We start from the raw sequence: 461,373 nt of genomic DNA, 5'->3' as shown, positions 1-461,373 counted from the left end.
TTATTCTACAAATGATATTATCCATGCCATCAAGAGCAACAATTTTAACTATGCAGAAATAAGGGAATTCAAGGAAAAGTGGAATAAGTACTCAGACGGCAATGCCAGCAAAAGAATCGCAGATATTATCTCAACGCTTGTATAGAAAAATCCGGCCATTTTGATGGCCGGATTTTTTACAAGTTAAAATACTTCTCTAGTCCTTTGTATATCCCAGTTGCTGCTTTTTTCTGATATGCACTTGTTGAAACAATTTCAAACTCTGTCGGATTTGATAAAAAGCCCAATTCGACCAGAAATGCTGCATTTTTATTTTCTCTGATAACATGAAAATCCCCAGTCTTTACACCACGATCATAGAGTCCAGTCTGCATAATAATTTCCTGCTGGACATATTTGGCCATGAGCAGCTCATTTACATTCGATGCCCAATAATAGGTTTCAATTCCATGCGGGTCAGGATTAGGATTCGAATTATAATGGATGCTCACAAACGCATCTGCATTATATTGATGACTGACTTCGACTCTTTCAGAAAGAGTTAAATACACATCAGTCGTACGTGACATTACTACCTTAGCCCCTGCTGCTTTAAGGAGGGATTCCAGTTGAATAGCGGTCTTTAAGTTCAAGAGCTTTTCAACACCTTTAGCCCCATTATCTACTCCGCCATGTCCGGCATCCACAACAATGACTTTTCCTTTTAGTCCTTTTTCAAGGGAGGTTTTTTTAATATATCCCGTCATCGGCTTATTATTAACATAAACAGTGACCTGGTGCCATTCAGACGTAAAGGTCTTATATTTTAACGTGGAACCCTTAGGATAAGATTTTAATACATCAGAGGTGGCTGATGCCCTCGTATATACCCTTACTCCGGAAGGATCTTGCGCAGTTCCTGTTAAAGTAACCTGAGAAGGGACTGTATTTTCAATATCCTGCTTGTGAATATACCCCGTTGTCGCTTTACCATTAACATAGACTGTTGCCTGGTACCAATTAGCAGTATATGTCCTGTATTTAAGCAACCTTCCCTGTTCATAGCTTTTTAATACAGCAGATGACCTGGAAAGTGAGGAATAGACATTCAAATCAAGCCCTTTAACAATTCCTGATAACTCTTTTTGCGGATCATCCGGATTTAAGACTTCACTCTTTTTAATATACCCTGTGTGAGGCTCACCATTTAAATAGACTGTGGCTTCATACCAATTATCCGTATATGTCCTGATTCTCAGAACAGATCCTTCTGTATATCGCTTCAATACCTGAGAGGCACCAGATGTTTTAGCATAAACATTCAGACTCACAGGTTTTACAATCCCGGTAAGGTTCGCTTGAGGTGTACCTTCTAAAACCACACTGCTTCTATGTATATATCCGGAAGCAGGTTTTCCATTAACATAGACTGTTGCTTCATACCATTCATCTGTGAACGTTTTGAATTTAATTGAAGTGCCCTCTGAATAACTTTTTAAAACATTGGATGTGCTTGTCGCCTTTGCATACACATTTAAACGGCTTGTTTTGACAATACCCTTTTTCACCGTTTGCGGTGAAACAGCTAGAATAACATCATCCTGTTTAATATAACCTGTAACTGCCTTTCCACCCACATATACTGTGGCTTGATACCAGCCGGTTATATATGTTTGAAACTTTAAAATGGAACCTTCTGTATAGCTCTTAAGTATGCTTGATGAAGATGAAGCCATAGAATACACATTTAGTTTGCTGTTTTTTACTGCACCTCTTAAAGCAGTTTGAGGATCTAAAGGTTCTTCCACATCATTCTTATGAATAAAGCCTGTTTTGGCTTTTCCGTTTATATACACTGTACATTGATACCAATCTGAATCTGACGGATAATATTTCAGGACTGTCCCCTGTGGATAGCTTTTTAAAATGGCAGATTTAATATCATTGGAAGAGTATACGTGTGTTGGACCTTTTAAAGCAACTCCGCTAACAGCAGCACTGCTTAAATTCTGCAAAAGAGCTGCACTTTTGCTTTTTAAAGTAACCTGTGATGCTGCCTCAGTACTTATCTCGTCCTTTTTCTGTCCATCTTCATTAACTTCTTCCACAGCTTCTATTACGCCACCGTCTGTCAGTGCACTTTCGTTGTTTTCTTCTGGATGGTATTCTTTTTCAGCTAAAGCCCCATCCTCATTATCTTCCACCTGACTTTCAGCAGAGGGCAGATCCTGGGTTGACACATAAGGCTCATGTATATACCCCAGTAGATCCTCTCCATGCTCAGGGTGTTCATATGTCACAAACCAATAATCCTGCTCAAATTCGATTAAACCGACTCTTGATCCACTTGGTATAGTTGAAAGCTGTTCACTGTTTTCATCTGGCTCAAGCATTAGTGGGATGTCTTCTCCTGCTGTTGAAACCACTGTCCCTTTAGCTTGGCTTGCTTCTGTTTCCCCAAACACGCCTATGGGATAAACAGAAAAGACCATAACAAACAAGAGCATATAACTAAGAAGTTTTCTTGCTTTCCTTAACACGGAACTTTATTCCCCCTTTTTAAAATAAAAGGCCATTTCATCTTAAAAAAATTCGACAAAATCGCCTATTTTTCCCTAGGAATATATTAACATATAATTATACCTAGTTTAATAAGGAAAATAATTCCACAATAAATAATAGTCTGCCAGGACGCACTCCCTTCAGAAAAACTTATATAATCTGCAAAACAAAAAGGAGGATGCCTAATACTTTTAGGCATCCTCAGCTTGTGGAGAAAGGTATGATTTTTCCACAAGCTTTTTTTATTTTCTCAATTACTGACTTAAAAATAGGCTTTTTTTATGGAAAAACAATAGATCGCCACAATTATCCTAGCTTGGCTAGGTGAGTGGCGATCTTTTTCATATTCTGGCACGCTGCGGTGAGTAATACTTGCTCACTCGCATTGTGCAATCCCCGTAACCGGCAATAGCGAAGCCCATGCAGTTCTTTTGAATCTGCGAAGCTTCGCTCAACTTTCTCTTTTCTATATTTATAAAGAATTTTTCCGGAGAGGGAGAGTCTGTTTAGGCGCACTTTCTCTTTAAATTCTTCCCACACATGGCGTGTTAGGACCTTTTGTTTGTTCTTTGACCTTGTGCACTCCTTCAGGAGTGGGCATTCTGAACACTTTTTAGAATCAGACTTGTACTCTCTGTACCCTTCTCTTGTTGTTGTGCGATAAACTAGCTTCTGGCCATTTGGACAAACATAGATATCTTGTTCTTTATGATAGGTAAACTTCCATTTTGGAAATAATCCTTTGGTCGGCTGATATCTCCGATGGGCAATTACACCAAAAATGCTTCTGTCGTGAAGCCCTTTACAAATGGGATTCGTTAAATAACCTGAGTCGAGTGCCACTGCTTCTACTTTAAATCCAAAACGATCGATCTGACGATCCAATCTAGAAAGATAAGGGATAGAGTCATGGACATTTCCAGGAGTAACATAGGCATCCGTTATGATATTGAACTTCATATCCGTTGTTCGGTGGTCTAAGTAACAGAACATTTCCTGCTTATTTTCCCTGGACATGAATCCGCAATCTGGATCGGTTGTACTTTTTCGGATTTCCTTGGTCTCTGTCACCTCCTCTCTTTCTTTTAGCGCTTTTTTCCGTGGTTTGACCTGTCTTCCTCAATAGCTTTATTAAGTTCATCTATATATTCCCGAGTTTCAATTTCTACTTCTTCACGAGTGAATTTGTGCTTGTTTGCATTCGCTTTAAGGTGAGTGGAGTCAGTAAATAAAACTCTTCCACCGACCATTTTATGACTAATGGCTTGATGGACAATTTCATCAAAGATCTCTTGAAAAATATTTGTATCTTTAAAACGAGTTCGCCGGTTCCAACTGATGGTTGAATGGTCCGGAACAGGATCATTGAGCTTCAAGCCAAGGAACCATCGGTACGCCACATTCATCTGTACTTCCCGTTCTAATTGTCGTTCTGAACGGATGCCATAAAAGTAACCAATGAACATCATCTTAAAAAGCATAATGGGGTCCGAAGGACGCCCGTTATTCTCTGAATAGAAGGGACGGACTTTCTCCCCGATAAAAGAAAAATCTATGTACTTATCAACTTTTCTTAAAAGATGATCTTCAGGGACTAAATCTTCAATAAAAACAAATTCCGCTTCATTTTGTGATTCTCTTTTCGGTTTGAACATGCCATCCACCATCCTAAGTAAAATTAATTATATTATATCAAATTAACGCGGTGAATTAATAAAGTTAATGATAAAAATAAAAGCTGTCGAGAGTTTCTCGACAGCCTGAGGATGCCTAATACTTTTAGGCATCCTCCTTTTTGTTATTGCTATTTATGCCGATGTCCTTAATTCATGAACAACAGCCGCTTTTATTGATTTGGTCTTCTTTACTTTCCCAATAATGAATTCACCTATCGGAACCATGGATAATAATTTTATTATAGCCAGGGATAAAAGCAAAGAAACTGCAAATAATGCTAATACACGTGTACTGGTCTGTTCAAAATAATTTGCTGTATATGGTGCAGCAAACCTTTGGATCTGCCAATGAAGCAAGTAAATACCAAATGAATAATTACTGATTAAAGTAATGACCTTAAATTTAGGAATGACCTGACCCCAAGCAAGGGCCACAGCAGATACTGACAGTACCAGCGGGACTAAATCCAGGCGCCTCGAATTGACAACCAATATTCCTGATTCATAGGATAAATAGACAATATATAGAGAAATGGCAAGATAAACAAGTGTTAACCATCGATGTCTATAAAGTTTCTCTGCGATGATCTTATAATGTTTACCAATGATAAACGCTGCAGTAAAATACCCAAACCATGCAAGAAACGGGAGCTTCAGCATATGGGTGTATCCCGCCATAAACTCCGGGGGATTTTTTATGACAGTAGAATACCAGATCATAACTCCTATGCTTACAGGGAAAAGCCAAACCAGAGAAATATTAAATTTAGTCACAATATAATGAAGAAAATAGAACTGGAAAATAACGATAATAAACCAGCCGACAAAATTTCCTGTAAAAATATTATCAACTATTTTTTCATCTACCATCAAATTTGGATTAAAATAGTTTGAAACAAATGCATCGATGACAGCAAAAAAGAGAAACGGCGCAAGGATCCATTTGATTCTTCCGCTCCAAAATCCTTTGGGCAGGCCATTTGGATACCGATTAGCCAATATTAAAACTGAAAGTACAATAAAAGTGGGTGTTGCATATGTTAAAAATACTCTATATAGATTGTAATGTTCAATTTGCGGGTAGCCAACTACTCTTGCAGTCTGGGTCGTACTATGCAATAAAACAATGCTTAGACAAGCAACAACTCTTAGTAAATTCCATTCTTTAATCATAGTTTACCCCTCTTAGTTGTTATCTAATTAACCACTAAAAATATATGATATTTGTATAATAGTGTCAAAGTTTATTAAATACATTTATGGATTTTTCTTCAAATTTCGACATGATTTTTTATTAATAGAATTCCACAAACTACTGGCGAGGCATCTCATTTTTATATGATGATTTCAACCATTTTACATAAAAAAAGTTGTTCCTGAGAAGGAACAACCTTTAAGATACTTTTAGTTTATTATTTAAGAAAGTATTGATTAAGACCATCATAAATTCCCTTTGCAGCCTTTCGCTGATATTCAGCTGCTGCTACATGTTTTTCCTCTTTGGGATTAGAAAGGAAACCTAATTCCAGCAATACAGAAGGCTGCTTGTTTGTTCTTAAAACATGGTAATTTCCATATTTCGCCCCAAGATTCTTCATGCCTGTCTGGGCCAGTAAGCCATTATGGATGGATTGAGCAAGACGTCCATCTTTGGAGTTATTATAGTAAAAGGTAATGATTCCGGAACTGGTGCTTGAAAAGGCATTGTAATGGATACTTATAAAAGCATCTGCCTTCTGGGCATGACTAATATTTACACGCTGATTGAGACTTAAATATTGATCATTAGACCGGGTCATAACCACCTTAGCCCCTGACTTTTGGAGAAGCGTTCTTAACTCCTGGCTGTCTTTAGGTTGAGCGTTTTTTCTTTATGGATTTTTCCACTCGTTCCAATATCATAGCCTCCATGCCCTGCATCAATGACAATAACCTTCCCTTTCAGTCCTGAGTTGGGAGATGCCACCAGCCACCCTGCGACCCAGCCTTCTTTTCCTTTGCTTGTTTTTACTTTAATCCAGTCCTTGCTCTCTCCTGTTTTGACAAGAGAAGTGCCGGCTTTTTCCAAAGAGACAACCCCATAGTTAGTGCCCGGGCCTTTTCGGATGTTACTGTTTTCCTTTAAAATAATCCTAGTTTCTTTTACTGTAGTGGCTTCCTCTTCATCTACCGGCTTTTTTTTATCAAGATAAGAAGAAGAAACCCATCCCTTTAACCCTTTAGCTGCTGTTATTGAAGACCAATTACCTTTCTGGCTATGTACTTCAACTGCTGCCCCTTCTAAGATCTTACCTAGAACTTTGGACGATGCTGCTGCGCTGGCACGCACATTTAATATGTCAGCAGTAACATAGAATGTACCTAATGTTTTAGGAGGAGCAGCAGGCTTCTTCTTGGAAACATAGGAAGCAGAGACCCATCCCCTACTCTTTTTGCCAGGAATATATACTTTGAGCCAGCTTCCATCCTTCCCCTCTACCGTTACTGCCGTATTTAGAGGTACTTTTGTAATGATTGAACCATTAGAATTAGGAAGCTTTCTGACGTTTAAGCTAGTAGCTGTTACGTAACCAGTCCAAGTAACAGGCGAGAGATAATTGGAAGAAACCCATCCAGCCATTTTGCCCGCTTTGATTTTGGACCAACCCTTTTGCTGTGCACTTACTGTAACGACCTGGCCTTTTTTCAGCTTCCCTATAACAGAGGAAGAAACTGTGGTCTTAGCGCGGACATTCAGTATGGTGGCAGTTACCTTCCCCTCAAATGAATATGCTGCTTTCACCGACTGATTATACTGAGGAACAAAATGAAACAACAAGACCAAAACACAGAAGACTTTTACCAACGGTGACTTCACTCATTACCCACCTTATTTCGAATATTTTCCAAAAACTCATCTATTAAACTATAATACATGAAAAAGGGAAAAATCGGGGCATTTTTTACTAATTATTTGTTTTTGTATTACTTCTTTATTACATTAGACTCATATCCTAGATTCCTTTCTAGCAAATACTAGGGCAATCATTCTAAATTTTTATATCAAATTTTAATGAATTTTGATATTCTATAAGGTAGGATTACAAAACTTGTAAAAACGTGGAGGATTTAATAGATGAGAGCAGAAAAAAGAAAGAAAGAGCCGAAATGGCTGAAAGTGATTGGAATACTATTTTTGGTTTTACTGATTGGCGGCGGCGGTTATGCCTTTATGGTATATAAATCTCTAACAGATGCTGTAGAAACCATGCACCAGCCGATTGACCGGGAAAAATCTGATAAACGCCCCGAAAAAATTACACTGGCTAAAAAAGAGCCGTTCTCTGTATTGATGCTTGGTGTAGATGAGCGCTCCGGAGATAAAGGCCGCTCAGATACTATGATTGTTCTTACCGTTAATCCAAATGATAAATCCATTAAGATGCTCAGCATTCCCCGTGATACGAGAACTGAGATTGTGGGAAAAGGGTTTGAGGATAAGATTAATCATGCCTATGCATTTGGAAATGAAGAGATGTCCATGGCCACTGTTGAAAACTTCCTTGATATTCCGCTGGATTACTATATTAAAGTAAATATGGATGGGTTTAAAGATATTGTGGATGCTGTAGGAGGCGTGACGGTTAATAGTTCAATTGCTTTTAACCAAAACGGTTATCAATTTACCAAAGGAAGCAATGATCTTGATGGAAAAGCTGCTCTTGCATATGTAAGAATGAGAAAGCAGGATCCTAACGGGGACTTCGGACGACAGGATCGTCAAAAGCAAATTATTCAAGGGGTAATCAAAAAGGGGATAAGTGTGAACTCCCTGGCAAACTTTGATGATATTTTTGGTGCACTCGGCAAGAATGTGCGGACTAATATGACATTTGACGAAATGAAGGATATTCAACAGAACTATAGAAGTGCGGCAGGGCATATTGAACAAATGTCCTTATCCGGTAATGGCCAGACAATAAATAAAATTTGGTATCTAATCGTCTCAAGCGACGAGCACCAGCGAGTTCAAAATGAATTGAAATCGCATCTGGAATTAAAATAAATAAAAGCGAAGTATGGTATGTGTAGGATGCACTTGAAAATAATGTTTCACCTACATTAGATACTTAAATTCCAAAAATGTCGATTTAAAACCAACAAGCTTACCATAACTCGCACTACAAACAAGTCTCCCGTGTCAGCATAAGCAATTACATACACTGACAATAATAAAATTTTAAAAGATAGACGTTGTGTAAATAGGAAGGATTATGTTAGAAGGATATACCTAGAATTATGTCATCTTCTTTGTTGTGAGAAGTATATTAAGTTAAAATCATGACAAATACAAATTTACCCGCTAAACCGGAAACAAGCTTAGCGGGTAAATTTAATTAATCTCTACTAAACAAATCTCTTGTATACACCTTATCCTCTACATCACGTAGATCATCAGACAATCGATTTGCAACGATTACATCGCTAATATACTTAAACTCTTCAAAGTCATTCATTACTTTTGAATTAAAGAAAGCCTCTTCATGAAGTGCTGGCTCATACACTACAACTTCTATCCCCTTGGCTTTAATTCGCTTCATAACACCTTGAATAGCAGATTGTCTAAAGTTATCAGAATCCATTTTCATGGTAAGTCTATAGATACCAACGATCTTAGGTTTCTTCTTAATAATCATTTCAGCAACATGGTCTTTTCTTGTTCTGTTTGCATCTACGATAGCTGTCATTATATTATTTGGGACATCCGCATAATTAGCTAATAACTGCTTTGTATCTTTTGGTAGGCAATAACCTCCATAACCAAAAGATGGATTATTATAATGATTACCAATTCGTGGATCAAGCCCCACTCCATCAATAATCTGCTTACTGTTTAATCCCCTCACCTCTGCATAAGAATCGAGCTCATTAAAAAATGCGACTCTCATCGCAAGGTAAGTGTTAGCAAATAGTTTAATAGCTTCCGCTTCTGTTGAATTTGTAAATAATATAGGAATATCTTCTTTAATAGCTCCTTGAGCTAACAAGTTAGTAAACACCTGAGCCCTCTCAGACTGTTCACCAACAATAATACGCGAAGGGTACAAGTTATCATACAAAGCCTTTCCTTCACGTAAAAATTCAGGTGAAAAAATAATATTTTCAGTTTCAAATTTTTCTTTTACTTTTTCTGTATAACCAACTGGAACTGTAGATTTAATAACCATTATTGCATCTGGATTAATAGATAGTACATTTGCAATAACAGCTTCAACAGTTCTAGTATTAAAGTAATCTTTCTCTGTATCATAATTAGTTGGCGTAGAAATAATTACATAATCTGAATCTTTATAAGCTTTATAAATATCTGTTGTTGCAGTTAGTTTAAGTTCTTTTGTAGCTAAATATTCTTCCATCTCTTTATCTATAATTGGAGATCTTTTATTGTTTATCATATCTACTTTTTCTTGAATTATATCTAAAGCAATTACTTCGTTATGTTGGGCCAGTAATATAGCATTTGATAAGCCTACATAACCTGTTCCAGCTATTGCAATTTTCATTACATTTCCTTCTTCCTCACAAATTTTCTTGTTGACCATTGGCTATTAATAATTTTCGACTAAGGGTGTCTTTTCTTTCTTATTATAGAATAGAGTACCTTTAATAAAGGGAATTTAATTATTCTTCTTAATGAATTTAGGACATTATAATAAGTGTATAATTTTAGTAGTTTAAGTGCATTTGTTTTCTTATTCAGTGTTAGTATAGGATTTATATTTATTGAACCTTTTTTAACTTTGTGTAAATAATCCTTGTCAGTGTGGTTTAAGCCGGTAATATCTACTAAAATATCATTCCTTAAACTATCTTTTAATATTCTACTTTTGTTATTCTCTAAATCGTATTTGATAAAAACCGTATTTGTTTGATGATTTCGAATATCAAATATGACAGCTGCTCCATAGTCACACATATTTTTTATGTCATTATTAAAGACTTTCTTTTTAAAATTACTTCGTCTAGACGCGAAATAAAAGTTTCCAAGTGAATAATAGATGTCTTTACCTTTATAATTTTCATAAGGTTGTATATTGTGAGGGTGATGACCGATAATTAAATCGCATCCAGAGTTTATTGAACTATGCGCTAATTCAATGTCTAAAGGCATTGGATATAAGTTATATTCAAACCCCCAATGATATACATTAACAATAGTAGCATCTTTATATAGGTCCCTTATTTTTACCGTATGTTCCAAAATTAATTTTTCAATTCTTGGTGCGCCACCACTTGTAGTTTCTGTGGCATAAACGGTTTCCTCTATATCCCAACCAAAGTTTTGAACAATAACCTTTTGATTATCCAACTGAAGTATCAATGGCTTTACAGCCTCTGCTAAAGTTTCACCTGCACCTGTGTGAAGTATGTTATTCTCATCAAGAATTTCTATAGTATCTTTTAATGCTTGTTCCCCATAGTCCATAATATGGTTATTTGCTAGACATACACCAACAACGTTTAATTCCTTTAAAACATCTATTGTTATAGCTGTTTGAGAGAGGTTAGGTCCTCTTTTTTTTATGGGTACCCCTCGATTTGAAAGGGGGCCTTCTAGGTTTAATACTACTTGAAATTCATTTTTCTTTATCCAATGAGCAATTTCCTCTATATCATGTACGATTGTGTCATAATCATAAAAAAAGTCTCCTAAAAATAATAACTTACTCACAGAGTCACCTCACATCACTTTTAATTTGTGAACTTATAATAGGCAACTTTAAGTAATCACCAAATATTTTGTCATATTTTTTTGGTTCATAATTAATCATACCATTAGCTGGCGTAAATGTTGTTTCTCCAAAAAACAATTTACCTTCTACCTCATAGAAATCCATTCTAACAAAAGGGAAATCTTTAGAGATTTCTTTACTAATTTCCAGCATCTTCTCATAATTACCTGGTTTTGGTATCTCATACCTAGAAATACCATGGTCACTCCGCCTGATATCCATAAGTTCCCAATTTAAATCATAGTAATTTGAACTATATCCTTCACTTCTATTACTAATTACCTGTGTAAACTTTGGGATCCCATTAAAACAAAAGACTTTATAGTCATTTATATCTTCTTGTAGTAACCTTTCACATATTATCTTTGGAGGTATATCTTTGTATTGCCATTCACCGGTTTCAAAGTAAAAATTTTCATTTAACCATCTTTTCATTTTCCTAAATTCTTTTTTCCAATTCATACTTTTTTTATCAGTACAAATAATTACTCGCCCCGAACTATGATTTGGTTTAAATACAAATTTATCCGGAAGTTTATCAATATTTATTTCTTCTACAGAATCATATACTCCATAAAGTTCTATAAGATATTGGTCTCCGATTTTATCTTTTATATATTTTCTAACAGCATACTTATCAGAACACTTTACCATATCAGGATTATGATAATTAACTTTAAGCCATTGTATCTTCTCACAAAAGGTCTGTGGATAATGTAGATTCAAATCGTAATTCAAGCGTTTTCTAAAATTCCTCTTTAATGTACTTCCATAAAAATATCTAATTTCTATATAGTGCTTTTTTCTCAACAATATTTTAACAGCCTCGTATAAGGCATTATTTTTCTTTATTAGATTTTTAATAGACATAATTATCCTTCCTAACAAATGTTTTCTGACTCAACTACCCTATAACAACTTATTGTTTTAAAATAATTTGTGCTGTATATTCTGGAGTTGCATCAAAAAACTTCTGTTTTAATTGATCAAATTTAATAGTTTGTCCTTTTTTATACTCTTCAATGAATCCAATGACAATTTGCTTATTATTTTCAAGGTTCTCATTGGATTGATTTAGACAACATGCCATAGGGTATTCTTTAAGTATGTTAACTACCGGGTCTCTATTATCATGATATAAATGAATTATTGGTTTACCACTCGCCATATACTCATATATTTTACTAGGCTTTTGTGTAATATCTGTATTTCCAATAGATATTAAAATATCTGCTGCATTTAAAGCACTGTGCGCAGTTTCAACGGATACACTTCCATAGTTAATGATCTGCCTATCACTGCTTTTGGCATATCTATCAACTAGTTTGTTACAGTTTCCCCTAATATACAAATGAAAAATTATGTCTTTCCTCTCTGTCATTAAATTCGATAATAATTCCAAAGTATATTTCGGAGACCGAATTTTGTGATTTAATGCACCAGTATACACAAGGTTAATATTATTTTCATCGTAATTAGCCTTAGCTGCACTCATAATATGACTAAAGGCCGGTATCTCAGAAAATTCTATTTTATTAAGCTGTGCTTCAAAATGAGAGGTAAAATGGTTTTCCCAATCTTTAGTGGCAATTACCTTTTCACACTGCTTTAACATTTTATTTTCTAACTCTAAATGTCTTCGCATCTTTAACCTTTTGTTCCAAGTTGTCCGGTGTAAAGTATCGCTTGAACTAAATTTATCAAGAAGGTATGGCACCACCTTGACCTTATTGTTGTGATACTCTTTATAGTTTAAAGCTGCAACTACACTCTCAAACGGAAAGCAAACTGGAACAATCATGTCTATTGGTTCTTCAATTTTTGATAAAGCATTAACATATTCATTTACAAATGATTTATTGACATTTTCTTTTGTAAAGATCGCATTAAGATATCTTCTTATTTGTATAAGTCGCAAATATATTAAATAATATAGACTTGAAAATTTATTCTTAGAATTTGAAAGCTTATATTTAATCTTATTCCTTACATGATGTTCCCAAGCTTCAATACGATATATCTTCTGAGAGTTATAAATTTCAAAATCAGGTAATCCATTTTGAGTTCTAGCACAAATTACTGATATTTTACTTGTTTCCTTTAATATGTTTATAACCTTTGTTGCACATTGCCCATTAGCTGAACGACATGGAAGGTAGTCACTTAATATAAAAACGATGTGCTTTTTATCCCCCATTATTTTTCTCTCCAATCATATAAAGCCTAACTTTTTTTAAAATTATCTTAATCCAATTCCGATAACGGTATACCATGACAATTAAGAAAATCACGTAAATTAGCAAGGAAGCTATATAGGGAAGCGTAGATGTAATTAATGTAAACATGCCAATATAAACCACTTCATACAAGATCCCTTTATTTGCTTGAATGTTCATAACCTTTCTTAGATATACTTCCGATGCAAGACTTCTCCAACCCATAATAATCAATGTAGACAGAGCAATACTAAATACACTATTAGTAATTAAAAAGAATCCAGGTGCGATAATAATAAAGAAAACTACACTACTCATATTTGCTTTTAACATAGCATTTTCTTTTCTTAAAGCCTTGTAAAAAGTATTATTTAGTAATTGCATCTTAGCTTGGAGCATTATCACACCGAATAAAACATTTAAATATTCTAGCGTATATACGTAATCTGGTAAAAATATTGGTATAAATATTGCTACCAAAAAATAGACAGATGGTATAAGTAAATTCATTTTTTGTAACATACTATTTATTTTTTCAAAGTACCTAGGATAATTCTCAGCATTTAACCTTTTTAGTGTAGGATATGCCAATAAACTAATTGCAGCAATTACAACTAGAATAAGGTTAGTCATCGTAATTCCAAAAGAATAGTATGCAAAATCCTCAATATTCCCTAGCCATTCGACAATAAATCTACCAATACCTAAAACAAGCATACCCATGAGTTGTGCTAACATTAAGCGTATTCCAACTGTCACATTTTCACGGTATTCATTAAACGCTTCACTAAAGCCGACATTATCACCAAACCATAGATTACAACAGGTTAATACCATCAAAATAACAACAATAGATTTAGCTATGAAATCAAGAAGAACAAAGAATTCAAAGTTTGCAAAGTTTAGCGAAATTAATAATAGAATGCCAACTATAAAAATTAATTTGGGTAATACAGAGAACAAACTGTATTTTTTCATTCTATTGGTTATTTGAAGAATATAAATGAATACTCCATTGACACCTAATATAAAAATATTAAAACTAACTAAAATTAGTACAAACTGTTTCTGAGAATCCCTTATAAATAAAGCATATGTTGAAACTAAGAGCAGGAAAAATAACAGAATTAATAAATGGATGCGAATTGAACTTCTTAATCTCTTATGAGGTAAATCCTCATATTCATAACTTCCATACTTTAAATAAATTCCATCATTAAACCCCAATGCAAAAACACCCACATACGAGGAATAAAATAAGTATAATTGCCAATACCCAAATTCATTAACGCTCAGAACTGACGGGACTACTAAAGCATTAAAAAATCCAAATGCCAATACTAATATTTGGGAGGATAATACATACTTAAAATTTTTCAGCGACTTAAGAATTGTAGAATTCATATTTATTTAAAATACGAATGATTAACTCAGTTATAGTGAGGATAAACATTCTTTCTCCTTTTTGTAACATTTTTATATATCCATATTCCATTTAAACCTAAAAAGGCCATAAACATTGCAGGTGTAGACATAATCTGATTATTAGCTGGGAAATAAAAGAAGCTTATAACCAGTAAACAAAAAAGCACGGAAGTGATTGGATCTTTATATACAAGCGATTTATAGTAAACAATTGCAAAATATTTACCAATAAAATACATTAATACTAGAACACCTAGATAAGTAAAGTCGTTAGCTAACCATGAATATATACTATGCCAATTAAGTAATGGCTTCCACCCCTTATATTCAACCCTTGATTGATAAGTGTATTTCCAGAAGTCCATATCCAAAAGTTGTTCCGCATTTACCAACAAAAAATATGAGTTACCAATACCAAACATAGGAATATATGGTTCGTCAAAAGTAAGAGAGAGCCCATAGTAACCTTGTGTTAGATATAAAGTTGTATATACCATCAAAGATTTTATATTTTCCGGTACTAGTTTCATTAGGGGAGACTCCAAGTTTATAGGTGTATAATTCGTAATAGCTGAAATTGTATAATAGTTTTCGTTGACTCTTGAAGAAATATTGTTATTAAATATGGCAAGCCCTATAATTATTAGTAATGCAGTAATTACAATAATTCTCAAACGTTTATTTCTTCTTTTTACATCTCGAGTTACTTTTTCATACCTTCTTTGCATCTGCTTCAAGAAAATTACGGAAAAAATGATTAATATTAAATCTATGACCCCTTTATTTGTACCAATTGATATCCACCGTATAACTTCAAAAATAATTGTTAAAATTACTAAAACTTTGTTAGTAAAACCTAATTTTTTATAATAAATTAACGATAAAGGCAAAACAGGCCAAAGTATTGGAGACAATAGAGTATACAGAGGTGCTAACATATTCCCCCCAAAAACTTTATCGTTTTGAAATTTCGAATTATATTGTGCTCCTGCGTCTGTTATACCGTTTATAAAATTATTTATTATCATATCGATTGAAAAAGAAGATAGACCTAAGGACCTAATTAAAAATAATAAATTGATGATTAAATTTACTATTATTAATATAGATAGCCATTTTACAATTGTTGAATGATCTAGAATATTTTTAGGAATACTATTTTCTCTAAGTTTACCCTTTCTATACATTCTTTTTATATTTATAGAAAAACCCACATAAATGAGTGCATGTGTTAAAAATAAAAACGAATAAAGTATAACTGGACTTTGAGTTTTCCACTCCATCGGCCCCCATATATATAAAATTAATAATCCTATAAAATAGAACATCAAAAATGATATAGGTCTGTAAAATATAGCTCTATTTCCCGAATACCTCGTTACTTTTTCCATACAGAATACCAGCCTCCCTCTATCTCTGTTTATATCTTTTTTATCTTAGTCATTTACTGAATTACCATTCGAATGGTTCTTAATATAAACAGAATATAAGCGCTAAGATCAATACCCATTTTCTTAGAATTAATTGACACTGATCTTAACACTTATCCCCAGATTACATTGAAATATATATTTACTAATATACTAATTTAAAAGAGGGTATAAACAACGCTACACCCCCTTTATCATTAACTTTTTCTTGCGCTTAATTTAAACAAAACATATGGAAACACATATAACAATTTTGAAATAAATTCAATATTTTTTTCACTTATAATGGTTTTACTTTTAGTAACAGAACAAACTCTACTCAAAATACTAGTAATTCTATATGCTAAAACAACTAAATTTGGCAGCTTTTTTATTATCATCGTGTCCTTTTTTATTTCCTTCCAAGTTGAAGCCCTATCCTTGAGTTGAACTTCTGCTCTAAAACCCGCATTTCTTCCACGTATTCTAAATTTGGAATATATACCAGGAAGACTTCCTAAAGGGTACAACTTAGCAATCTGCTTATAGAAACCTACATCTTGTCCATAACGCATATCAAGAGGAAAAAATATATTGTTATCTATAAGTATTTTCTTCTGGACCACAACACATGATGTTTGTACTTTAAAAGAAATAAAACAATCTTTATAGACATCACCAGTATAAATACTTGAATCAATAATTTTCTTCTTTGAACTATTTTCCCAAAACATTTCATACGAGTGTTGACTCCAAACGTAACCTTCTGTCTCCATATAACTAATCTGCTTTGATAACTTACTTGAAAACCATATATCATCAGAATCCAAGAATGCTATATATTTTCCAGTAGACATTTCAATACCTAAGTTCCGTGCAGATGCAGGACCCCCGTTTTCCTTATTAATTACTCTAATATTAATATCATATATTTCTTCTATATCAGAAATATCCTCTTTAGAGCCATCATTAATTACTAAAACTTCTATATTCTTATAAGTCTGACCTTGAACACTGCTAAGCGCTTCTTTTAGCCATCCCGCCTCTGCATAAAATGGTATAACAACGCTTACTAACGGTTGTTCCATACTAATTTTCCCTCCAAACAACCCTCTTCACATAATCTGTATATGATAATAAAATCCTTAGTACTTTATCAGATACATTTGGCATATTATAATCCTCTACAAGTCTCAATGTTTCTTTACCTTGTGTCCCCAAAATTTCAAGACCTTGTAAAATTCTTTCTCTCTTTAGCCCAACCATCATAACAGAAGACTCTTCCATAGCCTCTGGTCTTTCATGCGCTTGTCTAATATTAAGAGCTCTAAACCCAAGAATAGATGATTCCTCACTAATTGTTCCACTATCACTAAGAACTGCTTTCGCCTTGATTTGGAGTTTCACATAATCATTAAAACCTAAAGGTTTCATAGTTTTCACTAAAGAATTGAACTCAACACCTTTATTTTCAATCATTTTTCTTGTTCTTGGATGGGTACTCACAATTACGGGCATTTTATATTTTTCCGCAATCGCATTTAAGCTATCAACCAAATTCATAAAATTGACTTCTGAATTTATATTTTCCTCTCTATGAGCTGATACTACAAAGTAATTACCCTCTTTTAAGTCTAATCTTTCTAATACATCGGAAATCTCAATATCAGCTGTTCTAGAGTTAAGAACTTCAAACATAGGGCTTCCAGTTTTAATAATTCTATCTGAAGGAAAACCTTCTCTAAGAAGATATTCTCTAGCTATATCACTGTAAGTTAAATTAATATCAGCTGTATGATCAACTATTTTACGATTGGTTTCTTCTGGTACCCTTTGGTCAAAACATCTATTACCTGCTTCCATATGAAAAATCGGAATATGCCTTCTTTTAGCTGCAATTGCAGTTAAACAGCTGTTTGTATCACCAAGGACCAAGAAAGCATCTGGTTTTACCTCTTCAAAGATTGGATCTATTTTAACCAAAATATTACCTATAGTTTCTACAGCTGTTCCTGTAGCTGCATTAAGAAAATAATCTGGTTTCTTTAAATTAAAGTCTTTGAAGAAGACATCATTCAATTCATAATCATAATTTTGTCCAGTATGAACAAGTATATGTTCAACTGCATTTGATTCTTCTAATTTATTTATAACAGCAGACAGTCTTATAATTTCAGGTCTAGTACCAACGACTGTCATAACTTTTAGTTTTTTCATAATTTATACCTCCACGAAATAAGTGTCCGGCTTTTCTGGATCGTAACATTCATTTGCCCACATAACCGTTACGAGGTCATTTACCCCTACGTTTACAATTGAATGTGTATATCCAGTTGGAATATCTACGACCTTTAACCTTTCCCCACTTACTCTATATTCAATAATTTCTTCAGAGTCTATTTTTCTAAAGCGGATTAAACCTTCTCCACTTACCACTAAAAACTTCTCGTTTTTAGTATGATGCCAATGGTTCCCTTTTGTAATTCCAGGTTTTGACACGTTTACTGAAACTTGTCCTCGTTCAGGTGTTCTCATAAACTCTGTAAAAGAGCCTCTATGATCGGAATTCATTTTAAGATCATAAGAAAACTGTTCTTCTGGTAAAAAACTTAAGTAAGTACTATAAAGCTTTTTAGTTAAAGCATCCTCCATATTAGGTATGCTTAAATTTGTTCTGCTTTCTTTAAAGCTCTTTATTAGATCCGCTAAATCTCTAAGTTTAATTTTATGTGTTACAGGTACAATACAGAAATCACCCTGAACAGTTGGTCTTCCCTTTAGAGCCCTAATAAACTCTTCTAATACATCATCTATATAAGAGAGATTAAGCTCTGCATCCGGGTTGCTAATCTGTACATCTAAGCCACTAGCAATATTATGACAAAAAGTGGCTACCACTGAATTATAGTTTGGTTTACTCCACTTACCAAATAAATTTGGAAGTCGATATACATATACTTTAGCATCAGTCTCATAATAATAATTTAATAATAAATCCTCTCCAGCTTTCTTACTTCTACCGTACGAATTCTCCATTTCTGCTTGAATAGAAGAAGTTAAAAGCACAGGGGCCTTATTATTATGTTTCATTAATAATTCTAGTAATTGAGAAGTTAAACCAAAATTACCTTCCATAAATTCCTTTTCATCTTTCGGTCGGTTAACTCCAGCTAAATGAAAGACAAAATCACATTCTTTTGTATATTTTTCAAGTAGTGAAGAATCACTTTCCCTAGTAAACTCAAATATATCGTTAAACCCATTGTTTTTAAGCTCAGCTATAAGGTTTTTCCCTATAAACCCTTTTGCTCCTGTAACAAGAATATTCATTATTAAAAACCATCCTTTAATTCATAACGTGAACTTTTTTATTCCACTCTTTTAATTCGTTTTGCACGTAATCTAATTCAAGTAGTTTTTCTTTAATTTGTTCAATAGTAAGGATTTGTGTATTATCCGAATTATATTCTTCTACACTAGTAAGCTTTTGATCTCCCTCTGCAAAATACTTATCATAGTTTAGATCTCTTTGATCAGCCGGAACTTTATAGAAACCAGGTAAGTTCTCTGCCTTTACGTATTCCTCTTTGGTAAGAAGTGTTTCATAACGTTTTTCTCCATGACGGGTTCCAATAATTTTTATTTCATTATCTGCTTTAAATAATTCTTTTACAGCTCGAGCAAGGTCTCCGATAGTGCTAGCCGGGGATTTTTGCACCATAATATCTCCTGCCTCAGCATTATGAAATGCAAACACTACTAATTCTACTGCTTCTTCTAAACTCATAAGAAATCTTGTCATATTAGGATCTGTTACTGTTAAAGGCTGACCGTTTTTAATTTGTTCAATAAATAAAGGTATAACCGATCCACGTGAGGCCATAACATTACCATACCTAGTTCCACAAATTAGTGTTCTATCTGGAGCAACAGTTTTCGATTTAGCAACAAATACTTTTTCCATCATTGCTTTTGAAATCCCCATTGCATTAATTGGATAAGCTGCTTTGTCTGTAGAAAGACAAATAACTTTTTTCACTCCATACTCAATTGCAGCTGTTAATACATTATCTGTACCTACTACATTAGTTTTTACAGCTTCAAGAGGAAAGAACTCACACGATGGAACTTGTTTTAATGCTGCTGCATGAAAAATATAATCTACACCGTGCATTGCATTTTTTACACTCGCTAAATCTCTTACATCTCCAATATAAAACTTTAACTTATCATTTTTATAATATTTCCTCATATCATCTTGCTTTTTCTCATCACGAGAAAAAATACGAATCTCTTTTATATTAGTATCCAGAAATCTTTCCATTACAGCATTACCAAAGGAACCTGTACCACCTGTAATAAGTAAAATTTTATCTTGAAACATCTTTATCCCTCCAAATTAATCAAGGTGTTATCTAACACTGATATGAATTTTTCCTTATTATAGTTATTAATATAATAGTCATATGAATTCTTAGCCATTTTTTCCTTTTTATCACTATCACAAAATTGAATTATTAATTTTGCTAATGCTTTATAATTCTCAGCTTCACAACAAAAGCCACAGTCAGCCTCTTTAATTACACGACTACCCTCACCATTAATTGATGCTATTATTGGTTTTCGTGCTGCCATATAAGACTGCACTTTACCTGGTAAAGTATATGAAATAGTCGTATTATCTTTTAATGTTAGTAACATTGCATCTGCCATACCATAAAACTTTGGCATTTCACTTACAGGTTTCCTTCCGTAATATATAATGTTTTCAAGCTCTAATTGGTTGCTTAATTCCTTACATTCTTCTAACTTTGATCCGTCCCCTACTATATGAAAAATCAAATCAGTCCGCTCGCGTAACTCATTAGCAGCTCTTACTATCGTTTCTACGCTCTGCATATCTCCGATATTTCCAGCAAAAACAAAGTTACATTTACCATTTTTCGGAACCTCGGCACTTTTGATAAATAAATCTTCTGCATATTGTGGTAAATAAATAATTTCTTTTTTCACCACTCCTAATGTGCAGTTAAAATAGTCCTTGAACATAATAGATGTAACTGCTATTGAATCAACTGAATTATAAATCCACTTTGATAGTTTCATAAAGAGCTTGTATCCAAATGAATTTTCACTAATACCACCTGCAGCTAAACTAGCTGGCCATAAGTCAAGGCAATACAGCAAGACCTTTTTCTTATGTTTCCTTTTATAAACTATTCCTGGAATTCCCATCATAACAGGGGATAGCTGATTTACTAAAACAACATCAAATTTTTCTTTCATAAATAGTGCCTTCAAAGATCCTGACACTATAAAACTAAAATAATTTAAGAAAAGTTTTAATTTATTATTTCCTCTGCCAATTTCAAAACTTCTAATTACTTTTACACCGTTTAACACCTCATGTCTCCTATTACCTTTTCGATACTCATCAGGCACCCGCCCCTCAGGATAATTTGGAAGACCCGTTAAAACAGTAACATCATGACCTATCTTCACAAGTGATTCACATATATCAGAGATTCGAAATGGTTCCGGATAATAATATTGACAAACAACTAGTATTTTCATCCTTTTATGCTCCCAACTTTATGGGGCTATTCCCAAATTAATCTTTAAGCTTCTTTTACTTTTCTTTTGAACTAGCAATCACTTTCTTTCCCGTTACTCCAGTTCCACCTTCAACAACACCATCACTTTTCACTACACTAATAATGGTACTGAAAAAACATCTAACATCCATCAAAAAACCAATCTTCTTCACATACTCTCCATCCAATTTAGCCTTAATCTCAATAGGCAGTTCATCCCTGCCATTAATCTGTGCCCAACCAGTCAGTCCAGGCGGGACATCGTTAGCACCATACTTATCCCGTTCAGCAATCAAATCGTACTGATTCCAAAGTGCTGGACGAGGACCAATAATACTCATTTGTCCAATAAAGATATTCCAAACTTGTGGGATCTCATCTAGTGAAGTCTTTCTCAAGAACTTTCCCATTTTTGTAATGTACTGATCTGGGTTTACTAATAGATGAGTTGGAGTATCCTTTGGAGTATCAATTCTCATAGTACGGAACTTCAAGATATTAAAATAGGTTTTATGAAGACCTACACGCTTTTGTTTGAATAACACTGGACCTCTTGATTCCAATTTGATAGCTATGATAAGAATCAAAAAAATAGGGAATAAAACAACTAGTGCAATAAAGGAAAGAACGATATCTATCCCTCTTTTAATCACCATATACATTTCAGTTACACTCCTTAAGTTCTTTAGTAAATTAGTACCGATACTCATCTTCCGATCAACTACTAAACCACTAAAGTTGTTATCTATATCAGATAGCCACCTCATTACCACTATGCAACACACTTACGCAAAATTACCCCTATTTTAAATATATTTCATATAGAAACCTAAGTCAGTATGGTACTGCCAAATGGACGAAATCAATATATTCCTATGTTTATGGGTTTTCGTAGATTAAATACTATATGTTGTGTTAATTCATGTCTGATTACTTTCCTTGTGATATTCATTCAATCTACCAAGTAAATACAAAATACATATACACCTCATATACACCAAAACCGAGTTTTTTCCTAATTTTATTAACAATCAGAACTCAGAGACCATCTGGCTCCTTCCTAAACTATATAAGAAAATTCCCCACAAAAAATTAAAACCATTGGCAAGCCAACCACGCCACACTCCAACGTGTATAAGGTCCTTCACCCACAGTATAGCCGAGTGCCTTCTTTGATAAAGGCAAGAAGACATCACCTTTGTGCAAAACATAAAAACTCTAGATACACCGATTGAAAAAGGTGTATCTAGAACTTCACTATAATCCCCTTGGATGAATTTCTTATTTAGCTATCGATGATCTTTAACTCACTTAGCCTCTCATCCATAAAACGAATCAGCTCATCCTTCAAATCTTTATCTTTCAGGGCCATCTCAATCGTCGTTTTAATAAACCCAAATTTCTCCCCAACATCATAACGAACACCTTCAAAGTCATAAGCAAACACACGCTGGATCTGGTTCAGTTTCTGAATCGCGTCAGTCAGTTGCACTTCTCCGCCTGCTCCTAGCTCTTGCTGTTCAAGGAACATAAAAATCTCTGGAGTTAAGATATACCGCCCCATAATCGCCAAATTAGAAGGAGCAGTCCCTTGCTTCGGTTTTTCTACAAAGTTATTCACCTGATATCTGCGTCCACTTTGTTCAGAAGGGTCAATAATACCATATCTATGTGTCTCTTCCGGTGACACTGTTTGCACCCCAATCACCGACGAAAGTGTTCTTTCATATTCATCCATCAACTGTCGCAAACAAGGGTTATCACATTGAACAATATCATCCCCAAGCAGCACAGCAAACGGTTCATCCCCAATAAACTTCCGTGCACACCACACAGCATGGCCAAGACCTTTGGGTTCCTTTTGTCGAATATAATGAATATCAACCTTTGAAGTCTCTTTTACCTTTTCAAGCAAATCAAATTTCTGCTTTCGGATTAAGTTATCCTCAAGTTCAAATGAAAAATCAAAATGATCCTCAATCGCCCGTTTTCCTTTTCCTGTCACGATAATAATATCCTCAATCCCCGATGCCACAGCCTCTTCTACAATATATTGAATAGTCGGCTTATCCACAATCGGCAGCATTTCCTTAGGCATTGCCTTCGTAGCAGGTAAAAATCTTGTCCCTAATCCAGCTGCTGGAATAATCGCTTTACGGACTTTCTTCATTTTATCTTCCCCTCTCATTTCGCAATGGAAAGTACTTTGTTTTTTTTCCGATTAGCCAAATTCAGTACATACACACTAATCTCACTGTTAGACATTCTGTCAAACTGCTCAATCAGATAATGGACCTCATCTTCCTGATCCAATACTGCCTTCCCAATAAAGATCTTTGGAAACACCGCTTCCTTATGAACTTCTTTTTCATTTAGCAGTTCTTCATACATCTTCTCACCAGGCCTTATTCCTGAATATTCAATCCCAATTTCTTCCTCTTTATATCCAGATAGATTGATGAGGTTCTTCGCCAAATCCACAATCTTAACCGGCTCTCCCATATCAAGCACAAATATCTCACCACCGCGAGCTAACGCACCCGCTTGCAAAACTAATCTTGATGCTTCAGGAATTGTCATAAAATACCTTGTCATATCTGGGTGAGTAACCGTAACAGGCCCGCCTGCCTGAATTTGCTTTTTAAATAATGGGATAACACTCCCTCTGCTGCCCAACACATTCCCAAACCGCACAGCCACAAACTTTGTTGTTTTACTCTGATTATCAAGCTCTTGAATCACCATTTCTGCAATACGCTTTGTAGAACCCATCACATTCGTAGGGTTAACAGCCTTATCAGATGAAACTAAAACAAATGTACCTACACCAAATGTGTCAGCAGCCTCGGCAACATTCTTTGTTCCCAGCACATTATTCTTAACAGCCTCTTTCGGATTGTATTCCATCAAAGGCACATGCTTATGAGCAGCAGCATGATATACAACATCCGGTCTATGCGTTTCCATTACTTCAAAAATCCGATCCCTGTCCTGAATATCTGCCATAACCGGTACAATTTCCATTTCACTTTTGTGCTTATTCCTTAACTCCATATCAATTAGGTAAATGGAGTTCTCCCCATGCCCCAATAAAAGAAGCTTTTCTGGCTGGAACTTGCATACCTGGCGGCATATTTCCGATCCAATCGATCCACCAGCACCCGTGACCAGCACCGTTTTTCCAGTCAACTTCTCTGAGATACTATTGATATCCAGCTTAACTGGTTCACGGCCCAATAAGTCCTCCACCTCAACATCCCGGAACTGATTAACAGATATATTGCCCAGCATAACATCCTCAATCATCGGCATGATGACTATTTTTGCCTTTGTTCCTGAGCACTCTTCAAAGATCCGCTGCATTTCAGTTTTGCTAAGAGAAGGGATGGCAATGACAATTCTATCGATATTTAAAGTTTCCACTGTTTTCGATATATGTTCAGATCCACCCACAACAGGTAAACCATGTATATGTAACCTATACTTTTTCGGGTCATCATCAATAAATGCAACAGGTTTGATTTCGGTATCTTGATTTTTCAGGAGCTGCCTTGCCAGCATAGTTCCAGCAGCACCGGCTCCTACTATTAAGGCACGCTTTTGTTCTATATTCGATTTAACATATCTGTCCCGGTAGACACGCCAGGAGAAACGTGAACCTCCTATTAATAGAACGTGCATCATCCAGGCAAGCATTAAAGCCCGAAAATAAACATCCCCTATTAACAGCTGCTGCATTATCCCTGTTGTCATGATAGATAGAGATACTGCCTTCACAATCGCCACGAGTTCTCCAACACTCGCATATTCCCATGCCTTGTTATAAAGCCTGTAAGCAGATGCAAAGAAATGATGGCTAAGAAGCAGTGTAATAGAGCTAACAAGCAATGTTTCAGACTTAATCCATGCCAGAGTTGGGTGTAGTGTCAAAACACTCACATATATAGCTGATAAAACAATTAATGAGTCCAATAAAACCAACAGTGTAAGCCGCTTTTGGTACGTCAAATAAATAGCCCCCTTCTTAAAACATAGTTCATAATACCTATTTAAATCCCACAATTGACCAGCATTCAGGCAAAAATAAATATCTAATGGGAATACAGGAATGGTCCTGTACTTTCATTAGATATCTATGACATTATCTAATAATATAATGTAAGCGGATTCCCATATGGATACTTTTCACATATTTAGATTGGGGCATTTAACCCCTCCTCACACCATGCTATTGACAACTGTGTGTCTAAGGTGATTTTACACCCACAGCATGGCCGAGTGCCTCCATTGATAAAGGCCAGGAGGCATCGCCTAGTCCTATACAACATGCAATGATTAAAAAATGCCAAGGAACCTTTTGCGCTTAATTCTCTCAGGCAGTTCTTTCATTATATTGCTGTTCTCAACTAGGAGCTCTGCATTCTCTTTGAAAAGATAAACCATATCAGGTCCATATTTAGAATTGACTATGTCCAATGCTTCAGCCATTTTAAACGTGCGATTCTTCACGTTATGAGCATCAGAGGCAATAAAATGAGTTAAGTTAAACTCAATCAGTTGCTCAGAAAACTTTTTAATATTCTTTCCGAAATACCCGCAAAAACTTGAGGCCGTCACCTGTGTTAACGCGCCTTTTTCAACAAATCGATATAATAGATCGGGCTGCTCCATTAACTGCTTATTCCGTTCAGGATGAACTATGATTGGAATGAATCCCTGAAGCTGTATGTCAAACAGGAGTTTTTCAGCATATCTCGGCACATGATTAGATGGAAATTCAATAAAGATATATTGAGAGTGACTGAGGGAGAGAATCTCTCCATTATTTAACCCCTCTACTATTTCTCCATAAATTCGAACTTCCTGTCCTGGAAGAATATCCAATGGAATTGCTGCCTCTTTCAACCTATTATTTAGATCATTAACCGCAAGGATAATTTCATCTTTTGTATTATGATAGGCTTGGTTATGATGAGGAGTGGCAATGATGGAGGAAATCCCCTCTCTGACCGCTTCTTCCGCCATGTCCAAACTGTCTGTAATCGTTTGGGCACCATCATCTAATCCCGGCAAGATATGACAATGTATGTCAATCATTTCTACCACTCCTTTCAATATATGACAAAAATATCCTTCTTCTGTCATGTTACCATTTTAACTTCAATACGGTAAAGGGTGTAATTTGTCGAATCTTGTTAATTCGCACCGTAATAATAGTAATGCTGTGATTCTTTCATTTTCTTGTTGTTTAATACGACTCCTAATAGCTTCCCTTGAGCTGCTTCTAATAGCTCTTTTGTTTTTACCAGTTGATCCTTTTCCGCCTTCCCGCTGCCTGCTACCAGAATGGTACCCTGACATTTATTCGAAAGGATTTGAGCATCTGTTACTGCTAAAACAGGCGGAGTATCAAATAAGATAATGTCGAATTCCTCCAGGGCTGCCTTCATAAAGTAATCCATTGCCTTTGATCCCAGCAATTCAGATGGATTTGGCGGAATTGGGCCACTTGGAAGAATGGATAGGTTTTTCATATCGATCGCCTTAACAGATTCCATAAGCGTCATCTGGTTTGTGAGCACACTTGTTAATCCGCTGGTATTCATTAGGTTAAACGTATAATGCACTGTTGGCTTTCGTAAATCAGCATCGACGAGGAGCACTTTCTTGCCTTGCTGCGCGAAAACCACCGCAAGATTGGCCGTCGTTGTTGACTTCCCTTCTCCCGGACCTGATGAAGTAACCATAATAGTGCGAATCTCTTCATCCACAGATGAGAATTGAATATTTGTCCGGATGGTCCGGTACTGCTCTGAAATTGGAGACTTGGGATCGTTCTTTGTAACAAGCTTCCGCTTATGCTCCATTACTTTCTTCTTTTCTCCCTTTTTAAGAACCAACAGTCTCACCCCTTAACCTTGTTTTGCGGTCGGAACGGCTTCCATTTTCAGCAGTGTCCTCCATTTGGGCTATTACTCCAAGGACTGGAAGACCCACCGTTTTTTCAATATCTTCTTCGTTCTTAACCGAGTTATCAAGATATTCAAGCAAAAACGCTAAACCTACACCAGCCATTAAGCCAACGACTAATGCAATGGCGATATTTAAAAGAGGCTGCGGTTTAACTGGAGCCTGATTTTCGCCTACCTCCGCCTTTGCAAGAATGGTTACATTATTAACGTTCATAATATCTACGATTTCTTTCTGAAACACTTCTGCTGTGGTATTGGCGATATCAGCTGCTCTTTTTGGATCTTCATCCTGAACAGATATATTTACTACCTGCGAGTTTTGTTCACTCTGAACCGTAATTTTCTGGTTCAATTCACCCGTTGTCATATCAAGCTTGAGCTCTTCGTTAACTAATTCTAAAATAGCCGCACTTTTAATAATGACATTATAGGTATTGATCAGCTGCAGGTTGGTTTGAACTTCACCTGCACTATATACACTTTGTTCATCTTTTGCCTGGTTTACTAGAATCTGAGTAGAAGATTGATATATTGGGGTTAGAAAAAAGTAACTGACTATTCCGCTGATCATAACAGCAGCAATCGTAACAGCTAAAATGAGTGCCATTCTCTTTTTCAATGTATGGAATAGTTCTTTTAGACTAATTGTTTCTTCCATTGATATCCTCCTAATAATATGTAAAAACAAAAAGTATTATATCATATTATATTGCTTAATCCGTAAATTTTTGTCATAATTTTAATGAAAATGTAAATAAATTGTTATCACTCATCCTATTTAACTATAAAATGTAATTTTTTGATAGATGCATTTAAAAACTGGAATTTATTACATATACAACCCTATTCCTTTATTGGAGGTTATTATGAAAAAATTATTAATTATCCTTCTTTCCATTTCCTGTGCGGTTGTCCTTTATATAGGAAACTCCCATTGGAAGGAAAAAACGGTTCATTCAACAGAGACAGAAAAGCCAGTGAAAACAGTTACTAAGGCCGAGAATGCATCTAAAAAAGATAAAGCGGCTGATGAAATAAGTATTGATGAGTTTAATAAACTTTCAAAGAATTGGCCTGAAGAAGCTAAGAGAAGATTTGAACAAACGTTCCTAGAAGAAATTCCATTCAAGGTACTGATCGTAGGTTCAGATGCTTTAGGAACAGAAAATGAAGGATGGGCAGCATTAACAAAGGAAAAGCTAGAAAAGGCGTACGGCAATTATATAGAAGTCGGCATTCAAGCCTTTGACGGTACTTCCATGCAGTTCAGCAGTCAGAATCAAGCTTCCGCTATCATTGAGGAGAAAGCTGATCTCGTCCTGTTAGAGCCTTTTACATTAAAGGATAATGGCGAGGTAAGAATTGAGGACTCCCATGCTAATATTTTAACGTGGATTGAAACTGTTAAGACTGACACTCCTTATACTGTGTTTATTCTGCAGCCGCCAAACCCTATTCATGATGCCAGTTATTATCCGCTCCAGGTAGAGGAGTTAAAGAAATTTGCGGAGGCAAACGAGATCCCATACCTGGATCATTGGTCAGTCTGGCCAGATCCACAATCTGAAGAGATTATTTCTTACTTGTCTGAGGATAATGAAATTCCCAGCGAACAAGGACATCAGCTGTGGAGTGATTTCATTACAGATTACTTCATTAATAAATAAAAAATGCAAACCGTTTCGGTTTGCATTTTTTATTTTTAAAATACTTCTCAGACTTGTAGCCTTCCTATACACGACTGCTTTCATGCAACCGCTCAATATTGAAGTATACACACAGTCAGCCTTTTCACTCAATAAAAACATGCAAGTCTCCAGTTCGAAATTCATAACTCATATCGAAATGATCTAGAATTTCCTTTAAAGGAAGACCCTTTATCACTCTCTTTTCAAAAAAAGCAGCTTTGTCTATTTTCAAAATCTCCTGTTTTACTTTTAGGCTTTCTCCTTTGTAAGCTACTTCATATGTTTGTTTATTTTCTTCTTTTACATCCATATCCAGATAATCCCGTACAAACTGAAGATCCACGTATAATTTCCCATCATAGAAAAAGAGAAAGTCTCTATACGAATAAGTCTCATTCTTGTCTGGACGTTCTTCTGCTTTTGATAAATAACGATCTGTTTTTATATTGTCTGAGTATGCATTGAGAATACTCTTTTTCTCTGTAATGGCGTAATTATTGATTTTCCTTCCTTCCGGCGCATTAACCAGGTTATTCACATCAAAATAGTAAATAAATTTAACACGCGGATATAGTTCTGGAAGGTATTTATACATTCTGGTTATCTTTTCAACGGCGAATTCATCATGATGCTGCCCATCTGTAATGGTGTAATTGGTTGCCCCGTACTCGCCAATGACTATGGGCTTTTTATGGCTATAAGTATTGTAGACATAGTCCAATAACCGCAGCGGGTCTTCAAAATCTGACTTTTCCTCGATTTTATCATTATGATAGAACACATTATAAATATTCACGCCGACATAATCGACATATTCATCACCCGGATAGAATTCAGCAATTGTAGATTCCGGCATGGTGAAGACATTCCATAGCATCATGACCTTAGGGGCCTCTTCCTCCATCACATCATGGACCAGTTTCCATTTCTCGATGTATTGCTCGGAATGACCGGAATAAAAAGTCCAGGTTCCGTTCATTTCACTGGCGTAGCGCAAAAGGATTGGAACCTTTAATTCACCTGCATCCTTTGCAAATTGCCTCAAATACTCATTATCCTTCACTTCATCGAGTCCATTATTCGGCTCCCATGCTACCTGCGGGAAGCCGCCAGCCCTGATGACTTCTTCAGCCCACTTCTTGGGAAATGGCTTTCCATACCCGACGTATCTGAAATAGGATGCATGTGTTTTTTCTGCAAGCTTGTTGAATGTGTTCATGCTCGTATTGATATATTCATCCTGCAAAACATAGCCGCCCAGGTAAATGCCGCTTCTTGGTTCATATTTTTCCGCTGGCACATTTTCCTTATGTACAAAAATGGTCGAGCCCAGTTCCTGATCATACGTTTTTTTCACCTGCTCCTCTGGACTTTTAATAGAGATGGTGTTCGTTTGCTTATCATAAAAAAAATCCATTTCAAGCCCCAAATATTTTTCGACAGACTGATCGGGAACATAGATAATGCCGTCTATTAGTTCATATCCGCACATTTCATCCTTAGCCAAATTGCAATCTTGATTTACTCCATTTTTATAAGTGACACTTCTATCCCTATAACTAATGGTTAGTTCATCTTCATTTTCCTCTGTTTTCACTAACGTGATGGCTTTTAAATCAGGCAGGGATATATAGAGGGAACCGTTTTTTTCACCAATAGGATGAAGTAATTTATAATGATTTCCGTCATATACCACATTGTCCGAATAACCAATTTTCATTTCTTCACTGTTATGTTTAATTCTATTCCAGATATCAGCCGGCTCTATAATAATGATTCCAAATAGGCAAATAAGGAACAGCGCAGTTACAACAGATACTACAAGCTTTCGTTTCGACATCATCAGAAATCCTTTCTTTACAAGTAATTGTCCATAAGACCGTTCTGGGCAGTATACCTTTATTCTATCAATGTGCCTGATGGACAGCTGTAAAGATTCTGTAAATTTTTAGAAAATGTTTGTAAATAGGATGTTTCAATGCTGTTATCATTATTCACCAAGACAGGAGTTGAGCCTAGGCTTTTTCCATTCAGGATAACGTAAAAAGAGAAAAGGCCGCTGCCTTTTCCCCTCAATTTTTATCGCTTCTTTACTGTTATTTTTGCCGACTTACCGGTGTTTCCTGCCTTGTCTTTAGCATAAACGTAAAGGGTTTTTCCTGTTTTCTGTTTGGCTATCTTTACAGAAAAGCTGCCTGATTTGGCTGCTTTAGCAGACCCTATTACTTTAGAACCAGCTTTTACATATACAGTTGAATATGCTTCAGCTTTTCCAGTTACTTTTGTTGATGATGATGTCACCTTGTTAACGGAAGGCGTCTTTGGCGGCGTTTTGTCCTTTACCGTAATTTTTGCTGCCTTGCTTATATTGCCGGCCTTATCCTTTGCCGTTACATATAAAACGGTATCAGCCTTTTGTACAGATTTAATTGTGACGGTGAACTTCCTATCTTTAGCTGCTGTAGCTGTACCAAGTATTGTGTTTCCTTTTTTCACAGTAATCTTGCTGCCACTTTCTGCTGTTCCAGTAATTTTTTTATCAGAGTCTTTTATTGCATTTACCTTTGGAGCAGCAGGAGCCGTTTTATCCAAAACTGTAACTTTGGCGATTTTGCTTACATTTCCCGCTTTATCTGCTGCGATTATATCCAGGATAGTGCCAGCTTTAAGTGCAGATTTCAAGCTTATTGTGAACTTTCCGTTTTGATCAGCAGCAGCCGAACCGAGTGTACTGCTGCCTTTCTTGACTGTCACTTTGGAACCAGCTTCCGCTTTTCCTGTTATCTTTTTGTCATAATCTTTTACAGGGTCTGCTTTAGGTGCTGCAGGGGCTGTTTTATCCAGTACCGTAATACTTACTGCCTTACTCACATTGCCTGCCTTATCAGTGGCGGTAATCGTTAAGACTGTCCCTGCTTTTTCCGATGCTTTTAAAGCTGCACTAAATTTTCCGTCAGTTCCTGCTGCTGACTTTCCAAGAATGGACGAACCTTTTTTCACCGTCACTGTTGAGCCCGCTTCTGCCTGGCCAGTTACCTTTTTATCATAGTCCCTAACCGGGACTACTTTTGGCGCTGACGGCGGAGTCGTATCCTCTTCCTCCCCAACAAAGGTATAAGTAATATCCTCGCCTTTATTCGCTGGGATTGACATATTAGCAGTGGCCTGAGTAACAATAGCACCTCCGCCCCTTAAAGAGGTGGATGTTCCTGAATATAATCTCGGCTGCAGGGCATCGAAAACTTTTTCCCCATTAAACCCATACTGTCCTTCCGGCTTTTTCAGCAGAAGTGCTGCCCGGAAATTCGTCATTGTCTTCCCGAATGTAAGCGACGGGTCCACATACTTCTTCATGACATTTTCTACTGCCTTATAGTCATTATTGGAATCCTTCAAAATTTCTTTAAAAATGTCATTGCCTTTGTTCGCCTGAAGCTTTACATACTGTCCAAACAAATAGGATAGTGAGTAGTTAGCAAGTGTGTCGCCATCATAGTCCCAATATAGCAGTGAGTGTCCTTTGGAAATTGAATTGGAATAGTTGTAATAATCAATCCTGTCATTCAGCGGCTTTTCTGTGTACACTTGTTCTGCTGCCATGGCCAGGGCTTCATCTAGCCAGATATCCATGCCTTCTTCATCGCCTTCTATAAAAACATTCTGGTTGAAGTTGACCATATGCTGAAATTCGTGCGCCAGCGTTTCATAGGATGCTGAAGGATCTTTCACTCCACCGGTTCCCATTAGCGGATAGGTATCCACATAGAAGATCTCTGATTGATTGGAATACGGAATATTATACAGGTCCCCCGGATAGAAGTATCCAGCTATATAACCTCCGCTTCCATTAAATCCATCCTGGATATCATAAGCAAGAACATTAATTTTCCCGTCCCCATTCACGTCCGATTCACCAGCGAAGTGATTCGTTATTAGGGGATGTATGCCTGTATCAAACTCTTTGCCAAGGTCTTCAGCCTGCTTTTGTGTCAGCTGGCTATTATTTACCCACACATTCGCTTTTGACCCGGAATAGAGCAGTGTTGCATTTATCTGGTAATCTGTATAGGAGGAATAGTCGTACACCCAGAAATTCTTCGATTGTCCCAGCTGATAAGCTGATCTTTTGCTTTTATAACTCCCCAGCTGCTTCCCTTTATTTTTCCTTACATCAAAGGGCTTCTTAACATCTAATCTAAACGCATCTTGTTTTAGCTTTTTATTAAACGTATATTTATTATTATTGATAGAGAACTGCCCGGTGCTTTGAAAGGATTCCCCAATAACGGATTCATTGCTGATGATGGCATATTTGTTTGAGGGTCCTTCTTCTTCAGCTTTATAGAATGGATTTTTCAGTTTAAATAAAAAAGCGTCTGTATAATATTCAGCAGTAACACTTTTAGAAACGCCTAAGAGAATATAAATATACTTCTGGTCCATAAATGGTGCTTTATCGATCCTAGAACTTAAATTTGCATATTGTGTGCCGTTTACATTAAATTCTGTATAACCCAGAAATTCAAATGCATCATTTTTCTCACTATAAAACTCAATCGAAATGATAGGGTCTTTATTATATGCAGCTGAAGATTCATAATATAAATCTACACTCATCTTGGAGTCAGTATAATCCAGTATATTTTTATACCAAATGTGATGATATTTGTTTTTACTATCAATTAAAGAGCCTGCAGCCTTACCAGGTTCCACCAGAGGAAAGTCATCCTTTGTAACAGACTTAATATCTTTTGATGCCTCTTTAACCTTTTTGGGAGTTCCCTCCCTTTGAATGGCCTCCTTCAGATGGCTTGCTTTTTCCGCATTTGCTTTCTCCATCCCAAGAACTGTGATGGGCTGTACTGCGAGAATCAATACCAGAAACAGACATACTACCCTTTTAAACTGACTCATCTCTTTTCCTCCACTGCTCAAATTCAATCAATCTACCTGCACGATAATTAGTAGAATATGTATATTATATAGGAGTATTTATCTAATGAATGTCGAAAGATAGACTTAAGAAAATTTTTTCTATAAAAAAAGTCCCCTTATTTAGGAGACTTAGAATATCTATTATTTTTTGGATACGAGATGGGCAACCAGAATGTACCTTTGTGGTGCATCACCAATAAAATCAAATGGGTAGCAGGTTGTAACTGTCAGCATGGCCCGCGGTTTAGGGACAATGACTGTCCTATCGTCCGCATCCACAATCCGCACTTTATTGACACGATACTCGAAGGTTCCAGCCTTTGTTGTTACTTCCAGAATATCGCCTTCACCTACTTCACCCAGCCTTCTAAACACGGTATCTCTATGACCAGATAGGACTGAGTTATCTTTTTCCCCCGGCATTACACTATCGGCATAATGCCCTACACCTTTTTCAAGCTCATCTTCATCTGTGCCATGGATAATCGGCAGGACAGATTTGATTTTTGGGATGTACAGCTCACCGATTTCCTCGCCAATTTTCGGCTTTTCCGAATATAAAACTTTCTTTTCTTCTTCTTCTTCCTCTTCCTCTTCCACTTTTCCCGCTGCAGAGACTTCTTTCTTTAGCTCCATTTCTCTTTCAGGCGCATTCATTTTATAAGAGATATACCCTTTTCCAACTTTGTAGACGCTTGTCGTAGTAAACCAAAGTCCCAGCACAATTAAGCTCAAACTAAAGAAAAGAAGAAGCAGCCGCTTTCTGGGGCTGACTTCTCTAATCTTCCGGCCTTTCTCCTGCCTCATATTATCTTTCCCTTACTCTTCGAAACAGGGTCGTGCCAATTAAAATCCCGAGCAATCCAAGAACCCCGAATATGAGATTATTTGAAGCTGTATTTGGCAGCTTTCCGCCTTTTACTGTTTTATTTTCAGTAATAGGCTTTTTCACCTTTTCCACTTTTTCCGCCGCTTTTGTAATATCTTTGCCTGTTTCTTTAATCAAATCTGAATCAAACATTTCACCAGTGATGATGATATCTGCCAGGAAATCGCCTGTCAGATTATAAATGCTGATTTTCAGCTTGGCATTGATCAATTCTTTCATATTAACAAGTTCAAGGAGGGTCAGGTTCTTTTCAGTATCCTTAGTAATTAGGGTATACTCTGCTTTTACCTGATAAATAGACAGCAATTCATCAAAGATTGACAGCAATTCTTCTACCTGATCGGAGCTCAGTTCTCCTGTCTCATCAAATTCTCCGATAGCCATCATTCTATAAGACAATCCCTCCAGCCGCTCCATGGTCTCCGGGCTAAGAAGGTCATCTTCTATTGAAATGAGATGATTCTTCAATCTCTCAATCTCTTCATCTGTTAAATCAAACTCGGTCTTGAAAACTTCTAATAGTTCCAGAATCATATCTTCATCGACAAACTCATCTGAGGTATAAAAAAATACGCTCTCCTCAAGATCACCAACAAAAATGTAATCCTCCAGTTCTTCACCAAATTCTGCAAGCAAGCTTCTTAACGACTCTTCGTTCAACGCATAATCTTCATAGATAAATTGAATGTTGCTTAAGTCAGATTTAATTACTTCGCCAAGGGAATCACTAAGCTCTTGTACAGAATCATAATCTTCAATAGATTCATCATACATCGAAAGAACCATTTCGATGTCATCTCTAGTAACTTCAAAACCCCTGATTGCGCTAATATCGCTTAAATACTGCTGAAATTCTTCCTCAAATTCCGGACTCTGAGCTGAAGCGGCAGGTCCTAAAAGACTGAAAATTAAGACTAAAGTTGATAGAATAACGCCTAATTTCCTCATAATCTTCCTCATTTCACCATTTTTTCAATACCTCTATATTATATTTCCTGTTCCTATTTTTTACAATAAACAATTTAAGAGATTAAAATTATCATTGAACTTCTGATAAAATCAATTTATATTTATTACATATTTAGGAAAATGGGAGGAATTATTTTGAAAAAATGGTTATCAGCCATTATTACACTATGCCTTTTAGCCTCACTGTCTTTTAGCCCGGCAGCTGCAGCCAAAACTGCCAAAATCAAAACATATAAAAATTGCACAGAGCTGAATAAAGACTATAAAGGCGGAGTAGCCCGGACAGCGGGCATTAAGAATAAAGGCGGCAAAACCAAATATAAGCCATATATATCCGCCAAACTCTATGATGCTAACAAGTCTAAGGACCGGGATAAGGACAAAATTGCCTGTGAACGATGATTGAGACAGATAAAGGGGATGCAGCCTTCTGCATCCCCTTTCCTTTTTAGAATCGGCCCTTATTTTTTTCAAATACCTTCTTTACCTTATCAACAACAACCTTTGAACCGCCTTTATCTTCAACGCCTTCCACCATCATGGCGATAAGCAGTTTTGGCGCCTCTGGATTATAGGCAACAAACAAGCCATTTTCCTGTCCTTTTTCTTCAGCACTTCTTTTCAGCTCGGCCGTGCCTGTTTTTCCGGCAAGCGGGTAATCCTTCATATTCGCAGAGCGAGCGGTCCCGGAAGGGTCCTGAACCACTTTGGTTATGGCCGCTTCTACCGTATTGGCTGTCTCCTCACTGATAATATTTTCTTTCCACACCTGACTTTTTTCCTCTTCTCCCAATAATACTGGCTTAATGAGAGAGCCTTTATTTACAATCGGCGTATAGGATGCTGCCAGATGGAGAATACTCATTTCCACTTCTCCCTGTCCATAGCCTGAATCTGCCAGTTTAATTTCACTGTCGAGACCGCCAATCTGTGAGTTCTCAATTGGGAATAGGAATGGAATCTCCTCGTCGAAGCCAAACTTCTTTAAGCCCGCAGAAAATTTCTCTTTCCCAAGATCAAGAGCCTCTTTTGCGAAATAGATGTTATCTGAGTACATCATCGCTTTTTCAAAATCAACAGGCCCGTTCGGATCCTTAACACGTGTTACCTGATAGCTGCCCCATGATTTGCTCTTCTGCCATTTTAGGCCTTTCACTTGAATCGTTTCATCAAGTGTCAGTGTCCCTTCCGATAGACCAACTGCTCCTGTGATTGGTTTCATTACTGATCCAGGAGCATAGGTTTGCTTGAATCGATTCATGAGCGGCATATCTTTGTTCTCTTCTAGCTGTTTCCACTCATCAGCGGTAAATCCAAGCGAAGCCTCATTCGGATCGAAGCTTGGACTGCTGACTAAAGCAAGCGCATCACCTGTAACCGGGTCAATTGCTGCCGAGGTTCCCGGACTTCCTTTCAATTCTTCATATAGATGCTTCTGGAGGGTGATGTCGATCGTCAGCTCAATCGTTTCGCCATTTTCTACAGGCTTTTCCGCCAGTACAACTTCAGAGCCATCTTTCTTGGTGATGCCGATTTTGACACCGTTCGTTCCTTTCAGCCGTTCCTCAAGAACTTGTTCCAGCCCTCTTTTTCCAATTATATCAGTGGTGGAATATCCTTTTCCTTCATTTTTCTTTAGTTCATCAGCTGTAATAGGACCTACATAGCCAACCAAGTGTGCTGATGCTTCACCGAAAGGATAGATTCTTCCTTTTACATCCTGTTTCACCACACCTTTAAGGGCAAACACTTTATCCAGTGTTGCCTTGTCATCTGGTGACACTTTTTTTATTGGCACAAAGTAGCCGGGCTGTACCCAGGCTGCATTCAGGCTCTTGTTGATTTGTTCTTCCGAGATGCCCAAGGCGGATGAGAGACCTTTAATTGTCTGCTCCTTTTGGCCTTCCATTTGCTCAGGGACAACACCAATTTCATATAAAGTTCCGTTTAAAGCCAGCGGGTCACCTGTGCGGTCCACTATATCCCCCCGCTGTGCAGGAATGTTGCTGTAGCTGATTTTATCCTCAGGTCCAAGCTCCGGGAAAATATAGGTCGTGTCCCATGCAACAAACCAGCTCTCCTCTTCCTCTTTTTCTTCTTTTACCAAGGTGGCATCATGAGTGAATTCAATTTTCCCCGCCACACTCTCCATTGATGCTGAAAACGGAAGATCTGCCTTCTCTTCCTTCTTATATTCTTTTTCCATATCTGGTTTATATGTAACTTTCAACTTGCTAATCTCTAAATCTTTATATACCTTTTCATAGCGGGCCACAAAGTCCTTCTTGCTGATAGACTCCTTGGCGCTTTCTGATAAGAATCCATACATTTTATCGAACTCTTGCTTATTCCAATGCTCAACATACTGGGCAAAACGGTCTTGAGGCTTAACTTCTTTATTACATCCGCTCAAGCCTGCCAAGAATAAAATAGAAATAAGTAAAATCAACCATCTCTTCATGGTAATCCCCCCTTCCTACATTTTACCATTTATGATGGGAGCGATTCCATAACAATCCCTTCAAATTTTTAGTATATCAGTTGATAGGGGAAAAATTGCATACATGGATAACCATTTTTATTGTAAAGGCATTAATATTATTATCTGAAATGGTTCTGAATCTCCGCATTATTGCAGCAAACTAAATTTCCAATGCCAGTAAATATAAATTTGCGGCGAAACAGAACCAACTATTAATGGAGGGTCTAGATGCAGCTGTCACAAATATTATTGAGATTTCATCTACTTAATGCGCTGGACGAAGCTTTGTTGGAAACTTTATAGAGGTTTTCGAGGCATTCTTTTTTGATGCGAGTGTGGCAAGTGAAGTCATAGCGAATTTCATTTTCTAGTTGTGAAACGATTTTAGATACGTGTTCATTTTTGTTTTTCTTTATTTGCTTACTAGCAATGTAATCTTTTACTTTCTCTTCGAAATATTCAACTGATCCAAATAAAGGGCGCAAATAAGTCTCCTCCTTCATTTTTATTTCCCGCTTATTAAACCATTTCCCCACTAAAAAACAATCAAACTATAATTTTCAGAAAGTTCTATTTAAAAGGTCTATTAGGAATACCTATAACAGATAGGCAGTATGCATAAACATTACTTTCAGCAGCAAAGTCACTTGATTATCCCACAATGCTCACTGGCGAATAAAAAAGAGTCTCAGTCTCCCAAATTATACTCTTACTATTTCACTTTTTGGTTCTCTGACAAATTAACCTTTCATAGCTTTAAATTATGCTCATCACCTCTGTGATGTGGTCAATTCCTTTTACTAGTAAGGTCTAAAATAAATATGTGCATTGATAGTAAAAAGTTTCGGTTCTTGCTTAAAATTCTCGTAAATATCTTGAAGATAAAATAACAATAGATTTCTTTTTCCAATTTATTTCTATTTACTTTCACCTAGTAATTCTATTACATTATTATTACAAAATTCTAAATTTTGCGTTGGTTTTTGCACTGGTTACAGGAATTTAGAACTATTATTTCGCCAAGAAGCACTGTTTTATGACTTTTTTCGTTGTTTATTTAATTTCCCTACAAAACATAAGTCACAGCAGCTATGAAAAACAGTTGATGAAAGTGGAATTTTTGGCATATTATTATAGAAAAGGAGGGAGAGTTATGAGCATTGCTGAAATTAGTTTCGGAGAAATACTCCAGGCTCTTCGTGAATACAAAAAGCTCAGCCCTGAGGAGCTTGCTGAGGGAACCTGCACTGTAGAGGACCTTCATTTATTTGAAAAAGAAAAGAAATACCCTGCACTCGACCAGCTGTATGAATTAGCTGAAAAATTAAATGTCGAAGTGAATTACTTTTTTCACTATGCCTCCTCTAGTACGTTTAATTATGTAACCGCTGTTTTTGAACTGATAAAAAAATACAAGCGGGAAAGAAACTACCAGGCTATCTATGACATTATTAAAAGAGAACGCCAAAATCCCATTTTCAAGCATATTTCTCACAAACAGTTCTTAATGTGGCATGAAGGGATCTGCATTTACTATTTAAATAAAGATGTCTATAACTCTGTTAACACACTTTATACAGCAATCGACTTAACCAACCCTGATCGCATGAATCTTACAGAACGGGAAATTGAAATTCTAACAAGCATCGCGATAATCCGATTTGAGGAAGAGGAATTTGCTGAGGCTAAAGAAATCTTCGAATTAGCCCTCGAAAACCTCGAATCTTTGCCTCATATCCTTGATCCCAAAGCAAAGCTAAGGATTCTCTATGGCCTCTCCCAAACCCTATCAGCCAGAGAAGAGTATGAAATTTCCCTTAAATACAGCAATCAAGGCATAAAGGACTGTATTAACAATGAACTTCTTTATTTATTTGGGGAGTTTTACTATCAATCGGGGGAAAATTATATAAAAATAGATAAAGTGGATAAAGGGATTGAATATATTAATAAGTCGAAAGATATCTTTTTACTCCAAAACAACCAAAGATTCGTACAATTAGTAGAAGTCGAGCTAGAAAAACTACTCGAAAAATGTTAATATTTTCTTGTTTAATAGTAAAATTGAAAGGATGATAGTCATGAAAAAGTTTTTCGCTACTGTGACTTTGGCACTATCCGTTTTTGCTTTAGGTGCAGTTTTCTCTGGCGGAGCAACTACTGATGGACTTCCTACTCAGCATAGCCCAGGATTTTCAACAATGGGCTTGCCCACTCAGCACTAATGTTTAGAAAAGCACTTTCTTTTGCGAAAGTGCTTTTTTTATTATTAATCCGTGATAATCTTCCGCAAATCGTCTTCAATGTCCATAAGCAGCTGTTTCACACTGAGCTCCTTATCAGCAGTTCCTCTTTCATAGGCTTTTGTAATCACATCAAAGAAAAGACTATGTACAGAAGCTGATTCCTTTATTTCTTCCAATCTGCTATCCTCCTAATTTCCTATCGCTTTCTTATAGACACCATTTTATTACCTTCTTCATCTTTTGACAATATTTTACCAATCTTTTTCAAAAAAAGGCCACTTCCCGGGGAAGCGGCAAATGGAGATTTTAAGGATGTTGTTCAAAAAGTTAATATCCTTACCATGTTCAGGGCTGAGAGCTAAGACAGTTGAGCGTGTCCTTATCGATCCTGTAACATATTGGATATAACCATTTAATCATAAATTAAATCTCTTTGAATTTTTGGTTATTAAGCTTTAAATCGATTTTTAAGCTATAATTCTGCAGAAAATGCATGTTTTCTTAGAAAATATAACTTTAAGAATATTTTTAGGGTGTGTGAGAATGGACTTTTCAGCAATAGGCATGAAGATAAGAGAATTGAGAAAATCATTGGGATTGTCACAAAAGGAGCTTTCAAAAGATATTTGTACCCAGGCACAAATAAGCAAAATTGAAAAAGGAGATGTGCTGCCTCTGGCTTCAACTCTCTATTTCATATCCCAGCGTCTTGGAGTCGATATTAATTACTTCTTTGACCTTGGCACAACGCCAAGACTAGATTATATACAGGAAGTTATAAACCAGTTAAAACAGGCGAGAAGAAATGTTAATTATCCTCTCATAAAGGAAATTGTCGAAGCTGAAGAAAAGAATCCTCTCTTTGCTGCCAATAAGAAAAATCTGCAGCTTCTTCTTTGGCATAAAGCCATTTATCTCTACCATGTTCATCATGAAGCGGAATTGGCCCATTCTATAATTGACAGAGCTATTAATCTGACTTTTGATAAGGTTTGGGCAGAAAGAGAAATTGAAATCCTGATAAGCAAGGGAATTTTCTTCTATGAAAACGGCTGTTATCTTGATGCAAAAGACATTCATCTCTCAGCAATCAGGCATTTAAACGAGATCATTTACCTCCAGGATGAAACTATTCGCAGCAGACTTCTATATAATCTTGCTAAAACATATACGAAACTTGAAAACTATCAGGAATCAATCCGCTTATGTGAAGAAGCCATCTCGGTATGCATCGAAAAGGACCTTCTCTTTCTTTTGGGCGAGCTTCACTACCATATTGGATTCAATTATGAACTTCAAAAGAAATTTGTTTTGGCAAAATCATATATGGCACAGGCTCTTGATATTTTTCATCTGCAGAAAAATGACAGATATAACGACTATATCGGAGGAAAAATAAAAAAATTCGACAGCAACAGTTAAAATTAGACAACCAGTCATTTGACAAAAAACGACACTAGTATAAAATCCTACTATTTTTTGTATAACATTGTAAAAATATAATCTTTTTGGACGATATATGTGGTAGAATTATCTAAAAATGTATAGTAGGAGAGTGAACCGGAAAAGTGAAAAAACAGATGGTCTCTATAGCAGCAGCTGCGATGCTTTCTTCCGCATTTGCCGCCCAGGCTTCCGCCGATACTCATGTCGTGAAAAAGGGCGATACGCTTTATCACCTTGCAATTAAATACAATACATCCGTTAAAGAGATTATGAATCTGAATGGATTACATTCTGATTTTCTTTCTATTAACCAAAAACTCCAGGTTCCAGGTGACAGCACTAAGCAGGAAACCAGCAAGCCAAAACCAGCAACTCCCGCTCCCAGTGCCAGTACATATACTGTAAAGTCAGGAGATACTCTTTCCAAGATTGCTTTACAGCATAATATGAGTCTAAAAGACTTAATGACTTTGAATAATCTTACCGGCCACTTAATTTTTCCAGGGCAGGTATTTAAAGTGTCCAAGTCTGCTGGAAGCACTTCGGAAGAGCAGAATGAAACATCTGTCTCTGCACCCCCTGCTTCTTCTGCACCATCAGGGAATTCAGTATATGTCGTGAAGAGCGGAGATACCCTGAGTGGCATTGCAGCCAAACATAAGTCAACTGTCAAACAGATAAAAGCGCTGAATAACTTAAATTCTGACCTTATTTTAGTTGGACAGAAATTAAAGGTACAAGCTGTTCAGAATTCAAGTGATTCAAGTGCCAATGATCAGTCAGGCACGGAAGTTAAAGAGGAAAAGCCTGCTTCATCTTCTGTTCTTGCCGAAGCCCAAAAGCATGTTGGTGTTCCTTATCAATGGGGCGGCCAAACTCCTTCAGGCTTTGACTGCAGCGGGTTCATTTATTATGTCTTAAAGCAGACAGGCTCTAAGATGTCACGCTACTCTTCAGAAGGCTACTACAGCCGTTCATTTTATGTGAGCACACCACAGCCTGGCGATCTAGTATTTTTTGAAAATACATATAAAAAAGGCATTTCTCACTTAGGCTTCTATGTTGGAAATAATAAATTTATTCACGCTGGCTCATCAGGCGTTGAAGTCTCCAGTCTGGATAATTCGTATTGGAAGAAACATTTTGATGGATTTAAGAGATTTTACTAGGACACCTTTTTACAGGTGTCTTTTTTCATATTCTGGAAGGAATATAGTTATATTTTGAAGAATACTATAAATAGCGGGGTCTAAAGGAGGAGATCAATTGAATATCGTAGGCATTATTACATTTTTGTCCTTATCTTTATTATTATCGAGTCTTCTTTTAATTTATTCCAAGCTTCAGCATCAAACGCCGGGCAAGCTGGCTGCGATTATTGTTTTTTTCCTTTTGAACGCAGTCCCCCTTGTATATATAGTGTATATCGAGTTAGGCAGGAATTACGCAAGCAATTCCATTACACTCGGCTCAGCCTTTATGATTGTGTGGCTGGTTACAGCCTTAATCCTGTTTGTCGGCATCCTGTTCAGGGTCCGGTCCGGTAAGGAAGATCCCTATTATTAAACTATAAAAAAACCAGCAGCAAATTGGGCTGCTGGTTTTTTCTATCTGGTAAGAAGTCCTCTTGCTGCGTATTTCATCATGTCCTTCTTGCTTAAATTCTTTACGTCTTTCTTTTTAAGCTTTGCCGGTTCGAATGGCGTGGCGAAAGGGGACCCCGTTTTGAGAAATGGCGGCCGTTCGAGCAGCACCAGTTCCCCCTTCTCCACCCCTTCTTTCACTTCCTGGGTCTGTCCAATTTTCAGCCCTGTTTTAATTGCCTTTCGTTCAAGCCTGCCGCTTTGCCTGATGGCATATGTATATGTGCCTTTTTTCGCCTTTTTCACCGCATGGGCTGGAACCGTCAGGGTATTCTCCACTTCATTTGTAACGATTCGCAAATCGGCGTGCTCACCATGGAGACTCTTAAACTCAGGTGTTTCGTTCATACTAATCGTAAATTCATAGCGGCTTTCTGTTTCGGCATGTGGCTCTGATGTCGGATAGTTTGATATTTTCTCGAGGGTACCATTTATTTTTTTGTTGCTGCCTTTTGGAATAATGAATACTTTCATTCCTTCTGCCGCTTTATGAATTTCCTGCTCGGTAAAGATCCCTTCAACCTTTTGCTCATTCGAAATGATGGTTACAACTGGATTGGCGAGGTCCGTCTTGATGCTTTTGACGGTTCCGGCTATCTCACTTTCCACCGTCAGACTGGACAGGCTTTCGTCCGCTGCATCCATCAAATCCTCGTACTTTTGAACTTCACTTTCAAGCCTGCTGACTTGCAGCTCCTTTTCCGCGATATCCCGTTCGATGGTTTGAATCATGTAGTCATTTGGATTGGGTTCATCTTCTTCTGCAGGTGTGAGTGCGAGCGTTCGCTGCATGCTTTCTAACTCGCTGATATGGCTCTCTATGCCAGCTTGTTCCCGTTCCAGTTTTTCTTTTTCTATCTGGAAATTCTCCTTTGTCAGCGCTATGTCATCCGGTGAGTATTCGAATAAACCTGTCCCCGCCTGGACCTCATCCCCTTTTTCTACAAGAAAGCCCTTGAATGTCCCCTTAGTATTCTCATAGTAAAGGTGATGCTCTTCCATTGGCGCCAGGACACCCTTTGCCGGCATGGTTTCAAGAAGGTCCTGTTTTTTCACAGCCGTCCATTCATCAATATAGTAGGTTCTGCCGATTTTATCACTTTTAAGGAATATCAGAGCCATATTGCAGGCCAGGAACAGTGTTACACCAATAATCAGCAATCTCGCTTTCCACGTCATAGAAGATCCCTCACTTAAATTAGCTTTTCCAATTGAATAGATGAGAGTAAAGCTGAGACAATCACGAAAAACAAATGCGTTCCGACCAGCATGAATACCAGGAAGCGAGGGCTTCTTTCGGAAACGGCATTTAAGTACTTATATTGCAGGACAAATGTCCAGATTTTAAAGAGTGTAATGGCGGAAAACGTGTAGACCAGCAGCTCTGGAAATGAGGCTGCCTGAGCAATAATTCCAAATGAAAATATCGATGATTCACTGTTTAATCCGAGAAACAGAAAGAGCGGGATGTTAATGGCCTTTTCCATTAAGAGAATCAGCATAACCATCAGCTGGATGCTGATAAGCTTTCGGTATTCAACGTCTACAAGCGTCCAGAATAACAAGGAGGGTAAAAAAATGATCATGGCTGCATAAATAATGCCGTATACAATTTGTCCGCCGCCAAAGAACAGCTTGTACAGCTCGTACTCGCTTCTGGACATATCCGTCAGGCTTCTTGAAGTATGTTCGCTTCCAATTCCAAAGTAAGCACTGAGTCCAAATACAAGTGCACTCAGAAGCATTACCAGTAAAATCTGCTTCCATAGACCAGATAGTCTCTCCTCTTTTCTCATCTGATGTGAAATCATATAAGGTTCCTTTAACCCTCTAAGCAGCGGTACCCGATAGCCCATAAAGTATCCCCCAAAAAAATTATCTATTATTCTTTTATTTTAACTTAAAATCAAAATATTGGGAAATAGGTAGAATTGTGGAGAAATGGGTACAGAAACGGCTCAAATTATAGCAAAAGACCTTTAAAAGCTCATTTTTCCTGGTGGTTAGTCTTTATTCTACAAAAATAAGTGTCGGAATTTGCAAAAACTTTTGTTGTTTCATTAGACTGGAAAGGCGGTATAGATAAGTAAGAATTTTACAACCATGTCCTTGTCACGAGAGAATGAAAAATCGAGGAGGGCTTACTAATGAAAATAAAAGCTGGAAACTGGACAATGCTGAGTGAGCAGGAGAAATTATTTATTTTGGAAGCTGTCAGCTTTTTTCAGTCTAGAACGAAAAAGAAGTCATAACTCATATGAGATTCTATCATACAGCGATAAATAGCAGTTAAAAAGGCACCTTTGCATGGAATATGAATGGTGCCTTTTTACAACTGGGTGACAGGCACCACCCGAAATTTGTCGAAAACTCCAAAAAGGACTCCACATTAAAGTGAAGTCCCAATTCAATAGATTAAGGAAATAGTTTTATAAGGAAGCTCAATAAAATCCCCACAACCCCGAAGTCCGAATCCCCAAAGGTTGTTCTTTCAAACCCAGTGATCCCAGTACCGGAAGCAATAAGGCCGGAAGGAAAGAGATTAATAGACCGTTGGCAAATGAACCGATCATCGCTCCGCGTCTTCCACCTGTCGCATTTCCGAATACCCCTGCTGCCGCACCTGTTGGCTAAATTCCCCAGTGACAGGCACCACCCGAAATTTGTCGAAAAATCAAAAAGGGGGCTTCACATAAGTGTGAAATCCCCATAATAGTTTAGATTAAGAAAATAGTTTAATAAGGAAACTCAATAAAATCCCCACAACCCCGAAGTCCGAATCTCCAAAGGTTGTTCCTTCAAATCCGAGTGAACCCAGAACCGGAAGCAATAAGGCCGGAAGGAAAGAGATTAATAGACCGTTGGCAAATGAACCAATCATTGCTCCGCGTCTTCCCCCTGTCGCATTTCCGAATACTCCTGCTGACGCACCTGTTGGCTAAATTCCACAGTGACAGGCACCACCCGAAATTTGTCGAAAAATCAAAAAGGGGGCTTCACATAAGTGTGAAGTCCCCATAATAGCTTAGATCAAGAAAATAGTTTAATAAGGAAGCTCAATAAAATCCCAACAACTCCGAAGTCCGAATCCCCAAAGGTTGTTCCTTCAAATCCGAGTGAACCCAGAACCGGAAGCAATAAGGCCGGAAGGAAAGAGATTAATAGACCGTTGGCAAATGAACCGATCATCGCTCCGCGTCTTCCACCTGTCGCATTTCCGAATACTCCTGCTGCCGCACCTGTGAAGAAGTGCGGAATCAGGCCTGGCACAATGATCTTCAGGCCGAATAGCGGAAGGAGGAACATGGAAAGCAAACCAGCTACGAAGCTGAATAGGAATCCGATAATAACTGCATTTGGAGCAAAAGGGAACACTGCCGGGCAATCAAGGGCAGGCTTCGCATCTTTTACCACTTTGTCAGCGATTCCTTTAAAAGCTGGTACGATTTCTGCAATCAGCATCCGCACACCGGCAAGGACCACATAGACACCAGCAGCAAACGTAATCGCCTGCATGAGCGAGAATACAAGGAAGTTAACTCCGCCGCTCAATTCAGATTCTACATAGCCTCTTCCGGCGATCGGCGCCACTACCAGGAAGAGAATCGTCATAGTCAGAGACATCGCAACAGATGTATCGCGCAAGAATCCAAGTGATTTTGGCACTTTGATCGCCTCTGTCGATTTGGATTTATCCCCTACACGCTTGCCAATAAAGCCGGATACAAAGTAGCCGAAAGATCCGAAGTGGCCGACCGCTATGCTGTCATTGCCAGTAATTTCGCGTACATATGGCTGCACAAGCGCAGGCATGAATACCATTAATAATCCTAGAATAATAGATCCAATAATAATCAGTGGAAGCCCTGTCACTCCGCCTGTTGCAAACACGGCTGAGATCAGGCAGGCCATGAATAAAGTATGATGGCCGGTTAGGAAAATATATTTAAACGGTGTAAAACGGGCAATTAAAATGTTCATGACCATCCCGAAAAGCATGATCATCGCGGTTTCTTTCCCAAATGTCTGCTGGGCAATCGCTACGATGGCTTCGTTGTTCGGAATAACGCCCTGGATATGAAAGGCTTTTTCAAACATTTTTCCGAAAATATCAAGTGAGCCTATTAAGATGCTTGCTCCTCCATTCAGAATGAGAAAGCCCATGATTGTCTTAAGCGTACCAGAAATGACATCAGCTATGCCTTTTTTCTGCAGAAGCAAGCCAAACAAGGCGAATAAACCAACCAGGATGGCGGGCGTGCCCAATATATCGTTCATGATAAAATCAAACATGTTTAACCCTCCTTTTTAAATCCTCTGTATCTATCTTTCTTCTAAACCTTTTTCAGGTTATACTGTATGTGTTCTTTTTTATTTTTCAGCGGGCGAATCTATCGCCTGCTCTTTTTTTCTCTATTATGATAAATGTGATTCCAATGCGGCTTTCAGCTCATTTTGATCCAGGATGTTTGTCAAACCAATGATCGTTCTTGTTCCATCATCCAAAGTGGAAATCAGGTCTTTAGATCCCAGGTAAATGTCTGCATTCTCGGATTTAGCTGTTGTTAAATCTGTATGTGACACATCTGCTTCCACACCCAGCTGGCTTAAAACTGTTTTTACGTTCATTTCTACGATAAAGCTGCTTCCAAGTCCGTTTCCGCATACCACTAGAATTTTTTTCATTTTTATTTCCTCCTTAGTCTTGTGAATATTGATTAATAATGTCTAAAACGTCAGCAGCTGCATCAGCAGTCTGCAGTTTTTCAAGGTTGTCGCTGTCAGACAGCATTTTGGACAGCTGGGATAATGCTTTTAAATGGGTTTCATTATCGATGGCTGCCAGCACAAAGAATAATCTAACCTGATGCTCCGGCTTTTCCGAAAAAGCGCAGCTTTCTTTTAATTGCAGAAAGCTCATTCCCAGCTTGTTCACACCAGCTTCAGGGCGGGCATGAGGAAGGGCAATTCCCGGTGCGATGACAATATATGGCCCCATCTTATTCACGTTTTCGATCATGGCATCAATGTAATCCTGGCTGATGGATTGATCGGCCAATAGCGGCTGTGACGCCATTTGCAGTGCATCCTGCCAGCTTTGGACTGAATCTGCAAATTGTATCTTATCGGCAGTTAAAACTTCATTTAACATTGGCTTTTGATCCACCTCACTTTTCGCTTCTTTATTGGACTGATAGTAGGCTTTTAATTCCTGAATCAGCATGCTTTCATCTTTTATATCTGCATGCTTCCGGATAATGTCCATCAATGCGTCTATGGTTTCTGATTTCGGCTTTTTTTCTGATGCCTGTACCTGCTTAAGCAGGGATTCCTTCTCGGACGGGTTTAGAATCGGATTTACAATAAACACCGGGATCTGTTTCCGGGATACTGGCGTGGTCGAAATGACAAAGTCCAGATCAGCCAGGGAGGCTTTCTCATATTCACGGACAGTGTATACATGTGCCACATCGACGAATGGCATGAGGTCTTCAATTTGTTTCTGAAGTATTCGGGACGTGCCGATTCCGCTGGCACACACCACAGCCGCTTTTTTGCGGGCTTCCACTCTGACACCTTCTTTATCAATCCAGCCCCCAAAATGCATTGCTATATACGCCACTTCATCATCTGATACTTTTTTGCCAAGCACGTATTCAAAATGATGAACCACTTTTTTGGTTAGGATAAACAAATCCTGATAAGATTCCTGTACAGATTTGGATAATGGATTCTCCAGGTCGATCCCATATTTAATCCGGAAATACGCCGGTTTTAAATGAATCAATAAATTCCGTTCAAGTTCCTTCCGGTTTTGAAAAAATACGCATGCATACTTCTGAAAATCATCGACCATTCTGACAGCCATTGATTTGAGGATAGCAAGGTCCTGGTTCTCGAGCTCATGTGTATCATAGTCGCTTATCTTGGCCCCTAACAGATAGGTTGCAAGATAGCAAGCTTCATCATCAGGAACCTCCAATCGGAAACCGCTTTCAATTTTCCTGCAAATAAATCGGGCAGCGGTGTACTCTTTAGTTTCTTTGATGACCTGTTTTTCAACTGGATCCATCTTGATGTATTTTCCCTGGCTGAATCTTTTGATGAGCATAAATATATGGGCGGTTAGCGTCTCCATCACATCATCTGTGTAATGAACACCGGAAAAGGATTCACTTTCATCCAGAATTTCATAGATGGTCTCTAAATCAGTCCGCTGAAACATTTCTGGCGACAGTCCAGGCGTGTCCTGGATGGTTAACTGAACTTCTGATAATAGATCATTCCAGCCGCGATTGGTTAGAACCTGTGTTAAGCAGTAAATCAGCATTTTCCGCTTATCCTGCTCTTCACCGGCGATATAGTATCCTGAAGATTTATGAAAAATCAACTGAACCTGAAACTGGCTTAGCTGCTTTTTCAATTCCTTGATATCAGCCAGAAGCGTACTCCTGCTGACACCCAGCTTATCCATCAGATCCTGCAAAAAAATGGTCTTCTCGCGGGTCAGGATGAGGATGGCAGTCCAGGCCATTCTTTCTTTGCGCGAAAACTCATAGCTGCCTGCTTTATCAAATGAATGAAGCCGCTGTTTAATCTGCTGCTTTTCTTCTTCATCGAGATAAAATCCAGCAGCACGGACATACTTCAGCTCATCTAAGCCTTGGTCTTTCAGCCAGCTATTAATTTTGTCAATATCATAATAGACAGTCCGCTTGGAAATCTGTAATTCTTCCATTAGCTCCTGTGGAGAAACATGTGAAGGCGCATGGACCATTTTCGTCAAAATCGTCATGCAGCGCTGGTCAAGAATCATCGGGAGCGCTCCCTCCTTTACCTGATTCTAATATCATAAGTTTGCAAACATCAGACTCTAAATTCATTGAATTGTCTGCTTACTGAGTATTATACTCCTGTATTGCGCAAAATGAAGTCCGAATTCTGTAAGGAGGTTTTTGCAAGAGTTGGACTTAAGGTTTATCAGCTGGAATAAAAAAACTTCCTGACTGAATAGGAAGTGGTGTTTTACTTATTCATTTTCGTTAACAAGGCGGCCTTCGGCATCATAAACGGCAGTCTCAACCGGCAGTTTAATTTCATCTTTCTCGAAAACAGCATACCAAACTGACAAGTTTTCCCGCACCCAAAAGCGGGATGGCTGGATATTGCCTTCACTGTTAATGACGATGGTCTTCGCTTCATCCTCAGCCAATCCATATATGATGGCAAAATCCTTTTCAGACTTATGATCTGCCCGCCAGTCAATCGGTCCCCTATCTCCTTTTTCCTCACTGAACTCCTGGTAATCCATGATAGGATATATGAACTTCTTAAACTCTGTAAACTCCTGATTGGTCAGGACAGGGATAATGCCTGAATTTGTTTCTGCAAAAACTAATCTTGAATGGGGGTCAAATAAAAGAATCCGCTGGCAGTCTTCGCCAAATTGTTCTGATACTCTTTCGCAGATGCTCTTTTCCAGGGAAACAGCAGGAATAGCAGGCTTTGCAGGTTCTGCTGTACGTGAAGCCAAAACATAAATCAGACCGAATATTAGTCCTAAGCTGAGTACAGCCAGCAAACTTTTTTTCATCTCACTTCCTCCCTCTAATTCTTATCATATTATATTTTTCTAGAAATAAAAGCTTAATAAAAAAACGAACCCCGAAAGGTCCGCTTTAAAAATCAAAAATCAAAGTTAATCAAATTCTCGCGCTTCTCCTTCAGCCCTCTCACAGTCCCCTCATAGCTGAGCAGATCCCCTGTAAGAGTTTCATTCCGATTCTTGATCATTCTTGTGACCTCAACCGGATTCGGTCCTCCCTGGAGGCTGCGGATCTGTACAAAGTATTCCGGAGAAATGATTTTCTTCCACTCATCCTCTGACAAGGACACGGGAACATATCCCTGAATAATTTCATTTACATCCGCCACTCTCCAGTCGCACAGCTCTTTCTGATCTTTCACGGTTTGTTTCGAAATATAGCTGGCAATGGAGTGGGCTTTCCGGAATGGGATGCTGTAGTCTCTTGCCAGGGTGTCAGCCAGTTCGGTGATCGTGATGCACGATTTTTTGGCCATTTCTTTCGCATGCTCTTTATTGACCTTTAATGTAGCAATCACGGCGTACATCAGCTTTAATACCCGATTCGCATTATTAAAAGCGCGATACAGATGGGGCTGCAAATCATCTTCAGTATCGACTATATCACCGAATGGCGTGTTATGAACCATGTTCATGGCTGCATAGGCCTCACCATAGGCACTGCTGGCAATGGATCTGGAATGCTCAATGGAAACCGGGTTCCGTTTTTGAGGCATAATGCTGCTTACCTGCACGTAAGGATCCGCCACCTGGAAGGTGCCAAACTCTCTTGTTACATGCTGGAGGAAATCCTGGATCCACCGGCCGGTATTCACCATGCAGGTCATAAGAGCTGATGACGTTTCCAGAAGATAATCTGCACCTGCAATTGAGTCGTATGAGTTTTCAATAATTCCTTCAAATCCCAATAAGTCACGGGTGCGGTCCCTGCAAATCGGGAAGCCCGTCGTTGTCAGGGCTGCAGCACCGAGTGAAGATTTATTTACAGTTTTATAGGCAGCCCACAGCCGGCTGACATCCCTTTGAAGGACATCATAAACAGCCAGCAGATAATGCCCCAAAGTGGTCGGCTGGGCCGGCTGTGTATGAGTATAGCCGGTCATATAAGTCTCTTTATGCTCTTCAGCCTGCTCCAGCAATGCCTCACTAAGCTGATAGGCATTGCCCAAAAGCTCGAGGAGGTGTTCTCTCAGGACCAGCCGGTACATCGCGATTCCCATATCATTTCGGCTCCGGCCAATATGAATTTTCCCAGCCAGCTCATCACCAATCTCCTCTCCTATTTTCGCTTCCACCATAAAAAATAGATCTTCAAATTGAGGCTGATAGGATAGGGAGCCTGGGTCTGACATTGCCACTTTGTTTATTCCCTTCAGCATGGTTTTTGCTTCATTTTCCGGAATGATTCCTTGTTCTGCCAGCATGATCACATGTGCCCGGTGAATATCGAACATAGCATGGAACAGATAGTCCCGCTGATCATTAAATACGGGCATCAGCAATTCTTCTGCATATGTTTTGCCGGGAAACACATGGCCTTCCTTATTAATAAAATCTTCTAATTTGCTCATTATTTCAACTCCGTTTTAAGACAAGAATTCCGCCTAAGCTGGTGGAGCACTTTCTATGAACATAGTATATGCATGGACAATCAAAATGCTGATAGTGCACTTATCGTAAACGGCAGTCCATCCACTGAGAATATATCATTTACATGGGGGCAGTACAGGCTCTCCCATTAATTTCTCAATGTGATTCAGCGCACATCCACCCTCTTCTATATATTGTAAAATATTCCTGAAGAGAGGTGCCATGATGGAAAAGAACTGGTCTGTTTCCCTGGAGCAGGGGGAGTATGAATCAAATATAGATCTGCTGATCAATGATGCTATGGCAGCTGTCAGCCAGACAACAAAGGGATATTATGTAAATATCGTCACACCGGCTAAACTGGGAAATCCAAATGACTACTTAACAGATGTTTTGCACTTGCATTTTGGAAATACAATAGACTCTCAGTTTATTGATCAATGCGGATGCGGGGGTTACGTTTTAAGGGTATGGAAAAGCAAATGAAGGATCTTACTATTTTATGTGATTATAAGAATCGGCAGGTTATTTTAAATTATTATTACGAAGATGAGCTTATCACCCGGGATGGTACGGACTTTGATTCCATCTATGTACATCAAGGCATCGTTTATTTTATAAAACATAAAAAGCAGGTTTTGACCATAAACTCGAGGAAGTATCGAAATGCATTGATTGGTGAGGGATTTCAGAATTATTATGTTATGCGGAATGATAAGGAGCGATTGGATATTTATATTCCTTAGAGAGGAGCTACGAAGGCTTTTGCAGCTTTTTGCATATTACACAGCCTCCACAATAAATCAGACCCGCCAAACCTGGCGGGTCCTTCTATTTAACTCACTTTAAACCTCTTAATAGAATCCAGCAATTCCTCCGCCATCCCCGAAAGTGAAGCAGCAGATGCCGCAATTTCTTCCATGGACGCCAGCTGCTCTTCTGTCGCAGCGGATACATCCTGGCTTTCGGCTGTCGTGACAGCAGCAATTTCTTCGATTGCGTTTACAAGTTCTACCACCTGGTCAGCACCTTCGGCCATGTCCCTGATGGATGTGGAAACTTCCGCGATCTGGCCAGAAACGGTGTCTGCAAATTGCTGGATGTGGCTGAAGGCATCACCTGCATTGTTCACAAGGTCTATACCTTTTTCCACTTCAGCTGTTCCTTTTTCCATTGATGAGATGGCTTTGCTTGTGTCCGTTTGGATGGTTGAGATCAGCTCGCGGATGCTTTCGGTTGACTTGGACGATTGCTCTGCAAGCTTGCGGACTTCATCGGCTACCACGGCAAAGCCTCTTCCGTGCTCGCCTGCTCTTGCAGCTTCAATGGCGGCATTAAGTGCAAGCAGGTTTGTCTGGTCAGCAATTGCTGATATCACGTTGACAATCTGGCCAATTTCCTCCGAACGCTTTCCTAATGTATGGATAATAGAGCCTAATTCAGAGACTGTTACATTAATGTTTTTCATCTGGTTCGTGGAAAGGTCGATCGCTGTATTTCCTTTTACAACCACTTTATTTGTCTCATTCGCCGTTTTGGCCACGACATTTGTGTTACTCATAATTTGCTGAATTTGGCCCGACATTTCTTTGACGACAGTCGTGCTTTCTTTCACTTTTTCTGTCTGCTGCTCAGTTGCAGAAGCTACTTCCTGAATGGAATTGGCCACCTGTTCTGTTGCCATGTTGTTTTGCTCCGAGCTCGCCGTCAGCTGTTCTGATGATGCTGCCAGATGGACCGCTTTTTCACTAACCTGGTTGATCAGCTGCTGCAGCGATAGAACCATCTTATTAAAGCTTTCACCCAGTTTGCTGATTTCATCTTTGTTCCTGACAATAAACTTCTGGGTCAGATCCCCTTCGCTGACTTTATCGGTTGCCGCGATGAGCTGATTGAGCGGTCGCGTTATTGAACGGACAATAATATAAGAAACCAGTGCACCCACAAGTACGAAGATAGCAATAAATATGACGGTCGACACTAAGATAGGCTGAACAGATGCCGTTACTTCCTCCACGTTCATTGTCCCAAGAACCTTCATGCCTGTCAGGGCATCGGTGGTAAAATGCATCTCTTTCTTTTCGCCATCAAGCGTGTACTCCACCTGCCCCTTTTCCTCTTCCAGGACTTCCGGCAGCCAGCTGCCTTCTGCCTGTGTGCCCGGCTTCTCCTTCGGGTGCACTAAAAAGCTTCCCTCTGCGCTTAAAATTGCTGAATAACCCTCTTTTCCAATTTTAATATTATTGGAAAGCTCACTAAGAGCAGATAAACTTAAGTCAATTCCAATAACACCAGAGCTGTCTCCAAGCTTTTGGGCTACAGTGATGAGGATATTTCCGCTGACAGCATCAACATATGGCTCTGTGATAAAGGCTTTTCCCTTTGCCTCCATTGCTCCCTTATACCAGGGGCGTGTGGTGGCATCAAAGTCAGACGGCAAATCTGCACGCGGGTAGATGACTAAATCGCCATTTTCAGAACCGGCATAAATAGCCACGGCCTCCGGATGAAGCTCTTTATACTGGCTAAAGGCATTTACCGTACCCTCCAGTTCACCCTCTGTATAAAAATCCTTTTTGATCCTTTTTGAAAAGTAATTCGCATCCCCCATCTTAGGCTTAATAAAGCTGATGATAAATTGATCAAGGATCTTAACATTCTTATCGGCACTCATGGAAATCTGGTCCTTTATCTCATCATGTGCCTTCTGATAGGATATGCAGCCGATTGATATAGAAGGAATTAATAGAATAATAATAAATGATAGTAATAATTTCTTTCTAATCGTAAATGAAAACAGCGACCCATTTTTTTTCTTATTTTTCAGTTTCATGATTTGGCCCCTTTAAAAACTTAGTAATTTACCGCCTTCACCTGCGAGATGGCACCTTCCAGCTTCTCATCAACGACTCTGGCATCGTCTATATGCCTCTGGATCAGTTCGTTCACTTGGTCAAAAACCGACTTTGTATCCGCAATCTCACCTGCCACCTCCCGGGAATACCCCTTCTGGATGTTAATCATTTCCATCACTTCACTGACTTCTGATTCCACTGCATGGATAATGTTTGTAATCGAATCAATTTTGCTGGTAGTCTGGCCGCTCAGGGACATGCCGTCTTTAATTAATTCAGTGCTTGCGACAGTTGAGTGCAGCGTGGCTTTAATATCATCCTGAATATTTTTTGTCAGGGAGCTGATATTTGCCGTGCTTGTCGCTGTGCTTTCGGCCAGTTTCCGGACCTCATCCGCTACGACCGCAAATCCTTTTCCCTGTTCCCCGGCACGTGCCGCTTCAATGGATGCATTCAAGGCAAGAAGGTTCGTTTGCTCCGCAATATCTTTGATGACCTGAACAATCATCTCGATCTCTTTTGACCGTTTGCTTAACGCCTCCATTTTCTGTGAGTTCACTTCAAGCTGTTCTCCCAGCTGCTTAATCAGCTGTTCAGACTTGCTGACGGATCCGCGCCCTTCCTCCGAGCTTTTGACCATCTCTTTTGCAGATTGAATCAGATTTCCCCCTTTATCTGATAAAGTGAGGCTGTTTGAAAAAGTAGCTTCGCTATGCCTTTTTACATTTTCAAAACCGTCTTTTATTTTCAGAACCAGGTCTCCCAGCATATAGTGCTGACCATTGACGATCTCATGCTGGCTTACTGTAGTTGTCAAATCTTCATTAAATGATTGAATCAGTGTCTGATAATACTTTTCTCTGCGCTGAAACTCGTCTTCAGCCAACTGGAGTTTTGCTTCCAGTTCCCGCTTTTCGTCCTCCAGCTGCTTTAACTTTCCTTTTCCGAACATCCTTATCTCCCCATCTCCTATATACTCCTTTATTATATCGACAGAATACGTGAAATTTTGTGACCTTTTTCACTCTTTTTTAAAATATATAGGACTTTGTAATTAACAAAAATCTCTTTTCGTTTAAATTATTGTTTATCCTCATTAATGTCGTCCCGTTGATTTCCGCTCCAGGATGCTCGCTTTCCGCGGGGCGGGCGCTGAGCCTCCTCGACGCTTCGCGTCTGCGGGGTCTCACCTGTCCCGCTACTCCCGCAGGAGTCTCGCACCTTCCGCTACAATCAACTCAGAAAATATAATACAAAAGGCAGCAAACCTTGCAAAAACAGCCTAAAAAAAGAGACACCTGCCTAATATGGCAGGTGCCTCTTCTCTCTTATTTTTACCAGCGTGCAGTCAGCATCTTTCTTCTTGTATAGAATTCCACGCCATCCGTTCCGTTTGCGTGAAGGTCTCCGTAGAAGGAGTTTTTCCAGCCGGAGAATGGGAAGAAGGCCATTGGCGCCGGTACGCCGATGTTCACTCCAAGCATGCCGACCTCGATGTTTTCTCTAAAGTAGCGGACGCTGCTTCCGCTGTCAGTGAATAAGCATGCTCCGTTTCCGAAGTCGGATTTGTTCGTAAGCTCGATCGCTTCTTCAAGGTTTTTCACACGTACTACAGAAAGTACCGGTGCAAAGATTTCTTCTTTCCAGATTTTCATAGATGGATCTACATGATCAAAAATCGTTGGTCCGATGAAGTAGCCGTTTTCGTGGAAGGCTTCATCTTTGCGGCCATCCCGGACAAGGGATGCTCCTTCTTTTTCGCCAATTTCAATGTAATTGCTTGTGCGTTCCTTGTTTTCCTGGCGGATGACTGGGCCAAGGAACACATTTTCATCCAAGCCGTTTCCGATTGTCAGCTCACTCGCCTGCTCATTTAATTTAGCTACCAGCTCGTCGGCAATGGAATCCACGGCCACTACCACCGAGCAGGCCATGCACCTTTCACCTGCTGAACCGTACGCAGCAGCGATAATTTCCTTAACTGCACCATCAAGGTCTGCATCTGGAAGCACGATTGAGTGGTTCTTGGCACCAGCAAGCGCCTGAACGCGTTTGCCTTTTGCTGTTGCTGATTTGTAAATGTACTCGGCCACAGGCTGAGAGCCAACGAATGAAATCGCCGGTACATCCTGATGGTCAATCAGGGTGTTTACCACATCATGTGCACCATGAACAATATTGAATACTCCAGCAGGAAGCCCCGCTTCTGTGAACAGCTCTGCCAGGCGGTTAGCAAGGATTGGCGTTCTTTCTGAAGGCTTTAAAACAAATGTGTTGCCGCAGGCAATCGCAAGCGGGAACATCCAGCACGGAACCATCATCGGGAAGTTGAAAGGCGTGATCCCGCCAATAACGCCAACCGGATAGCGGTACATGCCTGATTCTATGTTTGTCGCAATATCCGGAAGCTGCTTGCCCATCATGAGGGATGGAGCACCTGCTGCAAATTCAACACATTCAATTCCCCGCTGCACCTCGCCATAGGCTTCTTTAAAGTTTTTGCCGTTTTCTTGTGTAATCAGCTTTGCCAGCTCTTCCCAGTTATCTATTAAAAGCTGCTGGTATTTAAATAGAATTCTCGCTCTTTTGGGCACCGGCGTTTTGCTCCAGGTTTTAAAAGCTTGCTTGGCTGCCTGAACGGCGTTATCGACATCTTCACGTGTGGAAATCGGTGTGCGGGCCAGCTCCTCGCCAGTTGCAGGGTTTGGCACCACTTCGAATTTATCCGTGTTGGCATCCACCCATTCGCCATTGATAAAGTTTTTTAATACCATTGTTGTTGTCGCTGTCATAAGTAAAATCCCCTTTCAAAATTAAAAGATAGAATATAAGAATATTGCCAGGAATAGTACAGCCGTTGGCATTGCTACACTTAAAATAAATATTGGCCAGTAGGCACGTTTGTGGGTTTCTCCGCATATCGCCCGGATTGTTGTCACCACATAGCCATTATGCGGGAGTGAATCCAAGCCACCGGATGCAAGCGCTGAAATCCGATGCATAGCACCCGGGTCCAGACCCTGAGAGAGATACATTGGCGCCAGGATCGGCAGTGCAATCCCCAATCCGCCGGATGCCGAACCGGTAATACCGCATATCAGCGTAACGGCTATCCCCAGTCCCATTAATGGCGGCCCCGGGATATTTATCAGTGCATCCACGAACGTATCAAACGCGGCAACCTGGGCTGCAACACTTCCAAACCCAACAACCGCACACGTATTAGCAGCTGCGACTAAGGCATCCTGGGCACCCTTGGCAAGTGCCTCCCAAAATCCGACCAAATACTTCATCATCAACAGACAAGCAAGAACGATGCCGCTGGTTAAGGAAATTAATGCGGCAGCTGTCGAAGAAGTAAAGTTGGCAGCCGTATTTAAAATCGCAATTACCGATGCCAGCGGCAATATGGCCAGGATGACATTCGGATAATCCTTCACTGCCGGAGCTGCATCCGGCCTTTGCATTTCCAGCTCAGATTCAAGAGCTGCTGCCGATTCATTGGCACCGGACGGCTGATTCGGCAAGGAGAATACCTCCCCATTCCGAACTGCTTTTTTCACCATTCTGCTAAGTAAAATACCACCTATAACCATGATCAAAAGAGCCATTAGCGCCCCGATAATTCCGCCTGCTGTCGGCTTTGTTCCAAAAAACTCTGTCGGAATCAGGTTTTGGATTTCCGGTGAGCCCGGTGCTGTCATCGTAAAAGATATCGATCCAAACACCAATGCCGCCGGGATGAAACGATGCGGCAGATTGGCCACTCTAAATAGGGAAACAGCGATTGGATAGACGGCAAAACCTACTACAAATAGGCTGACGCCTCCGTAAGTCATAATCGCCGCTGCTGCCACGACGGCAAATACCGCTTTTGATGGCCCAAGTGTATCCTTGACCCAATTTGCGATGCTGTCAGCCGCCTTGGTTACCTGCATAATTTTTCCGAATATGGCACCCAATAAGAAGATGAGGAACCATGAGTAAAAATATCCTGTAAACCCTGTCATATAATGCTCTGTCAGGGCTGTTTCAAGGTTTAGCCCTCCTGTAAGAGCAACTACAACTGCACTGATAATGGCGGCAATAATAATATTTACGCCTCTCATCGTTAAAACCATTAATAAAATCAGCGAAGCGATCAACCCGAGCATCCCAATCATCCGTATGTCCCCCTGTTACACTTTCTCTGTCTCAGAAGAAAACTGGTAATTATAGCAAACATGGTAAAGCTCTTCGAGTTCGTTTTTATTCGGAACTCTTGGGTTGTTGCCGGGGCTGCCGCTGTCGATGGCGTCGTCTGCCATCTTGGCCACTGCACTCTTAAATGCTTCCTCGTCAATACCCCATCCTCTTAAGTTAGGAATATTTAATTTTCGGCAAAGCTCTTTGACGGATTGAACAGCCACTTCCGCAGCTTCTTCATTGGTAAGGCTTTCATCATCAGGCTGAAAAATCCGGCCGATATCCGCTAAGCGGTCCACACATGCCTCCTGGCTGAACTCAAGAACAGCCGGCAGGAGCATGGCATTCGAGATTCCATGAGGAACGTGGAATAATGCGCCAATCGGACGGCTCATGCCATGCACAAGACATACCGATGCATTTGAGAAAGCCATTCCAGCCTGCAGAGATCCAAGGCTCATTGCTTCACGGGCATCGACATTGTCCCCTTCATTGTAAGCGGTTAATATATTTTCCACGATCAGCTTCATAGCCGATATCGCCATTGTGTCTGTCATCGGATGCGCCTTTTTGGAAAGATACGCTTCGACCGCATGACTTAGCGCATCGACCCCTGTTGCGGATGTGACATTCTTTGGTGATGAAAGGGTGAGCAGTGGATCCACAATCGCAACATTTGGCATAAAGGCGGGCTGTTTGATCATCATTTTGACATCATTGGATGAGTTTGTGATGACGGTTACATCTGTCGCCTCAGAGCCAGTCCCGGCTGTGGTCGGAATCGCTATGTGGGGAACCGGCGGATTCTGAACCAGTTTCTTCCCACCCATATACTCGCCGATATAACCGCCATTTGTTGCTAAGACTGCTATGGCTTTGGCTGTATCGATACAGCTGCCGCCGCCTACTGAAATGACAAGGTCACATTGCTGTTTTTGAAACAGCTCGAGCGCTTCTGCTACATACTCATCAGTTGGCTCTGATGCTACCCCGAGATATACCTCACTTTGCACGCCAGCCTCCTGAAGATAGGTTCTGCATTCGCTTACATATCCTAGCTGGTCCATTATTTTATCGCTGATTATTAATGCGTTTTTCCCTCTGAGTGCTGCTTCCTCGCCAACTTTTTCGGAAGATCCCCTTCCATAAAAAATCGTTTCCGGCACCCGGAAAACTGCAGGTTTCTCCATAGAACATCCACCCCTTTTTTTATTACCTTTATAACTTGCAAGGAGCGTGCCAACTTTGAAACCCGCTAAAATCAATGTTTGTTGTTTGCAATACTGTAGTCACTACACTACACCTGTAGATTTTTTGTAGTGTAATCACTACATCTCATTCAGGTTATGCCATGCTTTTTCAGCTTTTGATAAAGGGTAGTCCGATGAATTCCAAGCAGATCTGCAGCTCTTGATTTATTTCCGCCCGCTCTTCTTAAGGCATCCAGAATAATTTCAGACTCCCTTTGACTGCCCAGTAATTTAGCTTCCTCAATAGACCCTGCTGCCATGGCCTCTATTTTGAGAGTGGCTTCCGGCTTTTTCAGCATCTCCGGCAAATGATGATAGTCAATAACCTTCCCATCCACCAGGGTCACCAGCTGTTCCACCGTGTTCACCATCTCGCGGATATTCCCTCTCCACGGATGCTGGACAAAAGCGTTTACCGCCTCAGATGTGAATAGTTTTCCAGATACCTGATACCGTTCACAGATTTCCTTCAGGTAATGGACCAGCAGGACAGGTATATCCTTTTTCCGTTCCCGCAGCGGAGGGATATGGAGCTGGATGATATTCAGCCGGTAATAAAGATCCTCCCGGAATTCCCCCGTTTCAACCATTTGCATCAGGTTGCGGTTTGTTGCGGCAATCACTCTGACATTGATTTGATATTTCTTCAAGCCGCCGACTCGTTCAGCTTCCTTTTCCTGAAGGACCCGCAGCAGCTTGGTCTGCATAACAAGCGGCATTTCACCGATTTCATCGAGAAAAATGGTGCCGTTGTCTGCCAGCTCAAACTTCCCGGGCTTGCCTCCCTTTTTCGCCCCGGTAAAAGCGCCTTCTTCATAGCCAAACAGTTCGGACTCGAATAAATGCTCCGGAATGGCCCCGCAATTAACACTGATAAAGGGTCCGGTGGAAAAGGGGCTGAGATGATGGATGCTCTTGGCGAACATTTCTTTTCCTGTCCCGCTTTCCCCCGTGATAAGGACAGTAGCTGCAGTCCGTGCAGCCTTCCTTGCCAGCCGTTTCACTTCCGTAATCCCTTCACTTGTTCCAATAATTTGGTCAAGGGTAACCCGGCTGTCATTTTCCTTTTTCTTTGAGAAAAGGTCGGGCTTAGAATCTTGTTTTTCCTGCAGCTTTTCATAGATTTTATAAACTTCTGTTACTCCCTCAAAAATCAGCATTCCGATGGCCCCGGCAATCCGGCCTTCCTTCCAGAGCGGAATCCGGTGCACCACCATGTCATGCCCCTGGATGTTCTGGAGAACCCCGCGTTCGGCTATCCCGGTCTTTACCGTTTCATGAAGATGCGTGTTATCTATGACCTCAGTGACATGCCTGCCAATGGCATCCTCCCGCTTAATGCCGGTAAAACGGCTATAGGCTTCATTAAATTCCTGCAGAATCCCGTTTTCATCGACAACAGCTATACCCTCATAAGCACTTTCCAAAATGGCACCAAGTGCACCTTCGGAATTATGCTGCTGCCTTAGCTTATACAGATATTTGGAGAGTCCATCCAGGATATCCCTGGCTGTCAGGATGCCGAGGAGCCTGCCATCTTCACCTGTGACAGGAAGCTGATCATATGGAAGCGACATGATATCGAGGATCGAATCATCCGGCCGGACAGCTGCCTGATTCGACTTTGGGATGCTGCCAATTAAAGCATCTCCTGGTTTGCCCTGGGCAAAGTAGTTAAGCAGCTTCCTGGATGTAATCATTCCTACCAGGCGATTGGTTTCATCTGTGACAGGAAGACATTCCAGATGAAAATCCGCCATCATCTTTGAAGCCGCTGCCAGTGTCTGCCCCGGATGGATGCAAAACGGGCTTGGTGTCATCCAATTTTTCACTTTTAGGTGTTCATCATTAAGCAAGGTCTCTTTTTTATCAGAAATGGATTGAGGCATATAGAACCCCCTGTTAATCTCAATTTTCTAAATTATAACACTTTTAAAGAGGCAGATAGATTCCTATACGATTTGTGAGCAATACTAATAGAAACGGGAAATTTGCAAATAGAGCATTCCGGCACAGCGGGCGCCGCCGGATTTTAATAGAAAGAAAGACAGAGAGCCTAAGCCCCTCTGTCTTTCTGCTGCAATTTAGAAAATTGAGAATAAAATCACCGCTAAAATAACACCAAGGATTGGCACAATCACAGTCAATGCGCCAAATGCCGGATAGGCATCCTTATGGGACTCACCGCATATTGCCCGGATGGTTGTCACAACATAACCGCCATGCGGCAGGGAATCAATGGATCCGGATGATATCGCTACCACACGGTGAAGTTCACTTGCATTGACACCCATATCCAGATAATGCGGCGCCAAAAGCGGCAAGGCAATTGATTGGCCGCCGGAAGCAGAACCTGTCAGACCAGCAATGACAGCTACAGCCAGTGCGCCGCCGATTAAAGGGCTGCCCGGAATATTAGTCATGGCATCAACCGCACTTGCAAAGGCAGGGGTTGCTTTTGCCACACCGCCAAAGCCGACAACGGCCGATGTATTAGCAATGGCAATCAATGCGCCAATGGTTCCTTCGGATACAGCACCCCATACATTCTTGAAATACTTAAGATTAAGAAAATAGGTTGCAAAACAGCCGCTTAATAAGGCAATAATCAAGGCTGACTGTGCTAATGAGTCATGGAAAATAAACGAAATTACTAGGACGACCAAAAGCGGTATCATGCTTAATAATGGGTTGGGCAAGTTTTCACGGATTAGTGCAGAATCTGTTTCTCTTGCCTCAAATTTTTCTCCATTGCGAATCGCCTTGTTAATCATTTTCTTCAGCCACCAGTATCCAAATGCCATCATAAAGACAGCAACAATCAAGCTGACTTCCCAGGCAGCATATGGGGAAGTGCCCAGGAACTCAATCGGAATCCAGTTCTGGATTTCCGGGGAGCCGGCTGATGTCATTGTAAACGTAGTCGAACCGAAGGCAAGAGCTGCCGGAATGAATCTTCTTGGCAGGTTGGCTTCCTTAAATAGGCTCAATGCCATTGGATAGACGGAGAATGCAACAACAAACAGACTTACGCCGCCATAGGTTAAGACCGCGCAGGCAATGACAACGGCTAATGCAGCCCGCTTCATGCCAATCTTATCGATAATCCATTTGGAAACACTGTCTGCTGCCCCGCTGTCCTCCATTAGTTTTCCGAAAATGGCCCCGAATAAGAACATCAAATACCAGGATGTAATAAATCCGGCAAACCCGTTCATATAGTTGGTCAGAAAATTGACCTCTCCCTCGCCTGCGAGCTGAGGAAAGATCGGCAATCCACTGAATATTGCAACAATAAAAGCTGAAAGAGGGGCAGCAAGCAGCAGGTTCATCCCTCTCATCGTCAAATAGATGAGGAGCCCGATGCCCCCAAGCAATCCAATCATACTTAGCATAAGATCCTCCTATCAGAAAAGCGTAAGGCGCCCGCCTATCTAGGAACGCAGACTAAAACCGCCACGTCCTGCGGCAACGTCTGCATGACCCGCACCCTCCCAAAAGCTGCCGCTTTCGGTTGTACGATGTTTTTGCTGACGAAACCTTCCATGTCCTGCGGGCCACAAGCATAAGACAAGCCGGCTGAAAGGTTGTTCTTTAACCTTTTAGACGGATTGGCTTAGACCTGAGAGCCGATGGCGCCTGGAGCTAGACAATTATCGAACTTCTAAGATGTAAAATGGGTACAACGAAAACCCCAGCCTTTTCTCCTTCACCTTCTGTCCGCTACTGATCCTCTTTCCACCAAATGGCCTTTTACTCTTTGGATTTCAGGAGTGTCCGTGTCCCCATTAATATGCTCCAAAAGAAGGTTAATCGAATAATCAACCATTTCGTCGACCGGCTGATGCCAGGTGGTTAATTCATAAGATGACCAATCCGACATTGCCACATTATCAAAGCCTACAACAGATATATCCTCAGGAATTCGAATTCCCTGCTTTTTCAGAAAATCCATTGCGCCAAAAGCAGATATATCATTTGCACAGAAGATGGCATCTATCTTTTTATCCTGTTCCAGCAGCTTTCTGGCAGCAGCAAATCCCCCTTCATATGAATAAAGACCGTTTTCGGTTAGAAATGAAGAGATGCCGTGTTCTGCCAAAGCTTCCTGGAAGCCATTTTTCCGATCAACTGTTGTGGATGTATTCATCGGTCCGGAGATAAAGGCGAGATTTTCATGTCCTTTTTCTATCAGATAGTGGCCAATCCTTTTCCCGGCAGCAAAGTTATCGCATACAACAGCACTGCTTAAGGAATCGTTCACATATCGGTTAAACAGGACGACCGAGATGCCATTTCGGGTAAACTTCTGTACAGTCGAAGAGGTTAATAGCGCATCTGTGATGATGGCTCCCTCAACGCTGTATTCAATTAAATGGCTCACTTCATCCTCTTGGATCTCGTTATTCTGGGAGTTGATAAACATAACCTTGTACCCTTTTTCGGCAAGCCTGCTGTAAAACTTATCGAGGATTTCCGGATAAAAAGGGTTCTGGATATTCCGCATAACAACTCCAATGATGCGGGACTGATTGGTGATCAGACCCCGGGCAATGGCATTCGGCTGATATCCCAGCTGTTCGGCAGCATCCAGAATCAATTTTTTCTTTTTAGGTGAGATACTTGAATTTTCACTAAAAGCCCGGGATACGCTCGATTGGGAAACGCCTGCCAATCGGGCGACATCCGTGGCTGTCACTTTTTTATTTTTCAACGCATGTTCCTCCTGCCTTGATCTAGACAGAGAAATTATAACAGATTTTGCTTACTTCACGAGGCTGCTGTAGCGCTTCACACGAAGGTCAGCCTGGGCCTGGTGTCCTTTAAAGCCTTCAAGGTCGCATAGGCGGGATGCATATTCACCGATTTTCGCACTCGCTTCCGGAGTTGTTCTCTGGTATGTGCATGTTTTCAGGAATTTGCCTACCCATAGGCCGCCAGTGTAGCGGGCTGCCTTTTTCGTCGGCAGCGTGTGGTTTGTGCCGATTACTTTATCCCCGTATGCCACATTTGTTTCAGGCCCTAGGAATAGTGCACCGTAGTTTGTCATGTTTTCAAGGAAGTAGTTCGGGTCTTCCGTTAAAATTTCCACATGCTCATAAGCCAGTTTATCCGCTTCCACTACAGCTTCCTCCAGGCTGTCTACAAGAATGATAGAACCGTAATCCTTCCATGCCGCGCCTGCTACATCTGCTGTTGGCAGAGTCTCAAGCTGGCGTTCGATTTCTGCCACTGTTTCGTTCGCCAGCTTCTCTGAGGTTGTAATTAGACATGCTGGAGAGTTAGGTCCATGCTCAGCCTGTCCCAATAAATCCGTTGCAATGATTTCTGCATCGGATGTTTCATCCGCAATGACCAGAACCTCAGTCGGGCCTGCAAACAGGTCGATTCCTACTCTTCCGTACAATTGACGCTTCGCTTCCGCTACAAATGCATTTCCAGGTCCAACAAGCATATCAACCGGCTCAATGGTTTCTGTTCCGATTGCCATCGCACCCATCGCCTGGATTCCGCCGAGGATATAAATCTCGTCTGCACCAGCCAGATGCATTGCCGCCACCGTTGCAGAAGGAATTTCTCCTTTAATCGGAGGTGTGCAGGCGATCACGCGCTTAACGCCTGCCACTTTCGCCGTCAGCACACTCATGTGGGAGGAAGCAACCATCGGATAGCGTCCGCCGGGAATATAGCAGCCGACACTGTTTACCGGAATATTTTTGTGTCCAAGGAACACGCCAGGCAAAGTCTCTACTTCAATGTCCTGCAGTGCTGCTTTTTGATGCTGGGCGAAATTGCGGATTTGTTCCTGTGCAAATTTAATGTCATTGATTGTTTGTTCGGGTACAGATGATACGATTTCCTGGATTTGCTCTTCCGTTAATCTGAATTGCTCCGGTGACCATTTATCGAACTGCTCGGAAAGTCTGCGTACCTCTGCATCTCCGTTATCTTCGATTTTTTTTAAAACTTCACTAACCGATTCTCTTACTTTTACATCTGCTTCCTGTACCTCTTGATCGTTTTTACCCTGTTTTAGGAAAGTTGCCATTTTGATATCACTCCTGTTTTTAATTTTGAATACGTATGCAAACATCCGCAAAAATTAAATGGCTGTCCATCCGCCATCTACTTTTATCGTATCGCCTGTAATAAACTTTGATAGATTGGAAGACAGGAATAGGGTGGCTGCGGAAACATCTTCGGGATCTGCAAGTTTTCCAAGCGGGATCCTGCCGTAGACTTCCTTTTCAAATTCCTTATCCTCAAACATCTTTGAAGTCAGCTCTGTTTCGATAAAGGTGGGAGCCACCGCGTTTACATTGATGCCATGTGATGCCCATTCCACCGCAAGTGCTTTCGTCAGCTGCACCATGCCGCCTTTACTTGCACAATAGGCCGCCCGTTTATAGTAGCCGACAAATGCCATCTGGGAAGCAATGTTGATAATCTTGCCGGATTGATTGGGAATCATATACTCAGCTGCTTTCTGGCTGCAGAAAAACGCTGCCTTCAAATTGGTGTCTAGCGTCAGATCCCAATCCTCTTCCGTCACTTCCATGGCTGGCTTGGCCCGGTTAATTCCGGCGTTATTGATCAGCACATCGATTGAGCCCATATAATCCACAGCTGCTTCTGTCATTCTTTTAATCTCTGAGACATTATTTAAATCAGCGGAAACATAATAGCTATTAGTATTAATTTTTTTCAGCTCATCGGCTGTCTGGCGGAGTGCCTCTTCATCTCTCCCCACAATTACAACCTTCGCTCCGTTTTCAGCAAAGGACATGGCGATATCTCTTCCAATTCCTTTGCTTCCGCCAGTCACGATTACCGACTTATTCTTAAGATCCGGAAAGTATCTCATACCATTTCTCCCTCAGGGATTCCCAGATCCTTCTTTAAGAATCGGATCAGCTCAGCTTCCCTTTTCTGATTGTACTCTTTGGAAAAAGCCTCATCCCACTTGTAGTAGCCTTCACCCGATTTATCGCCGAGCTTCTGTTCTTCTACAAGCTTCTTTAAAATAGGCAAGGATTCCTCCGCACCGGAAAGATGCTGGAACAAATAATCAGAGATAGCCGAGAAAACATCCAGTCCGCCCATATCGGCCGTCATCAAGGGGCCGGAAACCGGCAGCCTTCGTCCAATCCCATAAGTAACGGCATCATCAATATCTTCTTTGCTCGCAATGCCTTCCTCCAGAAGATATTGGGCTTCACGGAATAGTGCATATTGCAGGCGATTGCCGACAAACCCGGGAATCTCTTTTTTTACTTCGATCGGCTTTTTCTTCATCTGCATTAAAAGCTTAAAAGACCTTTCCACTGCTTCATCACCGGTCTTCTCACCGCGGACAACTTCGACAAGAGGAATCAGATGAGCCGGATTCCAAAAGTGTGTCACTACAGTACGTTCCGGGTGAGCAGTCTCTGAAGCAATATCCGTTGGACTAAGGCCGGAAGTATTGCTTGCGAGAATGACATCAGGAGCACATAGAGCGTCCAGACGTTTAAATAAGTCAATTTTTAATTGAAGATTTTCCGGTACAGCTTCAATTACGAAAGTTGCACCTTGAACTGCTTCTTCAACAAAGACAGTCATTTTAATATTTTCCTGAATGTGGCCAGCTTCCGATTCGGATAAAATACCATTATTGAGCATAACCTCAAGCTTCTTCAGCATGTTGGTCCAGCCCTGTTCCAAGTCGGCATCGCTGATTCCCTGCATTGTCACACTAAATCCGGCCCAAGCCGCATTAAGTGCAATGGAATGGCCCATCGTGCCGCACCCAAGTACAGCTATTCTCTCCAATCGCTCACCAACTTTCTGAAATTTCTAGTTTTTGAATACGTATTCAATATACAATGTAAGCGTTATAATTTCAAGATAAAATTATAAATTGTAAATATTTATTATCTTTCAGATTAGAAATCAATCAAACGTTTGATTGATTTTAAAGGACGTCGCCAGACTGCTTTCGTTCTTTTAATGTAAACAATACTAATAGAATCGGGATACCTGCAGATAGAGAAGCTCATTTTGCAAATAGATTGCTTGACCTGCAATGGCCAAATCCGCAAATAGTCCGTTTCGCACAATAGCCCTTATAAAAAAAGACAGAGAGCATAATCTCCCTGTCTTCACTGATACAATTATGTATCTAAAAACGTCTTCCCCTTCAACTGATTCAATGTCAAAACAAAGTCGTGCAGAAGCTTGTAGGAGTTTTCCATATCATCCAGGTCGACTACCTCAATCGGCGTATGTGTATAGCGGGATGGGATGGAGATAACCCCTGCTGTGACGCCTTTATTTGTCATATGTATGGCTCCGGCATCTGTTCCGATTCCCATGAAGACTTCATGCTGATAGGGGATATCTCCTTCTTCGGCTACTTTTTCGAGATGCTGAGTGACAAGCGGGTGGGCAATCAGGGATTTATCAGCGATTTTGATGCAAGGGCCGCTGCCAAGGATTCTCGTGCCTGTCATGAGCACGTCAAATGTGTCGCTGGTTGGCGTTGTATCAAGTGCCAGCGCAAAATCAGGCTCTACAGCTGCAGATACAACGGATGCTCCTCTTAGCCCAACTTCCTCCTGAACCGTAAAGGCACCATATATGTCGCCATGCTGAGCCCCATTTCCTCCAATGTTTTGAAGCAGACGAATCAATAGGGCGCAGCCTGCCCGGTCGTCCAAGGCTTTGCCGGTAACGCGATTATTTCCTATTTTCTTAAATTCGGTGCCATAGCTGATGGGCTGTCCAACCTTGATTCCCATTTCAGCTGCTTCTTCTGCTGTACGGGCTCCGATATCAATATAAAGATCGCGGTGGCTGGAAATGCGCTTTGGATCATCCCATTTCACATAGTGGGCCGAAATAGTTCCGATCACTCCATCCACATTTCCTTTTTCAGAACGGATTTTAACCGGCAATGATAAAAGAATACGGTCATCAAACCCGCCTAATTTTTCAAACCGAATTAACCCATTCTCTTCGATTTTCTTCACGATAAACCCAATCTCATCGGTGTGAGCTGCAATGACTAAAGAAGGAAAATCCGGGTTATTCCCTTTCTTTTTTACAATCAGATTCCCGACTGAATCGACATGGTATTCATCCACATAATCCTTCACTTCATTTAAAATAAATCTTTGTACATCCTGTTCAAAACCGCTCGGACCTACTATATTGCATAACCCTTTTAATAATTCATACACAGTGAAACCCTCCCTTTGATATGAAAAGAAATCCCCCGCTTTTGCAGGGGCTTCCGGCTGTTAATTAGTCAGGTAAACCTTTGTAAAATCATCATCTTCCATTGGATGTGCAGAGAATCCCTGGACATAGGCCGCCATTGCGATTGGCGGTGTTGTATGTGCGAGCGTCACCCACGGGGCATCTTTATGAAAAATTTCCTGAGCCTCCTGGTAAAGCTTTGCCCGTTCATCCTGGTCAAATGTTACACGTGCATCCTGCAGAAGCTTTGTAAATTCCTCATTTTCATAGAAGGCACGGTTACTGGCAGGTTTCTCCGTATTCGTTGCACTCAGGTTCGGGAACAGGAAGTTATCCGGATCGGCCATTACACCTGTCCAGCCGTATAATCCCATAGGATGTTCCCCGTTTCCGGACTTTTGAAGGTACGTTGCCCATTCATAGGTTACAATTTCAGCTTCGATGCCGACCTTCTTCAAATCTGACTGGATGGCTTCTGCCACCTTCATTGGCTGCGGCATATACGGCCTCGGATTGCTCATCGCCCAAAGCTGAGTTTTAAATCCATCTGGATAACCGGCTTCTGCCAATAGTTTTTTCGCTTCTTCCACATTCAATTTGTAGTCTTCAATGCTGTCATTATAGCCCCATAATACAGATGGGAATGGGTTTTTCGCCACTTCAGCATAGCCGTTGTAAAACGCATCCACAATGGCTTGTTTATCTATGGCCATATTGACTGCCTGGCGGACTTTAACATCATCAAAAGGTGCCATTTGTGTGTTCAGAACCATGTAGCCAATGTTAAAGCTTGGGCGCTTGACAAGACTTAAATTGGAATCAGCTTCAATGGTCGTGGCATCATCCGGATTTAACCCATCAATGATGTCGACTTCACCCGCTTGAAGAGCTGTAAGGCGTGCGGAATTTTCCGGAATAACGCGGAAGATCAGCTCATCCAGGTATGGACCTTCACCTGCATAATTTTCATTTTTCTTCAGCACTATTTTGTCATTGGTTTTCCAGCTGTCAAATACAAATGGGCCGGTTCCCACTGGATTTTGATAGAATTTGTCGCCATGCTTTTCGATCGCAGCCGGACTTGCAATTCCAAACATAGGAATAGCCAAATAGCTGATAAATGGAGCTGTCTTTTCAGTTAACTTAAACTCTACTGTTGATTCATCAACTGCTTTTACATACTCGATTTTATGGTTTGGATCTCCTTTAAACCCTCCATACAAGAAAGGGTAGTACGGAAAATCCCCGTTGTGGTAGGGGTTCTCAGGATCCATCCACCGATCAAAGTTGAACACGACAGCTTCCGCATTAAAATCGGTTCCATCCTGAAACTTGATGCCCTTTTTCAGGTTAATGGTCCAAGTCAGTCCGTCATCAGAGACTTTGTGGGATTCCGCTAATCCGGGCTGGACTTCAAGATTTTCATCATACACAAAAAGTGTTTCAAAAATATTGCTAGTTACACGGATGGATTCGCCATCTGTTACATTGATGGGATCCAATCCAATTGCATCAGCACCGCGGGCATAAATTAAGGAACCGCCCTCTTTTGGATCGCCGCTGCTGCTGCCAGATGCTTCTTCACCGCTGCCTGAACATGCTGAAAGCAGCATCGAAAAAATCAGTAAAATGCTTAATACTAATGAAGACTTCATTCTCATCGTTTTTTCCCCCTTGTAATTTCTATGTAAGCGGAGCTGAAAAGTAAGATAAGGTCATTTTTAGACTTTTCATACTTTTTAATAAAAATCAGTATATCTTAGATTATCGAAATATTCTACTATATTTTTAGAGACGAAATACTTATTTTTGAAAGCTTGTCTTATCAACTTCTCTACTATAAAGATTGTAAGCGATTACAAATATTTTCAGACTTTCTAATAGTTATTTAGATTACCTTAAACAAAAAAATGGCCCAGTCATCCTGAGCCATCCATGGAAACTAGATTTTATTAGAGATCCAAAAAAATAGCCCTTATAAGGCTATTTCAATATCCAAGACCAGGCTTCTTCCAGCTGATGGCCTTCAAAGTATTCAACCGTGATCCCCGGCAGGTAGTTCGTGAGCTTTGAAAAAGTGCCAATCCAGTCTTTATCACTTACAACAGCGAATTTATTAAACTGCTTCCATCTTTTTATATCAAACCCCATTCCTTCCGCTGCACCCTGGAAGGTTGTTCCGTCCACATCTGTCAAGATGGCCAGGATATTGAATTTCTGGTCTTCTTTAAAATTTTCTCTCACATATTGATCCAGTTTTTCAGCATCCTCCTTGGTTGCATTGCCATTAAAGGCTAAGGCAATGGTAGAAGGAGAGCGGGATTCTATCAATTGAAGCATAAATGATTACCTCCAAATTGTTTTATTGAGGTAAATTCCCGATTAAACGGGCTTCAAAACTAGCGTTGGGGTGTTTTTATTGAAAAATGGTGTGTTATTTGCAGTATTCACAATTGGGGCCTATTCCAGCAAAAATAGAACCAGCCTTCCCGGGCCGGTTCTATACCTTATTTCTTGCTGTAAAATCGGTCCCGGACCTTTTTGAGGCGGGCATGATAGTTTAATATATCGAGTCTTGCTTTCTCTGCTTCCGGTGCGATCGGACGGAGCTTCTCAATTTCCCAATAGTCTATAATGACATCGAGAACCTGATCAAAATATTCGAGCGGGCCGTAATTGGCTTCTTTTGCGATGATCGCCATGCGGTTTTCAAAATCCGGCATGACAGCACCCGGCATTTTAAAGTTCATGATGACGTTCGCGAGATAGTAGCAATAGTTAGGTTCTAATTGCAGGTGGTGTTTTATAACGTCCCTGTAAAAAGTATAATGCAGCGTCTCATCCTTAGCCAATCTTCTCAGCAGGCTGGACAAATCCTTATCATGAGGCCCTGCCACCTTCGCGACATTATAGTAAAACACCATGGTGGCCAGCTCCTGCATGGAGGTATATACCATTGTTTCAAATGGGGTATGGAAATCCGGGTTCCAGCCATTTTCCACTGTTTGCTTGTGAAGCTGGTGAAGCCTTCCCGGATGGACATTCCGGGTGATTAACAGATAGGTTTCAAGCAGGTTGGAGTGCTGATCCTCTTCCGCTGTCCAGGTATGCACAAATTCCTTAATAACACTCAATGACCCTTTAAAGGTCTGGTCCAAATAAGAGGTGAACCATGGAAGATTCACTTCTGTCAGGAGAGCTGTCTCCACTGCTGTAATGACGGGCTCCGGAAGCGTCACCTGGCTCTCATCCCATGGTACTCGCCGGAAATCCATGGCTTTATCCCAAGGAAGAAATTCGTGATAGCCCCAATCTATTTTTTCAGCCCGCTTTTTGTGCTCCTCATACAATTCCCTTACCTTCGGCTCCAGACGAAAATCAAGATGATTTGTTAACAAGTGTAGACCCCCATCGCTATTCTATAGCTAACTATTATGACCTGTTACTAAATTTACTATAGCACATTAGTTCTTTAACTAACTAATATAAAAGTCGAATTTTCAGGAAATTGGGACTTTAAACATGCAAATTTCTGCGTCCTTTCGACGTCAATCTCCAGCTGATGACAGCGTTCGTTTCGACATTGGTCGATGTCCTATTGGGTAGGATTCACTCTAGCAGCCAGCCGCTATTCTATCTTCAGTTCTGATCTTAGGCTGATACTCATGTGATAAAAAGAGGGAACTCCTATAAGTTAGATTTAAAATAAAAAACTTCTGTTAGAGAGCTTAAATCTATTAAAAAGCTAAACTGCCAGCTCAAGCTATTCCAAGAATTAATAAGCTGTTATTGGTGCACAACAAAAAAATCGCTTTGGACCTGCCAAAGCAGTCTCATTTCATATTGTTTTATAAAACATATTAAAAGAACTGTTTTAACTCTAAAACAGTTCTTAAGAATACTTCTTATATAGGAAAAGAAATAAGACAAGGTAGAGAAAGGCAGAGTTTTCCACCTTTCTTCCCTTGTCCGTTCCATCCGATTTCATCGGAATTTCCCAAAACCAAGCGTGGATGCTCTTGCAACTAGACGAATATCCAGAGATGGCTCAACCGGCAATGATTGATCATCCTCTATTCCCTCAATTTTACGAATGAGTTTGTTAGTGGATACTGCCCCGATATCATAGATAGGCTGTTCAATTGTACTAATTTCCGGCTCTACCATTTCGGTCAGCTTGATTCCATCAAAGCCGATTATTGCGACTTCCTGTGGAACTTGGTAGCCCATTAGCTTAAGAGCTTTGAGACAGCCGATCGCCATTAAATCATTGCCAAGAAATATCCCGTCCACATCTTTATGCTGGTTCATAAGGACTTGAGTCAGCAGCTTGCCGCTTTCTAATGTAAAGTCTCCTTCGCAGACGATAACTGCATCCTCTGGAGATTCTTTTCCATTCCTCTCGGCCCAATCAGTAACCGACTCCACATATCCCCGTTTCCGTTCCGATGATGGAGGGAATGACTTCGGTCCGCTGATATGGGCGATCTTCTTGCAGCCTGCCTCAATCAGGTGCTCAACAGCCAGCCTGGCCCCTTTATAGTTATCTAATCCAATCGAGTCACAGGTGTTATCTTCGGCTGCACGGTCAATTCTTACAAACGGTATTTTTGAGTTTTCAATAGCCTTCACGACTTTTTCGCTCATTTCGAACGATGCCAGGATAAAGCCATCGACATATCGGTTTTGAAGCTGTGTCCAAAAATGATTATCTTCCATATCCCCGTCCTGGGTATTGACCAGGATGATGCTGTACCCTTTTGATTTCGCCACTTCTTCAATTGCCACGACAAGCTCTGGAAAAAACGGGTTTGTAATATCAGGGATAATCAGGGCAATCGTCCGGGTTTTCTTTTTCGCTAATCCTCTCGCGATTTCATTTGGATGATAGTTTAAGCGCTCCATCACATCGCGAATTTTAAGCTCCGATTTTTGGCTGATATATCCTTTATTGTTTAAATACCTGGACACTGTCGCTACGGATACGCCTGCCTCCTTTGCAACATCCCGAATGGTAATTTGTTTTTCTCTCACGCAAAATTCTCCTTCGAAAGGATTCTTGTGCTCTAACCTATTTATTCATTTCTTTTACATGGAAACTTCGCACTGTTGTTTCCCCTTTTTCCAGCAGGCCAAATCCTGCCATTCCATATTCATTTCCCAATCCATCGAAATCCAGAACCCGTTCTCCATTGATTTCTATCTGAACAGCAGTTCCTTTGCTGATGGCCTTAACGTTATATATAGCTTCATGATTCCATTCATATGAAATTGTCTTTAAGCGCTTAAATCCAAAGTTATTTTCAATTAATGAAACCTGATTGTCACCATCGAATCCTGCCCAATAATAGCGTTCGGTTCCAATTGCCCGAAGAATGACCCCGTGGCTTTTTCCGGAAACAGGCTGAAAACTTATATCCAGTTCAAGGTCACGGCCATAATAGTTCCCTGTAAAGGAAGAAGTATCTCCTTCACCTGCAGCAGCTTTCATAAAACCATTTTCCAGCGTCCATTCGCCACGGTGATGAGCAAATGGTGTTACACATTTGAAATCCATGGCTTGTTTGGCAAAATCAATGGAGTAATCTGCATTGCCAAAGATCCGGAACTCGCCGATATAAAACTTTCCAAATGAACGGTTATCTGCAGGTGATGGACTCTCAACAATAAAGCCCACCTCATCAATCAATGCTCCATCAGTCTCCGGGATCACAAATTCAATATCAAGCCACTGCTGATGGTTTAATGTGATGGAGTCCAGCCTCACATCACTCTTTGTGTAACTATTGCGGACATAAGGAGTCAAATAAACATCCGCCCCACCTTGCCATTTATCCATATACACCTTTGCCGAAACCTTTTGTCCACTGTATGCAGAAGGTGCAAAGGTCGGCTTATATTTCTCATCATTAAAATCTTCACGGCGATAGAACGGCTTGTAAAATATTTTACTTGAATCCCCTTCTATAAATCTGTCAAACAGAACAGACAATGAGCCCCGGCGTCCCTCAATGCCTAGATCATTGCATGGGGTCAATAATGTCTTAAAAGCATTATTCGTCTTAAAGCCGTGGGTTGATCCCGGCAAGGTAAAATCCAGGTAAACTTCCCCGTTTCGGATGCTTTCCACTAATCTCTGTGGAGCTTCCAGCCCATTCACCTGATAGCCCAGAACGGCAAGCTCTTTACAGAAGGTCGGGATATCCAGCACATTCAAATAGCCTGACACGCTGGATGTCGCAATCATATCGTTGATTGGCTTTCGATAATGACCTGGAATTGCATCAAGGCCGGCAAAAACTCCTGCGATAGTTCCTACATTTCCTGCATTACAATCCGTATCCCAGCTGCACATCGTAGCTATTTCAACAGTCCGTGCTAAATCCCCTTTTCCATACATGAGGGCCAGGGCACATACGCCGGCATTTGGGATGATATGGCATACTCCCGTGTACTTATCATAGCCCCACTCATTTTCTAAATACTGACGGCACTTCCGGAAATCCTCTTCTTCCGGATGCTCCTGATAAAAATCAATCACAGCTTTCACGACAGCATAATAGGTGGAATCTTTTGGAATTACGGATAATCCTGCTTCGATAATAACATCCATGCTTTCAGCTGAAAAGGCTCTCGAAATACACGCTGCCATAAAGCGCGCCCCATATAGCCCATTTTTATCATGAGATACACTTGCCGCTATCTCAGCATAATCGGCTGCCTTTTGAATATTATCAGGAAAAAGCAATCCCCATGTATCGATAAAGATTTGTCCGCCAATCTGCTCAGCCATAATGATGCCATTGACTTCAGCCGAACCAGACTTTGGGGCAGGGATGCCTTTTTTAAGGTTTAAATAGGCCGTATGCTCTGTGCTGATTTGGTCTCCGCCCCACCAAAACATACCGATTCCTTCCCGCGAATAGTTCAGCCAGGCTCTTGCAACATCCTGCGGTGTCAGTTCCCGCCCCCGTGCGTCATCTATTAATGCCCGGATAAAATAAACCGGACCATTGGCATCATCGTCAGCAGAAAAGGTTTTATAATCCTTCACATACCCCCGGATATCGCCATGAATTTCCTGGATTTTTTCATATGACCATTCATTTGGCTCCAGTGGTGCCCCGAGCCGGATTCCAATATTCATTCCGAGGAAGCCGGCATAGACTCTCTCTACATAGTTTTTAGGCAACAAATTACTCAGCTCCCCATCCCCAAAGTGTTTTAAAGAAGGTTTTTTCTTTTTTCATTCAGCTGCAGGTCCTGCTCAATAATCAGCTTAGCAGTTTCTGAGAATTGGTCTGCTGTCTCGAGTAAATTCATTTTGTTCGTTTCCTGTAAAAGCTCAACATCTTCAGAACGAATAACACGTTCTCCGTACATTGCACCTAAAATAACACCGGCCATTACCCCGATGGAATCTGTATCACGGCCAGAGTTTATGCCATCTAATATAGTTCCATAGTAATCCCCATCATTTAACACCATGAACGCTAACGCCATTGGCAGCTCTTCAATGGAGAAAAGCCTGCTTGGTGTATAGTGATTGGAAGGTACACCAACCTTCTCCATTTTGCGGTGAACATCGTCTTTCATTGGCGAGTATGGTTCTATCACATTTTGGAATGTAGAAATAACCGTATCCATATCTGCACCTTCCGAATGCAATTTCCTGGCAGCTGCAGTTAAATCACGGATTGCATTCTTTGTTCCATCCTTAGCAAAATAAAGGGCTGTCTCCACAATTTCATCTACTGTCACATTTTCTTCAAAAGCCTTTGCCACACAGGCTGCCAGCACCCCAGCAGCTTCCAGGCCGTAGCTGCTTTGATGTCCCATTGCAAACAAAATCGCTTCATCATAGGCAGCCTTCGGATTTCCGGCATTGACGATTCCAACTGGCGCGATATACATCGCAGCCCCGCAGTTGATCATATTGCCAATTCCACCTTCACGCGGCTCACAATTGGCTAATACATGACGCATGAAAATATATTTTTCCGGGTAGAAGAGACGATCAATAATGAGCGCTTCTCTTCCAAACTCAGGGATATACGTTTTGTTAAAAGCGATTTCCTTCACAAATTCGTTTCCCATATCATAGGCATCTATATGTCTTTTTTCTTTGTTATAGACGTTTATGAGAGCAACAGTCATTAGGGTGTCGTCTGTAACTGTACCGTTGCCCCTTCTTCTGCCCAGATTTAAGTCAGCCGGGTAATCTCCCTTGTACCATCTGGTACGGAGCGACTCAACCCTCCTATACATTTTTTTAATCTCTTCATAGCTTAATTTTTCAACAGGTGCTCCCATCGCATCCCCAAGTGCAGTGGATAGCACAATACCTCTTACACGTTCTTTAAAAGTAACCATATGAAGACTCCTTTTTTACTGTTGTGTTTACTCTTTTCCACCTAGAGAGTAATAATCAGTCTTTGACTCCACCCTCAAAAGCACCCTTTGCATAATACTTTAATATCAACGGATAAATGAGCAGCAAAGGCACAACCGAGATGATGATCGTTCCTGCCTGCAGAGAAGCGAAATCAAGCGTTGCTATCTGATCATAGGATAGGAAGTTTTGCGCTCCCAGCAGTGATGTATTATCACGTTCTACTACAAATTGCCGAAGTACAAGCTGCAGTGGCCATTTGCCTGTGTCCGTTAAGTAGATTGTCGCCCGGAAGTATTCATTCCAGTGGTAAACTCCATAAAACAGACCCATTGTTGCCAAAGCCGGCTTCGATAAAGGCAGCATGATTTTTGTAAAGATACGGAAGTGCCCGGCCCCATCCATACGCGCTGCTTCCAGAATACTCTCAGGAACATCCTCAAAAAATCTCATCATAATAAACAAGTAAAATATATTGATTGTCTTATAAAGAATGAGAGAAGCGTAAGTATCCAGCAATCCAAGATTTTTCACCAGTAAGTATTCCGGTATTAATCCTGGTTCAAATACCATGATGACAATCAGGAAGATCATGACAAGATTGCGGCCAGGAAACTTCGTTCTTGCCAGCACATAGGCTGTCATTGCAGTAAGCAGCAGATTCAAGGCTGTACCCACAACGGTTATAAATAAGGTGTTAAAAATACTTTTTAAAATTAGCGGGTTTGATAATAAAATTTTGTAGTTAATGAGTGAAAATCCTTCAGGAATGATACCCAGGCCGCTTAGTTTATGGACTTTGAGAGGATCTGATAACGACATTGCCAGCAAGTGAAGAAGCGGAACTAGCACAGTTAAAGAAACTAAAAGCAAAATGCTGTAAATAATAATGGTTGATACACTTAATTTTTTTAATTTATTCATCATCGTTCCACCTCCTACCAAACACCTTTACCAGAAATTCTTTTTGAGATAAAGTGTGTGCTTAAAATTAAGATAACCCCAATTACACCCTTGAAAAGGCTCGCTGCCGTTGCATAAGCATATTGGCCATTTAAGAGACCGATTCGATATACATAAGTGTCTAAAATATCAATCACGCTGATGACAGACGAATTCATCATATTAAATACCTGATCAAAACCGGCATTCATGAAGAATCCCAGATTTAGAATAAAGACTGTCATGATTGTTGAAGTTAAGGAAGGCAATGTGATGTATCTCATTTGCTGTATTTTAGATGCTCCGTCAATTTTGGCAGCTTCATAGAGAGACGGGCTTATTTTCAGAATGGCAGCCAAGTAAATTATGGAGTCCCACCCTGCACTGCGCCAAATTTCCTGGAATACCAATACCCAGCGGATATGGTCTTTACTTGTCATGAAATCAAGCGAAGGCATATTGAAAAAGCTGCGAATTACGTTTACTCCGCCAACTTCCGGATTTAGAAATGCAATCCAGATTCCTGCAATCACGACCCATGATAAAAAGTGAGGAAGGTAAACAATGGACTGAACATATTTTCTAAATTTGCCGACTCTGACTTCGTTAATCAATAAAGATAAGATAATCGGAATCGGAAAGAAGAATACAATCTTCATCACACTAATAATAATGGTGTTTTGTAATACATCCAAAAAGGCTGGGGAGCTGAATAGAATCTTAAAATGCTTCATCCCGACCCAAACATTATCACCGATAATCCGGTAATCCTGAAATGCCAGCTTCATTCCAATTAACGGAACGACGTGGAAGATCGAAAAATAAAGAAGGGCTGGAAAAAGCATAAGATATAGGACCCAGCTTGATTTAATTTGCTTCAGTATGCCCTTTTTCATCTTTATACTCCTTTTCCTTTACAAATTGAGTCACTTCATTTCGCTTTGGCATTCCCGTTTGTGCACCCTTTTTAGTAACCGATAGGCCAGCTGCTATGTTGCCAAATCGTATGCTGTCTTCGAGGCTGTTCCCTTCGGCAATGGCAACAGCGAAAGCGCCTGAAAAGGTATCGCCGGCTCCCGTTGTGTCAACCGGACTTATCTTAATGGATGGAACTAATCTGATCTCTGCGCCATCAAAGAAACGAACTCCCTCTGACCCGCACGTAATGATTAGTTTATTGGGATGCTTTCTAAGGAGCTCTTCCATTGAATCATCGGTGTTAAACACTAATTTGTATTCGTGTTCATTCGGTGTAATATAGGTAACCTTGTTAATAAGCCCTGGGCTGAGTGTTTGTGCCGGGGCCGGATTGATAATAATCGTTTTTCCTCTTTCATAAAGGAGCGGAACCAAATACTCTATCATGTCTAACGGTGTCTCGAGCTGAAATACAATCACATCGCAGTTCAGAAGCTCTGATACAGAATTTTTTACATAGTCAACATTGGTCTGTGTATTGGCACCAGGTACCACAATTATGCGATTTTCACTTTGACAAAGCTCAATAAACGCTGCTCCTGTAGGCAATCCTTTTACAGATTGAAGATTTACCAGATTGATATTCTCATTCTCCAGCTTTTTGATAATGAAATCACTATTCTCATCATCACCAACCGATCCGAATAAGGACACATTTCCGCCAAGACGGGCTGCTGCCACAGCTTGATTGGCCCCCTTGCCGCCAATGGATAAAAAGAAATTCTCACCCAGGACGGTTTCTCCTAATTTAGGCAGTATCTCGCTTTCAATAAAATAATCCATATTGATGCTTCCAACAACGGCTATTCTCTGCATGTTCATCATCCTAATCAATCAGTATATTCATTAACGGTGCATGCTGCTGTGCGCCATAAACATCCCTGTCTCCAACTGTTCCAGATGAGATATCTCTTAGAATTGTAATCTTAATTCCAAGTGCCTGATCGTAGAAAACGAGATGATCTATCTGGTCGCAAGTAAGGTTATATAAGTCACAAATGGTTTGTTTATTGATTTTCCCCGAGTCCTTGACTCGCTCATAAATTTCCTTAGAATCAAATAAAATATCGAATGTCAGCTCGAATGGTCCTGCATTTTTACTTCGTAAGACTTTAGCTAGATCAAATAAAGCGGCCATGTTTTCATCCCCTTACAAATACTCAATGACAAATGGACTTTCAGTGATTTCCATTAGGTGATAGAGAGAAAACTCATACACAGGTCCAAACTCTACATCACTTGGAGCAAATGGAAAGGCTAAATTACCGGCTGTTGATTTCCGATTTTCATACCCGTAATGAAGAAATGTAGATCTCACACTCGAGCAGATACTGTTTGCAAGTTCTTGTGTTTTGGCTACCACTTCAAACATGACGCCAATCTCATGTCCGTGGAAAGGTGCACTTTCTCTTGAACCGAGCACTCCATTTTTCCCATAATTATAGAAGTTGATAGAATAATCTTCTTCCGGGATATCCTCGTAATACTCTCTAACCTGCTCTATCACAAGCTCCTCGATTCCTTCGATATTTTCTACTAAAATCGGGTCACGGACACCAGCGATAACAAAGGTTCTGTATGCAACCTTTCTCGCACCTTCCAGCTTGATGCAATACTGATCATTTTTTTGCAGTTTACTATTTTTCACCTCGACAACACCGTCGCTCACTTGGGTAAACTCGCATTGGCTAAGATCAAGGATGATGCCTGGCCCATGTAAAATAAATGGATGTTCTTTTTCATAAAAGGTATGGGCACTTACACTAATCGGCGAGCATTTACGCATAGGGTTCAGGGACTGAACTGTGAAGGAATCTTCCTTTAGTGTCCCAACTATACAATCCTTTGTTGTCCCTGGTTCTGCACATAGTGCACCACATTCCAGAATCTTTCCAAGATGGTAAGCGAGACCTGGATCTTTGCCGCGGTATATTCCAACTGCTGCAAAGGGTGACGGGTCATATGCCCTTCCACAGACAATAATGTCAGCTCCGTTTTCGAGAGCTTCCAAAATAGGCTCATGCCCCATCTGTGCAACAATGTTGCTGGTCTCTAGAATGATTTCATCTGTAAGTGACGGAATGTTAGGCGTGAGAGGATTAATTCGGCCCTCATGGTTTGCTTTCATAATTTCTTCCTGTGTAAAATCTGCCCAAATCATGGCCATTTTAGCTGTTAAGCTGCGTTCTTCCAGAACTTCCTTAATAATATCCAATGTCCACTCCATATGCGGCTTGGCACCAGCTCCGCCAGCGGATCCGATCACAATCGGAATCCCCCGTGGAACTCCATTTTTAATGATGATATCCAAATCTTTTTTGGTTGCCCGGCGGCTCACAATCGCCACACCCGCACCGAGTTTATGCGGACCGGCATCAGTCGAACCGGCATCTACTACAATTCCATCAACCTTTTGCCCGTTCTCAAAAGCCCTGTTAAATGACTCCTCCGGAAATCCATATCCTAATATTCCGCACGGTGAAACAATACGTACATCACTGCTAGTCATAGTATTAACCTCTTTTTTAACTGGTTTTTTGTCTGTTAAACACTTTGATGTGTAACCGGTTACATATTGTCTTAAAAAAAGGGGTTATCAAACCCAGAGAATGTGTAACCGGTTACACATTTATATATTTATGGTACCTTCCAACAGCCATTCCTGTCAACCTATTATTATCGTAATGTTCACACTTTTATAAACCAATACCCGATTAAGATAAGATGCACGATTACATATTCAACCTTTCAGTATATCGTGCATCTACATTATACTTCAGTCCTTTTAATAGCTGGCCAATTTAGCAGCAACACTCTTTAGGGATGTCCCTTGTAAACTGGGAATACAAATTCCTTTAATTTTGTCTAATGCTTCTTTCCAGGTTTCCGGGACCGCATTTGCCCCCTCTGAAGCTCCAGCTAGGGCACCAACCATTGCAGGCATACTATCTGATTGCTTCGGCAGTAAGGATGCCAGCTGAATTCCTTTTTGCAGATTTCCTTCTGTACTTAGGAAAATGGCGTAAGCAACTGAGAGTGTCTCAGGAGCAATATTGGCATAGTTATAGACAGCATTGACCACTCGTTTTTGCCATAGAGGTATAGCTGCAAATCCGTCCCCATTTGTTTCATCTAATACATTTAGGGCAAGCTCCATTTTTCTTTGAATCCAGGTATTTTCCGGTACGTATTTTAATCCTTCTTCTACTGCCAACTGCGGAGAAGCGCCTGATAGGGCTGCAGCTATGCTGGCTGCCATGGCCTGTGCTGCATAGATGCCATCTTCAGCATTTGTGATAGAAGCCATTTTCTGTGCAATATTTGCAGCTTTTTCAGGCTGATCTTTAAAAATAAGACCGATTGGAACCGCACGCGAAACAGCACCATCATCATAGTGATGAGGATTATCATTGCCAGATGCCGGTGGAAGGATTCCTTTTTTAATGTTTTCAATAGAGGCTCTCTCACTTACGCCGCTCCATATTTCCTGTTCAGCTCCAACTATATATTGCATCCAGCCATGAAGTAATTTTTCTTCTGTTACTTCATTTCCGCAATCCAGAAGGATTTGGGCTGCCATGACCGCAAATTCTGTATCATCCGTTCCGCACAGATCTAAAATTTCCTCGCTCAGAGCATGTGTGAAGGGCAGTGAAATTTTATTAATCCGATGCTGGTCGGTAATTTGACTAAAGCTCCATAAACGCTTTCTTCGCTTAGGAGGAAGTACGAGCGATCTATGATACATCGCAGCAAAGCCTGTCGAGTCACCCATTGCCATACCAAGAAGAGAACCGTAAATTTTATCATAGGACATTACTCTTTTCCTCCTATTAATACATTTGTTAAATCTTTGGCAATATCTCGAACGTCTATTCCCTTCATGGCCAGAACACATCGTCCGCGGATAATATTAATTCTGTCCTGCCAAGCCTTTGGCACAGCATCGGCGCCATGTAACGCTCCTGCCATGGCGCCATTCATAGCCGCTATTGTGTCAGAATCTCTTCCGATATTGACTCCGCCCAGGACAGAAGGAATATATTCACCCTTTGCTGCGGCAAACAATCCATAAGCGAGCGGAATAGCTTCCGGTCCCATATCAGCCCAAGGATAGTAAAAAACCGAGATCTTATTATAGAGCTCTTCCATAGCATCTTGAACATCGTTATACTTTAAGCCAATTTCTACAGCCTCGTCGATTTTCCGATGGGTCCAGGAATCCTTAGGTATATAATTCATTCCTGTTTCAATTACTTTTTGCCAATCCTTTCCCGTCATGGCGTAAGCAACACTTGCGGCCACAGCTTGACCGCAATATACTCCATCCCGGTCGTGGCTTACTCTGGCTTCAATCTCAGCCAGCCTGGCTGCTTCCTCCGGATTTCCGGCACAAAAAATGCCAATTGGAGAAATTCTCATGGCTACTCCGTCACTCCACATTTGATGGTTATCAACCCCAGCTGCAGGAACGGCAAGCCCTTTTCGCAGATTAAAGATCGCCTCAACTTCACTAAAGCCGCCGCCTTTAAAGCCGCCTTCCTGGGAGACAAGATAGCGTGTCCATTCTCTTGTCATGTCCTCATAGTTTAGTTTGCTGCCATATTTTAAGATGATTTTTGCAGTCAGCATTGTATATTCGGTATCATCTGTTCCCACTGGATCATCATTGACAAAATCAGTAACCCAGCCGTATTTTTCCTTTATCTCTTCCAAAGCCAGGCCTTCGGTCGGAGCTCCCAGCGCGTCACCGACTGATAATCCTATTAAACAGCCATAAACCTTCTTATACCATTGTTCAAATTTCAAATGAGGCCCCCCTTTGTCAAAGTTTGCTAAAAAAATAGCGGAGATCGGAGTCTCCACTATTTTTTTAGGATTATTTTAAATGTTTATTTGCCAGTTCTGTAATCTCTTTTCCGCCTGCTTTGTTCCACTCTTTCACGAATTTTTCGAAATCAGAGATTGGACGTTTGCCAGTAATGATGTCCGTTGTATATTCCAAATATAGATTTTGCATAGCATCCCAATTAGCAACGTATTCTTCCGGGATAATGAAGCTATTATCCTCTTCATAAAACTCTTCTGCTGATTGAAGTGATTTTTCTGCGGATTCACTTAATAATGGTGTTGCTTCATCTACTGGAGTAGCTGGTGTATAATCAGCCGGCTCCCAGAATCTTGCGAACCATTCACTGTAATATTTATCAGTAAGCTGAAGCTTTCCATCCGCTTCTTTATAGTGCTCGCCTTCAAATCCAAATCGGTCAATCATTTGTCCCTCAGGGCTTGCCATATAATCCAGAATCTTAAACACAAGGTCTTTATTCTCAGAATTTGCAGAGATGGCAATACCTCTTGATTCTTTCGTAACATCTGTAGCACCAAAGCCTTGATACTCACCCTTTGCAGGCGGCAGTGTGACTAATGACGCTTCTTCTCCGCTCACTTGAACCATTTTGCCTTCATAAATATCAATTACTTTTCCAGCTGTACCAGGGATAATCGCTGCATCTCCATCAAAAAATGCTTTTTCCTTTGTATCCCATTGCTTTGTTAAATATTGAGGGTCCAATAGACCTTCTTTATATAACTTGTTATAGAACTCCAGCTTTTCTTTTTGCTGCTTTGAAACTCTAGAGAATTCATAAGATCCATCTTCTTTTTGCAGCCATGTCTTATTGATCCCAAAAGCCATATCAAACATATAGTCGATTTCTGCTATGTCGCCGGCAACCGTAATGGCATATTTCGGTTTATCACTGCCAGGCTTCTTGTCAACTAACTCTTTAAAAAATGCATAATAATTGTCCACAGTTGGATTTTCCATTAGTGCTTTAGAAGTCTCCATTTTGTTAAACCAGTCTCCTCTAATGACAGGAACTTTAGGAGCAAGCGGTTTAATCCAAAGCAGGTATGGATAATTTTCCAACCTCTTTTCGTTAAATGGCTGGATAATATCTTTTAGGTATTTTGATTCCTTGATGTATGGTCTTAAATCTTCTAACAAGCCTTGATCAGCCATGGCTTGATCTCCGCCTTGAAAGTAAATCATGTCAGGTATATCTCCGCTGTTGAGCAGCAAGTTTAACTTCTCAGCATAATTACCTTGCGGGAGGTCGACTAATTCAAAATTCACTTTAATATTTTCATCTTCAAGGAGACCCTTTTCAATCGCATCATAATACTTTTCTGATACAGGGTTAGAGCTGTTATCATCCTTCATTACAACACGGATTGTTGTACTCCCATCTTTATCTTTTTTACCTCCCTTACCTGCATCTTCTTTGTTCGTACAAGCTGCCAGTAAACCCAAAACCAAAATGAGGCTTAGCATGGCAATAAAAGATTTTCTCATCACTTTTCCCCCTTGAAAATTTTTCATATTCTAATTTGAATCGACTTACTCCCCCATAAGCAATCATCCTATTAGGAGTTTGATAGAGTAAAAATCCAGCTAGTATTCCACAAGATGTAACCGGTTACACATTTAGCTATAAAAAAGCTATTGCTTACAATCACCAATCAGATGAAATTGTTAAAACATTCATATCCCACTGTGTAACCGGTTACATATTATATTCCCTTTTAGGATAATTGAAAGTGGTTTTAAAGTCAACTACAAAATATTCAAACTATTTCGTGCCAATTAGAGCCAATCTTATTGAGATCCTTTTGATTTTGGCAAATGCCGAATTTAAGCTTGTGGACTACTGAATTTCTTGTATTTTGCTCCTGGTCTATAAATTCAATCAAACGTTTGATTGAATTTACGTTTTTTTCTTATTTCCCTTTTACGGGAAAATCAAAGTCCCCCATAATCCCAAAGAATAGGGGGAACCTTGCTGAGAATCAGTTATTTTTGATTTGCGCGTTCTCTTGATTTCATTTAAGTCAAAACCTTAACTCATAAACCTTCCGCGGCCGCCCGCGCTGCCCAGGCTGTTCTTCACCCGTTACTTTTGCGAGACCGAGGCGCTCGAGCTCCGCCATAATTCTTCTCGAGTTGCGCTCAGTATTTTTGAGCCACCTGGAAACTTCCTGCGCAGTAACAATCTTCTTTTTGTAATGCCTTGAGAGGTAATCAATTTTGGATACGATTGCCGGATTGATTTTCGCTTCCTTAAATCGTTCTTCCCATTCCTCTCCCCATATTCGCTGCTGATAGGCAATCGCCTCTTTGCCGCTTTCTGAAAGGTGTTCCTTTATTTGCTTATTTTCATCAATGCTTATTACAGGGGAGGCCTTTTGGTCCCGTGCATATTGAAGGGCCAGCCTGACATTCTGCTCTGCATCATATGCCGTCAGTCCATAACCCACACCGATTCTTACCTTCAGCTTGCTGTGGGATTTCGCTTCTTCTATAAGAGAATACATGGAATCCTCCTGAAAGTGCATGTCCATTTCACCACGGGTTGTATAGATAAAAAATAGGCCATCCCCGATCTGCACAAACGAGCCCTGGACCTTCTCGGCATAATCAAGCAGGACCTGCTTCATTTCCAGCTCATGCCGCTTCATTTCATAGGTAAAATGCTGCTCATCCAGTGAATTTGCAGAATGAACGACTTCCATGCCCATAATCGCTATCTGCGAGCGCTTATACCAATTGGACTGGCCTCTTTCCCTTAAATAGCGGAGCACCAGTTTGATTGCGACAGGAGACGGCACCACCCGGTAACAGGGGATCCCCAGCGCCCTGAGCCGATCATGGACTTCCTGAACACATGTTAAGGCGACCTCCGTTTTTCCTTCCTCATAAAGCTTTTGATGAAAACGGATGATTTCCTCTGCCGGCTCGTATTCATGATAGGAAAAAGTATGAATGTTCAAATCTCCTAAAAAGTATGTGTTCTTAAGTATATCTAACTCGGATTCCTGAATGGTGTCCAAGCTTGCCTGCTGAAATCCGCCCTCCCTGATATGAGCTTCAAGGAGTGTGCCCAGAAGGCTGGAGCCATACAGAGGGGGAAATTGGGCATTTTCTTCCCCAATCAGCCCTTTAGAACGTGCGTAATAATAAGGGGCCTGTCCGGAGAAAAACCATAAATCGATTTCCGCCTTATGGTCCCTGATGATGTTTTCTGTTTCTTTTGTTTCCTTATAAACATATGGAGTCATTTCAAGCTCGCTGTATTCACGCGACAAGGCAAGAATGTGTCCAACGGAGTCTTCCGGCCCCACTACCCCAACGCGAATCTTCATTACTTTCCACCTGCTTCTATCTTTATCTGCTTGTTTCCATTTTTAAATAATGGGCCAAAATCTTTGTACCCATTTCCAGATCTTCAATCGCTGCAAATTCCTCAGGATGATGGCTGAGGCCATTTTTGCATGGTATGAATAAAAGCCCTGAAGGCCATTTGGCCGCCATATTCATGACATCATGGCCTGCTCCGCTTTCAAGCACCAATGCTTTATATCCTAACGATTCGCCTGAATGCTGCAATCTCCGCATCACTGCCTCATCCAGCTGAATGGATGGATTATGAACAAGCGTTTTTACTTCTATTTTAACACCAAAGGATTCTGAAAGCTGATCACATTTCTCACGGATAAGCTTCTCCATTTCTTTTTTCAGTGAATCGTCCACACTGCGGATATCGATTCCAAGCTCAACCGTTCCTGGAATCACATTCATGGAGTTAGGCTTTAGTTCAAAGGTGCTTGCAGTTGCCACAATCGGCACGGAACTTGAATCCGATAAAGCAAGAGCTTTCTCGGATATAAACGAAACGAGAGGTGCCGCCGCGACAAAGGCATCCTTTCGTTTGCCCATCGGGGTCGTCCCTGTGTGCCCCATTTGACCATTGATAATGACCTTTAAGCGAATTGGACAGGCAACTGCCGTAACTGCTCCAAAGTCTGCACCAGCATCCTCCACCCTCGTTCCCTGCTCAATGTGAAGCTCAATAAAACTTTTTAAATCAGATTCAGTCCGTTCAGCTGCGTCTATGACATTCCATGAAAGCCCTATGTACTCGATTGCCTGGCGGATGGTAATACCATTCTCATCTGATACATCTTCCACTTCTTTTTTATTAAGAAGTCCGCTCATAGCCTTGCTGCCGATGGTGGATACGCCGAAGCGGGCTGATTCTTCAGAAGCAAAGCAAATGACCTCTATTGGGTCAGCAGGCTGAAACCCTTCATCCCTTAAAGACTTCACGGCTGCCAGACCGCAAAGGACACCAGCCACTCCATCATATCCCCCTCCGCCTTTCACCGTATCCACATGAGAGCCTACAGCAACTGCAGGTGAAGAATCTTCGGTTTCCCAGCGGGCAATCGCATTTCCCGCTTCATCTCTTCGAACCTTGAGCCCCATATCCTCTGCAAGGGAAACAAATACATCAATGGACATCCATTCTTCTTCCGTGTAGCCTAGTCTGCAGAACCCATCAGTCTGGTTCATGCTGTCAGTTAAGTTCAATGCTTTCAGGTGCTTATCCAGCCATTCTTTCATTCTCCGTACTCCTCCTCGAATATCATGAAGAAAATGAGGCAGATTGCTCTGCCTCATCAGTCCCTTAATGTAATTTTTTTAAAGCTTCAAACAGCAGCTTGACGGCATTCAACATCGTGTCTTCCTTAATATCAAACTTTTCATTATGATGGCCAGCTGCCAGTTCTGTCCCGAAAATGCAGTAAGTGGCCTGCCCTCCAGATTGCTGAACACGCTCTATAAAAAAGGTTGCGTCCTCAGAGCCTGCCGGTGAACCGTCTTCAAGAATGCTTTCTTTTAAATAGTCAGCTTCTTGTGCACATAAATGCAGGACACTGGCCAGCTCTTTTGATCCTTGAGCGCTAATGGCTTCGCCCACAGTCTGAATCTCGTACACTACTCCATACATTTGGGCAGATCCTGCGATAACAGCTTCAGCCTGGGCTTTGACATATTCGTTAATTTTTGTCGTTTCCCCGCGTGTTTCAATTTTCAGCACCGCTTTATCTGCGATAATATTGCGGCCTGAGCCTGCATGCAATTCACCCACATTAATGCGGGTTGCCCCTTCTGAATGGCGCGGAATAGCATAAATATTTAAAGCGGCAGAAGCAGCTGCCAGCAGGGCATTTTTCCCTTCTTCCGGATTTCCGCCTGCGTGGGATGAAACTCCTTTAAACGTTACATCAAGCTTTGACGTGGCTAAAAATCCGTTTTTTGATGCCACAAACTGCCCATCTGGAACTCCTGTGCCGACATGTGAGGCAATTAAATAATCCACATCATCAACAACACCTGCTTCGGCCATTGAACGAGCCCCGCGGGTGCCTTCCTCGGCGGGCTGAAAAATCAGTTTGATTTTCCCCTTTAGGCTCTCTTTATGTTCAGCAATTAAGCTTGCCAGCCCAAGCCCGATCGCTGTATGGGCATCATGTCCACAGGCGTGCATGGTGTTTGGAACTGAAGAGCTAAATCCTTCTTTTTGAGGAAAATGGCTGTCTTCCTCTGATTCATGGATCGGCAATGCATCCATATCCACACGGAAGGCGATGGTCGGGCCTTCCTTTTTCGTATCCATCGTCGCGACAATACCGGTGTATCCCTCTTTGAAGGGTTCAATATACTCTTTTATTGCCCCATTTTCGAGAGCCCATTGGTAGTGTGCTGCTGTTTCCTCTTGGTTCGGCTTACCCATAACATAATCAGCGGACATTACCTGCCTGCCCATTTTAAGCCCGAAGCCAAGTTCATCCAGGATTGATGCGACAATGGAGGCTGTGCGCATTTCCAGGAATCCTCCTTCCGGGTAACGGTGAAAATCGCGCCTCCACTTTTTTAGTTGATTTTCAAGATTACTCACTACTTAATCACATCCTATTTTTATAGATACGGGCCGATTCCCGGACCAAACGGAATTCCAAGGAAAACGAACACTAAAATCATCATGATCCAAGTGATCAGGAACGTAACCGAGTACGGCAGCATTAAAGAAATGAATGTTCCAATTCCCGCTTTTTTGTCATATTTCTGCATAAACGCCAGGGCAATAACCATATATGGCATCATTGGTGTCACGATATTGGTTGATGAATCTGCTACACGGTAAGCCACTTGCGTAAACGCAGGGTGATAGCCAAGCTGCATAAACATTGGCACAAACACAGGTGCTTCAAGCGCCCACTTAGCTGAACCTGAAGTGATCAGGAAGTTCAGGGAAGCTGTAAAAATGATGTAGCCGATAATTAGGCCAATTCCAGTAAATTCCACGTCTTTTAGAAATTCTGCTCCATTTACTGCTACCCAGGTTGCGATATTAGACCAGCTGAAGTAAGCGATAAATTGGGCGATTGCGAAGATTAAGACAATATAAGACGCCATATCCTTCATGGATTCAGCCATAAAATTGGCAACATCTTTACTGCTCTTAATATTTCCAACTGTTATTCCATAAACAGTACCGATAATGATGAAGAAGAAGAGAATAATTGGAATAATGCCATCCAGGAATGGAGATGGAACCAGACCTCCATCTTCATTGGTTAATGGGCTATTTGGTATAAGGATCGCTCCCACAATAAGGGCAATGTAGGCGAACCCGGCAATCGTTGCATTCCGCAATGCCTTGCCTGCATTAGGCGGATCTTCCTTAATTGCTTCTTTAACCTCATCGCCTTTGTATTCTCCAAGACGCGGTTCTATGAACTTCGTCGTGACTAGTCCCCCGACAATGGTTAAAACAAATACGGAAACAATATTAAAATACCAGTTATCAATTGGTGTAACGACAATATTTTCGTCAATAATCTTGGCAGCTTCTGTTGAAATCCCTGCCAACAGTGCGTCCGTTCCCGCAATGAGCAGGTTTGCTGTAAAACCGGCACCTGCGGATGCATACCCTGCAGCCAAACCGGCAATTGGATTGCGGCCGATTTTGTAGAAGACCATTGCGGCAAGCGGCGGAACCAGGACCATCGCAGCATCTGATGCAATATTCCCCATGATCCCGACAAACACAACAGTGTACGTGATTAATGCAGGCGGAGATTTTAAAATCGTCTTCTTAATGGCATAATCCAGCATGCCGACTTTCTCGGCAAGACCGATCCCGAGCATCATGGACAGAACCAGTCCAAGAGGCGCAAATCCGGTGAAGTTATCGAGCATGGAAGTCAGGATGAAATTCAGGCCTTCTGCAGATGCCAGGTTCTTAACCTCGAGCTCCTCTCCAGATCCCGGATGGACAACAGTAGCACCAAAGGCGCTAAATATGGCTGAAACGATAATAACAAGCACTGCGAGCCCGGCAAATAATATGAATGGATCCGGGAGCTTGTTGCCGACCTTTTCGACTCCATTAAGAAATCGCTGGGCAATCCCTGGTTTCGTGTTTTCTGATACCACTTTCTCTCCTTGCTTTTGTGTTTTCATATACTCCCCTCGCTTTTCTGTTTTTGGATTTGTTACTGGTAAATGAAGCTGCGTTTGTTTCCCATGCGGCGTCCTTGTTCGGACAGGTGTTTTGGATTTCTACTTTCTGTGTCCGAAGCTGCTTCGAGTTCGGACACTTAACCCGGAATTTCCGCTTTTTCTGTCCGAAGTTGCTCCAGGTTCGGACTCTAAACCAGAGATTTCCGCTTTTTCTGTCCGAAGCTGCTCCTAGTTCGGACTCTAAACCAGAGATTTTTGCTTTTTCTGTCCGAAGCTGCTCCAGGTTCGGACTCTAAACCAGAGATTTCCGCTTTTTCTGTCCGAAGCTGCTCCAGGTTCGGACTCTAAACCAGAGATTTCCGCTTTTTCTGTCCGAAGTTGCTCCAGGTTCGGACTCTAAACCAGAGATTTCCGCTTTTTCTGTCCGAAGCTGCTCCAGGTTCGGACTCTAAACCAGAGATTTTTGCTTTTTCTGTCAGAAGTTGCTCCTAGTTCGGACTCTTTACCCTGGATTTCCGCTTTTTCTGTCCGAAGCTGCTCCTAGTTCGGACTCACCTCGCTCCCGACCAAATGGAACCTACTTTAAAGTTGAAGGCTCAACTTCTGCAGGAATTGGACATGTGTACGGATTAGCTTCCTTAAACTTTTCGAATTCCTTTTTGATAGCTTCCAATTTCTCCTGGTCTGTCAGCAGTTTTATAGCGGTTAATGCCATAGCTTCTGCTGCCCGGAGCATTCCTTTATGGGCGTAGCTGCTGATGCCTTGAGTGGTCATCTGCCATGTATGCAGCGGTGTCCCCAGTGCTGATGTTGAGGCTGTCAGCTGTGCGGTTGGGACGACCCAGCTTACATCAGAGACATCAGTAGAGCCGGCAAGGACTTCTTTGGAAGGTTCATAGGCAGATATGGTTTCCGCCAGGTATTTTCCTTCAAACTCACTGCCGTCCCCTACATAGCCAAATCCTCTTAAAATATCTAAATAGCTTTCTTTCTCACCATCTGATAGGGTGGCCCAAAGTTTTTCGGCAAATGCCTTTTCCTCTTGGTTTGGTTTTTCAATGCCGGCTTCCTGAAGGCTTTGATAGAGTATTTTTTCAAGGCTGCGGTTTGGAATATAGTTGGAGCATGCCTTGTCAAACTCAATGGTAAGCTCTGTTTCTGTCATCAGAGCCGCTCCCTCCGCGATTTTGCAAACCCGTTTGTAGATTTCATCCACCTGCTGAACCTTTGGCGCCCGGATCAGATAAAGGACTTCGGCATCTGCCTGTACGACATTTGGCGAGATGCCCCCTGTGTTGGTGATGGCGTAATGCATTCTGGCTTCCGGCACGACATGCTCGCGAAGGTAATTCACACCTACGTTCATGAGCTCAACCGCATCAAGGGCACTTCTCCCCAGGTGAGGCGAGTTCGCTGCATGTGAGGATAAGCCTTTAAAACGAAAATAAACCTGATAGTTTGCAAGACTGGATAAGCTCATGATGCTGTTCCCTGGAGAGGGATGCCATGTTAAGGCAGCATCCACCCCTTCAAATACTCCTTCGCGGACCATGAAGGTTTTCCCGGAGCCGCCCTCTTCGCCAGGACAGCCAAAGAACTTAACAGTCCCAGGCATATTGTTTTCTTCTAAATATTTTTTTGCTGCACAGGCTGCTGCAAAAGCTCCTGTCCCCAGCAGGTTATGCCCGCAGCCATGACCGACATTCAGCTCGGTTGGCTCGAACGAAGTTTTGTTTGGCACCTGCCCCAATCCGGACAGAGCATCGAATTCACCAAGAAACCCAATAACAGGAGCTTCGCTTCCGTAAGAAGCTACAAAAGCGGTTTCAATATTTCCAGCATTCCGTTCCACCTGGAATCCTGCTTTTTCGCATTCAGATGCCAGGAATTCTGCTGATGCATACTCTTCAAATCTAGTTTCCGGATGATGGTAGATATACTCACTGATTTTTTCGAATTCTTCTTTGTTTTCAGACAAAAATAGTTTTGCAAAGTTCATGATTTCCTCCCTTAGTTCTTAATGGACGAACCGCCATTTAAGATGTGAATATAAGCATCGACCGCAGCCAGTAAAGCTTCTTCCTCAAAATCGAATTGAGGATGATGGTGTGGAAAATCCAGCTTCGTCCCAAACAGCATAAACGTAGCTTTGCCTCCATGCTTTTGAACCCGGTTCATCATAAAGCTGACGTCTTCCGATCCGGAGACAGGGACAGAAGGCAGCACTTCTTTCACAAGCTCGCTTGTTGCACACCATTTAGTAATTTTCGGAATCAGCTCTTCATCACAGACAACCACTTCTGTAACTCCAACTGCTTCGATTGTGCAGGACACATCATGCATATCTGCTGCAGCCTGAATAATCCGTGTCGCTTTTTCGGCCATATATTGAGCAATCTCAGGTGTCTCACCCCGCACTTCTATTTCCATATAGCTGTCTCCCGGTATGATGTTCCGGCCGCTCCCTGCAGTAAGCTTTCCTACATTTACCCTGGTGACGCCATCATGATGGCGCGGAATAGCGTAAAGGTTGTTAGCAGCTGTCGTTGCAGCCAATAAAGCATTTTTTCCGAGTTCCGGGTTGATGCCGGCATGTGAGGAAACTCCTTTAAAATAAGCATTGTATTTAGTCGAAGCCAAAAATCCCGGCGTTGTGGCAGCGATTGTCCCAACCGGCAGGGACTTAATGCCAATATGGCCTGAATAAAAATAATCAACATCATCAAGCCAGCCTTTGTCCGTCATCGCCCGAGCGCCCCGTCCACCTTCTTCAGCCGGCTGAAACAAAAGGGTAAAACGGCCCTTAAGATGATCACTATGGGAAGAGATATACTGAGCTACCCCAAGGCCGATGGCAGTATGTCCGTCATGGCCGCACGAATGCATCACATTCTCTTCTTTTGAGACAAAATCATATTGAGCTGGACGATGGGCACGATCTGCAGATTCGTGTATCGGCAGGGCGTCAATATCAAAGCGAAAACCAACATGATCCCCTGTTCTGCCAGTATCCCAGACTGCCACAAGTCCTGTATTGCCGCCGCGCATTTGAGCGAGCCAGGACTCTTCAACTCCCCATTCCCTCGCCTTTTTTTCTTGAGCCTCAAGATCAGCTTGTGCCGGAAGCCCCATACGGGAATTCTCTTCAAGGGCGTCTTTCCCTATATAAAGTTTGAAACCCATCTTTTCCAGTTCTTTTCCGACCCGGTATGTAGTGATATACTCCATGAACCCCAGTTCAGGCAAAGCATGCAAAGTGCGGCGCCATTTGATCAGCTGGGGAGATATTTCCTTTAAAAAGCTGCTGTCCATAAAGATCCCCCTTCTTGATTGTTATTTCGGACATTTTCCGTTTCAATACCTTAAATGTATTATACACATATTGTTAGAAAATTCAAAGTAAACATTTAATAATTAAACAAAAATCTTTGTATAAAAACACTTGAGCAAAAAAAAAGCGAAATACCCAGCTATATAAATAGCTGGGTATTTCGCGTCCTAATGAACTTCCTAATTCCGCGCTCCCGTCATATCGTCTTTTTTAATCCCTAAACGTTTCATTTTCCGTATTAAATTTGCATGGTTGACACCCAGCTGAGCAGCAGCTGATCGAATGCTTTTGGAATTGTCCAATGCAGCGATAATTCTGTTTCTTTCGTACTCGTCCAGGGACTCCTTCAAGTTCTTAGGCTCTGGTTCTCTCTGTGTTAAATCGGCTTCACTTTCAACTGTATTAAAAGGATGGGCAAAATCCCAATTCTCCTTAATATTTTCTGGCAGATCGTTAGGTGTAATGAATAATGAAGTAGTCGACACGATTAAAAACTCCATTACATTTCGAAGCTCCCGGACATTTCCCGGCCAGGCGTACTTGGTTAAAATTTCAACCACTTCCGGCTGTATTTGTTTTTGGATTTTATATTGGAGGCAAAATTCACTTAAAAAGTGCTCAACCAGAGGTGAAATATCTTCCCTCCGTTCACTTAAAGGAGGAATTTCAAGATGAATGACATTGATTCTATACCATAAATCCTGACGGAACTTTTTCTCCAATACAAGTTGTCTCAGGTCCTGGTTAGTGGAACAGATCAATCGAAAAGAAAGCTCTCTTGGCTTTGTATCCCCAATACGCGTTACCGTCTTTTCCTGCAATACGCGCAATAATTTGACTTGCAGCGGCAACGGAATATCTCCAATTTCATCCAGTAAGATCGTTCCATTATTGGCTTGCTCAAAAAAGCCAGGCTTTCCTTCTCTCCGTGCCCCAGTAAAAGAGCCGCTTGCATAGCCGAACATTTCCGATTCGAATAATTCAGCCGGTATAGCACCACAGTTTACCTTGATAAATGTTTTTTTATCTGAAGAGCTCAATTGATGTATCATGCCCGCCAGTACTTCTTTGCCGGTGCCCGACGGCCCGGTTATTAATATATTCGTAGGAAAAGGAGCTACCTGCTTAATTTTTTCATAGAGCTTATGCATAGGGGGACTGGCGTATATTAAAGAAGCCTGCTCTTCCTCATTACTTGCTGTGAGTTTATCGGCATGACTTTCATTCAGCTGCTGAGCTTGTCGTAATTGTTTTTGCAGGTGATGCAGATAGGTTACATCCCTCACGCTGGTTACAATCATTTTTACTTCCTGGTCCTTGTCCAAAATAGGATTAGCAGTGACCACAAAATACTTTTGCTTCTTAATCAATTGAATGATAGTTGTTTTCTTTTTTGATTCCATTGCCATTAACGCAGCTGAACGATCAAAGTATTCATTCAAAACCAGGTCCTTGATGTTCTTCCCCACAACCTCTTCTCTCGCTATACCAGTCATGTCCTCATAGGATTTGTTTGCTTCTAATACAACTCCATTCCGATCGACAACGAATAAACCATCTGAAGAGAAATGGATAATAGACTTGAGGTTTTCATTTATTATCCGTAATTTTTCCAGCTCGTCGAACATTTGTCTATCTTCGCTATGCATATCGGCTGAACCCAACAGAACTCCCTCCTTATAAACAGTTGTCCTTTTAACACCATTATGGTTACAAATTGATACCACCCATTTCATTATACAATATAAAAACAGTTGATTTTCAATAATATTCAGTTTGGCACGAATATTGCAAATAATATTAGCGAGTAACTTAAAAAGGAGTGATGTATATGGACATACATATGGCAAGACTTGATCTTCCGTCCCTCATCCATGCCGGAAGAGGGAGTATAAATCAGCTGCCTGAATTTGTCCTTTCCACCGGCGGAAGCAGAGTTTTTGTGCTGATGGATTCATTTTTAGCACGAGCACCCGTAAGTCTTGATGAAAAGGTAAGAGGCATTTTAAAGAAGGTGAATATTGAAAGCGTTATCTTTAGTTCCTTTTCGGGTGAACCGACAACTGAACATGTAAATGCCGCTCTGGAAATCATGAAGGATTTTAAAGCAGATTGTGTCGTTGGGATTGGCGGCGGCAGTGCGATGGATTTATCAAAAGCCGCATCCCTATTTGGAAAAAGCCAGGATCTTAGCTGGACAGAAATTGTAAATAAACCGATCCTGGACCGTTTTCCGCTCCTGTTAGTCCCAACAACAGCTGGCACTGGTTCAGAGGCTACAAAGGTTATGGTTATTACGAATACGGACTCAAACCTCAAAATGAATCCAGGCCATAAGGATTTAATTCCTGACGCAGCTATCCTCGATCCAGAATTAACTTTGAGCTTGCCAAAGGCATTCACTGCCTATACCGGACTTGATGCTTTAACACATGCAATAGAAGCGTATGTTTCCACAAGGGCTACAAGGATGACAGACTTTTTTGCATTAGAAGCCATACGAATGATTGGAAAATCACTCCCTATTATTTATGAAAACGGAGAGAACCTGGAAGAAAGAGAAAATATGAGTATAGCAAGCTGCTATGCGGGAATTGCCTTCTCCAATGCATCAACAAATTTGGCTCATGCGGCAGGAAGGTCACTGGGAGCCCGGTTCCATATCCCGCATGGCCTGAGTGTAGCTCTGCTGCTGCCATTTGTAATGGAGTTCAGTCTGGACTCTGCAGAACAGCGCTATGCTGAAGTGGCTGTTGCTCTGGGAGCTTCCCCTTCATTAAGCCAAAAAGAATTGGCGGAACAATCTATCCATCTGATTTATGAGTACAATACTAAATTTAATATATGGACTGATGGCCAAAAATTTATCAATCTCGAGGATTTGAAAAAAGAAATTTCTGCTTTATCTAGAGATGCCTTGTCAGGGAACGGGATTTTGACCAATCGAAAAGTCCCTTCTTATGAAGAGCTGATAAAGGTATTTGAGAAGTTGGCCAACAAATTATCTTATGTGTACAGCTGATTTTATCGAGTAATTCCCTGTTAATTTCGGTACCTGGCAAATTATAAATATACTAAATCAATTTGGGAGGAATACAAATGTCAAAAGTTGAAACTAAAAAGGTGATTAATACAAAACTAAAAATGACACCAAGTGAAGCGATTGTTGAAACATTGGTTAAAGAAGGCATTACACACATTTCAGGTATTTTAGGATCTGCTTTCATGGATATGTTAGACCTATTGCCGGCTGCAGGCATCAGGTTCATTGGTGTGCGGCATGAACAAAGTGCGGCACATATGGAAGACGGATACTGCCGGGTGTCAGGAAAAGCAGGAGTAGTGATCGGCCAAAATGGACCGGGAATCACCAATATGGTGACATCCGTTGCCGCTGCCAATCAGGCTCATACTCCTATGGTCGTCATCTCTCCTTCTGCTGGTACTCCAACAGTCGGCTGGGATGGCTTTCAGGAGTGTGATCAGGTATCGGTTTTCAAAGCTGTTACCAAAGAAACAGTCCGGGTTACTCACCCAAGCCGGGTGGCAGATTGTCTCCGGACGGCATTCAGAATTGCCTATGCAGAACGCGGACCTGTTTTATTTGATATTCCACGTGACTACTTTTACGGTGAAATTGAAGATTATATTTTGGAACCGCATCAATACCGTGTCGATGCCCGCGGCTGCGGCTCCGCTGAATCACTGGATAAAGCGGCTGAATTATTGGCAAATGCAGAATATCCAGTCATTATATCCGGACGCGGCACAGTAGACTCAGATGGCATTGAAAAGGTAAAGGCCATCGCTGAGCACTTGACCATCCCGGCAGCAGTATCCTATATGCACAATGATGCATTCCCTGCTGATCATCCTCTTGCTGTCGGGCCGATTGGCTATATGGGTTCAAAGGCCGCTATGCACACACTCAAAAAAGCCGATGTTGTTCTGGCAATCGGGACTAGATTATCCGTCTTTGGAACACTTCCTTGCTATGATATTGACTACTTCCCAAAGAATGCTAAAATCATCCAGATTGATATTAATCCAAGAAATTTAGCCAGAACGCATCCTATTGAAGTAGGCATTATCGGCGATGCTCGCGAAGCAAGCAAGGAGCTTTTAAAGCGGATTAAGAATCTAGCTCCAAATGCCAGCAAGAATAAGCAAAGATTAGCAGAAGCAGCAGAACTAAAGCAGCAATGGGAAAAAGAGCTTGTCGACCTTGCCATGGTTGAAGGCTCACCAATTAACCCGCGCCGGGCATTATTGGAGTTAACTAAGGTGCTTCCAGAAAATACTATTGTTACAACTGACATTGGTAATGTTTCCTCAACCGCAAATGCTTATTTAAAATTTAATAAACCTAGAAAACATATAGCTGCCCTTACCTTCGGAAATACTGGGTTCGCTTATCCTACGGCATTAGGAGCAAAACTGGCTAACCCGGATTGTCCTGTAGTAGCTATAGTCGGAGATGGTGCTTGGGGAATGAGTTTACATGAGGTAAGTACAGCAGTGGAAGAGAACATTCCTGTCGTGGCATGTGTCTTTAATAATGGAGCATGGTGCGCAGAAAAGAAAAACCAGGTTGATTTTTATAACAATCGTTTTGTAGGTGCAGATATCCAAAACCCTGATTTTGCAGAAGTAGCCAAGTCAATGGGAGCTGTCGGCGTACGGGTCGAGCGTCCGGAGGATGTCGGGCCGGCCATCCAGAAGGCCATCCAATCAAATATGCCGACTGTTCTTGATATTCAGGTGGACGGTACCCAGCTTGCTCCACCATTCAGGAAGGATGCATTGAAAATGCCAACCCGTCTATTGCCAAAATATGCTCACCTTGACTATAGAAATTGGTAAGCAGACATGCTTAAATAAATACATGATCGAAATGGGCCAGGACTATATCTCCTTCCCGTTTCGACCATGTTCCACTGTATTTTATCTGAATATTCAATAAATTATCTATAAATCCTTTTTGCATAATGGTTCATCAGCTTCATTTGTTTTAGAGTGAATTGTAAGCTTTACCATGGGGAGTGATTGAATGAAGGCGAAACAGCACTCTATTATTGTCGCCCTGGCTGCTTTGATTTTTTTGGGGTTCGTTTTAATAGGGAAAAATGCATTAAACCCTGAGGCAAGGGCTGAGCAGCAGGGTGTAATTACTTTAAGGCTTGCTCAATCGAAAGCAGGAAACCATCCTGTATCTAAAGGAATCGATAAATTTGCTGAACTGGTAAAAGAAAAGTCAAACGGAGAATTAGAAGTTGAAACCTTCCATGACTCCCTCCTTGGCAGTGACAGAGAAGTGATTGAAAGCGCCCAGCGAGGCAGTCTTGAAATGGCCAGCTCATCGACGCCAAATATGACTAGTTTTACAAACTATTTTACAGCGTGGGATCTTCCTTATATTTTTGAAAACAAGGAAGAAGTGTATAAAGCAGTAGATGGGAAACCTGGTGAAATTATCCGTGAAGAGCTGGAACACTCCGGATTTAAGGTCATATTCTTTCCCGATTATGGATTTCGGCAGGTTGTGAATAATGTCAAGCCCATCACTCTTCCAGAGGATTTGGAAGGCCTAAAAATACGGACAACCAACTCCAAAATAGAACAAGCTGATTTCAAGGAATTTGGAGCAAGCCCGACACCTGTTGCCTGGTCAGAAGTTTTCACCGCATTGCAGCAAGGCACTGTTGAAGGTGAAGGAAACAGCTACTCTTTATTATGGGATTCTAAGCATCAGGAAGTTCTAAAATACGCGACAGAGGTTAATTACAACTACAGCTCTGATATTGTCGTAATGAATAAGGAGTTATTTGATGGGCTGTCAGAACAGCACCAGAACATTATTATGGAAGCCGGAAAGGAAGCGACCATTTGGCAGCGTGATCTAGCGAATGAAAGAGAGGATGAAGCAAAGCAGCAGTTCCTTGATTATGGCATTGAAATCTATGAACCTTCTCCCGAGGAAATGAAGATCTGGAAACAATCTGTTCAAAATGTATGGGATGAATTTGTGAAAGAAGGTGCTGCAGACCCAGAGTATGTGGAAACCATTTTAAAGACTCTTGGAAAAACAAAAGAAGAAATCTTTAAATGACCGTTATTCTGCATCTGGCAATCCCCCATTTTTGGGATAAGGAGTTGAAGTTATGAATCAAAGTTTACCGACTGTGAACAGTACGGAGAAGCAGCAGCCGCCAATCCTGCACAGCAATAGCCGGTTTATCAAGTTAATCAAACTCATTGATGCCCGTTTTGAAGAAATATTAATTGTCGCAGGCTTTTTGCTGTTTATCTTATTAATCAATCTTCAGGTTATCAACCGCTATGTCCTCCCGTTTATTGAAATTGCAAACATAACAACCTGGACAGAGGAAACTTCCCGGTATTTATTCATTTTTGTATCATTCCTGGGTGCCAGTCTTGCGATTAAAAAAAGGGATTCTATCCAGGTGACTGCCGTTGTTGAACGTTTTCCAGCCGGACTGCAAAAGTCGATTCAACTGGCCAATTCGATCTTTATGCTTCATTTTAGTTATATGATGGTAACAAATGGGTTTAACCTGATATCATTTCAATTTGAAACAGCGCAAACAACTCCAGCCCTTTCCATCCCGATGGCCATTCCATATAGCGCTGTGCCAATAGGCTTTCTGTTAATCGCTTTCCGTCTAATCCAAAACCTTCTTCATGACGCAAAGGATATGGAAATCAGGGACGGAATCATCGGTGCGGCGATTGCCTTGTTCATGATCCTTCCCGTTCTATTTATGCAGGAAACCAGCATCGCTCTATTATTATTTGGATACTTTGTATTATTTATTGTGATCGGGATGCCGATTGCCTTTGCTTTAGGGATCAGCACCTTGACTACCGTCCTTGCAACCAATGCCATCCCGATTGATTTTTTCCCGCAGACAGCATTCACCAGCATAGACAATTTCCCAATTATGGCTGTTCCTTTTTTCATCGCTGCCGGAATTATAATGGGCGGCGGGAATATCATCAAGAAATTACTAAAGCTCTCAGATGAATTATTAGGGTTTCTTCCCGGCGGATTAGCACTGGTTGCTATTGTCACAAGTATGTTCTTTTCTGCCATAAGCGGATCCGGTCCAGCAACGGTAGCTGCGATTGGCACTTTATTAATTCCGGCCATGATTAAACAGGGATACTCACCGGGGTTCGCAACAGCAGTTGTTGCAGCAGCCGGAACCATTGGGGTCATTATCCCTCCAAGTAACCCGCTTGTCATTTATGGAGTCGTTTCTCAAGAGTCAATCTCCAAGTTATTTATTGCAGGGATCTTTCCAGGGATTCTCACCGGGTTTGCGCTAATCATTGTTACATTTTTCATATCAAAAAAGAATGGATGGCAGAGCGATAAAACAAGCTTCAGCCTCAAGAACACACTCGCTGCCGCATGGGATGCAAAACTTGCCCTTCTGGTTCCCATCTTTATTTTAGGGGGAATTTATGGAGGCTTCATGACTCCGACAGAAGCTGCGGCTGTTGCGGCTGCATACGGAATTATCATTGGCATGTTTGTGTATAAAGATATGAACTTAAAAGGCCTTTATCACAATCTTGCAAAGGCCGGGATCACATCTGCTGTTATCATTCTGTTAATTGTCATGGCCAGCATATTCGGCCGCTTGATTACCTTGGAGAAGGTAGCAGAAACCGTCGCCAATTTTGTCTTGTCGATCAGTGACAATAAATGGGTCATTCTCCTCCTCCTCAATGCCTTGCTATTGCTTGTCGGACTAGTCATGGAGGCCTTGGCAGCAATCGTTATCCTCACACCAATCTTACTGCCTATGGCCATAGCAGTCGGAGTGGATCCCGTGCACTTTGGCTTGATTATGATCTTTAACCTTGCAATCGGATTTATCACTCCGCCTGTAGGAGTTAACTTATTTGTAGCCTCAGGGGTAGCCAAACTAAAGATCGAGGAAGTCATCAAAGGGGTTCGGATGTTACTGGTTACCATGATAGCCGTACTGCTCCTGGTTACCTATATTCCAGACATCAGCCTATGGCTCACCGGATTTATGAAGTAAACTTCATTTCTTTTGGATGTGGCCTGCTCATTTTAATAATCTGAGCCCTAATATACCGCACCCCTTTTGTATCTAAAAGGGGTGCTCTTTTTAGGCAGAGATTATCACAACGCCGTTAGAATATGGTAATATCCCCGCTATCTAAACAGCAATTTTTACTCCTGCACCAGCACAGCTATTTCCATGATTACTTCCCGCCCGTAAACGAGATTCCTTTGATAAAGTAGCGATTAAAGAATGCATACAGAAGCAGAACTGGAAGCGTAAAGACCATGGACGCTGCCATAATATAGTTCCAGTAGCTGACAAACTGTCCTTTAAACGTATTCAGCCCCAAAGGAAGAGTATACATTTCTGTATCGGTCATGACGATCAGCGGTCTCATAAAGTCATTCCAGAAGCCCATGAAGACAAAGATTGCCTGGGCAGCCAGAGCCGGTTTGGCAAGAGGCAGCACTACCTTAAAAAAGATCCCCAGTCGGCTGAGCCCATCAAGCTGTGCAGCTTCCTCCAATTCCTTCGGGAAATTGATAAAGAATTGCCTCATCATGAAGATAAAGGTCGCATTAATCATCGCCGGTACGATCATTCCCTGATAAGAGTTCAGCCAGCCCAATTCTTTCAGGATTAAATAGTTGGGAATCATAGTCACCTGCGCCGGGATCATTAACACGGCCAGAATAATGATAAACAGGGCCTTTTTACCGGGAAAAGAAAGTCTTGCAAGGGCATAGCCTGCCATAGAGTTAAAAATGATATTTAAGAGTGTCCCGATTACCGCGATGATAAGGGAATTCAAAAGCCAGCGGGGGAACAAATCCTGCTCCACAAATATTTGCTGATAGTTTGCGAGAGTGAAGTTTTTCGGAATAAAGTTCATAGTTCCGCTAATAATTTCTTCCAATGTCTTAAATGAGGATGACAGGGCCCACAAGAACGGAACAAGTGTGGTGATAGCATATAGAACAAGAATGACGTAAAGAAGACGCTTGCCGAATGATTTTTTCCTGGAATTCATGTCCGTTCCCCCTTAATAAAGTGATTCTTCTTTCGAAAATTTACGCTGGATCAGCGTGGCAAGCAGGATAATGATGGCCAGTGCAAAAGCCAGTGCAGCTGCATATCCCATTGTTCCCAGTGACTTGAATGCATATTGATAGATTAATAGAACGACTGTCAGGGTTGAGTTATTTGGCCCTCCGGATCCGCCGGAGAAGATATACGATTGATCAAACAGCTGGAAGGTTCCAATTAACCCCATGATGACAACAAACGAGGTAACCGGACGCAGGAACGGAACCGTTACATAAAAGAACTTCTGAAGGGCATTGGCCCCATCAAGCTCTGCTGCTTCATATAAAGAATCGGGAATATCCTGAAGAGCTGCGAGATAAATCACCATAAAGAATGGCGCCGTTGCCCAAATATTCATCAGCATGATTGCATTTAATGCGATATCAGGATCTCCTAAAAAGTTATACCCGGGAAGTCCGATCATTTCCAGAAGGTTGTTGATCAGACCTTCTTTGTTATACATCCACATGAAAATTAACGTTAAAACGGCAGAAGAAGTTAACGTCGGCAAAAAGTAAACAATCCGGAAGAACTTCTCCCCTTTTAAGCCGGCATTTAGCGTTGCCGCCAATATCAGAGCTAAAATCGTCTGGCATGGCACAACAATCAGCACATATTTCGCCGTATTTTTTAATGCAATAAGAGCCCTGTTGTCTTCCATAATTCTGGCAAAGTTTTCAAACGCCACAAATTCAAAGCTGGTTTCGCCAAGAAGCTGAACTTTGTTGAATGATAGGAAAATAGCATAAAGAATAGGCCCAATGATAAATAGGGCTAACACAAATAGTGTTGGAGACATAAACAAATACCCTTGCCCGGCATCTCGTAATTTTTTCTTAGAAGATCGTTTGTTCATGAGTATTCCTACCTTCTATCTGTTTGGATAATACTTTCCTTAACGGACGGTATTGGCACAGATCCGAAAAGAAAGCTGCAGCATCCCATTATGAATGTACCTGACACCATAAATGGGCCAGGTACGTTTCATTTGGATATGTGCTTTATTGAATTTCACTATTTGCTTGCTTCTGTGCTTCCTTCAATGCCTCATCCAGCGGACGATCTCCAAGGAAAGCAGCAATGAATTGGTTATTAAAGTTATTCATGATAACCGGAAGGTTCGCACCTTCCTGCCATACAGTGGCATAAGAGGCTCCAGCAACAAGCGCACCTCTTAATGGATCTTTATCATAGCCTAGCTTTTCTGCAACCGATTTGCGTGTAGGAAGGGCGAAGCCTTTAGAAGTCCATGTTTCCATTCCTTCTTTGCCAGTCAGGTAGGAAATCAGCTTCCATGAAGCTTCCTTCTTCTCAGATGCTGCATTCATGACATAACCAACCGCATAAGCCATGGTCCCCTTTTCGCCATTTACGGCTGGAAGCTCAGCGGTACCGTACTCCACATCAGGGAAGGTATCCTCTAAGAATGGAATAGCCCAGTTCCCTTCAATGACCATTGCCGCTTTCTGCTGGCCAAACATTTCGCCGCCCCAGTTTGCGCCTACTTCCGATGCCTGTGCAGAGGTTTTGTCATTAAGATGCTGATCAACGATTGGCTTTAGTGCTTCCACTATCTCAGGTGAGGCAAAATTTGCCTTGCCATCCTTCACCACATCGCCGCCGGAAGCCCGGGCAATATGATAAAGCCGGGCAAGCTCAGGCGCAACACCAAATCCGTAAACGCCTTCCTTTGTAAGTGCTTTGGACACTTCGCGCAGCTCATCCCATGTTTTTGGAACCTCTACACCAGCTTCTTCAAACATTTTTTTATTATAGAAAAGAGCTAGAGTAGAGTAATCCTTTGGAAAACCGTATGTCTTTCCATCCACCTGGAAAGCTTCAAGCATCGGCTTTTCAAAATCTTCAACATCAAAGTCGTCTGTGACATATTCGTCTAATGGCTCGACGACACCCGTTTCAATCAATGCCGGCGCTTCAAGTGCGTCCAGGTAGAACACATCCGGACCTTCACCGCCAATCAGGCGTGTTTTTAGAACATCCATATACTGCTCAGAAATCACTTCATGCTTTACATCAATGTTTGGAAATTTCTCTTCGAAGTCGGCTATGGTCTGTTTCAGCAGTTTTTGTTCAGATGGGTTGCCGCCCCATCCTGCAAGCGTTATTTGAACCTTTTCTCCTTCAGACCCGCCAGAGCCTTTTGAGTTCGCTTCATTTGACCCGCTGCATCCAGCAAGAAGTGCCCCCGCTAACATTGTCGTAATGCCTAAACCAGCCAACCATTTTTTCTTCATCCTTCGTAACCCCTTTCATTTCCCATTGATTTTTTGTAAAAAAGAATTTATTGAGTTACCTTCGTCTGCTTCACGATTTCAAAGCCCGTTGTATTTTCTAATATGGATGTCTGTATTTCTTTCCCCTGTCTCTTAACAGAGACAGAAAGGATCCCTTCCCCAATTTTGATGTTAGTGACCGTCAATGTATTCATTTCATTCAGCAGCATGGGGCTCAGCTGAATTTCCCTTTTTAAGCTGTCCGGGAAGAGGCCCAGCAGTGATTGGACAAATACAAGCGGCGTACCTGCTGCCCAGGCCTGCGGTGAACATGCAACCGGGTATTTAACAGCCTTCCCGACTTCGGCACTATAGCCGCAGAACAGTTCAGGGAGGCGATCGTACTCAAAATACCGGGAAGCCTGTATAAGGCCTGACATTACTTTTTTAGCATCTTCAGAGAAACCAAGTTTGCTCATTCCCAGCAAAATCATGCTGTTGTCATGAGGCCAAATACTGCCATCATGGTAGCTCATCGGGTTATATCCCGCTTCTCCTTCACCCATTGTGCGAATTCCAAATCCTGAAAACATTTTCCCACTCGTCAGCGTGCTGCTTACTTTCTCTGCACGATCTTCTGCGAGCATTTCAGAATACAGGACATGTCCCGGGTTGGAGGTAATCGTTCCGACCTGTTTTTTTCCGCCATCAAGAGCAATGGCATAAAACTCCTGATCTGACATCCAAAATTCCTTTTCAAACGCTTCCTGAAGTTTTGCTGCCTCAGCCTTAAGCCTGGAAGCTTCCTCTTGATTGCCAAGCTTGCTATATATGGAGGCAATCCCCTGCTTTGCCTGATAGACATATCCCTGTACCTCGGAAAGTGCTATTGGTGTTTCGGCATAATCACCATTTCGATGAACGATGGAATCTCCTGAATCCTTCCAGCCTTGATTGGCAATGCCCTTTGAGGATTCCTGATGATATTCCACAAACAAATCGCCATCCCGATCTCCATACTGATCAACCCACTCCAGCGCACGCTTGACGTTTTCTTCGAGCTGGAAGAATGTCTCCAAATCCCCAGTCCACTTCACATACTCTGTTAATAGAACAAGGAATAACGGTGTCGCATCAATCGTTCCATAGTAAGGAGTGAATGGAATCTGATTCGTATTCGCAAGCTCCCCAAAACGGATTTCATGCATAATTTTCCCCGGCTGTTCGTCTCTCCAAGGATCGACTTTAGTCCCTTGCCTGCTTGCCATTGTAAATAATGTTCCTTTTGCCACTTCCGGCTGGAATGCAATCATCTGAAGGGCCGCAATCAGGCTGTCCCTGCCGAACGGAACCCCAAACCACGGCAGTCCTGCTACCGGAAAATTTCCGTAGCCCATGTCTGTCAACAGCACCCGCAAGTCCGATAAACCTCTATCCACAAGCCTTTGAAGCGGCTCGAAATCTGTTTCAACTGATGCAAGCCCTGCAGACCAGCTCTTATATGAAGATTTGAGCTCTTCAAGAGCTTCCTTTACAGGTAAAAGGTCTGTTCGCGTTTCACTATTTTCAAGCGGGATCACCATAAAAGTAATCGATTTGGATTCTTGGTGCTGAAGGGTTAGAGCAAAGGTAATTTCGCCGCCTTCTTTTACCTCTTTAGGTACAAGAGGGGTATCCCATTGAATACGCGTTGCTCTCTTGATATCATCTGCCCCGTTATAATGGAATGTCAGTGAATTTTGATCCGCTGTCTGGCCCGTTCTTTTTCCTACATCGCCTGTCTGGAAACCGCGGACGATAAACATATCATTAAAATCCACATCGGCTTCTATGTTTAAATCAAACGTCACCGGTTTTGGAAAGTAGTTCTTCGCTGTAACAGTTTCATATAACACGTCATCATAGATAAATCGCTTTCTCTCAATCTCAATGGATTCTCTCCAAAGAATCAATTCTCCATCCTTTTCCTGGTGCGGATTTGTTGAGAGGATGGAAGACATATAGTTTTCAGATCCATCGGAGTGAAGAAGAATCGGTTTTTCATTGTTGATCCGGACGTTAAACTTACTGAGAAAACGAGTATCATTCTTATATAAACCTAAGCCGTAACTGTGATCTGCCGTGATATCACCCTGTTCATCCGTTAATAAGAATAAGTTATTCTCTTTGATCACTCTGTAATTCATTTTGCCCCTCCTACCTTCATTGTTCATAGCTGTTGTTCTCCGAAACGTTTCGGTTTTTCTGTAAAAAAATTTACCAAAACGTTTCGGATTTACACTTAAGATAAAGTTGGCTGTCCTTGCTGTTCAGCTCGGTCGGCCAACATTTATTTTTTCGCTTCTGCTGTACTTTCTCGTTCCATTAGCTCTGTTTTCATAACCAGACGATGTGTGTCTGTCTCGTTTTGAAGCAGCCCAATCAGTAGTCTTGCAGCTTCATATCCCAGCCCGAACTTATTCTGAGCAATCGTCGTCAACCCCGGACTAACATATGAGGCTAATAAAATATCATCGTATCCTATAATGGAGAGCTCTTCCGGCACCTTCAAATTAAGCTCCCTCGCCGCTGCTATTGCGCCGATAGCCATTAAGTCACTTGCACAAAATAGAGCAGTGATTTCAGGATGATCGTTCAGCAATTTAAGTGCTGATTCCTTCCCTTTCTCTTCTGTAAACCCGCCATCTGTTATATATTCGGGATTAAAGCTAATTCCTGCTTTATCGATGGCCCTATGATATCCCTGCAGTCTTTCACGGCTGACAAAGGCAAATTCATGGCCATTAATCATGCCAATCTTTTCATGGCCAAGACCAATAAGATGCTTCACCGCTTTTTCTGCCCCCAGCACATTGTCTGTCGTTACATGGCTGACATGATCTGATTCAAGCGGAATATCGATCAATACACAAGGAATATCACTCTCTACTACTTCCTTTAAATATGGATCATCAGTGCGGATCCCCTGAATAATAACACCATCCACTCTTCTCTCGCGGCAAAGCTGAGTATATGTCTTTTCCCGCTGTTTGGAGGAATTGGTATTGAATAAAATAAGGTCATAACTAGATCCGGATACATACTCATTAACACCCGCAAGAACCTCAACCATAAAATTATCCTTCACGCTTTCCTTTGTAAAACCTGATACCAGCAGCCCAATCGTCTGTGATCTTTTCATTACTAGACTTCTGGCAAGCGAATTAGGGCTGTAATTCAATTCCTTTGCTACTTGAGCAATCTTTTTTCGGGTACTTTCACTAACATCCGAGTATCCATTTAACGCCCTTGAAACAGTCGTAACAGATACCCCTGCCTTCTTTGCAATATCCTTAATTGTAGTCACTCAGACATCTCCCAAAACGTTTCGGTTTTTCTATAACCTGACTATACAACATGAAGAAAACGATTACAACTATTTTTATAAAATTCTAAACTATTACGCTTTATTCGGCTAACTCCTTATGCCAATATACCTAAAAAGTGTAAAATTACATGATTAAACTGTAAGATATCCTTTAGAATAAGGGTATCTTTTTTAACAGCATAATCCTTTAAAGGGGGACAGGTTACCAATGCAAAAGATCATAAGAATTTTACTCTGCAGTGCAGCTTTATTATTCATGCTTGGAGGATGTTCTGGTGCGGATAATAATCGGGAAAGGAAACAAGCCGAAGAATCCTCTGCTGCCAGTGATACGTTCATCAGTGTTCAGGAGTATACAGGAGAAGGCTACTTCCTTGTTAATGGTAAAGTAACAGGAGAGATCGCAGAACGAAACCGGGAGCAGATTACGAAAGCTGCTCAAAAGTTTTTTCAGGACAAGTATCAAATTGAAGTAAATGTACATAACCTTGCAGGCGGACGTGATAGCGTGACAGTTTTTCTCGAATCTGCAGGAGAACCCCATTTTTATACCTATGCTGTTGTCCCGATTGATGTAAAGAAAAAGAAAGTATTGGCAGATCAAATTTGGGCAGACGAGAATGAGGTGCAAAATGCCATTAAAGGCGGGCTCTATCAAATGATTTTCAGCGAAGAATTCAAGAAACTTGATCATTACCTGGAATCACTTAAAGCAGAAGGACAAGTGACAGGCAAAACAATAGAAGCCCTGCAAAACACAGGAGGAAATGGATATATGACTCCCTATTACTTTATCGTCGTATCTAAAAATGAGGAAGCCATTAACCCTGTGTATGATCTATACCAAAAAAATCATAATGAAAGCTTCGAAAGTCTTAGAAACGCTTATGATGCAAGTAAATTTTCAGCTGACAACCTGACAATCAGCATTCAATTGTTTATGAAGGATAAAAAAGCGGAACCAGATGAAGAACTGTTTAACCGGGTAACAAAGGAACTGCAGGAAATGAATAATATTCCTAAAGGCTCCTATGGCTTTTACCTTAATGACAACTTTATTCATAGAGAAACCGCCAAAGGAGTTAAAGAGAACTCCCTCCGGAGAGGCTTTCCGGATTATATTATTAAAGATTAAGTGATGCAGGTACAGTAGTCGGCACTTATAATATACTTGATGTTCAGAAAGGATATGTATCTAGTGCAAAAGAAAATAAATATTTTACTCTGCAGTGCAGGAATTTCAATCATGCTTGGAGGATGCTCCGGGATGAACTTAAATAACAATCAACAAAACGAGCAAGCAAAAGAAACACAGGCTGCCCCTACTGATGATTCTCTGATTAGCGTTCAGGATTTTACGGTGAAAGTTATGCACTTCCCTATGGAAAAGTGACGGATCAAATTGCTGATGAAAATCTTGATGGTATAAAGACCAGCTATAAAAAGTCAAGTAACTAATAGCATTATCTTACGAAAAATTATCATAGAATTTAGGCATGACAAAAAAACCTAGAGTCGCCGATTTTTAAAAAATGACTATCATAGGTTAATTATTTTCTGTTTCGTTAAGACGAGGTTGATAGGGTTGTCCGTCTCTCAAAATTGCAAAAATAATGTGGGTTAGTTTTCGAGCAACTGCCCCAATAGCAGTACCATGTGCTTTTCCTCGATTCCGTAATTTTTGATAATAAAGGGAGAGTGCCGGGTCATGAAAACTAGCAACAAATGCAGCTTGCCATATAGCTCTTCTGAGGTAAGGAGAACCACGTTTTGAGAGCTTAGTGCTAGATCCATTAAAGTCACCAGATTGATGAACGGAAGCATCTAGTCCAGCAAAAGCCACTAATTGTCCAGGGCGTTCAAAACGGCTAATGGAGCCTATTTCACCTAATATAACGGCAGCTGTTACATCACTTATACCCGAGATCGTCGTGAGAAAATGTTCTTGTTGATTGGAGAGTTCAATCATGGCATTTTCAATTTCCGTTAGCTGCTTTTCAAACAAACTTATCTGTTCAAGCAACAGGTGTATTTGCATTTTAAACACGTCTGTACCAATCGAAATGCCAAAGCTATTCTGTGCGCTATCTTTCAATTGTTCTGCTTTATTTCGAGCCCTCCACTGACCATAACGTCCTTTACTGACTCGGTAGAGTAACTCAGCGAGTTGGTCTGTATCAATGGTTAATAAATCTTCTGGTAAGGGATACTTTAGAAGTATTTCAGTAGAAGAAGCGCCAAAAACATCAGAGAATATCTCCTCATATTCAGGAAATACCTGATCTAATAACGCAATTATTTTCCTTTTAACATCTGAAGTTTGATCAACTAAAGAATAACGTAAACGCTCTAATTGTCTAAGTTGAAGCAAATCTTCCTCAACAAACGGTGTTTCGTCTGGAGAATCAATTCGAATCACTTGAGCAATAAGATAAGCATCCTTTACATCCGTTTTTGTCTTGCGAATATAAAAATTGCGCAAGGCATCTGACTGCATAGGATTAAACGCAGTAATCTTAAATCCAAGCTTATGTAGAAAAGAGAAGACGGAAAGCCAATAATGTCCTGTAGCTTCCATACCACAAGTACAATTATCAGGTGTAATCTCATGGCGGTTTAAATATTCAAGTAGTTTTTCGCTTCCTGATTTGGAATTGGAAAAGCGTAAGGTTTTACCTATGGGATTTCCCTTTTCATTAATCAAACCAGCTTCGTGATGACGTTTACCAATATCAATGCCAAGATAAAACATTACATAACACCACCTAAATATTATTATCCAGATGGAAGGGGTCCTCTTTTACTTTATAGATATCCAACCTCGTTCGATATACGACAACTATGTGTCATCCAGCTCATTCGAATAGTTCTATAAAGAAAGAGGTGCCAGTCTTTAACACGAAGACGTAGCTTCAAGGGCGCGAGCGACAACCTCTATCTGAATACGATCATTATATCTTGTGGAAAGGTATAATGATTTAAAAACCAGAAAAAATCTGGTTAATAATAATATACGAGGACGCCACAATTAAGTTTTTTAAGGAGACATACAAAATACAAAACAGAGGTAACAGTCCATAATGTGGTTGGAGCTAAGGACGGGGCTACTGTGTTTGTAGAGTCTAAGGGTGAGCCTCATTTCTTCACATATGCTGTTGTCCCGATTAATGTAAAAGAAAAGAAAGTGATGACAGATCAGATTTGGGCCGATGAATTCCAGGTGGAGAATGCCATTAAAGGCGGATTATATCACATGATTTTTAGTGAAGAGTTCAAGCAGCTCGATAACTACTTAAATTCTGTTGCGGCTGATGGACAAGTAACTGGAAAGACAAAAGACGCTCTTCAGAATGCTGGCGGGCAAGGATTTATGACACCCTATTACTTTATTTCCATGACAGATGAAGAGCTGGCTATTAAGCCAGTCTATGACCTTTATATAAATAACCCTGACGAAAGTGCAGAAAACTTGCGGAGTGCCTTTAATGAGACCCAGTTTGATCCTGAGAATCTCTTTATAAATATACAATTTTTCATGGCTGGCAAAGAAACTGAACCAAACAAGGATATATTTAATGGAGTCGTGAAGGAACTCGAAAAGATGACTTCAATTCCTAAAGGTTCTTACAGCGTATTCCTTAATGATAATTTCATTGATAAAAAGAGCGCAGATGGCACTAAGGATAACACTTTGGAACGGTCCTTCCCTGACTATATTATAAAGGATTAACGATTGGGAGATTTCCAGACAGGTTTCTAATTGGAGCTTATAAACTGAGCTGAGCAGCAGCTCAGTTTCCTATTTTTTAAGGCCCTGCTTTCCCTTCAAGATTCAATCAAATGTTTGATCCATTTTATCACACTTCATCCCCTCCTTCTTACTTAATTAATATTATTTAATATAATAGCCCCGTTCGGACTCTAACTATTTTGTTTCAGAAGCTGACCCTAGTTCTGACGCTAACCCACGAATCCTTGCTTTTGGTGTCAGAAGTTGACCCAGGTTCTGACACTAACCCACGAATTTTTGCTTTTTCTGTCAGAAGCTGACCCTAGTTCTGACGCTAACCCACTGATTTTTACTTTTTGTGTCAAAAGCTGACCCAGGTTCTGACACTAACCCACGTATTTTTGCTTTTTGTGTCAGAAGTTGACCCAGGTTCTGACACTAACCCACAGATTTTTGCTTTTTGTGTCAGAAGTTGACCCAGGTTCTGACGCTAACCCACTGATTTTTACTTTTTGTGTCAGAAGCTGCCCTTAGTTCTGACACTAACCCACGTATTTTTGCTTTTTGTGTCAGAAGTTAACCCAAGTTCTGACACTAACCCACGAATTTTTGCTTTTTGTGTCAGAAGCTGACCCAGGTTCTGACGCTAGCCCACGAATTTTTGCTTTTTGTGTCAGAAGTTAGCCCTAGTTCTGACACTAACCCACGAATTTTTGCTTTTTGTGTCAGAAGTTAGCCCTAGTTCTGACACTAACCCACGAATTTTTGCTTTTTGTGTCAGAAGCTGACCCAGGTTCTGATTTTAACTACTGGATTTCCCCTTTATGTATCTAAATCCCCAAACCTCTCACTGACTTTCTATCTATTTTTTCACCAAAAGGAGTAATTTTACACAATTAAAACTGTAAAAATATAACTCTACCCGTTACAATAAGATAAACTTCGATTTTTAGGGGGACTTGAACCAATGCAAAACAAACTAAGAATCTTACTCTTCAGTGCCGGGATGTCATTGCTGCTTGGAGGGTGTATTGGTCAGGAAAGCAAAAAAGAAACAGAATCTTCCCAGATTAGCGTTTTGGATTACACGGGTGAAGGCTATGCACTTCCATATGGAAGAGTGACAAATGAAATCGCTGATAAGAATCTAGATGTGATAAGGGATGCCACAATCAAGTTTTTCAAAGAGAAATATAAGACAGATATAACGGTACATAATGTGGTCGGAGCTAAGGATGGGGCCACTGTGTTTGTAGAGTCAAAGGGTGAACCACATTTTTACACCTATGCAGTAGTGCCAATAGATGAACTGGCAAAGAAAGTATGGACGGAAAGGATATGGGCGGACGAATTCCAGGTAGAGAATGCCATTAAAGGCGGGCTGTATAGCATGATCTTCAAAGAGGAATTCAAACAACTCGATAACTACTTTGATTCACTTGCAGCAGAAGGTCAAATAACTGGAAGAACTGTGGAATCCATTCAAAATGTTGGTGGTCATGGCTTCTCAACCCCTTACTATTTTATTTCGCTAGCCGATGAGACAGCTATCCAGCCTGTATACGACCTTTTTATGAAAAGTCCTGATGAAAGTACAGATAACCTCAGGAAGGCCTTTAAAGACAATGCATTCTCGGCCGAAGACCTTTTCATTAATATCCAATTATTTATGGCCGATCCTAACGCCAAGCCGGATAAAAAATTATATGACCGTATTATAAAAAACCTTGAAGAAATGAACTCAATTCCAAGAGGTTCGTATAGCTTTGTCCTTAATGATCATTTTATTGATAAGCAGAGCTCTAGCGGTATGGGAGATCATTCACTCGATTTAGTGAATGATATTATTAAAGAATGATATTAGTTCAATTATTCCTTTGGGAGGACATCTAACTAATGAATAGAAAAACAAAAAAGGTACTCTTCAGTGTTGGCATAACCATCCTGCTTGGAGGATGCTCCGGAATGATTAACTCAAATAACAACCAGAAAAATGAGCAAGCAAAAGAAACACAGGCTGCCCCTTCTGATCATTCTCTAATTAAGGAAGCCCTTCAGAATGTGGGCGGGCATGGATATATGACTCCTTATTATTTTACTGAAGAGGCTATTACACCAGTTTATGACCTTTATATAAATCATCCTGATGAAAATACAGAGAATTTAAGGAAGGTCTATGATGAGGACTCATTTAATCCTGAAAAACATCAAAATTAACATTCAGTTATTCATGGCTGACATGCAGGCAAACCCGAGTGAAGAAATTTTTAATCATGTTACGGCAGAGCTGGAAGAGATGAACTCAATACCAAAAGGCACTTACAGCTTCTCTCTCAATGATAATTTCATTGATAAGCAAAGTGCAGAAGGCGCGAAAGATAATTCTTTAAAACGCGGATTCCCGGATTACATAATTAAGAAATAAAGCAGGTCAATATCTCCAAGCCCCCATTATCTATAACAGGCATTGGACTGCAACTATTTATCTATTTTCTTACTTACACCAACCTGACTTTCTCCCTAATTTTACCTAAAAAGTGTAATTTTCCACGTTTAAACTGTAAAAATATAACTCTATCCGCTAAAATAAGGGTTATAACTTTGAATGGCACATTCCTTTAGGGAGGACATGTAAATAATGCACAAAAAAACAAAAATTTTACTCTGCAGTGTTGGAATATCATTAATGCTTGGAGGATGTTCTGGTATGAATAGTACGAATAACAATCAAGACACTGAAAAAACGAAAGAAACACAGGCTGCCCCTTCTGAAGAAACTAGGATTAGCGTTCAGGAATATACAGGTGAGGGCTATGCATTACCATACGGAAGAGTGACAGATGAAATTGCTGAAAAAAATCTTGCTCAGATCGAGGAAGCTGCCATCAGCTTCTTTAAAGAGAATTATAAGACAGACGTAACAGTGCATAATGTGGTGGGTGCTAAGGATGGAGCCACTGTGTTTGTAGAATCAAAAGGTGAACCGCATTTCTATACCTATGCTGTAGTACCAATAGATGAACTGGAAAAGAAAGTAATGACGGAAAAGATATGGGCGGACGAATTCCAAGTGAAGAATGCCATTAAAGGCGGTTTGTATAACATGATCTTCAAAGAAGAATTCAATCAACTCGATAACTACTTTGATTCACTTGCAGCAGAAGGTAAAATAACTGGCAGAACGAAGGAATCCATTCAAAATGTTGGTGGACATGGTTTCTCAACTCCTTATTATTTTATTTCAATGAGAAGCAAAGAGGCAGCTATCCAACCTGTATATGACCTTTTCATGAAAAATCCTGATGAAAGTACGGAAAACCTCAGGAAGGCTTTTGAAGAAAATTCATTCTCGGCCAAATACCTTTTCATTAATATTCAATTATTTATGGCAGATAAAAATGCAAATCCAGATAAAAAGTTATTTGATCAAATCATAAAAGACCTTGAAGAAATGACTTCAATTCCTAGAGGTTCTTATAGTTTTGTCTTAAATGATAATTTTATTGATAAGCAAAGCTCCAGCGGAATGGGAGATAATTCACTGGACTTACTGAAAGATATTATCAAAGAATAAAGCAGGTGAATAAATGAATACACTTAATGGTTCACCAAATAAGAATATATCCATAAACAATGATAAAGATTTGGTTGAGCTAGCTGGCTACCATGCCTATACCTATCCCCAAAGGGGGGATATTCTAACAGTAAATGGAATAGATTATCAGGTTCGCCACGAAAACTATGAAGATCCAACAGGGCTTGATGCAATGACAATTATGAATATGGATACAGAAGAAATGTCCATCATCTATGTAGGAACGGATGCAAGCGGTAAATATGGAAAAATGGATATTCTAACAGATGCACAGCTTTTAAGTGACCTGACTCCAGCTCAGCTGGCAGCAGCCAGAAACTACTATAACGAAATGAACAATGAATATAAAGAGGTTGGCGGCGTCCAATCGATTGCAGGAAATTCACTTGGAGGCGGTCTGGTCGGCGCTGTCGCCATTGAAAATCCAGAGGTTAAAGCCGTTACACTTAACCCTGCCCTCCTTCCCGAGGGAATGATGGACCCTGATAAAACCTACGACAACATTACAAACTACTTCAGCAGCTACGATGTGCTGACGCAAACCTTGATCGCATTAAATCTGCATGACAGGATTCCTGGCAAGCAGTATGAAATTTTTAATGGCATTCCTGAATTTTCAAAGCTTGCGACAAATCATACAGGCTATTTAAGAAATGAAGATGGCACGCAGTTCTACGTCATTGGTGAAGTTGGCAAGCCAGGATATGGAAAAATCTATATCGATGCTGACGCCCATATCGTATCCAGCATCTGGACAGGAGTACCTCTGTATGGAGGCCACTCAGAACGCATTGAGATCAACAAGGAGAATCTGGATCTCCTCGCTTCTTCCCTTCAAAGCCATGTGATGGAAAGATTAAACCTTGCTCACGAATATCTGGGCAATTCGGTTGCCATAGTAGATGATGAGGCCAGCCGTTATTATGAACGGCTCACCCGCCTGCAGAAAATTTTCGAGGAGATGTTTGAAAACCTGATCAGTGAACCGCTGTTTATGGGGATTACCTCCATCAGCAATCGATTAACAGCGGAAATCGATCATTTGATTTCTTTGTTAAATGTGGCGGAAAGCCATGCAAAATCATTGAATTCTATATTGAACTCTCCGCCTGCCGAGCTGCTTGAACATATTTTCCGTACGAACGTCAGTGTGGAAAGCATCTTTAATGAAGTTCGCAGCTTTTTATATGATTTGAAAGCAGATGTTCAGGATCTTTCCAAAAGCCTGATCCGGATTATTTCCAATAAAATCCCTGAATTGTTTGAAGGCGGAAAAGAGCTCTGGTATGATGCTGTAGTCAGTGAGCTAAAAGCCCATTATGGAATCGTAAACAATAACAGGGATAAGCTGCTAACTCATATTAGTGAATACCAGAAACAAGTACAGGACGTTGCGAAAAATTTTCACGACAGGGACCTTTCCCTCGGACAGTCGATTAAGAACAAATCCACCCATTCCCATTCCATATCCGTACAGGGGACGAATACGTATAAGCTGGAAGATTCCCCTTATATGGAGCTGAGGATGAAGATTAAGGACTTCCAGATGGACACGGCTTATTCTGCATTCACTACATCAACCCAGGCACTTCTTCTTCCTTTATTGCATCAGGGATGGGTGATCACCTTGAACATTGAAACTGCTTTGGAGCTCCTTTCGGGCACTATCAAAGGAGCAACCAAATTCGCATTGGACTACACCATCCCCGGCAAGTTATTCGGTCTGTTTACAGACTTTGATGATAAAATCAGAAACAGCGTCAACAACGCACTGGAGCCGCTAGACGAATTGGCCGGCACGATTGAAGGCATTCGCAAAGGGTTAAACCGATTAATGGCAGAGTACCCTACTCTTTTAGAAAATTTTAGACCCTATGTTGAAACCGCACTATTTAATAACAACGGCTACTATAACGTTCATCTCTACAACCTTGCATCCATTGCTATTTTAAGAGAAACGGAAATGCTGTTTGATGATGTGGTGTATCAATTAGGAAACCACAAAGCTGAAGCGATTGAGGCATTGTGTGAGGTTTCTAAAAAGGTGAAGGGTAATATGGGGATATTGTATGAACAGGTAGATCGCGGAACGATTTAATTAACAAGTTTAAAAACCGGGCTGTGTGGCAGCCCGGTTTTTCTATTTAATATTTAACTAATTTGCAGATTTAATTTTCTTTATTCCTACTAAGGAGGCACGTTATCTCATGCACAAGAGCACAAAAGTTTTACTCTGCAGTGCTGGAATATCTTTAATGCTTGGAGGATGTTCTGGTATTAGCAGCACGTATAACAATCAAGACAGTGAAAAAGCTAAGGTCCCCTCTGAAGCCACAATGGTAAGTGTTCAGGAGTATACCGGAGAAGGCTATGCACTTCCGGATGGCAAAGGGACGGATAAAATCGCTGATGATCATTTTGCTCAAATAGAGGAAGCTGCTATCAAGTTTTTTAAAGAGAACTATAAGACGGCCGTAACCGTTCATAACGTAGTTGGTGCTAGGGATGGGGCTACTGTGTTTGTAGAATCCAAAGGTGAGCCGCATTTCTATACGTATGCAGCAGTTCCAATAGATAAAACATCCGAAAAAGTGGATCTTAGTAAAATTCAAGCTGATGAATATCAGGTTCAAAACTCCATCCAAGGCGGTTTATATCATATGATTTTCAAAGAGGAATTTAATCAGCTGGACACTTACCTCCATTCACTTGCCGAAAAGGAGAAAATCACCGGGAAAACTGAAGAGGCTTTGCAAAACGTGGGCGGGCATGGCTTTATGACACCTTATTATTTTATTTCAACAGCTTCCGAGGACGCAGCCATTAAGCCCGTGTATGACCTATACATAAAAAATCCTGAGGAAAGCATTGATAACCTAAAGGCTGGCTACGATGAAAGCTTATTCGATAAAGAAAACTTTCAGATTAATATCCAGTTATTCATGAAGGATAAACAATCAGACCCTAGTAAAGAGATATTTAATGAAGTTACAAGTGACCTTGAAGAAATGAAAAACATCCCTAAAGGAACATATAGCTTCTATTTGAACGATAATTATATTCATGCAGAATCATCAGAAGGTGCTAAAGATAATTCCCTGAAGCGGGCTTTTCCCAACTATATTATTAAAGAATAGAAGCAGCTAAATAATGGTCTATTTGCAGGCTTTGGGCGGCTATTTACAAATTTCATTCTCTATTCACCATACCGCCCAAGCCTGCAGCCTGTATGCTTCCTTTATAAAAAGCACAGTTCAATCAAACGTTTGATTGAATTATACTAGCCCTCCAAATGCTCTTCTATCAGCTCTCTAAAAAGCTCATTCAATTCCTTATTCTTCTGCCTCTTAAGCCATTCCACCTGGTTTATGGGCAGGTTTAGTTTAAGTGTGATTTTTTCATTCGGCATCTCGATCTTTCGAATCTCCTCCAGCGTAATGCCAGCTTCAATATCGGGAAAGTCCGACTGATCCTCTCTTATTCTCTTGAGTCCTTCATAGGCCTCTTCCGGGTCCGCTTCGCAAACTAAGCTCAGCCGGGGCAACTTTCCAGGCACAACTTTTAGAAACATAAAAGAGCTGATCTGCCCGCCGTCTTCCAATTCTATTTCTGTGATTAAACTTTCCCTGTCTTGATATTTTCTTAGAGTCACTTCGCTTACAATCATGTCTACTTCCAATGTACTTCCGGAAGACGATTCAAAGATATAGATAGAACTGCTAAATATATAGATTTCTTCCCCATCAAGATTTATCGATTTTATAGCAGACATCCTTGTTCCTCCATAAAATTCTTCAAAACTATTTTTTTATATTCTCTATTAATTTAACATACAAAGCCCAGCGCTACTACGGTTGCCTCATGCAGTCCCTATTATTCAGATTTTCCCCTTCTATTCCAATAACTACTAAAAAAATAGGGTATAGTCCCGATAACAATAGTATGATATGCCACTGATTACGAAATTCATATAAAAGGAGGCAAGGATTTTTCCTGACACTTAGCCTTTTAGTTGTTTCATGTTTCGGAAGAGTTATTTTGCAAATGCACACTTCATCTTTATCATGCATAAAAATTATTAATAATGACAGGGAGTTGTCTACATGAACAAACTGCGCATCTGCTCATTCGCATTGATTGCCCTTCTGATCACAGCTTTCTTTTTCCTGCCAAGCACGCAGGCATCAGATAAGGTTCATACCGTTTCGTCCGGCGATACCGTTCAGTCCATCGCTGCCAAATATAAAATATCACCAGTTCAGCTTATGAAGCATAATGGATTGCCTGATGAAAACCTCTATCCTGGCCAAAAGCTGCAAATTAATTCTGCGACTTATAAAAGTGCCCAATATCAATGGTATGAACGGGGCAGGCAAATTGCAAGCTACGCCAAAACGTTTGACGGTTTTAAGAAGGAGATGGGCGAAGAGTCTCCTGAAAAAGGGTTTGATTCCAGCGGACTTATTTATTGGACCCTCTCACAGCAAGGGATCCCTCTGGATCGCTCGACCAATGAAGGATTTTACAAGCTGGGAATGGATACAGCCTCCCCAAAAGCCGGGGATCTGATATTCTTTGTAAAAAAGGATAAGACCGGAAAAGTAACGGAAGTGATGACAGGCGGAATATACCTTGGAGACCAGCAGTTTGTCCATTCCGGATATGGATCTTCAGCCGTTAAAGTAAAGTCTGTGTCTGACAATTGGTTTAAAGACTACAGTTACGTCTTTAAAACCTTCACACCTAAAGGAGAACATATTGTTCAAAACGGGGAGACATTAAGCAGTGTAGCAGCAAGATATAATAAGTCGGCTGCTGCTGTAAAAATACTAAATGGACTTCCGTCTGACATCATCCTTGAAGGGCAATTTTTGCAGGTATATAATGAGCCGCTTTTCCCTTTCTATTCTGAAGAGGATGCTGCTTATGATAAGGCCATCGATGTTATCAAGTATGCCTACACATTTAGAGGCTATGAATATGTATGGAGCGAGGAGAGCCCTGAAACAGGCTTTGATTGCAGCGGTCTCCTTTATTATGTTATGAAGCAGCATGACTTGCCTATCACCCGTGAATCCGCGGCATCCTATTCAAGTATGCTGGATGTAACTTCTGAGCCGAAAACCGGGGATTTCATATTCTTTGAAAATACCGGCTCCCGCACAGGCGTTACACATGTTGGCATTTATCTTGCTGAAGGCTATTTCATTAATACAACAGAGAGAGCCGGGGTGCACATCTCTCACCTATCCTCATCCTTCTTTACTGAAAAGTTTCACAGTTACGGGGATATCAGCTCTCTTATTCAATAAGAGCCAAAAAAAGACTGCCTAAACTCACTAGGCAGTCTTTTTTAATCCAGCTCTTTTTCTTTATATTTCTCTGTTGCTTTTTCCAGTGCCTTTAAGAAATCTTTATAGTTTTCGGTCTGCTGCTTTCGGTTGTTCATGGCAAAGTCACGGTCTTTAAAGAAGCTTTTCCTGAGCTTGGTTGAAAGCTCCAGCTGCACTCCCCCGCCCTTTTTGCCGCGGTTTACAATGTTTTTCTTGCCTGTTCCGCCAAGCCGGTCAGGTGCATCTTCCACATCAAACCCTGCATCATCAAGGGCATCTTTTACTAACTTCATATACTTCTTATTTCTGCCGCCAACATAGACCTTTTCGTCATTCACATCACGGTGGCCATGTATTGAAAGGCTAGTTATGGCCTTTTCCGCCATTTGAACACCTGCTGGCTCATCATAAAGAGTAGATGTTATATGGAGAATACTGTTGTCTTTCGGCTTCAGCCCCTCAAAGATATAGGTGCTGGCATCAAGCCTTTCACCCAAATCCTCAGCCAATTCGCCGGTACCGATTTCAATATTGCCCCCATGTATCGCAAAAATGGCCACTTCCGGCTTACGCTCGTAAATCTTGATCCGATAATCGATATTCTCTTTTTCATATTTCTTCAATTCAGCAAAGCTGCGATATTCTTCAGGTCCCGAATTGCCGGGCAGCAATGATTTGATGAGAAGTATCAGCAATATAATAACGATGCTAAAAAGACTTATGCGCAACATGGAAAAAACTCCTTACTATAAGAAGAAGTAAGCAGATGAGTTCCGCTTACTTCTATGACTTTTTATGCTTGTCCATTTTGATGCTGCTCAATTTTTTTCTGTTCATCAGGTGTTAACGTATCTGTGCGCTTAAGTGTGTTCATTGTGAATAATAATGTTCCAACAAGTACGACTGGCAAGATCCATCCTGTTACTTTTTTTACTGTGTTCATGTCCCTATTTCCCCTTTTCTTGTTCTGCTCTCCAAATGCCGCTTCTCCGCGGGTCACCCGCACCGGACATTGTTTTTTCTTTTAGGCTCATAATGAGCCCCTGAACTCCCCCATAAAACATAGGAGAAGATTTATGGATAACCTGATAACCCCTATTCTCTAACTCTGACAAAACATCCTTAGGTAATTCAGATTCCGTATAGATTATGCTGTTTTCAAATGTAAAACGGTCAAGATTCACCATTTCCTGAAGATCCCCTTCTCCCTTTGCATAGGAGTAAATCACCTGCATAAGGATCTGCGGAATTCTGTTTCCGCCAGGCGAACCAATCCCGATGACTTCATCAGGGCTGATCATGACAGTAGGGGCTGTAAACGTTCTCGACCGCTTATTGGGTGCTTCCCCATTGATTCCGCGATTTGCGAAATTCTTCAGCTGGTCATTCAAAAAGAATCCATTTGTATACGCCCCGGAACCAAAATAATTACTTAAGGTGTTGGTCGCGGAAATCACCGTTCCCTCCTGATCCATGACAACAAAGTGGGTCGTGCTCTCATGCTCTTCCTCTTCTTCCTCAGCATACTCGCTATCTTTAGCGAGCTTATCCTCGAGAATTGAAATGTGTTCATCTGTGATATATTTTGAGATTTCCCCTGCAGTTACGCCGTCTCCAATATGGACCCGGCGATCTTCATAGGATACTTTTGCAATCTCACCGATTCTGTCAATATAATCCGCCTGGTTCCGCGAATTCAAGCCGGTCTCCTCCGCCAGCTTCAGCATTTGAAGCAGGGTTGTTCCCGAAAAAGGCGGGGGAGCCGTGAATACTTCATAGTCTGCAAATGACCCTTGGACAGGCTCTGTATGCTTCACCTTATATCGCTTAAAATCATCAAGCGGAATGCCGGTTTTCGCTTTGACCGCTTTTGCAATATCCCCCTGATAAAAGCCTGCACTGCCTTTTTCCTGAATCGTTCTCAGCGTTTTGGCCAGATCCTTTTGAATAAGAATTTCCCCGGGCAGTATGGCTTTACCGTTAGGATAGAAGATTCTCGTATTATCTGAATACACTCTGTATTTGGCTGTCTCCAGCCGATGGGAAAATCCCCGGTCAACCGCGAACCCTTTTTCGGCATACTCTACGGCCGGACCGATCAGTCTTTTCATATCCATCGTGGCGTATTGTTGATGGATTACCTCCATCCCGGCGACCAGTCCGGGAACACCGAAGACTCCGCTGCCGTTATAATTTGAAGGAGAGATTTCCCTGTAATCGATAAAGTCAGGCTCACCTTCAGCAGGAATGATCAGCATTCCCCCGCCGCCTCCAATTCCTGAGGCGAACGGTTCTACAACGCCCAAGATGTAGGAAATGGCAATGGCAGCATCTGCTGCATTGCCTCCATTCTTCAAGACATCCATCCCGACATCTACCGCAATCGGATGTGAGGCACTGACCCCATAGAATGCTTCCGTTTGTTTTTCCAAAGTGCTTTTTTCAGGGGACACGTTCGTACAACCGGTTAACAGGCAAACAGAAACAATCAGCCGCCAAAAAGTTCGGTTTCTCAATACGGTGCCCCCTTAAAGATTAATTTTCTTTTTCCTGCCTTTTTTTCATGCGATCAATTACATGCTTATGATTGGCAATAATCTCGATTTTATTATCCTTCTTGGACCAATATACATTTTCAGCGGTTTCTTTCGTTAATTGATTAAACACCCGAAGCTGGTCAAAATAGCCTGTGGCCAGTCTTGGGGCAGCTTCTTCTATTTGAAGAGGAATCACATCGATTGATGCTGTACCATCTTCCGTCAGGTTATACTGGACCATCGCAGAATCCTTTGTACGGGTCCACCCCTGATCAAATACGAAATTGCCTAAGCTGTAAAAGATGATTCCATCTTTGTATACATCAAACGATTGAAGCACATGGGGATGATGCCCGATGATGATGTCAGCCCCGGCATCGACCATTGCTTTCGCCAGCGCTTTCTGGCGGGGAGTGGCTTCCGTGTCATACTCCTGTCCCCAGTGGACATTAACCACAACCAAATCGGCATTTCCATGGTCTTCATTTTTTGCCTTTTCAATCATGTCAAATAACACATCAGGATTTGCGCTCAATAGACCGTTTCGATCTTTTGTCGCAATCGTCCCCTCCACAAATGCGTCGGTGAAACCAAGCGTTGCCACACGAACACCATTTACATCCTGATAGTTGATATGCTCTTTGGCTTCTTTGCGGTTTTCTCCTCCGCCGACATACTCCATATTGTAGCGGTCAAACACATCCAGGGTGTCGCGAAGTCCTTCTTCCCCATAATCCATCAAGTGGTTATTGGCAAGGTTCATGACCGTAAAGCCTGCATTTTTAACCGCATGGATGGCATCCATATCAGTGCGCAGGTGAATGCTTTTTTCTGCTTTTTCATATTTATTAACATCATCTTTTAAGATGGGATGCTCAAAATTCCCGCTCACATAATCGGAAGCATCAAAATACGGCTTTACATGACGGAATAAATAATCTGCTCCATGCCTTTTCGTCACTTCTTCCACATGCCGCCCCATCATTACATCGCCGACCATCGTCATCGTCAGCTTCTGATCTTTCCGCGGCTCTATATCCTTCACTTCATCTGTTCTTCCAATCCATGTCGAAGCGACCAGGAAGATAACCAGAATAGGTAAAACAACAGCACTATAGCGAAGGTTTTTATACTTCGTTCTTTTGATAAAAATAAGCAGTTTTTCCTGAAAATTTAAGGTTCGCTTCATTCCATTCACTTCCCTAGAACAAGTAGTACACGTTCATGATTCCGAACGTTAAACCGGATAACAGAAGCGTACTGCCAAGCGTTAATGGCATTCCTTGTTTTTGAATTGTGTTGGCGATTAATCCTGGTACAATGATCCCGATTCCGCGGAATTCAAAGATCTCAAATGGCATGACCGGGTAAAAATAATCCAGTATCAGCTTCAGGCAAATCCCGGTTATCAGCATGGCAGCAAATTTTCTTCTGCCATATAAAATCACCCATCGGCCAATGCCGTGTGTCACAATTAAATAAGTTAAGATACTAATCAATAAGACCACAACCATAAATACGGGCTGGTTAAAAACCAGTGCTAAATATCCAGGCACAACAAGGCCTGCAGGCAAGACACCTGTTTTTTCTGTAAAAATAAGACTTAGTGTTACCCCCAAAACAAGGGCAACATATAAATCGGCACCAAACATTTGTATCCCTCCCCTTAACTTGCTTTTCTTTTAATATCCATTCCTTTAATGGCATCGATCAGCGGCTCTGCTGAACCATGAATATTTCCGACCCCATAAACAATTCTGTTTTCCAAATAAGTCTCAAGTTCAGCCATAATTTCTTCCGTTGTATAATCTTCCAGATCCAAATACACTTTTGTATCCAGCTTGCCTTCCGCATGAGCATCTGTGATCGGCTCAGTTGTCTGGCCTATGGCCACCACAACCTCTGATTTAATATAAGGAAGAACATCACGTGCAAACTGTTCCGTGCGATCCACCCGGTCTGCACGGCAGTTCATGATGACAATTGGTGATTCTGTGCTATACCCCAGCGTGCTCACACGCTCCCAGATTCTTAAAGTAGATGACGCATCATTGGCTGCAAAGCCATTCACAAAGAAGGACGGATTGGCATTGTCGCCAAAACGGGTAATCCTCATTGCCCCGGGGTCAGGATGTGCATTCAGCATTCCCCGGAATGCCGTTTCTTCATCAATTCCAAGCGCCTCGGCCACAGCCAATGCAAGGGACGCATTATCAGGGAATACCATGTAATCAAATTTACGCAGGAATTCCTCTGTAATTCTGGAGTTATCCGCTACAATCACTTTCGTGTTCCGTTCCTCTGCAATTTTCCTGAACAGGTCCAGATACTCACTCTCGATTGTAACCAGGTGGCCATTATAAGGAATGGTTGCTGTAAAAGCTTCCGCCACCTCATCAAGAGTAGGACCCATCACATCCATATGGTCCTCAAGCACATTCACGATAACGCCGATATTGGCCTGGATCATTTTGTTCTGAAAGGTCAGCTGATAATCCGGCTGTACAGCCATACACTCACAAACAAGCGCTTCAGTTCCGAGTTCAGCCACCTCTTTGACAACCCGGCGCTGCTCACCGATATTGGGACCTTCCGGCCGACGCTTAATCGGTTTTTCTTCATCTGTATGCCAGTAGATCATCCGGGCTGAAGTACCCGTGGTTTTACCGACTGTTTTATATTCCGCCTCTTGAATCACACCAGTGATCAGACGGGTAACAGTCGACTTACCGCGTATACCGTTCACATTTACGCGGACCGGGATTGAATCCAGCCTCTTCTGGTGCTTTCGCTGCTCAACAATTCCATAGATTACGAGGAATAACGCACATATTATGATGAGAGCCATTTGAACAACCTCTCTTTAGATTTATTTTTAACACTGTACAAGGCTACATGGTTTCAAACCTGTATACAACCCGGAAATTATACTAAAATACTAAATAGGTCTTCTATAACCACTAACGACTCTGACGGGGTTTCTAAATCTTTTTGCATTGGTACTTTATTATTAGATAACTATTAAACTTTGTATTTATATGTTTATATTTCTTTAAATGTAAGGAAACTGGTATCTTAATATAATTTGGGTTTGAAGTATAATTGTGTAATTTGAAGGGTTTTTTAGTTATTATGTAATCCAAAGAAGCCCTGCAGAATCTCTGCAGGGCTTCCTTAATCGTACTATTTAGCTAAACCGTTCACTTTTTTCATTTTCCCTAGACTGTAAGTATGACTTGGGTTCAGGTAATGGCGCTTCCCCAATCCATTTGTTTATATATAATTTTCCTTTGACCTATCACCCATACCCTCCATATAATTGTCTTTGTATATACGATTAATGGCCCCAATTAAAATCAGAGGGTTTTGCTATCAGGTCTTTCTTTGTCCGAAAGAATGCAAAAATTCCAACTTCACTTTGAATTTGTTATCAAAAGAAAGGAGATGCTAATGAATACAACCAAAGAAAAAACCGTTTATTTGATTTCAGGCCCCTGTGGAGTCGGTAAATCCACCCTTGCCAAACTGCTGGCTCAAAACATACAAAAAAGTGCTCTTATCAAAGGAGATGACTACTTATCCATGTACGGAGAAGGGTCTGAACCACCTTGGGCTGAGATGTTAGCCATCATGTGGAAAAATATCCTCTCGACCACACAAATACTTATTCAGCACGACTACAGTGTTATTATCGATACGGTTGTTGAAGATGAGCTGGAATGGTTTTGTAAACATTTTGCCCATCAGAATCTCCATATTAAATATGCAGTTTTACGAGCGGATGAAAACAAGTTAATCGAACGCTTAAAAAAACGGGGAGATCCACAGTTAATAGACCGTTCCCTCTTTTTGCTGGAACAGCTGGAAAACACACCGGTTAATACGCCATATCTTTATGATACTTCACATAAAAAGCCAGCTGAAATCGTAAAGGATATTATTAACCTTTCACAATTTAACTTGGTCACTCAATAGCAGTTCATAAGAGATTTCACTTAAAGAAGGGTGGAGCTGATTGTATTGGAATGGAAAATTAATCAAACCAGAACAGAACAAGTATCCCGATTTGAAATAATAGAAGAATCGGTTACCTTGCCAAATGATACAGAATTCGATTTTTCTTATATTAACTTTGCCAAAGGTGTCTGTATTTTGCCGATTACTGATGATAGGAAGATTCTTTGTATCCGCCAATATCGTCATGCGGTAAAACAATGGCAATGGGAATTGCCTGCAGGAATGATTGACAATGAAAAGGACGATCCTCTTTTGACTGCAAAAAAAGAGTTAGAGGAGGAAACCGGTTATCAGGCACAGAAATGGATTCCATTTGGAAGTTTTTATCCATCACCTGGCTCAACTTCGGAAGAAATCTACCTATTTGCTGCCACTGGCCTTAAGGAAACCGAGCAAAGGCTGGAACCAACTGAGTTCATTGATTTATATGCACTTGAAGCAACTGAACTATATGATTTAATCAATAAAGGAGAATTTCAGCATGGTGCCGGAATGGCTGCCATTTTAAGATACTTAGTAAAGAAGGAATCACTTCTCTGAACATGTATCTGTTCCACCCGCGGAAACCTAAGAACTCCTTCAGCTTAAGCTTTTTTCAGCTTCGAGGAAATCTATTATTTTTCGGGAAATAAAATGTTTATTCGCCAATTTTCTTCCTGATTAGGCAACAGATATCGCCCGGCGGTCTTATTTCACTAAAACAAAAAACCTTGCCGCTAATCAGCAAGGTTTTTCTTATTATTGAAGTCTTATGGATGTGAAACGATAAGCTCACATTCTCCGCTTACTGTAAATTCCCCCATACCCACTGGTAAAATAACATGGCTGCCCTTTTTAAATGAGTAGCTTTCCCCATTATGAGTGAGAGAGCCTTCTCCTTTAATGACACTCAAAAGCAGGTATTTGTCTTCAAAATTAAATGCTGCGGACCCTTTAACATCCCATTTATAAACAGAGAAGAATTCAGATTGTACAAACGCTGTAATCTCAGCATCATCCCTCTTCTCTACCTTGGGAACACTCTTGGAATCCTGGTGCGGGACAGCTGTAACATCAATTGCCTTATCCAGGTGAAGGTCACGCAAGTTCCCTTGATCATCTCTCCGGTCATAGTCATAAACACGGTAGGTGGTATCAGAGCTTTGCTGTGTTTCTAGTACTAGTGTCCCTTCACACAAGGCATGAATAGTTCCGCTTGGCACATAGAAAAAGTCACCCGGCTTGATTTTCACTCGGCGAAGAAGTTCATTCCAATTCCCTTCTTCTATCTGCTCCACCAGTTCTTCTTTTGTATTGGCGTTATGGCCGAAAATCATGTCTGCATCTTCTTTACAATCAATGATATACCAGCACTCCGTCTTTCCCAGCTCTCCATTTTCATTAGCCATTGCATAGGTGTCATCAGGATGCACCTGAACGGACAGATCCATATTGGCATCGAGGATCTTTGTTAATAGCGGAAATACTTCTCCTTGGGGATTGCCAAAAATTTCAGGGCTCTCTTTCCAAAGCTTATCGAGGGTTTTCCCTGCAAATGGACCATTCTCGACTTCAGATGGCCCATTAGGATGAGCAGATATTGCCCAGCATTCACCCGTTTTATCACTTGGAAGGCTATAGCCAAATTCCTTTAATGCTGTTCCTCCCCAAATTCTTTCTTTAAATACCGGCTTTAAAAATAGTGGTTTCACAGTTGTTTCCTCCATATTTAAATTAGTTTTGTTCTATTAACGCACGTTTAGCAAGCAATAGGGAGCCAGTAATGCCGGCCCGATCTCCTAATCCAGGGCTTACAATATAGTCCGATAGCTCAGGCAGTGATACATACTCCTTCAACAGCTCCGGCAAATATTTATAGATCGATGAAAACACTTGAGATTGATTCATGACACCGCCGCCAAGGATAATCTTCTTCGGTGAGAGAATTAAGATATATTGCATGAGTGCTTGTGCGATATAGTATCCTTCCAAATCCCAGACTTCTTTCCGGTCTGCCAAGTTCACCCCTTTATCTCCCCAGCGCTCTTCAATGGCTGGACCCGCAGCCAGCCCCTCCAGGCAATCGGCATGGTATGGACATTTCCCATTATACGCATCATTTGGATGACGCCGGACTAGAATATGACCCATTTCAGGATGTGAGTGACCTTGCAGCAGATTCCCCTGAACAACCGCCCCTGCACCGATACCTGTTCCTACAGTTATATATAAGCAGCTATCCAGACCCTTTGCTGCACCAAGGGTTGCTTCGCCTAATGCAGCAGCATTTACATCTGTATTAAAACCTGCAGGTACCCCAAATGCCTCTTTTATTACTTGCAAGAAAGGATAATTTCTCCATTCCATTTTAGGGGTAGAGGTAATGCAGCCATAGGTCTGGCTATCCGGATTTACATCGATCGGTCCGAACGAACCAATACCAATGGATTCTATATCAAATTGCTTAAAGAACTCAATAACCCTTGTCATGGTTTCTTCCGGAACTGTAGTAGGTATTTGAATGGAATGCTCAATAACACCCGTTTCATCCCCCACAGCACAAACAAATTTCGTCCCCCCGGCTTCTATTGCTCCCAGCATATCGACCATTCCTCCCAATAAAAAATGAATTTCCCTGTTATCATTTGAGCTCGCTATTACCTTCGGCTTTCTCCAAATGAAATAAAGTGTCGGTACCATTATGACATAGACTATAGGAAAAATACTAAAGGATATAGGTAAAAGCTGTTCAAGATTATAGTAGTTTTTCATGCCTAAAAACAGAAAGACACCGATAATTCTTCCATCCCCGGGCAGATCTTCAGCGACTAAGCTAAAACTTCTCTGTTATATCTGTTTTGTCACTATTAATAGCCGTAACTTTCAACGTATTCCATGGAATTTCCATTCCTTCAGCCTGACTTACTTTAACAGTCTTTACCTGGTTCGGCAGCAGATCAAAAAAGTTATCATCCATAACAAGCTGCTGTGCATCCATTTCAATTGTAACCATGCGAGCCAAATGATCTGTTGAAAGAGTCAGCTCATTGTTTTCTTTATTGTATTCAACTATTATGTTTACATCAGGCAAGTTTAAATCCTTTTGATCACAGAAGTAATAAGTATTTTCGCAGGTCCTATTCTTTTTAGAACGGAGGATCATTACGGCCTCCTCCGGCAAAAGCCCTCCCAAAGCCTCTTTTTCTCCAATCGTATCCAAATGATAGGATATATTCTCCGATATAGAGACGCTCCATTGCTTCGAAAACACCTCTTCACCATTCAAGCGATACACGGCAATCTCAATTTGGTCGTCGTAAATCTCCAGACGGTCGTTGACAACCCAGATTTTTAAGTCCTTTCCCCGGTCATGGTCAATCGTTAATAGAGTAGGATTGAAAAATTTCTTCGCATAATGGTATGAAGCTTTTGGCAGGAGATAATAATCAATGACTGACCAGCTTGTGCCAGGCCAGCAATCATTTAGCTGCCAAAATAACGCCCCGCTTGTCTTTGGTTTATTCCGGCGATAGTGTTCAATACCATATTTTAACCCTTCCGCCTGGGTCAGCATGGAATAAGAAATATACTCATCAAGATCCTTAGGAACTCCAGTGTATCCCTCCATCAAAAGCATACCTTTTGGATGGTGTATATCTTTATTCCTGTATGCCATCTCTTCACTGCCCCAAAAGAATTGGTCCTTAGGGATATTGCGCTCAAGCGTATAGCGGTTGGACGAAGCATGCATTCCAAATTCACTGGCAAAGGCTGTCGTATCTTTCTTGAAGTTTCTAAATGACAGTCCTTCAACACTATAATCCACGCTCTGCGGCTCCCCAAAGGTTCTGGGCTCAATATTCCCGTGCCAAACCTGCCAATTATGGCTATCCCCCTGCTCCCTGGAGTTGTGGTCATTTCCGCCAAAAGGAGAGCTCGGCCAGAACAAGCGAGTGGGATCCAGCTCTTCCAAAAGTTCAGGCATTAGTTCATGATAGATTTTTTCCCCGTAAAAAGGGTCTTTAATTTCACCAGAAGAAAACAATGCTTCATAAAGCCAGTCATTTTCATTATTTCCGCACCATAAGGCCAAACAAGGGTGATTCCTCAGGCGTTTGACGACATGTGTAATTTCATTTCTGACATTGAGCATAAAGTTCTGGTTGTAATCCGGATATAGAGCACAGGAAAACATGAAATCCTGCCAGACTAGGATACCAAGACGGTTACATTCTTCATAAAAAACATCTCTTTCATAGATGCCGCCGCCCCACACCCTAAGCATGTTCATATTGGCGTCTTTTGAGAGCTTAAGCAAATGTTTATAGCGCGAATCCGGAACTGATGCTATGAAGCTATCAATCGGAATCCAATTGGCTCCTTTAGCAAAAACCTTCTTGCCATTCAAAACAAATGTAAAGCAATGATTCCCCATTTCATCCTTTTGAAGGACTTCAATCGTTCGAATACCAATATTCTCCGCCCTATCATCAATCTTTTGATGATCTGCATATAATTCAATATTTAAATGGTATAGGTGTGGAGTCCCGATATCATGGGTCCACCATAGCTTTGGGTTCTCAACTTCAAACACAGCAATAGCCTTTTTGCCCTTCAGCTCTGCTCTGCTGGTAAACCGGTCTTCTTCACCATATGATAACTTCATCTCAATATGTAAATCTGTTTCTTTACTATATGTTTCGATGTCCACCTCAACTTCAACGAGTGCTTTATCTTCCAGAATAGAGCATGTCTTTGCAAAAACAGAGCCAATTTTGCCATACTTCCTTTTCTTTAAATGGACATCTTTCCAAATCCCTGCAGTAACAAGCCGAGGCCCCCAGTCCCAGCCAAAATGGCTTTGTGCTTTCCTAGACCATATCCGTTCTTTGCTGTATCCTGACCAATAATATTGAACTTTCTCTTTTACATGCTTGTGAATCGGGTCAAATTTTACTGCAAGAACATTTTTGCCCTTTCTTAACTCCCTTGTCACTTCAAAAGTATGACTAATAAACATATTGTCTGTTGAGCCAAGCTCGACGCCGTTCAAGTAAACCGTTGCGTATGTATCAAGCCCCTCAAAAACCAATTCATACTTTTCTTCTTTATTCTCTAGTCCATTAAAATCAAAAGCCTTACGGTACCACCATACCTTTTCCTCTACCCACTGGCATTTCAAATCATTATGCCCATAAAAGGGATCGTCGATCAGTTTCCGGTCAATTAAGGCTGAATGAACATCACCAGGAACAGAGGCAGTCATCCAGAAGTAATCAATATATTCTGGAGAGGCCACTTCTAAATCCCTCACTGCCCCAACATCAAAATGCTGAATTTTCCAATTGTTATTTAACTTCATAGAAATATAACCTTCCCATTTCATTTTGGAATTGCCATCTTAATAGATAAAAGGCCAAAATCAACTATTTGATTTTGGCACTCCTATTTCAACTATTTAATATAAGTCAGTGATTCTAAAATTTCCTTTAAGCTTAACTCGGCACATGCCATTGAGGTATCAGCCACTCCATAGAACATTTTGACAACGTCTCCTTCAACCAATGCACCGCATGAAAAGACAACATTACCAAAGAACCCTTCTACTTCATAGTCTGCCTCAGGCTCCAGGATTGGCTGATCAGAGCGGGCAATGACTTTAGTTGGATCATTTAAGTCCAGCAATACAGCTCCCATGCAATAACGGTGGTCAGCAGTAGCACCATGATAAAGCTCAAGCCAGCCTTTTTCTGTTTTAATCGGAACAGCTCCACCGCCCATACGGGCACTATCCCACATACCTTCACGCAGTCCCAGCAAATGCTTATGATTTCCCCAGTGTAAGAGATTCGTAGATTCAGCAATCCAAATTTCAGGCTCTCCTGTACTTTTTGGCACCGGCCGATGGAGAGCATAATATTTACCATTAATTTTTTCAGGGAAAATTAACACGTCCTTGTTTTCCGGCGCGAAGATCATTCCATGATGCTCGATCGTCACAAAATCCTTTGTCGAAACCATGGATTCTCCCACCCCTGCAGGTGATGCTGCACTGAAATAAATATAATACGTATCATCAATTTTCGTAATACGAGGATCCTCAATACCAAAGGTCTCCAATTCATTTGACGGATAGACAAATGGTTTTTCATCAACCGTAAAGTTATGGCCATCTTTGCTTCTGGCAATCCTCAAATAGGATAAGGAGGTCAAATAAGCAAATCCGCCCTTTGCTCCGCTTTTTTGAATCGTGCGGGGATCAGAAAAATTGAATGCAGGATCATGAATATCAAATTTCAAAATTTCAAGCTCATTTGTTTTAGGGTTATAGACAGGTGACTTTACAATGTCCGGGTCTTCGCTAATCGGACGCTCTGCCACACGCAATAGCATAATGATTTCATCATTAAACTGAGTAATTCCGGCATTGAAGGCTCCAATAACTTCAAAGTCACTTCTATGCGGTTTTACATCCATGGGTGTTACTAATGGGTTTTCTTCGTATCTATAAACATACATGGCTGGTTTCTCCTCAATTTCTTCAGTTTGTTTGTTCATAATGTAAGAACGGATCCTTTATTGTAATTTTTTGAGCTTCCGCATCACTGATTCCAGCATACAAATCAGCTGTTCCGTCAGGGTTCCTCACAATTCCTCCACTGAACACGACATCAGCTAAATCCGGACGCTTTGAAGCACCAGGAAGGAAATCGCTCCTTGTGGCGATCAGTTCCATATCTGAAATTCCCCCTGTTTGGGGATCAAGTGCGAATACCATTGGATAATAGTGGCGATCGCCTGCTTCATCAAAGGATGCCACATGTCCAAGGACACCCACCAATCCGTTTGCCAAAAGATGCGGTTCGTTAGCTCCTCCCCACTCTTCATCGGTAAATTGTCCCTCAAGCAATGGAGCCTCATTAATGACATCAATGGTCAGCTCATTTAGTGACGGGATTCTTGTCCATCCAATCTTTCCTCTGCCGCCTTTTTCTCCCTGAGGCCTTGTTAGAACGCCAATGCTTCCATCTGCCAGTTCTACAAGCCTGAGGTCCTTCATGCCATCCGGTCCATTTGAAAATTCCTGCAGATCTGAAATCGAGCTGCCCCTATAAAGAACCGTTCTCCAGCCCAGCTGGCCTTCATTTATTGGATGAGGAAAAATTTGAACTCCTCCCAAAACAAGCTCTCCAGATATCTTTGTGAAAAAGGGATCCTGTAATTCTAAAACAGGTGCACCTTCTCTCGGAATCCATTCACCATCTCTATTCACGAAGAAATAAACACTCGAGTGCTCACTGTCACGAGATTCTACCCGTCCAGCAATAACCGGCTCACCCTCATCTTCAAAAGGTGCCGTAATATTATAGACATCTCTATCACCAATACCTGTGAAGATGATCTTTTCAGGGCTGACAGGCTTTTCCTTTGAAGAAAATTCCTTCAATAGCTGTTCGCATGTTTTGACATTGTCTTTGTTTAGGACGGTCATTAGATTGAATCCTCCTTTAAAATAATGGCCTCATTTGGCAATACGTCTAAAGTCGCACCGTTAACAATGGCTTCCCGCTTATTCGAAAGCAGTAAGCTAACATTTTTTTCTCCTATATACAAAGGCTGCACGTCCTCCGAAAAGTTCAGAGCAACCATTGTTCTTTCAATCTGATTCCTTCTCATGAAGGAAATCATCCCATCCTTATATTTCAGAAATTCATATTCGCCGGTTTGCAATGAAGATTGCCTCTTGCGCAGCTTAAGTAAACACTTATAAAAAGAAAGCATGGACTGCGGATCCTTTTGCTGATTTTGAACATTTATTCCCAGGCTTTCAGCCGGAACCGCTATCCATGGACGGACCTCAGAAAACCCGGCATAGTTTTCAGCGCTCCATTGCATCGGGGTCCGGGACTTGTCTCTGGATCTTTCATTCGCCAAGGCCAATGCTTCTTCTTTTGACTTGGCTTTAATGGCTTCCCCATAAGCCAGCCTGCCTTGGACATCCATCATCTCGGAGACATCATCTGCAATCCAATCCAGCATGCCAATTTCATCACCTTGATAAATGAAAGGTACTCCTTTTGCAGTAAGCATCAGAGCGGCAATTACCTTCGCCCGGTCTTCACTTCCGCCAAAACGGGAAATATGGCGTGACATATCATGACTCGAAAAAAACAGCGTAGGCATTTGATCAGAATCATATGCCTGTTCCGTTTCGGCTAATCTGCGAAATAGCTGCTCCGCATCGAATTCGCTTATGCTCCCTATATTAAAATTAAAGGATACATCCAGCTTCCCGGTTCCAGAGTAGCGCTTTAATATGTCAATATCTTCTGACCCGACTTCTCCGACCAGGAACTTGCCGGGATATTGATGAACCACCTCGGCTATCTCTTCTATAACGGTTAAGATGCCTTCCTGGTCTTTGTCATATAGGTGAATTTGTTCCTTCTTTTCAGGATCAAAAGGATTATCCCGGAAGGTATCGTTTACCTTTAGAAAATTGATTACATCCAGACGGAAACCATCTACTCCCTTATCAAGCCAAAATTTCATTACATCAAACATTGCCTTTTTCACTTCAGGATTGGACCAGTTTAAATCCACCTGTTCCTTTGCAAAGGCATGATAATAATATTGGCCGGTATTCTCATCATATTCCCAGGCAGAACCGCTGAAGAAAGATTCCCAGTTGTTCGGTTCATCCTTCCAGATATACCAATCACGTTTCGGATGATTCCTCGATGATTTAGACTCTTGAAACCATTGGTGCATGGATGATGTATGGTTTAACACAAGATCGATAATGACTTTGATATTCCGCTTATGTGCTTCAGAAATAAAATATTCAAAGTCTTCCATCGTCCCATATTCCGGATCAATTCCATAGTAATCAGAAATATCATATCCATTATCTACTTTTGGGGAAGGATAGAAAGGAGTAAGCCATAGGCCGTCTACCCCTAATTCCTTCAAATAATCAAGCTTTGATGTTATTCCCGTAAAGTCCCCTACACCATCCCCATTGGCATCTTTAAAGCTTGGCATATATATTTCATAGAAAGCTGATTGCTTCCACCATTTAACCATTATTTGTTACTCCCATCCCAGCTTACTTAAGTGTAAATTGCATACCTTCCTGGAACTTTTTAGCGAATAGCAAGAAGATGATAATAATCGGCAATGTCAATAACACAGACGCCGCATACATCGGCCCTGGGTAACCGCCGTACGGACCGAACATTTGCGACAATAGAACGTTAAGTGTCAGCATATTGTCACTGTTTACCACAATCATATCCCATAGCAATTCTGTCCATCTTTCCATGAACAGGAACAGGAAGATAACAGTCGTAATGGATTTGGACATCGGGAGTACAATCTTGAACATAATTTGCCAGTCACTTGCACCATCCAGCTTAGCAGCTTCTATAAACGTATCCGGAATGGCCCTAAAGAAATTGGTGTACATGAAAACAGCCCACAAACTCATTGCTTTCGGCAAAATCATTCCCCAATAGGAGTCATACATCCCCACTTTTTGGATAACTAAAAAGGTAGGAATCAGCAAAATGATAGCCGGAAAAAACATTTGAAAGAGAATAAAGTTATTAACCGTTTCTCTCCCTTTAAAGGGAATCTTCGCTAATGCGTACGAAACCATCACAGCAGACACCATCATGAGCAGTGTTGAGCCGGCTGACACTATAAAGCTGTTAAAAAATGCATTAATCCACGGCCTTGGAATAACAGCCTCTCCTCCACCCAGCAGCCACTCATATGATTTCAGCGTAAACTCAGTCGGGAAAAACTTTTTATCGACCAAGTCCCATTCTGCAAAGGAATTCAGCACCATATAGATATAGGGATAAATCATAATAAGCAATAAAGTTACGGCGAACAGGTAACGGAAAAACAATCCTTTTTTCTTAGTTCCACCCATTTCGTTTCCCCCACAATTCCAAGAGTTTTCGAATGATATAAATGGCAGCAAAGGTCACAACCGAAGCGATGATCGCTATAGCGGAAGCATACCCGGCTTGAAGGTTTGTAAATGCCTTAGAGAAGATCTCCATTTGCCAAGTGTTAGTGGCAAAGTCTGGCCCTCCGCCCGTTAACTGATACACTTCTGTAAAAATGCCAAAAGTGACACCGATCGATAAAATGAATACAGTAAATAAGGCTGGATAGAGAAGCGGGAACGTAATTTTCCAAAAACGCTGCCACGGGGTTACCCCATCGATCATAGCCGCTTCATAAACATCCTTACTAATGCTCTCAAATCCAGAAGTGAGGATTAGCGCATAATATCCAGTGAATTTCCAAGCTATAATAAGTGCCACAACAAAAAGGGCTGCTATCGGTGATCCAAGCCAGTCAATATCCAGTCCAAATTGGTTTCGCAAAAATTCATTAAGGGGACTGTTATAAGATAGGATCCCTTTAACAATCAAAGACGAAACAACACCTGATGCCAAATAAGGCAGGAAAAAACCGATTAAGAACAGACCTCTGAATTTAGGCAGTCCCTGCACAACCAGAGCGACAACAATCGAGAAAGCAATAACTAAGGGGACAAATACAGCCATGAATTTAAACGTAACAAAAAACGCACTTTGCACACCCTGGCTTTTAAATGCCGCCACATAGTTTTCCACACCCACGAAACTATACGTCGGCGAGATTAAATTCCAATCGGTTACAGATAAATATAATGACCAGATCAATGGTATTAAAAAGAATACAATCGCGTATAAAAGATAAGGACTGGCAAAAAGCCAGCCCAACCATCCTTGTTTCCTGCTCATTATTTTAGAGCCCCCTCAATGGCCTCTTGCATTTCCTTCCATCCTTCTTTTGCATCTTTTTCACCTTTTACAACTGGATTGAAGGCATGCTGTCCAATAAATGTCTGAATATCATTGTATTTAGAGTTATCCATTGGCGGGATTGCATTCGGAACTGCAGCGGCATACGGCTGTAATGCTGGGTTGTTTTCAAAGAACGCTTTGAATGTCTCATTTGTTGTCAGATCATCTCGTGCAGGCGGCAATTTCGTCTTTTCAAGCCATTTCAAATCATTTTCAGGATTGGAATAAACCCAATTAATGAACTTCATCGCCGCTTTCTGCTGTTCTTCTGTTGCAGACGCATATACGACCAAGCCTTTAGTATCAGCAAAAGTTTTTACATCTTCTGTATCCATATCATCCGGAACTGGCGGAGTTGAAAGTGTATAGGTTTCGTTCCATTTCATTTCCGGGAATTTATCAGCCCAATATGAAATCGTCCATGGCCCAATGTCTGTGAAAATACCTAATCCGCTTTCGAATGGATCTTTAGCTTGTCTAACCATTAAGGCATCTTCTTCCCGCAGGTCATTCACGAAGTTAAGTACTTCAACGCCAGCTTTCTCATCAGCAGTAAAATCAGAGCCTTCTACAAATTTATTTCCATCAGATGCAGCGTTATAAAGCATAAAGAAGTCAAACCATCTTTTCCAGGCTGTCGGGTCAGCCAAATCCGGTTTTGCCCATACATATTTATCCGGGTACTTTTCCTTTAGTTTCTTTGCGACATCAAGCATTTCACTATACGTTTTTGGCGGCTCGTTAAAGCCTAATTCTTTTAGAACATCTAATCTCCATCCAAATAACATAGCGTTTGAGTAAATAGGCAATACATATTGATGGCCGTCCGCGAACTCCCATCCCTTCATGGTTTCTTCCATATTTCGGTTCTTCTTCACTTCATCCCAGCCATCCAGCTCATCAAGCGGCAGCAGTGCTTTACTTTCTGCCAGCTGAGCTGCAAAACCTCGATTAATATTTTCTGAAATCACAGGTGCATTTCCGCCGGCAATCGCTGATTGGATGCTGGCTTCAGATGTTGGGCTTTCTTTCATCGGACTAACATTCACTTTGATATCCGGGTTCTCTTTTGTGAACTCTTCGGCTACTTCTTTCCAATACACCTGCTGTGTAGGGTTTGGTGCTGCCCAAAATTCAATTGTTGTTACTCCATCTTTTGAAGCACCGCTCCCTTTCTCCTGATTACTGCATGCAGCAAGTCCAGAAACAGCAAGCGAAGCTGCAAGGATCATCGACGCCATTTTTTTCATCTTCATCCGATATTCCCCCAGTTAATTTTTATCTTTTAAATAGTAATTCCCTAAAATAAGTAAAATCGCCATCCTGCCATTTACACTATTTTTCTCATGACTCCGCCTGATTGTTAGCGCTATCATAACCTTTCAAAAAAAAGTATAATAATGAAGACGATTTCCAGCTCACTTTCAAAACTTACCATTACAAATACCGATTGGTAATTATTAAATAATTATTTTGTAACCTTACAAAACCAATTATTGCACCTTATTTTTCAAAAGTCAAACAGAATTTTCAGTATTAATTAAAATCACTACTAACTGGGTCAATATCAACTCTCAAAAATATATTGCCAAAATAATTTTGTAACGTTACAATATAATTACAAGAGTAATTACATATAGCGATTAACTAAAGGAGGTGTTCGGATGAAGAAAAAAGTAACCATGCAAGATATCGCGGATCGGCTCAATATCTCAAAGAATTCTGTATCACAGGCACTAACAGGAAAACCTGGTGTAAGTGAGGAAACAAGGCAGCAGGTCAAAAGAATGGCAGATGAATTGGGGTATTCCTACTCATTAAATCGAAACACGAAGCAAACTGGGAAAAACGGGATGAATATCGCCTTGATTGCATCAGATTATGCTTTTTCTTTAAAAAGCTTCTTTGGTGAAATCTATTTAAGTATTGAGAAGGAAGTTAAAGCACGTAATATGAATTTATTTATTGAGTCTATTAATCAAGATTCAAAAGAAAAGCTGACGCTTCCTGCAGTATTATCCAATCATGAAATTGATGGAATCTTAATATTGTCTCATATCAGTACGGAGTATATTTCAAAAATACTTGATACCGGGATCCCTACTGTTTTAATAGATCATCATTCACCTTATCTGCATGCAGATTCTATCTTGACCAATAATCGCTTCGGCGCTTTCAAGGCTGTTGAACATCTTATCCAATTAGGCCATACAGAGATTGCATTTGTAGGTGATATACATGTTTCTCCCAGCTATCAGGAAAGATTAGAAGGCTATTTACTTGCGCTAAATAAGTATAAGCTTCAGCCTAATCCCGACTTTATATTTAAGGATGCAAAGGAATCCCAGGAAGCAAACAACAACCTTTTTAATGATCTTTCGAAAGTCCCAACTGCCTGGTTCTGTGTAAACGATGGGCATGGGTTCCTTATATCTTCAGGATTACAGCAAAGGGGCTTCCAAGTTCCAGCAGATGTATCCGTGTGCAGCTTCGACAATGGACAGCTATCCCAAATAGCCACTCCCAAGATTACAACCGTCGATATCGATTTAAATTACTATGGCAAAAAAGCAGTCGAACAGCTGTGCTGGAGAATAGAAAATATGGCAGAACCGATGCACGAGATCTTACTGCCGACCGATTTGATTATCAGGGAATCGACTGCACCCAAGAAAGTGGAAAACCAATAATTTGAACCTGTTTCTGTAATCAGGTTTTTTCCCCTGGAATTTTCCAGCAGGAAATTTTAAAGAAGACGAGGAGGAACAGGATGGATTGGAAAGCATCTGCAGATAAATGGGCTTCACATTCGAATTTAGACAGCAAGTTGGCTGGAGAATTAGCACAAATTCCAAGTTCCGAACTTGAGGAACTTTTTTATAAGCATTTAGAGTTTGGGACAGGGGGAATGCGCGGCGAAATCGGTCCTGGCACAAACCGGATGAACATCTATACGATTCGCCGTGCCGCAGAGGGCCTTGCCCGATACATATCCGGGGCAGGCGAAGAAGCAAAAAACCGCGGAGTGGCAATTGCTTATGATTCCCGCCATAAATCACCGGAGTTTGCCCTGGAAACCGCTAAAACATTGGGGAAACACGGTATTAAAACATACCTTTTTAGTGAACTGCGGCCAACACCCATCCTTTCGTTTGCTGTAAGGTATTTAAACTGTTTTGCAGGTGTAGTTGTTACAGCCAGCCATAATCCGCCTGAATATAACGGATTTAAGGTCTATGGGGAGGACGGGGGACAAATTCCTCCACAGGCTGCCAATACCATTATTGAGTATGTTAATACAGTTGAAGATGAGCTGAAAATTGAGGTTCCGTCATCAGAAGAACTATTGCGAAATAATCTTTTAACTTATATTGGAGAAGAAATTGACCAGGAATACCTTTCAAACTTAAAAAGCTTACAACTAAACCCGGATGGTGTCGCCAAGGACTTAAAAATTGTTTTTACTCCTTTGCATGGCACGGCAAACAAGCCGGTTCGCGAAGGATTAGCTGCGTTCGGATTCCAAAATGTGATCGTTGTAAAAGAACAAGAGCTTCCGGACCCCAACTTTTCAACCGTTAAATCTCCAAACCCCGAAGAGCATGCAGCTTTCAAGCTTGCTATCCAATATGGGAAATCAATCGATGCTGACCTCTTAATGGCCACCGATCCCGATGCAGACCGTTTAGGCGTTGCGGTTAAAAATAAAAAGGGAGAATACATTGTTTTATCAGGCAACCAAATGGGAGCCCTTATGCTTGAGTACTTGCTTTCCCAGAAGAAAGATAAAGGGACTCTTCCTGCAAACAGTGCTGTGATTAAAACCATTGTCACCTCTGATATCGGACGGACCATAGCAGAGCATCACGGCATACAAACAATGGATACACTGACCGGCTTCAAATTCATCGGTGAGAAGATTCATGAATTTGAGCAAACAGGACAGCACTCCTTTATTTTTGGATACGAAGAAAGTTACGGGTATTTAATCGGCGACTTTGTCCGAGATAAAGATGCTGTTCAATCTGCTGTTTTTGCTGCTGAAGCAGCAGCTTATTATAAATCAAAGGGCATGACCTTATACGAAGGCCTTCTGAAGATTTTTGAGAAATACGGATACTACCAGGAAGCTTTGGAGTCTATAACTCTAAAGGGAAAAGACGGTGCTCAGCAGATTGCACATTTAATGGAGACCTTTAGAAAACAGCCTCCGCAGGAAATTAACGCTGCAGCAGTTGCCAGAATTGAAGACTATTTTTTAAGCTCCTATTTCAATTTGGACTTAGGGGAAAAAGGCGTTATCGAATTGCCTAAATCAAATGTATTAAAATATCATTTGGCAGATGGCTCATGGTTCTGCTTGCGTCCTTCAGGAACAGAACCAAAAGCGAAGTTTTATTTTGGCGTGAAAGCTGAAACATTGGAGGAAAGCCAGCTTAAGCTTCAAATGCTGCAGCAGGCAGTAATGAAGAAAGTATATGAAGTTTTAGAATAAAGGTATAATGCTTGGCTGAACTACTAGTAAAACAGCTGCAAACCAAGGTTTGCAGCTGTTTTAAATATCCCCTCAACGAAGGGCTTTATGGCATAACAGTTTCCGTTTGGATCAGCTTGGTCATTCTTTGAGATCCCTAACTTATCAGCTATATGCTGTATGGCTGGTTTCTTCATCCAGGACATACAAAAAGAGCCGGCAGCACCGGCTCAATTTTATATTATTTTATTTAATGAATTTCCTCCAGCAGCTTATAAGCTTCCTCTTTTGAAGCTGCAGTTAACAGCTGATTCCTAAAATCCTCATCCATCAACTTACGGGAAAGCATCTGTAGGATTCTCAAATGAGCGTCCCCTGCAGCTTTCTCTGGAACGGCAATCATAAAAATCAGCTTTGCATCCGAACCATCCAGGCTTCTCCAATCAACACCATCACGTTTGATGCCAAAGGCAACTGCTGGCCGCTTAACGGCATTTGATTTCCCGTGAGGAATTGCAATATTCATTCCAAGCCCCGTTGAACTCTGAGCTTCACGATTTAAGATCGCCTGTTTAAATTCTGACTTTGAACTCAAGATCCCACTTTTATCAAAATGCCCAATCAATTCATCAATTACTTCATCTCGGGTAGTTCCTGCTATGTTAGGCTCAATGAGATTCGTATTCGTTATGTCTGATAATTTTTTGATTTCAGCATCTGAAGGACCTTCTTCTATTTCAGCTTTGTCTTCATTTTCATTTAATCCTGTATTTTCAGCACCAGCTGGCACTACAGCATCTTCCACATCCTTTTTCAGCGCAGTAACCATTAATGCCGTTACTACAGAACCTACAATAGCTGCTACAAAGAACATTACCACATTATCAACCGCGCCCAACGCAGCCACAATCGGTCCGCCATGTGCCACACGGTCCCCAACATTTGAAATCATAGCGATAACTGAACCAGCCATTGAACCGACAACAATACTTGGAATCACGCGCAAAGGATCCTGCGCAGCGAAAGGAATCGCACCTTCTGTAATACCGAATAGCCCCATTGTAAAAGATGCTTTCCCTGCTTCTCTCTCCGTAGGACGGAATTTGCGTTTGTTAATAAAAGTTGCCAGCCCAAGTCCAATTGGCGGAATACAAATGGCTACCGCAATCGGACCCATAATTTCATAATTTCCTTCTGCAATCATTGCTGAACCAAATAGGAAAGCTACCTTATTGAATGGGCCGCCCATATCAACAGCTATCATAGCACCAAGGATCAAAGCCAATACGATCGAGCTTCCGCCTTGCATGCCGGCAAGCCACCCTGTTAAGGATTCAAACACCTGAGCTACAGGGGCACCAATTACGTAAATGAATAATAGCCCAACAATAACAGATGAAAGGATCGGAATAAAAATGATCGGCATGACAGGCTGTACTGCTTTTGGAACTTTCATCTTTTTAATAGCAAGAGCCACATATCCGGCCAGGAAACCGGCAATAATTCCGCCGATGAAACCCGCACCTGCTTCACTTCCATAAAAGCTTCCGTTTGCTGCAATGTAACCGCCGATCATTCCGGGCACAAGTCCGGGACGGTCAGCTATACTCACTGCAATAAAGCCCGCGAGAATTGGAACCATGAACATGAATGCCGCTCCGCCCAGGCTTTCTACCTGTTTCCAGATCGAATCTTCAGGTATAACAATTCCTCCAGGTGTCTGCTCTCCGCCTAGCGTTAAAGCAAGCGCAATCAAAAGCCCTCCTACCACGATGAACGGCACCATATAAGAAACACCGCTCATTAAGTGCTTGTATATCGGGTTTTCTTTTTGTTTACCTTTAGCGGGCGCTTCTTTGGACGCTGACTCCGGTTTATATATAGGAACGTCCCCATTTTGAATCTTCTTTATTAGCTCCTCAGGTTTTCTGATCCCATCCTGAACACCGGTTACAATCACTCTTTTACCTGCGAAACGCTCTTTTGGGACCTCCTTGTCAGCCGCGATAATAATTCCGTCAGCTTCAGCAATGTCCTGTTCCGTTAGTGCATTTTCCACACCAATAGAGCCCTGTGTTTCAACCTTTATATCCACGCCCAGCGCTTCGCCGGCCTTTTGCAAATTCTCTGCAGCCATATACGTATGGGCAATACCTACTGGACAAGCGGTAACTGCTAATATTTTAGCCATGGTCTAACCTCCTGGTTGTCAAAATCTGATGTAATCGCTTTCCTATATAATAAATCTAATCTTGTCCTTATATTTTTTTTATTTTTACCGGAACTTACGGTAAAAAGGAATTTTTTCATAAAAATAGACAGTGGAACTGTCATTCCACTGCCCGAATTCTTATTATCTTCATTCCATTTCTTCCAGCAATCTAAAAAAGTCTTTACCATTTTCTGCTGCAATCAACTCATAAACAAGATGCGGCGATTCACTAATCGCGGCAATCCCGCCAATAATATTTCGGATTTCACCCTGGTTTTCTTTTGAAATGGCGAGCATGAAGACAAGAGAAACTTGTTCATTTCCCCATTCGATTGGCTCCTTCATGATCCCTATCGCTAAAGCGGTCTTATAGATCATGGCAGGATCCCCATGAGGAATGGCAATGCCCCCGCCAATTGTGGTAGCTGAATTCCTTTCACGATTGACTGCACTATGGATAAATTCTTTTCTTACATAGTCTTTATCGTAAAGAGCCATTGCCAGCATTTCAACAACTTGGTACCTATGTTCTTTTTTAACATTAAAAAATATTAATTCTGGCACTATAAATGCAGAAAAGTTAATTTGCTTCTGCTGCTGGCTTACTTTCCTCTTAAGCCTCTCCACAAATCGGCTTAACTTATTCTTATCTTCTTGTCCAAAAAGAGGTGAAATCTGGATATACTCAATGTCTTCTTCTTCAAGAGGAACTGTTGAAATGATGAAATCAGCTTTATGCTCCTTCAAGGCATCTGTAATCTCCCTTTTGCCAATGCAAGCAACTATCTCAATATCCTGATATTGCTGTTGAATTTTAGCTTCAAGCAAATGTGACATCCCGATGCCCATATGGCAGACAATCAGCGCCTTCTTTTTCTCCACTTTTCTATTCCCTTCCATTCGCTCAATAGATGCTTGAAAGTGCAGAACAATATAAGCAGCTTCATCTTCGGGGATTTCCAATCCGATACTATCTTTCATTTCCTCAAGTGCCAGGATTACCATGCTGAACATATAGGGATACATCTTTTTTATATTTGCAAGCAGAGGGTTTGTGATTGGGAACCCATATTTAATGCGGCTAATAACAGAATGCATATGGACAGCAAGCCCATTTTGCAAAATAGGATCTTCCTCAAATGGAAAGAGTGTCAGATTTCCCATCATCCGCACAAGCTGGCGGACAACCTCCTTAGACTCTTGATCGTACTGCAGAATCTGCTCTGATTCTTCTGCCCGCTTTCCACTGATAAGATGCCACGTAAAATAGATTCTCTCAGCCTCAGGGAACCTTAGCCCGAATGCCTCTTCTAACTGTTTAAAGAACCAGATGGCATATTGATATTCTTTTCGGTTCAAAGCCGTTGCCCTTTCTGAAGCCTGAACAAAAACAGGCGACTTTTGCCTTATCCGCTTAACCATAATCAAAGCATGAACAAGCAGGCTATCCAAGGCTTCGGCGGTAAAGCCGATACTGTATTTTTCCTGCAGCGACTTAAGCGCTTCTTTTACAATCGCAATTTCATAAGAAAAGAATAGGTCCAGCACGATATTTTTTCTATTTGAAAGAGTGGGTATTAACTCAGACAGGTGTGCCATGGCATTCCGTTTCTTTAACTCCGGCCCTTCAATCAGACTGCCGATCCGCTGCTTTGACACAACCTCAAGGTCAAAACGCTGTAGCCAATAGGTAATTGTATCAATATCCTTTTTAATAGTCGTTTTCGGCACATAGTAACGGTCTGCCCAATACTGAAGTGTAATGGCCTTTGTGCTGGCCAACAGCTGAAAAGCCATCTCAAACAGCCGCTCCTCTGCCGTTTTCTGCTCATTTGAAAACAGGCTGCGCAACATCTCCTTACGTTCTGATTCATCTATTTCAATTGAAATTCCAATACCAGGCTTGCGCCGAAGACTGACCCTTGATTCCTCCAAAAATTCCTCCAGCCGATCCAGATCATTCCGGACTGTTTTCTCAGAACAATCCAGGTCTTCAGCCAAATCCTTTATCTGCAGTGCCCCTTCCTCGTGTAGGAGCAATATTTTAAGTAGTTCCCTTTGTCTATTGTTCATTCTTGCACCTGCTAATAAATTTGATATAGGTAAAGTTTATCTTTGTTTGAGAGTCTAATCAAATGAGGTGGGTACAGCATAAAGAGGAAAAAGCCTGCCCTTTTACAAAGAGCAGACTTCTGATTGGTGAATTCTTTGTTAGAACATAACCGTCTTCAATTGGTTTTGCTTTGCCGCTACTGTAAACTGATTGTCTTCAACACTTAATGGAGAAAGAGTATCTTCATTTAAGTTTACTTCTTTAACCTGATCTACAGTAAGGTTTATTCTAAATGAACCTTTCTTTTCAGTGTCAGTTGGGTTAAAGAACCTTAATACAAATCCATCTTCTTTTTCTGCTTTTTTCAGAACACTAAGGACTGTCGTGGTGCTTGTTTCCTGAAGAAGACTAAAGCTCAAGGGTGTGTGAACATCCTCCTGATTCAGCTTCATCGCATTATGAGGAATCTTATTATATGTTTCAATAGGAGTAGTATATTCCTTTGCGGCTCTTCCCACGTTTGCTGATGCGGTTGACCCTTTATGCGTTATCATCGCAAAATCGAGTGTAAGCTTTCCTAGCATTTGTGAATCTGGTGTTGGCAGCTTAATTCCGGATGGACGACCTGGCCTTCTGAGCATTTCCTCTTTTCCAAGCACACCGATACTCCGGAACAAAGTAATGGCAATCGTATCATACTGATCCCCTATCACTTCATATTCACGTGTGCTATTCGTAAGCACACTTATCCCATGCTCATTATCTGACAACCCAATAAACGATAGCATTGGATAGATGGAATCCGGACGCTCATCCCAGCCTTCCTCCTTCCAGTAATCCATCGCAGTATCATATACATCCCGCTTAATAAACCCAAACTGGTTATCCGAGACAGAGAAGGAAGAAGCAATGCCGGTTGGAATCAAGGTGCGAAGACGATGGTCCTTCGCCTGATTATCAATTTCCGCCTCAACTTTAATGATTGGCTGATGATTTGGAATCGTGATCTTCCAGTGAATATTTATATACTTGTCTGATTTTTTGTTTTTGCGATTTTCCAAATCACCTGGGACATCCATTTTCAACTGAATATCCAGCTTTGCTTCGTATTTATTTTGACGCACTTTCACATCAGCCTCGGTGTCGTCGCTGTATAGTAAAGTTTCATCAGCCAGCGGGGAGAAGTCATATTCATCTCCATCGTCCCCGCCATTTTCCAATAAGAGAACGTTGTCGAATTCCTTTTGAAGCTTCTTATCATAAATTTTCAGCGTGCCATTCGGATTCACAGAAACCTCATAGTAGTCGGTATCTACTAATTCTTTTTCGGCAATAGTATGATTCATATCGTTTTCTTCATTAACCACAAAGTATGTCTTATATCCCATTGCAGGAATTGAATCTTTTAATTGAATCGTATATTGATAGAATGGATCATAGTTTCCATAATGAACAATCTGACGATCAATCAGACCAGGGTCCATGATTTCTTTATTGCATACTTCAAAATGAATTTCGTTTCCTTCTCCATCTTCCAGTTTAAAGGCATCCAGCTTCGTTATCACCTTCGTTGTAACCACTTCTGCCCGTTCATACGGAAGAAGGTTGAAAGCTGTCAGGCGATCTTCTTTACGTTCAGTGGCAATAGAATCTGTAATTTTCCGCTTATAAAATTCAATAAGCTGATCAGTTTTTTCTTCTGCCAGGAAGAAGCGGCTGACGATTTCACGATGGACTTTATCCGAGCAGCAGCAGCCAATGCTGTCATGGGCATGATTCTTCATGATTTCTTTCCAAATCAGTTCAATCAAGCCATGATGGTATTCAAATCCCAATGAATACGCTATGGATGCCAGCGGTTCAAGGATATTCGTGATCTTGTTTTCAATCCTTGTATTCGCAGCCTTAATATCCATCCGGGTTGAATAGATGCTTCGGTGAACACGCATGTACCTTCCATCTAGAAATTCGCCCTGAAGGGTTGGCAATGTTTGATTTTGTTCTAGTTGATCAAATACATTTTCGTATTTACTTAAGAAAAACTCGCGGTCTGGATATAAGCGCTGCAGCTTCTCAATAATCGTAAAGATATTCTTCTGAATAGGCATCTGATCATGGCCATTCGGAAGGATAATGTTATCCGTTGTCGCTCCGCGATCAAGAACAGAAAAGTATTTATTAATACGTTCTTGAAGCTTCTCTTCATCCTCAGGCAAGTATTTCCCAATCGCATAACCTAGCGGAAATAACTGTACTAATACCTTTGAGCCGTCATCGCTTTCCCAGTAAAATTCCGTTTTATCTGTGCCATGGCGCTCCGATGTTCCGCGCCAGAAGATAGAAAATTTAATATCAAATCCATTTAGGATTTGGGGCATTTGTGAAGATTGCCCGAATGAATCAGGAAGGTATCCGATTTTCATCGATGAACCGAATTCTTCACTATCTTTTAATCCATAAAGGAGATTACGAACAATGGATTCTCCCCCAACTACCATCTCATCTGTTTGGGTATACCATGGCCCGATAATCAACTTGCCAGCTTGAACTAACTTTCTGACACGTTCTTTATTTTCCGGTTTGACTGCAAAATAGTCTTCCAGAATAGAAGTCTGGCCATCCAAAACATAGTAGGGGTAATCTGGATTGGTCTCAAGCATTTCCATGATTTCTTCCATGTTATTAACTAAAAGGATCCGTGACTCTTCTGTTGAAAAATACCATTCTCTGTCCCAATGCATATGGGGTACAATATGAACTTTTTTCATGATGTCCTCCAAATAGGATGGTACCTAAAGCGTATTCTTTAGGTACCATTTTTTATTTTTATAGCTAAAAAGGCTTTAAATATTATGCAGCATTCTGTGTTTGTACAGTTATGCCATCTTTTCTTAATTTACTTTTTCTTGTTGCAATTAATAAAATCATGGATATCAGAGCTCCAAGCAATGCTGCTCCGAGCCAAATGCTGGCTGCGATAAAAATAGGCTGACCTTGAACAAGGGCGAGAGAGAATATACCGGCTCCAGGCACATTCAAGCCGATGTTAAAGTAAGCAACGATAGCTCCAGTTACTGCCGAACCTGCAATTAAAGAAGGGATTACGCGTAAAGGATCATTGATCATAAATGGAATCGCCCCTTCCGTTATGCCGGCCAGTCCAAGCAGCCATGTTTGCTTTCCTATTTCTTGTTCCTGTTTCGTAAAGTACTTTTTCCCAATAATAGTCGCGCCCGTCACAGAAAAAGCCGAAACCATCTTGACTGAAGCGAACGCGGCATACGGGACAATATTCCCGCTTGCCATCGCACCAATACAGAACGTATAGGCTGCTTTGTTCACTGGTCCACCCAGGTCAAACGAAACCATGGCACCAAGAATGGCTCCTAATAAAATAGCATTTGCACCAGATAAGCTGTCCAGCCAGTTAATTAAGCCCTGATTCAATAATGCCAGCGGCTCTCCGACAACAAATAGCATAATGGATCCGACCACAAGTGTTCCGACAACTGGATAAACCCAGAAACTGATGAACCCTGCAAATGTGCCTTTAGGCTGTACCTTTTTCTTTAAATACTTTAAGAAGAATCCAGCAAGGAAACCACCGAGCATCCCTCCGAGGAAACCACTGCCAATCAGGTTGGCGGCTACACCTGCTGCAAAACCAGGTCCCAGTGCCGGCTTATCGGCAATCGAGTATGCCATGTATGCGGCTAAGATCGGAATCATCAGCTGGCCAAGAAGCCCTCCGCCAAGCTGTCTAAGAAGCCATAGCCAGGAGCCTTCCTCTGCGTATACATCTTGCAGCCCAAAAGCCTGCGAGATTAAAACGGCTGCGGCCAATGTCATTCCGCCTGCAACAATAACCGGAATAATATAAGAAATACCTGTTAAAATCGAGTCTTTGATCTCAGACTTAAATGACTTTTCGCCACTTTCTTCACCAGCGGAATCACTTCCCTGATCCGGGATATATTCTTTTTTCGGATTCTTTTCCGCTTTATCCAACGCTTCCTGCAGAAGGCTCTTAGCATTTCTAAGCGGCGCTGCTACAGATGTTTTGACTTTAGGCAGGTGAGCAAAACGGTCTTCTTCCTTTACTGCCACATCATTGGCATAAATAATGGCATCTGCCTTTTTTAGAAGTTTCGCTGTATGCCGGTCTTCAATACCATTTGCCCCCTGCTTCTCAACAAAAACATCAACACCCATTTCTTTTCCTGCCTTGACTAATGCTTCAGCAGCCATATAGGTATGGGCAATGCCTGCCGGACAAGCTGTGATTGCTAATACGGTTTTATCTAATTTATTTTCAGCAGCACTACTATGAACATCCTCTGTTTTATCAAGCCGTTCAAACAATTCTGTATTAGTTTTTGCTTGCAGTAATCCGTTTTTATATGATTCATTTGATAGACGTGTAACAAACTCAGATAGCAAACTTAAATGGGTGGAACCAGCTTCCCTTTCTGGAATGGCCAGCAAAATGACCAGCTGAACCTTGTTGTTCGGATCAATGCTTTCCCAGTCTGCTAACGGGGTCTTGAGAACTGCAATGGCAAAAGCCGCCTCCTTAACAGATGCAGACTTCCCATGAGGAATAGCAAGTCCGCCTTCAAAGCCTGTCGGCGAAAGCTTCTCTCTATCTAATACAGCTTGAAGAAATTCTTCTTTATTCGCTAATTTTCCCGCGTCACCCAGCTGTTTGACTAAGTACCTAATAGCTTCCTGCTTTGATTGGAATGAGTCTCCGGTACTGATTAAGCTTGGTGAGGTAAGTGCTTGAAGCAGCATAAGGATTACCTCCTAAAATCGGTATTTGAAAGCACTTTCATTTATGGTTCCAATCTTATCAAAAAAAAAATAAGAAGATGAATTCTTCTTATTTTTACACGGACACTATTCTATAAAGCGTTTTCATGTGTATTTATACACATCTTTTAGAAATGGTCCCAATAAAGTTGAGAAATCGCCTGCAGAACCACCATAAGAGGTGTTTTATCTGTAATATTGTACCCGTTCATTACTTTTTTGGGAGAGTAGCAGTATAAATTGAAGGAAGCTAATTTCTCCAAGGAATTACGGCTAAAATGAGTCAGTGACACGATTGTAATTCCTCTCGGTTTTGCTTGCTCAGCCATTTCAAGAACCTGCTCGGTTTCACCAGATAAACTGATTAAAAAGAGCACATCCTTTTTATTCATTTCTTCGATTCTGTGAAGCACTTCATGGCGATGAATAGAAAATTCAGCACCTTTTCCAGCCACGCGCAAATTCCGGACCATCATCTCACAAAAATCAGCTGAATCCCCCACCCCAAAGAAAAGAACATGTTTGGCATCATGTATTAATTTGCTGATTTTTTCTATTTGCTCCATATCCAAAAGTTCAAATGTCTTTTGGATTAGATAGTAGGAACCTTCTTCATTCACAACATTAGAAGTATTAATTTCATCTTTAATACTATTCTTAAGATGTGAGAAACCGTCATACCCCAGCTTTTTTGAAAGCCTGGTGATGGTGTTGGGAACAGTGAAAAATGCGGCAGCCAAACTTTGGATTGATTTGTTAACAAACTCAGGCTTATTTTGGAGGATATATTCAATAATCTGGTCATCCGTATCATTTAGCTTATATTCATATTTATGTACACGTTCTTCAAAGCGCATCCATTCTCACCTCGCTCAATCTAGAACTGTATTTATTATATCAAATGAATGAGGCATAATTACTTATATGTAAAGTCTTGTTTTTTCTTTGAGACATCGGTCACTTCAATTTTGGTAATCAGGCTGTCGCGGAATCAATATTAAAAAAACCGCACACCAGCCATGGTGTGCAGTTCAAATTGCCATTCTGATTACCTATCTATTTATGATAACTAGCTTTTTTATGTTTTCTGCTCCTCTAAGATCCACTAAATCGCTTTTCTCAATAATAACTTCTTTCACTTCTGCACCGGTAAAGTCAACGATGATTGGCTCTTTCTTAGGTGTTACACGGACACTCACATTCTTAAGGCCCTCCCCCTGCAGGACAGCAGAATTTTTGAGCCAGATGCCATTTTTAATCTCTGCTGTTTTTTCCACATTAATAAAAGAAATCTTATTCACTACTAATTTCTTCTTTTTACCATCAGTAAGATTATATTCCTTTTCAAATTCCAGCTCTGTTACAGGAGGCAGGCTGTCCACATCTACAATACGCCCTTCCACTGCGGGTGTGATAGTACCCAGGCCGGATAGGTGGTCGGCAAAGTTTTCCCAGTCAGACAGTCCAAGATCTGTTACCCTGCCCTCCTGGTATGCTTTTGCGAAGACTGTATATCCATCTCCGCCTTTGGCTGTGAATGCATTCGTAGCGATTGTGTAGGATTGATTGTCCTGGATTTCAGTGTAAGTGCCCTGTTCATTTTTATATTCAATTGAAACAACACGCTCGCCAGCAGGCTTGGCAGAATCAAATTTTACTTTTGCACCTGACACGTGCAGGAATCCGCCGTTTTCTGCCGGATATTGTCCTACGCTGATTTCAAATGCCTCTTTTAATTCTGTTCCTGTTAGCTCCATTGTGGCTAATGTATTGCCGAATGGCAGAACAGTGATTACTTCGCCAACTGTGATCGGCCCTGCATCAATACCTGCACGAATGCCGCCTCCATTTTGGAGAGCCATGACGACGTTGCTGTTATACTGCTGGGCTTTTGCCAGCATGCCGTCTGTAATCAGATTGCCCAATGGTGTTTCATTTTTTCGTACACTTGGTCCTGTGTTGTCTCCGCTTGTACGCGGATTCTCAAGGGCAGCCAGGGTTTCTGCTCCGATTTCCGTGTTTTTTAATTCTTCTATTTGTGAAGAATATTTTTCAAGAAGCACTGCTGCCTCAGGGTCCTCTGCTTTATCCGCTATTTTAATAAGCTGGCCTGCATGCCCAACTACCTTTCCTGCTTCGTCAAATTGTACATCCAATGTCCCGAGGTAATTATTGTACTGACCTGCTTGAACAATGACAGTAGGATCCTTTGCTGCACCCGTTTCGTCCGCTGCCACAACCACCGGCTCATCTAATTGCGTATGGCTGTGTCCTCCCACGATCACATCAATCCCATCTACCTGAGCAGCCAAAGTTAAATCATTATCCACATTTGGGTTATCATCATAGCCAATATGAGTTACAGCCACTATTTTATTGATTCCCATGCCCTCGAAAGCTGCTACAGCTTTTTCTGCTTCTTCAAGATAATTTTCGAAGGTAACATTGCCTGGACTGGATATGCTTGCTGTTTCAGCTGTCGTTAGTCCAAAGAATCCTACTTTTTCGCCATTCACTTCTTTAATGATGCCATTATATATTTTTCCATCATCAGGTTCACTCGATATAAGATCACTGAATAACCCCTGCAGGTTGGCATCTTCAGAGAAGTTCACATTTGAACTGACCAATGGGAATTGTGCACCTTTTATGAAGTCAGCCAGTGCTTTGTGTCCTTCTGCACTCGAACCTAAGTCAAACTCATGATTACCAAAAGTCATAATGTCATAGCCCATAAGATTCATAAATTCAAGATCAGCCTGCCCAAGGAATTTATTAAAATATAAAGTTCCGGAAAAAACATCTCCTGCATCAACCAGCAATGCTTCCGGCTTTGCTTCTCTTACTTCCTTTACCGCCGTCACTTTTTTTGCGGCACTATCCATATTTGCGTGTGAGTCATTGGTATGCATTAGCGAAAGCGTGAAATTTGAAGCTGAAGTCTCATCTGCTGAAACTAAACCTGCAGGAACGGCTGCAGACATTGTTAATGCTGCTGATAAGGCTACTGTAGATAATACTTTGATAGGTAATTTCATAATAATATGCTCCTTTCAATTTTCGGATTGAAAGCCGGAGCTGCTGCACTCCGGCTCCACTGTTACGCCGCTTTCTCATCCTCATAAGGAGACTCCATTATCTCCCCGTCCGAATCTTTGAAAATGATATGAGATGGATCCGCTTTTTTCCCAAGTGTCCATTTCTGCACATTTTCAGCACCGCGGATTTCCACGACTTTGTCACTTTCGATCATAACTTCTTTGATTTCAGATCCTGTCAGATCCACAACTGCCCCTTTGTTGGCGGAGCTGATGACGACTTTTGTATGTTTAAGGCCTTCTCCTTTAACTGCAGCTGATTTTTTCAGCCATAGGCCTTCTGAGAGGCGGGAGCTTCCATCCATAATAACTAATGCATTATGTGGCCCTGCCACGAATTTCTTTGCATGATAGTTTACCAGATTGAAAATATGATCATATTTAGGCTCTTCCGGCTTGGCTGCAGGCTTTAGGCTTGTCTGAATCAGGACAGGGTCATGGTCACTCGCCCGGCCGTGCTCTTCCATGAAGCCAGAGTTAATATGAAGAATATCCACTTCTGTTTTCTTGGCCAGGTTGTTGGATACTAAAATATGATCCAGCACCTGTGCATTTCCCTGATAGTTGTAAGTATAGCGCTCTTCTGCAGGAACTTTTTCAATCAAATTCGTCAGTTCCGCGCCCTTTAGAGCCTGTAAAGGTTTGGAGAACTCAAAATCGTTAAAGTCGCCAAGCAGGACGATATTAGCATCAGGGTCTTCAGCTTTAACACCCTTTACAAAGCCGTTCACCACGTTAGCTATTTTCATGCGCTGGATTTCACTGCTTAAGACAGGCGGCTGCACCTTACCGAATAACGGAAGATCTCCGCCTTTTGAGTTAAAGTGATTAGCTACTACAATGACGCTTTCGCCTTGGAATTCGAACTGCGCCGCTAATGCTTTACGGCTATTTTCAAAAGCTTCATTAGTTGGATCAATGCGTCCTGGGTTTAGTGTCAGTTTGCCGTTTTCAAAATCAACTGCATCAGTTGCTGACCCTTTTTCACCCGGGGCTAAGGTTACCCGTTCTGCGTTATAAAGGAAGCCGACACGGATGTTTCCTCCAGGCTGACCGCCATCCTGTTTATCTATCGGAGCGATGTCTGTGTATGTGTAGGCTGGACCGCCAAGCTCTTTAATTTTTGCAATTAATAACGCAGCACTTTGGTCCGCTTCTGTTGTGCCGCTATCTGTTGGTCCATCATTATCCTGTACTTCTGTCAGGCCGATAATATCCGGCTGCTTCATGTTGTCAACAATTGCTTCTGCTAATCTCGTAACCTTTTCCGCATCCGTTTTGGTTGAGAAATTCTCCACATTATAAGACGCGATGGTTAATTGGTCTTCTTCCTTATCAAGGATTGTTTCTTCCCTTACTGCCGAACCTTCAACAAATTCCGGCAATGAGTCTGCATCACTTAGTACTTTATAGTTGCTAAAGCCGTAGCTGACGACCCCCTGGATGCTGCCTTTGAAGCTGTCGCCCATTTTGGCAACAAAATTATCATCATTAATATCCAAAGTAATTCTTTCCGGGTTAAAATCGGATTCTGAAATGCGAAGTCCGCCAGCTGATGTGTTTGTAGCCACATCTCCAGGGACGACTGAAAGTTCACCATAATTTTGCGGGGCAACTACTTTTGCGTTGTCCACCTGTACAAGCATTCCTTCCAGGCTTTCAAAAAAATCAATTCCATCCTCTTCCGGATCAAATTCACCAAACTCATCGTTATCGATCACTTCAGTTGGCAGGTTCTCTTTACTCAGAATGACAGGAGCCGGAAGCTCCTGGCCTGACGCTATTTTATGGATGGCTGAAGCATTAATTTCGGTTACAGGCAAATCTGTCTCAAGCTTTTCAGCATAGCCGTCAAGCACCCACTCTTTCACCTGTCCTGAAACGGATACCACATCTCCTGCTGATACACCGTGTCCTTTTTTATAAACCAAAATTCCTTCTGATGTTTTTTTATCCTCATCAGGCTGCTGATCCTGCATGTAGAAATTGCTGCTGTCCACTACCTTAGTGACAATTCCTTCAACATCTGAAACCTGCTGGTTCGCATATGGAGAATAGTGGCCTGCACCCTGAATATCATGAATGCGCAAATCTTCGAGCCCAATCATGTACTGAAATACGGATACCTTACTGTCTGTTAAACCGTCTTTGACAGCTATCGCCTTGATTGTTGTCTCTTCATTAATGAGGATGGGATCAGAATATACTGTGCTTTCAGCAGTTGGTTCTGTTCCATCAACTGTATAATGGATTACAGCCCCATCAGTGGAAGACGATAGTTCTACTGCTGTTCCAGCTTTAACAGGACCACCCTCAGGGGAAGCTGTTACCGCTGAAACCTGTGGAGTTCCCGTATCTTCTACAAACGTATAAGCTGTTGGGCTTTTTAAACCTGGAGCTGTAAAGTATGCTTCAAGTGAGCCTGTAATTTGTACTTTTTTCCCCAGATTCTCAGGGTTGTCCTTTAAATTCAGCTCTGTTCTAATAGAATTATTCGGCAATTGAACCGGCAGTATTTTGCTTGGGTCTGTTTCACTTGGAGAATCGGCAATGGCCAAATTTGTATTAACTGTAAATGGTCCCGTATGGGTATATTTCGGCCCATTTGCAGTCGTTCCAACAATATACCCTTCTACTGTTGCTGTTCCGCTATTATCCGCAATCGCTTCTGCCACTGACTTCACGTCTTCTGCACTAGCTTTGGCAAAGGGGCTAAATAGACTAAGAATTAAAGCAAAAACACTAATAAAGCTAATTAACTTTATTCGCTGCTTTTTAATCATGAGATCCTCTCCTATTTCCTTATTTTAAAGCGTTTTCACGTACTACCACTCTAGTAAATCACTCTTCTATTTGGCATACAATCTGATATTTGTAAAAATTGAGTAAATAAGTAAAAATGAGAAAATATTCATATTTTTTAATAAGGAATAAGACCTCTATAAGAGGCGCTTGCTAGACTTTTAGGACCAGAAGATATTTTTCTGATTAATTTCAATAAATATACTTTTATAGGGATAATTGCAAATATTGGATAATAATAGTGCTGATTTACTAATGAACGAAGTTAATTGAGGGCCCATTCCGGATAGGGTTTGCATCAACCACAATTAAGCAAGCAATATTCCAACAAAAAAGAACCTCCATTGTGGAGATTCTCTTACTAGATTATTTATATACTTTAATCGTTACTGTTTTGCTGCCCCATTGAAGAGCACGCGTTTTATTTGGGATGAACACATCAATTTTATTTCCTCTTACCGCAGATCCTTTGTCACCTGCGATTGCTTCCCCATATCCTGGCACGTAAACTTTAGAACCTAATGGGATGACTTTTGGATCGACTGAAATAACCTTGGCGTTCGGGTTCTTTTTTAAATTGATTCCTGTATAAGTAATGCCGCTGCAGCCTTTGCAGCTGGCAGTATAGGCAGTTGCCTTAACTTTAATTTCTTTATATGCTTTCGTTGAAGCAGGCTTTACAGCCTTCTTTTTAGGTGCTGCAGTTTTTGCTGAAGCTCCAGTAATTTTTAGTTTTTGGTTAATCTTAATTGTATCTGAAGTTAATTTATTCCATGACTTAATCTGCTGTACTGAAACATTATGTTTTTTAGAGATTGCCCAAAGCGTATCCCCTTTTTTTACTGTATACGTATTTCCAGCGGCTGAAGTGACATTGGAAAATCCAAACGATAGAAAAACAGCTGTTACTAAATAGATTACTAATTTCTTCATGATATCTCCTTTATGTCCCTTGATAGGAACATATTAACACCGAAATATAACAAGTAGATTTCAGTAAAACTCTTTTTTTATTACAAATTAAAAGTAATTTAATAGTTTTGTAATATAAATTACCACATTTTCATTCGCTTTTCCGCCACAGAACCACATAAGGCACCTTTTCCCGCATGTGCAAGGTAAGGTGCCTTATATTAATAGGCAAAATTATGACTGCCGATTTGTTTAATAACCGTTCTCGTAAATATCCACTGGTCAGTAGCTGTATAAGGATTGTAATAATAAACGGCCCCGCCGGTAGGATCCCATCCATCAAAGGCATCTCTTACCGCCTGATATGCAGCAGCATCTGGCTGCAGCCAGTACTGTCCGTCATTCACAGCTGTAATGGCATTCTTTTGGAAAATGACATTTGAAAGAGTATCCGGGAATTCACTGGATTCCATACGATTGAGAATGACAGCGGCAACTGCCACCTGGCCTTCATAGCTTTCCCCGCGCGCCTCCCCATAAACAACATGAGCCAGCATGTCCACATTCCTAAGCATTTCTGCCGTGTTCACTCCAACAATGCCATCAGCTGCTAAACCGAAATCATACTGAAAGTTTCTAACTGCATTCTCTGTTACTGTTCCATAATATCCTGTTTGGTCTGTATTAAAATAGCCAAGCTTTTGTAATGCTGATTGAATGTATGTAACCTCCGGACCTGCTGAGCCATTCTTTAATACAGCAGCATCTGCTTTCGGCTGGCTGAAGCTCAGCACAAATACCATTGCTGCGACGGCCGTAATCCATTTTATGTAATTCATTTAAACACTCCTCATTATGTAGTATGTCGAGCCGGGCTTCCCTCCTTTGCTCACCCTTTGTATTTTCCCTATGAATTACTTAGGAAACTCGTTCAAATGGTTTAATTTTCCGGATAGGACAAAGGAACAGGCGGATAATAGGAAAAGCCGCTCTCTATAGAGAACGGCCTACATTTTTATATTTTAAACTTCTCCACCGACTTTTCCAGCTGTTTCGAAAGACTGCTCAGCTGAAGGGTCAGTTCTGAAATCTTACCTACTGCATCCTCCTGCTGGTCTGTTGAGGCTGCGACCTCGCGGGAAATTTGTGCTGTGTCTTTTGACAGACCCGCAAATTCATCAATAGAAGCAGAAATCTCTTCTGAACCTGAAGAGAGCTCTTCTGTTACTGCAGAAACCTCCTGAATTTCCCCGGTCACGCCTTCGACTGCATGCAGGATCTGATTGAATTTCTCTCCGGCACTATTGACAAGATCTGCGCCTTCTTCCACTTTACCTGAGCTCGCATGCATATTCCCGACTGCCTGTTCAATAGATAATCTGAAGTGATTCAGCTTTTCGGCAATTTGTTCAGCTGATGCTTTTGAGCCTTCTGCCAGCTTTTTCACTTCCTGGGATACAACCGCGAAGCCTTTGCCATGTTCGCCTGCCCGTGCAGCTTCAATAGCTGCATTTAATGCAAGCAGATTGGTTTGCTCCGCGATGCCTGATATCAGGTTCACGATACTCTCAATTTCAGTAGCCTGTGTACCGAGCTCTTCTATAAATAGAGAGGAATCGTTTACCGTTTTTTTGATCTCGTTGATCTGCCGGATGATAGACTGAATTTCATCAAAACCTTCTTTTACCTGCTGTGCAACTGTATTGGATTGTTCGCTCACATCTGTCGAAGCTTCTGCAATGCGCTGTATGCCTACAGCCATTTCTTCAATTGCCATGGCTGATTCCTCGCTTCGGATCAGCTGTGTATCAGTAGCTCCGGCCACTTCCTGGATTCCTCTGACAATCAGGCTGCTGGCCTGGCTGATTTCTTCCACCTTATTTTCTATTTTACCCGAAGAAACCAGGAGTGCTTCTGAGGATGATTTGATGTCTTCAACCATCACTTTTGTATGGTAGGTCATTTTTTTGAAAGACTCTGTCACGAGCCTAATTTCGTCATTTCCTTTTACTTTAATTGAACTTGCCTTCTCTTCCGCTCCGCGAAGATCGCCATCAGCCATTAATTGAGCGGCTGAACTGATGCTTTGCAGCGGGAGCAGTCTTTTTCTGACGAACCAGGCTAAAATGGTGACCACTCCAAGGATTAACAGTATATTTATTACCAGATTCATCGGCAGCACTTCCAGGAGTACTTGGTCTGTAATGCTGCTAATATTCTCTGCATTGATATCCACACCCAATATCCCGATTATTTTTCCATCCGCTTTAATGGGTACGAACGCGGAAAGGTAGTCTCCATAATCAGGATCGTGAACGATTGGTGAGCTTGAAGCTTTTCCATCCAGGACAGGAGCAATATCTTCGTATGTTGTAGCCGTTGTCGGTGTTTTAATATCTGCAGCAATATCGGAGTCATTCGGCAGACCATCCACCATAATAAAGAGTTCTTTCTTCCCGGAGTCAGCCATTAAAGTATAGACGTAAAATGCGCCTGTTTTCTCGCGGAAATCATTCAGCTGTTCCCTGAGGTCCCAATAGGTTTCCGACTGATTGGGATTCTTTAAAAACTCCTTATATTTTTCGGTTTCCATCTTTGAGACAATATTGTCTGCAATGCTTAGGCTAAAGTTTTCAATAGAGGACTCTACTGAACTTTTTGTACTTAAATAGAGCATAGAAATGTTTCCGAGTAAAACAATTGCCATTCCAAGAGCCATGACCAGTGCAATTCTAGTGCTGAGCTTTTTCATAAATTTCACTCCATCAGTAAATATTTCATATATGAATTATAACTTTTAACCCGGTTAAATAGCACTAGAAAAATCGAAAATACAAAAAAATACTGAAACCATTCTGGCTCCAGCATCTCTCTTAATCTATTATCATCTTTAAAAAACTTTCGCCTTCCTCAGTCGCAGGCAATCCGAAAAACTCGCTGAATGTTGCCCCAACGTCAGCCATCGAGTTTCTTTTTCCGATGTTAACCGGTTTTACCCGCTTACCGGCAGCAAGGATCGGGACGTATTCCCTCGTATGGTTGGAATGGCCGATGGTCGGGTCGTTGCCATGATCGGCCATGATTAGAATCAAATCGTCTGTTTCCATTCTGGGCAGGAATTTTGCGAGCCACTGATCGGTTGTGTTGAGCAGACGAGCATACCAATCTGTATCCTGGGCATGTCCTGCCAGATCTGTTTCCTGTATATTGACCAAAAACGCAGCATCCTCTTTTTCTTTTACATACGAATTCTCTAAAGCCTGCAGGACTTTTTCTGTATCAACAATGGGATTTGCCGGCCCTTCGCCATGCAGAACATCCGCCGTTTTGCCAATCCGGTGAACTTTAAGGCCATGGCGGGCAGCGATCATCGGAAATTGTCCGTCTATATTTACACCGTATCCCATATGATAGACTTCATAGCCTTTACCATATACCTTTGCCTTCGGGGCATCTACTCCCCACTGGCCTGGATTTTTCTCCTGTACAACTGACAGGATATGTTCAATGGTCGTATAGGGTCCTCCAAACGCAATGACCCGGCTGGTGTCTACATTCCTGCGGACAATTTTTCCGACTTCCTTTAATTTCTTGAAGGGCATTTTATTAAAATCTGCCGTTAAATTGATGATATTTCCGAGCGAGGACTCAAGGTTATCCCCGATGACACAGGCACCATCCACTAAAAGCACCGGCCGGTCACTCCATGGATATTCAACCCGATAGCCTGCTGCCATCAATGCCTTGGCGAGATCAGAATGAATATCCTTCATTAATCTTTTATTCGAGCGCTTCGGGCAGCTCCCGGCAATTTCCTGATGCCCGAGATAGGTGTCTGCCCCGTGATGGGCTAAGGCTGAAAAGCCGTAAGCATTGGCAGGAGCTGCAGTCCCATCTGCAAGTGCCCCCAGTCCAAGCCTATATAGCGTGGGTATTTCTAAAAAATCAGCCGACTCCCGGATATGCTTATAGGTATTGGCCCTGCAGTCAGAAGGATTGAACTCTCCGCAATCCTCCATTGCGCCAATGCCAAAGCTGTCAATCACCAGCAGAATTGCTTTTGCCATCCTTACCACTTCCTCTCAAAGTGAACCAGCTCCGGCTTTCCGCTTTGAATTCCTTTTACCAGGGCAATATGGGCCCTGGTGACGAACACCTGGGTCCGGAAAGAGAAAACAGCAGTATCTCCTTCAGAGACTTTAAAACCGTTCGGTCTCTCAATTGCACCATAGTAGTCAATCGCTTCAGGATCAGGCTCGATTGCTTTTACATGCTGCTTCAATATATCTTTTTCATTGCTGCCGACCAGGCACCCGGTTAAGTGGGAACGCTCGTAATAGCCCCCGCCAATGACATAATAATGATCCTGATCCTGGTGGGACACTTCCGTTACATATACAATGGCAGGTTTCTCGGGCAGATCCCGGTAAGCATGCAGCGGGGTCGTTCCGGTAAGGGCATGTCCCGGTTCCCCATGTGTTACCCCCTGTTCTGCAAGGAACGGAATGGTTTCACAGCTGGTCGCACTTGGACCGTTTACCTGCTTTACAGTGATGCCCTTTTTCTCAAGAATGTCTTTTGCTTTTAAAAGGGTTGTAAGGTTTGGAGTCGGTTCCATGCTTTTCTTATCTTTAGACAGCTGAAAGTTCGGGAAGGTTGTAACGCCTGCTATGTTAATCCCGGAAAGGCCAGCCAGTACGGTAAGCTCTTCATCCAGCTTTTCCAATCGAAAGCCGCCCTGCTGTCCGGGATAAATCATATCACCTTCTGAATACACCCTAAGAAGTATATCCTGAACCACGCCTGATTTTAAAGCCGCATCAGAAAGCTGTCTGGCACGTGCAAGGGAAAATAGGGTAATGACTTCAGGATTCCATGATAAAGCTTCTTTCCATTGATTTTTCCCCGGCTGAACCAGGTGGCCGACATTTCCGATTTCAACTCCGCCTTCTGCCAATGTTTTAGCTTCGTCGAATTCAACAGCAACCGCCTTTTCGATGCCGTGCTCCGCAATAAACTTCCCTATAAACGGAAGCCTTCCCAGCTGCTTGCTCATGAAATAGAGCGTAAAATCATGATTTTTTGCTGTATCAGCCAGAGCCTCTGCATTCTCTCCAAGGATATCAAGGTCAATCACGTACGTATTCGGGGGTATAAGCCCGCTTTGATGCAAGGTAACTCCTGATTGAATCAGCTTAGGATTTCTGCGCTTTGTTACATCTAAAAACATGAAAGTCTCCCCCTTTATATACGGGTATCAACGATGCTGCACTTCTTTTGCAAGAGGTATCACTTTTTCCAGAATGCCGATAATTGTTCCTGCTCCTGATTTCATTGGATTGATGCGCAGTCCATATTCCTTCAGCTCAGGCTGCGCTTCCAAAAAGCTTCCGGAAACGCGGTATATCATCGGAATGATTTCATATTTTGATTCTGCCCCAACCGGATGGGTGGCCGCCCCATGCACGTCACTGATGCTGATCACATGTTGAGCGATCGGATCCTCCAGCTCTACAATAACGTTTTTGGATTGGGCATTCGTCATGTAGGCGGAGCGAATGCCCTTTACAGCCCCTTCATTCAGACGGCGGCAGAGCTCTTCCACCTGCTCGTTCTGAATAGCCAGTGACACAGGTGCGAAGGTCATCATTCTTAAAAGCTCCATAGCCTCGTAGCCCTGAACCTGGCCGCCGCCCGAGTAGTTATAGTGATGCACCCGTTCGAGGGCGTCTTTCTTGCCGGCAATGACCGCGATTCCTTCCGGCCCAAGAAGCTTAAAGCCAGAAAAGGTGGAGTAGTCTGCTCCTAATTCCACACCAATTCCCTTTGTCTTCAGTGCGCAATAGTTATCATCCACGACGATTGGAAGATCCGGTCGTTCATCCTTCACCATTTTAATGACTTCAGCCAATTCATAATGATCTGTCGGCTGCTGGCGGGCATGCTGAATATAGAAAACTTTAGGATTTTGATGATTTCTGATGACCTTTCTGATTTCCTCAAGATGGTTGTAATTAGCCTGGACTGTTTTAATGCCTAAGATCCTTAATGTTTCTTTCGTCGTCGTATACACAGGTGCCGTGTGAATGAACATTTCATCCCCAGGAGACAGGAGCATGCTGAGAATAGTGCGGATCGCACCTGTTCCGGCTCCCCTCACAAGGGCACAGTCTTCTGTTCCAAAGAAATCTGCCAGTACTCTTTCCACGAGATACGTCTGTTCCGGCCGCTTATATTGGGGTGAGACACCGAGGTCTCCCATCGAAAGAAATTGCCTGCCCTTGAAATAGCGGCTCATTCTGTCGACTAGCTTAAATTGCTTTTCCTGAGCTTCCTGTATCGATAAGCTTGGCAAAACTGAATCTGCGTACTTTAATTGGGCTCGGTTGTATGTGGACATTATGATCACTCCCTTATTGAAAAAGCTCTGGATGGATTAACCGTCAGGAACCGATGAAGAATGCTTTCTGGAACGCCGGATTCTTTCAATTTTGGAATAAACGTCTCAAGCACAAGACCGTAGCCCGTGCCTCCGTTCTTCTTCCAATGCGATTTTCGCGTTAAATCGGCTGAAAGCAGAATTTGATTTTCATAGCCGCGTTTTATGAAATCCAGAAGAAAAGCAGCTCGTTCTTCATCAGGACGGTAATTATTTTTTCCGATCGTATCAAACGCGATATAGACCCCTGTTTCCAAAACAGCGAGAACCTCGTCTTTATTCGGGTTGAGATCCTGATGGCCGATGATGATCTGACCAGCTGGAAGTCCATGCTTCGTCAGCAGCTCCACCTGTTCGTAACCAAGTGTTCCGAGCGTTGTATGTGTGGTTACCGGAAGGCCGGTTTCGACACCAGCCATCGCGGCACCAATTAAGAGCTCGTGTTCGATTGGCTTCATTTCATTTTTGCTTGTGCCCACTTCCCCGATGACACCGGGAAGTATGCCTGTATCTCCGATTCCTTCCGTTGCTTCTTTGATAAAATGCTGCGCAAACTGCTCTGCTTTCCAGCCGTCGGCATAGTGAGGGATATATGGGTCTTTATAAAAGCCAGTACATGTAATAAGGTGAACTCCTGTTGCCTCGCTTAGCCTTTTTAGCACGGGAGCGTTTCGGCCCATGCCGTCATTTGTCACTTCCACCATCGACCTTCCGCCAAGACGATAGAAATCCTCCAATTCCTCACGCATGCCCTGTTCATCATCCAAAATAGTATCGGGATCTTTTTTCACTCGCGAAAGATCAATGGAGAGATGCTCGTGAGCCGAGCAAATCCCCAATTCTTCCGGAGCAATTTTTCCAAGTACGGTTTGTATCATGGCAGTCCGCTCCGTTTCTAATTTTTTTTACTGAGGTATGTTCATGATTCCAAGTGCAACCAGGATATTGGCAATGATTCCGACTGCAATGGCACCCACAGGGCCGACTGCAATGCGGACAATTGGGCGTCCGGCCGCTTCATTCAGCAAATAGAAGCCGGCAATGAAGAAGAAGCCGAACCCCGGAGCAATCGCGTTGGCAGCGTTCGCTCCGCCAATTAATAGCGCTACTTCCAAAAGCTTGGTCATCGCACTGCGTATATTTTCTCCGGAATTACGGACACCGGGATATTTATCAAGGAATCTCGCAATGGAGCTTAATAGCATTACTTCTATGAAAATAATAATGACACCGCCGATTAAGGCTACCCAGACATTCGGGGAGAAAAATCCGACGACGAAAATGAGTGTGAATCCGACCGGGCTGTATACACCTGTTGCGATTGCTGTACTGGCGACAAGCGGGATAAAGCCTAGCGCACGGGCAGCCGCGGCAATTCCGGCATCAGTTGCTTTGCCTTCCGCTAATAGATTTAAAGAAATCGGATCTCCGGCCATGATCCATAGATTGGTAGCAGCTGCAATGAGACCGCCAATAATCATAAAGAACCCGACATTTTTCCTGATTTTAGCCACCTTGTCACTGAATACCGCAGCAAGGTCGATAGAGGAGCCTTCTTCGGCTTTTTCTTTCATGGCAAAAACAAGGAGGAAGATCATTCCTGTGATAAGAGCCATTCCTTCCTGGTTCAGTGTGACTGTTGTGCCTGAAATCGTAAGGACTCCGCTTTCGTTCAGCCAGACAGCGAGCTGGCGGATCAGCGCTGATACGATAAATGTGATAACCCCTTTTTTCACGCTAAACTGCATGGCAACCGCAAGTGCCGGGAAAGCCATAAATGTAACAACAACCGGTGTTCCTACCGCTCCCATGGCTTCAAGGAAATTAAGCGGCAGATAATCGAACAGCTTCACAAAGCCTTCGAGCCCGATTAACAGCCCTGCTCCATAAGCACCGCCAATCACTGCCGCAAGCGGTGTTCCCCATTTATTCTTCGGTGTCAGCAATCCAATAATATCAGTCCCCAGCAGGATACTGTGAACAAGAATGATACTGGCCGAGAGTGTAAACGGTATTCCAAATCCGATTACCAGGCCGAAGCTCATCGCAAAGGCAGTGAAGGCAAGATCCCGTCTCGTCATCCGCCCTTCAACATGTTCTGAGACAATTGGACGAAGGCCATCATTGAAAACCGCAATATTCATATTGGCCAACACAGCAGCAACGGCACCAATCAGGATAATTAATGTCATTTCCATTTCTTTTTCCCCCTCAAATAAAATGGATTAGCTTTTATTCTTTAAAGCTTTGATAATCATAGGCACAGCAACCTCTTTATGGTCAGCCGTGAATCCAAACGCTTTTTTCCCTTCGCTGACAGCGGTTACAATTTTATCCTCAACCGGCTTTTTCCCCGGCATGGAAACCGTCTCGCAGTTCGGCTTGCCGAGAAGGGCAATCGCCATGGCTAAAGCACCGCCGCCTCCTGTATGGCAGGCCCCTACATAATAATCTGCCTGTCCTGTCTTAACGGCCATCGCCGCTTCGAGATCTGACTTGACCATCGTTGTTATGCTGCTGTCAATCTCCTTTATTAAACTCTCAATCTCTTTTTTATCAACCTGTCCGCCAACTACAATCTTCATCTTAATTTCCTCCCTTGTTTAGTTGCAGTACATTTGTGTAATGGATGAGCAGAAAATCGATTTCCTCTTGGGGGAGCTGTTTCTTCCATTGCTGCTGTACAAATTCGATTTCCTTCATTGCTGTGGATGCTTCCGGTGACTGTTTGACTTCATCCAGCAAAGCAGGATGGGGAGCCTCTACTAGTTCTTCCTTTTCAATTCTCGTCAGAGCTGTCGGCAAATGCGTGAAAAGCATCTCAGCCCCGTCTATGGCATCCTTTCTCAAGTGTGACTGTAAATGCATAAATGCTAACGTGCTTATATCGGCTGCTTTGGTGCTGACCACAGTTGAAGCTAAAAGGATATCCATTCTTTCTTTGAGCTGGTTTATATCCATTCTTTTAACCCCTCCAAAATACAGTATTTAGTATATTAATAGTGCTAAGAAACTAGAACATAGTTTCTTAATAGTGAGGATATTTTTTCTCTTCCTCCACTAGCCTTTGGATCTCTTCCACTTTACTGAACTGGAGCAGCTGGATTTGTTCTCTGATATTGGTTCTTTCACTTTCAATGACTATGGCCGCTGTGTTTGCTTTTCTGGCCAGCTCCTTTGCCTTTTTTGATTTAAAATCAGAGGTGGCAAACGTTTTTAGTGCTCTCGCTTCATCAACGTTCCAGACCGCAGCATCAATACTGCCGTTCTTCAGCATATTGAAAAGCTGCATGTAGTCTACCTTTATTAATTCAACGTTGTGCTCTTCACATTCAAGGAGGGTAATATTGGCCTGGTCGGCAGATGAATAGTCAATTCCGACTTTCATGCCATCTGTAATCTCATTGCTTTTATGATTCGAAAAGAAAACTTTATGGGATGTTACATACGTTTCCGGCCCAAGGATATGGAGAATTTCTAAGCCCTCAAACTCCTGAACAGCCTCTTCTGCGGCCAGCTGGGACATGATGGCAAAATCGTATCGCCGGGTTTTTAGGGATTCGACCCGCCTTCTCGCCCCTCTCATATAAGCAAGTCCAGACTTCTTGTTGATTTCCTCAAACCCCTCGACAATACCAGTCGCCAGGCCTTCATACTTGCGGGAATATGGAAGCGGCATTACCCCCATCACCGGTCCGATGCCGGCAATCTCATACAGCAGGTTGATGTCCCTCTTTTTCAAAAAGGTACCAAGATGACCTCTGGATTCAAGGGAAATAGCATGCAAATCTTCCAGCACCCTTAATGCCCCCTGCACCGTTCCACGGCCCAAGGATAGCTTCTCTGTAAAATCACTTACCCGGGGAATTCTCTCTCCCTCAGAAAACCGGATAAGCTCCTTTGCAATAAACTTGGCGGCCAGCCCATTCTTTGAATATAAACTTTCCCAAATACGGCTCATTTCACAAAACCTCTTTACCTTCAGATCAATATACGAAAAACTGTATATTATAAGTTTAGCTGGTATGGGGTTTTATTTCAAGAGTTTTCAAAAAATATTGGTGACATCGAAAAAATGGTGACATCGAAAAATGGTGACAGGCACCACCCGAATTATGTCGAATTAAAGGAATTCTCCCTAAAGGAAGAGAATATATACAGAGATAATAACGAAAGGAGCAAAAGAATGGCACGCCCTAAAAGAATTTGGAGTCCAGATCACTATCACCATGTAGTCAGCCGTGGAAATTGGAGAGCAAACTTGTTTGAAAACGAATCAGATTTTATCTCATTTTTGTATATCCTCCACTACACTCATCGTTCTGCCAGCCTCGAAATTGCCAGCTACTGTTTAATGTCTAACCACTATCACCTCATGCTAAAAACTAAAGACGTCCCACTTTCCAAGGTAATGAGAACCATTAATAAGGCTTATGCTGATTACTACAATAAAAAATATCAAGTCCAAGGCCATTTATTTGAGAAACGTTTCTTTAGTAAGCCTATTTATGATCTTTATGGGCTGCTGGAAGTGAGCCGCTACATTCACTTAAATCCTGTTGAAGCAAAAATTGCAGATGCTCCGCAACACTACCGCTGGTCAAGCTTCCCCTACTTTTATTACTCACAGAAGCAAACTCCTGATTACCTTAACCTCAAATCCATAACAGATCTATTTTCTGGAAACGACGAAAATATGCAAAAACAAAATTACTGCAGGTGGATGGTAAAAGACATTAAAATTGAACAGCTCAATAATATTTAGGTTTTCACCATAGGAAAAGGGATTAGTGGTCTATAACTGGTATAGGTGCCTGTCACCCTGTTGTTGTACAGAAAATTCAAACAATTAATCATTAAGACCCATGATTCCCATAATTAGTAAAAGTAGAATAGAACTGTAACAAATTTTGTCAAAAGGGAGTGGATTTAACTGAAAAATAAGCTTATTGCGTTATCACTGGCTTCTGCTTTAAGTTTTTCATTTTTCCCGGGAGAAAGTCTTGCCGAGCAGACTTCGCTAGCGAACCAGGTGATCATTCCTGGCGCTCACTCAGTTTCAGAACAATACTTCGACGGGGCCGGCGACAATTGGCTCACTACTAAGAATCCTCTGCAATATGAGCAGGCAACCCTCTACGGCAATATCGGTCTGGCTCCTTATCTATGGGGAAATACAGCAGAAGGAACGGGCTGGCATCAAATGTACAAGCCTGCTTCTGTCACGGGAACTCAGGTAAATGGGATTTTTGAAGATGCCCAGTTTGTCATCCGGGTTCCGGACCACTGGAATGGCCGGCTGGTTGTTTCGGGAATTCCGGCTACGCGAAATGAAACGTCAACCGACCTGCTTTTCAGTGATTATGTACTGGAAAAAGGATATGCATTTGCAGCAATTGACAAAGGCACCCAGGGCGAGGAGGATCCAGCTGACCCATTGGCAAAAGTAAAGAATGCGCTGGCCGGTGAGGATGATAGTGTTGCTGAATGGCATCAGCGATTCCGCCAGATTACAAAAGCCGCACAGCAGTATTTAGCCAGCCATTACCCAGATGGACTGATCGATCCAGATTCCTCAGATCCGGCAAGTGATTTAATATTGAAAGACCATAAAATTCCTACATATGCGATGGGAATTTCCAATGGGGGCTATGTCGTGCGCTATGCCCTTGAAAATGACAATCCGGAGAAAACCGGCGAACCCCGCCTTTTTAATGGAGGAGTCGATTGGGAAGGCGTTTTATGGACGGAGAAAAAGGAGAATTTGATCAGCTCTCTGACCACTGTTGTGAATCATGCAGAGGAAGCTTTGTATGGCAGCGGCAAAGAACAGAAAAAAGCGGTGAAAGAGCTATACAAAGCAGGATTGCCAAAAGGGTCGGAAAAACTGTGGGCCTACCATGACCAGGTATACTGGTTTGTCTCTCTGAATATCTATCGCGATCATTTTGATCCAGAAGCACCCGGCAGGACGGAATGGAGCAATTACCTGAACTTCTTTAATGGCGTGAGAGACCGATCCTATGATCATATTTTTGAAGATTACATGTATGTGACCCGGCCGAAGGAAGTGAAGGAAAATATTAAGGCCGTGTCCAATACCGGAGATATTGATGTGCCGCTGATCTCTTTTACTGGATCACTGGACTCGCTGATTTTCCCGGAAATCCATGCTAAGGGATATCAAAAGCTGGTTAAGAAAGCCGGAAAGCAGGATCTGCACCGCATGTACACAATCGAGAACGGGAACCATGTTGACAGCCTTGTCTGGAACCCAGGCACCGATCCGGATCAAGAACTTCAGCCGCTGCTGCCATACGCTCATCAATCATTTGACCTCTTAGTTGATTGGGTGGAAAATGGCAATGCGGCCCCTGCGAGCAAAACGGTTGATGCACCGGAGAACCCTGTTAAGGTTGTTGATTTGAAAACTGGGGAGGAACGGGGTCCGCGTTAGGACTGCTGTCTGCGGCACACCTACTTGCTATCCGCACAGAAAAATATCTATACGCACACAAATTTTGGTTATACGCACAGAAAAAAATTTATCCGCACAGAAATTTTGCCTATCCGCACATAAACTGATTTTAGTGGCCCATGAAAGTATATCAGGGCGGCTTTTTATAGAAAAAGATGCCCCAATCGCTATAGATTGGGGTTTTTAGGTATTATTTTTGTAAATAAGTAAGTCTTTACTCGCTATCGGGCTTTTGTTTGGACTCCGGAGAGCAAATTAGTGTTCCCTCTGGACGAAGGTGACCCCGGGTTCGGACTCAAACTACTGCTTTTCGGCTTCTGTCCGAAGTTGCCCCACGTTCGGACTTAAACTACTGCCTTCCCGCTTTCTCTATCCGAAGTTATCCCAGTAAATCAGCCTCCCCGAATTCCCCCATTAGCGATAAACCTTCCTGCTGCCCGCCATCAGCCACACCACCACCGGAATCAGCCCAAAGGAAACCACACTAATCCCCGTCCAGCCCCCGGTCTGCCATACAAGCCCGGCAAGCGTCCCCCCGGTTGCAACTCCAAGGTAATAGCTTACGAGATAGATGCTCGAGGCTCCAGCTTTGTGATGGGAAGCCCTCTCATTTACAATAGCTGCCATCAGTGAATGTGCCACAAAGAATCCCAGACAGGTCAGACATAGACCTATTACAATGACTGATAAAGAATGTACATTGGTAAGTAAGGTCCCTCCTATTAAAATGACCGTTCCGGCCGAAACCAGTGTGGTTTTCCTGAAATAAGCAGACATCCTGCCGCCCAGAATGGAACCTGCTATACCAAAGCTGTACGCCAGGTAGGTAAAAGAAATATTTTTTACAGTGAGGTTAAAAGGATCTTGTTCGAGATAAAAAGGCAGGTACGTCCATACTCCTGTAAACGAGAATTGGAGGAGGATTCCCATCGCAAAGGCAGGATAAAGCTTGGTATTTTTCAGATGTGAGCCCATGCCTGACAAGTCTTTTTGAACAGATCTTTTACTGGGCTTAAAATAATGAGATTTTGGCAGAGTCATAAAATATAGGATGAATAATAGAATGGAAAATCCAAATAAGAAGTAAACAGAAGTCTGCCAGCTGGCCATATCTGCAATGTACCCGACGAAGATGCGTCCCGCCATTCCGCCAATGGCATTAGCAGCAATATACATGGTGATGCCGAGGCTGACGCTCCCTGGAGCCAGCTCCTCCCCTAAATAGGCGATAGCTGCTGCAGGCAGGCCCGCTATGCTAAAGCCCTGCAGGAAGCGAAGCACCAAAAAGGTTTCAAAATTAGGCGCAATCGGCAATAGCACCAGCGGCATAATTGTACAGACAAGTGTGATATTCATGATGGAAACCCGGCCAATTCGATCAGATAGAAATCCGAAGAATAACAATCCGAAAATCATAGAAACTACAGCAGCAGACAGTGATAAACCGGCTGCTGCCGATGTAATGTCAAATGAATCCGCCAGCAGCGGCATAATCGGCTGCACGAAATATAAATTAGCAAATACTAAAATGGATGCACTCGTCATCGCAATCATCATTTTTTTGAAGCCGGCATCCCGCAGCGAATATTTATCCGATTCCACTTGTCGAGCGTTTAAAGCAGTCATTTCCCCACCCTGTTCCGTTAAAGCGTTAAATCCATCATACCATTTTATTTCGAGTCACTATACTTTTTTCTCCACGATTCCCGCTAAGAACTTCCCTCAATTATTTTTGAAACAGCGAGCACCTTCATTCCGGCTGTCCTAAATGTTATAATAAAGGAATGTACTTTACAGGGCAGCCTGTTACATTAATAGGTGCCTTGCTTTAATAAATTCGACAAAATTCGGGTGGTGCCTGTCACCAACAAGGGGGTAGAAAGGATGATTCCGGAGCGGTTTTTGGAGCCTTTGGAGTTTGCAGCGAATGAGCTGAAGGGGCTTTTGCGTGCTGAGAATGAGGAGGATGCGCGCCTGGTGCAGAAGGGGCTGATGCTGTTTCGGCAGGGGCTTGTGTATCAGCTTCGCTTTGAAGATGATAAGGTGTTGGCGACTGTTCAGGATGTGACTCCTGCCAAGGTTGAGCTGAATCTGGAGTTCATTCATTTGAGCGAGTGCTCCTGCCCGGCTGAAGGTTTTTGCCGCCATCAGACTGCGGTCTTTCTGCAGCTTCTCTCAAAAGCCAAAAGTGTGTCCATGTGGATTGAAGAGTGGCGGAAGCCGATTAAGGAAAAACAGACGGCCAAGGATTGGGGGCTTCAAAGAGCGAAGGATCTGCTGAAATCCTCCAGCCAGAAGAAGAAGACAGGCTATGACGGCTGGATTGACGGTTTCGAGGAAAGCTTTACCGAGCTGCTGGAAAAACAGGGTGAGCCCCGTCCATATGTACTTCCTGAGCTTTTCCATGTGTATCTGCGGCGCCTGAAAGCGGGAGCACCAGTGGAGCAGGAATGGAAGCTTCTTTACCTTCTGGTCGGCTATGTTTTTTCTTTTAAAAAGCTGATGGCGCTGAGCAGAAAGTATGGCCATGGCGAGGAATTGATAGACCGCTATTACCGCCATCTCTATCAGTCCCTGATGGAAGACTCCGTTGAGATCATGAATAAGCTGTCAGTGCACTCCCTCCCCTTTGCTTTTGATCAATATATCGAAAAGCTGAAGGATGATTCTGCCGGACTAATTACCGGTTCGTTTGGGATGGAGTATGAACGGACCCATCTATACCGGCTGCTGTGGACGCATTTTTTCAAAAAGAAAGAATGGCGTGAAGCGGAGATTGAGAGGCTGGAACCCTCCCTAAACGAAAAGCCCAACATGCCGTCAGTGGCAGGCTATGTGCACCTTCAGATTCTTGAACGCAATGACGAAAAGGCACTCAGTGTTTTAAATGTGCTCAATGAGTTAATGACACCTTATATGCTTTACTGGCTCGATTACTTTTCATCCAATAAGGACTGGAATCGGATGGGTCCTTATGCAGAAGCATTTATCCATAAATTGCGGGATTATCTGAAAACAAATGATGATTATTATGCCTGCATGGATTTTACAAGGATGTCCATCAAGGCGATTTCTCCTTATTGCCTGGAAAGCAGCAAAATGGATCTGTACGAGAAAGCCTTGATGGAGACGCTGCCGTACAGCTACAGTGACTATGAATATTTGCTTTTTGAAAAAGGTGAATTCACGAAATGGGCGGATCTGCAGGCGTTCATTGGCTTTGATCTTGATTCTCTTGGCAAGGACCGGATCAGGGAAATCAGCAAAAAGGAGCCCTCCATCCTTCTGCCGCTATATCATCAATCCATCACTGGCCACATTAATATGAAAAACAGAGATCATTACCGCGAGGCTGTCCGGAAAATGAAAAAGCTTCGCACTCTGTATAACAAGCTGAAACGTCAGGAAGACTGGCAGCTTTTTCTTGAATTGCTGCTTGAAAAAACGAAACGTCTCCGCGCTTTTCAGGAAGAATGCAAAAGGGGTAAGCTAATCGATGCTTAAAACGAGATTTCTCCACGTGAAAGTGAAACCAATAAACAATGCCCGCTACCTGATTTTTGCTGTAAATGAAGAAGGGCGCCAGCTTCCCCCGAAGGAATGGAAGCCACTTCTATTTAACCATCACAGGGAAAGCTTTTTCGGAACCATGCTGGATGCTGCAGAGGCAGACGGGATTAAAGGGATCTCTGTAACAGGCTGGCAGCTTGTCACCCTGTTTGCGGCAGAACAATTCAACCGTTTGATTGATTGGAGCTGGGATGAGACGGCAGAAATATTGCTGGCCTCTTCACATGCTCTTTATGATTCGATCATGGACCAGGAATGGATGCCGGATTTTGCCGCCTGGGAACAGGATCAATTCCGCTGGGCACTGCCGGAAAGTGTGATTAGTGAATTCGGCACAAACTTTTGGGAGCAGACAGTAGAAGGTTCTCCAGTCAGGGAATTTATCGGAGACTTATTTCACCGCTCCCTTGACGGCTATATGAATCAAAACCAGGATGCGAAGGCGCAGTTCGGCGAAAAGCTTGAAGCCTTGCGGAGTGAACATCTCTCACCGCGTGATCTTGCCGCTTATTTTGATGAAGAAAGCTGGCAGGAATGGATTGGGGTCAAAGCAAATGAAGCTCCTTTCTCGATCGGACTTAAGCTGGAAGAGCCCGGGGATATTGATACAAGCTGGGATTTGACCATATTTCTGCGCGGAAAAATGAACCCGGATTTATTTGCCGATTACAAGGACTATTCGAATTATCCGCATGACTGGCATGAATATGAGGATTCAATAGAAAAAGAGATCCAGCGCTGGCTCGAGCTTTTTCCATGGCTTGAAGGCAAGCCCGGCGAGATTTCGACTATGCTGACGGAGGATGAAGCCTGGACTTTCCTGACAGAGGCAAGCGAAACCTTTCTCGCACTTGGCGTGGAAATTCTGCTTCCATCGTGGTGGCAGGCGATGAAGAACGCAAGCCTCAAGGTAAAAGCAAAAGTGAAAGGAACCGGGGGCCATCGCCCCTCGTTTGTCGGCCTTCAGTCCATGCTTGATTATGATTGGCGCTTCAGCATGAATGGAGTTGACTTAACAGAAGAAGAATTCCGGGGCATGGTCGAGGAAAAAAGACGGCTCGTCTATGTTCGCGGCCGCTGGATAAAGCTGGATCCCCATTTTGTCCGCCATATTCAGGATTTAATGAAGAAAGCGGAAAAAGAAGGGCTGCATGTCCGCGATTTGATCGAGCAGGAGCTTATGGCTGACGGGAACACCCAGGAAGACGACCTGGATAATCCTAAAACATTTGCCCGGATTCAGATTGAGCTTAACCGCCAATGGAAACAGATGGTAAAGCAGCTCCGCGATATTAAAAACCTTCCGCTTGAAGAGGTCCCTGCCAGTTTCAAGGGGGATCTCCGACCTTACCAGAAGCTCGGGATGAGCTGGCTGCTGTTTTTGCGCCGCTATGGGTTCGGTGCCATTCTGGCGGATGATATGGGACTCGGAAAAACGATTCAGCTGATCTCCTATCTTTTAAAAGTTAAGAAGGATGAAGACAGCGGCCCCTCTCTCATCGTGTGCCCTACATCTGTTCTCGGGAACTGGCAGAAGGAAATCGAGCGCTTTGCACCAGGCATGAGCGTGTACCTTCATTATGGGTCAAACCGCCTGAAGGGCGAAAGATTTTCTGAAAAAGCTATGGAATCTGATATTGTGCTGACCTCATATGGACTTACCCATATGGATCTCGAGGATTTTGAAGCAATCGAGTGGAGCTCCATTTCGATTGATGAAGCCCAGAACATTAAAAACGCACAAACAAAGCAGTCGCGGGCTGTCCGAAAGTTGAAAGGCAAACACCATATTGCCCTTACCGGAACTCCCATGGAAAACAGACTGACCGAGCTCTGGTCCATTTTTGATTTTACGAATCACGGCTATCTCGGCAGTCTCGGGCAATTTCAGAAGCGCTATGTACTGCCGATTGAGAAGGATGACGACAAAAATAAAGTGAAGCAGCTGCAGGCCTATATCCGCCCCTTCCTGCTCCGCCGTACGAAGAAGGATGAGGATGTGGCCTTGAACCTGCCTGATAAGCTTGAGCAGAAGGAGTACTGCCCGCTGACTGCTGAGCAGGCTTCCTTATACGAGCAGCTTGTCCAGGATACTTTTGCACAGATTGAAAAGCTGTCCGGGTTTGAGCGAAAAGGCCTAATCCTGCAGTTATTAAGCCGCTTAAAACAACTGTGCAATCATCCGGCCCTTTATTTAAAAGAAGAAAAGCCAAAGCACGTCCTCGAACGTTCTGTAAAGCTTGAAAAATTAAGCGAACTCGTCGGCGCTGTTCATGAACAGGGCGAAAGCTGCCTGATTTTTACCCAATATATCGAGATGGGGAACATGATTGCCCGCCTGCTGAAAAAACAATTCGGATTCGACGTGCCCTTTTTAAACGGAAGCGTGCCAAAGCAGGAACGGGATAATATGATCAGCCGTTTTCAGAATCATGAGTTCCCAGTATTCCTGCTGTCGCTTAAAGCCGGCGGTACCGGTTTGAATCTGACGGCAGCAAACCATGTCATTCATTATGACCGCTGGTGGAATCCTGCCGTGGAAAATCAGGCGACTGACCGTGCCTACCGGATTGGGCAAAAGCGCTTTGTTCATGTGCATAAAATGATTGCTACCGGCACACTCGAGGAAAAAATTGATGCCATGCTTGAAAAAAAGCAGTCCCTTAATGACCAGATTATTACGAGCGAGAACTGGATTACCGAGCTTTCAACAGATGAACTGCGGGATCTGGTTCACCTCTCATAGAGTTGATTCAGTCTTCAAGCCCCTTATATGCATTAAGGCTTGGAGGCTGTTCTTTTATTTTTGCATATTCCGGCTTATTAGGCCTTTGCGTCAGAAAAGTGACTTTGCTGCCTTCTTTTATAATAAAACAGGATAGCAGCTCGTATGTAGGCTTCTTGTTCCCCGCGTTAATTGCCACCTGGCTTAACAATAAGTTAAACTTGTAGTGAAGAGTTCTTTCCATATCGTTGAACATGAGTGAAGTATGGCTTCTAAGAGGAATTCTTTGATAGGATTTGTTATTTTGGAGCTTAATGAGCTGAAGCGCATCAAAGAAGCTTGGCTGATGATTGGTATTTAGACATTTATTTTCTGTTTTAAAATACAGATACCCGTTTTTTACTCCTTTATCCATTAAATCACCCCCTTTTATTATTTCAAAAAAATATATTCGACATATTCCGCGAAAATCCTCCTAGTTATTTTTACCTATACTACACAATTCCTAATTTGTGAACAATAATCACTCAGTACATTGTGATCTGCGTTCACAAACAGCCTTTTCAGCTGCTATTCCCGCTAAGTTAAAAGAAAGAAAGTAAACGGCGGTGAAAAGGATGTCTTTACCTGAAATACTGAAAAAGTTAAGAACGGACCGAAAGTGGACTCAGGATTTTGCTGCTGAAATGCTGAAAGTGGATCGTTCAACCATCAGCAAATACGAAACAGGAAAGGTCACTCCCACATACCAAACCCTCGTACAAATGGCAGAAGTCTATAAAGTGGACAAGACCTTATTGACTGATAAATTGGAGAACCCCTCCTCCTACTCGGCGGACAAGTCTGTTTTAAAAGAAAACCCCGATGATAAGGATATGGAGATGATCCGGGAAATCATCAGCCATTATCCCGACCTGAAAAAAGCCCTCCTGGACATATACACCTTTAACGAAAAGAAAAAGGCCCTCGCTGTGAGAGTCATTAAGAGCAGCATTCATGCATTGAAGGACTTTTAGTTAGTTTTTAGGAATCATGTAAGGGGAACTCGGTAGAGCTGGGTTTACATTGGACTGAGAAGATTAGGTGCTGGGTAGAAGAGTTGGGTTTCTTTCGACTTTTGCTGCGTAAATTTGGGATGGCAGTTTTGAGTCTTGGCCTGCTTCGGACTTAAAATGCGGAATTCGAGTTTGGGTCCGAACCTTGGACTTCTCTGGACATATAATCCGTAAACCCGACATGCTTTGCCCGATCCTCAATCCTCATCCGACACAGAACGTGAATAGCCGAGACGCAGGGCTCAAACCTCTTCTAACTTAGAAAGCCTAAATGACCAACACCATGAACCTACCAAAAAAAAAATAACCCGGCACAGAGGTACCGGGTTCCAATTTGGGGAGTTTTGAGGATATGATTGATTCTCTATATGGAAGGAATTTGTGTGGACAGCTGAATGGGGGATGCCGTCAGTTCATGATGGAGAAGCGTTTTGGTGTTTGGTGCTTTTGCATATGGCAGTTTTGCATGACCGTTTCACGGATGAACGATTCAAGCTGGAGAACGCGCTTGTTAAGGTCATCGACTTTGTGGTTTGATTTTCCAAGCATTTTGATGAGGCTTTCGAGCATATATTCCAATGCCTTTTCTCTTTCAGACACTTCATTCAAAATGGCAGCTCCTCCTTGGTCACGGACACCGGGATGCCCTCTGCCTTCTTACGGTCAAGGAAGCGGACGGTTTCCGCTACCACCTCTGTTACATAAATCCGTTTCTTTTCCTGATTATCATAATGCCTTGTCTGGATCCGCCCGGTTATTCCAATCAGGGTTCCTTTCCGGCAATACTGCGATGTATTTTCTGCCGTTTTCTTCCATAGAGTGCACTGCACAAAATCCGCATCGATTTCACCCTTCTGATTACGGTATTGGCGGTTTACTGCTAGCGTCACATTCGTCACCGGAATTCCCTCCTGTGTCCTTTTCAGCTCAGGATCCCTTGTCAGCCTTCCCACTAGGGTCACTTGATTGATCATGGTTTTCATCTCCTCTCTTGATAGCCTTATCATAGCCGGAACTTCATCCCTGTGTAAAAAAGCAAAAATGTGTTTTTCTCAGTGCTTTTTCGGCAAAAACACTCATGAAATTTAGTTTTCAGCCTCTTTTCTGCAAAAAACCGCTTCAAAAATTCGATTTTCAGCATAAAAAAAAGAAAATTCGACATACTGTCAAATTCGCTTTCAGTTTGGGCTGTGTTATAATTTTTTTATAGACAACTTATTTTGGGAGATGGAGGTAAGCCATGAAAACATTTAAACTTGTTTCTCTGCAATTGGTGGAAGAAAAGGGCCTGGTTGATATTGAACTGGATGATGGATTGATTATCAATAAAGAAGATGAGAAGAGCAGCTGGCTCCTGGAGGCTTTTGTTGATAAATCCTATCTTGAGTACTTCAAAAAGCGCGCTGATGACAAAGACGAACTGACCATCCAAGTTGTTATTACCAAAAAAGAAAACGATCCAGCCGCATTCCAAACTAAAATTACCTCTATCAGCGAACTGGAAAACCATATCAGCATCCTTTTTGAGGGATCACTCAGGAGAACGAAAAATGATTACGCCGAATTGCTGCTTCAGGACCTTTTAGATAAGGGATACAGCGGCGACAGCCTGATTGACGAATTCAAGGAAAAAATGCAAAGCAAGCCCCGCCTGGCTGCTGCAAAAAAAGAAAATAAAGAAACTCCCGCTCAGTCATAACGGGAGTTTTTTCTTTTAATTATTACTTATCCTTATTATCTTCATCCTGCATATCAAGATTATCTTCCACAGCATCTTCGCCCGGCTCGTTGTTGTCTTCCATCATGTCCCCGTCGTCATCAGTATTGATGTCGTTGTCATCTGTGTTTTCATTCAGATCATTCACATCTCCATTTTCCACATCACCATTTTCCTCAGTGATTGTATCATCCTCCGGCGGCGGCTCCTGGTCGTCAGTGGCACAGCCTGCCAGTAGCATGGCGGAAAGAACGGATCCTCCGATAAGTGTTAAAAGCTTTTTATTCATCGTAAAAGCTCCTTTCAAATGATGTATTGTTGACCTGCTGCATTGGTCTTCCTTTATATTTCCCAAAAATCGAAACAACTTGCATATTTTTTTACAGAAAAAATCCCGCACATGGTGTACGGGATTGTTTTAGCATTATCTTTCAATCGCAAACATAATTTCGGCTTCCATTGCCACTTCGCCATCCACGGTCGCAACGGCTTTGCCTTTTCCGATTCCTCTGCGGACGGAGAGCAGTTCGACCTCCATCATGAGTGTATCGCCAGGCCGCACCTGGCGCTTCCAGCGGCATTTTTCCACTCCGGCAAAAAAGGCAAGTTTTCCTTTATATTCATCCAGTGACAGCAGTGCCACAGCACCAGTCTGTGCACAGGCTTCAAGCGTCAGGCATCCCGGGAACACATTGTAATTAGGGAAATGCCCATTGAATACTTCCTCATTGGCACTTATATTCTTTTTGCCGACCGCTCTTTTTCCAGGCTCAAGCTCTTCAATCGAATCCACGAACAGGAATGGATATCGGTGAGGGATAATTTCTTTTATTTCTTCTACATTTAATTTCATATGTATCGCTCCCATGTATTATTTAGCACCAGATACTAATAGCTTATATTCATTTTACTAAAAAAACGATGCTGCGCAAAGTGCCAACAAAAAAAGAAGGGTTTGCTGCCCTCCTTTTCATTTCTATTCTTTTTCCACCAAATCCATAATATGCGTCCAGGTGGACTTTGTAAAAATATCCTTTACTTCGCCGCCGCCAATGACACCATACCCGACTGCGGCTCCTGCCATAACGCTCAGGAAAATTAAAAGCACGACAATAATAATCCGAAGCCAGATCGGAATGAGACGGATGCGAACCCGCCCTTTACGCGGTGACTCTTCTTCGCTGCTTTCTTTTTTCAGTTGTTCACGCGTCTTGACTGCTTCTTGATTACTGTTGTTTACTGACATTTTATTTCCCCTTTATATCTAACGTATTCCGTTGACCAGTCCCATCATTTGATCAGCCATGGAAACGGATCTGGACTGAAACTGATAGGCCCGCTGGAGGTTGATCAATTCTGTCATTTCCTTGGATAAATCCACATTGGATTGTTCCAGAGAACCCTGGACCATTCCAATCTGTCTGCGGAGCGCACCGTTCAGCTCTGAAAAAATCCCTTCGCCGTCTATACCCTCAGGCAGGCCAAGAAGATTTTCGCCTTTTTGCTCCAGGAATTGAGGCTTGTTGATTAAAACCACTCCAAGATTGAATTCCTGGATATTCCCATTCGCAGCTTCTGCCAAAAAACTCCCTGATTCAGTCACTTTAAATTTATTCGCCTGTCTATTTATTATAATCGAATTATTATTTTCATCAAGAACCGGAAGTCCCTCCGCTGTCACAAGCATGGTCTCATTGTCGGACACAGGTGTTAAATAAAATGCGCCTGCTCTTGTAAATCGCACTGCAGATCCGTCTTCCGTCTGCTCGAGCACACGGAAATACTGGCCTTCCTTTGTAAAGGCAAGGTCAAGCTGTCTGTCTGTCGCCTTTAATGAACCCTGCTGCATGACCATTTGGGACTGTGCCAGCTTAGCGCCGACTCCCTGCCTGAAGCCTGCCGGTGTCAGCCTCCCTGCTTCAGCAGCCTGATTTGGCTGATTATTGAACTGCTGAAAGAGCAAATCAGTAAAATTGGCTTCACGTCTTTTATAGCCTGCTGTATCAATGTTGGCCACATTATGGCTGACAATATCCATCTGCTTCTGCAGCTGGGCCAGTGTATTTGTGGCTGTAATCATAGTTCGATTCATTGTTTTTCCCCCTTAGCGGGTCTGCCGCCGGGCATTACCCGATCCGCCCAATTTCATTTGCGGCTTTCTCCATACTGCGGTCATATGCCTGCAGAACCTTTTGGTTTGCTTCAAAAGAGCGATAGGCGGCCATCATATCCGTCATTGTGCGGGAAGCATCTACATTGGAACGCTCCAAAAAACCCTGCTGCAGCTTGAATTGAACATTCTGTGCATTATAGGCATTTTCAAGAACGCTCTCTTCAGTCACTGCAAAAAGGCCGTCTCCTTCTTTTCGCAGGCTTTCGGGATTTTGGGCAAAAGTGATGCCGAGTCTGGCAGTTTCACCCGCTTCACCCGTAATCATACCATCTTCACTTACAGTAAAACGGTCACTGGAAAGCTGAATCCGCTCACCCGCATTATCCAAAATATATAATCCGCCTGCTGTCGTCAAATAACCTCCGGCATCAATGGTAAAATTCCCATTCCTCGTATAGCGCGGCTCGCCATCCATTCCAGCTGCGGTATAAAAGACCGTTCCTCTTAACCCTGTATCCTGATTTGCCGGCATATTAAGATCCAGTAATGCCAGGTCTGTCCCGAGGCCTGTTTCCTTCATATCTCCCTGCAAGAAGGACGGAAGCGTCTCCTGCATATAAACCCCTGTAGTTAATCTGCCAACTTCATTATTAAAAGGAAGGTTTAGTCCATTTTCCGTCGGTATGCTATGCTGCCCCATGCGCTGTAAAAGCATTTCCGGAAAAGCCCTCAAGCTTGTCTGGTCTGCTTTAAAGCCGGGTGTATTGGCATTTGCCATATTATTTGTCAGTACTTCCGTTCTCCGCTGCTGTGCAAGCATTCCGGAAGCAGCTGTGTAGAAACCTCTAAACATCTGTTTCACCTCTATTTATTCCGAACAATATATGCTAGCTCTATTATAAGAAACTTTCCGGCAATAAACATTAAAAATTTGAAGAATCACGTCAGGTTTTGCAAAATGCTGTCCCTATATGTCATCGGATAAAATGGAAAAATGTTTACAACAATCACCTAAAAAAAACCCGCCAAAGTGGCGGGTCCATTCATTATACAAACTTCCTCTTCGGAAGCTTATCAATATTATCAAGCATGATGCCAGTTCCAACGGCTACGCAATCCATCGGGTTTTCGGCAATCAGGACAGGGACTTTCAGCTCTTCCGCCAGAAGCTGGTCGATTCCGTGAAGAAGTGCGCCGCCTCCTGTTAAAATAACCCCGCGGTCAATGATGTCTGCAGACAATTCAGGCGGAGTGCGTTCCAGCACACTTTTAGCAGCCTGAACGATGACATCAACTGATTCTGCCAAAGCACCCTGAACTTCATCAGAACGAACCGTAATGGTTCTTGGAAGACCCGAAACCATGTCGCGGCCGCGGATTTCCATTTCTTCGTTCTTGCCGCCAGGGAATACAGTCCCGATCGTTACTTTAATATTTTCTGCTGTTCTTTCACCGATTAATAGCTTGTACTCTTTTTTGATGTATTGAAGAATTTCGTTGTCAAATTTATCTCCGGCCATCTTAATAGATGAAGATGTTACAATGTCACCCATTGATAAAACTGCGACATCCGTGGTTCCGCCGCCGATATCGACAACCATGTTGCCGCTCGGCTGGAAGATATCCATGCCTGCGCCGATGGCTGCAACTTTTGGTTCTTCTTCGAGGTAAATCTTTTTGCCGCCGCTTTTCTCAGCCGCTTCCTTGATCGCTTTCTGTTCAACACCTGTCACATTTGTCGGGCAGCAGATCAGAATGCGCGGCTTTGATAAAAAGCCTTTTACATTTAGTTTATTAATAAAATGCTTCAGCATCGCTTCTGTTACATCAAAGTCGGCAATAACCCCATCTTTTAGCGGGCGAATCGCCACGATGTTACCCGGCGTACGGCCGACCATACGGCGCGCTTCTTCTCCTACGGCAAGCACCTTGTTTGTATTCCGGTCAATCGCCACTACAGACGGTTCATTCAGCACAATACCGCGCCCTTTAACATGAATCAGCACATTGGCAGTTCCTAAATCAATCCCAATATCCCTAGCTAACATTTCTTTTTTTCCTCCTTGCAACATGGCCAGCTTCTGTCCGCACCTTTGAAGGCTCTCTCTATTTAGGCATTCTTAAAGCGAACTTCGCTTATTAATTTTTAGTTAGATGATCATTTCATATTCGTATCAGCAGTTAAAGCCACGCAAAAAAATCAGTTCTTTAATAAAAGAAATGATTTTGCCTGGCATCTCTTTAGGAGTCCTAGTCTTTACGAACCAAGTTCTATCCTAATTTTATATTTTAACACATTCCTTGTGAAAACAGTAACATTTTGACATATTTTGTGAGACTTTTTGAGGGTTTTTGTCGAAATGGGGAAAAGGATGCAGGCGACTTGGTAAGGGGCTTAAATCCATAGAGCGCGCCCTGATTCAGGCAATGGAAACAGCTTATGAGCTTTTAGCCCCCGGAGCCGCAATTGAGGTTCATGTACAACATTGAAAATTAAGTGTGACACTGCTAAAATGGCAGTCTTTAGCCTTTAACGCCTTTATAGGCGCCATCTGTTTTTTTTCATTTAACTGGCTCTTCTTCCATTTCTTCTTTTTTATACTTCATTTTAGTGGCTTCACCGCCGCGCAGATGGCGGATCGATTTATGATAATCCAGGATTTCCTTTACTTCGTTTGCCAGTTCAGGATTGATTTCAGGCAGTCTTTCCGTCAAGTCTTTATGGACTGTACTTTTGGATACGCCAAACTCCTTCGCGATTACGCGAACCGTTTTCTTCGTCTCCACGATATACTTTCCAATCTTGATAGTTCTCTCTTTGATGTAATCGTGCACACCACTCGCCCTCCCCGATTTGGATGTGAGAAGTGTGAAATGAGACTCGCTTTCTGTCTGGTTATGAACTGTATTCCGCATGAATTCCTGATTAATTGATGTTAATCGTACATGCGCCTGAAAAGCTTGCTTTCAGTTTGCGGTAATTAAACATGTCCTCAACATATTCATTAGTTTTAGTAAAACGAACCCTCACCTCATACATTCTCTTTGTAAGGTTTGTAACAGTTTATTAGCTTGGTTGAGGGAATATGCACGAAAAACGCAATAAGGACAAGGTTTTGTGTAAATTTTTTGAAAATAGGACATCTGGAAGTCAAAATAAGAAATGTTTTCAAAAAATTTTTAAGTTAATTGAAAACTAAACAGCCTAAAGACCAGTGATGAAATTCCTGATTTTTATCGTTGCATCGATGATTTCCGGGATTTTCCGCTCAGATTCGACAAAATCCTTCATTGCTGCATCATTCAACCTGAAGTCAACAAACCACATCTTAGGAAATAGATAATTGCTTATATCTAGTAATCGATGAAGGTATAGAACTATATGTTTTTCCGGAATCAAGATGAAAGAGCCAGGAACTCCTTCCTATTGTGAAGCGGATATATATACCGTACTATTTTTTCGGGAAACAATACATTTAATTGGTTATTAATCCACTATATTCCATAAGATAGGATGAACATAGAATGCAAACACGCAAGGAAAGAATTCAAAATGATAAAAAAAGGAAGCTGAAAGCAGGGGGAATGACTGCAGCTAGCGCCGTTTTTGCGGCATTGATCGCTTCTGCCGGTTTCAGCGCTTCAGCAAAAGAAGCCCATGCATTGACAGGATTCTATAAAGTGAAGCAGGGAGATACTTTATATAAAATCTCCAGGCAGCATGATATGACGGTTAAAGAATTGAAAGCGGTAAACAATCTTAAGTCTAATACCATCCATCCGGGCCAAACACTGGAGGTTCGCATTGAACGTCATACAGGAGAACCTGTGAATAACCAGACAGCTGTTTATACCGTGGTGCCGGGCGATACACTTTGGGGAATCGCCAAGCGCTATCGGATGGATGTCAATGAATTGAAAACATTGAACAATATAAAAAGGGATATGGTCCTCATCAGCCAAAAGCTGATCATTAAAGGGAATATTTCCAAAACAATGGCCATCATCACCGGTGCGGCAGACAATTTTACGGTGGAATTTAAAAACGGGAATGATTATTTCACATTAAAGGTACCTTATGGAACAGCACAGTCTTATCAAGAAAGGGCAGGTAAAGAAATCCTCGTGGTTTACAAGGACGATGCTCTGATCAATGGACAATAAAGGGATGGAAGGCCGGTTTCAGCCGGCTTCCCCTAGCTAAACTACATCAACCACCCGCTCATCAACATTCCAACCACGTATATCTGAAGCGCTTAATAATGCAGAGATCTCATTTGACTGTCTGTTGCTTTAATCAATTCCCCCCAGGTTTGATAACCCCTCTGCTGAAATTGAAAAAGCAGCTCTACAAATAGGTAAGCGGTCATTAAAGCATCCCCAGCTGCCCGATGGCGTTCATATATGCGGGTGCCGAATGCCATGGCATACCTTTCAAGATCTCGCATATCGAAGGACGGAGCAATATATCCCATCAGATCTAGCGTGTCAATGGTCAGGAAATTTTTTAATACAAGCTTTTCGCGTTTACATTCACTCTTTATAGCCAAGGCATCGAAGCTTACATAATGCCCAACCAGGCATACCGCCTCCCTTGATTCGACATACTCAAAGAAGCTCTGAATAGCTTCCAGGGCATATGGGGCGTCTTTTACCTGCTCATCAGTAATAGAGGTTAGTTCTTTTATTTCCCGAGAAATTTGTCGGTTTGGGTTAACATATGTCTGAAAAAGGTCCTTTTCCTGTACTTGCAATCCTTTCACCGGGACTGCGCCAATCTCAATGATCCGGTCTGAGGCAGAAACCTGAAATCCTGTTGTTTCCGTATCAAAGACAATAAAATTCAGATCTTCAAGTGGAGTGGATAATGGAATCGTTTCATATCTTATCGGACATGACACATTTTTTCTGAGAAAGAACATACCAGCCTCCTTCAGTGCTATACTGTGAATCTTGCCAATGCATGACTCTGCAGCTCCTTTAATGTCTTTAAGCTTAGAATCAATTCTTTTTTTTCACGGGTAGACAATCTCAATAATGATACAACGGACGATAGGACCGCACCGTTTTTTTCCTGCTGCCAGCGCCGGTTGACATACAGTGTCAGGATAGTGCTTACAGATTCTATCAAGTCGTGTGTAAACTCCTTTGAAAATACCTGCCTATCCTTTAGGAAATCTATTTTTTCAAGAGGAGTTCCTGATAGTTTTCCATGCGTCAGCGACAAAATTTGCAGGCTGTGATGATAGGGAAATAGAACCTCTTTTTTCATATCCATGCTTTTGCGCTGCAGCTTAAATAAGGACCGGAGCGGCTGACCTAACGCAGGAATGGGCTGTTCCCTTTCAAGCTGTGCCAGCCGGTATAGAAAGATTCTGGATTTTTTCATCTGCTCCAGAATCCTGGCTTCGAATTTTGCATGAAGCTCTTCACTTCCTGAAATTAGCCGATAAGAGAAAAAGTTCTGCGCAGACAGTAAATTGTCATTAGTAGATTGAAGCATCCAGGTCCGCAGCCGCTCCTCCCATACGGACAGTGCCCCCCGCCATTTCTTCTCACTGCACATCATTAGCCCTTTGCACCGTGCGTAACCGGCACTCTCCATGTTAGAAGTGATCCTTTTTCCCAGCTCTTCAAAAAATTCGCCGGCTTCCTTCGAGTGGTTCTCATAAACCAGGAAATGGTCCTGATCTGTGAGCATAAACTGTTCTCCGCGGCCGCTTGAGCCCATGTGATAGAAAGCATACTCGCATGGCTGCTGCAAACCTTTTTCCTTCAGTTCTGAAATAGATAATGCTATGATTCTGCCCGCCAGGCGGTCGTATAGTTTTGTAATGATATCAAGCGCCTTTAATATAGGAACACGGTCTCTTAGTAAGGAATCCATTATCTCATAGATGCCGGTTTTTATTTGCGGCAGGCTGTCCCGATCGGCTTTTTCGATTTTTTGAACCGTCTTTATTACATTCTCATTTTTCTTTCTCAGCAAATCTGATAGTGTCACAATCCCTGCGACCTTTGAATCTTCCATGACAGGGAGGTGTTTGATTCCCTTTAACAGAATCAGTGAAAGGGCGTCATAATAATAGGCAGACCTGGATACGGTGATTGGATTGGCTGTCATAATGGTGCATGCCGGAGCCGTCATATCTGCCCCTTCAGCAGCAGCCCATTCCACAATGTCTCTTTCCGTAATAATTCCTTTTAAGCTGTCCTTTTCTGTAACGAGAACCGAACTAATCTTTCTTTTTAGCATGAGCTGGGCAGCTTCCTGAATGGCTGCAGCCGGGCTGACTGCGGCCGCCTCACTGCTCATGACATCCTGAACCCTGATCATGAGCGCATCATTTTCACCATAATCTGTTGCCAGCTTAATCTGTTCTGCAAGTGACGTGTATACATCCTTCAATCTGACAGCTACCTGAGCCAGCAAGTAATCATGAACTGCCGGATCACCCCACCTTTTTCTCACCACTTCAAAGGGAATGAACATCGCCTGTACCTCACTTGAGGCTTTGACTTCAACCAGCTCTGCAGGAGGCTGTTTGGAAACACCCAGGAAATCGGATAAGCTGGAAAAACCAATCAGCTCTCCTGTCTGGATCACTTCGAGCACTTCCTCCCTCCCGCTGTGATCATTTTTCACCACTACCTCTGAAAGACCTTCTAAAAGGAGCAGAAGACCATCACGAGGTGTATTTTTTTTCAGGATCATATCGTTCTTTTTGTAGTGGCGTACTTCGCACATAGATAAAAGCGAAAGGGCTGTGTCAGATTCCACCCCATGAAAAAAAGGGTGAAACCGCACAGCCTCCAGATTGTAAAGGTTATACAGATTTTGATCCATCATCGTTCATCCATACTTCACCATCTTTATATACCATTTGCTCCGGATAGCGAAGATCCATAACTTCCTCCTGAATTTTTTGCGAAGGAGCCGCTGTCATGAGTGAAACAATAATATTAGCAGCAAACGCAGCTGCGGCACCAAACACTCCTGCACCTGTATCAATGATTCCAAGGATTGTAAATCCTCCATATTTAGCTGCAAAGATGTATGCCAGCGTAACACCTAACCCGACCAGCAGTCCTGCAATAACCCCTTGTGAGTTTGAACGCTTCCACCACACACCCAGAACGAGAGCCGGGAAGAATGTCCCTGTCGCGAGCGCAAATGCCCAGGCCACAATCTGTGTAATAGCTCCTGGCGGATTAAGCGCGATCACACCGGCCAAAAGAGTGGCGATGACGATTGACCAGCGGGCAACTGAAAGGCGTGTTTTTTCCGTTGAATTCGGTTTTAGCACCCGGTAAAAAATATCGTGGGCAAATGCAGAAGAGATCGAAATCATCAAACCACCCGCTGTTGATAAAGCAGCCGCCATAGCCCCCGCTGCCACCAGGCCGATAACAAACATGCCAAGATTGGCAATTTCTGGTGTTGCCATAACCACAATATCGTTCGAAATAATGAGTTCACTCCATTGCAGCACACCATCACCATTTCCATCTGCGACTTGCAGCTTGCCTGTATCCACCCACGTCTTCGTCCAGGCTGGAAGTTCAGCAATTTTGCTGCCCGCTACCTGTGTCATAAGGATGAAGCGGGAAAATGCAGCATAAGCTGGAGCGGACAGGTAGAGCAAGCCGATAAATAATAATGCCCATGCACCAGACCAGCGTGCAGCTTTCATAGTGGACACAGTATAAAAACGGACAATAACATGCGGAAGACCAGCAGTACCAGCCATCAGGGTAAACATAAGGGCAAGGAACTGCCACTTTGTTCCATTGGTGAATGGCGCAAAGTATTCAGATATTCCTAATTCGCGATCAAGCTCACCCATTTTTCCGACTATATCACCGTAAGAAATCCAAGGCAAAGGGTTCCCTGTTAATTGCAGCGCCATGAAAATGACCGGAATTAAGTAAGCAATAATTAAGATAATGTATTGGGCAACCTGCGTCCAGGTAATCCCCTTCATACCTCCAAATGCAGCATAAAAGGCAATCAGAATCACCCCGATCATTGTGCCTATTTTCGCATCAATTTCAAATAAACGGCCAATAACCACCCCGGAACCTGACAGTTGTCCGATTGAATATGTAAAGCTGATGATAATGGTGCAAATAGCTGCGAGAACACGCGCTGTATGGCTGTCAAAGCGATCGCCGATGAATTCCGGAACCGTATAGCGTCCATATTTCCGAAGCTGTGGTGCCAACAGGAAGGTTAACAGCAGGTATCCGCCCGTCCAGCCCATAATATAGGCAAGTCCATCATAGCCTAGAAGCATAATGGTTCCTGCCATCCCGATAAAGGAAGCGGCACTCATCCAGTCAGCGCCAATTGCCATTCCATTGAAGATTGGCGGCACTCCGCGGCCGGCAACATAGAACTCGGACGTCTCTTTGGCTTTATTGTAAATGGCTATGCCGATATACAAAGCAAATGTAGCTAAAATGATGGATAATGAGACCAAAAACTGTGTATCCAAGAACATCCCCCTTTTTTTCGATCGATTTTTTTTGACACCCCATTTATCTCTCTGTATAGCGGAGGGTTGAACATCCCCTCATTTTTCTTTAATTAATGATCAAGAACTTTCCCAGAACTGATTTGTTCATTTTTGTTCTCATCAATTCCATATTTCCGATCAATCGCATCTCCCATTTTGGCATTAACAAACAGCAGAATGATAAACGTCAGTACTGCCCCCTGTGCACCCATAAAGTAGTGAAACGGGAATCCGTTAATGGTAATATCGCTTAAGGGTTCTGCAAAAAAGACCACGCCAAAAGAGGCAAGAAAGCCAATAGCAAAATAAATAATCATATTCCGAGTCTTTTCGCGGAAATAGCTGTCCGCTACTTTTTTATCAATTTTTTTCAAAACTCCACCCCCGGTAAAAATGATAAATTTGCAGTAAAAATGGTTATGAACACATTTTATTGGTCAGGAATCACTCCTTAATTGGGATATGCGCAGCTGAATCACTGCTATTTCACCGGATCGGTTAAACCGACCCGGACAAAACCATTACCTTAAACTGAAAATAAATTTGATTGTATCCATGAAAGGTGCGGGAACAAGGATGATTTGAATGAGGAAGTAAGCAAAGATTGATAGAAATGGGACTGCCAGGAAGATTGGCCTTTTCTTTCTTAAAGCAAGAAATAGACAAGTCCCTGTAATGAGCATCATTGACAGTAATGGAATCAATTTGGTTCCCTCCTTTAGGAAAGCGCTGTCATTATTCTGCTTTCCGTTTATGTTTGAAGATGGGCATCAAAAAATGTTTTCTGATTTCATATAATTTTAAGAAAATTCATACTTCATTATGTACAAAAATCATTTCCAGGTCAAGTCCATGCTGGAAATTTTTTTGAAGAAATAACCCATCCCTTGATATATAAGGGTTTATTTCAGGAAAAATGAATAACGAAAACTTTAGGGCATTAGAGGAAAACACTATAGTAATAATGAAAACCATTTAAAAAAGAGCCATTCCGGCTCCTTATTCCAGCTCTTTTATGATAAGTGTAATTGCGTCCAGCAGATCGGAATCCGACCAGCTTGCCATGCTTTTCTTACTGGCAGCCGCCAGTGCATGGGATGCCGGTATGTGCACAAAACCCGCCGGTAATTCATTGGTTGCCGATTTAAACAGGTGAAGGACGGAATACATTACGTTGTTGCATAGATAAGTCCCCGCTGTGTTTGAGATGGCTGCAGGATACCCCGCTTCCTTAAGTCTATTAACCATCCGCCGGATCGGCAGGGTGGAAAAATAGCCATCGGGACCATTTTCCTCTATTAGTTTGTCTTCAGGTGCGACACCGCTATTATCCGGCTCGCCGTCCTGGTAATTGATTGCGATTCTTTCTGGAGTGATAGCGGTCCGCCCGGCTGCCAGCCCCAGAGAAATCACAGCATCCGGCTTTTCCCCTGTCACTTCCTCTACTATTTTCTGTGGCGCAAGCTTAAAATCAACCGGCAGCAGGCGGCCTAGGATTTCATAGTTTCCTACCGCCTTGCCATCCAGCGCATTCACAATCTTTTCTGTAGGATTAATCGGAAAATCAAGAAAAGGTTCGAAACCAGTTAACAGCAGTTTCTTCATGTATTCTCCCCCTGTATAACACTTCGTTTTTCGAAATATTATATAGGATGAAGATAGAATTGTCTAAAAATATCAATTCGACAAAATTCGGGTGGTGCCTGTCACCAAAAAAAGAGCCTGCCATTTCGGCAGACTCCCTATGTTTATGCGTCAGTTGATTCAGTTGCTGTGTCTTCTTCTACTTGGTCGTCAGTTTGACCTTCGTCTTCAGAAGTTCCAGCTGGGTCTTCTTCTTTATCAGCAGACTCGTCTTCTTCTGTGTTTCCTGCATTTTCATCTGCAGATTCTTCAGAGGACTTGTCCTCGGAAGGAGCAGCCTCATCGTTTTCTTCAGTTGCACCGCTGTTTTCTTCAGCATCTGCTTTGTCAGCTGTGTCCAGCTCCTGTAAAGAGCTTAGCGGTTTATTGAAGAAATCAAGCGGATTGACCGGCATTCCGTCTTTACGGATTTCAAAGTGAACATGTACGCCTGCTTCTTCATTAAACAAGCTTTCGCCTGCCTTTGCAAGGACATCACCTTGTTCTACCTGGTCGCCAACTTTAACATTCATATCTGTAACAGATTGATATTGTGTTACAATTCCTTTGTCATGCTCTACTTCAATAACATTGCCCAACAGCGAATCTTCTTCAACCTTAGTAACTTTTCCGCTTAATGCAGCAAGGACATTAAATGATTCTCCATCCTTAGTGGCAATATCAATACCTGTATTCGGATGGTATGTGTTATTGTAAAATACTAGAGCAGCTTCCTGTTCTTCAGCCTTGCCGTCATAGTCATAGAATTGTTTTTGAATGACAGCTGAGTCTGGATCTTTGACAGGCATTACGAAGTTTTCCATTGAACGGTTAACTTCCAATGCTGGCTCGTCGTACTTTTTGCCGGTAATGTCTGTGGCTTCGTAATCGTAGCTGTCAGTGTCTGTAGCGTTATCGCTAGTCTGATACCAAAGAACACCGGTTAGAATGATTGCTGCACTTGCAATGTAGATAGCTGGGAATGCCCACCGCTTCTTCATAAACTTTTTAAAGCTGGAATCTTGAGAAGATCGTTTCTTTTCTTCCTCTCTCATTTATCATCACCTCAGCAATCAGTCTGAACAGATTAAGAGGATTATATACATTTCTTAAAAAAAATTTTTTGGGCTTATTTTTCGACAAACGTTTTCGGATTATGCATGATTTGGGAAAAAATTTTCAAAGGAGCTACTAAAGATGGTTAAGTGGATATTACGTGTGCTGCCTCTCCTATATATGGCGCTAATTTGGGTCTTATCCAGCATGCCGGCTGATGCTGTGGTGGAGCTGCCGGATTTGGCAGTGGACCGGTTTATAAAAGAATCTATGCATCTGATTGAGTTTGGTATTTTGTATGTGCTTCTGGTTCTGGCAGCGCTGACTGCAGGTAAGCTGACGCCGGGAGTGAATATTCTTCTCGCTCTTTTTGCGTGCTTCTACGGAATTATTGATGAGATTCATCAGTCATTTGTACCGTTCCGGTCTGCTACTTTAATTGATGCTGTCAAAGATATGACCGGTGTGGCAGTGTGCTGGTATTTTATCAGCAGGGCTCTTTTTTATGGGAAGTTTAAAAGGCTTGGCAAGCTTCTTGGTTTTGTTAGCAGGGCAAAATGAAAGAGCTGATTCTCTTTGAACCAGCTCTTTCGTTTACTTTTTAGCTGTTGCTTTTGTCAGCAGTTGGTCAGAAGCTGCTATTTCTACCCCTTTATAATAGTGGGAAACGATATCTTTATAGTTCTTGCCTTCAGCTGCCATGCCATTTGCTCCGTATTGGCTCATGCCGACACCATGGCCGTAGCCCTGGGTGTTGATGATAATGTTGTCACCTTTGCGTTCCCAGGTAAAGTCTGTTGATTTCAGGCCCAGTTTCTCTCTGATGTCTTTTCCGCTGACTACTTTTCCGTTAATATCCACTTTTGAAACCCGCTGTCCGGCTGTTCGCTCAGTCACTGTGCCGATGGTGCTGTCATTTGGAAGCGTCACACCCAACTTCCTTTCAAATTCCTGAACAGTGAATACCTCTCTGCCGTTAAACTTCGGCGACTGCAGATCCCATTTGCTTTCTACGCTTTTTAAATAAGGAACGGAATTTGGCCAGATGGCTTCTGAATTTTCGGTAAAGCCATTGCTTGTTGAAAAGAAGGAAGCTGTAATCGGCGAGCCATCGAAAGTAAGAATCTGTCCTCTTGTTTCGTTAACCGCTTCTCTTACCTTATTGATCTTCCACTTATAATCCTGTTTCCATAGCTGCCTCAGTTCCTTATCATTTTTATAAACCTGGTGGGTTACTGTATCGTATACTAATGCCCCCTCAGGAAGTTCAACGCTATCTTTATTCATTAACTGCTTCACAATAAATGTCCTTGCTGCCAGCGCCTGAGCCTTCAAAGCCTCTTCTTCAAACTCGGCCGGCATTTCAGATGCTACCACCCCGACAATATACTCTTCAAGCGGAACCTTCTCCAGCTTCTTCTGTGCAAGGCGGTAAACTCCTACCTCTATGGCCGGCCCTTGAGGAATTTCTGCTGCCGTCTCTTTCTTTGTCTCGGTCTTAAGCTCTTCACCAAGCTTCCCGTTGACTTTCCCTTCTGTAAAAGGAATCACAAGCAGGGAAGGAACGATGAGCGTGACGGCAAACAACAGTGCGGCTAGTACGATGAAAGGTTTGAATTTTGTCATGTTTTAAGCCTCCATAGCAAATAAATAATTCGAACTCATTTCATGTTTATGGCTATGGACAAGCTAATATGACAATAGATTAATATTTGCATCTGAAGCGGTGAAAAAGGTGCAGAATAGGGGGTGAAGCTGCGATAAAAAAATATTTTTCCCACCTAAAAGCAGCTTTTTATCTCCAAGATTTTCTGATCTTTTCATTTATGTGCGGATAGGCCAAATTTCTGTACGGATAAACTTTTTTATGTGTGTATAGCCTGATTTATGTGCGGATAAAATTATTTATGTGCGCAAGCAAAAATACATAGCAAAAACCGCAGAATCGATTTGTCAGTCCTCTGACAGCTCGATTCTGCGGTTTCAGTTGAAAATGCACGTAAGGCGACTATTTTGACGACTCTCAAAGCCGCCTTGATTGCATTGCTTATGCGTTCATGTCTGAAACAAGACCGTTGTTAACAGGTGTTTCTTCCACTTCTGTAATACGTTCAATATCTGCTCCAAGGCCTGCAAGCTTTTCGTGGAAATTCACGTATCCGCGATCCAAATGCTTCAGCTCTGTTACGCGTGTTACGCCATCTGCCACCAATCCAGTCAGGATTAGGGCTGCGGCTGCACGAAGGTCTGTCGCAGCTACTTCTGCGCCCTGCAGATTGCTTGGTCCGTTCATAATCACAGAACGGCCTTCAATTTTAATATCAGCGTTCATGCGGCGGAATTCCTCCACATGCATGAAACGGTTTTCGAATACAGTTTCTGTAATCACACTTGTACCCTGAGCATGAAGCAATAGGGCCATCATTTGTGATTGCATGTCTGTCGGGAATCCAGGATGAGGCATTGTTTTAATATCAACAGCCTTCAACTTGTCTGGGCCCAATACACGGATGCCTTCAGCTTCTTCAATGAAGGTAACACCCATTTCTTCCATTTTGGCGATTAATGAAGCAGAATGCTCCATAACGGCACCCTTTACAAGAACGTCTCCGCCTGTAATGGCAGCTGCCACCATGAATGTGCCTGCTTCAATGCGGTCAGGAATGATGTTGTGCTCTGCACCGAACAGTACGTCCACTCCTTCGATGCGAATCGTGCCTGTTCCTGCTCCCTTAACCTTAGCACCCATTTTATTAAGGAAGTTAGCCAGGTCCACAATTTCAGGTTCCTTTGCTACGTTTTCCAAAATCGTTGTGCCTTTGGCTAGTGTTGCAGCCATCATAATATTCTCCGTAGCACCAACGCTAGGGAAATCGAGATATATTTTTGCTCCATGCAAGCGGCCTTCAGGTGCTTCCGCTTCAATAAAGCCATTACCAACCTTTACTTTCGCACCCATCGCTTCAAAGCCTTTTAAATGCTGATCGATCGGGCGGGAACCGATTGCGCAGCCCCCTGGCAATGCCACACGGGCACGGCCATTTCTTGCTAATAAAGATCCCATGACTAAAACTGAAGCACGCATTTTGCGTACATATTCAAATGGTGCTTCTACCTTCAACTCTCGAGATGCATTTACTGTTACTGTATTATTTTCAAACTCCACTTCGGCGTTTAAATAGCGTAATACTTCATTAATAGTATATACATCGGAGAGTGTTGGGACATCACGAATTACGCTTTTGCCATCACTTGCTAACAGTGTTGCGGCGATAACCGGTAAAACAGCGTTTTTTGCTCCTTCTACTTTGACAGAACCGCTTAACCTTTTTCCGCCGCGGACGATGATTTTATCCAAAGTGTATTCCCCTCCGCGTCCAATTTCTCTATATTAATATTCAATCGTTATGATGGGTGTGCCAATAACTATGTTTGTCTTGGCGCCCATTCCATTTGTCCGTAATCCAAGCTGCATGTTCATTTTATTACCATTTGTCTCAATCGATTCATCAAAAATCGGTGAATGTGCTGATGTTGAAATAAATTGTTCTTCTTTTAATGACTCTATTTCTGTCGCATTAAAAGCGTCCAGTAATTGACTTGCAATATCAGGCAAAGACTTATTAATCTTACCATTGAATTCACCCTGGATACAAGAGAAAATTGTGGCATTTCCTCGAAAAATGTCAGAAATCTTGCTATTTATTTCTGCAGCCCGTTTGCTCTGTTCTTGTTTCCACCCCTGACCTTTGGCCTCATAAATGACATACGTCTGAACTTGACCTTTTGTGGGGGTTGATAGAATTTTTACTGCTTCTGACTGAGCATCTGTTTGCTTAATAATAGCTTTTGCTTCCCAGGATTTTTCTGTTTTCTGAAAGCTCCATTCCCAATCAGGATATTTTAATTGCAGTTCATCGGTGAATGCTTTTACTTCCTGAAGGTTCTGGTTTTCCATTTTTTCTCTCGCATGCAAAGTCCAATCTTTGATTAAAATATTCTCGCCCTGTAAAACCGAGGCCATCGATAACAGGTCAAGCTCCCCTTTGGCTACAGTCGTCTTATTCCCAATGTTTATCATCATGAAACCAATAATGGCAATAATAGATAATGTAATGAATGTTTTTTTCATCTGTACATTCCTCCCCTTAGTACCATTGTTACCAAGGATAGAGTGAGCATACTTGGGAATTGTCGTCACTTTTTGACAAACTGAAAAGGCAGCAAATCACTGTGATTTCCGAGGCTCTTTTTGCCTTTTTATGCATACTTTGAAAACCATTTCACAAGATAGTATGTATGCAGGAAAACTAGCAACAAAAAGATTTTACTCAATAATTGACTAATTGAAAACATGTATGAAGACCTATATTTATGAAAAAATTTGACCGGTCTTGCATCACCTAAAAAAGTGTAATGTGCTGCAGTATAAGCGGGAGCTGCTGGGACCATAAAAGGTAGTCGAGAAAGAAGTTGCTGACAGATGATCCAATTACAATCGAAAGCAGAACATACAATACACGTGCCTGAAAAACATGATTTGCCCGCAATAGGGTTTCAAACCGTAATGCCTGAAGCGCCCACCAGGCCAGCGCAATAAACACCAGATGAGACATAATGCTGATGAGTGCCTGCTGCCCAAATCCTGATATCATCTTCTTCCCTCCTTTAATTCATTGCCACTTCGCTTACCTGCTTTGTGCGCTACAATACCATTTGACGTTTATACTATCAGGTAAGTTTCATAACTGGTTATTTTTTGAAAATTAAGTTTCTATCTTTTTCGCCGTTTGTATCTCCATTATATCGAAATTGTCGAAAAAACACGAAGTTTAAAGAAGGGCAAACAAAAAGAAGGGGATATCCCCCTCCTATTTTATACCCCTTTTGTCCCTTTTTCGTAAATGTTTTTTAAAACCCCATTTTAAAAAGACCTTTATTGAAAGAAATCAGTAAACTGATTAAAATTGCCCTGCAGGAAATCTAATGCAATATTCGGTGCGACTCCAAACAGGATGGTGGCCGCCAGGCTGATGCCGATAACAGCTGTTAATGCAGCCGGGATCTTAACCCTTCCAGTGTCAGCTGCCGGCCTGAAGAACATTTGCACCATAACACCGAAATAATAGAAATAGGAAACGACAGTTGTCGCAATCATAACCGATACCAGTACATAATGGCCTTCATTCGGCACTAATGCACCCATGAAAATATTCAGCTTGCCAATAAACCCGGCTGTTCCCGGAATGCCTGCAAGTGAAAGCAGGAAGACAGCCATGGCAATGGCCAGGAACGGTGCACGGCGGTAAAGCCCGGCGAATTGGCCGATATCTTCTGAACCCGATTTATGTGTTACATGCTGGATGATTGCAAAAGCGCCCAGGTTCATGAATAGGTAGGCTCCAAGGTAAAACCAGAGCGTATCAAACATGAATAGAGACATGCTTGCAATAACAACCAGCAGGTACCCTGCCTGAGCGATGCTGGAATAAGCAAATAAACGCTTGATATTCCGCTGTCTCAGCGCAATCAAGTTTCCAATAATCATCGTAGCTCCTGCCAGGAAGGCAATGTAATCCTGAAGAGCCAGGATCATCGGAAGACCTTGTGCATCACCGGATGGTGCATTCGCAAAGATTGAAAACAGAATGCGGATTATAATGATGAATCCGGCTGTTTTGGAAACTACGCTTAAAAAAGCTGTTACCGGTGTAGGTGCACCCTGGTATACATCAGGTGCCCACATATGGAACGGCGCTGCAGCCAATTTAAAGGAAAGTCCCACCACAATCATAAAGAAGGCAAGGCCTAACAGGTAAATATGCTGTTCATTATAGAGGGATGTCAAAAATCCGGACATTTCTATTAAGTTCGTCGTCCCAGTTAATCCGTAAACATAACTCATTCCGAACAAAGTGATCGCTGTGGCGATACTGCCGTTGATCACATACTTCATGGCCGATTCGTTTGAATGCAGATTTCTTTTTCTCATGCCTGCCAGAATGTAGGACGAAATGGAAAGCAGCTCAAGTCCCACAAACAGAGTAATCAAATCTCCGCTTGAAGACATGATCATTGCCCCAAGCAATGCCGCCATGAACAGATAGAAAAATTCCCCCCTGAATTCTTCCAAGCCTTCATCTGGCTCATAGCCTAAGGCAATCAGCAGGACCATAGCAGATCCGATTAAGAGCAGCAGCTTAAACGCTATAGAAAAGGAATCCAGCCTGAACGTATCTAATAAAATGGATTCCGGACTATGCCCGAGCAGGCCCAGTAAAGAAACGAGAGCCGAGAGTATTCCGGCAAAGCCGATCCAGCCGAGGATTTTCCGGCTTTGGGATTTCGGCATAAACAAATCCATTAGTGAAAGAGCGGTCGCAACACCAAGGATGATGAACTCCGGCGTCATTATGCCCCATTCATAAGATAATAATGTTTCGAGATCCATCCTTCATCACCCTCCTATCCCAAGCATGATCGTTTCAAGTGTTGATGTCAGCGGTTCGCTCAGTACACTTGGATAAACACCAATCAGGACAATTAAGCCGACTAAGACCAGGACAGGCACGAACTCAAACTTTTTCATATCCGTTATGCCGGCAAAGTCACGATGCGATTTGCCGTATGTGATACCCAGTACCGCGCGAAGCAGGTATACAGCTGTCATAATGATTCCAATTGTACCGACTGCAGCGAGAATCGGCATTTCTTTAAACAAGCCAAGGAAGGCCATAAATTCACTTACAAACCCCGACATGCCAGGCAGGCCGAGTGAGGCCATGGCCCCTGCAAGCAGGAATCCTGCCGTAATCGGCATCCCTTTTGCCAAACCGCCAAGATTTTGAATATTGGAGGTTTGGAAGCGTTCATATAAGACACCTACAAGGAAGAACAATAGTGCTGCAATTAACCCGTGAGAAACCACCTGGAAAATCGCCCCCTGAATCCCTGCCTCATTTAATGCGCCTAACCCGATTAAAACGATTCCCATGTGGGAAATAGAAGAGTATGCCAGCACCATTTTGAAATCAGTCTGAACAAATGCCAGGAACGCTCCATACAACAAGTTCACGACTCCAAGCACAGCCAGCCATACAGCAAGGCTTTGGAATTGCTCAGGAAATATTCCCATACCGAAACGGATTAAACCGAATGCCCCTATTTTCAAAAGTACCCCGGCATGCAGCATAACAATCGATGGCGGAGCTTGTACGTGAACCCGGACCATCCAGCTGTGAAGCGGGAAAATAGGAAGCTTCACACCGAAGGCAATTAAAAGCGCAATCAGCATACCCATTTTCATATTTTCAGAGATTGGCGCAACCAGCTGCGGATTATCCGCGTTCATGGCGGCCATCAAAGCATCAATATTAGCTGTTCCGGTTCGGGCAAACAGCACCATAATGACAATCAGCAGAACAGCAGATCCAAGTCCGTTATAGATCAGGAAGCTGTATGCTGCATTTTCCTTTTCAAAGTAACCCCATTTCCCGATCAGAAAAAAGGTCGGAATCAAGGTGATTTCAAAGAAAATAAAGAAAAGAATCAGGTTCTCAGCTGCAAATACACCCAGCATGCCGACTTCAAGCAGCAGAAACAGCATGAAGTAGCCCTTCCATTCTTTTTTAATATGAATAGAAGCAATCGCTGCCAGTGTAGAAAGAACAGCTGTCAGAACAACCATGATCAGGGAGAATCCATCAAGCCCCAATTCATAATCAATGGAGAAAAGATTTCCGAGCTGGCCCGAATCACCAAACTGAATCCAGCTTACCTTTTCATTCAGCTGTTCCAGCCCTGCACCTGCCCGGTATTGGAAAAAGGCGATCAGGGACAATATCAGCGCAGGGAGTGTTGCCAGGAAGCCAACTGTCTTGATCAATGATTCCTGCGTTCTCGGCAGGAACGATAACACTAAAATACCAAGCAACGGGGAGAAAACTAAAATGGATAGAAAATAAGCTAAGTTCATTTTAAGTACCCCCCTGTAAACGCGTAGATGACGACTAAAATAGCCAGGCCGACAAACGCCACGGTTCCATAGGTCTGAATCTGGCCATTTTGAAATTTAGAGCCGAGTCTTCCGAGTGCAATCGTAATTCCGGTTACACTCTTTACAAGGCCTTCAACCAGGAATACCTCCAGGAAGCGCAGGAATGAGCTGATAAATTTAGCCCCATTCACTACAGTCAGTGAATAAAATTCATCGATGTAGTATTTATTGTACAGAATATTGTATGAAAGCGGCATTCTGCTTGTAAGCCAGTCACGGGAAAGCGAGCGTTTGCCGTACATGAGCCAGGCAAGGAAGATTCCAAGCAGGGATACAGCTGTTGCCATAATCATTATCCAGGCAGGCCCTTCAATATGGCCATGGCCCAGGGTATGGTTATCTTCCACGAGCCAGTCACCGAGAAATGTTCCAAACCAAGGTGTATTTACATATCCAGCCACGACAGCCAGGACCCCAAGCACTATCATCGGCAGTGTCATGACACTCGGCGATTCGTGGACATTTTTCATATCGGTTCTTGCTTCACCAGCGAAAACCATAAAGAACAGACGGAACATATAAAATGCCGTAAAGAATGCGGCAATTACCGCGAGCCAGAACAGGGCAGAATTCCCATGCGCCCACGCAGCAATTAAAATTTCATCTTTACTGAAGAACCCTGAAAATAAAGGCACCCCGCTGATCGCCAGTGTCCCGATCAGGAACAGAGGGCCGGTCACTCGCAGCTTTTGCCACAAACCACCCATATGTTCAATGTTTTGTGTATGAACTGCATGGATGACACTTCCCGCTGCAAGGAACAGCAAAGCCTTAAAGAAGGCGTGTGTCATTAAATGGAACACGCCGGCTACATATCCGGCAGATCCCAATGCCAGCATCATATAGCCAAGCTGGCTGACGGTTGAGTAAGCTAGCACCCGCTTAATATCCTTCTGGACAAGGCCGATGCTTGCCGCAAAGATAGCCGTAAAGGCTCCTATGACAGCAACAGTCATCAATGCTGTTTCACTTCCTGCAAACAGCGGGAACAGCGCCGCCACTAAATACACACCTGCAGCTACCATTGTCGCTGCATGGATTAATGCGGAAACAGGCGTTGGCCCCTCCATCGCGTCAGGAAGCCAGGTGTGCAGTGGGAACTGGCCCGACTTTCCGACAGCCCCTACAAAAATAAGAATGGCTGTTAACGTAATCATCGTGCCTGAAATGTCACCAGCTTTAACTGCTGCAAAAATCTCATCATACTCAAAACTGCCAGCCTGCCAGAACAATAGAATCATTCCAATCAAAAGGCCGACGTCCCCAATACGGGTCATAATAAATGCCTTTTTGGCCGCTGCCTTTGCTTCCTCTTTGTAAAAATAGAAACCGATCAGCAAGAAGGAACCAAGGCCGACAAGCTCCCAGAAGAAATACGTCTGAAGCAGATTAGGCGAGATGACAAGGCCCAGCATGGCAAATGTAAATAACCCTAAATAGGCATAGAAAACAGGAAAACGGTCATCCCCCTGCATGTAGCCTTTCGAATACGTATGTACCAGGAAACTGACAAGTGATACAATCACCAGCATCAGTGCATTTAACTGATTAACTTCAAAACCCGCTGTTAACTGAAAATCCCCTATAGTCAGCCAAACGCCTTCTGCTTTATAAGTTGGTGCCGAAAACCGATCAAATAGCACCAATAAGGAATAGACAAGCGATGCCAGGGTAAACAGAATCCCAATATAAGCACTCGCTTCTTTTAGCCGTTTGCCGAATAAAATAAGGAACAAAAACGATAAAAGCGGGAAAAGCGGTATGATCCATGCATTCTCCATCATTATCACAATCCCCTTTTTTGAACACACCCTGTAGCCCGGCGTGTCAGATTTGGACCTTTATCCAGGTCCATTAAGGCTTTGCCGGTTATGGCCGCCTTTTCTTTTTCTCAAGCAGGCGCCAATCCGACTGCATCTTTCACATGTCTTTAGTGCTTCATGGCATCCATTTCATCAATATTAACGCTCTTTTTGTTGCGGTAAAGTGAAATCAGGATGGCTATACCTACTGCCACTTCTGCTGCGGCAACCGCAATGACAAATAGCGTAAAAATCTGCCCGGTAATGGACGGAGTGATGCCAAACTTGCTGAATGACACCAGATTAATATTTACTGCATTCAGCATCAGTTCGATTGAGATCAGGACAATCACAGTATTTCGCTTAGTCAGGGCCCCATACAGACCAATGCAGAAGAGGATTAAAGCCAATGCCAGGTATGCTTGAACGGGAACTGTACTCATTCCTTTTCTGCCTCCTTTTCATCGTCTTTTTTAGCCAGAACAATGGAACCAATTAAAGCGACCAATAGCAGGACAGATGTTACTTCAAACGGAATAATGTATTTTGAGTAAAGTTCAATTCCGATTTGCTCTGTATTATTGACATGAAGGTCATTCGGCGCTGACGGCAAATCAAGGTTATAAATCCCGATGTAGACCGCGAAAGCAAAGCCCAGCACCCCCACGAATACTAACAGCTTACGCCAGCGGCCAGCTTTGGGCTCGCTTGTATCGTTATGACGTGTCAGCATGATTCCGAACAGCATGATGATTGTAATCGCCCCTGAGTAAATCAGTACCTGGACGGCAGCCAGAAATTCAGCTGAAAGCAGGACATAAATTCCGGCAATACTTACAAATGTAAATACAAGGGCGACAACCATATGCACGACTTTGGTAAGGTTCAATAAAAGCACGCCGCCGATGACCGCAACTAAAGCAAGAGACATAAACGCTAAAAACTCACCTGAAAACGTCATGCTTTATTCACCTTCCGTATATTTTCATCATTTTCATCGAGCCATTCAAGGTTTTTAAACAGCTCATCACGGCTATATTCCGCCAGTTCAAAATTATTTGTCATAATAATCGCTTCGGTAGGACAGACCTCTGTACACAAGTCACAAAGGATGCAAATTTCGAAGTTGATATCATAGGTATCAATGATTTTTCCCTTTTTGGCAGGGTCCGGATGCTTTTTCCCTGTCAGCTGGATACAATCGGTTGGACAAATGTTTGCACACTGATTGCAGACAATGCATTTTTCAGGGTAGAACTTCTGAATTCCCCTGAACCGGTCCGGAAGCGGAAGCGGCTCATTCGGATAGTCATAGGTTACCTTTTTGCGTGTCAGGTTTTTAAGGGTATACGATAATCCTTTCGCTAAACCAAGCATGTTTTTTCACCCCTTTTTAGAAATGCGGAAGGCGCCCGCTTATTAAGGAACGCAGACTAAGACCGCCACGTGGCAACGTCTGCATGACCCGCCTCCTGCGGGCCTCAAGCATAAGACGAGCCTCCCGGAAAGGCGTCCTTTGCCTTTTTGGGAGGATTGGCTTGTGACCTCGAGGATGCGAGTGCAGGCGCTGGAGCTGAACTGTTCTCAAATTCTTAAGACGGCTCACAAATTAAAATATATTCAGCCACTCTTTCAGCAAAGCTGTTAAGAAGATATTCGCAAGCGCAACCGGCAGCAGAACCTTCCAGCCAAATTCCATTAGCTGATCTGCACGGAGACGCGGGAATGTAACACGGAACCAGACCAGGACAAAGATTACAGCCGTAAACTTAAGCGCAAACCATACGGCACCCGGAATGAACTCCAGGAATGGCAGCGGAAGCCACCCTCCAAGGAATAATACGGTTGTCAATGAAGCCATTGCAAAGAAATATACATACTCCGCAAGCATGAAGAACGCCCAGCGGAATCCGGAATATTCAACATGGAAGCCGGCAACCAGCTCTGATTCCGCTTCAGGCAGGTCAAATGGAACCCTGTTCAGCTCCGCTGTGGAAGCTATCAAGAAGACGATAAAAGCAATAGGCTGCCAAATAATGAACCAGCCATTTTTTTGCGCTTCAACAATTTCATTCAGGTTTAGACTGCCTGTTAAAAGGATAATACCTAACACAGACATAACCAGCGGAATTTCATATGAAATCATCTGGGCCGCGGCACGCATCCCGCCAAGCAAAGCATATTTATTATTGGAAGCCCATGATCCGGTGACAATACCGACTGTTGTCAGTCCGGATATAGCAATATAATACAGAAGCCCAACTCCAATATCAGCAAACTGCAGTTTGTCTGTAAAAGGAATTGTTGCGAGAACCATGAATGCCGGTGCAAACGCAATAACCGGTGCAAGAATAAACAGCGGCCTGTCTGCTAGCTTAGGAATGGTGTCTTCCTTTAAAAGAAGCTTTAATACATCCGCAACGGTCTGCAGCAGTCCCCAGCGTCCGCCAACCTGATTCGGCCCATGGCGTAGCTGCATAAATCCCATGACTTTACGTTCCGCCAGTATAGCGTAAGTAACAAATCCTAAAACGACTAACAGCAAAACGGTGGCAAGCAGGAAGAAAATGCCGAAATTCTGCAGACCAGCTTCGGAATAAAGGAGTTTTTCTACCATTAGCCGTCCACCTCCCCAAGGACAATATCAATTGCCCCTAATATAGCAATCAAGTTTGCAATATTTTCGCCTTCAAGCAGTTTAGGGAGAATTTGAAGATTATAGAATGATGGCCTCCGGAATTTTAAACGGTATGGCTCCTTCTTTCCATCACTAGCGATATAGCAGCCGATTTCTCCCCTTGGAGATTCGATTCTGACAAACGCTTCTCCTTTAGGCGCTTTGATGATCTTCGGCACTTTTGCCAGAATGTCGCCTTCTGACGGGAATTGCTCCACCGCTTGTTCAAGGATTTTCAATGATTCCTCCATTTCCTGCATGCGCACATGATACCTGGCCCAAGCATCCCCGCCGTCCTGAACGGCAACATCGAAATCAAAGCGATCATAAATGGAGTATGGCTCATCTTTGCGGAGATCCCATTTTACGCCTGTGCAGCGGAGATTGGCACCGCTCAGCGAGTAGTTTAACGCATCCTCTTTCGTATATTTCCCTACTCCCTTGACACGGTTCATGAAAATTTCATTTCCGGTTACCAGCTGATGGTAGCCTTTGAGCTGTTCACGCATATATGGAACAAACTCTCTTACTTTATCAATCCAGCCTTCGGGAGCATCCCATTTAACGCCGCCGACACGCATATAGTTAAACGTTAAGCGGCCACCGGATATCTCATTCAGCATGTTGATGATCATTTCACGCTCTCTGAATGCATACAGGAATGGGCTTGTTGCCCCAATATCCAGCAGATATGTACCCCACCATACGAGATGGCTGGCAATCCGGCCAAGCTCCATGGTAATGATCCTCAGATATTCAGCCCGATCCGGAATCTCTAAATCCATCATCGTTTCAACCGCATGGACAAGAATATAATTATTCGTCATGGCGGCAAGATAGTCCATTCGGTCTGTATAAGGAATAATTTGCGTATACTGCAGGTTTTCAGCCAACTTCTCCGTTCCGCGGTGCAAGTAGCCGATGACCGGTTTCGCTTCTTTGATGATCTCACCATCAATTTTCAGAACTAGGCGAAAAACACCGTGCGTACTTGGATGCTGAGGTCCAACATTCAATAGCATTTCTTCGGTTCGCAGCATGGTTACACCTCCACATCGTACGGTTCATAGTCTTTGCGCAGCGGATGCCCGATCCAGTCTTCCCCCAGCATGATTCGATATAAATTTGGGTGTCCCCTGAACTTGATGCCCAGTAAATCATACGTTTCACATTCCGGCCAATTCGCTCCGGCCCATAAAGGCTGCAGTGAATCAACAACCGGCTCATCGCGGTCAATTTTGACCTTCAATGCAACAGATTGGCTATTTTTGTATGAGTATAAGTGAGCATACACTTCCATGTGGGTTTCAAAATCGGTGCCATGAAGCTCTGATAGATAATCAAAGCCAAGCTGTTCATTATATTTCAGAAATTCTGCCAATTTAAAATATGATTCAGCCTTCGCAACCAAAGTCGGCACTTCCTTGGAGAGACTATTTATATAGTAGTCTTCAAGAACATTAGGCCCAAGTTTCTCTTCTATTACCTTCACATATTTATCAAGGTATGGCTGATTAACGGATGGCGCTTTCTCTACAACTGGTTCAGAGTCAGCCTTGCCTCCGGCTGCTTTTGCCTTCGCTGCGGCTGCAGCTGCGGCCTTTGCTTTTGCAGCAGCAATTGCCTTGGCCTTTTCGTCATCAGCAGAACCTCCAGCTTTGCCTGCTGCAGCTAATTTTGCTTTTGCGGCGGCTGCGGCTTTTGCCTTGGCTGCTGCAATGGCTTTTGCCTTTTCGTCATCTCCACCAGCTTGTTTTGCCTGGGCAGCAGCTTTCGCCTTTGCCGCAGCAGCTGCCTTTGCCTTTGCGGCTGCCGCGGCCTTTTGCTTCGCCAGATCCGTGTCTTTTTCTGCCAAAGATTCTTCCTTGGCTTCTCCCTGCTCTTTCGCTTTCAGTTTAGCCAGGGCGGCTGCCTTCGCTTTTGCCGCTGCTGCGGCCTTTTGCTTCGCCAGATCCATATCTTCTGCAGGCGGTTCTTCCTTGGCTTCCTCCTGCTCTTTCGCCTTCATTTTAGTCAATGCGGCTGCCTTCGCTTTTGCCGCTGCCGCGGCCTTCTGCTTCGCCAGATCCATATCTTCTGCAGGCGGTTCTTCCTTGGCTTCCCCCTGCTCTTTCGCCTTCATTTTAGCCAGGGCGGCTGCCTTCGCTTTTGCCGCTGCCGCGGCCTTCTGTTTCGCCAGATCCATATCTTCTGCAGGCGGTTCTTCCTTGGCTTCCCCCTGCTCTTTCGCTTTCATTTTAGCTAGGGCGGCTGCCTTCGCTTTTGCCGCTGCCGCGGCCTTCTGCTTCGCCAGATCCATATCTTCTGCAGGCGGTTCTTCCTTGGCTTCCCCCTGCTCTTTCGCTTTCATTTTAGCTAGGGCGGCTGCCTTCGCCTTTGCGGCGGCTTCTTTTTTCAGCTGTTCAAGATCCTTTTCTCCGCTCATAGGTTAGATCACCTTCTTCCCAGTCTTAGCCTCATAACGGATTTTCTCTTTTAGCTTATTAATTCCATATATTAATGCTGCCGGGTTTGGCGGGCATCCTGGTATGTATACGTCAACAGGGACAATCTGGTCGACCCCTTTTACAACTGAGTAAGATTTCACATAGGGTCCGCCTGCAGTTGCACAGGAGCCCATCGCGATTACCCATTTTGGTTCAGGCATCTGATCATAAAGACGGCGGACAATTGGCGCCATTTTCTTTGTTACTGTACCTGAAACAATCATGACATCAGATTGACGGGGAGATGTACGGAAAAAAGAACCAAAACGGTCCAGATCATAATGCGACGAACCTACACCCATCATTTCAATGGCACAGCAAGCAAGCCCAAAGGTCATTGGCCACAATGAATTGCTCCGCGCCCACGCTTTAATCTGCTCCAAAGTTGCCATAAATACATTACGCTGCAATTCTTCCATTTCTTCCGGTGTAATATTATCCAACTTTAAATCCATTTCAGCACCTTCTTTTTCCATGCATAAACAAGCCCAATTATTAGCATAAATACAAAAATCAGCATCTCAATCAATGCAAAAATACCAAGCTTCTCATATGCCACAGCCCACGGATACAAAAATACTGTTTCCACATCAAAAATGACAAACAGCAGGGCAAAAATATAATAGCGGACATTGAACTGCACCCTTGAATCATGGAATGGCTCAATCCCGCTCTCATATGTGGTATACTTCGTATCATATGGCTTATAGGGCCGTAAAAGCTTGCCCAAAAACAAAGCCACCACAGGCAGTAAAACACCCAGGCATAAAAACACAAAAACTATCAAATAGTTATTCTGGTATAAATTCCAAAGCTCCATGCCCATCCCCTCCAATGCTGAAAATTTTCACAACATTTAAACATGTAACCGTAACCATTATACACCCTACTCTCCCATGTGTCGACACAACCTCAGACTATTATTGGAAATTCTCCCCTAACACTAAAATAGGGTCTCCAAGGGAGAGTTTACATACCTATCATTGATACACCTTCCTTAGATTATATGAGCTTGCCCCCTGTCAATATCCATTAAATTCTTCATTATATTTATCTACCATTAAAAAACAGACTCTCTGCTTTGTCAGTGAGATATGTAACACCTTAAAAATATTTCATCTAATACCGCTACAAGGAAAAACTTTCTATTTAACCCATCTTAAGGTTCGAATGTATCAATTATGACTATTTCTAATGCTTTTCGTCCATCTAGTATGAACATTATGTTGTTTTGCCATTTCTTCGTTATTTTCCTGAAATGTGCGTAATTTAATTATAACTTCCCTGTTCTTTTTCTCAGAATTTTCTGTGCTAGCATAATAATTGTCAACCAAGTTAATAGGAGGTTTAACATGAAAAAGTATTTATATTGTCTGCTCGCGAGCTTAATCATCTGGAGCACAGCAGGAGTAAGCGCATATGCAGAAGAAGTAACTGTAAAAAAAGGGGATACCCTTTGGTCCATAGCACAAAAACATGAGGTGTCCGTTCAGGATATTAAAAACTGGAACGGTCTATCAGGGGATTTGATTCATCCAAATGATAAGCTTGACGTTTCACCTGAAGAGATATACATAGTAGAATCTGGTGATACTCTCTGGAATATCGCCAAAACATATGGGACTAATGTACATAACCTTAAAAAATGGAATCAGCTTAAATCCGATCTAATCAAACCTGGTTTGGAGCTCATCATCTATAAAAATGACTCAATGAAAGAAAAAGCGGCTAACCCTAAGACGGTTGTAAAAGCAGCAAAAACCAATAAGCCTGCAGCAAAAGCAGCGAAAAGCCTGACAGTCACGGCAACTGCCTATACAGCCAGCTGCGAAGGATGCATCGGCATTACAAAAACTGGGGTTAATCTGATCGACAATCCGGATGAAAAAGTAATTGCAGTTGATCCGGACGTCATTCCTTTGGGCTCTAAAGTATTTGTAGAAGGATATGGCTATGCAACTGCCGAGGATATTGGCGGCGGAATTAAAGGAAATGAAATTGATGTGTTTATTCCTGAAGAACAGGATGCAATGCAGTGGGGAAGAAAAGATGTAAAGGTTACGATCCTAAACTAAACAAAGAGAGGTCTCTCACTGCAGGGACCTCTTATCAATTTTTAAGGCTGCTATTTGACCATGTATGTTTCAGATACCCGGCAAAAGGCTTTTAATAGATTATGCATACATCTTATCCGGATCGACTCATCAAATAAGAATACGTTGAATATCTCCGTTTCAAGCATGATGAATATTTTCATAGTTGCATCATCTTTTTTGCTTATATGATTATTTGTAAAATAGCTGATTAATTCTCTTTCATAATATTCTATCGTTCCAAATAATACAGTCGACAAGGATATCACCCCCTGGTTATCACAAGCCTTGTCTTTCTAAGCACATGTTGATACTATATGACTCTACCCTCAAATTTCAACAAATTCTGACACATTTAACGAAATAGTTAAATTAGTTAAAGTGACCTTTGCATTTTAATATAAATGAAATATAGCTGTTTCCTTTGAAATTTAGTTTTGTGATAAGGTTATAGTATGAGCTTAGGTTAGGAGAAATACTTATGACTAAAAACAACTGCCCGGCTGTTCAAAGATTCAATGAGCTCGTTACTAAAAGCAATGAGCTAAAAAGGGAGCTGGATGTGACTCCTTTTGAAGATAAACAAAAGTTCATGAGCCTTCTTAAAAAACTCATGACCGTGCATAAGAATTTGGATCAGTTAACCCTATACGATCAGACAAAATAAATGAAGGACAGGCATATGCCTGTCCTTTCTTCATGAATGAGCATCAACCACTCAACCACCAACATATCAACCATCAAAAAAATTCACCTAAAAAAACAGGCTGCCCTCTTTATGGCAGCCTGTTTCTAATATTAAAAATTAGCGTCTTCTGCGGTTTCTAAGGAATGCCGGTGTATCAAGTGACTCTTCCTTCGGGTCTGAGTGGACGCGGTAGTTATCCTGAACAGGTTCCCGATATTCTCGAGGCTCTCTAACCTGCCGGCGAGTGGCTGGTTCTTCTGCATAATGATATGTATGATCATATTCTTTTTCTGCCGATGGCCTTGAGCTCGGTTTTGCTCTTAACTCCTCTTGTTCATTGAAGCCAGTAGCAATAACCGTAACAAGAATTTCTTCTTTTAGTGCATCATTAATGACTGATCCAAAAATCATATTCACTTCTTCATCTGAAGCAGAAGCAACAATATCTGCAGCCTCCTGAACCTCATACAAGCTGATATTAGCCCCGCCTGTAATGTTCATAATAACTCCGCGGGCTCCGTTAATGGATGTTTCAAGCAGCGGACTTGAAATGGCTTTACGGGCTGCTTCAGCCGCGCGGTCCTCCCCGGTGGCAATTCCAATTCCCATCAATGCTGTTCCTTTGTGGGACATCACCGTTTTGACATCGGCAAAATCAAGATTGATTAAACCGGGAACGGCAATCAGGTCAGAAATGCCCTGAACACCCTGTCGAAGAACATTATCTGCTTCCATAAATGCTTCAAGCATTGGTGTTTTCTTATCAATAATCTCTAGTAAGCGATCATTTGGAATAATAATTAGTGTATCAACAGCTTTTTTCATGGCTTCGATGCCTGCATCAGCATTGGCTGCACGCTTGCGTCCTTCAAATTTGAAAGGACGGGTTACCACACCGATGGTCAGTGCACCCACTTCGCGTGCAATGCGAGCAATAGCAGGAGCTGCACCTGTTCCGGTTCCGCCGCCCATTCCTGCTGTAACAAATACCATATCAGCACCCTTCAGCACTTCACGAAGCTGGCTTTCACTTTCCTCAGCTGCTTTTCTGCCCACTTCAGGATTTGCCCCTGCTCCCAGGCCCCTTGTTAAGGCTGCACCGATTTGCATGGTTACTTCTGCCTTTGATTGATTTAGAGCTTGTCCGTCAGTATTGACAGCAATAAACTCTACTCCCTCAACTCCATGTTCAATCATCCGATTTACAGCGTTGTTCCCCCCGCCGCCGACTCCGATGACTTTGATCGTAGCGTATTGGTCTATATTTGTATCAAACTCCAGCATTGCGGCTCCTCCTTTTATTCAAATAGACTTGCATAATTACTTTAAAAAAGAGAGTAACCTTAAAGGTCTACTCTCTTCTATTGTAAAGGCCTATATAAAAGAATTCGAGTGATTTATCTATTTTTTGGGGAAATTTTCTCAAAATTTGTGTGGTAAATATTTCTGAAACATAATCGGAAGCATCCACAAAGTTTTTCACATTGTTCAAAATTAGAATTTCCTATGAAACAAAAAACACCCCCCAGCTATGCCAGGAGGTGTTGGTTCTTTGTTAGAACTTTCTTTCCGAAACTTCGATACGGTTAATCGCACGCTGCAATGCAAGCTCTGCACGGCGGAAATCAATGTTTTCACGCTTCTGCTCATTCAGGCGCTGTTCAGCACGCTGCTTCGCACGAACGGCACGCTCTACATCAATCTCATCTGCCTGCTCAGCAGATTGCGCTAAAATCGTTACCTGCTCCGGACGAACTTCAAGGAATCCGCCGCTTACTGCCACGAAATCAGTTTTTCCGCCGTTTTTTAAACGAACGGCTCCAATTTGTAACGGTGCAACCATTGGAATGTGTCCAGGTAAAATTCCAAGCTCACCGCTTTGAGCTTTTGTGCTTACCATTTCCACATCTGATTCATACACCGGGCCATCGGGAGTAACAACACTGACTTTAATCGTCTTCATTTTTTACCCTCCTGGTCCAGAATTAGACCTCTACGCCCATTTTCTTTGCACTCTCGATAACTTCTTCGATTCGGCCGACAAGTCGGAATGCATCTTCTGGCAGGTGGTCGTACTTGCCTTCAAGGATGTCCTTGAAGCCTTTAACTGTTTCTTTAACCGGTACGTATGAACCTGGCTGGCCAGTAAACTGCTCAGCAACGTGGAAGTTTTGAGATAAGAAGAACTGGATACGGCGCGCACGTGCTACGATTAGCTTATCTTCATCAGAAAGCTCATCCATACCAAGGATCGCAATGATATCCTGAAGTTCTCTGTAACGCTGTAATGTCTGCTGCACCTGGCGTGCAACTGAGTAGTGCTCTTCGCCTACGATTTCAGGTGACAATGCACGTGAAGTGGAAGCTAATGGATCCACCGCTGGGTAGATACCCATCTCAGAAAGCTTACGCTCAAGGTTAGTTGTTGCATCTAAGTGGGCGAAAGTTGTAGCCGGAGCCGGATCCGTGTAGTCATCGGCTGGTACGTAAATCGCCTGGATGGAAGTAACAGAACCTACGTTAGTAGATGTGATACGTTCCTGTAATTTACCCATTTCAGTAGCAAGTGTCGGCTGGTAACCAACGGCAGATGGCATACGGCCTAATAGGGCTGATACCTCTGAACCTGCCTGTGTGAAACGGAAGATGTTATCCATGAAGAAAAGTACGTCCTGTCCCTGGTCATCACGGAAGAATTCTGCCATAGTCAAACCAGTCAGGGCAACTCGCATACGCGCTCCCGGCGGCTCGTTCATCTGACCGAATACCATCGCTGTTTTCTTGATAACGCCTGAATCCGTCATTTCATGATAAAGGTCATTACCTTCACGTGTACGCTCACCAACACCGGCGAATACGGAAATACCGCCATGCTCCTGAGCGATGTTATTGATTAATTCCTGGATTAATACGGTTTTACCTACACCGGCACCACCGAACAGACCGATCTTACCACCTTTAATGTATGGAGCAAGAAGGTCTACTACCTTAATTCCAGTTTCAAGAATTTCTACTTCAGTAGAAAGCTGCTCAAATTTAGGAGCTTCTCTGTGGATAGAATCACGACGGGCATCTGCAGAAATTGCAGGATCTAAGTCGATTGATTCACCAAGCACGTTAAATACACGTCCTAGTGTTACATCACCTACTGGTACAGAGATAGGAGCACCCGAGTCAACAACTTCACTTCCGCGCTGTAAGCCGTCAGTAGAAGACATTGCAATGGTGCGGACTGTATCATCACCTAAATGAAGGGCAACTTCAAGGGTTAAGTTGATGTCAACTTCAGATTCGTTACGCGCTGGGTTTGTAACAGTCAATGCATTATAGATCTCAGGAAGCTGGCCGCTTTCGAACTTTACGTCAACAACCGGACCCATAACTTGAAGAACGCGTCCTTTATTCATCTTTTTCCCTCCTCTTTCATTTCACGTAATGGGAGACTAAAGGCATCAACCCGTTCTCCACATTTCGTTTGTGTCTAGCTCCAGCGCCTAGCCCCTCGAGGTCATAAGCCAATCCCTTCCGGAAGGAAAGAACAACTTCCAGAAGGGCACGCCTTATGCTTGAGGCCCGCAGGATGCGGGTCATGCAGACATTGCCACAGGACGTGGCGGTTTTAGTCTGCGTTCATTGGCTCGAGACGCTTCCGCTTTTCGTTTTTATTCTAACGCGGCTGCTCCGCCGACGATTTCGGTAATTTCCTGCGTGATGGCTGCCTGACGTGCACGGTTGTAGCTTAAACTTAACGAGTTGATAAGCTCTTTAGCGTTATCCGTTGCATTCTGCATTGCTGTCATCCTTGCAGCATGTTCACTTGCCTTACTGTCTAAAAGCGCTCCGTAGATTAAGCTTTCAGCGTATTGAGGCAGCAATACTTTTAAAATTTCTTCAGCGGAAGGTTCAAACTCATAAGATGTAAGCTTTTTCGAGCTGGAAATATCCGTAAGCGGAAGAAGCTTCTTCTCTGTTACATCCTGTTGAATCGCGCTGACATAATGGCTGTAGTACATATATAATTCGTCAAATGTCTCATCAGCGAACATGCCAACTGTTTTACTGGCAATATCCTTGATTTCAGCAAATGCAGGCTGGTCCGCAACAGCAACAATATCCAGAATAACGTTCATATTGCGCTTTCTGAAAAAGTCGCGGCCCACACGTCCGATCGCAATGATTGCATACTCATCCGGTGATTTATGGCGCTTTTGAATTGTCTGATAGACATTTCGCAAAACGTTACTGTTATAAGCTCCCGCAAGTCCGCGGTCAGAAGTGATTACAAGGTAACCAGTTTTCTTGACTGGGCGGCTGGTCAGCATTGGATGTGATACATCTTTGCTTCCCAATGCGATGCTTGCCGTAACTTCCTGGATTTTCTCCATATAAGGCACGAATGACTTTGCATTCATTTCCGCCTTATTCATTTTCGCAGCCGATACCATCTGCATTGCTTTTGTAATTTGACTCGTTTTCTTCGTAGAAGTAATACGATTTTTTATATCGCGTAATGATGCCACAGGTTCTCACCACCCTTTTTCAGATTAGGCCAGCTGCAGCGCCCAGCCCCTCGAGGTTATCTCCGGGGCTGACCAAGGCGCTTCCGCTTTTAAATGTTTGTCAGAACCGAATGCAAACGGAAGGGGGGATTGGCTCCCAGCCCTTACCAGCTCTATTATTCGGATACTGCGAAAGTTTTCTTAAAGTCGTTGATCGCAGATGCCATATCGTCATCAGAAGGAAGTTCTTTTGTAGTTACAATATGGTCTAACAAATCTTTGCGGTTATGGTCTAACCATGAAAGGAATTCAGATTCGAAACGGCGAATATCCTGTACAGGAATATCATCCAGGAAGCCGCGAGTCAGGGCGTAAAGGATTGCAACCTGCTTCTCTACTTTTAACGGCTTGTTAAGATCCTGCTTTAGAACCTCTACTGTACGGGCACCACGGTTAAGTTTAGCCTGTGTTGCTTTATCAAGGTCAGAACCGAACTGGGCAAATGATTCAAGTTCACGGTATGAAGCAAGGTCAAGACGCAGTGTACCAGCAACCTTTTTCATTGCTTTGATCTGTGCAGATCCACCTACACGTGATACAGAAAGACCTGCGTTGATCGCCGGACGTACACCGGAGAAGAATAGGTCAGACTGAAGGAAGATTTGTCCGTCAGTGATTGAGATAACGTTTGTTGGAATATAAGCAGAAACATCGCCTGCTTGTGTTTCGATAAACGGAAGCGCAGTGATTGAACCTGCACCTTTCGCATCGCTTAGCTTTGCAGCGCGCTCAAGTAAGCGGCTGTGCAAGTAGAATACGTCCCCTGGATATGCTTCACGGCCTGGAGGACGGCGCAATAGCAATGAAAGCTCACGGTAAGCAGAAGCTTGCTTTGTTAAGTCATCATACACAACAAGAACGTGCTTGCCGTTGTACATGAACTCTTCCGCCATTGTTACACCGGCATAAGGAGCCAGGTATAGCATTGGAGCAGGCTGTGATGCAGATGCTGTTACAACGATTGTGTAATCAAGTGCACCTTGCTTACGAAGTGTTTCTACTGCATTACGAACTGTAGATTCTTTTTGTCCGATTGCCACATAAATACATACCATATCCTGATCTTTTTGGTTCAGGATTGTATCGATTGCAACGGATGTTTTACCTGTTTGACGGTCACCGATGATTAACTCACGCTGTCCGCGGCCGATTGGCACAAGAGCGTCAATCGCCTTGATACCTGTTTGAAGCGGCTCGTGTACGGATTTACGATCCATAACACCTGGTGCCGGGCTTTCAATCGGACGTGATTTTGTTGTGTTAATTGGTCCCATGCCATCTACTGGCTGTCCAAGAGGATTTACTACACGGCCGATTAGTTCTTCACCAACCGGTACCTCCATGATGCGGCCCGTACGGCGTACTTCGTCGCCTTCACGGATTTCTGTAAATGGTCCTAAAATGATAATACCGACGTTATTTTCTTCTAGGTTTTGTGCCATACCCATAACGCCGTTTGAAAATTCAACAAGTTCTCCAGCCATGACATTGTCGAGGCCATGAGCACGAGCGATACCGTCACCAACAGAGATAACCGTACCTACATCACTCACTTGAATTTCCGACTGATAGTTTTCGATTTGCTTTTTTATCAGCGCACTGATTTCTTCAGCATTGATGCTCATGAGTTTCACCCCTATCTACGAATCTTAGCCTAACAATTGACGTTCAAGACGCTCTAGCTTTCCGCGCAAGCTGCCGTCGAAAATCCGGTTTCCGATTCGAAGCTTGATGCCGCCGAGCAAGTTAGTATCAACTATATTGTCAATACGAAGTGATTTTTTTCCTACCTTAGCTGCAAATGACACAGATAATGCTTCCTTCTCTGCTTCAGTCAACGGACGGACAGTGTATACTTTTGCATCCGCAATTCCTTTTTTGTCATTCGCCAGGCTTATAAAATGATCTGCCACATCAGAGATATGATCCTCGCGGTGGCGTTCAATTAATATCATTAACGTGTTTAGTACAAACGTGTTCACAGATGCAAATGCTTCTTTTAAAATCTCTTTTTTCTTCTCAATTGAAAGCTTTGGAGATTTCAAAACAGACTTTAAATCTGAGTTATGGTTTACTACTTCTTTCACTGCACGAAGCTCTTCTTCCATTTGGTCAAGAAGCTGGTGTTCATTCGCAAGCTGGAAAAGAGCCAACGCGTAGCGCTTTGCTACTGTGGAGCCCGTCATCGCTTTTCTCCTGCCTCTTGAATGTATTCATTGATCAGCTTTTCCTGATCAGCTGCACTTAGTTCCTTCTCGATAACCTTGGAAGCAATTAGGACAGACAATGAAGCGACCTGCTCGCGGATAGCGGCAACCGCTTGTTCTTTCTGCTGCTCGATTTCAAGCTTAGCAGATTCCTTAATGCGTTCAGACTCTGTGCGGGCAGCCGCAACGATCTCCTCACGCTGCACATCGCCTTGTTTCTTCGCATTTTCGATAAGGCCCTGTGCTTCAGTACGTGCTTCTTTTAAAAGATTTCTTTGCTCTTCTAATAGCTTCTTTGCTTCTGTACGGCTTTCTTCAGCCGCTTGAATTTCACTGGCAATGTGTTCTTCACGCTGCTGCATAATGCCCATTAAAGGACCCCACGCGAATTTTTTCAGCAATGCCAACAAGATAATGAACATAACCAGCTGGTACAAAATGTCCCCGCCGTTAAAACCGCCGCCTGCAGCGCCTAATACTAGACTGTTTGTTAACACCCTCGATTCACTCCCTTCAAGAGTTGTTCCACTTATGAAACGGAGTCATATGCATGATTCCGAATTAGTTTACGGTAAAAAAACATAAAGGAATGGCGAAGGTTCATGGAATGATCTTCGCCATTTTTGAACGATTGGTACAGTATTAATTAACCGCCGATAACCATGAACGCGATAACAACGCCAATGATCGGAACGGCCTCAACTAGTGCAACCCCGATGAACATTGTAGTTTGAAGCATACCGCGAGCTTCTGGCTGGCGAGCCATACCTTCAACTGTTTTTGATACGATAAGACCGTTACCGATACCGGCACCTAGTGCTGCTAAACCGATTGCAATTGCTGCTGCTAAAAGACCCATTATTGAGTTCCTCCTTAAATTGTATGAAAATTTATTTGTTTAAAATGTTTTGTCCATAGAATGAACAGGTATATATTAATGGTCCTGGCTCACTTTGTGTGCCATATAAACCATTGTTAACATACAGAAAATGAATGCCTGGATAGATCCGACAAAGATTGAGAATCCCTGCCAAACAAGTGTTGGTATAACTGCGGCAAGCATTCCGCCTACACCGGCATGTGCAAGACCTCCGACAAGCAATGTCAGCAGGATCTCACCGGCGTAAATGTTACCGTAGAGACGAAGTCCCAGTGTCAGAGTATTTGCAAACTCTTCAATGATTTTCAATGGGAACAAGAAAGGCATTGGCCTGATAAAATCCCGGCCATATTCTCCTACTCCTTTAAGCTTTACGCCATAGTAATGCGAAAGCCCGACTACCATTGCCGCTAATGTTAAGGTGATAACAGGATCGGCTGTTGGCGATTTCCACCATAAAGTGTGATCATAAGTGATCGCGAACGGAAGTCCGAGCATGTTTGATACAAAGATATACATGATCAGGGTTAATCCAAGGATATGGAATCTTCCGCCTGTCTTCCAGTCCATCGTACTGTTAATGATATTCTTAACAAAATCCATAACCCATTCGAAGAAGTTTTGCATCCCCGTTGGTTTCATGGCCAATCGACGGGTTGAAAGCAGAGCAATAATGAAGACAATAGCACTGGCCACTGTAATCATCAGTATGTTTGATAAGTTAAAATTCAATCCTAAAAATTCTTTTATAGGAGCTTCATGATGCAATAGTGTTCACCTCTCTTCCCGCTATTTACGTAATTGAAAAGATTGAAGAAAATAATCTATCATAATGACAATATAGGATGTCATTAATCCAAATACCACACTGATCAGATGCAGCTTTTCAGGATATTCCAGAGCGATCATAACAGCAAATACTGCTGTAGCCATCCTGGATACCGTTCCAAGTGAACGCACCTTCTCGCCTCTCTCGACTGCCTCTCCAAATTGCAGCGCCTTTCGTGAAATCAGCCACAAATTGAACAGACTTAAGCATGTCCCGAAGATCAAGCCCAGAAAAATAGATTGATAAGGTGTAAAACCCCAGCCGAGAACATATACAGACAACAAAAGGAATATGTATTTTCGCTGTCTTTGAAAAGTTGCTTTGATTTCCGGCATGATGTTCATTCTCCTGTGAAAAAATGTTGGATTAGGCGAAGCATGGCGTAAATCCCGGCGCCCAGCCCAATGAACAAGCCGATTAATAGGAATAAAGGCTCAGTTCCTGCCTTGCTGTCAAGCCATCTTCCGGCGAAAATGCCAATGAGCGTGGAACCTACTAACTGGGAAAGAATGGCGGACATTAAGGCCATCGCCTTAAATGGGTTGCGGTCTTTTTGACGCATTAAAACGCATCCTCCCTTAAAGAGAATGGTAAGAGGGTTTTGAGGCCGTAAAAAATCAGTTAAACATCATGCAGAAGTGGGAAATATGTCTGCAAAAATATTTTGAAAACCCTATCATCTTTTACCCTTTGTAAGCATACAATAGGGCTTTGTCAATGTCAATGCGTTTGGAGTGAAAAAGTTCACAAACAAAAAGGTAAAAATATGGTATGTTCACATATTTATCACATTTAATTTTCCGCTTTTATATTGAAAAAGGAGCGAGAATCTGCATCGCTCCTGAAAACCTTTTTTCGCTTACTTTTTGATCTCCTCTGCTTCTGAAGGCACCGGATCCCCCAGCTGGCCATCCGGCCTCACAAATATATAAGTTTCAAGCCAATCTTCCCGGCCAGCCTTTTTAGCAAACACCTTCGCCAGGTAAAGACCCGGCCCTGGCAGCTTTTCTGCAGGGATTTCCTGCAGCAGCTGTCCCTTGCCGGCATTTCTTTTCCAATCCAGAAATCCCATGAACCGAAGGCTTTCCGAATCAAACATCGCAATTCCGAACTCCTCCGCACCGCCAGGCAGATATACTTCATACCGATACGTTCCCGGTTTATCCCCTTTGCCAATTCCGAATCCCATCACCCTTGGGTAATCAGGCTCCTCAAGTACATACAGGTATGGAACATGGATACTTTCAGAACCTGCTTTCAATAGTAGGTACCCGTCATGGATCTTATTCTTTAAAAGGGTCGGATCTGCAGACATTTTGATTTCGACCTTTTTCTTTTCACCCGGATTCAATCGGAAGGTCATTGGCATTTCCCAATTGATGCCCTGCTCCTTATAAGGTACGGAAAAGGAATAAGACTGCGTTTTTCCACTTATATTTTCAACCGTTATAAAACTGCTGTGGTCATGCAGCCTGTCTGCGATCTGAAATTTGCCGAATTGCATGGAAGCCGGTAATACAAGCGTTTCTGCCTTCAGCGCCTGATCAAGCTGTATCCTGCCGGCCCCCTGCTCATAGGTTCTATATGTCCGTCCTTCCGAGTTCCTTATTAGCTTAGCGGTATTCATGAGTGCTGCCTTAATCTGTTCCGGTCCCCATTCGGGATGTGCCTGTTTCAGGATGGCACAGGCACCAGCCACATGCGGAGCGGCCATACTTGTCCCCTGAAGCGGCAGGTAGCCGCCGGGAATCGTGCTATTTATGGCGACCCCCGGCGCCACAACATCCGGTTTAATTTCCCATGTGGATGTAACAGGTCCGCGGGAGCTGAAGTCGGCCAGGATGTCCCTTTCTTCTATTATATTAGTCCGGGCAAGGAGCCTTCCCTTTTCTTTTAAAAGCTTCTTGATCCTCTCGCCTTCTTCCTTTGAAAGCGCCGCTGCCGGAATAGGAACCTCGCTGTCCAGATTGCCGAAGAATCTGCCTTTTGTGTTATTATAAATAATAATTCCCTCTGCGCCTGCTTCCATCGCATGGACAGCTTTATCCGTAAACGTCATTTCCCCTCTTTCCACCAGTACGATTTTTCCTTCCGCATTCTTCAATTCAACCGTATGCCCGAGTCCTCCATCGACAATTTCATATGAGCGATCAAATTCCCACTCCCTTGAACCCTGCAGCAAATCAAGGCGGATTTCGCGTCCATTTATACTCAATATCGGCACCTTGATTGTTGGTGTAGAGGCTCCGACAGAAATTGCTTTCGACGCCGTTCCTGGAGATCCCACTGTCCAAATATTTGGCCCCGAATTTCCTGATGAAGTGACAGCCGTTATTCCTTTTTCAACCGCTTTATTCAGAGCCATGCTTATCGGAAGGTCTGGCCCGTTTACGTTGTTTCCCAATGAAAGGTTTAACACATCCACTTTATCCTTAATAGCCTGTTCGATGGCTGCTATTACTTGTTCTGTTGTTCCGCTTCCGCCTGGTCCGAGAGCCCTGTAAGCGATAATAGTTGCTTCCGGTGCAACGCCCTGAATCCTGCCATTTGCCGCAATAATACCCGCGACGTGAGTGCCGTGCAGCGTGCCTTGTCCCCCGGCAGCCTTTGTTTCCATCGGATCCTTATCATTATCCACCAGATCGCGCCCGCCGCCGTAGCTTCTTCTCAAGTCAGAATGGTTGTAATCAATGCCGGTGTCAATCACGCCGACTTTCACACCCTTGCCTGTGAGACGCTGATTATTTTCATCATAATAGCCTCTGGCATTGAGGCCGCCAATCAGCTTGATATTGTCATTGGAATGAACATGGTACGTATTAACCGGTGAAACAGAAGTGACTGACTCTAGCTTTTGCAGACTTTGCAAAGCAGATGATTTTCCTTTAACCGAAAAGCCGTTTAAAGCCTGATTGAATGTATGCCTGATTTGCAGCTCAGGATTTTGTTCGATCATTTGTTTTATTTCCTGTTCCTTCTTTGCGTCACTTAATACAACGATTGCCACTTTTTCTATATCAGGTGACTCTTCCGGTATAGGAGGGTGTGAAAGTGTCCGGGCCGAAACAGGAGTTTGACTGAAGAATAATGACATGACGGTTAGAAGCAGAAACAATTTTTTCATATAAAAACCCACCCTCTTTTTGTTTTAGGGTGGGCTGTATTGATGCCTTGTATGCGTAAATCAATATAAAATTAAGGCTAGTTCAGGGATTCATAGACAATATTAGCAACTTGTTTAGAAAGAGCACCTGTACTCCTGTAAGATCCGCTTGATAAAGGACCATTGTTTTGTTTGTTCGTCAGCAGGATAATCTGAAGGTTTTCCTCTGGGTCTATAATAATCTGTGTTCCAGTAAAACCAGTATGGCCAAAGGCTTTGTCAGAATAGTGATCTCCCATGTACCAGCTTTTGTCCAGCTCCCAGCCATATCCCTGGCCAAAGCGCTGAGGAGAGGTAAAGAGATCAATCACTTCTTTATCATACATGTTTGCTTTTCCATATGTTCCGCCATTTAACATGGTCTGGCCCAATACAGCAAGGTCCCTTGCTGTCGAAAATAAACCGGCATGGCCAGCAATACCTTTATTGCCATAGAAGCTATTTCCATCATTAACTTCTCCAACTAGGGTGTAATTCCTCCAGTATTTAAACATATCCGGGCTTTCTTCAACATAGTAACCGAAATTAGGATCATCAATCATTTTATACTCATAAGGATTTCCCCAGGAGGTAGCCGCAATTTTTTTCTTGAAATGTTCCGGTGGAGTAAACATCGTATCATTCATTTTTAAAGGTTTATAAATATTTTCTTCTAAGTACTTATCCAATTTTTGCCCGCTGACCTCTTCAATTAAAAAACCCAGCATCATAAAGCTAAAATCACTATATCTCCTGTCCGTGCCAGTCGGATATTCAAGTGGCAGCTGATTTATATAATTCAGAACCTCTTCCGAATTATCAGCGTAAAGGTATGTCGGCTTCCAGGGAGTTAAACCAGAGGTATGTGTCAGCAGGTCAGCTACAGTAATATCTTCTTTTCCATACTGAGCAAACTCAGGAATAAAGTCAGATACCCTGTCATTGACTGAGAGTTCACCCTCACTAACAAGTTTCATTATACCTTGGGTTGTTCCCATTACCTTCGTAACGGAAGCAAGATCAAACATTGTTTTCTTTTTCATTTTTCTAGGGTTTTTAAGCGTTTCCCCCATATCATACTTTTGTGCATTTCCATACGCTTCCTCTTTGACAATCTTTCCATCCTTGGCTACAAGAACTACCGCACCCGGTGTAACACCATCAGCAATAGCCTCCGTAATGGCTTTATCAATACCCTTCAATTGCTCAGGATCAAAGCCAGCCTTTTTCGGGTGGCTATGACTCAATTTCTGGCCGGACCGTTCTTTGGCATTTACCATATTTCCGGAAAAAGCTGCAGAACTTAAGACTAATGCAAGGACAATTAACAATAACCTTAACCTTTTCAAATCTTCATCTCCTTTACAGATATACCAATATACAATATTCTGTATAATTAATAGTATCTATCTTTCTATTGATTATCAATATAGTTTTTTGTATTTTCAGAAAACAGTACTTTTAGATTATAAGAAAAATAAAAAAGCCATCAAATATGATGGCTTTCTTCCTTTATGTATTAAAACAGCTGATTCGGTTCCAGTTTTCCTTTTTGAATTAAACGGTCCCGCTTTTTATCTCTCCACATATCCGTTATGGTGGCCGCTATTAATAATACTGTAAACAGAATTCCCTTTCCTTCTGCCAGCTTAAATACCAGGGCGATAAGACCTTCGGACATGAAAGTGCTCATTAATGAACCCAGCAGCATGATGATCCAGACAATCAATGCTCCTTCTAAAATGGCTAATGCTCTCATTTATTCGACCTCCCGGGTATATAAAATCATTTATGCCAATACCCCGCAGACAGCAGTCTAAACGTGAATCTTGCAATTTGGGCATTCCTTTACTTTCCAAATATCTTCTGCCAGATGCTTTTGCTTTTTTCAGCCTCTAATGCACCGGCTACTTCTTCTACAGACTTCTGTGTCGCCATCAGTTTTTCATAAAGGGAAGTGACTTTTTCACTCTCTTTTTCATAGCCTTGTGCATGGGCATTTCTTAAATCTTCAATAGTGAGTTTGAGCTCATGCACCTCATGTATCAGCTGTTTGTTTTGTTCTCTGATTTTATTCTGGGTAAGACGGGATTGCTCATTTTGCTGCACGAGGAAGCTGACAAGCTTTTTCATATCTGTCAGTTCAGAATTCACATTCACAAGTGAGGTGGTGCTGCTTTCTTCCTCATCCTCCACCGTAATGATGACCGGAATCCCTGCATCCTCAAGCTTTGCTGTGACTTCCTCTTTTTTAAGCCCATCTGAATATAATTTCCGGATAAATTTCAGCTTTTCAATTTCAGAAGCCTGAATTTTATAGCGATTATGTTCTTTCCGGTAGTTTATGTATTCTGCATGCTCCTGCAAATAACGCTTTAAGCTATTTTCAGGTATGTCCGGAAGCGCTTCCTTAAGCTCCTTCATTGTCAAATACTGATTTGCCAACGTCCTCAGCACCTTTCTTGGTATCTTGCCCATCACCCGGCTTCCACCGGGCATTACCCATGACTAACCACCTAACCGCCAACAAAACCACCATGGTTATTTTTGCGGTAAATGCGCCTTCAATAACGTCTACTCTCCCGCTGTTTTTCCAACCATGACTACCACGTTTAATCACTTAAGACCATCTGGAAACATTGATATATCAACATTTTGCAAATAACCATCCAACCATCAACCTATTAACCGTTAATTTTTTCGTTTTGTTCTGCCTTCCATTTCTTCTATACTCTATCATAACTTTTCCAGCTTTGCGGGGAAAGAGACTTTTAACATAAAAATAAAATAGATTTCTCTGCCCATCATCAACCACCCAACCACCAACATATCAACCGTGGTATTCCTGGGTCAATTATGCCGCTTCTCCCCTCCCCTTTTTGAAAAACTAAAATAAATGCACCTCTTTTTTAAGAGAGGTGCATTTATTTTAGTTTTGCGGTTTATATTCTTCCGGACGATCAATCGTCTGTTTGAAATGGTAGCGGATAGCATCGCAAATTCTCTTGGAAGCATTTCCGTCTCCATATGGATTTACGGCTTTCGCCATTTTTTCATAAGCTGCCCCATCCGTCAGAAGCTCAGTTGCCAGATCATAAATTGGCTGTTCCTCAATGCCGGCAAGCTTAAGGGTGCCTGCTTCAATTCCTTCAGGCCTTTCCGTTGTATCGCGCAGAACAAGAACAGGCACACCAAGTGACGGTGCTTCTTCCTGAACTCCGCCCGAATCGGTCAGAATCAGATGAGCTCTTGAAGCAAAGTTATGGAAGTCTATGACGTCAAGCGGCTCAATCAGATGTATGCGGTTATCGCTGCCAAGAATTTCTGATGCGATTTCCCGTACTGCCGGATTCATATGAACAGGATATACCACTTGGATATCTTTCTGTTCTTCTACCAGCCTTTTAATAGCCGTGAACATATTGCGCATCGGTTCGCCCAGGTTTTCTCGGCGGTGTGCAGTCAGTAGCACAAGGCGGTCATCGCCGATTTTTTCCAGGACTTCATGGTGATACGTGTCTTTAACCGTAGTTTTAAGCGCATCAATGGCCGTGTTTCCGGTGATGAAAATACTTTCGCTCTTTTTATTCTCATTTAAGAGGTTTTCAGCTGACATGGATGTTGGCGAGAAGTGCAGATCTGCCATGACACCTGTAAGCTGGCGGTTCATTTCCTCAGGAAATGGAGAGTATTTATTCCATGTGCGCAGTCCTGCTTCCACATGGCCTACGACAATTTGGTTATAGAAAGCGGCAAGGCTTGCAATAAACGTTGTAGTGGTATCACCGTGAACAAGCACGATATCCGGCTTTACTTCCTTCATAATCTTATCAAGGCCTTCAAGTCCGCGTGTTGTCACATCCACCAATGTCTGGCGGTCTTTCATGATATTCAGATCATAATCTGGTGTGACCTTAAAAATATTTAACACCTGATCAAGCATTTCGCGATGCTGTGCTGTTACAGTCACAATCGATTCAAAATGCTCAGGGTATTTTTGAAGTTCAAGAACAAGGGGTGCCATCTTAATAGCCTCAGGCCTTGTCCCGAAAATTGTCATCACTTTAATCGGACGATCCATTTCAGCATCCTCCTTTTTAAAAGATATTTTCAATCTTTCCGGTTCACTGAAGCAGAAATTATTTTGTACCGAATAAACGGTCGCCTGCATCGCCAAGACCAGGAACAATGTAGCCTTTTTCGTTCAACTTTTCGTCTAATGCTGCAATGTAGATGTCTACGTCAGGGTGAGCTTCCTTAACAGCTTCTACGCCTTCAGGAGCTGCAATCAGGCACATGAATTTAATGTTTTTGCCTCCGCGCTTTTTCAGAGAATGGATGGCTTCAACCGCAGAGCCGCCTGTTGCAAGCATTGGGTCAACGACGATGAAATCTCTTTCTTCTACATCACTTGGAAGCTTTACATAGTATTCAACGGGCTGCAGGGTTTCCGGGTCGCGATACAAGCCAATATGACCTACTTTTGCTGCTGGAATCAGCTTCAGGATCCCATCAACCATTCCAATTCCTGCGCGCAAAATTGGGATGATTCCCAGCTTCTTGCCTGCAAGCACATTGGATTTCATCGTGCTGACTGGTGTATCAATTGTGATTTCTTCTAAAGGCATGTCACGGGTAATTTCGAATGCCATCAATGTCGCCACTTCATCGACAAGCTCGCGGAATTCCTTTGTTCCTGTACTCTTTTCACGAATGTATGTAAGCTTATGCTGAATTAATGGATGATCAAAAACGTAAACCTTTGCCATAAGTATCTCTCCTTTTTCATTATGCAGATTAGTCGAACCACACTTCGTCTAATTTTACAGAAAAACAATTCCATCGGCAACTATGATTCGTATTTGTAAAAGAAAAGTCATTATTTTAGCTTAGACTATAAAAGCCGGCCTCAAGCTGAGACCGGCTGTTTGATTAATATTCTGGATATAAAGTGAAGCTGCCTGATAAAGCTTCTACGCGCTGTGCAGCTTCCTGAAGCTTTCCTTCATCTTCATGATTTTTCAGTGTGAAGGCGATGATGGATGCAATTTCCTGCATTTCTTTCTCGCCAAAGCCGCGGGATGTAACGGCTGCTGTACCGATGCGGACGCCGCTTGTAACAAATGGGCTTTCCGGATCGAATGGTATGGTGTTTTTGTTGACCGTAATGCCAACCTCATCAAGTACTTTCTCAGCCACTTTCCCTGTTAAGCCAAGGGAGCGGAGGTCAACCAGCAGCAGATGATTGTCTGTGCCCTGAGATACAAGGTCGATTCCTTCAGCCTGCAATGCTTCCGCCAGCTTTTTAGCATTGGAAATGATATTGCCTGCATACGTTTTGAAATCATCCTGAAGCGCTTCGCCGAAGGCAACCGCTTTTGCCGCAATGACGTGCATTAAAGGACCGCCCTGGATTCCAGGGAATATGGATTTATCAATTTTCTTCGCATATTCTTCTTTGCAGAGAATCATGCCGCCGCGCGGTCCGCGCAATGTCTTGTGAGTAGTCGTTGTCACAAAGTCCGCAAACGGAACCGGATTCTGATGAAGCCCAGCAGCTACAAGGCCTGCAATATGAGCCATATCAACCATCAGCATGGCACCGACTTCATCGGCAATTTCACGGAAACGCTTGAAGTCAATTTCACGCGGATAGGCACTTGCACCTGCTACAATTAGTTTCGGTTTATGCTGACGGGCCTTTTCAAGCACATCATCATAATTGATTCGATGAGTTTCTTTATCCACCCCATATTCGACGAAATTATACTGCACGCCGCTGAAATTAACAGGGCTGCCGTGTGTTAAATGTCCGCCATGGGATAGATTCATGCCAAGAACAGTGTCTCCCTGTTCTAATACAGTGAAGTATACAGCCATGTTTGCTTGTGCACCTGAGTGCGGCTGCACGTTCACATGCTCTGCACCGAAAATTTCTTTCGCACGGTCGCGGGCTAAATCTTCGACTACATCCACATGTTCACATCCGCCATAATAACGTCGGCCTGGATAGCCTTCAGCATACTTGTTTGTTAAAACAGAACCTTGTGCTTCCATTACCGCTTCACTGACAAAGTTTTCAGAAGCGATTAATTCAATCTTTGATCTCTGGCGTCCCAATTCTTCCTGGATCGACTTGAAAACCTGCTCATCTTGCTGTGCTAAATGCTTCATAAGAATCCTCCCTTTTCTCCAACACACTTTTAATAAAGGAAAGCCTCGTTAAGGCCCGCCATTATATGTATCGATCTTAATGTGAAAATTCGTCTTTATTTTAACACGTTTTTTGAAAAAGCGACAGGCACCTATACCAGTTTGGCAGATTGGTATAGGTACCTGTCACCATCCTTTTATTCCCAGTTCCAATAATCCATTTCACCGAGGCGGGGAGAACGAATTTGCTTTTCTTCTTTTAGTTTTAATAGTTCTTTTACCGGGCCGGTGACGACTGCTCCATAGACGGTAAAGCCATTTTTTTTCAGATATTGATGGCGTTCTTTCAGGTGATCGAGTCCTAAAAAGTTTTCATAATAGCTTTGCGTTTCACTTTTTAATAGAGATTCCATCTGCTTCAGCATCAACTTTTTATTTTCTTCTATAAATTCCTCAGTCAGGGTCAATCTAGATTCTGACATATAATCTTCCCCTGCTTCTCTTCCCCCCGTGAGGCCATAAATGGATGTTAGTTCAATTGATTTCCCTCCGCTGCCATACCCTGTCTTAAATTCCTTCAGCTCTCCAGTATACAGCGGCATCCACAGGACTTCCAGGTCATAGGGCTTTAAAAGGTTCAGAAGCTCCTCGGGTTCCATGAATGATTGTGTGGAAAAAGCCATTTCCGCCACAGTCCCCTCGTGTACTTTTTCAAGAGATGTCCAGGCACCCGGGTTCACTTCAGCAGAAAGCTTTTTACCGTTATTCGGATTTTCAGGCAGAGAGAAACGGAAAATGTTCTCATTTTGTGGCTCGTATTTCTCGATTTTAACAGTTGAATATGAATTTAACAGCCTCTTTTCAATGTGAACCTCTCCGATTGTCTGAGGTTCTTTCCCGATCTGGCGGGAAATCGGGAAGGACAATTTCTGTGTCAAAAAAGGCGTTAGTTCTTTATGAACAAACCCGCCAAAATCTTCATATACATTCGGATGCTTCCAATCAAGAGCCAGCTTGCTGTAAAAAACATGCTTCTTTTCACTATTAGCAGCATCGGAGATTATGTTCACAGCCATCATATATGCCCAGAACAAAAGCAGACAGGCAGCGATAACCCTTATTACTCTAAATGATAAAGTATACCGGTATTTGACCATGATTTTCTTTTCACGTTCTTTGTTCCAGTCATTCATGTTTTTCCCTCCATTTTTCATCGGCGAGCTGTGACAGCTTTTTCCGGGCCCGATGCAGTGTCACTTTCACTTGATTTTCTGTTAGATCCAGTGCTTCCTGGATCTCACTATAGCTAAAAGACTCAAACTCTCTTAAATATAAAATAGAACGATATTGTTCCGGCAGACAGCTCATAAGGTCTGCGACATTTTCCTTTGATTCTTTGTATAATGCTGAATCCTCAGGCAAGCCGTATGGACTGATCATTTCTCCCTTGGAAAATAAATAGCCGGCAAAAGGAATTTTATTTCTTCTCTGCCGTTTCCGCCATTCATCCAGATAGGCATTCCTGGCCACCTTAAAAAGCCATGCTCTTACATCCTCCTGCTTATAGAAAGAGAGAGAAACCGTTGCCTTAATGAATGTTTCCTGAGTTAAATCTTCAGCTGTTTCTTTAGAGCCGGACATCTTATACAAATAGTAATAAAGCGGTCTGGCATAATTACGGTATAAATCATCCAGCCGATTCCCCCTGCTTTCCTTCAACGGCTTCTTCCCCCTTTCTCATTAAAAGCTGCACTATATACACGTTCTTCCTGGTTGAATGTTACTCGTTATATAAAAAAAAGTGACAGGTACCTATACCAGTTGATGAAGTGGTATAGGTACCTGTCACCCAACGGAATATTTAAAGCCCCAATCATCAAATGATCGGGGCAGCTAATTGGTATTAAATCTTCTATCTGCAGGATTCGTTATCAGATTTTCGTTCATAGATAGCCCGGGCCCCGCCGATGAGTTTCGGCCTGGTTTTGGCCAGGGTGACGTGCGCCTCGCCGATTGATTTTTGAGAGGTCCTGATGGGAACCGCTACATGCTTCAGGTGCATGCCGATCAGGGTATCTCCGATGTCGATGCCCGCATCTGCCTTGATAAATTCGACCATGACGGGATCTTCAAAATGTTCATAGGCGTATGTCGCCATCGCGCCGCCAGCCTTGCGGTGAGGAATGACAGCCACTTCCTCCAGGTTTTTCGCCTCGGCCACTGCCCGTTCAACCACTAATGCCCTGTTCAAATGCTCACAGCATTGAAAGGCAAGAGCAGCCCCTGTGTCCTGGCGGAGCTTGTCCAGCCGCTCAAATATCATTTCAGCCACTTGTTCCGTTCCGGCTGTGCCTATTCTTTTCCCGGCGACTTCACTTGTGCTGCAGCCCACTGCAAGAATATGCTTTTCATTTAAAGGAACTTGTTCGATGAATTCACGAATGATTGTATCCAACTCTGTTTTCCATTGATCGATCAAAAAGCCCACCCTTTCGAAAGTTTACTTCGTTTCGTAAGCAGTAATCTTTCCGACACGGTTTTCATGGCGGCCGCCTTCAAAATCTGTTGAAAGCCATACTTTTGCAATTTCCCGGGCAAGGCCAGGGCCAATTACCCGTTCACCCATAGCGAGGATATTGCTGTCATTATGTTCACGGGTTGCTTTTGCACTGAATACATCATGCACGAGCGCACAGCGGATTCCCTTCACTTTGTTGGCAGAGATGGACATGCCGATCCCGGTTCCGCAGATCAGAATGCCTTTATCAAATTCACCGCCTGCAACCTTTTCAGCAACAGGCAATGCATAATCCGGATAATCTACCGAAGTTTCGCACTCACAGCCAAAATCCTCATATTCAATGCCCATTTCATCCATCAGGTTTTTTATTTCTTCGCGGAGATTAAGTCCCCCATGGTCTGATGCAATTGCAATTTTCATAATGAAACCCTCCAGTTTGAAGCCGCTTTATTTTTGACACATTATGCTCTTATTTTGACACAAAACCTTGAAAATATAAAGAAAGGGAGCCTTATTTGGGCTCCCTTATAGTTTAAATTTAGTAATAGTGCTGTTTAATTTTTCTGCCTGCTCCTTTAGCTCGATGGCGAGCCTTTCCACATTGCCGATTACAGCTGTCTGCTGCTGAGTGGCAGCTGAAACCTCCTGTGCTCCTGCTGATGTTTCTTCCGCAATGGCCGCTACTTCCTGTGTTTGGGTAGATGTATGCTGGATGCCTTCCATTTGGTTATCCACCAGCCCTGAAATGGCAGACACTGAAGCAGCCATTTCATTGACCACTTTCGCCATTTCCTCAATTACTTCATTTGTTTTTGTGCCTTTTTCCACTTCATTATTAGCAGTCTCCACCTGATAAGAGATTTGCGTAACAACATTACGGACCTCTTCCTGAATGTTTTTTATCAGTTCAGAAATGCCCTGGACTGCCTGCGCACTTTCATCTGCAAGCTTCCGAACTTCTTCAGCGACCACGGCAAACCCTTTGCCATGGTCCCCCGCACGGGCTGCTTCAATAGAAGCATTTAAAGCGAGAAGGTTTGTCTGTGCGGCAATGTCACCGACCAGCTGGATTATCTGCTCTACCTTTACGGCGTTTTGCTCAAGTCGCTTTACTGTCTGGAGTGATTCCTCATTATCCTGAGCCAGTTTTTCTATGCCGGAAATAAGTGAATGAATCACTTTCTTTGATTCCATCAGGTCCTGAACCATTTCACCGGAAACATTTTGTGAGGCTTTTGCTGTATCCTGAACTTCCTGGGCTATGCGCAGGACATCTTCCATGGATTCAGCTGTTGACTGAATGGACACGGCTGAGCTATCTGCTCCCTGGGAAATCTCACTGATCGTTCTGGCAATTGCATCTGCCTGCTCTGCAGCTGCAGAGGACTCAGAAGACATGGCAATGACTTTTTCATTTGTTTCTCTAAAGTTCTCGTCAATCTTATGAACCATATCTCTTAAATTGGAAAGCATATGGTTGAACGCAATGCCCAATGACCGGATTTCATCATCCGATGCTGCAAGCTCTGCATCCTGGCCGATATCGCCATTGGCAGCCATGAGTGCTGTTTTTTCAAGTTTCTGCAATGGTTTGATGATAAAGCCTGCAGCAAAAAAGGCAAGAACCCCTGACCAGAAAATCCCCATCCCTAAGGTTAATATAGTAAAAAAAGCCTCTCCAAATGGAAGCATCTCATCTATGCTTGGATATAAAAAATAGAGAAATCCAGCACTTGTTGTGTATGTAATGATGGCCAGCAACGTGATGAATAATACGAGTTTTTTTCTAAGGCCGAACTTATAGACCTTTTTCTCCCCCATTATAGTATCCCCCTGATTAATCTTGTCTCTTTATGCGATCCAAAATTTGATCAATCGCTTCTGTCAGATCTTTAAAGGTACTTCTATATATCTCAACCGGTCCCCCATATGGATCAATAATATCTCCCGCAGCACCAGCAAACTCTTTTAATGTAAAGGTTTTGCCCTCTGCTTCAGGAAACATGGACAGGACCGTATTTTTGTGGCCGGCTGTCATCGTTAAAATATAGTTCGCCCATACTATTAAATCTTCACGCATACTGGACGACTGATGCTGCAGCTGAATTCCGTTCTCCTCCAGTACACTTTTCGTATTCGCGGACGCCTCACTGCCGTCTGCTGCAAATACGCCGGCTGACTTCACTTCCACACCGGGAATCGATCTGCTTTTTAAAATGGCTTCTGCCATCGGGCTTCTGCATGTATTTCCCGTACAAACGAATAATACATTGGCCATAGAATCTCTCCCTCCTTTATATCGGTTTATTACGATAAATCTTTATCCAACTTTTCTTACATTATAAGACAAATTTCCCATAAACACCTATAGCTCCCAAGCAAAAAAAGAAAAAAGGGCAGCCCGCACCCTTCTCATTTTTCACAAAATATTAACATTTAAACACAGACGAACTTCTATAAAAATAACAGCTTTACCCCGAAAGCCAGGAGGATGGCGCCTCCTAGAGCTTCGCTGTAGGAGCCGATCCAGCTTTGTACTTTTCTGCCGGTGAGGAGGCCGGCCCATGTGAGGATGGCAGCCCCAGCTCCGAAGAAAACGAGCACCAGGAAGGTTTTAGCTCCGTAGATTCCGAGGCTTAGGCCGACTGAAAAACTATCAAGGCTGACACTCAGTGCAAAAATCAGGAGCCCTATGCCAACCGGTGTTATTAAGCTGTCTTCATCATCTCTGAAGCTTGACCAAATCATCTGCACGCCTAATAAAAGGAGCAGGCCCCCGCCAACATATCCGGCAATGGCTCCAAATGTATTCGAAAGAAATCTCCCTGCTATCATTCCTATTAACGGCATCAATACATGGAAAAGTCCAATGGTGATGCCGATTTTAGCTATTTGTCTGAGGCGGAGTTTGTACATCCCCATGCCAAGACCTACTGAAAAAGCATCCATCCCCAATGCGAATGCCATTAAACCTAATGTTAAAACTTCCCCAATCATTGCAGACATTTTTCCTCCCCCTCGGACTTGCTAATTCAGCATATGCACGTCCAAGCGGATTTAGAATGCCAGCATCTTTTTTACAAACTAAAAAACCGCTTCATACTGAAACGGTTTCTTTATTATCTGCTGATGACCCTGTGACCGGCTGCCTTCATCAGGCGGTTCATAATGGCATGCCCGACACCTTTCCCCGGAAACATCTCACAGAAAATAACATCAGCATCTGTAGTATTGAAATATCTTAATGCTTCATAGAGGGAGCTCGCTACGGTCTCAAGCTTTTCCCGCTGTCCGCAGGCATATACATAGTCAGCATGATAGAATTCCCGATTTTCCACTGTCGTCAGAACGCCAACTGAAAGACCTTCCTGCTTCTTATCATCAACAAAGTGCTGGATATCCTCTCTTGTTCCTTCTACTAAATACAGAGGTGCATCCGGTGCATAGTGACGGTACTTCATGCCCGGAGATTTCGGCGCCTGACTTTCATCGGCTAAGGCCGGGTCTACGCTGACATCGCCCACAACCTCTTCCAGCTGTTCTCTTGTAATGCCTCCTGGCCTTAGGATCACCGGCACTTCCCCCGTACAATCCACAACGGTTGATTCCACACCAACACCAGTCGGACCTCCGTCCACTAAACCGGCAATTCTTCCATTCAGGTCCTCCCAGACATGCTCAGCCGTTGTCGGGCTTGGCCTTCCTGATCTGTTTGCACTTGGAGCAGCAATCGGAAGACCCGTTTTCTTCAGAAGCTCCAATGCCACCGGATGATCCGGCATTCTCACAGCCACTGTGGATAAACCCGCTGTTGCATATTGGGAAAGAACCCCACCCTTCAGAATAAAAATGAGCGTAAGCGGTCCCGGCCAAAATACATTCATGAGTGCCTGTGCATTTTGGGGAATTTCAGTTACAAACCCGTCCAGCTGGGCTTTGTCAGCAATGTGGATAATCAGGGGATTATCACTCGGACGTCCTTTTGCTTGGAATATTTTTTTGACTGCATCGTCATTTTCCGCATTTCCGCCTAGTCCATATACGGTTTCTGTTGGAAAAGCGACCACTTCATTATTTTTTAACAGATCGGCAGCCTGTGAAAACTGTGAATAACTGCCTTCTTTATCCACACTGTTATCCACCGACCATCTTTTTGTAATCATTGTTATCCACCTTCACAAAAAATGTTTTTTTGCTGTCAAAATTCCTTTGTTTTCGACATTTTTTTGAACATTCCTTTGGAAAGTATAGTAGAAGAAGCTGGATAACTCAAGTTTTATCCACAAATTGTGTATAAATAAGATGGATTTGTGTATAACTTTGGAAAGATACCCACAATTCACATGGATAATTTCAAAAAGAAAGAGTTATCCACAGTCAGGATGTGTTTAACGTGCTCTGAGTGGAATAAAACTTCCGGCAAGTCCGCTGTTTCTTCCTGTGTAAAGCCAAGCAGGCTGAAAAAGGCCAGCGAATTCCGCTTATTCGATGCAAGATACAATGCCTCCATGCCCCGATCCCTGGCCAGCATTAATATTTGCTCAAATAAAATAAATAAATCTTTTTCAGTTGCTGTCGGAGTCATCACAAGCGATCTCAAAAGACCGACCTTTCCATGAGGTTCAATTCCCAGGGTAGCCTTAATATCCCCGGAATCATTCTCCATAATTAAAAAATATTCAATTGCTTCTTTTATCCCGTCCGTACTTAAGTTTGCCGATTCCAGAAATGATGCCAGATTCTCCACATCTGAAGCATGAGCACATCTCACTACACCTGTTTCCATTTCTTCACCCCATTTTCGAATTGTCACTCTATGAATATGAAAAAATAGAAAAAGTAGAACTAGAATCAAAAAATATTTTTACATTATGAAAGACTCTATAAAAATGAAACACGGCAGCTGTCTGATACGGCTGCCGTACTTATATTATTACTATCATATGCATTTTTCCTGCGGCAGGTTTAGTCGTTCGAGTTGCCGCCTTTTCTTCCGATTTCTTCATAGAAATCGCGGTCATGATTTTCACTTGTTGCTTCTCCGCCTTTGCGTCCAATTTCCTGGTAGAATTCTTTGTCATGATTTTCGGATGTTGCTTCTCCGCCTTTTTGGCCTATTTCCTGGTAAAAGTCCTTGTCATGGTTTTCAGCTGTTGCTTCTCCGCCTTTGGAGCCGATTTCCTGGTAGAAATCCTTGTCATGGTTTTCAGCTGTTGCCTCTCCGCCTTTGGAGCCGATTTCCTGATAGAATTCCTTATCATGGTTGCGGCTTGTTGCTTCTCCACCCATGCGTCCTCGTTCCTCACGAGACATTTTATCGTTGTTTTTATTGTTGTTTTTAGCCATAATTTTTCATCTCCTTTTACGTTTGTGTTTTGTTGTTACACTACTTTAAATATCCGTTTCTAGTAGATTCAAACGCTTGAAAGGAAGATGTTATATGCTTGTCTTAATTGTAATTTATTTTCCACTTTTTAAAACGATTCTAAAGAGAATTGGACGGTGGACTCTGGGTGGTTTTTTGTTGTTTCTGTGTTTGAAGTTGGAACAGGTTCTGACTCTGTGGGCGCTTTTTTGTACTTTTGTATCACAAGTTGGGCCAGGTTCTGACTCTGTATCCCCTTTTTTGTTTCTGTGTCCGAAGTTGACCTTCAAATCCACTTTTTCCGCTCCCGAAATAGACTGAAGGAAGTCCGAAAAAAAACCCTGCTCTGCAGCAGGGCTTACCCGAAGATTTTTTCCCAGATTTCTACTAAGAAGAATTTTACTTCTGCTGGTTCTTCATCTTCCTCTGTATAAACCGGAGGGGTTTCCTTTTCGGAGTCTGTGTCAGCAGCGATTTCTTCTGCTTGCACTACTCCCTTCTTGTCTTCCTCTTCAAAGCCTTCGCTTACAGCTACACCGTTTGAGAAGTCAAGGAAGCATAGTGGAGGGAATAGCACGCACCACCAGTTCGCACCTTTTCCCTCGCCAAGAGTGATTAAGATTGCTTCGTATTCGCCTGCAGGATATAAGAATTGTCCATATAATTTCGTCGGGAAGCTGACTTTTCCAAAGTCGGCATTTACACTTTGGTTCGCTCCTTCTTCAGCTACTACTTGTTCTGCAATCTTCTGAATCTCAGGCAATCTGGACTGGATCAGTTCGCGGGCATCATCGATAGAGGTCAGCTCTGACACCCACTCTGTGATTTCTGCATTTACTGCGTCTCTTACTTTTCTTTTAACTGCCTGGTCCTCTTCATTATCGCTGTTGGCCAGAATGCGCAGCCTGATGGCCTCATTTGGTATTACCATCGGTTCATCAGCTGTCACTTCTGTTTGCGGTATATATAAACTTAAAATGGTTCCTAAGGATAAAATCAGTACATATAATTTCACAATCGTTTTTGTGTTCATCATTTCCGCCACCATCCCTTCACTATCCACAGTGTGGACAGGATGGCAAATTCTTAAACTATTAAAATTAATATTTTTCTAGTTTCTATTAATTTTATTCTTTTCGACAAAATTCGGGTGGTGCCTGTCACCCGATTTCCGCAAAAACCATTCGGTCTTTGCCGTTTATGTCGTAGATGGTTTCGATAGCAGCCTGTGGGAAGGCTTTTTGCAGGAGTGCAGATACTGCTTCACTTTGTCCTGCACCTACTTCGAAGCCGATGAGGGCACGGTCTTTAATGACAGCCGGCAGCTCTGCCGTAAAGCGCTTGTACAGATCCAGCCCATCTTCCCCGGCAAAGAGGGCACGATGCGGCTCATGCTCCGTGACTACATCTGACATCCACTCAATATCCTTTTCTGGGATATACGGAGGGTTTGATAGGATGATATCAAATTTCTTTCCTTTTAAGATAAGGGGCTGCAGAAGGTCTCCTTTGACAAATTCGATTTCAGCGCCATTCTGTTCTGCATTTCTTTCCGCTAGCTCAAGGGTCGGTCCATAGATATCTGTGGCCGTGACCTTCAATTCCGGTTTCTCAAGCTTCATCGTAACAGCAATCGCCCCGCTTCCGGTTCCGATATCCGCCAGTTCAAGACCATTCACAGAGCAGAACAGCTTGTTGATTTTCTGCAAAGCATGATATACCAGTTCTTCTGTTTCCGGCCTTGGAATCAGCACATTTTCATTCACCTCGAAGGTGCGCCCGTAAAATTCCTCAGTGCCGATGATATACTGAACAGGCTGGCCCTCTGCGTGTGCCTGCACAGCACTCTGGAACTCAGACAGGACTTCGGAATTCACTTCTTCACGCAGATTAGCAAGAAAGCTTGCCCTGCTCATCTTCATAAAATGCTGCAATAGCAGCTCACCAGCATTTTCATCACGATTGGACTTCTTTAAAAAAGAAGAAGCCCAGTTGAGGGCTTCGTATACTTTCATTGTTGGATTACTCATTGGATGCACTGTCCAGCTTGGCAGATTGCTCTTCCACGATCAGCGCGTCAATAACCTCATCAAGCTTGCCTTGAAGGATCTGATCAAGCTTCTGGATCGTTAAGCCGATGCGGTGATCGGTTACACGGTTTTGAGGGAAGTTGTACGTACGGATACGCTCAGAACGGTCTCCAGTACCTACTGCTGATTTACGCTGCTGGTCATATTCCGCCTGTGCTTCCTGCTGAAACTTATCATAAACACGCGCACGAAGTACCTTCATCGCTTTTTCTTTATTCTTGATTTGTGACTTTTCATCCTGGCAGGATACAACCGTCCCTGTCGGCAAGTGAGTCAGACGAACAGCTGACATCGTCGTGTTAACACTCTGTCCGCCCGGTCCGCTTGAAGCAAATGTATCCACGCGGATATCTTTTTCATGAATGTCGATTTCCACTTCTTCTGCTTCCGGAAGAACCGCCACTGTTGCAGTAGAAGTGTGGATGCGCCCGCCGGACTCTGTCTCCGGTACACGCTGAACACGGTGTGCGCCATTTTCGAACTTAAGCTTGGAATAGGCGCCATTCCCATTGATCATAAAGATGATTTCTTTATATCCGCCAACACCCGTAGAGCTGGCTTCAATGACATCGATCTTCCAGCCCTGCGCCTCGGCAAAGCGGCTGTACATGCGGTATAAATCCCCCGCAAACAATGCAGCTTCATCACCGCCGGCAGCACCGCGGATTTCCATAATAACGTTTTTATCATCATTCGGGTCTTTAGGAATAAGAAGGATTTTCAAGCGTGCTTCCAGTTCCTCTTTTCTTTCCTCAAGCTCAGCCAATTCTTCTTTTACCATTTCGCGCATTTCTGCATCCAGCTTCTCTTCCAGCATTGCGCGCGCATCCTGATACTGTTCTTTCACTTCTTTATATTCTCGGTAAGTGTCAACAGTTTCCTGAATACCGGACTGTTCTTTTGAATATTCGCGAAGCTTTTTCGGATCATTGACAATTTCCGGATCGCTCAAAAGCTCATTTAATCTTTCATAACGGTCCTCGACAGATTGAAGACGATCAAACACAGCCATTCACCTCAATTTTTTATCCAATAACCGCGGGATTTCCCGTCGGGGTATAGTTCATTTTATTTAAAGCCGCAGCTCCATAACATTCTAATTATAGTATAGCTCATAGTCACAGTCAAAACGATTCATGGCTTTCTTTTGTACAGGAGTTTTCTGAAAAGTCATTGCCTGATGGAACCATTTCCTATATATTGGTTTTATTCTTTAGAAAATATGGAAGCTGGCAGAAGGACCAGCTTTTTTAAATGGAAATGGGGTGAACCGGCATGAAGGCCATTTTATTAGGGATTTGCTCCGCCTTTTTCTTTGCTTTCACTTTTGTATTAAACCGGGCAATGGAAATGGATGGCGGCAGCTGGCTTTGGAGTGCATCGCTCCGCTATTTCTTCATGATTCCTCTGCTCGGTGCTATTGTGGCATTCAGGGGGAATCTGCGGCCTTTATTTGCTGAAATGAAAAAAGCTCCAGGTTCATGGCTGCTATGGAGTTTTGTAGGATTTGGTTTATTTTACGCACCTTTATGTTTTGCAGGAGTCTATGGACCCGGCTGGCTGATTGCCGGAACCTGGCAGATTACCATTATCTCCGGGTCCTTGCTTGCACCGCTTTTTTTCGTTGCGTATCAAACCGGAAGTGGAACGGTGAAGGTAAGAGGGAAAATCCCTTTACGCGGAATGATGATGAGTCTGGTTATTCTCCTTGGAGTTGCGGTTATGCAGGCTGAGCACGCATCCTCCATTTCAATAAGGGATACGCTGCTTGTCATCATTCCCCTGATTATCGCATCCTTCGCCTACCCATTAGGCAACCGCAAAATGATGGATGTGTGTGAAAATCGGCTGGATGCCTATCAGCGTGTGCTCGGGATGACAATTGCCAGTCTTCCCTTTTGGTTCCTGCTTTCAGCTGCCGCCCTGGCAACAAGCGGAGTGCCCAGTTTCAGCCAGGTCACTCAATCCGGTTTAGTCGCTCTTTTTTCCGGTGTTTTTGCCACTGTACTATTCTTTGCAGCCACAGACCTGGTCCGCGGCAATATGCAGAAGCTGGGGGCTGTGGAAGCAACCCAATCTCTCGAGGTCCTTTTTGCTGTTCTCGGTGAAGTGCTGCTGCTGGCAAGCCCGCTTCCATCCGGAATCTCTTTGACAGGTATGGCCCTTGTCGTTATTGGCATGGTGCTGCACAGTTATGTAACCTCGAACAAAGCCATTGTAAAAAGAAAAGCTGCGTAAAAAAATGCCCTGGTAATCAGGGCATTTTATGTGCGGTCTTCCTGAACCTTTACCTCTACATGATAAGACGGAAGAGCTTTAATAAGATCTTTATGCAACCGAGCCTGTGAATCCATCTTTTCCTGGTGGGTCATCTCGCCTTTCCGGTATGCAGTCACCCACATATCCTCCCCATTAATCCAAACGGCTCCCGGACGGTAGCCCTCATGAGCAGCAATCACCTTGCGGGCCTGGTCGATATCATCCTGATTATCTACGCGCTTGCCGTCAAAATTGATAAAGTTCGGATTCTGGTCACCGCTCATTGACCGGTCCATTGTATCATTGTCCTCCGTGCGGTCCAGATCATTATTTATAAAAGAAACTCCATCCCGGCTCTCATGGTCATATTCACTCTCAGTTGCTTTATTGTTGGCGCAGCCAGCCATAAATGCGAGCATCAGAAGAAAAATACTCAGCTTCTTCATTTCTAACACCTCCTTTTTATAGGATGTCCGCTAAAGGGAGTAATGTGCGGTCCAAAATAAGGCAGAGCTGGGGGTGGAAGGCGTTGATTTTTGATTTGGACGAAGCTATGGTGAGGATTCTTCTTAGTTTTTTGTTTGCAGTTGCATCGGGTTCGGACTTTGACTCACGGATTTTTGTTTTTTGTGTCTGAAGTTGACCCAGGTTCTGACTCTGACTACCGCTTTTTTGCTTTTTGTGTCCGAAGTTGGCCCAGGTTCTGACTCAGGCTACCGCTTTTTTGCTTTTTGTGTCCGAAGTTGGCCCAGGTTCTGACTCAGGCTACCGCTTTTTTGCTTTTTGTGTCCGAAGTTGACCCAGGTTCTGACTCTGACTACCGCTTTTTCCCCTTTTTGTGTCCGAAGTTGACCCAGGTTCTGACTCTGACTACCGCTTTTTCCCCTTTTTGTGTCCGAAGTTGTTCCAAGTTCTGACTCTAACTACCGCCTTTCCCTTTTTCTGTCCGAAGTTAATTCAGGTTCGGACTCTGACTACCGCTTTTTTGCTTTTTGTGTCCGAAGTTGGCCCAGGTGACTCCTGAATTTTCGCCGACTTCGGTTTTCACCTAAACAAAACAAAAAAACTGCCCGGAACATGCCAGGGCAGAGAGATCGTTAAGTATGAATTTATGATAAAAACTCGGTTGTCTTCTGTTTTTCTAACACATTGGGTGACTTGGGCACTTCGTGGTGATGACGGCAGCGCGGTTCATATGCTTCTGAGGCGCCAACTAAAATAACCGGGTCATCATATGAAGCTGGATTTCCATTGATCAGGCGCTGCGTGCGGCTTGCAGGTGATCCGCAAACGGCACAGACGGCTTGAAGCTTTGTTACCAATTCTGCGATCGCCATGATGGCAGGCATTTGGCCAAACGGCTCCCCGCGGAAGTCCTGGTCAAGTCCGGCTGCAATTACACGATGTCCGCTGTCAGCCAGGTGCTGAATGACTTTGACAATTTCATCATCAAAGAATTGCACTTCATCGATCGCAATCAAATCAGTTTCAGGTGTAATGTATTTAAATATATCGGTAGACTGGGTCAGGGGTTTAGCTATGACCGAAGTTCCATTATGGGAAACGACAGCTTCATCACTATAACGGTTATCAATCTGCGGTTTAAATACAGCGATTTGCTGTTTGGCGAACTGAGCTCTGCGCACACGGCGAATCAATTCTTCTGATTTGCCGGAGAACATGCTGCCGCAAATGACTTCCACCCATCCGTGATGATTCATAACGTACATGAACGGCCTCTCCTTCCTCGTTCTAACTAATAGAATGGCTTGTTATTATTATTTTATGAAGAAAAGGTCGAGCTGTTAATTTATTTCTACTCGCTCTTTTTTCAATACTAAAATGCCACTCAAAACAGTTCTTCAGGGTTATTTTGCAATAAAAAACAGGCAAGAAAGTTAACTTGCCTGTTTTTGTTGTTTATTATTTTTGTTCTGACTTAATGCCGTATTTCTTATTGAAACGGTCAACACGTCCGCCGGCTTCAGCGAATTTTTGACGTCCAGTATAGAATGGATGGCACTCAGAGCAAGTTTCAACGCGGATCTCTTCTTGAACAGAACCGGTTTCGAACTCGTTACCGCAAGCACATTTCACCATTGCTTTTTTATAGTTAGGATGAATTCCTGATTTCATTCTTTTCATCTCCTTCCGCCCTGAATCATTCGAAACAGAGTTATATATTACGGGCAATCATGAATTGCCGTAAACTTCAAAAACACACTGTCATCATTATAACAAGTCCATATGTTTTTTGCAACCAGCGAATCCTTCATCCTGGAATTTCCAGGGTAATGTTTTTGCCTCTTAATGTGTCCGATAATTTTCGCTGCGGACTGGAAGGAGCCTCTCTCTACCTAAGTCAGCAATACCGAAAACCCACAACCTATTTAAGAGCGCTTAGCCTTCATCTCTTCTGCTAAATTTGCGAAGAATTCCTCGTTCGATTTTGTCTGTCTCAGCTTGCGAAGCAGTTTTTCGGCAAAGTCCGGTGAATCGGACATGGACTTGCGGATTGCCCACAGCTTGTCCAGGTGATCCTTCTGAATAAGAAGTTCTTCTTTACGTGTTCCTGAGCGGCGGATGTCGATGGCCGGGAAGATTCTTCTTTCAGCCAGTGAACGATCCAGGTGCAGTTCCATGTTACCTGTACCCTTGAATTCTTCGTAAATAACATCATCCATTCGTGACCCTGTGTCAACGAGTGCAGTTGCCAGAATCGTTAAGCTTCCGCCTTCTTCAATGTTTCGGGCTGCACCGAAGAAACGCTTTGGACGGTGGAATGCTGCCGGGTCAATACCGCCGGAAAGGGTTCTTCCGCTTGGAGGAATAACCAGGTTATAAGCCCTGGCCAGTCTTGTAATGCTGTCCATTAAAATGACAACATCACGCTTATGCTCTACGAGACGCATAGCACGTTCAAGAACGAGCTCGGCCACTTTAATGTGGTTTTCCGGCACTTCATCAAATGTTGAGCTGACCACATCGCCTGCAACGGAACGCTCAATGTCTGTTACCTCTTCCGGGCGCTCATCAATCAATAGGACGATCAGTTCCGCTTCCGGGTGGTTGGTTGTAATACTATTGGCAATTTCTTTTAATAGCATAGTCTTACCTGCTTTTGGAGGCGCGACAATCAGACCACGCTGTCCGAATCCAACCGGTGCAAGAAGGTCCATAATTCTTGTAGACAATTGTCTTGTACCTGTTTCCAATTTCATATGGCGGTTTGGATAAAGTGGTGTCAGACCAGGGAAATGAACGCGCTCTTTTGCTGATTCAGGATCATCGCCATTCACGGCTTCAACCTGCAGAAGGCCGAAATAACGCTCATTTTCCTTTGGAGGACGGACTTTTCCTGAAACCTTATCTCCATTTCTCAAATCGAAACGGCGGATCTGGGAAGCGGAAATATAAATATCCTCAGAGCTTGGTGAATAATTGATCGGACGAAGGAAGCCGAATCCCTCTGACTGAATGATCTCCAGGACACCTTCCATGAAGAAGTAGCCTTCCTGTTCTGCTCTTGCTTTCAGGATGGCAAAAATTAATTCTTTTTTCGATAACTTGCTGTAATAAGAAACTTTATATTCACGGGCAAGTTCATAAAGCTCTTTAAGCTTCATATTTTCTAAACTTGAAATGTTTAAACCCATTTTTACACCACACTTTTGAAATTTTCAATCATTTCCTCCATATGCAGCTGTTCAAATTATTGGACTTTATATGAAAGGAAAGGGAAAGATACTTTGAGGCATTGAAAATAGCTGAAGATTCTATCATTGTGTTATTAATTAAATATTTCGAGGAATGGAACGGTTTGCTGTCCGTTTTCGTTAAATAATTCGAGGTATCCTATTCCATGAAAAACAATCTCTATTTTACCCCTTTATATGAAAATTAATCAATAACAAAATTTTAGATGGAAATTATGGCGGGAAGGAAAATGAAAATGAGCAGGCTGGCACCGGTGGCCAGCAGTCATTTTCTATCTGTTTATATTAAGTAAAACCTCAATCAGCGGGGAGTGCTTTCCTCCCCACTGATTGTCAGTTAAATTTATTTAATAACAAGATTAGGCTTTTTCTTCAAGCTGTGACGGCCTTCAACAAAGCGGACCGTTCCTGATTTTGCACGCATAACGATAGAATGGGTTGAACCATAAGAGCCTTTAAATTGTACGCCCTTTAAAAGCTCTCCATCTGTTACGCCTGTTGCAGCAAAAATCGCGTCATCGCCTTTTACCAGGTCTTCCATCAGAAGGACTTTGTTAATATCAAGACCCATTTTTAAGCAGCGCTCAGCCTCTGCGTCATTTTGCGGAAGAAGTTTCCCCTGAATTTCTCCGCCAAGGCATTTTAGGGCAACAGCTGCCAGAACGCCTTCTGGTGCTCCGCCGGATCCGAACAGAATATCGACACCCGTTTCATCGAAGGCAGTATTAATGGCACCGGCCACGTCTCCATCATTGATTAATTTGATTCTGGCACCTGCATCACGAAGCTGGGTGATGATGTGTTCATGGCGCTCCCGGTTAAGCACTGTCGCCACAACATCCTGAATATCCTTGTTTTTGGCTTTTGCTACCGCTTTCAAATTATCCAGAATAGAAGCGTTAATATCAATTTGTCCAACCGCTTCAGGACCGACTGCAATTTTATCCATGTACATATCCGGAGCGTGCAGAAGATTTCCGTGGTCAGCTACCGCAAGAACAGCTAATGCATTCCAGCCGCCGGATGCTACGATGTTAGTGCCTTCAAGCGGATCAACAGCGACATCCACACGCGGACCATAGCCTGTCCCAAGCTTTTCGCCGATATAAAGCATTGGCGCTTCATCCATTTCGCCTTCCCCGATTACGACAGTTCCCTTCATTGGCACTGTGTCGAATACATCTCTCATTGCAGAAGTAGCAGCATCATCCGCTTCATCTTTTAATCCGCGCCCCATCCATCGTGCTGATGCTAAAGCGGCACCTTCCGTTACGCGAACTAATTCCATTGACAAACTTCTTTCCATCGATTTTTCCTCCCCGGATTCTAAGGCTGAGCAGCATGGCAAATGCGGACCGGTTCTTTACCCCCGATACCGCAATAGCCCGCCTTATATTTATATTTGTCTGCTGAGCTTACTAAAAATTTCAGTCAGCTTTCATACATTCGTTATGCGTTTTTCATTTGTTCCATTTCTTCTTTGCTCATTTCTTCGCGCCAAATCGTGGCTCCAAGTCCATTCAGCTTATCAACCAGGTGGCTGTAGCCTCTGTCGATATGCTCTAAGCCTGTAACTTCGGTAACTCCCTCCGCCATTAGGCCGGCTATGACCAGTGCTGCACCAGCGCGCAAATCACTCGCCTTAACTTTAGCACCCTGAAGCTGTAAAGGCCCATTGATGATGGCAGAGCGCCCTTCCACTTTAATGTTGGCATTCATTCTGCGGAGCTCATCAATATGCTTGAAACGGGCACTATAAATAGTATCCGTTACCATGCTTGTCCCTTCCGCACCTGTTAACAAAGAAGTCAGCGGCTGCTGCAGGTCTGTAGGGAAGCCCGGATATACAAGTGTTTTGATATCCACTGCTTTCATTTTCTCAGCAGGTCCGACGAATATCTGATCGTCATTTGTTTCAATCTGAACTCCCATTTCGCGAAGCTTTGCAATTAAGGACTCAAGATGATGCGGGATGACATTGTCGATCAGCACGCCTTCTCCTGCCGCTGCGCCAACGATCATATAGGTACCCGCTTCAATCCGGTCCGGTATGATCGTATGCTGGCAGCCATGCAGATGGTCCACTCCATCAATGCGGATCACATCTGTACCGGCTCCCTTGATTTTCGCGCCCATATTGGTCAAAAGAGTAGCAACATCAATGATCTCAGGCTCTTTAGCTGCATTTTCGATAATGGTTCTTCCTTTTGCTCTGACAGCCGCAAGCATGATATTGATGGTTGCTCCAACACTGACAACATCGAGATAAATACGGGCTCCCCGCAATTCATCTGCACGAAGGTAGATGGCTCCCTGCTCATTGGTCACACGTGCGCCAAGAGCTTCAAACCCTTTTATATGCTGGTCGATCGGCCTTGGTCCTAAGTGACAGCCTCCAGGAAGTCCAATAACCGCTTTTTTAAATCGTCCGAGCATCGCTCCCATTAAATAATAGGATGCGCGTAATTTTTTCACTTTTCCGTTCGGCAAAGGCATGGAAATCATGGAAGAGGGATCGACTGTCATATCATTTTCAGAGAATTCGACAGTGCCCCCTATTTCTTCAAGCAAATCTTTTAGAATTTGAACATCTGAAATATCCGGCAAACCTTCAATTGTTACAGGAGACTCCGCTAAAATGGTAGCTGGAATCAGTGCAACAGCACTATTCTTCGCTCCGCTGATCCGGACAGTTCCTTTTAAAGGATATCCACCTGCAATCATTAGCTTTTCCATTTGTAACTCCCTTCTTAGCCGTTGTTAAACACATAAGCTGGAATTTGACTTCAATATTTAAAAAATTGATAGCCCTTACAGCAAAAGCTACACACTACTTTTCTAACCAACTTTGGCAGGAAATAGCCCTAGCTTCTATAAGAAACCCAAAAGGCTTATCTTATTTAATATCGGAAAAACAGTCTTTGGGAAAATATGCACTTTCATATTATCATGTATCTGCATTTTTCAACATTGTAAGTTGCAAAAGGAACAATTTTCCATTCTTTTTTTGCAGATTCCGACATTATCTTTATCCTATAGTTTACACGAAAAATCAAATCTCATGTATTGAATTCAAAAAAAGTTAAAATTAAGAAAAAAAGGCCGGGGACAAGGATTGGGGCTGGCTTAGCTGAATAAAAGCGCAGGGCGTCTTGCCCGCCCCCTGAACCTGGAGGGGGCAGACGCCTGCACTGGACTGCTCTAAAGTATAAAAAAGCCAGTTTTCTAGAATTTCCGAAGAAAGCTTATCGCAGTCTAAAGGTCAGTAAGACCCCATCATAACTCCGAGAAATCAAAGGAATATAAATGGGGGTTCAACTGCCCGTAAAGGCCCGAAAAGAAGAACAAAGACTATAATAACGCCACATCCTGCGGCAGCGTCTTTGTGACCCACTTCCTGTAGGCCTCAACTAACAATCAGCAGGGAGAAAAACACTCCCGCTGATTGAAATTTCACATTATCCTCTTGAGTTCCAATCTGCAAGGAACGCTTCGATTCCCTTATCTGTCAGAGGATGGTTGAATAATTGCTGGATGACTTTATAAGGAACTGTCGCAATATGAGCTCCTCTTAATGCTGCATCCGTCACGTGCTGCGGATGTCTGATGGAAGCAGCGATAATTTCTGCATCAATGTCATGAATCGCGAAGATTTCTGCGATTGTGGAGATCAGATCAAGACCGTTGTGGCCAATATCGTCCAAACGTCCAAGGAATGGAGAAACGTATGAAGCACCTGCTCTTGCAGCAAGAAGAGCCTGGTTTGCACTGAAGATCAGTGTTACATTGGTTTTAATGCCTTCTTTTGAAAAAACGCTTACTGCTTTCAGGCCATCCGGTGTCATTGGCACCTTGATGGTAATGTTCGGTGCAATCGCTGCAAGCTCTCTTCCTTCTTTAATCATGCCTTCAGCATCAAGAGCGATGACTTCAGCGCTAACTGAGCCTGGCACCAATTCCGTGATTTCACGAAGACGGTCAGGGAAGGATACATTCTTTTCCTTTGCCACCAATGAAGGGTTAGTGGTTACTCCGGCAACAACCCCAAGGGCGTATGCTTCTTTAATTTCTTCCATGTTCGCTGTATCGATGAAAAACTTCATAAAAAATCCCACCTTATTAAATATTCTAATATCTATGTATTATCAAATAAAGCTGTGATTCTGTAAAGCCTTACATTTGGGCCAGGTCTATAAATAAGGCAAACCGCCCCTATATCTAGAAGCGGTTTCTCGTGCAGTTATTTTATTAGGCTTTGTTTGAAGAACCGAATTCGCGCATTTTGCCGATTACAGTTTCTTTAATCGCTTCACGTGCAGGTCCTAAGTATTTGCGAGGATCGTATACTTCTGTATCTGCTGCCAATACTTCGCGAACGCGTTTTGCTGAAGCAATTTGGTTCTCAGTGTTTACATTGATTTTAGCAGTACCTAAAGATACTGCTTTTTGAATATCTTTTGTCGGGATTCCAGTTCCTCCATGAAGAACTAAAGGAACACCTGTAAGGTTTCCGATCTCTTCCATTTCAGCGAAGCCAAGGTTAGGCTCACCTTTGTATGGTCCGTGAACAGAACCAAGTGCCGGAGCAAGGCAGTCGATGCCTGTACGCTTAACCAGCTCTTCACATTCTTTTGCATCAGCATAAATAACGCCATCAGCCACAACATCGTCTTCCTGACCGCCGACAGTTCCTAACTCTGCTTCAACTGAAACGCCTTTTGAATGTGCGTACTCAACTACTTTTGAAGTAGTCTCTACGTTTTGTTCGAACGGATCATGGGAAGCATCAATCATAACAGATGTGAATCCAGCATCGATTGCTTCTTTACATTTATCAAAACTTGAACCGTGGTCTAAGTGGATAGCCACTGGAACGGTAATCTTGTAATCTTCAAGCAGTCCTTCAACCATTTTTACAACCGTTTTAAAACCGCCCATGTAGCGCGCAGCACCTTCGGAAACACCAAGGATTACCGGTGATTTTTCTTCTTCTGCCGCCTGCAGGATCGCTTGAGTGAACTCAAGGTTGTTTAAGTTAAATTGACCTACTGCATAGCCTTCTGATTTTGCTTTATTAAGCATTTCAGTCATAGAAACTAAAGGCATTTTTCTTCCTCCTTATTGATAATCGTTTAAGCTCAACAGACTAAATACTGTTAAAGTTTTCCCCTTAACACTATCGAATATGTACCCTTATAATAGTCCGCTAAACAGAGACGATCCTTTGGAATTCATCTGTTATCATACCAAAAAGGATTTAGAAAAGCCATTATTCCTGCACGTTTTTATCGATTGTCATAAAGCAAACGCTATCATTTTCATTGGGATGGAATTTCAGGTTAAAAATGGGTAATTTTAGGCTTATTTTGAGTTAGGGACAAGCAAATATTTCTTAACTGCCGCCCTGATGTCATCGATATCGAATGGCTTTGCAAAGTGAGTAAGAGCACCCAGATCCTTTGCTTCCTGAATCATATCGAGTTCACCGTAAGCCGTCATGATAATAACTCGGATATCTTTATCCACTACTCTCATTCTTTTTAAAATTTCAATCCCGTCCATTCCCGGTATTTTCATATCAAGAAGAACAAGATCAGGCGAATGCTTGGAAACAATGTCGAGAGCCTGGACTCCATTGGCAGCCTGGTATGTGTCATACCCTTCTTTCTGCAGTACCTCATTAAGTAAAATGCGGATTCCGAACTGATCATCTACGATTAAAATTTTCCCTTTCATCAAGCCACCTCTTCCTGTCGTATTGAAAGCCTTAGGTTTAAAACCATACTGAATTATGACTGCAGGTCACTTAACTATACATTCTCCTTAAGCTAATTTCTCTGTGAAACATGATTATTCCTTCTTATTTTAACAATTACCTATGATTATTTTACCTTTCCTTCCCTATTCTCTATAATAGAACCGCAGGAAGAGATGAAGGAGTGAACCGATTTGCTGAAGATGTTTTCCACCCAGCTGACAGGCTTATTTAAAAGACTTCAGGAAAAGGAAGAATTTTCCATTGAGGACAGTGCCCGCCTTTTGGCACAGGCTGCTGCCGGTGATGGGAAGATATATATTTACGGAACAAAAGAAATGAGTGCGATCGGCTATGAAGCCGTTCAAGGCCAGGAGCCTCTCCGAGATGCTGCGATTTTGGAGAAGGATTCCGAAGTCTCTGAAACAGACCGGGTCATCATCTTTTCAAGATATTCAGATGACGAAGAGGCAGCCGCTCTGGCAATATCCTTGTCTGAAAAAGGGATCCCTTTTGTGGCAGTAAGCACCTTAAGGACTGAGAGCACGGGCAGCCTGGCTGAATTTGCCGATGTTCATATAGATTTAAAGCTTGCGAAAGGCCTTCTGCCTGACGAAGAGGGCAATCGCTTCGGCTATCCAGCCTCCATGGCTACTTTATTTGTTTATTATGGAATTAAGTTTACGATTGATGAGATTTTAGCGGAGTTTGAATAATAGATGAGCAGAATTGCCCCCAAACCCGGGGGCTGCTGTCATTTTTTCAGCTTGTTTCTTATTGCTGAGCTGGCTTCTTTTGGTCTTTTATTGCCGGTGATTGCACTTCCAACAATGACTACATCGACCATACTGTCCATCAATTCTCCAGCTGTCCTTTCTGAAATCCCGCCTGCAATGGCGACTTCGATATCATTTAACCCTTCTAATAAGCTGAATAGAGCAGGATGCGCTATAGAACCCTCATTCTGCATGTCCTTTCCTATATGGAGACAAAATAAGTCAGCCCCCAATTCATATAGGTTCTTAACTCTTTCTGCGTCCTGAATTCCCAGCAAATCAATCATAATTTTTTTACTTTCGGCATTTGCAATTTCTAATGCCTGTTTTATCGTGCTGTTAGGCGAAAAGCCCATTACGGTCATAACGTCCGCTCCTGCTTTAAAGGCCTGTTCTGCTTCATGATTTCCTGCGTCACACGTTTTCATATCCGCTACAATTGTTTTTTCTGGGTATGCAGCCTTCATTTCCCGAACGATCTTCATGCCATATTCCTTAATTACGCCTGTCCCAATCTCAATCCAATCAATATTTTCACTAGTTTCATCTGCAATGCGGAAACATTCCTGTTCAGTTAGGCGGTCAAGTGCAAGCTGAATTTTCACTTCTATTCTCCTTACTTTTTAGAATTGCTTTTTATAAGAAAGCAGCCACAGGACTGATTCCTGTGGCCCTTTTTCCCTGTTTAAACTCCTGAGTATGCCATAAATCCACCGTCAACAGGTACCGTAATACCTGTTACAAAACCGGAATATTCTTCATCAGCTAGCCACAGCAGCACACCAAGCAAATCTTTTGGCTGGCCAAATCTTTTCATTGGTGTGTGAGCAATAATTTTTTCTGATCTGGCCGTATAAGAACCATCCTCATTCAATAATAAATTACGGTTTTGATTTGTCAGGAAAAATCCTGGTGCTATAGCATTTACCCGCAAGCCTGTTTCTGCAAAATGTACAGCCATCCACATGGTAAAATTATTAATGGCTGATTTGGCTGCACTATAGGCTGGCACTTTGGTCATCGGGGAGTAGGAACTCATTGATGAGATATTAATAATGATGGGTGACTTCTGCTTTAGCAGTTCTACTCCAAACACCTGGCTGGCTAAAAAAGTCCCTGTAAAGTTGCTGGCAAATACTTGGGAGAATCCTTTCTCATCCATATCAAAGAAGGACTTTTCAGAGGAAGATTCCACATTATAGGTTTCTTCAGAAGTAATAGCATCGGGGTGATTACCGCCTGCGCCATTAATTAATATATCCACACGCCCAAAATGACGGATTACTTCTTCCCTTGCTTTTTCCAGGGATTCGCGATCCAGGACATCTGCCGCAACCGCAAATGCTGTTCCGCCAGCCTTTTCAATTTCAGCTGATACTGCTGCTCCCTTTTCTGCCGTACGATTAAGAATGGCCACGTTCACTCCATGTCTTGCGAGCTCTCTCGCCATTTCCGAACAAAGCACACCGCTTCCACCTGTAATCACAGCTGTTTTTCCATTTAAGTTTTCATGTATTGGAAACATTAGCATTCTCCTTGTTTAACAGATTGATAGGCATCCCATAATCCGTGAAGATACATGATCCCAAGAGCCCGGTCATATAATCCGTATCCCGGCCTGCATTCTTCACCCCAAAGATGTCTCCCGTGGTCAGGACGCACGTAACCCTCATATTGAATCTCGGATAATTCCTTGACCACTCCTTTTATATTGATTGAACCATCTGCTGTTAAATGAGAAGTTTCAACAAAATCACCATTGTTGAATATCTTTACGTTTCGAATATGTGCAAATGGGGACCTTTGAGCAAATTTTGCTGCGAGTTTAACCATATCATTTTGCGGATTGGCTCCCAGCGATCCCGTGCAAAAAGTAATGCCGTTGGAAGGGGAATCAGAGATAGAAAGGAGCTTATGCAGACTATCTTCTCCCGTCATGATTCGCGGCAAGCCAAAAATGGACCAGGGCGGATCGTCCGGGTGGATAGCCATCTTGATGCCCGCTTCTTCTGCAACTGGAAGTATCTCCTGCAGGAAATAACGCAGATTGTCCCATAAGTCCTCTGCACTTATATCCTGATATGCTGCAAATAACTCTTTAATCCGGGACATTCTCTCTGGCTCCCAGCCAGGCAGAGTCAAATCAGAAGCATCGGAAACCGTTTTGATTAAATCCTGCGGATCGAGGTTTTCCACTTTGTTCTTTTCATAAAATAAGGCCGTTGAGCCATCTGGAAGTGCGCGGTATAGGTCAGTCCGTGTCCAATCAAAGACAGGCATGAAGTTATAGCAAATAACCTTAACCCCGAATCCCCCCAGGTTCCGAATAGTTTCCTTATAATTCTCTATATATATGCCCCTTTCATTGTTTCCCAGCTTAATAGATTCATGTATATTAACACTTTCCACCACATCTGCATGAAACCCAAAGGACTCTATATACTCAACTTCAGATTTAATCTCATCCGTTTCCCAAACTTCTCCAGCTGGCTTCCTGTGAAGGGCCCACACAATTCCTTTTACATTGGGAATCTGTTTGACTTGTTCAAGAGTTACGGTATCATTATCCCTTCCATACCATCGAAAGGTCATATTCATTTTTCCCCGCCCCCATTAATTGCTTCGACATATTTTTCACAAAGTGATTGAACTGAAACTTTACCGCCAGCTTTATACGCCTTGTTTAAGTCACTTCCAATACCAGCTGCAACAGCACCGGCTTCAAGCCACGCACCGACATTATCTAAATTCACCCCGCCAGTGGGCATGATGCGTACCTGTGGCAGGGGACCATTGACTGCACCGATAAATGATGGATCAAAACGATTGGCCGGGAACAGCTTTACAATGTCACAGCCATATTCGAGCGCTGTCATGATTTCAGTTATAGTCATGCATCCAGGTAAATATGGAATGCTGTACCGGTTGCAAAGAAGTGCTATATTTTTATCAAAATGCGGACTTACAACAAATTCTGCCCCATTTAAAATGGCATGACGGGCTGTTTCCGAATCCAAAACTGTCCCTGCCCCGATTACACCGTCTGAACCTCTTAAAGCCTGGAACACTTTTTCTGCTTCAGGTGTAGTATAAGTCACCTCAATAGCACGAAATCCCCCTTCAATGGCTGCCTCAGAAATATCAATCGCTTCCTCAGGTGTCTTTCCGCGTACGACTGCAACCACTTTCGAATCTACCAGCTGTTTAAGCTTTTCTAATTTTAAGTTCATCTAATCTCCCCTTAATCGAAAACAATAACTGCTTTTCGAACATGGTCAGGATGGCCCTCCACATATTGGAATGCTTCCTGTACTTCACTTATTGAAAATTGGTGGGAAATAAATCCGTTTGATTGAAGCTTCCCTTCATTGAGCAGAGATACAACCTTTTCAAATTGGTGTGTCTGCAGCCTGGAACCAGCAATGGTTACTTCTTTTTTAGTGATTGGGAGCTGCGAAATGGATGATGGCCGTTCATCAAACCCAAGCACAACTACCGTTCCTGCCGGAGATACAAGATTGACGCTAAGCTCGAAGGTAGAAGGCAGACATACTGCATCAATCACAACATTTGGGCCTTCTCCATCTGTCAATTCCAATACTCGCTCTTCTACAGACATTTCCGATGCGTTAATGATTTCATCTGCCCCATTTTCTTTTGCAAATGCTAATCGCTCCTGCTTCAGGTCACTGATAATGACTCTTGCTCCCTGCAACTTCGCCATTTTTAAAATGCATATACCTATCGGGCCGCTTCCCTGGATGAATACAGTGTCTCCTTCTCCAACATCCCCGCGCCACACTGCCTGAGCTCCAATAGTATAGGGTTCAGCCAATACGATTTCATCCCACTCCAAAGATGAACCCACAACATGGAGCTGTTTTTCAGGCAATACAAATAATTCCCGCAAGCCTCCATCTTCATGAACACCAAAAACAGATAGAGACTCACATACATTAGGGCGTCCTTTCCGGCATGCATAGCATTCTCCACAGTAGCGGATTGGCTCTACTACAACATGGTCACCTGGTTTAATTCCTGAAACATTTGACCCGACTTCAACGACTTCTCCTGCCACTTCATGACCCACAATTCTTGGGTAAGTGGCCAGCGGATTTGTTCCATGGTAAATATGCATATCAGATCCGCAAATTCCAACCCTTTTCACCTTTACCAGGACCTCATCGGGATTGCTTATAACAGGTGCTTTTATATCCATAACTTCCATTTTCATTGCACCTGGAATTTGAACTGCTTTCATTTTACTGCCCCCTATTCAAATAAACTTGGAAGAAACAGCGAGATTTGCGGAACAAAAGCCACAAGCATTAAGACTGCCAGACTGACACCTAAAAATGGCAGTAATTCTTTTGCTGTTTTCCCGATTGAGATCTTGCCGATTTGTGAGGCTACGAATAAACATACACCAACCGGTGGTGTTACAAGTCCAATAACAAGGTTCAATACCATCATGACACCAAATTGAACCGGATCCATGCCAATGGAAGCCGCTACTGGCAATAACACCGGGAAAAGGATGACTAGTGCCGCAATCGTCTCCATGAACGTCCCAACAAACAACAGCAGCAAGTTAATCAATAAAATAACGACAATTGGGTTTGATGAAATCCCCAGAATCGCATCTGCAACCATTTGAGGAATCTGCTCACTTACCATAATCCAGCCAAACAGGTTGGCAAATCCTACGAGAAGCATGATAGAGGCCGTACCTGTCATGGATGAGAGCATAATTTCCGGAATTTTTTTAAATGGAAGCTCTTTATAAACGAAGATTCCAATGACAAAGGCATACAATACTGCAATAACAGAAGCTTCAGTCGGTGTGAAGTAGCCTCCGAGAATTCCATACATAATAATAACGGTCATAAACAGTGCCCAGAACGCACCAGTGAAGCTTTTCCAAATTTCCTTTAATGACTTTCGTTCCCCTTTGGGGTAATTTCTTTTAACAGAAATGATATAGGTTGGAATCATTAATCCCAGGCCAAGTAATATTCCCGGCAGAGCACCAGCCAAAAACAGATCGCCAATAGACACTGACGCAAGTGTCCCGACGATAATCATCGGAAGAGACGGAGGAATAATCGGTCCAACGGTTGATGAAGATGCCGTTACAGCAGCAGAAAAACCTGCTCCGTATCCTTCCTTTTTCATTGCAGGAATAAGAATAGCTCCTATGCTGGCTGTGTCTGCCAAAGCTGTTCCTGAAATACCTGCAAATCCCATCGAGGATCCTACATTTGCCAGTCCAAGCCCCCCGCGGATATGGCCGAAGCAATTATTTGCAAACTGAATAATGCGATCTGTAATTCCGCCGGCATTCATTAAGTTTCCTGCGAGAATAAACCCGGGTATACAGAGCAAAACAAAGGAGTTTAATCCTCCAAACATTTTTTGCGGTATGATGCTTAACGGGATATCAGCCAGTATTAAATAAAAAAGTGAAGATAGGCCAAGGCTGAATGCGACTGGCACGCCCAGGAATATTAGGATTATGAACGAGAAAAACAAAATGGCTGCCATCATAGTTCCCCACCACCCATTTGTGAATTAAAGTCTTCCTGATTTCGGACTAGCCTAATGATTTTGACAATTGAATATAGCAATAAAAACAAACTCATGATAAAAATGGCAGCGTGAATGGCCGACATTTGAAATGGCATGGTTGCGGAAGTCTGTGTTTTCCCCAGCTGAATAAAGAACAATCCTTCTTTAACGAGAACCCCGCTTAACAATATAATCAGCAAATAAATTCCTATCTCATAATACCGGCGAAAAGCATGTGACATTTTTGTGAGAATCAGATCCACATTAATAAACTCTCCACGAAGTAAAGCCAGTGGTGCCCCAAAGCAAATGGAGTATATAAACAGATAGCGCGTAAGCTCTTCCGTCCAAATGGCTGAGTATGGTAAATAGCGCGACATGATTTGGATGGTAACAACGATAATAACCCCTGAAAAACTCATAACAGTCAAAAAGGCTAATATTCGGTCAAGCCATATTCGAATCTTCATTTTTTTCATTCCTTCCTTTAATTAAAGGCACTGCTGGCAAAAAAGTCAGCGGTGCCTTTAACTTGTTCAATAAGACTATTATTCTACTTCAAGAATTTTTTCATATAGCTCATACTGTTCTGGCTTAAGGCTGTCTTTAATCGCTGGCTGCATTTTTTCACGGAAGGCATCCTGGTCAACATCAACAAACTCCATGCCTTCCCCTTCAAGTTCAGACTCTATCTTTGAAATCTCTTCATCATATAGCTTTTCTCCAAATGCCTGTGCTTCTTCAGCTGCTTCTGTCACAGCTTTCTTCTGTTCATCATTGAGGGCCTCAAACTGCTTGTTGCCAATTAGAATATAGATCCATGAATAAACATGCTCTGTACGGTTCACGTACTTTTGAACCTCATACAAACCGCCGCTCTGGATTAAGTCCACAGGGTTTTCCTGACCTTTAATAACTCCTTGCTGGAGGCCAGTAAATACTTCATTAAAGTCCATAACCTGCGGCTTTGCGCCTGCTGCTTCCCAGACTTTCAGGAACAATGGAACATTTGGCACACGCATGGAGAATCCCTTCAGATCAGATGGTGACTCAATTGGCTCACTTGAAGTCAGGTTACGTGGAGCACGTGTATGATAATACAAAGGAGTCAAACCAACTTTTTCAGTGATTTCCTTTTCAATTTCTTTACCGATTTCACCTTCTACAACCGTTTTTACATGATCTAGATCACGGAAGGCATAAGGTACTGCCATTAAAGCAGCTTTAGGTGCCCAGTTTTGCATGGTTTCACCTGAAATGACCATGTCTGCTGTACCCGCCTGAATGGCATTGATTGTATCTGTTTCTCCGCCAAGAGAGTTATTCGGGAATATTTGAATCTCAATTTGCCCGTCTGTTTTTTCATTTACGAGATCTGCAAATTCCTCAGCTGTTTTATGCCAAATGTGATTCTCGTCTGCCAAGTGGCCAAACTTCCACTTGATTACCTCTCCCTCTTTCTTCTCGCCACTTGCCCCATTAGAACCGCCTGAACCGCAGGCACTAAGCATCAAAGTCGCTGCTAAAACACCGGATAACCACTTTAATTTCATTGTTTTTCTCCCCTTTATTAATGGATTTAGTTTGTTAAAAACTGATGTACGGTTGAAGCAATTGTGATCCCTTTTTCAAGGTTTTGTTCTTCGTTCATTTGTTCAATTTCACCTGGCACAAGAACACTTTTAAATCCCGGAGCTGGAGGTGCCTGACGGATTTCTTCCATCATTTGATCCATATTTTGCAGGAATGATTCTGCATCTGTGAAGAATCCCGGATTAATCGCACAGAAAAAATGGCCAAGCTTCCGCTTCTTATCCAGATCACCATACATCTTAGCTACATGAGGTCCAAAAGCTGCACCTGCAAGCAAGCCTGAGAAGATGTCGACAATCATTGAGAGTCCATAGCCCTTAGGTCCGCCAAATGGAGATAGTGAGACGACTTTTGAAGGATCTTTTACGGTCTGCCCATTTTCATCCACTCCCCATCCTTCCGGGATTTCTTTTCCTTCTTCTTTATATTGAAGGATTTTTCCGAGAGCTACATTCGATGTCGCCATATCCAGGATGAATGGTTTATGTGTTTTTGCCGGTACACCATAGGCAATCGGATTAGTTCCGAGGAAAGCATCTTTGCCGCCAAATGGGACGACAATTTTATCGGTATGGGTCATCGCAATCCCAATCAGGTTCTCCTCTGCTGCATTTTGTACAAAATAGCTTAATGCCCCGCAATGGCTGCTGTTAATGGCTGTAACCATTCCCACACCATTTTCCTTTGCCATCTGGATAGCATGATTCATGGCCTCATCAGCAATGACGTGTCCAAATCCGTCATCCCCATCCACAACACCTGTCACAGGACCGGTCTTATTGAATGTAATCTCCGCATTAGGATTAATGCCTCCCGCATTAAGACGATTCACATAATGTTCAGTACGCAGTACACCATGAGAGTTAACATTTCTTAAATCCGCATGAATCAGGATTTCTGAAACTTTTTCTGCATGTTCATGTATTAAGCCTGCGTCTGTTAATTTCTGCACTACCAGCTTTTTAGCTTCTTCATGATGAATTGTCACCGTAGACATAATGAGCCTCCTACTCCAGGTTGGTATGTTTCTTGACCATTTCTTCGTTTGAATTTTTTTCTGTTAAACTATCAATAATTGCAGCATCCAAGATAAGATGTGCGGCCTGGTCAAACTGATTTCCAAGCGGCTGAATTGTATCCGGTTCTCCTGAAAGGCGGTATTTTGTCGCTGCAGGAATCTGCATACCCCCAGTAAAGCACGGCTGATGTATCGCCTCTTTATTCGTAGTTATTAAAAATACTTTCGCACCCGTCCTGAAGGCGTTTTCAGAAAAACTTATCGTCTGTCCTGTTTTGGCTGAACCCGATAAAACGATTAGAATATCGTTCTCCTGTATGGCCGGTGTTGTCGTTTCTCCCAAAACATAGACTGTTTTTCCGCTATGCATAAGGCGCATCGCTATCGCCTTTGCCACTAAGCCTGAACGGCCTTCACCAGTAAAGAAAAAGCGTGCATCACTCTTTAGAAGTGCTGCGAAAGAGTCGTATTCGTTCTTATCGATATGTGTACATACTTCTCTCATTTCTTCGAGAATTGTAAGAATGGTATCCATTGTCCACTCCTTATCTTTCAATAATAAGGTCATTATTGATAAAAGCGTTTACTTCACAAAGATAAGGAAGACCTTCATTATCTCCTGAGACGGTTGTAACTAGAGCTCCTACGCCATTAGCAAATTGCAGCAGCCTTTCCTTGCTGAAGCCGTTCAGCCAGCCATAAATGTATCCCGCATCGAAACCATCTCCGGCTCCGACAGTATCAACTGTGGTCACTCGGAAGCTTTCTGCCCGTGTCCAATCTCCATTCCGGAATAGCTTGGATCCGTTAGCGCCATCCTTTATGACTAAATCTCTGATCCCATACTCTCTGGCGAACAGCACAAGTTCATCTTCTTCTTCCATCCCGCTTATTAACCTGATCTCATCTAATCCCGTCAGCAGGATATCAACATGCGGTAGAATTTCTTTATACGCTTTTCTCGCTTCATCAATTGACCAAAGCTTTAGTCTGATATTTGGATCAAAGGAGATGGGAATCTTCTTTTGCTTTGCAGTTTCAATCACTTTTGCAGCAATTTCGATGTTCTTCGGATCGATAGCCAGGAAGACACCTGTAAGATGGACTAGATCCACTTCTTCAAACAGCTCTTCCTGAATCATTTCCGGTGTTAAGGTTAAAATAGGTGAGTTATACCGGTAATAGAATGTCTTGCCCGATCCATCCTCATTAATTTCCTTAAAGTTAAGTGATGTTGGACAGCCGCTTACAAAATCTACACCCGATACATCCACGCCCTCACCCCGGGCGAAGTTATATATGACTCTGCCAAACTCATCATCCCCCAGCCTGCTTATCCACTTGCTGCCTAACCCAAGCCTTGCACATCCAATGGCAAAGTTAAGTTCTGCACCGCCAACCTTGCGTTCAAACTGGGTAACATATCTAAGTGGTCCTTTTACTGCCGGGTTCAGTGTAATCATGGCATCTCCGATTGTTAACACTTTAAATGGTGATGACATTGTTTTCTCTCCTAACACTCTTATAAAGATTCCCGCTCCACTAAAGCAGGAGCGTATCTTTTAATCTCATATACTTCTTCCAATTGAGGATTTCTGATTAAATCTAATAAAATTGAAGCGGCATTATTGCCAATTTCAAAAGTAGGCTGCTTGATAGCTGTTATCGGTGTTGCCGAGATTTCAAGGAAATCAGAGTCATCTACTGCGATAACGCTTATATCCTCTGGAACCTTTAAATTTTTCTTTCTTAAAAATTTTAATAGTTCTATAAGTGAAAGATCGTTTGTAGCAAAAAATGCCTCTGGTGTATCTTCTTTCAGCCACACTTTCTCCAATTCAGGGATTATGTTTTTTCTTTCTGCCGCAATAATCCAATCATCCTTTACTGGCAAATCATTTTGTCTCAACGTCTTCTTGTATCCATTTATCCGTTCAATTCGGGGTGTCACTTTTTGACTTAGGGTCATGGATACAAGCCCTATTTTCTTATGGCCTTTTTGGATGATTTCCTGAACGGCAATTTCGGCAGCTCTCTCGTTATCCAAAAGCAAAGTTGGATAAATCGCTTCTTCAAGCTTTCTATCTACAAAAACGATAGGAAAATTTGAAGCCTTCAGACGCTTATATTGATCTTCATTTCCGATGGTCGGAAAGATAATCAAACCATCCACTTGTTTCGCCAGGAGCATGTCAATGTATGCACGTTCTTTTTCCGGATTATCGTCAGCATTACAGACAAACAGATGAAAATCATTTTTTTCACAGACATCTTCAATGGCCCTGATAATTTCTGTCGAAAAAGTGTGGAGAATATTGGCAACAATTACTCCAATGGTTGATGACTTCTTTTGCTTCAAACTTTTGGCTACGAAGTTTGGGATATATCCCAGCTCACGGATGGCCTCTTCAATTCGCATTTTAGTAGATTCGGCCATATACTCGTAGCGATTATTGATATACTGTGAAACTGTGCTCTTTGATACATTTGCTTTTTGCGCAACATCTAACATCGTTATTTTTTTCATGTTGTATTATCCTCTCGCAAAACCGATTTAGTAAATCGGTTTAGTAAACCGGTTTAGTAAAAGTATAAATGAAAACCTTTTCAATTTCAATACTAAAATTTCTGAATCTTATATTTAAACAGAAATTATCGTAAAAAGGTCCAGACAAAAACCCCCTCCGCATCCGGAGGGGGTTTTTCCCATTATAGTTTCTCGCTGAACTTCAATGATGCCCCAACAAAATCCCTGAATAATGGCTGAGGGCGGGTTGGTCTTGAGATAAACTCAGGATGGAACTGGGAAGCGACGAACCAAGGGTGATCCTTGACTTCGATGATTTCCACCAGGCGGCCGTCCGGGCTTGTACCGGAGAAGACAAAGCCAGCTTTTTCCATATCCTGACGGTAGTGGTTGTTGAACTCATAGCGATGGCGATGGCGCTCATATACCACTTCATCCTTGTATGCATCAAATGCTTTTGTATCTTCATTCAATTTGCAGGCCTGAAGTCCAAGTCTTAGGGTTCCGCCTAAATCTTCGATATCCTTTTGCTCTGGCAGAAGGTCGATAATTGGATGCGGTGTTTCAGGAGCGATTTCTGCTGAGTGCGCCCCTTCAAGGCCCAGTACGTTTCTTGCAAACTCAATGGAAGCCAGCTGCATGCCCAGGCAGATGCCAAGGAACGGCTTTTTGTTTTCGCGCGCATATTGAATGGCAAGGATCTTCCCTTCAATGCCGCGGTCTCCAAATCCACCCGGCACCAGGATTCCGTCCACGTCCTGAAGCAGTTCATTCACGTTTGTGCTGTCCACTTCTTCAGAGTTGATCCATTTGATTTCAATATCAGAATCAAATGCATAACCTGCATGTTTTAAAGCTTCAACAACAGAGATGTATGCATCCTGCAATTCAACATATTTTCCGACAAGGCCGATCTTCGTTTTCCTGGAAAGGTTTAGAACTTTGTCAACCAGCTGCTTCCACTCGGTCATGTCCGCTTCTCCGCAATTCAGCTTTAAATGCTTGCAGACAATTTCATCAAGCTTCTGATCTTGAAGAGATAACGGAATAGAATATAAAGTATCCGCATCTGTTGCTTCAATAACGGCTTCTTTATCGATATCACAGAATAGCGCAATTTTATCCTTCATATCCTGGGAAATTGGCATTTCTGTACGAAGAACGATTACGTTTGGCTGAATGCCAAGGCTTCTCAGCTCTTTTACACTGTGCTGTGTCGGCTTTGTTTTCATTTCGCCTGCTGCCTTGATATAAGGAACCAATGTACAGTGAATGTACATCACATTATCCCGGCCGATATCGCTCTTAATCTGGCGGATTGCTTCAAGGAATGGAAGAGATTCAATGTCTCCTACTGTTCCGCCGATTTCTGTGATAACCACATCAGAGTTGGTTTCATGGCCTGCACGGAACACTTTATCCTTGATTTCATTGGTGATATGCGGAATAACCTGCACCGTTCCGCCGTTATAGTCGCCGCGGCGCTCTTTTCTAAGAACTGTTGAGTAAATTTTACCAGTCGTTACACTGCTGTACTTTGTCAGGTTAATATCAACAAAGCGCTCATAGTGGCCTAAATCCAGGTCAGTCTCCGCGCCGTCACCTGTTACAAACACCTCACCATGCTGGTATGGACTCATGGTTCCCGGATCCACATTTATGTAAGGATCGAATTTCTGGATTGTAACCGTTAACCCTCTGTTTTTCAGCAGGCGGCCAAGTGATGCTGCTGTGATTCCTTTTCCCAGTGACGAAACAACTCCGCCCGTAACAAAAATATACTTTGTCATGAAAAATTCCCCCTTGATATCAGTTTGTGCATAATGATGCAGGTTTAAAGACTTAAAGATGAAAATTCTATTGTGCAGCCTCCGTTTTTTAACCGGAAGCTTATCGATAAGGGATGGTTTAGCTCTTCTTGAAAAGGCACATGGGCCTGTAAAAAAATAAAAAGCGCCCCGCTTACTTAAAAGTAAGTAAGGGAGCGCTATTAGCGTCTAAACGAATCGTCCTTTTTAAAGGAGCCCAAAAAGTATTCTACAAGCCTTGAATCGAAAAGTCAAGATTATAAATTTTCTTCGTCCTCGTCAACGTCGAGGTCATCTTCCTCAAGCTCTTCGTCATCATCACCGAGGTCGAATTCTTCATCTTTATCCACGATATCATCGTCTTCAAAGTCATCATCATCATCTTCAAGATCATCGTCATCGTCAAGAAGATCATCATCATCGTCTTCTGTCAGATCATCATCTTCGAATCCGTCGATATCATCGTAATCGATATCCTCTTCATCCAGTTCATCATAATCTTCAAGATCGAGATCATCGTCGTCCTTCTTCTTCGCCTTTTTCTTCTTAGGCTTGATTACTGTTACAACTTCTTCTTCATATTGATCAACCGGATACCATGAACGAAGACCCCAGCGGTTATCGCCCAATCCGATAAAATGGCCATCTATATTTAAATCTGTATAGAACTGTGCAATTTTCCCCTTGACTTGTTCCTCTGAAAGGTTCATAAGTTTAGCTACTTCACTCATAATGTCATTAAAGGCCATTGGTTCCTTTTTGCTTGTCAGAAGTTCATAAGCCACTTCGATTAATGACATTTCCTGCAATTCTTCTGTTGAGAACTGTTCCAAACTCAATATCAGCACTTCCTTTCCCTATGTAACCGCTCATATAAGCGTGCAAATTAATAACTATATAAATTGAATTTCCGCAGGTCCCTGCAAATACATGCGGACAGCCTGCAAGAAGGCATATTCTTCATTATAAACAAATTTTTACGGTTTATGCCAGTTATATCTGCTGTTCTGCGTATTTTTATGCGATTTAGTATTGATTTTAAATTATTGAAAGGGCTTTGAATAATGTCTGTTCATTTCAGCACAGGGCACGCAGCGAACCCGCGGGGAGGAACGGAACCTCCGACCCAATTAACTCTGCAGGTAAGATTATATGTAATAAAAGACAATAGATTTTGGATTGCCCTTATAAAAGAAGCTACTCTGCCCTTCCCCGTTTCCTGCGCCTCATAGGTCTGTCCCACTTTTTATAGGCCAGCCAGGTGAAGTAGATAGCGAGCAGGAAGAATGCTATGGCTCCCAGCTGTTTTCCATATAAAAAGTAAACACCTGCAGCAGCTGCAAGTATGGCTGCATAGAGCAAGATTTTTTTCATATTTTCACATCCCCAGGTTCCCCGAAGTGAACTGATATGTATTGATTTCATTATATAGGATATGGATGTATTTTATATTAATTCTCTATTAAAAAAATAGTGCAGAAAACAAGGGCCTGCATTGGCAGGCCCTATGGATCCATCTACATATTGCGGCGGTATTGCCCGCCCACTTCGTATAATGCACGGGTAATCTGGCCGAGGCTTGCCACTTTGACAGTTTCCATCAGCTCAGCAAAAATATTGCCGCCGCTGACTGCGGCTTCCTTCAAACGTTTCAGTGCCTCTTCCGATTTATCTTTGTTGCGCTCCTGGAAGCTGCGCAGATTGCGGATTTGCGTTTCTTTTTCTTCCTTCGTTGCCCTGGCTAGCTCCATGTTGTTCATTTCATCCTCTGATGGAGGATTAGGGTTCAAGTAAGTGTTGACCCCAATGATCGGAAGCTCGCCAGTGTGCTTTTTCATTTCATAGTACATGGACTCATCCTGGATTTTTCCGCGCTGGTATTGTGTTTCCATGGCACCGAGAACGCCGCCGCGGTCGTTGATGCGTTCAAATTCCCTCAGCACCTGTTCTTCCACAAGATCTGTCAGCTCATCTACAATGAATGCACCCTGAAGCGGATTTTCATTTTTCGATAAGCCATGCTCTTTTGTAATGATCATCTGGATGGCCATCGCACGGCGGACAGACTCCTCTGTAGGTGTCGTAATGGCTTCATCATACGCATTGGTATGAAGCGAGTTGCAGTTATCCTGAAGCGCCATTAACGCCTGCAGCGTTGTGCGGATATCGTTAAAATCAATTTCCTGTGCATGCAGGGAGCGGCCTGAAGTTTGGATATGGTACTTCAGCTTCTGGCTTCTTTCGTTCGCACCATACTTATCTCTCATAACCGTTGCCCAAATGCGGCGCGCCACACGGCCTAGCACCGTATACTCCGGATCCAGTCCATTGGAGAAGAAAAATGAAAGGTTTGGTGCAAAATCATTGATGTTCATTCCTCTGCTCAAATAGTACTCGACATAGGTGAAGCCATTTGCCAGTGTAAAGGCAAGCTGAGAAATCGGATTTGCACCCGCTTCTGCGATATGGTAGCCGGAAATCGAAACAGAGTAATAGTTGCGGACTTTATGGTCGATAAAGTACTGCTGGATATCCCCCATCATTCGTAAAGCAAATTCTGTTGAGAAGATACACGTATTCTGTCCCTGATCCTCTTTTAAAATATCAGCCTGAACCGTCCCGCGGACCGTCTGCAGCGTTTTCGCCCTGACTTCTGTGAATTCTTCCGGTGTCAGCACGCGGCCAAGCTCCTGCTCTTTCGCCTCAATCTGCTGTTCGATGGCTGTGTTCATGAACATGGCTAAAATTATCGGCGCCGGTCCATTAATCGTCATCGATACAGATGTAGATGGATGGCACAGGTCAAAACCGGCATACAGCTTCTTCATATCATCCAGCGTACAGATGCTGACTCCGCTCTCCCCGACTTTTCCGTAAATATCTGGGCGGTAGTCCGGATCCTCCCCGTACAGGGTCACAGAATCAAAAGCTGTGCTCAGTCGCTTTGCTGCATCATCTTTGGAGAGATAGTGGAAGCGGCGGTTTGTCCGTTCAGGTGTACCTTCTCCGGCAAACTGTCTTTTCGGATCTTCACCCTCGCGCTTGAATGGGAAAACACCTGCTGTATATGGGAAGGAACCCGGCACATTTTCTCTATATACCCAGCGGATGATTTCTCCGTAATCCTTGTACTTCGGAAGTGCTACTTTTGGAATCGACAGCCCGGACAAGCTCTTTGTTTTTAAAACCGTCACGATTTCTTTATCGCGGATCTTTGTGACAAATTGCTCGCCGGTGTATTTTTCCTTCAATTCTTCCCATCCTGCAAGAATGTTCTTGGTTTCAGCCGTAAGCTTTTCTTCTACAGATAATTTAATGGCTTCAAGCGAAGCGATGACTTCTTCGTTTCCTTCTTGTTCTTTAACAGCAAGAAGTGCCCCTTCCAGCTGGAAAAGCTTGCGGGCAAGATCTGCCTGCTCTTCGGCTTTCTTATGGTAGCCGCGGACGGTTTCTGATACCTCGCGGAGGTAATAGCGCTGTTCATTTGGAATAATGACATTCTGCTTTTCCACTTTTGCTTCTTTTGTAAAACTTGTTTTCCAGTCTGTACCTGCTTTTTCATTAATCGTTTCCACCAGTGCCGCAAACACCGCATTTGTGCCCGGGTCATTGAACTGGCTTGCAATGGTTCCGTAGACTGGCATATCTTCAAGCTCTTTTTCAAAAAGCATCCGGCTGCGCTGGTACTGCTTTTGCACCTGGCGCATCGCATCCTCTGAGCCTTTGCGCTCAAATTTATTAATGACAATCAAATCGGCATAATCGATCATATCAATTTTTTCAAGCTGGGAAGGAGCACCGAACTCACTTGTCATGACATACATGGATGCATCACAAATTTCCGTAATGCCGGCATCACCCTGCCCGATTCCGCTTGTTTCCACAATAATCAAATCAAAGCCGGCTGCTTTGACAACCGAAATCGCATCCTGAATTGCAAGCGACAGCTCGCTGCGGGAGTTTCGGGTTGCCAGGCTGCGCATATAGACCCGCGGATTAAAAATGGCATTCATACGGATACGGTCGCCAAGAAGGGCACCGCCTGTTTTTTGCTTTGTCGGGTCAACAGAAAGAATCGCAACCTTTTTCTCCGGAATTTCGTTGATGAAGCGGCGGATCAGTTCGTCTGTCAGCGAGCTTTTCCCGGCACCGCCTGTACCCGTAATTCCCACTACAGGAACCTGCTTTTCCAGTGATTTCACTTTCTCCATGACCGGCTCAAGTGCTGCGGCTGCTTCCTTGCCTACGGTTACCTGATGCTCAGCCAATGTAATCAGCTTGGCAATCGCATTGGTTTCCCCATCCTGAAGCTTTTCAATCTGCTCAGATGCTTCGGCTGTAAACGTCGGGAAATCACATTCCTTGATCATTTGATCAATCATGCCCTGAAGACCATATTGACGGCCGTCTTCCGGCGAGAATATCCGCGCGATTCCGTAGTCATGCAATTCCTTAATTTCCTTCGGGATGATGACTCCGCCCCCGCCGCCATAAATGCGGATGTGGGATGCGCCTCTTTCCTTCAGAAGGTCATACATATATTTGAAGTACTCCACATGTCCGCCCTGATAAGAGGAAATGGCAATGCCCTGCACATCCTCCTGGATGGCAGCATTTACGACCTCCTCAACAGAACGGTTATGTCCGAGGTGGATGACCTCTGCCCCGCTTGCCTGAATGATGCGGCGCATAATATTAATGGACGCATCATGCCCGTCAAACAGGCTGGAAGCCGTCACAAAACGAATATGATTTTTCGGCTTATAGACTTCTGGATTGCTCATCGTTCTCCCCCTTGTCCGTAAACGCAAGCCTTAGCCTGCGCTATTCTTAAGCATTTTCCGAGACCTTTTCGGAATCCTTTATTCCCTGAAAAAGAAGATTGGTCTGCAGCTGGATATATTCCTCGATGCTGTACATCTTCTGCAGTGACCAGCGGCGGAATGCCCACATTTGCCCCTGGACAAAAATGTTATGGGCGATCATCTTGATTTTTTCCTCCGGCAGGTCCAGTTCCCCGTTCTCTACGCAAAGGGTAATGACATGCTCAAACATGCCGACCATTTCTATTTCTTTCTTCAGCACATATGGAAGGGCATCCTTTGTAAGCGCCTTTACTTCCTGGTACATAACAAGGACTTCATCCTGCATTTCGTCAACCACTTTGAAGTAATCGGCGATGCCCTGCTTTAGGCTCTCAAGTGTGCCTTTTTTGGTATCAAGGCCTTTTTGAAGCCGCTCGGCAACCTGATCGTAAATGCTGTCACAAACCAGGTATAGGACGTCTTCCTTCGTACGGATGTATTCATAAAGCGTTCCAATACTAAAACCAGATGCCTTTGCAATCTCTCTAGTTGTTGTACGATGGAACCCTTTTTGGATAAAAAGGGTGACGGCACCTTTAATCATCTGATCGCGTCTTTTTTTGACAAGACGCTCATCTTTAACAGAAGCCTGCACTTCCCGTTTTTTCATTGTTATCCACCGCCCTCCCGGGAATCATCCATTGAATCTGTTTATTTTAAAAAGTTTTTTTCAATATTGTTTTATCATTGAATTCTGTCCGTTGATTTCCGCTGCGGGGAGGAATGGGAACCTCCTCCCGCTGGACATTGATTAAGCTTCCTCGAGTCAACACCGCACGAAGGAAATGCGTCAGCATTTTCGAGGATCAGGTACCCACATCGAGGATCAACTCAGTGGCTAAACTTGAACAGCGACATGAAGTCAATAAACTCTGCGAAAAATCATTAATTATTTCGTTACCATTCGAGAGATTACTAGACGCTGGATTTCCTGTGTTCCTTCGTAGATCTGCGTGATTTTGGCGTCGCGCATGAAGCGTTCTACTGGATAGTCCTTTGTATATCCGTAGCCGCCAAAGATTTGAACGGCATCTGTTGTCACTTTCATGGCCGTGTCACCGGCAAGAAGTTTGGACATAGCTGATTCCTTTCCGTACGGAAGTCCTTCTGACTCCAGCCAAGCCGCCTGGTAAGTTAATAGTCTTGAGGCTTCGATGCTTGTGGCCATGTCTGCCAGCTTGAAGCCAATTCCCTGCTGGGCAGCAATTGGCTTGCCGAACTGGTGGCGTTCTTTGGCGTATTCGATGGAAGCATCCAGTGCGCCCTGAGCGATTCCGACTGCCTGGGCAGCGATGCCGTTGCGGCCGCCATCAAGCGTCATCATGGCAACTTTGAAGCCTTCACCTACATTGCCCAGCACGTTCTCAACCGGAACCTTGCACTCTTCGAAAATAATCTCCGTTGTAGGTGAGGAACGGATCCCCAATTTCTTTTCCTTCTTGCCGACAGAGAAGCCTTCAAAGCCGGATTCCACTATAAATGCGGTTGTTCCTTTATGCTTGGAGGATGGATCTGTCAGGGCAAACACTACATAGATATAGGCAATTCCGCCGTTTGTAATGAAAATTTTACTGCCGTTAAGGACATAATGATCGCCTTCAAGACGTGCTGTCGTTCTCATTCCGCCGGCATCAGATCCGCTGCCAGGCTCCGTAAGTCCATACGCGCCGATTTTTTCACCCTGCGCCATTGGCTTTAAGTATTTTTGCTTCTGGTCTTCGCTGCCGAACTTGAAAATCGGCCAGCCGGCAAGGGAAGTATGGGCTGAAAGAGTTACACCTGTAGAGGCACATACTCTTGAAAGCTCCTCAACTGCGATGCAATAAGCCAGATAATCACTGCCGATTCCGCCGTACTCTTCAGGCCACGGAATCCCGGTTAAGCCAAGCTCCGCCATTTTGTCAAAAATTTCTCTGTCAAAGCGCTCTTCTTCGTCGCGTTCAGCAGCCGTCGGAGCGACTTCATTTTTGGCAAAATCGCGTACCATTTTTCTGATCATTTCATGCTCTTCACTTAATTGGAAATTCATTGTTGGTCCCTCGCTTTATATGGATTCTTGATTTCTTTATAAAAAGACTGCTTTACAGCTGTTTACTGATAACAATCCGCTGAATTTCGCTTGTGCCTTCATAGATTTCTGTAATTTTGGCATCGCGGAAGTAGCGCTCAACCGGGTAATCCTCTGTGTAGCCGTAGCCGCCGAATACCTGGATGGCCTCTGTAGTCACATCCACCGCCGTTTTGGATGCAAACAGCTTCGCCATGGAGGCTTCCAGTCCGCATTTGATGCCGCGCTGGCGCATGTTTGCTGCGCGATAGATTAATAGTTTTGCGGCTTCGACGCTTGTTGCCATGTCTGCAAGCTTAAAGCCGACACCCTGCTGAGCGGCGATCGGCTTGCCGAACTGTACACGCTCCTTTGCATAATCCGCGGCGGCTTCAAAGGCTGCTTCTGCGATTCCGAGTGCCTGTGAAGCAATCCCGATCCGTCCGGCATCCAGATTGGCCATCGCAATCTTAAAGCCTTCTCCTTCACTGCCAAGAAGATTGTCAGCCGGAACCCGCATGTCTTCAAATGTCAGCTGCAGCGTTCTTGAGCCGTGCAGCCCCATTTTGTGCTCATCTTTCCCAAATACAAGTCCTGGCGTATCCTTCTCGACAATGAAAGCGGAAATGCCTTTGCTCCCAAGCTCAGGATTTGTGGAGGCAAATACAATGTATACGTCAGCTTCGCTGGCATTCGTAATGAAAACCTTGGATCCATTAATGACATAATGGTCTCCGTCTTTTACCGCACGGGACTTTAAGCTTCCTGCATCCGAGCCAGCGCTCGGTTCCGTGAGGCAAAAAGCACCAAGATACTCACCAGAGGCAAGCTTCGGAATATATTTCTGCTTTTGCTCTTCCGTACCGAAATAAAGGATCGGATTTGTTCCAACCGACGTATGGACCGATAAAATAACGCCAACTGTCGCACTTACGCGGGACAGTTCATGGATGGCGATAATGTAAGAAGTAAAGTCCATTTCCGCTCCGCCGTATTTTTCAGGAATGGGAATCCCCATCAGGCCAAGCTCGCCCATTTTGCGGAGAATCTCCCGAGGGAACTCGCCCTGCTCCATTTTTTCAACAAAAGGGGCGATTTCCGCCTGGGCAAAATCCCGCACCATTTTTCTCATCATTTCCTGCTCTTCTGTAAATCTCAGGTTCATTTGTATACCCTCCGATGCTGCCCGGCACTTGTGGCCAAGGCCTATTATTTATTCGTAAACGTAGAAGCCTCTGCCTGTCTTCTTGCCTAGCCAGCCGGCTTTCACATATTTTCTTAACAGCGGACATGGGCGGTATTTATCATCGCCAAAGCCTTCATGCAGGGTTTCCATAATATACAGGCATGTGTCCAGGCCAATGAAGTCAGCCAAAGTCAGCGGTCCCATTGGATGGTTCATGCCGAGCTTCATCACTTCATCAATGGCCTCTTTTGTCGCGACCCCTTCATAAAGTGTGTAAACTGCTTCATTGATCATCGGCATCAGAATGCGGTTGGATACGAATCCCGGGAAGTCATTCACTTCAACCGGCACTTTTTGAAGCGTCTTCGTGATGTCTTCAATGGTTTGGTACACTTCGTCTGCCGTCGCGAGGCCGCGGATGATTTCCACAAGCTTCATCACCGGCACCGGGTTCATAAAATGCATGCCGATTACTTTCTCCGGACGCTTTGTTGCGGCTGCGATTTCTGTAATCGGAAGGGATGATGTGTTGCTTGCCAAAATGGCATGCTCTGGTGCAATTTCATCGAGCTGGCTGAAGATCTTCGTTTTGATCTCCATATTTTCAACCGCCGCTTCGATGACAAGCTCCACGTTTTTAGCGTCCTGAAGATCATTTGAAGCGGTTACATTTTTCAGCACTGCTTCCATCTCGTCCGCTGTCATGCGCCCTTTTTCCACCTGGCGGGAAAGATTCTTCTTAATCACACCAAAGCCGCGTTCCACAAATTCCGGCTTTAAGTCGTTTAAGATGACGCTATAGCCTGCCTGTGCACAAACCTGTGCAATTCCTGAACCCATTTGTCCAGCACCGATTACCATAATGTTTTTTACGTTCATTTTTGTATCCTCCGTTCCTGGGTTTGACAGATCGTTTCTCCGTTTGGCCGGTATTTTAATAAAAGTGGCCGGTATATAACCGATTTTGGCCGGTAAATGTTCGTTCCGTCCCGGTTTTTATCCATTTGCCGGGTATATTGATTATTGAGGCCGTGAGGCACCGCCCTTATGTCCGGTAAGACGGCGTTTACCAAAGTGCAGCCGCCTTACCAAAACAAATTACTGCTTTGGAACCTCTATCATTACCGCATCGCCCTGGCCGCCGCCGCTGCAGATAGCCGCGATGCCGATACCGCCTCCGCGGCGTTTCAGTTCGTGCATCAGGGTCAGGATAATTCTTGCTCCGCTCGCTCCAATTGGGTGGCCGAGTGCCACAGCGCCGCCATTGACGTTTACTTTTTCTGCATCTAGGCCGGCAATTTTCCCGCTGGTGAGAGCAACAGCCGCAAATGCTTCGTTAATTTCAAAGAGATCAATCTCTTCCAGGGTTTTTCCTGTCTTTTTCAAAAGAGCATTAATAACAAGGCCAGGTGTCTGCGGAAAGTCTTTAGCTTCCACTGCAAGAGCTGTATGGCCGAGAATATAAGCTTCCGGTTTTTTGCCTTCACGTTCTGCCCGTTCTTCGCTCATTAATACCAATGCTGCTGCCCCGTCATTGACGCCAGGTGCATTTCCGGCAGTGATCGTTCCGTCGGAGTTAAAAACAGATCCGAGTTTAGCGAGCTTTTCTATTGAAGTATCTTTACGTGGTGACTCATCCTGAGATACAACGACCGGGTCTCCTTTTCGCTGAGGAACTTCCACAGGGACGATTTCTTCTGCCAGCTTACCGGCTTCAATGGCCGCAATGGCACGTTCATGGCTTCTCAGCGCCCAGTTATCCTGCTCTTCACGGCTGATTTCGAATTCTTTTGCTGTCGAGTTTCCGTACGTTCCCATATGGACACCAGTGAAGCTGCAGCTTAATCCGTCGTGGACCATTAAATCCTTGACCGCAGAATCACCCATGCGAAGTCCCCAGCGTGCTTTTGGCAAAATGTACGGCGCGTTGCTCATGGACTCCATGCCGCCTGCAACGATGACTTCCTCGTCACCCGCACGGATAATCTGATCCCCTAATGTGACGCTGCGCATCCCGGATGCACACACTTTATTGATCGTTTCTGTTTTCACTTCCCATGGCAAGCCTGCTTTTCTCGCTGCCTGGCGTGAAGGGATCTGGCCCTGCCCGCCCTGAAGAACCGTTCCGAGAATTACTTCGTCTACATCCTCAGGGTTAACGCCTGCACGGTTCAGCGCTTCTTTTACTGCAAATCCGCCAAGGTCAGAAGCTGCAAAGCTGGTGAGCGCTCCGGCAAATTTTCCAAAAGGTGTTCTTACTCCGCTAAGAATTACGGTTTTCCCCATAAAGAATCGCTCCTTTGTACTATTAATTTAAAATGTTCGAAAAATTAATTAGAAAAAAATAGCGTCTATGCTGCAGATCTCATTGAAGTTAACTGTTTGTGAAGGTGCGGTCATTGACTGAACGCTCGCTCGAAAGGACTTGAAATAAATAGGATTTTCCCTGAAAGAATGTAAGCGCTTTTATCATTTTCTATTTTACTAGAAAAATAGCGGAAATTGAAACACTTTACACAAAATTCAGGCAAAAACATTTTCGTCAAAATGCCTTACGGGAATTTCGGACGTGCTTCAATTTCCACTTTCATAATGCTAGGATGCTACATTCCGGCTTTCGCCCACCACAGACTTCTCGAGAATTTCAGCTACATCGTACGTATGAACCTGTTCTTCCACTTCTTTAGCTTTCGTTCCATCAGACAGCATCGTTAAGCAGTATGGACATCCTGAACTGATCACAGATGGATTCACTGCCAATGCCTGCTCTGTGCGTGAGACATTGATGCGGTGTCCGGTTTCTTCTTCCATCCACATCAGGCCGCCGCCCGCTCCGCAGCACATGCCGGTTTCGCGGTTTCTTTCCATTTCCACAAGCTTGACACCCGGAATGCTCTTAAGAATCTCACGAGGAGGATCATACACCTCGTTGTAGCGTCCAAGATAGCAGGAATCATGGAAGGTAATTGTTTCTTCCACTGCATATTGCGGCTTCAGCTTGCCCTCTTCCACAAGCTGGGCAAGAACTTCAGTATGGTGATAAACCTCTGCCTCTAATCCGAAATCCGGATACTCATTCTTGAAAATATTGTAGGCATGAGGGTCGATTGTGACAATTTTCTTCACTTCATTTTTCTCAAACTCTTCAATGTTCTTCGCAGCAAGCTCCTGGAATAGGAACTCGTTTCCAAGACGCCTTGGTGTATCACCAGAGTTCTTTTCCTTATTGCCAAGGATCGCGAACTTGACGCCAGCTTCATTCATTAGTTTTGCAAATGAAAGAGCGATCTTCTGGCTGCGGTTGTCGTAAGAGCCCATGGAGCCAACCCAGAATAAGTATTCGAACTCTTCTCCCGCCTTCTTCATTTCCTTCACTGTCGGCACAAGAACATCTTCACGTGCCTCTCTCCAGTCTTCGCGCTCCTTGCGGTTCAGTCCCCAAGGATTGCCCTGGCGCTCGATATTGGTCATGGCGCGCTGTGCATCCGCGTCCATTTTACCCTCTGTTAATACAAGATAGCGGCGCAAATCAATAATTTTATCAACATGTTCATTCATAACCGGGCATTGGTCTTCACAGTTTCGGCAAGTCGTACAAGCCCATATTTCTTCTTCTGTAATGACTTCGCCAATCAGACTTGGGCTGTATGCAAGGCCAGCCGCAGCTTCTTCTGCACCCTGGCCGGCAGCTGCAAGGGCCAGCTGATTGCCTTTCGTATTAGAAAAAGCAAATGTCGGAACCCATGGCTGCTTTGACGTGACAGCAGCACCGTGGTTCGTTAAATGATCACGCAATTTCAGGATTAAATCCATCGGTGAAAGCATCTTTCCAGTTCCTGTTGCCGGACACATATTGGTACAGCGTCCGCATTCCACACATGCATAGAAGTCGATCATCTGATGCTGTGTAAAATCTTCAATTTTTCCAACACCAAAGCTTTCCTGTGTCTCATCTTCAAAATCAATCGCCTTTAATTTCCCCGGATTGTCCAGCCGGTTGAAATATACGTTGGCCGGTCCGGCGATTAAGTGTGCGTGCTTGGATTGAGGCACATACACTAGGAATGCAAGCAGGAATAATAAGTGAATCCACCATGCGACATAAAATACAGCAATCGAGGCTGTTTCACCCATCCATGAGAACCCGCCTGCAATCAGGGAAGCAACCGGCTCTGTCCAGGTTCCTTCATGGCCATGCCAGATCATGCTCATGCCATTGCCAAGCAGAACGGAAAGCATCAGCCCTCCGATAAAAATAAGCACAAGACCTGATTTGAATCCGCGCTTTAAACGGACAAGCTTTTCCACATAACGACGGTAGAAAGCCCAAATTACTGCTACAAGAATCATGAGGGTCACAATTTCCTGGAAAAAGGTGAACCCGGGATATAAAGGGCCAAGCGGCAAGTGAGCACCAGGCTTAATTCCTTTAATAATAAAATCAATCGCTCCGAATTGGACAAGAATGAAGCCGTAGAAAAACATAACGTGGATGATTCCGCTTTTCTTATCCTTTAAAAGCTTTTTCTGGCCGAATACGTTGACCCAGATCTTCTCAAGGCGCTCTTTCACCTTGCCGTCAAACTCTACCTTTTTGCCAAGCTTGATATATTCAATCCGCGTCTTCACAACATAGACAAACAGGCTCATAGCGTAAGCGGTTACAAGAAGAAATGCAATTAAGTTGATCCATAATAAACCGTTCATAGGCATGGTGCTCCTTTCTCCATCTTAGAAAATTTTAAAAACAATATAATTTTCTGAATTTACTATTACTCCTATTATATTATGAATGAGCATTCAGTCAACCATTTTTCGTTAAACTTGTTCGAAATATTTTATTATTTTCATTTATTAAATTCTTTTTAAAGGTGAAAAGTCCTCCCCTTTTGGGAAGATTTCATGATAGAAAAAGCTCTGCAGGAAATACTAACAGGAAAATCCTGTCGAGAGGAAGATTGCATTGACTGTCTGGAATATCATTATGGTCGTTTTACTCGTCATCTTCTTATGGCTCTATATTGATTTTACATGGGGCCGGAAAAGCCATATGAAAAAGCTTGAGCGGACCGCCTTACCCATCCGGCAGTCTGATATGGAGTTGTTTGCAGACGGGCCTGCTTTGTTTGATGATTTATTCTCCGAGCTAAAAAAGGCGCAAAAGCACATCCATATTTTATTTTATATTGTGAAGGATGATAAAATCAGCAAGGAGTTTTTAACCATTTTAAAGGGTAAAGCAAAAGAAGGAGTAGAAGTCCGCCTTCTGCTGGATTGGGCCGGAAGCCTTCCTGTTAAACGAAAAACCGTTAAGGATCTTAAAAGCAGCGGCGTCAAATTTTCGTTTGCCCATGTGCCAAAGCTGCCTTTTCTTTTCTATTCATTTCAGGCAAGGAACCACCGGAAAATTACCGTCATTGACGGAAAGATCGGATACATTGGCGGCTTCAATATCGGCAAAGAATACATCAATCTAGATAAAAAGCTGACCCCCTGGCGTGACTATCATTTGAAATTCCGTGGTGAAGGGGTAGAGGATCTGCAAAGAGAGTTTCTAACCGATTGGTATAAAGCAGCAAAGACTGACCTGCTTGCAAACAGTGTCTATTTTCCTGAGCTGCCTGCAGGAGATACCCGCCATCAGTTCGGATCTTATAAAGGGGCATTTTTAGAAGAAAGCTTCTCCTCCATAATAAGGAAGGCGAAAAAGAGCATTACGATTGGGACCCCCTATTTTATTCCGGGCAAAAGGCTTTTTCAGGACTTAATTCATGCCCTGGAACGCGGCGTCACAGTAAAAATACTCGTCCCATGCATCACGGATCATATTCTTGTAAAAGAGGCCTCTTATCTTTACTTAAGGACCTTGATTAAACAAGGTGCTTATGTGTATGAGTACAAAAAGGGCTTTTACCATGCAAAGGCGATTATTATCGATAATGAAATCAGTGATGTCGGAACAGCTAATTTTGATAAGCGGAGCCTGTTCTTAAATTATGAAATCAATTGCTTTATTTATGACAAAGAGTTCATTAAGCAGGTCCAAGCTGTTGTAGACAAAGACATACTAAATGCAAAGAGATTGGCGCTAAAAGAATTAAACCGGCTGGATCCTTTACGGACTTTCAAAGAGATGCTTGCCCGGTCTGTGGCAAGCTTCCTTTAAAGTAGGCCAGCAAAAAGAAGGTGCTGCAAATTGAAAATTAGACTGGGATATGTTTCCCATGCCATCAGCTTGTGGGAGGCAACTCCTGCAAGAACATTGACTTTTACGCGCTATCAGCAATTGCCTGAGGAAGAAAAGCTGGAAAAGCTGAAGGCCGTCACAGCAGTGAATCTGCAAAATACGTTAAGAATGCTTTATTTTAATATCGCCCATGAAATTCAGCTATATCGGCTTTCAAGCTCCATCGTTCCCCTGGCCACGCATCCGGAGGTATTATGGGATTTTGTCACACCCTTTAAGGATAAATGGCTTGAAATCGGTGAATTGATTAAAAAACATGGGCTCCGCGTCAGCTTTCATCCCAATCAATTCACCCTGTTCACATCTCCACGCGAGGATGTGACCCGAAACGCAGTCAAAGATATGGAATACCATTACCGGATGTTCGGGGCCATGGGCGTTGAAAACGAAAGCATCATTAATATCCATATTGGCGGGGCTTACGGGGACAAGCTCACGACCATCCACCGTTTCCATGAAAATCTCAAGACGCTGCCATCTCATATTAAAGAGCAAATGACACTCGAGAATGATGACAAAACCTATAACGCGGATGAAACTCTCCTGGCCTGCCAGAAAGAAAACATCCCCCTTGTGTTCGATTATCACCACCATATGGCGAACCTCGGCACCCGCCCGCTGGATGAGCTTCTCCCTGAGATTTTTCAGACTTGGGAAAAAACAGGACTCAAGCCGAAAATTCACATTTCCTCGCCCAAATCAGAAAAAGCCTTCCGGTCCCATGCCGACTATGTTGACATTGATTTCATCAGGCCGCTTCTCGATCTGCTGAAAACCATTAACCGGGATATCGATTTCATGATTGAAGCTAAAGCAAAGGACAAGGCTGCGCTTAAGCTGACAGAGGATATCAGCCGTATCCGCGGGGTAAAGAGGATTGGCGGGGCGGAGGTAGAATGGAAATAAGAAAAGCGGAGGCGTCTTGCTCACCCCCGACAAGCACAAGACGAGCCTCACGGAAAGGCGTTCTTTGCCTTTTTGGGAGGATTGTAAGAAATGTGGAGGCGACTGCCCAGGGACGACAAGCATAAGACGTGCCCTTCCAGAAGGTGTTCTTTCCTTCTGGAAGGGATCGACTTATGTCTCGAGTCCCTAGGAGCCGCAACTAGAAAGGCTTGTGACCTCGAGGGGGTAGGCGCCGCAGCTAGACAGTTATCTAATTCCGAGGTTTGTCATTCGTAATGGAAGGCGTTCCACATGCGGAACGCCCCTTTATTTTAACTGAATCTCCTTCACCTTCTGTCTCTGCTTCTCAGGCCACCAGGCCCCACAGTCTTCAGAGACTACACAGGCAGCGCACTTTTGAAGGTCGTACACCTTCATACCAGTAATCGGAGGTGAATAAAGATGCAGTGTGACAAGGTTCCCCCTGCCTGAACTCTTCATTTTGTGCACACCTTTTTTGGGAGCAAAAAAGAAGGAGTCTTTGGACTTTATCTCAGCAAAAAGCTCAACTGGGACGCCTTCCTTCACTTCAAAAACAGTGTTTTCCGAATCTCCATTTAACACCTTAATCCATCCCTTTGAATTTCCATGATCATGCGGGGCGCATTCGATATCCGACCAGTTCATGACGAGCAGCTCCACTTCATCATTTTGGTAAAGCAGCTTGCGGAAATAGGGTTTTCCATCTGCCGGCTGCAAGTGAGGAAGCAACTCCTCAAGTTTGATATCAAGTGATGCCAAAGCCTTTCTAAGTTCTTCTGCAGAAGGAGATTTCAATGAATCCAAACTGTTTTTAAACCGTTCCTTCAAGGCCACTAAACGACTCCCCCTTTACTGTGGATTATCGTTTCCTCCATGAAAAATATTTCAGCTGACCATTCACCATGATCACTCCTATAATAATTATGATTCCGCCCATGAAGCTTATGAAGAAAATTTTTTCACGAAGCAATAGAACGGCCGCAATAAAGGTAAATAGCGGCTCCATATAGATAAACATTGATACTTTGGAAGCTTCCAAAACCTCGAGTGCCTTGGACCAGTACCAATAGCCAATCCCTGATACAAATATGCCCAGAAACAATATATGAGCCCATTCAGAATCGGATAATAGATGGAACTTCTCCCACCCTCTATCTCTCATTAAAAAGGGAATGGTCAACACGCATCCAAGCAAGCTCATATAAAAAGTGACCACAAGGGAAGGAAGCTTAATTTGCAGTTTTCTCACCAAAATCGAATATACGGCCCAATTCAGTGTACTTAGGATCATGAGGAAATACCCTATATTTAAAGCAAATCCCAGCGTCTGACCGCTTCTCGCTCCTGTTACCATGAGGACCCCGGAAATCGCTGTTATAATGCCTAGTGTCTTAAGAAATGTTAATTTTTCATGGAGAAAAACCATGGAGAGAAGGACGGTAAAAACAGGTGAAAAAGAAATGATCCACCCCGCTGATGAGGCGTCTATTGTCTTTAAAGCTGTTACCTGGATGACCTGATGGATGAAAACGCCGAGTACGCCGAGAACAATTAAATGGGGAATATATTTGAGCGGAATCTGGAGCGGATATCTTTTCAAGAGAAGCACAAGGAGCAGAAAAGCTGCCCCGATGGCAAACCGGAGAATGATTAATGTATAAGGGTCCAGCTTATCCAAAACAGCTTTGGTTGAAACAAAAGAGACTCCCCAAAAACTGATCGAAATGGTTGCGTAAAAAGAGGCTGCCAATTGTGGCTTCATGGGCGAGCATGTCCTTTCCGGAAGGGTTTCTACCATGATATGCTCGTCCCGATGTAAAATGCGGAGTTTAGTTTGATTTACTTGCGGGTTCGGACAGGTTATTTGCTAAATTTATCATTTGTTTGCTGATTTGCCGGGTTTGATTGCTGATTCCCAAGGATTATTTGCAAATTTGAGGATTTATTTGCAAAGTTCACAATTAGACAAAAAGGATGCCCGAAACTAACGTAGACACCCTTTCCCAATTTATCTCAATATCCCCTGCAGCCAGGGCAGAACCACTTCATATGCTTTAAACCCGAGGTAAATGCCGACTATCCCCATAATGCCAGGCAGTGCAGGCGGCGCAGGAATCGGCAGCTTCATGAAAGCAAAGACAAATCCGACGAGAAATCCTGTAAGTATGGATAAAAGAACAATTTTCATAAGATCCTCCTATAATGGCTTACTATGTTTTACCATTCACCTATACCCTTAAACCTACGTCTTTAGCTTCCCCTCTTTCGTAAAAAAACATGAAAAAAGCCGGCACCAATAAGTGCCAGCTTTGAACATTACATTTTTTCCGGAGCAGATACGCCGATTAATTTCAGCGCATTCTTTAAAGTAGTCTGCACTGCTTTGATCAGTGCCAGACGAGCTTTGGTTCTTTCCGGATTTTCCGCATCCAATACTTTTTCAGCATTGTAGAAGCTGTGGAAAGAGGAAGCCAGTTCATAAATATAGTTCGTGATTCTATGCGGCATGCGCTTTTGCGCTGCTTCGCCGACAGCCTGCGGGAATTCGCCGATTTTTTTCAGTACGTCGATTTCCTTTTCTGCCTGAATCAGGGAGTAATCCGCCGCTTCAGCAGACATGCCCTGTTCTTCACCCTGTCGAAGGATGCTGGAAATACGCGCGTGTGCGTACTGTGCATAGTAAACAGGATTTTCATTAGATTGTGATACAGCCAGATCAAGGTCAAAATCAAGATGGGTGTCTGCACTTCTCATTGCGAAGAAATAGCGAGTAGCATCCAGTCCTACTTCTTCCACTAGGTCACGCATTGTTACCGCTTTTCCGGTACGCTTGCTCATTTTCATTTTTTCACCGTTTTTGTACAGGTGTACAAGCTGGATGATTTCGACTTCAAGCGCTTCACGGTCATACCCAAGCGCCTGGATGGCCGCTTTCATGCGCGGAATGTAGCCATGGTGGTCAGCACCCCAAATGTTGATCAGCTTTTCAAAGCCTCGTTCAAGCTTGTCTTTATGGTAAGCGATATCTGGAGTCAGATATGTGTAAGAGCCGTCATTTTTAATCAGCACACGGTCTTTGTCATCACCGAAAGCTGTTGAGCGGAACCAGGTTGCACCCTCTTCTTCGTAAATGTGGCCGTTATCCTTTAATGCCTGAAGGGCTGTGTCGATTTTGCCATTATTATAAAGGGATGTTTCAGAATACCAAACATCAAATGGCACGCGGAAATCTTCCAGATCCTGCTTCAGCTTTGCCATTTCATATTTCAGGCCGTATTCACGGAAAAAGTCAAAACGCTCTTTTTCATCCGCATTTACATACTTATCGCCATACTCATCAGCCAGCTTTTTGCCGATCCCGATGATGTCTTCGCCATGGTAGCCGTCAGCCGGCATTTCTTTTTCAAGGCCAAGAGCCTGGAAATATCGCGCTTCAACCGATAGAGCCAGATTGTTAATCTGGTTGCCGGCATCATTGATATAGTACTCACGGGAAACATCATAGCCAGCTTTATCTAAAATGTTGCATAGGGAGTCGCCGACAGCTGCGCCGCGGGCATGTCCAAGATGCAAGTCCCCTGTTGGGTTAGCTGAAACAAACTCGATCTGGATCTTCTGGCTGTTTCCAACTGTTGTTTCTCCGTATTGATTCCCTGCTTCCAGAACGGCCGGAATCAGATCAGTCAAATAAGAATTATTCATGTAAAAATTGATGAAGCCGGGTCCTGCGATTTCAATTTTTTCAATGGAAGCTTTTGAGCTGTCAAAAGAAGCAATAAGCTCTTCCGCAATCATTCGTGGCGCCTTTTTGGCCACTCGCGCCAGCTGCATCGCCATATTTGTGGAATAATCCCCATGCGACTTTTCCTTTGGGATTTCAAGAATCACATCGGGAATCTGCTCTTCCGCTGCCAATCCGGCTTTCCCAACCGCATCCTTAATTTCCTGTTTTAATTTGCTTTGCACCTGCTCAACTATGTTCATTGTTCTCCTCCTCAAACGTAATCGCCAAATGGTATGTACCTGCCTGCGATCCCTGCATTTTCAGATCGTATAAAATATCAATCGAACCTTCGCTGGATTTATCATCATATTGATGGACCATCCGCTTGGTCACTGTACCCATCTCAAACACTCCGTACGGCGTCTCATAGCTGCCGCGGAGTTTTTTATTCATTCTGAACGGGAGCCTCATTTTCACGGCGCCGCTTCGTAAAATCAGTCCATCTGTATCAGACATTTTGATGATCGTCTTTACTGTTCCCTCTTCCATCACTTCATCATACTGAAGGAAACGGGCGGAATCTTTTATATAGTATCGGCCAAAAGCAGTCAATTCAAAAGTCTCTTTGCTGCCAAGCTTGCGAATAACTGTCTTCACATTAATCTTCACAGGTATTTGTTCCGCTGAGCGACTGGACAACGGCAACACATCCTTTTCATCTTATATAACTATATAAGTATAAATACTTGATGGGGAAAGTGCAAGAAGGTGACAGGCACCACCCGAATTTTGTCGAATATAAAAAGGATGAAACCGAATGTTCCACCCTTTCAATATCGCTTTCCAATCCAGAGACGAGTTCCATATATTAAAACCCAGAAATTTGCCGTTTAAAAATCAGTTCATAAAAAGATGGATTTCCATAACCCCTTATGCCTGGTGCAAAAATCTGTATCAGCTCCCAGCCTTCTTTTTCATGCTCCCTGACAATTTCATGGTAATCTTCAGCAGGCGTCAGCTTAAAGGATGATAAGTCCACTTTAATAAATTTATGTTCATACATAACAAATCCCCCTTTTCCTTTCATACGGTAAAATAGGGGGAAAGTTTCATGCACAAAAAAACGGAGACCGATGTCCCCGTTTATTGCAGTCTTACACGTTACTTTTTATTCACCCATCCAAGAATCATTTCCCGGATCAGTTTACTCGCTGTATTAGCCGTTTGTTCAGATGGGTCATAGATAGGCGCCACCTCGACAAGGTCAGCACCAACAACTTTTACATCTGAATGAGCAATCTCATGGATGGAAGCAAGAAGCTCTCTTGAAGTGATGCCGCCTGCGTCCACTGTGCCAGTTCCAGGCGCATGGGCAGGGTCTAAAACATCAATATCGATCGTTACATAAACAGGACGTCCCGCAAGCTTAGGAAGAATGTCCTTCAGCGGCTTGTGCACTTCGAATTTTGAGATGTGCATGCCCACTTCCTTCGCCCACTGGAATTCTTCTTTCATGCCCGAACGGATACCGAAAGAATAGACATTCCCTGGACCAATCAGCTCAGCTGCTTTGCGGATTGGCGTTGAGTGGGATAATGGCTCCCCTTCATAATCCACACGAAGATCTGTATGGGCATCCATGTGGATAATCGCCAGATCCGGATACTTTTTATACATGGCTTTGATGACGGGCCAGGAAACCAAATGCTCTCCACCCATGCCAAGCGGGAATTTACCCTCAGCCAGAAGCTGATCGATAAATTCTTCAATCATATCGATGCTTTTCTGCGGATTTCCGAATGGAAGCGGAATATCGCCGGCATCATAGTATTTTACCTCTTCTAGCTCACGGTCAAGATATGGGCTGTACTCTTCAAGCCCAATGGACACTTCGCGGATGCGGGCAGGGCCGAAGCGGGAGCCCGGACGATAGCTGACCGTCCAGTCCATCGGCATGCCATAAATGACTGCTTCACTTTCCTCATAACTAGGATGGCTTTTAATAAAAACATTGCCTGAATAGGCTTCATCAAAACGAACCAAGGTCATCCCTCACTTTTTATGTATTCAGGAAGGCTGCTCCAATAAAGCAGCAGCCTGTCAATTACTTCACTAAATCTGCAACAAACTTCGGCAATACAAATGCAGCTTTATGCAGTTCTTTTGTATAATATTTTGTCTCGATCTCATGGAAGCGGTCTTCGCTTACTTCTAATGGATCATATTTTTTAGATCCAATTGTGAACGCCCACATGCCGCTTGGATAGGTTGGGATATTGGCTGTGTATAGGCGTGTGATTGGGAAAATTTCTTTCACATCGCGCTGTACGTTGCGGATAAGGTCTGCTTTAAACCAAGGGTTGTCTGACTGTGCTACAAAGATGCCGTCTTCTTTTAAAGCTTTAGAGATTCCAGCATAGAAGCCTTTTGTAAATAGGTTTACCGCAGGTCCTACCGGCTCAGTTGAGTCCACCATGATTACATCATACTCATTTTCGCTTTCCGCAATATGCATGAAGCCATCGCCCACCTGCACATCCACGCGAGGGTCATCAAGCTTGCCTGCAATCTCAGGAAGGAATTTCTTTGAGTACTCAATAACCTTTCCGTCGATATCTACAAGTGTCGCCTTTTTCACGCTTGGGTGCTTCAGGACTTCACGGATAACCCCGCCGTCTCCGCCGCCAACAACCAGAACGTTTTCAGGGTTTGGATGCGTGAACAAAGGAATGTGCGCTACCATCTCATGGTACACAAACTCATCCTTGATTGAGGTCATAACCATGTCATCAAGAAGAAGCATATTGCCCCACTCTTCTGTTTCCACCATATCAAGCTTCTGGAATTCTGTCTGTTCTGTATGTAAAGTACGCTTCACCTTCATCGTAATGCCAAAGTTCTCAGTTTGTTTCTCTGTAAACCAAAGTCCCATTCTTGAATCATTCCTTCCATAAAAAAATGAATTATCACTTAAAGAGCAGCAAAAAGCATGATCATCTTTTATACTTCCCTAACATGCAAATAACAAACACAGAAAAAGTATAGATGAATCTAGCAAAATTGCAAGAAAAATTTCGATTTTTAATAGAGAAGATGTTTAAAATCAGAGCGTTTTTTCAATACTAAAGATATGTACTTATACTTATTCTATTTTTTGCATAGCACTTACAAAGATTCAGGGGGGTGCCATACTTGGAGTTAATGACCGATCAGCGTTTCAGAAAAACAATGAAATATTTGCGTGCGATTCTCATTATTAGCTTAATAGGAATGGCTTTGGCCGCTGTGATGATTGGCGGAATATTGGTATATGCAAAAATCCTGGGGCCGCCGCCGCTTGCTGTTCCGCAGTCGACTTTATTTTTCTCGAATGATGGCACGGTGATCGGAGAAAGCCACAACGGGCAGAAGCGCTACTGGGCACCTCTTGATGATATCAGTCCGCATTTGGTGGATGCGACGGTTTCGATTGAGGATAAGAATTTTTTCGAGCACAACGGTTTTGATTATAAAAGAATTGCCGGTGCCGCTCTTGCTGACCTTAAAGCAATGGCGAAGGTTCAGGGAGCCAGCACCATCAGCCAGCAGTATGCCCGCAACCTGTTTCTCGAACACGAAAAAACCTGGAAGCGGAAACTGCTTGAAGCTTTTTATACCATCAGGCTTGAGATGAACTATACGAAGAAGGAAATCCTTGAAGGCTATATAAATACGATCTATTACGGCAATGGAGCTTATGGGGCACAGGCAGCAAGCCAGTTTTATTTTGGGAAGGATGCCAAGGACCTTACTTTGGCTGAGGCTTCTATTTTAGCCGGAATTCCAAAGGGACCTGGCATCTATTCTCCATTTGCATCAGCGGAAAAAGCAGAACAGCGTCAGAGGGTGATTCTGCAGACGATGGTGAAGAACGGAATGATCAGCCAAAAAGAGGCAGATCTTGCTGCTGCAGAGGAGCTTGAGCTGGTTGGGGAGCATATGCACCCGAGAACGAAAACCGCGCCCTATTTCCAGGATGCGGTCCGCAATGCTCTTAAAACGCAGCTGAAGCTGGATGACCGGACCATTGAATTGGGCGGATTGAAGGTTTATACCACCCTGGATCTGAAGGAGCAGGAAATCGCGGAAGAAACAGTGGATAAAATGATTTCAAAAGACTCGGAGATTCAGGTTGGGGTTGTAGCCATGAATCCGAAAAACGGGTATGTCAAAGCGATGGTCGGCGGCAGGAATTATGAGGAGAGTCCCTTTAACCGGGCAGTCCAGGCAGTCAGGCAGCCGGGATCAACGATCAAGCCGCTGCTCTATTACGCGGCATTGGAGCAGGGATTCACCCCTTCCACACCTATCCGGAGCGAGCAGACGACATTCCGCTTTGAGGACGGCACACCGGACTACACACCTCATAATTTCAACAGCAAATATGCGGATGATGATATCACAATGGCCCAGGCACTGGCTTTATCTGACAATGTCTATGCAGTGAAAACTCATTTATTTTTAGGAGAAGAAACGCTTGTCAATACAGCCAAGAAATTTGGCATCACTTCTAAAATGGCGAAGGTGCCTTCCCTGGCACTCGGCACATCCGGAATGAGGGTCATCGAGCTGGCGAATGCCTACAGCATGTTTGCCAATGGCGGGAAAAAGGTATCGCCGGTACTGATAAAGCGCGTGGAAAATCATAAAGGCGAAGTCATCTACGAGCAGGAGCCGTTCCAGATGAAGGTTCTGAAGCCGGACTTGGCTTTCGTATTGACCCATATGATGACAGGAATCTTTGACCGGAAGCTGAACGGCTATGCCCAGGTAACTGGAAGCACCATTATCAATGATATGACCCGCCCTTATGCAGGCAAGTCGGGTTCAACCGAAACAGACAGCTGGATGGCCGGCTTTACACCACAGCTGGTCACAGCGGTATGGACCGGCTATGACAAAGGACAGGTTCTTACCAAAACCGTTGAAAAAACGTATGCCAAAAACATTTGGATCCGGTTCATGGAAGAAGCCCATAAAGGGAAGCCGGCCAAGAAATTCAAAGCACCTAAAGGAACAGCCGGCGTCTACATCGATCCGGCCAATGGAAAAATTGCCGGGGAAAACTGCCCCGTCAAGCGCCTAACCTACTTCGCAGAAGGCACAGAACCAACAGAATACTGCACAGACCACCTGAACCACAAAGAAGAAAAAAAATCAGAGCAGCCTGAAAAGAAGCCGGAAACCCCTTGGTACAAGAAACTGTTCCGTTGGGCTTCGTGAAATTGGTGGTGACAGGTACCTATACCACTTCCTTTAACTGGTATAGGTACCTGTCACTTTACTTTATAAAAATGAAAAACCCCGGGGTCCGAATCCCGGGGTTTTTCGTGTCCTAGTGTTATACTGTGCCTTCACACTGTTAATTAGTTTACTTTTTTTAAGTGAATTGTACAAGTAGTTAGAAAATCACGTCAAAAAAATGTCACAATTTCGTCACAAAATAAGACTTTTCTTCTAAATGGCTTGTAAATCTTTTTTTAGCTGTTCCACTGATCTTTCCCACATGCCTGCGTCATGGTTTTTCAGAAAATCAGCCAGCACCTTTTTGGATTTCTCGTCCATATGATCCACGATAATATGTTTTTTAATCGATTTATCCATGCGGTTCACATGCTCGGGAAGCGATTTGTAGCCCCGGCGGATCTCCCTGTCAACCGTCATTTCGCACGCTGTAACGCCTGCATAGTAGGCGCCTCCCTCTTTGCGGCCAATGGTAATCCAAATCAGCCAGTACGGTTTCCCGTTTGGCACTTCCTCTTTGCTTTTCAAAAACTTGATGCCTCTTTCAACCGGACTGCGCGCATGCATGGCACCCACTTCAATAGACGCCTCCCCGGCATCCACATCAATGATAACCGGTGTTACATTATCAAGACTCAGAGTGCCGACTCCGAATCCGCCATGTCCATCAGTCGGGTCGCTCTTAATAATATTAAAATCGACTTTCTTTTTCTTTTTTTCTTCCATGTTCACGTCCTCCTATGCAAGTACTAGGTTCTTATTATTATGTCATAAATAATTCATAGAAAAAATCATTTAAGCCGCTCGCCAGAACCGGCAATACGGAGTTGAAAATCGGCTGGATGGTATATTGATCCAGCGGGGTAATGACAAGAATCAGGAATATCACCGAGCCATACGCCTCAAACTGAGTCATTTTTGGACGAATACGGGCTGGCGCCAAATCCTCAATAATTCTGTAGCCGTCGAGCGGCGGAAACGGCAGCAGGTTTAATACAAACAGCACTAAATTCAGCTGAATAAAGATGTTCAGAAAATCTGCCACAAACGTTGGAAATGAGGCGGCGAGCCCTGTTCCTGCAAGAGCATACCAGATGAAAAAGCCCAGAACAGCCATTACCAGATTGGATATCGGCCCCGCAATGGAGACAGAGATCCCGGCAAGCTTCGGATTTTTGAAAAAGAAGCGGTTGACCGGTACAGGCCTGGCCCATCCGAAACCGGCAATAAAAATCAGGATCGTCCCAATCGGATCCAGATGCTGCATGGGATTTAACGTTAATCTTCCCTGGTTTTTTGCAGTGGGATCCCCAAACTTATAAGCCATATAAGCATGGGCAAATTCATGAACCGTAAAGGCAATCATCAACGTTACCGCCACATAGGGAATCTCCCTCAGAGAAAACGCCAAAAATTGTTCCAAAAGCCAAAACTCCCTCTCCTGCCTGCTAAAAAGCCAGGCTTTATTTATAACATACTATGTAGAAAATGCCGCTTCTATTTACCTAAAAGTATACATGAACGCCTGGTCAAAGGGAATCAGGCTTGCACATTGCCGGAAAAAGTGGAAAAATACAAGCAAGCATACATAATGAGGAGGAAACGAAATGCCATATGTAACAGTAAAAATGCTTGAAGGCCGCACTGAAGAGCAGAAAAAAGCACTCGCTGAAAAAGTAACTGCGGCCGTCAGCGAAACAACGGGCGCACCTGAAGACAAAATTGTGGTATTCATTGAAGAAATGACCAAAAATCACTATGCTGTCGGCGGAAAACGCTTAAGCGACCAGTAAAATTTCGGAAAAAGGGCAGTTTCCTGTAAAGGGGACTGCTTTTTTTGCATTTGGGGATGTTTTATTTGCGGATAGCCCGATCCTATTTGCGGATAAGGCGTTTTTTCTTTCGTATAAAGAGATTCTGTGCGGATAACAGGGATTTCTGTGCGGATAGCCCAAATTTCTGTGCGTCTAGCCCGATTTCTGTGCGCATAACAATTTTTCTGTGCGGATAGCTGCGCTTAACCAGATTTCTATGCGGTTAGACACTTTACAGCCCCAAAAAAAGTCGGGTTAAGCATTTGCAGCTTTCGGCGAAACAACCGGAGCACTTGATGACAAAATCGCCGTTCTTATCGAAGAAATGACCAAAATCACTACGCTGTCCGCGAAAACGCTTAAGCGATCAGCAAAATTTCGAAAAAAAAGGGGCAGTTTCCTGTAATGGTGGTATTATCCCCAATAGGTAGACTTGAAAAAAAGAGGACATGATATGATGTTCTTAATAGTCTACCAGGAGGGGATTTTTCTATGGCCAAAAAAGGACAAACATTTACTTCGTATACTGAGGAATTAAAGCGTGAAGTAGTTCGTTTGAAATTGGAGGAGGGCTGGTCCTACAGTCAGCTTCGTGAACGCTTTGGAATTAAAAGTGATGCCCAAATAGCGAATTGGGTAAAAAAAGTAAATAATAATGAATCCTTCGAAGATCAACGTGGACTTTGGAACAAAAAGAATTTTAACAGCTTAGAAGAAGAGAATGCATATTTGAAAGCGCAGGTCGAATACCTAAAAAAGCGCAATCCAAATCTACACGGGAAGGAGTGGTCTTGAAATCCGAAAGGTTTCAAATTATTGATGAAATAAGAAGAAAGTATCCACTTGCGTGGCTATTTAAGATTGGGGAAGTATCTAAAGCTGGATATTATAAATGGCGTGGAACCCGTTCAACGCGTACTTTACGTATGGAAGAAGATATTTTACTTAAAGAACATATATTAGCCATTCATAAACTACACCCTTACTTTGGATATAAGCGAGTGACGCGGGCTTTATCTAGAGAAGGAATTGTAATAAATCATAAGCGCGTTCGACGTTTAATGCGGGAATTAGGCATAAAATCAGTTATTCGGAAGAAAAGACCTTTCTATGGGCATAGAGGTTCAATTGTATTTCCAAATGTATTGAACAGGGAATTTTCAGCCGAGAATCGGTTTGAAAAACTCGTAACAGATATAACATACGTACGAATTGGAGAGGATTTCGCATATCTTTCTGCAGTTTTGGATTTATATAATAATGAGATTGTAGCTTGGAAATTATCTAAAAGAAATGACCTTGAATTAGTGTTAAATACATTAAAGCAATTAGAAGGCAAACCATTAAAAGAACAAGCACTAATACATTCCGATCAAGGATTTCAATACACAACTAAAGTGTATGAAAATCACCTAAAGAAGTTGAATATTCAAGGAAGTCATTCCAGAAGAGGAAATTGTCATGATAATGCATGTATTGAGTGTTTTTTCTCCCATTTAAAAACAGAGAAGTTATATTTAGTGCGTCCTAAAACGATTGAGCAAGCTTACTTAGCGATTGAGGAATATATTAATTTTTACAATAATGAACGATTCCAAGAAAAGTTTAACGGCCTTTCCCCAATTGAATATCGTGAAAAGGCCGCAGCTTAGTATACTCTTTTTTCATTGTCTACTTGACAGGGTTATGTGCAATGGAGACTGCTTTTTTTCTATGTGGGTGTTTTATTTGCGGATAGCACGTTTTTACTTTCGCATAAGAGGATTCTGTGCGCTTAGCCCGATTTCTGTGCGCATACCACTATTTCTATGCTCTTTACCCGGTTTCTCTGCACAAGCCCATCAGCGCCCATAACAAATCTCCTGCACGAACAACCCGATTTCTACCCTTAAACATACTCCTCCAAAAAAAAGCCAGGCACTCAATGCAGCCCGGCTTTTTCTCTTAAGCTTTCAATATATTGATACGCCTGTTCCACTTCTTCATCCGTGTAGCGCTGTTTGCTTTTCAGGGTAAAGACTTTTTCTTTCACTTCTTCTTTTGGCAGGTCATTGAAATAAAGGACCGTTGAGACAAGTTCCAGAAATCTAGCATTCTGGCCATTCATATCGAGCAGGCATTCCTGGAGGCTCGGCATATCGACTGCGTTGATGCCTAAAAATTCCTTGCCCGTTTCGGTGAGGGTATACCGATACTGATAGTAGCCGCCCTTTTTTTCCTTTACTTCGTTTAAGAATCCCATATTACAAAGCTCTTCGACCCTTAATGTCAGCTCTTCCGAATAGGGTCCGTAAAAGTGAAATTGGAATCTTTCCTGAAAGGGAAAGGCGATATTTTTGGCGATATAAATCATTTTCTGCAGCTTTTTCCGTCCCACGATTTCTTCAGAGACTGCTATGGCGTGCATTAGTTTGGCATGATCCTTTAACAAAGCTCTTCATCTCCTACTCCGTTTTTTCCCGTATCTATCTTATTAATCGATTTCGAGCAGCATTTTAATCTGCTTTTTAATGTTTGGCTTTTTGCTGTCATCTGCAATAAAATCAGCTGGGAAGTATAGTTTATGATCCGTTCGGCGTTTCCCTGAAATCGCATCCACGATCTCTGATTCACGGGAAAGCTCGCGGATATCCCCATTTTTCATCAGCAGATGAATCGGCAATCTTTCTTCCTCCTCGCCCGGACGGTAAAAATCATAAGGCAAATCTGATGAAGAATCGACTACCAGGTAATATTCAGGATCCAAGCCTGCCTTTATAAATAAAGCCGACAGCTCTGCCAGCTTCTTGTATTCTTTCGCCGGGTCAAATTCCACGTATTTATATAAATTCCTATCCATAAAGCGGCAGCAGAGATCCTTCAGAATCGGATCCTTTTCTTCCTGCCACATCTGAAAATAATAAAGAATAATAGCTTCATCCAGCTTTATATAATCTTCAAGAGTGATCTCCCCATTGAATAAAGAATAAAAATGGATAGGATCATATTTGAATGTGTAGTTTTGTTCATGCAGATCTTTCGCACGGTGCAGGATTTTCGTCAGGATGACCTCTGCACTGCGGGTCACCGGGTGGAAATACACCTGCCAATACATCTGGTAGCGGCTCATTATGTAATCCTCAACGGCATGCATCCCGCTCTGCTTAATCACGACCTGGTCTTCCCTCGGCCTCATGACTCGCAGGATCCGCTCCATGTCAAAATGGCCATAGCTGACACCGGTAAAATACGCATCCCGCTGCAGATAATCCATCCGGTCCGCATCAATCTGACTGGAAATCAGGCTGACAACCAGCTTATTTTTAGACGTTTTGGCAATCACATCCGCCACTTTCTGCGGAAAATCGGCACTAACCCTTGAAAGCACTTTATGGACCTCGGTGTCTCCGAGAATGATCGCCCTCGTATAATGTTCATGATCAAGATCGAATACTTTTTCAAAAGAGTGCGAGAACGGCCCGTGCCCCAAATCGTGGAGAAGTGCTGCGCATAAAGTCAGAATGCGGTCTTCTTCATCCCATTCCGGCCTCCCCAAAAAGACATCATCGGAAATGCGGCGCACAATCTCGTAAACTCCGAGCGAGTGATTAAAGCGGCTGTGCTCAGCCCCATGGAAGGTCAAATAAGTTGTCCCAAGCTGCTTAATTCTTCTGAGGCGCTGGAACTCTTTCGTCCCGATTAAATCCCAGATGACTCTGTCCCTTACGTGTATGTAACGATGAACGGGATCTTTGAATACTTTTTCCTCATTTAGCTTTTCCGCTGAATATGCCATTCCGTACCCTCCGCTTTTCCTGTGTCCACGCAATCCGAACCTGTTGTTCCCAATTTCTGGCGTATACTTATTATATCCCGATTAAGGTGTCAAATCATCACAAAATTCACTGTTTTTCATGGCTATTCGACAGAAACCGCGATACATCAACCATCCGGCAAAAGAAATATTTTTCGACTTTTCTAAAAACAATATGGCCTCCTAAGTCTATTTACCAATCGGAGGTAACTCCTAAACTCAGGGCAAAAAATAAAATCACCTCAGAACAGGAGTCAGGGTGACTTTTATTTTTTCAGCTTTTTATTAATTTTCTCCATCAATTCCTCTTCCGTCAGTGCGGCAAGGGGACGGTTATTGACGAAAGCAAATGTTTTCTTGCGGCCTGGCCCGCAATAGGACTGGCAGCCGACATCAATTTTTGCTTCTGGATCTATTTCTTTCAATCGCGGTATCAATGTCTTCAAATTTACTGCCTGACAATCGTCGCAAACACGGAATTCGTTTGCCATCTTCGTACAACCCTTTCTGCGGTCAATCTTTTATATAGTCCTGGCGCATTACGCACCAGAGTATCTTCTTCCTTCGTTAAAGCATGTCCGCAGCACGGCCTTCCTATTCAAATAAAGGACTGCCCTGCCCAACTGCTACAGGCTATTTTAAAACTAATCGACCTTCATTGCAAGCTGTAATCATTAACTTGAGTGGTGAATCTTAGTAAACTTCACAAAATGGCCATACGTATCTAGTGAAAAAATTTTTTCAAAAAATCTACTATCCTTTTAATCACCTTTGTATAAAATCTTCCAAGTTTGTCCATCCTTTAACTAAGGCAACAGCAAAAAGTAATGATTAGGGAGTTGAGGTTATATGAAAGTACGTCAGGACGCTTGGACAGAAGAAAACGATTTATTGCTCGCAGAAACCGTTTTGCGGCATGTGAGGGAAGGCAGCACACAGTTAAATGCATTTGAGGAAGTTGGAGACAAGCTGAACCGCACTTCTGCGGCATGCGGATTCCGCTGGAACGCTGTGGTGAGGCATCAATATGAAAAAGCGCTTCAGCTGGCCAAAAAACAGCGCAAGCAAAGACAAAGAATGCTAGGAAAGGATCAGGGCGGCAAAAAGAAACTCTTATACTCTCCGCCAGTTCCAACTATGCAGGAGGTTGAAGCATCGCCAGTTCAAGCAAATGACATTGTACCGCCGTCACCTGCAGAATTTTACGAGGAGCGCACAGAGGATGAAGCATCTGTGCAGACAGAAACGGTCTCATCCTACACCTCTTCAGCACCGGCATACACTGCACCTGCACAGCTGGATATGGATACCGTTATCGCATACTTGCAATCATTGAATCATTCAGGCATTCAGCTTGATATACTAAAGAATGAGAATGAAAGATTGAAGCGTGAAAATGCGGATCTCAGAAGCCAGAATGAAGAGCTTGAGCGCAAAATCGGAAAACTCGAGCAAAATACTGTCACCATTCAGGAAGATTACGAGACACTGATGAAAATCATGAACAGAGCCCGCAATTTTGTTCTTTTTGATGAAGAAGAAAGGCCAGCGTCCAAGTTTAAAATGGATCGCAACGGCAATTTGGAGAGAGTCGCTGAATAGAAATGAAAAAAGCGCCATACTCAGCTGGCGCCTAGGCTTCCCGGCATCGGGAGCAGGAGAAAATGGCAGCAATCCCTTTTAAGGAGGGCCGCAGATCATTTATGACTGTGGCTCTTCTTTTATTTATTCGCTGCCCAATACTTTCTCATTCCGCTCCACTACACGGCGGGAATAGCCCTCAAACAGGCTTGCTTCCTCACTTGTCAGCTGCCCGGCATAAAAGCGGCCGGATTTCTTTTTCAGGGACTGCAGGAAGCGGAGCATCACATCCTGAACCGTCAGCTCAGTCCCCAGCAATTCCGACAGTGAGGCCATGACAGCCGGCTGTATTTCAGGGTATTGAAATTTCGTCTGTTCTTCTTGTTTAGCAAGAGAATAGAATTTGCCAATCAGATCAGCCCGCTCACTTCCAGTGCCATCCACACACAGATAAATCTGGACAGCCACCCCATTGCGGAGGCGCCTTTGCGAAATGCCTGCAAATTTCTGTCCCCCAATGCTTAAATCATAGCTCCCCGGGCAATAGGAGCCAACAATTTCCCGGGCTTCTATTTCTTTATGAAAATCGGAAAACATCTCCTGAATGAGGAGCCACATCGCATCATAGCCGCGGTTGATGTCAATCCCCTTTTCCCTTTCAGGAAAAATCAGCGAAATATTCAGGACTCCCTGATCGAGGACAACGGCCAGGCCGCCGGAATTTCGGACGATCACTTCATACCCCTGGCTTTTTAAAAAGTGAATGCCCTCATTCAAAAAAGGAAGCTTCGTATCCTGGATGCCAAGTACAATCGTATTATGATGCACCCATGTTCTCGCAGTGGCAGGCGCGGTGCCGGCCCCGACAGAAGCACAGAGCGTATCATCCATTCCAAAGGAGTGCAGGGCATTTAAATGGATTCCCGCAGCAGACTGGTCAATGACCCGCCATTCTTCCTGAAAAAGCAAATCTTGTTGCGAATTCATCTTTATTTGATCCCCTTTTGCCGATATTTGAAGTGAATCGGCAGAATTTATCTATTAAATCACAAACTCAGTTAGATTCATGGCCTAAACTGCAGCTTTATCGAAACTTTCACCGGCCAAACTTGATTTTTATCGGTCAAAGGCCATTTCCTGATCCATTATAGCAAAAAAGCCAGTCACAAGGGACCGGCTTCTAAAATGGTTTATTATTGATGTAAAGCCTGAGCTGCTGTAATTAAAGCAAGCTTATAGACATCTTCCTCGTTGCAGCCGCGGGACAGGTCATTAACCGGACGGTTCAGGCCTTGAAGAATTGGACCTACTGCTTCAAATTTTCCTAAACGCTGGGCAATTTTGTAGCCGATGTTGCCGGCTTCCAGGCTAGGGAATACAAATACATTCGCATCGCCCTGGATTGGTGAATCCGGAGCTTTTTTCTCTGCTACAGATGGAACAAATGCCGCATCAAATTGGAATTCCCCATCGATGATTAATAGCGGATCGCGAACCTTTGCCGCTTCAAGTGCCTCTGAAACCTTTTCTGTTTCAGGAGACTTGGCAGAACCCTTTGTGGAGAAGCTCAGCATAGCCACACGCGGTTCAATATCGAACATTCTGGCTGTCTTCGCACTTTCAATCGCAATCTCTGCCAAGTCCTGGCTGTCAGGCGAAATGTTGATGGCACAATCAGCAAACACATATTTCTCATCTTCACGGACCATGATGAATACACCAGATGTTTTGCGTACGCCTTCTTTAGTTTTAATGATTTGAAGTGCCGGGCGCACTGTATCAGCTGTCGAATGTGCTGCACCGCTCACTAGTCCGTCTGCTTTATTTGCGTAGACAAGCATCGTACCGAAATAGTTTTCATCAAGAAGAATCCGGCGTGCATCTTCTTCTGTTGCTTTGCCTTTGCGTCTCTCAACAAATGCAGCCACAAGCTCATCCATCATTAAAAAGTTGTTTGGATCATAAATTTCAGCTGATTCGAGGCTGATGTCCATCTCATTTGCTTTTGCTTCGATGTCTGCGATGTTTCCAATCAGGATTGGAGTGATGATTTTTTCAGCAGCCAATCTCCCTGCTGCCGCTAAAATGCGCTCATCCTGTCCTTCCGGAAAAACAATTCGTAAATTCTGTCCTGTTACTTTTTCTTTCAATACTGTGAATAAATCACTCATGTTAATTCCTCCTACGACCATTAATTTTCCGTTCAAATTAATAGAAATTCTCCTATATACTCCCTTAGAATACTCTTCATCCTAAGAATTTCAAGGAGTTCACCCACTGTTAGCGTTTACAAACAAAATGTTTTTGTTTTCGATAAATTTCCAATAATAAATATCCTTCTGTTAATAGCTTTATACCCTTTTTAAGATATCCATAATGCCCCGTTTGTAAACGGGATTTTGGGGTGACAGGTACCTATACCAGTTAGGCGAACTGGTATAGGTACCTGTCACCCCAATGATGAATTCAACATTTCAAGTTTTGTACACATGTTAATTGGAGAAACTATGGTATAGTAGGGATGAGAATTTCAGTACATATTAGGAGTGATTATAATGAGTGAAGCAGCAGTTACGCTTGATGGCTGGTATTGTTTGCATGATTTCCGCACAGTTGATTGGACAACGTGGAAAATGGCACCCATCGAAGAGCGGCAGGCAGCGATCCACGAATTTATGGCCCTAGTGGACAAGTGGAACACAACACAAAGCGAGAAAAACGGCAGTCATGCCCTATATACAATTGTTGGCCAAAAAGCTGATTTTATGATGATGATCTTAAGACCGACAATGGAAGAGCTAAATGAAATTGAAAACGAATTCAACAAAACGAAGTTAGCTGAATTCACGATTCCTGCTCATTCATATGTGTCGGTTGTCGAGCTGAGCAACTATCTGCCGGCAGGAGAAGATCCATATCAGAATCCGCAGATCCTGGCTCGCCTTTACCCTGAACTTCCGAAAGCGAAGCATGTCTGCTTCTATCCGATGGACAAGCGCCGTCAGGGCAATGATAACTGGTACATGCTTCCGATGGAAGACCGCCGCAATATGATGCGCAGCCATGGCATGATCGGCCGCCAGTATGCAGGCAAGGTCAAACAAATCATCACAGGCTCCGTCGGCTTCGATGATTACGAATGGGGCGTTACCCTCTTCTCTGACGATGTTCTTCAGTTTAAAAAGCTTGTTTATGAAATGCGCTTTGATGAAGTAAGTGCACGCTTCGGCGAATTCGGCTCTTTCTTCGTTGGAAACATCCTGGAAGAAGACAAAGTAGAAAAATTCCTGCACATTTAATGAAAACTCCCGGCTTCGGCCGGGAGTTTTTCTTTTTCTTCGGGTCATAAAAAAACATGCCCCTACATAGTAATGAAATAGTGAGTTTCTATTTTAAATTCAACCCGCAGGACTGTCCGACAGTCTATTCTTAAAATGCGGATAGAACATGCTGATTTTAATACTTAGGAGGGACTAAATTGAGTCAATCAAATTATGGTCAATACCCTTATTATGGTTACCAGCCACGATTTAGCGACGGCACCCAAATGGGTCAGGGCTTTCAGGGACAGCCACAATTTCAGCCGATGCAAACAGGCGGAACCGTGCCAAGTGCAAGCGGCGGGATGTTTCCGGGGGCAGGAGCAGGAGGCGGAAACGGCGGCACGGCAGCTGCTCCATCTGTTCCGGGCATGCTTCCGCTTGAACAATCCTATATCGAAAACATTCTTCGCCTGAACAAAGGGAAACTTGCGACTGTATATGCAACATTTGAAAACAATACGGAATGGAACGCAAAAATATTTAAAGGTCTCATTGAGGCGGCTGGACGGGATCACCTGATTCTGAGTGACCCGCAAACAGGTCAGCGTATCCTTCTTCCAATGATCTACTTAGACTATGTGACTTTTGATGAAGAAATCGAATATGAATATCCATTTGGCGGCGGACAGGGACTGTCGCAATATTCGCCGAGGTAAATGGAGCTAAGCAAGAAAAAGGAGCTTTGACCCCAGGTCAAAGCTCCTTCCTTTTATAAATATTTTACTGCCGCAACGATCAGAAGCACCCAAGCTGCAAGGAAAGAGACTCCGCCTAGCGGTGTAATCGCCCCTAATACGCTGATTTTGGTTAAAGTCAGTACATATAAGCTTCCTGAAAAAAGGATAATGCCGATTACCATCAGCCAGCCTGACCAGGATAATAGAGATGTCGCCGGCAGCTTGCCAAGCAAAACACCAATAATCAAAAGGCCGGTTGCATGGAACATCTGGTAGGTGACACCCGTTTTCCATGTCTCCAGATACTTGGGCTCCACTCTTCCTTCAAGTCCATGAGCTCCGAACGCCCCCAATGCAACTGCTAAAAAGGCATTAATAGCCCCAATTATAATAAATAGCTTCATAGTCCCCTGCACCTCTTATCTCTTTATTAAAAATCGAATAATGAATCGCCATTTGCCTCATCATCCATCTGCATTTTCTTTGGCTGCAGATTCGCCGGCTGAGCTGTCGGCTGTGCACTGTATGTATGGCTAATAGACGAAACAGCAGCTGTATTTCCTGTATCCGACTCATCCAAAACCAGCTCGCATAATGACTTGATCGCCTGTACTCTTTCTCTGATTCTGGCGTCAGACGAGCTGCCTTTCGCTTCCAGCAATTCCTTCTCCATCTTCCCTAATAGCTTCTGAACAGAGATATTCACCCTCTACACCTCTTTCTGTAAAAAAGCGCAGCCGCCTGCGCAAATCGGCCAGTATAACCAGCATATAAAGTTTATCAGGTTTTCTTTTCAAAACGCAAACAGGGATGGCCGGAAGCCCTGAAAACTTCGAGAGCAGGCATGTGCCTTGTTTTAAACTGAAAGGCCCTGCAGCCTTTTGGGTGGTTACGGTCCCAGGTCACATAGAAATATTTGCACTTAAAACAATTGATTTTCTGTGAACTCATTTTCTTTCTCCCCAGAGCATATTTCGAGCACTTCCTGCATAAAACGGTATGTTTCACGTGAAACATGGCGAAACGTATCAAAGATTATGAATCTGCCAGTCAACCGGCTCTTCTCTAAGCTCATTTAAGATTTCATTCGTTCTCGAAAATGGCCTGCTCCCAAAGAACCCTTTCCTAGCCGAAAATGGGCTGGGATGGGGTGATTTGATGATAAAGTGTTTGGAAGCATCAATCAGCACTTCTTTTTCCTGTGCCGGTTTGCCCCATAATATAAAAATAACGGGCTGTTGACGCTCATTCAATTTTTGGATAACCGTGTCGGTGAACGTTTCCCACCCTTGTCCCTTATGCGAATGAGCCTGCCCTTTGCGGACAGTCAGAACGGTATTCAGGAGCAGCACCCCTTCTTTGGCCCATTTTAGCAGATAGCCATTATTGGGCATGCTGAAGCCCAGATCATCCTGCATTTCCTTGAATATATTTTTCAAGGAAGGAGGCAGTTTGACATCCGGCTGAACCGAAAAGCTTAATCCATGTGCCTGTCCCGGTCCGTGATAAGGATCCTGCCCCAATATGACTGCCTTTACATTTTTGTAAGCTGTATAGTTGAGCGCATTGAATATATCCTCCTGCTTCGGATAAATGGTCTGCTCCTCATATTCCTTTTTCAAAAATTCACGAAGATGAAGATAATAGGGTTTCTCGAACTCCTCTGCCAAAATCTCCTGCCAGTCATTTCTTAATATACGCTTCATCCGCCGACTCCTCCTCCTCTTATTTGAACTGTTATTCTCATACCCATTGGCTATCATGACATAATCTATCATTCTTGCATATATGTTTAAAATATCTCACAGCGGATATGTAATAAATAGAACGGGCAGGAAGAGCTGCCCTTAAAATAAATTTTCAATTCTTTTAAGGAGGATGTTAAATATGTATAAAATTGAAATTGTCGAAAATGGTGTACAAGCTACTGATGCGATTGATATGCTGCAAAGCCAGGGGTTCAACAAGGGAAACATCTATATTTTTGCACATGACAAGGATCGTTCCGAGCACCTTTCTGACGCGACAGATACAGGCGAAATCGGCATGAAGGAACAGGGATTATTCGATTCTGTCGGCAACGTTTTTAAAAAGCGCGGAGATGAGCTTCGTTCAAAATTTGAATCCGTTGGGTTATCAACGGTAGAAGCAGAACAATATGAAAAAGTATTGGATGAAGGCAAGCTGGTCATTGTGGGTACAGATGAAGTGAAATAATAAGAAAAGCGGAGGCGCCGTGTGAACCGGCGCTGAACCAGCAAAAAAGCGATGAATTTTTTCATCGCTTTTTTGCTGCACTTAAAACATCCAAACCCATAATCCTATAAGCAGAACCGGGTAAAGCACATACCACCACACTCTGGTGATATTGACCTTTGACAGGATGAAAAATACCAGTTCCGGCAAAACAAGCAGACCTAACTGAAGCCAGATAAAGGTATAGAAATGCTCAGGCGCAATCATGCCATTCCCTGTCGCCCAATCCCCGCTATTAAACAGAAAATAGAAGAAATTCAGGAAAGGGAGAATGATAGCGAAAAGAATCCGGCTGATATGAACAATCAGATCCGCAGGACGCTTGTTTTTATACAGGGGCGTAACCGGCATGATAAAACTATATAAACTCATCACAAACCCCATAAAATTAACCAGCAGCTGATCGAATAAATACCCGAAAAAATACATAAATGTAATCATTGTTAACCTCTTTTGCCCTTGTTGTCTTTATTTTACAGAAAAGGCAGAGGGTAATATAAGATAAATAAGCACTAGTTTTCTACCTCTTGCTTAAAGCTTCTCGCATTACCCCATAATCCGCTGATAAATGGATTTCGCCTGCGCTAAGTCCTTAGTGCCATGGATCAGGGCCCGTCCGTCCTTAAAAAGGACCATACGCTGCCCCTCCATGTCGACGGAAAGCAGATATGGATTGCCTTTCACCTGATATCCGAGTGATTTCAGCTGCCCGGCAATTTCCGTGAACTCCATTTCCAGTTCTTGCGGAGGACGGATCTGAACGGTGTCTCTCCCGCAGAGAACGGTGGATTTCATCATGTTTTCCGGCTGCAGGTATGGATAGGTCCGTTCTGTTCCGCAGGATAAGCAGCCTTCATCCTTCGCTTTTGACACCTTCATGCTTGTGTACTGATTTCTCCATAAATCAAAGCTGACCATGGCAGTCCTGACGGCGTCCCAGTCCTCAGCCAGAATCTTCAGTGCCTCTGCCGCCTGGTGGGCGACAACCATTTGCACAGCAGGCGCAATTATCCCGCCGGTGTCACAGGTCATCCCCTGGATCGGGATTTTTTTCAATAAGCAATTCATGCATGGCGTTTTCCCTGGAATGATGGTCATGCTCATGCCAAAGCTGCCGACACAGGCTCCATAAATCCATGGAATATTATATTTCTGGGAGATATCATTGATGGCCATTCTCGTTTCAAAGTTGTCGGTTGAATCGAGGATCAGATCCACCCCTTCAATAAGCTCCTCCAGCTTTTCCGGAGTAGCATCGCCAATGATCGGAGTGATCTCAACCTCACTATTAATCTGTTTCAGCCGTTTTTCAGCAGCGGCCGCTTTCGGCATTTTTTCAGCGGCATCGCTTTCGGCAAAAAGCTGCTGGCGCTGCAGATTGCTTTCCTCGACATAATCGCGGTCAATAATTGTCAGTTTGCCGGTACCGGCACGCGCCATTAATTCCGCATTTCCCGATCCAAGAGCACCGGCACCGATGATCAGCACATGCTTAGAGCGGATTTTTTCCTGCCCTGCTTTTCCAATGGGCGCAAACAAGGTCTGGCGTGAATACCTTTCAGACAATAGGGCCCCTCCTCTCTATAAAAGCTGCGTCATCCGCCGCTGACTGGAGGGATAAAAGCAACCGTATCTCCATTCTGAATCATTTCATCATCTGAAGCGAATTCCTCGTTCACGGCTGCCATAACGGAATCAAGCTTCAGCTCAAATTCTTCCTCAAGCAGCTGTTTCAGTTCAGCGATTGTTTTGCCGCTGACATCCCTTGTTAATGAATCTTCTCCAACGCGATCCTTTAAATGGGCAAAAAACATAATATTATTCATTTAAATCATCATCCTCCGGTTTTCCTTTTGGATATGACACTGTTTCCAGCTGGTTGCCGATCCACTCTTCGCCGTCTTCCCAATGTTCCTTTTTCCAGATCGGAACAATTTCTTTTATTCGTTCAATCGCATAGCGGTTGGCTTCATACGCATCGGCACGATGAGGAGTGGAAACGGCAATGACCACCGCTACATCGGTAATATCGAGCTTGCCTGTGCGGTGGGTAATCGCCACTTCTGCCCCGTTCCAGCGTTCTTTTATTTCAGTTCCAATCTGTTCCAGCTTTTTCACAGCCATTGACTCGTATGCTTCATAGACTAGGTAAAGTGTTTTTTTGCCGTGAGTCAGCTCGCGGACGGTTCCGATGAAGGTCGTAATCGCCCCCGCTTCCCGCTGGACCACTTTATCAATCACACTTTGAATATCGATCGGTTCTTTAGATATTGCAAAATTCATGCGGTCACCTCGTTTTATTTGATTTTGACATATTCCGAACTTGAATGGAAATCGCAGTTCTTATTCTGGGTCGGCCATTTTCAGTGCCTGCCAGTATTCTTCAGGATGATTCATGTTAAAAAAGTGAGCGTCTTTATAGGCGATCCCCCTCTTCTTAAGTTCATCATCTCTTATAATTTTACTATCGATATCTTTTAGAAATTGGCGGATCCTCAGCTTATTCTCTCTCAAGGCCCGGTCCGCTGCTTCTGCCGCATCCTTTCTGTATGCGGCAAAAAGCGGATGAAGCTGCCCCTCAATTTCAGGTACGGCTGCCTGATGCTGATCCAGCTGTTCAAGAAGATGGCCGGCAAGCTCCCCTGATATAAACGGCATGTCACATGCCACAATCAGATTGCTTTGTGTCCCGGACTTTGACAGGCCGGCATGAATTCCCCCAAGCGGTCCCTTCTCTTTCCATTGGTCACTCACAATGGGATGGCCAAGGAACTGGTACTCTTCCAGGTTATTGGCTACGACAATGACATCAGGCATGATAGAAGACAGCTGCTCAGCAATGCGCTCAATGACCGGTTTGCCCCCTATTTTCAGAAGAGCTTTATTTTCTCCCATCCGGCTTGAATGGCCTCCAGCTAAAATGATGCCTGTCCTGCTCATTTTCTCACCGACTTTCGATATTTCTTATCATTATTTTACATTTTACCATCAATTCAGGTCTGTTTCTTTTAAGAAGACTGGTATTCTATGGAGATTTTGTTTCAGAATTTGAATTTATGTGCGGATAGAACCTTTTATGTGCGGATAAGTGTGATTTATGTGCGCATAACGAAGTTTTTGTGCGGATAAGTACATTTTATGTGCGCATAGCGCTATTTCTGTGCGGATTCCCCAATTTTTTTTGCTCATAGCCATATTCCCTGCGTTCAGGGATAACTGATGTATATTGGGTTACCTTAAGGCTATCTGCAGTCCGTTATAGTTTTTCCCCTTTTCAATTATTGTTATAATTAGACAAAGATATCCAGCAAGGAGGAATTAGGCATATGACTATGAAAAAAGTAATGACCATCGCAGGTTCCGATACGAGCGGCGGCGCCGGCATTCAGGCGGACCTTAAGACATTCCAGGAGCTTGGCGTTTACGGGATGACTGCACTGACGACAATCGTGACAATGGATCCGAAAAACAACTGGAGCCACAATGTGTTTCCGATTTCTGCAGACATTCTGGAAACTCAGATCGAAACGATTGTATCGACAGGAATCGATGCGATGAAAACAGGCATGCTCGGTTCTGAAGAAGTGATTAAGATTGCTGCAAAGACCATTAAAGAAAACAGCCTGGATCATGTTGTCATCGACCCGGTCATGGTGTGCAAGGGCGAAGATGAGCCGATTCATCCTGAATTGAATGAAGCATTAAGAGAGCTCCTTGTCCCTCTTGCAACAGTGGTTACACCAAACCTGTTTGAAGCATGGCAGCTGGCTAAAACCGGTCCGATTAAAACGGTTGAAGACATGAAGGAAGCAGCTGTTAAGATTCATGAACTTGGAGCGAAGTATGTATTAATCAAGGGCGGCAGCAAGCTTCAGCACGAAAAAGCCGTCGACCTTCTCTATGATGGACAAGAGTTCACTCTTTATGAAAGCGAACGCGTGGAAACGACTTACACGCATGGCGCAGGCTGCACCTACTCTTCTGCCATCACAGCTGAAATTGCAAAAGGCAAGCCTGTCAAAGAAGCAGTTCAGACTGCGAAAGACTTCATTACGGCGGCCATCAATCATGGCTTCCAATTAAATGAGTATGTAGGCCCGACCATGCCGGGTGCATATCGCAAATATGGCGCAGGCCGTACGGAATCAGAATAAGGCTGAGGAACAGAGTCCAATGGGGCTCTGTTTTTTTGGACAATGTCGAGGTTATATCTTCTAAACTGAGATTACTTTTTCGCTTTTCATTTACTTTTTTAGTAAGATAAACACAAAGATAACATGAAAGGGGGACTATAAAATGGAACCAGCAGTAAAGGAACATGTTCAAAAAGAGATCGACCGCCTTGCCGGGAAAGAGGTCTTTATTCATCTGGAAACAACGAATGGAGCATATGCCTCCCATTTTGATGAAACCTTCTTTTCTTCAGGCGCCTATATCCGCAATGCCAAATTGGTTTATGAACATGGAAAAGTCACTGGCAAAGGCCCTTACCGGGTTGGTTTGAAAATGAATTTTGGCTGGGTGTATGCTGAAGGAATTACCCACTTTGAAGTGGATGAAGAAAACAGGCTCCTTCTGGCCGGCCATGATTTCAGCGGCAAGCTGGCAGTCGCCCTGCAAATTAGTGAAACTCCTTTTGAATAAGAGGAATGAAAGGAAAGGAGCACGACCATGATGGAAAAGGAAAGACATGTACTCGTCATCTTCCCTCATCCGGATGATGAAGCATTTGGCGTATCAGGAACGATTTCCTTACATATCGATAATGGCACACCCGTCACTTATGCATGCCTGACGCTTGGGGAAATGGGACGAAATATGGGAAATCCCCCTTTTGCCACCAGAGAAACCCTACCAAAAATCCGCAAAGAGGAGCTGGAGGAAGCAGCCAGGGTTCTGGGCATTCAAGATTTAAGGATGCTGGGCTACCGGGATAAAACCGTCGAATTTGAAGATGAGGAGATGCTCGCAAACAGGCTCGGAGCCATCATCGGCGAAACGAACCCATCCCTCATCATTACGTTTTACCCAGGATACGCTGTGCACCCTGACCATGACGCGACAGGGGCCGCTGTCATCCGTGCGGTAAAAGAGCTGCCTGCAGATAAACGTCCGAAGGTTCACTGTGTCGCCTTCTCCAATAACTGTGAGGAAGAAATCGGCCAGGCCGATGTGGTCATTGATGTCAGTGCAGTAATCGATCGGAAAATTGCAGCCATTAAGGCACATGCCTCCCAGACACAGCTGATGGCAGCAAACATGGAAGAAAGCATAAAAAAACAGGATCCGGAAGTACTGGCAAGAATGTATAAAGAGCGCTTTTGGACTTATAAAATATAGAAAAAAGGGAGCCTCTCGCTCCCTTTTGTTATTTCTCCATCATTTCCTTCAAATACTGAAGCTGGCTTCCGTCTTCCCGCTTCACAATATTCACGATAAAACGCTTCGTTAATCTGGCAACAAGCCCGCTGGTTTTGACGGTTGCTTCCATCTCCACCTGGGTTCCTTCTTCTATTTCATGAAAATCATATTTATATTCAGTTATCAGTCCATTGGCATTGCTGCGGATGGTATAAGTTCTGTCCTGTTCAAAATCAATGATCTCTACATCCGCGGTGATCTTCTTCCCTCTGACCATGCGTGTTTCAACAAACTTTGTTCCTTCTCCGGTCGCACCCTCGGTCTGTTTTTCCATTTTCACGACAAACGGCATCAGTTCAGAGACGTTTTCCATTTTAATCATATAATCAAATACTTCATGTACAGGTTTATTGATAATCTCACTCGAACGAAAATCAGCCATGCTTTGCACCTCAGAGTCAATAAGTCTATGACTCTATTATATAACAAAAAAGCAGGCTGGAGTAAAGGCAGCATTCCCCTACAGCTTCTGGCGGTAAAGGGAGCAAAATTTGCACCAGTCCACAATAACGATTTTCCTGCCTGTAATTTCGATAATTCCTTCTTTCTTCAGCCTGGAAAAGACGCGGCTGACACTTTCCCGGGAGGTTCCAACAAGGGTGGAAAATTCCTGGACGGTTATCGGAAGCTTCAGATGCATCCGGTTGCAGTAGTTGGCGCCGAATTTTTCCGCGAGCCTTTCCAAGGTCCGGACTGTTTTCGTATACACATCAAGCAGTGCAATATCCCTCATAATGGAGGTCATATCACGCAGAGATTCACTCATATAGCGGATAATCTGCACAGCCATTTCAGGCGAATACAGCAGCTCCTGCTCCAGTTCATCGGTATTCAGAAAATAGATTTCTCCATCCTGCACCATGGTGCCGGTCGCTGGATAAGTATGTCCCTTCTGGTTAAAAAGGTTGGCTTCAGCAAAAATCTCGCCTTTTTTCTTTATGCAGACAATCAGCTCATTTCCATGTTCATCCTGCTTCGTCAGCTTCACAATGCCGGAGTGAACAAAGTAAACACCTTTGGCCACCTCATATTCAGACATAATTCTTTCGCCTTTTAAATATGCTTTCTTAATAATTCGATTATCAATCCGCTCTAGGGATTCACTGGGGAGCTCTTTAAAAATGTCAATCTTGCCTAAAAATTCGTTGATTAACGGTTTATGATCCTGCTTTTCATATTCCATTCCCATCCCCCGCTTTTACCATTCTTATGAACTACTTTAGCTAATTAGGGATTGGGATGAAGTGACGCAACTCACAAATGCATTACGTTATTTTATGAATGAGTGATTACTCACTTTACAGGCAAACAGGGAATGATTTATGATAATAGTGAGTGATTACTCACTTTTAATAAAAAGGAGTGAACAAATGAAAAATTCAATCGTCTCCATTCAACATGTATCCAAGAAGTACGGAAAGCAACAGGTTTTAAATGATATCCGCCTTGAGATTTATGAAGGTGAGATTTTCGGCCTGCTCGGCCCGTCGGGAGCAGGCAAGACGACGCTTGTAAAACAGCTGGCAGGCCTGGAGAAGCCAACACAGGGAGAAAATTATATTTTCAGCGAAAAAATGCCCAGACTTGATTTGATCAAACGAATCGGCTACATGGCACAATCCGATGCGCTGTACACTGACTTGACAGCAAAGGAAAATCTGGATTTCTTTGCAGCGCTGTATGGGCTAAGCCGCAAAGAAAAAAGGCAGCGGATGAATGAGGTGATGGAACTGGTTTCATTAACAGACCACATGCATAAAAAGGTTTCCGACTATTCAGGGGGAATGAAGAGAAGACTTTCCCTTGCCATTTCTCTCTTGCATAGTCCTGGCCTCCTTATTCTCGATGAACCTACTGTTGGAATTGATCCCGTTCTAAGAAAAAACATCTGGGAGTCTTTTAGAAGCCTGAAGGAGAAAGGGACCACCATCCTGGTGACAACCCATGTCATGGATGAAGCTGCAAAGTGCGACAGGCTGGGCATGATCAGGGACGGACAGCTCATTGCAGCAGGAACACCTGAAGAATTAATGCTGCAAACCAGCGCTGCCACTATAGAAGATGCCTTCCTGGCATATGGAGGTGCTTAACATTGAGGATTATGGCTCTGATTATTCGAATACTGCGCCAGATTGTAAGAGATAAACGGACGATGGCTCTATTGATCTTCGCCCCGATCCTAGTTATGAGCATGCTTCATTTAGTATTTAACGGGGATGAATATAAGCCAAAAATCGGCATTGTGAACCTGCCTGAAAAAATAGAGGCTCAGCTTAACTTGGAAAATGCCAAACTCGAACACTATGAAACAGAGAAGCAGGCGAAAAAGGATTTATCAGCCAGTAAGCTCGATGCATATCTGATGTTTGATCAAATGCCGCCGTCAGTCGTTCTCGAAGGCAGCGATCCAAGTGTAAACGGAGCTGTTATGAGATGGGTTCAGGGTGCAGTGAAGCCCCTGCAGCCTAATGGCGGGAATCAGGAAATAAAAACCGAATATATATTCGGCTCCGAGGATATGGGGCAGTTTGATTACTTCGGACCAGTATTGCTTGGATTCTTTGTCTTTTTCTTTGTATTTTTGATTGCCGGGGTATCCTTCTTAAGGGAAAGAACAACCGGAACACTCGAACGGCTTTTGACCAGCCCGCTCCGCAAATGGGAAATTGTTGCGGGATATATCATGGGATTTGGAATTTTCACGATGATCCAAGCAGCCATCATTGCCTGGTATGCAATCTATGTGCTCGGCATGATGATGGAAGGTTCGTTTGGATATGTTCTTCTGATCACACTGCTCCTATCACTGACAGCATTGACTCTGGGAATCCTGCTGTCTTCGTTTGCCAGCAATGAGCTGCAAATGATTCAGTTTATTCCGCTTGTTGTGGTTCCACAGATCTTTTTCTCAGGGTTATTCAATCTGGAAACCATATCAGAGTGGCTCAGCTGGATCGGCCCTGTTACTCCCCTGTATTACGCGGCAGACGCACTAAAGAATGTAATGGTGAGAGGCTTTGGATGGGATATGATTTATAAAGATCTGCTGATGCTGGTCGCTTTCTCCCTGCTCTTTATGATGCTGAATATCGCTGCACTAAGACGGTACCGGAAAATATAAAATTTCTTTTTACAAATTCATTCCTTTATAATAAGACTATAGATTTTGGACGTATAAAGGAGTTTACCATGCCAGAGCAGGATTCCATTTTAGAAGAGTTATTTCAGGAAGAAGATAAACTGACAGAGAAGCAGAAAAAAATTATCGTGGCTGCGATTGAATCGTTTTCCGAAAAAGGCTATGCAGCCACTTCGACAAGCGAGATCGCCAAAAAGGCAGGAGTAGCCGAAGGAACCATCTTCAGGCACTATAAAACCAAAAAGGATTTGCTGATGGGAATCATATCGCCGATGATGGCAAAACTGATTGCTCCATTCGTCATTAAAGATTTGTATAAAGTCATCCATCATCAATATGAACACTTTGAAGATTTTTTAAGAGCCATGATGGCAAACCGGATTGAGTTTGCTAAAAAGAATATGCCTCTTATTAAGATCCTGATCCAGGAAATCCCGTTCCACCCCGAACTGAAGGAACAGTTTAAAGAGCATATTGGCAGGAAGGTATTCGACCGTTTTGCCAATTTGGCTGAACACTATCAGAAAAAAGGCCAGATCATTGAGATTCCGCCCTACAGTGCCGTCCGCATGACCTTTACCTCGATATTTGGTTTTCTCGTCGTCAGGTATTTAGTTTTGCCTGAAGCCGAATGGGATGATGAAAAAGAAATCGAGCGGACCATACAATTCATCATGCATGGACTTTCAGCCAAAGACTAAAGCCTGGCACACCTGCCAGGCTTTTTTTATATATCCGAAAGCTGAATTTTATAAAGCTTGTCATCCTTCTGCAGCGGATTGCCGCGTCCGTCTGTATTGTTGCTGATAAAATAAAGCACATCCCCTTCAATGAAGACATCGCGGATCCTGCCTAAGTTAGACACGATCTTTTTGACATCCTTTGTTTCCAGATCAAACTCCAGAACGGCACTTCCCCTTAAGGCGGCAACATATAGCCTGCCTTGATAATAGTCCATCCCGGAAGGAGCCCAGGTTTCGTTATCTCCTGAGGTAAACAGCGGCAATTCCATGCCTTCCTTCTTCTCGGTCCCTTTTATAACGGGCCACCCGTAATTTTCCCCTGGAAGGACCCTATTGATTTCATCATTGGCAGATGGGCCGTGCTCACTTTCATATAATGTCCCATCCTCAGCCCAGGCAAGCCCCTGCGGATTGCGGTGGCCATAGCTATAAACATAAGAGCCGCTGAACGGATTATCCTCCGGCACACTGCCATCGAGATTTATTCGGAGTATTTTCCCTCCAAGGGAATTCACATCCTGGGCAATTTCCGGATTAGCGGCAGCATCGCCTGCAGTCGCATAAAGCTTTCCGTCAGGTCCTATTTCAAGCCGGCCGCCGTGGTGGAACTGCCCGCTCGGGATTTGATCGAGCAAAAGCCTCTCTTCTTTCCACGTTCCATCCTGAAGCCGGAGGGTTACTATACGGTTAAACTGTCCTGAGGTGTTTTCATAGGTGTAATAGGCATACGCTTCATTTGATTGCAAAAAATCGGGAGCCAGCACAAAGCCGAGCAAGCCGGCTTCAGAAGCTGTAGACAGCTTTTTCTCAAGCTCCACCTTTTGGCGTTCTTTCCTGCCGTCCGCCACTTCTACAATACTTCCCTGTCTTTCCGTCATATAAAAGGTTTCGCCCGTTTTGGCAATGGACCAGGGAATATCGAGCTCATCTGCGAGTATCTCCGGCTCTGCACCAGCAGGCAGACTGGCCACCTGATCCTCGACCTGCTTCCTGCTATCATCCTCCCCTGCACTTGAGCACCCGGCCACAAGGCCCAACACGAGCAGCCCTAAACCTAACACCTTTTTCATCGAGCCTTCTGCCTCCTCGAAATTCTACTTCAGTACTTCCCAGATTGCCTCGGCTACACCGCTTTCTTCATTTGCGGATGTTACTGCATCACACTGCGCTTTAATGATGTCATCGGCATTTCCCATGGCAACTGATCTTCCTGCACGTTTGAACATGGACAAATCATTATAATTATCGCCAATGGCCATCGTTTCCAAAAGCGAGATTCCTTTTTCTTTTACAAAAGCTTCAAGGGCAATACCCTTTTGGGCGTTCACACTTGTCAGCTCAAGATTCTCATCCCCTGATGAGCTTACGGCCATGCCTTCAAGCTTCAGCAGGTCTTCTTTAGCAGAAACAAGAAAATCCGGTTCAAGGGAAAAAGCCAGCAGCTTGTAGATTTGATGCTCTTCACTGTTGAATAGCTCATCATAGCTGTTCACTTTACGGACAAGCCCTTTTGTAAAGCGCTCTTCCGCTGCTTTGGTTACTTCATCAATATCCGCTTCAGGATTCCCGCTTAAAAAGATATCGACGATAATGGACACACCGCGGTCTTCATCAATGGTATATGTACCCTGGTTGGTGTATACCTCGAAATAAACATTGTTCTTAACAAGGATATAAGCTGCCTTTTTGGCAAGGTCCTTATCAAGCGGATTGGAGGATACGACCTTTCCATCTGAGGCTCTCACTTCTGCCCCGTTTGCACAGATAATGGGACAGGAAATGCCGGCTTCATCGAGAACAAAGCTTGCTTCGAAGTAGGAGCGGCCTGTCGCTATGACCACTTCAACTCCTTTTTCCTGTGCAGCTTTAATGGCTTCTATATTTTCAGGTGTGACTTTTTGTGTGGCGGTTAAAAGCGTTCCGTCCATATCACTGGCAATGCATTTAATCATTAGATTCACCTTCTGGCTGTAGTATTTTTTCTGAAAAACTTATCTGCCATTCTATCATGTTCTTTCGGTTAGGTTAAATAATTGCTCTTCTTAGACATACTTACTGCCTTCCCTGACACTCAATTTAGCAAGTGTGTTTGATTCAATAAACCTCTTAACGGACTCGGGATTTGTTTTCGAGTATTCCCTAAGAGCCCAGCCAATGGCTTTTTGAATGAAGAATTCTTTGCTGTCATTATTCAGGAGGATGTAGCGGTATAGCAGCTCTTCATCTGTGCTGGCTTTGTATTTCAGCTGAAAGAGGATAGCCGTTCGGCGAAGCCACATATTTTCACTGGTCGCCCATCCCTCTATTATTTCGGGGATGACCTCCGGATTTTTGGCCGCAATGGCACCTACTGCATGGCTGGCCAGCATGTCAACCGTATCCCACCAGGATTTTGCTGTAATCAGCTTTTCGATTAATGACAGATGGCTTTTGTCCAATTTCCTGGTGTACTTCCCTATGTAATCTAGGGCAGCAGCCTGGTATTCACGCTCGTCCATGTCCCATAAGGTCTTCACAAACTGCGGATTAAATTCCTGCTTCAGGAGCCCTGTTTTATTAAAATATTCCTTTAACAAAACTCTTCTTTCAGGTGACTTGATCCCGAGGAAGGGAAAGTGGTTTTTCATATAGTTTTGCATGGGGACCGCTTTTTCTGTGTCCCGGTTTTCTTCAAAAAGCTCGATTAATAGTTGGATATTCATAAATGCACTCCTTCTTGTCGAAAGCGGGTTTATGTCATCATGTTCCGGTTATGCTTATTCCGTTTTCGTATAGCTCTTCCACTTTTATTTAATTCCATTTTATAGAGTTTTATCTGTACTTTACAAATTCAGTGAGTGATTAGAAAAAAACGGGGCTGGTTCGGACTCTAATTGGCAGGTTTCTGCTTTTTGTGTCCGAAGTTGGACCCGGTTCGGACTCTAACTTCCGCTTTCCCCCTAAATGTGTCCGAAATCCCATTGGATTCCATCACTATAGCCCCGTTTTCCAATCCCCAGACAAGTATTATTTCAGAAAAGAAGGAATAAACTGAATTTTAAAGAAAGTATATTAAGTCAAAGAAAAAATCTTTAGGGGGTTGCAGCATGAGGGTACTGGTATCTTTCTTTAACCGCATTATGCAGCGGTATTTGCCGGATCCATTTTTATTTGTCATTATCCTAACTTTTGCAGTTTTTGGTTTGGGCTTAATTTTTACAGATAATGGACCTTACCAGATGGTCCAGCATTGGGGAAATGGGTTCTGGGGCCTTTTGAGTTTTTCCATGCAAATGGTGCTGGTCTTAGTTACAGGGCACGTGTTGGCCAGCAGTACGATCTTTAAAAAGGGGTTAGGTGCTTTGGCATCATTAGCCAAGTCACCCGGCCAGGCTATTCTGATAGTGTCATTCGTGTCCATGATTGCCAGCTTAATTAACTGGGGATTCGGTCTCGTGATCGGCGCTTTATTTGCGAAAGAGCTTGCCAAAAAAGTGAAAAATGTGGATTACCGCCTGTTAATTGCAAGCGCTTACGCAGGCTTCGTTGTCTGGCACGGGGGAATTTCCGGATCGATTCCATTGACGATCGCGACTCCCGGCCATTTCTCTGAGGATATGATAGGCGTCATTTCTACAGACCAGACGATTTTCGCCGGCTTTAATATCTTTATTGTGATTGCACTTTTACTGGTTTTGCCCTTTGTAAACCGCTTTATGATGCCGTCAAAAGAGGAAACGGTTGTGGTGGATCCCGTTCTTCTTCAAGACGACATTCAGGCAGCGACGCTTGAAAAAGGGGCGTTGACTCCAGCTGAACGCCTGGAAAATAGCCGCCTTATTTCCATGCTTGCAGGGATTCTTGGACTAGTTTTCTTATTTTATTATTTCGCAGCAAATGGCTTTAAGCTCAATCTTGATATTGTGAACTTCTTGTTCTTGTTCCTCGGCATTCTTTTCCATGGAACACCTAAGCAGTTTCTCGAAGCGGTTCTGAATGCGGTAAAAGGAGCAAGCGGCATCATTATCCAGTTCCCGTTCTATGCCGGAATTATGGGGATGATGACTGCCTCAGGGCTGGCTGCAGTGATGTCCGAAGCCTTTGTCAGCATTTCCAATGATTACACGTTCCATTTCTTCGCCTTCTTAAGCGCAGGGGTTGTGAACTTCTTCGTTCCTTCAGGGGGAGGCCAGTGGGCTGTTCAGGCTCCGATTATGCTTGAAGCGGCTCAGTCAATGGGTGCTTCCATTCCCAAAACGGCCATGGCGGTCGCATGGGGTGATGCCTGGACCAACTTAATTCAGCCTTTCTGGGCGCTGCCGGCACTCGCCATTGCAGGGTTAAAAGCGAAAGACATCATGGGATTCTGCGTCCTGACTCTCCTGGTCAGCGGTGTGATCATTTCCGCGGGATTTTTATTTTTCTAAAAGGAAGAGAGCATGGCATCCGCCATGCTCTCTTATTATGGACACCTGCCTCATCAGATGGGCAGGACCCTCAAGCTTATTTTATGACATTCCATTATGATGATCGTTTTTCATATTATGCATATTGGATTCCATATTGGCTCTCTCTGACTCAGACACATGCTTTTCGTTTTCCTCAGGATTAAAATCATCTATTCCATGCTTTTTATGCCACCAGTCCACAAACATTCCTGCTCCCAGTAATACGGCACAAAAGCCCAGCAAATATAGAATCAATATGATCACCTCACTCTATTATATCGGATTTTCAGAAAATATTGATATATTAACCAAGCCTATTTTTCTATGATGCTACACTTTAACAGTCTCCGGCAGATCCTGATAGCCCTCCTGATAAATGCGGCTGATAATCGATTCGATGGCAGGCTCTTCCACTGTCAGATCTTTGATATTATGTGTTTCGGTAATTTGTGCAATGAGGCCTGAGGCTGACATTTCATCACGGTTAAATCGGATCCAGAAGCGGCTTGCTTCTTTTTTAAACACCTCTCCCCCCTTAAGCCTGAGGCTGTGGGATGATTCCTCCAGGTCCACGATGAGTGTCCTCGTTTTGCCGAAACGCTCTTTGACGACTGCAATTTCCCCATCATACACCTTTTGCCCATGGTCGATGAGGATCATCCGCTCACAGAGCTTCTCAATATCCTCCATATCATGGGTAGTTAAAATAACGGTAATATTACGCTCCAGATTGATCTCCTTTATAAAAGTCCTCATCTTTTCCTTTGCGACGACATCCAGGCCAATCGTCGGCTCATCCAGAAACAGAATGGGCGGGTCATGCAGCAGGGACGCGGCAATGTCAGCCCTCATTCTTTGTCCTAGAGAGAGCTGGCGGACCGGTGTGTTCAGGAATTCATCGAGTCCTAATATCTCGGTAAAAGTGTCCATATTTTTCTTATACCGTTTATCCGAAACCCGATAAATTTCCTTCAGCAGTTCAAACGATTCTATTGTAGGAAGATCCCACCAGAGCTGTGTCCTCTGCCCAAAGACCACTCCGATATTCTTGGCATTTTCCTGCCTGTTTTCATAGGGAATGATGCCATTTACCTTTACACACCCTGAAGTGGGGACTAGAATGCCCGTCAGCATTTTGATGGTGGTGGATTTTCCGGCGCCATTCGGCCCGATATAGCCGACCATTTCCCCTTCATTGATCGAAAAGCTGATGTTTTGTACAGCTTCTTTTTTTATATGCTCTCTTTTTACGAGGCTCTTTACTGCGCCAAGGAAGCCAGTCTCCCGCTTGGCGATCATAAAGTCCTTCATTAAATGCTCCACCTCTATAGCCGGCATTTCCAGCCCTCCTATGAACCTGTACTTTTATATCGCTTTAAACCCAGCATCCAAACCCAATAAGCAATGGTAAAAAAGACGATGCCGACAAGCGGCGAATAATACCCGATAGTCTCCTGGAAAAAAGGCGTTTCTTTTTCGAGGATGACAGCGGCGGGAAAATAGTTCACAAAACCGAATGGAATCACAAAAGCTGTAAACCATTGGACGGCTTTCGGATAAATGACCAGAGGGTAATTGGTCAGATTCCGGGCCGGATACATGGCCACCCAGTAAAATTGCTCTGATTTCGTCGTCCAGAATGCGAGGGCAGATATCATGACAAGAAGGCCGCCCTGGATGAGGATGCCCCCAATCACAGATAACAGCAGAAACAAACTTTTTCCGATGGTCCAAGCCAGCTGCAGCTCAAAGCTGACCCATATAAAGATGCCGATGCTGAAGATGAACTGGCCAAAAGAGGCAACATCAAACTTCATCGCCATGAAATGAAAAAACGGATTGATCGGCCTGACAAGAAAGCGGTCAAATGTGCCATTTAGAATATAGGTGTCCAGCCCCCTGAAATGAAAAAAGAGAATGATGCAGAACCCCCAGGATAAAACAGCGACTGCAAATAGAAACAGCATCTCGTAAAAGGTCCATGAGCCAAGTTCCTGAAACTGGTATAGCATAATCCACATTGTGACAGCGGTGCCTGTATAGGAAGTAATGAGGCCGACAATCCTCATGACAAAAGCAAACCGGTACTGCAGCTGGGCCCTCACCCCTGCTGAAATAAGCTTAAAATACAAATCGAAATATTTGGCGATACTCACACTTTATCCCCCCTGCACCACTACTTTTTGGGATGCTCGATTCCAGACAAACCTTAACAGCAAATAACTCGCTGCAGCCCAAAATAATTGGACACCCAGGGAAAGCAGAATCTCCGTTCCAGAGAGTTTTCCTATAAAAATGGCATTGGGAATGTAATAGATTCCCTGAAAGGGCAGGTAAAGCGCCATCGTTCCCAGCCAGCCCGGGAAAAACCACAGCGGAATGACAGAGCCTGACAGAAGTGACATGGCGAAGTAAAAGACATCGACAATGCCCCCCGTTTCAACAAGAAAAAAAGAAAGCAGCCCAAAGGACATTTCAATGCAATAACGGATCAGAAATCCAATAAAAGCTGATACGATGAATAGAGCCCAGGTCCCCCAGCCTGAAGGGAGTGTCAGATCCATAAAAATGAACATGACGGTATATAAAGGGAGAAGCGCAGTCATTATGTAAAAGGCGACACTGCCAAAATCAGCAAAAAGGTAGCGGAGCGGCACATCGAAGGGCCTCATTAATTCCAGGGAAATATCGCCTGTCCGGACCTTCTCCTGAATTTCCCACAGCGGAGTTCCCGCCCCATTTACTCCCGTTAAAAATTGGCTGACCACAATATATGTCAGCATGGACTCAAAGCTGACTCCGCCTGCCTCTTCCCTTCCGGCATATAAGGCAGTCCAGATTGAACCCCACATCAGCAGAAAAATGAGGTTTGAGCCGAGCCGTGACCATACATCAAACCGATAAACGGCTGATCTCAAAAAGGCCTTCTTTGTGAAAGTCCAATATAGCCGAAACCTGAACATCCGCACACCCGCTTTTTGATTTTTTTTGATTATTTCATATTTTAACATAATATGGGAGGCAAAAAATAAGAAGTTTAAAAAGAAGGAAAACGGTGGAATTTAAGAGAAAGAATTGGCTTTTTCAGTGGTTATGAATTAAAATTACATATGGTTTATAAATATAAGAAAAAGGTGAATGATATTGATTGATGCATCCAGAAAGAAGCATTCTTCTTCCGACCTGATAAAATTTCTCATACCGTCTTTAATTGGAATCAGCTTATTCATGGTTCCAATCAAATATCAGGGGGATATTACGATTCCCATCGCCATTTTTTCAGGCTGGATTCAAAACCTGCTTACAGACTATCTCCCTGAAATTATGGCCTTTATTATTGTAATTACACTATTAGGCACGCTGCTTGCGAAATTTGCCAAGCCTGCTTTTATAGAGAAAAGCCCTTTTTTCAAAAACTTATTTGATGTTCCATATATCTGGGCCGCAGCGAGATTTATAGGCGCTGTTTTTGCTGTAATCACCCTATTTCAACTCGGGCCTGAACAGATCTGGTCTGAAAACACGGGCGGACTTCTCTTAAATGACCTTCTGCCGATTCTGTTTTCGGTCTTTTTATTTGCTGGGCTGTTTCTGCCATTGTTATTAAACTTTGGATTGCTTGAATTCTTCGGCTCACTTTTAACCAAAATCATGCGTCCTGTATTCAAGCTGCCTGGAAGGTCATCAATTGACTGTGTAGCTTCCTGGCTAGGTGACGGGACCATCGGTGTTCTTCTGACTAGCAAGCAGTATGAGGAAGGCTATTATACAAAAAGGGAAGCGGCCATTATTGGGACGACCTTTTCTGTTGTATCCATTACCTTCAGCCTTGTGGTTATTTCACAGGTGAATCTTGGCCATATGTTTGTGCCCTTTTATCTGACCATCACAGCAGCAGGTTTCATTTGCGCCATTATCAGCCCGAGAATCTGGCCTCTGTCAAGAAAGCCTGATACGTATTATAACGGCCAGGAAACGGAGCTTGATGAAAGCATTCCTGAAGGATACACTCCATTCAGCTGGGGGCTTAAGCAGGGCTTAGAAAAAGCACGCACCAATCACAGTCTGAAAGCCTTCTTCCAGGATGGCGCCAAAAACATTCTGGATATGTGGATGGGTGTAGCTCCGATCGTCATGGCTATGGGAACCTTAGCTTTGATTGTTGCCGAATACACGCCGGTCTTCACTTTTCTGGGAATGCCGTTCATTCCGCTGCTTGAATTGATGCAGGTGCCGGAAGCAAGAGCCGCATCTGAAACGCTTGTGGTCGGGTTTGCTGATATGTTCCTGCCATCCGTGATCGGAGCAGGCATCGAAAGCGAAATGACCCGATTTATTGTGGCTGCTGTATCTGTCACCCAGCTGATTTATATGTCAGAGGTCGGCGGACTTCTGCTTGGCTCCAAAATACCTGTATCTTTCTGGGATCTTGTTATTATCTTTATACAGCGTACGCTTATTACGCTTCCGGTGATTGTACTTGCTGCTCATTTTCTTTTTTAACATACGGAAAGAGGTATCCTTTTGCGGGATACCTCTCTTTTGTTTAAAAGCATTGAAAGGATCGAATTCTCCTCAAGTCTGTTCCGTAATACGTCCAGCGCCAGGTTCTCCAGCGCCAGCCCGCTACAGAAGTCCTGCCGACAAAAGTCGGGAAAAACCAGAAGCTGTTTCCGTTTTGCAGCCATACAAAGGTATTGCGGAATAAGCAGCCTCTTATGGCTCCAGGATCAATAGCAAACGTGCTGACCTGCTGCATTTGAGGTGTGAAGCTTGGCGGAGGAGAAGATGGCGGTCCATCCTGTCCTCCAGGGCCGCCTCCGCCTCCCGGGAAACCTGGCGGCGGTCCCGGAGGTCCAAATCCTGGCCCTCCTGGCGGAAATCCGGGAAGATTAAATGTCGGAAGCCCCGGAATGCTAATCCCGCCTCCTGATCCCCCGCCTGGGAAAATGCGGCCATGTTCATTGTGGTCATACATATATGGATAAAACGGATAGTTTGAATAATCCATCTCGATACTCCCTTCGAATCTCTGATTTAGACCTTCTCTGCAATCATCAGCAGCTCAGAGCGGACCTGGTCTTTAATCCGGTCAACCACTGAAAAATCCATAGCATTTACATAGATATTCTCGAGTGTGTCCCTCTGGGTTTTTGCCCGTGCCAGATAAGATATGGCTTCGGTCATTTTATTTTTATAACGGGTGCTGATATCCTTTATCTGTTCAGCGTAAATTTCATCCGTGCCTGAGTTGATTGTAATTTCGTACATATCTACAATTTCATCCCCATCACGATCAGGGAAATATTCATGCGGGGCCGTGCTGTCAAAAATAGCGAGGCCCAGTTCGCGTACAATGATCATATCCAGGCTGTGCGGATCAAAGCCGCAATGATAAATTTCAATATCAAATCCACGGCTCTCAGCTTCTGCTGCCAGCTTCTTCAGCATGGTTGACTTCCCTGAACCCGGACGCCCTTTTATAAAGTACCTTTTTTGAATATTCTCCGTAAGATTTGGCACAAAATCCACCGCTCCGATTGGAGTGGCTGCCCCTAAATAACGATGTTTCACAGTTGGTGTTTTATTTAATTTTGTATTTCCGTAAAAAGTGGAAATGAGCTTCTTCGTCAGTTCATCCGCCTTCTGGAAATTCATATTTTCTATATAGATTTCTTCCCATTCATCATGAATCCTCAATGCTTCGGCAAATGTGTCATATGCCGCTGCAAAGGAATTGCTGATCTGGCCTGACAGTGTCGTGATTTCATCTTTACTCGCAGCCAGTGCCCTTGAATCCCAGGCTTCTCCGAGATTGATATATTCCTCTACCGCGCCAGGTGCTTTTGGTTCGATTACATGCGGCGCTGTTCCATCGACAATGCCTGCTTTTAAAGAAGGAATGATGACGCCATCGAGAGATTGACTGTCAGATGAGCAATAAATATATTCCAGGTCAAAGCCTTTTTCAGACAGTTCCGTCCCGATTGCTTTCATCAGGGATGATTTGCCTGTTCCCGGTCCGCCTTTTAAAATAAACAAACGGTCAAGCCCTGCCAGGTTTGATTCGAATAAATTGTGGAACCCCCGGGCCGTATTCCCGCCGGCGAAGTATTTTAATATTTTCCCAGCCACTCCTACACTTCCTTTCGAAATGCATTTTCACCTTACAGTATGCAAATGGGGCCGAATGGGTGAAAGCCTATTTAGAAAAGCGGAAGCGCCTTGCCCACGAATGAACGCAGACTAAGAATGCCAGTCATGTGGCAACGCCTGCATACCCCCTTGAGGGGATAGGTGCTGCAGCTGGACAATTATGACGTTCAAATTTTTTCATAAAAAAAGTGCTGAATCAGGTGATTCAGCACTCTTGCTTCAATTATTTAATTAAATCAGTCAGCTCAGCACCAATGGCCATCTGCAGGTCTTCCACTTTGAGCTCCATCTGCATGCCAATTTTGCCGCCGCTGACTATGATCAGATCAAGCTCTTGCGCCTTTGCGTCAATGAAAGAGGGATACTGCTTTTTCATTCCTACCGGTGAGCAGCCGCCGCGGATATAGCCGGTCAGCTTCTGGATATCTTTGACCGGGATCATTTCCACTTTCTTTTCTCCTGCAGCTTTCGCGGCCTTTTTCAGGTCGAGCTCCTCTGTCACAGGAATAATGTACACGAAGACCTGCTTGCTGACGCCCTGGGCGACCAATGTTTTATACACGGCTTTAGCATCTCTGCCGATTTTCTCTGCAACCGAAACACCATCAATCTTCCCGTCCTGGCTGTCATATGTAATCAATTCATAAAAGACCTTCTGAGCATCGAGCATGCGCATCGCATTTGTTTTACCCTTTGCCATTGCCTGCGCCTCCATTGTTAATTTTCCTCATTTTAACATTTTTAGCCTGTTTTAAAAAGGTACAGAAATAAGAACAGCAGGATTCCTCAAAAAGAGAATCCTGCTGACAGTTCAATTATTTCAATCGGTACACACGGGCTTCATATGGCTTAAGTGTAAATGAATCCATATCATTATGGGTTTCAACCGGATAGTTATTCAATAAAAGCTGATCAAAGGATAGTGTAAATTCAGCTTCAAAAGACGCTTCCTCTGTAGAAAGATTAGTAATCACAACTGCCTTGTCATCATCAGAGGTACGGGTATAGGCATAGATCTGCGGATCTTCTTCCAGCAGTAAATCATATTGGCCATAGGTAAAGACCTCATTTTCCTTCTTTAATCGGATCATTTTTTTATAGAAAGAAAGGATAGAATCCCCGTCCTGCGATTGGACCTCCACATTGATCTCCTTATAGTTCGGATTGACCTTCATCCACGGCTGGCCTGTTGTAAATCCTGCATTAGTTTTAGAGGACCACTGCATTGGCGTACGGCTGTTGTCACGGGAAGAAGCCCAGATGATGTCCATGATGTCCTGATGGGAGTTGCCTTCCTCTTTCTTCAGGCGGTACAGATTTTTCACGGCGACGTCATCATAATCATCTATGGATGGGAATTGGACATTGGTCATGCCGATTTCCTGTCCCTGATAAATGAATGGCGTCCCCTGCATCAGGAAGTACATAGAACCCATGGCCGTTGCGCTTTGCTGCCAGTATTCCTCATCATTCCCCCATGTAGATACGACGCGCGGCTTATCATGGTTCTCGATGAATAACGCGTTCCATCCGTCCGCTTCCAGGCCTTTCTGCCAGCGGGTCAGAACCTTTTTCAGCTCGACAATATCAACCTCAGGGTTTGTCTCCGCGTCCCAAAGACCAAGGTGCTCAAATTGGAAAATCATATCCATTTTACCCTGTTCTTCACCGACCCACAGATCAGCTTCATCCACGGTCACACCGTTGGCTTCGCCGACTGTCATTACATCATAGTTCGCATAGGTGCGGTCTTTAAATTCCTTTAAGTACTCGTGGATGCCTTCCTGATTCATATGCATGTCGAAGGAAGACACATACTTTTTCTTCTTCGGATTTGGCATATCAGGCAGGCCGGCACGCTTTTTAATATGACTGATAGCATCAATGCGGAACCCGTCAATTCCTTTATCCAGCCACCAGTTCACGGTATCATACAAGGCCTCGCGGACCTCTTTATTTTCCCAATTTAAATCAGGCTGCTTCGTTGAAAAAACATGAAGGTAATACTGTTCCGTCTTCTCATCGTATTCCCAAGCCGATCCGCCGAAAATACTTTCCCAGTTATTTGGCTCCTGGCCATTCTTGCCATCTCTCCAAATATACCAGTCTCTCTTCTCTTTCTCTTTGGAGGACCTGGATTCAATGAACCACGGATGCTCATCACTAGTATGGTTCAGGACAAGATCCAGGATCAGCTTCATATCGCGCTTATGGACTTCATCCATCAGCTGATTGAAATCCTCCATGGTGCCGAAGTCCTCCATGATATCCTGGTAATCTGAAATATCATAGCCATTATCGTCATTAGGAGATTTGTACATTGGGCAAATCCAGATCACATCAATGCCTAACCCTTTAATATAATCCAGCCGCTGAATAATACCCTGAAGATCGCCAATTCCATCTCCGTTCGAATCCTGGAAACTGCGGGGATAAATTTGATATCCTACTGCCTCTTTCCACCAAACCTTTTTCATGTTAACACCCTCATTATATATAATATAATCATCCTTTTGATGCGCAAACGTTTGCATTAAGTTGCATAAAAAAAGCTGCCTGCTTTTAAGCATTTGCATACTGCTACAGTAAGTGTAACGCTTACAATCCATTTTTTCAATACCCTAAATGAATTAAAACAGCCGCAGCTGGCAGTGCTGCGGCTTCCGATATGATCAGGCCGGCTCCATTTGAAGCTGATCCCGGTATGGTTTTAATGAATGATAGATAATTTTCTGCATGAATGCCTTATCCATGTCCGGCAGGAGCTTTTCAGCAAATGCCCAGGCATTTTCTTCAATTTTTAATGCTGTAATACAGCGTTCCTGCTCTGTTAAGCAGACATCAAGATGGCTGGCCAATTGCTCCAGCTCCGCATCTTCCGCATGGCCTAACTCATGAGCAAATACAACGGTGAAATAGTCCAGAAAACGTTCAGCAGAAGCAAACAGCTGCTGGCATTGGTTCTTAATCTCCTCCACATAAAGGGTTACTGTATGTGTCCCCATGCTGTATTTTCCGCCTGCTATACGATTTCCCGGAAAATGTTTCTCTAATTTAATGTCCGCCTGACTCCCCGATCTCCCCAATAACTCCTGAACGACTAGATCCAAGCTTTCTTTCTTCAATGCATACACCTTTCTCTGTTTAATAGCTTATAGGCTATTATATGAGAAAAGAGTACAGAAATAAACCAATATATACCCTTTATTCTGACAGGTAAACCTAAATTCCTTAATTATTTTCCTGCAAGAGCGATTTATGGATCCAAATGGCAGCCTGAGCGCCCTCCCCCATCGCAATGGTTGCTTGTTCCGAATGTGCAGCCACATCGCCCGCTGCCCAAACATTTCTGACACTTGTCATTTTCGAGCGCGGATCTGTGAGGATATGCTTATTTTCAAGCCGCTCTGCACCCAGCTGCTTCGCCAGGCCGGATTTTATCTCATTTCCGCCAAACGCAATAAATCCTCTTTCACCTGTAATTGTTTTACCATTTTCAAGCTGTACTCCTGTGAATTCTTCGCCCTCTGCAAGCACCCTGCTTATCGCTTGTTCAAGGTATTCAATCTTTTTTTCTTTCATTTTCTCCAATAGTTTCTCATCCGCCGACTTTTTTTCGTGGTTGATAAAAACAAGGTCATTTGTCCAATAAGACAAGGTTAAAGCCATATTAGCACCGGCATTCCCTGAGCCAAGTACAAGGGTGCGTTTATCTTTAACCTCATACCCATCACAGTCGGGACAGACATAGACAGATATGCCAAGACATGGCATCAGCTCGGGGAATGACGGAATACGGTCCATGACGCCCGTAGCCAGCAGGATCCGTTTGCCGGAATACTTATTGCCCCCTTCGGACGAAACCACAAACCCCTCATCTGCTTTTTCAGCCTGCTCCACTTTTTCATTCACAAACTCCACTCCAAGACTTTCCGCATGCTTCCTCCCAGCCTCACGAAGCTCCGGTCCGCTCACACCATCAGGATAACCTAAGATATTATGATAACTTTTGCATATCGTGGAACGACCATCATTGGAATCCAGCACCAGCACCTTATGTTTATACCTGCCCAGCTGAATGGCAGCCTGGAGCCCCGCAATCCCTCCTCCAACAATCAGACAATCATAATCCAATGTATTTCCTCCTTTTCGCGCCAATATAGGCTATAGGTGTAAATTACCCAGAAAATCAGGTTCCAAATACACTTATTTTGTAAAATGGGATGGTTTTGTATTGGGGAGGGGGAGCTGCTGATTGAGGTGCGGGGGATTTGGTTTGTTGGTGAAGTTTGGGTCTTTGGATTTTGTCGAACATGCGGGGCTATTCAGGAGTTTTACACAATTTCTTAATCATTTTGTCGATTAAGCGGCTTCTATTCGCATTTATGACGCTGTTTCTTGGAATTTATCAAATATATGGTATCTACACAGAGCTTTGACGCCGATTCCTTCTCCTTTTATCGAATAAAACATATCAACCCCAGACCAAAACACATTAATTCCCAAAAGCCTCTTCCCCCAACACAAAAAAAAGGGGTTTCATCCCTGAAACCCCTCAAATTCATTTATTCATATGTGCAAGAAAGCCGCCAAGAAGAGTATCGAGGTCTTCTTCGCCTTCCTCTTCAGTTTCTTCTTGCTGTTCCTGTTTAGCTTTGTCCCAATCAAAGTCAAGCAGATCATCTTCCATATCCAAATCTGCCTCAGCCATTTCATCATCTTCTAAAGCAGCAGCTGCTGCATCATAGTGATTCACAGCAGGCTTCGCCGGCACCTCCTGCAGATATAGTGCTTCATCTATATCAGAAGAGCGGCTGTTCAAGGACGCCAGCAGGGAGGTTGCCCGCACCGGGTCCGTGATCAGCTGATAAATGATGCTGCCAAGCAATGCTTCTGAGTGTTCATGCTTCAGCCAGTCGCGCTGGACTTTGCTTAGCCCCTTCGGAAGGGGAATGGTGATGGTTTCCCGGTCTTTTGATTGAGCACTGCTCACTCCCTGCATCACAAATTCAGCCATTTTGCTCGAGAAATTCCGCTTTTCGGTTTCCTTGAGCTTCTGTAAATGCTTCAGAATGTGATCAGGAGTGTCAGATGGTACACGAAAGGATATGGATTGTCCTCTCTTAATTTCAGAAGAGGAAGCTTTACTCATGAAAAATCACCCTAGTTGGCTTTTACAGGTTTCTTGTCCTGGGCTGCCTTATCTTTATTCGTTCTTCTTGAAAAATCAGAGATTAGCTTGTAATAAGCATTTGCCATCATCCAGATGCTTTCCTTTTCATCCTCGAAAAAGTCAATGTTATAGCCATCCAGATTGTTATTTAATGTTTTTAGATAATCTTTTAAAACAATGGAGCCTCCGCCGACGAAATAGCAGATTTCTGTCTGGGAGTTTTTCTGCCAAATGTTGCGGAGCAGGCGATACTGCTTCTTCGCCAGGTCAAGCAATATACGGTCAGTAATATCATGTACGCTTGTGCGGCTTCCTTTAACCATAATATGATTGCGGTCATTTTTCTTCGTGATGATTTCCACGACGTCTGTGCGGCTGTCTAGCTCAACGCCATGCTTAGAACGAATTTCTTCACGGATGGACTCAAGCGCTTCAGACACGCCAAGGTTGAAGCCCTGCGCCTTATCATCATCTACATTGCGGTTTTTAATCACAGCGATATCCGTAGATAATCCACCGATATCCTGGATTAGAATGCGCTTATCAATTAAATCCTTATTGATGATGTTTAAGTTATTATCCATTACAAGATTGATATAAGCAGCAAATCCTTCAGGGTAAACCTTGATTTCTTCAAACTTGATATTTACTTTTTGCCCCTGGTACTTCGGTGTTACAAGGAACTCAACCTGATGGACAGAGCCCAGCAGCTTGGAACGGTAGCCCGCATCCTTGCCTTCCTTTACTTCACGAAGCGGAAGTCCTGTGCCCAGTGTGTAGTTTGCATCAATCACATTACCAGACTTTTTAAAGCCAGTGGTACCGCCGTTCTGAACAGCATCCAAAGCCAAAGCAGTGAAAAGCATAACTAATGTCTGGTCTTCTTCAGACTTGCTGCTGCCCGGATCCAATTCAGTAGCGTTGTCGCTTTTTGTTGCAAGGTGTCCTACACGGTATATCGAATTGTTTTCTTTCAGGGCAGGGGAGTGGACTCTAATATGTATGCCTTCAAGCGGATTCTTGCTGTCCAGGTCTTCAATCCCGATAACCGGGCGGTCCTCAACATCTCTCGCAATTACATTCGGTATATTTAATTCTGAATCCAATTTTCCAAAGATTGCTTTAATAGAATCGTTTCCTACGTCAACTGCTGCAATACGTGAATTTGTCAAATTCATTCAATCCTTTCATTCTCCAAAATATAGAGCTGCTATTTTAAGAGTAATTCAGATTGAGAGATTAATCAATGAGAGGAAATAAAAAGTAATCAAAGCGTAAAAACGTAAACAAAATGTAAACATATACCTGCATTGTATACACTTTCCGTATACTTGTAAACAAAAGTGCACACATCCTTATATATCAACGTGTACACACTTTTGCACACTTGTTTACATTTACGTATACAATTGTAAACATTATTGTATACATGTAATCAAATTTGTTTACAACCGGTTTTTCCGGTGTTTTTATTAAAATTTGATAGTTTAGGAAAGAAATTATATCTTTAACTTCTATAAGTAGAAACAATCAAATTTGATAATGTTAAAAAATTTAGAAAATAAATTAAATTAATCTACTTTCATGGTAAAAATTCCTATAAAATAGGAGTATAAAAATAGGAAAAGGAGTTTCGAAAGATGCAAGGCTCCAGAGTATTTATGGTATCTCTTTTTATCATTTCCGTATGCACTGCCTTTTTCTCAGAGGGCATCATTGTAGAGAGCTCTGTATATATAAAAGCACTGGGCATATACCTGCTATTTGCATGCCTGTATTATCATTTGCGGATCATTAGCAGAAATGGAAATACATCGATCGATTATGGGATTAATTACAGCCTTTCATTTGGACTGTTTACAGGGCCATTAGGTCTGTTGATTTTTGAAGTCATCTACCGTTTCTGCGTGTACTTATATAAAAAGAATACAAAAACAGAGGATCCAGATGAATTTTTCCATACGTTTTATAACATCGGTTCCTTTGTGATGAGCAACTCTATCGCATTCTATTTGTTCCATCAGTTATCTCCCCTCTTTCAGGGACTGCCTTTTGGTTTTTGGATCGTTATGGTGATGCTGATTACCGTAACCTCTTTGCTTTCAGATCTATTTCTGATCATTGTTTTTAAACTGACAGGAGACATTAAAACGAAGCAGGAAGCAATTGATTTTATCAAAACAAGAAGTGTACTGGACATGGGGAAGATTGCCTTTACGAATGGCCTTTTGCTGTTATTCCTAAAGGAGGGAAAATGGGAAATCCTAATAAGCCTGTTTATCCTTAATTATCTTGTGAGCAGGTCCTTCTTGTCGAAATCACAGATGCTTCAGAATAAAATCGAACGGGATAAGTTTGAGCAGATGGCCTATACTGACTTTCTAACTGGTGTTTTTAACCGTGCCTATATGGATAAAAAGATGACGGAGCTCAATCATTCAGAGGAATGCATTGGTATAGTTGTTGCTGATATTGATAAATTCAAGAGGATTAATGATAGCTATAATCACGCAGTTGGTGACCAGGCAATCAGACACTTTGCCGATACTTTAAAAAGCCACCTCTCCAAAGATGATTACTTATTCAGGAGCGGAGGAGAGGAATTTACGATTATTATGAGGTTCAGGACATATAATGAGTGTTTGAATTTAGCTCAGAAAATACGCAAAGGGGTTGAAAACAGCCCTTTTCAAGCTGATTTTAAAGAGCAATCCATCTCTCTTTCCATAACTGCATCCTTCGGTCTTTTTTACTATAAAGTGAACGAACTGCTATCTATTGAAAAAGCTTACGTTTACGCAGATCAGCTCCTTCTCCAGTCCAAGGAAATGGGAAAAAACAGACTGACGGGCAGGGAAGAGACTGCCTATCCGCACAGACCGGCAGAAGCACTTTTGACAAACGCATAGATACTCATAGCCGCCGGTTTGGGCGGCTTTTTTATGAGCAGATTACCTATATTTTTTTATAAAATTAGTAATACTATTATTATTCTGAAAAAATAAACTTTAATTAGACTTCCTGGGAAAGTATATTTATCCCTACTCAGAAGCCAATAATAACCACCGTTACATAAATTTTTTTTTGACAATTAGCAACTATGAAAGATATTATAGAATAGCTAAAAGGAGGATGAAACATGTCAGATTTTAATAGGCAGAAAATTGTTGAAAGTGTGCCTCAAAAAGGTTTCTTTGGACATCCTAAAGGCTTATTCACACTTTTCTTCACTGAATTTTGGGAGCGCTTTTCTTACTATGGAATGAGAGCAATCCTTGTTTACTATATGTATTATGAGGTTTCAAAAGGCGGATTAGGCCTTGATGAACCTACTGCTTTAGCGATTATGTCCATTTATGGTTCATTGGTGTACATGTCCGGAATCATCGGCGGATGGATAGCTGACAGATTACTTGGAACTTCGAGAGCGGTATTCTACGGCGGAATATTAATCATGCTCGGTCATATTGCCCTTTCTATTCCAGGAAGCGTGGCTATGTTCTTTATTTCCATGGTTCTCATCGTTTTAGGTACTGGTTTATTAAAGCCAAATGTATCAAGCGTAGTTGGAGACATTTACAGTCCTGAAGATAATCGCCGCGATGCAGGTTTCAGTATCTTCTATATGGGCATCAACCTTGGCGGATTCCTTGCGCCTTTAATTGTCGGAACAGTTGGAATGAAATATAATTTCCATCTTGGTTTCGCGATTGCTGCGGTTGGTATGTTCTTTGGCTTATTGGTGTTTATCTTTACAAAGAAGAAAAATCTAGGACTAGCTGGTACTTATGTAGCTAATCCTTTATCTCCAGATGAAAAAACAAAGGTTTATACAAGAATTGGCCTTGGTGCTGTTATTATTGCCATTTTAGTCGCTGTTGGCATCCCAACTGGACTTTTGACATTTGATTCGTTTATTGCCCTTGTTGGTATTCTCGGTATCGGTCTGCCGATCATTTACTTTACTGTGATGTACCGCAGCCCGAAAACAACAGATGTGGAACGTTCACGCGTCATTGCCTACATTCCATTATTTATTGCAGCTGTTATGTTCTGGGCTATCCAGGAGCAAGGTTCGACGATTCTTGCCAATTATGCAGACAAGCGCACACAGCTTGATTTTATGGGACTTGACATTTCACCGGCGTGGTTCCAATCACTTAACCCATTGTTTATCATTATCTTTGCGCCAGTATTTGCCTGGCTGTGGGTGAAACTTGGCGATCGCCAGCCTTCAGTGCCGAAGAAGTTCTCACTGGGTCTTTTATTTGCCGGCTTATCTTTCCTTGTAATTCTTCTGCCAGCCTATTTTGGCGGAACAGATTCCCTGGTAAGCCCATTATGGCTGGTTCTCAGCTACTTCATTGTGGTTCTTGGAGAGCTTTGTTTATCTCCAGTAGGACTTTCAGCCACAACCAAATTAGCGCCTGCTGCTTTCTCCGCGCAAACGATGAGCCTTTGGTTCCTATCAAATGCGGCAGCACAGGCAATCAATGCACAGATTGTTAAGTTCTACACACCTGAAACGGAAATGGTCTATTTCGGAGTAATTGGTGTAGCTGCGATTGTACTTTCCATCATCTTATTCATTTTGAGTCCTAAGATTCAAAAATATATGAAGGGTGTACGATAATAGAAAAGCGGAAGCCAGAAGAGCATAAACTCTTCTGGCTTTTTTTGTGCGCATTTTCAAGGAATCTGTTTGATTGGCCGGTAAACCCCTGCCCTTATCCCTTCCATTCCGCAAGCATCGGTCCTTCTTCCCCATAAACGGGATCCTCCTTCGGAACCGGGACATTTTTTATTTCTGCTAGTGCCTGTACGCGATCTGATGGGTCCTTTTTCTTCATATTCGGGCTTGTTCCGCCGGGGTAGGCACCTACGACTTCGAAGTCAGGGCTGCTCTCAATCTTCTGATGCCCCGTGCCTGCAGGAAGGAGAATGACGTCGCCTTCGCTGACCTCCAAGCGCTCTCCCTCATCACCGCCGATAAGGACGGTGGCCTGCCCCGCTTTGACTCCCAGTACCTCGTGAGTATTCGAGTGATAGTGATGATAATCATACACTCCTCCCGTCCAGCTTCCGGTCCATTGATGCCTGCTGAAAGCCGACGCTATTTCTCCGGGCTCTCCCTTAAAGACACCTTTGTAAATGATCACAGGGAACACGGGATTATTGGGAATTTGTCCATCATCGTTCAGCAGAATCATTTGAATCTGGCTATCCATTCAGTCCGCTCCTTTCTCATCAAAAACTGCTTTGCTTAAACGTATCTCCGCCTTTAATAGTTCCTTTCTGGAATCCTTTGTGAAACCATGACTTCCTTTGTTCTGAAGTGCCATGTGTAAAGCTTTCCGGCACGGCATAGCCCTGCGCCCGTTTTTGAAGGGTGTCATCCCCTACTGCGGTGGCAGCATTCAGGGCTTCTTCCAGATCGCCTTCCTCTAGATATCCCATTCCCTGGGCATGGTGAGCCCAAACGCCTGAATAATAGTCAGCCTGCAATTCAAACCGGACAAGATATTTATTAAATTTCTCTTCACTCATCCTCTGGCGGAGAGGCATGATTTCCTCAGTCGTTCCCAGCAGTGTCTGCACGTGATGCCCAACCTCATGGGCTATCACATAAGCCATGGCAAAATCACCGGGAGCTTTGAATTTCCTTTGCAAGTCTTCGTAAAAGCTTAAATCGATATACAGTTTTTGGTCGCCCGGACAATAGAAAGGCCCAACAGAAGAGGACGCTGCCCCGCATGCAGATTGTACGCTCCCTGAGTATAGAACAAGGGTCGGCTCTTTATACTGCAACCCCTGCTCTTCAAAAATTTCCGTCCAGACCTCTTCTGTATCCGCAAGCACAACTGAGACAAAGTCAGCAAGCTCTTTTTCCTGCTCTGACTCTTCATACGGCACAGCTGTACCGGAGTCTGATCCTGTCATATTGCCTAAAAGCTCTCCCGGGTCACCTCCAAGAAAGGTAAATAACAATACTATAATTATTCCGCCGAGGCCGCCGCCAATCAGGGTTTTTCCTCCGCCGCCCATGCCTCTCCGGTCCTCTATATTAGAACTCGCTCTTCTGCCTTTCCACTTCATGATTCAGCCTCCTAATGAACATCACTTTCATTAGTGTATACCCGAAATGAAGCGATTTATTAACGGATCAAATACAAAAATAAGTGCCTGCTTTCGAACAGGCACTTTGAGATCTATCCATTCTTTATCGCTCCAGCCGGGTCATAGAGGCTAAGGTCGATATCAACCTCTTGACCGAGAGCAAGCCTGGCCAGCTGGGCACCCAGAAACGGCCCTGCGGTCAGCCCTGAGGCGCCAAGTCCATTTGCTATGTAAAGTCCTTCAAGACCCGGAATTTGACCTATAATGGGCAGAAAACCGGGTGTATAGGGGCGAAATCCCACCTGTGCTTCTGTGAACATTCCATCCGATAATCCCGGGGCGATTTCTAAAGCTTTTTCAAAAATTTCATTCAATCCGCCTGCAGTTACTCTTAAATCATAGCCCATGTCATCTTCATGGGTGGCACCAACGACGATGCGCCCTCCTTCAAATGCAAGGATGTATTGATTATTGGGAGGAATGACAACCGGCCAGCTTCCCGTATCCTCTTCTTCAAGCTGAAGATGGACAATTTGCGCTTTTTGCGGCTTCACATCCAGCTGGATTCCAAGCGGCTTAAAAAGCTCTCCTGCCCATGCTCCGGCCGCTGCAATCACTGTTTCCGCTTCATATTGCTCACCGTTGGCTTTTATTGCTGTAACCTTATCACCATGGGATACAAGTTCTGCTGAACCCTGCACCAGTACTGCACCATGTTTTTCAGCTGCCCGCAGCAGGGCGTCCCTCAGTGCGCGGCCGTTGACGCGAGCCGCACCGCTTACATGTACAGATGCATATTCCTTCGCCACTGGCGGAAAAAGCTGCGAGGTCTGTTCCGGGGAAACCGGTGTAATCTCCCCCATTTCAGGAGCATCTCCGCGCCTTTTCATGGCCCGTTCTTCCATTTTTTCAAGCTTGGCAGGATCTGTATGAAGACTTATGGCGCCTGCCTGCTGGTAGCCTGTCTCTGTCTCGCCGTCATTTTCAAGCTCTTTGATCAGTGTACGATAATAGGCCGCTCCCCCTTTGGCGAGGGCATACCATGCCTTATTCCGCCGCTGTGACAGCCATGGGCATATGATTCCGGCCGCTGCATTGGTTGCCTGTCCTGGATCTTTGCGGTCGATAACAGTGACCTTTGCACCCGCCTTTGCCAAATGGTAGGCGGCCGAAGCCCCCAGTATTCCTGCTCCAATTACGATATGACTTTTCATAATGACTCCTTTTTACGATCTGGTTTGGCTCTTATTTTACAAGAGATGGGGACGGTGTTCAATTTTGCTCTAGGTCATCCAGTTTGATTTACTTTCACTGCAGCGGTGAAGGAAAGTGGCCTCTTTTCATGGGCCAATAGGCAAAAAAACTGCGTGACGGGCGCAAAACCCATCATGCAGTTCATTAAAACGGCTTATTCGGTTCATAGGTCGGCTGCTGGTTGCTGGCCTCATACTGCTGGCTTTTAGCTGCCGCATCCTGGACGTTTTCTTCAAGGGCAAATTCGGTGTCCATTCCCTTTTTAAATTGATCTGCCTGGTTTTGGGCGGCGATGATCTGCTGTTCTTCGGTTACCTTATTTGGCTGCTTTGGCATCTCTATCTCTCCTTTATTTTAGAAGTATAGCTATAGATTTTCCAAAGCTTCAGGCACTATTCACCTTTTTACAGTTCCACCTTTATTCCGATGCCTTCAAGAATTGCCTTTTCATAAACAGCTGCAGCGACAGCGAGGTCAAAGTAGGCAATGCCGACGGACTTGAAAAAGGTAATCTCTTCATCGTTTTCTCTGCCCGGAATCATCCCGGCTGATAATTGCCCGACTTCGCCATGAAGGTCCGAAAAGCTCCAGATGCCTTCTGTAGCAGGAATAATAAAATCACCGGCTTCATCTTTGACCCCTTCTATTGTATCTGCTACAATCTTAGAGCTTCGCAGCAGCGTTTCCGGGTCAACTTCCTGCATATGCGGAAGATAAGAGCCTACCCCGTTAATATGCGTGCCCGGCCGGAGAGCCTTGCCGGAGAATACCGGCTTATCCGAACGGGTGCTGCAGATCACGATATCCGCCCGGGATACAGCTTCATCCGCACTTTCCAGGATGGTTATCTCCCCAGGGAAGCTGTGAAATTTCCCAGCAAACTCATGTGCTTTTCCAGTTGTACGGTTGTAAAGGAATATTTCCTCTATTTCACGGACCTCCAATACAGCCTGAAGCTGCTCCTCCGCCATGGCCCCGCAGCCAATCACGGCCACTGATCTTGCCGATTTTTTCGCCAGGTGCTTAGTGGCAATGCCGCTTGCGGCCCCGGTCCGGAGTCTTGTCAGGTAAGAGGCATTCAAGCATGCCAGATGCTCCCCTGTATCCGTATCACTTAATAAAATGACTCCCTGAGTGGTTTTTTTGCCGATTGCAGGGTTCTCTGGAAAAATGGTGACCACCTTCACAGCCGTTTTTCCGATTGGAGGCATAGCACTTGGCATGTAAAGGGCGGAAGCGTTCTTCTCAGGAAAGTCCAGTACGGTTCTGTGGGGATTCTGAATTTTCCCTTCCAGATTATGCACCAGGGTATTTTCAAGATCTTTAATGGCTGATTCCATCGTATAGATGGATTTGATTTCTTTTTCAGATAATAAAAGCATAAACTCTACCTTTCTAAGCTTTATGGGTTTGTCCGAAGCCAGTACGGAAATCTTCCGGCGGATCAGAATCCAGGTCCTGATTGCTGCGGTCACGGACAGATGCAATCGCAATCAAAGAGATCGCAGCTGCAAGCATGATGTATAACGCAACTGGAACATAGGAATTGTTATAGGCATTCAGCAGGGCTGTTGCAACGAGAGGAGCAGTCCCGCCTGCCAATGCGGCCCCTATTTGATAGCCCAGAGTAATGCCGGTATAACGGACATTTGACTTAAATATTTCAGAAAACATCGTTCCAAGAACAGCGGTGATGGGAGCCCAGATAATCCCGAGACCCAATATGGTAGCGACAATCAGCAGTGCAGCCGACCCCTGGTGAAGGAGCCAAAAGTATGGAAAGGCATAAAGCATCATCAGGACCGTTCCGCCGACATAAAGCTTTTTCCGGCCAATTTTATCAGACAGTTTTCCCATGATTGGGATCAGAATAGTAGTAATCACGGTTGCAATCGTCACGGCATTCAGGGTAACGGTACGCGAGAACCCAAGCTGGGTTGTCGCATAGGAAACAATAAAGGTTCCAAAGATGTAAAATGGAGCTGTCTCCACCACTTTTGCGCCAACCGCAATCAATACTTCCTTCCAATGGCTGCGCATCGTTTCCACGAACGGAATCTTGGCAATTTCGCCTTTTTCCTGGGCCTTTTTAAAGGATGGTGTTTCATCAATGCCTTTGCGGATCCATAAGCCAAAAAAGACAAGCAGGGCACTTAGAATGAATGGCACACGCCATCCCCATGATAAAAAGGCTTCCTCCGGCAATAGCGTCATGACGGATAAGGCAAGCGTTCCGAGGAGCATACCGATGGTGACACCCATCTGCGGAATGCTTCCAAAAAAGCCCCGCCGATTTTTGGGGGCATATTCAACGGCTAGCAGCAATGCACCGCCCCATTCTCCACCGAGGCCAATCCCCTGTATCAGTCTTAAAATGATCAGAAGAATTGGCGCCGCCACACCTATATTGTCGTAGGTAGGCAAAAAGCCCATGAGGACTGTGGCACCGCCCATAAGGGAAAGTGTGAGGACAAGGGTTTTCTTTCTGCCGATTTTATCGCCGATATGGCTGAAAATAACGCCGCCTAGCGGACGGATGAAGAAGGCCAGTGCGAAAGAAGCATACGCCAGCATTAAACCGACGGCCGGATCGTCACTGTGAAAAAACATTTGATTAAATACAAGAGCAGCAACCGTTCCATATAAAAAGTAATCAAACCATTCGATGGAGCTTCCGATCAGGCTTGCAATCAGTACTTTCTTTTCTAATTTCTTTTCCATTCCATCTCCCCCTCTCATGACTGAAAAAATGTACAAGTTCATCATAGTTTATATTATTTTGATATTTCAATAAATTTTTAAAATTGGCTGATAAATAGAACTTATTTACCTGCCAAATCCCTAAGATGAAAGTATGGGAATGTTTTTGTTATAATCATAATACTTAGATGGAATTTGACTTTAACTGGAGTGAACACGTTGAATACTAAAAAAGCATTGCCTCTTTTATTCGCTGTTATGTTTCTTGTAATGGTGGGGTTTGGAATCATCATTCCAGTCATCCCCTTTTATGCGGAAGAATTAGGGGCATCACCCACTGAACTGGGCCTGTTAATGGCCGTTTATTCGCTGATGCAGCTGCTGTTTGCGCCTATGTGGGGGCGCATTTCCGATAAAATTGGACGCAAGCCTGTCATTATGATTGGCATTTTTGGCCTTGGCCTGTCTTTTTTCATGATGGCCTTGTCCACTGAGCTTTGGATGCTGTTTGCGGCCAGAATTATTGGCGGCTTTCTGTCGTCTGCCAATATGCCGACAGTCATGGCTTATGTAGCGGATATTACATCAGAAGAAGACCGCGGAAAAGGGATGGGCATCATTGGAGCTGCAGTGGGCTTAGGGTTTATTTTTGGTCCGGCAATCGGCGGCATCTTTTCCCGGGAAAGTTTGAACCTCCCCTTCTATGCGGCAGGAACTTCCTCGTTTATCACATTTTTCCTTGTCATGCTGGTGCTGAAGGAATCTCTGTCACCTGAGCAGCGCAGCCAGGGAACGGCTAAGCGCCCTGGCCTGCTGACCGCTTTAAATGGAAACGGGGGCATCCTGTTTATCCTTCAGCTGTTTGTTTCATTGTCACTGGCAGGACTTGAAGCTACTTTCGCTTACTTTGCGGCTGATAAGGCGGGGCTTGGCACAGTTGAGCTTGGCTATATTTTTATGATCATGGGATTTGGAGGAGCCCTTGTGCAGGGCGGTCTGGTAGGAAGAATGACGAAGAAGTACGGCGAAGGATCTGTGATTCAGCTGGGGATTATCGTCTCTGCCATTGGCTTTGGGCTTATTCTTCTGGTTGACAGCTTTACGACGGCAGCGATTTTCCTGACGATTTTCGGGATAGGGAACGGGTTTATCCGCCCGAGTGTTTCTTCCCTGCTGACAAAGACATCTCAAACCGGTCATGGCAGTACGACCGGCCTGCTTTCATCCTTTGATTCCCTGGGGCGCATTATCGGCCCTCCGCTCGGAGGATGGCTGTTCACCATCAGCATCGGTGCGCCTTATCTATCGGGAATCCTTCTTTCCGGATTGGCATTCATACTGTATCGCGTGTATGCTGCCAAGGTGAGCAGAACCCGTTCATTTTCATCTTAAAAAGGGGGCTTCCTTGCCTCCTTTTTCTGCTTTTGCGGAATAGTCTGGATGAAGTGTCCCTTGTTATGGAAATTGTATAATAGAAGCAGGAGGAGGATAAAGATGAAAGAGCTGTCCGCGATTGAAGAGGTGCATCAGTTTATACAAAGCACTGAGCTTGGGCTAATTTATGTGCTGACTGACAGCTGAAGTGTCTGTCATGGCCTGCTCCCTCAGGTTGAGGAAGTGTTAAACGATTTTCCCCGTATTGATTCACGGCTTGTAAATGCCGGTAAAGTAACTGAAATTGCCGGGTACCTGATGGCCTTTACAGTGCCTGTGATTGCCTTATATCTGGATGGAAGAGAAATATTGAGGGAAGCGCGGTTCATACCGGTTGAGAAGCTTCGTGATGATTTGACAAGGGTTTATGAGAATATTTTTTGATGAGTAAAACAGGACTGGCGTGCTTCCGCCAGTCCTGCTGAAATTAGTTGCTGCTCTCATCTGTATCGTCATGGTAGGAGCCGGCTGCCTGCTCCGCATTAAATGTCCAATTGACTTCCAGCGTGTCACCCTGGAACTGGTTTTGGTCTTGTCCATTTTCCACAAACTCAAACAGAACAAAGATTTTCTCCTTTTCACCAGCTGGAATGCCGTCCGGTTTTGGATAGCCCGATGTATTAAGCTCCGTCAGGTCCGGCTGCTGATTTTGAAGCTCATACAGAGTCGTTTCAACTACAGCATTTGTTGCACTGCTGGTATTGTACATGATCGTTACTTTAATATGCTTGGCAAAGTCATCTGTATTATCCCCTTTTGCATCAGCCACACTGTAATTGGTGTTCAAAAGGACTTTATGAATGTCTAATGTTCCATTATTTTCCAGTGTAAATTCACGGTAAACTTCATCGCCTGGTTTAATGTTATCGATATTCACAACCGCGCTTGGATTCATTCCCAAATCCAATGTTCCTGAAGCAAATGTGTTTTGGGTTTCAACTGTGTCGCTAAAATAGGCAAATGTTCCTCCGCCGATTAATGACAGCCCCATTGCAGCACTCAAAACACCCTGACTGATCTTCTTTGTAAAACTCATTCTTACATTCCCCCTAAAATTGTAATAGATAATTTATTAAACTCTTATGTACGTTTGCAGATACATAGGAGATCTAACCACTTATGCCTGACTTGATTCAATCTCCCTTTTTGCTCCAATAATGGTGCTGATTGCGGAAATTAATAATAATACTCCCGGCACAATCAATAAAAGGGCAGAACCTGTCTTGGAACTGGCAAAATTCAATGCATACCCGGCGTATGGAATAGAAAAGCCGTAATACTTGCCAACCACATGATGAGGATATACAGTCCATGGATCTTCACTATCGTTGTTATCCCCTTTAGTCTTGAATGATGCTTGTCCATTTTGTTCCAGTACCTCGGTAATTCTATGGGTAATTAACTTCTCTTCCATGCGGAACGTGATAACGTCCCCTTTTTTATATGAAGACTGGTTATCACTTAACTTAATAGCAATAACCGAGCCTGTTTGAAATGTTGGCTCCATGGATCCTGAGAGAACCGCTTTAAACTGATGCCCATTCAGTGCTGGCTCCCCTCCCGAAATTCTGGATGAAAGAACCACAAATGCGATCAGTCCGATTCCAATCATGAAAAGGGTAACCGTTATATTACTCACTATTTTCAAGAGTTTTTTCTTCATCGTTCACCAGCTCCTGGTCTGTAATCTCTATGGACTCCGCTTCAGAAGGATCCTGATTGCCTGGTGCATGCGCGTCAGGCAGCGGCTCTTCAAGAGTCTGTTCCTTTTCTCCCTCACTATCAGCAGGTTTTTCCTGGCTTAATGCAGCACCAGAATCAGAGGGCAAGTCCTGTTCAACTGGCTTGTCAGCTGCCGCAGCCTCTTCTTCCACATCTAACTCCTTCATCCTCAGCCGGATGGCACTGTCCGCCTCTTTTACCCTCTGAAAATCTATTTCTGCCTTTACTTCACTCAACAATAGATTTGTATTCTGATATCCTTCATGAATATAAGCGAAAGAACGATTCCCGGTATGAATGCTTTTGGCCTGCTGTTCGTACTCAGACAGCTCCTCAGCAATACTGACCAGCCTGTCCATTTGTTTCCTTAGCTGCTCTTCCAATTCTGCCAGCTGATGCAGTCTTTCTTGTAATTCCTGCTTCGATTCTGTATTCCAGGAAATCTCCATGGCCCGTTTAAAATTCTGTCTCATGCTGCTGGATATCCCGTCGGCTTGATCCTCTAAAGTTTGAACCGTTACCGGAAAAACAAATGCAGACGTTATTGTTATCGGCTCCAATTTTACGCCGCTTGAAAATAAAGCTTCTGTTTCCCCGACAATCAGATGCCCTGCATAAAAAGACAAGCAGCATAAGCAAGGAAAAACGATTCGCTTTGGCATCGACTTTTTCAATCGGCCCCCTCCTTTCTGTCCATCTGGGAAACATTATACAAAATTTTCAGAAGTTTTAAATTGGGTTAATTCTTATCTAAAAACAGGTCGATAATTGTAAATTTATGGCGATTTAATTTGAACTTCTCAATGAATCTATGAAAAATTAACCCAATGCGAGATTTACTGAAATAGATTGATTTCCTCAATCATTTTCCTAATAATACGAATTGTCACACTTTATTATTTGGTAGAAGGAGAGGGTTTTATGAAAAAGAAGCGTCAAAAGAAAAAGATAAGCAGAAAAGCAGCCATTCCAGCTGTATTAGCCTTATCCGTGGCTTTTGGAGGGCTTTTGCCAACATCCTCAGCATTAGCTGCCGAGTCGGCAAACACGGCAACTGTGCTATTTAAGGCAGAAGGATTAAGCAAGCATGAAGTGGTAAAAGCTTATCTGCAATCAAAGGTTCAATCTCCAAAAGTGAAGCTTGCAGATCCCGGGGAGCAATTTAAAATTGTGAGCGAACAGGAAGATTCCGAAACAGGTACATACCATGTGCGTACTGTTGAGCAATATAAAGGAATCCCGATTTACGGTTCCGGACAAACTGTTGCACTGGATTCCAGCCATAACGTATATGCTTCTCTTGGCAAAGTCACTCAAAACCTGGCTCGCTCCATTATTCCAACTGAGGCATCCATTTCAGAAGAGGAAGCGGTCAGCATAGTAAAAGAAAGTGTTGAATCACAGATTGGCGAAGTAAAAAATTACGATGGTATACAATCTCAATTGCTGATTTACCCGCATAAGGGAAAAAACTATCTCGCTTACTTGGTTAAAGCCTCCACATCCTTTCCAGAGCCTGGCTACTTCCATTATTTTGTGGATGCAATGAGCGGAGAAGTCATAGAAAACTTTAATAAAATACACACGGTAGATGAGGAGACACTTACTCCGATAACGGGAAGAGGGCTGGATGTGCATGGAAACTTGCTGTCATTTAATGCGGCAAAGGACACAGCGACAGGAACCAGCTATTTGTATGGACCTTCTGTCTGGTCATCTAACTCGGTTCCAATGGCAACATTTAATGCTAAAGCAATGGACCCGCTTATATTTAACTTGGGCAGTGTCTTACTAGGATTTACAGGATTTGAAGTCACAACGAACAGCGGAAGTAACTTTTTCCATGATCCGGCTGCCATTTCAGCACACTACAACTCGGATAAAGTAAACCGATACTATCAAGCTGTTCATAAGCGAAACAGCTTGGATGATAAGGGAATGAAATTGATCAGCACAGCCCACATAGGCACAAAGTGGAATAACGCTGCCTGGAATGGAATTCAAATGATGTACGGAGACGGGGACGGCATTAAATACAGCTCCCTTTCCGGCGGACTGGATGTAGCTGGACACGAAATGACTCATGGCGTGATTGAACACACAGCTGACCTCGTTTACGAAAGTGAATCGGGAGCAATCAATGAATCATTAGCAGATATTCTGGGGAATTTCTCGGAAATATATACGACGAAAGAAGTTGAATGGGAGCTGGGAGAGGATATCACCACCCCTAATATTCCTGGTGATGGAGGGCTGCGGTCCATGAGTGATCCAGCTTCCAAGAAGACAAGTCTCATGCCTTCAGGTCACTATCCGGATCATTATGATGACCGCTATCTGGGTACAGAAGACAATGGCGGCGTTCATATCAACAGCGGAATTAATAATAAGGCTGCTTACTTAATCAGTCAGGGCGGCACAAACAATGATATAACGGTAACGGGGATTGGCACTTCAAAAACGGAAAAAATCTACTATCGTGCTTTGACACTTTATTTGACATCTTCCTCCGGATTCCATGACATGCGGGAAGCAGCCATCAATGCTGCCCGCGACCTGTATCCTGATAAAAACGGTGCTCCGTCTAAAGAAACCCAAGCTGTTATGGATGCTTATGCTTCTGTAGGTGTAAACTAAGAACCAAAATCAAAAGCCATGAACCAGTTTGAAAGGGGCATGGCTTTTGACTTATAACGGGTTCATTCACACGGAATCGATTCAATAAAGATATTCGAAACCTGGACAGCCTTCTCATATTGCTCCGTCTCCACGTAATATTGGTACAATTGCTTGCCAAACCGGTTGGTAAACATGGCGTTACTGATGGAAAGGAAATAGGGAAGTGCCTCTTTTTCTATATAACTATAATATTGCTCACTTTGGTCTTCTATCCGCAGAATAAGGAGCTTGAATATCATTTTATAGAACCGGTTCTCCAATTCCCTCGCCATAGACATTCCTTCCCTGGCTCTTTTCAACAGCATTGTTTTCCGCATTAGCTTCCCTTCCAGACAGGCATTAGTATAGTTATGCAAACGCTGAAGATACAGCACAGAGGGCCTGGCCACTAAGCTTAAAGCCTCTTCTAAAACCTTATTAGCCTTTCGGTATTCTTTCCTTCTGATATACTCATAGCCTAAATTGTTTAAGAGCAGCGACTTTGTATTAGGTAAATTCAGCAGTTCACTGTTATGGATTAATCTTTGATAGGATGCCTCCAAATCTTTAAAATCAACCTGCAAATCATTTCCAGCCTGAACCAGCATCAAGGCTTCAGCCGAAATCGCACCCATATAATTATCCGTTTCCTTGAAGTGTAAAAGTGCCTTTTTGGCGTATGCGTAAGCCACTACCTTGGAATTGGTCCAATGATAAGCTGCTGCCAAGTGGTAAAAGTATTCCTGATTCCCATATTCATTCACATTTATGTCCTTTAAAAAGTTTATCGCTTTTTGAAAATTCCTGGTTTTGGAGTCTCTATACTGCAATATGTAATAGATTCCCCATACGTGTTTCAACATATTTTCTTCATAAGGAGGAAGATCGGTGTAGTCGTTTTGTATATGGAACAAAATCTCTTTAGCCTTATCTAAATCCATTTTTTTTAAATAATATCTCGAAAGAAGCAGGTCGTAAAAAGCGGCATGGCTGGAGGAAAGACTGATAGGAATGCCATCAAGCTCTTTTTTGATTTCCTCAGTTACCTTCGTATTTTTCATAATGATTGCCTTATGCCATTGGTGAAGCCGTTCTTCTAAATTAGCAAATCGGTTAATCTCCAAATCTATATCTAAGTTCAGACGCTCTGAAAAAAGCTGGATAATCTCATAGGAAAATGGCGTCTGTCCACGTTCGATTTTGCTCACGTGTGTAATCGAGCAAATGCCCCTTCCCAATTCCTCTTGTGTAAGTCCTGCCTTTTGGCGGTGAAATTTAATTATTTCTCCAGCTAACACGAAAGACTCCCCCCTGAACTAAAATGAGTTTAATAAGATTTATTGTAGTAAATGGAAATCCTATTTTGTTTCCTTCTTAAATAACCCCAAATTTTATTGTTATATTTACCTATAATCCTCCCTAAAACTTCCATGGTTTACTGAATTTTAATTCTTTCGTAGTGCTTTCGCCATATAAACAGCCCCCTAATTCCCCCGATTAACAGAATGTTCTTTCTTATCTATACTTTTTAATAGAAACTATGAGTTTGGTTATACCACTATTTTTTTGTAGAGGAGAATGTGCAAGAATGAGAGATTTCAGGCTTAAAAAATATGTAACCGCTGCCATGGCTGCAGCAATGCTGGCTGTTCCGCCCCTCCAGGCTTCTGCCGATGACTCAGGGAAAAGCATCGTAAAAGGAGCAGATGGCAAAGCGTCCGTAACAGATCTGCAAGGGCTGAATGCAAAAGCAAGCAAAGGCAAGCATGTCATCACTCTTATTACAGGTGATGTCGTGACCGTAACGGAATTTGCAGATGGAAAGAATATCATTCATGTTGAACCGGCAGACCCTTCCGCCAGCGGAGCGCGTATTTTGACGGCCAACAAGGACACGTATGTCATTCCTGATCAGGCTATGCCTTATCTGGCATCTGGATTTTTGGACCAGGACTTATTCAATATTACGGCTTTAATTAAAGATGGCTATGATGATGAGAATCAAAAGGAATTACCTGTCATCATCCAATACTCCGAGTCCAAGGGCCGTTCTGCTAATGTTCTTCCAGCCCCAAAAGGCTCAAAGAAAACCCATGTACTTGAAAGTATCGATAGTGTGGCAGTCTCTGCTGATAAGAAGGAAACAAAGGAATTCTGGTCAGAGATTACCAAAGGAAATAAAGCTGCTAAAAAGTCTAAGGCTGCACTGGCTCCCGGCATTGAAAAGATCTGGCTGGATGGCCGGGTCGAAGCATCTCTTGAACAAAGTGTCCCGCAAATTGGAGCTCCTTCAGCCTGGGAATCCGGCTATGATGGATCAGGCGTAAAGGTGGCTGTTCTGGATACAGGAATTGATTCTGCGCATCCGGACCTGGCTGGCCAGCTGGATGAGGCTGTGAGCTTTGTTCCGGGAGAAGAAGTAACCGATATGCATGCACATGGAACCCATGTGGCCTCCACAGTGCTTGGGACTGGAGAAGCATCAGAAGGACGGAATAAGGGTGTGGCACCAGGTGCACGCCTCCTTGTAGGAAAAGTACTAAGTGACGACGGCTTTGGCCAGGATTCCTGGATTATCGATGGAATGGAATGGGCTGCTGAAAATGCCAAAGTCGTCAACATGAGCCTGGGCAGTCCTGAACCAAGCGATGGAACGGATCCGATGGCTCAGGCTGTAAACAATCTCAGTAAAGAAACAGGCTCCCTGTTCGTCATTGCTGCCGGTAACACTGGCATGGAAGGGATTGGATCACCAGGAGCCGCTGAAGCAGCCCTTACTGTCGGCGCAGTGGACAAGTCAGACAATTTAGCCTGGTTTTCGTCCAAAGGACCCAGCTTTGGAAGTGCTGGATTAAAGCCTGATCTCACCGCTCCAGGAGTCGGAATCATGGCAGCCCGTTCACAGCATACGGACAAGGGAAGCGGCTTTTATATGAGCATGGATGGCACCTCAATGGCCTCTCCTCATGTTGCAGGCGCTGCAGCTATTCTTTCCCAGCGTCACCCCGACTGGACCGGAGAACAGCTTAAGGAAGCTTTGATGAGCACGACCAAGAAGATTGAGGACATTAAACCTTTTGAAGGCGGGACAGGCCGTCTTGATACAGTCGCTGCACTTGGTGAAGTAAGAGCTACAGGTTCCCTTGATTTCGGATTCTATGACTGGCCGCATGAGAATGATGTTCCGGCTGAGAAGACCATTACGTATACAAATGATGGCGACCAGGATGTGACATTGGATCTGTCAGTGTCTGTCAAAGATGTGAATGGCACTGATGCACCTTCTGGAATGGTAAAGCTATCGGCTGAAAAAGTGACTGTTCCTGCAAAGGGAAGTACCGATGTCACCGTTACACTTGACCCGAATGCCGGTGATTTTGGCACCCGATATCAGGGACATATCAGCGCTTCATCAGAGGCGCAGAGCGTTGTTCATACTTCACTGGGCATGATCAAAGAAGATGAAAGATACCCGCTGACTATCAAGGCAATCGACCGGGACGGTGAAGCTGCCTCTGCATACTTCTATCTTTTAGGACCAACTGGCGAACCACAGTTTATGTCAGTGGAAGGGACGAAAGAGCTTAGACTGCCGAAAGGAACGTATTCGGTTATGTCGATGATGGATGTGGATACAGATACAGATCATGCTGGAGTGGCACTTGTCGGCGACCCGGAAATTAATCTGGAGGGCCCTCAGACCGTTATGCTTGATGCACGCAAAGCCAATGAGATTACAGTAGATGTTCCGAAGAAAACAGAAGCCAATTACCGGAAAATGGAGTATTTCCGCAGCATTGAAGGTAACGAAGTGAATGACATTTACATCGTCCCAGCAGTGGTGGACAAAATGTATGCTGCCCCAACAGAGAAAGTAAAAGGTGGCGAATTCACACAGGCAACGCGCTGGCGCCTGGCAGAACCACTGCTGACAATCGGTTATAAAGGAAAGGAACTGGATGATATCCCGCAGGCAGGAAGCACGCTTATAAACGGAAAGGATAATTTGAAGGCTGTCTATGCAGGGAATGGATCACCGGATGATTATAAAGGTCTCGATGTAAAAGGAAAAGCCGTCATTGTGCAGCGCAGTGATGAATTAACCGGATCCGAACGTGCGGCAGCAGCTTTAGCAGCAGGGGCAAAGCTATTAATTACTGTCAATGATGGGCCAGAGGAGCTAAGTGAATGGGTAGGAGTAGAAAATGAAGATTTCTCACTATCCGATAGCCCTCTTCCAGTTGCAGGCATCAGCGGCACTGAAGGCAAAGAACTGATTGAAGCGGCCAAGTCCGGAAAATTGACCTTAAAAGTCGAGGGTACTCCTGATTCGGACTACTTATATGACTTGGTGGACATGCATCATCAGGCAGTTCCTCAAAAAGTGGACTATTCACCGAAAAAGAAGGAACTTGTCCAAATCAACTCTGAATATAAATCAGATCGCCCTGCACCTGGTGCCGAGTTCCGGTACGATATCCTGGAACACAGCTTTGCCGGAGTTGGCTTCCTGCAGAAACTTTCACTCCCGTCCGTGAGAACAGAGTGGGTATCGGCTCAAAAAGGAACTTCCTGGTATCATCAGGCCGGAGTCCTTGATGGCCAGTGGGAAGTAAGACAGCCAAAAGTGGAATACAAACCAGGTCAAACATTGAATGAAGAATGGTTTTCGCCTGTAGTCCGCCCTCGTTTTGGCGCCGGCTTTTGGGCTCCATACCGTTCCGGCAATTATTTGATCCTCAATGTTCCTGCCTGGGCTGACTCTGGCCCTGGACATACAGGTGCTGACATGAATTACCCTGGCGACCAGACATTAAAGCTATATCAAGGGGATAAGCTGGTTAAAGAGGGAGCGGGCCAGGCCCTCTACTTATTTAATGAGTTTCCGGCAGAGAAAACCCAGTATAAACTTATAAGTGATGCTGCCCGTGATGCAGAGCGCTGGAACACATCAGTCCGTACACATACGGAGTGGACATTCTGGTCCGGGAAGCAGGAAGGATACCAGAACACACTTCCACTGATTTCCCTGGATTATAAAGTGGATACGGACATGGCCGGCAATTCCCTGGCCGGTAAGAAGATTAAGCTTGATTTATCAGCTGTTCAAATAGCCGATGCTCCTGAAAACGGCAAAATATCAGGAGCCAGCCTCGAAGTGTCCTTTGATGAAGGAAAGACATGGGAAGCGGCAAAGTTAGTAACTAAAGGCAATGGATGGTCTGCTGAAATCAAGCATCCAAATAAGAAGGGGGCCTCTGTCTCCCTGCGTGCCAGCGCATGGGATGATGCAGGCAATCGCGTGAAGCAGGAGATTATCAAGGCGTATGGATTAAAGTAATAAAGAAATGAACCAGGCTGTTAATGCCTGGTTTATTTTTTTGAACAGCGGATTGACCTCCGTGCTCTTCAGGAACGTATACTAGGCTATTTTAATATATTGGTTAAATCCGAGGCTTTATTTTTTAGAACGGAGGAATAACATGACCAATTTTCAATATTTTACAGGGACTATCAGGCAAATCTCTGATTTTAACACCGATGGCTGCCTTAAGATGATTTCCATTGAGAACGGTATGGGAGGAACCGTCCACTTCATCGTATCTCCTTCTACGTATGTTTTAGATCAAACCATGCTGTCTGCAGGGGACATCATTACCGGATATTATGACGGCAATGCTCCTGTACCCATGATATATCCCCCTCAATATCGCGCGCTTGTGGTCGTAAAACATACTTCCCATCAAAATGTAAAAACGGACCATTTTAATAGCCAGCTCATCAGCAGCGATGGCCAGCTGCAATTAAACGTCTCGCCGTATACCCGGATGGTGCTGACCAATGGGCAGGCCTTTACCGGCAGTCCTGCTAACAGAGACCTGGTTGTGGCCTATGGTCCTTCTACCAAAAGCATCCCTGCCCAGACCACACCATATAAAATTGTTGTTTTATGTTTATCCTCCACTTAAGAAAGCATGCAGTTATTTCGCGGCGCAATAGAAATAGGGCCCAATCTGGTGATTGGGGCCTTGGCTGTTTTGGATTGGGCGGGTTCGGACTCTGGGTGTTGCTTGGTGTCCGTAGGTTGGACCAGGTTCCGACTCTAAACCGGAGTTTTCTGCCTTTTGTGTCCGAAGGTGGCCAAGTTCCGACTCTAATCCGGGGTTCCATCCCTTTTGTGTCCAAAGGTAGACCAAGTTATGACTCTATCTCGCGATACCCTGCCTTTTGTGTCCGAAGGTGGACCAAGTTCCGACTCTATCTCGCGGATTCCCACCTTTTGTGTCTGAAGCTGGACCAAGTTCCGACTTTATCTCGCGGGTTCCCACCTTTTGTGTCCGAAGGTGGACCAAGTTCCGACTCTATCTCGCGTTTTCTCTCCTTTTATGTCCGAAGGTGGACCTGGTCCCGACTCTACCCCCGGCCTCCCCTGCTTTTTTTAGTCCAAACCAAGCAGCTTATTACTCATCATCAATTTCCCCATCACCGATTTCATCCTCTTCTTCTACGTCTTCAACCTGTTCGTCTTCCTCAGGCTTTTCATCGTTTCCGCAGCCCGTTAACGTTACGAAAGAAAGCGATAGTAAAAGCATCAATAATAATTTTTTCATATAAGTAACCTCCTTTTGGCTAGTTTTTCTAAAAGACCCCTCTTCTATGTATGTTTACTAATTCGCCGCCTTCCTCCCTTTTGAATATTTGCACCTGGATAGGAAAACACTTGTATAAGGCTATACTATTTTTTTACTCAGATTAAAGGATGTGCCACAGATGGATTTTATACACAGTCAGCACTCGCTTTCTGCTTTGGAGTGGGGACTCAGGGCTGTCATCTCTTATTTCTTCTTAGTTATTGTCGTCCGGGTGCTGGGGCAGCGTGCTATTTCCCAATTAAGGCTCCTTGATTTAGTAATGGCTTTCGTCATAGGCAACATTATTGCCCATCCCTTATCAGATGAGGAGCTTGGATTAAAAGGCTCCATGATTACAACGATTGTGCTGGTAATACTTTACCTGATCAGTTTATTCAGTGTACTGAAATGGCCGGCAGTCAGAAATCTGGTGAATAGCAAGCCCATCACCGTCGTGCAGAATGGCGAAATCCTATACAAAGGCTTAAACAAAGCAAGGATTTCTATTGATGTGCTTCTGGAGGAACTGCGGGAGAAAAAAGTGGAAGATGTCAAAAAGGTGGCGCTGGCTCTGTGGGAACCGAGCGGGAATATTTCGTTCTTTTTAGATCCCAAATATGAACCTATTACACCTGCATACCTTCAAAGGAGTGCGGAACCATTTGATTTGCCAAGAACGATTATTAAAGAAGGTAAAGTGGATAAACAAACACTGCAAACCATGCAAAAGGATGAAGGATGGCTAATCGCCCATCTACAGCGTTTTTATCAGACGGAAATAAATAATGTTCTGTTAGCTACCCTGGACAGCAAAGGAACTTTGAAGATATTTTTATATCAATAATTCGGTTGTAGTTTTCACCATTCTGTCACAACTCTCTCTAATCCCCCTGTCGTTTTCCCCCTTTCATTTCGATTATCAGTGATGAAAGGGCGGTGCAAAGATATGAATCTTAAATCAGGCAGTGTGAACCAGTTTGAACAGTTTTCTCAGTTTAAAGACCTTCAGGAATTTAATGCCCATCTGGAAATGTGGCTGGCCGTATATAAAATTAAGTTTTCAAAAGGAGAACTTGTTGGGCTGAAACGGCTTATCCGTTTTGCCGCGAAGGTTCCCGGTGTTTCCAATGCAAAGATCGGGACCGTTTTAAAAGCCATTCATGCTGAATACAGCGGCAATGGCATTTCACGCTCTACTTTTAAAAGAATGATTGCAAAAGCCATAAGTCTCGGCATTTTCACTGTTCATGAAACAGAAAGAAAAAATGGCTCGCAATCCAGCAACTTATATGTATTTAATCGTTTTCCCCAAAGTGGGCCACCCAAAAAGGAAAAAATGGACCACCCTAAAACTATCAATCTTTCTAAAACTAATAACCATCAAAAGATTACTAAACGTAACGAAACCGAACTTGATTACCGCTTTACCAGTGATCGTGTTCCAAGAGCATTCACCGAGCTTGTCCAATACTTTTTCCCGGAAGCAAAGCAGATCGAGGAATTCTGGAAAATGACAGCCATTGCTGCCTATAAACATAATTGTGAACAAAATGTGAACGTTGTACAGGATTTAGCGATTCAGGCTTTTCAACAGCTGATCCGGAAAATGAAAACCTCTTCAATAGCCCGTCCTATCGCGTATTTCTATGGGATTGTAACGAAAAAATTTGAAGAACAATACTACGAAGAATTATACGAAATGGGCTTTTCAGCGTATGAAAAAGATGTTTTCGCGGAATTTTTTTATAAAAAATAAAAAAAACTTGCTTAATGCCCGTAATTCTCAAGTTAGACCCCCTAACTCCGGAATTAGACCCCTTAATTCCTGAGTTAAGGGGTCTAAACGGCCGATTTACGGCTTTTGCCCAATTCGCAAAAATAGGATAAAAAACCTATATTTGAGCTACCCGGGAATACTTTGAAAGCGCGCTTTCCTGAAGGGAATCCAGCATGGAAAGCTTTGAGCAAGTGGCAGTGCAATTTGAACCGATGATTCACCAGATTATACGGTCTTTAAACATTTATCAAAATCAGGAAGACTATTTTCAAATTGGCCTGATTCGTCTTTGGGAGGCGTGGAAACTATTTGATCCTTCAAGGGGAAACTTTTTGACGTTTGCTTATTCCATCGTTAAACAGGGACTCATTGATGAGTTGAGAAAAACCTGGATGCAGAAAAACAGCGCTGTCACCCTTAGTGAGGAATTCTGGTCATCAGTGGAATCTGTCTATACATTCCAGCCTCTCGAAAAAGAGAAGCTTCTTTCTTACTGCAGCAGCCTCACCCAAAACCAGACCATATGGGTGCTTTCGACCTTCCTCCTTGATTTGTCAACCAAAGAGATCGCTGCACAGCAGGGAGTAACTGTTTCAGCGGTAAAAGCCTGGAAAAAAGGAGCCCTGATAAAACTTAGGACTACTATTCCGCAAAACTAAAAATTTTTATCGGGCACCATGTCTTTTTTCAGCCTTCATTTCGATTATATAGGTGAAAAGGAGGTGAGCAGAAATGGCACAGGCAATCATCACTACTTCTAAGCTTCGCCTGGTTTTTGAAACAGGATTGAACGGACAGGGCAAACCTGTCTATAAATCAAAAACCTATAACAGCGTGAAGCAATCCGCTACCGCGGACCAGCTTTTCACAGTGGGGCAGGCAATCGCCGGATTATCCAGCTACCCGCTGTCAGAGCTGAACAGAAATGACAACTTCAATATTTTAGGCTAATCCCGGTTGGAAATAACGATGTGGGAGGTGAAAGGAATGGCAAAGACACTTGAAATGACATTTGTAACGGAACTGGGCAATGAAACCAAATTATCGGTTGACAGCCCGAAGGAGCCGATTAATCCAGCTGCGGTTAAGGCAGCGATGGAACAGATCATTGCAGCTAATGCATTTGACGGCAATGGCGGGGACTTTGTTTCTATTAAGGATGCCAGATTAATAGAACGCAATGTAAAAGATTATGAGTTAGTGTAAGGAAATGAGGCCGGATTCTTAGAAACCGGCCTTTTTAAGCTATAAAGAAAGGAGCATGCCTAATGGAACAAATGGTCACCCTGATCAGCGAACTCGGCTTCCCGATTGTGGTCACGCTTTTTCTGCTGAGCCGGATTGAAGCCAAGCTTGATGTGGTCGTGTCCTCAATCCAGGGATTGCCGGATCGGCTGAAAGAATAGAAAAGCGAAAGCGCCTTGACCAAAACTGTGGTCAGGCGCTCTAAAAAGGGACCTACTTTTTCGCAACCGGAATCCAGATTTCACTGCGGAAGGTGGGAGAAGCGGTATCTTTGCTTTCATTCCATAGAATTTCCGGCCCTTCTACTTGCTGGTAAGAGGATGAAGGGAACCATTCTGAGTAGATTCTTCCCCAAACATTCTGAAGCGTTTCCGGAAACGGCCCCACTGCTTCAAAGACAGCCCATGAACAGGCTGGAACCTCAAGTGATGACATTCCCTCCGGACATTCCTGAACGGTGGCAGCTCCGATAAAGTGGTCAAGCTCACCCTTTTCCTCCATTCTTCCTTCCGAAAAATTGGCTGAAGCACTGATCAGGCCAAATGGCTCTGTATCAGATAACCCTTTGAGCTTTTGAATCATTTTTTCATCCAGGCTCTTCCACATGGCTGCAATCTCCGGATTCACCCCGTTAAAAATAATCGGTACCCGTTTTTTTAAACCCACAATCCTAAAGGCCTTTTTTTCTTCTATACGATAATTCATTTCAGTTCCTCCCTTAATAGATAAATGGAAAGTCATCGGAGGATAAGCCTTAAGGGCATGGCCATTGCTCCTCGCTTCTGAAGGAGTGATGCCATGAAGCTGCTGGAATGCCCTCGTAAACGAATCCGGCGAGCTATATCCATATTGGAGAGCTACATCAATGATCTTGGCATTCTTATCCTTCAGATCAAAGGCAGCCAAAGTCAGCCGCCTCCTCCGGATATACTCGGCAAGCGTTACCCCGGCGAGAAACGAAAACATTCGCTTAAAATGGTATTCTGAGCAACACGAAATCCTTGCTGCTTCTTTGAAGTCGATCTCATCCATTAAATGCTCTTCAATATACCTCATCGCCCGATTCATATTTTGCAGCAAATCCATATCGATGACCTCCTTGTATCTATAGATTAGCAGGAGCCGCTGGTGTGAACCCGACAATACATGCACGGAAATGCAGGATTGTTATTCCTTTTTATATTTCTTTTTTAACGTGTCAGAGACAATTCCCCCGCCGAGCATGAGTACCAGCGGTCCAAAATTCCAGAAAAACGATCCGCGCAGAGGGATTTCCAAATCTGTAAAATGATTAAGTCCTAAAATGCCCAGTTTAATGAGCAGCATAGCCAGCCCGATCATAAATAAAATTTCAAAAAACACTTTCATTCTTGGATAAGCAAGCTGCCTGCTGTCCTTTATCACTTTCTCTGTCAATTCCCCGTCACTCCTTAATAATTCATCAATTGTAACTCCAAATAGATCACTCAGTTTAATAATGATTTCAATGCTGGGGTAGTTCTGGCCATTTTCCCATTTTGAAACAGACTGGCGGCTCACAAACAGCTTTTCAGCCAGTTCCTCCTGTGACCAGCCTTTCTCTTTCCTCTCCTTTTTCAGCTTTTCCGCAAAAATCATATTCGCTATCACCTTTCTCAAAGTCGATCATCTCATTATGGTAATTTTTTGGGTCAAAAGTAAAGATAGGAATGGTTGCTGGGGGGCGCACGCAGGGGTTGCATGGCTTTCCGGCGGGGTTTTTACGCCTTTTTTCCATTTATCTTAAAGCCCGCATTACTCGCTGAAAAGAGACATAAATAGGCTCCCATCCTATGCACGGGAGCCTTAATGCCATCATAATTTCGTATAGACATGCACGCAATTGCGTCCTGCCTGCTTGGCCGCATATAATGCTTTGTCCGCACGGTTCAGAAGCTGGTATAGAGTCTCCTCCGACTCTTTATCTGCCTGGGCCACACCCAGGCTCAGCGTGACCGGAATGGTTTTAGTCTCTGTCACGAGCGGATGTGATTGGAGACAGCTGCGCAGCCGTTCAGCCACTTCTGCGGCTTCAGACTCTGTGCATCCTGCTACGGCCAGTACAAACTCCTCGCCGCCATAACGGGCAAACAGTTCCTCCTTCTTCAGCTGGGATTGGCAAACAGCTGCGGCATGCACCAGAACCTGGTCACCAACGGAATGTCCATACGTATCATTAACATGTTTAAAATGATCAATATCCAAAAGAATAACGGAAAAAGGGGCAGCCGTCTTTATAGCCTCAGCGAACTGACGGGTGCTTTGCTGAAAAAAGGCCCGGCGGTTATAAATCCGGGTAAGTTCATCATAATAGGCTTGATGCTCCAGCTGAAGCTGTAAGCTTTTTAACTCCGTAATATCTGTAAAAATAATGAGCAGTCCCTTTCTCTTATGGACATGCTGTAAAGACGAGATGCGGACCTGATAAGTCCGTTTGACAGGACCCGAAGCATCCAGCTCAATTTCCTGAGTATTGTCAGCTTCCTCTAGTCTAAAAGGGAATGCGATGTCTGCCATCTTCGGCCACATCTTTTCAAAATCCTGTCCATACATAAGTCTGTCCAATGGCGGAAACATTCTTTTGCACGCCTGATTGGACTCAATAATTCTGTTGGACTCATCCAGTACAATAACACCATCATTAATGCTGTTAAAAATTGCGTCTTTGGCAAAGGGCATAACGGTAAATAGCCGTGATGAGCTGATCGACCAGAAATATAGAAGTGAAGATAGCCATAGGATCATTGGAACCGGGTCGATTCCTGGAGGCGTGAATCCGACTAGATAGATAAATGCAGTCACCATAGGAACCAGCTGTCCGAACGCGATGGCGATCAGCTGCGGGCGATAGATTTTCGCAGTTTCTTTCCAATGAGAGAGAACCAGCAGAAATGCCACAAACATGCAGGAGAAGGTATACACGCCATGAATCATATACCATCTGCCAATTTCCTGATAAACATAAGGCGCACCCAGCAGCGGATCGATCTCAAAAACCCGATAATGAAGATGATGCCAATCATTAGCAGCAACCATAAGAAGCGTAATAAAGGGGAGAATAAGCAGAGCCATACAGCGTCTTAACGTTATTTTAAATCCCAGATACTGCATGATGAACAACAGTCCCAAAGGCGGAGAAAAGGCCATCCCTGTATAGAGTGCAGTGGTCCAGAACTTAATTTCCTCAAGAGTCGACGACATCAGGCCGAATGCAGAAGCAAAGCAATAAATCGTAATGGATGCCGTATAAATCATAAATAGCCGGGCGATATGAGTATACTGATGCTGTTTGGCAAAAACATAAGCACATAAGCACAAATTAAACACGCCAGATGTACAAATAAGCGTAATATAAGCTGTCAATTCCGATTTCAAGGGGGAATACCTCATCAAATTATTTTTCTTTAATGTAGCATATCAAAAGTGATATGGGGCTTTTTATGGGAAAATAATCATCCAGTCTCCCACAAAAAAAGAACCTTCATCCTTCGGATCAAGGTTCTCCAACTTTTAGCTATAAGCAAGCTCCTGCTGTTTTTCCTTTTCGCTTAGACCCAGCACCTGCCCTGTGGATTCATGAATCTCACGGAACAGCTCAGGGTGTTCAGATAGTGACATGCCGTAGGACGGAATCATTTTCTTAATTTTAAAGTGCCACTCGTCCATTTTCTCAGGGAAGCACTTCTGCAATACCTCAAGCATGACATTCACGGCTGTTGAAGCACCCGGTGAAGCTCCGAGCAGAGCAGCAACCGTGCCGTCAGACGCACTGACTACCTCTGTGCCAAACTGCAGGGTTCCTTTTCCAGCTGGTGTATCCTTGATGACCTGTACACGCTGGCCGGCCACAACGACACTCCAGTCTTCACTCTTTGCGTTTGGAATGAACTCACGCAGTTCCTCTACGCGCTGTTCATGCGAAAGCATGACCTGCTGAATCAGGTATTTTGTCAGCGCCATTTCCTTTGCACCTGCAGCCAGCATGGTGATGACATTATTTGGCTTAACGGACTTGATCAGGTCCATATTGGAGCCTGTTTTCAAGAACTTCGGCGAAAAGCCGGCAAACGGGCCAAACAGCAAGGATTTTTTGTTATCAATAAATCTTGTATCCAGATGCGGCACAGACATTGGAGGAGCACCTACTTTGGCTTTTCCGTACACCTTCGCATGATGCTTCTCGACGATTTCCGGATTATTGCAGACAAGGAACAGTCCACTTACCGGGAATCCGCCAATATGCTTGGATTCAGGGATGCCCGTCTTCTGAAGCAGATGCAGGCTTCCACCGCCTCCGCCGATAAAGACAAACTTCGCCTCATGGTTTTCAATTGTGCCGCTCTCTATATTTTTCACTTTTACATTCCATGATCCATTGCCGCCACGCTTCAAATCCTCAACGCTATGCTTGTAATGGACATTAACATTTTTATTCTTTAAATGGTCAAACAGCATGCGCGTTAACGCACCGAAGTTGACATCCGTTCCAGAGTCGATTTTTGTGGCTGCAATCGGCTCATCCGACTCACGGCCTTCCATCATCACCGGGATCCATTCCTTAAGCTTCTTTGGATCATCGGAAAATTCCATGCCCTGAAACAGCGGATTAGCTGACAGCGCTTCCAATCGTTTTTTCAAAAACGAAACATTTTTTTCCCCCTGAACAAAGCTCATATGAGGAATTGGCATAATAAAGTCCTGCGGATTAGTAATCAGGTTGTTTTCTACCAGATATGACCAAAACTGTCTGGAAAGCTGAAATTGTTCATTTACATTAATCGCTTTAGCGATATCTATTGACCCATCAGATTTTTCGGATGTATAGTTAAGCTCGCACAATGCAGCATGTCCCGTCCCTGCATTATTCCATTCGTTAGAGCTTTCTTCTCCTGCGCTAGCGAGCTTTTCAAACACTTTGATTTCCCATTCAGGTGCTAATTCTTTCAGTAAAGACCCCAAAGTCGCGCTCATGATTCCGGCACCAATTAAGATAACGTCTGTTTTGTTCTGTACGCTGCTCATTATAAACCCTTCCTTATCCCAGAATTTTGCCAAAAACTGCAGGCGCTTTACTCAGGCATCACCACTTGAAAGGCATCACCTAAGGACGCACCTTTTCCGTCACACAAAATACACATTCTATTCTATTATAATAATTGTTAGGGTAAGATAGCTAGCATTATCTGATAATTATATACTATTTTAGACAAATTAGAAAGAGGGCGGAGTTTGGAGGAACAAAAACAGCAGATAAAACGATTCCAGTATTGGAAGTTTTGTCTGCTGTTTGGTACCTTTATGCCTTTTTTAGAATTTCCTGCACTTCACTCAGGCTGGGAAGACCAGTCATAGCGCCTTTTTTGGTTACGGCGAGTCCTCCTGACACATTTGCAAAGCGAATCATGGAAGCCATCTCATCCTGCGAATGATCCTCAAAAGCTTTAGATGATTCATTTATGCAATAGAGAAGTCCGGAAACGAATGCATCTCCGGCACCCGTGGTATCCACCACCTTGTAGGGCAAGGCTGGAATTCTCCCGATCTCATCTTTATAGCGGAAGATGCAGCCATCGCCGCCCAATGTAACGATTGTCAGCTTATTTTCAGGAAACCGGGATATTCCCTCTTCCATATGATTGCATCCGGTTAAAAAGGTGAGCTCCTCCTCTGAAATTTTTACAATATCGGCATAGGGAAGCGCACCCAGTATTTCTGCTTTTGCCCTTTCCTCGGAATCCCATAATCCTATGCGGAGATTGGGATCATAGGAAATAAGCATATCCATTTCCTTAGCCCTCTTCACTGCTTGAAGGGCTGCAGTTCTTGAAGGCTCATGAATGAGTGAAATCGAGCCAAAGTGAAAAATCCTGTATTCTTCGAAAATGTTCCAATCAATCTCGTCTTTATTCAGGAACCGATCTGCGCTTGGGTTAATGTAAAAACTAAAATCCCGTTCACCAGTGGGCTCTAATGTCACAAACGTAAGGCCTGTCCGCGCCACATCCGTCAATTTCATATATTGGGTATGAACCCCATATCCCTCCAGGGTCTCCTTAAGAAAATGCCCAAGCACATCGTTGCCGACTTTCCCAATAAAGGCAGCCTTTCCTCCAAGCTTCGAGACTCCAACCGAAACATTGGCCGGTGCCCCGCCTGGAGCCTTTTGATAAGCAGTATTTTCAAAATCAAGGGGGATAAAGTCTATCAGAGCTTCCCCTAAACATAGAACTCCTTTCATAGCACACCTCATAAAAAAGTTATTTTCCCCCCAGCTCCCACAAGGATACCGAAACGCCCGCATCCCCGCTAAAGAAAATCGTTTCATCGTCAGAATCAGGAAAATACCGTGCGGTAAATACTTCCTCTCCTCCATTTACGAAGATCTCCAGTGAAGAGTGGTCCATAAATACATGCAGGCTGGATAGACTTGAAATCTTGCAGGTTCTTGACTCCTGCATTCCTGATTTCACATTTCTTCTTTGCAGCTGGATTACCTTCTGGTCCGGATAATAAATAAGAGTGGCCTCATTGCGGAAATCCACTTTGAACATACCCCTTATGTGCTTAGATAAGTTCAGCATCAGCTCAGCCGTTTTTCCGCTTATGCCCTCCAGCTGCAGCCTTTCACCTTTTATCTCCACGTCATGGAGCTCCGTTTTATCTTTGCGGAGCTTTTTAAATTCTTCCACAGGAGTCTGTATGAGCCTTCCGTTTTTCATATTCAGCACTCTTGGCATGGTCAATGCATGGACCCAGCGATAACGGACCGTCGGCTGGCTGGATTCAGCTTCATCTGTAATGCCCATCCACCCATAAAGAATCCTTCTTCCTAAATCATCTTTAAAGGTTTGCGGAGCATAAAAATCAAAGCCGCGATCCAGCTCAGTAAAAGAACCATGTGTAAACTTCGCTTTTTCGTAATCGAGCTTTCCGGAAAAATATCCCGATTGAAAGAGATTATGGTACTCATATCCACTGGGCTCAAGTCCCTGCGGTGAGACAAGGAGTATCTCCTGTCCATCAAGCTCAAATAAATCCGGGCATTCCCACATATAGCCAAACTCTTCAAGTCCATTCATTTTTGCGCCGGCAATCTTCCCTTTTTCCTGCCAATGGTGTAAATCCTTTGATGCAAAGAGGACAGCAGCCCCCTTCTGCTCAAGGGTCTGCGCTCCAACTACCATATAGAAGTGCCCATCCTTTTCCCAGACCTTTGGATCCCGGAAATGAGCTGTATACCCTTTTGGCAGCTCCAGGACTGGCCCTTTCTTTTCAAAATGGACACCATCCTCAGAAACAGCAAGACACTGATACGTTTCCCGCTTGCCATCCTCCGTTTTCACATTTCCTGTATAAAAGAGATACAGCTTTCCATCATGCTCTATCGCACTTCCGGAATAGCAGCCATTCCGGTCATACCACTGATCAGGAGCGAGCGCGATCGGCTCCTCCTGCCAGTGGATGAGATCCCTGGATGAGTAATGTCCCCAATACTTTGCACCATGGGCAGTCTCAAACGGGTTCCATTGATAAAACACATGATAAACACCCTTGAATTGTATTAAGCCATTCGGATCATTCAGTAATCCGACAGGCGGCATGAGATGATACTTCAGCCGGCAGGGATCCTGATTGACCAAGTGACTGTTTTTTTCTGCCTCCATGCGGGCTTTCTTGAATAAATCTATATCCGTCATATTAGAACATCCTTGCTGTTGATATTTCTGTTACTGTCCCTGTTCCACTTCTTTCTTTGCTTTATCCGAGAATCCAAACATCCATGTCAGAGCAAAGGCTACTGCGAGGGCAATCACATTGACTAAAATGTACAGGAGAACCTGGCCGTTCAAGTAAAGGAGGGTACCAGGAATAACGGTCACAGCCATTCCTGTCGCTTTCAGCTGCAGCAGGGAGGCAACGAAACCTCCGGCAGCTCCGCCAATCAGTCCCATAAGAAACGGCTTGCCGTAGCGCAGATTGACACCGAACAATGCCGGCTCGGTTATTCCCAAAAACGCAGATATAGCGGATGGGAAAGCCAGTGCCTTTAACTTGGCTGATTTTGTTTTTAAAGCAACTGCTAACGTTGCACCGCCTTGGGCTGCAACGGAACATGTAATAATTGCGTTGTATGGGTTGCTTTTATATTGAGCCAGCAGCTGTATCTCCAGCATGTTGAAAATATGATGAACACCAGTGATAACGATTAGCTGATTAAGTCCTCCAATCAAGATTCCGCTGATTCCGAACGGCCATGAGAGCACTGTGATGGTAACATCCAGTATGCTTTGCTCCACTATATGGAATATAGGCCCAATGACCAGAAGCGCTAATCCAATCATGATCAGGAGGGTTAAGAACGGGGTAATAATTAAATCCAGTGCATCCGGCACCCGTTTTCGAATAGCCCTCTCCAGTTTTGCCCCAATAATCCCGGCAATAAAGGCTGGAAGGACAGAGGCCTGATAGCCGACAATCGGAATAAACCCAAAGAAGTAAATCGGTTCAACTCCTCCGCCTGCTACATCCCATGCATTTGGGAGGGAAGGACTGACAAGCATCAACCCCAGGATTAAACCAATGATTGGGGTCCCGCCAAACACTCTAAAGGTTGACCAGGCGACAAGAGCCGGAAGGAAAATAAACGCCGTATCCGTCAGTACCTGAGTAAATAAGATGAAATTTTCTGATACATCAGCTTCTGTCATGCCAAATAAAGCAAGGATTTCCTCCTGCATCACCAGCCCGCGCAGCCCCATAAAGAGCCCTGTCGCGACAAGGACTGGAATAATCGGCACAAATACATCCCCAAATTTCCGGATCGCCCTTTGGAAAGCCGAGCCGCTTTTAACAGCTTCTTTTTTCTGCTCTGATGCTGACATGGAATCTATATCCAGGCCGGATACTTCTTCATAGACTTTATTAACGGTTCCAGTGCCAAAAATAATCTGATATTGGCCCGAATTGAAGAAAGCCCCTTTTACCTTATTGATGCTTTCAACTCTTTCCTGATCAATTTTTTCCTGATCATTCACCATTAGCCGCAGCCTGGTTGCGCAGTGGGCCACTGACTGAATATTTTCCCTGCCGCCGACTGCTTCTATTAAATCTTCCGCAATTTTACGATACTCCGACATCCTCTTCACCCCTATTTTTATAGTCTTGTGGAATCGATTCCATAATGGTTAAAAAATAATGGAACGTTCCTTTGTGAAATCGATTCCATAAAAGCGAAAATAAAAGTGTAATCGATTAAACCTTTTTTATGAAATCGATTACACGACCATTATATACTTTCTCTCTCTACAAGTCTATAATTAATTTTCCGCGTTTTTTCCAGGCTATGCTCCCCATTGATTTTTTGCAGAATCAGCAAAGCTGCTTCCCTCCCTGCATCTTCAAAGGAAAAATCAATAGTTGTTAAGGCCGGGGTGATATATTTAGACAGCTCAGATCCACCCATACCTGCAATCGCCACATCACCGGGAACAGAATAGCCATTTTGCCTAAGATACCGTAAGGCGCCAATCGCCAGACGGTCTGTCACAGCCACGACTGCCTGCGGTTTATCTTCTGCAGATTCCATAATATTCTTCATGCCATTAAACCCGGAATCAATATCAAAAATCCCCTTTTGAAGCCAGGCCGATTCAACGGATAGCTGATGCTCCTTCATGGCATCTAGGTACCCTTGTTTCCGCAGGTAACCCACCGCACGGTCAGCCTCATCCACTCCAATAAAAGCAATTTTTTTATATCCCTTTCGGATTAGCAGGCCTGCCATATCCCGCGCAGCCTGATATTCATCAAAAATGACACTCGTCAATTCTTCCGCATGCTGCCCCACCATGATAAATGGGATGTTCAGCTGACGGATCTCCTGAATCAATTCCGGCTCCACGTTTGTAGCTGACAGAATCATGCCGTCCACATTCCTGCTTTTAAGAAGCCGTATATATTCAATCTCTTTTTCGGCGTGAAGATTTGTATTAGCAAGCAGAATTTGATAGCCTTCTCCGGCCAATACTTCATCAATTCCATTAACCAGACGGCTTGACGTTTCAGTGCTGATCTTTGGGAGAATAACCCCGATAACCTTAGTTTTTTTCGTGCGGAGCGACTTCGCATGGGCACTTGGGACATAACCGGTCTCCTCTATTACATGAAGGACCCTTTTCCTCGCGTCCTCACTCACATAACCGGAATTATTCAAAACCCTTGAAACAGTTGTCCGAGAAACCTTCGCCCTTTCTGCTATTTCCTTAATGGTAATCATCTAAATCCTCCCGGGCAAAATAGTCTATTATCATTTTACACAAATGAAGGGAAAAGGAAATAGCGGGCTCTGGGCTGGATGCAATATGAATTGTTATTTTTTAAATTTGCTTTAAAATAGTGGTAAAGAAAGGAAGTGGATAATGTTAGTAAAAAGAAGATTTCCGTCAGATGAATTAAAATCCATGCGATATTTAAACACCCGAATGGAGTTAACTGAAAGAGAAAAGCAGCATTGGTCAAACCTTGAAAAAGGTTATGAAGGAGAGTTAAAATTTGACCTTCTCGCAGAAAACCTGACCGAAGAAAGACTGGTGATTCATGACCTTTTACTGGAAGTAAACAACTCCTATTTTCAAATTGACTCCTTAATCATTTCAGAAGGAATGATCCATTTAGCAGAAATTAAAAATTTCCAGGGAGACTGGCACCTGGAATCAGACAAGTTATATGCCGTAAATACCGGCCGGGAATATAAGAATCCTGTATACCAATTAAAAAGAAGTGCTGCCTTATTCCGCCAGCTTCTTCAAACCCTTCAATCTAACGTCCCTGTTGAAGCCTCCGTTATTTTTATCAACCCTGAATTCACCTTATACCAAGCCCCCATGGATCAGCCCATTATTTTGCCCACCCAAATAAACCGCTTCCTGAAAGACTTGAACCATATCCCGTCCAAATTAAATGAGGGTCACCGAAAACTGGCACAGCAATTACTTTCACTCCATCAAACCAAAAATCCTTACACCATGTTGCCTGAGTATCACTTTGACCAGCTGAAAAAAGGGATGTACTGCAAGGTTTGTCAGTCTCTTCTCAACCGTATAAACAAGGACCTTGTATGCGGAGAATGCGGCAGGCATGAAAAAATAGAACAGGGCATTCTGCGGAATATAAAGGAATTTAAACTCCTTTTTCCCGGGAGAAAGCTGACGACCCAAAGCATTTATGAATGGTGTAATGCTGATATTAGCAAAAGAACTTTCTCCAGGGTATTAAAGAAAAATTATTCGATGTGGGGCAGCACCAGTAATACCTATTTTGAGTGAGAGGATTGGGTTTGGCAGAGAGTTTAGGTTCTTGGTACGGAAGTAATCACGGGTTTAGACTTTGGGTGCTAGATTTCTTTACTTTAGTTTGGGCAGGTTTTGACGTTAGTTCCGGGGGGGCCTCTCTTGTGTCAGAAGTTGACCCGAGTTCTGACTCTAGTTAACGGGTTTCTTCCCTTTGTGTCAGAAGTTGGACCCGGTTCTGACTCTAGTTCCGGGAGGGCCTCTCTTTGTGTCAGAAGTTAACCCGGGTTCTGACTCTAGTTACCGGGTTTCTTCCCTTTGTGTCAGAAGTTAACCTGAGTTCTGACTCTAGTTCCGGGGGGACCTCTCTTTGTGTCAGAAGTTGGACCCGGTTCTGACTCTAGTTCCGGGAGGGCCTCTCTTTGTGTCAGAAGTTGACCTGAGTTCTGACTCTAGTTCCGGGAGCGCCTCTCTTTGTGTCAGAAGTTAACCTGAGTTCTGACTCTAGTTCCGGGGGGGGCCTCTCTTTGTGTCAGAAGGTGACCTGAGTTCTGACTCTAGTTCCGGGAGGCCTCTCTTTGTGTCAGAAGGTGACCCCGGGTCTGTCTCTAGTTACCGGGTTTCTTCCCTTTGTGTCAGAAGTTGGCCCCGGATCTGACTCTAGTTCCGGGAGGGCCTCTCTTGTGTCAGAAGGTGACCCCGGGTCTGTCTCTAGTTCCGGGAGGGCCTCTCTTGTGTCAGAAGGTGACCCCGGATCTGACTCTAGTTACCGGGTTTCTTCTCTTTGTGTCAGAAGTTGGACCCGGTTCTGACTCTAGTTCCGGGAGGGCCTCTCTTGTGTCAGAAGTTGACCCCGGATCTGTCTCTAGTTCCGGGAGGGCCTCTCTTTGTGTCAGAAGTTGGACCCCGTTCTGACTCTAGTTCCGGGATTTCCTCTCTTTGTGTCAGAAGTCCCGGTTCTGACTCTAGTTCCGGGAGGGCCTCTCTTTGTGTCAGAAGTTGGACCCGGTTCTGACTCTAGTTACCGGGTTTCTTCTCTTTGTGTCAGAAGTTGGACCCGGTTCTGACTCTAGTTACCGGGTTTCTTCTCTTTGTGTCAGAAGTTGGACCCGGTTCTGACTCTAGTTCCGGGGGGACCTCTCTTTGTGTCAGAAGTTGACCCCGGATCTGTCTCTAGTTCCGGGGGGACCTCTCTTTGTGTCAGAAGTTGACCCCGGATCTGTCTCTAGTTACCGGGTTTCTTCTCTTTGTGTCAGAAGTTGGACCCGGTTCTGACTCTAGTTACCGGGTTTCTTCTCTTTGTGTCAGAAGTTGGACCCGGTTCTGACTCTAGTTCCGGGATTTCCTCTCTTTGTGTCAGAAGTTGGACCCGGTTCTGACTCTAGTTACCGGGTTTCTTCCCTTTGAACCCAAATTCAACCAGCAAATCCAAATAAAATAAGATGTAAAGCGTTTGCATTTTATTTTATTTGCATTATAATACTTGTATACAAGTATACACGTATACTCAAATGTCATTTTATAAAGGTGATGTTATGAATAATTCCACAGAATTTCTATATCCTCAAAAATGGCTTTCTAAGGCTTCCTCTGGCGATCGTGTCGCATATGAGCTTAGGATGCGCATTATTGCAGGTTTGATTGAAAGCGGTACCACACTTTCTGAAAATAAGCTGGCAGCTGATTTCGCGGTGAGCCGTTCTCCTGTTCGTGAAGCCTTACGGACACTGGCATCTGAAAATATTATCCGCTTAGGACGAAATGGTGCGGTTGTTGCCGGTTTGACCGAAAAAGAAATAGAAGAAATTTACGATGTTCGTCTCATGATTGAAACATTTGTGTTTGAACGACTTACCAATATGGACACAAATGAATTGACCATGGAGCTCAGCAAGGTTTTAGAAATGATGAAAGTAGCAGTTAAATATCAGGATGCTGATGAGTTTGCGTATCAGGATATTCTGTTCCACGAAATTATCATCGGATCCATTGGCCATTCTTACATCCAGCTGATCTGGAATAATTTAAAGCCCGTGATGGAAGGCTTCATTCTTTTATCCATGCGCGTGCGATTTAAGGAAAATTATGAAGACCTTGATCGGATTGTGAAAAATCATGAACTGTATATTGATGCAATCAAATCTAAGGATAGAAACCTCATGATTAAGTCCTTACACGAAAATTTTGATGATGTTCAAGGGAAAGTAGACGACTTATGGAGATCACAACAAATGCTATCTAAAGGGGTTAAACAACAAGATGACTAGCTATATGTTAGGGATTGATATAGGGACCACCAGTACAAAAGCCGTGTTATTCAGTGAAAAAGGCGATGTGATTCAGCAGGAGAACATTGGTTATCCTCTGTACACGCCTGATATCTCAACTGCCGAGCAGAATCCGGAGGAGATTTTCTCTGCCGTCGTTCAAGCCATAGCGAACATTATGAAAAACCACCATGATAAAAACCTGAGCTTTGTCTCGTTCAGCAGTGCGATGCACAGTGTGATTGCGATGGATGAGAATGACCTGCCGCTTACCCCAGTGATTACCTGGGCCGATAACCGCAGCGAAGCATGGGCACGCAAAATTAAAGAAGAATGGAATGGACATGAAGTCTATAAACGGACCGGAACACCAATTCATCCGATGTCCCCATTAAGCAAGATCACCTGGCTTGTGAAGGATCGTCCGGAGATCGCCAGCAGGACAAAGAAATATATCGGCATTAAAGAATATATTTTCAAAAAGCTCTTTAATGAATATGCTGTCGATTATTCACTTGCTTCCTGCATGGGAATGATGAATCTCAAGACATTGGACTGGGATGAGGAAGCATTAGCGATTGCGGGCATCAACCGCTCACAGCTATCCAACCTTGTCCCTACTACAAAGATGTTCCAGAACTGCGATCCTATTTTAGCCAAACAAATGGGCATCGATCCTAAGACTCCTTTTGTGATCGGCGCAAGTGATGGAGTTCTTTCCAACTTGGGTGTGAACGCGATCAGAAAAGGCGAAATTGCGATTACCATTGGGACAAGCGGCGCGATCCGGACCATTATTGATAAGCCGCAGACCGATGAAAAAGGGAGAATTTTCTGCTACGCCTTAACGGAAAATCATTGGGTGATTGGCGGTCCGGTGAACAATGGGGGAATGGTCCTCCGCTGGATCCGGGATGAATTTGCCTCATCTGAAGCCGAAACGGCCAAGAGATTGGGCATTGATCCGTACGAAGTATTAACCAAAATTGCCGACCGCGTAAGACCGGGGGCAGATGGCCTGCTGTTCCATCCGTATCTCGCAGGTGAACGCGCTCCTTTATGGAACCCGGATGTGCGCGGATCCTTCTTCGGATTAACGATGTCCCATAAGAAGGAGCATATGATTCGGGCAGCGCTGGAAGGCGTCATTTATAATCTGTACACCGTTTATTTAGCATTAGTCGAATGTATGGATGGCCCGGTAAGTCGGATTCAGGCAACAGGAGGCTTCGCCAGATCTGAGGTTTGGCGGCAAATGATGTCCGATATTTTTGAATCGGAGGTCGTCATACCTGAAAGCTATGAAAGTTCATGTCTCGGCGCCTGTATTTTAGGTTTATATGCCACAGGAAAAATCGACTCCTTTGAAGCCGTTTCAGACATGGTGGGCGATACTTATAAGCACACACCGAAAGAAGAGGCTGCAAAAGAATATAGACAGCTGCTGCCGATCTTTATCAAATTATCAAGAGCGCTGGAAGATGAATATTCTTCGATCGCAAGCTATCAAAGAAGCTTAATACAACAAAACTAGGGGGAAATGACAATGCCGCTGTTAATAGTAGCAATTGGTATCGTTGCCTTATTAATTCTGATAATGGGCTTGAAATTAAATACCTTTATTTCATTAATTATCGTTTCTTTTGGTGTTGCGCTGGCACTCGGAATGCCGCTCGACCAAATTGTCAAAACCATTGAAGCTGGATTAGGCGGAACACTTGGCCACTTGGCGCTCATCTTCGGTCTTGGCGCCATGCTGGGCAAACTGATCGCCGATTCAGGCGGCGCCCAGCGAATTGCCATGACTCTTGTCAATAAATTCGGTGAAAAGAATATCCAATGGGCGGTAGTGGCTGCATCCTTTATTATCGGTGTCGCCTTATTCTTTGAAGTGGGACTTGTATTATTAATCCCGATCGTATTTGCCATTTCAAGGGAGTTAAAGATTTCCATTTTGTTTCTTGGTATTCCGATGACAGCAGCTTTATCTGTCACACATGGATTCCTCCCTCCTCACCCGGGTCCAACCGTTATTGCCGGTGAATACGGTGCAAACATTGGTGAAGTATTGCTTTATGGTTTTATCATTGCGGTTCCAACTGTTTTTTTAGCTGGACCGGTATTTACGAAAATTGCTAAAAAGCTCGTTCCGGCTTCATTCACAAAAAGCGGAAGCATCGCTTCTCTGGGAGAACAGAAAACCTTTAAGCTTGAAGATACACCAGGCTTTGGAATCAGTGTATTTACGGCTTTGCTACCTGTTATTTTAATGTCAATCGCAACGATTATTACATTGCTTCAAAAAACAATGGGATTTGCAGATAATAGCCTTTTGGCTGCCATCCGTTTTATAGGCGATGCCGGCACTGCAATGCTGATCTCCTTATTGGTTGCCATTTATACTATGGGGCTTGCAAGGAAAATTCCAATCAAAAATGTGATGGATTCCTGCACAACCGCCATCACCCAGATCGGGATGATGCTCCTGATTATCGGCGGAGGCGGCGCCTTCAAACAGGTATTAATTGATGGCGGTGTTGGTGACTATGTAGCCGAGCTTTTCAAAGGAACAAGCCTGTCCCCTATTTTACTGGCATGGATTATTGCAGCCATCCTGAGGATTTCTTTAGGATCTGCCACAGTGGCCGCATTAACTACAGCTGGTTTAGTTATCCCTCTGCTGGGCCAGTCGGATGCCAATCTTGCCTTAGTGGTGCTTGCAACAGGGGCGGGAAGCTTAATCGCTTCTCACGTTAATGATGCCGGCTTCTGGATGTTCAAAGAATACTTTGGTTTAAGCATGAAGGAAACGTTTGCAACATGGACACTGCTTGAAACCATAATATCTGTTGCTGGATTAGGATTTATTTTATTGTTAAGCTTATTTGTATAAACACTTTAAGGCAATGAAACCCTATTCATAAGAGGGGTTCATTGCCTATTAATCTGAACTGAAGGAGCAGAAACTATGTCTAATACAATTGGTGTTATTGGTCTCGGAGTAATGGGGAGCAATATCGCTTTAAATATGGCCAATAACGGCGAGAAAGTAGCAGTATATAACTACACTAGGGATTTAACCGATCAGCTTGTACAAAAGCTGGAAGGCCAATCCATAAACCCCTACTATGAAGTAGAGAAATTTGTCCAGTCTTTAGAAAAACCGCGCAAAATCTTTTTAATGGTGACAGCCGGCAAAGCCATAGATTCTGTCATTGCAAGCTTAATCCCCTTCCTTGAAGAAGGCGACGTTATCATGGATGGCGGCAACTCCCATTACGAAGATACGGAAAAAAGATATGATGATCTGAGAGCAAAAGGGATCGGCTATCTGGGGATCGGCATTTCAGGCGGTGAAGTGGGTGCTTTAACAGGGCCTTCCATCATGCCGGGCGGAGATCAGGACGTCTATGAAAAAGCGGCTCCAATTCTTACAAAGATTGCTGCAAAGGTTGACGGAATGCCTTGCTGTGTCTATATCGGACCTAAAGGGGCAGGCCACTTTGTCAAAATGGTACATAACGGCATCGAGTATGCAGATATGCAGCTGATTGCTGAGGCCTACACATTTTTAAGAGAAAAATTAGGATTATCAGTTGAAGAAATCGCGGATATCTTTGAAACATGGAATCAAGGCGAGCTGAAGAGCTATTTGATTGAGATCACAGCAGCTATTTTAAGAAAAAAGGATGAGCGCACAGGCTTGCCGCAAATTGATGTCATTCTGGATAAAGCAGGCCAAAAAGGAACCGGAAAATGGACCAGCCTGCAGGCCATCGATAATGGGATTCCAACTTCGATCATTACAGAATCTTTATTCGCACGCTATATTTCCGCATTAAAAGATGAGCGCGTGGCGGCAGAACCCCTTTTAACAGGCCCTGTAAAGGATGAAATCAGCCTTGATAAGGACGCCTGGATCGAATATATCAGACAGGCATTATATATGGGGAAAGTATGCGCCTATGCACAAGGATTCACTCAATATAAAATGTCGTCTGAGCAAAATGACTGGAATCTCCCTCTGAAGGATATTGCCCTTATTTTCCGCGATGGCTGCATCATTCGTGCGGAATTCTTAAATGTCATCAGCGAAGCCTATCAGGAGCAGCCGAACCTGGCAAACCTGCTCGTCTCTCCTTACTTTGCCGAAAGGATCAGAGACTATCAGACGGGCTTGCGCAAAATTGTCTGCGAAGGCATTCAATCCGGCATCGCATTGCCTTGCTTAAGCTCTTCTCTTTCCTACTACGACAGCTACCGGAATGGAAGGTCAAATGCCAGCCTGCTGCAGGCACAGCGTGATTACTTCGGTGCCCATACGTATGAGCGGACTGATATGGAAGGGACTTTCCACACTAACTGGAATGAATAAAACGGCAAAAAACGCTTGCCCCTCAAAAGGGACAAGCGTTTTTTTCTGTTTCCTTAATCTCTTTCCAGCAGTGCAGCACCTGCAATGCCAGGATCTGTCATTTCATATGGATCGAGGATTAAATCGAGTTCTTCTTCTGTCAGAACATCATATTTCAGGCACAGGTCCCTGATGGAACGGCCGGTTAAAATTGCTTCCCTGGCGATTCTTGATACAACTTCATACCCAAGGTGTGGATTGACGGCTGTAATGATGCCGACACTCTTTTCAACATATTCTTTTAATCTTTCTTCATTAGCTTCGATTCCTTTTACACAATGCTCAGTAAACGTATTGAACGCATTGTTCATGATGCTGATCGACTGCAAAAGGTTAAAGATCAGGACTGGCTCCATAACGTTGAGCTCAAGCTGCCCTGCTTCTGAAGCAAGAGAAATCGTATGGTCGTTTCCGATAACCTGGAATGCCACCTGGTTAATAAGCTCAGGCAGAACAGGGTTTACTTTACCCGGCATAATGGATGAACCTGGCTGTCTTGCCGGAAGGGAAATTTCCCCTAGTCCCGCTCTTGGGCCGGAAGCCATTAGGCGCAGGTCATTTGCAATTTTGGACATATTGGTCATGCAGATTTTCAGCGCTGCGGAAACTTCTGTATAAGAATCCGTATTTTGCGTAGCATCTACAAGATGCTCTGCCCCTGTAAATGGCAGTCCGCTGATATCAGCAATATGCTTCACCACTAAGTTAATATATTTAGGAATGGCATTCAGTCCCGTACCAACTGCTGTTGCCCCCATATTCAGCTCATAAAGGTGCTGCTTGGATTGCTGAATGCGCTTAATATCACGCGCAATCACACGGCTGTAAGCTTCGAATTCCTGGCCAAGCCTGATCGGAACCGCATCCTGCAGATGAGTCCGTCCCATTTTAATCACATGGTTGAATTCTTTGGACTTCTCAAGGAAAACAGAATGCATCTGTTCCATTGTCAGGATCAGCTGATCCAGCAGATTTAATACTGAGATATGCATCGCTGTCGGGAAAGCATCATTTGTCGACTGCGACATATTAACATGAGTATTTGGGCTGCAATGGGAATAATCCCCCTTCTCATGGCCCATAATTTCTATTGCACGGTTCGCAAGGATTTCATTGATATTCATATTAATGGACGTTCCGGCACCGCCCTGAATCGGGTCAACAATCACCTGATCATGCCATAGTCCTTCAATCATTTCATCTGCTGCCTGTACGATCGGGTCTCCAATGCCCGGGTATAGGCGCCTAACTTCCATATTCGCCATGGCCGCTGCCTTTTTCACGATGGCCATTGCCTTGATTAACTCCGGATGGATCCGGTAGCCGGTAATCGGGAAATTCTCTACTGCACGAAGCGTCTGAACGCCATAATAAGCATCAGCAGGAACCTCCTTAGAGCCTAGGAAATCTTTTTCAATTCTGTAGCTGTTCTTAGCTGCTAGCATATACGTCTACTCCTTTATATAAACCTTTCAGTAATATATAGGTTTTGTATTGGCTTGTCCTTCGTATACACTATAATCCGGAATAGGGGAATAAGCAATGGTAAAAAGGAGAAGTAAGAAAAAGGTAATTCCTTTCTTTTCGATGGGCCTGGTTTTATCAGCGTCCGCCTCCTGTCATTACCTTTTAAAAGAATAATTTACACTCTCATTGGCAATGAATAAAAATTATTCAAGATCACCTTTATATTTTTCTGGCAATAACACCATGTCAGAGGAAAAGCCCTTCAGATAAAAACAAAATGTCCTGCGCCAATTCACAGGACATTCTTTGCACCCCAAAGCAGAAACCTCTTAACATGAACAGAAAAAATCCGCTCAAGTATTTACTCCAGCCCATTTCTCAGCACAGCCGCAAGCCGGTGCAGTTCTTCCGGCTTCCGAATATGATAATGGCGTCCTTCCTTCTGCAAATAGCCTTTATCGCAAAACTGCACAAGAACATGCAATAGATGACGGTAGGACACTCCTAAAAAGTCACAGACTGTTACATGTTTCTCCTTATAGACTTCCCCATCAGCGGTTTGAAGGATGAAATCTGCCAGCCGGTTTTCAAGGGGAAAGGAAAGGCCTTGGGAATACTTTTCAGCCATTTTTGTCGCTTTCACACTTAAAAACTTAGTTAACTCCCGGAGAAATGTCGTATCTTCCAGGAGTCTTGTGCGATAGTGATGCAAAGGAATCGTAAAACAGATAGTTTTTGTAGAAGCCTGAATTCCTTTTGTATAGTACACTTCGTGTAAAAGCTCCATTTCCCCAATATAATCATGGGAGTTAATGAAATTAATCAAAGAAACCTTGCCATTTTGATAGGTCACATAAATCTTCGCTTTTCCCTCGATGACATAATACAAGTAATCTGGCCTCATGCCCTCCCGAATAATCCATTCATCCCGCTTATATTCGCGAACCTCCATAAACTCTTCGATCGAAAAAGAAAATAAATGCGAGATGGAGTGCTCCTCTAAATAGTACTGCCTTTTTTCCCCTTTAAAAATTTCCATGATTCACCCCAAAATATGAGATATCTCATATTATTGTACGAAGCTTCCTGCTATCATGCAAATATCGGAGGGATCTATCATGAATACACAAAGCTGGATGAGCAGACAGTTTTTCAGTTTCTTCCTGACCTGGGGCGTTTTTCTTCCCTACTGGACAGGATGGCTGATCCATATAAAAGGAATGACCGTTTCACAGGCGAGTTTAATCATGAGCTTAGGGCTGGTTATTCGAGGGCTTGCCACACTTTTTGCCTTCCCCTATTTATCAGGAAAATTCAGCAGCCGAACGCTGCTGAACGGGATGTCAATCGGCACACTGATTGCCATCCTCTGCTATATCCCGGCCAACTCCTTCGTCAGCCTGCTTGCGGTGACACTGCTTCTGCATTTCTTTTACCCTGCACTGATGCCGGCACTGGATAGTGCGGCAGGCATTCTTGTACAGAATAAGCAGCTAAAGGATTACGGGAAAAGCCGCTCCTGGGGGTCGATCGGGTTTGTGGTATCCGGCATGATTCTGACCTTTTTCACAGGGTCAATCGGAGATAAAGCTATTTTCTGGGCGCTATTGCTCGGCATGGCTGCCGTTCTGTGCCTCGGTTTTATGAACACGCCTGAAGTTCTGTCTGAAAAACCAAAAGCCGGCCAGGCAAAAGGCGCTATCATGAAATTATTCAGCATCCGGCATTTTGGCCTGGTGCTTGTCATTGTCATTTTGCTGCAGGCCGCCCATGCTTCTTATTACAACTATGGCTACATTTATCTGCAGGAAATCCAGGCACCCAAATATCTCATTGGCGCCATCATTAACATAGGTGTGATAGCAGAAATCCTATTCTTTTTCATTGCCGACCGGACGTTTAAGAGATTTTCTATCGGCTCCTTACTGGCTCTGGCAGCACTCGGGTCGACCGCACGCTGGATACTTGTATTTGCCTTTCCACATGTCATCATGTTCAGCATTGCTCAGACTCTGCATGCCTTCTCATTTGCGATGGCGCACTACGCTTTTATGAAGTACTTAATCAAGCATGTTCCACATGAACAGGTGCCGATTACTCAAGGTGTATACTCAGCGCTCGCACTCAGCTGGAGTACGGCCCTTTTCACTATCTTTGGCGGGTATCTGTATGAAATTGAACCAAGGTATGCATTTATTGGGATGGTGGTTTGTACTGTACCAGCCTTGGTCCTGGCGCTTATTTACAGAAAGCTTGCCCATCGGAAGGAAGCCGCTGCTGGCAAGTTGGCAGGTTAACAGTTAAGAGCTATTCCTGGCATGTCCGGCAGCCGCTTAAAAAAGTTGAACCACCTTTGCTTGAATGGACTCCGGCAGCAGTTGAAAGAACAGTCCTTCAAACTTCAGATCCAGCACACCTGCAATCAGCAAAAGAAGCACCAGGATAGGCACTATTTTTTTCTTAAACATCTTTCGTCCTCCTTTCATAGAAAGAGCTCCCGCAGCAGGAGCTCTTTTGATTAATACACCAGTTTATATACGATTTCCCCATCAATCACCCGGCCATCGGCTTCAAAACCGAGTTTTTTATATAGCCCCTTCGCCGGATTGTTCTCAGGCTCAAAGCTCAAATAAATCACCTTATGCTCCTGATCCTGCTTAATCCGCTCAATCAGCTTTTCCATTGCTGCTTTTCCGTACCCTTTTGACTGATGCTTCGCGTCAATCATCAGGCGGTAAATCCAGTATTCCTTATCGTCATAATCCATGCAATACATGGTAAAACCCACTAACACATCACCATGATAAATCGCTAAGCAAATACATTCCGGAAAAGCCTTCGCCTGTGCAAGCGAAAACACATTCGGCGCCACAAAATGCTTCTGTTCTTCTGCTACTTTCAAGTCAATGACCTCAAAAAAATTGTGCCGGTCTATTTCTCTGAATTCAATCACATGATCCCTCTTCTCTTTGGAAAGACAGGTCACCCGCCCTGTTTTCAGGTACATGCCTGCCAATTCACCATCGGAGTCCAAATCGCTAAACCAGCAGGGAAATCCTTTAAATAATGATATATAAAAGGCATCTTTTTTTCAGTTTTGAAATTGATCCAATACAGCAAAGAAGTCGCGGATAAAATGATAGAATATTTTCTCTGTGGGCAGCAGCTGTCGTTCACTGGAAATAATGATTCCTACTGCACGGGTAATCTCCGGCATGACCGGCAGCCTTACTGTCGAACGGGGCAGGCTGTCAACCAATGTAGACTCCGGAATAAGCGTCAGGCCCAGACCTGCTGAGACCAGGCCTTTAATCGTATCAATATCATCCCCTTCAAATGACACCTTAGGCTGAAAGCCAAGCTGACTGCAGGCATCATCGAATAGTTCGCGCAAAACATATCCCTTAGGAAACAAAATAAAGGATTCGTCTTTCAGCTGGTTCAGATTCAATGAAGATTTATCCGTTAACTGGTGGCCAGCAGGAAGCAAAGCGACCATTTTCTCCGTAAATAAAATATCCCCCTTAACCTTCTTCTCCTTCTTTGGAAGCGGGCCAATCAACGCCATATCGATTTCCCCTTCCGCCACCCCGCTGATTAAATCACGGTAACTGCTCTGTTTCAGTTCAAACTTCACTTGCGGATAGCGCCCTCGGAAAGAAGATATGATAGAGGGCAGGGTATAGAGTGCCAGACTGCTTGGAAAGCCGAATCGTATTCTGCCTTGCTCCGGATCCAGAAATTCCTTGACTTGCCGTTTGGCATTATCGATGACCTTGATGGCTTCTTCCATCTGCTCTAAAAAGATCTTTCCGATAGGCGTTAATTTCACGTTCCTTCCTTCACGGATAAACAGGTTCACACCCAGCTCAGATTCAAGGTTGAAAATCTGTCTGCTGACAGCGGATTGTGCTACATGCAACGCCACAGCTGCATCTGTTACATGTTCTCTTTTCGCCACTTCTATAAAGTATTTAATCTGTCTTAATTCCAAGGGCTCTTCCTTCTTCCATTCATCTAATTTCAGCATCATTATTATCTAATTTTCATATTGTTTAGATTGATTTTCAACTATAAAATGAGAGAATCATACAATTTTTAAAATCGTTTAACACTTTTTAATTATTTATTAATTTGGTTCTGATAAGGGAGGGTTACCGGCAGCATGACTGCATTAACAGAAATTAAAGAGACGCAAACATTACAGGCGAAAAATTATGTTGAAGAGGTGTTCGAAACAGTCAAAAGGCGCAATCCGAATGAAAGTGAATTTCATCAGGTTGCGAAAGAAGTGTTTGATTCACTGGTACCAGTATTTGCAAAGAACCCGGTTTACATGGAGCAAAATATACTTGAACGGATAGCTGAACCCGAAAGAGTGATCACTTTTCGGGTCCCATGGGTCGATGACCAGGGAAAAGTAAAGGTAAACCGCGGTTTCCGCGTACAATTCAATAGCGCAATCGGCCCCTATAAAGGCGGCTTGCGCTTCCATCCTTCTGTCAATGCGAGTATCATCAAATTTCTGGGCTTTGAACAAATTTTCAAAAATGCCCTAACAGGCCTGCCAATCGGAGGAGGAAAAGGCGGAGCTGACTTTGATCCTAAGGAGAAATCCGATGGAGAAATCATGAGATTCACACAGAGCTTCATGCTGGAGCTAAGCAGGCACATCGGACAGGATATAGATGTTCCGGCTGGAGATATTGGGGTTGGCGCCAGAGAAATAGGCTATCTATTTGGACAGTATAAAAGAATCCGGGGAGGATATGAAGCAGGAGTACTGACCGGAAAAGGACTGGGCTACGGAGGAAGCTTAGCCCGCAAAGAAGCTACGGGTTATGGTACGGTTTATTTTGTACAGGAAATGCTGAAAGAAAAAGGCCTTTCCTTTACAGGAAGCACCGTTGTAGTATCCGGCTCAGGAAATGTCTCTACCTATGCAATCGAAAAAGCGGAACAGCTGGGCGCGAAGGTTGTGGCCTGCAGTGATTCTGACGGCTATATTTATGATCCAAATGGCATCAGCCTTGAGACCGTAAAAAGGCTGAAAGAAGTAGAGAGAAAACGGATCCGGGAATATGTGAAGGAACATCCAAGTGCCCAATACTTTGATGGATGTTCAAGCATCTGGTCCATCCCATGTGATATCGCCCTTCCGTGTGCGACGCAAAATGAAATCGGGGAGGAAGCAGCAGAAATGCTCGTTTCCAATGGAGTCAAAGCCGTTGGTGAAGGGGCCAATATGCCAACCACATCTGAGGCGATTGAAGTATTCTTGAGAAACAACATTCTCTTTGGCCCCGCAAAAGCGGCCAATGCAGGGGGTGTTGCCGTTTCTGCATTAGAAATGGCTCAAAACAGCTCAAGATTATCCTGGACATTCGAGGAAGTCGATGCAAAACTGCAGCAAATTATGAAGAACATCTACCAGAGCAGTGTCAAAGCTGCCGATGAGTATGGGCATCCAGGCAATCTGGTGGCCGGCGCCAATATCGCAGGATTTGTAAAAGTCGCTGATGCTATGATCACACAGGGAGTTATATAAAAATAAGAAAGGATGATGCTATAAGTGAAGCATCATCCTTTTTATATTGTGACTGCAGAATGCAAGGTTTTATCTCCTCGTCTTATGGGCAGAATGAACGTAGCCTCTCCTGCAAACCTTCCAAGATTTCTTCCGGCATCTCCCTAGCCTTGATATCCCCTCCGAGGAAAAGCAGCCAGTTAATCATTTCCTTCAGCTCTTCAGAATTATGGACATTAATAAAGGTCTTTAAAACGGCTGTCGTTTGGTAAGGATTTGTATAAGAAATGGATACTTTTAAAGGATGGTATTTTTTGAACTGGGCAATAGCCTCCGGTCCGAGTTCAAGGATCAGATTGTTTACTTCCCTCTGCTTGCTTATTTTTTCTAAAATACCTTTCCTGCTTACTCTTTTTTTCACAGGATATCGTTCAACACTGGTGAGATTGTCCACGGGGAAGATTTTCTTCTTTTCCTCCTTTAAGTCAAAGCCTTCAATCAGCCAATTGCTTTTTTCACGATAAAGATGCAATAGGTAAATGGGATAGGACTCTTCGTTGATAGAAATCAATAAATAGTTATCCTGAAGCAGGGATTGAATGAGTTTTTCCAGCATCGGATGAGGCAGATCTGACAGTTCAAGCAGGTCGGGATTATTAGGGTTAGTCCCTTCAAAAAGCAGGATCTGATTTAAAAGAACAAGGTCTTCCTGCTGGTTTTCCGAGATGAGGCCGAGCAATTTTTCTGCTAATGACTGACGGCTTTTCAGATAAGGAAGCTGCTGATTTCTTGTAGCCATAAAGGCAAGGAACAACGCCTTGATCTCATTGTCAGTAAAGCGGACAGCAGGCAAAACAGAATTGTTCATCACAAAATAGCCTCCGTCTCTTCCCACTTCAGCGACAAGCGGCATTCCCATGGCTTCAATCTCCCGAATATCTCTAATCGCTGTCGAACGGGAGATGTTAAATTCCCGCATGATTTCAGAAATAGTAAAGTGGGCACGATTATTGATATACCGCATCATTACATTAATCCGCTCAACTTTTTTCATTTGGCCTCCTAAACAGTATCACTTTTTGACATGATTTAAGGATATTATAAACTCATCAAGTGAAAGAAGAAATCATTTGATCAATTTATCGAGAAGGAAGGTTTTGAATATGGCAGATTATACTCTGGAAGAAAAAGAAGGCTTTACCGTTTTAGGCATTGGAACTGAACTAAAGAGCCATTACACAGATTATGCGGGCATCCAAAAGGAAAAAGCGGATTTTTGGCAGGCAATCGAACAGGACGGAAGGCTTGATAAACTAAAAGCCATTGCCTCAAATGATTACATTTTTACTGTGAATGAAGCGGTGAATAACAAAATGATGCATTATGCTGGTGTTATGACAGAGGAGTCGCTGCCGGAAGCATCAAGACTGATCCAATTCCCTAAGGGAGAATACATCGTTGTCAAAGGGGAAGCCGAGACAGGAGAAGAGTTAAGCAACTTAGTTACCGGCATCGCTTTTGGTCAGGTCCTGCCGGAAGCAGAGAATGTTGCTTATGTTGGAGGGCCTAATGCAGCTGTTCAAATGGGCGAGCGTAATGGCCTGGTATTTGGTGAAATGTGGATTCCTGTTGTTAAGAAATAACAAATAATAAAGGCGGGATGGCAATGTCCTATACAGTTGATTTTAAAAACGTGTCTGCGATTGGCTTAGAGTCTTCCCCGGCAGCGGAAGCCCTTGCTGGTTTGCGCGCAAATGAAGCCAGGTACTTTAAAACCAAATACAAACATGAGTTTACGGTAGTACCAGCCAGCGAAAGCCGGGAGACCCTAGATTATGTGAACCGGATTTTGAAAGAACGCGATATAGAATTTGCAGCCAAACCTTTAGAAACAGCGCAGTTTCAAGTTGAAAACATCAAATGGACCTACGTCTTTTATGAAGATGGCCTAAGTGTTAATGTCATGTATACAGTAGACGACCCTAAGAAACGCGCGGTAGGCTTCAAGCTTTCTGAGCGGATGGAAGTACCAAAGGAATTAGAGGGGAATTTCAAGTTTGCCAAACGGAAATCTAAGCTGGCGGGAATTATTCGGGGTTCGTTTTTTGTTATTAAAGGGGAGTATTGATCTTTCTCTTAAGCGAAAAACGAACAATGGTATACACATACAGCACCTCTCTATCCATATAGTGGGTGCTGTTTGTTTATTTAGTATATGCGGATTCAGCCATATTTTTTTTGATGCTCTTTCTTTCGATTAAGATAATCTTTATCCTCACGGGCGAGCTTCCATTTTTCCATAAAGATAGCGGCTGATTCTGCCTTCACCGGATCATTCTGTCTTTCTTTTACATCGCCATCCTCATCATATTTCCTTCCGCCTTTGTAATTCGTATACCGGCGAGCTCTTGTGTAACCCATCTGCAGAAATTTCCTTGCCATGTCCATACCGACAAAATCATCTTTCTCCTTATAATCGAGAAACATTTGATAGATTTTATCCGATGATTCTTTAGCAATTTTCGGATTCTTGAATCGCCAATGCCTCAGGATTTCGCTCTTATAAGGCTCCACCAGCAGCACACCCTGCTCTCCCCTGCCAACCCTATACAGTTCGGGATTTTTGCGGAAATCTATGTTATCGAAGTCTAAATCGTAATCAAAAGCCATATCTGTCACCCTTTTTATTTTGGGTTTACCCTGGTGAGTCTTTTTGTATGCAGAGTAAAGTTAAATAGTGCTTCTGTCTATATAAAAGAATCACTTTTCTCTCGTAAATTTTTTGTTTCACGTGTAACATTCATTGTTTTATACAAACTTTGTAAAGTAAAATAACGTCACACTATTCAAGTATTACAACACTACATCATGATGGAACAACCTTCGTGAGCTATGAAACTCAATAAACAATCATTTAAAGATGATTATTAAATTGTTATATGTACTTAAGAGTTTTTTAATACATCATAGAGATGTTTCAAGGTATATCTCCAGTCTAAAAATAATTAATAGTTCACACGACACTAGGTAACTCTCTCAACAAAGAAACTCTTCAATTTCATAAGTTACTTTAAATGAATCTGGTCTTCCTCCTGCAATTTGATCTGGATTGTGAAGCGCATCTTGTCTAATTGACGCTCATACATTTTGTCACGTTGCTTTGATGCCACTCTATGTTTATTGGTTACCGGATCCTATTATAACTTAAATCTTATTCGTCATTAAAAGCCCACACAAAAAACCCCTTAAAAGGCGCTATGCCTATTCAGAGGTTTAAAGCAATACTAACTATATTTATTACTCCATATCAATATAATATTTATCGTTGTCCATAACTTTCCTTAAAAACTCTTCTAAAGAGTCGGCAATTTTTATCTCGTCGTAATAAATAGAATTATTTTTATCCTCACTCAAGTCAATTAATAATAATGCACTTTCATTTGCTTCAAAAAAAATTAATTTACCATCTTCAAGTTCTTCATACACTTCTATATCAGGATAAAATTCAAAATCATTAACTTTTAATCTGGCATCTTTTATAGAATTTGGTCCCAAAATCCGATTTATATTATATTCAGATTTTCTAAGAAAACCATAACCAACTTCTAAAAGGAATTCTCTTAAATCATATGGGAATCTTAACCCTAAGGCTGACTCAACTTCTTTAATTTCTTTTTCACTTACAGGGAAAAACTGATTACCAACTTGATTTTTAATAAAGTCAAATCTCATAAAATCACTTTCCTCCTTTAAATAATTCATTGGCAGGCGATCCCGTACCATGGATTCCTGACTGATGTTCATTTGGAAATTTGGCAGGATGTATATTCCACCATTCATGTTCCCCTTGGAAACTATTCTCAATTATATGATGAGCGTCGTATTTATCTCCTTTTCTTCGAGCTGGTTCACCAGTCTTCTCAGAAATTACGTCTTCAGCATAAGTAGGCCACTTTTGACTTGTTTTTATCTCCCACTCCTCAATTAGCTTATCTTTTACTTTATTGAATGCTCTTCGATGTTTTCTTGTTTCGATAGGCGATAACTTCCTATATTCTCTATTTCTTAATGCTTCCTTCAATTTCTCTATTTGATTTTTTGGTAGCTCTCTTCCCGTTCGTCCTTTTACATCTCTACTATACTTTTTTATTAGGTCTGAATCTATCTTATTACCCGAACCCTTAACCCCAAACACACCATCCGCCATCGTCTTAATCTTCATCAACGGATCATTAAGAACATTTAAGGAACAGGCCCCCGAGTCAGTCCACTACCTGCCATGGCCGGTGCCTGAACCGGAGTGTAAATCGGGAATGCCTTCTCCCCTTTACCAGCCTGGCGAACCGTCTTGGCAATAGTTCCTGCTTTCCCGATTCCCTTATCTCCTATAATGCCAATTCCAAGGGAAGTGAGGCCATAGGTAAAGAAAGCAGTCCTGCTTTGGGCATCTCCATTTACGACATCCCGATCCCAGGCATCGGTAACCGCCGACCAGATATATTTCGGCATATCCAGAACTTGGCGCACTTTTCCTATAGGGTCATTTATGATGCCTAAGTAAAATTCCTGGTGCTTCCTTTGGTTTTCGAGCAGCTGGTCACGGTTAAACAGCATTTCACTGCCCAAAAACAATGGGCTAAATGGGCCCATGATGGTTCTGCCCAGCTCATAGGTTGACTTCAGCCCATCCCATGTATCCCCTACAGCTTTGGATGCCCCCTCAATGACGCCTTCAGCTATATTTTGAAGAATATTTTGCGCGCTTTCTGGATTTGGATTCGATACTTCCTCGTGGAAATCCTTCCAGCTGAGAGATTTAGGCTGGTATTGAGCCAATGATAAGCTGCTGCTTTGGAACACACCGGCCAATTTTTGGATGTATTGGTTCATGAGAGACCGATCCTGAAGTAGTGGGTCCAGCTCAGCTGTTTCCCGATGGTCGTCTCTTTAACCATGAATTAACAAAAATAAATGTGCAGTATAAATCTTTCACGGCTTGATTCCACGGAGCGCATTGATACAACTCTATGTTTAACCGTTACCAAATCCTATGATTACTTATATCTAACTCGTCATTGAAAGCCCACACAAAAAAGAAACCTTGAAAGGCATACAGCCAATCAAGGTCATCTTATTCTATAAAAATGATTATTACTTAATATCATCATATGCATCACCTAGGGAGATAAAATCACTTCTTAGCCAATACCAATATTGCCCTTTATTTTTTACAAGTCGTTCAAGTAAATCAGTAAAAGAAGTAGCAATAATCTGGGATTCACCAACAAGCCCATGGCGGTCAAAAAAACTATCGTAGCATCTACCTAGTCTACCTTCATTGAGGTCAATCGTTAAGTATTCATCCGTTCCATCATTACAAACAATATACCAGTTAGATGAAATATCTTCTTCACATAATTCTCCTACAATTATTGGATTTGCCAATACAAACTTATCAGGAGACACAAGATAAATTGGATATTCCTCATTTTCAAATAAAACTAATCCCCCACAAAGATTATAAAACTCTTTTAAATCACTAGGTAAAATATGCTTGCCTTCATCAATAATGGGTAATCCAGAAGGCTCGAAGACACGACAATGTGGTAAAGTGTTTATTTGTGTGAGCAATTGCTTTATCTTTTCCATTAGCTTCACTCCCGATAATTATATTTATTAAAGGAATTATAATACTTTTGTCGGGCTGAATTGGGAACATTTGCAGCCTCAAACATTTTTTCTGTAAGTTCTTGTATCTCCCTTGGAGAGACTGATTGCCAATCAATTTTGCCCCCAACCTTCTTACCTGTTTTTTCATATAACCATTCTCTATAAACAACTTTTGTAGCAGCATGTTGTTCTTTAGTAAGTGCTACTGTTGGTGTATTCCCACCTCTACTTACATAGTTTGGAACATTATGCTTTGCCCAAACATCCATAACACCATGATGATTTTCTAGAGGTGAATTACTTGGTCTATATGGTACTACATCATTAGGGTTAACAGTTTTATCTTTACCCTTAACCCCATACACATCATCCGTCATCGTCTTTATCTTCGTCAACGGATCACTAAGAACATTATAAGGCAATGGCCCCCCGGTCAGTCCACCACCTGCCATGGCCGGTGCCTGAACCGGAGTGTAAATCGGGAATGCCTTCTCCCCTTTACCAGCCTGGCGAACCGTCTTGGCAATAGTTCCTGCTTTCCCAATCCCCTTATCCCCAATAATACCAATTCCCAGGGAAGTGAGGCCATAGGTAAAGAAAGCAGTCCTGCTTTTGACATCTCCATTTACGACATCCCGATCCCAGGCTTCGGTTACTGCAGACCAGATATATTTCGGCATATCCAGAACTTGGCGCACTTTTCCTAAAGGGTCATTTATGATGCCTAAGTAAAATTCCCGGTGCTTCCTTTGGTTTTCGAGCAGCTGGTCACGGTTAAACAGCATTTCACTGCCCAAAAACAATGGACTAAATGGACCCATGATGATTCTGCCCAGCTCATAGGTTGACTTCAGCCCATCCCATGTATCCCCTACAGCTTTGGATGCCCCCTCAATGACGCCTTCAGCTATATCTTGAAGAATATTTTGCTCGCTTTGTGGATTTGGATTCGATACTTCCTCGTGGAAATCCTTCCAGCTGAGAGATTTAGGCTGGTATTGAGCCAATGATAAGCTGCTGCTTTGGAACACACCGGCCAATTTTTGGATGTATTGGTTCATGAGAGACAGATCCCGAAGAAGCGGGTCCAGCGCAGCTGTTTCCCGATGGTCGAAGTCCTCCAGTTTCTCGACGGTTTCGCGGCTTGAATCCTCTGCCCGCTTGGATGCCTGGATAAAGCGGTCATCCTCCAGCCGTGGAAGGGTAACAATGTCGCTAACGGACTTCATGATTCCATTCGCTTCCTGTGTCAGTTCAGCTGTGATCTGAAGAGTGATTTTCAGCCCTTGTGTGAGTTCATGCTCGAGGAATTCCTGGCGGATAAAGCCTGAGGTGGATGGTTCAAGAGCTTTCAATGAACCTATAAAACTTTTTAAGTAGGATTGATACTCGTCAATCCAGGTTTCCAGGAATTGCAGGAAAGGCAGGTGGCATTCCTGGTAGAACGCACGTATAGCCTGGCCGCCCTGTCCTTTAAAGGCATCTTCAAGAGACACTAGCTCCTGGATGGATGCCTGAACTTGGCTTACCTGTTCTTTCAAGATCGTTAATTGATTACTCGTCTTCTCGATTCCTGCAAGCAAGGAATCTGCTTCTAAAACCTTCTACAGAATCAGCTCCGCTTTGTAAATTCCAATTTATTCTATTTCTATCTTAATAGACTCTGATTCTTACTCCAATAGGAATATTGGCATAAAATAGTGTAAAAGTACATCTGGGGTGTCGATTTTTTAGAGTAAAGTAATCATAACCTGGATAACCCATAAAGCTATGAAAAAAGAGCTACAAAAATAAAAGATAAGGACTCCAAAATGTTTATTTTTATAATATTTACAATATTTTAACTTTAAAGGAAATAAGCGATGTAATATCATGGTAAGCGGAGGCTTACTCCATTAATCTGCCTGCTAATATCAATTTCTATCACGTTTTTTTCTGCACTCCATTTGGTTTCAACTATTAACATCTCATTCAATAAAACAAGATGTTAGTAGAAAAAAATACATAGGAGGCATTAACATGCTGAAGAAATCAATGATGTTTGTCTTTGCGGTAGTCCTGTCGTTTGCTGTTTTTCAATTTGACATGTCGACAGCATCGGCGCTGCCGAACGGAATTCCTTCCAAGTCCACCGCCCAATCTGAATTAAACTCGCTGACTGTGAAGGCCGAGGGATCTATGTCTGGCTATACGCGTGATCTTTTCCCTCATTGGATCAGCCAAGGCGGCGGCTGTGACACTCGACAGGTGGTGCTCAAGCGGGATGCTGATTCCTACAGCGGGGATTGTCCTGTAACGTCCGGTAAGTGGTACAGCTACTATGATGGCGTCACTTTGACCTCTCCGTCCGATCTCGACATCGACCATGTTGTTCCATTGGCCGAGGCATGGCGTTCTGGCGCGAGCAGCTGGACCACATCCAAACGTCAGAGCTTTGCCAATGATCTTAGCGGCCCGCAGCTGATTGCCGTGTCTGCCAGCACCAACCGCTCAAAGGGAGACCAGGATCCTTCGACATGGCAGCCGCCCCGTTCCGGTGCCCGCTGTGCATACGCCAAAATGTGGATTGACACTAAATATCGCTGGGGGTTAACCCTGCAGTCATCCGAGAAGTCGGCACTGCAAAGCATGCTTAACTCTTGTTCCTACTAATCTTATTAATGCTTTAAGCTGGTACTGCCAACCGGCGTTTGTAATACTTGCAGTGTAACCCCCCAACCACAGAAGGGAGTCATTCAATTGGAAAAGAAGACATCAATCTTTCACGCAACTCATGGTGTAATGACGAATGAAGTCGGTGTGATCAGCGGGGAGCTCGAATTGATCACTACCTGCGATGATGATGGTGCCCTCAATCTCTCCATCACATATGTCGGCGCTAAAGAGTGGTACACGCTGCCGGGGAAGGACTACCGCCTGCACGACCCTCGTGACCATGAGGTTGTTCACCGTATGCTCGCCACCGTGCTGGAGCGCCCCTCATAGTTCTGATAGCTATAAGAGGGGTTTTGAACAAGCCGTTTTATAAAGCCAAAAAGCAAGCTTTTTTCCAGCTTGCTTTTTTGAAATATTCTCATTTGGAACCTTGCCAAAGCCTGACCATCTGCTTCCGAAAAAGGGTCCCGGACTGCTAAAAGCGTGCTTTGAAGCAGCATTGTTCAAAGCACGCTTTTTAATAACTGGATTGCTCGATCACTCTTATGGGCCTAATCCTTTATAAACACGCGAAAGGCTATAGATGCTATTTTAATGATTCCCTATATATATCACGCAGCTTAGCTGCATTATCATGCCACACAACGGGCTGATGATTAACAATTTGGCAAAATACATCCAGACATCTATGCCAACCTGCTGCAGTGTTCACTGCCCATGAATCATCGTCAAAAGTATGGGTGAAGATCATTTTGCATCCTTTACCCTCTTCCTGCAATGAAATGTTTAACAGATCATCAACTTCACGGAAACCAAATAAATATGGCGCTTCTAACTCTGTAATGATACCGGTATATGTCGTTCCTTCCCCATCGTCAAAAGCAATTTCACCGCCAAGTTTAAGATCCATCTCCCCTGTTGCAAAAGGATACCATTTCGAAAAGTCACCAGGATTTGTGAGGACATGAAAAACATCTTCTGGATTATGGGGAAAAAATCGTTCAAATCTCAAAGCATAACGACCGTCAACTTTATGTAGTGTGCCATATTCATTCATCATTTCATGCTCCTTTTTTAATCGCTATTCGCCTTTAATTTCAACCATTGCAGGATTGTGCACTTAAAAATACAAACGTATGTTTCTTTATTATAATCAACTTTTACGATTCTTTAAACATCCTATTAGCCAGTCTGCTATTCAAAAAAAGAGGATATATGCCCGCCTATCGAACATAATATCCTCCTTATTAAAATAGTCTATTTAACTATGAAGGGTCTTACTGCAAGTAGGACCCTTAATTCAACTGTTTTTCAAAGCATGTTTCTGCGCTTCTCCTGGAAAAAATGAAGGAGCTTTACTCACACCAATTTCTTTACGTTTGTCTCTTTCACGAAACTCAAAGCTGCCAAACGAAGTGCTAGATTAAATTAAAAACTAAGATCGTCCCCATTCGTTGCTATCACTTTCTTATACCAATCAAATGATTTCTTCTTTATTCTGTTTAAGGTTCCATTTCCTTCGTCGTCCATGTCTACATAAATAAACCCATACCGCTTTTTCATTTCTCCCGTTCCGGCTGAAACTAAATCAATGCATCCCCACGGTGTATAGCCCATTAAATCAACGCCGTCTAAGGTTACGGCTTTTTTCATTTCGGCAATATGATCACGGAAATACTGGATGCGATAATCATCTTCCACATATCCATTTTCATCCACTTTATCAATAGTGCCCAACCCATTTTCAACAATAAAAAGCGGCTTTTGATATCGGTCATACAGCTCAGACAGGGTATATCTGAGCCCCACTGGGTCAATCGCCCAGCCCCACTCTGTTTTTTCCACGAATGGATTGTCATCTCCCATTTGGCCGCCCGTATCCGTATTCTGGACGATTTCTGTATGGTAAACACTGCTGCGGTAATAACTAAAAGATAAAAAGTCCGAAGGATGCGCCCTGATGATCTCGTCATCCCCTTGTTCTTTTTCTATGGTTACTCCCAGCTGTTCAAAAAAATGGTCCGCGTAAGAAGGATAGTAACCTCTCATCATAATATCGGAATAAATCAAAGCGCCTCTTCTATAGTCCAAGGCTCCAAATACATTTTCAGGCTTACAATCCTTTGGATAGATGCAGCTTAAAGCAACCATGCAGCCAATCTTCGCATCTGGAATAATCTCGTGACAAAGCTTATTCGCACGGGCGCTCGCAACAAACATATGATGCTTTGCCTGATAACGCACCTGTGCAGCAGCTTCCCTGGTTCCCATAAAAGCGTAGCCATTGAGTACATTAATTTCGTTAATAGTGATCCAATACTTCACTAATTCCTTATATCTTGTAAAAACCTCTTTGCACATTCTTAAGAAACATTCAATCGTTTCACGGCCGCCCCAGCCATTAAAATGCTCCGCCAAATACGCAGGGGTTTCAAAATGATACAAGGTGACTAAAGGTTCGATATTGTATTTTCTGCACTCTTTAAAGACATCTTCGTAAAATTTCAATCCCTCTTCATTTGGCTGTTCTCCTTCAATTCCGCCTTTTGGGAAAATACGGGACCAGCTAAGAGATAACCGGAAGCATTTAAACCCCATTTCTCCATATAGTGCAATATCTTCTTTGTAACGGTGGTAAAAATCAACCGCCTTATGGCTTGGATAATAAATATTATCGTCAATAAAGCCTGTTCCCCCTTCTGGAATCGTATCTAATTGGGGATCCCCAGTTGGCCGTCTGTTTACCATTGTTTTTCTGCCATCTTTTAACTTGATCGTAATCTTTCTTGGACGGTCTGCAGAACCATTTGTAATGAAGTCGCTGGTCGCCAGCCCTCTGCCGCCTTCATTGTACCCGCCTTCATATTGGTTTGCAGCGGTTGCCCCGCCCCATAAAAAATTCTCCGGAAATGTTTTTCTCATCTAGGTCCATTCCTTTCTTTATTCAAAAGTAGATCACGAAACCATCATTTTTATAAAAAAAAGCCCAGAATGTTGGGCTTTTACATGACCGATTTTTTTTATTGCAGGTTTGAAGGCACTTAATGATTTACTGCCAGGTGCAGAGTTCGTTCTTAATCCTTTTTAATCAGCTTGTGCAAATCAATTATTTCCCTGGCTAACTCTTTAAGAGTCAATGCAGTCATTAAGTGGTCTTGTGCATGAATCATAATGAGGGGAATCTCAAATTCAGATCCGCCTGCCTCTTTTTGAATTAAATCAGTTTGAACATGATGTGCTTCGTTGAAGGCTGAATCTGCTTCGTTCAATTTTGCTTCCGCTTCATCAAAATTTCCTTTTTTCGCTACTTGCATCGCTTCCATCGCGAGGCTTCTTGCATTCCCAGCATGCAGGATTAATTGAAATGCAAGACTGTAAAGTTCTTCTTTATTCATGATGATTAACAGCCTTTCATATAATTTACTAGGAAAAGAAGATTCCCTTTCCTGCCATTTTGGTTACCCATTAAATGTTTAAGCGATATGTTCTTTTCCGCCTGTGTTCATCGCATCTTCTTCTCTCTTCTTCGCTCGATCATATATTTTGAAGAATGGTGTATAGATTAAGAAAGAAATAAGAATGTTCACCACATTCATCACGGCCCCTGAAATATGCCCGCCACTAGCCAGATAACCGGAGATAATAGGCGGCATTGTCCAAGGTACGGCTATACCTACTGGCTTTGCTACTAATCCCATATCCATTCCAATGAAAGTTACAATAACTGTTACGATTGAAGTAAGGACGAAGGGAAGGATCATGATTGGATTTAACACAATCGGCATGCCAAAGATTAATGGCTCATTAATATTAAAGATACCAGGTCCAAGTGCCAAGCGGCCAAGATTTTTCATTTGCTTGGATTTAGCAAACAATACCATTGATAGAACCAAACCAAACGTTACGCCCGTTCCGCCGATGTGAATGAAGTTATCCCAGAATTGCTGCGTAACAATGTGAGGCAGAGGTTCACCCGCCTGATAGGCAGTCATATTGTCACCCATGGCACCAAACCAGATTGGTTCCATTACACTTTTTACAATGTTTGTACCATGTAATCCAGTAGACCATAGAACCGTTACGAATAACTCAGCAACAATCGTTCCGCCCAGAGTAAGGCCAACCATTTTTAACGGGTCACCTAACACGATGGTTACTAAATCATTGATACTTTCATAAGGAGTCAATTCAACAAGTAAGCGGATTACCCAAACCGTCACCAATACAAAAAGCCCCGGAATTAAAGAAGCAAATGATTTACCCACACTTGGCGGTACACCTGCCGGCATTTTTATCACAATATCTTTTTTGACGACCCAGCGATAAATTTCAGTTGATAAAATAGCAAAAAGTAAGGCAACAAACAACCCTTTACTGCTCAAGAAGGCTTTTGAAATGGCTCCCGTTACCAGAACTCCTTCAGCATCAGCTGGGGTAAAGGTGAAACTGAACGGTGTTGTTAACAGGAACGCGGCAATGGAAATAGTACCCGCACTCATCGCATCAAGCTTATAACTTTCTGCTAACCGGTATGCTACCGCGAATGCTGCAATAATGGACATGATATTGAAGGTAGCATCAACTGGATAGGATAGTTTTGCAGCCCAGCTGGCACCAAAAATGGACGTCATCCAATCGGCATATCCCGGAATTGGAAAGTTAGCAATGATTAAGAAAATTGAACCGATCACAATGAATGGCATCGTTGCAATAAGGCCATCGCGAAGAGCCAATAAGTGTCTTTGCCCGCCAATCTTTGCTGCAACAGGCATAACTTTCTCTTCTAGAAAGCTATTGAATTTGCTCATCTTGTTACTTCCCCTCTTAAACTATTTTTTATTTACTAGGTTTATAGCTGTTTTTAGAACTTCAGCCCCATCACACATCCCGTAGTGAACTGGGTTGATTGCCTCAACGGGAATATTCTTTTCTTCCCCTAATGTTTTCATTTTTGGAAGCAGAAACCGGACTTGCGGCCCTAAGAGAAGGACATCTGCATTGTCAACGTGGAGATTGATCTGATTGGCTGGAACTGCCCAGATTTTCCCTTCAACACCTTGTTCTTCTGCTGCCTTTTCCATTTTAGTCACCAGCAAACTTGTACTCATCCCTGCTGCACAGCATAATAAAATATTCATTCCTTTTTACCTCCTATATAATAAAAATGGTTTTTGAAAAATATGTAGCCTATTTCTCTAAGCTGTCTATAAGTCTTTTCTTTTGTCTCTTTCTATTTACAGTTTATTTTGAAAGCGTTTCATTTTACAGAAAGGATTTTTCCGTTACGTAACGGAAAAAGGCTGAACGCCCTTGTTTATTCCGGCAAAAAGGAGTATCCCTTTTGGAATACTCCTTTGCAAAACTACTCGTTTTAACAATCATTTAATAGTTTTATTATTTCTTCAGCTGATCCGCACTTTAGCACCTTTTGGACCATAGCACTGTTTTCAATTAGCGTAATAAGCCTTCTATACATCCGTTCCAGGTCATCACCAGGCTCTTTTCGAACATTTAATAAACAGACAAATTGAACCATCTGTTTATCAGCCCATTCAACAGGCTTTTTTAATGTGCACACAGTCCAAAATGTTTCTTCTGTTTCCGGTGTAAGCGGGTGAGGGACGGCGACAAGGTTTCCAAAGCTGGTTGGAGCCAATGCCTCCCTCTCGAGCACTGAATCTGCATAATTTTCAGATACTAATTTTTGTTTGTATAACTCTTCACACATAAAACGGATGACGCTTTCTTTATCCTCAAACTTTTTATGAATAAAAACTCTGGATTTGTCTAAGTAGCTTTGTTCCTCGTACCCGTTTACAGACGATAAGCCCTCCCGGATACTGGCAATATCACCTTCACCTAAAAAAGTATTGACGACCTGTACAGGGACGCCCAAATCTCCTTTTAACGGTATTGTGCTAATAATAAAATCGATTGAGGACAAGTCGTATTCATTCAGCTGATAATAATTAGTGGTTGCCACAATATCGAGTTCATCTTTAAATTCATTTTTCAAGCGGTAGAACAATAGCCTGGCGCTTCCCACGCCTGAAGCACACACAACAATGACCCGTTTGGCCTTCTTTTGCAATGTCTTCATTCTTTCTAATGCCACGCCTATATGTATGGCAATATAGGCAATTTCGTGTTCTCCCACTTCAACGCCCAAATACTCTCCAATACATTTGCTGGCTATGGCCGCTCCCTCAAATGCGCTTGGGTATTTCCTTTTGATGTCGTCTAATAAGGGGTTCCGAATGTTCATATTGTAGCGTAATCGATTCATCGCAGGCCGAATGTGCAAAGTCAGTGCTTGAATGAATTCCGAGTCATCGTGAAAATCCCAATTCAGTTCCGTTTTCAGTCTTTCCAGCATGCACTGAATCATCGTACCCAGCTCATCGAATTTACTAAATTCATTCAAGGTATTCTTATGAATTAATTTTGTCCCTAACAAATGGACAATAATATAATCAATTTCAGCAAGGGGGAAATGCTGTCCGGTAAATTCCTCTACTTCTTTCACAATTTCATTTGCTACTATACTTTCAAAAGGATATTTCCCGGTTAGATCATGTTCAAGGTTTTTAATAACAAACCCTTCTTCAATTCTCTTACATCCAATGGTGATATGGGTCGCTAAATTCTCGAGTGCTATATCAGAGATTTCAAATTTGTATTCATTTACTTTTTTGATGATGATTTCCTTTATCTTTTCAAACAGCTTTTTGTCCAAAAGCTGCAAAGACTTGCTGTCAATGTTTAAGTTGCTGCTTCTGCTGATAATATGATTTGAAAAGCATAGCCGCCTCATATATTCGTCGCCTTCGACACGCGTGCCATGATGAGGTTTGGAAATTAATTTCAGCTGATAGCTTTCCAGTATTTCGCGGACGATTTTTAAGTCACTTTGCAGTTTAGGCTTAGAAACAAACAGATCTTCCTCAAGGCTTTCCAATTTGATTAAATCCTTTTCCTGCAAAAAACGCTTTAATATATATAAGACCCGATTTTCCTGTATGGAGAAATCTGATTTAGAGTCATCGATCGATTCCGCTGCATTATGTGTGAACACACTCTCAAACAGGCTATAATCCTTTATTTCTAAGAGATAGCCCTTACCGCGCACCGATTCAATAGCGATCCCTAATAAGCTTTGTGATTGAAGTTCTTTGATCTCGGTTCGGATCGTTCTATCACTTACACCAAGTTCTTTTGCCATCCATTCAGCTGTAACAGGTTCAGTTGACTTCATTAAAGACAGCACAATATCCTTTTGCCGTTTTGTAACCACCTTTCTATCCCCCTTTCGTTACTCTTATTCATGACTCTTTCTGTATATATTGTTGTGACTATAAATGAAAAAATATAACTGATGATCTTGCACCTTCCACCACGAACACAAACCCTTGATAAGGGCCTTTTTAAATAAATTCCATCCTACTTTATATTTTCCTATCCAAATCGTTCTGTCAAGGTCAATGAAAAGAGAGGCTCCCCATATAAACAGCTTCGTATTGCTCGGATACATCCTCATGATCCCATTCTCTGAAGAATCACCTCCTGGAATTTGGATTGCAGGCTTTGTCATTTATCTGCTATCCATTTTTAAACCAGTAGGCAGACAAACGAACTAAACCAATAGCCTACCCGCCAAGTCACTTTGTTAGATGCAAGGTGACTTGGCAGCAGATATAGAGTACAATCTGCCTAAATACTCCGATAAGTGCTCATCTTGAAAGAATAGTTTTACCAAAATGAAAAAGGAGTGGAAATATGAGGATTATTGTATTTGGTGCAACCGGGGGCGTTGGCCAACATGTCGTGAAGCAATCATTAGAAAAAGGGATTGCGGTTACTGCTTTCGTACGCACCCATTCAAAGATAGAAGCCTCACATGAACAGCTTCAAATTGTACAGGGAGATGCCTCTAATAAAGAAGAAGTCGCCGCAGCCATTGCAGGTCATGGTGCTGTTGTGTCATGTTTAGGCTCTAATCAGGGAATGAAAAAAACAGCAGAACTTGAAGAAATGACAAAAAATATCGTAGATGGCATGCAGGCACACGGCATCCAGCGCATCGTCTACACAGCTTCTGCAGGCATTAACAAGGAAATTCCAGGAATCAGCGGAAAACTGATCATGCAAATGCTGAGAAACCCTCTCGCAGATCATCGGAATGCCGTGGATTATATTCAAGCACATGGATTAAACTACACAATCGTCCGGCCGATGGGATTAACGAACGATGCTTTAACAGGAATGTACAGGGAGTCAGAAACGGGCGTACCAGAAAAAGCAAGAACGATTCCGCGCGCCGATGTAGCACATTTCATTGTGAAAGCATTAAGCGATGAACAGTACCAGAACTCATCCATTGGCATTGCTACCTAGGTGTCCCATTAAAAAAAGAAGCTGAATTTAAAGACGTTTCACTTACTGACTTTAAATTCAGCTTCTTTATCTGGGAAGGTCATCTTTTACTATCCCTTCACTCCTCACTATCTGGCTGGGCAATTGACTGCAAATGAAATATACGAGAAAATATAAAACAAGATTGTAGCAAGAAAGGCTGATCTCAGTGGAACAACGCTCGCTTATTCTACTTGGGCTACTCATGAGCCAAAGTCAGCATGGGTACCAGATTAATGAATTTATAGAGAGAAACTTAAGTGCCATAACGGACATGAAAAAACCTACCGCTTATGCAACATTGGATAAACTCAGTCAAAAAGGATATATTGACATCCAGTTGGAGCAAGAAGGAAACAGGCCGACTAGAAAGGTGTACTCCATCAATGAGAGCGGCAAGCAATACTTTTACCAGTTATTGCTGAACAACTTATCTTCAGCTGAAAAAGTAAATTACAATGGAGATATCGGGTTGATGTTCAGTGATTTTCTTCCTCTGGAAAAAACCATTCCTGCATTGGAAGAACGTTTAAAAAATAATAAAGAATTATTGGAAACGATGAAACAAACACCTTCCCACGGAGTAAGGTCTGGAGTCAATCTGGCAGTAGAACACAAAATGGCGATGCTGGAAGCAGAAGTCTCTTTTCTTGAAAAGACTATAAAAAATCTTTCTCTTTATTCGGAGTAAATCCTTTATGGCCAGTTCAATATAAAAAAACTGATAATTACACTTAATTGGTCACTTTTGACTAATCATGCTAATTTAGATGCTGCCTTTGATTCTAGCTGTTGATTCATCATTCAACCTAATAGAAGGATTATTCATAAACCAAAAACCTCCCTGATTGCAAGATGGATCTGGAAGGTTTTTTGTATGGTTTCATATCTCTTACAAGAAATGCGAAGGGTACTTTGTTAGTAAAAGTTCCTTTATTTCTTCTGGATCTTTATCTTTGATTTCATCAATAAAATGATCAGATAGAATTTTTCTTCGGGAACTGCTTGAGAAGCCTATTTTCAGCAATTTATCAATATCCCTCAGATTTAAATAAAAATTTAATTTTACACAGGAGTAACTGTTTTCTGCTAATAATGCGGCAATTCGATTGGAGAAAGTAATAATTAAATCATATTCAATATGTTCAAGTTCATACAGTTCATTTATATTATAGGTTCCTGCCACTGTAACGTCTAAGTGATGGCGAAGATTCTCTGCAAAATAGCTGGTTTTTTCTATTGCAGAGTTACTCACAATCACAATTTTCCTGCTATTCCTTCCAATCACTTTATTTTTCATCGTAAATTTTCGAACTAGCAAGGTCAGGGCTGAGATTTGCAGTTTTGAAAACTGAACATCCATTTTTGTTTCAATAATGGGAGTCGCCTTACTCACCGTTCTATACAACTTAGGCAATACTTTATGAGTATCATCTAACTTTTTATCATAGAGATTATAATCAAGCTTATTACGAATATAACATTTGTAAATATAGGAGTACACCTCATTAAAAATTGCTTCATAGTCATAAAAAGTCGTAACAATATGGTCTTGAACTTGATTGATAAAAGCGAGCACAGCCATCTTTAATCTCGTGTCCATAGGAGGCGGTGAAAACGACATATAGTCAAGAGACGCGGCCAAATACGTGAAAAATAAATTCTCCCTTTTTTGATTTATGAATAGCTGATAGTTTGGGACCTTTAAATCAAGTTCCATTTCTGCTTCCAGCATATATCCCTGTCTAAACCGATATAGGCTAAGAACTAAGCAGAGCAGGCAGAATTTCTTAGAAGGATATGACATTCTTACTTGATTCTCTTTGATAAACTTATTTAGTATGTCCTTTGCCTCTGCTATATCCACTTTGGCCATTTCAGCAAAAACCTCGAAAATCATTTTTTGCAGCGGATTATTGGCTTTCCGATTCATTAGATTCCCAGCCGAATCGATCTCTACAAGAGAAACTAGAATTGATGCAGTTAGAATTCGATAGGACCTTTCAGAACCTGCAACTTTCATTCCCTTTTTCGGGACAACCTCAAATCGCAGATTCCTTTTATTCAGATACTCAGTAAGCGCCTTATTATCCTTTTTCTTTGTCGTTAGGCTCATTCCCATCTTCTCATACAGCTTTGAGACATTGAGAATAGGGTAAAAAAAAGAAAAAACAATAATAGCGCAATCCGTTCCTTTTGTGATGAAATATAATGTTCAAGCTGCAGATTGCTTACAAAATCAATATAGTCATTATATTTTAACTGACTAATAATGGTGTTTTTTTCTATTCTAAGCTGTTTATCATCTGGAAGATGCAAGTTAATATTCATCATATGTCTTTTTAAGCTATTTGAACTTCGTCCGAAAAGCTGATCGGAATCTGCTAGATCTAACTTTCCTTTTTCCTGAAGAAAACCAATAAGTTTTAAGTCAAGACTATTAATGCTTATTGGGATCAGCCCCTTTCAACTAAAAGATTGTATAAAAAAAGCATAACCTAACAAGACAGTAAATTAAAATGCAGATTTAGTGTACTTTTCACTCCGGAGTATTGAACCAATGTCCAGGTATCTTTTTGGAACAGTTTCAGACCATAAAGTTCCCTTGAACCGGATCCTATTAAAAAATAAAATCAATATGAAACAATAAAAGCAAATAATAGATGTTTAATAATTTCTTTGAAGAGTTCCCTTTGCTTTTATAGCTGATGTTTTAGGGTGCTCAAAAAAGGGCAGGAGAGGATAGCATGTTTAAAAAACTTTTTAAGAAACAAACGGCTTCAGAAGAGATTGTAAGCCCTGCTAACGGGGAATTAATGAAAATAGAGGATGTCCCAGATCCTGTATTCAGTCAAAAGTTAATGGGAGAAGGAATTGCTGTTTTGCCATCAGATGGAAGGATTGTGGCCCCTGCTAGCGGCGAAATCATCCAGTTAGCTGAAACTAAGCACGCCTTTGGCATTAAAACGGACCTGGGCGCTGAGATACTTGTTCATATTGGGTTAGAAACTGTAGCTTTAAAAGGCCAGGGTTTCAATCCAGCAGTAAAAGTGGGGGATAAGGTGTCAAAGGGACAGCTCATTATAGAAGCTGACCTGGAGTTTATTTCTAAAAATGCGGCAAGTACAATTATACCAATGGTCGTAACGAATAGCTCAGAGGATTTATTCACGTTTACATGGAAAACGTCCACTGACGTTACCAGGGGAGAAAGTGAAGTCTTAGCGATTACATTAAAATAAAGAGAGATTAAGCAGAATCTACTAAAACGGCTGCAGATAGCATCCGTTTTTTCAACATGTTCTGTGATTTGCTTTTACTATAAATGAGGAAGCAGGGATGTCATTGAAACTATTTGCACTTGATCTGGACGGCACACTGCTGTCTCCTGACAAACAAATTTCACAAGAGGATGTTGAGGCTATCCAGGAGATACAGAGAGATGGTCATATTGTGATGGTCTGCTCCGGACGGGCTCCTGAAGATATTAAAGCCATTCTCAGCAAATATAATCTTACGTGTCCAATAGCGGGAAGCAATGGGACTGTTGTAGAGGCTGACAATCACATAATAAGCCAGATTTCAATGGAACAGAATGATGTAATCTCCATTATTCAGAGATTGAACGAAATGGTTTTCCCCTACTGTCTCTATACGAATAATGGAATCTACTTCCCGGATGATTGGTCAGAACGGGTAAAACAAAGTATCAAAGGTTTAGGAAATACAGATTTTCACCGGTTTATCGAAAGGCCACAAATCTCTGTGCATGTGAATGTTTTTACAGACCATACCAAACTACTGCTTGATAAGCATATAAAGGTTAACAAACTGTACATTCTCACGTTTGGTCCAGATCGAAGAAACAAGCTCGTTCCCTTTTTGAATGATTATTCAAATATTGCGGTTACTTCATCAAGCTCTATAAATGTTGAAATTATGCATAAAGGTGGACATAAAGCCGTTGGCCTGAAAAGAATGGCGGAATATTATAATATCCCTTTAGAAAATACTGTGGCTATTGGAGATAATCTTAATGACATTCCAATGCTAGAATGTGCCGGCTATTCGATTGCAATGGACAACGCAGACAAGGAAGTTAAGAAAATATGTGACTTTGTCACACTGTCCAATTCCGAAAGCGGTATCTCACATGCTTTAAAGCAATTCAGGTAATACAAGTACGCTCTACCCTTACAGAAAGGAGAATGGCTATGAAAATACTAAAAGTAAAAGATTATGATGATATGAGCAGAAAAGCGGCTGAGTTTGTTGCAGAAAAGGTACGCTCTAATCCAAGTCTAAACCTTGGATTGGCAACAGGCGGAACTCCAGTTGGCTTATATGATTATTTAATAAAAGATCATTACAAAAATCATACTTCCTATCGACACGTCACTACGTTTAACTTAGACGAATACATTGGGCTTTCGGGAGAAAATCCTTATAGCTATCGTTATTTTATGAATGAACACTTGTTTGACCATATTGATATTGTAAAGGCCAATACATACGTTCCTCAGGGAGATGGGAATAATCCAGAGAACCAATGTATCGAATACGAAAAGCTGATCATGAAGCATGGAGGAGTGGACCTTCAAATTTTAGGAATTGGAAGCAATGGTCATATCGGTTTTAACGAACCGGGGACATCTTTTCAATCGGAAACACATATTACGGAGCTAACCCAATCAACACGAGAAGCAAATGCACGCTTTTTTAACCATATAAACAACGTTCCATCCCAGGCCATCACAATGGGAATTGCCAGTATAATGAGAAGTAAGGAGATTTTACTGCTAATTTCAGGAATTAATAAAAAAGACGCTTTAACTCAACTGTTAACAGGTGAACCGAATGAAAATTTCCCTGCATCCATATTGGAAACACACCCCCATGTTACACTAATTGCAGATGCTGAGGCGCTGGGAAACGCAGCTTTTTAATCACAAAAAAGCCATGAAACGAATGGAGTATTCCTGTTCGATTCATGGCTTTCGTACTGAATCACGTTATAGTGGCATCAGTACTTCTATTAGTGTTTTTATCACTTTTTAACAGGGATAACTGATGAATGAGCATATCGACGATGACAAAGAAGCCAATTCTTGAAATTTTGTCGTTTCTTTTGGTGTCGGAGGTATGTGTATAAACATATAAATTATCATTCGTGTAACTGGCTAATTTATTGGACTGGAAAGACGTTAAGCTGATGATGTCAGCCTTTTTAATATGTACTTTTTTTGCTGTCTCAACAATCTTTTCGGTATTGCCAGACAATGAAATAAAAATAACCAAATCGCCTTCCCTGACGAAATTCGTGAAAAGTTCTGATAAATTATAATCCTTTATGAATACACATTGGATCCCAATGGACAATAACAAATGTTCTAAATAGCTCCCCACTGCTTTACTTGTCCCTCTCGCCATCACAAAGACGTTGTTGGCTGAAAGAATTTTTTTCGAGCAGCTCTCTAATGCTTCTTCGCTTACAAGTGTAAATGTTTTATCCACACTATCCCTTAACATGTCTCGAAACGAAAGCCCCTGGCTGGATTCATCAATTTCTTCTTTTGCAAGCGTACTAAAATGATATTTAAGTTCTTTAAACCCGCTAAATCCGAGCTTTTGGGCCAAATTAATGATGATGGTTTTGGATACGAAGGCAGCATCCGCTAGTTCATTTATTTTCAGATATGGAATGATTTCTTTATTATTTAAAATATAATTGAGGACTTTTCTTTCACTGGCAGTCATATCGTCATAGTTCTCTAAATAATTCATCATATAATCCCTCGAATTATGGCAGTAGTTAAACACACAGTTTATTATACCATGACAAAAATGGAATAAACATCAGCAAAAAACCTTCCATAAAGCTATGGAAGGTTTCTTGGCTAAATCAAGACTTCTTCTGTCTCTTGATATTTCGTGAAAATTCTGTCTGCCGTATCTTTCGCCCTCACAGCCTCTGTTTCAGCAATGAAAGAGGACAGCCCGGTGTAATTCCTTGGATCAATCATCTCCTGGATTTCTTCATCGGTAAATTCGCTGGCAATTAACTCATTTGCCTTCAGGCTGGTATAGAAATCCTCCCCTTCAGAGGCGGTTTTCATGGCAATCTGATACATCAAACTATGTGCTTGATCTTTCCCTAATTTACTCGATAACTTCATCATCACATATTCACTGTTGTCTAGTCCTTTATTACGTAATGCATTATGAAGCATACGCTCTTTATGGACCACCATTGTCCTTGTTAATTCCTCACAGCGCAATAGAACCTCTGTTGTCAGTTCCAGCGCTTCTTCAAGGATTCCATCAAACAGCATATAGGAACTGCTATCCCCCTCATATGGCCGGACAGCCGAGTACATGCCCACTCCAGGCAAGGAATAAAGTTTTTGTGAGTTTGCGATAATTCCCTTTGCCAATTTCGGATTTATTTTATGCGGCATTGTGCTGCTTCCTACTGTGCCTTTGCTAAATCCCTCAGATACTTCTGCAATTTCCTCGAGTGTCGTGCTATAAACTTCCTCTCCGATTTTATGGCAGACATTTGTAAGAAGGCTTAAGTTCATCATGTATTCAAGTTTATGTGTACTGATGTTTCTTGAAGGGACTTGCATAGGATACATCCCGACTAGTTCTGCCACACGTTTTTGCACACCAATTCCCACTTCAGGCATGGAGCTAAACGCACCAACGGCGCCCCCCATCATCACTTGGAATACTCTTTTCTCAGCTTCTGCCATCCGCTCAAATGCATTAATAAATTCACTTATCCAAACGGACACCTTATAGCCATAAGTGATCGGGATGGCGTGACGGCCATGTGTGCGTCCAGGCATCACTGTATCTTTATTTTCGAGTGCCAGCTTGCTCAAATTATTTAGTATTTGTCCGATAAGATTCATAAATTTCGTATGAACTTTTTTCATAATATAAAGCTGGGAGCTTTGCTGGATATTTTGGGTAGTAATCCCATAATGAACGTATTTCCCGCTTTCACCAGGGCAAGCCTTCACCAATACCTTTAAAAAGGGAACAAACCCATGGCCGATTTCCCGATAGATCCGGTCCATTTCCTCGAAATCAATATTTTCAACTTTGGCTGCTTTTTTAATATCATTGGCAGCCGCTTCAGGAATAAATCCTGCTTCCGCCTGCGCCTGGGCCAATGCTGCTTCAAATAATAGCCATGCTTTATATTTTTCTTCTTGTGTAAACAAATGTTTAATGCCTTGGTCATCTATCGTTTTGCTTTTTGAATCATATAACGCCCGCATTTTTATTTCCTGCCCCTCTCATGTTATCATCCACTGCATTTCTGACAAATTCCACCTGAGGACCAAAAACAATATGAATGTGTTTATCCGAAGGGAAGAAAAAGCCTGTACAACCGGATTTCTGCAGCAAATCTTTATCGATGTTTTTCACATCACCTAAGTCGATTCTTAACCGCGTGATACAGTTATCTACATTTAAAATATTTGATCGTCCGCCTAATGCGTTGACAACGATATCCGCAATTTCCCCGTAGCGTTTTTCTTTAATCAGAGTATTATCCAAAGCTTGCTCTTCTTCTCTTCCTGGTGTCTTTAAATCAAACTTAATAATTGCCCAATAGAAGATAAAGTATGTGGCAACAGCTAATCCTGTCCCAATGAGCACCAGATAGATCCAGTTTGTATTTTCATAAAGGAGGCCGAAAATCGCAAAGTCAAAAACGGTTCCGCGAATGTAGCCGATTGCGACTCCTGCAAAGGATAAAAGGACAGCTCCTATACCGACTATACATGCATATAAAACGTATAATAATGGTGCGATAAATACGAAAGTGAATTCTAATGGTTCGGTTACATTCCCTAATAGAGCAGTTAATACCATTGTCACCAGCATCGATTTAACATATGGTTTATTATCCTTATGTGCCGCTTTATACATAGCAAATGCAATGGCCGGGAATAAAAACATTGTGACCAGCATTTGCTGCTGTGCCATAAACCTGGTTAACTGAGGCATCATGCTCCAATATTCGCTGTCAGGCCCTTGATTAAAGAGAACTTCGGTCAGAGCAGGAAGAACCCCCACATAAGTTTTTCCATCTATAACATAGGTTCCGCCAGCTTCTGTAAATCGAAATAAAGCATTCCACACATGGTGTAGCCCAAACGGAATAAATAACCTCTCACCCGCAGCTGTAAAAAATGGCCCTGCAACACTTAAGAATACGACTGATAATTTCATTAACACTCCGACCATGAATTCCCAAATGAACGGAAGCAAAAGGCCTACTGCCGTCATAATTCCTATCGTGATAATAGGCACTGATTTTTTCCCGGAAAAGAAGGCCAATGCCGTTGGCAGCTCTAAATTAATATATTTGTCAGTTGCCCAGGCAGCCACCAGACCTGTGATGATTCCTCCAGCAGCACTAATATTCATTGTTTGAATTCCTAAAACGCTAATTTGCCCATACTGGGTCATAACCTCAGGATCTGCCATTTTTCCTGTTATGGTCAGCCATACATTCATCGCAACAATTAAGGTTAAATACCCAGCAGTTGCGGCAAAAACGGAGATCCCCTTGTCTTTTTTGCTCATGCCATAAGCTACACCCATCGCAAATAGTAGAGGAATATTATCAAAGATTATACTGGCAATCGTACGAATACTGACTAAAGCAGTATGGATTCCTTCATTCCCTAGAAACGGGAATCTTTCGATCATATATGATTGAACTAAAGCGCCACTTATACCCAAAATCATCCCAATTGGTGCTAATACCCCAATAGGCAGGAGAAGGGTTCTGCCAAATGTCTGAATTGAGCTGCTGACTTTTCTCTTACTCACCGAGCTGCCTCCTTTAAATTTTATATGGCAATCTTAACAAGAGGGAATGACATTTGAAAGCGCTTTTGATTATTACTTCATGACTTAGGTCACCAAATCTGACTTAGGTCATTTTTAGGCATTTAACCTCCTATCGGCTTAGAAACCAAAACTTTATTGGATTAACTAAAGGTTGCGTAAAAAGAAGCGAATTAACCAAGTTTTTTGAGTTCCAAGCGCGACTCAAATTTTGTTATCCTGCTTATTAAAGTTAATATTATTCATTCAACTTCCAATTAGTCACGTTTGACTAATCAACTATAAAATAATATAATTTTATTAAATTAGTCACACATGACTAATCAAGCAAATCTAAAGGAGTATTTCATTGTATCAGGCTTTGAACAGTGATTTTCTCTTTCCGTGGAACAAAGGGAGTTTGTACTTTTCTTCATTAGCAGTTCTCATTAAAAAATTTTAAGCAGGGGGAATATGAAATGATTATCGTAACAAACCGAATTAAGTTGAAGTCAGGATTTGCAGAAAAAATGGCGCCCATGTTTACAAGACCAGGTGCCCTGCAGAAAATGGATGGCTTTGTAAAAGTCGAAGTATTAGTGACTAAAAATCTTCCTGAATATGACGAACTCAATGTAAATATGTATTGGGACACAATGGAAGACTTTACTCAATGGAAAAACAGCGATGCTTTCAAAGAAGCCCATACAGGCCCAGGTAATGGAGGTCAGGATTCACCTCTTATGGGAAGCGAAATCATTATTTCTGAAGTGGCTTCAACTTTAGAGGCCATTAAATAAGAACTTGTATTAGGGGTTTTTCATTCGTTCACTTTTGCGCTATGCCCCTTCTTCTGGGCTCTAACTGGTATAATGACCATAGCCCTGATGAAAAGAATCTAATTAAATCTGCACCCCTAAAAAGGAGCCAAAATAAGCAATGGATTACTTGCTATTTTTGGCTCTTATACTTTAGCGTATTATGCAGACAAACTATTTTCTGCCGCTCAACATCATTGCATTTCCCAATACCTTTTTATTCAATAAGAGTTTTGGCAATTGAATTACTTCCGAAAGGCTGCATCTATTTAATTCTGATATACCATGCTCCTTTAAGGCTTTCAAAAGCTCCTCTTCATCCCCAAATATCTTCTCATCCTTAAACAAGTCCAAGAAAACAAATTGACCGCCAGGCTTTAGCACTCTTAGTGCCTCTGTCATCACTTCTATTTTATTTTTTCTATCTTTTACTTCATGAAATGTCAGGCAGCTGACAATGATATCAAATTCACCATCATGAAGAGGGAGTTCTGCAGCGCTGGCTTTTGTGAACTGAACCCTATCATGAACGCCTTCTATTTCAGCATTCAGCTGGCATTGCGTTTTCGAGTATTCCCAATTCCCGCCCCAATAATCAATCCCAGTTAAAGAAGACTCAGGAAATTTCTTTGCGAGTTTAATGATCAGCGAACCACTGCCAGTTCCTATATCCAGTACCTTTTCTTCGCCCACCCCATTGAGCTGGGCAACCATTACATCATGTATCTTTGACTGATAATTTCCCCCAAATGCTGCAAATTGATAAACAGAGTAAGAAAGGATGAATGCTATATAAATAAAAGGCAGGGATAGGATCCCTGAAAGAACTCGAAGATATGAATTAACAGGCAGTAATGTAACTAAGAGGAGAATGAGTGAAATACCCAAGAATATAAAAAGTTTGTGAATTCGAATCCACGTCTGATATTTAGGATATGATTTCAAGTTATCCGCCGTCCTATACTAATCTATTTTTACCTATGAGTAAATTCCCCTGTTATTTCTCTTTTATTTTTTCCATTTCCCGTTTAAATACTTCTATGCTTTTGCTCATATAATCATTGATGATTTTAAACTCTTCAGGAGTATAATTTGAGGTGACTTTCCCCATTTCCTGCCCAAACGAGTGAAAATAAGGGCCTATTTCAAAGGCAACCTTTTCAAAATTTGCTTTAATGTTTACTTTTCTCCTATCATTACTATCTCTTTCCCTATAGACAAAGTCTTTTTTTTCAAGCCGGTCGACAACCGTAGTCACCATTCCTGTTGACAAACCCGTAATAGATGCTATCTGTCCAGCAGTGAGTCCTTCGAATGGAATGATCCCCAAGACTTTATAATCGGTTAAATTTAAGCCCGCTTTTTCTGCGATCATTTGGTGAAACATGATTAAGGCCAAGCTGAACTCTTGTCCCAAATTAGTTGGTTCCTGTTCTCGCGAATCATGATTTGCAGTTGACAATTTCATCAGACCCTTCTAATATAAAATTAACTCTAAATTAGAGATACTTTATTTTGGAGATACTTTATTTTTGAGTATAAATAAATTATAAGAAAATAATGAGGAGGTGACAATAATGCCAGAGGATTATATAAATATCTTTTCCTATAGCATTCTGCTGCCTATGAAGGAAGGATTTCAAGTATTTGTTTGGTCCAATAAATTTTATTTTACCCACCATTTGCTTTTACTTCTTTCAATACCCCTTTCAATTACGCGATTCTACCAGGTAATAAATAAACGAAGCATCAAATATTATGGGCTTCTCGAAATAGGAGTGTGGTTATTTAGACTGCTGCAATATTCATTAATCGTGTTTATTGGCAATGACTTGTCTATGGAGAATATATTTTCTAAACATGTGTGGAGTAACATCATTCAGGGCTTCCATTTTATTGATTCAGATCAACTAATCTGGGATCTTATTGGATATGCCATCATCTTTGGAATGTATAACATTCTATTGCTTCTAGTTATATCGAAAAAATGGACAAAAAAAGCATTTCCTCATCATACCCACAGGGAGACTATTCACTCCGCAATAATATTAGGCTTTAATAATTTATTCCTGATCCCTGTTGGAGTAATTTATCTATTAAACATTATTAAAATTATCTAATTACCTTAAAGAAAGGACCTGATATTATTAGACCCTTAGAATTTTGGCGCTTTGGAAAAATAGGGATAGAAACTTTCCTATCCTCTATTCTCTTTTTCTACAGCCATTTAGCTTTAGTGATAGTTTCGCTTATTCCCTCTATCATCCGTGCATATCAAATGTGGACTTCAGATACACACTTTTGGTTAGAAGGGATTGTTGGAATTACGAGGGCCTTTCTCTTCCTGCTGATTATCAGCATCATGACAGGGGCTAATATAAGAGAACTCCAACATAAGAGTTTTTGGGAAAAGCTCGCCAATTCGTGTTCCAATACTTTTAATAAGAACTGGCCATATGGTTTTATTGCTCAAATCACAGCCTTCATCGTTCTGTTATATGGATTAGGAAATGGAATAATCATCATAATCAGCGCACTTTTTATACCCTTCATCACATGGATGGGCATAAGCCCGCAGGATCCTAATGCCGCCTATAATGCCTGTGTATACTTTCTAAAAAACCTGAGTGTTATTCCTCTGGCTATGGTTTATATACTCAACATATGCGGAGTAAGATCCACGAACTAGTAATGTGAAAGCTCCGTCAATTAACAAAAAAATGCGGACTTCACTGTTTCCACCAAGAAATTGAGCAATGCCCTTTCCCCTTCACCTCGGAATAGGTCGGTAATAACAGATCACGTCGATTCATAATATTTTTATAAGAAGGTAAATACAAGGAGCGTGAAGCTGTTGAAAAAAGTAAGGGTTCGTTTACGGCCCATTGTCAGCAGGATTAATTTGCCTACCGTTTTAAGAACAGCTAAACTTCCGGGTGACTCTGTTGAAAGATTGTTTATTGCAACCCAGGTGGGGGAGATCTTTTACATAGGAAACGGAGATATTCGAACTTTTTTAGATATTCGGCCGAACGTAATCGAACTGGGAGCTTCAGGTGGCGGGTATGATGAACAGGGATTGCTGGGGCTGGCATTTCACCCGGATTTTTATTATAACGGGCTGTTTTATCTTCATTATTCCGTAAAGGGGACACAAGGACCTGGTGCATTGCAGGATTCCTTTAAACCTGACCCGTGTGATCCTAAAACGTTAAACCTGAGGTGGGAAAATAGAAATACTCAATTTGATCATATTGATACAGTTGAAGAATGGATTTTACAATCAAACGGTCCCCAAAAACGGCGGACCTTGCTTAACTTAAGAAGACCTTTTGCCAATCATAATGGGGTCAATAGCTTAAACTTTTCACCTGAATCGGGAAAACTTATTTTAACAACCGGTGATGGCGGATCAGGCTATGATCCTTTTAATTTAAGTCAGGATCTTATGGAGATTGCAGGTAAAATCATTGAAATTGACGTATCTCAGAATATTTTTATCGCTAACCCACCCGCTGTCACACGTTTTAATGAGCTTCCTGTTCCTGTTCAGGGGTCCCTTTCGGTAATGGCCAAAGGGGTTCGCAATATTCCTGGCATTTCATTTCAAAGATTTAATTATCAATATATAAAATACGCAGGAAATGTCGGACAGGATTTAGTAGAATCCATTTTTTCATTTATTCATTATAAACCCATACCTGTTACCCAGCTCACTCAAGCTTCTTTACGGAACACTGAACCTAACCAAAGGGGATTGATTAACTTTGGCTGGCGGGGATGGGAAGGTGCACTTCCCACTTCGTTTATAAGGGGCTGCGCGAATGATTCAAGTCTGGATGAGAAAACACTGGCTTTTTACAATGAAGCCATCAAAACTTCAGTGATCCGTCTTCCGCCATTAACCAGTTATTATCATCAAGATCCCAGACCCGATAAGTTTGAAGGAACTGCCCTTACAGGAGTCGTGCCTTATATGGGGTATGAAATCCCCGATTTAACGGGAGCTGTTTTGTTTACCGATCTTGTTCGGAAAGGAGCTCAGCCTCCTGCTAGAGGAGTTTTAGCTTATACCAGAGTAAGAACAGATGGCGTACTGAATGATTACAGTATGATTGATATCGTTGATCCATTTGGCTCCCAGCCTGCTTTTTATGTTAGTCTGGGATCTAATCAGGATCAAACCAGATTATTTTTAGGGGTAAATGGTTCTATGAGGGTGACTGAGTTTAACCAAGGGACTGTTTTTGAAATTGTTCCATAGTCCTGAAAAAAAGGGGAGCTAATCGTCCCCTTCTTATCCATCCATTTGAACATCAATCAAGGTTATGTCACTTGTCTGCTTTATAGCTTCCTCTAATACGTGTTGTAATTCATTCAATTGCTTTGGCCGTATGCCCTTCACACCAAAACTGCTGGCCAATTGTACAAAATCAGGGTTACCAAAAGCAGCTCCAAAGCTGCTATTGAATTTTGCCTGCATCATTTGTTTTTCTAATTGTAATTCACCGTTATTTAACACAATGATGACAAACGATAGGCCTAATCGTTTAGCGGTTTCCAATTCGGTTATATTCATCAGGGCCCCTCCATCTCCAGTGATGCAAATCACCGGCGCATCCGGGCAAGCCAGTTTGGCACCAATGGAACCTGGAATGGCAACTCCCATTGAGGCTAATCCATTGGATATAATCAGCCGTCCGGCTTGTTTAGGCTGGAAAGTGCGGGCAATGGATATCTTGTGGGCACCCACATCAGAAAGGATAATGGTAGGTTCTGTTGAGATTGTTTCAATGACCTTTAAGACATTACTTATCGTTAAAAATTGATTTTTTTGGCAATCTGTATCAATTTGGTAAGCAAATTTAATCTGTTCTTTTACATTCCCGGCCGGAACCCATGGTTTTGACGGAATATCCAGTTTATTGAGTTCCTGTAAAGTCTGATTCAAATCACCAGCCAATTCTCCTTTTAAAGGATAGTATTCATCCATTTCGGCAGGAAGCGAATCGATATGTAAAACGGGACGCTGCTTTTTATTCCAATCCTTTGGAGGTTTTTCAACAAAGTCATACCCTATGACAATTAACAGATCCGCTTCCTCTATGATTGGTAAAACTTCATCCTGTTCACTCAATCCAAAAGTAAAAAAGTTTTGCGGATGATCTTTAGGTAACACCCCTTTTGCCATAAAACTATGGATAACAGGTGATTTTAGCTTTTCCGCAAACGTTGCGAGTTCCTTTATCGCTCCCTGCCTGATCACCCCATTGCCAGTGATGACCAGCGGTTTTTGGTATTGCCCTAATAAAGAACAAACACTTTCCAGAGCTTGTGGACCAGGTGTACTTGTTGGAATAGGTGTAACTGGGAGTGGAAGTTTAGGTACCATTTGTGCGGCTAAATTCTCTGGTAACTCAATCAAAACAGCTCCTTTTTTCTCCATTTGTGCAAGTCTAAATGCCCTTCTAATGATGCTTGGAATAGTTTGAGCATCTTTTATTTGTACACTCCACTTTGTGGCAGGTTCAAATACTTTAACGATATCAATATATTGATGGGATTCCTGATGCTGCTTTTCAAAGCCCGCTTGCCCTGTAATCGCTACAACTGGAGAATGGTCCAAATGGGCACTTGAAATGCCTGTTAGCAGGTTGGCCGCACCGGGGCCTAATGTTGCTGTGCAGACACCAGTCTTTTTCGATAATCTGCCATAGATATCTGCCATAAAAGCGGCACCCTGTTCATGACGGACATTTACAAACTTAATTTTTGACTTTGACAATGAATGAACCAGGTCGAGAGTCTCCTTCCCCACCATTCCAAAAATGTATTCGACTCCCTCATTCACTAAACATTGAACAAGTAAATCTGTTGCTTTCATATGACTCCCCTTTTCCAGAACAGGATTTTACTTATTTTTCCCAGTACATAGTAAAATAACCCTTTCATCCTGGATGGAAAGGGCGTTCGAAAATCTGTAAAGAGAGCCTAGGGTGTCCCTTTGCCAAGTATTAAAGGATAAAAGAGGTGAAGCCCATGTCTGTTTCCATAGACGTCAAATCTCTTCATCGTACTTTCAAAGACATGCCTAAAATAAAACAAATAGTCTTCGGCTCCATTCTTAGCAGTTTGGCAACAATCTTTCACATAGCAGGGGGTGCTGTTCCGATTATTGGCTATTTTTTGAGCCCATTGGCAACTGCTCCTATTATTTTTTGTACTATCTTTTCAAAATCTCTCGGACTTGCTGCTTATATGGTGACGATTATATCCTTATTTATACTTATGCCAAGTGAGCTTATTATTTTTCCATTCACTACCGGCTTGTTAGGATTGGGAATTGGGCTAGCCTTGCACTTTATTGAGAGAAGAATAAACATAATTGTATGTGGAGCTTTTTTCTTATCGATGGGGATTTTAATCTTATTATACGGAATACATTTTCCTGTATTAGGGCCTGGCATTTCTCAAACATTTCATTTTCCAACGGTATTTTTGATATTCTTATTTTCTATTTTTTATAGCTGGATTTGGGTTGTTATTAGCTTGGCATCTCTTAGAAGATTAGCAGGTTCATTTAGGTAAGCTTAGCTAATTAATAAAAAGGGGCCTGGCCCTCAGCCCTTTAATGCGGTAGTATAGTTGGGGGCAAACACCTGTTATCTAAAAACAGACCTTGAATCGCAGATGGCCATTCAAGGTCTGTTTATGTTGATCTCTACTCCCTATTCAACCTTTGAATATTTCTGAAATCTTCTCTCTCCATATCAATAACAGCTCTATAAATTCCTCCGTTTCAATTTTATTTTCAAGAGGTTCATCAATCCGATAATGATGTTCCGCTACTGTCACATCTTTCTTGATATTCACACTCGTAGCATTCAAAGTAACTTCAAAGTCTTCATATACCCCTTCTAAAACTTTCTTAATGTATCCTATATACTCATCCACTTCTTCTTCTGTTGAAATATCCTGAATAAAATCCGAGAAAATACTTATTTCTTCCGGCAAACCTATTCCTAAATCACCAAATGGGTCTTTCTTAAATTCAAATGGATATCTCATATCCCTGAATCACCTTCTATATTATTTTTTATATAATGGATATGCCGTTGCTATTGTGCCATCTTTATTCAAGTACATTTCTATTTTAATCCCTGATGATGTTACGCCTTTATACTTGCCTAAACCTATCTGTATTTTATTCTGATAGGCTTCATCAATAGCTTTTACTCATCAATCCAGGATTCAAGGAATTGCAAATAAAAAAAAGCCTGGACCCCCTACACTAGTATAGTTGGGGGTTGTCAGGCACCTGTATCCGAGTTTTCACAATAGTGATATTGCTTTTAACCATAAAGTTCTTAGAGTTTAAAAACCTTGAAGGGCATATTACCAATCAAAGTTTTAGGTAACTTTGAATTATCTTTTATTGAATCATAATTAACAATTAAAATATGCCTTCAAGAAATCAAAAAACGATGACCAAGTTTCCTTTAACTCTCCTTTTAGAAGCAGTTCGTCTCCACCCTCAAAATTAACTATATAAACTTTATCTGTTACAGTATCCAGCACTAATACAGCATTTGCCGACATTTCACTTAAAACCAGATATTGCTTCGGAAAATCATGTTCTTTTCTAGTAATAAGTGTGTATGATTCAATATTATTTTCATCGTCAGCTATATCTAGTAATTCAAAGGGTACATGCTCTTCCCAAAAAGGTCCTGCATACTGGATATAAAATTCTTGGAAAGTATCTGAAACCTTTACACCCAGCCTTATTATAGCATCTTGTACTAGATTACTATCTTCACGTTTATATATTTCTTCACCCAGAACTTCATCTAGTCTTTCAGGCAAAATACTCATATTATTTTCCTCCTAAAGCTTCTTCTCCTCGTATTTTCCAATAATTAATAGAATCAACTTTTTGAAATGCTCCTCTAGTTGTCTCATCCATTGGATAGAATGGGTTTAACTTTCCTTTATAAGGATGTAGTGGAGCTCTCTTAGCATTACTGATATTATGATACCTAGTTGAAGCTTCATATAATGGTCCAACACCTTTTTGTTGTGAATGATGCAATGTTGCAACACTACCTGCATCATCAAGAATAGGAGCAAGTCCATATTTCGCTGATGCTTCAGCATTTGTTAACCCGCGACCTTTTTTAGCACCTTTTGTTCGGACCATATCCCAATTTATATCTCCTCTTTGATATACTTTATAGGTAAATCCCGTGCCATCTTTACCTGCATTATACTCTACACTTCGAGTAAAATATTTATTATTTTTATAGTCCTTTAGATGTTGATAGGTTTCTTTGCCCGTACCCTTAACCCCAAACACATCATCAGTCACCGTCTTAATCTTCCTCAACGGATCATTAAGATGCTTACTTTGAAGAACGGCTGCAGCGAGCAAGGACTTATAATGATGTTTCTCCTGAAAATGCGTTGAGAGTGGCCGAGAATCGAGAGGTTTATTAGATAGAGAAATAAAAGTGCCTTTTCCCTTTATTGAATCGGGGTTGGGCACTTTTTTACTTTTGTATAGTTCATCAGATTTATCAATTCTTCAGCCATTTATATTCGTTATTATATCGGTGCGGAGGAAACAACGGCTTGGTCGGCCTTCACATAATTAATTACAACAACCAGGACACTCCTAATGGCTTTCATTTTATTTTGAACTTCTAGCTGTCGTTCGTTTCTACTTATGATAAGGTTCCCCCCGATTAATCCGAAAAGCCCGATAAACCTGCTCCAGCAAAATCAACTTCATCAATTGATGAGGAAATGTCATCTTCGAAAAAGAAAGCTTTTCATCCGCACGCAGCAAAACCTCCTGGCTCAGCCCAAGAGACCCGCCAATTACAAACGCAATCTTGCTCTTTCCGTATGTAGCCAGTTTATCAAGAGTATCCGCGAGTTCTTCCGACGATTTCATCTTTCCTTCAATCGCCAAAGCAATGACATGGGCATCCGGATGTATCTTCGCCAAAATCCGCTCGCCTTCCTTTTGCTTCACTTGAATCATTTCCGTTTCGCTTAATTCTTCGGGAGCTTTTTCGTCGGGAACCTCGATGATGTCCATTTTGGCGTAGGCTGACAGCCTTTTTAAATATTCGTCAATTCCCTGCTTTAGGTATTTTTCTTTTAGCTTTCCGACTGTAATAATTGAGATATTCACAGTATGTCCTCACTTTACAAACAAGATATCCACAGAAGTTATCCACATGTCCACATTTTTCATCCACATGTTGTATGAGATCATTCGTTCGCTACAACATATATTGCGGTATTTTGACAATATTCACAGGTTGTTGATAACTTTTTATCCTCTTCTAGTTTTGTTAATTGCGGGAATGTTTCGTACTCATCGACCACTATATCTATTGCCAGATCAACGTGTTCGTCACAGCAGTAAATCATTTTCAGCATGCTCCTTTTTAGGCCGGCAGCCTGTTTTTTTATCCGATCTGTGGATAAATTCTTTTTCTACCTATGGTTATAAGTTATCCACATCTCATCTTATCAAAACAATAAAAAACAGGAAAGCGATTACCGCTTTCCCGTTTAGTTATTCTACTATGCTGGTCGGTTGCTTTCCACTGCATCCTTCCATTACAATGTCTCGCCGCTCAGCTTCATCGTTACTTCCTTGATTTTGCCGTCACGGTAAAATTTAATTTTCATCTGTTCGCCTACGGCTTTCTTCGTATAGAGATGCTGGCGCAGTTCAATGATGTCTCTGATTTCCTGTCCATCCATCTCCACAATGACATCCATTTCCTTCAGTCCTGCCTGTGCAGCTGGAGAGTTAGGTTCTACTGATGTGATAGCCACGCCTGATTTTACATCCTTCGGCAGTTTCAGTGCTTCCTGCTGGTAGTATCCTGGAATCTCATTAACCGATGCCAGCTGTACTCCCATATATGGACGTTTCACCTCTCCAAACTTTTCGAGGTCATCAATGACTGGTCTTGCATAATTAATCGGAATTGCCAATCCGATACCTTCTACAGCGCTCTCAGCAATTTTCATGGAGTTGATGCCAATAAGCTGGCCGCTGATATTAACCAAAGCTCCGCCGCTGTTACCAGGATTGATGGCGGCGTCCGTCTGCAGAACCTCTGCCTGCCAGTCTACTGTTCCATTCTGGTCAATATCAACCGGTATGGCACGCTCCAAACCTGAGATAATTCCCTGTGTAACAGAGCCGGAGAACTGGCCAAGAGGATTCCCAATGGCAATGACAGGCTCGCCTGGCTTCAGTTTGTCTGAATCGCCGAACTCGGCTACCGTTTTAATTTCCTTTGCTTCTACCTCAATCACGGCCAGATCCGTCCAGATATCGCTGCCAACCAGTCTTGCCGGGAGCTTGGTGCCATCCTCCAGGCTAACTTCCAATTCCTGAGCACCCTCTACCACATGGTGGTTTGTGACGATGAAGGCTGTATTTCCTTCCTTCTTATAAATAACGCCTGAACCGGTGCCGGCAGGCTGTCCGCCTCCGTTATTCCCTTCATTGGACCAGAATCCGGCTGTCTGGATGTTCGTAATGCTTACAACCGCATCTCCGGCTTTGTCGACTGCCTTGGTTACATCGGTTGTCACATCGACAGAGACATTCTGAGTCCTGACATTATTGTTATCCCCAGCTTCATCCTGCAGCTTTTCATCCGGTTCAACCGTATAAGGGAGCACGTCGTAGTCAGCCAGCTTTGGCACTGCAACCACGACCAGGATGGCTCCTAATATGATGCCAACAAGACTGGCCAGAAAGTATCCGCCCTTGTTGCCCTTTTGCCCTTTATAACGGTTCTGATGATCTTGATCATAATAGCCCAAACTGCACCCATCCTTTCTTTCTTTTGCAAATAAAAAGGTTGTTTTTAATATGAATGCTAAAACTTAGTCTTCCTTTATATCCATTATTATACTCTTCTGTTTTTAGAAATCTAACAAAAACGCACTAGCCACAGCAATCTTACGACTTTGTTCATACTTTATTAAAATTTCCTCAAAAAAGAAAAAGAGGAACACACGTAGGACAGCTGTCTCTCTGTGTATTCCTCTTCTAATTTATGTTTAAACAGCAGTTAAAATCGTCGGTACCTTAGGATCGGTATCAAAAAGCTCGAATTGTTCGCCGACAATGATTCCTCGGCTTTCCAGTGTCTGGGCAACAGACATCCTCGCCAAATCCTTAATATTGTTATCCTGGCTTAAATGGGCGAGATAGAAGCTTTTCGTCCTGTCACCGGCCACTTCGCTCATCGCCAGCGCTGCATCTTCATTGGATACATGTCCGACATCGCTTAAGATCCTTCGTTTAATATTCCACGGGTAGCGGCCCATGCGAAGCATCTGAACATCATGATTGCTTTCAAATACGTAAGCCTCTGCATTGGAAATCAGGCCTTTCATACGGTCACTGACGTAGCCTGTATCGGTGATCAGGACAAGTTTTTTCCCGTTATGGTGGAACACATAAAACATTGGGTCGGCTGCATCATGGGAAACCCCGAAGGATTGAATATCCAGGGATCCGAATGTCTTCACGGCTTCCATATCAAAATGAAACTTCTGGTCAACCGGGACTTGTCCAATTAGTCCGTCCATAGCCAGCCATGTTTTTTCATTGGCATAGATCGGGAGGTTATACTTGCGGGCAAGAATCCCGACACCTTTGATATGGTCGCTATGCTCATGGGTCACCAGTATACCTGAAAGCTTGCCGATGTCCCTTCCTATATGCTGAAATAATCCTTCCATTTGCTTCCCGCTTAAACCGGCATCAACCAGAAAGGAATGTTCCTCCGTCTCGACAAAGATCGCATTCCCAGTACTGCCGCTCGCGAGAACGCTGAATTGTAAAGACATGTTCTCCTCACTCCACTATTTTTTTCTCTTCGTTATTCAGCTGAATAATTTTTCCTTCAAAGGCATCTACAAATAAATTCTCCTCACCATTAATGACAAATCGCCAGGCAGGCGTCAATAATTGTGATGAGCTTAAATGCACGAAAGTAAAATAACCCAGCTCTACATCGGTAATTTTCGACTTAGGCAAAAGCGAACCATTTTTGTAAAGAGTCTCCACAGCCTTTATCGGCTGGATGACTTTTTCACTTTCTTCCTTCGATTCAATCTTTTCCAGAAGCGTCTGCTTATAAGAGACGATTTCATTTTCATCATTTAAATAAAAGGTGAGCTCGCCATTTAAATTCATATAAAACATCTTGTCTTCGAACTCCTGATAATACGTGATTTTATTGCTGTCACGAGGCTTATCCCAGAAGCGGTACTGATCCCCGAATAACACCCTGTTTTTGATAAAAGCGGATAATTCGGACGGACTGAACTTGTCACTGATCTTTATTGGCTCATCCAGAACTGAATTCAAGGTCGTTCCTTCTGTGATCGTAATTTCCTGGCCTTCAAGCTTTGTTTCTTTCACACCCTCAAGATTTTCAATATCAAATTCCATCGGCTTAGCCCTCAAGTAACGATCTTTCGGGTTGCTTTTCGGAAGGGGTGACTCAAATGTGATCTCGGCACTCTTAAGCTGTTTTTCCAGGGATGCCTGGGCAATCGGTTCAAATTCACTGGCTTCCTTTAATTTGAAAAACTCGTACATCAAGTAAATATCAAGCACCAGGAAGGTTAAAATAAAGATTGTTTTGATCTTACTCCAATCCATTATTCATGCCCCCTGTCTCATCAAGCGAAATGCTTTTCCACATTCCTTCATAACGGTAAAACCAGGAAGGCTCAAGACGGATAAAAGTAGTCTGCGCTTCCTTGACAAGCGCCATTTGATACCCCAGCCTTACATCCTCCAGCAATTCCGGTTCAAATCCGTTCAAGGATAACAGGTACTCCATTACCCGATTCCCGGGACTAAGAGATACTTCTGTTGGCGTTTCCGTGATTAGGCCGAGCTGGAAGTTGCTTCGAACATACTCATAAATTTCTTTTTGTCCCCAAATGTGGCGGATTTCGGATAGTTTCGGATCATCGCTGAAAATGGGATAACCTGAAGATTCATACATCCGAAATGCAACCCGATGATTCACTTCATCAATTTCGGCAAATTGATAATTATCTGTCCAGCCCGAATGTCCATTAATGAATTCAATGCTCCTTTTCAGGAGGTCATCTGACGGAAAAACCGGGTTATCTCCGGCAGCCGGTTTAATATAACGAAGAGTATTTTTATCAGAATTCACCCTCAATAAGCTTAAGGTATCATTGTATTCATCCTCTGACTGCTGAAAGCTTTTCTGGACGACACTTGGATCACTGAACAAAGCATTTTTATATTGTTCAGAGTCCAATTTTTTCTCCAAATACTGATATCTCAGCATTTTGGTATCCTTCGCGGGCAAGTAGATGGTTCTTTTTTCAGATGGCGTATAAGCAAGGTAGGCTCTATATTCCGGATTATACTCCGACAGATTGAAGTATTGGCTTTTGAAATTCTGAATAAAGGAAACAGGTACATGGCTTCGATAGACCTGCCGGTTATCCAATGAGACAAAATCAACAATTCCTTCTTTTTTACCTGTTTGCTTCGTATCAATGACAATATGATCAAATTGAAAATCAGCGAGGTTTTTATCGCCAATTTTGATGACGGATTTGTATAAGTCAATCGGAACAGAATCAGGAAACACGAGAACCGCTTTTCCTTCTTTATGGACAAACGATGGAAAAGTGTCTGCTTCCTCTGTAATATTTTCAAAGTCAGCAAAATTCCAATCACTGATTTCTGTTATCACCTTATCAATCTCACTGGGGCTGACTGTCCCGAAGGTCTGTTTTTCCCCGAGATGGAATAAAAGGGTGTCCGGTCTAACAATCTGATTTACTTCTTTTTTCTCCTCAATTGTCACTTCCTGAACGGTATTCGCTTCTTTCTCAATCCGTTCAAAGTTTGGCTGATAGGTCCAGAGATTCCAGGTCAGGAGGACGCTTGTCACGACTAGAATGGTCAGTATGATGGTTTTTATATTTTCATATCTCATTCCCAATCATCCTCTTCCGAGCGAACATATGGAAGGCTGAATGAAATCGTTGTCCCTTTCCCTTCTTTACTCGCTGCCCAAATTTTCCCGCCATGCGCCTCGACCATTTCTTTTGCAATGGCAAGGCCGAGGCCTGTTCCGCCAAGCTTTCTTGTTCGGGCTTTATCCACCCGGTAAAAACGCTCAAAAATCTGATCTATATTTTCTTTTGGTATTCCTACACCTTGGTCTGAAACGCTGACGATAATAAATTCATCTTTTTCCTCAATGCTGAACGTCACCTTTCCGCCTTCCGGAGAGTATTTCAGCGCATTGGAGATAATATTGTCCAGCACCTGGGTGAGCTTATCTTCATCTATTTCCACAAAAGCTGAATGGTCCGGAAGCCTTCTTTCAAATGTAACATTCTGCTCCTTCGTCATTTCAAAACGATCTATAATTCTATTATAGAAGAAAATGAAATCAATCCAGTCCTTGCTTAAACGGTAATCCTTGCTGTCCATTTTAGAAAGCTGCAGCAGATCATTAACAAGGCGGATCATCCGCTCTGTTTCATTTTGGGTGACCTCCAGGAAGTTCGGCGCAATCTCCTCATCTTTCCATGCGCCATCCGCCAGAGCCTCCAGATAGCTTCTCATCGTCGTAAGCGGTGTTCTGAGTTCATGAGATACATTTGCCACAAATTCGCGGCGCTCCATGTCAATTTTCTCCTGCTCGGTGATATCATGCAAAACGGTAATTAAACCGTTCACAAATCCGGTTTCTTTTTGAATAACTGAGAAATTCGCACGGAGAATCAGCGTTTTCTTTTTGGTGCTGTAATCCAGGATGACTGAATCCCGCTCATTTAACATTTCTTCAAAGGTATACTCCTCTTCAAGGCCTAAGAGGGATACAATCGGTGATGACAGAACCGTTTCACGTGAAACATTCAGCATTTTTGCAGCAGGCTCATTAATGAGGATGACACGCCCTTTGCGGTCGGTTGCAATGACTCCGTCCGTCATATAGGAAAGAACAGAAGATAATTTCCGCCGCTCGCCTTCCGTTGTGGCGTGGGCTTCCTGAAGCTTCTTTGTTAAGCTGTTAAAGGTAATGGCCAGCTGGCCAATTTCGTCATAACCGTACACCTTAACCTTGCGGGAGAAGTTCCCTTTTGCCATGGCCAGCGCCTGTTTCCGCATATCAGAAATCGGGCGTGTTACCGTCTGTGCAAGAAGTATCCCCAGAATCGCTGTGATGGCTAACGCAATCGCGATGCCGGATGTAAAAATACTATTTATTTCCCTCATCTGTTCATAGATATTTTCTATTTTAGCAACCAGATAGATGGCCCCATTGACTTCCCCATTATTATTTTTAATAGGGGTGACGAGAACCCACATCCGCTGTCCCTGGTCAACGAAATCCTCCGTTACCTGCTGATTAGTAGCGATGGCCATTTTGATCAGATTATCTGTAGACCTCCCCCCGACAAGCCCCTGATTATCGGGATCGGAGGTTCCAAGGATCCGTAGTGTTGATTCTCCTTCGATGACACGGACTTCGGATATGTCCTCAGAATTGTAATCACTTAACAGTCTTCTGATATCCTCTTCGAGGGACGGTCCCTCCTCATCAGGAAGCCTTACCTTAGCCATCTGTTCCTCCACATAATAGCTAAGCAGATTGACCCTCTCCTGAATGGCATCCTTAAAGTTTTCCTGTAAGGTCGATTCCAGCTGTCTGACAAAGTAGACCCCGATAATCTGCATTGCTACCAGGATGAGAAGAACATAAATGATTACGAACTTCAAATGAATGGACCGAAAAAAACCCACCTTTTCCATTTACCCTGTTACTCCTGCTCGGGATTCCGCAAGTAATAACCGACTCCTCTTCTTGTCACGATCCATGTCGGGTGGCTTGGATTATCCTCAATTTTCTCCCGCAGTCTCCTGACAGTTACGTCAACTGTACGGACATCACCATAATAATCATAGCCCCATACGGTTTGAAGGAGATGCTCCCTCGTCATGACTTGTCCAATATGCTTGGCCAAATAATGAAGCAGCTCAAACTCGCGATGTGTTAATTCAATCGTCTCACCGCGCTTGGAAACCACGTAGGCATCCGGATGGATAATCAATGAACCCACTTCGATTTCGTTTGATTCATCTTCTTCCTCCGCCTTGGCTACCTGCTGATGGCGCCTCATATTAGCCTTCACACGGGCAATAAGTTCTCTAGTGCTGAACGGCTTTGTCACATAATCATCTGCACCCAGTTCGAGACCCAGTACTTTATCAATTTCAGAATCCTTCGCTGTCAGCATAATAATCGGCATATCGTATTTCTTGCGCACCTCGCGGCAAACCTCAATGCCATCCCTCTGCGGAAGCATGATATCAAGCAAAATCAAATCCGGCTTGATTTCTTCCACCTTTTCAAGGGCGTCATTGCCGTCGTAGGCACACACCACTTCATAGCCTTCTTTTTTTAAATTGAACTGCAGAATATCTGCAATTGGTTTCTCATCGTCTACAACCAGAATCTTTTTATCCATACCTATCTCCTTTTTCTTGCTCATTTATTTATTTTTGGAGCAGTAGAAGTCAGTTTCATGCATATGTTCTCTATTTTACTTTACCATGTTAACAGTGAGAATTCACCTATTACGAAAAGCAGGAGCGCCTTTCCTGCCTCAGCACCTGAAGAGGCGGGTCCTGAAGCCGGACAGTTTGTTATTTATTTCTTATTCTTAACCACAAAAGTCTCTAGCATGAAAACTAGAGACTTTTTAGCGTGTATTATTTATTTACATATTTCAGCGGGTCCTGTCTTTTACCGTCTTTGTATACTTCGAAGTGCAGATGGACACCGGTGGAATCACCAGTGGATCCCATTATGCCAATCTTTGAACCTTTCGAGACGGTTTGGCCAACGCTGACACTGATGGAATCAAGATGGGCATATATCGTGCGGAATCCATTGTTATGGTCGATGACGATTTTATTTCCATAGCCGCCATCCATTCCTGCAGATACAACTGTTCCATTGTCAGCTGCTTTGATCGTGCGGTCGCTCGGTCTTGCAATGTCAATTCCCTTATGCAATTTCCCCCAGCGGTATCCCATTTTACTGGAGATATAGCCGCCGACTGCCGGATAAGCAAAGCTGCCTTCACCGCGGGATGGAATCACCTTTGTTCCCTTGATGACAATTTGCTTCACAGGCTCTTCAAGAACTTTTTCATCTTTGACTGCTTTTTTGACCGTTTGGCCATTTTCTTCCGTAATCAGATAAGTTGCAGCGCGAACGCCTTCCTTGCCTTCCTGCTTCACTTTCGTTTCGCCTTTAGGCATGCTGCTGTCTTCGATTACTTCTTTTGCATAATCAATTTTTTCTTTCTTGAAAACTTCCATATCTGCTATTACTTTGACATACGGATTGTAGACGGTCACATTTAATTCCTGTCCTGACTTAATGACAGAATCCGTTTTGAGTCCACTGTTGAGTTCAATCAGCTGTTTCATATCGAGGTCATGCGCGCTGGCAATATTGCTGAGTGCATCGCCCTCTTTCACCACATATTTCTTTTCTTCAAGGGTTCCTTTTTGCAGAAGCTTCACAGCCTCATCTGCACTGATGAGCTTTTCCGGTTCCACGGTTGCTTCAGAGATGGATACATCTTCAGTAAAGCGGACATCTAAAAGACGCGTTTCATCTTCCTTCAGCTTTGACAGCGGGTCCGCAGAAGATACTTTTCTATCTTCTAGTGCCTTTAAATCTTTTTCTGATACATAGGACGTCTTGATTTTCTGGAGGGCCGCTTTAGCCTCCTCCTCATCTTCCACATAAGCGATTTCCTTGCCGTCAATCACTAAGGCAGCTGCTTCGGCATGAATTTCCATCTTGTCTTTGAGGCCCTTGACGGCTTCAGATTCATTCACATCTGAGCTGGATTCAAAAACCTGCTCAGGAACGAAGGAAAGCTTCGATGCCAGCGCCAGCTTTAATCCCTTGTGGGAATCTTCGGCCTCACTGATCTTCTTATCAGCCAAATCTTCGATGACTTTTTTGTCCGACACCGTTCCAATATATTCGTCACCCATATAGACATAATAAACTGTCACAAGTTTATCATCATTGGCAGAAGCAGAAATGCCTCCTGCAAAGGTTAAAGCCGCCGCTGCAAAGCCGGCTGCAATCGTTCTATTTATCGTTTTCTTTAAGCTTTTCGCTGTAAATTCTGATGATGAGGTATCTTTTTTCATCCATTTGAACATGGTTACATCCCCCTAGACTGCGGTAACAAAGAAACTTCCATATAGTGCTATGTAACTACGAATTTGCGAGTCTGATTTTTTCACAATAATTACTTTACCACACAGCAACGCAAATAGATTACGAGACTCGGGAATGTAAAGAAAATGTATAATAGCTGACAATTTATGACTATAAATGGCAAAGCATAAGGATGATTTTGTCGAATGAAGGATAGGAAATAGTCCCTAGCAGCAAGGGTTTATTAGGGATACGAAAAATGAAGGAAAGCGTGTCTCTAAATTACACAGGCTTTTTGCAGAAAAGAGGTTATATTACAGAAATATAACAAAAAGGAGCATGATTGGTTACATACTCCTTCTTGGGATGGCTCAGGACGGAATCGAACCGCCGACACAAGGATTTTCAGTCCTTTGCTCTACCGACTGAGCTACTGAGCCTTATTAAATTATTTTTGCCTAAATATTGTCTGGTTTCGTCCTTCGTCCCGATTTGGCAATCGGTACGCTGAAGAGATTCAAGGAAGCTTATTCGATCGTGCTCTACCGACTGAGCTACTGAGCCTTATTAGATTATCTGGTTTTGTGCTTCAAGCCGATTTGACAATCGGTACACTGTTATGAAGCAGATTATGTAAATGGCGGTCCGGACGGGACTCGAACCCGCGACCTCCTGCGTGACAGGCAGGCATTCTAACCAACTGAACTACCGGACCAAATAATAACCGCCAGCAAGTAAGCTGGGCTTGCCAGCCGTTTGCTGACGGTTATTTGCCATGACCCCTACGGGATTCGAACCCGTGTTACCGCCGTGAAAGGGCGGTGTCTTAACCGCTTGACCAAGGGGCCATAAAAAGTATAAATGGTGAGCCATGAAGGACTCGAACCTTCGACCCTCTGATTAAAAGTCAGATGCTCTACCGACTGAGCTAATGGCTCATACTATGATCATGTTGCCTAAAGCCTAATTCTGCTAAGTCAGATGTTCCAAAGCCCTGCGTGCTTTGTCACAGATTGCGATTCGGGTGAAGCAATTCAATGATGCTGCAATCTGCTCTACCGACTGAGCTAATGGCTCATACTATGAGTGTTTCCAAGGTTGCTACCTTGGCGACGCTTTTTATAATATCATAGAGTTTTATATAAGCGCAATAACTTTTTTATAAAAAAATCTTTTTTTCTGGAAGACGGTTTAAATACTAGATTGCAGCTGGTTGCTGGGATGGGTTTACCCTAAAAAAGGTATCCTTTTCCCCGGATTATGGATTCTTTTCCCTAATTCCCGTTATTTATTCCCCTATTTTAAATTTTTTTCTATTAATAACAGCTGTGATATATTCGGACTCAGCGCTGCTTTTTTTCACTTGTTCTGTCTGAACCTGACCCAACTTCGGACCTGCATCGACTTTTTACGCTTTCTCTGTCCGAACCTGCTACAACCTCGGTCTCGGCACCGGCCATTGCCTTTCTCCCCAAAAAAAAGAAAAGCCCCAATCATATCAGGGCTTTTCCAATCAAGTATTAGTTTTGTCTCCAAGGGCTTAGGACTACGTTTGTCTGTGTGCGGTCCGGGCCAACTGAGAAGATGGATAATGGAATTCCTGTCAGCTGTGAAACGCGCTCCAGGTAATGGCGGGCATTGGCAGGAAGCTCATCAAGTGATTTGCAGCCTGTGATGTCTTCTGTCCAGCCTGGAAGCTCTTCATATACAGGCTCACATTCAGCCAGTACTTTCAGGCTTGCAGGGAATTCTTCAATTACTTCTCCGTTATACCGGTAAGCTGTACAGATTTTTAATGTCTCAATTCCAGTTAATACATCAATGGAGTTAAGAGAAAGATCTGTGATGCCGCTGACACGGCGGGCATGGCGTACAACCACGCTGTCGAACCAGCCGACACGGCGGGCACGGCCAGTTGTTGTACCGTATTCACGGCCAACTTCACGGATTTGGTTGCCGATTTCATTATCAAGTTCAGTCGGGAATGGGCCGTCACCTACACGAGTCGTATAGGCCTTAGAAACACCGACAACATGCTTGATTTTTGTAGGACCTACGCCAGAACCGATTGTTACACCGCCGGCTACCGGGTTAGAAGATGTAACGAATGGGTATGTACCCTGGTCGATATCAAGCATAACTCCCTGTGCACCTTCGAAAAGCACGCGGCGGCCTTCATCTAATGCATCGTTCAGTACGACAGACGTGTCGCAGACATAGTGCTTGATCTGCTGGCCGTATTCGTAGTATTCATCAAGGATGTCTTCGATTTTGAATCCTTCTGTTTCATAGAAGCGCTCAAGCAGGCGGTTCTTTTCTTCCAGGTTGCGCGCAAGCTTTTCTTCAAACACTTCACGGTCAAGAAGGTCTGCGATGCGGATTCCGTTGCGGGCTGCTTTATCCATGTAAGCAGGGCCGATGCCTTTTTTCGTTGTACCGATCTTGTTTGCACCTTTGCGCTCTTCTTCCACTTCATCAAGCTTCAGGTGGTAAGGAAGGATGACATGTGCACGATTTGAAATGCGCAGGTTGTCTGTTGTAATGCCTTTGTCGTGAAGGTACGCCAATTCTTTTACAAGCGCTTTAGGATCGACAACCATTCCGTTACCGATTGTACAGATTTTATCGCTATAGAATATTCCAGATGGAATTAAATGAAGCTTATATGTTTCACCATTGAATTTGATTGTATGTCCTGCATTGTTTCCGCCTTGGTAACGTGCGATCACTTCTGCATTTTCTGAAAGGAAGTCTGTAATCTTTCCTTTCCCTTCATCTCCCCACTGTGTTCCAACTACTACTACTGATGACATTAAAAAAGCACCTCCGGGAATTTCACTGTTTTAATTTCTATATCATATTTTATTTAAGTAACTTATTTCAACCATCTTAGTTTAACAAGGTGATGTGTGATAGTCAACAAAACACGAACAATTTAAACAAAAATATGAAAATATGTTCGTAAAACAATGAAAATATTAAAAATATAAGTGGAAACGGGAAAGCTGACACTCGAGAGAGCGGCTGCTTACACAAAACAATAAAAAAGAGGACTTGCTGTAGGCAGGTCCTCTTTATGCACCAGGCGGCGCAAAGGAATCATCAAAGCGTTTCTCTAAGTTTACGAATTTATTATACTCTTTTACGAATGCAAGCTGAACGGTTCCAACCGGGCCGTTACGCTGCTTGGCGATGATGATTTCGATGATGTTTTTGTCTTCGGATTCTTTGTCATAGTAGTCATCACGGTATAGGAATGCCACGATATCGGCATCCTGCTCAATACTTCCCGATTCACGGATGTCAGACATCATTGGACGTTTATCTTGTCGCTGTTCCACACCACGGGAAAGCTGGGACAGTGCGATTACAGGGACCTGAAGCTCACGGGCCAATTGTTTAAGGGAACGTGAAATTTCAGATACTTCCTGCTGACGGTTTTCTCCTGAACGTCCACTTCCGAGGATTAATTGCAGGTAGTCGATCAGAATCATGCCAAGTCCATGCTCCTGTTTGAGGCGGCGGCATTTGGAACGGATATCCTGGATGCGGACACCAGGTGTGTCATCGATGAAAATTCCCGCGTTTGACAGGCTTCCCATCGCCATCGTCAGTTTTCCCCAGTCTTCATCCGTCAGTGAGCCGGTACGAAGCCTCTGGGCATCAATATTCCCTTCAGCACAGAGAATACGCATGACCAGCTGTTCTGCACCCATCTCCAGACTGAAAATCGCCACGTTTTCCCCGGTTTTTGTTGCCACATTTTGCGCGATATTCAAGGCAAAGGCAGTTTTACCTACGGAAGGACGGGCACCGACAATGATGAGGTCATTTCGCTGGAAGCCGGCTGTCATGCGGTCAAGCTCGGTAAATCCAGTCGCAATCCCTGTAATATCCCCTTTACGGTTATGCATTTCCTCGATATTATCGTAGGTCCGGACGAGAACATCCTTAATATTATGAAAGGCACCGGCGTTTTTGCGCTGTGCAACCTCCATGATATTTTTCTCGGCTTCCCCAAGAAGCACTTCCACTTCATCCTCACGCGTATAGCCATCCTGGGCAATGCCTGTCGCCGTCCGGATCAGCCTGCGAAGCAATGACTTTTCTTCCACAATCTTTGCATAGTACTCGATATTCGCCGCTGTTGGAACAGATCCGGCCAGTTCACTTAAATAACTGACGCCTCCGGTATCCTCGAGCAGTTTTGCTGCACTGAGCTCTTCTGTCACAGTCACTAAGTCGACTGCTTTTCCCAGGTCGCTCAGCTTCAGCATTACATTGAAGATTTTCTGGTGGGCTGCACGGTAGAAGTCTTCAGGTATTAAAATTTCAGATGCTTGTGTAAGAGAGGAGGGTTCAAGAAAGATTGCCCCAAGCACAGCCTGTTCCGCTTCAATATTTTGAGGCGGGAGCCGATCCGCGAATAAATCACTCATCTCATTAAACCTCCTTAAAATAAAAGCGTTAAGCAAATCTATATTTATATAAAAAATCCTTATAATTACTTTAAAAAATGTGACCAGCAAAAACTGATCACATTTTTAATCAACCCTTTTATTTTAACATGTTTATCGGCAAAAGCCACTTCCAATATTAGTTTATCCCACTAATGCAGTGCTTGCCTTTATGCTTCTTTTACATGCACGTTTAATGTTGCTGATACTTCAGTATGAAGCTTGACTGGCACCTTTGTGTATCCGAGTGTGCGGATCGCATCTTCCATTTCGATTTTGCGTTTGTCGATTTTGATGCTGTGCTTCTTTTGAAGTTCTTCAGCAATTTGTTTGCTTGTAATGGAACCGAATAGGCGGCCGCCTTCACCTGATTTCGCAGTGAATTCGACTGTCAGCTTTTCAAGTGTTTCTTTCAGCTCCTTAGCCTCTGCCAATTCTTCTTCTGCAAGCTTTGCTTCTTTTTTCTTCTGGGCGTTCAGGCTGCTGACATTGGCCTGGTTTGCTTCGACAGCAAGCCCTTGCTTAATTAAAAAGTTATGTGCATAGCCATCTGCTACATTTTTTACTTCGCCTTTTTTCCCCTTGCCTTTAACGTCTTTTAAAAAGATTACTTTCATTCCTTTTTTCTCCCTTCAAAGTATTCATCTATAGCCTCTTTTAATCGGATCTCAACATCATCAAGTGTTGCATCCTGAAGCTGTGTGGCAGCATTTGTTAAGTGCCCGCCGCCTTCGAGGTTCTCCATAATCACCTGGACATTGATATCCCCGAGGGAGCGTGCGCTGACCCCTATCATGTTTTCAGAGCGGTTTGAGATGACAAATGAAGCAACCACGCCATCCATCGTCAGCAGGGTATCAGCTGTCTGGGCTATCAGTACCTGATCAAATATTTGGTCCGGCTGCCCCTTGGCAATAGCGATGCCCTCTTTGTAAAATTGAACGGTTTCGATCAGCTTCGCCCGCTTGATATAGGTATCTACGTCCTCTTTTAAGAACTTTTGGACGAGCACGGTATCTGCGCCCTGTCCGCGCAGATAGGAAGCCGCATCGAACGTTCTCGACCCTGTACGCAGTGAGAAGCTCTTCGTATCCACAATGATGCCCGCAAGAAGGGCCGTTGCTTCGAGCATTTCAATTCTGCCGTTTTTCGGCTGATACTCCAGAAGCTCTGTCACCAGTTCTGCTGTAGAGGAGGCGTACGGCTCCATGTACACCAGTAGCGGATTATGGATGAACTCTTCAGCACGGCGGTGATGGTCGATAACGACAACATGTTCAATCGCATGAAGAAGCTTTTCCTCTATCACCATGGATGGCTTGTGGGTATCAACAACTACGAGCAGGGTATCGTCTGTGGCAATTTCCATCGCCTGTTCCGGTGTGATGAATTTGGAAAAGAGCTCTTCGTTCTTTTCAATTTCCTTCATCATCCTTCTGACGCCTGTATCAAGTTCATTGAAATTCACCACTACATAGCCTTCACGCTGGTTCAGGCGGGCCACCTTCTGAATGCCGATGGCTGCCCCAATTGCATCCATATCCGGGCTTTTGTGGCCCATGATAATGACTTTATCGCTTTCAGAGATCAATTCCTTCAGCGCATGGGAAATGACGCGTGCACGGACCCGGGTCCTTTTTTCAACAGGATTGGTTTTTCCCCCGAAGAATTTAACTTTCCCATTCGTCTGCTTGATGGCCACCTGGTCTCCCCCGCGGCCTAATGCCAGGTCTAAGCTGGACTGGGCCAGTGAACCAAGCTCAGGAAGAGAAGAGACCCCTGTGCCGACGCCTACGCTTAACGTAAGCGGAACATTTTGCTTGGAAGTGGTTTCCCGGACATCATCAAGAATCGTGAATTTCCCTTTTTCAAGAAGCTGCAGAATATGTTCATTAAATACAGCGATAAAGCGCTCAGATGACACCCTCTTCAGGAAGACACCATTGTCCTGTGCCCATTTATTCAATATCTGGGTCACCAGGCTGTTCAGGCTGCTCTTCGTCTGGTCATCCATCGCCTGGGTGAGCTCATCATAATTATCAAGGAAGATAATGGCGATCACAGTCCGTTCTTCCTGATACATTTTTTCAATTTCTGTTTGTTCCGTGACATCAAAAAAGTACAATAGGCGCTCTTCCGGTTTATGGATTACCCGGAATTTGCGGTCATGAAGGGTAATAATTTCGGTTTCCACTTCTTGCTTGATCAGTGGAACAAGCGAATCCGCGACATCATAAAGCGATCTTCCCACTAGCGTATCTTCATCAAAGCATGATGCTAAAAAGGGATTGGTCCATTCAATGTAATAATCATCATTAATCAGCATGATTCCGATCGGCATTTCCATCAGAGCTTCTTCGCCGACTTTTTTCACCCTGTAGGAAAGGGTTGAGATGTATTCTTCCGTCTCCTTCCGGTGCTTTTGATTGAGCTGAAAAAGGTAGTAGAAAGGAAGGATGGCCAGAAACAGCCCAATTAATGCAAAAATCCAATTGTAGTACGCTATTATACCGAGAAGCACCACTGTTATGCCCATCAATCCAATAATCGGATAGCGTATGGACCGCTTTTCTAAATACGAAGGCATGTTTTCAGCTCCTAAACAGTAGTGTTGTTCATCACTTTTTTCCTAATCTTTGCCTTAAATCAAATCCTAAGTCAATTATACCTAATATCCTCACAATATAAAGGAGAAATGGCATAAGAAATGTAAATACAGCAGCAAGTACAGGCACAGCTTTCGGCCATCCTTTTAAATGGCTGAAAAAGAAAATAAGGGACAGGCCTTGAATGACCATGAATATCTGCAAAATGAAGGCAACATTGACAAGAGCCATAAACCAGTAGCTTCCTTCTGCAGGATTAAAAAGGAAGGAAGCGATTATGGTAACGAGATAGTACCATAATATGCTTTTCGGCAGGTTCAATTCCCTGAACGGCTTAAAGCCTTCAATCTTAATACCGAATCGTTTGGCGATCGGAAACGAAATAAGCTGAATGATAAAAACAGAAATGACCGATGTCATGACAAATAAACTCGGCGTTAATGTCTCAAGCATTTTCAAGCCTGCTGTAAGCTGCTCGATTGCTTTATCCGCGTTCTGTCCGAAGCCTTCAAGCACTCCTTTTGAAGTTTCGAGGGACTCCTCCATCATGCCGATGCTTTTTTTAATGAAATTGAAATCAAATAGAGCAACTGCTGCAGCATATTGAAGCAAAAGAGCTGCAAGAAATACGAGCGTGCCCGCAATAAAAGAAGAAGCCCGTCCTTTATTTTCCCTAATGCAAATCCCGATTACCGTGCCGGTCACTCCAAATATCAGAGCAATGAAAATTCCCATAATGGATCCGATAATCAGGGAAAGCAGGATGCCTCCCGTCATAAAGGCCATCGCCATCATCCGGCTATTTTTTGCCGCAAACATAATAAACGGAAGCGCCAGGAAGAAAGTTGAAACGACACTGATAACTGGCAAATAGAGCGATATCAGAAGCAGCACGGCAAAAATAGCGAGCAGCACGGCACCTTCTGTTAATTTATGTACATTATTCATTGATACACCCCTCAAACTGTGTATCCAAAAAGAAGGAAATCTGTTTCCGCTTTTTGAACCCATATAAGCTATATTGTAGCTAGTATTAAATGCAGGTTCAACCTTCGTGATTTCAGAAAGGTTTTCAGCTTTAACACACCCCAGCGCTAAAGGAGAACATAATAAAAAAGACGCCGGATACCAGCGTCTTTTTCTAGTTATTATTCACCTGAAACGTATGGCAGTAATGCCATTTGGCGCGCACGCTTAATAGCAATCGTTAATTTACGTTGGTATTTAGCGTTAGTGCCAGTTACACGACGTGGTAAAATCTTACCGCGCTCAGAGATGAATTTTTTTAGAAGATCCACATCTTTGAAGTCGATGTGAGTGATTCCGTTTGCAGTGAAAAAGCAAACCTTACGACGCTTAGCGCGTCCTCCTCTGCGTCCTCCAGCCATGGTCAGTTACCTCCTTTAGCTTTTTATTTTATATATTTCCGTTCATAATCGGGCACTATTAGAATGGCAGGTCGTCATCAGAAATGTCGATTTGGCCGTCATTTGCGAATGGGTCCTGATCCACGCGAGTATAGCCGCCCTGATTACGATTATCCTGGCGTTGATTCTGATTGCTGTTATTTCCAAATGGGAAATCCTGATCTCTTGGACCGCCATAGTTCGGATTGCCGCCCTGGCCGCCAGAACTATTCTTCGGCTCAAGGAATTGCACACTTTCAGCCTGGACTTCAGTCACGTAAACGCGCTTTCCATCCTGGCCTTCATAGCTGCGGGATTGAATGCGGCCATCTACGCCTGCAAGACTTCCTTTTTTAAGGAAATTCGCTACGTTTTCAGCTGGCTTTCTCCATACCACACAGTTGATAAAGTCTGCCTCCCGCTCACCTTGCTGATTCGTAAAAGTACGATTCACGGCAAGTGTGAATGAAGCGACAGGAACTCCGTTCGGCGTATACCGCAAATCAGGATCCTTTGTCAAACGTCCGACAAGAACAACTCGGTTCATCATCAGAATCAACTCCTCTCGGTAAAATGCTATATCTATTATTTTTCGTCTTTAACAACGATGTAACGGATGATGTCTTCGCTGATTTTAGCTAAACGAGTGAACTCGTCAACTGCTTTTGCTTCAGCACTAATGTTCATAAGCTGGTAGTAGCCATCGCGGAAATCATTGATTTCGTATGCAAGACGACGCTTACCCCAATCCTTTGATTCAGCAACCTCCGCACCATTATCAGTTAAGATTGTGTTGAAACGCTCAACTAGGGCTTTTTTAGCCTCATCTTCAATGTTTGGGCGGATGATGTACATAACTTCGTACTTTCTCATCACTTTCACCTCCTTTTGGTCTAACGGCCCTTTAAAGGGCAAGGAGCAATATATTCATTACTCACAAGTTGAAATTATAGCACATTAATTATGCAAATGCAATAACACTAGGGTGAATTGAAAGATGGAAGATTATTTTGAGAGAGTTACGGTATGGATGCTGTTCCGGACAGGCTTCCTCCATTAAAAAGAACCCCTAAAAAAATAGAGGTTCCAAAATAATTAAACGTTAAAGCGGAAGTGCATGACATCTCCGTCTTTAACAATGTATTCTTTTCCTTCAAGGCGAACTTTTCCTGCTTCCTTCGCAGCTGTCATGCTTCCTGCAGCGACAAGGTCGTCATAGGAAACCGTTTCTGCACGGATGAATCCTTTTTCAAAGTCAGAGTGAATAACTCCTGCACATTGAGGAGCCTTCATGCCTTTGCGGAATGTCCAGGCGCGGACTTCCTGTACACCTGCAGTGAAGTAAGTTGCCAGTCCAAGCAGGTTGTAGGCAGCTCTGATCAGCTGATCAAGACCGGATTCTTCAATGCCAAGCTCCTGAAGGAACATTTCTTTTTCTTCCCCGTCAAGCTCTGCAATTTCAGATTCGATTTTTGCACAGATAACGATAACTTCCGCATTATCCTTTGCAGCAAATTCTCTTACCTGCTGCACATACTCGTTAGAAGAAGGATCTGCTACATCATCCTCGCTTACGTTTGCAACGTAAAGCACTGGCTTAATTGTCAGCAGGTGAAGACCTTTTACAATTTTCATTTGCTCGTCTGTAAACTCAACAGTACGGGCAGGCTTATCGTTTTCGAACGCTTCCTTTAATTTTTCCAGAATTTCAAGCTCAATCACAGAATCTTTATCCTTCTGCTTAGCCAGCTTGCTCACACGGCCGATTCGCTTGTCAACCGATTCAAGATCAGCCAGAATCAATTCCAGGTTGATGACTTCGATATCATCGATCGGGTCCACTTTCCCGGCAACGTGTGTGATATTGTCATCCGCAAAACAGCGGACAACCTGACAGATTGCATCCACTTCACGGATATGGGAAAGGAATTTATTTCCAAGACCTTCCCCTTTGCTTGCACCCTTAACGATTCCGGCAATATCTGTAAATTCGAAAGCTGTTGGCACAGTCTTTTTCGGCTGAACCAATTCTGTTAATTTATTCAAACGGTGATCAGGCACTTCCACAATTCCCACATTCGGGTCGATTGTACAGAACGGATAGTTTGCAGACTCTGCTCCCGCCTGGGTAATTGCATTAAACAATGTAGACTTTCCGACGTTCGGCAAACCTACAATTCCAGCTGTTAAAGCCATCCAAGTCACTCCTCAGTCTAATTTCATCTATTAAAAATACGATTGATTCTCATTTAAACAAGCCTCTAACAATTATAGATAGTTGCCGGAGAAATGTAAAGAAAAGGTGACAGGTACCTATACCACTTTGCCAAACTGGTATAGGTGCCTGTCACCGCTGCTATTAAACCTTCTTTATATTCACAAGGCAGTCATACAAGGTGCTGCCAAGACCGTTGTCCGATTCGCGGCTCGAGGTAAGATGATTAACGGGTCCGCCGAAATTGGCCCAGATGCCTTCATCGATATTGATGGTATCAGGGTGGGCTTTTTTCATAATATGGACAAAGCCCTTCATTTCTCCGCGGTCATTCCACACTTTGACATAATCATTCTCCTGCAGGCCAAGCTTCTCCGCAATATTATCGGCTATTTCCACCTTTGCCTTTGGCTCCGGCTTTAATAGATGATAATGCTGCGAATGATTGGAGCGGAGAGGATGAATCGTCAGCAGGGTAAAAGGAAACTGTTCCGCCCTCTCTCTGTCCGTCCACTTAGTTTCCCGCGGAAGAGCAAGTGTCAGCCTGCTTTCGGAACCCTTTCGGAACGATGTAAATTCATACTTGCCGCTTGGCGTTTTGAACTGGCGGTCTGCCCAGGGTACCGTATCAACTGGAAGCTCCATATGATGGGATTTCCGTATGTTATCAAGCGTAATCCCTTGCTCTTTTAGCGTCCCAAGGCCCATGCGGATGAATTCTTCTCTTGTAAAATCGAAATCGGCTCCGAATCCAAGCCGTTTGGCAAGCTCAGTCCATACCCATAAATCCGGCTTCGCTTCGCCTGGCGGTTCAGCCAGCTTCGGGCCATGATTGACATAATGATGGTACATCGAAGAATAATAGACATCCTCCTGTTCAAATACCGTGGCAACCGGAAGCACATAATCCGCCATTTTTGCTGTATCTGTCATAAACTGCTCCATCACGACAACAGTCTCAACAGATGCAAAAGCTTCCCGGACCCTTGAAGAGTCAGGCACCTGGGTTAAAGGATTCCCGCACGTAACGAAGACCATCTTAATCTCAGGATCCTTCGCTGCTAAAATCCCCTCTGCCTGCCGCATCATCGTAAACTGCCTGAAGGCTGTTTTCCGCTCAGGGAGGGTGAGGGCAGCCGCATCAAAGCTCTGCCCTACCTGTCTGTTAGCATAGTTTGCACCGCCGCCGGGAATCCCGATATTGCCGCTCAAGGCAATCAAAGCATCCATCAATCTGATCGTGTTCCCGCCGTTTTCGTATCGCTGCATGCCCAGCCCAAAGAAAGTGGATACAGGGCGATCGCCATACACCACTGCAAGCTCAGTCATAACCTCTGCAGGCACTTCCGTTTTCTCTGCGATTTCCTCAAGCGTTACACTTTCGAGAAGTTGTTTCAGATCCTCAAAACCAACTGAATAGGTATCTATGAAACTTCTATCTTCCAATCCCAGACGAAGCATTTCCTTCATGATGCCGGCCGCAAGCCAGCCATCCATTCCCGGCTTAATGGAAAAATAATGGTCTGCCATTTTAGCCGTCGCATTAAAAATGGGATCAATCACATACAGTTTGGCACCCTGTTTCTTTGCCTCCTGGAGCCTTTGATACAAGTGCATATTGGTGCGGGCAACATTTCTTCCCCAAACGACAATATGCCTGCTGTTCAAAATATCCTCAGGCCCATGGCTGTAGGAGTCACCAAAATCCTGGCTTTGAGCCTCGATGCCTGCTCCCCAGCAGATGGACCCCACTAGCTCAGTCACACCGCCATAGCAGTTGAAAAAGCGCTGATCCAGGTTCGTCAGCAAGCCGCCATTGGCATAATCATGACTATGAAGAATCGAAGTGGTGCCATCCGTATCTTTTAGCTCCTTCATTTTCAGGGAAATATCGTGCAAAGCCTGTTCCCAGGAAATGGGCACAAATTCTCCATTTACCTTTTTCAGCGGACGATGCAGGCGAGCCGGAGAATTGGTTCTGCTTTCAAGCATTCTGCCGCGGCCGCAAATCTTCCCCTTTGTGACCGGATGATCTGGGTCGCCATCTACCTTTGTCACCTTACCGTCTTCAACTGTTACCTGAAAGCCGCAGCTGTCCCAGCAGTTCAGGGGACAGGCTGATTTGAATGTTTGTGCCATGAACCTCATCTCCCTGCAGTTTGTCTCTTACTCCTCATGCTTAACAAGAATTTTCTTCATTTTGCGGGTGAATTCTCTTCTCGGGATCATCACGCTGTGTCCGCAGCCTTCGCATTTAATGCGGATATCCGCTCCCATACGGATGATTTTCCATTTGTTTGCCCCGCACGGGTGAGGCTTTTTCATTTCCACCACATCATGTAAATCAAATTCTTTTTGCTCCATGTTTATCCCTCCGCATTCAGTTTTGGATTATCCTGTTCATTCCTTGTGTACATAACAAGACGCGGGAACGGTATTTCAATGCCATGCTCATCTAAACATAGCTTAATTTCCTTCCGCAGCTGGCGCGCAATGTAGAAGTGCCTCATTGGCAGTGTTTCCGAAACCACTCTCAGAACCACTTCCGAAGCTGCAAGGTTCTGAACCCCGAGGATTTCCGGTGTTTTCACCATATCCTCATATTTTTCAGGAAGCTTCTCAAATAACTCCTGCAATACTTTTTCAGCCTTAACGATATCGCCTTCATATGAAATCTTGACATCCACAAATGCCACACTATTATTTAATGAAAAATTAGTAACCTGCATAATGCTTCCGTTCGGAAGGATATGAACCTCGCCCGTCCAGTTTTTAATCTTAGTCGTCCGAAGTCCGATTTCTTCCACGGTTCCTTCAAATTGATCAATCCGGATATAATCACCAACCGAAAACTGATCTTCAAAAATAATGAAAAATCCGGTAATGATGTCCTTCACGAGGCTCTGCGCTCCAAACCCGACAGCCAATCCAACGATTCCGGCACCGGCCAAAAGGGCCTTCACATCAATCGTCAGCACCGATAATATCATGATTGCCGCAACAAAAAACACCACATAGGTGAGCATATTCTCCAGCAGCTTCAGAAGGGTAGCTTCCCTGCGCTCTGAAATTCGGAGCCTGGATGGTGTCCTCACTTTAAAAATATTGCGGATGGCCAGCTTTCCGATCCTGATCAGAATGCTCGTCACTATCAAAATCGCAATAACCTTAAAGATGCCTTCCCCGATGGCTATCCACGTTTTTTCATTCGAAATCTTATCTATCATGCCATTTATCATTGTTTCAATAGGACTCATGGTTTCACCTGCTTTATTTTAGTAAAAATATTGAAAAGCGGAAGGCGGCTTATGTTCTAAAGTCAACAATAGCTAAACTCGGGAGCCGCTGGAGATTGACAGTCAATTATCGCATTCAACATTTCAAGCCCAATGCTTGAGTGAAATTATACTGCATCTTGCCCTTCAGTGCGAATCCCTCTGTAAAACAACATTATTTTATCAATTTTTCTCAGGGCTTTACAGTGAAAAACCCGATTGTTTAACGATTAAATAATACAGGTATGTATAGATTACACAAAAATTCCGTATACTGTTAAAAACGTATAAATACTTGTGTTTCGGGCATGGCAAGGATAAAAGAGGGAGTGGACCTATATGAACTTCAAACCAAACTTGTTTGACAAAAAAGGCGGGGCTTCTGCCAGAATCTCACATGAAGAAACAAACTCTGCAGAAAAATTGGCTGCTGAACTGAAGAATATTCTGCCTGCGGGCATTGGCTGCCGTCCCATCGTTTTTGTCTGCATTGGCACAGACCGCTCTACAGGCGATTCATTAGGTCCGCTGGTCGGCACACTCCTTGAGGAAAAATCCATGTCATCTTTCCATGTGTACGGAACACTGGAGGACCCGATCCATGCCGTCAACCTGGAAGATAAATTGAACGAAATCAAAAAGAAGCATTTTAATCCCTTTATCATCGGAATCGACGCCTGTCTCGGCCGCCTGAAAAGTGTCGGAGTTATTCAAATAGGGGAAGGTCCGGTCAAGCCGGGCGCCGGAGTCAATAAAGATCTGCCGGAAGTAGGGGACATGCACATCACTGGCATTGTCAACGTCAGCGGATTCATGGAATTCTTCGTCCTCCAGAACACCAGACTCAATCTCGTCCTAAAAATGGCCAAAACCATCGCAAGCGGCATCTATGAAGTCAGCCTGACCCACCAGACAGCGCCGGCTTGGCCTGCCTTTAAATGGGAACTGAACCGTGAACAAACACCTTAATGGATAGGGAAACCGCAGGGGAGCTGCGGTTTTTTTTATTGAGCAGGGGAGCGAAGGGGGAAAGCGTATATATCGTTTTGTACGGAGCTCTGTCATGACTGTTCGAAATGTGAGATAAACTTTGAGACTTGTTAGATAAACCTTGAAACATGCTAGATAAATTAGAAGTTCTGTTAGATAAATTCACAAACATGTTAGATATAATCCCAAACATGCTCTTTCCCCAAAAAAACTGATTGGCGCTCCGGTCTCTTTTCGCACATAAGGTACTATAGCAGTACTCCAAAATAAAAAAATGCACCGCAGACACACTATCCAGCGTGCCTGCGATGCACATCCCATCATCTAAAAATAAATCCCGCTAAAATAAACAACCGAAACAATTATTCCCGTTACCACAATTCCCGGAAGCAGATTCGCCACCCGGATTTTTGTAATGCCTGTTAAATTCAGACCGATGGCAAAGATCATAATTCCGCCTGTTGCGGTCATTTCCTTAATAAAACTGTCCATCAGAAGCTGGGGGACAAACCGGTCGATTTGTGTGGCGAAAAGGGCAATGAGTCCTTCATACAGCATGACCGGAAAAGCTGAAAAGATTACACCGATCCCTAATGTAGTCGTCAAAATGAGGGAAGTGAAGCCGTCAATGATCGACTTGGTATAAAGCACCGAATGATCGCCGCGGATTCCGCTGTCAAGTGCGCCGATAATGGCCATAGCCCCGATGACAAAAATCAGTGTAGCGGTTACGAAGCCCTGCGAAATGCTTCCCTGGCCTTTCGAGCCAATTTTGCTTTCGAGCCAATCACCAAGCTTGTTCAGCTTATCTTCGAGTGCAAAATACTCTCCAATCACCGTTCCGAACACAAGGCTTAAAATCACCACGAGGAAATTCTCACTTTTAAAGCCCATTTGCAGGCCGAGCACCATGACTGCAAGGCCGATTGCATGCATGACTGTGCCCTTCATGTTTTCGGGAATGCGATGGAGCAATTTCCCCAGCAGCGTTCCAATAATGATCAATAATCCATTTACAAGTGTACCCAGCAGAAACATACTCTTCACCTTATTATTTCGCATCGCGAATTATTTTCATTTAAATTACCACGATAGATCTTAACCGACAATCCTTTTTGCAAAATACTGTAAAAAAATAAACCATCTTATAGATGGCTTATGAATGAGTTTCTAAAAGCTCCATAATGCGTTCTAAATCTTCTTTTGAGAAAAATTCAATCTCGATTTTCCCTTTGTTTTTGGTCTGTTTAATATGGACGGTGGTTCCGAATCGTTCCCGGAGGGAGGATTCGCGTTCCTTAATAAAGATATCCTTAGGAGCTGTCCGCTTCTTCGTTTCACGTGAAACATCGTTCAGCTGCTGAATCAGCTGTTCAAGCTGGCGGACATTTAAGCCGTCTTTAACCGTTTTTTCAACGAGTGCCTGCAGCTTTTCTTTTTTTCGCAGCCCCAGTAAGGCTCTTCCATGTCCCATGGAAATTTTCCCTTCTGAAATCAGTCCTTGAATGGTCGGAGGCAGGGATAGAAGCCTGATGTGATTCGCAATATGCGGCCTGCTTTTTCCCAGGCGCTTGGCTAATTCCTCCTGTGTCACCTTGAGCTTCTCCATCAGCAGCTGGTAGGCAGCCGCTTCTTCAATCGGAGTTAAGTCTTCACGCTGCAGATTCTCAAGAACAGCGAGCTCCATCATCTGCTGTTCAGTCAGTTCTCTTACAACGACCGGAACTCTCTCAAGGTTCGCTTCTTTTGCTGCCCGGTAGCGGCGCTCCCCGACTACAATTTCATAGCCTTTGATGCTTTTGCGGACGATAATTGGCTGAAGTATTCCATGCTCAAGGATGGATTGCTTCAGCTCCTCGATGGCTTCCTTTTCAAACACCTTGCGCGGCTGATAGGGGTTTGGGCGAATGTCTTTTATTTTTACTTCCTGTACAGCTTCCTCTTTTTCGGTTTCAATATTATTGAAAAAAGCATTCAGACCTTTTCCTAAACCTTTAGCCATTTGAAACCACTTCCTTTGCCAGTTCTAAATATACTTCAGCTCCGCGAGACTTCGGATCATAAGTAATGATAGGTTCTCCATGGCTCGGAGCCTCTCCCAGCCGCACATTGCGGGGAATAATCGTTTTATAGACTTTATCCTGAAAATACTTTTTCACTTCTTCAATGACCTGAATGCCGAGATTTGTACGGGCATCCAGCATCGTCAACAGAACGCCTTCGATTTTTAAATCATTGTTCAAATGCTTCTGCACAAGGCGGACCGTATTCAGAAGCTGACTCAGACCCTCAAGCGCATAGTACTCGCACTGCACGGGTATGATTACGGCATCCGAAGCAGTCAGCGAGTTAATGGTCAGTAAACCGAGGGAAGGAGGGCAGTCAATAATCACATAATCAAAGTTTGCCTTTACTTCCTCAAGGGCTCTCTTTAATCTTACTTCCCTTGAAATCGTCGGCACCAGTTCAATTTCTGCGCCTGCCAGCTGAATGGTTGCCGGGATGGCGTATAAATTCTCTACCGAAGTGGATTTTATGACCTTTGATGCTTCCACATCATCCACAAGGACATCATAAATGCAATGATCGACATCCGCTTTTTCAATGCCGATTCCGCTTGTGGCATTGCCCTGCGGATCAATGTCGACCAGCAGCACTTTCTTGCCTATGTATGCCAGGCATGCGCCAAGATTGACGGAAGTGGTTGTTTTGCCAACTCCGCCCTTCTGGTTCGCAATGGCTAAAATCTTGCCCACAGTGTCACCTGCTTTCATCTATCAATATTCCAATTTATCTATCTGCGAATCTATTCATATCGTTAAATCACGTAGTCTATTTTATCACGAAAAACAGGGCAGAATAATTTTTTTGTAAAAAATAAGAAGATTCTAATAGTCTTTTTAGCGCCCTTCAAAAAAAACGCGAAAAATAAAACAGGGAGCCCCCGCTTTATCTTTCGCGTAAGAAATTATTTCTTTTTAGGAATCTTGATTGTGATTTGATAAAATTCATCAAATTCTTCTTCTTCCGAATCAAGATTAATGCCGCTGTCAGAAACCATGGAAAGAGACTGCCTGATCGTGTTGACCGCTATTCTCATATCCTTGCTGAAAGCCTTGCGTTTCGGTTTCGGCTTTGGATTTTTCTGCTCGAGAATTTTAACAACCCGGTCTTCTGTCTGCTTCACATTCAGATTCTTCTCCACTATCTCCTGAAGCAGGGCGACCTGCTTTTCCGGATCCTTCAGCGGGATGAGCGAACGGGCATGCCGCTCTGTGATTGATTTGTTTAACAGTGCATCCTGGACAGGCTGCGGCAATTTCAGCAGCCGAAGCTTGTTGGCAACAGTTGACTGGCCTTTCCCAAGACGCTGTGCCAATGCCTCCTGTGTCAGGCTATGCAGCTCTAAAAGTTTTCCGTAGGCAACAGCTTCTTCAATCGGTGACAACTCTTCCCTTTGAAGGTTTTCAATTAAAGCTACTGAAGCCGTTTCGGTATCGCTAAGATTCTTGACAATAGCAGGAGCTTCTTCCCAGCCCAGTTTTTTCATGGCCCGATATCTGCGTTCACCGGCTATGATTTCAAACTGGCCATCCTCAAATTCCCTTACGACAATCGGCTGGATGATTCCATGCGTATGGATAGTCCGGGAAAGCTCTTCTATTTTTTCATCATCAAATACCGTTCTTGGCTGGAAACGGTTGGGGACGATTTGATCAATAGGAATTTTCTTAACTTCTTCTCTATCGCTTAAGTCTTCAATATCCAGCTGTTCTTCTGCTGGTTTTTCCGCTGTAACTTGTTCTCCCTTTTCGCCTAGGCCAAAAAAGCGTGAGAAAGAATGCTTCATCACCCTGCACCACCTTTACGAAACTCCCTATAACATATTCTCTATCATCATGACAAATCCTGCCGGATATCAGCAATATTAATATCTGGAAAAATCGAAACGTTTACACTATTATGTCATACAATGGCAAATTGCGCACCCTATTCAATTGGTGTTTTATTGGGTGTCCCCGGCTTCCGCGGGTACTTTTTAGGAGTGTTCTTTTCTTTTTTTATGATTAAGATATTGCGCTCACTTTCTTCCTCAGGAAGAGTGAACGTGTGGGAATCCACGAGTTTTCCGCCCAGAACCGAGACGGCCTTTTTGCCGGCATCCAGTTCTTCCTTTGCACTGGCGCCCTTCATGGCCACAAATGTGCCGCCTGTTTTCGCAAGAGGCAGACATAGCTCGCTTAAAACGGATAATCTGGCAACAGCTCTTGCTGTCACCACATCAAAAGACTCACGGTATTCTTTATTCTGGCCAAAGGTTTCCGCACGGTCATGGATAAAGCGGACATTCTCAAGCTCCAGCTTCTTCGCCAAATGCTCCAGAAAACCGATGCGTTTATTAAGTGAGTCAACAATCGTAATATGTAAGCCCGGAAAAGCAATTTTAATCGGTATGCTCGGGAATCCTGCCCCCGCACCGACATCACAGACCTTTAGCGGCTGGCTGAAATCAAAGTAAAAAGCCGCGCTGATGGAGTCATAGAAGTGCTTTAAATAAACATCTTCCTTTTCCGTGATGGCTGTTAAATTCATTTTTTCATTCCATTCCACCAGAGTGGAATAATAGGTCTCATATTGCTGTAATTGCTGTGGCGAAAGGGCAATCCCCTTCGCCGCCAGCATTTCAGTAAATTGTTCGGTATTCATTTATAAATCCTTTCCGTTCTCTGACATAATCGGATTTTTCTCTTACTCAGCTGATACTCGTGCAATTCTCCCCTGCTCTAAATAAACGAGCAAAATGGAGATATCTGCAGGATTAACTCCGGAAATTCGCGAAGCCTGCGCAAGAGATAACGGTCTTACTTCCTTCAGCTTTTGTCTTGCTTCGGAAGCCAGTCCGTTAATATCATCATAATCGATGTTTTCAGGAATCTTCTTGTTCTCCATCTTCTTCAGGCGCTCTACCTGCTGTAGGGACTTTTCAATATAGCCCTCATACTTGATCTGGATCTCCACCTGCTCTGTTACATCAGGATCAAGTGCCTGTTCAGCCGGAGCCAGCAGTTTAATATGCTCATAAGTCATTTCCGGCCGCTTCAGCAGATCTGAAGCACGGATGCCGTCTTTAAGCTCGCTTCCGCCCTGGCTTTTGATCAGCTCCTGCACGTCAGAAGTCGGCTTGATAATAATGCTTTGCAGACGTGCTTTCTCATCTTCAATTGCCTGCTTTTTCAGGAGGAATTTTTCATAGCGTTCTTCACTGATCAGACCGACTTTGCGGCCAAGCTCTGTTAAGCGCAGATCGGCATTATCATGGCGAAGCAGAAGACGGTATTCCGCTCTTGAAGTCAATAGACGGTAAGGCTCGTTTGTTCCTTTGGTTACAAGGTCATCAATCAGGACGCCAATATAAGCATCTGAACGGCTTAAAATGACTTCTTCCTTATCCAGTGATTTCAATCCGGCATTCATGCCTGCCATTAACCCCTGGCCGGCCGCTTCTTCATAGCCGGATGTCCCGTTAATCTGGCCGGCTGTATACAAATTTTTCACCTTTTTAGTTTCCAGTGTCGGCCATAATTGCGTTGGGACGATGGAATCATATTCAATCGCATAGCCGGCACGCATCATCTGCACCTTTTCAAGCCCCGGTATCGTTCTCAGAATCTGCTGCTGCACATCTTCAGGCAAGCTTGTTGAAAGCCCCTGCACGTATACTTCCTGAGTATTGCGGCCTTCAGGCTCCAGGAAGATCTGATGGCGCGGCTTATCATTAAAGCGGACCACTTTATCTTCAATGGATGGGCAATAGCGCGGACCCGTTCCTTTGATCATGCCGGAGTACATTGGCGAGCGATGAAGATTATTGTCGATCAATGTATGCGTTTCTTCATTGGTGTATGTCAGCCAGCAAGGGAGCTGATCTGTAATATACTTGGTCGTTTCATAGGAAAAAGCTCTTGGCACATCATCGCCAGGCTGTATTTCCGTTTTACTGTAATCAATGGTTTGGCTGTTAACGCGCGGCGGTGTTCCTGTTTTAAACCGGACGAGATCAAAGCCAAGCTCCTGCAGATGCTCTGAGAGCTTTATGGATGGCTGCTGGTTATTAGGGCCGCTCGAGTATTTCAGTTCACCAAGGATGATTTCCCCTCTTAAGAAGGTTCCTGTCGTAATGACGACCGCTTTTGAATGATACACGGCACCTGTCTGGGTGACAACGCCTCTGCATTCTCCGTCTTCGACAATCAGGCGTTCAACCATTCCCTGAATCAGTGTCAGATTCCGTTCATTTTCCAATGTTTTTTTCATTTCATGCTGATATGTGAATTTATCGGCCTGCGCCCTTAAAGCACGGACGGCAGGGCCCTTTCCTGTGTTCAGCATACGCATCTGAATATGGGTTTTATCAATATTCTTGCCCATTTCTCCGCCAAGGGCATCGATTTCCCTTACGACGATCCCTTTTGCAGGTCCCCCGACTGATGGGTTGCAGGGCATAAAGGCTACCATATCCAGGTTGATTGTGATCATTAATGTCTTTGCGCCGAGGCGGGCCGAAGCAAGGCCTGCTTCTACACCCGCGTGTCCGGCTCCGACTACTATGACATCATAACTTCCAGCTTCATATGTCATGGTGCGGCCTCCTTTGCTGCAATCAGAAGAGCATAGCCAGGGGCTTTAGCCCGTAAGATTGCTAAAGTAAAATATCTATTTTCCTAAACAGAACTGCGAGAATAATTGGTCGATCAGGCTTTCATGGACGCTGTCGCCGATGATTTCACCAAGCAGCTCCCATGTTCTCGTCAAATCAATCTGCACAATGTCAATAGGCGTTCCCATTTCAACACCCTGCATCGCTTCATCAATGGCATTTTGCGCCTGGTTCAAGAGGGCAATATGGCGGGTATTGGATACATACGTCATATCCCCGGCTTCGATGGAGCCTGCAAAGAATAAAGAAGCAATGGCTTCCTCAAGATCGTCGACACCCTGGTCCTCCAATAAAGAGGTTGTAACTAGTTTATGATGCTTTGAAAGCTCGCGGACGCGATCCATGTCGATTTTTTGATCAAGATCGGTTTTATTGACAATCACAATGACATCCATGCCTTCGACCGCTTTAAAAATATTTTCATCCTCAGACGTCAATTCATCCGAGTAATTGAGCACAAGCAAAATTAAATCTGCTTCCTTTAATACCTGCCTCGATTTCTCGACACCGATCCGTTCGACAATATCTTCCGTTTCGCGAATGCCAGCTGTATCCACCAGACGGAGCGGCACTCCCCTGACATTCACGTACTCTTCTATGACATCACGGGTGGTGCCCGGTATATCCGTCACAATCGCTTTATTTTCGTGAACAAGGCTATTCAATAAAGAAGATTTCCCGACGTTCGGCCGTCCGACGATGACTGTAGAAAGCCCTTCACGCAGTATTTTCCCCTGCTGTGAGGTCTGAAGGAGCTTTTCGATTTCTTTTTTTACATAAGAAGCCTTCTCCATCAGCATGTGATGGGTCATTTCCTCGACATCATCGTATTCCGGATAGTCAATATTGACTTCGACGTGAGCCAGAATCTCCAGAATTTCCTGCCGAAGCTTCTGAATAAGCTTTGACAGCCTTCCTTCCATTTGGCCAAGTGCCATGTTCATAGCCCGGTCTGTTTTGGCGCGAATTAGGTCCATAACGGCTTCTGCCTGTGATAAATCAATCCGTCCATTTAAGAAAGCACGCTTTGTAAATTCACCCGGCTCTGCCAGACGTGCGCCATTATTCAGCAGAAGCTGCAGCACGCGATTCACGGAAACCAGTCCGCCATGGCAATTAATTTCGATGACATCTTCCTTTGTAAAAGTTTTCGGTCCCTTCATAGCCGAAACCATCACTTCTTCAGCAATCTGCTCGGTTTTCGGGTCAACAATATGCCCATAATGAATGGTATGGGATGCCACATTCTTTAGCCGCTTGCCTCCTACCCCTCTGAAAAGAAGGTCTGCAATGTCAAATGCCCGATCCCCGCTCAGGCGGACAATGGCAATGGCTCCTTCTCCCATTGGAGTAGATATTGCAGCGATTGTATCGAATTCCACTTCATTCACCTCTCTTTTCTTTCTTATTCCATCTATATAAAAAATGAAAACTGTTTTCGATTCCCCAAATTAATAGAATATCACATGGCTTTTTTTAAGAAAAGCATATCAGTCCGCTTTCCCGCCTTGTCCATCCGTTCAGCAAGACAGTTATCAACATCTCGCTTTCCTTCAATCAGCAAAAAAATTATCCACACGTCTCACAAATTAATATGCTCTATTTTAACTTATCCACATGTGAATAACAATAAAACCAATTGAGATTTAATAATTTGCGGGGCTTAGACAAAGAACGACAAAAAAATCCCAATCCGGAATGGATTGGGATTTTTTTCTAGTTATCTCGTTCTGGCTGGTGCAATGACGATATGGCGGTGCGGGTCATTGCCGTCAGAATAGGTCCTGATTCGCTTATTGTTTACGAGAGCGGTATGGATCACTTTGCGTTCATAGGAAGGCATCGGTTCCAGCGCAATTTCTTTTCCCGTCTTCAAAGCTTTTTGAGCAAGCCTTTCAGCCAGTTGAATCAGGGTATCCTGGCGTCTTTTCCGGTAATCCTCTGCATCGAGCACCACATTTAAGTACTGCTCGGAATAGCGATTAATGACAAGCTGTGTCAAATACTGGAGAGAATTGAGCGTTTGTCCTCTTTTTCCGATTAAAAGAGCAATCTTTTCGCCGGATAAGATAAATTGAACATTCTTTCCTTCCCGTATTGTTTCAATTTCAATGGGTACGCCCATTTCCCTGCTGACGTCTTTGAGGAATTTTTCTGCTTCCTCAATCGGATCAGGCTTTTTCACAGCTTTCACTACAGCCGGGCGGGATCCGAAAATCCCAAAAACGCCTTTTTTACCTTCATCAACTATAGTAATCTCTAAGCGGTCTTCTGTTGTGTTTAATTGAGCTAAAGCTGACTCTACTGCTTCCTTGACGGTTTGTCCTGTAGCAGTTATTTGTTTCACTTTTTGGCTCCTCCTGCATTTCCGGCCGCTGCAGCTTTCAGGTCCGGACCTTTAATGAAATACGTTTGAATGATCATGAAGATATTACCCACTACCCAGTATAAAGAAAGTGCTGCCGGGAAGTTAATGGCAAAAACAACGATCATGATCGGCATTAGATAAAGCATCATTTTCATTTGTGCAGCCATTTGCCCTGTCTGCTGAGTGCCGGCCATCATCAGTTTCTGCTGAATGAAAGTGGTCACACCTGCAATTAAAGGCAATAAGTAAATTGGATCCGGAGAACCAAGGTCAAACCAAAGGAAATTATGGTTTGCAATTTCGCGCGTACGTGTAATCGCATGGTAGAAGCCGATGAGAATCGGCATTTGAATCACTAGCGGGAAACATCCTGCAAGCGGGTTAACGCCGTGCTTTTGGAATAAAGCCATAGTTTCCTGCTGCAGCTTCTGCTGGGTTTTCTGGTCTTTCGAGCTGTATTTTTCACGAAGCTTCTGCATTTCCGGCTGAATCGCCTGCATTGCTTTTGAACTTCTCGTTTGTTTAATCATCAACGGCAGGATAACCAGACGGATAATGATCGTTACAATAATGATCGATAGTCCATAGCTGCCGCCTGCGAATTCTGCTACCTTAATAATAAACAGCGAAAGCGGATAGACAATATACTCGTTCCAAAAGCCTTTGCTTTCAGACGTAATCGGCTGGTTGATTTCTGTACAGCCCGATAAAAGAGCCATCACAAACACTAGACCGATTAATAGAAATATTCGTTTCTTCAACCGTTTTTTCCTCCTTAATTGCTCCTGATAATAGTATGAATTTCATTTGCTCATCCCCCGGCCAGAGGGACACGCTCATATGTATCTTATTTTAACATCTTTTAAAATGAAGTGCTTCATATTAAAGATAGATAGCGATTATTGATTTTTAGTATTTCCAAGTCCCGGTTTATTCAAAACCCGAGAAACCTTCAATACATGGATCAGGCTCTTTTTCACTTCATGAAAATCCATTTCTGCCACCGGTTTCCTCGCAATGACGATCAGATCATATTGCGGCTTTATTTCTTCCTCCAGTTCTAAAAATGCCTGGCGGATATACCTTTTGATCTGGTTTCTCATCACGGCATTGCCGATTTTTTTGCTGACAGAAAGGCCAATGCGAAAATGATTCTGCTCGTCTTTTTTCAAGATGTATACGACAAATTGGCGGTTGGCGAATGACTTTCCTTTTTTAAAGGCCTCTTGAAATTCTTTATTCTTTTTTACACGGAACTCTTTTTTCATGTCATCACCTACTTAGAAAAGCGCAAGCGCCTTGTCACCCCCTGCATCTTGAGGGGGCCGGCACTGGAGCTAGACAATTATCTAACCTGTATATTTATCTTTACATGGAAAAAAAGACCACTGACGTTTCAGTGGCCTAAGCAGATAATACTTTTCTTCCTTTGCGGCGGCGGCGAGCTAGAACGTTACGTCCGTTCGGAGAGCTCATGCGGCTGCGGAAACCATGAACCTTGCTTCTTTTACGCTTGTTTGGTTGATAAGTTCTTTTCATATATGACACCTCCCTGAGGAATTGCTGTTAAAGACAGTCTTTCTAATTATATAGATGTAACTAGAAAATTGTCAACTATTCATATAAGTCAATCTGCCTTCAATGGCAAAAAAATAGATACGGTTCTTTCATTCATAAATGTTTTCTTAAAGATAGTCCGTTGATTTCCGCTGCGGGCACTTGCTTTCTGCGGGGAGGAACGGGAGCCTCCTCGGCTTCGCCTGCGGGGTCTCCCGCTCCCTCTCCTCCCGCAGGAGTCAAGTGCCCTCCGCTCCAATCAACTCAGCAGTTGAGATTTATTAAAAAACAACTTACGACAATATAAATAAGATTCTATTTGCTGCTCTTTCTCTATTTGCATACCTGAAAGAACCCACTCAGAAAGTTTACCTTCTTTTCGCCTGAATGTCATCCTAAAATTTCATATTTCCACGTTTTTCTCATTTATTCATTGTAAAAGCTTTTATGTAAGACTGCAAATTTTCCCGTGCCAGGCGATCCGGCCATTACTTAGGTTGCCTCTAATATGTCCAGGTCCATTTGAATAATATCCCCTCAAAAAAGGGCTGTGGATAAATTTTCGACAAGTTTTTTATTATCCACATCACATATTGACAGGTTTTGCACACAACCAGAGGCTGTGGACAATTTTTATGAACAGGGATGGGCATGTTGTGGATAAGGGTTTAAAAACCATTGCAGTCAAAAGCATTATCTGTTATCATAATTGTGTTTTCACACTTAATAAATCATTGTGCATATCTTCATTATCCACAGATTGTGGATAACATGTGGACAGGTTATCCAAGGGGTTTGTAAAAGTTTGTCCACAGACAGTGGATACTGTCGAAATTCCACTTTACTTCCTTATTATATGATTTTCCACATAAACAGTTTCGTATATTTATAAAATTAGGGTTATACAGCGTGTGTATAACCTATCGTTTTTGTGGCGCGAAACAAAGAAAAAGCAGCGGTGATCACCGAAAGGCATCGGTGCTTGAACGTATTTAAATATTAAATTTAGATGGAAAAGGAGGGATATCATTGGAAAATATTGCGGATCTTTGGAATAACGCTCTGGCCAATATCGAGAAAAAAATCAGCAAGCCCAGTTTTGATACATGGCTGAAATCGACAAAGGCGCATTCTCTGCAGGGAGATACTTTAGTCGTTAAGGCACCGAATGAGTTTGCCCGTGACTGGCTTGAAGAGCGCTATTCCCAGCTGATCTCCGGAATTCTTTATGACATAACCGGTGAAGAATTAGGAGTGAAATTCATCATTCCGCAAAATCAAAGCGAAGAAGAAGTCGATCTTCCTCTTCCTCCAAAAAAGAAAAAACCGGCGGAAGAACAGCAGGAACTGCCTTTAACGATGCTAAACCCAAAGTATACATTCGACACGTTTGTCATCGGATCCGGAAACCGCTTCGCCCATGCAGCTTCACTTGCTGTAGCAGAGGCACCTGCTAAGGCATACAATCCTTTATTTATTTACGGGGGAGTAGGACTCGGAAAAACTCACCTTATGCACGCAATCGGCCATTATGTTTTAGATCATAATCCATCAGCTAAAGTCGTATACTTATCTTCCGAGAAATTTACAAATGAATTTATTAACTCGATCCGAGATAACAAAGCGGGCGATTTCCGCGATAAATATCGAAATGTGGATGTTCTTCTTATCGATGATATTCAGTTTTTGGCTGGAAAAGAACAGACACAGGAGGAATTTTTCCATACTTTTAATACATTGCATGAAGAAAGCAAGCAGATCATTATCTCAAGTGACCGTCCTCCAAAGGAAATACCGACACTTGAAGACAGGCTTCGCTCCAGATTTGAATGGGGCCTGATTACTGATATCACTCCGCCGGACCTGGAAACGCGTATTGCCATTCTGCGCAAAAAAGCCAAAGCGGAGGGACTTGATATTCCTAATGAGGTTATGCTTTACATTGCCAATCAGATTGACTCCAACATCCGTGAGCTTGAGGGTGCTCTGATTCGTGTAGTAGCGTACTCTTCTTTAATAAATAAAGATATTAATGCCGACCTTGCGGCAGAAGCATTAAAGGATATTATTCCAAGCTCCAAGCCAAAGGTCATTACCATCCATGAAATTCAAAGGGTGGTAGGGGAACATTTTAATGTAAAGCTTGAGGACTTTAAGGCGAAGAAACGTACAAAATCTGTCGCATTCCCCCGTCAGATCGCCATGTACCTGTCCAGGGAATTAACCGACTTTTCTCTGCCAAAAATAGGAGAGGAATTTGGCGGGCGAGACCATACGACTGTCATTCATGCGCATGAAAAAATATCAAAGATGCTTCAGTCTGATTCACAATTTGAAAAGCAGCTGAAAGAAATCAATGAAATGCTTAAGGTATAATGTGTATAACTTGACCTAACTTACGCACAGTCTGTCCACATGTGGATAGGCTGTGTTTCCTTTCAAAAAATGCAGTTATCCACATACTAACAGGCCCTACTAGTACTTCTACTATTTTTTTATAAAAAATATATATATTCAATACGCCATTAAAATATGCTTGGAGGATTTAAAAATGAAATTTATAATCCAGCGCGACCATCTGGTCCAAAGCGTCCAGGATGTTATGAAAGCTGTAACGAGCAGAACGACTATTCCCATCTTAACGGGGATTAAAATCGTTGCTTCTGAAGAAGGGGTTACATTAACAGGAAGCGACTCTGATATTTCTATTGAATCTTTTATTCCTAAAGAAGAAGACGGAAATGAAATTGTTGAGATCAAACAGCCTGGTGCCATCGTGCTCCAAGCTAAGTTCTTCAGTGAAATTGTTAAAAAACTTCCAACTGACAGCGTGGAAATAAGCGTTGAAAATCATTTGCAGACAGTCATCCGCTCTGGTAAATCAGAATTCAATCTTAATGGCCTGGATGCTGAGGAATATCCGCACTTGCCTCAAATTGAGGAAGAAAAAATGTTCAAAATTCCTACAGACCTGTTAAAAGCAATGGTTCGCCAAACCGTTTTCGCAGTGTCCACCTCAGAAACACGCCCTATCTTGACAGGTGTAAACTGGAAGGTGGAAAACGGGACATTAACCTGTATTGCAACAGATAGCCACAGATTAGCTTTACGAAGAGCGCAGATCGAAACAACTGCCAGCGAAAACTACAATGTGGTCATTCCGGGAAAGAGCTTAAGTGAATTAAGCAAAATCCTTGATGACAATAATGATTTAATCGATATCGTTATTACTGAAAACCAGGTTCTCTTTAAAGCCGAACATCTGCTGTTCTTCTCAAGGCTGCTTGAAGGAAATTATCCGGATACATCCAGATTGATCCCTTCAGACAGCAAAACAGATGTGGTCGTCAATACAAAGGAATTCCTGCAGGCTATTGACCGTGCCTCTTTACTTGCAAAAGAAGGCCGTAACAATGTGGTCAAGCTTTCTACAATTGATGGCGGAGTAATCGAAATTTCATCCAACACGCCTGAAGTCGGAAAAGTAGTCGAAGAAGTGCAGAGCAAATCTGTAGAAGGGGAAGAATTAAAAATCTCCTTCAGCGCGAAATTTATGATGGATGCCCTAAAAGCACTTGAGGGCTCTGAAATTACTATCAGCTTCACCGGCGCGATGAGACCATTCATCATCAAACCATTAAACGATGAATCTATCCTGCAACTGATTCTGCCAGTCAGAACATATTAAGAAAAAGCTGCCGGCTGTGCCGGCGGCTTACTTTTTTATTGCAGATGAACCAGGTCCTATGGATATGGTGAGTGTCTGGGACTGAAATCAGCAGGGAAAAAGCCAAAGAATACACTAGTATCATTAGCTTAAAACCCCCGGAATATTGGCCAATAGCAGGGGAATAATGAAAATAACCAGCTGCAGGCGACTTTTCTTTGTGTATCTGAGGTTTATTTAGTAAAATAGAATATTAGATACCATTCTGAAATTGTTTTGCCGAGGTGCAGGAAAAACTGCAGCACTGGAAGTCGGACAATGGGAAAGAGTGAAAAAATGACGGAAATACAAATTGATACAGAATATATTACGCTGGGCCAATTTTTAAAAGCCGCGGATGTGATTCAAACGGGCGGAATGGCCAAATGGTTCCTGAGTGAGTACGAAGTCTTCGTCAATGGGGAACAGGATCAAAGACGAGGAAGAAAGCTGAGAACCGGGGATAAAATCGAGATTCCGGATGTCGGTGAATTTGCGATCGTCTAAACGCCGTTTTTAGCGTTAATATTTTAAAGGATGTAGCGTCTATGCATATAGAGCAGTTGCTGTTAAAGAATTACCGGAATTATGAAGAGCTTGAAGTCAATTTCGAAAATAAAGTGAATGTAATTTTGGGAGAGAATGCCCAGGGAAAGACAAATGTCATGGAATCGATCTATGTGCTGGCAATGGCAAAGTCCCATCGGACATCAAATGACAAAGATCTTATTCGCTGGGATCAGGAATATGCTAAAATAGAGGGAAGGGTCCAAAAAAGGCAAGGATCCCTGCCCATGCAATTAGTTATCAGCAAAAAAGGCAAAAAAGCTAAATGCAATCATATAGAGCAGCAAAAATTAAGCCAGTATGTCGGCAATATGAATGTTGTGATGTTCGCGCCTGAAGATCTCCATCTTGTGAAAGGGAGCCCTCAAGTAAGGCGTCGTTTTATTGATATGGAGATTGGGCAGGTTTCACCTGTCTATTTGCATGATATCAGCCAGTATCAGAAAATCCTCCAGCAGCGTAACCACTATCTGAAAATGCTCCAGATCAAAAAGCAGACCGACCATACCATGCTTGAGATTTTAACTGAGCAATTCATTGAGATGGCTGCCAAGATTGTATCAAAGCGCTACGAGTTCCTCAGACTCCTCGAAAATTGGGCACAGCCGATTCATGAAGGGATTTCAAGAGGGCTTGAGACCTTGAAAATTGAGTACAAGCCTTCTGCAGAGGTATCAGAAGAACAAGATTTGTCGAAAATGGTTAAAGTATACCAAGAGAAATTCGAAAAGGTAAAAAACAGGGAAATCGATCGTGGCGTCACTATGTTTGGGCCGCATCGCGATGACCTGATTTTTCATGTGAATGGGCGCGATGTTCAGACATTCGGTTCACAGGGCCAGCAAAGGACAACAGCTCTTTCGGTTAAGCTTGCTGAAATCGAACTGATCCATTCTGAAATTGGAGAATATCCCATCCTGCTATTGGATGATGTCCTCTCAGAATTGGATGATTACCGCCAATCCCATTTATTGAATACTATTCAAGGAAAAGTGCAGACGTTTGTTACGACTACAAGTGTTGATGGAATAGACCACCAGACACTTAAAGAAGCAGCAGCGTTCAGTGTTGAGTCAGGGAGAATCAAGAAGATTCAGTGAGGTGATCGCATGTACATCCATATAGGTGAAGATGTGCTGGTCCGGGCAAGAGATATTGTCGCTATAATTGATAAAGAAACAGTCCTTTCCTCCGAGTATGCAAAAGAGCATAAGGAGCGCCTGGAGGAGTCAGTTGTGAACCTCGCAAAGGGTTCCTATAAATCTGTGGTCGTTACAACAGAAAAGATTTATTTTTCTCCGCTATCCTCAGGTACGTTAAAAAAACGATCCCATAAATTAAGTGTTCATGAATTTTAAAGACATGCCGGATCCAAAACGGAAAGGTACAAGTCAAGGAAAATTACAGTTTGGCTCATTTTCATGCCAGGCTTTTTTATAGATTAGTGAAATAGAAAGTGCAGGTGACCGATGTGGCAATGGAGCAAAAGGCAGTGCAGGAACAATCCTATGATGAGAATCAGATACAGGTACTGGAAGGTCTGGAAGCGGTTCGGAAGCGTCCGGGAATGTATATCGGTTCAACAAGTGCCAAAGGGCTTCACCATCTTGTTTGGGAAATAGTCGATAATAGTATTGATGAAGCATTGGCAGGCTATTGTACTGAAATCAATGTGATTATCGAGAAAGATAATAGTATTACCGTAGTGGATAACGGACGTGGTATACCAGTCGGAATCCATGAAAAAATGGGACGCCCGGCCGTTGAAGTCATTATGACGGTTCTTCATGCAGGCGGTAAGTTCGGAGGCGGCGGATACAAGGTTTCCGGAGGCTTGCATGGTGTTGGTGCTTCTGTAGTTAATGCCCTTTCAACTGAACTTGAAGTATTTGTTCATCGTGATGGCAAAAAATATTATCAGAAATTTGAGCGCGGCGTTCCGAGTGCGGATCTTGAAGTGATTGGGGAAACCGATCACACAGGAACAACCATTCACTTTAAGCCGGACAGTGAAATCTTTACTGAAACGCTTGAATATGATTACGAAACACTTGCGACTCGCATTCGTGAGCTGGCTTTCCTGAATAGAGGATTGGCCATTACGATTGAGGATAAACGCGAGGAAAATAAGAAAAATGAATACATGTACGAAGGCGGAATTAAATCGTACGTTGAGCATTTGAATAGAACGAAGGAAGTTCTCCATGAAGAACCAATTTATATTGATGGAGAACGTGAGGGCATCACAGTTGAAGTCTCCATTCAGTATAATGATGGCTACACAAGCAATATTTACTCTTTTGCCAATAACATTCATACGTATGAAGGCGGAACACATGAATCTGGGTTCAAAACTGCTTTAACAAGAGTCATTAATGATTACGCCAGAAAAAGCGGCGTATTCAAAGAGAGTGATGCAAATCTTTCAGGGGAAGATGTCCGTGAAGGTTTAACAGCGATTGTATCTGTTAAGCATCCAGACCCGCAATTTGAAGGACAGACCAAAACGAAGCTTGGCAATTCAGAGGTGCGAACGGCAACAGATACGATTTTTGCAGAAGCTCTTGAGAAGTTCCTGCTGGAAAATCCATCTGTAGCGAAGAAAATTGTTGAAAAGGGATTAATGGCTGCACGTGCCAGACTTGCAGCAAAGAAAGCCCGTGAACTGACCAGAAGAAAGAGTGCTTTAGAAGTATCAAGCCTGCCGGGGAAACTGGCCGATTGCTCTTCTAAAGATGCGTCAATATCAGAACTTTACATTGTTGAGGGTGACTCTGCCGGAGGTTCAGCCAAACAGGGACGTGACCGTCACTTCCAGGCAATCCTTCCGTTAAGAGGGAAAATCCTTAATGTTGAAAAAGCCCGTTTGGATCGAATTCTTTCAAACAATGAAGTGCGGGCTATGATTACAGCAGCCGGTACAGGAATTGGCGAAGATTTTGATATTTCAAAAGCCAGATATCATAAGATTGTGATCATGACGGATGCCGATGTGGATGGCGCCCATATTCGAACATTATTATTAACCTTCTTTTACCGTTATATGAGACAAATTTTAGAAGCGGGCTATATTTACATTGCACAGCCGCCGCTGTATAAAATACAGCAGGGCAAAAGAATTGAATATGCCTATAATGATCGCCAGCTTGAAGAAATCATGAGCACCCTGCCAAACCAGCCTAAGCCGAACGTTCAGCGCTATAAAGGTCTGGGCGAAATGAATCCGGGACAGCTGTGGGAGACAACGATGAATCCTGAAACAAGAACACTGCTGCAGGTGAGCCTGGAAGATGCCATTGAGGCAGATGAAACGTTTGAAATTTTAATGGGTGATAAAGTCGAACCACGCCGAAACTTTATCGAAGAAAACGCCCAATATGTAAAAAACTTGGATATATGATCAAAAGCCAGGATAGGATGACTATCCTGCTTTTACATAAGGAAGCGTCACTTTCATTTTGCGATAATCTACTAAATGTTTTACAAATTAAGAGGCTATGGGTGAATTCCAAGTCCCTTAAAAAGGGAGGTTCTTTATATGGCTGATACGCCAAGGTCCCAAATAAAAGAAATTAACATTAGCCAGGAAATGCGTTCATCCTTCCTGGACTATGCAATGAGTGTAATTGTTTCACGTGCCCTTCCGGATGTGCGTGACGGCTTAAAGCCGGTGCATCGCCGTATCCTGTATGCGATGCATGATCTCGGCATGCATTCAGATAAGCCTTATAAAAAATCAGCACGTATCGTCGGGGATGTAATTGGTAAGTATCATCCGCACGGAGATTCTGCTGTTTATGAAACAATGGTGCGTATGGCGCAGGACTTTAACTATCGATACATGCTGGTTGACGGACACGGAAACTTCGGTTCGGTGGATGGCGATTCTGCAGCTGCCATGCGTTATACAGAAGCACGTATGTCCAAAATATCAATGGAGCTTTTACGGGATATCAATAAAGATACCATTGATTATCAGGATAACTATGATGGGGAAGAAAAGGAGCCGGTTGTACTGCCTGCCCGTTTCCCTAATTTGCTGGTCAATGGAACTTCAGGAATCGCTGTCGGGATGGCTACGAATATTCCTCCCCACCAGCTTGGAGAAGTGATTGATGGGGTACTGGCTATAAGCAAAGACCCTGACATGACCATACCGGAACTGATGGATATTATCCCCGGGCCGGACTTTCCGACAGCCGGAATGATTTTAGGAAGAAGCGGAATCCGCAAAGCCTATGAAACCGGCCGCGGTTCGATTACTCTGCGGGCTAAAGTAGAGGTTGAAGAAAAGGCTAATGGCAAAGAGGTCATTATTGTCCATGAAATTCCGTATCAGGTGAACAAAGCAAAGCTGATTGAAAAAATTGCAGAACTGGTCAGAGATAAGAAAATTGACGGTATCACCGACCTGCGTGATGAATCTGACCGTAACGGAATGCGTATTGTCATTGAAGTCAGAAGAGATGCAAATGCAAGTGTATTATTGAATAATCTCTATAAACAAACAGCTCTTCAGACAAGCTTTGGGATTAATCTTCTGGCATTGGTGGATGGACAGCCTAAGGTTCTGAATTTAAAGCAGTGCCTTGAGCATTATTTAGAACATCAAAAGGTTGTTATTCGCCGGAGGACACAATTTGAATTAAGAAAAGCAGAAGCCCGCGCACATATTTTAGAAGGCTTGAGAATTGCTCTTGATCACCTTGATGAAGTTATTAATCTGATCCGCAGTTCTCAGACAACTGATATTGCACGAGAAGGCTTAATGACTAAATTCAATCTTTCTGAAAAACAGGCTCAAGCTATTCTTGATATGCGTCTGCAGCGTCTGACAGGCTTAGAACGTGAAAAGATTGAAGATGAATATTCCAATCTTGTGGCATTAATTGCCGAATTAAAAGCAATCTTAGCGGATGAAGAGAAGTTATTGGATATCATCCGAGAAGAATTAACTGAACTCAAAGAGAGATTCAACGATAAACGCCGGACAGAAATCGTTTCGGGCGGAATCGAACAAATTGAAGACGAAGACCTGATCCCGCGTGAGAATATTGTTCTTACACTGACACATAAGGGGTACATCAAGCGTCTTCCTGTCTCGACTTACCGTGCCCAAAAACGCGGAGGGCGTGGAATTCAGGGAATGGGAACCAATGAGGATGACTTTGTCGAACACCTCATTACCACTTCCACTCACGACACCATTCTGTTCTTTACGAACAAAGGAAAAGTGTATCGCGCCAAAGGATACGAAATTCCTGAATTCAGCCGTACGGCGAAAGGAATTCCTATTATCAACCTTCTTGGAGTGGACAAAGACGAATGGGTAAATGCGATCATTCCTGTTGAAGAATTTGCCGATGACTGGTTCCTGTTCTTCACTACTAAACAGGGAATTTCTAAGCGTTCACCATTATCATCCTTTGCCAATATCCGCAATAATGGCTTAATTGCTTTAAATCTGCGTGAAGATGATGAACTGATTTCAGTGCGTCTGACAGATGGCAGCAAGGAAATCATTATTGGAACGAGCCATGGCATGCTGATCCGATTCCCTGAAGAAGATGTTCGTTCGATGGGAAGAACGGCTACCGGTGTTAAGGGAATTAACTTAAGCAATGGTGATGAAGTCGTTGGCATGGAAGTGCTTGAGGATGACAGCCAAGTCCTGATTGTAACGAAAAACGGCTATGGTAAACGTACTCCGGCCGAAGAATACCGTGTTCAGGGCAGAGGCGGTAAAGGTATCAAGACCTGCAACATCACTGAAAAGAATGGAAGCCTTGTTTCAATGAAAGCTGTCACA

General features: G+C 42.9%; 424 protein-coding genes, 4 tRNA genes and 4 pseudogenes (2 of these 432 cut by a window edge). 100 read left to right on the top strand and 332 right to left on the bottom strand.

The window, feature by feature from the left end; genetic code table 11:
• Positions 1-145, top strand: partial view of a CDP-glycerol glycerophosphotransferase family protein gene (locus tag NSQ49_RS14880; RefSeq protein ID WP_251284116.1) — the final stretch only. The gene continues 1,028 nt to the left of window position 1, outside the view; only the last 145 of its 1,173 coding nucleotides appear in the window; its start codon lies beyond the left edge, outside the window; it ends in the stop codon at positions 143-145.
• A gap of 31 nt (positions 146-176) precedes the next feature.
• Here NSQ49_RS14880 and NSQ49_RS14875 read toward each other — a convergent pair whose 3' ends face one another.
• The 5 genes from NSQ49_RS14875 to NSQ49_RS14855 form a co-directional block, all read right to left on the bottom strand.
• Positions 177-2,519 (bottom strand): N-acetylmuramoyl-L-alanine amidase, encoded by a 2,343-nt coding sequence (locus NSQ49_RS14875; protein ID WP_251284117.1) that lies wholly within the window; start codon positions 2,517-2,519, stop codon positions 177-179.
• Between the two features lie 328 nt (positions 2,520-2,847).
• Positions 2,848-4,196, bottom strand: a protein-coding gene (locus tag NSQ49_RS14870) for an IS1182 family transposase (protein WP_159871978.1) whose coding sequence is annotated in 2 segments (ribosomal slippage) — positions 2,848-3,632 and positions 3,632-4,196 — 1,350 coding nt in all. Because the reading frame shifts where the segments join, the coding sequence is not laid out codon by codon here.
• Between the two features lie 153 nt (positions 4,197-4,349).
• Positions 4,350-5,390, bottom strand: coding sequence for an acyltransferase family protein (locus NSQ49_RS14865; protein WP_251283313.1), 1,041 nt, complete (start codon positions 5,388-5,390; stop codon positions 4,350-4,352).
• A gap of 239 nt (positions 5,391-5,629) precedes the next feature.
• Positions 5,630-6,016, bottom strand: a complete 387-nt coding sequence (locus tag NSQ49_RS14860) for an N-acetylmuramoyl-L-alanine amidase family protein (protein ID WP_251283314.1) — start codon at positions 6,014-6,016, stop codon at positions 5,630-5,632.
• Positions 6,017-6,051: 35 nt separating this feature from the next.
• Positions 6,052-7,074: an SH3 domain-containing protein gene (locus NSQ49_RS14855; RefSeq protein ID WP_251283315.1), complete on the bottom strand. Its 1,023-nt coding sequence runs from the start codon at positions 7,072-7,074 to the stop codon at positions 6,052-6,054.
• Between the two features lie 258 nt (positions 7,075-7,332).
• Here NSQ49_RS14855 and tagU point away from each other — a divergent pair, with 258 nt between their 5' ends.
• On the top strand, positions 7,333-8,262 hold the full coding sequence (gene tagU, locus NSQ49_RS14850; protein ID WP_251283316.1) for a polyisoprenyl-teichoic acid--peptidoglycan teichoic acid transferase TagU: 930 nt from the start codon (positions 7,333-7,335) through the stop codon (positions 8,260-8,262).
• Positions 8,263-8,593: 331 nt separating this feature from the next.
• Here tagU and NSQ49_RS14845 read toward each other — a convergent pair whose 3' ends face one another.
• From NSQ49_RS14845 to NSQ49_RS14765, 17 genes are all read right to left on the bottom strand, one after another.
• Positions 8,594-9,760 (bottom strand): nucleotide sugar dehydrogenase, encoded by a 1,167-nt coding sequence (locus NSQ49_RS14845; protein WP_251283317.1) that lies wholly within the window; start codon positions 9,758-9,760, stop codon positions 8,594-8,596.
• Between the two features lie 59 nt (positions 9,761-9,819).
• Entirely contained in the window at positions 9,820-10,929 is a 1,110-nt protein-coding gene (locus NSQ49_RS14840) for a CapA family protein (RefSeq protein WP_251283318.1), read from the bottom strand.
• 4 nt (positions 10,930-10,933) lie between these two features.
• Entirely contained in the window at positions 10,934-11,860 is a 927-nt protein-coding gene (locus NSQ49_RS14835) for an ATP-grasp fold amidoligase family protein (RefSeq protein ID WP_251283319.1), read from the bottom strand.
• A gap of 49 nt (positions 11,861-11,909) precedes the next feature.
• Complete coding sequence (locus NSQ49_RS14830; RefSeq protein ID WP_251283320.1) at positions 11,910-13,187, bottom strand: hypothetical protein; 1,278 nt, start codon at positions 13,185-13,187, stop codon at positions 11,910-11,912.
• Positions 13,177-14,610 (bottom strand): lipopolysaccharide biosynthesis protein, encoded by a 1,434-nt coding sequence (locus NSQ49_RS14825; protein ID WP_341070760.1) that lies wholly within the window; start codon positions 14,608-14,610, stop codon positions 13,177-13,179. Before NSQ49_RS14825 ends, NSQ49_RS14830 begins: the two co-directional genes overlap by 11 nt.
• Positions 14,611-14,636: 26 nt before the next feature.
• Positions 14,637-16,022: a hypothetical protein gene (locus NSQ49_RS14820; protein WP_251283322.1), complete on the bottom strand. Its 1,386-nt coding sequence runs from the start codon at positions 16,020-16,022 to the stop codon at positions 14,637-14,639.
• Between the two features lie 236 nt (positions 16,023-16,258).
• Complete coding sequence (locus NSQ49_RS14815; RefSeq protein ID WP_251283323.1) at positions 16,259-17,128, bottom strand: glycosyltransferase family 2 protein; 870 nt, start codon at positions 17,126-17,128, stop codon at positions 16,259-16,261.
• A gap of 1 nt (position 17,129) precedes the next feature.
• Positions 17,130-18,257 carry a non-hydrolyzing UDP-N-acetylglucosamine 2-epimerase gene (wecB, locus tag NSQ49_RS14810; protein ID WP_251283324.1) on the bottom strand — a complete coding sequence of 376 codons (1,128 nt, stop codon included), beginning with the start codon at positions 18,255-18,257 and terminating at the stop codon, positions 17,130-17,132.
• Positions 18,258-18,260: 3 nt separating this feature from the next.
• Positions 18,261-19,370, bottom strand: a complete 1,110-nt coding sequence (locus NSQ49_RS14805; RefSeq protein ID WP_251283325.1) for a capsular polysaccharide biosynthesis protein CapF — start codon at positions 19,368-19,370, stop codon at positions 18,261-18,263.
• Between the two features lie 16 nt (positions 19,371-19,386).
• The gene (locus NSQ49_RS14800; protein WP_341070757.1) at positions 19,387-20,424 is read right to left on the bottom strand and encodes a polysaccharide biosynthesis protein; all 1,038 of its coding nucleotides are present in this window, start codon (positions 20,422-20,424) and stop codon (positions 19,387-19,389) included.
• 2 nt (positions 20,425-20,426) lie between these two features.
• Complete coding sequence (locus tag NSQ49_RS14795; RefSeq protein ID WP_251283326.1) at positions 20,427-21,614, bottom strand: glycosyltransferase family 4 protein; 1,188 nt, start codon at positions 21,612-21,614, stop codon at positions 20,427-20,429.
• Between the two features lie 55 nt (positions 21,615-21,669).
• A complete protein-coding gene (locus tag NSQ49_RS14790; RefSeq protein ID WP_251283327.1) occupies positions 21,670-22,296 on the bottom strand; it encodes a sugar transferase in 627 nt (208 codons plus the stop codon).
• Between the two features lie 623 nt (positions 22,297-22,919).
• Positions 22,920-23,804, bottom strand: coding sequence for a UTP--glucose-1-phosphate uridylyltransferase GalU (gene galU, locus NSQ49_RS14785; RefSeq protein ID WP_251283328.1), 885 nt, complete (start codon positions 23,802-23,804; stop codon positions 22,920-22,922).
• A gap of 14 nt (positions 23,805-23,818) precedes the next feature.
• On the bottom strand, positions 23,819-25,642 hold the full coding sequence (locus tag NSQ49_RS14780; RefSeq protein WP_251283329.1) for a polysaccharide biosynthesis protein: 1,824 nt from the start codon (positions 25,640-25,642) through the stop codon (positions 23,819-23,821).
• Between the two features lie 327 nt (positions 25,643-25,969).
• Positions 25,970-26,731: a tyrosine-protein phosphatase gene (locus NSQ49_RS14775; RefSeq protein ID WP_251283330.1), complete on the bottom strand. Its 762-nt coding sequence runs from the start codon at positions 26,729-26,731 to the stop codon at positions 25,970-25,972.
• A 98-nt stretch (positions 26,732-26,829) separates the two neighbouring features.
• Positions 26,830-27,501, bottom strand: coding sequence for a CpsD/CapB family tyrosine-protein kinase (locus tag NSQ49_RS14770; protein ID WP_251283447.1), 672 nt, complete (start codon positions 27,499-27,501; stop codon positions 26,830-26,832).
• A 22-nt stretch (positions 27,502-27,523) separates the two neighbouring features.
• Positions 27,524-28,264: a YveK family protein gene (locus NSQ49_RS14765; protein WP_251283331.1), complete on the bottom strand. Its 741-nt coding sequence runs from the start codon at positions 28,262-28,264 to the stop codon at positions 27,524-27,526.
• A gap of 208 nt (positions 28,265-28,472) precedes the next feature.
• On the opposite strand from NSQ49_RS14765, the gene NSQ49_RS14760 reads away from it, so the two are divergent.
• Entirely contained in the window at positions 28,473-29,273 is an 801-nt protein-coding gene (locus tag NSQ49_RS14760; RefSeq protein ID WP_251283332.1) for an SGNH/GDSL hydrolase family protein, read from the top strand.
• Between the two features lie 124 nt (positions 29,274-29,397).
• Here the strand turns inward: NSQ49_RS14760 and NSQ49_RS14755 are convergent, their stop codons facing one another.
• From NSQ49_RS14755 to NSQ49_RS14740, 4 genes are all read right to left on the bottom strand, one after another.
• The gene (locus NSQ49_RS14755) at positions 29,398-31,137 is read right to left on the bottom strand and encodes a glycoside hydrolase family 26 protein (RefSeq protein ID WP_251283333.1); all 1,740 of its coding nucleotides are present in this window, start codon (positions 31,135-31,137) and stop codon (positions 29,398-29,400) included.
• A gap of 236 nt (positions 31,138-31,373) precedes the next feature.
• Entirely contained in the window at positions 31,374-34,208 is a 2,835-nt protein-coding gene (locus NSQ49_RS14750) for an Ig-like domain-containing protein (RefSeq protein ID WP_251283334.1), read from the bottom strand.
• A gap of 162 nt (positions 34,209-34,370) precedes the next feature.
• Complete coding sequence (locus tag NSQ49_RS14745) at positions 34,371-35,036, bottom strand: class D sortase (protein ID WP_251283335.1); 666 nt, start codon at positions 35,034-35,036, stop codon at positions 34,371-34,373.
• 1 nt (position 35,037) lies between these two features.
• Positions 35,038-36,066 carry a processed acidic surface protein gene (locus tag NSQ49_RS14740; protein WP_251283336.1) on the bottom strand — a complete coding sequence of 343 codons (1,029 nt, stop codon included), beginning with the start codon at positions 36,064-36,066 and terminating at the stop codon, positions 35,038-35,040.
• Between the two features lie 180 nt (positions 36,067-36,246).
• On the opposite strand from NSQ49_RS14740, the gene NSQ49_RS14735 reads away from it, so the two are divergent.
• On the top strand, positions 36,247-36,489 hold the full coding sequence (locus NSQ49_RS14735) for an excalibur calcium-binding domain-containing protein (protein WP_445662639.1): 243 nt from the start codon (positions 36,247-36,249) through the stop codon (positions 36,487-36,489).
• A gap of 46 nt (positions 36,490-36,535) precedes the next feature.
• Here the strand turns inward: NSQ49_RS14735 and NSQ49_RS14730 are convergent, their stop codons facing one another.
• Together NSQ49_RS14730 and NSQ49_RS14725 are read right to left on the bottom strand one after the other, a co-directional pair.
• Complete coding sequence (locus tag NSQ49_RS14730; protein WP_251283338.1) at positions 36,536-38,548, bottom strand: penicillin-binding transpeptidase domain-containing protein; 2,013 nt, start codon at positions 38,546-38,548, stop codon at positions 36,536-36,538.
• Positions 38,549-38,826: 278 nt separating this feature from the next.
• Complete coding sequence (locus tag NSQ49_RS14725; RefSeq protein WP_251283339.1) at positions 38,827-39,072, bottom strand: hypothetical protein; 246 nt, start codon at positions 39,070-39,072, stop codon at positions 38,827-38,829.
• A gap of 650 nt (positions 39,073-39,722) precedes the next feature.
• Here NSQ49_RS14725 and NSQ49_RS14720 point away from each other — a divergent pair.
• Together NSQ49_RS14720 and NSQ49_RS14715 are read left to right on the top strand one after the other, a co-directional pair.
• Positions 39,723-40,610: a helix-turn-helix domain-containing protein gene (locus NSQ49_RS14720; RefSeq protein WP_251283340.1), complete on the top strand. Its 888-nt coding sequence runs from the start codon at positions 39,723-39,725 to the stop codon at positions 40,608-40,610.
• A 40-nt stretch (positions 40,611-40,650) separates the two neighbouring features.
• The gene (locus NSQ49_RS14715; protein ID WP_341070750.1) at positions 40,651-40,794 is read left to right on the top strand and encodes a hypothetical protein; all 144 of its coding nucleotides are present in this window, start codon (positions 40,651-40,653) and stop codon (positions 40,792-40,794) included.
• A 44-nt stretch (positions 40,795-40,838) separates the two neighbouring features.
• Here the strand turns inward: NSQ49_RS14715 and NSQ49_RS14710 are convergent, their stop codons facing one another.
• Complete coding sequence (locus NSQ49_RS14710) at positions 40,839-40,991, bottom strand: hypothetical protein (protein ID WP_251283341.1); 153 nt, start codon at positions 40,989-40,991, stop codon at positions 40,839-40,841.
• A 367-nt stretch (positions 40,992-41,358) separates the two neighbouring features.
• Between NSQ49_RS14710 and NSQ49_RS14705 the strand changes: the two genes are divergently transcribed.
• From NSQ49_RS14705 to NSQ49_RS14695, 3 genes are all read left to right on the top strand, one after another.
• Complete coding sequence (locus tag NSQ49_RS14705) at positions 41,359-42,237, top strand: helix-turn-helix transcriptional regulator (RefSeq protein ID WP_251283342.1); 879 nt, start codon at positions 41,359-41,361, stop codon at positions 42,235-42,237.
• 146 nt (positions 42,238-42,383) lie between these two features.
• Positions 42,384-43,430 (top strand): C40 family peptidase, encoded by a 1,047-nt coding sequence (locus tag NSQ49_RS14700; RefSeq protein WP_251283343.1) that lies wholly within the window; start codon positions 42,384-42,386, stop codon positions 43,428-43,430.
• 97 nt (positions 43,431-43,527) lie between these two features.
• A complete protein-coding gene (locus NSQ49_RS14695) occupies positions 43,528-43,827 on the top strand; it encodes a hypothetical protein (RefSeq protein WP_251283344.1) in 300 nt (99 codons plus the stop codon).
• 41 nt (positions 43,828-43,868) lie between these two features.
• Here the strand turns inward: NSQ49_RS14695 and NSQ49_RS14690 are convergent, their stop codons facing one another.
• From NSQ49_RS14690 to argH, 9 genes and pseudogenes are all read right to left on the bottom strand, one after another.
• Positions 43,869-45,083, bottom strand: coding sequence for an efflux RND transporter periplasmic adaptor subunit (locus NSQ49_RS14690; protein ID WP_251283345.1), 1,215 nt, complete (start codon positions 45,081-45,083; stop codon positions 43,869-43,871).
• A 14-nt stretch (positions 45,084-45,097) separates the two neighbouring features.
• Positions 45,098-45,760, bottom strand: coding sequence for a hypothetical protein (locus NSQ49_RS14685; RefSeq protein WP_251283346.1), 663 nt, complete (start codon positions 45,758-45,760; stop codon positions 45,098-45,100).
• Positions 45,761-46,319: 559 nt separating this feature from the next.
• Positions 46,320-46,531, bottom strand: a pseudogene (locus NSQ49_RS14680) (PTS transporter subunit IIC); the annotation flags it as partial.
• Positions 46,532-46,626: 95 nt separating this feature from the next.
• Positions 46,627-46,839 (bottom strand): annotated as a pseudogene (locus NSQ49_RS14675) (PTS transporter subunit IIC); the annotation flags it as partial.
• A gap of 95 nt (positions 46,840-46,934) precedes the next feature.
• Positions 46,935-48,197 (bottom strand): PTS ascorbate transporter subunit IIC, encoded by a 1,263-nt coding sequence (locus tag NSQ49_RS14670; protein WP_251283347.1) that lies wholly within the window; start codon positions 48,195-48,197, stop codon positions 46,935-46,937.
• Between the two features lie 123 nt (positions 48,198-48,320).
• Positions 48,321-48,590, bottom strand: coding sequence for a PTS sugar transporter subunit IIB (locus NSQ49_RS14665; protein ID WP_251283348.1), 270 nt, complete (start codon positions 48,588-48,590; stop codon positions 48,321-48,323).
• 13 nt (positions 48,591-48,603) lie between these two features.
• A complete protein-coding gene (locus NSQ49_RS14660; RefSeq protein ID WP_251283349.1) occupies positions 48,604-50,721 on the bottom strand; it encodes a BglG family transcription antiterminator in 2,118 nt (705 codons plus the stop codon).
• Positions 50,722-50,934: 213 nt separating this feature from the next.
• Positions 50,935-51,498, bottom strand: coding sequence for a hypothetical protein (locus NSQ49_RS14655; protein WP_251283350.1), 564 nt, complete (start codon positions 51,496-51,498; stop codon positions 50,935-50,937).
• Positions 51,499-51,590: 92 nt separating this feature from the next.
• Complete coding sequence (gene argH / locus NSQ49_RS14650) at positions 51,591-53,081, bottom strand: argininosuccinate lyase (protein ID WP_251283351.1); 1,491 nt, start codon at positions 53,079-53,081, stop codon at positions 51,591-51,593.
• Positions 53,082-53,322: 241 nt separating this feature from the next.
• Between argH and NSQ49_RS14645 the strand changes: the two genes are divergently transcribed.
• Positions 53,323-53,586 (top strand): CGCGG family putative rSAM-modified RiPP protein, encoded by a 264-nt coding sequence (locus NSQ49_RS14645; protein WP_311315892.1) that lies wholly within the window; start codon positions 53,323-53,325, stop codon positions 53,584-53,586.
• Positions 53,571-53,846: a hypothetical protein gene (locus NSQ49_RS14640; protein ID WP_251283352.1), complete on the top strand. Its 276-nt coding sequence runs from the start codon at positions 53,571-53,573 to the stop codon at positions 53,844-53,846. Before NSQ49_RS14645 ends, NSQ49_RS14640 begins: the two co-directional genes overlap by 16 nt.
• Positions 53,847-53,935: 89 nt before the next feature.
• Here the strand turns inward: NSQ49_RS14640 and NSQ49_RS14635 are convergent, their stop codons facing one another.
• The 15 genes from NSQ49_RS14635 to NSQ49_RS14565 form a co-directional block, all read right to left on the bottom strand.
• Positions 53,936-55,933, bottom strand: coding sequence for a HAMP domain-containing methyl-accepting chemotaxis protein (locus tag NSQ49_RS14635; protein ID WP_251283353.1), 1,998 nt, complete (start codon positions 55,931-55,933; stop codon positions 53,936-53,938).
• Positions 55,934-55,953: 20 nt separating this feature from the next.
• Entirely contained in the window at positions 55,954-56,907 is a 954-nt protein-coding gene (locus tag NSQ49_RS14630) for a methyl-accepting chemotaxis protein (RefSeq protein WP_251283354.1), read from the bottom strand.
• Between the two features lie 382 nt (positions 56,908-57,289).
• Positions 57,290-58,747 (bottom strand): CoA-acylating methylmalonate-semialdehyde dehydrogenase, encoded by a 1,458-nt coding sequence (locus NSQ49_RS14625; RefSeq protein ID WP_251283355.1) that lies wholly within the window; start codon positions 58,745-58,747, stop codon positions 57,290-57,292.
• Positions 58,748-58,768: 21 nt separating this feature from the next.
• Entirely contained in the window at positions 58,769-60,118 is a 1,350-nt protein-coding gene (locus tag NSQ49_RS14620; protein ID WP_251283356.1) for a GntP family permease, read from the bottom strand.
• 15 nt (positions 60,119-60,133) lie between these two features.
• The gene (locus NSQ49_RS14615; RefSeq protein ID WP_251283357.1) at positions 60,134-61,330 is read right to left on the bottom strand and encodes an iron-containing alcohol dehydrogenase; all 1,197 of its coding nucleotides are present in this window, start codon (positions 61,328-61,330) and stop codon (positions 60,134-60,136) included.
• Positions 61,331-61,479: 149 nt separating this feature from the next.
• On the bottom strand, positions 61,480-63,279 hold the full coding sequence (locus tag NSQ49_RS14610) for a sigma-54-dependent Fis family transcriptional regulator (RefSeq protein ID WP_251283358.1): 1,800 nt from the start codon (positions 63,277-63,279) through the stop codon (positions 61,480-61,482).
• Between the two features lie 195 nt (positions 63,280-63,474).
• Positions 63,475-64,785: a GntP family permease gene (locus tag NSQ49_RS14605; RefSeq protein WP_251283359.1), complete on the bottom strand. Its 1,311-nt coding sequence runs from the start codon at positions 64,783-64,785 to the stop codon at positions 63,475-63,477.
• A gap of 314 nt (positions 64,786-65,099) precedes the next feature.
• On the bottom strand, positions 65,100-66,104 hold the full coding sequence (locus NSQ49_RS14600) for a LacI family DNA-binding transcriptional regulator (RefSeq protein ID WP_251283360.1): 1,005 nt from the start codon (positions 66,102-66,104) through the stop codon (positions 65,100-65,102).
• Between the two features lie 51 nt (positions 66,105-66,155).
• The gene (gene hisD, locus NSQ49_RS14595; RefSeq protein ID WP_251283361.1) at positions 66,156-67,439 is read right to left on the bottom strand and encodes a histidinol dehydrogenase; all 1,284 of its coding nucleotides are present in this window, start codon (positions 67,437-67,439) and stop codon (positions 66,156-66,158) included.
• A gap of 54 nt (positions 67,440-67,493) precedes the next feature.
• Positions 67,494-68,255 carry an SDR family NAD(P)-dependent oxidoreductase gene (locus tag NSQ49_RS14590; protein ID WP_159863117.1) on the bottom strand — a complete coding sequence of 254 codons (762 nt, stop codon included), beginning with the start codon at positions 68,253-68,255 and terminating at the stop codon, positions 67,494-67,496.
• Positions 68,252-69,202: a 3-hydroxyacyl-CoA dehydrogenase family protein gene (locus NSQ49_RS14585; RefSeq protein WP_251283362.1), complete on the bottom strand. Its 951-nt coding sequence runs from the start codon at positions 69,200-69,202 to the stop codon at positions 68,252-68,254. Before NSQ49_RS14585 ends, NSQ49_RS14590 begins: the two co-directional genes overlap by 4 nt.
• Positions 69,203-69,543: 341 nt before the next feature.
• A complete protein-coding gene (locus tag NSQ49_RS14580) occupies positions 69,544-70,611 on the bottom strand; it encodes a M42 family metallopeptidase (protein WP_159863119.1) in 1,068 nt (355 codons plus the stop codon).
• Between the two features lie 60 nt (positions 70,612-70,671).
• Positions 70,672-72,291 carry an ABC transporter substrate-binding protein gene (locus NSQ49_RS14575; RefSeq protein ID WP_251283363.1) on the bottom strand — a complete coding sequence of 540 codons (1,620 nt, stop codon included), beginning with the start codon at positions 72,289-72,291 and terminating at the stop codon, positions 70,672-70,674.
• A gap of 322 nt (positions 72,292-72,613) precedes the next feature.
• Positions 72,614-72,970, bottom strand: a complete 357-nt coding sequence (locus NSQ49_RS14570; protein WP_251283364.1) for a SpoIIAA family protein — start codon at positions 72,968-72,970, stop codon at positions 72,614-72,616.
• Between the two features lie 167 nt (positions 72,971-73,137).
• Positions 73,138-74,028 carry an acyl-ACP desaturase gene (locus NSQ49_RS14565; RefSeq protein ID WP_159863122.1) on the bottom strand — a complete coding sequence of 297 codons (891 nt, stop codon included), beginning with the start codon at positions 74,026-74,028 and terminating at the stop codon, positions 73,138-73,140.
• A gap of 338 nt (positions 74,029-74,366) precedes the next feature.
• Between NSQ49_RS14565 and NSQ49_RS26730 the strand changes: the two genes are divergently transcribed.
• Positions 74,367-74,543 (top strand): DUF1360 domain-containing protein, encoded by a 177-nt coding sequence (locus tag NSQ49_RS26730; RefSeq protein ID WP_159863248.1) that lies wholly within the window; start codon positions 74,367-74,369, stop codon positions 74,541-74,543.
• A 71-nt stretch (positions 74,544-74,614) separates the two neighbouring features.
• On the opposite strand, the gene NSQ49_RS14560 is transcribed toward NSQ49_RS26730, so the two are convergent.
• From NSQ49_RS14560 to NSQ49_RS14475, 18 genes are all read right to left on the bottom strand, one after another.
• Positions 74,615-75,664: a LacI family DNA-binding transcriptional regulator gene (locus NSQ49_RS14560; protein WP_251283365.1), complete on the bottom strand. Its 1,050-nt coding sequence runs from the start codon at positions 75,662-75,664 to the stop codon at positions 74,615-74,617.
• 37 nt (positions 75,665-75,701) lie between these two features.
• Positions 75,702-77,825: an ADP-ribosylglycohydrolase family protein gene (locus NSQ49_RS14555; RefSeq protein WP_251283366.1), complete on the bottom strand. Its 2,124-nt coding sequence runs from the start codon at positions 77,823-77,825 to the stop codon at positions 75,702-75,704.
• Between the two features lie 29 nt (positions 77,826-77,854).
• Entirely contained in the window at positions 77,855-79,003 is a 1,149-nt protein-coding gene (locus tag NSQ49_RS14550) for an ADP-ribosylglycohydrolase family protein (RefSeq protein WP_251283367.1), read from the bottom strand.
• A 55-nt stretch (positions 79,004-79,058) separates the two neighbouring features.
• Positions 79,059-79,949, bottom strand: a complete 891-nt coding sequence (locus NSQ49_RS14545; RefSeq protein ID WP_251283368.1) for a carbohydrate ABC transporter permease — start codon at positions 79,947-79,949, stop codon at positions 79,059-79,061.
• An 11-nt stretch (positions 79,950-79,960) separates the two neighbouring features.
• Positions 79,961-80,860, bottom strand: coding sequence for an ABC transporter permease (locus NSQ49_RS14540; RefSeq protein WP_159863125.1), 900 nt, complete (start codon positions 80,858-80,860; stop codon positions 79,961-79,963).
• Complete coding sequence (gene rbsK / locus NSQ49_RS14535; protein ID WP_251283369.1) at positions 80,832-81,758, bottom strand: ribokinase; 927 nt, start codon at positions 81,756-81,758, stop codon at positions 80,832-80,834. The genes NSQ49_RS14540 and rbsK overlap by 29 nt, the downstream gene beginning before the upstream one ends.
• Positions 81,759-81,768: 10 nt before the next feature.
• A complete protein-coding gene (locus NSQ49_RS14530; protein WP_159863127.1) occupies positions 81,769-82,080 on the bottom strand; it encodes a DUF4387 domain-containing protein in 312 nt (103 codons plus the stop codon).
• Between the two features lie 12 nt (positions 82,081-82,092).
• Complete coding sequence (locus NSQ49_RS14525; protein WP_159863128.1) at positions 82,093-83,451, bottom strand: acyclic terpene utilization AtuA family protein; 1,359 nt, start codon at positions 83,449-83,451, stop codon at positions 82,093-82,095.
• Positions 83,452-83,727: 276 nt separating this feature from the next.
• The gene (locus tag NSQ49_RS14520) at positions 83,728-84,759 is read right to left on the bottom strand and encodes an ADP-ribosylglycohydrolase family protein (protein WP_159863129.1); all 1,032 of its coding nucleotides are present in this window, start codon (positions 84,757-84,759) and stop codon (positions 83,728-83,730) included.
• Positions 84,759-85,751: an ADP-ribosylglycohydrolase family protein gene (locus tag NSQ49_RS14515; protein WP_159863130.1), complete on the bottom strand. Its 993-nt coding sequence runs from the start codon at positions 85,749-85,751 to the stop codon at positions 84,759-84,761. The genes NSQ49_RS14520 and NSQ49_RS14515 overlap by 1 nt, the downstream gene beginning before the upstream one ends.
• Before the next feature lie 70 nt (positions 85,752-85,821).
• Positions 85,822-87,300 carry an extracellular solute-binding protein gene (locus NSQ49_RS14510; RefSeq protein ID WP_159863131.1) on the bottom strand — a complete coding sequence of 493 codons (1,479 nt, stop codon included), beginning with the start codon at positions 87,298-87,300 and terminating at the stop codon, positions 85,822-85,824.
• A gap of 536 nt (positions 87,301-87,836) precedes the next feature.
• Positions 87,837-89,147 carry a hypothetical protein gene (locus tag NSQ49_RS14505; RefSeq protein ID WP_159863132.1) on the bottom strand — a complete coding sequence of 437 codons (1,311 nt, stop codon included), beginning with the start codon at positions 89,145-89,147 and terminating at the stop codon, positions 87,837-87,839.
• A gap of 22 nt (positions 89,148-89,169) precedes the next feature.
• Positions 89,170-90,408 (bottom strand): M20 family metallo-hydrolase, encoded by a 1,239-nt coding sequence (locus NSQ49_RS14500; protein ID WP_251283370.1) that lies wholly within the window; start codon positions 90,406-90,408, stop codon positions 89,170-89,172.
• Between the two features lie 64 nt (positions 90,409-90,472).
• Complete coding sequence (locus tag NSQ49_RS14495) at positions 90,473-91,747, bottom strand: M20 family metallo-hydrolase (RefSeq protein ID WP_251283371.1); 1,275 nt, start codon at positions 91,745-91,747, stop codon at positions 90,473-90,475.
• A gap of 20 nt (positions 91,748-91,767) precedes the next feature.
• The gene (locus NSQ49_RS14490) at positions 91,768-93,315 is read right to left on the bottom strand and encodes an AbgT family transporter (RefSeq protein WP_251283372.1); all 1,548 of its coding nucleotides are present in this window, start codon (positions 93,313-93,315) and stop codon (positions 91,768-91,770) included.
• Positions 93,316-93,892: 577 nt separating this feature from the next.
• Positions 93,893-95,314 (bottom strand): M20 family metallopeptidase, encoded by a 1,422-nt coding sequence (locus NSQ49_RS14485; protein ID WP_251283373.1) that lies wholly within the window; start codon positions 95,312-95,314, stop codon positions 93,893-93,895.
• A gap of 11 nt (positions 95,315-95,325) precedes the next feature.
• A complete protein-coding gene (locus NSQ49_RS14480) occupies positions 95,326-96,627 on the bottom strand; it encodes an amidohydrolase (protein WP_251283374.1) in 1,302 nt (433 codons plus the stop codon).
• Positions 96,628-96,825: 198 nt separating this feature from the next.
• Positions 96,826-98,310, bottom strand: a complete 1,485-nt coding sequence (locus tag NSQ49_RS14475; protein WP_251283375.1) for a sigma-54 interaction domain-containing protein — start codon at positions 98,308-98,310, stop codon at positions 96,826-96,828.
• A gap of 167 nt (positions 98,311-98,477) precedes the next feature.
• Here NSQ49_RS14475 and NSQ49_RS14470 point away from each other — a divergent pair, with 167 nt between their 5' ends.
• The 4 genes from NSQ49_RS14470 (at position 98,478) to NSQ49_RS14455 (ending at position 104,721) form a co-directional block, all read left to right on the top strand.
• Positions 98,478-99,668, top strand: a complete 1,191-nt coding sequence (locus NSQ49_RS14470) for an iron-containing alcohol dehydrogenase (RefSeq protein ID WP_251283376.1) — start codon at positions 98,478-98,480, stop codon at positions 99,666-99,668.
• Positions 99,669-99,745: 77 nt separating this feature from the next.
• Positions 99,746-101,509, top strand: a complete 1,764-nt coding sequence (gene xsc, locus NSQ49_RS14465) for a sulfoacetaldehyde acetyltransferase (RefSeq protein WP_251283377.1) — start codon at positions 99,746-99,748, stop codon at positions 101,507-101,509.
• 187 nt (positions 101,510-101,696) lie between these two features.
• Entirely contained in the window at positions 101,697-102,755 is a 1,059-nt protein-coding gene (locus tag NSQ49_RS14460; RefSeq protein ID WP_251283378.1) for a TRAP transporter substrate-binding protein, read from the top strand.
• Positions 102,756-102,807: 52 nt separating this feature from the next.
• On the top strand, positions 102,808-104,721 hold the full coding sequence (locus NSQ49_RS14455) for a TRAP transporter large permease (RefSeq protein WP_159863141.1): 1,914 nt from the start codon (positions 102,808-102,810) through the stop codon (positions 104,719-104,721).
• Positions 104,722-104,908: 187 nt separating this feature from the next.
• On the opposite strand, the gene NSQ49_RS14450 is transcribed toward NSQ49_RS14455, so the two are convergent.
• The 5 genes from NSQ49_RS14450 to NSQ49_RS14430 all read right to left on the bottom strand — a co-directional run bounded on the left by NSQ49_RS14450 (position 104,909) and on the right by NSQ49_RS14430 (position 111,375).
• Complete coding sequence (locus tag NSQ49_RS14450; protein WP_251283379.1) at positions 104,909-105,739, bottom strand: carbohydrate ABC transporter permease; 831 nt, start codon at positions 105,737-105,739, stop codon at positions 104,909-104,911.
• 12 nt (positions 105,740-105,751) lie between these two features.
• Positions 105,752-106,651, bottom strand: a complete 900-nt coding sequence (locus NSQ49_RS14445; RefSeq protein ID WP_159863143.1) for a carbohydrate ABC transporter permease — start codon at positions 106,649-106,651, stop codon at positions 105,752-105,754.
• Positions 106,652-106,796: 145 nt separating this feature from the next.
• Positions 106,797-108,050, bottom strand: a complete 1,254-nt coding sequence (locus NSQ49_RS14440) for an ABC transporter substrate-binding protein (protein ID WP_251283380.1) — start codon at positions 108,048-108,050, stop codon at positions 106,797-106,799.
• Between the two features lie 47 nt (positions 108,051-108,097).
• Positions 108,098-110,215 (bottom strand): amylo-alpha-1,6-glucosidase, encoded by a 2,118-nt coding sequence (locus NSQ49_RS14435; protein ID WP_251283381.1) that lies wholly within the window; start codon positions 110,213-110,215, stop codon positions 108,098-108,100.
• Positions 110,216-110,358: 143 nt separating this feature from the next.
• Positions 110,359-111,375 carry a LacI family DNA-binding transcriptional regulator gene (locus NSQ49_RS14430; protein WP_251283382.1) on the bottom strand — a complete coding sequence of 339 codons (1,017 nt, stop codon included), beginning with the start codon at positions 111,373-111,375 and terminating at the stop codon, positions 110,359-110,361.
• 229 nt (positions 111,376-111,604) lie between these two features.
• On the opposite strand from NSQ49_RS14430, the gene NSQ49_RS14425 reads away from it, so the two are divergent.
• Both NSQ49_RS14425 and NSQ49_RS14420 read left to right on the top strand, forming a co-directional pair.
• Entirely contained in the window at positions 111,605-112,531 is a 927-nt protein-coding gene (locus NSQ49_RS14425) for a DUF1672 family protein (protein WP_251283383.1), read from the top strand.
• A gap of 63 nt (positions 112,532-112,594) precedes the next feature.
• A complete protein-coding gene (locus tag NSQ49_RS14420; RefSeq protein ID WP_251283384.1) occupies positions 112,595-112,789 on the top strand; it encodes a hypothetical protein in 195 nt (64 codons plus the stop codon).
• A gap of 153 nt (positions 112,790-112,942) precedes the next feature.
• Here NSQ49_RS14420 and NSQ49_RS14415 read toward each other — a convergent pair whose 3' ends face one another.
• On the bottom strand, positions 112,943-114,148 hold the full coding sequence (locus tag NSQ49_RS14415; RefSeq protein ID WP_251285006.1) for an IS110 family transposase: 1,206 nt from the start codon (positions 114,146-114,148) through the stop codon (positions 112,943-112,945).
• A gap of 357 nt (positions 114,149-114,505) precedes the next feature.
• Here NSQ49_RS14415 and NSQ49_RS14410 point away from each other — a divergent pair, with 357 nt between their 5' ends.
• The 7 genes from NSQ49_RS14410 (at position 114,506) to NSQ49_RS14380 (ending at position 121,858) form a co-directional block, all read left to right on the top strand.
• Positions 114,506-115,126, top strand: coding sequence for a DUF1672 family protein (locus NSQ49_RS14410; protein ID WP_251283385.1), 621 nt, complete (start codon positions 114,506-114,508; stop codon positions 115,124-115,126).
• A gap of 967 nt (positions 115,127-116,093) precedes the next feature.
• Positions 116,094-116,984, top strand: coding sequence for a DUF1672 family protein (locus tag NSQ49_RS14405; protein WP_159863148.1), 891 nt, complete (start codon positions 116,094-116,096; stop codon positions 116,982-116,984).
• 38 nt (positions 116,985-117,022) lie between these two features.
• On the top strand, positions 117,023-117,343 hold the full coding sequence (locus NSQ49_RS14400) for a hypothetical protein (protein ID WP_251283386.1): 321 nt from the start codon (positions 117,023-117,025) through the stop codon (positions 117,341-117,343).
• On the top strand, positions 117,306-117,551 hold the full coding sequence (locus NSQ49_RS14395; RefSeq protein ID WP_341070744.1) for a hypothetical protein: 246 nt from the start codon (positions 117,306-117,308) through the stop codon (positions 117,549-117,551). Before NSQ49_RS14400 ends, NSQ49_RS14395 begins: the two co-directional genes overlap by 38 nt.
• A gap of 282 nt (positions 117,552-117,833) precedes the next feature.
• Positions 117,834-118,700, top strand: coding sequence for a DUF1672 family protein (locus NSQ49_RS14390; RefSeq protein WP_236566163.1), 867 nt, complete (start codon positions 117,834-117,836; stop codon positions 118,698-118,700).
• Positions 118,701-118,713: 13 nt separating this feature from the next.
• Positions 118,714-120,819: an SA1320 family protein gene (locus NSQ49_RS14385; RefSeq protein ID WP_251283388.1), complete on the top strand. Its 2,106-nt coding sequence runs from the start codon at positions 118,714-118,716 to the stop codon at positions 120,817-120,819.
• Positions 120,820-120,928: 109 nt separating this feature from the next.
• Positions 120,929-121,858 carry a DUF1672 family protein gene (locus NSQ49_RS14380; protein WP_251283389.1) on the top strand — a complete coding sequence of 310 codons (930 nt, stop codon included), beginning with the start codon at positions 120,929-120,931 and terminating at the stop codon, positions 121,856-121,858.
• A 143-nt stretch (positions 121,859-122,001) separates the two neighbouring features.
• Here NSQ49_RS14380 and NSQ49_RS14375 read toward each other — a convergent pair whose 3' ends face one another.
• Entirely contained in the window at positions 122,002-122,493 is a 492-nt protein-coding gene (locus NSQ49_RS14375; RefSeq protein ID WP_251283390.1) for a hypothetical protein, read from the bottom strand.
• Positions 122,494-122,824: 331 nt separating this feature from the next.
• On the opposite strand from NSQ49_RS14375, the gene NSQ49_RS14370 reads away from it, so the two are divergent.
• A complete protein-coding gene (locus tag NSQ49_RS14370; protein WP_251283391.1) occupies positions 122,825-124,033 on the top strand; it encodes a C40 family peptidase in 1,209 nt (402 codons plus the stop codon).
• Positions 124,034-124,074: 41 nt separating this feature from the next.
• Here the strand turns inward: NSQ49_RS14370 and NSQ49_RS14365 are convergent, their stop codons facing one another.
• The 6 genes from NSQ49_RS14365 to pgsB form a co-directional block, all read right to left on the bottom strand.
• Positions 124,075-124,785, bottom strand: coding sequence for a poly-gamma-glutamate hydrolase family protein (locus NSQ49_RS14365; protein ID WP_251283392.1), 711 nt, complete (start codon positions 124,783-124,785; stop codon positions 124,075-124,077).
• 62 nt (positions 124,786-124,847) lie between these two features.
• On the bottom strand, positions 124,848-124,997 hold the full coding sequence (locus tag NSQ49_RS14360) for a CapE family protein (RefSeq protein WP_201306497.1): 150 nt from the start codon (positions 124,995-124,997) through the stop codon (positions 124,848-124,850).
• Positions 124,998-125,001: 4 nt separating this feature from the next.
• Positions 125,002-126,570, bottom strand: a complete 1,569-nt coding sequence (locus tag NSQ49_RS14355) for a gamma-glutamyltransferase family protein (protein WP_251283393.1) — start codon at positions 126,568-126,570, stop codon at positions 125,002-125,004.
• 19 nt (positions 126,571-126,589) lie between these two features.
• Entirely contained in the window at positions 126,590-127,780 is a 1,191-nt protein-coding gene (locus NSQ49_RS14350) for a CapA family protein (protein ID WP_159863156.1), read from the bottom strand.
• Between the two features lie 13 nt (positions 127,781-127,793).
• Positions 127,794-128,243 (bottom strand): poly-gamma-glutamate biosynthesis protein PgsC, encoded by a 450-nt coding sequence (gene pgsC, locus NSQ49_RS14345; RefSeq protein ID WP_159863157.1) that lies wholly within the window; start codon positions 128,241-128,243, stop codon positions 127,794-127,796.
• Positions 128,244-128,257: 14 nt separating this feature from the next.
• Positions 128,258-129,439, bottom strand: coding sequence for a poly-gamma-glutamate synthase PgsB (gene pgsB / locus NSQ49_RS14340; RefSeq protein ID WP_159863158.1), 1,182 nt, complete (start codon positions 129,437-129,439; stop codon positions 128,258-128,260).
• Between the two features lie 602 nt (positions 129,440-130,041).
• Here pgsB and NSQ49_RS14335 point away from each other — a divergent pair.
• Both NSQ49_RS14335 and NSQ49_RS14330 read left to right on the top strand, forming a co-directional pair.
• Complete coding sequence (locus tag NSQ49_RS14335; protein ID WP_159863159.1) at positions 130,042-130,566, top strand: AAA family ATPase; 525 nt, start codon at positions 130,042-130,044, stop codon at positions 130,564-130,566.
• Positions 130,567-130,611: 45 nt separating this feature from the next.
• The gene (locus NSQ49_RS14330; protein ID WP_159863160.1) at positions 130,612-131,148 is read left to right on the top strand and encodes an NUDIX hydrolase; all 537 of its coding nucleotides are present in this window, start codon (positions 130,612-130,614) and stop codon (positions 131,146-131,148) included.
• A gap of 209 nt (positions 131,149-131,357) precedes the next feature.
• On the opposite strand, the gene manA is transcribed toward NSQ49_RS14330, so the two are convergent.
• From manA to NSQ49_RS14285, 9 genes are all read right to left on the bottom strand, one after another.
• Complete coding sequence (manA, locus tag NSQ49_RS14325) at positions 131,358-132,314, bottom strand: mannose-6-phosphate isomerase, class I (RefSeq protein WP_159863161.1); 957 nt, start codon at positions 132,312-132,314, stop codon at positions 131,358-131,360.
• 7 nt (positions 132,315-132,321) lie between these two features.
• Entirely contained in the window at positions 132,322-133,188 is an 867-nt protein-coding gene (locus tag NSQ49_RS14320; protein WP_159863253.1) for an ROK family protein, read from the bottom strand.
• Positions 133,189-133,420: 232 nt separating this feature from the next.
• The gene (locus NSQ49_RS14315) at positions 133,421-135,949 is read right to left on the bottom strand and encodes a beta-mannosidase (RefSeq protein WP_251283394.1); all 2,529 of its coding nucleotides are present in this window, start codon (positions 135,947-135,949) and stop codon (positions 133,421-133,423) included.
• Positions 135,950-136,041: 92 nt separating this feature from the next.
• Positions 136,042-137,106, bottom strand: coding sequence for a BtaManbiosPhlase (locus NSQ49_RS14310; RefSeq protein ID WP_251283450.1), 1,065 nt, complete (start codon positions 137,104-137,106; stop codon positions 136,042-136,044).
• Between the two features lie 22 nt (positions 137,107-137,128).
• Positions 137,129-138,079 (bottom strand): MTP-1 family protein, encoded by a 951-nt coding sequence (locus NSQ49_RS14305; RefSeq protein ID WP_251283395.1) that lies wholly within the window; start codon positions 138,077-138,079, stop codon positions 137,129-137,131.
• Positions 138,079-139,674, bottom strand: a complete 1,596-nt coding sequence (locus NSQ49_RS14300) for an alpha-glucosidase (protein WP_251283396.1) — start codon at positions 139,672-139,674, stop codon at positions 138,079-138,081. Before NSQ49_RS14300 ends, NSQ49_RS14305 begins: the two co-directional genes overlap by 1 nt.
• A 22-nt stretch (positions 139,675-139,696) precedes the next feature.
• Complete coding sequence (locus NSQ49_RS14295; RefSeq protein ID WP_396398418.1) at positions 139,697-140,461, bottom strand: carbohydrate ABC transporter permease; 765 nt, start codon at positions 140,459-140,461, stop codon at positions 139,697-139,699.
• A gap of 52 nt (positions 140,462-140,513) precedes the next feature.
• Complete coding sequence (locus NSQ49_RS14290) at positions 140,514-141,392, bottom strand: carbohydrate ABC transporter permease (RefSeq protein ID WP_159863166.1); 879 nt, start codon at positions 141,390-141,392, stop codon at positions 140,514-140,516.
• Complete coding sequence (locus NSQ49_RS14285; RefSeq protein ID WP_159863255.1) at positions 141,392-142,705, bottom strand: extracellular solute-binding protein; 1,314 nt, start codon at positions 142,703-142,705, stop codon at positions 141,392-141,394. Before NSQ49_RS14285 ends, NSQ49_RS14290 begins: the two co-directional genes overlap by 1 nt.
• 414 nt (positions 142,706-143,119) lie before the next feature.
• Between NSQ49_RS14285 and NSQ49_RS14280 the strand changes: the two genes are divergently transcribed.
• Positions 143,120-144,145 (top strand): LacI family DNA-binding transcriptional regulator, encoded by a 1,026-nt coding sequence (locus NSQ49_RS14280; protein WP_159863167.1) that lies wholly within the window; start codon positions 143,120-143,122, stop codon positions 144,143-144,145.
• Positions 144,146-144,225: 80 nt separating this feature from the next.
• On the top strand, positions 144,226-145,950 hold the full coding sequence (locus NSQ49_RS14275) for a phospho-sugar mutase (protein ID WP_251283397.1): 1,725 nt from the start codon (positions 144,226-144,228) through the stop codon (positions 145,948-145,950).
• 229 nt (positions 145,951-146,179) lie between these two features.
• Here NSQ49_RS14275 and NSQ49_RS14270 read toward each other — a convergent pair whose 3' ends face one another.
• From NSQ49_RS14270 to yhfZ, 18 genes are all read right to left on the bottom strand, one after another.
• Complete coding sequence (locus NSQ49_RS14270) at positions 146,180-148,120, bottom strand: PTS fructose transporter subunit IIABC (protein ID WP_251283399.1); 1,941 nt, start codon at positions 148,118-148,120, stop codon at positions 146,180-146,182.
• Positions 148,121-148,288: 168 nt separating this feature from the next.
• Positions 148,289-150,214: a BglG family transcription antiterminator gene (locus NSQ49_RS14265; protein WP_251283400.1), complete on the bottom strand. Its 1,926-nt coding sequence runs from the start codon at positions 150,212-150,214 to the stop codon at positions 148,289-148,291.
• 138 nt (positions 150,215-150,352) lie between these two features.
• Positions 150,353-152,962: a mannosylglycerate hydrolase gene (gene mngB / locus NSQ49_RS14260; RefSeq protein WP_251283401.1), complete on the bottom strand. Its 2,610-nt coding sequence runs from the start codon at positions 152,960-152,962 to the stop codon at positions 150,353-150,355.
• An 82-nt stretch (positions 152,963-153,044) separates the two neighbouring features.
• On the bottom strand, positions 153,045-154,988 hold the full coding sequence (gene mngA / locus NSQ49_RS14255; RefSeq protein ID WP_251283402.1) for a PTS 2-O-a-mannosyl-D-glycerate transporter subunit IIABC: 1,944 nt from the start codon (positions 154,986-154,988) through the stop codon (positions 153,045-153,047).
• A 146-nt stretch (positions 154,989-155,134) separates the two neighbouring features.
• Complete coding sequence (locus NSQ49_RS14250) at positions 155,135-155,863, bottom strand: MurR/RpiR family transcriptional regulator (RefSeq protein ID WP_251283403.1); 729 nt, start codon at positions 155,861-155,863, stop codon at positions 155,135-155,137.
• A 195-nt stretch (positions 155,864-156,058) separates the two neighbouring features.
• The gene (locus NSQ49_RS14245; protein WP_159863174.1) at positions 156,059-158,044 is read right to left on the bottom strand and encodes a bifunctional metallophosphatase/5'-nucleotidase; all 1,986 of its coding nucleotides are present in this window, start codon (positions 158,042-158,044) and stop codon (positions 156,059-156,061) included.
• Between the two features lie 62 nt (positions 158,045-158,106).
• Positions 158,107-160,887 carry a DUF6359 domain-containing protein gene (locus NSQ49_RS14240; RefSeq protein WP_251283404.1) on the bottom strand — a complete coding sequence of 927 codons (2,781 nt, stop codon included), beginning with the start codon at positions 160,885-160,887 and terminating at the stop codon, positions 158,107-158,109.
• Between the two features lie 385 nt (positions 160,888-161,272).
• A complete protein-coding gene (locus tag NSQ49_RS14235) occupies positions 161,273-161,839 on the bottom strand; it encodes a LysM peptidoglycan-binding domain-containing protein (RefSeq protein WP_159863176.1) in 567 nt (188 codons plus the stop codon).
• A 200-nt stretch (positions 161,840-162,039) separates the two neighbouring features.
• Positions 162,040-162,657 (bottom strand): cell wall hydrolase, encoded by a 618-nt coding sequence (locus tag NSQ49_RS14230; RefSeq protein WP_251283405.1) that lies wholly within the window; start codon positions 162,655-162,657, stop codon positions 162,040-162,042.
• Between the two features lie 176 nt (positions 162,658-162,833).
• The gene (locus tag NSQ49_RS14225) at positions 162,834-164,570 is read right to left on the bottom strand and encodes a methyl-accepting chemotaxis protein (RefSeq protein WP_251283406.1); all 1,737 of its coding nucleotides are present in this window, start codon (positions 164,568-164,570) and stop codon (positions 162,834-162,836) included.
• A 121-nt stretch (positions 164,571-164,691) separates the two neighbouring features.
• Positions 164,692-165,885, bottom strand: coding sequence for a phosphopentomutase (locus NSQ49_RS14220; RefSeq protein WP_251283407.1), 1,194 nt, complete (start codon positions 165,883-165,885; stop codon positions 164,692-164,694).
• Between the two features lie 2 nt (positions 165,886-165,887).
• Positions 165,888-167,048 (bottom strand): YhfX family PLP-dependent enzyme, encoded by a 1,161-nt coding sequence (locus tag NSQ49_RS14215; RefSeq protein WP_251283408.1) that lies wholly within the window; start codon positions 167,046-167,048, stop codon positions 165,888-165,890.
• 27 nt (positions 167,049-167,075) lie between these two features.
• A complete protein-coding gene (locus NSQ49_RS14210; RefSeq protein WP_251283409.1) occupies positions 167,076-168,218 on the bottom strand; it encodes an aminotransferase class V-fold PLP-dependent enzyme in 1,143 nt (380 codons plus the stop codon).
• Between the two features lie 5 nt (positions 168,219-168,223).
• Complete coding sequence (locus NSQ49_RS14205) at positions 168,224-169,135, bottom strand: phosphotriesterase family protein (RefSeq protein ID WP_251283410.1); 912 nt, start codon at positions 169,133-169,135, stop codon at positions 168,224-168,226.
• 27 nt (positions 169,136-169,162) lie between these two features.
• Positions 169,163-170,455 carry a YhfT family protein gene (locus NSQ49_RS14200; RefSeq protein WP_159863183.1) on the bottom strand — a complete coding sequence of 431 codons (1,293 nt, stop codon included), beginning with the start codon at positions 170,453-170,455 and terminating at the stop codon, positions 169,163-169,165.
• Positions 170,456-170,482: 27 nt separating this feature from the next.
• Positions 170,483-170,842 (bottom strand): DUF2620 domain-containing protein, encoded by a 360-nt coding sequence (locus NSQ49_RS14195; protein WP_159863184.1) that lies wholly within the window; start codon positions 170,840-170,842, stop codon positions 170,483-170,485.
• A 1-nt stretch (position 170,843) separates the two neighbouring features.
• Positions 170,844-171,218 (bottom strand): PRD domain-containing protein, encoded by a 375-nt coding sequence (locus NSQ49_RS14190; protein WP_159863185.1) that lies wholly within the window; start codon positions 171,216-171,218, stop codon positions 170,844-170,846.
• A gap of 67 nt (positions 171,219-171,285) precedes the next feature.
• Positions 171,286-172,218, bottom strand: coding sequence for a GntR family transcriptional regulator YhfZ (gene yhfZ / locus NSQ49_RS14185; protein WP_159863186.1), 933 nt, complete (start codon positions 172,216-172,218; stop codon positions 171,286-171,288).
• A gap of 225 nt (positions 172,219-172,443) precedes the next feature.
• Here yhfZ and NSQ49_RS14180 point away from each other — a divergent pair, with 225 nt between their 5' ends.
• Entirely contained in the window at positions 172,444-173,022 is a 579-nt protein-coding gene (locus tag NSQ49_RS14180; protein WP_251283411.1) for a transposase, read from the top strand.
• A 168-nt stretch (positions 173,023-173,190) separates the two neighbouring features.
• Complete coding sequence (locus tag NSQ49_RS14175) at positions 173,191-174,714, top strand: alpha/beta hydrolase (RefSeq protein ID WP_311315894.1); 1,524 nt, start codon at positions 173,191-173,193, stop codon at positions 174,712-174,714.
• A 435-nt stretch (positions 174,715-175,149) separates the two neighbouring features.
• On the opposite strand, the gene NSQ49_RS14170 is transcribed toward NSQ49_RS14175, so the two are convergent.
• Positions 175,150-176,361, bottom strand: a complete 1,212-nt coding sequence (locus NSQ49_RS14170; RefSeq protein ID WP_251283413.1) for an MFS transporter — start codon at positions 176,359-176,361, stop codon at positions 175,150-175,152.
• A 258-nt stretch (positions 176,362-176,619) separates the two neighbouring features.
• Between NSQ49_RS14170 and NSQ49_RS14165 the strand changes: the two genes are divergently transcribed.
• Together NSQ49_RS14165 and NSQ49_RS14160 are read left to right on the top strand one after the other, a co-directional pair.
• A complete protein-coding gene (locus NSQ49_RS14165; protein WP_251283414.1) occupies positions 176,620-178,239 on the top strand; it encodes an SWIM zinc finger family protein in 1,620 nt (539 codons plus the stop codon).
• The gene (locus tag NSQ49_RS14160) at positions 178,232-181,051 is read left to right on the top strand and encodes a DEAD/DEAH box helicase (protein WP_251283415.1); all 2,820 of its coding nucleotides are present in this window, start codon (positions 178,232-178,234) and stop codon (positions 181,049-181,051) included. Before NSQ49_RS14165 ends, NSQ49_RS14160 begins: the two co-directional genes overlap by 8 nt.
• 7 nt (positions 181,052-181,058) lie before the next feature.
• Here NSQ49_RS14160 and NSQ49_RS14155 read toward each other — a convergent pair whose 3' ends face one another.
• Positions 181,059-181,445: a hypothetical protein gene (locus tag NSQ49_RS14155; RefSeq protein WP_251283416.1), complete on the bottom strand. Its 387-nt coding sequence runs from the start codon at positions 181,443-181,445 to the stop codon at positions 181,059-181,061.
• 202 nt (positions 181,446-181,647) lie between these two features.
• Here NSQ49_RS14155 and NSQ49_RS14150 point away from each other — a divergent pair, with 202 nt between their 5' ends.
• Positions 181,648-182,046 (top strand): helix-turn-helix domain-containing protein, encoded by a 399-nt coding sequence (locus NSQ49_RS14150; RefSeq protein WP_159863202.1) that lies wholly within the window; start codon positions 181,648-181,650, stop codon positions 182,044-182,046.
• 447 nt (positions 182,047-182,493) lie between these two features.
• On the opposite strand, the gene NSQ49_RS14145 is transcribed toward NSQ49_RS14150, so the two are convergent.
• Together NSQ49_RS14145 and ssb (NSQ49_RS14140) are read right to left on the bottom strand one after the other, a co-directional pair.
• Complete coding sequence (locus NSQ49_RS14145; RefSeq protein WP_236566173.1) at positions 182,494-182,685, bottom strand: hypothetical protein; 192 nt, start codon at positions 182,683-182,685, stop codon at positions 182,494-182,496.
• Positions 182,686-182,690: 5 nt separating this feature from the next.
• On the bottom strand, positions 182,691-183,059 hold the full coding sequence (gene ssb, locus NSQ49_RS14140; RefSeq protein WP_159863204.1) for a single-stranded DNA-binding protein: 369 nt from the start codon (positions 183,057-183,059) through the stop codon (positions 182,691-182,693).
• Positions 183,060-183,325: 266 nt separating this feature from the next.
• On the opposite strand from ssb (NSQ49_RS14140), the gene NSQ49_RS14135 reads away from it, so the two are divergent.
• A complete protein-coding gene (locus tag NSQ49_RS14135) occupies positions 183,326-183,784 on the top strand; it encodes a YwpF-like family protein (RefSeq protein WP_159863205.1) in 459 nt (152 codons plus the stop codon).
• Between the two features lie 22 nt (positions 183,785-183,806).
• Here NSQ49_RS14135 and NSQ49_RS14130 read toward each other — a convergent pair whose 3' ends face one another.
• From NSQ49_RS14130 to spoIIID, 7 genes are all read right to left on the bottom strand, one after another.
• A complete protein-coding gene (locus NSQ49_RS14130; protein ID WP_251283417.1) occupies positions 183,807-184,091 on the bottom strand; it encodes a hypothetical protein in 285 nt (94 codons plus the stop codon).
• 135 nt (positions 184,092-184,226) lie between these two features.
• Complete coding sequence (gene fabZ, locus NSQ49_RS14125; protein ID WP_159863207.1) at positions 184,227-184,655, bottom strand: 3-hydroxyacyl-ACP dehydratase FabZ; 429 nt, start codon at positions 184,653-184,655, stop codon at positions 184,227-184,229.
• Between the two features lie 123 nt (positions 184,656-184,778).
• Positions 184,779-185,048, bottom strand: coding sequence for a DNA-directed RNA polymerase subunit beta (locus NSQ49_RS14120; protein WP_159863208.1), 270 nt, complete (start codon positions 185,046-185,048; stop codon positions 184,779-184,781).
• Between the two features lie 18 nt (positions 185,049-185,066).
• Positions 185,067-185,894 (bottom strand): flagellar hook-basal body protein, encoded by an 828-nt coding sequence (locus tag NSQ49_RS14115; protein WP_251283418.1) that lies wholly within the window; start codon positions 185,892-185,894, stop codon positions 185,067-185,069.
• A 34-nt stretch (positions 185,895-185,928) separates the two neighbouring features.
• Positions 185,929-186,768 carry a flagellar hook-basal body protein gene (locus NSQ49_RS14110; RefSeq protein WP_251283419.1) on the bottom strand — a complete coding sequence of 280 codons (840 nt, stop codon included), beginning with the start codon at positions 186,766-186,768 and terminating at the stop codon, positions 185,929-185,931.
• A gap of 193 nt (positions 186,769-186,961) precedes the next feature.
• Positions 186,962-187,963, bottom strand: a complete 1,002-nt coding sequence (locus NSQ49_RS14105; RefSeq protein ID WP_285869202.1) for a rod shape-determining protein — start codon at positions 187,961-187,963, stop codon at positions 186,962-186,964.
• A gap of 514 nt (positions 187,964-188,477) precedes the next feature.
• Complete coding sequence (spoIIID, locus tag NSQ49_RS14100) at positions 188,478-188,750, bottom strand: sporulation transcriptional regulator SpoIIID (RefSeq protein ID WP_009332173.1); 273 nt, start codon at positions 188,748-188,750, stop codon at positions 188,478-188,480.
• 690 nt (positions 188,751-189,440) lie between these two features.
• Here spoIIID and NSQ49_RS14095 point away from each other — a divergent pair.
• Entirely contained in the window at positions 189,441-190,079 is a 639-nt protein-coding gene (locus tag NSQ49_RS14095; protein WP_251283422.1) for a LysM peptidoglycan-binding domain-containing protein, read from the top strand.
• 92 nt (positions 190,080-190,171) lie between these two features.
• Here the strand turns inward: NSQ49_RS14095 and NSQ49_RS14090 are convergent, their stop codons facing one another.
• From NSQ49_RS14090 to NSQ49_RS14060, 7 genes are all read right to left on the bottom strand, one after another.
• On the bottom strand, positions 190,172-190,837 hold the full coding sequence (locus NSQ49_RS14090; protein WP_251283423.1) for a 3'-5' exonuclease: 666 nt from the start codon (positions 190,835-190,837) through the stop codon (positions 190,172-190,174).
• Between the two features lie 17 nt (positions 190,838-190,854).
• Positions 190,855-192,765, bottom strand: a complete 1,911-nt coding sequence (locus tag NSQ49_RS14085) for a DUF294 nucleotidyltransferase-like domain-containing protein (protein ID WP_285869207.1) — start codon at positions 192,763-192,765, stop codon at positions 190,855-190,857.
• The gene (locus tag NSQ49_RS14080; protein WP_159863214.1) at positions 192,743-194,413 is read right to left on the bottom strand and encodes a sodium:solute symporter family protein; all 1,671 of its coding nucleotides are present in this window, start codon (positions 194,411-194,413) and stop codon (positions 192,743-192,745) included. Before NSQ49_RS14080 ends, NSQ49_RS14085 begins: the two co-directional genes overlap by 23 nt.
• 92 nt (positions 194,414-194,505) lie before the next feature.
• On the bottom strand, positions 194,506-194,808 hold the full coding sequence (locus tag NSQ49_RS14075) for a DUF4212 domain-containing protein (protein ID WP_035328377.1): 303 nt from the start codon (positions 194,806-194,808) through the stop codon (positions 194,506-194,508).
• A 147-nt stretch (positions 194,809-194,955) separates the two neighbouring features.
• Positions 194,956-195,138, bottom strand: a complete 183-nt coding sequence (locus NSQ49_RS14070) for a hypothetical protein (RefSeq protein WP_159863215.1) — start codon at positions 195,136-195,138, stop codon at positions 194,956-194,958.
• A gap of 295 nt (positions 195,139-195,433) precedes the next feature.
• On the bottom strand, positions 195,434-196,039 hold the full coding sequence (locus NSQ49_RS14065; RefSeq protein WP_251283425.1) for a pyroglutamyl-peptidase I: 606 nt from the start codon (positions 196,037-196,039) through the stop codon (positions 195,434-195,436).
• 143 nt (positions 196,040-196,182) lie between these two features.
• Positions 196,183-197,112: a M23 family metallopeptidase gene (locus NSQ49_RS14060; protein WP_159863217.1), complete on the bottom strand. Its 930-nt coding sequence runs from the start codon at positions 197,110-197,112 to the stop codon at positions 196,183-196,185.
• 142 nt (positions 197,113-197,254) lie between these two features.
• Between NSQ49_RS14060 and NSQ49_RS14055 the strand changes: the two genes are divergently transcribed.
• Positions 197,255-197,674 carry a VanZ family protein gene (locus NSQ49_RS14055; RefSeq protein ID WP_251283426.1) on the top strand — a complete coding sequence of 140 codons (420 nt, stop codon included), beginning with the start codon at positions 197,255-197,257 and terminating at the stop codon, positions 197,672-197,674.
• A 33-nt stretch (positions 197,675-197,707) separates the two neighbouring features.
• Here NSQ49_RS14055 and spoIID read toward each other — a convergent pair whose 3' ends face one another.
• The 15 genes from spoIID to NSQ49_RS13980 form a co-directional block, all read right to left on the bottom strand.
• Positions 197,708-198,739 carry a stage II sporulation protein D gene (spoIID, locus tag NSQ49_RS14050; RefSeq protein WP_159863219.1) on the bottom strand — a complete coding sequence of 344 codons (1,032 nt, stop codon included), beginning with the start codon at positions 198,737-198,739 and terminating at the stop codon, positions 197,708-197,710.
• Positions 198,740-199,160: 421 nt separating this feature from the next.
• Positions 199,161-200,471, bottom strand: a complete 1,311-nt coding sequence (gene murA, locus NSQ49_RS14045) for a UDP-N-acetylglucosamine 1-carboxyvinyltransferase (RefSeq protein WP_159863220.1) — start codon at positions 200,469-200,471, stop codon at positions 199,161-199,163.
• Between the two features lie 33 nt (positions 200,472-200,504).
• On the bottom strand, positions 200,505-201,245 hold the full coding sequence (locus tag NSQ49_RS14040) for a YwmB family TATA-box binding protein (protein WP_159863221.1): 741 nt from the start codon (positions 201,243-201,245) through the stop codon (positions 200,505-200,507).
• A gap of 271 nt (positions 201,246-201,516) precedes the next feature.
• The gene (locus NSQ49_RS14035; protein WP_251283427.1) at positions 201,517-201,768 is read right to left on the bottom strand and encodes a DUF1146 family protein; all 252 of its coding nucleotides are present in this window, start codon (positions 201,766-201,768) and stop codon (positions 201,517-201,519) included.
• A 281-nt stretch (positions 201,769-202,049) separates the two neighbouring features.
• Positions 202,050-203,564, bottom strand: a complete 1,515-nt coding sequence (nuoN, locus tag NSQ49_RS14030; RefSeq protein ID WP_251283428.1) for an NADH-quinone oxidoreductase subunit NuoN — start codon at positions 203,562-203,564, stop codon at positions 202,050-202,052.
• A gap of 6 nt (positions 203,565-203,570) precedes the next feature.
• Positions 203,571-205,088, bottom strand: a complete 1,518-nt coding sequence (locus NSQ49_RS14025; protein ID WP_251283429.1) for an NADH-quinone oxidoreductase subunit M — start codon at positions 205,086-205,088, stop codon at positions 203,571-203,573.
• Positions 205,085-206,953 (bottom strand): NADH-quinone oxidoreductase subunit L, encoded by a 1,869-nt coding sequence (gene nuoL, locus NSQ49_RS14020; protein ID WP_251283430.1) that lies wholly within the window; start codon positions 206,951-206,953, stop codon positions 205,085-205,087. The genes NSQ49_RS14025 and nuoL overlap by 4 nt, the downstream gene beginning before the upstream one ends.
• 146 nt (positions 206,954-207,099) lie before the next feature.
• Positions 207,100-207,414, bottom strand: coding sequence for an NADH-quinone oxidoreductase subunit NuoK (gene nuoK / locus NSQ49_RS14015; protein ID WP_159863226.1), 315 nt, complete (start codon positions 207,412-207,414; stop codon positions 207,100-207,102).
• Entirely contained in the window at positions 207,411-207,932 is a 522-nt protein-coding gene (locus NSQ49_RS14010) for an NADH-quinone oxidoreductase subunit J (protein WP_251283431.1), read from the bottom strand. The genes nuoK and NSQ49_RS14010 overlap by 4 nt, the downstream gene beginning before the upstream one ends.
• Complete coding sequence (gene nuoI, locus NSQ49_RS14005) at positions 207,929-208,348, bottom strand: NADH-quinone oxidoreductase subunit NuoI (protein ID WP_009332200.1); 420 nt, start codon at positions 208,346-208,348, stop codon at positions 207,929-207,931. Before nuoI ends, NSQ49_RS14010 begins: the two co-directional genes overlap by 4 nt.
• Positions 208,349-208,580: 232 nt before the next feature.
• Entirely contained in the window at positions 208,581-209,588 is a 1,008-nt protein-coding gene (nuoH, locus tag NSQ49_RS14000; RefSeq protein ID WP_251283432.1) for an NADH-quinone oxidoreductase subunit NuoH, read from the bottom strand.
• Entirely contained in the window at positions 209,588-210,688 is a 1,101-nt protein-coding gene (locus NSQ49_RS13995; RefSeq protein ID WP_159863229.1) for an NADH-quinone oxidoreductase subunit D, read from the bottom strand. Before NSQ49_RS13995 ends, nuoH begins: the two co-directional genes overlap by 1 nt.
• Before the next feature lie 2 nt (positions 210,689-210,690).
• Complete coding sequence (locus tag NSQ49_RS13990) at positions 210,691-212,073, bottom strand: NADH-quinone oxidoreductase subunit C (RefSeq protein WP_251283433.1); 1,383 nt, start codon at positions 212,071-212,073, stop codon at positions 210,691-210,693.
• Between the two features lie 3 nt (positions 212,074-212,076).
• On the bottom strand, positions 212,077-212,589 hold the full coding sequence (locus NSQ49_RS13985; RefSeq protein WP_035327895.1) for a NuoB/complex I 20 kDa subunit family protein: 513 nt from the start codon (positions 212,587-212,589) through the stop codon (positions 212,077-212,079).
• Positions 212,580-212,954 (bottom strand): NADH-quinone oxidoreductase subunit A, encoded by a 375-nt coding sequence (locus NSQ49_RS13980; RefSeq protein ID WP_159863231.1) that lies wholly within the window; start codon positions 212,952-212,954, stop codon positions 212,580-212,582. The genes NSQ49_RS13985 and NSQ49_RS13980 overlap by 10 nt, the downstream gene beginning before the upstream one ends.
• Before the next feature lie 532 nt (positions 212,955-213,486).
• Between NSQ49_RS13980 and NSQ49_RS13975 the strand changes: the two genes are divergently transcribed.
• A complete protein-coding gene (locus NSQ49_RS13975) occupies positions 213,487-214,209 on the top strand; it encodes a LysM peptidoglycan-binding and 3D domain-containing protein (RefSeq protein ID WP_159863232.1) in 723 nt (240 codons plus the stop codon).
• Between the two features lie 50 nt (positions 214,210-214,259).
• Here NSQ49_RS13975 and NSQ49_RS13970 read toward each other — a convergent pair whose 3' ends face one another.
• On the bottom strand, positions 214,260-214,487 hold the full coding sequence (locus tag NSQ49_RS13970) for a hypothetical protein (RefSeq protein WP_159863233.1): 228 nt from the start codon (positions 214,485-214,487) through the stop codon (positions 214,260-214,262).
• 221 nt (positions 214,488-214,708) lie between these two features.
• Here NSQ49_RS13970 and NSQ49_RS13965 point away from each other — a divergent pair, with 221 nt between their 5' ends.
• A complete protein-coding gene (locus NSQ49_RS13965) occupies positions 214,709-214,894 on the top strand; it encodes a hypothetical protein (RefSeq protein ID WP_159863234.1) in 186 nt (61 codons plus the stop codon).
• A 138-nt stretch (positions 214,895-215,032) separates the two neighbouring features.
• Here NSQ49_RS13965 and ftsZ read toward each other — a convergent pair whose 3' ends face one another.
• The 31 genes from ftsZ to prfA all read right to left on the bottom strand — a co-directional run bounded on the left by ftsZ (position 215,033) and on the right by prfA (position 243,667).
• Entirely contained in the window at positions 215,033-216,199 is a 1,167-nt protein-coding gene (ftsZ, locus tag NSQ49_RS13960) for a cell division protein FtsZ (protein ID WP_159863235.1), read from the bottom strand.
• A gap of 271 nt (positions 216,200-216,470) precedes the next feature.
• Positions 216,471-216,878, bottom strand: a complete 408-nt coding sequence (locus NSQ49_RS13955; protein ID WP_035327916.1) for a F0F1 ATP synthase subunit epsilon — start codon at positions 216,876-216,878, stop codon at positions 216,471-216,473.
• Between the two features lie 22 nt (positions 216,879-216,900).
• Positions 216,901-218,322: a F0F1 ATP synthase subunit beta gene (gene atpD / locus NSQ49_RS13950; protein ID WP_159863236.1), complete on the bottom strand. Its 1,422-nt coding sequence runs from the start codon at positions 218,320-218,322 to the stop codon at positions 216,901-216,903.
• Positions 218,323-218,577: 255 nt separating this feature from the next.
• The gene (locus NSQ49_RS13945; protein ID WP_144544404.1) at positions 218,578-219,435 is read right to left on the bottom strand and encodes a F0F1 ATP synthase subunit gamma; all 858 of its coding nucleotides are present in this window, start codon (positions 219,433-219,435) and stop codon (positions 218,578-218,580) included.
• Between the two features lie 155 nt (positions 219,436-219,590).
• On the bottom strand, positions 219,591-221,099 hold the full coding sequence (atpA, locus tag NSQ49_RS13940; RefSeq protein WP_159863237.1) for a F0F1 ATP synthase subunit alpha: 1,509 nt from the start codon (positions 221,097-221,099) through the stop codon (positions 219,591-219,593).
• A 24-nt stretch (positions 221,100-221,123) separates the two neighbouring features.
• The gene (locus NSQ49_RS13935; RefSeq protein WP_159863238.1) at positions 221,124-221,660 is read right to left on the bottom strand and encodes a F0F1 ATP synthase subunit delta; all 537 of its coding nucleotides are present in this window, start codon (positions 221,658-221,660) and stop codon (positions 221,124-221,126) included.
• On the bottom strand, positions 221,657-222,178 hold the full coding sequence (locus tag NSQ49_RS13930; RefSeq protein ID WP_159863239.1) for a F0F1 ATP synthase subunit B: 522 nt from the start codon (positions 222,176-222,178) through the stop codon (positions 221,657-221,659). Before NSQ49_RS13930 ends, NSQ49_RS13935 begins: the two co-directional genes overlap by 4 nt.
• 149 nt (positions 222,179-222,327) lie before the next feature.
• Complete coding sequence (gene atpE / locus NSQ49_RS13925; protein WP_009332220.1) at positions 222,328-222,540, bottom strand: F0F1 ATP synthase subunit C; 213 nt, start codon at positions 222,538-222,540, stop codon at positions 222,328-222,330.
• A 75-nt stretch (positions 222,541-222,615) separates the two neighbouring features.
• Positions 222,616-223,329 carry a F0F1 ATP synthase subunit A gene (gene atpB, locus NSQ49_RS13920; RefSeq protein WP_159863240.1) on the bottom strand — a complete coding sequence of 238 codons (714 nt, stop codon included), beginning with the start codon at positions 223,327-223,329 and terminating at the stop codon, positions 222,616-222,618.
• 21 nt (positions 223,330-223,350) lie between these two features.
• Positions 223,351-223,725 (bottom strand): ATP synthase subunit I, encoded by a 375-nt coding sequence (locus NSQ49_RS13915; RefSeq protein ID WP_159863241.1) that lies wholly within the window; start codon positions 223,723-223,725, stop codon positions 223,351-223,353.
• A gap of 5 nt (positions 223,726-223,730) precedes the next feature.
• Positions 223,731-223,952: an AtpZ/AtpI family protein gene (locus tag NSQ49_RS13910; protein WP_048007940.1), complete on the bottom strand. Its 222-nt coding sequence runs from the start codon at positions 223,950-223,952 to the stop codon at positions 223,731-223,733.
• A 297-nt stretch (positions 223,953-224,249) separates the two neighbouring features.
• On the bottom strand, positions 224,250-226,514 hold the full coding sequence (locus NSQ49_RS13905; RefSeq protein WP_251283434.1) for a S8 family serine peptidase: 2,265 nt from the start codon (positions 226,512-226,514) through the stop codon (positions 224,250-224,252).
• 77 nt (positions 226,515-226,591) lie between these two features.
• Positions 226,592-227,881: a serine hydrolase gene (locus NSQ49_RS13900; RefSeq protein WP_251283436.1), complete on the bottom strand. Its 1,290-nt coding sequence runs from the start codon at positions 227,879-227,881 to the stop codon at positions 226,592-226,594.
• A 170-nt stretch (positions 227,882-228,051) separates the two neighbouring features.
• Positions 228,052-228,291 carry a hypothetical protein gene (locus NSQ49_RS13895; protein ID WP_159863457.1) on the bottom strand — a complete coding sequence of 80 codons (240 nt, stop codon included), beginning with the start codon at positions 228,289-228,291 and terminating at the stop codon, positions 228,052-228,054.
• A gap of 89 nt (positions 228,292-228,380) precedes the next feature.
• Positions 228,381-229,010 carry a hypothetical protein gene (locus NSQ49_RS13890; RefSeq protein ID WP_236566180.1) on the bottom strand — a complete coding sequence of 210 codons (630 nt, stop codon included), beginning with the start codon at positions 229,008-229,010 and terminating at the stop codon, positions 228,381-228,383.
• Positions 229,011-229,461: 451 nt separating this feature from the next.
• Positions 229,462-230,613 (bottom strand): non-hydrolyzing UDP-N-acetylglucosamine 2-epimerase, encoded by a 1,152-nt coding sequence (gene wecB / locus NSQ49_RS13885; RefSeq protein ID WP_251283438.1) that lies wholly within the window; start codon positions 230,611-230,613, stop codon positions 229,462-229,464.
• Between the two features lie 58 nt (positions 230,614-230,671).
• Positions 230,672-231,301 (bottom strand): uracil phosphoribosyltransferase, encoded by a 630-nt coding sequence (upp, locus tag NSQ49_RS13880; protein ID WP_159863459.1) that lies wholly within the window; start codon positions 231,299-231,301, stop codon positions 230,672-230,674.
• A gap of 163 nt (positions 231,302-231,464) precedes the next feature.
• The gene (gene glyA, locus NSQ49_RS13875) at positions 231,465-232,706 is read right to left on the bottom strand and encodes a serine hydroxymethyltransferase (RefSeq protein ID WP_251283439.1); all 1,242 of its coding nucleotides are present in this window, start codon (positions 232,704-232,706) and stop codon (positions 231,465-231,467) included.
• Between the two features lie 176 nt (positions 232,707-232,882).
• Complete coding sequence (locus NSQ49_RS13870) at positions 232,883-233,878, bottom strand: anti-sigma factor (protein ID WP_251283440.1); 996 nt, start codon at positions 233,876-233,878, stop codon at positions 232,883-232,885.
• Complete coding sequence (locus NSQ49_RS13865; protein WP_251283441.1) at positions 233,871-234,404, bottom strand: sigma-70 family RNA polymerase sigma factor; 534 nt, start codon at positions 234,402-234,404, stop codon at positions 233,871-233,873. The genes NSQ49_RS13870 and NSQ49_RS13865 overlap by 8 nt, the downstream gene beginning before the upstream one ends.
• Before the next feature lie 193 nt (positions 234,405-234,597).
• A complete protein-coding gene (locus tag NSQ49_RS13860) occupies positions 234,598-235,164 on the bottom strand; it encodes a TIGR01440 family protein (RefSeq protein WP_159863463.1) in 567 nt (188 codons plus the stop codon).
• Positions 235,165-235,185: 21 nt separating this feature from the next.
• The gene (gene rpiB / locus NSQ49_RS13855) at positions 235,186-235,626 is read right to left on the bottom strand and encodes a ribose 5-phosphate isomerase B (RefSeq protein WP_035327960.1); all 441 of its coding nucleotides are present in this window, start codon (positions 235,624-235,626) and stop codon (positions 235,186-235,188) included.
• 105 nt (positions 235,627-235,731) lie between these two features.
• On the bottom strand, positions 235,732-237,027 hold the full coding sequence (locus NSQ49_RS13850; RefSeq protein ID WP_251283443.1) for a methyl-accepting chemotaxis protein: 1,296 nt from the start codon (positions 237,025-237,027) through the stop codon (positions 235,732-235,734).
• Between the two features lie 16 nt (positions 237,028-237,043).
• Complete coding sequence (locus NSQ49_RS13845) at positions 237,044-237,484, bottom strand: low molecular weight protein arginine phosphatase (protein ID WP_251283444.1); 441 nt, start codon at positions 237,482-237,484, stop codon at positions 237,044-237,046.
• Positions 237,485-237,660: 176 nt separating this feature from the next.
• Positions 237,661-238,212 carry a manganese efflux pump MntP gene (locus tag NSQ49_RS13840; RefSeq protein WP_159863466.1) on the bottom strand — a complete coding sequence of 184 codons (552 nt, stop codon included), beginning with the start codon at positions 238,210-238,212 and terminating at the stop codon, positions 237,661-237,663.
• Positions 238,213-238,325: 113 nt separating this feature from the next.
• The gene (locus NSQ49_RS13835) at positions 238,326-239,369 is read right to left on the bottom strand and encodes an L-threonylcarbamoyladenylate synthase (RefSeq protein WP_159863467.1); all 1,044 of its coding nucleotides are present in this window, start codon (positions 239,367-239,369) and stop codon (positions 238,326-238,328) included.
• Between the two features lie 176 nt (positions 239,370-239,545).
• On the bottom strand, positions 239,546-239,992 hold the full coding sequence (locus tag NSQ49_RS13830; RefSeq protein ID WP_159863468.1) for a GNAT family N-acetyltransferase: 447 nt from the start codon (positions 239,990-239,992) through the stop codon (positions 239,546-239,548).
• Positions 239,993-240,171: 179 nt separating this feature from the next.
• Positions 240,172-240,552, bottom strand: a complete 381-nt coding sequence (gene gsiB, locus NSQ49_RS13825) for a glucose starvation-inducible protein GsiB (RefSeq protein ID WP_251283445.1) — start codon at positions 240,550-240,552, stop codon at positions 240,172-240,174.
• Between the two features lie 377 nt (positions 240,553-240,929).
• Positions 240,930-241,604, bottom strand: coding sequence for a stage II sporulation protein R (gene spoIIR / locus NSQ49_RS13820; protein WP_236566187.1), 675 nt, complete (start codon positions 241,602-241,604; stop codon positions 240,930-240,932).
• A 127-nt stretch (positions 241,605-241,731) separates the two neighbouring features.
• Positions 241,732-242,586: a peptide chain release factor N(5)-glutamine methyltransferase gene (gene prmC / locus NSQ49_RS13815; protein WP_251283451.1), complete on the bottom strand. Its 855-nt coding sequence runs from the start codon at positions 242,584-242,586 to the stop codon at positions 241,732-241,734.
• 7 nt (positions 242,587-242,593) lie between these two features.
• Positions 242,594-243,667 (bottom strand): peptide chain release factor 1, encoded by a 1,074-nt coding sequence (gene prfA / locus NSQ49_RS13810; protein WP_159863472.1) that lies wholly within the window; start codon positions 243,665-243,667, stop codon positions 242,594-242,596.
• Between the two features lie 269 nt (positions 243,668-243,936).
• Between prfA and NSQ49_RS13805 the strand changes: the two genes are divergently transcribed.
• Complete coding sequence (locus NSQ49_RS13805; RefSeq protein WP_251283446.1) at positions 243,937-244,899, top strand: DMT family transporter; 963 nt, start codon at positions 243,937-243,939, stop codon at positions 244,897-244,899.
• A gap of 26 nt (positions 244,900-244,925) precedes the next feature.
• On the opposite strand, the gene NSQ49_RS13800 is transcribed toward NSQ49_RS13805, so the two are convergent.
• The 9 genes from NSQ49_RS13800 to NSQ49_RS13760 form a co-directional block, all read right to left on the bottom strand.
• Positions 244,926-245,366, bottom strand: coding sequence for a hypothetical protein (locus NSQ49_RS13800; protein ID WP_159863474.1), 441 nt, complete (start codon positions 245,364-245,366; stop codon positions 244,926-244,928).
• 663 nt (positions 245,367-246,029) lie between these two features.
• Positions 246,030-246,650, bottom strand: coding sequence for a thymidine kinase (locus NSQ49_RS13795; RefSeq protein ID WP_035327985.1), 621 nt, complete (start codon positions 246,648-246,650; stop codon positions 246,030-246,032).
• Between the two features lie 193 nt (positions 246,651-246,843).
• Positions 246,844-247,056, bottom strand: coding sequence for a 50S ribosomal protein L31 (gene rpmE / locus NSQ49_RS13790; protein ID WP_009332279.1), 213 nt, complete (start codon positions 247,054-247,056; stop codon positions 246,844-246,846).
• Between the two features lie 254 nt (positions 247,057-247,310).
• Positions 247,311-248,576, bottom strand: a complete 1,266-nt coding sequence (rho, locus tag NSQ49_RS13785; RefSeq protein WP_009332281.1) for a transcription termination factor Rho — start codon at positions 248,574-248,576, stop codon at positions 247,311-247,313.
• Between the two features lie 403 nt (positions 248,577-248,979).
• Positions 248,980-249,942 (bottom strand): class II fructose-bisphosphatase, encoded by a 963-nt coding sequence (glpX, locus tag NSQ49_RS13780; protein WP_159863475.1) that lies wholly within the window; start codon positions 249,940-249,942, stop codon positions 248,980-248,982.
• A 143-nt stretch (positions 249,943-250,085) separates the two neighbouring features.
• Positions 250,086-251,372, bottom strand: a complete 1,287-nt coding sequence (locus NSQ49_RS13775; RefSeq protein ID WP_251284779.1) for a UDP-N-acetylglucosamine 1-carboxyvinyltransferase — start codon at positions 251,370-251,372, stop codon at positions 250,086-250,088.
• Between the two features lie 722 nt (positions 251,373-252,094).
• A complete protein-coding gene (gene fsa, locus NSQ49_RS13770; protein WP_159863477.1) occupies positions 252,095-252,739 on the bottom strand; it encodes a fructose-6-phosphate aldolase in 645 nt (214 codons plus the stop codon).
• A gap of 145 nt (positions 252,740-252,884) precedes the next feature.
• A complete protein-coding gene (locus NSQ49_RS13765; RefSeq protein ID WP_159863478.1) occupies positions 252,885-253,742 on the bottom strand; it encodes a class II fructose-bisphosphate aldolase in 858 nt (285 codons plus the stop codon).
• A gap of 255 nt (positions 253,743-253,997) precedes the next feature.
• Complete coding sequence (locus NSQ49_RS13760) at positions 253,998-254,375, bottom strand: response regulator (protein ID WP_201306510.1); 378 nt, start codon at positions 254,373-254,375, stop codon at positions 253,998-254,000.
• Between the two features lie 210 nt (positions 254,376-254,585).
• Between NSQ49_RS13760 and NSQ49_RS13755 the strand changes: the two genes are divergently transcribed.
• A complete protein-coding gene (locus tag NSQ49_RS13755) occupies positions 254,586-255,107 on the top strand; it encodes a DUF2529 domain-containing protein (RefSeq protein ID WP_251284780.1) in 522 nt (173 codons plus the stop codon).
• A gap of 38 nt (positions 255,108-255,145) precedes the next feature.
• On the opposite strand, the gene hxlA is transcribed toward NSQ49_RS13755, so the two are convergent.
• The 22 genes from hxlA to NSQ49_RS13645 all read right to left on the bottom strand — a co-directional run bounded on the left by hxlA (position 255,146) and on the right by NSQ49_RS13645 (position 280,486).
• The gene (gene hxlA / locus NSQ49_RS13750; RefSeq protein ID WP_251284781.1) at positions 255,146-255,772 is read right to left on the bottom strand and encodes a 3-hexulose-6-phosphate synthase; all 627 of its coding nucleotides are present in this window, start codon (positions 255,770-255,772) and stop codon (positions 255,146-255,148) included.
• Between the two features lie 80 nt (positions 255,773-255,852).
• Positions 255,853-256,692, bottom strand: a complete 840-nt coding sequence (locus NSQ49_RS13745) for an SDR family oxidoreductase (RefSeq protein ID WP_251284782.1) — start codon at positions 256,690-256,692, stop codon at positions 255,853-255,855.
• Positions 256,692-257,765 carry a mannonate dehydratase gene (gene uxuA, locus NSQ49_RS13740; RefSeq protein ID WP_251284783.1) on the bottom strand — a complete coding sequence of 358 codons (1,074 nt, stop codon included), beginning with the start codon at positions 257,763-257,765 and terminating at the stop codon, positions 256,692-256,694. The genes NSQ49_RS13745 and uxuA overlap by 1 nt, the downstream gene beginning before the upstream one ends.
• On the bottom strand, positions 257,762-258,397 hold the full coding sequence (locus NSQ49_RS13735) for a bifunctional 2-keto-4-hydroxyglutarate aldolase/2-keto-3-deoxy-6-phosphogluconate aldolase (protein WP_251284784.1): 636 nt from the start codon (positions 258,395-258,397) through the stop codon (positions 257,762-257,764). The genes uxuA and NSQ49_RS13735 overlap by 4 nt, the downstream gene beginning before the upstream one ends.
• An 11-nt stretch (positions 258,398-258,408) precedes the next feature.
• Positions 258,409-259,428, bottom strand: a complete 1,020-nt coding sequence (locus tag NSQ49_RS13730) for a zinc-binding alcohol dehydrogenase family protein (RefSeq protein WP_251284785.1) — start codon at positions 259,426-259,428, stop codon at positions 258,409-258,411.
• An 11-nt stretch (positions 259,429-259,439) separates the two neighbouring features.
• A complete protein-coding gene (locus NSQ49_RS13725) occupies positions 259,440-260,714 on the bottom strand; it encodes a TRAP transporter large permease (RefSeq protein WP_251284786.1) in 1,275 nt (424 codons plus the stop codon).
• Positions 260,711-261,205, bottom strand: coding sequence for a TRAP transporter small permease (locus NSQ49_RS13720; protein WP_251284787.1), 495 nt, complete (start codon positions 261,203-261,205; stop codon positions 260,711-260,713). The genes NSQ49_RS13725 and NSQ49_RS13720 overlap by 4 nt, the downstream gene beginning before the upstream one ends.
• 78 nt (positions 261,206-261,283) lie before the next feature.
• On the bottom strand, positions 261,284-262,288 hold the full coding sequence (locus tag NSQ49_RS13715) for a TRAP transporter substrate-binding protein (protein ID WP_251284788.1): 1,005 nt from the start codon (positions 262,286-262,288) through the stop codon (positions 261,284-261,286).
• Between the two features lie 26 nt (positions 262,289-262,314).
• Positions 262,315-263,325: an ureidoglycolate dehydrogenase gene (allD, locus tag NSQ49_RS13710; RefSeq protein ID WP_251284789.1), complete on the bottom strand. Its 1,011-nt coding sequence runs from the start codon at positions 263,323-263,325 to the stop codon at positions 262,315-262,317.
• A 10-nt stretch (positions 263,326-263,335) separates the two neighbouring features.
• Positions 263,336-263,881 carry a 6-phospho-3-hexuloisomerase gene (gene hxlB, locus NSQ49_RS13705; RefSeq protein WP_251284790.1) on the bottom strand — a complete coding sequence of 182 codons (546 nt, stop codon included), beginning with the start codon at positions 263,879-263,881 and terminating at the stop codon, positions 263,336-263,338.
• Positions 263,882-263,891: 10 nt separating this feature from the next.
• Positions 263,892-264,848 carry a sugar kinase gene (locus NSQ49_RS13700; protein ID WP_251284791.1) on the bottom strand — a complete coding sequence of 319 codons (957 nt, stop codon included), beginning with the start codon at positions 264,846-264,848 and terminating at the stop codon, positions 263,892-263,894.
• A gap of 20 nt (positions 264,849-264,868) precedes the next feature.
• Positions 264,869-265,873, bottom strand: a complete 1,005-nt coding sequence (locus NSQ49_RS13695; RefSeq protein ID WP_251284792.1) for a LacI family DNA-binding transcriptional regulator — start codon at positions 265,871-265,873, stop codon at positions 264,869-264,871.
• Between the two features lie 182 nt (positions 265,874-266,055).
• A complete protein-coding gene (locus tag NSQ49_RS13690) occupies positions 266,056-267,663 on the bottom strand; it encodes a CTP synthase (RefSeq protein ID WP_159863481.1) in 1,608 nt (535 codons plus the stop codon).
• A gap of 275 nt (positions 267,664-267,938) precedes the next feature.
• Positions 267,939-268,520 carry a DNA-directed RNA polymerase subunit delta gene (gene rpoE, locus NSQ49_RS13685; protein WP_251284793.1) on the bottom strand — a complete coding sequence of 194 codons (582 nt, stop codon included), beginning with the start codon at positions 268,518-268,520 and terminating at the stop codon, positions 267,939-267,941.
• Positions 268,521-268,878: 358 nt separating this feature from the next.
• The gene (locus NSQ49_RS13680) at positions 268,879-269,055 is read right to left on the bottom strand and encodes a hypothetical protein (protein ID WP_201306511.1); all 177 of its coding nucleotides are present in this window, start codon (positions 269,053-269,055) and stop codon (positions 268,879-268,881) included.
• Between the two features lie 143 nt (positions 269,056-269,198).
• Positions 269,199-272,465 (bottom strand): fused isobutyryl-CoA mutase/GTPase IcmF, encoded by a 3,267-nt coding sequence (gene icmF / locus NSQ49_RS13675; RefSeq protein ID WP_251284794.1) that lies wholly within the window; start codon positions 272,463-272,465, stop codon positions 269,199-269,201.
• A gap of 46 nt (positions 272,466-272,511) precedes the next feature.
• Complete coding sequence (locus NSQ49_RS13670; RefSeq protein WP_251284795.1) at positions 272,512-273,156, bottom strand: TetR/AcrR family transcriptional regulator; 645 nt, start codon at positions 273,154-273,156, stop codon at positions 272,512-272,514.
• A 279-nt stretch (positions 273,157-273,435) separates the two neighbouring features.
• The gene (locus NSQ49_RS13665) at positions 273,436-274,575 is read right to left on the bottom strand and encodes an acyl-CoA dehydrogenase (protein WP_341070743.1); all 1,140 of its coding nucleotides are present in this window, start codon (positions 274,573-274,575) and stop codon (positions 273,436-273,438) included.
• Positions 274,576-274,627: 52 nt separating this feature from the next.
• The gene (locus tag NSQ49_RS13660) at positions 274,628-275,758 is read right to left on the bottom strand and encodes an acyl-CoA dehydrogenase (protein WP_251284797.1); all 1,131 of its coding nucleotides are present in this window, start codon (positions 275,756-275,758) and stop codon (positions 274,628-274,630) included.
• A gap of 48 nt (positions 275,759-275,806) precedes the next feature.
• Positions 275,807-276,658, bottom strand: a complete 852-nt coding sequence (locus tag NSQ49_RS13655) for a 3-hydroxybutyryl-CoA dehydrogenase (RefSeq protein WP_159863487.1) — start codon at positions 276,656-276,658, stop codon at positions 275,807-275,809.
• 219 nt (positions 276,659-276,877) lie between these two features.
• A complete protein-coding gene (locus NSQ49_RS13650; protein ID WP_251284798.1) occupies positions 276,878-278,065 on the bottom strand; it encodes an acetyl-CoA C-acetyltransferase in 1,188 nt (395 codons plus the stop codon).
• 309 nt (positions 278,066-278,374) lie between these two features.
• Complete coding sequence (locus tag NSQ49_RS13645; protein ID WP_251284799.1) at positions 278,375-280,486, bottom strand: heterodisulfide reductase-related iron-sulfur binding cluster; 2,112 nt, start codon at positions 280,484-280,486, stop codon at positions 278,375-278,377.
• A gap of 277 nt (positions 280,487-280,763) precedes the next feature.
• On the opposite strand from NSQ49_RS13645, the gene cls reads away from it, so the two are divergent.
• Entirely contained in the window at positions 280,764-281,945 is a 1,182-nt protein-coding gene (gene cls / locus NSQ49_RS13640) for a cardiolipin synthase (RefSeq protein WP_251284807.1), read from the top strand.
• A gap of 30 nt (positions 281,946-281,975) precedes the next feature.
• Positions 281,976-282,932 carry a UV DNA damage repair endonuclease UvsE gene (gene uvsE / locus NSQ49_RS13635; RefSeq protein ID WP_251284800.1) on the top strand — a complete coding sequence of 319 codons (957 nt, stop codon included), beginning with the start codon at positions 281,976-281,978 and terminating at the stop codon, positions 282,930-282,932.
• Between the two features lie 306 nt (positions 282,933-283,238).
• Here uvsE and NSQ49_RS13630 read toward each other — a convergent pair whose 3' ends face one another.
• The 8 genes from NSQ49_RS13630 to speE all read right to left on the bottom strand — a co-directional run bounded on the left by NSQ49_RS13630 (position 283,239) and on the right by speE (position 289,609).
• On the bottom strand, positions 283,239-283,787 hold the full coding sequence (locus tag NSQ49_RS13630) for a cysteine dioxygenase (RefSeq protein ID WP_159863491.1): 549 nt from the start codon (positions 283,785-283,787) through the stop codon (positions 283,239-283,241).
• A gap of 25 nt (positions 283,788-283,812) precedes the next feature.
• Positions 283,813-284,715, bottom strand: a complete 903-nt coding sequence (locus tag NSQ49_RS13625) for a DMT family transporter (protein ID WP_251284801.1) — start codon at positions 284,713-284,715, stop codon at positions 283,813-283,815.
• Positions 284,716-284,961: 246 nt separating this feature from the next.
• Positions 284,962-285,141, bottom strand: a complete 180-nt coding sequence (locus NSQ49_RS13620) for a XapX domain-containing protein (protein WP_009332314.1) — start codon at positions 285,139-285,141, stop codon at positions 284,962-284,964.
• A gap of 128 nt (positions 285,142-285,269) precedes the next feature.
• Entirely contained in the window at positions 285,270-286,937 is a 1,668-nt protein-coding gene (gene argS, locus NSQ49_RS13615) for an arginine--tRNA ligase (protein WP_251284802.1), read from the bottom strand.
• On the bottom strand, positions 286,924-287,376 hold the full coding sequence (locus NSQ49_RS13610) for a DUF1934 domain-containing protein (protein WP_251284803.1): 453 nt from the start codon (positions 287,374-287,376) through the stop codon (positions 286,924-286,926). The genes argS and NSQ49_RS13610 overlap by 14 nt, the downstream gene beginning before the upstream one ends.
• A gap of 169 nt (positions 287,377-287,545) precedes the next feature.
• The gene (locus NSQ49_RS13605; RefSeq protein WP_159863494.1) at positions 287,546-287,740 is read right to left on the bottom strand and encodes a DUF4177 domain-containing protein; all 195 of its coding nucleotides are present in this window, start codon (positions 287,738-287,740) and stop codon (positions 287,546-287,548) included.
• Between the two features lie 98 nt (positions 287,741-287,838).
• Entirely contained in the window at positions 287,839-288,726 is an 888-nt protein-coding gene (speB, locus tag NSQ49_RS13600; RefSeq protein WP_251284804.1) for an agmatinase, read from the bottom strand.
• Between the two features lie 55 nt (positions 288,727-288,781).
• The gene (gene speE, locus NSQ49_RS13595; protein ID WP_009332318.1) at positions 288,782-289,609 is read right to left on the bottom strand and encodes a spermidine synthase; all 828 of its coding nucleotides are present in this window, start codon (positions 289,607-289,609) and stop codon (positions 288,782-288,784) included.
• A gap of 260 nt (positions 289,610-289,869) precedes the next feature.
• Here speE and NSQ49_RS13590 point away from each other — a divergent pair, with 260 nt between their 5' ends.
• Entirely contained in the window at positions 289,870-291,939 is a 2,070-nt protein-coding gene (locus tag NSQ49_RS13590; RefSeq protein ID WP_251284805.1) for a transglycosylase domain-containing protein, read from the top strand.
• 234 nt (positions 291,940-292,173) lie between these two features.
• On the opposite strand, the gene NSQ49_RS13585 is transcribed toward NSQ49_RS13590, so the two are convergent.
• Positions 292,174-292,686, bottom strand: coding sequence for a YwhD family protein (locus NSQ49_RS13585; protein WP_159863498.1), 513 nt, complete (start codon positions 292,684-292,686; stop codon positions 292,174-292,176).
• Positions 292,687-292,723: 37 nt separating this feature from the next.
• Positions 292,724-293,383, bottom strand: a complete 660-nt coding sequence (locus NSQ49_RS13580; RefSeq protein ID WP_251284806.1) for a site-2 protease family protein — start codon at positions 293,381-293,383, stop codon at positions 292,724-292,726.
• A 184-nt stretch (positions 293,384-293,567) separates the two neighbouring features.
• Here NSQ49_RS13580 and NSQ49_RS13575 point away from each other — a divergent pair, with 184 nt between their 5' ends.
• Both NSQ49_RS13575 and NSQ49_RS13570 read left to right on the top strand, forming a co-directional pair.
• On the top strand, positions 293,568-293,753 hold the full coding sequence (locus NSQ49_RS13575; protein WP_159863500.1) for a 2-hydroxymuconate tautomerase: 186 nt from the start codon (positions 293,568-293,570) through the stop codon (positions 293,751-293,753).
• 513 nt (positions 293,754-294,266) lie between these two features.
• Positions 294,267-295,426, top strand: a protein-coding gene (locus NSQ49_RS13570) for an IS3 family transposase (protein ID WP_445662633.1) whose coding sequence is annotated in 2 segments (ribosomal slippage) — positions 294,267-294,525 and positions 294,525-295,426 — 1,161 coding nt in all. Because the reading frame shifts where the segments join, the coding sequence is not laid out codon by codon here.
• 269 nt (positions 295,427-295,695) lie between these two features.
• Here NSQ49_RS13570 and NSQ49_RS13565 read toward each other — a convergent pair.
• The 3 genes from NSQ49_RS13565 to NSQ49_RS13555 form a co-directional block, all read right to left on the bottom strand.
• Complete coding sequence (locus tag NSQ49_RS13565; RefSeq protein WP_061793810.1) at positions 295,696-296,205, bottom strand: YwgA family protein; 510 nt, start codon at positions 296,203-296,205, stop codon at positions 295,696-295,698.
• Positions 296,206-296,247: 42 nt separating this feature from the next.
• Positions 296,248-297,549, bottom strand: a complete 1,302-nt coding sequence (locus NSQ49_RS13560; RefSeq protein WP_159863501.1) for an HD domain-containing protein — start codon at positions 297,547-297,549, stop codon at positions 296,248-296,250.
• Positions 297,550-297,833: 284 nt separating this feature from the next.
• Positions 297,834-298,058, bottom strand: coding sequence for a DUF1450 domain-containing protein (locus tag NSQ49_RS13555; protein ID WP_009332328.1), 225 nt, complete (start codon positions 298,056-298,058; stop codon positions 297,834-297,836).
• 358 nt (positions 298,059-298,416) lie between these two features.
• Between NSQ49_RS13555 and NSQ49_RS13550 the strand changes: the two genes are divergently transcribed.
• The gene (locus NSQ49_RS13550) at positions 298,417-299,169 is read left to right on the top strand and encodes an RsfA family transcriptional regulator (RefSeq protein WP_159863502.1); all 753 of its coding nucleotides are present in this window, start codon (positions 298,417-298,419) and stop codon (positions 299,167-299,169) included.
• A gap of 123 nt (positions 299,170-299,292) precedes the next feature.
• Here the strand turns inward: NSQ49_RS13550 and NSQ49_RS13545 are convergent, their stop codons facing one another.
• On the bottom strand, positions 299,293-300,135 hold the full coding sequence (locus tag NSQ49_RS13545; RefSeq protein WP_159863503.1) for a lipoate--protein ligase family protein: 843 nt from the start codon (positions 300,133-300,135) through the stop codon (positions 299,293-299,295).
• 206 nt (positions 300,136-300,341) lie between these two features.
• The gene (gene pta / locus NSQ49_RS13540; RefSeq protein ID WP_159863504.1) at positions 300,342-301,319 is read right to left on the bottom strand and encodes a phosphate acetyltransferase; all 978 of its coding nucleotides are present in this window, start codon (positions 301,317-301,319) and stop codon (positions 300,342-300,344) included.
• Between the two features lie 384 nt (positions 301,320-301,703).
• Between pta and hemQ the strand changes: the two genes are divergently transcribed.
• Positions 301,704-302,447, top strand: coding sequence for a hydrogen peroxide-dependent heme synthase (hemQ, locus tag NSQ49_RS13535; protein WP_251283825.1), 744 nt, complete (start codon positions 301,704-301,706; stop codon positions 302,445-302,447).
• A gap of 179 nt (positions 302,448-302,626) precedes the next feature.
• Positions 302,627-303,127 (top strand): spore coat protein GerQ, encoded by a 501-nt coding sequence (gene gerQ, locus NSQ49_RS13530; protein ID WP_159863506.1) that lies wholly within the window; start codon positions 302,627-302,629, stop codon positions 303,125-303,127.
• A gap of 53 nt (positions 303,128-303,180) precedes the next feature.
• On the opposite strand, the gene NSQ49_RS13525 is transcribed toward gerQ, so the two are convergent.
• The 3 genes from NSQ49_RS13525 to NSQ49_RS13515 form a co-directional block, all read right to left on the bottom strand.
• A complete protein-coding gene (locus tag NSQ49_RS13525) occupies positions 303,181-303,552 on the bottom strand; it encodes a DUF423 domain-containing protein (protein ID WP_159863507.1) in 372 nt (123 codons plus the stop codon).
• A gap of 26 nt (positions 303,553-303,578) precedes the next feature.
• Positions 303,579-303,854, bottom strand: coding sequence for a YwdI family protein (locus NSQ49_RS13520; RefSeq protein ID WP_159863508.1), 276 nt, complete (start codon positions 303,852-303,854; stop codon positions 303,579-303,581).
• A gap of 322 nt (positions 303,855-304,176) precedes the next feature.
• Entirely contained in the window at positions 304,177-304,854 is a 678-nt protein-coding gene (locus NSQ49_RS13515; protein WP_251283826.1) for a uracil-DNA glycosylase, read from the bottom strand.
• 181 nt (positions 304,855-305,035) lie between these two features.
• Here NSQ49_RS13515 and NSQ49_RS13510 point away from each other — a divergent pair, with 181 nt between their 5' ends.
• Positions 305,036-305,365 carry a general stress protein gene (locus NSQ49_RS13510; protein WP_159863510.1) on the top strand — a complete coding sequence of 110 codons (330 nt, stop codon included), beginning with the start codon at positions 305,036-305,038 and terminating at the stop codon, positions 305,363-305,365.
• Positions 305,366-305,446: 81 nt separating this feature from the next.
• On the opposite strand, the gene NSQ49_RS13505 is transcribed toward NSQ49_RS13510, so the two are convergent.
• From NSQ49_RS13505 to mobA, 5 genes are all read right to left on the bottom strand, one after another.
• On the bottom strand, positions 305,447-305,845 hold the full coding sequence (locus tag NSQ49_RS13505) for a hypothetical protein (RefSeq protein WP_251283827.1): 399 nt from the start codon (positions 305,843-305,845) through the stop codon (positions 305,447-305,449).
• A 105-nt stretch (positions 305,846-305,950) separates the two neighbouring features.
• Positions 305,951-306,970 carry a thiazole biosynthesis adenylyltransferase ThiF gene (locus NSQ49_RS13500; RefSeq protein WP_159863512.1) on the bottom strand — a complete coding sequence of 340 codons (1,020 nt, stop codon included), beginning with the start codon at positions 306,968-306,970 and terminating at the stop codon, positions 305,951-305,953.
• 29 nt (positions 306,971-306,999) lie between these two features.
• Positions 307,000-307,230, bottom strand: coding sequence for a molybdopterin converting factor subunit 1 (gene moaD / locus NSQ49_RS13495; RefSeq protein ID WP_159863513.1), 231 nt, complete (start codon positions 307,228-307,230; stop codon positions 307,000-307,002).
• The gene (locus tag NSQ49_RS13490; RefSeq protein WP_159863514.1) at positions 307,223-307,687 is read right to left on the bottom strand and encodes a molybdenum cofactor biosynthesis protein MoaE; all 465 of its coding nucleotides are present in this window, start codon (positions 307,685-307,687) and stop codon (positions 307,223-307,225) included. The genes moaD and NSQ49_RS13490 overlap by 8 nt, the downstream gene beginning before the upstream one ends.
• Before the next feature lie 60 nt (positions 307,688-307,747).
• Positions 307,748-308,344: a molybdenum cofactor guanylyltransferase gene (mobA, locus tag NSQ49_RS13485; protein ID WP_251283828.1), complete on the bottom strand. Its 597-nt coding sequence runs from the start codon at positions 308,342-308,344 to the stop codon at positions 307,748-307,750.
• A 386-nt stretch (positions 308,345-308,730) separates the two neighbouring features.
• Between mobA and pdxK the strand changes: the two genes are divergently transcribed.
• From pdxK to bshB2, 3 genes are all read left to right on the top strand, one after another.
• Positions 308,731-309,558 carry a pyridoxine/pyridoxal/pyridoxamine kinase gene (gene pdxK / locus NSQ49_RS13480; protein ID WP_251283829.1) on the top strand — a complete coding sequence of 276 codons (828 nt, stop codon included), beginning with the start codon at positions 308,731-308,733 and terminating at the stop codon, positions 309,556-309,558.
• 142 nt (positions 309,559-309,700) lie between these two features.
• A complete protein-coding gene (locus NSQ49_RS13475) occupies positions 309,701-310,048 on the top strand; it encodes a YojF family protein (RefSeq protein ID WP_159863517.1) in 348 nt (115 codons plus the stop codon).
• 30 nt (positions 310,049-310,078) lie between these two features.
• Complete coding sequence (bshB2, locus tag NSQ49_RS13470) at positions 310,079-310,744, top strand: bacillithiol biosynthesis deacetylase BshB2 (RefSeq protein ID WP_201306515.1); 666 nt, start codon at positions 310,079-310,081, stop codon at positions 310,742-310,744.
• A 28-nt stretch (positions 310,745-310,772) separates the two neighbouring features.
• Here the strand turns inward: bshB2 and NSQ49_RS13465 are convergent, their stop codons facing one another.
• Together NSQ49_RS13465 and NSQ49_RS13460 are read right to left on the bottom strand one after the other, a co-directional pair.
• Entirely contained in the window at positions 310,773-311,207 is a 435-nt protein-coding gene (locus tag NSQ49_RS13465) for an SRPBCC family protein (RefSeq protein ID WP_159863519.1), read from the bottom strand.
• A gap of 78 nt (positions 311,208-311,285) precedes the next feature.
• Positions 311,286-312,008 (bottom strand): Crp/Fnr family transcriptional regulator, encoded by a 723-nt coding sequence (locus tag NSQ49_RS13460; protein ID WP_159863520.1) that lies wholly within the window; start codon positions 312,006-312,008, stop codon positions 311,286-311,288.
• Positions 312,009-312,195: 187 nt separating this feature from the next.
• Here NSQ49_RS13460 and NSQ49_RS13455 point away from each other — a divergent pair, with 187 nt between their 5' ends.
• The 3 genes from NSQ49_RS13455 to NSQ49_RS13445 all read left to right on the top strand — a co-directional run bounded on the left by NSQ49_RS13455 (position 312,196) and on the right by NSQ49_RS13445 (position 314,665).
• Positions 312,196-312,915 (top strand): ABC transporter ATP-binding protein, encoded by a 720-nt coding sequence (locus NSQ49_RS13455; protein ID WP_251283830.1) that lies wholly within the window; start codon positions 312,196-312,198, stop codon positions 312,913-312,915.
• 2 nt (positions 312,916-312,917) lie between these two features.
• Entirely contained in the window at positions 312,918-313,946 is a 1,029-nt protein-coding gene (locus NSQ49_RS13450; RefSeq protein WP_251283831.1) for an ABC transporter permease, read from the top strand.
• Positions 313,947-314,014: 68 nt separating this feature from the next.
• Entirely contained in the window at positions 314,015-314,665 is a 651-nt protein-coding gene (locus NSQ49_RS13445; RefSeq protein ID WP_251283832.1) for a TetR/AcrR family transcriptional regulator, read from the top strand.
• A gap of 26 nt (positions 314,666-314,691) precedes the next feature.
• On the opposite strand, the gene NSQ49_RS13440 is transcribed toward NSQ49_RS13445, so the two are convergent.
• From NSQ49_RS13440 to NSQ49_RS13430, 3 genes are all read right to left on the bottom strand, one after another.
• The gene (locus NSQ49_RS13440) at positions 314,692-315,777 is read right to left on the bottom strand and encodes a PQQ-dependent sugar dehydrogenase (protein ID WP_251283833.1); all 1,086 of its coding nucleotides are present in this window, start codon (positions 315,775-315,777) and stop codon (positions 314,692-314,694) included.
• A gap of 24 nt (positions 315,778-315,801) precedes the next feature.
• Positions 315,802-316,659, bottom strand: a complete 858-nt coding sequence (locus NSQ49_RS13435) for an HAD family hydrolase (protein WP_251283834.1) — start codon at positions 316,657-316,659, stop codon at positions 315,802-315,804.
• Positions 316,660-316,749: 90 nt separating this feature from the next.
• Complete coding sequence (locus tag NSQ49_RS13430) at positions 316,750-317,409, bottom strand: DNA alkylation repair protein (RefSeq protein WP_251283835.1); 660 nt, start codon at positions 317,407-317,409, stop codon at positions 316,750-316,752.
• 384 nt (positions 317,410-317,793) lie between these two features.
• Here NSQ49_RS13430 and NSQ49_RS13425 point away from each other — a divergent pair, with 384 nt between their 5' ends.
• Positions 317,794-319,113 (top strand): short-chain fatty acid transporter, encoded by a 1,320-nt coding sequence (locus NSQ49_RS13425; RefSeq protein WP_251283836.1) that lies wholly within the window; start codon positions 317,794-317,796, stop codon positions 319,111-319,113.
• An 81-nt stretch (positions 319,114-319,194) separates the two neighbouring features.
• Here NSQ49_RS13425 and NSQ49_RS13420 read toward each other — a convergent pair whose 3' ends face one another.
• The 4 genes from NSQ49_RS13420 to NSQ49_RS13405 all read right to left on the bottom strand — a co-directional run bounded on the left by NSQ49_RS13420 (position 319,195) and on the right by NSQ49_RS13405 (position 322,052).
• Entirely contained in the window at positions 319,195-319,398 is a 204-nt protein-coding gene (locus NSQ49_RS13420; RefSeq protein ID WP_341070742.1) for a hypothetical protein, read from the bottom strand.
• A gap of 66 nt (positions 319,399-319,464) precedes the next feature.
• Positions 319,465-320,472 (bottom strand): ABC transporter ATP-binding protein, encoded by a 1,008-nt coding sequence (locus NSQ49_RS13415; RefSeq protein ID WP_251283837.1) that lies wholly within the window; start codon positions 320,470-320,472, stop codon positions 319,465-319,467.
• Positions 320,473-320,483: 11 nt separating this feature from the next.
• Positions 320,484-321,290, bottom strand: a complete 807-nt coding sequence (locus NSQ49_RS13410) for an ABC transporter permease (RefSeq protein WP_251283838.1) — start codon at positions 321,288-321,290, stop codon at positions 320,484-320,486.
• Between the two features lie 3 nt (positions 321,291-321,293).
• Complete coding sequence (locus tag NSQ49_RS13405) at positions 321,294-322,052, bottom strand: ABC transporter permease (protein ID WP_251283839.1); 759 nt, start codon at positions 322,050-322,052, stop codon at positions 321,294-321,296.
• A 220-nt stretch (positions 322,053-322,272) separates the two neighbouring features.
• Here NSQ49_RS13405 and NSQ49_RS13400 point away from each other — a divergent pair, with 220 nt between their 5' ends.
• Positions 322,273-323,637, top strand: coding sequence for a YjiH family protein (locus tag NSQ49_RS13400; RefSeq protein ID WP_159863532.1), 1,365 nt, complete (start codon positions 322,273-322,275; stop codon positions 323,635-323,637).
• Between the two features lie 43 nt (positions 323,638-323,680).
• Here NSQ49_RS13400 and NSQ49_RS13395 read toward each other — a convergent pair whose 3' ends face one another.
• From NSQ49_RS13395 to NSQ49_RS13360, 8 genes are all read right to left on the bottom strand, one after another.
• Positions 323,681-324,145, bottom strand: coding sequence for a hypothetical protein (locus tag NSQ49_RS13395; RefSeq protein ID WP_159863533.1), 465 nt, complete (start codon positions 324,143-324,145; stop codon positions 323,681-323,683).
• A gap of 26 nt (positions 324,146-324,171) precedes the next feature.
• Positions 324,172-325,269, bottom strand: a complete 1,098-nt coding sequence (locus NSQ49_RS13390; protein ID WP_251283840.1) for a PRK06851 family protein — start codon at positions 325,267-325,269, stop codon at positions 324,172-324,174.
• Between the two features lie 244 nt (positions 325,270-325,513).
• Positions 325,514-325,990: a Cys-tRNA(Pro) deacylase gene (gene ybaK / locus NSQ49_RS13385; RefSeq protein WP_251283841.1), complete on the bottom strand. Its 477-nt coding sequence runs from the start codon at positions 325,988-325,990 to the stop codon at positions 325,514-325,516.
• A gap of 115 nt (positions 325,991-326,105) precedes the next feature.
• Positions 326,106-327,767, bottom strand: a complete 1,662-nt coding sequence (locus NSQ49_RS13380; protein WP_251283842.1) for a glycoside hydrolase family 13 protein — start codon at positions 327,765-327,767, stop codon at positions 326,106-326,108.
• 195 nt (positions 327,768-327,962) lie between these two features.
• The gene (locus NSQ49_RS13375) at positions 327,963-328,424 is read right to left on the bottom strand and encodes a hypothetical protein (protein WP_236566184.1); all 462 of its coding nucleotides are present in this window, start codon (positions 328,422-328,424) and stop codon (positions 327,963-327,965) included.
• Between the two features lie 97 nt (positions 328,425-328,521).
• Positions 328,522-329,424 carry an NAD(P)/FAD-dependent oxidoreductase gene (locus tag NSQ49_RS13370; protein WP_251283843.1) on the bottom strand — a complete coding sequence of 301 codons (903 nt, stop codon included), beginning with the start codon at positions 329,422-329,424 and terminating at the stop codon, positions 328,522-328,524.
• Positions 329,425-329,851: 427 nt separating this feature from the next.
• On the bottom strand, positions 329,852-330,442 hold the full coding sequence (locus NSQ49_RS13365; RefSeq protein ID WP_159863539.1) for a hypothetical protein: 591 nt from the start codon (positions 330,440-330,442) through the stop codon (positions 329,852-329,854).
• Between the two features lie 11 nt (positions 330,443-330,453).
• Positions 330,454-331,635: a ParM/StbA family protein gene (locus NSQ49_RS13360; protein WP_251283844.1), complete on the bottom strand. Its 1,182-nt coding sequence runs from the start codon at positions 331,633-331,635 to the stop codon at positions 330,454-330,456.
• A 468-nt stretch (positions 331,636-332,103) separates the two neighbouring features.
• On the opposite strand from NSQ49_RS13360, the gene NSQ49_RS13355 reads away from it, so the two are divergent.
• Complete coding sequence (locus tag NSQ49_RS13355) at positions 332,104-333,372, top strand: GGDEF domain-containing protein (protein ID WP_251283845.1); 1,269 nt, start codon at positions 332,104-332,106, stop codon at positions 333,370-333,372.
• A gap of 230 nt (positions 333,373-333,602) precedes the next feature.
• Complete coding sequence (locus tag NSQ49_RS13350; RefSeq protein ID WP_159863542.1) at positions 333,603-335,096, top strand: peptide MFS transporter; 1,494 nt, start codon at positions 333,603-333,605, stop codon at positions 335,094-335,096.
• Between the two features lie 94 nt (positions 335,097-335,190).
• Here NSQ49_RS13350 and NSQ49_RS13345 read toward each other — a convergent pair whose 3' ends face one another.
• The 6 genes from NSQ49_RS13345 to NSQ49_RS13320 all read right to left on the bottom strand — a co-directional run bounded on the left by NSQ49_RS13345 (position 335,191) and on the right by NSQ49_RS13320 (position 340,555).
• A complete protein-coding gene (locus NSQ49_RS13345; RefSeq protein ID WP_251283846.1) occupies positions 335,191-335,691 on the bottom strand; it encodes a cupin domain-containing protein in 501 nt (166 codons plus the stop codon).
• Between the two features lie 19 nt (positions 335,692-335,710).
• Complete coding sequence (gene ypfJ / locus NSQ49_RS13340; RefSeq protein WP_251283847.1) at positions 335,711-336,559, bottom strand: KPN_02809 family neutral zinc metallopeptidase; 849 nt, start codon at positions 336,557-336,559, stop codon at positions 335,711-335,713.
• A gap of 113 nt (positions 336,560-336,672) precedes the next feature.
• Entirely contained in the window at positions 336,673-337,794 is a 1,122-nt protein-coding gene (locus NSQ49_RS13335) for an NAD(P)/FAD-dependent oxidoreductase (RefSeq protein WP_159863545.1), read from the bottom strand.
• A 184-nt stretch (positions 337,795-337,978) separates the two neighbouring features.
• Positions 337,979-338,170 (bottom strand): hypothetical protein, encoded by a 192-nt coding sequence (locus NSQ49_RS13330; protein ID WP_159863546.1) that lies wholly within the window; start codon positions 338,168-338,170, stop codon positions 337,979-337,981.
• Positions 338,171-338,238: 68 nt separating this feature from the next.
• Positions 338,239-339,216 carry an ornithine cyclodeaminase family protein gene (locus NSQ49_RS13325; RefSeq protein WP_159863547.1) on the bottom strand — a complete coding sequence of 326 codons (978 nt, stop codon included), beginning with the start codon at positions 339,214-339,216 and terminating at the stop codon, positions 338,239-338,241.
• Positions 339,217-339,229: 13 nt separating this feature from the next.
• A complete protein-coding gene (locus NSQ49_RS13320) occupies positions 339,230-340,555 on the bottom strand; it encodes an MFS transporter (RefSeq protein ID WP_159863548.1) in 1,326 nt (441 codons plus the stop codon).
• Between the two features lie 198 nt (positions 340,556-340,753).
• Here NSQ49_RS13320 and NSQ49_RS13315 point away from each other — a divergent pair, with 198 nt between their 5' ends.
• Entirely contained in the window at positions 340,754-341,926 is a 1,173-nt protein-coding gene (locus NSQ49_RS13315; protein WP_159863549.1) for an MFS transporter, read from the top strand.
• A 225-nt stretch (positions 341,927-342,151) separates the two neighbouring features.
• Positions 342,152-342,352 carry a thioredoxin gene (locus NSQ49_RS13310; protein ID WP_159863550.1) on the top strand — a complete coding sequence of 67 codons (201 nt, stop codon included), beginning with the start codon at positions 342,152-342,154 and terminating at the stop codon, positions 342,350-342,352.
• 43 nt (positions 342,353-342,395) lie between these two features.
• Here the strand turns inward: NSQ49_RS13310 and NSQ49_RS13305 are convergent, their stop codons facing one another.
• The 3 genes from NSQ49_RS13305 to NSQ49_RS13295 form a co-directional block, all read right to left on the bottom strand.
• The gene (locus NSQ49_RS13305; protein WP_159863551.1) at positions 342,396-343,004 is read right to left on the bottom strand and encodes a TasA family protein; all 609 of its coding nucleotides are present in this window, start codon (positions 343,002-343,004) and stop codon (positions 342,396-342,398) included.
• A gap of 81 nt (positions 343,005-343,085) precedes the next feature.
• Entirely contained in the window at positions 343,086-343,631 is a 546-nt protein-coding gene (sipW, locus tag NSQ49_RS13300; RefSeq protein ID WP_159863552.1) for a signal peptidase I SipW, read from the bottom strand.
• Positions 343,600-344,364 carry a DUF4047 domain-containing protein gene (locus NSQ49_RS13295; RefSeq protein WP_159863553.1) on the bottom strand — a complete coding sequence of 255 codons (765 nt, stop codon included), beginning with the start codon at positions 344,362-344,364 and terminating at the stop codon, positions 343,600-343,602. The genes sipW and NSQ49_RS13295 overlap by 32 nt, the downstream gene beginning before the upstream one ends.
• Before the next feature lie 247 nt (positions 344,365-344,611).
• On the opposite strand from NSQ49_RS13295, the gene NSQ49_RS13290 reads away from it, so the two are divergent.
• Positions 344,612-346,327, top strand: a complete 1,716-nt coding sequence (locus NSQ49_RS13290; protein ID WP_159863554.1) for a M4 family metallopeptidase — start codon at positions 344,612-344,614, stop codon at positions 346,325-346,327.
• Between the two features lie 62 nt (positions 346,328-346,389).
• Here NSQ49_RS13290 and NSQ49_RS13285 read toward each other — a convergent pair whose 3' ends face one another.
• Positions 346,390-347,646: a helix-turn-helix domain-containing protein gene (locus tag NSQ49_RS13285; protein ID WP_251283848.1), complete on the bottom strand. Its 1,257-nt coding sequence runs from the start codon at positions 347,644-347,646 to the stop codon at positions 346,390-346,392.
• A 290-nt stretch (positions 347,647-347,936) separates the two neighbouring features.
• Here NSQ49_RS13285 and NSQ49_RS13280 point away from each other — a divergent pair, with 290 nt between their 5' ends.
• Positions 347,937-351,689, top strand: a complete 3,753-nt coding sequence (locus NSQ49_RS13280) for a S8 family serine peptidase (protein WP_251283849.1) — start codon at positions 347,937-347,939, stop codon at positions 351,687-351,689.
• A gap of 142 nt (positions 351,690-351,831) precedes the next feature.
• Entirely contained in the window at positions 351,832-352,317 is a 486-nt protein-coding gene (locus tag NSQ49_RS13275) for a hypothetical protein (RefSeq protein ID WP_251283850.1), read from the top strand.
• A gap of 492 nt (positions 352,318-352,809) precedes the next feature.
• Here NSQ49_RS13275 and NSQ49_RS13270 read toward each other — a convergent pair whose 3' ends face one another.
• Positions 352,810-352,959, bottom strand: a complete 150-nt coding sequence (locus NSQ49_RS13270) for a hypothetical protein (RefSeq protein ID WP_201306513.1) — start codon at positions 352,957-352,959, stop codon at positions 352,810-352,812.
• Between the two features lie 160 nt (positions 352,960-353,119).
• On the opposite strand from NSQ49_RS13270, the gene NSQ49_RS13265 reads away from it, so the two are divergent.
• The 6 genes from NSQ49_RS13265 (at position 353,120) to NSQ49_RS13240 (ending at position 356,163) form a co-directional block, all read left to right on the top strand.
• Complete coding sequence (locus NSQ49_RS13265; RefSeq protein ID WP_251283851.1) at positions 353,120-353,824, top strand: DUF421 domain-containing protein; 705 nt, start codon at positions 353,120-353,122, stop codon at positions 353,822-353,824.
• A gap of 102 nt (positions 353,825-353,926) precedes the next feature.
• Positions 353,927-354,736: a hypothetical protein gene (locus NSQ49_RS13260; protein ID WP_159863559.1), complete on the top strand. Its 810-nt coding sequence runs from the start codon at positions 353,927-353,929 to the stop codon at positions 354,734-354,736.
• 194 nt (positions 354,737-354,930) lie between these two features.
• A complete protein-coding gene (locus NSQ49_RS13255; protein WP_251283852.1) occupies positions 354,931-355,416 on the top strand; it encodes a sigma-70 family RNA polymerase sigma factor in 486 nt (161 codons plus the stop codon).
• A 73-nt stretch (positions 355,417-355,489) separates the two neighbouring features.
• Positions 355,490-355,708 carry a DUF1659 domain-containing protein gene (locus NSQ49_RS13250; protein WP_251283853.1) on the top strand — a complete coding sequence of 73 codons (219 nt, stop codon included), beginning with the start codon at positions 355,490-355,492 and terminating at the stop codon, positions 355,706-355,708.
• 36 nt (positions 355,709-355,744) lie between these two features.
• Positions 355,745-355,963, top strand: coding sequence for a DUF2922 domain-containing protein (locus NSQ49_RS13245; protein ID WP_251283854.1), 219 nt, complete (start codon positions 355,745-355,747; stop codon positions 355,961-355,963).
• Positions 355,964-356,025: 62 nt separating this feature from the next.
• Positions 356,026-356,163: a YvrJ family protein gene (locus tag NSQ49_RS13240; RefSeq protein WP_159863563.1), complete on the top strand. Its 138-nt coding sequence runs from the start codon at positions 356,026-356,028 to the stop codon at positions 356,161-356,163.
• A 52-nt stretch (positions 356,164-356,215) separates the two neighbouring features.
• On the opposite strand, the gene NSQ49_RS13235 is transcribed toward NSQ49_RS13240, so the two are convergent.
• From NSQ49_RS13235 to NSQ49_RS13200, 8 genes are all read right to left on the bottom strand, one after another.
• On the bottom strand, positions 356,216-357,088 hold the full coding sequence (locus tag NSQ49_RS13235) for an AraC family transcriptional regulator (protein ID WP_159863564.1): 873 nt from the start codon (positions 357,086-357,088) through the stop codon (positions 356,216-356,218).
• A gap of 81 nt (positions 357,089-357,169) precedes the next feature.
• A complete protein-coding gene (locus tag NSQ49_RS13230; protein WP_159863565.1) occupies positions 357,170-357,619 on the bottom strand; it encodes a helix-turn-helix domain-containing protein in 450 nt (149 codons plus the stop codon).
• Between the two features lie 216 nt (positions 357,620-357,835).
• A complete protein-coding gene (locus NSQ49_RS13225) occupies positions 357,836-359,395 on the bottom strand; it encodes a sensor domain-containing diguanylate cyclase (protein WP_251283855.1) in 1,560 nt (519 codons plus the stop codon).
• Between the two features lie 135 nt (positions 359,396-359,530).
• On the bottom strand, positions 359,531-361,042 hold the full coding sequence (locus NSQ49_RS13220; protein ID WP_251283856.1) for a malate:quinone oxidoreductase: 1,512 nt from the start codon (positions 361,040-361,042) through the stop codon (positions 359,531-359,533).
• 274 nt (positions 361,043-361,316) lie between these two features.
• Positions 361,317-362,258, bottom strand: a complete 942-nt coding sequence (locus tag NSQ49_RS13215; protein WP_159863568.1) for an aminoimidazole riboside kinase — start codon at positions 362,256-362,258, stop codon at positions 361,317-361,319.
• A gap of 19 nt (positions 362,259-362,277) precedes the next feature.
• Complete coding sequence (locus NSQ49_RS13210) at positions 362,278-363,717, bottom strand: glycoside hydrolase family 32 protein (RefSeq protein WP_251283857.1); 1,440 nt, start codon at positions 363,715-363,717, stop codon at positions 362,278-362,280.
• 30 nt (positions 363,718-363,747) lie between these two features.
• Positions 363,748-365,157, bottom strand: a complete 1,410-nt coding sequence (locus NSQ49_RS13205; RefSeq protein ID WP_159863570.1) for a sucrose-specific PTS transporter subunit IIBC — start codon at positions 365,155-365,157, stop codon at positions 363,748-363,750.
• A 149-nt stretch (positions 365,158-365,306) separates the two neighbouring features.
• Positions 365,307-366,296 carry a LacI family DNA-binding transcriptional regulator gene (locus NSQ49_RS13200; RefSeq protein ID WP_159863571.1) on the bottom strand — a complete coding sequence of 330 codons (990 nt, stop codon included), beginning with the start codon at positions 366,294-366,296 and terminating at the stop codon, positions 365,307-365,309.
• Between the two features lie 142 nt (positions 366,297-366,438).
• Between NSQ49_RS13200 and NSQ49_RS13195 the strand changes: the two genes are divergently transcribed.
• The 5 genes from NSQ49_RS13195 to gnd all read left to right on the top strand — a co-directional run bounded on the left by NSQ49_RS13195 (position 366,439) and on the right by gnd (position 373,950).
• Positions 366,439-367,344, top strand: coding sequence for a nuclease-related domain-containing protein (locus NSQ49_RS13195; RefSeq protein ID WP_251283858.1), 906 nt, complete (start codon positions 366,439-366,441; stop codon positions 367,342-367,344).
• Between the two features lie 1,499 nt (positions 367,345-368,843).
• Positions 368,844-369,575, top strand: coding sequence for a GntR family transcriptional regulator (locus NSQ49_RS13190; RefSeq protein ID WP_159863572.1), 732 nt, complete (start codon positions 368,844-368,846; stop codon positions 369,573-369,575).
• Positions 369,568-371,109, top strand: a complete 1,542-nt coding sequence (gene gntK / locus NSQ49_RS13185) for a gluconokinase (RefSeq protein ID WP_159863573.1) — start codon at positions 369,568-369,570, stop codon at positions 371,107-371,109. The genes NSQ49_RS13190 and gntK overlap by 8 nt, the downstream gene beginning before the upstream one ends.
• 12 nt (positions 371,110-371,121) lie before the next feature.
• Positions 371,122-372,468, top strand: coding sequence for a GntP family permease (locus NSQ49_RS13180; RefSeq protein ID WP_159863574.1), 1,347 nt, complete (start codon positions 371,122-371,124; stop codon positions 372,466-372,468).
• A gap of 75 nt (positions 372,469-372,543) precedes the next feature.
• The gene (gnd, locus tag NSQ49_RS13175; RefSeq protein ID WP_251283859.1) at positions 372,544-373,950 is read left to right on the top strand and encodes a decarboxylating NADP(+)-dependent phosphogluconate dehydrogenase; all 1,407 of its coding nucleotides are present in this window, start codon (positions 372,544-372,546) and stop codon (positions 373,948-373,950) included.
• Between the two features lie 53 nt (positions 373,951-374,003).
• Here gnd and aspA read toward each other — a convergent pair whose 3' ends face one another.
• Both aspA and yeiL read right to left on the bottom strand, forming a co-directional pair.
• Entirely contained in the window at positions 374,004-375,434 is a 1,431-nt protein-coding gene (aspA, locus tag NSQ49_RS13170) for an aspartate ammonia-lyase (RefSeq protein WP_251283860.1), read from the bottom strand.
• Between the two features lie 383 nt (positions 375,435-375,817).
• The gene (yeiL, locus tag NSQ49_RS13165) at positions 375,818-376,495 is read right to left on the bottom strand and encodes a transcriptional regulator YeiL (protein ID WP_251283861.1); all 678 of its coding nucleotides are present in this window, start codon (positions 376,493-376,495) and stop codon (positions 375,818-375,820) included.
• 79 nt (positions 376,496-376,574) lie between these two features.
• Here yeiL and NSQ49_RS13160 point away from each other — a divergent pair, with 79 nt between their 5' ends.
• Complete coding sequence (locus tag NSQ49_RS13160; protein ID WP_159863578.1) at positions 376,575-377,753, top strand: MFS transporter; 1,179 nt, start codon at positions 376,575-376,577, stop codon at positions 377,751-377,753.
• Positions 377,754-377,789: 36 nt separating this feature from the next.
• Here the strand turns inward: NSQ49_RS13160 and NSQ49_RS13155 are convergent, their stop codons facing one another.
• From NSQ49_RS13155 to NSQ49_RS13145, 3 genes are all read right to left on the bottom strand, one after another.
• A complete protein-coding gene (locus NSQ49_RS13155; protein ID WP_268891649.1) occupies positions 377,790-377,924 on the bottom strand; it encodes a hypothetical protein in 135 nt (44 codons plus the stop codon).
• Positions 377,925-377,974: 50 nt separating this feature from the next.
• Positions 377,975-378,409, bottom strand: a complete 435-nt coding sequence (locus NSQ49_RS13150; protein ID WP_341070741.1) for a GNAT family N-acetyltransferase — start codon at positions 378,407-378,409, stop codon at positions 377,975-377,977.
• 138 nt (positions 378,410-378,547) lie between these two features.
• Positions 378,548-379,450: a LysR family transcriptional regulator gene (locus NSQ49_RS13145; protein WP_159863580.1), complete on the bottom strand. Its 903-nt coding sequence runs from the start codon at positions 379,448-379,450 to the stop codon at positions 378,548-378,550.
• A 171-nt stretch (positions 379,451-379,621) separates the two neighbouring features.
• Between NSQ49_RS13145 and gdhA the strand changes: the two genes are divergently transcribed.
• Positions 379,622-381,004 (top strand): NADP-specific glutamate dehydrogenase, encoded by a 1,383-nt coding sequence (gene gdhA, locus NSQ49_RS13140; protein ID WP_251283863.1) that lies wholly within the window; start codon positions 379,622-379,624, stop codon positions 381,002-381,004.
• Positions 381,005-381,086: 82 nt separating this feature from the next.
• On the opposite strand, the gene NSQ49_RS13135 is transcribed toward gdhA, so the two are convergent.
• Positions 381,087-382,037, bottom strand: a complete 951-nt coding sequence (locus NSQ49_RS13135; protein ID WP_251283864.1) for a helix-turn-helix transcriptional regulator — start codon at positions 382,035-382,037, stop codon at positions 381,087-381,089.
• Between the two features lie 109 nt (positions 382,038-382,146).
• On the opposite strand from NSQ49_RS13135, the gene NSQ49_RS13130 reads away from it, so the two are divergent.
• Entirely contained in the window at positions 382,147-382,626 is a 480-nt protein-coding gene (locus tag NSQ49_RS13130) for a GyrI-like domain-containing protein (protein ID WP_159863583.1), read from the top strand.
• Positions 382,627-382,649: 23 nt separating this feature from the next.
• Entirely contained in the window at positions 382,650-383,111 is a 462-nt protein-coding gene (locus tag NSQ49_RS13125) for a phage tail protein (protein ID WP_251283865.1), read from the top strand.
• A gap of 95 nt (positions 383,112-383,206) precedes the next feature.
• Here NSQ49_RS13125 and NSQ49_RS13120 read toward each other — a convergent pair whose 3' ends face one another.
• The 7 genes and pseudogenes from NSQ49_RS13120 to NSQ49_RS13090 form a co-directional block, all read right to left on the bottom strand.
• Positions 383,207-383,653: a DUF4385 domain-containing protein gene (locus NSQ49_RS13120; RefSeq protein ID WP_251283866.1), complete on the bottom strand. Its 447-nt coding sequence runs from the start codon at positions 383,651-383,653 to the stop codon at positions 383,207-383,209.
• Between the two features lie 627 nt (positions 383,654-384,280).
• The gene (locus NSQ49_RS13115) at positions 384,281-384,715 is read right to left on the bottom strand and encodes an SMI1/KNR4 family protein (RefSeq protein WP_159863586.1); all 435 of its coding nucleotides are present in this window, start codon (positions 384,713-384,715) and stop codon (positions 384,281-384,283) included.
• 4 nt (positions 384,716-384,719) lie between these two features.
• Positions 384,720-385,169: pseudogene (locus NSQ49_RS13110) on the bottom strand (T7SS effector LXG polymorphic toxin); the annotation flags it as partial.
• Between the two features lie 56 nt (positions 385,170-385,225).
• The gene (locus NSQ49_RS13105; protein ID WP_201306514.1) at positions 385,226-385,873 is read right to left on the bottom strand and encodes a hypothetical protein; all 648 of its coding nucleotides are present in this window, start codon (positions 385,871-385,873) and stop codon (positions 385,226-385,228) included.
• A gap of 261 nt (positions 385,874-386,134) precedes the next feature.
• Entirely contained in the window at positions 386,135-386,632 is a 498-nt protein-coding gene (locus tag NSQ49_RS13100; RefSeq protein ID WP_159863587.1) for an SMI1/KNR4 family protein, read from the bottom strand.
• 5 nt (positions 386,633-386,637) lie between these two features.
• The gene (locus tag NSQ49_RS13095; protein WP_285869889.1) at positions 386,638-387,030 is read right to left on the bottom strand and encodes a sugar-binding protein; all 393 of its coding nucleotides are present in this window, start codon (positions 387,028-387,030) and stop codon (positions 386,638-386,640) included.
• Positions 387,031-387,678: 648 nt separating this feature from the next.
• A pseudogene (locus tag NSQ49_RS13090) lies at positions 387,679-388,245 on the bottom strand (T7SS effector LXG polymorphic toxin); the annotation flags it as partial.
• Positions 388,246-388,672: 427 nt separating this feature from the next.
• Between NSQ49_RS13090 and NSQ49_RS13085 the strand changes: the two are divergent.
• The gene (locus tag NSQ49_RS13085; RefSeq protein WP_251283868.1) at positions 388,673-389,305 is read left to right on the top strand and encodes an HNH endonuclease family protein; all 633 of its coding nucleotides are present in this window, start codon (positions 388,673-388,675) and stop codon (positions 389,303-389,305) included.
• A gap of 87 nt (positions 389,306-389,392) precedes the next feature.
• The gene (locus NSQ49_RS13080; protein WP_251283869.1) at positions 389,393-389,638 is read left to right on the top strand and encodes a hypothetical protein; all 246 of its coding nucleotides are present in this window, start codon (positions 389,393-389,395) and stop codon (positions 389,636-389,638) included.
• A 256-nt stretch (positions 389,639-389,894) separates the two neighbouring features.
• On the opposite strand, the gene NSQ49_RS13075 is transcribed toward NSQ49_RS13080, so the two are convergent.
• From NSQ49_RS13075 to NSQ49_RS13050, 6 genes are all read right to left on the bottom strand, one after another.
• Positions 389,895-390,365, bottom strand: a complete 471-nt coding sequence (locus tag NSQ49_RS13075; protein ID WP_251283898.1) for an SRPBCC family protein — start codon at positions 390,363-390,365, stop codon at positions 389,895-389,897.
• A gap of 371 nt (positions 390,366-390,736) precedes the next feature.
• Complete coding sequence (locus NSQ49_RS13070; RefSeq protein ID WP_251283870.1) at positions 390,737-392,230, bottom strand: family 1 glycosylhydrolase; 1,494 nt, start codon at positions 392,228-392,230, stop codon at positions 390,737-390,739.
• A gap of 152 nt (positions 392,231-392,382) precedes the next feature.
• Positions 392,383-392,703, bottom strand: coding sequence for a PTS lactose/cellobiose transporter subunit IIA (locus NSQ49_RS13065; RefSeq protein WP_159863591.1), 321 nt, complete (start codon positions 392,701-392,703; stop codon positions 392,383-392,385).
• A gap of 78 nt (positions 392,704-392,781) precedes the next feature.
• The gene (gene celB, locus NSQ49_RS13060; RefSeq protein WP_251283871.1) at positions 392,782-394,116 is read right to left on the bottom strand and encodes a PTS cellobiose transporter subunit IIC; all 1,335 of its coding nucleotides are present in this window, start codon (positions 394,114-394,116) and stop codon (positions 392,782-392,784) included.
• 21 nt (positions 394,117-394,137) lie between these two features.
• Positions 394,138-394,446: a PTS sugar transporter subunit IIB gene (locus NSQ49_RS13055; RefSeq protein WP_251283872.1), complete on the bottom strand. Its 309-nt coding sequence runs from the start codon at positions 394,444-394,446 to the stop codon at positions 394,138-394,140.
• A gap of 233 nt (positions 394,447-394,679) precedes the next feature.
• Positions 394,680-396,602, bottom strand: a complete 1,923-nt coding sequence (locus tag NSQ49_RS13050; RefSeq protein ID WP_251283873.1) for a BglG family transcription antiterminator — start codon at positions 396,600-396,602, stop codon at positions 394,680-394,682.
• A 482-nt stretch (positions 396,603-397,084) separates the two neighbouring features.
• Here NSQ49_RS13050 and NSQ49_RS13045 point away from each other — a divergent pair, with 482 nt between their 5' ends.
• On the top strand, positions 397,085-397,702 hold the full coding sequence (locus NSQ49_RS13045; protein ID WP_251283874.1) for an NAD(P)-dependent oxidoreductase: 618 nt from the start codon (positions 397,085-397,087) through the stop codon (positions 397,700-397,702).
• Positions 397,703-397,889: 187 nt separating this feature from the next.
• Positions 397,890-398,411, top strand: a complete 522-nt coding sequence (locus NSQ49_RS13040; RefSeq protein WP_311315918.1) for a PadR family transcriptional regulator — start codon at positions 397,890-397,892, stop codon at positions 398,409-398,411.
• A gap of 201 nt (positions 398,412-398,612) precedes the next feature.
• Here the strand turns inward: NSQ49_RS13040 and NSQ49_RS13035 are convergent, their stop codons facing one another.
• Entirely contained in the window at positions 398,613-399,923 is a 1,311-nt protein-coding gene (locus NSQ49_RS13035) for a PRD domain-containing protein (protein WP_311315921.1), read from the bottom strand.
• Positions 399,924-400,467: 544 nt separating this feature from the next.
• Between NSQ49_RS13035 and NSQ49_RS13030 the strand changes: the two genes are divergently transcribed.
• The 3 genes from NSQ49_RS13030 to nagB all read left to right on the top strand — a co-directional run bounded on the left by NSQ49_RS13030 (position 400,468) and on the right by nagB (position 402,666).
• On the top strand, positions 400,468-400,962 hold the full coding sequence (locus tag NSQ49_RS13030; protein ID WP_251169696.1) for a PTS sugar transporter subunit IIA: 495 nt from the start codon (positions 400,468-400,470) through the stop codon (positions 400,960-400,962).
• Between the two features lie 97 nt (positions 400,963-401,059).
• Positions 401,060-401,896 carry a Cof-type HAD-IIB family hydrolase gene (locus NSQ49_RS13025; RefSeq protein ID WP_251283876.1) on the top strand — a complete coding sequence of 279 codons (837 nt, stop codon included), beginning with the start codon at positions 401,060-401,062 and terminating at the stop codon, positions 401,894-401,896.
• A gap of 38 nt (positions 401,897-401,934) precedes the next feature.
• On the top strand, positions 401,935-402,666 hold the full coding sequence (gene nagB, locus NSQ49_RS13020; protein WP_251283877.1) for a glucosamine-6-phosphate deaminase: 732 nt from the start codon (positions 401,935-401,937) through the stop codon (positions 402,664-402,666).
• Positions 402,667-402,727: 61 nt separating this feature from the next.
• Here nagB and NSQ49_RS13015 read toward each other — a convergent pair whose 3' ends face one another.
• The 3 genes from NSQ49_RS13015 to NSQ49_RS13005 form a co-directional block, all read right to left on the bottom strand.
• The gene (locus tag NSQ49_RS13015; RefSeq protein WP_251283878.1) at positions 402,728-403,507 is read right to left on the bottom strand and encodes a MurR/RpiR family transcriptional regulator; all 780 of its coding nucleotides are present in this window, start codon (positions 403,505-403,507) and stop codon (positions 402,728-402,730) included.
• Positions 403,508-403,617: 110 nt separating this feature from the next.
• Complete coding sequence (locus NSQ49_RS13010) at positions 403,618-405,009, bottom strand: class-II fumarase/aspartase family protein (protein WP_251283879.1); 1,392 nt, start codon at positions 405,007-405,009, stop codon at positions 403,618-403,620.
• Positions 404,993-406,576 carry a PTS transporter subunit EIIC gene (locus tag NSQ49_RS13005; RefSeq protein ID WP_251283880.1) on the bottom strand — a complete coding sequence of 528 codons (1,584 nt, stop codon included), beginning with the start codon at positions 406,574-406,576 and terminating at the stop codon, positions 404,993-404,995. Before NSQ49_RS13005 ends, NSQ49_RS13010 begins: the two co-directional genes overlap by 17 nt.
• Positions 406,577-407,052: 476 nt before the next feature.
• On the opposite strand from NSQ49_RS13005, the gene NSQ49_RS13000 reads away from it, so the two are divergent.
• Complete coding sequence (locus NSQ49_RS13000; protein WP_251283881.1) at positions 407,053-407,373, top strand: heme oxygenase; 321 nt, start codon at positions 407,053-407,055, stop codon at positions 407,371-407,373.
• Positions 407,374-407,565: 192 nt separating this feature from the next.
• Here NSQ49_RS13000 and NSQ49_RS12995 read toward each other — a convergent pair whose 3' ends face one another.
• Both NSQ49_RS12995 and NSQ49_RS12990 read right to left on the bottom strand, forming a co-directional pair.
• The gene (locus tag NSQ49_RS12995) at positions 407,566-408,336 is read right to left on the bottom strand and encodes a class I SAM-dependent methyltransferase (protein ID WP_251283882.1); all 771 of its coding nucleotides are present in this window, start codon (positions 408,334-408,336) and stop codon (positions 407,566-407,568) included.
• Between the two features lie 52 nt (positions 408,337-408,388).
• Positions 408,389-408,859, bottom strand: coding sequence for a MarR family winged helix-turn-helix transcriptional regulator (locus NSQ49_RS12990; RefSeq protein WP_251283883.1), 471 nt, complete (start codon positions 408,857-408,859; stop codon positions 408,389-408,391).
• A 109-nt stretch (positions 408,860-408,968) separates the two neighbouring features.
• Here NSQ49_RS12990 and NSQ49_RS12985 point away from each other — a divergent pair, with 109 nt between their 5' ends.
• Together NSQ49_RS12985 and NSQ49_RS12980 are read left to right on the top strand one after the other, a co-directional pair.
• On the top strand, positions 408,969-409,511 hold the full coding sequence (locus tag NSQ49_RS12985) for a hypothetical protein (RefSeq protein ID WP_251283884.1): 543 nt from the start codon (positions 408,969-408,971) through the stop codon (positions 409,509-409,511).
• Between the two features lie 734 nt (positions 409,512-410,245).
• Positions 410,246-411,655, top strand: a complete 1,410-nt coding sequence (locus NSQ49_RS12980; protein ID WP_251283886.1) for a PQQ-dependent sugar dehydrogenase — start codon at positions 410,246-410,248, stop codon at positions 411,653-411,655.
• A 33-nt stretch (positions 411,656-411,688) separates the two neighbouring features.
• Here NSQ49_RS12980 and NSQ49_RS12975 read toward each other — a convergent pair whose 3' ends face one another.
• On the bottom strand, positions 411,689-413,275 hold the full coding sequence (locus NSQ49_RS12975) for an acetolactate synthase large subunit (protein ID WP_251283887.1): 1,587 nt from the start codon (positions 413,273-413,275) through the stop codon (positions 411,689-411,691).
• Positions 413,276-413,430: 155 nt separating this feature from the next.
• Between NSQ49_RS12975 and NSQ49_RS12970 the strand changes: the two genes are divergently transcribed.
• The gene (locus tag NSQ49_RS12970; protein WP_251283888.1) at positions 413,431-413,979 is read left to right on the top strand and encodes a hypothetical protein; all 549 of its coding nucleotides are present in this window, start codon (positions 413,431-413,433) and stop codon (positions 413,977-413,979) included.
• Between the two features lie 144 nt (positions 413,980-414,123).
• Here the strand turns inward: NSQ49_RS12970 and NSQ49_RS12965 are convergent, their stop codons facing one another.
• The 29 genes from NSQ49_RS12965 to NSQ49_RS12825 form a co-directional block, all read right to left on the bottom strand.
• Positions 414,124-414,459, bottom strand: a complete 336-nt coding sequence (locus tag NSQ49_RS12965; RefSeq protein WP_251283889.1) for a tRNA-Val4 — start codon at positions 414,457-414,459, stop codon at positions 414,124-414,126.
• A gap of 21 nt (positions 414,460-414,480) precedes the next feature.
• On the bottom strand, positions 414,481-414,618 hold the full coding sequence (locus NSQ49_RS12960) for an EndoU domain-containing protein (protein WP_311315922.1): 138 nt from the start codon (positions 414,616-414,618) through the stop codon (positions 414,481-414,483).
• A gap of 219 nt (positions 414,619-414,837) precedes the next feature.
• The gene (locus NSQ49_RS12955) at positions 414,838-415,266 is read right to left on the bottom strand and encodes an SMI1/KNR4 family protein (RefSeq protein WP_251283890.1); all 429 of its coding nucleotides are present in this window, start codon (positions 415,264-415,266) and stop codon (positions 414,838-414,840) included.
• 1 nt (position 415,267) lies between these two features.
• Positions 415,268-415,759 (bottom strand): HNH/ENDO VII family nuclease, encoded by a 492-nt coding sequence (locus NSQ49_RS12950; protein WP_251283891.1) that lies wholly within the window; start codon positions 415,757-415,759, stop codon positions 415,268-415,270.
• A 351-nt stretch (positions 415,760-416,110) separates the two neighbouring features.
• Positions 416,111-416,590, bottom strand: coding sequence for a 23S rRNA (pseudouridine(1915)-N(3))-methyltransferase RlmH (gene rlmH / locus NSQ49_RS12945; RefSeq protein WP_159863605.1), 480 nt, complete (start codon positions 416,588-416,590; stop codon positions 416,111-416,113).
• Positions 416,591-416,670: 80 nt separating this feature from the next.
• Positions 416,671-416,832: a CxxH/CxxC protein gene (locus tag NSQ49_RS12940; protein WP_082804532.1), complete on the bottom strand. Its 162-nt coding sequence runs from the start codon at positions 416,830-416,832 to the stop codon at positions 416,671-416,673.
• 192 nt (positions 416,833-417,024) lie between these two features.
• Entirely contained in the window at positions 417,025-418,251 is a 1,227-nt protein-coding gene (locus NSQ49_RS12935; protein ID WP_159863606.1) for a S1C family serine protease, read from the bottom strand.
• A gap of 240 nt (positions 418,252-418,491) precedes the next feature.
• Positions 418,492-419,286: an MBL fold metallo-hydrolase gene (locus NSQ49_RS12930; RefSeq protein ID WP_159863607.1), complete on the bottom strand. Its 795-nt coding sequence runs from the start codon at positions 419,284-419,286 to the stop codon at positions 418,492-418,494.
• 7 nt (positions 419,287-419,293) lie between these two features.
• Positions 419,294-420,106 carry a two-component system regulatory protein YycI gene (locus tag NSQ49_RS12925; protein ID WP_159863608.1) on the bottom strand — a complete coding sequence of 271 codons (813 nt, stop codon included), beginning with the start codon at positions 420,104-420,106 and terminating at the stop codon, positions 419,294-419,296.
• Positions 420,093-421,433: a YycH family regulatory protein gene (locus tag NSQ49_RS12920; RefSeq protein ID WP_159863609.1), complete on the bottom strand. Its 1,341-nt coding sequence runs from the start codon at positions 421,431-421,433 to the stop codon at positions 420,093-420,095. The genes NSQ49_RS12925 and NSQ49_RS12920 overlap by 14 nt, the downstream gene beginning before the upstream one ends.
• Positions 421,430-423,262: a cell wall metabolism sensor histidine kinase WalK gene (walK, locus tag NSQ49_RS12915; RefSeq protein WP_159863610.1), complete on the bottom strand. Its 1,833-nt coding sequence runs from the start codon at positions 423,260-423,262 to the stop codon at positions 421,430-421,432. Before walK ends, NSQ49_RS12920 begins: the two co-directional genes overlap by 4 nt.
• 8 nt (positions 423,263-423,270) lie before the next feature.
• The gene (yycF, locus tag NSQ49_RS12910) at positions 423,271-423,978 is read right to left on the bottom strand and encodes a response regulator YycF (protein WP_048010220.1); all 708 of its coding nucleotides are present in this window, start codon (positions 423,976-423,978) and stop codon (positions 423,271-423,273) included.
• A 244-nt stretch (positions 423,979-424,222) separates the two neighbouring features.
• A complete protein-coding gene (locus NSQ49_RS12905) occupies positions 424,223-425,701 on the bottom strand; it encodes a peptidoglycan DD-metalloendopeptidase family protein (RefSeq protein WP_251283892.1) in 1,479 nt (492 codons plus the stop codon).
• 365 nt (positions 425,702-426,066) lie between these two features.
• Positions 426,067-426,139, bottom strand: a tRNA-Phe gene (locus NSQ49_RS12900).
• A gap of 198 nt (positions 426,140-426,337) precedes the next feature.
• Positions 426,338-426,414: transfer RNA gene (locus NSQ49_RS12895), tRNA-Asp, on the bottom strand.
• Positions 426,415-426,475: 61 nt separating this feature from the next.
• Positions 426,476-426,547: transfer RNA gene (locus NSQ49_RS12890), tRNA-Glu, on the bottom strand.
• A 14-nt stretch (positions 426,548-426,561) separates the two neighbouring features.
• Positions 426,562-426,637, bottom strand: a tRNA-Lys gene (locus NSQ49_RS12885).
• 582 nt (positions 426,638-427,219) lie between these two features.
• Positions 427,220-428,512: an adenylosuccinate synthase gene (locus NSQ49_RS12880; protein ID WP_159863612.1), complete on the bottom strand. Its 1,293-nt coding sequence runs from the start codon at positions 428,510-428,512 to the stop codon at positions 427,220-427,222.
• A gap of 261 nt (positions 428,513-428,773) precedes the next feature.
• A complete protein-coding gene (gene dnaB, locus NSQ49_RS12875) occupies positions 428,774-430,138 on the bottom strand; it encodes a replicative DNA helicase (RefSeq protein ID WP_159863613.1) in 1,365 nt (454 codons plus the stop codon).
• A 188-nt stretch (positions 430,139-430,326) separates the two neighbouring features.
• On the bottom strand, positions 430,327-430,773 hold the full coding sequence (gene rplI, locus NSQ49_RS12870; protein ID WP_159863614.1) for a 50S ribosomal protein L9: 447 nt from the start codon (positions 430,771-430,773) through the stop codon (positions 430,327-430,329).
• Positions 430,770-432,743: a DHH family phosphoesterase gene (locus tag NSQ49_RS12865; protein WP_159863615.1), complete on the bottom strand. Its 1,974-nt coding sequence runs from the start codon at positions 432,741-432,743 to the stop codon at positions 430,770-430,772. The genes rplI and NSQ49_RS12865 overlap by 4 nt, the downstream gene beginning before the upstream one ends.
• 31 nt (positions 432,744-432,774) lie before the next feature.
• Positions 432,775-433,710, bottom strand: coding sequence for a YybS family protein (locus tag NSQ49_RS12860; protein WP_159863616.1), 936 nt, complete (start codon positions 433,708-433,710; stop codon positions 432,775-432,777).
• 200 nt (positions 433,711-433,910) lie between these two features.
• Positions 433,911-434,150 (bottom strand): 30S ribosomal protein S18, encoded by a 240-nt coding sequence (rpsR, locus tag NSQ49_RS12855; protein ID WP_159863617.1) that lies wholly within the window; start codon positions 434,148-434,150, stop codon positions 433,911-433,913.
• 58 nt (positions 434,151-434,208) lie between these two features.
• The gene (gene ssb / locus NSQ49_RS12850; RefSeq protein WP_009332473.1) at positions 434,209-434,718 is read right to left on the bottom strand and encodes a single-stranded DNA-binding protein; all 510 of its coding nucleotides are present in this window, start codon (positions 434,716-434,718) and stop codon (positions 434,209-434,211) included.
• A 35-nt stretch (positions 434,719-434,753) separates the two neighbouring features.
• Positions 434,754-435,041, bottom strand: a complete 288-nt coding sequence (rpsF, locus tag NSQ49_RS12845; protein WP_159863618.1) for a 30S ribosomal protein S6 — start codon at positions 435,039-435,041, stop codon at positions 434,754-434,756.
• Positions 435,042-435,263: 222 nt separating this feature from the next.
• Positions 435,264-436,364 (bottom strand): redox-regulated ATPase YchF, encoded by a 1,101-nt coding sequence (gene ychF / locus NSQ49_RS12840; RefSeq protein WP_159863619.1) that lies wholly within the window; start codon positions 436,362-436,364, stop codon positions 435,264-435,266.
• 163 nt (positions 436,365-436,527) lie between these two features.
• A complete protein-coding gene (locus NSQ49_RS12835) occupies positions 436,528-438,522 on the bottom strand; it encodes a molybdopterin-dependent oxidoreductase (protein ID WP_251283893.1) in 1,995 nt (664 codons plus the stop codon).
• Positions 438,523-438,549: 27 nt separating this feature from the next.
• On the bottom strand, positions 438,550-438,747 hold the full coding sequence (locus NSQ49_RS12830; protein ID WP_159863621.1) for a DUF951 domain-containing protein: 198 nt from the start codon (positions 438,745-438,747) through the stop codon (positions 438,550-438,552).
• A gap of 2 nt (positions 438,748-438,749) precedes the next feature.
• On the bottom strand, positions 438,750-439,640 hold the full coding sequence (locus NSQ49_RS12825; RefSeq protein WP_159863622.1) for a mechanosensitive ion channel family protein: 891 nt from the start codon (positions 439,638-439,640) through the stop codon (positions 438,750-438,752).
• 357 nt (positions 439,641-439,997) lie between these two features.
• Between NSQ49_RS12825 and yyaC the strand changes: the two genes are divergently transcribed.
• On the top strand, positions 439,998-440,627 hold the full coding sequence (gene yyaC / locus NSQ49_RS12820) for a spore protease YyaC (protein WP_159863623.1): 630 nt from the start codon (positions 439,998-440,000) through the stop codon (positions 440,625-440,627).
• Positions 440,628-440,972: 345 nt separating this feature from the next.
• Here the strand turns inward: yyaC and NSQ49_RS12815 are convergent, their stop codons facing one another.
• The 11 genes from NSQ49_RS12815 to rpmH all read right to left on the bottom strand — a co-directional run bounded on the left by NSQ49_RS12815 (position 440,973) and on the right by rpmH (position 451,273).
• Positions 440,973-441,686, bottom strand: coding sequence for a DUF554 domain-containing protein (locus NSQ49_RS12815; protein ID WP_159863624.1), 714 nt, complete (start codon positions 441,684-441,686; stop codon positions 440,973-440,975).
• A 118-nt stretch (positions 441,687-441,804) separates the two neighbouring features.
• Positions 441,805-442,650 (bottom strand): ParB/RepB/Spo0J family partition protein, encoded by an 846-nt coding sequence (locus NSQ49_RS12810; RefSeq protein WP_159863625.1) that lies wholly within the window; start codon positions 442,648-442,650, stop codon positions 441,805-441,807.
• Positions 442,643-443,404: an AAA family ATPase gene (locus NSQ49_RS12805; RefSeq protein WP_159863626.1), complete on the bottom strand. Its 762-nt coding sequence runs from the start codon at positions 443,402-443,404 to the stop codon at positions 442,643-442,645. The genes NSQ49_RS12810 and NSQ49_RS12805 overlap by 8 nt, the downstream gene beginning before the upstream one ends.
• Positions 443,405-443,616: 212 nt before the next feature.
• Positions 443,617-444,498 carry a nucleoid occlusion protein gene (gene noc / locus NSQ49_RS12800; RefSeq protein WP_076262924.1) on the bottom strand — a complete coding sequence of 294 codons (882 nt, stop codon included), beginning with the start codon at positions 444,496-444,498 and terminating at the stop codon, positions 443,617-443,619.
• Between the two features lie 140 nt (positions 444,499-444,638).
• Positions 444,639-445,355 carry a 16S rRNA (guanine(527)-N(7))-methyltransferase RsmG gene (gene rsmG / locus NSQ49_RS12795; protein ID WP_251283894.1) on the bottom strand — a complete coding sequence of 239 codons (717 nt, stop codon included), beginning with the start codon at positions 445,353-445,355 and terminating at the stop codon, positions 444,639-444,641.
• A gap of 42 nt (positions 445,356-445,397) precedes the next feature.
• On the bottom strand, positions 445,398-447,287 hold the full coding sequence (mnmG, locus tag NSQ49_RS12790) for a tRNA uridine-5-carboxymethylaminomethyl(34) synthesis enzyme MnmG (protein ID WP_251283895.1): 1,890 nt from the start codon (positions 447,285-447,287) through the stop codon (positions 445,398-445,400).
• Positions 447,288-447,362: 75 nt separating this feature from the next.
• Positions 447,363-448,748 carry a tRNA uridine-5-carboxymethylaminomethyl(34) synthesis GTPase MnmE gene (gene mnmE, locus NSQ49_RS12785; protein WP_159863629.1) on the bottom strand — a complete coding sequence of 462 codons (1,386 nt, stop codon included), beginning with the start codon at positions 448,746-448,748 and terminating at the stop codon, positions 447,363-447,365.
• 338 nt (positions 448,749-449,086) lie between these two features.
• Entirely contained in the window at positions 449,087-449,713 is a 627-nt protein-coding gene (jag, locus tag NSQ49_RS12780) for an RNA-binding cell elongation regulator Jag/EloR (protein WP_159863630.1), read from the bottom strand.
• Positions 449,710-450,495: a YidC family membrane integrase SpoIIIJ gene (gene spoIIIJ / locus NSQ49_RS12775; RefSeq protein WP_159863631.1), complete on the bottom strand. Its 786-nt coding sequence runs from the start codon at positions 450,493-450,495 to the stop codon at positions 449,710-449,712. Before spoIIIJ ends, jag begins: the two co-directional genes overlap by 4 nt.
• A 138-nt stretch (positions 450,496-450,633) precedes the next feature.
• Entirely contained in the window at positions 450,634-451,002 is a 369-nt protein-coding gene (gene rnpA, locus NSQ49_RS12770) for a ribonuclease P protein component (protein ID WP_159863632.1), read from the bottom strand.
• Between the two features lie 136 nt (positions 451,003-451,138).
• Complete coding sequence (gene rpmH, locus NSQ49_RS12765) at positions 451,139-451,273, bottom strand: 50S ribosomal protein L34 (protein ID WP_019382473.1); 135 nt, start codon at positions 451,271-451,273, stop codon at positions 451,139-451,141.
• Positions 451,274-452,320: 1,047 nt separating this feature from the next.
• Here rpmH and dnaA point away from each other — a divergent pair.
• The 7 genes from dnaA to gyrA all read left to right on the top strand — a co-directional run.
• On the top strand, positions 452,321-453,667 hold the full coding sequence (gene dnaA / locus NSQ49_RS12760) for a chromosomal replication initiator protein DnaA (RefSeq protein WP_159863633.1): 1,347 nt from the start codon (positions 452,321-452,323) through the stop codon (positions 453,665-453,667).
• A gap of 175 nt (positions 453,668-453,842) precedes the next feature.
• Positions 453,843-454,979: a DNA polymerase III subunit beta gene (dnaN, locus tag NSQ49_RS12755; protein ID WP_251283896.1), complete on the top strand. Its 1,137-nt coding sequence runs from the start codon at positions 453,843-453,845 to the stop codon at positions 454,977-454,979.
• A 297-nt stretch (positions 454,980-455,276) separates the two neighbouring features.
• Positions 455,277-455,504 carry a S4 domain-containing protein YaaA gene (gene yaaA, locus NSQ49_RS12750; RefSeq protein ID WP_396398784.1) on the top strand — a complete coding sequence of 76 codons (228 nt, stop codon included), beginning with the start codon at positions 455,277-455,279 and terminating at the stop codon, positions 455,502-455,504.
• Positions 455,505-455,545: 41 nt separating this feature from the next.
• The gene (gene recF, locus NSQ49_RS12745) at positions 455,546-456,664 is read left to right on the top strand and encodes a DNA replication/repair protein RecF (RefSeq protein WP_159863635.1); all 1,119 of its coding nucleotides are present in this window, start codon (positions 455,546-455,548) and stop codon (positions 456,662-456,664) included.
• A 9-nt stretch (positions 456,665-456,673) separates the two neighbouring features.
• On the top strand, positions 456,674-456,922 hold the full coding sequence (gene remB / locus NSQ49_RS12740) for an extracellular matrix regulator RemB (protein ID WP_159863636.1): 249 nt from the start codon (positions 456,674-456,676) through the stop codon (positions 456,920-456,922).
• Positions 456,923-457,041: 119 nt separating this feature from the next.
• Positions 457,042-458,964: a DNA topoisomerase (ATP-hydrolyzing) subunit B gene (gyrB, locus tag NSQ49_RS12735; RefSeq protein ID WP_159863637.1), complete on the top strand. Its 1,923-nt coding sequence runs from the start codon at positions 457,042-457,044 to the stop codon at positions 458,962-458,964.
• A gap of 138 nt (positions 458,965-459,102) precedes the next feature.
• Positions 459,103-461,373: the 5' portion of a DNA gyrase subunit A gene (gene gyrA, locus NSQ49_RS12730; protein ID WP_159863638.1), read on the top strand. 255 nt of this gene lie beyond the right edge of the window; only the first 2,271 of its 2,526 coding nucleotides appear in the window; the start codon lies at positions 459,103-459,105; its stop codon lies off the right edge, out of view.

It is taken from the genome of Cytobacillus sp. FSL R5-0377 (genome assembly GCF_038004385.1).
Lineage (GTDB): Bacteria > Bacillota > Bacilli > Bacillales > Cytobacillaceae > Cytobacillus.
This window is presented reverse-complemented; position numbering and strand designations above follow the sequence as displayed.

Coding starts and splice junctions, on each gene's coding strand:
- NSQ49_RS14865 (WP_251283313.1), bottom strand. CDS start 5,390: ATGATTAAAGAATGGAATTTACTAAGAGTTGTTGCTTGTCTAAGCATT.
- NSQ49_RS14860 (WP_251283314.1), bottom strand. CDS start 6,016: ATGACCCGGTCTAATGATCAATATTTAAGTCTCAATCAGCGTGTAAAT.
- tagU (WP_251283316.1), top strand. CDS start 7,333: ATGAGAGCAGAAAAAAGAAAGAAAGAGCCGAAATGGCTGAAAGTGATT.
- NSQ49_RS14845 (WP_251283317.1), bottom strand. CDS start 9,760: ATGAAAATTGCAATAGCTGGAACAGGTTATGTAGGCTTATCAAATGCT.
- NSQ49_RS14835 (WP_251283319.1), bottom strand. CDS start 11,860: ATGTCTATTAAAAATCTAATAAAGAAAAATAATGCCTTATACGAGGCT.
- NSQ49_RS14830 (WP_251283320.1), bottom strand. CDS start 13,187: ATGGGGGATAAAAAGCACATCGTTTTTATATTAAGTGACTACCTTCCA.
- NSQ49_RS14825 (WP_341070760.1), bottom strand. CDS start 14,610: ATGAATTCTACAATTCTTAAGTCGCTGAAAAATTTTAAGTATGTATTA.
- NSQ49_RS14820 (WP_251283322.1), bottom strand. CDS start 16,022: ATGGAAAAAGTAACGAGGTATTCGGGAAATAGAGCTATATTTTACAGA.
- NSQ49_RS14815 (WP_251283323.1), bottom strand. CDS start 17,128: ATGGAACAACCGTTAGTAAGCGTTGTTATACCATTTTATGCAGAGGCG.
- wecB (WP_251283324.1), bottom strand. CDS start 18,257: ATGAAAAAACTAAAAGTTATGACAGTCGTTGGTACTAGACCTGAAATT.
- NSQ49_RS14805 (WP_251283325.1), bottom strand. CDS start 19,370: ATGAATATTCTTGTTACAGGAGCAAAAGGGTTTATAGGGAAAAACCTT.
- NSQ49_RS14800 (WP_341070757.1), bottom strand. CDS start 20,424: ATGTTTCAAGATAAAATTTTACTTATTACAGGTGGTACAGGTTCCTTT.
- NSQ49_RS14795 (WP_251283326.1), bottom strand. CDS start 21,614: ATGAAAATACTAGTTGTTTGTCAATATTATTATCCGGAACCATTTCGA.
- NSQ49_RS14790 (WP_251283327.1), bottom strand. CDS start 22,296: ATGTATATGGTGATTAAAAGAGGGATAGATATCGTTCTTTCCTTTATT.
- galU (WP_251283328.1), bottom strand. CDS start 23,804: ATGAAGAAAGTCCGTAAAGCGATTATTCCAGCAGCTGGATTAGGGACA.
- NSQ49_RS14775 (WP_251283330.1), bottom strand. CDS start 26,731: ATGATTGACATACATTGTCATATCTTGCCGGGATTAGATGATGGTGCC.
- NSQ49_RS14770 (WP_251283447.1), bottom strand. CDS start 27,501: ATGGAGCATAAGCGGAAGCTTGTTACAAAGAACGATCCCAAGTCTCCA.
- NSQ49_RS14765 (WP_251283331.1), bottom strand. CDS start 28,264: ATGGAAGAAACAATTAGTCTAAAAGAACTATTCCATACATTGAAAAAG.
- NSQ49_RS14760 (WP_251283332.1), top strand. CDS start 28,473: ATGAAAAAATTATTAATTATCCTTCTTTCCATTTCCTGTGCGGTTGTC.
- NSQ49_RS14755 (WP_251283333.1), bottom strand. CDS start 31,137: ATGATGTCGAAACGAAAGCTTGTAGTATCTGTTGTAACTGCGCTGTTC.
- NSQ49_RS14750 (WP_251283334.1), bottom strand. CDS start 34,208: ATGAGTCAGTTTAAAAGGGTAGTATGTCTGTTTCTGGTATTGATTCTC.
- NSQ49_RS14745 (WP_251283335.1), bottom strand. CDS start 35,036: ATGAGGCAGGAGAAAGGCCGGAAGATTAGAGAAGTCAGCCCCAGAAAG.
- NSQ49_RS14740 (WP_251283336.1), bottom strand. CDS start 36,066: ATGAGGAAATTAGGCGTTATTCTATCAACTTTAGTCTTAATTTTCAGT.
- NSQ49_RS14730 (WP_251283338.1), bottom strand. CDS start 38,548: ATGAAGAGATGGTTGATTTTACTTATTTCTATTTTATTCTTGGCAGGC.
- NSQ49_RS14725 (WP_251283339.1), bottom strand. CDS start 39,072: ATGAAGGAGGAGACTTATTTGCGCCCTTTATTTGGATCAGTTGAATAT.
- NSQ49_RS14720 (WP_251283340.1), top strand. CDS start 39,723: ATGAGCATTGCTGAAATTAGTTTCGGAGAAATACTCCAGGCTCTTCGT.
- NSQ49_RS14715 (WP_341070750.1), top strand. CDS start 40,651: ATGAAAAAGTTTTTCGCTACTGTGACTTTGGCACTATCCGTTTTTGCT.
- NSQ49_RS14705 (WP_251283342.1), top strand. CDS start 41,359: ATGGACTTTTCAGCAATAGGCATGAAGATAAGAGAATTGAGAAAATCA.
- NSQ49_RS14690 (WP_251283345.1), bottom strand. CDS start 45,083: ATGACGTGGAAAGCGAGATTGCTGATTATTGGTGTAACACTGTTCCTG.
- NSQ49_RS14685 (WP_251283346.1), bottom strand. CDS start 45,760: ATGGGCTATCGGGTACCGCTGCTTAGAGGGTTAAAGGAACCTTATATG.
- NSQ49_RS14670 (WP_251283347.1), bottom strand. CDS start 48,197: ATGTTTGATTTTATCATGAACGATATATTGGGCACGCCCGCCATCCTG.
- NSQ49_RS14665 (WP_251283348.1), bottom strand. CDS start 48,590: ATGAAAAAAATTCTAGTGGTATGCGGAAACGGACTTGGAAGCAGCTTT.
- NSQ49_RS14660 (WP_251283349.1), bottom strand. CDS start 50,721: ATGATTCTTGACCAGCGCTGCATGACGATTTTGACGAAAATGGTCCAT.
- NSQ49_RS14655 (WP_251283350.1), bottom strand. CDS start 51,498: ATGAAAAAAAGTTTGCTGGCTGTACTCAGCTTAGGACTAATATTCGGT.
- argH (WP_251283351.1), bottom strand. CDS start 53,081: ATGAGCAAATTAGAAGATTTTATTAATAAGGAAGGCCATGTGTTTCCC.
- NSQ49_RS14645 (WP_311315892.1), top strand. CDS start 53,323: ATGATGGAAAAGAACTGGTCTGTTTCCCTGGAGCAGGGGGAGTATGAA.
- NSQ49_RS14640 (WP_251283352.1), top strand. CDS start 53,571: ATGGAAAAGCAAATGAAGGATCTTACTATTTTATGTGATTATAAGAAT.
- NSQ49_RS14635 (WP_251283353.1), bottom strand. CDS start 55,933: ATGAAACTGAAAAATAAGAAAAAAAATGGGTCGCTGTTTTCATTTACG.
- NSQ49_RS14630 (WP_251283354.1), bottom strand. CDS start 56,907: ATGTTCGGAAAAGGAAAGTTAAAGCAGCTGGAGGACGAAAAGCGGGAA.
- NSQ49_RS14625 (WP_251283355.1), bottom strand. CDS start 58,747: ATGACAGCGACAACAACAATGGTATTAAAAAACTTTATCAATGGCGAA.
- NSQ49_RS14620 (WP_251283356.1), bottom strand. CDS start 60,118: ATGATTGGGATGCTCGGGTTGATCGCTTCGCTGATTTTATTAATGGTT.
- NSQ49_RS14615 (WP_251283357.1), bottom strand. CDS start 61,330: ATGGAGAAACCTGCAGTTTTCCGGGTGCCGGAAACGATTTTTTATGGA.
- NSQ49_RS14610 (WP_251283358.1), bottom strand. CDS start 63,279: ATGCCTCAATCCATTTCTGATAAAAAAGAGACCTTGCTTAATGATGAA.
- NSQ49_RS14605 (WP_251283359.1), bottom strand. CDS start 64,785: ATGCTAAGTATGATTGGATTGCTTGGGGGCATCGGGCTCCTCATCTAT.
- hisD (WP_251283361.1), bottom strand. CDS start 67,439: ATGGCAACTTTCCTAAAACAGGGTAAAAACGATCAAGAGGTACAGGAA.
- NSQ49_RS14590 (WP_159863117.1), bottom strand. CDS start 68,255: ATGAGATACTTTCCGGATCTTAAGAATAAGTCGGTAATCGTGACTGGC.
- NSQ49_RS14575 (WP_251283363.1), bottom strand. CDS start 72,291: ATGAGAATGAAGTCTTCATTAGTATTAAGCATTTTACTGATTTTTTCG.
- NSQ49_RS14570 (WP_251283364.1), bottom strand. CDS start 72,970: ATGCTTCAATTGATAGAATCCCGCTCTCCTTCTACCATTGCCTTAGCC.
- NSQ49_RS14550 (WP_251283367.1), bottom strand. CDS start 79,003: ATGGTTACTTTTAAAGAACGTGTAAGAGGTATTGTGCTATCCACTGCA.
- NSQ49_RS14545 (WP_251283368.1), bottom strand. CDS start 79,949: ATGATGAATAAATTAAAAAAATTAAGTGTATCAACCATTATTATTTAC.
- NSQ49_RS14540 (WP_159863125.1), bottom strand. CDS start 80,860: ATGAAAAAGGGCATACTGAAGCAAATTAAATCAAGCTGGGTCCTATAT.
- rbsK (WP_251283369.1), bottom strand. CDS start 81,758: ATGCAGAGAATAGCCGTTGTTGGAAGCATCAATATGGATTATTTTATT.
- NSQ49_RS14530 (WP_159863127.1), bottom strand. CDS start 82,080: ATGGCCGCTTTATTTGATCTAGCTAAAGTCTTACGAAGTAAAAATGCA.
- NSQ49_RS14525 (WP_159863128.1), bottom strand. CDS start 83,451: ATGACTAGCAGTGATGTACGTATTGTTTCACCGTGCGGAATATTAGGA.
- NSQ49_RS14520 (WP_159863129.1), bottom strand. CDS start 84,759: ATGTCCTATGATAAAATTTACGGTTCTCTTCTTGGTATGGCAATGGGT.
- NSQ49_RS14510 (WP_159863131.1), bottom strand. CDS start 87,300: ATGAGAAAATCTTTTATTGCCATGCTAAGCCTCATTTTGGTTTTGGGT.
- NSQ49_RS14505 (WP_159863132.1), bottom strand. CDS start 89,147: ATGAAGATTCGCGTTGGGGTAGTGGGGCCGGAAGACTCCGTTGGACAC.
- NSQ49_RS14500 (WP_251283370.1), bottom strand. CDS start 90,408: ATGAAAGAATGGCTGGATAAGCACCTGAAAGCATTGAACTTAACTGAC.
- NSQ49_RS14490 (WP_251283372.1), bottom strand. CDS start 93,315: ATGAAAACACAAAAGCAAGGAGAGAAAGTGGTATCAGAAAACACGAAA.
- NSQ49_RS14485 (WP_251283373.1), bottom strand. CDS start 95,314: ATGAACTTTGCAAAACTATTTTTGTCTGAAAACAAAGAAGAATTCGAA.
- NSQ49_RS14480 (WP_251283374.1), bottom strand. CDS start 96,627: ATGGACAGCAGCTTTTTAAAGGAAATATCTCCCCAGCTGATCAAATGG.
- NSQ49_RS14470 (WP_251283376.1), top strand. CDS start 98,478: ATGGACATACATATGGCAAGACTTGATCTTCCGTCCCTCATCCATGCC.
- xsc (WP_251283377.1), top strand. CDS start 99,746: ATGTCAAAAGTTGAAACTAAAAAGGTGATTAATACAAAACTAAAAATG.
- NSQ49_RS14460 (WP_251283378.1), top strand. CDS start 101,697: ATGAAGGCGAAACAGCACTCTATTATTGTCGCCCTGGCTGCTTTGATT.
- NSQ49_RS14455 (WP_159863141.1), top strand. CDS start 102,808: ATGAATCAAAGTTTACCGACTGTGAACAGTACGGAGAAGCAGCAGCCG.
- NSQ49_RS14450 (WP_251283379.1), bottom strand. CDS start 105,739: ATGAATTCCAGGAAAAAATCATTCGGCAAGCGTCTTCTTTACGTCATT.
- NSQ49_RS14445 (WP_159863143.1), bottom strand. CDS start 106,651: ATGAACAAACGATCTTCTAAGAAAAAATTACGAGATGCCGGGCAAGGG.
- NSQ49_RS14440 (WP_251283380.1), bottom strand. CDS start 108,050: ATGAAGAAAAAATGGTTGGCTGGTTTAGGCATTACGACAATGTTAGCG.
- NSQ49_RS14435 (WP_251283381.1), bottom strand. CDS start 110,215: ATGAATTACAGAGTGATCAAAGAGAATAACTTATTCTTATTAACGGAT.
- NSQ49_RS14425 (WP_251283383.1), top strand. CDS start 111,605: ATGCAAAAGATCATAAGAATTTTACTCTGCAGTGCAGCTTTATTATTC.
- NSQ49_RS14415 (WP_251285006.1), bottom strand. CDS start 114,148: ATGTTTTATCTTGGCATTGATATTGGTAAACGTCATCACGAAGCTGGT.
- NSQ49_RS14405 (WP_159863148.1), top strand. CDS start 116,094: ATGCAAAACAAACTAAGAATCTTACTCTTCAGTGCCGGGATGTCATTG.
- NSQ49_RS14400 (WP_251283386.1), top strand. CDS start 117,023: ATGAATAGAAAAACAAAAAAGGTACTCTTCAGTGTTGGCATAACCATC.
- NSQ49_RS14395 (WP_341070744.1), top strand. CDS start 117,306: ATGAGGACTCATTTAATCCTGAAAAACATCAAAATTAACATTCAGTTA.
- NSQ49_RS14390 (WP_236566163.1), top strand. CDS start 117,834: ATGAATAGTACGAATAACAATCAAGACACTGAAAAAACGAAAGAAACA.
- NSQ49_RS14385 (WP_251283388.1), top strand. CDS start 118,714: ATGAATACACTTAATGGTTCACCAAATAAGAATATATCCATAAACAAT.
- NSQ49_RS14380 (WP_251283389.1), top strand. CDS start 120,929: ATGCACAAGAGCACAAAAGTTTTACTCTGCAGTGCTGGAATATCTTTA.
- NSQ49_RS14375 (WP_251283390.1), bottom strand. CDS start 122,493: ATGTCTGCTATAAAATCGATAAATCTTGATGGGGAAGAAATCTATATA.
- NSQ49_RS14370 (WP_251283391.1), top strand. CDS start 122,825: ATGAACAAACTGCGCATCTGCTCATTCGCATTGATTGCCCTTCTGATC.
- NSQ49_RS14365 (WP_251283392.1), bottom strand. CDS start 124,785: ATGTTGCGCATAAGTCTTTTTAGCATCGTTATTATATTGCTGATACTT.
- NSQ49_RS14360 (WP_201306497.1), bottom strand. CDS start 124,997: ATGAACACAGTAAAAAAAGTAACAGGATGGATCTTGCCAGTCGTACTT.
- NSQ49_RS14350 (WP_159863156.1), bottom strand. CDS start 127,780: ATGAAGCGAACCTTAAATTTTCAGGAAAAACTGCTTATTTTTATCAAA.
- pgsC (WP_159863157.1), bottom strand. CDS start 128,243: ATGTTTGGTGCCGATTTATATGTTGCCCTTGTTTTGGGGGTAACACTA.
- pgsB (WP_159863158.1), bottom strand. CDS start 129,439: ATGGCTCTCATCATAATATGTGCGTTATTCCTCGTAATCTATGGAATT.
- NSQ49_RS14335 (WP_159863159.1), top strand. CDS start 130,042: ATGAATACAACCAAAGAAAAAACCGTTTATTTGATTTCAGGCCCCTGT.
- manA (WP_159863161.1), bottom strand. CDS start 132,314: ATGGAGGAAACAACTGTGAAACCACTATTTTTAAAGCCGGTATTTAAA.
- NSQ49_RS14320 (WP_159863253.1), bottom strand. CDS start 133,188: ATGCTGGGAGCAATAGAAGCCGGGGGGACGAAATTTGTTTGTGCTGTG.
- NSQ49_RS14315 (WP_251283394.1), bottom strand. CDS start 135,949: ATGAAGTTAAATAACAATTGGAAAATTCAGCATTTTGATGTTGGGGCA.
- NSQ49_RS14310 (WP_251283450.1), bottom strand. CDS start 137,106: ATGTATGTTTATAGATACGAAGAAAACCCATTAGTAACACCCATGGAT.
- NSQ49_RS14305 (WP_251283395.1), bottom strand. CDS start 138,079: ATGACCGTCCTAAACAAAGACAATGTCAAAACATGCGAACAGCTATTG.
- NSQ49_RS14300 (WP_251283396.1), bottom strand. CDS start 139,674: ATGGTTAAATGGTGGAAGCAATCAGCTTTCTATGAAATATATATGCCA.
- NSQ49_RS14295 (WP_396398418.1), bottom strand. CDS start 140,461: ATGATTTATCCCTATATCTATATGGTGCTGAATTCCTTTGCAGAATGG.
- NSQ49_RS14290 (WP_159863166.1), bottom strand. CDS start 141,392: ATGAGCAGGAAACAAGGATGGTTGGGCTGGCTTTTTGCCAGTCCTTAT.
- NSQ49_RS14285 (WP_159863255.1), bottom strand. CDS start 142,705: ATGAAAAAAATGGCGTCGATGATCCTTGCAGCTTCGCTTGCTGTTTCT.
- NSQ49_RS14280 (WP_159863167.1), top strand. CDS start 143,120: ATGAAGAAAAAAGTAACCATGCAAGATATCGCGGATCGGCTCAATATC.
- NSQ49_RS14275 (WP_251283397.1), top strand. CDS start 144,226: ATGGATTGGAAAGCATCTGCAGATAAATGGGCTTCACATTCGAATTTA.
- NSQ49_RS14270 (WP_251283399.1), bottom strand. CDS start 148,120: ATGGCTAAAATATTAGCAGTTACCGCTTGTCCAGTAGGTATTGCCCAT.
- NSQ49_RS14265 (WP_251283400.1), bottom strand. CDS start 150,214: ATGAACAATAGACAAAGGGAACTACTTAAAATATTGCTCCTACACGAG.
- mngB (WP_251283401.1), bottom strand. CDS start 152,962: ATGAAAAAAGTTCATATTGTACCCCATATGCATTGGGACAGAGAATGG.
- mngA (WP_251283402.1), bottom strand. CDS start 154,988: ATGCTGCTTCAAGCACTTACCTCACCAAGCTTAATCAGTACCGGAGAC.
- NSQ49_RS14250 (WP_251283403.1), bottom strand. CDS start 155,863: ATGCGCTTTGAAGAACGTGTACATAAATATGAATATAAGCTAAATGAT.
- NSQ49_RS14245 (WP_159863174.1), bottom strand. CDS start 158,044: ATGAAATTACCTATCAAAGTATTATCTACAGTAGCCTTATCAGCAGCA.
- NSQ49_RS14240 (WP_251283404.1), bottom strand. CDS start 160,887: ATGATTAAAAAGCAGCGAATAAAGTTAATTAGCTTTATTAGTGTTTTT.
- NSQ49_RS14235 (WP_159863176.1), bottom strand. CDS start 161,839: ATGAAGAAATTAGTAATCTATTTAGTAACAGCTGTTTTTCTATCGTTT.
- NSQ49_RS14230 (WP_251283405.1), bottom strand. CDS start 162,657: ATGAATTACATAAAATGGATTACGGCCGTCGCAGCAATGGTATTTGTG.
- NSQ49_RS14225 (WP_251283406.1), bottom strand. CDS start 164,570: ATGAAAAAGCTCAGCACTAGAATTGCACTGGTCATGGCTCTTGGAATG.
- NSQ49_RS14220 (WP_251283407.1), bottom strand. CDS start 165,885: ATGGCAAAAGCAATTCTGCTGGTGATTGACAGCTTTGGCATTGGCGCA.
- NSQ49_RS14215 (WP_251283408.1), bottom strand. CDS start 167,048: ATGTTTTTAGATGTAACAAAGCGCAGAAATCCTAAGCTGATTCAATCA.
- NSQ49_RS14210 (WP_251283409.1), bottom strand. CDS start 168,218: ATGTCCACATACAACCGAGCCCAATTAAAGTACGCAGATTCAGTTTTG.
- NSQ49_RS14205 (WP_251283410.1), bottom strand. CDS start 169,135: ATGATACAAACCGTACTTGGAAAAATTGCTCCGGAAGAATTGGGGATT.
- NSQ49_RS14200 (WP_159863183.1), bottom strand. CDS start 170,455: ATGGAAATGACATTAATTATCCTGATTGGTGCCGTTGCTGCTGTGTTG.
- NSQ49_RS14195 (WP_159863184.1), bottom strand. CDS start 170,842: ATGAAGATTGTAGTTGGCGGACAGGTTGATAAAAAAGAGATTGAGAGT.
- NSQ49_RS14190 (WP_159863185.1), bottom strand. CDS start 171,218: ATGGATATAAACCAGCTCAAAGAAAGAATGGATATCCTTTTAGCTTCA.
- yhfZ (WP_159863186.1), bottom strand. CDS start 172,218: ATGAGCCGTATTTGGGAAAGTTTATATTCAAAGAATGGGCTGGCCGCC.
- NSQ49_RS14180 (WP_251283411.1), top strand. CDS start 172,444: ATGGCACGCCCTAAAAGAATTTGGAGTCCAGATCACTATCACCATGTA.
- NSQ49_RS14170 (WP_251283413.1), bottom strand. CDS start 176,361: ATGACTGCTTTAAACGCTCGACAAGTGGAATCGGATAAATATTCGCTG.
- NSQ49_RS14165 (WP_251283414.1), top strand. CDS start 176,620: ATGATTCCGGAGCGGTTTTTGGAGCCTTTGGAGTTTGCAGCGAATGAG.
- NSQ49_RS14160 (WP_251283415.1), top strand. CDS start 178,232: ATGCTTAAAACGAGATTTCTCCACGTGAAAGTGAAACCAATAAACAAT.
- NSQ49_RS14155 (WP_251283416.1), bottom strand. CDS start 181,445: ATGGATAAAGGAGTAAAAAACGGGTATCTGTATTTTAAAACAGAAAAT.
- NSQ49_RS14150 (WP_159863202.1), top strand. CDS start 181,648: ATGTCTTTACCTGAAATACTGAAAAAGTTAAGAACGGACCGAAAGTGG.
- ssb (WP_159863204.1), bottom strand. CDS start 183,059: ATGATCAATCAAGTGACCCTAGTGGGAAGGCTGACAAGGGATCCTGAG.
- NSQ49_RS14135 (WP_159863205.1), top strand. CDS start 183,326: ATGAAAACATTTAAACTTGTTTCTCTGCAATTGGTGGAAGAAAAGGGC.
- NSQ49_RS14130 (WP_251283417.1), bottom strand. CDS start 184,091: ATGAATAAAAAGCTTTTAACACTTATCGGAGGATCCGTTCTTTCCGCC.
- fabZ (WP_159863207.1), bottom strand. CDS start 184,655: ATGAAATTAAATGTAGAAGAAATAAAAGAAATTATCCCTCACCGATAT.
- NSQ49_RS14120 (WP_159863208.1), bottom strand. CDS start 185,048: ATGTCAGTAAACAACAGTAATCAAGAAGCAGTCAAGACGCGTGAACAA.
- NSQ49_RS14115 (WP_251283418.1), bottom strand. CDS start 185,894: ATGAATCGAACTATGATTACAGCCACAAATACACTGGCCCAGCTGCAG.
- NSQ49_RS14110 (WP_251283419.1), bottom strand. CDS start 186,768: ATGTTTAGAGGTTTCTACACAGCTGCTTCCGGAATGCTTGCACAGCAG.
- NSQ49_RS14105 (WP_285869202.1), bottom strand. CDS start 187,963: ATGTTAGCTAGGGATATTGGGATTGATTTAGGAACTGCCAATGTGCTG.
- NSQ49_RS14095 (WP_251283422.1), top strand. CDS start 189,441: ATGCAAACACGCAAGGAAAGAATTCAAAATGATAAAAAAAGGAAGCTG.
- NSQ49_RS14090 (WP_251283423.1), bottom strand. CDS start 190,837: ATGTTCTTTCTCAGAAAAAATGTGTCATGTCCGATAAGATATGAAACG.
- NSQ49_RS14085 (WP_285869207.1), bottom strand. CDS start 192,765: ATGATGGATCAAAATCTGTATAACCTTTACAATCTGGAGGCTGTGCGG.
- NSQ49_RS14065 (WP_251283425.1), bottom strand. CDS start 196,039: ATGAAGAAACTGCTGTTAACTGGTTTCGAACCTTTTCTTGATTTTCCG.
- NSQ49_RS14060 (WP_159863217.1), bottom strand. CDS start 197,112: ATGAGAGAGGAAGAAAAGAAACGATCTTCTCAAGATTCCAGCTTTAAA.
- NSQ49_RS14055 (WP_251283426.1), top strand. CDS start 197,255: ATGGTTAAGTGGATATTACGTGTGCTGCCTCTCCTATATATGGCGCTA.
- spoIID (WP_159863219.1), bottom strand. CDS start 198,739: ATGACAAAATTCAAACCTTTCATCGTACTAGCCGCACTGTTGTTTGCC.
- NSQ49_RS14040 (WP_159863221.1), bottom strand. CDS start 201,245: ATGAAAAAAACATTCATTACATTATCTATTATTGCCATTATTGGTTTC.
- NSQ49_RS14035 (WP_251283427.1), bottom strand. CDS start 201,768: ATGATATCAGGATTTGGGCAGCAGGCACTCATCAGCATTATGTCTCAT.
- nuoN (WP_251283428.1), bottom strand. CDS start 203,564: ATGGATCTCGAAACATTATTATCTTATGAATGGGGCATAATGACGCCG.
- NSQ49_RS14025 (WP_251283429.1), bottom strand. CDS start 205,088: ATGAACTTAGCTTATTTTCTATCCATTTTAGTTTTCTCCCCGTTGCTT.
- nuoL (WP_251283430.1), bottom strand. CDS start 206,953: ATGATGGAGAATGCATGGATCATACCGCTTTTCCCGCTTTTATCGTTT.
- nuoK (WP_159863226.1), bottom strand. CDS start 207,414: ATGAGTACAGTTCCCGTTCAAGCATACCTGGCATTGGCTTTAATCCTC.
- NSQ49_RS14010 (WP_251283431.1), bottom strand. CDS start 207,932: ATGACGTTTTCAGGTGAGTTTTTAGCGTTTATGTCTCTTGCTTTAGTT.
- nuoI (WP_009332200.1), bottom strand. CDS start 208,348: ATGCTTGGTTTAGCGAAAGGATTATCGTATACCCTTAAAAACCTGACA.
- nuoH (WP_251283432.1), bottom strand. CDS start 209,588: ATGGTAGAAAAACTCCTTTATTCCGAAGCTGGTCTGCAGAATTTCGGC.
- NSQ49_RS13995 (WP_159863229.1), bottom strand. CDS start 210,688: ATGCTGCGAACCGAAGAAATGCTATTGAATGTTGGACCTCAGCATCCA.
- NSQ49_RS13990 (WP_251283433.1), bottom strand. CDS start 212,073: ATGAGCGGAGAAAAGGATCTTGAACAGCTGAAAAAAGAAGCCGCCGCA.
- NSQ49_RS13985 (WP_035327895.1), bottom strand. CDS start 212,589: ATGGATTTAAAGTTGGATAATATTACACCGGAAGAAATGGAAGAATTG.
- NSQ49_RS13980 (WP_159863231.1), bottom strand. CDS start 212,954: ATGGAGCTTTGGAATTTATACCAGAATAACTATTTGATAGTTTTTGTG.
- NSQ49_RS13975 (WP_159863232.1), top strand. CDS start 213,487: ATGAAAAAGTATTTATATTGTCTGCTCGCGAGCTTAATCATCTGGAGC.
- NSQ49_RS13965 (WP_159863234.1), top strand. CDS start 214,709: ATGACTAAAAACAACTGCCCGGCTGTTCAAAGATTCAATGAGCTCGTT.
- ftsZ (WP_159863235.1), bottom strand. CDS start 216,199: ATGCTGGAGTTTGATACAAATATAGACCAATACGCTACGATCAAAGTC.
- NSQ49_RS13955 (WP_035327916.1), bottom strand. CDS start 216,878: ATGAAGACGATTAAAGTCAGTGTTGTTACTCCCGATGGCCCGGTGTAT.
- atpD (WP_159863236.1), bottom strand. CDS start 218,322: ATGAATAAAGGACGCGTTCTTCAAGTTATGGGTCCGGTTGTTGACGTA.
- atpA (WP_159863237.1), bottom strand. CDS start 221,099: ATGAGCATCAATGCTGAAGAAATCAGTGCGCTGATAAAAAAGCAAATC.
- NSQ49_RS13935 (WP_159863238.1), bottom strand. CDS start 221,660: ATGACGGGCTCCACAGTAGCAAAGCGCTACGCGTTGGCTCTTTTCCAG.
- atpE (WP_009332220.1), bottom strand. CDS start 222,540: ATGGGTCTTTTAGCAGCAGCAATTGCAATCGGTTTAGCAGCACTAGGT.
- NSQ49_RS13915 (WP_159863241.1), bottom strand. CDS start 223,725: ATGCCGGAAATCAAAGCAACTTTTCAAAGACAGCGAAAATACATATTC.
- NSQ49_RS13910 (WP_048007940.1), bottom strand. CDS start 223,952: ATGCGTCAAAAAGACCGCAACCCATTTAAGGCGATGGCCTTAATGTCC.
- NSQ49_RS13905 (WP_251283434.1), bottom strand. CDS start 226,514: ATGAAAAAATTGTTTCTGCTTCTAACCGTCATGTCATTATTCTTCAGT.
- NSQ49_RS13895 (WP_159863457.1), bottom strand. CDS start 228,291: ATGAGAGCATTAGCCATTTTAGAAGGAGCATTGATTGTCTGGATCATC.
- NSQ49_RS13890 (WP_236566180.1), bottom strand. CDS start 229,010: ATGGGCAAGATACCAAGAAAGGTGCTGAGGACGTTGGCAAATCAGTAT.
- wecB (WP_251283438.1), bottom strand. CDS start 230,613: ATGGATCGTCCGATTAAAGTGATGACAATTTTCGGGACAAGGCCTGAG.
- upp (WP_159863459.1), bottom strand. CDS start 231,301: ATGGCAAAGGTTTACGTTTTTGATCATCCATTAATTCAGCATAAGCTT.
- glyA (WP_251283439.1), bottom strand. CDS start 232,706: ATGAAGCATTTAGCACAGCAAGATGAGCAGGTTTTCAAGTCGATCCAG.
- NSQ49_RS13870 (WP_251283440.1), bottom strand. CDS start 233,878: ATGAATGACTGGAACAAAGAACGTGAAAAGAAAATCATGGTCAAATAC.
- rpiB (WP_035327960.1), bottom strand. CDS start 235,626: ATGAAAATTGCAATTGCATCAGACCATGGGGGACTTAATCTCCGCGAA.
- NSQ49_RS13850 (WP_251283443.1), bottom strand. CDS start 237,027: ATGGGGGAGAAAAAGGTCTATAAGTTCGGCCTTAGAAAAAAACTCGTA.
- NSQ49_RS13845 (WP_251283444.1), bottom strand. CDS start 237,484: ATGGCCAATGTATTATTCGTTTGTACGGGAAATACATGCAGAAGCCCG.
- NSQ49_RS13840 (WP_159863466.1), bottom strand. CDS start 238,212: ATGTCTGCAATGATTGGGGAAGTTTTAACATTAGGTTTAATGGCATTC.
- NSQ49_RS13835 (WP_159863467.1), bottom strand. CDS start 239,369: ATGATTACAAAAAGATGGTCGGTGGATAACAGTGTGGATAAAGAAGGC.
- NSQ49_RS13830 (WP_159863468.1), bottom strand. CDS start 239,992: ATGGAAACAGGTGTAGTGAGATGTGCTCATGCTTCAGATGTGGAGAAT.
- gsiB (WP_251283445.1), bottom strand. CDS start 240,552: ATGGCTAAAAACAACAATAAAAACAACGATAAAATGTCTCGTGAGGAA.
- spoIIR (WP_236566187.1), bottom strand. CDS start 241,604: ATGAACACAAAAACGATTGTGAAATTATATGTACTGATTTTATCCTTA.
- prmC (WP_251283451.1), bottom strand. CDS start 242,586: ATGAAAGTATACGAAGCCCTCAACTGGGCTTCTTCTTTTTTAAAGAAG.
- NSQ49_RS13805 (WP_251283446.1), top strand. CDS start 243,937: ATGAAGGCCATTTTATTAGGGATTTGCTCCGCCTTTTTCTTTGCTTTC.
- NSQ49_RS13800 (WP_159863474.1), bottom strand. CDS start 245,366: ATGAAGAAGCTGAGTATTTTTCTTCTGATGCTCGCATTTATGGCTGGC.
- NSQ49_RS13795 (WP_035327985.1), bottom strand. CDS start 246,650: ATGTACGTTATGAATCATCACGGATGGGTGGAAGTCATTTGCGGCAGC.
- rpmE (WP_009332279.1), bottom strand. CDS start 247,056: ATGAAATCAGGAATTCATCCTAACTATAAAAAAGCAATGGTGAAATGT.
- rho (WP_009332281.1), bottom strand. CDS start 248,576: ATGGGTTTAAACATTTCAAGTTTAGAAAATATGAAGCTTAAAGAGCTT.
- glpX (WP_159863475.1), bottom strand. CDS start 249,942: ATGGAAAGAAGTTTGTCAATGGAATTAGTTCGCGTAACGGAAGGTGCC.
- NSQ49_RS13775 (WP_251284779.1), bottom strand. CDS start 251,372: ATGGAAAAGCTAATGATTGCAGGTGGATATCCTTTAAAAGGAACTGTC.
- fsa (WP_159863477.1), bottom strand. CDS start 252,739: ATGAAGTTTTTCATCGATACAGCGAACATGGAAGAAATTAAAGAAGCA.
- NSQ49_RS13765 (WP_159863478.1), bottom strand. CDS start 253,742: ATGCCTTTAGTTTCTATGACTGAAATGCTTAATAAAGCAAAATCAGAA.
- NSQ49_RS13745 (WP_251284782.1), bottom strand. CDS start 256,692: ATGTTTCCAATACATGAAAACTTAAATGGAAAAACAGCTGTGATTACA.
- uxuA (WP_251284783.1), bottom strand. CDS start 257,765: ATGAATATGACCTTTCGATGGTATGGAAGGGATAATGATACCGTAACT.
- NSQ49_RS13735 (WP_251284784.1), bottom strand. CDS start 258,397: ATGAACTTAAAATTAGAAAAGCTTAAACAGCTGGTAGATTCGAAAGTG.
- NSQ49_RS13730 (WP_251284785.1), bottom strand. CDS start 259,428: ATGAAAGCAGTTCAAATTCCAGGTGCAATGAAAATGGAAGTTATGGAT.
- NSQ49_RS13725 (WP_251284786.1), bottom strand. CDS start 260,714: ATGATGGCAGCCATTTTGTTTTTCTCGTTCATAATCCTAATATTCCTG.
- NSQ49_RS13720 (WP_251284787.1), bottom strand. CDS start 261,205: ATGAAGATTCGAATATGGCTTGACCGAATATTAGCCTTTTTGACTGTT.
- NSQ49_RS13715 (WP_251284788.1), bottom strand. CDS start 262,288: ATGAAATTAAAGTGGTTATCCGGTGTTTTAGCAGCGACTTTGATGCTT.
- allD (WP_251284789.1), bottom strand. CDS start 263,325: ATGTCTACGGTGACAATTCATCATGAAGAAGCTAAAAAGCTGGTAGTG.
- hxlB (WP_251284790.1), bottom strand. CDS start 263,881: ATGGATACCATTCTTACAATTCTCGAAGAAATGAGAGAAGTATGTACA.
- NSQ49_RS13700 (WP_251284791.1), bottom strand. CDS start 264,848: ATGTCATCACCATTTAAAGTGTTAACAATCGGAGATGCCATGATTACA.
- NSQ49_RS13695 (WP_251284792.1), bottom strand. CDS start 265,873: ATGAAAAAAATAACGATGTTAGATGTTGCGCAAAAAGCAAATGTATCA.
- NSQ49_RS13690 (WP_159863481.1), bottom strand. CDS start 267,663: ATGACAAAGTATATTTTTGTTACGGGCGGAGTTGTTTCGTCACTGGGA.
- NSQ49_RS13680 (WP_201306511.1), bottom strand. CDS start 269,055: ATGAAAAAAATCTTGCTCTATGCAGCCATACTTGCAGCTGCTGCAGGT.
- icmF (WP_251284794.1), bottom strand. CDS start 272,465: ATGAGCAATCCAGAAGTCTATAAGCCGAAAAATCATATTCGTTTTGTG.
- NSQ49_RS13670 (WP_251284795.1), bottom strand. CDS start 273,156: ATGAAAAAACGGGAAGTGCAGGCTTCTGTTAAAGATGAGCGTCTTGTC.
- NSQ49_RS13665 (WP_341070743.1), bottom strand. CDS start 274,575: ATGAATTTCCAATTAAGTGAAGAGCATGAAATGATCAGAAAAATGGTA.
- NSQ49_RS13660 (WP_251284797.1), bottom strand. CDS start 275,758: ATGAACCTGAGATTTACAGAAGAGCAGGAAATGATGAGAAAAATGGTG.
- NSQ49_RS13655 (WP_159863487.1), bottom strand. CDS start 276,658: ATGAACGTAAAAAACATTATGGTAATCGGTGCTGGACAAATGGGTTCA.
- NSQ49_RS13650 (WP_251284798.1), bottom strand. CDS start 278,065: ATGGGGAAAACCGTAATTCTTAGCGGAGTAAGAACACCTTTTGGAAAA.
- NSQ49_RS13645 (WP_251284799.1), bottom strand. CDS start 280,486: ATGAACGGTTTATTATGGATCAACTTAATTGCATTTCTTCTTGTAACC.
- cls (WP_251284807.1), top strand. CDS start 280,764: ATGGTCGTTTTACTCGTCATCTTCTTATGGCTCTATATTGATTTTACA.
- NSQ49_RS13625 (WP_251284801.1), bottom strand. CDS start 284,715: ATGAAGCCACAATTGGCAGCCTCTTTTTACGCAACCATTTCGATCAGT.
- NSQ49_RS13620 (WP_009332314.1), bottom strand. CDS start 285,141: ATGAAAATTGTTCTTTTATCCATACTTACAGGATTTCTCGTCGGATTT.
- argS (WP_251284802.1), bottom strand. CDS start 286,937: ATGAACATAGTTGAGCAGGTGCAAAGCAAATTAAAACAGGAAATTAAG.
- NSQ49_RS13605 (WP_159863494.1), bottom strand. CDS start 287,740: ATGTATGAACATAAATTTATTAAAGTGGACTTATCATCCTTTAAGCTG.
- speB (WP_251284804.1), bottom strand. CDS start 288,726: ATGACCTTGGTTCGTTTTGATGAAGCCTATTCAGGCAATGTTTTTATT.
- speE (WP_009332318.1), bottom strand. CDS start 289,609: ATGGGACTTTGGTTTACAGAGAAACAAACTGAGAACTTTGGCATTACG.
- NSQ49_RS13585 (WP_159863498.1), bottom strand. CDS start 292,686: ATGGAAGAAAAAAAGAAAAAGAAAGTCGATTTTAATATTATTAAGAGC.
- NSQ49_RS13575 (WP_159863500.1), top strand. CDS start 293,568: ATGCCATATGTAACAGTAAAAATGCTTGAAGGCCGCACTGAAGAGCAG.
- NSQ49_RS13560 (WP_159863501.1), bottom strand. CDS start 297,549: ATGGCATATTCAGCGGAAAAGCTAAATGAGGAAAAAGTATTCAAAGAT.
- NSQ49_RS13555 (WP_009332328.1), bottom strand. CDS start 298,058: ATGGCAAACGAATTCCGTGTTTGCGACGATTGTCAGGCAGTAAATTTG.
- NSQ49_RS13550 (WP_159863502.1), top strand. CDS start 298,417: ATGAAAGTACGTCAGGACGCTTGGACAGAAGAAAACGATTTATTGCTC.
- NSQ49_RS13545 (WP_159863503.1), bottom strand. CDS start 300,135: ATGAATTCGCAACAAGATTTGCTTTTTCAGGAAGAATGGCGGGTCATT.
- pta (WP_159863504.1), bottom strand. CDS start 301,319: ATGAGTGATTTATTCACAGTATTGAAAGAAAAAGTAACAGGACAGAAT.
- hemQ (WP_251283825.1), top strand. CDS start 301,704: ATGAGTGAAGCAGCAGTTACGCTTGATGGCTGGTATTGTTTGCATGAT.
- NSQ49_RS13525 (WP_159863507.1), bottom strand. CDS start 303,552: ATGAAGCTATTTATTATAATTGGGGCTATTAATGCCTTTTTAGCAGTT.
- NSQ49_RS13515 (WP_251283826.1), bottom strand. CDS start 304,854: ATGAAGCGTATATTAAGAAATGACTGGCAGGAGATTTTGGCAGAGGAG.
- NSQ49_RS13510 (WP_159863510.1), top strand. CDS start 305,036: ATGTATAAAATTGAAATTGTCGAAAATGGTGTACAAGCTACTGATGCG.
- NSQ49_RS13505 (WP_251283827.1), bottom strand. CDS start 305,845: ATGATTACATTTATGTATTTTTTCGGGTATTTATTCGATCAGCTGCTG.
- moaD (WP_159863513.1), bottom strand. CDS start 307,230: ATGAATAATATTATGTTTTTTGCCCATTTAAAGGATCGCGTTGGAGAA.
- NSQ49_RS13490 (WP_159863514.1), bottom strand. CDS start 307,687: ATGAATTTTGCAATATCTAAAGAACCGATCGATATTCAAAGTGTGATT.
- mobA (WP_251283828.1), bottom strand. CDS start 308,344: ATGAGCAGGACAGGCATCATTTTAGCTGGAGGCCATTCAAGCCGGATG.
- pdxK (WP_251283829.1), top strand. CDS start 308,731: ATGACTATGAAAAAAGTAATGACCATCGCAGGTTCCGATACGAGCGGC.
- NSQ49_RS13475 (WP_159863517.1), top strand. CDS start 309,701: ATGGAACCAGCAGTAAAGGAACATGTTCAAAAAGAGATCGACCGCCTT.
- bshB2 (WP_201306515.1), top strand. CDS start 310,079: ATGGAAAAGGAAAGACATGTACTCGTCATCTTCCCTCATCCGGATGAT.
- NSQ49_RS13465 (WP_159863519.1), bottom strand. CDS start 311,207: ATGGCTGATTTTCGTTCGAGTGAGATTATCAATAAACCTGTACATGAA.
- NSQ49_RS13460 (WP_159863520.1), bottom strand. CDS start 312,008: ATGGAATATGAAAAGCAGGATCATAAACCGTTAATCAACGAATTTTTA.
- NSQ49_RS13455 (WP_251283830.1), top strand. CDS start 312,196: ATGAAAAATTCAATCGTCTCCATTCAACATGTATCCAAGAAGTACGGA.
- NSQ49_RS13445 (WP_251283832.1), top strand. CDS start 314,015: ATGCCAGAGCAGGATTCCATTTTAGAAGAGTTATTTCAGGAAGAAGAT.
- NSQ49_RS13440 (WP_251283833.1), bottom strand. CDS start 315,777: ATGAAAAAGGTGTTAGGTTTAGGGCTGCTCGTGTTGGGCCTTGTGGCC.
- NSQ49_RS13435 (WP_251283834.1), bottom strand. CDS start 316,659: ATGATTAAATGCATTGCCAGTGATATGGACGGAACGCTTTTAACCGCC.
- NSQ49_RS13430 (WP_251283835.1), bottom strand. CDS start 317,409: ATGAATATCCAACTATTAATCGAGCTTTTTGAAGAAAACCGGGACACA.
- NSQ49_RS13425 (WP_251283836.1), top strand. CDS start 317,794: ATGAGGGTACTGGTATCTTTCTTTAACCGCATTATGCAGCGGTATTTG.
- NSQ49_RS13415 (WP_251283837.1), bottom strand. CDS start 320,472: ATGCCGGCTATAGAGGTGGAGCATTTAATGAAGGACTTTATGATCGCC.
- NSQ49_RS13400 (WP_159863532.1), top strand. CDS start 322,273: ATGATATTGATTGATGCATCCAGAAAGAAGCATTCTTCTTCCGACCTG.
- NSQ49_RS13395 (WP_159863533.1), bottom strand. CDS start 324,145: ATGGATTATTCAAACTATCCGTTTTATCCATATATGTATGACCACAAT.
- ybaK (WP_251283841.1), bottom strand. CDS start 325,990: ATGGCAAAGGGTAAAACAAATGCGATGCGCATGCTCGATGCTCAGAAG.
- NSQ49_RS13380 (WP_251283842.1), bottom strand. CDS start 327,767: ATGAAAAAGGTTTGGTGGAAAGAGGCAGTAGGATATCAAATTTATCCC.
- NSQ49_RS13365 (WP_159863539.1), bottom strand. CDS start 330,442: ATGAGTAAAGCTTCCTCTTCTGAAATTAAGAGAGGACAATCCATATCC.
- NSQ49_RS13355 (WP_251283845.1), top strand. CDS start 332,104: ATGCAAGGCTCCAGAGTATTTATGGTATCTCTTTTTATCATTTCCGTA.
- NSQ49_RS13350 (WP_159863542.1), top strand. CDS start 333,603: ATGTCAGATTTTAATAGGCAGAAAATTGTTGAAAGTGTGCCTCAAAAA.
- NSQ49_RS13345 (WP_251283846.1), bottom strand. CDS start 335,691: ATGGATAGCCAGATTCAAATGATTCTGCTGAACGATGATGGACAAATT.
- ypfJ (WP_251283847.1), bottom strand. CDS start 336,559: ATGAAGTGGAAAGGCAGAAGAGCGAGTTCTAATATAGAGGACCGGAGA.
- NSQ49_RS13335 (WP_159863545.1), bottom strand. CDS start 337,794: ATGAAAAGTCATATCGTAATTGGAGCAGGAATACTGGGGGCTTCGGCC.
- NSQ49_RS13330 (WP_159863546.1), bottom strand. CDS start 338,170: ATGCCAAAGCAGCCAAATAAGGTAACCGAAGAACAGCAGATCATCGCC.
- NSQ49_RS13325 (WP_159863547.1), bottom strand. CDS start 339,216: ATGCTTTTATTATCTGAAAAAGAAATCAAATCCATCTATACGATGGAA.
- NSQ49_RS13320 (WP_159863548.1), bottom strand. CDS start 340,555: ATGGAAAAGAAATTAGAAAAGAAAGTACTGATTGCAAGCCTGATCGGA.
- NSQ49_RS13305 (WP_159863551.1), bottom strand. CDS start 343,004: ATGAGTTTTACAAAGAAGATCAGTCAGGGTGTTTTGAGTGCTGCAATG.
- sipW (WP_159863552.1), bottom strand. CDS start 343,631: ATGAAGAAAAAACTCTTGAAAATAGTGAGTAATATAACGGTTACCCTT.
- NSQ49_RS13290 (WP_159863554.1), top strand. CDS start 344,612: ATGAAAAAGAAGCGTCAAAAGAAAAAGATAAGCAGAAAAGCAGCCATT.
- NSQ49_RS13280 (WP_251283849.1), top strand. CDS start 347,937: ATGAGAGATTTCAGGCTTAAAAAATATGTAACCGCTGCCATGGCTGCA.
- NSQ49_RS13275 (WP_251283850.1), top strand. CDS start 351,832: ATGACCAATTTTCAATATTTTACAGGGACTATCAGGCAAATCTCTGAT.
- NSQ49_RS13270 (WP_201306513.1), bottom strand. CDS start 352,959: ATGAAAAAATTATTATTGATGCTTTTACTATCGCTTTCTTTCGTAACG.
- NSQ49_RS13265 (WP_251283851.1), top strand. CDS start 353,120: ATGGATTTTATACACAGTCAGCACTCGCTTTCTGCTTTGGAGTGGGGA.
- NSQ49_RS13260 (WP_159863559.1), top strand. CDS start 353,927: ATGAATCTTAAATCAGGCAGTGTGAACCAGTTTGAACAGTTTTCTCAG.
- NSQ49_RS13255 (WP_251283852.1), top strand. CDS start 354,931: ATGGAAAGCTTTGAGCAAGTGGCAGTGCAATTTGAACCGATGATTCAC.
- NSQ49_RS13250 (WP_251283853.1), top strand. CDS start 355,490: ATGGCACAGGCAATCATCACTACTTCTAAGCTTCGCCTGGTTTTTGAA.
- NSQ49_RS13245 (WP_251283854.1), top strand. CDS start 355,745: ATGGCAAAGACACTTGAAATGACATTTGTAACGGAACTGGGCAATGAA.
- NSQ49_RS13240 (WP_159863563.1), top strand. CDS start 356,026: ATGGAACAAATGGTCACCCTGATCAGCGAACTCGGCTTCCCGATTGTG.
- NSQ49_RS13235 (WP_159863564.1), bottom strand. CDS start 357,088: ATGGATTTGCTGCAAAATATGAATCGGGCGATGAGGTATATTGAAGAG.
- NSQ49_RS13230 (WP_159863565.1), bottom strand. CDS start 357,619: ATGATTTTTGCGGAAAAGCTGAAAAAGGAGAGGAAAGAGAAAGGCTGG.
- NSQ49_RS13220 (WP_251283856.1), bottom strand. CDS start 361,042: ATGAGCAGCGTACAGAACAAAACAGACGTTATCTTAATTGGTGCCGGA.
- NSQ49_RS13215 (WP_159863568.1), bottom strand. CDS start 362,258: ATGAAAGGAGTTCTATGTTTAGGGGAAGCTCTGATAGACTTTATCCCC.
- NSQ49_RS13210 (WP_251283857.1), bottom strand. CDS start 363,717: ATGACGGATATAGATTTATTCAAGAAAGCCCGCATGGAGGCAGAAAAA.
- NSQ49_RS13205 (WP_159863570.1), bottom strand. CDS start 365,157: ATGTCGGAGTATCGTAAAATTGCGGAAGATTTAATAGAAGCAGTCGGC.
- NSQ49_RS13200 (WP_159863571.1), bottom strand. CDS start 366,296: ATGATTACCATTAAGGAAATAGCAGAAAGGGCGAAGGTTTCTCGGACA.
- NSQ49_RS13195 (WP_251283858.1), top strand. CDS start 366,439: ATGTTAGTAAAAAGAAGATTTCCGTCAGATGAATTAAAATCCATGCGA.
- NSQ49_RS13190 (WP_159863572.1), top strand. CDS start 368,844: ATGAATAATTCCACAGAATTTCTATATCCTCAAAAATGGCTTTCTAAG.
- gntK (WP_159863573.1), top strand. CDS start 369,568: ATGACTAGCTATATGTTAGGGATTGATATAGGGACCACCAGTACAAAA.
- NSQ49_RS13180 (WP_159863574.1), top strand. CDS start 371,122: ATGCCGCTGTTAATAGTAGCAATTGGTATCGTTGCCTTATTAATTCTG.
- gnd (WP_251283859.1), top strand. CDS start 372,544: ATGTCTAATACAATTGGTGTTATTGGTCTCGGAGTAATGGGGAGCAAT.
- aspA (WP_251283860.1), bottom strand. CDS start 375,434: ATGCTAGCAGCTAAGAACAGCTACAGAATTGAAAAAGATTTCCTAGGC.
- yeiL (WP_251283861.1), bottom strand. CDS start 376,495: ATGGAAATTTTTAAAGGGGAAAAAAGGCAGTACTATTTAGAGGAGCAC.
- NSQ49_RS13160 (WP_159863578.1), top strand. CDS start 376,575: ATGAATACACAAAGCTGGATGAGCAGACAGTTTTTCAGTTTCTTCCTG.
- NSQ49_RS13155 (WP_268891649.1), bottom strand. CDS start 377,924: ATGTTTAAGAAAAAAATAGTGCCTATCCTGGTGCTTCTTTTGCTGATT.
- gdhA (WP_251283863.1), top strand. CDS start 379,622: ATGACTGCATTAACAGAAATTAAAGAGACGCAAACATTACAGGCGAAA.
- NSQ49_RS13135 (WP_251283864.1), bottom strand. CDS start 382,037: ATGAAAAAAGTTGAGCGGATTAATGTAATGATGCGGTATATCAATAAT.
- NSQ49_RS13130 (WP_159863583.1), top strand. CDS start 382,147: ATGGCAGATTATACTCTGGAAGAAAAAGAAGGCTTTACCGTTTTAGGC.
- NSQ49_RS13125 (WP_251283865.1), top strand. CDS start 382,650: ATGTCCTATACAGTTGATTTTAAAAACGTGTCTGCGATTGGCTTAGAG.
- NSQ49_RS13120 (WP_251283866.1), bottom strand. CDS start 383,653: ATGGCTTTTGATTACGATTTAGACTTCGATAACATAGATTTCCGCAAA.
- NSQ49_RS13115 (WP_159863586.1), bottom strand. CDS start 384,715: ATGAGATTTGACTTTATTAAAAATCAAGTTGGTAATCAGTTTTTCCCT.
- NSQ49_RS13105 (WP_201306514.1), bottom strand. CDS start 385,873: ATGAACCAATACATCCAAAAATTGGCCGGTGTGTTCCAAAGCAGCAGC.
- NSQ49_RS13100 (WP_159863587.1), bottom strand. CDS start 386,632: ATGGAAAAGATAAAGCAATTGCTCACACAAATAAACACTTTACCACAT.
- NSQ49_RS13095 (WP_285869889.1), bottom strand. CDS start 387,030: ATGACGGATGATGTGTATGGGGTTAAGGGTAAAGATAAAACTGTTAAC.
- NSQ49_RS13085 (WP_251283868.1), top strand. CDS start 388,673: ATGCTGAAGAAATCAATGATGTTTGTCTTTGCGGTAGTCCTGTCGTTT.
- NSQ49_RS13075 (WP_251283898.1), bottom strand. CDS start 390,365: ATGAATGAATATGGCACACTACATAAAGTTGACGGTCGTTATGCTTTG.
- NSQ49_RS13070 (WP_251283870.1), bottom strand. CDS start 392,230: ATGAGAAAAACATTTCCGGAGAATTTTTTATGGGGCGGGGCAACCGCT.
- NSQ49_RS13065 (WP_159863591.1), bottom strand. CDS start 392,703: ATGAATAAAGAAGAACTTTACAGTCTTGCATTTCAATTAATCCTGCAT.
- celB (WP_251283871.1), bottom strand. CDS start 394,116: ATGAGCAAATTCAATAGCTTTCTAGAAGAGAAAGTTATGCCTGTTGCA.
- NSQ49_RS13055 (WP_251283872.1), bottom strand. CDS start 394,446: ATGAATATTTTATTATGCTGTGCAGCAGGGATGAGTACAAGTTTGCTG.
- NSQ49_RS13045 (WP_251283874.1), top strand. CDS start 397,085: ATGAGGATTATTGTATTTGGTGCAACCGGGGGCGTTGGCCAACATGTC.
- NSQ49_RS13030 (WP_251169696.1), top strand. CDS start 400,468: ATGTTTAAAAAACTTTTTAAGAAACAAACGGCTTCAGAAGAGATTGTA.
- NSQ49_RS13025 (WP_251283876.1), top strand. CDS start 401,060: ATGTCATTGAAACTATTTGCACTTGATCTGGACGGCACACTGCTGTCT.
- nagB (WP_251283877.1), top strand. CDS start 401,935: ATGAAAATACTAAAAGTAAAAGATTATGATGATATGAGCAGAAAAGCG.
- NSQ49_RS13015 (WP_251283878.1), bottom strand. CDS start 403,507: ATGATGAATTATTTAGAGAACTATGACGATATGACTGCCAGTGAAAGA.
- NSQ49_RS13010 (WP_251283879.1), bottom strand. CDS start 405,009: ATGCGGGCGTTATATGATTCAAAAAGCAAAACGATAGATGACCAAGGC.
- NSQ49_RS13000 (WP_251283881.1), top strand. CDS start 407,053: ATGATTATCGTAACAAACCGAATTAAGTTGAAGTCAGGATTTGCAGAA.
- NSQ49_RS12990 (WP_251283883.1), bottom strand. CDS start 408,859: ATGAAATTGTCAACTGCAAATCATGATTCGCGAGAACAGGAACCAACT.
- NSQ49_RS12985 (WP_251283884.1), top strand. CDS start 408,969: ATGCCAGAGGATTATATAAATATCTTTTCCTATAGCATTCTGCTGCCT.
- NSQ49_RS12975 (WP_251283887.1), bottom strand. CDS start 413,275: ATGAAAGCAACAGATTTACTTGTTCAATGTTTAGTGAATGAGGGAGTC.
- NSQ49_RS12970 (WP_251283888.1), top strand. CDS start 413,431: ATGTCTGTTTCCATAGACGTCAAATCTCTTCATCGTACTTTCAAAGAC.
- NSQ49_RS12965 (WP_251283889.1), bottom strand. CDS start 414,459: ATGAGATATCCATTTGAATTTAAGAAAGACCCATTTGGTGATTTAGGA.
- NSQ49_RS12955 (WP_251283890.1), bottom strand. CDS start 415,266: ATGAGTATTTTGCCTGAAAGACTAGATGAAGTTCTGGGTGAAGAAATA.
- NSQ49_RS12940 (WP_082804532.1), bottom strand. CDS start 416,832: ATGATTTACTGCTGTGACGAACACGTTGATCTGGCAATAGATATAGTG.
- NSQ49_RS12930 (WP_159863607.1), bottom strand. CDS start 419,286: ATGTCTTTACAATTCAGCGTTCTCGCGAGCGGCAGTACTGGGAATGCG.
- NSQ49_RS12925 (WP_159863608.1), bottom strand. CDS start 420,106: ATGGATTGGAGTAAGATCAAAACAATCTTTATTTTAACCTTCCTGGTG.
- NSQ49_RS12920 (WP_159863609.1), bottom strand. CDS start 421,433: ATGAGATATGAAAATATAAAAACCATCATACTGACCATTCTAGTCGTG.
- walK (WP_159863610.1), bottom strand. CDS start 423,262: ATGGAAAAGGTGGGTTTTTTTCGGTCCATTCATTTGAAGTTCGTAATC.
- yycF (WP_048010220.1), bottom strand. CDS start 423,978: ATGGATAAAAAGATTCTGGTTGTAGACGATGAGAAACCAATTGCAGAT.
- NSQ49_RS12905 (WP_251283892.1), bottom strand. CDS start 425,701: ATGTTCAAATGGATGAAAAAAGATACCTCATCATCAGAATTTACAGCG.
- NSQ49_RS12880 (WP_159863612.1), bottom strand. CDS start 428,512: ATGTCATCAGTAGTAGTAGTTGGAACACAGTGGGGAGATGAAGGGAAA.
- dnaB (WP_159863613.1), bottom strand. CDS start 430,138: ATGAGTGATTTATTCGCGGATCGGCTCCCGCCTCAAAATATTGAAGCG.
- rplI (WP_159863614.1), bottom strand. CDS start 430,773: ATGAAAGTAATCTTTTTAAAAGACGTTAAAGGCAAGGGGAAAAAAGGC.
- NSQ49_RS12865 (WP_159863615.1), bottom strand. CDS start 432,743: ATGCCTTCGTATTTAGAAAAGCGGTCCATACGCTATCCGATTATTGGA.
- NSQ49_RS12860 (WP_159863616.1), bottom strand. CDS start 433,710: ATGAATAATGTACATAAATTAACAGAAGGTGCCGTGCTGCTCGCTATT.
- rpsR (WP_159863617.1), bottom strand. CDS start 434,150: ATGGCTGGAGGACGCAGAGGAGGACGCGCTAAGCGTCGTAAGGTTTGC.
- ssb (WP_009332473.1), bottom strand. CDS start 434,718: ATGATGAACCGAGTTGTTCTTGTCGGACGTTTGACAAAGGATCCTGAT.
- rpsF (WP_159863618.1), bottom strand. CDS start 435,041: ATGAGAAAGTACGAAGTTATGTACATCATCCGCCCAAACATTGAAGAT.
- ychF (WP_159863619.1), bottom strand. CDS start 436,364: ATGGCTTTAACAGCTGGAATTGTAGGTTTGCCGAACGTCGGAAAGTCT.
- NSQ49_RS12835 (WP_251283893.1), bottom strand. CDS start 438,522: ATGGCACAAACATTCAAATCAGCCTGTCCCCTGAACTGCTGGGACAGC.
- NSQ49_RS12830 (WP_159863621.1), bottom strand. CDS start 438,747: ATGGAGCAAAAAGAATTTGATTTACATGATGTGGTGGAAATGAAAAAG.
- NSQ49_RS12825 (WP_159863622.1), bottom strand. CDS start 439,640: ATGAGTCCTATTGAAACAATGATAAATGGCATGATAGATAAGATTTCG.
- yyaC (WP_159863623.1), top strand. CDS start 439,998: ATGAACTTCAAACCAAACTTGTTTGACAAAAAAGGCGGGGCTTCTGCC.
- NSQ49_RS12815 (WP_159863624.1), bottom strand. CDS start 441,686: ATGTTTCTGCTGGGTACACTTGTAAATGGATTATTGATCATTATTGGA.
- NSQ49_RS12810 (WP_159863625.1), bottom strand. CDS start 442,650: ATGGCTAAAGGTTTAGGAAAAGGTCTGAATGCTTTTTTCAATAATATT.
- noc (WP_076262924.1), bottom strand. CDS start 444,498: ATGAAGCATTCTTTCTCACGCTTTTTTGGCCTAGGCGAAAAGGGAGAA.
- rsmG (WP_251283894.1), bottom strand. CDS start 445,355: ATGAATACCGAACAATTTACTGAAATGCTGGCGGCGAAGGGGATTGCC.
- mnmG (WP_251283895.1), bottom strand. CDS start 447,287: ATGACATATGAAGCTGGAAGTTATGATGTCATAGTAGTCGGAGCCGGA.
- rnpA (WP_159863632.1), bottom strand. CDS start 451,002: ATGAAAAAAGAGTTCCGTGTAAAAAAGAATAAAGAATTTCAAGAGGCC.
- rpmH (WP_019382473.1), bottom strand. CDS start 451,273: ATGAAAAGAACTTATCAACCAAACAAGCGTAAAAGAAGCAAGGTTCAT.
- dnaN (WP_251283896.1), top strand. CDS start 453,843: ATGAAATTTATAATCCAGCGCGACCATCTGGTCCAAAGCGTCCAGGAT.
- yaaA (WP_396398784.1), top strand. CDS start 455,277: ATGGGAAAGAGTGAAAAAATGACGGAAATACAAATTGATACAGAATAT.
- recF (WP_159863635.1), top strand. CDS start 455,546: ATGCATATAGAGCAGTTGCTGTTAAAGAATTACCGGAATTATGAAGAG.
- remB (WP_159863636.1), top strand. CDS start 456,674: ATGTACATCCATATAGGTGAAGATGTGCTGGTCCGGGCAAGAGATATT.
- gyrB (WP_159863637.1), top strand. CDS start 457,042: ATGGAGCAAAAGGCAGTGCAGGAACAATCCTATGATGAGAATCAGATA.